Raw genomic sequence first — 461373 nt, forward strand, 5'->3', positions numbered from 1 at the left:
ATTGGAATGGCTATGGGACCATGCTGGGACTGCGCAAAAAACCCACTAACGAAAAAGGGACCAACCGCGATAAGCTGTTGATCCCTTTGTCTTTTATGGCGCGCCCGGAGAGATTCGAACTCCCGACCGCCTGGTTCGTAGCCAGGTACTCTATCCAGCTGAGCTACGGGCGCGTTATTTACTACTCTTGACCACTTATCCGCTGGTTAAACGGTTGCACCAAATCCCAATGACCTACGGGTTCGTAGCCAGGTACTCTATCCAGCTGAGCTACGGGCGCGAAGGCGGCGAAGTATACATGAGCAGTTGGCCATGGCAAAGGGAATCTCGCCCACCCCCGTGTTTCGGTCGTTTTCGGCCACCCTGGCCCTACTGGGCGCGCGCAATACGCGCCTTTGGCGCGGGCCAAAGCTATCGACGCCCCACCCAAGCAGGGGTAATATTTACAAAATGTCTACTTCTAGCAAACCTGCATCCGGCAAACGGGCCTATCTGCGTCGCGCCGAGCGTCAGCAGAACCTGCTTGAAACCGCAGCCCATATTGTCGAAACCCAAGGCTGGACGGCCTTATCCATGAGTGCCCTGGCCGAGCAGGCCGGCACCAGCCGCCAGCTGGTCTACCAGCATTTTTCCAGCCTCGAGGTCTTGCTGGCCAAAACGGCTGAACACATCTTTGAAGAGGTGCGTGCAGCGACCCACGATTCGGTGGCGGCCCACCCCAACAATCTGACCCAGGCCATTGCGGCGGCTGAAGCCATCAGCCTGGATCTGCCACAAGGCCGCGGTGATGCCTTGTGGCAACTGATCAACGGCACCGCGGCAGACAGTGCCGAATTGGATGCCATACGCCGCGGTCTGCGTGACGTCATCCTGGAACTGTGGCTACCGACGATCCAGCGCGAATTCGATATGGATGAAACCCGCGCGCGGGTGGTCGGCTGGTCGCTGATCATGGGCTTCTGGGGGATGCGTCAGCTGATCCGTGATGGTGTGGTCGAGCGCGATGAGGCGATGGCGGCCTTCAACCAGCTGATCGCCAGGATGAACACATGAGCCATCACGATCCGCATGCCCCGTACACCTTGTACAAGATGGATATCTCCTACTTCAGCGGCAAGCTGGAGGCCTATCTGCGCAACAAGGGCATTGCCTACACCACGGCCACCGGCGATGCGGCGGCGCTGGACATGCTGTACGCCCGCACCGGTGTCAAAAAAGTCCCGGCCCTGCACAGCGCAGACGATCTGTGGTTGTTCGACACCACGCCGACAATCCGCTGGCTGGAGCAGCGTTACCCGGACAACCCGGCCACCCCGCCCGACCCGGCCCAGGCCTTTCTTGCGACGCTGATCGAAGACTATGCCGATGAATGGCTGTGGCGCCCGGCCATGTGGTGGCGCTGGGAGCCGCTGGCCTCGCGGCGCGCACTGGGCCGGCGAATCGCCGATGAGGTGCGCCCACCCGGCATCCCGCGCCCGCTGATGGCCTGGTTCTTTCCTCATCGCCAGCGCCGCACCTGGCTTTGGGGTGACGGCATGGACCAAAGCAACGCCGCTGCGGTGCGAGACCTGTACCTGCAGGAACTGGATTTTCTTCAGGCCGTGCTCGCCGAGCGCGCTTATCTGCTCGGCGACCAGCCAAGTCTGGCTGACTATGGTTATTTCGCCTCGATGTTCCGCCATTTCGGCAACGACCCTGATCCAGCCGAAATCATGCGCAGACGCGCACCGGCCGTGTATGAATGGCTGGCGCGGATGTGGAATGCACCACGCACGCAGGCCAGCACGCCCCGCTGGCTGGCCGCCGATGGGCCGCACTGGGCGGCGCTGTGGACCCGCATCTGCGGCGATTACCTGCCCTATCTCAGCCAGAATGCCGCCGCCTGGGCCGCCGGCAAAAAACGCTTCAACGCACGCGGCGCCAGCCTGAGCTTCAATGGCACGCTGACGCATCACTACCGCGTGTGGTGTTTGCAGGTGCTGCGTCGCGCCTGGCGGGAGTTGGATGCCGAAGCGCGCGCGCAGATCACTGCACAGCTGGCGCCCTACGGTGGACTGGCCGCGCTGGACAGCGGCGCCGATGTCGATGCAGGGCTGGACGCGCTGTACACCCTGCCCAAACCCCCGGGGCAGCACAAAGCCGGCTGGCGCATCACCTTGCTGGGCCAACCACGCAACTAGACAACGCAGCTGGTATCGCCAGCCTGACTGAGCCAGCATGGTGGCCCCGCCCCATCATCTCAGCCGCATGAAAGAACGCCTCGTTGTATTCACCGGTGCCGGCATCAGTGCGGAGAGCGGACTTGCGACCTTTCGCGATGCCGATGGCCTGTGGGAAGGCCAACGCCCTGAAGATCTGGCCAGCGTGCAGGCCTGGCAGACGAATCCGCAACGCGTGCTGCGCTTTTACAACGCGCGTCGCGATCAGTTGCGTACGGTCGAACCCAACGCCGCACACCGGGCTCTGGTCGAGCTTGAACGCAAGTTCGAGGTCGACATCGTGACCCAGAATGTCGACGATTTGCACGAGCGTGCCGGCTCCTCGCGGGTGCTGCATCTGCATGGTCAGTTGATGCGCGGACGCAGCGAGTGCGACCCCTCGGTCGAAATTGATCTGGGCACGCGCAATATCGCGCTCGGTGATCAGGCCCCGGATGGCGCCGCACTGCGCCCCGCTGTGGTGTGGTTTGGTGAAGAGGTGCCGGCCATGGATCTGGCGATCGATCTGGTCGAACAGGCCGAGCGTTTTCTGGTCATAGGCACGTCGCTGTCCGTGTGGCCGGCGGCCGGACTCATGCACTGCGCCCGCCGCGCACGGCAGGTCTGCGTCATAACACCGTGGGCACAGGCTGACCTCAGCGGGGTTGAGTGGATACGTGACAAGGCCAGCAGCGCCGTCCCGGCGCTGGTCGCTCGTTGGCTGGCGGAGCACGCGCCGGCAAACCACCTGGGTTAATCTTTTCGGCCGCACAGAACACACCGCTGAATGAAATTGAACTGCGATATGGGCGAAAGCTACGGGGCATGGCGCATGGGCGCGGATGAACTGCTGATGCCGCATATCGACATGGCCAACATTGCCTGCGGCGGACATGCCTCCGACCCGGTCACCATGGATACCACCGTCGCATTGGCCTGCGCCCACCAGGTGCAGATCGGTGCCCATCCCGGGTATCCGGACAAGGAAGGCTTCGGGCGTCGCGCCTTTCCACTGGCCGGCGATGAACTCGGCGCCCATCTGCTTTTCCAGATCGGCGCGCTCGACGCCTTGTGCCGCAAACACGCCACCCGTATTCGCCACGTCAAACCGCATGGCGCGCTGTACAACCAGATGATGCGCGAGGACGCGCTGCTCGAGACGATATTCAAAGCGCTTCAGGCCTTTGATCCGACGCTCCCGCTGGTGGTCCAGGCCGCCGACAGCCGGCGTAACGATGCGCTGCGCGCGCAGGCCGCAGACTACGGCCTTACCCTGCTGTTCGAAGCCTTTGCCGACCGTGCCTACAGCGCTGACGGACACCTGGCGTCGCGCGGCATGCCGGGCGCCGTTCACCACAGCAGCGCAGCCATCCTTGAGCAGGCGCGCCGCCTGATGACGCATGGCGAGGTTCAGGCCCTGAGCGGTGAAACCCTGCACATCGAAGCCGACACCCTGTGCCTTCACGGTGACAATCCGCTGTCGCCAGAGGTGGCCAAGGCCCTGCACGCCAACAACTCATGAAACCTGTTGCGGTATCCGATACCAGTTGTCTGCTTACCCTGGGCACCCAGATCAATGCGACCACGGCCTCACGCGTGCGTGCCGCCTGCGCACTGATCGAACAACGCCTGGGAACCGCGCTGATCGATCTGGTGCCGTCCTACACCACGGTCCTGGTCGAGTTCGATCCGCTGCAGCTCACCGCGACTCAGTGCCTGCAGCAGCTGGCCGATGTCCCGGCGCTGGCTCAAGCTGGCGAGCACGATAGCGCCGCACAGTGCATCGAGATTCCGGTGTACTACGGCGATGAAGTGGCACCGGACATGGCTGCGGTGTGCCAGCACAGCGGCTTGAGCCGCGATGAAATCATCCGTTGTCACAGCGCACCCGAGTATCGTGTCTACGCCATCGGCTTTGCGCCCGGCTTCTGCTTTCTGGGCACCCTGGATCCGCGCCTGCAACTGCCCCGCCGCGCCGAGCCCCGGCCCAAAGTCCCCGCCGGCAGCGTCGCCATCGCTGAGCAACAAACGGCGGTCTACCCGCTCGACACGCCGGGTGGCTGGCATCTGATCGGGCGCACAACGCAAGACATGCTGGCCCTGTGCAGCGCAGAACTGCAACCGCTGAGGGTCGGCGACCACATTCGATTTGTGCCCGTCGCGCGCGCCGATTTTGTGGCCGCGGGTGGATCTTTAAAATGAGCTTCGACGTGATCAAGCCGGGGCCTCTGTCCCTGCTGCAGGATCATGGCCGCTGGGGCCAACAGCAGCTGGGCATCAGCCCAAGCGGCCCGGCTGATGCTCATGCGTTTGCCTGGGCCTGCTACCTGCTGGGCAATACGCGTGAGCAGGCCTGCCTGGAAATCACCCTGGGGCCGCTCAGCCTGCGCGCCCACAGCACCACCCACATCGCGCTGACCGGCGCGGATCTGGATGCGCGCATTGACGGCGAGCCGATCAAAGCCTGGTGCACCCAGCAGATCAAAGCCGGCCAAACCCTGCAGCTGGGTCTGGCCCGCGCGGGCCTGCGTGCGTATCTGGCCGTGCCAGGTGGGTTCAGGGCTGAGCCATGTTATGGCAGCTGTGCCACCAGCGTGCGCGAGAAGCTCGGGGGGCTACACGGCGACGGCCAACCTCTACGCCATGGCGATGTGCTGGAGTTTGCCCCCGCCGCACGACCTGCCCGCTGCGTGCCCGCAGCTTATATTCCGGATTACCGCAACGCCCTCACCCTGCGCCTGTTGCCCGGCTATCAGTTCGCGCAGTTCGAACCCGCGCAGATTGAGCGCCTGCTCAGCAGCCCGTATCAGATTTCTGCACAGGCGGATCGCATGGGTTATCGCCTGAAGGGCGATGCACTGCAGCCGTCCATGGCCGGCCTGATCTCCGAAGGCATCGCCTATGGCGCGGTCCAGGTGCCGCCTTCGGGGCAGCCGATCGTGCTGCTGAACGACCGTCAGACCATCGGCGGCTACCCCAAGCTTGGCTGCATCGCAGCGGCCGACGCCGCCCAGTTGGCCCAGCGCCGACCCGGCGAAAGCCTGCGGTTTGCCCTCACCGATCTCGACACCTTGAGCGATGAACGGCGGCGCTGGGAAAACTTCTTTGCCCGCGGTCCCGCCGACAACACCTGATCAGCTTGCTCGCAACTAAGGGGTGAGCACCTGCTCCTGGTTTTTGGTCAGTGAAATGTTGTTCTTCCGGCTGAAAAACGGCTGCGAGGAATCAATGTCATAGGCCAGCGTGCACACACTGGCGCCATTGCCTTCGCTGAACTGCAGACTGTTCCCGCACATGTCATTGCCGGGGTCCTCGCACACGATGCGGATTTTTGCCACTTCATTGGTGCTGAGCAACGCGTTGTCCCATTTCAACTCACGCGCCCACGTGGACGGCGTGATAAGAATTTCCGCTTTGTTGCCATCGGCATCGCGCACCACCTGATTCTGCGCATTGAGCAACTGCAGGCGTGCCGTATCGTCTTTGCAGCTGCCATAGTCACTCAAGCGCGAGCGGCTGGCCGCGCCCCGATTGACAATCACCGCACCCAATTCAAAGCTCTGCTGCGGTGTAACAAGATAGACCTCGAACTTCAGCATGTTGCGGTTTGAAGGCAACAAGCTGGCAGGCACATTGAACTCGATATCGGTTTCGTTGCCTGCGTTCGACAACCTCAGCTGTGTAATCTCATGCGTCTGGCTGCCGTTCAAATCCACACTGGTCAGCACCAGTTTGGCCGACGCCACGTCGAAACGCTCCAGTCGGTATCCGGAGATGAAACCGAGTTTCCCGACGCTCCAGGACATCCCGTCGACCGGGTCAGGCCCGGGGAAGCTGCGCAGTTCGATCGAACCCGCAGGCAGATGAATCCTATTGCCATCGGCGTCAAGATAGATGAGATCAACATCCACATCGCCTGGTCGCAACTGATCTTGCAAGATGTCCAGCGCAATCTCGTCAGCAACGCTTTGCATACTCACCGTCACCGCACTGGTGAACGGAAACGGTTCAGCATTGCCATTGGCGTCTTTAACCCCGGCAATATCGGCGGCGGTCAACGCAACCTCTACACGTTTGGTACCGCGTCCAACCCGCTTGCGCCCACTGAAACGGATGTATGCCGGATGATAGGCCGGGTCTGCAGATCCGTTGGTATTGGCACAATCATCGGAGTCACTGGGGTTCTTGCGCCCCAGGCATCGACCGATGACCTGAATCTCGTCGCTGAGATCGCCGGTTACATCAAGCACCGGCGGCTGAACAATCCTGGGCTTAACCATCAATTCGGTTTCGAAAATCAGCAAGCTGGGCGTCGCGGCGATCTCGATCCAGCCCTCCGCCATGGAGAAGCCTTCCATCAACAAGCCGATAGGGCTCGCTTTCAGACGGGTCAGTACCCGCTTGAGGCCCTTCTCAGCGGCGTCCTTGGCCGCTTCTGCACTGCCGGCCGCAGCGGCCTGCGCAAAGCAGGCTGGCAGACGTGCATCAGCCAGCACATCTTTTAAGTCGTTGGCGACAAACGGCAGCAAATTGCTGGCCAGCTTCGACACTTCCAAACTCCCATCGCTGCCCTTGGAGTCATTGATCTTCTGATAGATATCCGCCGACTTGGTGACAAAATCCAGCGCCGTAATGCTCGCTGTCGCAATGCACTGCGCCAGCTTGCCGCTGTATTTGAAATCCTCCCCCGTGGCCAAAGAAACAATTGGCAAAATCATCACATCAATGATGGCGCGCTTGCGCAGCATTTCCGAAACGCTGCGTTCCTTTGAGTTCAGGGTCTCGTTCAGACCGTAGCCATAGCCCGCAGTGACGATTTCAACCTGACAATCGGTCGAGTTGCACAAGGTGCTGTCGCCCGCCTTAGGGAAGAAATGCGTCTGCTTGAAGCCGAAATACCCGGCGTCACCGAACAATTCCAGATTGAAGAATCCGCCGGTACCACCGAGGATGTCGGCATTGAAAATGCCGGCCTTCACACTGACATGGTCCGACCATAAGGACTGGCTATCGCTGTTGCCGGTGCGCACGGCAACACTGGCCGGCACCTGATTGCGATTGACCACGCAGATGTCACCAGAACTCACCCCCGCCGGACGCCCCGCCGTGCGGTTGCCACAAAGGTGCGCAACCGTCCCGACGTCGAATTGGGCAAAGCTGCCGGAGAAGATCTTGTCGGCCTCACCATTACGCTCGCGGCCTTTCTGGTAACGCAGAATCCGGCGGTTCACATCATCGTCCGACAGCACCAGTTCGGTGCCCAGCAACAGCTTGCTTGCGCTGTTCTGCGGCACCACAGCCAGCACCTCACGCGCCAGGCGGTCTGCCAGGTTGAGGTAGGCGCTGTCATCGCCCTGCAACGCAGCCTGCAGCGCAGCTCGACCATCACCCAACGCGTCCCCGATCAGGGCTTGATCCAGAATCTCGCGTTGCTGCTGCCAGCTCAGATCACGCAGTGCTTCACGCACGATGGGATGCCCCATGGCCATGGCCTGCAACCAGGCATCTAGGCTGAGGTTCACCTGCGTCTGGTCGGGCCACACCACAACACGAAAAACGCCCGGCAGCAGAGCATCGCCATCATGCGCGAAGCCCAGCATGGTCGGCGCAAAGGCCATCACGTCACGCTGCATGCTCTGATCCGCACTGAACTGGGCAAAAGCCTTGCCGTCGTAGAAGGTCACCTGATCGATGACGCTGTGGATCGGACTGTCCAGACGCACCGGGACCCGCCGTAGCCAATTGATTGGCAGGCGTTGAATCACACCCTGTGGCGTTGAAACCAGCAGTTCTGAAAATGCACCGTTGCCCGGCCAATCCAAAACGAAAACATTGCCCTGTGCATGACCGACCAGCGTGTGGATGCCATCAGAAAACGTCGCGCGGTCAAGGTTCAAACCCTGCAACGCCAGCGGCTGCCCGGTATACGCCTGCCCCACCGCCTGAACCAGCGGCCCACCGCTGACAATACTTTGAACCGGGCGCCAGGGCGTGATCCAGTTACGGGTCATGATCGCCAGCGCATTGGGGCGCCCGACAATCTGCTGCGTATCCAGCAGGATCGTATCCTGGGCTGGCAAGGCGATCACCTGATCCTGTTCGCCACTGCGCAGCACCAGCCACGCACTGTCTGACAACGCCGCAAGCCCCGGCACGTCCAGACGCAGTGGCGTATCCGCATGAATAAAACCCTGCGATACGCCATCGCCGAACGGCACCCCCACACCCGCCAGATCGAACGGCGCGCCTGGCGGCAGAGGCTCCGGCGCACGCTGAGGCAAGGGGTCGACGCGGTCGATCAAGCCATCGCCATCGCTGTCCAGATCCTCCTCGGCCTGTAACGCGCGTCCCGCATAGAAGGCCCCCACGGGCACGGCGGTTTGGTCGCTCTCGGTTGCCGGCACATCCGAAAGGGCATCATCCGCGCCACCGCCACCGCCACCACAAGCCAACAGCGGCAAAGCGAGCAGCGCCGGACACAAGGATCGCAAGGGAAAATCTGAACGCAGACTCATGGCGCGTCCTCAATGGTGATTTCAATCGGAAGGTCCGCGCTTTGTCCGCCGGGGTCCGCTATTCGGGCCGCGAACGAGGTCACACCCTTAACAGGCTCACCGTCGTAGCGGTAGACCGGGCGGTGATAGTCGGGTGCGCCGTCCTGCCGCACATAGACCAAACCATCCGTCAGTTGCACATACGCAGGATCACAGCGCATGGAACCAAGCAATATCCCGGAATTGTGGGTCTGCGGATCGATACGCACCACGTTGCAATTGGGCGGATTGCCAGACGGCGTCTGCACCAGCACACCGTGGTCATCGACCTCAATCCGCCACGGCGGGCGTCCCGTCACGACCTGCCCGGTGTACAGAGTGACAGGATCAACTGTCCCTTCAGAAACCACCGCGCCAAACAGGTCTATGGCAAAGACCTCAAAGGTGTTGCTGGGCATGCCGATTTGCCAGTAGACCTGCCCTTCGTTTTCGATCAGCGCACCCAGCGAGTTCCGCGACACCGATTCTGCGAAAGCTGGCGTGATCGGCACCATGGGCCCACCCGTCCAGTAATACAGCTTCACGCGATCCCCCTCAGGCACCCCAATGATCAGACTGCCATTGCTGTGCGGTGCGACCACCGGGCTACCGTCAACCGTAGCAAGCAGTGAAATCTGGTCATTCGCATCGATACGATACAAGTCGTAGCCGCCAGCGCTGGCGGGAACGGGCACCAACAGCTCGTCATGACGCCCGTAGAACTGATAAGCCGCCAGGAACGATGTGCTCAGGTTGTAAAAGTCGGTCACAAAACGCACATCACTGCCGCGTGCGCAGTACAGACGGGATTCCTCAGCGAAACAGAACTCGCCCTGACGATTGGCGCTGGTATAGCCCAGACTTGTGCCTGTGCACGACGCTGTGCTGGCCTGAATCTGCCCCGTTTCCGCATCCACCCGACTCCAAACCGGGCTGCTGCGGGTATCGCAGAAATACAGGTCGCCGAGTTCCGGGTTGATCACCACCTCCTGAGTGGAATACACACCGAGTTCACCCAACTCGAAGCGCTCGCCGTTGGACACCCACTCCAGCGCCCAGGTCGGCAAACCCGCAAGGCTGCTGGACAGGCTGTAAGCCACGGGTATCTCCGCTGCCGCCAAGATGTCCTGCAATTCAGACGACTGCCACTGCGTCCGCACGGACTGGGTCTGTGCCGAATACACCTGCAACGCGGTTTCGCCTGCAACCGTTTCCAGCCACACGGCGTGTTGTTGGCCCGCACGCTGCAACTGTCTTGTGGTGTCCTGCGTCAGCTTTTGCTCACCCTGATACGGCGTGAAATCAAATCCATCCGCACGCGGCACAAAGACACCGCCGGCGGGCCGCCCCAGGAACTGATCCAGACTCAGCACAGCGCCTTCCGGGTCGTTGACGTAAGCGAACAGTGCCGGCGCCTGGACACCCAGACTGCTGCCTCGCGATACCACGAACTGTGCCGTACCCAGGACCTCTGGCGGATCGTCTACCGGCCGCACCGCGATGCTTACGCTGTCACTGGCGCTGCGGCTCTGCGCGTCTGTAACCGTCAACCGAACAACCACGGTTTGCTCTGCGCCCACCGCGGGTGCCACGAAGCTGGCCAAAGCCGTGTCGGCCTGGTTAAGGCTGATGCTCGGTCCGGACAGCTGGGTCCACTGATAGCTCAAGCCCTGAGCCAGCGGATCCACACTGGCCTGACCGTCCAGGGTGACCTGGGTGTTTTCATCCACTGCCACAGGCGCGCTTGCGACAGCGCTGGGCGGATCGGCCGGCGGGCCATCCAGGTCCGGGTCGGCAATGCTGACGACAATGCGGTCATCAACAATGGTGCTGCGTGCGCCTACGATGTCACGCAACAGCAGCGAGAAGGTTTCAATGCCCTCGTCCTGATCATCCAGGATCACCGGAATCGTGATCACCGCAACCTGCTGCCCCGGGGCAATGCGGAAGCTGCCGTTGAGCGTGCGGTAGTCCACATCAGGCGTGGCGCTGTCATCATCAATCGACTGTGCACTGTACGCCCCGGTGACCTCGAAGCTGACCGCACGATCCAGATGCAGGGCGATCACGGCCAGCGCACCATCGCCCTCCTCGGCCAAAGGTTCCAGATCGGACAGCAGCATCGGTTCGGACGGCAAGCCCAGGCAGGCATCGGTCAGATCACGTGGGCACAAGTCACTGGCGTCCGGATTGCCATCGTCATCGCTGTCCATGCGATCCGGCTGGCTGGTCTGACCCAGCACAACGCCGCGTACTTCCTGATCATTGAGCCGCCCATCGTTGTCGCTGTCTGCATCCGGGTGCAGCAAGCTTTGGTCATTGGCCAAATCCGCCGCCTCAAGCAGCAACAGACCACGCAACGCATAGCGCCGCGCGCGGTCCTGATCGGCCACGACCAACGCATCGACCTCGGTGGCATACATTGGGCAACGACTGCTGAACTGTTGCCACGCCGACGAACTTTGCTGGATCAGCTCGAGCAATTCGGCTGAAACGAAACAATCCTCGTCCTGCAGCGCGAAACTGCTGACAAAGCGTTCCGCCATGTACACATCACTGAGCACAGCAGCCGGCATCCGATCGACGGCAAGTTGCTCGTCAATAAATACCGCCACATCGCGCAAGATGCCGGCGGCGGACAGCACGCTGTCCAGCCGTGCAACCAAGGCGTTGAGCCCTCCTGGCGGGCCGATACGATCCAGCGTTTTGAGGAACTTTGCGAGCCACAAACGGGCCACCGGATCAACACGATCGTTGAACACGACCGGCGCTGCCGCGGCATTGAGGCGGGCCTCGTCGGACAGAATCAATTCCAGGGCCAAGGCCGTGCGCGTGCCGTCCCAGTTGAGCGGACCGCTCCAGGACTGAATCAGATTGGCTTCCAGCCAGCTGATATAGGCTTTGCGGAAAGTCTCGCCATCCGTCCACTGCGGATCGCTTGCTAGGAAACGCGGCAGGTCGGCATCCACCACTGCCGGCAGATACTGTTTGTGCATCAGCAGCGTGTCATCGGCCTGACGCAGCGCCACATCCAGCATCAGACCTTCCGAAGCGGGCATGCGCGCAGCCGGGAAACGCCCCCCCGCCAGTGCCTGAGCGGCCTGCGAGGCCAGGCGGGACGCGGCCAGATCATTGCCGGTCAACACGGATTCGTTGAGCAAAGCCTCATCGACCAAATCCGCCTGACGCCAGGCTTTGTGGCCACCCAGCGTCTGGGCGCTAGCGGCTTGCCACTCGCCGGTGAATCCGGGCCGCGGCGTGAGTGCGGCCGCGTCGCTGATGTACTCGACCTCATACAAGCGTCGGGCCAGGGGGAACTCACGGAAACGCTGGGCGCGACGCAGATAGCTTTCGCTTTGAAGCACGCCGGCATCCGCATCAGTCTGAGTGTTCTCGCCAGCGCGCGGCTTAAGTTGCGGATCGGGATCGTCGGCGCGTGTGCCGCGCAGATCTTCATCCCAATCCGACCAGCCGTCGCCATCAGTATCGACCGGCACCCAGTTCGGGTCATTGCGCTGGTCGGCATCGGCACCGCGCAGCCATTCGTCGAAATCCGTCCAGCCGTCACCATCGCGGTCAACATCACGGTCGCCGCTGAGCGGGTCGAGCCCGAGTTCGCGTTCGATCAGATCCGGAATGCCATCGCCGTCGCTGTCACGCAAGCGCCCTTTGCTATCGGCCACATCCAGCTGATACAGCTTGCTCGCTGCGGCCAACTGCTGATTGGCCGCGTTGCGCAGCTCCACCGAGACCGTGTGAGCGCCAGGCTCAATCACATGATCAATCAGCCCGCGGTACCCATCGCGCACGGCTTGTGCAGATACACATCCCGGCGGACTCTGCGTGCCGCACAAGACCACGCTGCGAAACGGCTGGGCATCCAGCTGCACATTCAGCGTGAGAGTGGCTTGCGTGGTCAGCAACTCCGCCACAACACCAACTTCGAGGCGGATGGTGCGATCGTAAGCACCGCTGTCTGGCCAGATGCGCAAAACCTGGTTGTTCTGCGGATTTTGCTGGCTGTTGCTGGCCTGACTCAAACCCGCCAGCGACACCGCCGGTTGTTGCGCTTGCATGGGTGGCCGGCTGTCGGCCAGATTGTTGATCAGAGCTTGCTGTTTGCCGATCAGGCTGATGCCGCTGGCCTCAAACGTGTCCAGCCATTGGCCCGTGTCGATGGACGTAAGCCCGGGGTTCTCGGCTTCGAAAATCCACGCCTCCGGATTACCCCCTTCGAACAGCGGGGACTGTGCGGTGCTGACCCCGAACACGACAACACCGAGCAGGCCCGCAGCCCATGCTTGCGGTTTCATTGGTCACCCCCGGCGTTGACATCGGCCTGAACGAACCAGTCACTCCCTCGCCACTGGCGGATACGCTGATCCGATGTGAAATAGACAATCTGGTAGCGGTAGTCGCGCCCTGCCATGCGTGGATAGCGGTCGACGTAGACAAACTGCCACTGGTCCGATGCCGGATCCAAAGGCACCAGACCGATGTAGGGATCGGCCAGCTTCCAGGTCGTCGGTGTGGTGGCCTGACGATCCCAATGCAAGCGGTCAATGCTTGGCGAGACCTGCTGCCAATCACTGAGCACACCGGCGGCGTTGCGCGCCTGGCGATAGACCACGAAGCTCAAAACCTCGCTGAGTGCATTGTCGGCACGCAGCAGTCCGTACTGGGAGCACACCGGCTCGCGCAATCCGGGCTCGGTCTTGCCGCCACCTTCAGCAGCAGTCCGATAGTCCGTGCACTCATTGTCCAGCGCACCGATCTCAGCCAGAGGCAACGCCAGAATCACCCGGTCCACGAACGTGAGCGCGCCGATGTCCAGCCCACTCAACACGCTGAGCACGTCACCTTGAGGTGCCTGCGGCACATCGGGCCAGGGTAGATACTGCGGTGGCCCGGCCACCGTATCGCGGTAGGTGCACAGTGGCGCCGTCCAGTCCGACTGCACGGCCGCTTCGCCCTGCACCGTAGGACCGATCGCGCGCAGACGTACACACCATTCTTCGCCGGCAAACAGGCTGTCTGGCACGACCAGATCGTGACGCAGCACGGCTTGCGGGTCGTTGCCCGGCTGCGCCACGCCCTGGGTCAGCACTTGCGGCTGTGCGCCGGCGCGGCTCAACTCAATCATGGTTACGGCGATGGGCTCGGCGGGCAGACGCCATTTCACCGTCGCTTTGTCACTGAGAAATTCCAGCGAAACCGGTTGCGGCTCACCCGGCGGGGTCAGTGATTCTGCCCCGGCCACTTGGAAACAGCCCATCTGCAAAGAAGGCGATTGGTTGTTGTTTTCGTCCTGACTGTAGGCGGACAAACACAGGGTTCCGGCGATCTGCTCATACTCCAACTCGCCTGGCGTCGCGCTCCCGCACGAACTGGCCAGTTTGAATCGCTGGTCACCCAGCCGGGCCTCCAAAGTGCCGCAGGTGTCGGCCGGGAAATTGAGCCGATGACGAACCGGCCCTTCGGCGCGCGTGCCGGGCTCGACGGGCACGCCATCACAGTTGCGTTTAACCAGCGCCACCTCACCTTTGGTGCAGAAGCCCACCTCGTCGGGGAGGCTCACGCTGCAGGTTTGCGCCGGCTCATTCTTGCCCGGTGGCTGCAGCTCATAACGCAGATCAATCATTCCCGGCCCGCCGCACTGCTCGCGCACCACATCGCTGAGACACACGGCGCTGCTCTCATCGTTCATATCGCGCTGAACCGTAGTGCCGAAACCGGCACCGCCGCACTGAACATCAATACGATCGCTGCGACCGATACGGTCTTCAAAGGCCCAGGGCTTGTCCTCGTTGATCACCGCGATATCGCACTCGCAGTTCTCATCACCGCTGCGCGTCGAGGATGCGTGCACAGGCACATCCGGCGTACTGCGATCGGGGAAGATCGCTCGTACCGGCGCGGACAACTGGCTCAAACGGCCATCCGCGGTCACGCTGGCGATGCGGTACCAGAACACCCAACCCGGCTGATCCGCCGGGATCTCATCACGAAAACGCACCACCGGATCACCGGTCTGCAAGGTGCCCACGTTGATCTTGGCGTTCTCGACCCAGGCTGACACCCCCGAATCGGGCACCACACCGGCATCACACTGCGCACCATTGCCGATCTGACGCTCGACACGGTCGCTGAAACCATCACCATCGGCATCCTGGAACGCACTTGCCTGAGCGAACGTATCGAAGCGATAAACCTTGTATGCGCTGACATTGGCACGCACTGCGCGGCGCACACCGGTGTCGCAGTTTTCCTTCAGACCGACCGATTCCACGCGCCCGCTCTGTTCAATCTCGTCGCGGTTGCAAATGGCGCGACCGGACAGGAATTCATCAATGTAGCCCTGCGGCGTGATGTGCTCCCACCACAGCTCCATCTCAGGATCATCGAGCCCCGCATCGGCATAGGTCCGCACATCCCAGGGTGCTGGCGGGCGGCTCATGTCAGGGATGGTGACCAGCACAGCGCGGGTCGCGCCATACTGGCCGGCGAAGTCGCGGGCAACCAGGTAGTAAGCCCGCGTGTCACCCGGACGCAAACCCGCCGCGATGAGCTGATCGTGGGTTTCCAGAAACACCGGCTCACCGTTCTGGGCACCTTCGCTGGTGATCGGCGTGTCATTGACTTGCTGCAGGTCCGGGAAGTCCAACCGCCCCACGCTGTTGTGGGCCAAGCCGCGCGCTTCACGGGCCAGATCACGGGCCGTCAGCTGGGTGACATTGGAGTCACTGCGGTATAGGTCGTAGCCGGATACGCTGATCTGATTGGCCAGGCGGTCGGCTTGATTCTCTCCCCCCGGCGTTTTCCAGGTCAGCGCCACGGTGTAGTGATCCTTACCCGCTTCCAGTTCGTCACACGCGCCCTGAGCAACCTGAGCGAAGTCATCCACCGCGAGATTGCGAGTGGATTCGGCCAGATTGACCGTGACCTGCCCGGCGCGCACCGTCTCGCCGCCGCTGTGCTGCGCCAACAGTTCGTAGACATGATCCGCCGTCGCGGTGGTGTCGATAAAGGCACGGTTGCGTGCCCGTGCGATATTGATATCCATGCGCGAAGCCAAGGCCTGGAACAGGCGATCGGACGCACGCGAGGAAACCAAACGCTGATGCAGCGCCGCAAAAAACTGGCTCGACTCGAACATCGCCACGTCGGGGTCGTTCAAGGCCAGCCGCTTCAGTTGGGTCAACGACTCCAGGTAGCGACGCTGCTGGGCAGCGCCGGCGTACAGAGCCTTGATCTGGCTGGCTGACATCACCGCATGCGCGGGCAATCGCGCCAGCTCCTCACCGTCGCGCAAAACCACGAACTCGGACAAATCGCCCGGCAATTCGCCCTCCAAAACGTCCCAGCGCAAATACACCGCGCGCTGCTGCTGGCCAGCGCTGGACATGGAACCCAGCGGGGCGGCTTTGCCCACGAAGTACAGCGCCTGCTGGGCCGATGCCATCACTGGCAAGCCCAGCGCAACAACAGACAGGGCACGCAGGGTGATAGTGACAATACGAGTAATCATGGCGCGCATCCCTTAGTGCAAGGCGCTGATGGACATGTCGAGCAGCTTCCAGCTGCCGTCGAAACTGGCCGCGATACGGGCATCAGCGGTGCCACAGAAACTATCGGCGCGACTGCGCTCAACCGAGGTCCAGCCCGCCGGTTCGCACAGCCCCAGACCCGCCGCACCAAACCCCTCGCCGGCAAAGACAAAGTCACCGTCGGTGTTGACCGTTCCCAGGGCGCGAATCTGCCCTCGAATAGCGCCAACACAGCCGACTTTGCCGTAGGCGCCGCCGCCGACCAGGCCGCCAACCGTCAGCGGTGGCCCCGCCAGCAACCAGGCGCCAGCATCCGCCGCCACACCAATGGTCAACGGGCAGCCGTTGGTCCACACCGGGATGCTGGCCGATCCTCGAACGTAAGCACCGAAGAAACCGCTATCCGGGATCGGAATGAACTGCGCCACATTCGGGTCCAGTTCCAACAGGATGTCCTGATTGCAGGTGCGCCCGGCCAGGAACGCCGCCTCAACCGCAATGGCGCTGAACACCGCGCCGGCTGCCGCACCCACATAGGTTTCGCGATCCCCCACACCGGCAGCGAATGCCGGGTCAAAGATCTTGAACTCGGTGAAGGCGATCTCGCCCTGGGTTTGCAACCCGCCGAACACGCCTTTGGGCACGATTCCGCTGTTGCCGCTTTGATCCAGCGTGAAGCCCATGTAGATCTTCTTCATGGTGATGTCAGAACTGCCGAAGCGGGCCGGCAGATTGAACGCAGAAAGAGTCACATCCAGACGGCTCTGGCCCTGCGGAATGCTGCATCCGCCGGTCTTGTTATTGGCCGACCAGCTCACCGCATCGAGTGCCGCACCAAAGGTCTTGGGATCCTGGCCTTCGGCATCGGCGCCCATGGTCCACTGCGCGCCGAGGTGCGCACGCTCCAGTTCGTCACCGGCAATCACCGCAAAACCGTCCATGCTGGCCGACTGCAAGGGAATCGCTTTGAGCGGGGCGGTCGCATCCGCGAGCAGCTCGTTGATTTCACCTTCCACCTTGGCCACCGCGCCTTTCACCGCCATGTTCACCTGGTCGGTGACATCCAGCACCAGCGAGTTGAGCTTGTAGCGCAGTTCGGCCATTTGCTTGTCCGCCTCGGCGCGCAGATTGCGCACCGGCGGGGCGTCCATCAGCGCCATCACCAGCATGCGGCGCAATTCATCCGGGCTGTAACTGGCACCGGGCAAGACGCCCGCCAGTTGCGTGCGGATCGTGCGCTCAACCTGGTCGAACTCGCTTTCAACACGCTGGGTGATTTGCGCAGCGAGGAAGTCGAGTATGTCGACCTGAGCGGGATCACGCGGGTCGGCAATCACGGTATTCACCATCGGGTGAACAACCCCAAGGCCACTGGCAAACAGGGCGGAGCCGGTGATGTAGTCATCCAGCAGGGCTTTAACATCCGCCGCATCCGGCGGATTGGCGACTTGCTGATCAATTTGATCGAGCATGTCTTCGGCCCGCGCCAGAGTCTGATTAAAGGTGTTGAGCGGTGCGACGATCTGATCACGCACTGTGGTGGTCAGAGCGCCGAGCTGATCGAGCTGGCTGCTGGCGGTGTTCAACACCCCGCTGACACGCTGGACCTCGGTGTCGATCTGCCCCAGCAGGTCGTCAGCTTGGGTCATCATGTCCGCAACCTGGCTGGAGCACACCGAAGTCTTGAGGCGCTCCTCAACTTCACCCAGGCGCTCGAGCAGATCCTGTGCGTTGCGCGAGACCGCCTGCTGCCCATCCTGCAGGGCTTGCGCCAGAGTTTCGTCCTGCGCGGCCAGCTGGATGATCGGCACCAGCAGATCACTGCCTTTGGCCAGATTCAAAACGGTGCGCATCACATCCAACGAGGCAAACAGCTGCGCCACATAACCGCTGGCCTCACCAGTGAGGCTGCCGCCGCAAACCGTGCTGACCACCTGGCTGGCCTGACGCAGCAGACTGTCAATTTCGGCCAGGCTGTACTCGATCTTGGCCACCGCATCCTGTCCTTGCTCGACAACTGACTGAGCACGCGAGACCTCATCGCCGATGCGCCCGGCGACCTGACTCAAGCCGCTGTGCAGCTGCCCGCTGGCCGCCGAAAGTTGGGTCAAGGCGCTGCGAACCTCGGCCGGCACCTGCGGCAACGGCGACGGATCCAGCTGCCAGTTTTCAACTTCGCTGAGCAAGCGCAAACCAGGCTCACGTACGCTTTGCTCGGCCTGATCCAGCAATGACAAGGTCGGCTGCAGAATCTCACTGCGCAGCAAACCGATGACCTGATCCGGCGCGCTGTGCAACTCGGCCAGCCCCTTGGACAGCGTCACCAGGGGATCTTCTCGATAGGGTGACAGCGCGCCAATGGCTTCACCGCCTTCTTCCAAAGATCGTGTCAGACCTTCTTCGATCAGCGTGTCCAGGCCGCGACCGGCGAAGCGGTTCACCACATTGAGCTTGTCTTGAATGTCGCTGAACAGCGGCTCCAGAACCGGCCCCTTGACCACACGCGACTTGATCAGCAGCGCGTCGACTTTGGCCAATGAGTCCGGATTGCCCAGATCCATCTGTATCTGCAGCTCTTGCAGGGCCTGGATATCCGCGCTGGCGCCGAAGCTGAACTTGGTGCGATCCGATTCGATGAAATTGATACCGGCACCGGCTTCAAGCACCAGCAAGTCGATCGACTTGCGCACACCGATGAAACTCGACAGCTCGCGACCATCCAGGCCCATCGGCGCGAAATAGGCCGGCAGGCGGAAGCCGAAGCCGGTGTTGCCCCAGCTGTAACTCACATCGAATTGCAGCGCGCTGTTGTCGGCAAGCCCGGCCATCAGCGCCTGGTTGTTGCGGGCCAGATTCTGACCGTCCAACTCACCGCGCGGCAGCAAGGCCGACGGTGCAGCGACATAGCCGTCCAGTGATAAACCGAAATTGACGCTATTGAATAAGCGGTAGTCCGCTTCGACCGCGTTCCAGAACGGCAGACCGACCAGCGCCTCGCCGTCCATCCAGGCGAAAGCCGCCTCCTGCCCGCCCGCGAAATCGGTGCAGCTCAGCAAGCGATCATTGGCGTTGCCGTCCACACAATTCAGACGCGCTTTGGACACCTGGGTGGCAAACCCGGCTTTGTCTTGTGTGGCATCCAGGGCGAACTCACCCAGGCCACGGCTTTGCTGGAAGCGCACATAGCCATCAGGTGACCAGCCGATCTGCATGGCAATCGGACGATCCAACGCCAGCGCATGGACACTCTGGCTGAGCGTGGCGAACAAGGGATCATCGCCACATTGCGCGGCGACATCGCCACTGGCATCGGTGAATTTCAGGCTGCCGATCACGCTGGGCATCTGCCAGCTGCCCAGGGCTGTCGGGCAGTTTTCGTCCACCACGCCGTTGCCGTTGTCGTCGCTCTGATCGCACAGCTCAAAGACCAGGCGCCCCTGGCCAAGATTGGCCGCACAATCAATCTGCAACCCGGCAAACAGGATGTCTGAAATCTGCGCGTCACCGGCCAGATCAAAACCACCGTCCAGCCAGGTGGTTTCGTCGATCTGATTGTCGACCGCGCGGATGGCGAAGCGCGACATTGCCATGTCGTATCCGGACAAACGCAGTGTTTGCCCCGCACCGCCCAGATTGGCGTTGAAAACACCGGTAAACCCGCCCGGACGCAGCACATACTTGGTCGCTACGCTGGCGCTCAAATTGCTGATATCGCCGCCGGAATCCACACGCAAGGCTTTACCGGCCAGACTGCGACCGCCGCCAAGTTGCGGGACGCCGGTTGCGTCCGAGTAAATCTGCGGCCCCACGCTTAAGCCGATAGGGGCATAGTTACCCAGGCGATAGGCCTCGCTCCCAACCGGATGAATCTCAAGGCCGTTACCGCCGAAATTCAAATGCGCATTGAGCGCGCTGACAACATCAGACTGTGCATCAAAGCGATAACCCGCCAGCGCTAAGGTCGCGCGATCGCCGGTCATCAGGTCATCGGGCCGGGCAAACGCAAAACGCCCCTCGCCCTTGCGCCCGAAGGCAGGTTGCTGCGTCGCCTGGACCAGCACATCACCGACCGCGAATCCCTTGTCATCGCGGATCAGCTGGCCGCGAACCTCGTAGGGCAAAGCCGTGCCGGCCAAACAACCCGCGTCACGGCAATCGGCACTTTGATCGAAGCGGTAGGTCACAACCGGACTTTCCCACTCGTAAAAGCGCGTCTCGCGCAGATACACACTAAACGCATCCCAGCTGATCTGGCCCGCAGGCACGCTGATCCGCCCGTTTCCGCCAGCAAAGCTCAGGGTGCCGTCCAGGCCTTGAGGCGTGAGCTTGAGACTGCTGCTGACACTGCTTCGGTACAGCACATCATTGCTCGCCAAAAGGCTCAAGTCATGGCGCGGATCTTGACTCGACATCGCGCGGTGCTGCAGGAAACGCAGACCATTGACACTGAGCTGGGCGCCATTTTCAGTTAAACGACCACCGTCGATCCGCATACCGAACGGCAGCCATTCCGTCATCAGCGTCAGCGGGGTCGCCGTATTACCGACATACAACATCGGCAACAACACCCCTGGCAGCTGCGGCAACTCCGTGCCATGGCCATCCGGCAGCGGCCACAGCGATTCAGCCAGGTCGATATCCGCATCGGTCGCGGTGATGGCCGAGCGGCCCGCGTTGGGCGTCAGCGAAACACAAATCTGGCCGTCCAGCACATAGGGTGCGTCCGCCGCTTGCGGGTCGCTGCCCAGGGCACGCAAGGTGGCATCGTCAAAGCCCGGCTGATAGGTCAAATAGCGACCATCGAGCAACACATCACCGCTGGGGCACAGAGCGCCAGGCGCATCGTCAAGAACAATGTTGCCTGGCAGCAAGGGCAAGCGAAGATCACCGAACTGAACCTCGTCTTCCAGAGGTATCAGCAAGGGCAATTCGGCCACGATGGGCGCATCCACAAAGGCGCCGTCCACCTGCAGGCGCAAGCGATAGCCGGGACTTGCCCGCGCCACATCGAGCAGATCCTGCAAGGCTTGACCCGCCAGGCTGACCAGAATCTGAGGTGCATCGCTCAGCGGATCATCAAGATGCAGCACGTCAGCGCCAAAATAGGCGTAGGTACCCATTGCCGCCTGTGCCTGGACGCTCTGCTGAGCATCGACCACGTATAAGGTCAGTTCCACCGGCCAATCACGCATGCGCGCGGCGCAACGATTGCCCCCACTGTTGCAGCTGGTTTGCAGCACGATGGCGAGTCGCAATGCCAACTCGGCGTCATCGCCCACCAGCCCCTCCAGCGCATTGACCGGGTTTTGGCATGGTTCATCGCGCAGCTCCGCGGCGGCCCCGGCGGAGACAAAACAGGCCCGCGCCAGGTCCACACTGGTGCTGTCATCACGGCGCAAACCGGGCGGCTCTTGATCCGTGATACCGGCACTGGCAGAGGCATTATTGATGCTCTCATCGCCATCAATCTGCACCTGAAATTGCTCGCCCCCTTCGCTGACATCATCAATCAACAGGGGAATGAAGACCCGTACATCACGCACATTGGCCGGTAACGTGACCACGCGCGAACCACCGACAAAGTCGATGCCGTCCAGCGCGCTACCCGAGGTGGCGTGCAGATTGATCTGACGCTCGTCGCTAAAATCACCGGACCGGCGCACCACCATGACAAGCTCACCGTAGGATTCGAACGCACTGGTCCCGGCGATACTGATCCCCGGTTGGGGCTGCCAACTGCAAATCAGGTTGCAGACCCACACCATGTCGTCCGGGATCTGCAAATTCGGCAGCACAATCTGTCCCGCCAAGCGAATCAGACGCTCGAGCTCCCGAGCGTCCCATCCATTGAACAGATCAAACAGATCGACAATGTCGATCTTGCCCTGGCCAAGCTGCTTATTGATGACTTCCCAGGCAACCGGCATGCGCCCCGACAAGCGCTGCTCGTTCATGAGTGCGGCTGACAGCAACAGCAACGACAGATGCGGATCGCTCAGGTCTGCATCGTCCTTGATTTTGGAAAAATCCAGGGTGTTCAGATCCACACCGGCCGCAAACCCCAAACCGTTGCGCAGCTTGTTCTCCACCAACGGTAAACGTTGGGATAGCGCCCCGGCACCGCCGGAAAACCCCGGCGGCGGCTTCAACGCCATACCACGCATGATGTGGGTCAGGATGTTGATGTTCTCGGTCTGCGGGCCGGCTACGCGGAACAAGGTGTAAAGCGGTGTCTCCAGTGTGATGGTCTCTCCGCTCAACTCATCAACGAACTGCCCCGTTGCTTCCAGTTCAATCAGCGCCCCAACGGGGGCCTGCATTTGATAGCCACCTTGATTGTTAACGCTCACCGGCAACTGGCGCACGCCGCCACCCTGCTGATTGAGTTGCCGCGCATTCATATTCAGCTGATTGAACAAGCCCTTCTGCACTACCCCCGTGATCGGCACATAAGTGGCCGCGGTGGGCGCCGGGCTGGGTGTGCCTAGCGGTGTCGGGCTGGGAGTGGCCGACGGAGACGCAGTAATCGTGGGCGCTGGACTGGGCGTGGCGCTGGGCGTTGTGCTGGGACTCGGCGCTGGTGTGTTGCCCGGGGTCACCGCAGGACTGCCCGTGGGCGTCGCGGTCGGCGCCGGGCTTGTATCTGGTGAGGGGCTGGGGCTTAGCGTGACAGCTGGCGACGGGCTTGGGCTCGCGCTGGGCGACGGGCTGGGCGATGCCGCCGCCGTGGGGCTGGCGCTGGGTGAGACCACAGGCTCACCGCTGTCAGAACCGGAGGAGCACCCGACCAGCCACAGCATCATGGCAGCCAGCGCCAGATTGCGCGGCACCCAGCGCGCCTTCAGTGTGTTCTCAACCGTATACCGGGCGTCCCGCGTCAGCCAGTGCATTGCACGTCCTCGTCATCAACCAGCCGCGATCGTTACGGCCCTTGTCTTTTAAGTACGATGACATGCGTCCTAACGGACAGTCTCAGTGAATTTCTTCACCCAGGACGTGATGCAACCACGCTTTGGCCTTGACCCAGTCGCGTCGCAGCGTGCGTTCCGTGATGTCGAGCAAGGCGGTGATATCGTCGTCGGAGTAACCGGCGAAATAGCGGCATTCCACCAGCGCGGCAAGCCGCGGGTTGAACGCTTCAAGCTGCGTCAAAGCCTGATCGAGATTAACCAGGAACTCATCACTGGCCGCTTCACCCACATCATGCTGATCGTCCAGGCTCACCGCGCTGCTGGCCCCCTGGCGCTTGGCCGTCAACCAGTAGCGTGCTTCATCCACCAGAACCTGACGTATTGCGTGGGCCGCGACCCGCAGAAAATGCTGGCGACTTTCCCAACCCCCGGAATGACGCAGTTTGAGGTAGGCCTCACCGACCAGCGCGGTGGTGTTCAAGGTGTCCCCGACCTGGTGCTGGCGGCGCAAGGTGGCGGCCAGACCTTTCAGCTCGGCATACAGCTGTCGCGTCATATCCTGCAGTTCGACTGACGAGCCAGATTGGGCCATGGGTACGCTAGAACGCATCGGGTGGATGTCCGTGCAATGCTAGCATCTCGTACTGAGAAGTAACGCGACTTGGATCACGAAATATGCCCGCGGCAGTCTCGCTTAGCCCACAGGAATGGCAAGAACTCGAAAACGCATTCGACGCGGTCGCAGACCTTCCTGATGCCCAACGTGAACAACGCCTGACCGCCCAGCTGCAGGAGCGCCCGGACCTGTTGCAGCACGCCTTGGGCTGGTCGCGCTCGCTGGATCAGGCTGACGACTTCCTCGAACCACCCGCGCAAGCCGCAGACAAGCCCTACACGCTTGCGCGCGATCAGCAGATTGATGACTGGCAGATTCTGGAGCCGCTGGCCCATGGCGGCACCAGCGAGGTCTATCTGGTCAGCCGCAACAGCGAAGACTTTCAGCAACATGGCGCGCTGAAGCTGCTGCGCAATGGCAGCCTGGGCAAACAGTTCAAGCGAGAGCGGCAGCTGCTCAATCGACTCAGCCACCCCAACATCGCGCACTTTCTCGACGGCTGCACCACCGCCAGCGGCCACGCCTATACGGTGGTCGAGTATGTGCCCGGCCTGAGCCTGAGCGAGGCCTGCCATCAGCAGGATCTGAGCCTGACGCAACGCCTGCAGCTGTTTCTGAAAATCTGCGATGCCGTGCGCCACGCCCATGCACAGCTGATCGTTCACCGTGATCTGAAACCCGGCAATGTGCGCATTTCGGTGGATGGCGAGCCCAAGCTTCTCGACTTTGGTATCGGACGCTTGCTCGACAATCCGGATGATCTGGAAACCACCCAGGTGCTGTTCACGCCGAGCTACGCCGCCCCCGAACAGATCGAGCAAAGCCCGGTATCGGTCGCCACGGACATCTACGGACTCGGCGGCGTGCTGCATTTCATGCTCTGCCACCGCGCGCCGTGGGGGCTGGACAAAGCCAGCTTGCCGGTCGCCATCGAACGCATCCTGGATGACGAACCACCCAACCTGCTCAGCGGCCTTGCAGGTGAGCAGGCGCCGTTTTCACGCCGTCTGTTGCAGGGCGATCTCAACCATATCGTGCAGAAAGCGATGGCGCGTGATCCCGCTCAACGTTACCCCAGCGTTGATGCATTGGCTGGCGACATACAAGCCTTTCTGGATTACCGCCCGATCCAGGCCAGCGGGCACACGTTTGGCCAGCGGGCCTGGCGCTTCCTGCGGCGCAATCCGTGGCAAAGCGCCACCGGGTTTACCCTGCTCAGCGCGCTGATCGCGGGTCTGGCACTGAGTCAGTTCCAGACCCAGCAGATTGCCGCCGAGCGTGATGCCGCTTTGCGCTCGGCCGAGCGCGCCCATGCCGTGCGCAGTTCGCTGTTTCAGTTGCTGCACGCCAGCCAGTCCGACGACCAGGCACTCACCGGCTCGGACCTTTTCGAAAACAGCATCAGCGACATCCGCAAGGTTTATGCGGATGACCCCGGCACCGCCGCACAGATGCTCGCCGGGTTCGGCCAGCTGTATTTCATCAACAATGACTACACCCGGGCCGAACCCTTGCTGCGCGAGGCATTGGCACTGGCCGATGACAGCGCGGTCGGCAGCTGGCCGATGCCCGAAGCGCGCATTGACCTGGCTCAGACCTTGTTCCGAACCGGCAACTACGCAGAAGCGGCGAGCTTTCTTGAGCAAGCACTCAGCGTGATGCAACAGGACCCCATGCGCTGGCGTCACGACCTGATTGACTCGGCCTCCCTGAAGGCCCAATTGCTGCGTAATGAGGGCAACATCGAGCAGGCCATCGCAGTGCTTAGGACGGGCTTGGACCAGCAGCTGGAATTGGCGGGTGAGAACAGCACCGTGACCGCAATCCTGGCCACCAATCTGGCCACCAACTATCTCTATGCCGGTCAACTTGAGCAGGCTCAGCAGGCATTTCAACAAGCCTGGGACTACTGGACGCTGACCCAGCAGACCGAATCACCCGATGCGCTGAATCTGCTCAACAATTGGGGCCTGGCTGCCCTGCGTGATGGCGATTTGAACACCGCACAAACGCGCCTGAACCAAGCCCATGAATTGAGAACCAAGCTGTTCGGCCCCTCGGCCGCGCTGGCCGCCCTGAAAAAGAATCTGGGCGAAGCGTACTGGCACCTGGGCGACCACTCGGCGGCCCTGCAGCTGATGTCCGAGGCGGAATCGATGACCGTCGAATTCGTCGGTGCCGCCTCGCCTCTGCATATCGGCATCAGCAGTTACCTAGCTGATTTGTATCTTGAAATCGGTCGCGCCGACGACGCAAGCCAGGTCCTGCAGCGCTGTTGTCGGGACATGACAGCACCCTACTCGCTGCTGCAGGTCCGCGCCCACGCGGTTGCACTGAGCACCGATGCGCTGGTTCAGCGACAGCCGGCCAGTGATGATGCGTTCACGCGCACCTTGGCCATGATCACGGACAGCGGCCAGACGGCCGATCTGGTGCGGGCTTTCGTGCAGGAAAAATGGGCCCAGGCCCAGCTGGGCGACACCACCGCGCTTGAACATCTGGCCGCGTCGGTCGCGCTGCGTCGTCAGGCTCAGGGACCTGACCACTGGCAAACACTGGCTGCGCAGCTCAAGTGGGCCCAGGCGCTGGCCCTCAACAATCGGCGCACACAGGCACGCGAGCTGGCCGATGCGGCCGTGCTCGCCGCGCGCCGGCGCTACGGCGAGAACAGCGCGGCGGTTGCCGCCCTGGAAAGTCAGAAACCGCGGTTTTAAGTGCTAATCAGGCGGCTCGTGGTGGCGTCAGCACGGGCGGCGGCGCATCCGGCTCGAAACCCGACCAGTCTGCTGGTGTCAGCGCGGCCATACCATGCGCCTGGCGCGCCTCATCGCAACGCGGATTGTGCAGACCGTCCTCGAAACTCGGTGGATACTCGCGGCACACGCTGGCCCGTCGCGGGTGAATTGAACAGCTCACCGCCACACCGACCTCACCCTGCAACGCAATGCAACGGGCGGGCTTGCGCTCGGTGCCCCGCATCACGCGCAAGTGGGGCGTGAGCACTTGAGTCAGCTCCACCGGCACCCCGCCGGGCGTCGCGTCATCGGCTTCAGCCCAGTAAAACGACGCGCGATAGTGGGCGCAGCATGCCCCACACCGCAGACACGGATGAACCCATGGCGCCCCCGGCGCCTCAAATATGGCGGTAACCAAGCAGTTGCGATCTCACGCTAACCGACTATTCGGCGGCGGAATTTTGCGCCCGCCGATTGGAAAATCAAGCCACCCGGGGCAAAAAACCACTAAAAATAATCCTTACGGACGGTTGTAACTTATGTTCAGTTCGTTAAGACTGCCGTGGCCCGGAGAATTTGGGGCATCCATCTATTAGGAGACAACATGTCAGACACCGTATCCAAGAAGGACATCGTGGCCGCCATGGCCAAAGAAGCCGGCATTTCGCAAAAGGATGCCGCTGCTGCACTGGACGCTTTCACCAGCTTGGTGGGCAAGAGCGTCAAGAAGAACAACCGTGTTTCGATCATCGGCTTCGGCTCATTCAGCCTGAGCAAGCGTGCTGCACGCACCGGTCGCAACCCGGCCACCGGCGAAACGATCAAGATCAAAGCCAGCAAGTCGGTGTCCTTCAAGGCCGGCAAGGCTCTGAAAGATTCGCTGTAAGGCGTTACCGTTGCGACCGGTTGCCAAGGCGCCGGTCGCAATGTTTTCCCGTTTACCAGGAGCGATGGAATCATGACCCTACACATTGAACTTGCGCCCCTGCTGTCCATCCTCGCGGGTGTGGCCATCCTGATCAAACCGCGGCTTTTGAATTACATCGTCGCCGCCTATCTGATCGCAATCGGCCTGATTCAGATCCTCGGCATCCGCCTGAGCTGACTGTCACACAAGTAGTAAATATTCACGCTCTGCTGTGATCGCGGGCCGCGCGCACGGCCTGAGCGGCTAGACTCCTGCATATAAAAATCATACGTGCCGACTGGGATTCGGCGCGCAGGAGAGCCGTAATGAAAACCCGTTCCATTCTTTCCATGGCCGGCGCCACTGTGCTGCTGGCGGCGTGCAACGCCAATTCACCATCAGCAGGCGGCGATGGTTCCCTGTCACCGCTCGCCAAGGACCGCTACGCCCTGGCCGGCGGCTGCTACGCCATGCAATCCGTGCGCACCGGCGACTATGTCGCCAGCGTGGATGGTGGATACAAAGCCGCGGCGGCTGATCCGATCAGCGGTGAAGCTTTCTTCATGCAGGCAGCAACGCTTGGCAAATACTTGTTCTATGCCACCGACCGCTCGGCTATGAGCGCCAACGGTGAGGCCGTGCAAGCCAGCCAAGCGCTTAGCAACGACGCGATCTGGACCATCGACTACGACGCCGGCAGCGATCACTTCAGCGTTGCTTCGGAAAGCGCTGGGCAAAGCCTGATTGCAGCCGAAGATGGCACCCTGACACTGGGCAGCAGCGACAGCGACAATGCGGCGTTCCGCTTCGTTCCAACCAGCGAACCGTGCAGTGAATACCCGGAAATGCCCACCGCCGTGAGCGGCGAGACCTTCAAAGGTCGTGGCGTGGATCAACCTGCAATCGGTTTTGCCGACGTTCACACACACATGGGCATGTCCAGCGAGATGTCCTATGCCGGCGATGTCGGCCCTTCAGCCGGCGGCGTACTTTACGGTGAAGTGTTCCATCGCTTTGGTGTGCCACATGCGCTGGAAGACTGCGCCGATTTTCACGGCCCGCAGGGTATCCGTGACGCCAACAACATTCTCGAAGGCACACCCGTAGCCACCCACGACACCCAGGGCTGGCCGACTTTCGTTGGCTGGCCGCAGCGCAATTTCCTGACCCACCAGGTGATGTATTACAAGTGGGTCGAGCGCGCCTGGTTGTCCGGCCTTCGCCTGATCGTCAACCACGGCACCAACATCGCGGCCCTGTGTGAGGTCGGCAAGCTGTACTCACTGACCCCGACAGCGGACTGCAACGACGCCAGCGTGTCGACCAAACAGGTCGAATATCTCTACGAAGTGCAGGACTACGTCGATGCACAGAATGGCGGCCCGGGCAAAGGCTGGTTCCGCATCGTCAAGAGTCCGCTGGAAGCACGCGAAGTCATCAACGACGGCAAGCTGGCCGTGGTACTCGGCATCGAGGTGGCCCAGGTCTTCAATTGCGGTGTAACCATGCTGCCCGGCGATATCGAAATACGGCAGTGTGACGAGCAGCAGATCAGCGAGGAGATTGATCGCTTGTGGGAACTGGGTGTGCGTCACATCTATCCCTACCACGACATCGACAGTTCGCTGGGCGGCGCCGGCATCTTCAGCGGCGATGTCATCAACTTCCTCAACTTCCTCGACACCGGGCGTTTCTGGGAAACCACCGAGTGCCGTGAGCACCCAGAAGACGAGCCCGCTGTACGTTACCCCGGCACCGAAATGACCACGGCCATTCCGGGCACCGGCAACGACCCGCTCACCGCGCTGCTGCTGGAAGTCACCGGCGGCACCCTGCCAACCTACCCACCGGGTAAACGCTGCAACGCACGCACCGTGACCGATCTGGGTGAATACGCGCTCAACGCGATCATGGACAAGCGCATGGTGATCGACATCGACCACGCCGCCTATCACAGCAAAGACATCATGCTCGACATCGCCGAGCAGCGTGACCCGCCCTACCCGATGGCCTCCTCGCACGATGCCCATGGCGGGCTGACCAGTGATCAGGCCATTCGCATGCTCAAGGCCGGCGGCACCATCTACCCGTACAAGGGCAATGGTATAAAGCACGTCGAATTCCTGGAAAAACTCAAGTTCTGGCGTGAACGTGCCGGGGTTGAGAACGAGCAGCTGCTGGGCCTGGGCTACGGTGCAGACGCCAATGGCTTTGGTGGTCACCCTGGCCCGCGCGGCGGTGATGCGGTGCCGGTGGAATACCCCTTCACCTTATTCAGTGGCGACGACTGGGGCGGCCTGTTCAGCGGCTTCGCACCACTCACTGTAGACCTGTTGAGCATCCCTGAAAGCGGCAAGTTCTGGCATATCGACGAAGTCGGCATGGCCCACTACGGCCTGGTCGCGGACTTTGTCGAAGAAGTGCGGCTTGAGGGCGGCAACGAAGCCCTGGAGGCCCTGTTCAATTCAGCCGAAGCCTACATCCAGATGTGGGAACGGGTGTACAACCGCAACTGACATGCGTTCAGCCGGTTTACTCGTCAGCCTTTCGGCGCTGCTTCTGGTCGGCCTGTGGTGGGTGATGAAACCCACCACAGGCGAGCACTCACAGGCCCGCGGCGAGCCATATGAGTTCCACTTCCAGCTGCATCCGGCACAGACCGAGGCGCCACGCACGCTGAGTGTCTATCAGGGCGACCAGATCAGGCTGAGCGCGCAAAGCTCAGCCATGGCGCACCTGCATCTGCATGATTACGACCTGCATCTGTATCTGGCACCGGACTACCCTTCACAGGTGCACTTCGTGGCCAACACCGTCGGCCGGTTTGAACTGGAGTGGCACGAAGGCGGCCAGCGCTTGGCCACACTGGAAGTCTACCCACGTCCGTGATCCGTACCCTGGCTGTTGTGCTCGCGCTGGCCACGCCGGCGCTCGGCCATGCGCATTCCTTTGGCGAGCCCTATCGCCTGCCCATGCCCTACTGGATGTACATCTACGGCGCCATGGCCGCACTGGCCCTGTCATTCCTGGTCATGGGCTTTTTCCTAACCCGCGCAGACGCCCAGCTCAAACCACCACAATACGCCTTCGGCGACAGCGTGCTGGGCCGGGCCTTGCAGGCCTTGCGCATGCCTTTGCTTGTCCTAAGCAGCATGGCCATGCTGCTGGCCATCGTCACCGGCCTATGCGGCACCATCGATCCCTACCGCAATTTCAACATGACCTATTTCTGGATCGTGTTCGCGCTGGGGATGCTTTATGTCAGCAGCCTGCTGGGTGATATCTACGTCGCCATCAGTCCGTGGCGCGGCCTCAGCACGCTGTTCAGTGAGCGCACGTTGGCCCAGGGACGCATCCGCTATCCGGCCGAGCAACTCGCCTACTGGCCGGCGGTGGTCCTGTACATGAGCTTCATCGCGCTCGAGCTGCTGGGGCGCACGCGACCGTTTTCGCTGTCCTTGATACTGCTGGCCTACTGTGCGCTCAATCTGTTCGCCATCTGGCTGATCGGCGCCCGCGCGTGGTTTCGCTATGGCGAGTTTTTCGCGGTGATGTTTCGTCTCGCCGCGCAGCTGGCGCCGATCGCCTACGCACCGAACCAATCCGGAGCCCAGCGTCTGCGCCTGCGCTGGCCGCTCAGCGGCCTGCTGCACCAGCGGGTCGAGCACCTCAGCCTGCTGGTGTTCATATTGTTCATGCTCTCGTCCACCGCCTACGATGGCCTGCGCGAGACCAGCCTGTGGTTCAACCTGTTCTGGAAAGACCCATTCGGCTGGATCAGCCCCTGGCTGGGCCAACCGCCGATCTATGCCTATGTGGCTTTGCGCCCTTGGTATGTGGCCTACGAACTGCTCTGGCTGATCGCATCACCATTCATCTACCTCGGATTGTTTGTGCTGTTCCTGTGGCTGGGCCGCATTGTCACACGCAGCGCCCTGCCCCTGTCCGAGCTGGCCCTGCGCTTTGGTTACAGCCTGCTGCCCATCGCACTGGTCTATCACGCGACGCACTATTACACCCTGCTGCTCAATCAGGGGGTCAAAATTCGCGCCCTGGTCTCCGATCCGTTTGGCTGGGGCTGGAATCTGTTTGGCTCGGCCATCAGCGGTCGCGTACCCATCATTCCGGACATGGGCGTGGTGTGGAACACCCAGGTGTGGTTGATTCTGATCGGTCACGTGGCCAGCGTGTATCTGGCTCATGCTGAGGCGCTGCGCAGCTTCCCCAGTCGCACACAGGCAACCTTGAGTCAGATTCCGATGCTGCTGCTGATGGTGCTGTTCACCGGTATCGGCCTGTGGATTCTGGCCCAGCCTCTGCAGGGCTAGGCGAACCGCGCAATAGACACACGACTCAGGAGGTGGCGCGTTTGCTCCCGTTGGCGCGACGTGAGCTGGCCGGCTTGGACTGGGTCTGCTGGCGCCGTTCACGGTAGCGATCGAGAATGCCACGCCCACGACCGGGGCCCTTGGAGCGGCTGCTGCGGGTATTGAGCAAACGCCGCACCATGGCCTTATCAGCCGTGTCGAGATTGAGATAGCCCTCATCCAGGCAGCGCTCGATCAGCTCATGGTGATCGTCATCCAGATCGGCGCAAACCAGCATCTGTTCCAGCGCCGAATTCATCTCCTGAAGATCATCTTGATCCATTGTCGCCTCCTTCACCGATGCCACAATTGGTATCTGTGGTGATACTCCTATCCATCGACCAGTGCAAGTCCTTCACACCTCGGTCGTGGCGACACCAGCTTCACGCTACATGGGTTCAGGCATGCTGCCGATCCAGACCCTGACTCGGATTGGGTGAGTGCGCGCGCTCACCTGGCCTAGCTGGCCGAGGCCAACTTGAGCCCGGCGATGCCGGCGACCACCAAGCCCAGGCTCACCAGTTTGAGCGGCGTCACCGATTCGCCCAGCCATAGGATGCCGACCACCGCCGTGCCGACCGCACCGACCCCCACCCATACGGCATAGGCGGTACCCAGCGGCAGCTGACGCAAGGCCATACTGAGCAGATAGAAACTCAGCCCCATGGCCACCAGGGTGATCAGCGAAGGCAAAGGCCGGGTGAACCCTTCGGTGTATTTCAGGCCGACCGCCCAAACCACTTCAAACAAGCCTGCAACCAGCAGAATGAACCAGTTCATATGTATCTTCTGGATTTTTGCAGGGTCGTCCCCGCGACTACCAGGCCACGCTCAGGTCGTCCTGAGCGGCGGTGGCCTTGCGCCACACCTGTCTTAGACCGCAGCGGACACACAAGGTGCCCGCGCAATCCGCCTAAACAGTGTTTCAGTCGGCGTCGAAATAGCTGCAGCAGTAATCCGTCACCTGGCTGACGCGCAGCTGAAACTTGGCCTTGGCCGGCACCTCGAACGCATCACCGGCCGCAATCTGGCGCCACTCCTGATCGGGCAGTTTGACCTCCAGCTCGCCGGCCGTGATCTCCATCAGCTCACGCACATCGGTTCCGAATTCGTACTCGCCCGGCATCATCAAGCCCAGGGTCTTGCGGCTGCCATCGCTGAAGATCAGCGTCCGGCTGCTGACCCGGCCATCGAAATACAGGTTGGCCGCGCGGGCCACGGATACGTTGTGAAAGTCTGACATCGCTTGTCCTTGTGGTGTCGGAACGCCACGCGATACAGCGTGGCGGCGGGCGTTTCTACCACAGTTGCCGCCCTGCATGTTGTGCACGCGCAAAGACGGCGACGGAATTCGCAGCAGGCCGCATTCAACACTCGAGCAGGCGGCCCAGCGCATACGCGGACCGCCTCATTCCCGGGTGACCTAAGGACATCAAAAATGCCTATCTCCAAACTGCCGCGCGCTGCGGCAATCCTGCGTGCGCTGTTGCTGGCCGCGCTGTGTGTTCCGCTGTGGGCCTGCAGTGACAGCGGCTCGGGCAGCAGTGAGGATGACGAACGTCCGAGCGCGTTCATGCTCATCGGCCAGAGCGATTACAGCGAGATGTTTTCCAACCGTGGCGGCACCACCGACGCGCTGGGTCTGGGGCAACCGCTGGGCGCCATCGCCACCGACGGTGAACATCTATACATCGCGGATTACAGCAACAACCGGGTTCTGGGCTGGAACAGCCTGCCGCTCAGCTTTGACGTTGCGCCTGACTTCGTCCTCGGACAAAGCGACTTCACCAGCAACAGCGCCGGCACCGGCCGCCAGCAGATGGCCCTGCCAGCCCATGTGTCGATCGGCGACGGCAAGCTGTTTGTGACCGACGCCGGCAACAACCGCGTGCTGATCTGGAACAGCCTGCCGGAGCAAGCCCAGGCGCCGGACCTGGTGCTTGGCCAGACCAGCTTTGATGACGGTGAACCGGGCCTGGCCGCTGACCGCCTGTCGTTTCCGGTGTGGACCCAGTATGCCGCCGGGCGTTTACTGGTCTCGGATCAGCAAAACCATCGCGTGCTGCTGTGGAACAGCTTGCCGGACAGCTCAGGCGGCGCTGCTGATGTGGTCATCGGTCAGGCCGACTTCGCCACCGCCGAAGCCGGCGACGAGGACACCGGCCTGACCAATCCGGCCGGTCTGTGGAGCGACGGCTATCGCCTGCTGGTTGCCGACAGCGGCAACAACCGGGTGCTCTACTGGTCGCAGCTGCCGCGCCAGTCCGGTCAGGCGGCCACCTATGTGGTGGGCCAGTCCGACTTCGCCCGAGTCACGGCCGGCGCCAGCCAGTCGGCTCTGCGCACCCCCTACGGCTTGGCTTCGGATGGCAGTCGCTTTTACGTCGCCGACGCCGGCAACAACCGGGTGCTGGAATTTGATGCCTTTCCGATCGCCAACGGTCCACTGGCGACCGATGTATACGGGCAGAACAGCTTCACCACCATCCTCAAGAACGACATCGACCTGGATGGCGTCAGCGACGACGAAGCATCGGAGCAGACCCTCAACGCCCCCACCGGCATTTTCCTGCTCAACGGCGTGCTCTATGTGACGGACCGGAACAATCATCGTGTGCTGTTCTTCCCCGGCTAAGGCCCTGCTTGTGCTGATCGCCCTGGGTATCAGCGCATGCAACAGCGTGGGCGCAGGCACCCAGCCCACCGGGCTGGTTGTCGGCGGCCCTTCCGGCGAAACCAGTGTGGACATTGCCGAATGCTCGATCTTCAACCTCTACGCCTACCTTGAGGTCAATGACGAGGTGGACACCACGGCGGATTTCTCCAGCCGGGTTGACTGGAGCTCCGACAACCCGACGATTGCCGAGGTCTCCAATGGCGATGTCGTACCCGAAGGGCTGAGTGACGGACAGGTCTATCAGCGCGGTGTGGTGATCGCGCGTCAGCCCGGCGCCGCCACCATCCGCGCACACTATCTGGATTTCAGCGCCACCATCGTGATCAATGTGTCGGGCCTGTCCGCTTTGAGTATCGAGCCAGCGCTGACCACCCTGGCCGCGGGCACCAGCCAGCAGTTTGTGCTGCAAGGTCAGGTCGCCGATTCGGTGGAAGCAGTGGACTTCAGCGCCAATGCGCAGTGGAGCTTCACCACCCCGACCACCAATCTGCGCCTCAGCGACGATGCCAGCGGCACGCTCATAGCCGGCAGCAGCGGCGACAGCACCACCACCTTGCAGGCTCGCCTGTCCGAATGCGGGCGCCACACCAGCACCCAGCTCAAGGTCGCCACACCCAGCGCCTATCGCATCGAATATGACAACGGGGATAACCCACGCCTGCCGCTGGGCTACAGCGAGGCGTTCTCGGTGTGGGCCGATTTCAACTCGGGCCAGCGCCAGAATCTGAGCGCGCAGATCAGCACCGACCTTGACGACGATGACCCGCTGCAGGCGCTGGTCGCACAATCCTCACTGCCGGGCCAGGAACGGGTGCTGGTCTACACCCAGGCGGAAACCGCTGATCAGGCTTTCGAGATCAGCCTGCCCGGCGAAGATGAAATGCGCCTAATGAGCAAGGCCTGGACGGTCAGCGAGCAGGATCTGCAGGCCATCAGCAGCCCACAGACCGAATGGCAACTGGTCTTCCCCGACACCGCCCAGCTTCAGGTCATGGGCCAGTTTGACGATGGCAACGTGCTCGACATCAGCCGCCATGTTGACTGGAGCTCCGCCGATGACAGCGTGCTGAGCGTAAGCGACGTGGCCGCCAACGCCGGGGAAATCGCCGGCGCCAATCTCAATGCCCGCGTCGAGGTGGAGGCTCTGGCCCCGCAGAATGCTGACCTCGATCCACTGCGCTTTTCCATCCAGCTCAGCGCGGCGCCGTGATCGCCCGGGCCAGGTGGCGGGCCCACAGCGCATAGGCGCGCGCCCCCGGGTGGAACCCGTCAGTGGCCATGAACTGCGTGTCCGCCGGGTAGTCAATCGGCACACAGCTCACGGCCGCATGCGCATCAGCAAGGCGGCGCATGTCACGATTGAGCGCCTGAGCACGCAGCCCCAGCCACCAGCGCAGGGGCTGCGGCAAAGCCGGGAAACGGTGCATGGGCGGCACCGGTGTCAGCACGACAAGAGGGCGCCCAAAGCGCCCTTCAAGCAAGGCCACCAGCGCACGCAGATTAGCGCGCCAGCGGCGTCGTGAGGTCAATGCCGTGACATCATTGACCCCGATCGAAACCACCACCACATCGACCACCTGTGCCGGCGCATCAGCCAGCGCATCGAGCAACTGCGCCGAGGTATCGCCGCTGCGTGCCAGCAGCTGCCAGCTCACCGTGTGGTCTGCCGCCAGCGCCGCAACCAGTTGTCCGCTTAGCGCCTGCTGCTGATCTGCCACGCCCACGCCCGCCGCAGCGGAATCTCCCACGATCAGCAGACGCAGGGCCGCGCCCTGGCCGGTCGTGCCTATACGCGCCCCTTGAGGCTCCGGCAGTTGCGGCGTGCGCTGGCGCACACGCCGCCCCTGCAGATACAGCATTGGCCCGATCAGGGCCAATGCAATGTGTTGTTTCACTGCGCTTCATTCCGGCACGATCAAGCGCCTGACTATAGGCGATTGCCGGGCGCAGGCTATACCGCTCGGCTTGGTCTGCGGCGGCGCCAGATCAAGGCAGCGCTCAGGCCCAGTAACCACACCCCAACAGCTCCGGCACCGCGTGTATCGACGCTGCGCGCGGCGCTGTCCTCGGCCAAGCCGTAGTCCGATGCCCGCTGGGTCGGGTGCGGACCGGTAAACACCTGTTTGTTGGGATCCCACGGCGATTCACCCCAGCCGCGCTCCAGAATGGTGATGTTGTCGCCCTGGATTTCGACATAGGCGTAGGACACATTGTCGGTTTCATCCGACTCGATCACGTTGTTGTATTCGTCCACCACCGCGTTGATTACGTAGCGGCCATTGCCCTGTCCGTCGAATTCCACATATTGGCCGGGACGCTGCCAGCGATACACATCGCCCCAGCCGACCGATAGACCGACAAAACCATCGGTGACCGAAAAGCAGCTGCTCAGCGGGCTGTCGCCGCCAGGCACTTCGGTGCCCTGAGCGAAGGCCCGCCAGTCACCCCACAGCTGATCAGCCGGGCAAAAGCCCGACTTGGTCCCGGTACCGACGCGATGGAACTCGCCGCTAACCGGATCGGTGACCAGGGCCAGGTAGTAGCTCAGGATGTAGTCATCATGAAAATGCGCATGGGTGGGATGGAAGGAGTAAGTCCCGGCCTCCACATATTCAATCGAACCATCGCTGTAATGCACCGCCTGCTTCATATCGCCCACCACCAGGCGTGAGAAGGCTTCCTCCGGATTCAGTTCGGCATTGCCGGCGATGAAATCCTCAAGCAGACGAAAGCGCATGTCGTAGATGCCCTCGCCGATGTTGATCGGCCCGGAGGTCAGGCGCAGGCAGTGCTTGGCATCGGCGCCACCGGCCTCGGTCGGCAGATACTCATCAATCGAACAGGAAGCCAGCGTGATGCCGGCCACCGAGGCCGGCGGGTTGATGGTGTCCGGCGGATAAATTCCGTTAAGCGGATTGAGCGGCGCGGTAAAGGTGAACTCGTACGGCGGCACCGTGCGCAGGTTCGGATACAGCGGACGACGATTGGCCTCGCTGGTGGCGATCACGCTCTCGGGGGTAACCGATTCCAGCTTGGCGCGTAGCCGGTACGAGGCGCGATCGACATCCTCGGCCCGCACCACCACGGTCCACACACCGGCCTGCGGGTTGTCGACCTGGGCTTCGGAGTTGAACTGATTGCTGGTGCTGTCGCTGCCTAGAAGCTCTCCGCTGGGGTCATAGATTTCCAGCGCAAAGGTGTCGCTGCGCTCGGGTGTGGCGATGCCCACGCGCAAACGCGCACCACCCGGCACAAGCTCCAGGCTGTAGGTCTCGCAGCTGTCCTCATCACAGCTCATGGAACGCCCGTCAAAGGTGCGGGACTGATGCCAGAAATAGGCCTCATCCAGTTCCAGACGGCCATCGTCCGCTTTGGTCGGTTCGTAACGCTGGGCGTAGCTGATCTGCTCCGCCTTGCTCAGCACCACATGTTCGCCAGCCGGATGATGGGCCGCGGCCGCCGGCAGCCCGGCCAAGAGCAGCAAATACGAGGTTGCGGTTTTCATGTTGATCTCTTCGTGCGTGGCCTTACAGGCCGGTGAGCTCGTACAGCGCCTGCAGGTAAACCTCCAGCGGTAGGTCTTCCGGCGCCGCCGAAGTCGCGGTCATCAGGGCCTGCTGCAAACTGGCATTGAATTCGCCGATCAGCGGCAGATCGGCCAGCGGACTGGCGACCAGATCCGGCGGCTTGCGGTGGTGGGTGGCCTGCTCGTAGTCGTAGGCGATCGCCAGCGCGGTGGCTTCATCGAACTGGCGCACGAAGATCTCCATGCCACGCGGCACACCAACGGATTCATCAAAGCCCACCGGCACCACCACCGAGCCCATCTGAGTGGTCGAACCGAAATCGCAGGTCCGCCCGCCGGTCGGCCCCGGCGACAGGATCAGGGCATCAAGACGAATCGGCTGACCGGTGGCATCCAGCACCGGCTGGCCTTCGGCGTCGGTCAGCTGATCCATCATCGCGGTGACATAGTTGCGCTGCGCCACGATGCCATCGAGCTGCTCCTGGGTCGGCTCCAGATCCGGATCATCGACCGCCACCAGTGCAAACAGCGGCGCGGTGCGCGGCCCCACCCGCAAGCTTTCGAGGATGCCCTCATCCAGCGCGCAATCGGCCCGCCCGTTGGCTTCGCTGCTGAACGTGCTGGACACGCAGCGGCGCGGGCTGTGCCCACCTTCTGCCTCGAACTGCCGGAAGTAATCGTTCATATCGAAATGCCGTGAACCCGCACCCACGTTTTCGAAATCCGGCAGATAGACGTCGTGAATGTAGGCCCCCATCTCGGCCATCTTGGCCACCGCTGCTTCGATCAACTCGCCCTGTGCACCGGTGCCGGCGGGGCTCTCGAGCGAACCGATCTGACGGGCGATGCCGATGTGCCGGCCTTTGACGCCATAGGCCGCGCGGTCCAGATAATCGGCGTAGTTGGCCGGACGCTGCGCTGCCGGGAACGCGAGGGTCTTGGGGTCACGCGGATCAACTCCGGCCATCGCCGTCAGCATCAGCGCGGCATCGCGCACATTGCGGGTCATCGGGCCACCGGTATCACGCGCATGCGACAGCGGAAAAATGCCGTGCTGTGAAATCACGCCCAGACTCGGACGTACGCCGACCAGCCCGTTGACCGAACTGGGATGCCGGATCGACTGGCAGGTGTCGGAACCGGTGCCGCCCAGCGCGTAGTTGGCCGCAATCGATGCGCCCGTGCCGGACGACGAGCCGGCCGGACTTTCCGCCGTGTTGTACGGGTTGGTGACCTGAATCGCGCGAGCCGAAAACCCGGTGGTGAAGAAGGCAAATTCGTCCTGATTGGCCTTGCCCAGAATGACCGCCCCGGCGGCGCGCAGCCCTTCCACCGAATCGGCATCCAGCGAGGCCTGATGACCCAGCATGGAATACGAACCCGAAGTCGAGGGATGATCGTAGGTGTCGTAGTTGTCCTTGAGCAGCACCGGCATGCAGTGCAGGTAACGATCACCCACGCCCTCCTCGGCATACAGCGCATCCAGCGCCCGCGCCTGATCCAGCGCATGGGCATTGATGTGCAACACACCACGCACTGGCAAGCCGCCACTGGGCTGCGGGAAATTGTCGATCGCCAGGATGCGGTCAATGTACATCTGCACCAGGGTTTCGCAGTTCAGCACCGAGCCATCGGCGAGCAGAGTTTCACCGGCCAGGGCCTTGTGCACGCTGGCCATGTCGGCTTCGATAAGTTCGAACACCGCGGTTTCGCCCTGCGGCTGGCGCCCACCATCACTCTGACACGCGCACAGCGCTGCAACCGCGACGCCCAGCGCCGCGCGTTTGAAATTGATCACTTAATGAGATTCCGGTTGTTCCAGTGTGAGCACACTGTGGTTGTCGGCGAGCATGTCGGAGGGGGTCTGCGCCGCGCAGATCTGACGCTCGCGGCTGGCCCGTTTGACGAAGAACTGAGGTGCCAGGGAATAGCCGCTCAGAGCGCACGTCGTCACCGTGTCGTCGCCGTCAAGTTGCGGCGGTTCGCTGGCCGGCAAGGTGATCACCTCAGGGTGATAGCGTTGCGCGCGACCGCCCGGGTCGCTGGCGGCTGCGGACAGGCTGAGCACGGCAGCCAGTGGGGCCCAGAGCAAAGCGCCGGGTGTTGATACATAAGGCATGAGTTCACTTCCACTTCCACGGTAACGGGATCGTCCCGGCCGGCCATTCACCGAATCCCCACGAACGGTGGGACCGACCGGGACGCTCCACTCCCTGACGCTGTGGTCCGCGCTGATCGCGGGACGCGAACCACTCAGGTTCGCTGCCGACCATGGCGTTTTTTCCCCGAGCCCCCGCCGAGTACTTCGGTCATGGTGCAAACGCAGTGGGTTGGCAACTGCCATGGCAGATAGCACAGAACGTGCCAGCTTCCGTACGCTGGACAGTGCACCTTATTAAGCGCTATGAACGTGCTGCTGATGGCAACGCTTCAAAACTGTGCACCTGTGCATAGTGATGAAGCCCCATCATGGAACACGCCGGCGAAACTGCGTCATGGCTGTGCATGATGTTTGGCGCGGTTATTGCTTCGTCGTGGCTCGACACTCGCTCAGGATCACAACGAGGACCGCGCCGCATGTCGATTTCCGTGGCATTGATTCACCGCACTGAATATGCCTATGACCGTCAGGTCAGGATGTCACCGCAGGTTATCCGCCTGCGACCGGCACCGCATGCGCGCACGCCGGTTACGGCGTACAGCCTGCGGATCAGTCCTGAGAACCATTTCCTCAACTGGCAGCAGGACCCGCAAGGCAACTGGCAGGCCCGCGTGGTGTTCCCCGAGCCGGTCGAACATTTCCATGTTGAGGTCGAAGTGGTAGCCCGCCTCGACGTCTTCAGCCCCTTCGATTTCTTTGTAGAAGACAGCGCCGAGCATGTGCCCTTCCAGTATGCCGATGAACTGAGCAGCGAGCTCGCGCCCTACCTGCGCTGCAGCAAGGGCGGCAAAGCCTTCAACGCCTACCTCAAGGGCATCACCCTCAAAGGCCAGCGCACGGTCGACTTTCTGGTCGAGATCAATCAGCAGTTGCAGCACGCCATCGACTACCGCATCCGCATGGAACCGGGGGTGCAAACGCCGGACGAAACCCTGACCAAGGCGTCCGGCTCCTGCCGTGACAGCGCCTGGCTGCTGGTGCAGCTGCTGCGCCATCGTGGCATCGCGGCACGTTTCGTATCCGGCTACCTGATTCAGCTCAAGGCCGATGTCGAAGCCCTCGACGGCCCCTCCGGCACCGATCACGATTTCACCGATCTGCACGCCTGGTGCGAAGCCTATGTTCCCGGCGCCGGCTGGATCGGCCTGGACCCCACATCCGGCCTGCTCGCCGGTGAGGGGCATATCCCGCTGTCCGCCACGCCGGAACCCGGCAGTGCGGCGCCGATCAGCGGCGCTGTGGACGAATGCGAGGTGAGCTTTGCCCATCACATGGCCGTGACACGTCTGGCGGAATCGCCACGCGTGACCCGGCCTTACAGCGAGGAGCAGTGGAACGCCATAGACACCCTGGGCCAACAGGTGGACGCCGACATCCAGGCTTTGGACATGCGGCTGACGATGGGCGGCGAGCCCACCTTCGTTTCCATCGACGACATGCAGGGCGCAGAATGGAACACGGCCGCGGTTGGTCCGGCCAAACAGCGACTGTCAGCCGATCTGGCACAACGTCTGCAACGCATCTTTGCCCCCGGTGGATTGATCAGCTTCGGTCAGGGCAAATGGTATCCGGGCGAGTCCTTGCCACGCTGGGCTTACAGCATCGTGTGGCGGCGTGACGGCGAGCCGATCTGGCGCGACAGCCAGCGCCTGGCCCCCTATTCCGAAGCCGCCCAGCCCGATGTCGAGGATGCGCGCGCGCTGATGCAGGCGCTGACGCAAGCCCTGCATATCAGCCCGGACTGCATCGTCCCGGCCTACGAAGACCCCCTGCACTGCATGGCCGAGGAAGGCCAACTGCCGCCGCATGTGGAGGTCACCGACGCCGACATCGATGACCCCGAGAAACGGGCCCGGCTGACGCGCATTTTCAGCCAACCGCTGAGCGCGCCACGCGGCTTCGTGCTGCCCATACAACACTGGCAATCCGATACACGCGGGCGCCACTGGCTGTCCGAAGTGTGGCAGTTCCGCCGCGGCAAACTGTTTCTGATACCGGGTGACTCCAGCATTGGGCTACGCCTGCCGTTGGAAGCGGTCGGCCTGCCCGCCGGCAGCAGTATTGAACCCCTGATCGCCGACGATCCAACCCGCCCACGCCCACCGCTGCCCCCACGCATGGGGGCCGAAAGCCCGACCAGCAGCGACAATCCACAACGCCCTCCGCCCAGCGGTGGCGGCAATCATGCACCGGGCAGCATCCGCACCGCTCTGGCCGTGGAACCTGGCCAGGGTGTGCTCAGCGTGTTCATGCCACCGGTGCGCCGCGCTGAAGAATATCTTGAGCTGGTCGCCACCATTGAGCAGTGCGCCGCCGAGCTTGATCAACCGGTGCGCATCGAAGGCTACCCGCCACCGTTCGACCCGCGTCTGGAGCAGATCAAGATCACGCCCGACCCGGGGGTGATCGAGGTCAACATCCATCCCGCTGCGAGCTGGAACGCGCTGCGCGACAACACCACTCAGCTGTATGAGGCCGCGCGCCGCGCCCGCCTGGGCACGGAAAAATTCATGATCGACGGCAAGCACTGCGGCACCGGCGGCGGCAACCACATCGTGGTCGGCGCCGCGACACCGCTGGACAGCCCGTTCCTGCGCCGCCCCGATCTGCTCGCCTCGGTGATTCGCTACTGGCAACGCCACCCCAGCCTGTCGTATCTGTTCGGCGGTCAGTTCATCGGCCCGACCAGCCAGTCCCCGCGGGTGGATGAAGCACGCGACGATCTGCTTTATGAGCTCGACATCGCACTCAAGGAAATTCCCATGCCGGGGCAGACACCGGCACCGCCCTGGCTGGTCGACCGGGTGTTCCGCAACCTGCTGACCGATCTCACCGGCAACACACACCGGGCGGAAATCTGCATCGACAAGCTGTACTCGCCAGATGCCGCCACCGGACGACTGGGCCTGGTCGAATTTCGCGCCTTCGAGATGCCTCCGCACGCTCAGATGAGCCTGGCCCAGCAGCTGCTGGTGCGGGCGCTGCTGGTGTGGTTCTGGCGCGAGCCGTATCAGCGCCCCTTGCGCCACTGGGGCAGTGATCTGCACGACGCCATGCTGCTGCCCCACTACCTGCGCGAGGACATCGACACGATTGTGGGCGAGCTGCGCCAAGCCGGCTTCGCCTTCGACCCGGCATGGTTCGCGCCGCACTATGAATTCCGCTTTCCACGCTACGGCGAGGTGCGCATCGGCGAGACCACGCTGGAGCTGCGCGGCGCGCTGGAGCCATGGCCAACCATGGGTGAAGAGCCTGGTGGCGGGGGCACCGCGCGGTATGTCGACTCCTCCCTGGAACGCCTGCAACTGAGCGCCCGCAACCTCGACACCAGCCGCTACGCCGTGCTCTGCAACGGGCGCCGTCTGCCCCTGCAATCGACCGGCATCAGCGGCGAATATGTGGCCGGCGTCCGCTACCGCGCGTGGCAGCCATGGTCCTGCCTGCATCCCACGGTGGGCGCCCACAACCCGCTGGTCTTCGATCTGGTTGATACCTGGTCGGGCCGCGCCATCGGTGGCTGCACCTACCACGTGCATCATCCCGGAGGGCGCAGCTTCGACACCTTCCCGGTCAACGGTCATGAAGCGGAAAGCCGCCGTCTGGCGCGTTTCTTCGCCTTCGGTCACACCCCCGGTCCGGTGCAGCTTCCTGCAGCGGAACTCAATCCCCGCCACCGCGTCACACTGGACCTGCGGCGACAACACACAGGAGCGTTCTGACATGGGCGTGCCGCGCGCGTTCAACGCGTTGAAAATGGATGGTTTCTACGACGAGCTGGTGTCACCGGCGCGGCGCAACGAACCGGTGTCCTCCCGCATACTCAAGGTCCTGTCGCAGCTCAGCCAGGATGAGCTGGATCAGCGCCGCGAAGCGGCCGAACTGGCCATCCGCAGCATGGGCATCAGCTTCACGGTGTACAGCGAAGGTTCGACCATCGACCGCGCTTGGCCTTTCGACATCATCCCGCGGGTCATCCTGCTTGAGGAATGGCAGCGCATTGAACGCGGGCTGAAGCAGCGGGTCAGCGCCCTCAATCGCTTCATCAGCGACATCTATGCCGACCAGCAGATCATCAAGGACGGCGTGTTTCCATCCTGGGTGCTGGAAAAGTCGGTCAATTTCCGTCCCGAATGCGTCGGGGTCAAACCGGCCTTCGGCGTCTGGTCGCACATCTGTGGCTCCGACCTGGTGCGCGGCAAGGACGGCACCATGTACGTGCTTGAAGACAATCTGCGCGTACCGTCGGGGGTGTCGTACATGCTCGAGAACCGCGCCATCATGAAGCGCATCTTCCCCGAGCTGTTCGAACACCAGGACATCCACCCGGTCGGTGAATACCCCGGCCAGCTGCATGCCACCCTGGCCGCACTCAACCCCAACGGCAGCCGCCATCCCACCATCGTGCTGCTGACCCCCGGAATCTACAACTCGGCCTACTTCGAGCATTCCTATCTGGCCCAGCAAATGGGGGTGGATCTGGTCGAAGGCTCCGATCTGGTGGTGCAGGATGATGATTGCGTGTACATGCGCACCATCGGCGGCCTGCAGCGCGTGGACGTGATTTACCGTCGCATCGACGATCTCTTCCTGGACCCGGAGGTGTTTCGTCCCGACTCCGCACTCGGGGTTCCGGGTCTGATGCGCGCCTGGCGGGCCGGCAAGGTCGCGCTGGCCAATGCGCCCGGCGCTGGCGTGGCCGATGACAAGGTGGTGTACGCCTTTGTGCCGGACATCATTCGCTACTACCTGGGCGAGGAGCCGATTATCCCGAACGTGCCGACCTGGCAATGCGCGCGACCGGATGATTGCGCCTACGTGCTCGACAACATTGCCGAGCTGGTGATCAAACCGGCCAACGAATCGGGCGGCTACGGCCTTTTGATCGGCCCGCATTCCACCCCCGCACAACGCAAGAAGACCATCGCCCAGGTGCGCAAGGACCCACGCAACTGGATCGCCCAGCCGTGCCTGAACCTGTCCACCACGCCGACCCTCACAGCCAAGGGGCTGGCGCCGCGGCATGTCGATCTGCGCCCGTTCATTCTGTCAGCCGATCAGCAGTACGTGACCAATGGTGGTCTGACCCGGGTGGCCCTGCAGGAAGGCTCGCTGGTGGTCAATTCCTCACAGGGCGGTGGCAGCAAGGACACCTGGATTGTTGATGCCCAGGCCCTGGGCGAAGCCGGAGACCGCGCATGATGCTGTCGCGCATTGCCGAACGCTTCTACTGGTTCGGACGCTACCTGGAACGCGCCGAGAACACGGCCCGCCTGCTGCTGAGCTACTCCGATATGGTGCTCGACCTGCCGCTCAAATCGCGCGTCAGCTGGTATCAGCTGGTCGAGATCACCGGCTCGCAAACGACCTTTGACCAGCATCATCGCAGCGCCGGTGAAACGGTGGTGCTGCGCTATCTGATCGAGCAGGACATCAACCCCGGCTCGATCCACTGCTCGCTCAAGTTCGCGCGCGAAAACCTGCGCACCATCCGCGATCGTGTGCCGCGCGAAATGATCGAGAGCATGAACGAGCTGTGGGCTTATTTCGGCAGCGAGAGCGCCGGATCGGTGCGCCGCAGCGCCGCGCGCATGCGCTTTCTGCGCGGCCTGATAGACCGCTGCCAGACCGTGCGTGGCCACGTCCGCGGCAGCATGTGTCGTAATGATGCGTTCTATTTTCTGGCCATCGGGCGCATGCTCGAACGCACCGACATGACCACCCGCATCATGGACGTGCGGGTCGACGACCTGCTGCCCGACGAGGTGGACAATCTGCCCGCCTTCGATGCACTGCAATGGATGAGCGTGCTGCGCTCGCTGTCGGCCTACCAGATGTACCAGCGTGAGATGCATGGCCAGGTCAAGGCCAGCGCGGTGATCGAATTCCTGTTTCTGAACGAGACCTTTCCGCGCTCGGTGCACTACGCACTGGATTCGGCCCGCGCCTGCGCCCAACGCCTGCCTCGCAACACGCCGGTCATCGAGGCGCTGGATCAATTGCTGGCGCATGTCGGCGAATTCAAGGCCAAGCTGCTGGCCAGCGATCCCACCACCCTGCGCGAAACCATCGATGACATTCAGGCGGAAATCAGCGATATCGACCGCCTGTTAAGTCATAATTACTTTTTGCACGACGCCGCGCAGAGTCAGCAGCAGTAATTCGGGGTTGCCACCTTTGGGTCCACTTTTTGATCGCTACACGCGGGCCTCGAGCCGCTTCGACGAACTGACCGGTGACGACGGCCAGTTGCGACCGCACTGGCAGTATCTGGCCAGCGCCCTGGCCGAGCTGGAGCGCAGCGATCTGGCCGAACGCCAGAACGAAATGCGTCGCCTGCTGTTCGAGAACGGCATCTCCTACAACATCTACGACAAGGACAAGGTCCGCACGCGGGCCTGGCCGATGGATTTGCTGCCGCTGGTCATGACCAGCCGGGAGTGGCGCGAAATCGAGGTTGGCGTGGCCCAGCGAGCCGAGCTGATGCGCCACATCATGCACGACATCTATGGCGAGCAGATGCTGATTCGCCATGGCCTGCTGCCAGCCCAGCTGGTGTTCGGACATCGCGGTTTTCTGGCCCCCTGCACCAGCACAGCCCTGCCCCTGGATCAGCAGTTGATCCTGTACGGCGCCGATCTGGGTCGCGATCCGCAAGGCAACATCTGGGTCACCGGTGACCGGACCCAGGCGCCCTCGGGGATCGGCTACGCGCTGGCCGCACGCACCGTGAGTTCACGCGTGCTGCCAAGCATCTTCCGCGAATCCAATGTGCATCCGGTGCTGCCGTTCCTGCGTGATGTGCGCAGCCGGCTGATTCAGCTGGCCGAGGATGAACTTGACCACATCGCGCTGCTCACCCCGGGGCCGGCCAACGAAGCCCATGCCGAGCATGCCTATCTGGCCCGTCAGCTGGGCCTGCCACTGGTCGAAGGCAGTGATCTGCAGGTCACCGGCGGCGCCTGCTATCTGGTGAACGGTGATCAGCGCAAACCGATCAGCGTGCTGCTGCGGCGTCTCGACGATGACTACTGCGACCCGCTGGAACTCAACCGCCATTCCCTGCTCGGCGTGCCGGGCGGCCTGCAGGCGGTGCGCAACCGGACCTTGAGCTTTGCCAATCCGCTGGGCAGCGGAATACTCGAAAACCCGGCCCTGATGGCATTTCTGCCGGCCATCTGTCACTTCCTGCTCGGCGAGGAACTCAAGCTGCCCTCGCAAGGCACCTGGTGGTGTGGCCGGCCAAGCGACTTCGACTATGTCCAGGCGCATTGGGAGGACATGGTGATCCGCACCTTCCAGCCCAATCGCAAAAACCCAGCGCTGGCGGTGTGCCGGCTCAGCGAGAACGCCAAACGCGGACTGCTCGATCGCATTCGTGCGCGGCCCGAGCACTATGTGGCGCAAAGCATCAATGCGCACGCCAGCGTGCCGCTGCTGGCGGGTCACGAGGTGGTCAGCCATCCGGCCGAGCTGCGCACATTCGCGGTCAACGCCAAAGGCGGCTTCCGGGTCATGACCGGCGGGCTGGCACGGGTTGGCAGCAGCCCCGACAGCTGGCGCTTTTCCAGCCAGCTGGGCGGCGTGAGCAAGGACATCTGGGTGCTCGCATCCGAGCCGCAACGCTACGCTCAGACCTTGCCGCAGTTTCTGCCGCGCTTGCACTCCGGCGCGACCAACCTGCAGCCGCATATCTTCGAGAAGCTGCTGTGGCTGGGCCGCTACACCGCCCGTGCCGAGTTGCTGGCGCGCATGTTGCGCATGAGCTTCGAACGTCTGGCCGACGCCCCGCCACAAGCCCCGGATGCTCTGACCCACAATCTGCTCAAGGCGATCACCTGGCAATCCACCCTGTATCCGGGTTTTGTCGGCCCGCTGGGCGCCGCCCAGCTGGATGATCCGGTGCCCGAGCTGCTGCGTGTGACCTACACCGATCTGCCCGGTGGTCTGCGTCACGACATCACCGCCCTGGCCGGTTCGGCCGACATCCTGCGCGACATTCTCGGCCAGCAGATTTTCCGCACCCTGACCCAGCTGGAAATGGCCCTGCAGTTCCCCGGTGATTTCAGCACCGCCCGTGCTGCGGTGGACACCACCCTGACCCAGCTCAACAGCCTGCAGGGTCTGTTGTGGAGAACCCTGACCGAGGACCGCAGCCGCTCGATGATCGAGGTCGGGCTGAGTCTGGAACAGGCCCTGGGCATGGTCCGGCTGGTGCGCTCCTTCAGCACCGAAAGTGGCCCTGCCGCGCTGGCCAACGCGGGCAGCCTGCTGTTCGAGCTGACCAATACGCCAAGTGCGCTGACGCCCGATGTGACCGCCTCGCCGCACGCCAGCGTGCTGCGCAATCTGCTGCTGTCAGATGCCAATGCCCAGTCACTGCGCTATCAGCTGATGATGCTCGAACGCCTGCTGCGCAGCCTGCAGTCGCCCGGCCACACCGACCCGCTGGCCAGCGAAATCACAACCCGTCTGACCCAGCTGGCGACCTGGGAGCCAGAGCAACGTGTCGACCCCGACGGGCATCTGCTGGATGACAGCCTGGTTGAGCTTGACCGCTGGTTGCGCGAACTGGCGCAGGGCATCGAGCAGCGCTATCTGCCGCGTCGTCCGATGCGCCAGACCCAACTGGTGGAGGTCGCCTGATGCGCTACCGTCTGCGCCACTACACCCACTACAACTACGCCGAAGCGGTTGACCAGGCACACAACCAGGTACGCATGATGCTGCGCGACGTGCCCTATCAGCGCTGCATAGAGCGCGGCATACGGGTGCGCCCTGGGCCGCGCTACGCCAAGATGCACATCGACTATTTCGGCAACCGCGTGCTGTATTTCGAGATTGATCGGGAGCACCGCGACGCGCGCATCTTTGCCACCCATATCGTCGAGGTCAATCGTCCGCCCGGCCCACCACCAGAGCAAACTGCGGCCTGGGAACATGTCGCCGCACGTTTGCACGGGCTGGATGACGAACAGGCCCGCAGCCTGCAGATGTATCGCCTGCCCTCGCAGCTGGTGAGCATGCCCGAGGGCATCGCCGAGCTCAGCCAGCCCCATTTCAGCACCGGGCGGCCGATACTCGAGGCGGTGCAGGCCTTGTCCAAAAGTATCTTCGAGAACTTCAAGTTCAACCCCAAGGCCACCACCATCGCCACCCCGGTAGCCGATGTGCTCAAGCAACGTCAGGGCGTGTGCCAGGACTTTGCCCACCTGATGATCGCTGCATTGCGTCAGCGCGGGCTGGCCGCACGCTATGTCAGCGGTTATATCGAAACCCTGCCCCCGCCGGGCAAGCCGCGCCTGGTCGGCGCCGATGCGTCGCACGCGTGGGTCAGCGTGTGGTGCGGCGACGATGGCTGGCTCGACATCGACCCAACCAACAACTTAACGCCGGGCGAGAATCACATCACCACCGCCTGGGGGCGTGATTACGACGATGTGATCCCGCTCAACGGGGTGATCTTCGGCGGCGGCGACGAATCCAGCCTGACCGTGCGCGTGGATGTGGAGCGGCTGCCGCCCGCAGCCAGCTGATCAGCCGGTGTTGCGCATGCCTGCGGCAATCCCGTTGATGGAGCGCAGCAGCGCCTCCTTCCACACCGGGTCGTCCGGGCGCTGACGACAACGCTGGATGAGCAAGGTCTGTATCGCATTGAGCGGATCCAGATACGGACGCCGGCGTTCCAGCGAGCGGGCCAGCACCGGATCATCGCCGAGCAGTTCCTGTTGCCCAGTGATCGCCAGAATTTGCTCGCGGGTGCGATGGTATTCGGCCCGAATCGCCTCGAAGATCGGCCGCGCCTGCTCCCCTCCCATGGCCGCATAACGTGCCGCGATATCCATGTCGGCCTTGGACAGCCCCATCTGGGTGTTGTTGAGGAAATTGGCGAAATACGGCCATTCGCGGGCCATGTGGCGCAGGCGTGACAGCGCTTCGGGATCCTCACCCGTGATCTGCTCCAGCGCGCTGCCCACGCCCAGCCAGCCGGGCAAGGTGTGGCGCGATTGGGACCAGGCAAAAACCCAGGGAATGGCGCGAATCGAGGATTTTCCGCGCTCGGCCTGGCGCCGATGGCTGGGCCGCGAGCCGATGTTCATCGAACCGATGTCACTGACCGGGGTGGCTTCGTAGAAGTAATCGAAAAAGCCATCGGTGTGCTCGGTCAGGTCGCGGTAGCAGCGCTCGCCAACCTCGGCCAGGCGGGCCATGGTGTCAAGAAACGGCTGCGGTGCATCCTCGGCCTTCAGGGCGTGCTTGATGACACCCGCCACGCCCACGGTCAGTTCGTAAACCGCGGTCTCCGGATTGTTGTAGCGGTAGAAAATCATCTCGCCCTGCTCGGTGAACTTGATGCGCCCGTTCACCGTGCCGGGTGGCTGAGCCAGGATCGAGGCGTGTGTCGGCCCGCCGCCGCGCCCGACCGTGCCGCCACGGCCATGGAACAGCAAGCAACCCACACCCTGCTCCTGACACAAGCGCGTGACCTCGCGCTGGGCGCGGTACAGGTTCCAGCTTGAAGCCAGAATGCCGCCGTCCTTGCACGAATCGGAATAGCCGAGCATGACCTCCTGATCTCCACCCGAGGCGTCGAGCATTTCGCGGTACAAAGGATCGCCCAGCAGGGTCTGCATCACCGGCCGGATGTGGGCCAGATCCTGGATGGTTTCGAACAGCGGCGAGATACGAATGCGGCACACCGCGCCATCGGCGTTCCAGCCGGTCAGACGGTAAACCGAGGCCAGCGCCATCACCTCCAGCACGTCGCTGGCCGCATGCGCCATGGAAATCACGTAAGCGCCAAAGACCTCGTCGCCGAACACGTTCTGCGCCTGCGCCATCATGCGGATCGGTTCCAGCACCTGGCGCACAGGCTCGCTGAAAAACTCCATCGGCGGGGCTTCGGGCGGCTGGCGTATGACCCGGCCGAGGACCTGCATACGCAGGGCTTCATCCAGCTCTTCGTAGTCGTCACAAACCCCAGTTTCGCGCAGCAGGGCCGCCACCGCTTCTTCGTGCCGCGGCGATTCCTGACGGATATCCAGCCGCGCCAGCGAGAAGCCGAACGCTTCGGCGGCGTAGATCAGATCCTTGAGACGGCGGTCGGCGATGTTGGCGTCACCGTGGCTGCACAGGGACGCGTGAATCAGCTTGAGATCATCGACCAGCGCCTGGCTGCTGGGATAGCCCCCGGATGCGCGGTGCGAACGCCGAGCCCGGTTCTCCAGTTCCTGCTGCACCTGCCGACTCATCGCCTGCAAGCGCTGGCGCATCAGATACAGCTTGCGCCGGTACGGCTCCTGACTGAAACGCTCGGGCAAGGCGCCGGTGCGCTCCAGAAAGGCCTGCTCGTCAGCGGCCAGGGCCTCTTCAAACGCCGGCGTCGGCGTACACCAGCGCCGCGCATGCGAAAGCTCATCCATCAAGGCATCGGTTTCGCGCAGGTAAAAACCCAGCACTTCCCGGATCTGCATGCGCAGGGCATACCAGGTGGTGTGCACGGTCACGAAGGGGTTGCCATCACGATCACCCCCCACCCACGAGCCGAAACGCAGGAACGGCGGAAAGCGCACGGTCTGCTCAAAGTGACGCCCCAGCGCGCGTTCAAGATTGCGACACAACACCGGCACCGCAGCAAAGATCGACTGATGGAAGTAATGCAAGGTGTTGCGGATTTCGTCTTCAGCGGTGGGGCGCTGACCGCGCAACTCCTCGGTCTTCCACAGGATCTGAATTTCCCGACTGATCGCATCCAGCACCTCCGGCGACTCACCCAGCTCCAGCGCCTCGTTGGAGGTGAAGATGCGGCGCAGGGATTCCATCACGGTGCGACTTTTGGCTTCGGTGGGATGTGCGGTAAACACCGCGTTGTAGCGCATCTGCCCGAGCAGTTGCGACATCTCGCGCGCATCCATGCCGGCCTCGACGGCGCAGCCCAGCGCTTCGTCGAACGAACCCACCCACAAACGCCCGCCACCCTCGACCTGACGGCGACGCCCGCGGTGCTGACACAGCTCATCCGCCACGTTGACCAGCTGGAAGTAGATGGCAAAGGCGCGGATGACCTGCATCAGGGTTTCTGCATCCAGCGACTCGATCAGCGAACCCAGTGCATCCAGCGTGTCGGCGGCGTTTTCCTGTCCCGCACGCAGGGCTATGAAGCCGGTGCGCAGCTCCTCGACAACTTCAAACACCCCGGGACGGGCATGTTCGGCAATCACATTGCCGAGCAACTTGCCCAGCAGTTTGACCCGCGCACGCAGGGTGAAATCCTCGGCATCGACGGCCATGGTGTTCATCAACGCAACTCCTCAAGAGCAGAACCTGGATCTTCCCCGCCATCACCGGCCAGCGGATCGGCGGGGTGTGAGGCCTGAGCTGGACGGCCGCAGGCAATCGCCACCGCGCGGCGCGCCCGCTCGGTGATGGCCGCCCAGTCACGCCGGGCAATGAGATCATCCGGCGCCAGCCAGCTGCCGCCGACGCAGGGCACATTGGGCAGCGCCAGATAGCGCGCCATATCGTCCTCGCCGACGCCGCCGGTGGGACAGAATTCGACATCCGGCAGCGGGCCGGCGAAGGCCTTGAGCGCATCCACGCCACCGGCCGCCCGGGCCGGAAACAGTTTCAGCGCGCGAAAACCTGCGTCACTTGCACGCATGACCTCGGTGGGGGTCATCACACCGGGCAACAGCGGGATCGGACGCGGCGCCTCAAGCAGCGCCGGAGGCAAGCCGGGTGAGACCGCGAAAGCCGCACCAACCTGCGCGCTGGCCAGCAAATCCGCAGCGCTGCGCACGGTGCCGGCCCCGACCACCACACCGGGCAGCTGAGCCATGGCCTCGATCGCGGCCAGCGCACAATCGCTGCGCAGGGTCACCTCAAGGTAAGGCAAACCACCCTCAAGCAGGGCCTCGGCCAAAGGTTGGGCGACCTGAAGATCGCGCACAACCAGCACCGGAATAACCGGCGCGCCATGCATCACATCCTGAATCCTCAGCAAACTCATGCCTCTCCCTTCGCTAGAACACGCTGGCTGCGCCAGCTTCCGCGCCGTTGTTGGCCTGACGCAGATGCCCGAACATCTCGCGTCCGTAACCGGCTGAACTGGGCGCCACCGCTGCCACTTCGCGGCCGGCCCACAGGTCCTCTTGAACCAGCGCACTCAAGGTGCCGGCTTCGGCATCCAGGCGAATCAGATCCCCGTCACGCAGCTTGCCCAGCGCCCCACCCTGCGACACCTCAGGGGTGACATGAATGGCCGCAGGCACCTTACCCGATGCGCCAGACATGCGCCCATCCGTCACCAGAGCCACCTGAAAACCACGGTCCTGCAGGATACCAAGCTGCGGGGTGAGCTTATGCAGCTCGGGCATGCCGTTGGCACGAGGCCCCTGCCCCCGCACCACCGCGACCAGGTCGCGCTCCATGCGTCCATCCTTGAACGCAGTCAGCAATTCTTCCTGACTGTCGAACACCATGGCCGGCGCCTCTATCAGCCGATGCTGCGGCTTGACCGCCGACACCTTGATCACCGCACGGCCCAGATTGCCGGTCAACAACTGCAGGCCACCGGTGGGCGCAAACGGCCGGCTTAGCGGGCGCAGCACCTCCTCGTCGCCACTTTCAAGCGGCGCGTCCTGCCAGCGGACCCCGCCGTCATCGGCCAGCCGCGGCTCACGCGTGTACAGCGAAAGGTCACCCCCGGCAACGGTCCGGACCTGGGCATGCAGCAGGCCGCCCTGAAGCAGTTCGCGAATCAAAAAGCCCATGCCGCCGGCGGCATGAAAATGATTCACGTCGGCACTGCCGTTGGGATAAATGCGGGCCAGCAGAGGCACCACGGCAGACAGTTCAGCGAAATCATCCCAGTTGACGATCCAGCCGGCACAGCGGGCGATCGCAATGATGTGCAGGGTGTGGTTGGTTGAGCCACCGGTCGCCAGCAGGCCGACGATGGCATTGACGATCGATCGCGCATCAATCATCTCACCCACGCCAGGCGCCGACTGACGTGCCAGTCGACCGGCCTGGCGCGCGGCTTCAGCGGTCAACGCATCGCGCAACGGGGTGTTGGGATTGACGAAGGCCGCGCCCGGCAAATGCAGGCCCATGACCTCCATCAGCATCTGATTGGAATTGGCCGTACCGTAAAAGGTGCAGGTACCGGGCCCGTGGTAGGCCTGCATCTCTGCTTTGAGCAGATCATCCCGGCCGAGCTTGCCTTCGGCATAAAGCTGGCGAATGCGCGCCTTCTCATCGTTGGGCAAGCCCGATGTCATCGGACCGGCCGGCACGAACAGGCTTGGCAGATGACCGAAACTCAATGCGCCCATCAGCAGGCCGGGCACGATCTTGTCGCACACGCCCAAAGCCAGGGTGGCGTCGAACATGTCATGCGACAGCGCGATCGCCGTCGACATGGCAATCACATCGCGCGAGAGCAGTGACAGCTCCATCCCGGGCTGGCCCTGTGTCACCCCGTCGCACATGGCCGGCACACCGCCGGCGAACTGGGCGGTGGCCTTGACCTCGCGGGCGGCCAGTTTGATCAACCCCGGAAACCGGCCCAGCGGCTGGTGGGCCGACAGCATGTCGTTGTAGGCCGAAACAATGGCCAGATTGGGCCATTGCAGCGCCGCCAGTTCGCTCTGATCCGCGCCCGATGCGGCAAAGCCGTGCGCCAGATTGGTGCACGACAGACGCCCACGGCTACGCCCCTGAGCGCGCATCGCCGCCAGCTTGTCCAGATACGCCGCTCGATCGCCCTGGCTGCGGGCCTCGATTCGGGCCGTGACTTGCGCCACCACACGGTGCAGATTTTGAACCATCCCGGTGCTCCGATATGCACGTTTGATCAGATGCTACGCTAACTCCCGTAGCAAAGACCGCGCCGACCTCGGCCCGGTCATGCGCAGGAGAGATGTGATGGCAGGCGGCGAAAATTTCGACATGGTCATCTTCGGCGGCGTGGGCGATCTGGCCACACGCAAGCTGCTGCCCGCGCTCTACTACCTCAACCGCGACGGACATTTTCTCAGTCACAGCCGGGTCATTGCCTGTGGCCGCAGCGGCCTGGCGCGCGAAGCTTTTCAGGCACATGCCGAGCAAGCCTGCCGACGCTACGTGCGTGCTGCGGATCTTGATGATTCGGCCCTGCAAAGCTTCCTGCAGCGGCTCGATTACGTGCGCGTGGACGCCGCCGAGAAAAGCCACTTTGAGGCGCTGGCCGAAACCCTCAACCGCCAGGATCCGGATCGAACCCGGGTGTATTTCCTGGCCACGCGGCCGGACCTGTTTGCCAGCCTGTGCGAGAACATGTCGGCTGCCGGACTCAACACCGCGGCCTCACGCGTGGTGCTGGAGAAACCGCTGGGCACCGATCTGGCTTCAGCCAACGAGATCAATTGCCGGGTCGGCGCGGTGTTTGCCGAAGAGCAGATCTTCCGCATCGATCATTATCTGGGCAAGGAAACGGTGCAGAACCTGATGGCTCTGCGCTTCGGCAATGCGCTGTTCGAGCCGCTGTGGCGACGCACCAACATCAGCGATGTACAGATCACGGTGGCCGAGCAGGTCGGCGTGGAAGGCCGCGCCGACTACTACGACAGCACCGGCGCCATGCGCGACATGGTGCAGAACCATCTGCTGCAACTGCTGTGCATGTTCGCCATGGAGCCGCCCTGCTCCAATGAAGCCAACGCGGTGCGCGATGAAAAGCTCAAGGTCCTGCGCGCGCTGAAACCGCTGGTCGGCCAGGCCGCCCTCAGCCACACCGTGCGCGGTCAGTACCGCGCCGGAGCCATCAATGGCCAGGCGGTGCCGGGCTATCTCGATGAAGATGGCGTGGCCACCGACAGCAGCACCGAAACCTATGCCCTGATCAAGGCGCATGTCGACACCTGGCGCTGGGCCGGCGTGCCGTTCTATCTGCGCAGCGGCAAGCGGCTGGCCGAGCGACGCGCCGAGATCGTGGTCAACTTCCGCCCGGTGCCGCTGAATATCTTCAGCAAGGACATGGGCAGCCTGCCGGTCAACCGCATGGTTATCCGCCTGCACCCGGACGAAGGTGTGCGGCTGAACGTGCTGGCCAAACAGCCCGGCCCGGCGATGCGCCTGAAACCGGTGAGCTTGCATCTGGACTTCGCCAGCACCTTCAAAGTGCGGCCGCTGGATGCTTACGAACGCCTGCTCACCGAGGTGATCCGCGGCAATCTGACCCTGTTCATGCGCAACGATGAACTCGAAGCGGCATGGCGCTGGGTCGACCCGATCATCGCCGCATGGCAAGACAGCGGCGAGCCGCCGCGCAGTTACAACGCCGGCAGCTGGGGGCCATCTTCGGCCGTGTCCCTGCTCGCCCGCGATGGCATGGTGTGGCATGAAGAGGTGGAAGATGCGCGCTGAAGATCTTGACTGGCACCGCTTCGCCGACAGCCACAAACTGGCCGATGCGCTGGCCAGCCAGATCGCCAGCGATCTGAATCAGGCGCTGGGCGAACGTGGCTCAGCCAGTCTGGCGGTGTCCGGTGGTTCAACCCCGCTGGCCCTGTTCAACGCCCTTTCAAGCATTGATCTGGACTGGTCGAGGGTGACGGTTCTGCCGGTCGATGAACGCTGGGTGGATGAAGACGATGCGCAAAGCAATTCGCGGCTCATACGCCAGCAACTGCTACGGGAGTGCGCCACGGCGGCGCGGTTTATCAGCCTCAAGCACCCGACCAGCCAGCCGCAGGCTGCGCAAGAAGCCTGCAATGCGCGTCTGGCAACGCTGGAGCAACCGCTGGATGTGGTGGTGCTGGGCATGGGCCTGGATGGTCACACCGCATCACTGTTTCCCGATGCGCCGGAACTCGCCGATGCGCTGGCCAGCACCCGCTGCTGCCATGCGCTCAGTCCGGCCAGTCAGCCCACTGCACGCATGAGCCTGACGCCCGCGCTGCTCAACGCCGCGCGACGGCGTGTGTTGCACATCGAGGGTGAGGACAAACGACAGGTGCTGGATGCGGTGCTGGCCGATCCGCAAGCCCTGCGCTACCCCATAGCCATGGCGCTGACGGCGGAGGCCGCCGCGCCGCTGCAAATCTACTGGGCGGCGTAGCCGCCCGCTCTTACGACAAGCCGCCGGCGGCCTTGAGGCTGTCCAGGTCGGTGTCGCTGAAGCCCCAGTCGCTCAGCACCTGCTGGGTGTCGGCACCATGCGGACGTGAACCGAACTGAACCTGCGAGGCGGTGCGCGAGAAGCGCGGTGCCGGCGCCGGTTGGGTCATGCCATCGACCTCGATATAGGTCTGACGTGCCGCATTGTGTGGATGTGTTGCAGCCTCGTTGAAATCCAGCACCGGGGCAAAGCACACGTCGCTGCCTTCCATCAGCTCACACCACTGAGCCTGGGTTTTGGTTTTGAACACCGCAGCCAGCTTGTCTTTCAGATCCGGCCACAGCGCCGGATTGTTCTGATTGCCGAACACCTGCGGATCCAGTTGGGCCTTCTCCAGCAGCAAGGCGTAGAACTGCGGCTCAATCGAACCAATCGAGACGTATTTGCCGTCCTGGGTTTCGTACACATCGTAGAAGTGCGCACCGGAATCCAGGAAGTTGTAACCCCGCTTGGATTTCCACATGCCCATGGCCTGCAGGGAATGGAACATGGCCATGAGTACGGCCGAACCATCGGTCATCGCCGCATCCACAACCTGCCCCTTGCCCGACTGACGCGCTTCCAGCAGCGCCGCCAGCATGCCCATGACCAGGAACATGCCACCACCACCGTAATCGCCAACCAGGTTGAGCGGCGGCACCGGTTTGTCGCCGGCACGACCAATCGCATGCAGCGAGCCGGTCAGTGAAATGTAGTTGATGTCATGGCCGGCGGCTTTGGCCAGCGGGCCAAACTGCCCCCACCCGGTCATGCGTCCATACACCAGTGCAGGATTGCGGGCCAGACATTCGTCCGGTCCGGCGCCGAGGCGCTCCATCACGCCCGGCCGAAAACCTTCAAACAGGATGTCGGCCTTTTCGACCAGCTTGAGCAAGGCTTCAATGCCCTCGGCTGATTTCAGATTCAGGGCAATCGAGCGTTTGCCGCGACGTGCGCAGTCAGGCAAGGCCTGCTTGCCCGACCGCTTCTCCACCGAGATCACCTCGGCCCCCATATCAGCCAGCAACATGCCGGCGAATGGGCCCGGACCAATGCCCGCGATTTCTATGACTTTGACGCCTTTTAATGGCCCCATGGCTCTCTCCAGATCGTGCGTGCGACTGACCGGCTTCCGGTCGGGCTGATCACGCGCCGCTTCGCGGTACCCGTTGGTTTGCCGCGCGATTGGCTGTCAGCGCGATAGGACATCCTGTCCTGACGCACTTCGATTCGCCGTCCAGGCGAATCGCCATCCATCGCACGGCAACCCAACGGCGCGTGCTCTCTATGCCCGACCAAAAGCCGGCCAGTCGCTCCAGCCGCAGTGCCGGCCGGGTTCATGTTTTTGATATGGCATGCCTCTCTGAGGCGATCCGTTCTTGTGCGAATGTAAAGGCGACTCGCTGCACGGCTGCGGGGCGAATGGGGTCAACTCGCCCGGATGGCGAGTTGAGTTCCGCCAGGACAGGACGTCCTGTCGGAACGACCCCACCGAGCCCCGTAGACGGGCAGGCACCGCGCAGCGGCGAGTCGTCAGTCGCACAAGAATGGATTGACTCCCTCAACCTCAGGCAAACAACTCACCCGAAGCCGCCTTGTCCACCACGATCTGCGGTGGTTCGAAGCGCTCACCGTAGGCAGCCGCCAGTTCGCGACACCGGTCGACAAACTTCTGCGCCCCGTAGGTGTTGATGAACTGCAGGAAGCCACCGGTGTGAATCGGCGCACCGATCCCCATGATCGAGCCGATGTTGCCATCTGCCACGGTGCGCAGCACGTTGGTTTCAAGGCATTTGAGCGTTTCGATGACCTGACGGAACATCAAACGATCACCGATATCATCGTCGCTGATCTCGACATCGGCCTTGTAGTACTTGTCCAGCAGCGGCTGCCACAGCTGACGCTGACCGTTTTCGTAGTCGTAAAAACCGCCGCCGTGGTAACGCCCGCCACGCTGATGCTCACCGATCATGAAGCCCAGCACTTCGCTCATCGCTTCACGCTCGCCCCACTTGTCCTTGTAGCCCATCGCCTCCCAGGTTTCCCCGGCTTTACGCCCGAGCTCCAGACTGACCTCGTCGTGCACCTGCAGCGGCCCCACCGGCATGCCGATACCCTTGCCGATGTTGTCGACTCGAATCGGGTGCAGGCCTTCGCTGAGCAGACGCACGCCTTCATCCAGGTAGGTGCCGAAGGTTCGCGAGGTGAAGAACGCCAGCGAGTCGTTGACCACGATCGGGGTCTTGCGAATCTGCATGGTGTAATCAAAAGCCAGGGCGAGGGTCTCGCCCGAGGTTTTCTCGCCGCAGATGATCTCGATCAGCGGCATCTTGTCGACCGGCGAGAAGAAATGAATGCCGATGAAGTTTTCCGCATTGCGACTGGCTTCGGCCAGCTGGGTGATCGGCAGGGTCGAGGTGTTGGAGCCCCACACGCCATTTTCCGGCAGCTGGTCTTCGGTTTCGGCCAAAATCTTGTTCTTGAGCTCGAAGTTCTCGAACACCGCTTCGATAATCAGATCACAACCGGCAAGGTCATCAACCTGGTCGGTCGGCTTGATCAGGTCGAGCAGATCCTGTTTCTTCTGCGGGGTGGCACGACCACGCTTGATGGCCTTGTCCATCAGCATCTCGGAATACGCCTTGCCCTTCTCGGCGGCTTCCATGCTGATGTCCTTGAGGATCACTTCGATGCCGGCCTTGGCCGAGACATAGGCAATGCCCTGCCCCATCATGCCGGCGCCCAGCACACCCAGCTTCTTGACCTTCTTCTTGGGCACGTCTTTCGGACGGCTGGCGCCCGAGTTGATCTGATTGAGCTGGAAGAAGAACGTGGTGATCATGTTCTTGGCTTCCGGCGTGCCGACCAGCTTGGTCAGGCCACGGCTTTCAACCTTCAGCGCGGTGTCGAAATCCAGACGTGCGGCCTCGGCCATGCAATCCAGAATCTCGATCGGGGCCGGCAGCAGTCCACGGGTTTTCTTGACCGTCATGGTCGGCGCCATCATCAGCACCTGCGCCATCTTGGGATGATCCGCGCGCCCGCCCGGAATCTTGAAGCCCTTGCGATCCCACGGCTGTACCGCCGCTTCGGCATTGCTCTTGTTGTCGAGGATCATCTTCTTGGCGGCCGGGACCAACTCATCCAGCGACTCGACCGTGGCATCGACCAGCCCGGCCTTGCTGGCCTTGGCCGGATCGAGCTTCTTGCCTTCCAGCAGATACGGCGCGGCCGCTTCAATACCCAGCAAATTGGTCAAGCGAACCACACCGCCACCGCCCGGCAGCAGGCCCAGTGTGACCTCGGGCAAGCCCACCTGCACCGAACGATCATTCCAGGCCACGCGGTAATTGCAGGCCAGGCAAATTTCGTAACCACCGCCCAGAGCCGCGCCATTGATGGCCGCCACCACCGGAACCGGCAGTTTCTCCAGACGCCGCAACTGATCCTTGATCTTGTCCAGCGAGGCCATGAAACGCGCCTCGTCCTTGCCCTTCTCGAAGGCCAGCAGGCCGTGCAGATTGCCACCGGCAAAGAACACCTTCTTGGCCGAGGTGATCACCACACCGCTCAGCCCTTGTTCCGCCTCAAGCTTGGCCACGGTCTCGCCCATGGCCTGCTCATATTCTTCATTCATGGAGTTGACCGGCCCGGTCATGTCCATGGTGATCGTCACGATGCCGTCGGCATCCTTGTCGTACTTGAAAACACTCATTTTGATCTACTCAATTCGTTGATTCGGCCAACGTGGCTGCAGGTGCGTGATTTTCGTGGGCTGGCAAGGCGGCGCGGCGCGCAGGGAGGGCGCGTATTGAAATACGCAACCGACCGAGCACGGCGCCAACACGGCCAGCACGCGAAAAGCGCGTGCATTCAGCCGCGTTTAGAGGCGTTCAATGATCGTGGAAATCCCCATCCCACCACCAACACAAAGCGACAACATGCCGCGCTTGAGATTGCGCCGCTCCAGCTCATCCAGCACGGTGCTCACCAGCATGGCGCCGGTGGCGCCCAGCGGGTGGCCCATGGCGATGGCGCCGCCGTTGACGTTGGTAATCTCATGATCGATGTCGAGGTCTTTCATGTAGCGCAGGGCGACTGCGGCAAACGCTTCATTGATTTCCCACAGATCAATGTCGTCCTTGGTCATGCCTGCGGTTTTGAGGCATTTCTTGGCTGCAGGACCCGGGCCGACCAGCATGATGGTCGGATCGGTGGCAACGATCGCACCGGCGACAATGCGCCCGCGCGGGGTCAGCCCCAGATCCTTGCCGATGGACTCGTTGCCGATCAAGACGGCACTGGAACCGTCCACAATGCCGGAGGAATTACCCGGCGTGTGCACGTGGTTGATCTTGCTCAGGCTGTTGTACTTGCGCAGGATCACATCGTCGAAACCCATGCCCCCCATCATTTCGAAGGACGCTTTGAGCTGGCCCAGGCCTTCCATGGTGGAATCCGGCTTGATGAAGTCATCACGCTCAAGAATCATCTGGCCATTGGCATCGCGCACCGGCATGACCGACTTGTCGAAGTAGCCGTTGTCGCGGGCATGAGTGGCGCGACGCTGCGATTCCAGCGCGAACGCATCAACATCTTCGCGGCTCCAGCCTTCCAGCGTGGCAATGGTGTCGGCACCGATACCCTGCGGCACAAAGCCGGTGTCGGCAACGAAGCCCGGGTCAGACACCCAAGGACCGCCATCACTGCCCATGGGCACGCGCGACATACTTTCCACGCCACCGGCAACCACCAGGCTTTCCCACCCGGACATGACCTTCTGGGCCGCGCTGTTGACCGCTTCCAAACCCGAGGCACAGAAACGGTTGAGCTGCACACCGGCCACATTTTCGTCCCAGCCGGCGTTTTGAACAGCCAGCTTGGCAATGTCTGCGCCCTGCTCGCCGACCGGACCAACGCAACCAAAAATCACGTCATCGACCTTGCTGGTATCGAGATCGTGGCGTTGCTGCAGGCCTTTGAGCAGACCCGAGGCCAGATCGATCGGCTTCACTTCATACAGGCTGCCGCCTTTCTTGCCTTTGCTGCGCGGCGTGCGTACCGCATCGTAAATATAGGCTTGGTGACTCATGTCCCTTCCCGGTTGTGTACAAGACAGGCCCCGGAGTGTGCGCCCTGCACCTCAACCTAACAATGATGCGATCGCTCAAAAATAGACATTTTACTCCACCAGTCACCGCGGCGGATTGTGCGCGCAAACGGCGCAATGCCACTTAGCTATTGCGGTACTCGAGCATCACCAAGGTGGCATCACGCTTTACCGCATGGGTATCGACATGAATTAGAAACTCTTCCCAGATGGTGGCCTCGGCCTCCTCCAGCGGGCGCGCGGCGGTGATCTCCAGCAAGGTCGAAAATCCTCCGGCATGGTGCGTTTCGAAGACATCGAGCAAGCTGGCGGAGGCCGCAATAATGCGGTCGCCAGGGCTGAGATGATCCGACCAATCGGACAACGGCGCCTCGTTGTACTCGGCACTCAGCTGATAACCCAGCGGCATGCCGACCTGCACGTGGCCGTCTACGCGTTTGACCAGGTACAGATGCGAGCGATTGACGCTGCGCGCCTGAATTGCACCATCACGGCCAAGCTCGACCACACTGCCGTGTATGGTGCGCCCGAGCATGCCACGGGTCATGTAGTTGACCAGCCGCTGGCGCTCATCGCTGGCCGAGGCGGATAAGGTTTCCGCCTGCAGGGCCCAGTCCAGCAGCAGGGCCTCATAGGCGGTCAACACGTCATCACCTTCCACCGTGGCAAACAGAAAGTAACTGTCGGTCGGCGTATCCGGCTCAGCCAGGCGAATGTCCGTGGTGTCGCAGCGCACCGGCCCGGCCCGCAAACGACGAAACTGAACCTGATAGCTGGGGGTGGCTTTGGCTGGCACCCACAGTGAATCCTGGGCGCGTGACATCGCAGCCAGATCAGCCACCGTCTTGCGATTGAGATTGCCGATGCATTCCGCGGCCTGAAACTGACGCCGCATCAAATGAGCCACCCACAGGATGAACGGCGCCCCGCACAGCACGGTACTGATCAGCCAGACATTCTGTGAATGCGTGACCCAATCACGCGAGGGACCCGCCGGCATCTGATGGACATAGACATTGAAAACCAGCCAGATCATCAGGGCAAAGGCCACCGCAAGACCGATCGCCAGGGCCCACATCGCCTTGTGGGAATGAATACGCAACGCAGGCAGGCGCGCCGTGCGCCGGGTCAGACTGTTCATGACCGTCCTTGAGAATTGAACGCCTCCCGCGAAGCAAGATGCGGGCCAGCTGCCCGCAGGCCCCGCCCTAGCCGCGCCAGAACCCAGCGGTCAGCAGCACCAGCACGGTCATGACCTCCAAGCGCCCCATCAACATGCCCGCCGACAGTGCCCACTTGGCCGCGTCGGGTAGGCTGGCGAAGTTGCCGGCCGGGCCGACGATTTCGCCCAGCCCCGGCCCCACATTGGTGACTGCAGTGGCCGCAGCACTCAGGCTGGTCACACCATCCAGACCCAGGCTGGACAGAAACATGGCCAACACGCCGATGGTGGCGAAGAACGCAAAGGAGAACGCCACCACCGACCGCATGATGTCATCGCCCACCACCCGGCCGTTGTAGGTGTTGGGCAGCACACGGCGCGGGTACGCCAGTTGCAGCAACTGACTGTGCAGCAACCGCACCGCCAGCTGAAAGCGGAAAATTTTCATGCCGCCCGAGGTTGAGCCGGAACAGCCACCTATAAAAGTGAGATAGAAAAACGCCACTACGGGCAGCTGCCCCCAGGTGGTGTAGTCATCGGTGGCAAAGCCGGTGGTGGTCACCACCGAGACCACATTGAAGGTGGCCAGCAGCAAGGCACGCGGCGCATCGGCCTGCCCGGTCAGGCTCAGCCAGGCGGCCAGAAATGCGCTGGCAGCCAGCACAAACACCAGGAACGCCCGCACCTGCTCATCGCGAAAAATCACCAGCGGCTGATCACGCAGATGACGCACGTACAGCATGAACGGCAAACCGCCAAGCAACATGAAAACAATGGCCACGATGTGCAGTGACGCCTGATGGAACTGCGCAAACGAAGCATCCGAGGTCGAATAGCCGCCAGTGGAGACCGTGGTCAGGGCATGATTGACCGCATCAAACAGCGACATCCCGAAAACCACGTAGAGCAGCAGGCAGGCCAGCGTGAGACCGACGTACACGCTGGCAATTGAGCCGGCCACCTGACGGGCCCGCGGCATGGCCTTCTCCGACCAGTCCGAGGATTCGGTCTGGAACAGACGCATGCCTCCAACCTGCAGAAACGGCAGTATGGCCACGCCCATGACCACAAAGCCGATGCCGCCCAGCCATTGCAAGATCGAACGCCACAGCAAAATGGCCGGAGCGTGCTGATCAAGTTGGACCAGCACCGTCGAGCCGGTGGTGGTGATCCCCGACATGGTTTCGAAGAACGCGTCGGTCACGCTGATGTGTTCAACAAACACCAGCGGTAGCGCCGCCACCGCACTGACCACCACCCACACCGTGGTGGTGAGCAGGAACATCTGGCGCGGCAACATGCTGTGCAAAACCGGCCGAAAGCCGCGGAACAGGATCAGGCCTATGGCCAGGGTGGCCAGGCTGGTGAAACCGAACTCGCCGGCGCCAGCAGTAGCGGTGGCCGCGGCCAGCAAGGCCGGAACCAGCATGAACAAGGACAGGATGGCCAGCAGCAAGCCGATTGCGAAGCCGATCGGCGCAACCCGCCTGATCACACTGTCGCTGGTCATTCCGGTCAGAGGTGCGGACTCATTTGAGCGCATCACGGCCGGCCTCGGTCAGGCGCCAGCGTCGTGCGGTGTTTTCCAGCGGCAGCATCTGCGCTGGCAGGGATTCGATCAAACCGCGCTCGCGCAGATTCAGCAAGGTGGCCGACTCGCCCGGCTCGCCGCTCAGCGGCAGCCCGCGCTGAATCCGGCGCAGTTGACGCCACTCGGATTCCGATAAGCCGCTCATGCCTTCATGCCTTGTCCCGAACCAGCGTGCTGCGGGCCCGCATGATATACCCATCAGCGCACCGCAAGCTAAGCCTCGCGCTGTGCGAACACGCCCAGAATATGCCGCCTCAGCCACTGATTGGCGGGGTCGTCATCCACATTCTCGTGCCAGTAAACGTAGCCTTCCGGCGGCGGCAGATCGAGCGGAAACGGCAGGATCAGGAAATCGCCGGCCCGGTTGGCCACCTCGGCATAGCCGCGCGGCATGGTCAGCACCAGATCGTTATGACGGACCACTTCCAGGGCCGCAAAGTAATGCTGGCAGCGCAGCTGGATATGCCGGCTGAGCCCGTGGCGTGATAACTCCATATCTTCGATGCCACCGCCAGAACGGCGCACGGTGGCCAAAATGTGGCCCTCAGCCAGATAGTCCTCCAGCGTGGCATGTATGTTCAGGCGTGGATGTCCGGCGCGACAGACCACAACCAGCGGGTCGAACTGCACACGCTGACGCAAAATTTTGTCCGACACGGGCAAATGCATGTCCAGCGCGACATCAAGATGGCCATTGGCCAGTTCCGATTCGAGCGCGCGCCGGTCGGTCTGGATCGAAGCCAGATCGATCTGTGGCGCCTCCGCGCTGATGCTGCGCTGCAGGGCCGGCATCAGCAGTGGCTCACTCACATCGCGCATACCCAGGGTGAATTTGTGCGGTGTGGTAGCCGGATCAAAGCGGTTGAGATCAGACAGCATCAGATCCACGTCGCGCAGGATGTCGCGCACCGGCCGGGCCAGATTGCGTGCGGTCGGTGTCGGCACCACGGCGCGCCCCTCGCGCACGAACAAAGGATCACCCAGGGCGTCGCGCAAGCGATTCAAGGCATGGGAGACGGCCGGCTGGGTCAGATGCAGCTTGCGCGCCGCCGGCGTGATACCGCCTTCGCTGAAGATGGCGTCAAACACCACCAGCAGGTTGAGGTCTATCTTACTGACATTCACAGAATGAATGGCTCGGCATAGATCAAATACATTTGATTGATTTTAAGAGCGTTCTTATGCTGCCGCCACCTCTGCGCAGCTCAGCCCTGCGCCCGCACCACTCCTGGAGACCCGCATGAGCACCAATCGCCAGTTCAAACTCGCCCAACGCCCTGTCGGCACACCGACCCGTGACAACTGGAGCTACGAAACCAGCCCCGTTGCCGAGCCGGGCGACGGTGAATTCCTGGTTCGGGTGCGCTACCTGTCACTCGATCCGGCCATGCGCGGCTGGATGAACGAAGGCAAATCCTATGTCCCGCCGGTGGGCATCGGCGAGGTCATGCGCGCTGGCGCGGTAGGCGAAGTGGTCGCCTCGCGGCACGATGGCTTCGCTGTTGGTGACACCGTCAGCGGCCTGTTCGGCGTGCAGGACTATGCCATCTCCAACGGGCGTGGCGTGAACAAGGTCGACCCCAAAGCGGCGCCGCTGCCGTTGTACCTGGGCACCCTGGGCATGCCCGGCATGACCGCCTATTTCGGCCTGCTTGAAGTGGGCAAATGCCAGGATGGCGAAACCGTCGTGGTGTCGGGGGCCGCCGGCGCGGTTGGCTCGGTGGTTGGGCAGATCGCCAAGATCAAGGGCTGCCGTGTGGTCGGGATTGCCGGCGGCGCCGAGAAATGCCGCTATGTGGTTGACGAACTGGGCTTTGACGCCTGCATCGACTACAAGACCGGCGACGTCAAAGCGGGCCTCAAACAGCACTGCCCCGATGGCATTGATGTGTACTTCGACAACGTTGGTGGCGACATCCTCGATGCGGTGCTGACCCGCCTGGCCATGCATGCCCGCATCGTGATCTGCGGTGCGATCTCGCAATACAACAACACCACCCCGGTTAAAGGCCCGAGCAATTACATGTCCTTGCTGGTCAATCGCGCCAGCATGACCGGCATGGTGGTGTTCGACTGGGCAGCCCGCTATGGCGAAGCGGTGACCCAGATGGCGCAGTGGCTGCAATCCGGCCAGCTAAAATCACGCGAGCATGTGGTCGAAGGCCTTCAGAATTTCCCCGAGACCCTGCTGATGCTGTTCAATGGCGAGAATTTCGGCAAGCTGGTCCTGGAAATCGATGAGCCAAACTGACGCCACCCCCACAGATATCGACAGCGGCACGGTCAGCGCCAACGGCATCTCCATCGCCTACGAACGCTGGGGCGTGCCCACAGATCCGGCGGTGCTGCTGATCATGGGCTTGGGTGGCCAACTGGTGATGTGGCCGGATGCCCTGTGCAAGCAGCTGGTCGAAGCCGGTTTTCAGGTTATCCGCTTCGACAACCGCGACGTCGGGCTGTCCAGCCATTTTGACCACTGCGGCAAGCCCAATATTGCCCGCATCGCGCTGGCCGCCGGACTCGGCCGCCGCCCGAACGTGCCCTACAAGCTCAACGACATGGCCCAGGACAGCCTCGGCCTGCTCGACGCGCTGGGTATCGCCAAAGCCCATGTGGTGGGCGTATCGATGGGCGGCATGATCGCCCAGCTGCTGACCACCTGGTATCCCGAACGGGTCAGCAGCCTGACCGCGATCATGACCTCCAGCGGCCACCCTCGCCTGCCCGGGCCGAGTCTCAAGCTGCGACTGCGCCTGCTGCGCAAGCGCGCCAGCGACACCGAGCAGGCCATTCGTGACTCCATGCAGACCTTCCGGCTGATCGGCAGCCCCGGCTACCCGCAGGACGACGAAGAGCTGCGCGCCAAGGTGGCCCAGCAGATCCATCGCAACATGAACCCGCAGGGCACGGTGCGCCAGATGGCGGCCATTTTGGCCTCCGGCAGCCGTGCCCGGCTGCTGCAAAAAATCGCCGCCCCGACGCTGATCCTGCATGGTCAGGACGACCCCTTGATCCCGGTCGCCGCGGCGCACGATCTGGGCCAGCGCATCCCGCACGCGCGCAGCGTGATCATCGACGGCTGGGGCCATGATCTGCCCAACGCGTTGATGCCCCGGCTGGGGCGCGAGATGATCCACCACTTCCGTCTGGTCTGAGGTTTGCCGCCAGCCCCGCATGGCGGGATACTTCGCGCACTTGTGATCACGCGAAACCCGCATGCCGCCGCAATACGCTGAGCCCACTGGCTGCCCTTTGGGCTCCTGCTGAAACGCCCCATGCGCAAGATCGTGCACATCGACATGGACGCGTTCTACGCCTCGGTCGAACAACGCGACAAACCCGAATTGCGCGGCAAGCCAGTTGCCGTGGCATGGCGCGGCCAACGCTCGGTGGTCTGCGCTGCCTCCTACGAAGCACGAAAATTTGGTGTGCGCTCAGCCATGCCCGCATTGCGAGCCGAGCGACTTTGCCCAGCGCTCGAATTCGTCGCGCCGGACTTCAACCGTTACCGCGAAGTCTCGCGTCAGGTGCGCGAAATTTTCGCCCAGCATACGGACCTCATCGAGCCGCTTTCACTCGATGAAGCCTACCTTGACGTAACCCAGAACAAGCAAAATATCGCCACCGCCAGCGAAGTGGCCCAACGTATTCGCAAGACCATTCGTGAGCAGCTCAATCTGACCGCATCGGCGGGCGTTGCGCCAAACAAGTTCCTGGCCAAAGTGGCCTCAGACTGGCGCAAACCCGACGGTCAGTTTGTGATCAAGCCGCACCAGGTCGATGCCTTCCTGCACCCTCTGCCGGTGGCACGCATTCCCGGCGTTGGCAAGGTCATGCAGCGCCGTCTGGCCGCTCTTGCCATCAGCACCGTTGGCGATCTGCGTGAGCACTCGCGCGAAGACCTCAGCCGTCACTTTGGCAGCTATGGACAACGTCTGTTTGATCTGGCGCGAGGCCACGATGTGCGTCCGGTTCAGCCACACCAGCCGGTGCAGTCGGTCTCGGCCGAAGACACCTTCGCCGACGATCAACCGCTGCACGAGCTGCGCCCCACAATCGAGCGCCTTGCACTCAAGGTTTGGACTGCGCAGCACAAAACCCCGCGTGTAGGCCACACGGTGGTGCTCAAACTCAAAACCCGCGAGTTCCGCATTCTGACCCGCAGCCACACACCGGCCTCGCCACCCCGCTCTGCCGATGAGCTGACGCACATTGCTCTGTCGCTGCTGCAGCGTGTCGAGTTGCCCTCTACACAGCTTTACCGACTGGTCGGTGTTGGTCTGTCCAATTTTCGCGAAGCCTTGGACGAGCCCCAGCAGGCTACGCTCTTCGAATTGTCATAAAGGCTTCATCAAACTGTCGCATGCCCGCCCTAGAGTGACGGGCTGAATGAAAGCTCTTGCCTGCCTTATCCCCCTCGTCCTGCTGGGCTGCGCCAGCACCGCTCAGCGTGATGGCGCGCGATTCAATGCGCTCGGCGACGTCATCGAATTGCCTGCGTCGCAACCGGTTCTGGGACCTCGTCGTTTCGGCTTTGACTGTGGCGTGCTCCTGCGCGACGACTTCACGCGCTTTCATGAGGGCGAGTGCCAACGCCAGCTCAGCGGCGCCCGACAAGCCCGTCAAACTCGCGAATTGGCCGTGCACGACGTCACACCAGAAGGCTAGTCCGCAGCACCATCTGCGGTTACTTTAAGCGCATGAAGCGTGCGCCAGACAAGTCAACAAGCCCTCCCCGTGCAAGCGCCCTGGACCCACAGATTGCGGCCCGGCGTAAACGTGTTTGGCGGCCAATGCTGCACCCGCACGCGCAACGCAAACTGCCCGCGGCGCTCCGCCCCCTGCAGGTTTACCAACGCTGCGTGGAACTTGGCCAGGGATTAGAAGACCCGGCTTACGCGGCCCTGCTCTGTGCCATCGATCAGACCGAGTTCCACAGCGACACTCAGGCCACGCCATTTTTCGACGGGCACAGTGCTTTTGCGGCCATGCTTGCGGACATCCAGGCAGCACAGCAGGAAATCCTGCTCGAAGCTTACGTATTGCGCGGCGATGCCACCGGCCAAGCCGTTCTCGACGCCTTGCGCAAGGCTGTCGCCCGTGGTGTCGAAGTGCGCGTGCTGGCGGATGCGTTTGGCTCGTCTCAGACTCGCCGCCAGTTCTGGTCGATGTTTCGTCGCAGCGGTAGTCGATTTCGGCTATCACGCCGGCCGATGTACGCACCGCGTGGGCTTTTACCAATACTCGATCACCGCAAACTGCTGATCGTGGACCGACGCGTCGGCTTTACCGGCGGCATGAACATTGGCGATGAATACCACGATGGTCGCCCCGGCGAAGCGGCTTGGCGCGACACGCATGTGCGCCTGCAAGGCACCATCGTTTCAGACTTGGCCGCCATCTTCGCAGAGAGCTGGGAGAGTGCTGGCGGCAAACCACTGGCGTGGCCAAGCAGCCACCACAAAACGCGTCCAGGTTGCCGCACGCTGGTGCTGGATTCGCGCCCCGGCCGCGGCACCAACGAAGTCTTCGCCAGCTATGCCGCAAGCCTGGGCGCGGCGCGCCAGCGGGTGTGGATTACCAACGCTTATTTCGCACCCAGCCGCGCCATACTGGCGCTACTCAAACACACGGCTCAGCGCGGTGTAGACGTACGCTTACTGCTGCCCGGGCACTGCGACATTCCGATCATTCGCAGCGCCACTCAAGGTTATTACCACGAGTTGCTAAGCGCTGGCGTCCGCATCTTTGAATATCAACGCGCCGTATTGCACGCCAAGACGGTACTGGCCGATGCCCAACTGGCCATCATTGGCTCAACCAATTTCGACTTTCGCTCGTTCAATTTCAATGCCGAATGCAATGTGCTGTTTCATGACACGGGCGTCGCTGACCAGTTGGCGCGCGCGTTTAGTCGCGACCTTGAAGTTTCGCTCGAAGTCGATATGAACATCTGGAAGAAGCGCTCGCGCTGGACCCGACTGAGCGCCTGGCTGGCGCGACGCTTTGCCTACTTCATGTAGGCAGAATAATCCCTGAGGGCAGTTCAACATCGACCTGCACCGGCAGGTGATCAGACCAGCCAAACGGCGTTGCCGAGGCCGAAACGAGGCGAAAACCAGGCGTCACCAGCACATGATCAATTTGCCGCCGAGGGCGCCAGCTCGGATAGCTGTGTGAGGGCTCGGCGGGCAATATGAAGCCGCGTTCACGCAACACCGGATGGGCTTCAAGCTCACCCTCATCACAGTTCAGATCGCCCATGAGAATGACGTGCTCATCGCCCTGGGTGGCCTGCACGATGTGGCTGAGCTGACGTGCCCGATCAGTGCGCCCCAGGGCCAGATGAGTCACCACAATCGCGATGTGACCGTGACTGACCGGCAGTCGGTAAATCACCGCCGCACGCCCCGGCACCCGCCCCGGCAGACGCAAAATTTCGACCTCACTCAAGGCGCGGCGGCTCAGCACGCCCATGGCATGACGCGCGAACGGCCCAAGACGGCGGTGACCATGCGCATGCCAGTACGGGTACTCCGCATGTGTCGCCAGGTGGTCAAGAAGGTTGACCGAGCGGGTGCGATAGCTACCCAGATCAGCCTCCTGGATGGCCACCAGATCATGCCCGCGCAGCATCTGCGCCACCGGAGCCAAGTCGTCGTTACGCCGCCACGATGGCAACACGTGGCGCCACGAACGCGCCAGGTACTCGCCAACATGACGGGTCCGAATGCCGACCTGCATGTTGTAGGTCATCAGGCGCAGATGTCTTTGCGGGTCCAAGGTCTGTTCTTGCATATGCCGATAGGGTTCGCGCAGTCCTGCCGCTATCATGCAACGCAAACACAAGCTTTTCGATCACGCATGGGGATTTCACATATGAACGCCGACAGTTCGACCCGCTACGGAACGCTCACGCGCATCCTGCACTGGAGCATGGCGGCTCTTTTTGCGATCCAGTTCACCTCGGCCATGGCGCACTACGGTTTCGAGGACAGCGCCTTCGAAGCCTTGTTCTGGCCGTGGCACAAACCTCTAGGCTTCGTGCTGCTGGTACTCGCCGCGCTGCGCCTGGCGTGGGCACTGGCACAACGCACCCAGCGACCGCCATCGGTGAGCCTGGCCGCGCGCCTGGGACATATCGCCCTGTACCTGCTGATGATTTCCATTCCGGCCCTGGCCCTGATCCGTCAGTACGGCTCAGGTCGCAGTTTCGAGCCGTTTGGACTGCCACTGATGGGCGGATTCGACGGCGCCAAGATCGATTGGATGGTCGATCTGGGCAGTCTGCTGCATGGTGAGCTGGGCTGGCTGCTGTTTGTGCTGGTCTGTGGCCATGCTCTGATGGTGCTGATCCACCGCATGCAAGGCGCGCAGCATGATGTGTGGCCCCGCATGTGGGGCAAGCCGGACTGAATGGTCATGCAAGTCTGGGTTGATGCCGATGCCTGTCCTGTTCCGATCAAGGACATTCTGTTCCGTGCCGCGCAGCGGCAAGGTGTTACCACCACATTGATCGCCAATCATCCGATGCGGGTCCCACCCAGCCCACATATCAGCCTGCGTCAGGTGGCTGCTGGATTTGATGTCGCCGACAACGAAATCGTGCGCTGCGTACAGGCTGGCGATCTGGTCGTTACTGCCGACATCCCGCTGGCCGCCGAAGTCATCGCCAAGGGCGCCCTCGCCCTCAACCCGCGCGGAGAAATGTATACAGCTGACTCAATCAAGGCGCGCCTGACCATGCGGGATTTCATGGAAACCCTGCGCGCCAGCGGCGTGCAGACCGAAGGGCCAGCGCCCTTACATGCACGCGACCGGCAGGCCTTCGCTAACCAACTCGACCGCTTCCTGGCGCAACACGCGAAAACCGCCCCGGACTAGTTTTTAGCCGGTTTGCGTTTGCGCTTCTTGTCCGGCTTGTTGGCAGCACGACGCTTGGGCGGCTGGGTCGGCGTGCTTGCCGATGTCCGCTCGCCGGCCAGGCTCATCTTCAGCTTCTGTCCGGCAACCCAAACTTTCTTGAGGTGACTGAGGGTCGCTTTGGGCATACCCTCGGGCAAGGCCACAATGCTGTGATCCTCATAGATGTCGATGCGCCCAATGTGCTGTGCATCCAGTCCCGCTTCATTGGCAATGGCGCCGACCAGATTGCCCGGTTTGAGCTGATGCTGCTTGCCCACCTCAACCCGGTACAACTGCATGCCACTCGGTGCAGCAGCGGCTGTGCCTTTGCGTTCGCGCTTGCGTTCCTGAGCTTTGACCTTGCCTTCGGCACGTTTCTCCGCTTTGGGCTTCTCCAGCAGCAACGGCTTGTCACCCTGCGCCAAACGCGCCAGAGCCGCAGCGATATCAAGCGCCGGAACGTTGTGCTCCTGCTGGTACTGCTCAATCAACTGCGAGAACAGACCCACATCGCCCTCAGCCAAGGTGTCGGTGATCGACTGTTTGAACTGCGCGATGCGCTTGTCATTGATGATTTCGGTCGACGGCAGCGCCATCTTGTCGATCGGCTTGCGCGTAGCTCGCTCAATCACCGCCAGCATGCGGCGCTCACGCGGGGCCACAAACAGGATCGCCTCGCCTGATCGACCCGCGCGACCGGTGCGACCGATGCGGTGCACATAAGCCTCGACATCGTGCGGGATGTCGTAGTTCACAACATGGCTAATGCGCGGCACATCCAGCCCACGCGCCGCCACATCGGTGGCCACGATAATGTCGAGCTTGTGATTCTTGAGCTGCTCGACCGTGCGTTCGCGCTGCTTCTGAACCATGTCGCCATTCAGGGCTGCGGCAGCAAAACCACGTGCTTCAAGCTTGTCCGCCAATTCCTGGGTAACCAGCTTGGTACGCACGAAGATGATCATGGCGTCGAAGTCTTCGGCCTCCAGGATACGGGTCAGCGCATCCAGCTTGTGCAAGCCGGCAACCGGCCAGTAGCGCTGCCGGATGGTTTCGGCCGTAGCCGCCTTTTGCTCAATGCGGATCAGCTCAGGCTCGCGCAAATGCTGTTTGGCGATGCGCTGAACCTGGGTCGGCATGGTGGCCGAAAAGAGCGCAATCTGACGCTCGGCCGGCGTGCGCTCAAGTATCCATTCCACGTCGTCGATGAAACCCATGCGCAGCATTTCATCGGCTTCGTCCAGAACCAGGGTACGCAAACCCTCAAGCTTCAGCGTGCCCCGACGCATGTGATCCATAACCCGCCCGGGCGTGCCGACCACAACCTGGGGGCCGCGCTGCAAACCACGCAACTGACCACGGTAATCCTGACCACCGTAAATGGGCAGCACATGAAACCCGCGCATCTTGCTGGCATAGGTCTGGCAGGCTTCGGCCACTTGAATAGCCAGCTCTCGGGTCGGCGCCAGAATCAGGGCCTGGCAGCGCGCATCGTCAAGATCAATCTTGGACAGCAGCGGCAGCGCAAAAGCGGCCGTCTTGCCTGTTCCTGTTTGCGCTTGCCCGATCAGGTCCTGCCCGGACAGCACGATGGGAATGGTGCGCTGCTGAATCGGCGTAGGGGTTTCGTAGCCCACGGCGGCCAAGGCCTGCAATACGGCGGGCGCCAGCTCAAGCTGGTCAAAGGTGGTCATGCTGTCGGTCATCTGGAAAACCGGAAAGAAAGTGTGGAACCGGTTCCTGCACAGCCTCAAGGGCTGCCGACTGGTCTGAAGCGCGCAATTCTACGCCTTATCAGCGCACAGGTCTGCGCGTCTTGTTATGTTTCGTTTCCATATTTAGTTGTCGACCGCTGCAAGGACACGTTTCATGACACCGCACATCACCCGTACCCTGGTCGCACTGTGTGTTGCGCTTGTATCGCTGGGGGCGCTGGCACAGGACAACGTCAGCGCTGAGCCGCCAGCGCCGCAGGTTACGGAGCAAGCACCCGAGAAGATCTCCACGTTCCGGGAAAACTGGATCCTCAGCGAGCTGCGTAGCCTGCGCCACGACATGATGGATTATCGCAATCAGATGAATGCGATCGTGGTCGATCGCGAACTGGAAGTGGCCGACAAGGCGATGAGCTACGCATCGAATACCGTGCTGACCTTCTTTTACGTTGTCGCCGTCGCCGGCGGTATTCTGGCGATTGTCGGCTGGCGCAGCGTGCGTGATCTGAAAGACAACGTCCGCATGTATGCCGAAGGCGAAATCAGCCGCCTGACCAGCGTGTACGAAAAACGGCTGGCCGATCTGGAACGCGACCTGCGCAGCAAGTCACAGACCATCGCCGCAAATCAGGATGAAATCGAGCGCACCAACGAAATTCACAGCTTGTGGCTGAAAGCTGGCAAGGAACCCGGCACGGAAAACAAGATTGCGATTTATGACCACATTCTTGAACTGCGCCCGGATGATGCCGACGCGCTCGCCTGGAAAGCTGACGCTGCACTGGAACTTGGCGAGCAACGCTGGGCTCTGAGCCTGTGTGAGAAGGTGCTGGCCAATGATCCTGAAAATGCACACGCGTTGTATCAGCAAGCCTGTGCACACGCCGAACTTGGTGAATCCAACGCGGCGCTCGACGATCTGGAACGTGCCGTCGCACTGCAACCGGCTTGGGTACGCCACGCCGAAAACGAGCCGCATCTGCGCGCGCTGGCTGACAACGAACGCTTCCAGCAGATCCTCAAGCATCAAGAGACCTAAGCTCGGCCGCCGAGAGCCACACCGCAGTGCACATGAACAACCCGCCGCAATCTTCGTCAATGCACGCAGCAACCGATCGCGTAGTGCTGTTTGATGGCGTCTGCACGCTGTGCTCGGCGTGGGTGCATTTTGTGCTGCGCTTCGACCGTCACCAACGCTTCAAACTGGCGGCGGTGCAATCACCGGCGGGGCAAGCCATCCTGACCGCTCATGGCCTGCCGACCGACACCTTCGACACCATGCTGCTGGCTGAAGGGCCACATATTTACACCCGCTCCACAGCTTTTTTGCGCGTCATGCGTCAACTGCCGTTGCCCTGGCCTCTGGTCTGCGTAGTCGGACTGATACCCCGTGTGCTGCGCGACAAGCTCTACACCCACGTTGCACGCAATCGATACCGCTGGTTCGGTCGCCGTGACCAGTGCCTCGTGCCGAGCGACCGCCATGCCCACCGTTTCCTGCCGGATCACGCCCCTGCGCAAGCCCGCTGACGACGCATGGATTGTCTGCGCTGGTCAATAACGGGTTCCGTGCGCAAACACACGGAACCCGCCCTGTTCAGATCAAGCCAGATCGAAGCGATCTGCGTTCATCACCTTGGCCCACGCGGCAACGAAGTCACGCACGAACTTTTCGTGACTGTCGTCCTGGGCGTAGACCTCGGCATAGGCCCGCAGGATGGCGTTGGAACCGAACACCAGATCAACCCGCGTGGCCGTCCAGCGCAGCTTGCCCGTGGAGCGCTCGCGCACTTCGTACAGGTTATTGCCGGTCGGCACCCAGGTGTAAGCCATGTCGGTCAGATTGACGAAGAAGTCATTGCTGAGCACGCCCTCGCGCGCGGTGAATACGCCGTGCTTGCTGCCGCCATGGTTGGTACCCAGAACACGCATGCCGCCCACCAGCACGGTCATTTCGTGTGCGCTGAGGCCGAGCAACTGGGTGCGATCCAGCATCAACTCTTCGGCGCTCACGCGGTAGTCCTTCTTCAACCAGTTACGGTAGCCATCGTGCACCGGTTCCAGCACGTCGAACGAGGCTGCATCGGTCTGCTCATCGGTGGTATCGCCGCGGCCTGGTGAGAACGGCACCTCGATGTCGACGCCCGCCGCCTTGGCCGCCTGCTCGATGGCCACGTTGCCGGCCAGCACGATCACATCGGCAACACTGGCACCACTGTCGCGCGCCAGGCCTTCAAGCACGTCGAGCACCCGGGCCAGACGCTGCGGTTCATTGCCTTCCCAATCCTTCTGGGGCGCCAGACGAATACGTGCGCCGTTGGCACCGCCGCGCATATCGGAACCACGGTAGGTCCGCGCGCTGTCCCAGGCCGTCGCCACCAGCTCGTTGAGCGGCAGACCGCAGGCTGCGATGCGGGCCTTGAGCGCGGCCACGTCGTAGTCACTGCGACCGGCCGGCACTGGATCCTGCCACAGCAGATCCTCGGCCGGCACGTCGGGGCCGATGTAGCGCGCCTTGGGCCCCATGTCGCGGTGGGTCAGCTTGAACCAGGCGCGAGCGAAGACCTGCGAGAAGTAATCCGGGTCGTTGTAAAAGCGTTCGGAAATCTTGCGGTAGGCCGGATCCATCTTCATCGCCATGTCGGCGTCGGTCATGATCGGGTTGTGCCGGATCGAGGGGTCCTCGACATCGACCGGGCGATCCTCATCCTTGATATCGATCGGCTCCCACTGCCAGGCACCGGCAGGACTTTTCTTGAGCTCCCACTCGTAGTTGAGCAGCAGGTGAAAGTAGCCGTTATCCCACTGCGTGGGGTGTGTGGTCCAGGCACCTTCGATGCCACTGGTCACGGTATCGCGGCCAATCCCGCGCTGGGTTTTGTTGTTCCAACCCAGACCCTGATCCTCAAGCTCGGCCGCTTCCGGATCGGGCCCCAGCAAGGCCGCGTCGCCGTTGCCGTGACACTTACCCACGGTGTGTCCACCGGCGGTCAGGGCCACGGTTTCTTCATCATTCATAGCCATGCGGGCGAAGGTCACGCGCACGTCCTGCGCGGTCTTGAGCGGGTCGGGGTTGCCATCCACGCCCTCGGGGTTGACGTAGATCAGCCCCATCATCACCGCCGCCAGCGGGTTTTCCAGATCGCGCTCGCCCGAGTAGCGGCTGTTGGGGTTGTCGCTGGGCGCCAGCCACTCAGTTTCCGAGCCCCAGTAGGTGTCCTTTTCCGGGTGCCAGATGTCTTCACGACCGAAGCCGAAACCAAAGGTTTTCAGACCCATGGATTCATAGGCCACAGTCCCGGCCAGAATGATCAGATCAGCCCAGCTGATCTTGCTGCCGTATTTTTTCTTAAGCGGCCACAGCAGGCGTCGCGCCTTGTCCAGGTTGACGTTGTCCGGCCAGGAATTGAGCGGCGCAAAGCGCTGATTGCCAGTGCTGCCACCACCGCGCCCGTCAGCCTCGCGATACGAGCCGGCGGCGTGCCAGGCCATGCGGATCATGAGGCCACCGTAGTGCCCCCAGTCGGCCGGCCACCAATCCTGGCTGTCCGTCATCAGAGCGTGCAGATCCTGCTTCAGCGCTGCGACATCCAGGCTGGAAACCGCCTCACGGTAATTGAAGTCTGCCCCCAGCGGATTGGTTTTGCTGTCGTGCTGGTGGAGGATGTCCAGATTCAGGGCCTTGGGCCACCAGTCCATGCTGGATTGACCAACAGCGGTGTTGCCGCCGTGCATGACCGGACACTGACCGGCAGATGATGTGTTGTTTGCAGACATGCGTGCTCTCCTCATGGGGATGGACTGTAGTCGCGCGCACATCAATGGCGATATGCACCTTGATTGATAGCCTAATGCAATATTATTTTGTTTTTAAATTGTATTTATAAATATTAGAGATTGCTCAACACTATGCATCCTGCGCCTGCGCCCGGACCGGCGACAGCCACGGCCACTTTCAGGCGAAGTCGCTGAGCACGATCTTGCCATGCAGCGTTTCTGACTCCACCGCGCGGTGGGCCGCGCGCAGGTTGTGCGCGTTGATCGGTGAACGCACATCCGTGAGCGTGGTGCGCAGGTGCCCGGCATCAATCTGCTCGGCAATGTGATTGAGCAAATGGTGCTGCTCAATCATGTCAGGGGTTTGAAACATGGCCCGGGCAAACATGAACTCCCAGTGCAGGCTGGCCGCTTTGGTCTTCATTTTGTCCATGGCCGTCGGCAGATGGGTTTCATCGATGGTCACGATGCCGCCTTGCGGACGGATCAGCTCCACCGCTTCATCCCAGTGGTGCATGTCGTTGAACACCGCAATGTGATCGACAAAGCGCAGGCCCAGTGCCCGCACCTGCTCGACCAGCGGCTCCCGATGATTGACCACATGATCTGCGCCCAGCTCGCGCACCCAGTCGATGGTGAGCGCGCGCGAGGCCGTGGCGATGACCTTGAGGCCAGCCTGCTTGGCCAGCTGGATACCGATGGAGCCAACACCGCCACTGGCGCCAATGATGAGCAGCGACTGTCCAGCATCGGCGCCATCTCGATCGATCTTCAGGCGATCAAAGAATGCCTCGTAGGCGGTGATGGCCGTGAGCGGCAGCGCGGCAGCCTGGGCAAAGCTCAGACTGGCCGGCTTGCGGCCGACGATGCGCTCATCGACCAGCTGGAACTCGGCATTGGAACCCGGCCGAGTGATGTCACCGGCGTAGTAGACCTCATCGCCGGGTCGAAACAGGCTGACCTCTTCGCCTACCGCTTCGACCACGCCGCTGGCATCAAAGCCCAGCACGCGCGGCGGATCTTCGCGCGTCTGGCCTGCGGCGCGCACTTTGGTATCTACCGGATTGACCGAAACCGCGCGAACCGAGACCAGCAGATCCCGCGCACCCGGCTCGGGCTTCGGCATATCCAGATCAAGCAGCGCTTCGGGATGGTCAATCGGCAGATGCTGAATCAGGGCGACGGCTTTCATGAAGGTGCTCCGCTAGGGCTTGGGGCTGCCTACTCTAGAGCCTGAGCCGGGCAAACCGGTAACCCTGCGGCGCAGTACGCAGGCTCAGGCTCTGACCAGCTCGCAGGCCTGCCCTACGTGCTCGCGCAGCAGCTCGGCAAAGCGCTTGACCCCGCGCCCGCAACGCTGCGGCTGGGCCACGATCAGATACATGGTCACCACCCGCTCCTGGCCGTCCAGCGGCAAGGGTTTGAGCTGCCCGCTGCGCAATTCTTTGTGAATCTTGTCCTCCACCATCCAGGCAAAACCATAGCCCTGACACAGGGCGTGGATGGAGGTGGCCATGTTGCTCACGGTCCAGCGTTGTTTGGCCTCGATGGTCAGGGCGGTGGTTTCGCGCGTGCTGCCGGTGTCTCGCACCACGATATGACGGTGCTGACGCAGATCGCTCAGACGCAGCGGCCGCGACAGACGATGCAGCGGATGATCCGGATGGGCCACCGGCAGCACCCGCATCTGCATCAGCACATTGCCGTGAAAGCCCGGGGGCACCACCGGCGCCACGGCGAGATCCACCTGACCGGTGAGCAGGGCTTCGGACGTCCCACCCATCACCGACTCGGTCAGTTCGATGCGCGTGCTGGGACTGTCGCGGGCAAACAGATCCATCGCGCTGAGCAGCAGCCAGGTCGGGAAAATGACTTCCGCAGCGATGCGGATCTGCGCTTCCCAGCCCTGAGCCAGCGCATCGGCGACCTGCTCCAGGCCCACCGCTTCCTCCAGCAAGGTGCGGGCCTGCTGGTACAACTGCCGCCCGGCCGTGGTCAGCACCGCCTTGCGTCCCTGCACCTCGAACACGGCAATACCGAGCACGGCTTCGAGTTTCTGCACCGCGTAGGTCACCGCCGACTGGCTCTTGTGCAGGCTCTGCGCCGCCTGTGCGTAGCCACCGGCGTCCACCACGGCGACCAGCGCGCGCCACTGCTCAAGGGTGATTTTGGGATGCATATATATCCAATATACTGATTGTTTAAGCCAGATTATTTGTCTTTTTTATCTGTTATTTTGATTGTTTAATCATCGCACAGTTCGCCAGCACAGGAGATGCGCGATGACCACTTTGCTCCAAATCAACACCAGCCTGTTTTCCGACCAGGGCCAGTCGAGCCAGCTTGCCAATCAGTTTGTTCGGCAGTGGCAGGCCAGCCATCCGGACAGCGCAGTCGTGACCCGCGACCTGGCCAGCGAACCGGTGCCACACCTGGACGCCCAGCGTTTCTCGGCCTTCCTGGCCGCCCCTGAAGCACGCAGTGCCGAGCAGCAAGCCATCGTCGACTACTCCGACGCGCTGATCCGGGAATTGCAGCAGGCCGACGTGATTGTCATGGGCCTGCCGCTGTACAACTTCGGTGTACCCAGCCAGCTCAAGGCCTATATCGATCACGTCGCGCGCAATGGAGTGACCTTCCGCTACACCGAAAACGGCCCCGAAGGTTTGCTGCGCAACAAAAAGGTGTACGTGTTTGCAGCCCGCGGCGGGCTCTACGCCGGCACCCCGCTCGACACCCAGTCCGATTACATCCGCCACTTCCTGGCTTTCATCGGCATTGATGATGTGGAATTCGTGTATGCCGAAGGGCTGAACATCAGCGCGGATGCCAAGGACGCTGCGCTGAACAAGGCGCACGACGAAATCCAGCGCCTCGCCGCCTGATCGTCTCCCCCCGGGGCCGGCGGGCTACGGCCCGTCGCGCTCCTCTATTCGGAGTCGGCCGACGGCGGCTCGCGACGGTGCTGATCGAGCTTGTCCTCATCGCGCTGGCGCGTCGTTTCGTCCTGCTCTCGCTGAGCCCGCGCCCGCCCGAAACGCACACGGTTTTCGGCAGCCCGCTCGTCCTTGAGCAGCCTGGCCTTGCGTTTGCGAAACTGCCGCAGGTTGGTGACCTTACTCATTCGCTGAATGTCCGAACGCCTGACGAAGACCCAGTTTACGCCACCGGGACAATCGGCCCGGTTGTTGCTTGGCGTATACAATGATTGATTGAAGTCTGGTTCGTCTTTGGGGGATAACCGTATGTTCAGCTTCCGTCGCAGCACGGCTGTGTTGCTATGCCTTGCATGTCTGTCACCGTCCTGGGCACAGGATGCACCTACACTGGGCGACAGCGTCTTCGCACGCGCCGCGGCGATCGAAGCCCCGCGCCGGCAGGGCTTTTTACCCGGCGAGCAACCGCGCCTGAGCGGTCAGCTGGGGGTTTTCCTGGCCCAGACCCTGCTGCTGGATGGTCGCGCCACGCGTTTCCACCTTGAACTGCATGGCCCGGATGGCGAAACCCTGGGCCGTTACGGCCCCTACACCTCGGATGACACCGGCGCCTACGCGCTGACACTGCCGGCGACTGCGACCCAGGATCTGGCGCCGGGCCGCTACGCCGCCTACATCGTCGATGCCGAGGATCTTGATGCCGCAACCAGTGCTGCGGTGGCCGGACGTTTCGATATCACCAAAGCCGAAGACATGAGCCTGACCCTGCACGCCAGCTATGTCTCCTCCACCGGCTGGGTCAAACCCGGCGAGACCTATCCGTTTCGCGTGCGCCTGAGCAACAACACCCAGGCCGCGGTCGAAAATCTGAAGGTGTCGATTCCGGCCGTGCCATCAGTCAGCTTCACCAAAGCGCTGAGTCTGGGTGATAGCGGCACGGTCAGCAGCACCAGCACGCAGGTGGACTGGAGCCTGGCGCTGCTGGAGGCCGGACAATCGGCCACGCTGGTGGTTGAAGCCCAGGCCGCCTCGCTGGAGCAAGACCCGCGGGTGGTGTGGAAAGACCTCTCAGTCACCGCGAGCTTGAGCAGTGATGGCCTGACGCTGAGTTCCGCCACCCATGGTCCCAAGGTCATCCCACCGCAGAGCAGCTTCGAATCCGCCCGCTTCGGCGACAAACCGTTCCCCATGGTGCTGGTCGATTATCTTGACCCGATCCTCGGCAAACACAGTCCTGACAGCCAGGCCTCGGTTCTCGACACCGTGGTCAACGATCCCGATTACCCCGGCTCGACCTTCAACCTGTATCAGGAAATGTCCTATGGCCAGCTGTTCCCCTACGGCACCGTGCCCTCGGCGGGCATTGCCAGCGCCGGCTGGGATTACGAGCACGGCTTTGATTTCACCAAAGCACAGCGCAATCAGACGGACCGCGTGTGCCCGGCCATCACCCTGGGCGACACCCCGGCGCTGATCGGTTCACCGCTGCTGCCGGAACGCATTGTCGACGGCTGGTATCAGCTGCCCGGGCAGCTGCATTACTACGGCTGGGACAGCCCGATTTTCCCCTATACCCTGCTTGCCGGGGTGCCGCTGCCGATTGCCGGCAACATCGATGATGCCTGCGGCCCGACCGGCAAGGCCGTGTACGACGCCGCCCAGATTGCCGACCCGGAAATCGACTACAACGCTTTCGACTCCGACAAGGATGGTGTGGTCGACTTCTTCATGATGGTGTTCGCCGGTTGCGGCGGCAACGGCGGGTCCCAGCTTGGCGTTGTGGGCGGCTGCTCGCTCAACCCGCTGCCACTGACCGACAACATCTGGCCGCACTCCTCCTCGCTGGAGTTCTACTACGCCCAGGCCGAAACCGGTCTGCGTGGCTACGTCTCGGATGACCAGCTGAAAAGCCTCAGCGAAGTGCCGCAATGCTGGCTGGACACCGGCTATGACGAGTTCGCCGACTGTGCCGCCGATGGCGGCCCCGGTCTTGATGAGCTGCCGGTCTACGTGCGCGTTGGCCCTTACAACGTGAACCCCGAAACCGCATTCGAAGCGGCCTCGGTGATCAGCCATGAATACGGCCATCACCTCGGCCTGCCGGACTTCTACAACTCGGGCACCGATTTCGACGCCTACGGCACCATGAACCTAATGGCCTCGGACTACGGCCAGCACATGACCATCTTCGGCAAGCAGGAAATGGGCTGGGTGGTACCGCAGTTCCTGCAGCCCGGCGAAACCGTCGAGGTCAGCGCGTTCAGTGAAATCAAGAAAGACACCGGCGAGATTCACTGGCAAACCCCGGATGGCACGCCCTACGTGCTGTCGGCCGCCAATGGCGACCAGAATATCCGCAACGGCCAGGCCTACGCGGTCAAGATGCCCGGACGCATACTGATCGACCCTGACAAGGTGGCCTCGCAAGCGTCCGGCGAACGCGTCTGGTACTCCGGTCGCGGCAACGAGTTCGGCTGCTCGCCCACCGCCGGTCACAACCTGGATCTGTATCTGCCCGAGCTGGCCGACGTGCCCACCGGCGCCGAGATCACCCTGCGCTTCAAATCGTCCTGGGACATCGAGTGGGACTGGGACTACGGCTTCTTGCTGGTCACCCAGGACGGTGGTCAGACCTACACCTCGCTGCCGTCAGCCAACGGCTATTCCACCGCCAACGGCACCAATCCCAATGGCAGCGAATGTCTGGACAGCCTCGACAACGGCCTCACCGGCCAATCCGGCACCTATGCCAATGGTGGCCCCAGCGGGCTGTCGCGTCCCAGCACCTATGAGGACGGTTCGCCTTTCATCGACGATGAATACGATCTCAGCGCCTTTGCCGGCACCAGCACCACGGTGCGTTTCAGCTACTACACCGACGCCGCATTTGATCGTCCGGGCTGGTTCATTGACGATGTCGAGGTGCTGGTCAATGGCGAGGTGCTGTTCGCCAGCGATCATGAATCGGGCCCGCAGCGCGGGCGTTACTACCCGGGCGGCTGTGACGAAAACTTCGCCACCTCGGCCTTCTGCACCGCAGGCTGGAACAACATCTCTTCGGCGGAAGGCAACCCGGCCGACCATGGCTACTACATCGAACTGCGCGACCGGGCCAGCTTTGACTTCGAAGGCTACGGCCAGGCCGACCGCGGCGCCATGGACTGGGATGCCGGCCTGTTCATCGAATACACCGATGAAAGCTACAGCTACGGCAACAACGGGGTGTCCAGCCATCCGGGCCAGCACTACATCGACTCCACCCCGGTGGAGGGTGGCGACTGCGGCAGCGATTGTGCCGATTCGGCCTTTACCGCGAATGACGGCGACAACCACTTCTCCGACTTCAGCACCTGGCTGGACAACTTCGCTGATCCGGACAGCGCATCCGGGCGCTGGGAGTTTGCCTACAACTGTCTGGAAGTGGATGTGCTGGGCATGAGCGGCGAACAGAGCGTGCAGCTGGACAATGATCTGAGTGCCAGCGTTCGCATCAGCGCCGGTGAAGGCTGCGTGCCCTTCACCTATGGCCGTGCGGACAATTCGGCACGTTCGGTACCTGCGGATTCGGCCGATGGCGAGCGCCCGCGCTCAGGCCTGATCGCCACTCGTGGCGGCGCCCTTCCTGCAGGTTGGCTGTTGCTGCTATTCACGCTGGCGTGGCTGCGCCGCGCGCGCAAACGCTAAAACAGGCTCAACTGAAAAAGCCCCCGATCGGGGGCTTTTTTATGCGCCCAGGATGGGCTGACCGCCGCTACAGTTCGGCCAGCAATGGCGCCAGCTCGCGCCGATTGCGCTCCCACACCGCTTCACACTGTTGCTTAACAAAGGCTTGCGCAGCAGGGAGCTGCCAGATGCCCTGGGTGGCGATTTCATACGGGATACTGCACATGATCATGCTGTACTCGCTCGACGCGGCGACCTTTTTAAGGCGTTCAAGCGCGCCGGCCTCATCACCGACAAAGGCGTGGATGCCGGCGCTTTCCAGAACATAGCCTGCTGCTTCCAGCTGATCGCGCTCGAACGGGTATTCAGCTTCCACCTGCGCGCTCAAAGCCAGCGCCTCTTCGGTCCGGCCGAGCAAGGCCAACACCTGCGCCATGGTGCTGCGTCTGGACGTGCTGTCGGATTCCTCACGCCAGCGCTGGATTTTATCCAGCGCAACTCGGGCCAGCGCGTTCACCTCCTCACGCGGTGCCTGCCCGATGTACAGCGCCCAGGCAACAGCAAGCTCCCAGGGTTCACGACCGTGGCCGGAGTTGAACATGTCCTTGCCGCTGAAGCTACGCGCAAGCTTGCGGATCGCTGCCAGATCCCCCTCGCGCCGGGCAATTTCCAGGTCAAGGAAGTACACCATGCCCTTGTAATGGTCGCTCTGCACCATCAGCTCACGAATGCGCCGCAAGAACCCAACTTCACCGGTCAGTTGATAGCCGATTTTGGCCATTTTGATCTTCGCCACATCGCGGTCTGGAAAGCGGCTGGCTACCTGCTGCAACAGTGCGATAGCTTCCCTACCCTTGCCCTGAAAGCCAAGCAGCTCGGCCTTGGTATCCAGCGGCACAATAGCTAACGGATCCTGATCCATGATCTGATCAAGGATGACCAGCGCCTCATCCACCCGACCCACACGTCTGAGCATATAGGCATAGGACATGGCTGACTCGGTGTTGCGCACAAGTTGGCGTCGAAACGGCGCAAGAATTTCCAACCCACCGGCGGGGTCGTGCTCGAGATAGTAGCGCCACACAGCGCGAGCGGTGGCGAGCTTGACCGGGGGTGTATTCAAACGCTCAAGGGCGGCAAGGTGCAGCGCGATACGCCCCTCGGAATCATCACGCGAGGATGACGAAAACCAGTAATCTCTGGCGGCTTTGAGCAGCGCCAGCAAATGTGCGTCGATGAAATTCGGATCCAGCTGCAGCGCACGTTCAAGTTCATCGGCGAGCGCATCACTTTTGCTATCGCCCTGATTCCACAACGACAACGCGGCAAGATAGGCCTCATACGCCTGGTTGTTGACGGATTGCCCGCCGGACGGCGAATGCTGCGTGCCCAGCGCCGAAGCCAGAGCCCGCGCAATATCCGCCTGAACCGAAAACAGATCGCCCCTGTCGCCCTGAATAGCCTGCCCCCAGATCGCCTCGTCACGATTTGCATCAACGATCTGCAAATTGACCCGCAGTTGCTCACCCGACTGCTGCACCGAACCACGAATCAACTGATCGGCTTTGAGTGCACGTCCGATCTGGCGGGCCGGGGCATCGGCCAGACCCAACATGGACAAATTCTGCCCATGCACAAGGCGGATACCGGAAAGACTGGCCAGATCGGCAATCAGGGCATCCTGCAGGCCGCCCATAACTGTTTGGGTCTGACTGTCCAGGCCGAGCAGATCAAAGGCCAGAATCGCCACTCTTCGATCGTCGCTGGCCACCAGCTGAGCCGCATCCGAAGCATCATCCTCCGCGATGATGGTGACGTGGATGTTGCGCCACAGCCAAAACGCGGCCAACAGCACAAGCACACCAAGCGCCGCGCCACGAAGATAAGGTGACCGGGTCCGCTGGGGCTGTGCTGCCACGCCATCCGACGCGGCGACTTGCGTGTCATCCTCGGGCGTCCAGGCGCGGATGCGCTGCGCCAGACTGGCCATATTGGCAATGCGCCGCGCCGGCTTGCCGGCACAGGCCTCGGCAATGATGTCGCGCAGCCCGCTGTCGGCGACATCCTCTTCCCAGCCGGGGGCCATTGGCTCATTCAAATCGCCGATCACCAGCTGATACAGCAACACCCCGAGCGCAAAAACGTCGGATTGCTCGGAAAACACGCCGCCTTTGAGCACTTCCGGCGCCATATAGGCCGGTGTTCCACTGGTCGAGGAATCCATGTGAACGGATTTGGTGAAACCCATCACCGTTACGCCGGCCTCCTCCAGGCGTTCACGGCTCTTGACCGTGCCGCTGCCGAAATCGCACATCAGCAGCCGCGCTTCGCCGGCGCGCCACTCAACCATCAGATTGCCGGGCTTGATGTCCTTGTGCATCACACCCAGCGCGTGCGCCTTGGCCAGCGCTTCAGCCGCGTCCGCCACGATCTTCAAACGATCCGGCAAGGCCAGCGCCCGCGGGCCACCCATGGAAAGCAACCAGTCGGCCAGGCTGCCCATGTCGTACCACGGCATCTGTATCCACGCCGGGCTGGTCTCGAACTGCCATTCCAGCAACGGCACCAGGGGCGCATCGTCGCCCAGCTCCGCGCGCAAGACCTTGTTCAGCGTGACCTCACGCATCAGGGCCCGCTGCGCGCGCTCGTCCAAGGCCAGTTTGACCACCCTGAACTGACCACTTTGGGCGTGGCGTATACGCCACAGCTCATTGGCCGGTCGGGTTTGCAAGCGCTGGTCCAACACCCAGTTGGGCAGATTTGGCAGGGTTTGCCCGGCTTCCAGCTGAAGCCGCGTACCGGGATCATCCCGACCTTCAATTTCAATCGGCACGTCCAGTCGAAAGCCATAGCCGTGCACCGTGCGCAGCATGCTGCGATCGGTGTCGCCGAGGACTTCACGGATACGCCGGATGGCTTGTGACAAAACCCCGTCGGTGACCACGCGGCCTGCCCATACGGTGTCGAACAGTTCTTGCTTGGTGACCAGCTCGCCCTCTGCGCGCAGCAGGCAAAGCAGCACTTCCAGGGGCTTGGCTTCCAGCGCGACGGGCGAACCCGCAACCATCAATTCATGATTGCGTTCGTTGTATTCTGCATTGGCAAAGCGCCACCGCACCGGTGACGTTTCTCCGCCTGTGACGGCCATGTCAATCTCGCAACTTGCCAGCGCATCGCCGGCCGGGAGATCAAGTCTAGCTAAGCCTTTCACCAGCGCATACTCACGCGGCTCAAACGCATAGGTCCGAAAAACGGATTCAGTGCCCCAAGGCCATGGCCGTGAGGTCACCATCAGCATCGACCTGCTGCGCGTGGTTCGGTTCGTCCGCCACTGCCAGTTGCGCCAGCGACGCCGCCATCTGCTGATTCATGGATGGGGCAATCGAACCCACGACTGAGGCCCGAATGTCGAGCAAGGCCTGATCACCCTGCACCGCAATCGAGTGATACAGCGCTCTGTTCTGATCTTGACCCTCTGCAGCAGCCGCGCCTTGCAGCGCCAGCAGCCCCAGTGATGCCACAATAACTTTGATAGTCGTACGCATTTTGAAATCTCCTTGTGAACTCTGGAACAGGCTGCGGTCGATGCGTGCATCACCCGCCGCCAAGCTGTGGCCAGATTGCTCTTCCAACGCCCTGCAGGGCTTGAGAGATTCCGCAAAGATTTCTTAAATATTTCTGAAATGGCCCAACCACAGGCGTTTTCGCCAAGTTTTCAGCCTTAAAAGAAAGCCCCCGCGACCGGAAGGTGGCGGGGGCACAGTCTGGGTTTACTGACTAGTCGAAACTGACGCTGTACAGCGATGTGGTTCCGCTGATCTCGTTGCCCACAGCAAGCAGATCCATGCCGTTGGGGCTGTCGGCCGCAGGAATGAAGACGATACCTTCCGGCCCCAGATCGCCCGGCGTGCCGGTTTCCGGATCTTCACTGAAATCACGGTTGTTGACGTAATTCATGAAGCGCGGCAAACGCGGGTTAGTCACGTCGTACAACATGATCCCGCCGGTGCGCTCCAGACCGATGAAGGCATAGATGCGCTCGCCGACGCGCGCGGCGACCACTGTTTCGGGTTCCGGCCCCTTGTTGTCGCTGCGATTCTGGCGCGTGTTGTTGTCATTGCTGGCGTTGAACACCACGCGGCCGTCGATCAGGTCCAGATGCGCCGTCACACGTTCAAAATCATCACCGCTGTCGGCCACCACACCTTCGCTACTCACCACCGAGAAGGAGCGTGCGCCGAACGACACAAGCTGGTCGATGTCGCCATCGTTGTCCGTGTCGCGCTGCTGATTGCAGATGAAGTCGAGACGTCCCAGATCAACATCAGCCGCCCGCCCGGCGAGCACGCCGTCAAGATTGGCGAAATCGTCGTAACCGCACTCGTCCACGTCGTCGCGCGAGTCGCCTTCGTTGGCGGTCAGCACATAGTGCGTGCCGCCCTGCATGAAGGTGGCGATGCCATCGGGCATGTGCAGGCCAAAAACGCCCGGCTCCGGCTCGATCAGCACCTCGTCGTCATCGCTGGCATCCAGCGCGTTGGCCATCAGGCCATGATCTTTCAGCCCCAGCGCGATGATCTGCGAGATCGTCGCCGTGGCGATGTCGATGACCGCAATGGCGTTGTTCTCCTGCAAGGACACGAACGCCGTGCTGCTGTCTTCGCTGACCGCGATGTACTCCGGCTCGATATCGTTGGCCACCGACGTCGCAGCCGGCTCGATACGCACCTCATCCGGCAGGTCGCCAGCACGCGGGCCTGCGGCGTTGAACGCACTGAAATCCAGCGTGGTCACGGAGGCATTGGCTGCGCCGTTGCTCAGATCCACCAGGCTTATGCTGCCGGGCACATCATTGGCAAAATCGCGCAAGTCGCCGTCATTGGGATCGGCCGGCGCTTCGCCTTCATTGGCCACCAGCGCAGTCATGCCGTCGGGCGCAAAAGTCACCGCATCGGGCAGCGCACCCACTTCGTAACTGGCGATAAAGCTGAAATCGGTTGCGCTGTAGAAGGCCACGTGACCATTGCTGGTCGCCGGGTCGAACTCCACCGCAGCAGCGATCAGATCACCGCCAACCGCCACGCTGTTGACGCCATCCGCAGCCCCACCAACATCGGCGACCGGATCCAGCGTGGTGTCCAGGCTCGGCGCGGCCGGATTGCTGATATCCAGCACGTCGACCTGGCCGGCCTGCGCGTTGATAACAAACAGACGTTCACTGGCGGCGTGAAAAGCCACGATCTCCGCCGCACCCTCGTCAAACCCGGCAGCGGGGTTCATGTAGCTGCCGAGCAGCGCCAGCCCGCCTTTGGTCGGCAGTGCGTGCACGCGATCCGCCGCCACGCTGTCCAGATTCTGAATGCGCAGATCGTCGGCCGCCGGGGTTTCCGCCATGTCGTAGGGCACTTCGGCGAAGAACGCCATGAGGTACTCGGCCAGGGCATCCTGCTCGCCGCCGGTGGCGGAAAAATCAGTCGCGCCCGGATCGTTGCCGGCATCGCTCAGATCAATCATGGCTGGGGCGCTCAGACCCTTGTAGGGGTAACCGTCACCGCAGCTGGCGCTGGCATCTTCAATGCAGCCCTGAGCGATAAAATTCAGGGTGACCAGACGGAAGCTCTGACTCGCCGCGTCATTCTGCAAAGCGCCGTCAACAATGATCTGTGCAATTACCGCGCCGGAATCATCCACCACGGCCAGATTGCGCACCCGGCTCGGCACCATGGCCGCGCCGCGGTTGGTATCACCGGCATCACGCGCCGGCTGCGACGGATCAAAGCTGAAGCGAACCCCACCAACCTGCGGGAAGCTGCCCGGCGTGGCCCCAACATCGGCCCCCGACACGCCATGCTCGATGATGTCGGCCAGCTCCGCCCCGGTCACACTCAGGGTGACCAGACCGTTGTTGAAACGCAGGGCGGTTTCCAGGTCAAGTTGCGATACCCCACCTTGCGGTTTGCCGGATGACGCATTGGCCTGCGGCGGCAGATACTGCACGTCCTGCGGGTCACTGGTGCCCGGCGGCTGCAGCACCAGACCGACCTCGGCCCGAATACCACCCCCGTTCTTGAGCGAGACCAAAACCTCATCGTCGGTGTGACGGGCGTACCACAGGTTGGCGTCGGCCGTGAGATTACCCAGATTGGTCTCTTCGCTGCGCACCAGCGCGCGACGACCTTCCAGGAATACGCTGGTCAAGCCAAACACGTTCCCGTCCTTGTCCTGCAGCACCGTTTCCAGCGGGTCGGTGATCGCCTCGATCGCAGGCAAGGCCTGGAAGCTGGCCTGCGGCAACTGGTCACTGCGCCAGGCACCGTTAAGAGCTGGATCCAGATTGTCGGTGACGATCACGCCATCCTGGTCAAACTCGACGACCAGACGGCCGAGATAGGTGAAATCACCGTTGGTGTTGACCACCAGCACCGGTTCGCCACTGGCTGAGCTCATCTGCAAGGGATAGGTGTCAGCCGCCGTGTCGCCGCTGCGCAGGCTGTCGTTGCTGTCGGCCAGAATGGTGTTTGAGCCACCGGCGACGATCACATCTACACCGCGCAGCAAACCTGCCAGCTGTTTTTCCACCGCGATCTGCTGCATGTGCGCCAGCACGATGATCTTGTCGACACCGCCATTGCGCAGGGCATTGACGTGGGTCTGAATGATCGTGGCCAGGCTGTCGATATCGGTGTGGTCAGCCGGACGCACGCCCAGGCCGCCCACGCTGGTGATGGCCGGCAAGGTCGGTGTGGAGGCACCAACCACGCCAATGGTCTCGCCATCCACCATCAGGGTTACGCTGCCGCTCAGCGTACCCGGCTGCGCCGGGCCAGCGTCGGCCACAAGCAGGCCAGCCGTGGCGGCATCGGCGGCGAAATCAATATTGGCCGACAGATACGGGAACTGGGCACCCGGCCAGTTGCCATCCGCGGCGATGATGCCGGCAAAAGCGCTGGGTGACTGATCCAGCTCATGATTGCCGACCACCGAGGCCTGCACGCCCAGCGCATTCAGCCAGGCGACGTGGGCGCGGCCGATACCGGCCGCATCGCTGCCACCCAGGACATCATCCAGACGACTGTCCTCAGCGGCAAAGTATTCCGGGCCAGGAATCCAGTTATCGCCGGAACTCAGAACCAGGGTGTTGTCCGGCATCTGGCTGCGGAATCCGTCAACCAAAGCGGAGAAACCGCGCACATCATCTGCACCACCGGGGCCGTCCACATCGGCGAAATGCAGCAACTGCAGTTTGAAAGTCTGCGGCGCCGGGGTTGGTGTCGCACTGGGCGTCGACGTGGGGCTCGGTGTTGGAGCCTGGGTCGGCCGTGCCGTGGGTACGGGCTTCGCTGTCGGCTCTGTGGGCTGATCAACGACATAACTTTCATTGTTGCAGCCCGCGATTGCGAGGCTTGCCACCGCCAGGGTCATCAACCCTGAACGCCAGTTCGAACTCATGCTTCACTCCCTGTCATGCACAAAACTGACGAGCCCGTGAGGCCCGCAAACCGGCAGTTTTTCGGAGCAGAAAGACGCTGCGGTGACAGTCCTTTGAACGTTTTGTGACACCTGCATCGTTGTCACCGGGTTTTCACGCGCAGCTGACAAACTGCCACTCCGATCTCGTCCTGAATGGCCCATGCTGCGTTCAATCCTTTCGCTCGGTGCTGTGCTTGCGATCACCGCTTGTGGTGGTCGCGAAAGCTCAGATCAATTCGTCGGCTTTACCGATGAGCCGCTTCATCAAGCTCATGCGCACAACGACTACCTGCACGAGCGCCCGCTACTGGACGCGCTGGAGCATGGCTTCATGAGCATAGAGGCTGATGTTTTCGCCTTCCCGTTGCTCGGCGACGCCTTGTACGTTGCACATGACATCAATGACATCCGTCCTGGGCGCACCTTGCGTACGCTCTATCTGGAACCGATACGTCAGCGCATCGATACGCTGGGAGCACTGCAATCTGGTCAGGATCGACCGCTGCAATTGCTGATCGACTTCAAATCATCGGCTGAATCAACCTGGCGCGCGCTGGATGCGGCCCTGCAACCTTACGCAAGCTACCTGACCCGGTTCGAAAACGGGCGCATTGTCGAAGGTTGGGTCAGCGTGGTGATCTCTGGTAACCGACCAACCCAGACACTGGCGAGCGCGGGACAGCGACTGGCCTTCATTGACGGGCGCCTGAGCGACCTGGATGCGCCACCGCCCAATGACCTGATGCCGCTGATCAGCGACAACTGGGCCAATCATTTTGACTGGCGTGGCGAAGGCGCCATGCCCGCGGATGAATACGACAACCTGCAGCAGACCATCAACAGCGCGCATCTGTACGGCTATCGGCTGCGCTTCTGGAACACACCGGACGCCGCGGGCCCCGCGCGCACGGCGCTATGGCAAGTGCTCTATGACCTGGGTGTAGACCACATCAACACGGATGATCTGGCCGGCCTGGCCCAGTTTCTGCGAAACCAGGCCCCGCGCGACTGAGCGGGCCGCCACGCCATACAGGCCGCAGCGGCGCTCACACGTTACAGCTGCATGCTAACGCCGCGCCCCGAGGTGGCGGCTAAAGGCCAGCAGCATCAGAACCAACCAAGCCAAATCCAGCGCACCGCCGCGGACAGATCCGACTCCATCGGTGGCGGGCAGCTTGGTTTGCGGCGGCTCGTCAACAGGCGACTCACCGGCCGCAGCCACCAACACCACACCACGATCCTGTGGCGAGGGCGCCCACACATCACCCGGCCCCTGGTTGGAGACCACCCGGCCGGCCACGCCCGGGCAGCCGCGTTCGAACTCGAGCGGATTGGCGCGTTCCTCAACACTGCTGCCAGTGCCCCGCTCATCAATGGCCGCGCGCAGCACATCCGGGTTATTGGTGAAAACACCGTCCACGCCCATCTCAAGCGCACTGTCCATGGTTTCGCGATCATTGACAGTCCACACATGCACGTCGTGACCGGCAGCGTGGAAACGTTGGACCACCAGCGGATCGAGCTGCAGCACCGCCATGTTCGGGGCCATCGCGTCGATGTAGTCGGCGCCCGAGCCGGTCAGATACCACAGCAACGCCGGACCGCTGGTTGGCACGGCAAACAGAAACGCCGTGGGCAGGCTTGGAGCCAGTGCTTTGATCCGCTCCAGACTGGCGGCATCAAAGCTCTGCATGAGGATGGTTGAGGTGTGCAGATCACCGGTGTCCAGCAAACCCTTGCGGCGCAACACCTCAACCAGCACTTCCTCGGCGCGTCCGCCGGCCGAGTCCTTGGTCTCGACGTGGAATCGCATGCGACCGTTGTGGCGCAGGTAACAATCCAGCTGCTCTTCGAACGGCACGATCTGCGCACCGCTGAAGGCCGGATCGAACCAACCACCAAAATCCAACTCGCGCAGCTCCGCCAAGGTGAAACTTTCCACCGTGCCGCTGCCATCCGAGGTCCGATCCACCGTGGTGTCGTGGATGCACACCGGAACCTCGTCACGGGTCAGGAACAGGTCGCACTCGAGCATGTCGACGTCCATTTCCATAGCCAGATCATAGGCATAGAAGGTGTGCTCGGGGGCATAGGCAGACGCGCCGCGGTGCGCGATGTTGAGCTGAGGGCCGAGCGGCGTCGCGACTTGGGCCAATGCAGCAACAGGAAACAGGACGACGCCAAGCGCCGCGCAGACTATTCGGTTCATGATTGTTGTGGTGAGCAGAGCAACACCGAAGTATGCAGCACCCAACTTACGCTTTGATGACATCCACCCTGATCCGGCCAAATCCAGGCGACAGCAACAAGCAACACCCGCCCTATCCGGCACAGATGCGCGCTACACCTTCCTTGGAATTGTCATCAAGCTGTTACGCAGGCTGTTGATCATGCGCGGCTTTTTGCGGGAGCTGTGGCATGCGGCAATGGATCGTGATGGTGATGCTGTTGAGTCTGGCTGGCTGCCAGGGCGGACGTGAGTCCCTCTCTGCAAGCTTGCCGGCGCTGAGCGACGACGATCAGCCACCTGCACTCAGCGTGCCGCCGTTGCAGGGTTTCCTGGTCAATCCGTATCTTCAAAACCCGGGCCCGCACCACATGACCGTCATGTTCGAACCCGAAGACAGCGCGCGGGGCGACACCATGGCGGTGGAATATCGGGTGCTCGGCAGCACCGCCTGGAGCGCGGTCAGCGCCACGCCTGAATCCATCAACCGACTCAATCTGGATGCCGGCACCGATCAGGGCCAGACCGTGTATGCGGCGCGCCTGAACGGGCTGGATTCCAACACCACCTACGAATACCGCGTCATCACCGCCGCCGGCGCCACCCCGCCGATGCGCTTCAAGAGCTGGCCTCAGGCCGGGGATGGCGTCAGCCAAGGCCGCTTCATCGTGATCTCGGACATCCAGGGCAACAATCCGGACTGGCTGACCCGGGTCTTCGAGCACGGCGTCATCCGGCGCGATTGCGACGGCGATGTGCTGACCTGCGTGGAACGCTTCGCCGGCATCATCATCACTGGCGACCTGGTCGACGATGGCGACAACATCACCCAGTGGCGCGAGGAATACTTTGCCGTCGGCGACAGTCTGTTCCGCTACTTGCCGCAGCTCATGATCATCGGCAATCACGACTACGCCCTGAGCAACTACCTGTACTACGCCGCGCCGCCGGGCAACGGCTCGGCCGGCCACGCCGAGGAGTGGTATCAGGTGGACTATCTCAATTTCCGTTTTCTCGGCATGCAATCCAACCTGACCGTGCAAAGTGGCGCCACCCAGCTGCTGGAACAGGAGCTGTTCTTCCGCAAAGCACTCGCCGACACGCGCAGCGACCAGAGCGTGAACTACCTGTTCATGGGCATCCACGCGCCGTGCAAATCGGAACTGTGGATTCCCGGCGAAAGCCTGCAGGTGTGCCACTTTGTCGAAGCTCTGGAACGTTTTTCGGCTGACACCGGGATCATCAGCGGTCATCTGTTTGGCCACACCCATGGCTACAGCCGCGGGCAGTCGCGTGATGCGGCTCATCTGTGGATGAACGCCGCCAGCGCTGGCGGTCGCATCGACGACTGGGGCGATTACGCCCAGGCCGACTACGATGAGTTTGAATCGACCTGGGATGAATACGGCTATTCGATCCTCGAATTCAGCACCCGCGGTGCGCCGTGGATCCGCACCGAGCGCCGCACCGGCGGCGACGATCATGCGGATTACGCCGACGCCTTTGAACCCAGCAGCGACCGCGACGCACTAACGATTGGCGGCGACAATCAGCCCCCGCACACACCCCAGGCCCGCTCGCCGGGTGCCCGTGTGAACAGCGCCGATGTCCTGCTGCAGGCGGCGTACACCGACCCCGACGGCGACAGCCTGCTCGAAGCCCACTGGCAGCTGCGGCGTGCATCGCAGCGCTACGATCAGGCCATCCTGGACCTGTGGGGCAACGAAACCCGAGCGCGCAACGAATGGTTTCGCGAGGACCTCAATGCCGGGATCAGCGTGGATGCCTGGCGCGTCGCCTATCTGCCCAATGGCGTCTACTGCTGGCGCGTGCGCTTTCGCGACGAACACTGGGCCTGGTCGCCCTTCTCCGACGATCATTGCTTTGTGGTCGAAGCCGCCGCGCCCAGCGCCAATCTGATCATCAACGGCGATGCCGAAGCAGGCATCGAGGGCTGGCAGGTCGAGCGTGGACGGCTCGAAGCGCTCAACAGCCTCAGCGCTCTGCCCGCCCTGCTGCGCGCACCGCCAGCCCTGTGCGCCTCGATCCTGCCCACCCAGGGCGCACACTGGTTTGCCCTGGGCGGCTGCGTCGACACCCTGGAGGACAGCGACGCGTTCGACTACAGCGTGGCCAGTCAAAGTGTGGATTTAAGCGCTCTGCAACTGCCGCCTGACAGTCTGCTGGTGTTGGACCTGGCGCTGCGCAATGCGAGCAAGTGGGATGTGCCCAGCGCCCGCCTGCAGGTGCTTGACGCTCAGGGCCAGACGCTTGCCACGGCCAAGCCGATCATCAATCAGAGCGGGCAATGGCTGCGCCAGCGCACTTCGCTGGCGATTCCGCACACGGCCACCACCGCGCGCGTTGAGCTGACCGGGCTGCGTCAGGACGGTCTGGAGGGCGACGCGTTCTTCGACGACATCCGCTTGTTCAGCGTTAGCGGCGGGGCCATCTCGACGCCATTGCCCAAACTCAGTCCGGGCAACGGCATGGCTATCAAGCCGAAAAAGGACATCCCCGCCCTGCGCATCAATTAGTGGTCGCGTACAGCGCGGCCGGATGACCTTCGCTGCCGATCACAATGGCATTGCCACGGTCGGCAAAGGTTCCGGCCTCGATCTGCGGATAATCCGGCACATCAATAACCTGTGGCGGCTGGTTGAGTGCATCCAGCCAGCTTTGCCCGGGGGCGCGGCGGTAACGATAGCTCTTGTCCAGGGTCACGATCAGGGCGCTGCGCCCATCGGCGCTGAACTCGAATGCGGTGGGAGAGACCTCGGTGATTTCACCCACTTCGGCGCGCTGGCCGCTGGCTGGAAGCGGCAGGCTGGTGACTTCGCCAACAAATTCGGCTTCGATCGGCACGACGCTTCCGGCATGCAGCGGCACACGGTACAGGCGTGGGTACGGGTCGCGCTTGCTCAGCAGGTAGATCGCGGATTCCTGCGCATCCACCGCCACGCCCTCGCAGTCGCGAGGGCCATCCGGATAGGTCACGCTGAGACTGCGGTAGTCACGCTGTGAACCACTGTAAGGCGGCGCCGCAGGCTCGCGCATGATGTGCAGACGAACCTGACGCCGCAGCGCGCTGTTATCGCCCACGTCAGCCAGCAGCAGCCAGGCCTCGCCATCGCTGGTAAAGCTGCTCATGTCCTCCCAATCCACCGCGAAGGCGCCGGGCAGGTTGACCGCACCAAGATCGCGACCGGTGCCGTCGAAAGCAAACACCCGCGCACGGTCGCCGGAGTCGTTGTGGCCCCAGTACACACCGGCAAAACGCTGGCTGCGGGCCATACCGCTGAGCTCGCTGATGTCCGCGCTGGCCAGGCTGAACTCACCACGCGCCACTGCGCCGCCATGAACAAGCGCATGCAAACGCTCGGGCTGATCGGTGATGATGCCGTCCACCCCCATCTCGATAAGCGCCTGCATGCGCGCTGCCTCATTCACCGTGTACACGCTGATGGCGAAGCCACGCCGGTGGATCTCGTCCACCAGCGCCTGATCAACCTGACTGTGACTGGGGTTGATGGCATCGGCATAACGGGCCACTTCGGCCCAACGCGCTTCATCCTGTGGCGGATTGCCCAGCAGGCCGACCGGCACCTGCGGATGCAGCGCTGCATAGGTGGCCATGGCGTCCCAGTCGAACGACTGAACCATCAGGCGTTGCATGGGCTGGCCATCGACCACCCAGCCCGCCTGCTCCAGGGCCTCAGCGATCGCCAGTTCGATGCCCGGATACAACGCAGGGCTCTTCACTTCCAGCAGCAGGCCAGCGCGTCCGTGCAGCAACTCAAGTATGGTCGCCAGATTGGGCACCGGTTCACCGGCATAGGCGAAGTTGCCCGGATCCTTGCGCAGACCGAACCAGCTGCCGGCATCCAGCGTTGCGATTTCCGCGCTGCTGAAGCGCGCAAGTTCCCAGGGCGCGCGCAGCGGATAACGCCGTGGTGCATCAGTGGTGCGACTCAGGGTGGTATCGTGCATCACCACCAACTGGCCATCGGCTGACATCTGCACATCGATCTCGATCAGATCAGCACCGGCCAGCACGGCCAACTCGACCGCGCTGGCGGTGTTCTCCGGCGCTATCGCGGAATAGCCACGGTGGGCGATAACCATGGGCACCTGGCGCGCGCTGTCGCGCAGGTCCAGGCCATTGTCCAGACGCCCGCCGGAACATGCTGCAAGCAGCGCGCAGACCAGAGCGGTCGACATCAAAAACCTAAAACGCATGCGATTGTTCGAACTCAAAAGGCCGGCAAGCCTAGTGTGCACAGATGACAGGCAGATGGCGCAGACACGAAGCTTTCATATTGCTGTGCAATCGTGACTGGTTTCTCACTCACCGTTACGCCGATGCTGTTCAAACACCTGCAATCTCTCGCCCCGACCGACCCTCAACGCCGCCGGCTGCTGCAACAAGGGCTGACGCTGTCCGGCGTGGTCGCCTCGGGTCTGTCACTGCATGGCTGCGGTGCTGACCGCGGCACCAGCGGCGCGCTAGGCGCTTCACTGGGCAAGATCGGCGATCTGCTGCCGCCGGACGAGAACAAGGTCGCCCTGCCGCCGGGCTTTCGCTCGCGCATCATCGCCCGCACCGGCGAGGTGGTCGCGGGCAGCAACTACACCTGGCATGTCGATCCGGACGGTGGTGCCACCTTCCCGACCAGCGATGGCGGCTGGATCTATGTCTCCAACAGCGAAGAAACCCCGGGCGGCGTGGGTGCGCTGCGTTTCGACAAGGATGCCAACATCGTCGACGCGTACTCCATCTGCGCCAACACCCGCAACAACTGCGCCGGCGGTCCGACCCCGTGGGGCACCTGGATCACCTGCGAAGAAAGCGAAGGTGGCTACGCCATCGAATGCGATCCGTACGGCGAGCTGGAGCAGCGCGAACTGCCGGCCATGGGCCGCTACAATCATGAAGCGGTGGCCATCGACCCATTGCACCAGACCGCCTTTCTGACCGAAGACCGCGGTGATGGCGGCTTCTACAAATGCGTGCCCTCGCAATACCCTGACTTCGCCACTGGCGAGCTCTACATTGCCGAGGTCATCGACGACCAGTTGCCTGGGCCGAGCAAGGTGATCTGGAACAAGGTCGACGATCCCTCGGCCAACACCTTCGAGCTGATCAACCCGCTCAACCCCAGCCAGCGCCTGGTGACCGAACGCAACCCGACGCGCCAGCAAACCAGCTACACCCCGTTCAACGGTGGCGAGGGCATCTGGTACTTCCAGGGCATCATCTATTTCTCGACCAAGGGCGACAGCCGGATCTGGGCATACGACACGGTCAACGAAACCGTCGAACTGGTATACGACCTGGCCACGCAGACCGTCACGGAGGGTGAGGTGCCGCCCTTGTTCGAGGTCGACAACGTCACCGTTTCGGGCAGCGGCGATGTGATCGTAGCCGAAGATCGTGGTGACCTGCGTCTGGTTGTGATCGCCCCGGACCGCAGCCTGAAAACGTTGGTCAAGGTGCACCACAGCGGCTCCGAGCTGACCGGCCCGGCGTTCTCGCCGGATGGCCGTTTCCTGTACTTCAGCTCGCAGCGCGGCGACAACGACGAAGGCGGCATCACCTACGAGATCACGCTGCCGGCGAATCTGGTTACGCCGGTTGCGATCTGATCAGGCTGCGATGATATGCGCGGCTGGCTCGCTGTAGCGGCCGCGCGTATCGATAATCAAGCGGGCGTGAGTGCGGATCGCCGCGTAATCGAAGTCATCGTGATCGGTGGCGATCACAACGGCATCCGCGCGCGCCAGCTCCTGCGCCGTGGGCTCCACATGGCGCAGATCGAAACGATGTTCTCGCAACCGCGGAAACACCGGCACATAGGGGTCGCTGTAGGCGAAATCGGCGCCCTGCTCGCGCAGCAGCTCAAGTATCTCCACCGACGGCGAGTGACGCAGGTCGTCGATGTTTTTCTTGTAGGCCAGCCCCAACACCAACACCCGGCTGCCGCGCACCGGCTTGCCCTGATCATTCAGCGCCGCGCTGATCTTGTGCATGACCCAGGCCGGCATGGCCGAGTTGATCTCCCCGGCCAGCTCGATGAAACGCGTGTGCACGCCGTACTCGCGTGCTTTCCAGGTCAGGTAGAACGGATCAATCGGAATGCAGTGACCGCCCAGGCCAGGCCCGGGCCGATAGGCGACAAAACCGAATGGCTTGGTCGCCGCAGCGGAAATGATTTCGTGGATGTCCAGGCCCATGCGGTCGGCCGCTATCTTCATTTCGTTGACCAGGCCGATGTTCACCGCACGGTGAATGTTCTCCATCAGCTTGGTCATCTCCGCCGCGCGGGTTGAGGACACACTGACCACCTCATCCACCAGGTGCCGATACAGCGCCTCGCCGGCACTCAGACAGGCCGCGCTGCTGCCCCCCACGATTTTGGGAATGGTGCGCGTGTTGAACTGCGGATTGCCCGGATCCTCACGTTCCGGCGAATAGACCAGAAACACATCCTCACCCACACGCAGGCCTTGCGCTTCGATGCGCGGGCGCAGCTCCTCCTCGGTGGTGCCTGGATAGGTGGTGCTTTCCAGCGCGACCAACTGCCCCGGCCGCAGTGCCGGCAGCAGGGACTCCAGGGTGGAGATCACGAAACTCAGATCCGGCTCACGGCTGCGCGTCAGCGGCGTCGGCACACAGATCAGCAAGGCATCGGCCTCGCCAGCCCGTGCAAAATCGGTGGTGGCCTGCAAGCCCTGCCCCAGGGCGGTCTGCACACGCGCATCACCGATGTGCTTGATATAGCTGCGCCCGGCCTGCAGGTCGTCGACCTTGGCCGGATCAATGTCCAGACCCAGCGTGCGCAAGCCGGCCTCCGCGGCGCGCAGTATCAACGGCAACCCGACATAGCCCAGCCCCACCACCCCGAGGGTGAACTGGTCGGGCTGCGACAAGCGCTGCAGGAAACTGTCGAGTTTGGAAGCCGTTGAATTCACGCGCATGTGTCTGACAAATCAGCGCCGCAGTATTGGCTACGCCGACCTGTTCCAGCAAGCCACCGCGTTTTCACAAACCTGTCGACGCGCCAGCCAGTGCGATCTCAATGTCGCACCATCGATTCAGCATCCAAGGCGGCAAGCTGGCGTTGCAGAAAACGTCGCTCGGGCTCCTGCTGCACCAAGGCCAGCGCCTGCGTGTAGGCCGCACGAGCGTCATCATGTCGCCCCAGCCGGGTCAACAAGTCGGCGCGCGCCGCATGCGCCAGGTGATAATCGCCAAGCTCTCCGCCGGCCAGGATTTGATCAAGCTGCGCCAGTCCGCACTCGGGTCCATCGCGCATGGCCAGCGCCACACTGCGATTCAACGCAACAACGGGTGACGGTGTCAGCCGCATCAACACCTCGTAAAGGGCCACAATCTCGTGCCAATCGGTGGCCTCAAAACTGACCGACTCAGCATGCAATGCGGCGATGGCCGCCTGCACCGCATAGGGCCCGAGCCGCCCACTGCGAAAACTGGCTTCGACCAACGCCACCCCTTCAGCAATCTGTGCGCGATCCCACTGCGTACGGTCCTGCTGCTCAAGACGAACCAGTTCACCCTGGGCATCAGCCCGCGCCGCACCGCGCGCCTGATGGAGCAACATCAGCGCGAGCAGACCACCAACCTCGGGCTCGGGCAGCAGCTGATAAACCTCACGCCCAAGCCGAATGGCTTCACCGCACAGATCGTGGCGCATCAATCGGTGTCCCGCGCTGGCCGAATAACCTTCGTTGAAGACCAGGTAAATCACCTGCAACACCGAACCCAGCCGTTCAGAAAGCTCGGCCGGCGCGGGAATCTCATATGGAATCTGGGCGCTGCGAATCTTGCTTTTGGCGCGCACAATCCGCTGTGCCAGCGTGGCCGGCTTGCTCAGATAAGCGCTGGCAATCTCTTCCGTACTCAGCCCGCACACCTCGCGCAAGGTCAGAGCCACCTGAGCATCACGCGACAGCGCCGGATGACAGCAAATGAAGATCAGCCGCAGGTGGTCATCATCCACGCTGCGCGAATCGTCCGCTTCGGGCTGCTCAAGCTGCACCTGAAGATGCTGCACCAACGCCTCTTGTGCGTTGTCGAAGCGTGCCCTGCGCCTGACCCGATCTATCGCTTTGAAGCGCCCGGCAGAGACCAGCCAAGCGCGCGGACTGGCCGGAATGCCGTCACGCGGCCACTGATCCACAGCGGCCGCAAATGCATCATGCAGTGCTTCTTCGGCAAGATCGAAATCACCAAGCAGACGTATCAAGGTGGCCAAAACGCGGCGCGAATCGGCGCGATAGACGCGCTCGACTTCGGCCTGCACCAGCGCGTGATCTGCAGGCAATCGCACCGCTACATTTCAACCAGCTTGGTAAAGCCTCCCCAGAACATGCGCATGCTGTCAAAAGGCATATTCTGTGCATTCATCTCACTCAGGCGCGGATCCTTCATCACCGCCTCGTTGATGCGGTCACGCTCGGCTCGCGAGGCGTAGGTGATCCAGGAAAACACCACCAATTCGCCCTCTTTCAACTGCACCGCCTGAGGAAACGAGGTCAGCTTGCCCGGCTGTACATCGTCCGCCAGACATTCGACCACCGACAGGGCGCCGTGGTCCTTCCACACCTGGCCACACAAGGTCGCCATCTGCCGGTATTCCTCGACCTTGTCTTTCGGCACAGCCAATACAAAACCGTCGACATAGTTACCCATGAACCGCTCCTTTATCCGGATACTGCGTGTTGAATATCGGGTGGAAAATCGTCCATATCCATCACCTGACGCACCTCGATCACTTCGTTGTCACGGGCCGGGCAACGCCGGGCCCACTCGATGGCCTCTTCACGCGAGGACACCTCAATCATCCAGTAACCGCCGAGCACTTCCTTAGCCTCCGCAAAAGGACCATCGGTAACGCTGGCCTGGCCAGATGAGAACGACACACGCGCGCCCATTGACGGGGGATGCAGTCCATCCAGCGTGATCAGTACACCGGCCTCTTCCAGAGCCTTGTTGTAGGCCGTCATGGCTTCCACCGCCTCAAGCTCCGGCATGGTGCCAGGTTCTGCCTCGGCGTAGCCCCCGGGGATCATGAGCATCATGAAACGCATCAGTTGGCCTCCTTGGGGCAATTGATTGTCCACGGCACATTGAAACGGTCAGTGACCACCGCGAAAGCCACGGCCCAGAAAGTCTCATGCAGGTCCATCAGTACCTGACCACGATCGGACAATGCGCTGAACAATCGCTGTGCTTCATCGGCATGCTCAACATTCAAAATAATGCGCATACCATGAGGTGCGACATAGGGTACGGTCACCGCGTCGGTACCGGCCACCTCAAAACCATGGATGGTGATACTCGCATGCATGACTTTTTCGCGGTCAGCCGGCGACAGCGTGTCGCTTATCGGTCCCTCGCCATAGCTCAAAAACTGAGGTGCGCTGGCCCCCAGATGGGTCTGGTAATAGGCAAACGCCTCGCGGCAATTGCCGTCAAAGTTGATGTAGTGACTCAGCGTCATGTGTGCTCCCGTGTAATTACAGTTGCCCGCCTGCGCGATCGCGCCCGGGTAAGTCTCGAATCGGTCGAACCTCAATACAACCCACGCGAGCCGGAGGAATTTGAGCGGCAAGCTGTATCGCCTCATTCAGGTCGCGGGCTTCAATCAGGTAGAACCCCGCAAGCTGTTCCTTGGTCTCGGCGAACGGCCCATCAGTGACGCTGACCTGGCCCTGACGCACCCGCACGGTGGTTGCCGTAGTAACCGACTGCAAGGCTTCCGAGGCCAGACATTGCCGGTTGTCTCTTACTGCTTGGTCAAAGGCGACGCATTCTCCATCGTCGAACCCGGCCAAGCGTGCTTCCTCGGCATACACCAGACACAGATAACGCATACACCCCCCTGATCAATGTGAAATTCATTCGATTCGCACTCCCTGGTCGAGCGTGGGAACACGATTTCGACATTCAACCAGAAATTTTTCATTCGGGCGGGTTTGCCAGCCCCCAAGTGCAACAACGTGGGTCAAACCGCCGTGCAAAGCCTCATGGTGTATCACTGCGTCGGCGCCACCGAGCCCTGCACCAGATACCAGGTGTGCTCCAGCCGTTGGCGCCATGGCGCAGCTGCCGGCAGCTTGGCCAACACCGGCCGCAACACCTCCAACGCCTGCCCAACCTCGCCTACCTGCCACAACGTCAGCGCTAAATTGTTCACGATGGGCGCTGACGTGGGATTTTGCTGATACAGCTCACGCAGTATGGGCAGTGCCGCCAACCATTGGTGCTGAGCGCGATAGCTGTTGGCCAGACCGAAGCGCAGAACCTGATTTGTCGGCCAGCGCCCCAACGCCGCGGTGTAGGCACGCTGTGCCAGCTTCGGAAACTGTGCTTCCAGCTGCGCCAACGTGTGGACCAGTTGAGCAGGCTCGAGCCGAGGTGGAATTTGTTCAGGCGACGCTACAACCATGGCCCAGTTCTGCGCGGCTTGCCAATGACGCTCAAACGCCGAACGGCGCATTGCGACCTGGGCGCGCTGACCGGAATGTAGCCAGACACTCTGGTCCGTGGCGCCGATCACCACGGCGTAGTGCCACGCCGGCCACCAAGCGACCCCCAGGTTGAGCAAGACCACGACAGGCAGCTCAGCCTCGAGCATGTGCTCCAACGCCTCGTAACGTGGCGGGATACGGTACGCAATCCGTTCGTAGCGTCGCGGAGCAGCAAGCATTTCCGCTTGCAGGCTGCCGCGGCGCGCAGGCAGGTATACCGCGTCGACCAGAGTCTCCGGCGTGACCTGCACATCGCTGGCATCCAGCGCCATGGCCAAAGCCGCAGGACCGCACTGATATGCCTGCTGCGGCCAGAAACGCACGTCCAGCAAGCCTTGCGCTGGTGCCTGGGGTTGATATGGCAGCACCGCGCACCCAGTCAGCACCGCGGCGACCAGCACCAGACCTAGGCGCACAAACCAAGCCCGACCTTGCGGGTCGTGCATAACCACCGCAGCGGTGGCGTGCTAGAACGCGGTGAAGATGTTGGTAACGCCCACAAGTTCGAGAATCATCAGCACGATGAACACCAAACCGACCACTTCGACCACACCGCTACCAGCGGGTAGTTGATCCAGCTTGGCATTCAACTGCGCCAGCTCGTCCTGTGACAACGCGGCAACACGCTGCTCAACCTCAAGTGGCTCAACCCCCATGGCAACCATGGCCTGGTGCAACTCTTCAGATTGCAGACGCTGCGTGACCTGTTGATGCAGATCACTCTGAGGCGCATCGGCGAGGAACTCGAGCGTGCTAACGGCATTGGCATGAACGGCCAGCGGCATACAGGCTGCGCACACACTGATCAGGCCGGCGAGAAACGCTTGTTTGCGAAATGGCATCGGTTCAATCCTGAATGAGGGACTTAGCCATGGTACTCCGATGCACGTTGCAGATGGGCGATCAGAGAGTCGGTCATCCGGGGCAACGCGGACGGCGGAAGATCGTGTCCCAAGCCGGGCACGATGTCGCCATGGGCGTGCGGAATGCGTTCAAGCAGGTCATGTGCCGCAGCCACCGGCACCAGACGATCTGCCTCACCATGAAGTATCAGTGTCGGTGCTTGAATCTGCGGCAACAAGGCTGCGCGGCTGCCACTGACCAGGATCGCAGCCAGCTGACGCAGGGTGCCGTCCGGACTGATGCCACGCTCAATCTGAGGCATCAGGGTCTGCTCCAATTCTTGCAGCGTACGCGGGTAACCCGGGCTGCCAACCAGCGCGATGCTACGCACCGCATCAGCCAACGCAGCACGCGGTTCGGTTGCACGCTGACGAGCCAGACGCAAACGCAGTTTTAAACTCGGGCCTGGCAGATCCGGCGCCCCGCTGGTCGACATCATGCTGACCAGACTCTTGACCCGATGCGGATAGCGAGCAGCCATGATCTGCGCAATCATGCCGCCCATCGAGATACCCACGATGTGGGCGTCTTCCAGATTCAAGCGATCCATGAGCCCGACGGTGTCAGCGACCATGTGCTCCAGCCGGTAAGGAGCGTCCAGACCTTGACCAAAGCTGTGAGCACCGAGCATGCGCAACATGCCTGGCGTGCCGCAGTGATCGAACTTGCTCGACAGGCCGGCATCGCGATTGTCGAAACGAATAACCTGATAGCCCTCTCGTACGAGGGCCTCGCACAGCGACAACGGCCAGCTGAGCAGCTGTCCACCCAAGCCCATGATCAAGATGATGGCCGGGTCCTGCTGGCGGCCGAAACGCTCGTAAACCAGCTCAACTCCATTAACCACCACGCTGCGCTCGTTCGAACGGAGCCTGGAGGGCTCAACCTGTGGCGCAGACACGCCGGCTGGATGAGAAAAGGGCGCGCTGCCTTCAAGCAATGCAGCTGTGCCGTCGGCGGTTACAAAACCTTGCTCCGCCCTGTCAGGTACGAAAATATCCATAGCAATGATTGTTCAACGTGAATTGTCATTTTTTTGTCACGTTCCCCTGCTATGCGTCGGACAGGCTGTTTTCCCAATAGTTCACCAAGTTGAAACATGCGCGCCAGCTACACTAGTCCGCGTAACCTGGATTGCGTCGATCCAGACGGCGCAACAAGCCCGGCCAGGCCAATTGCCCACCCAGACCTTTGGTGACCACCTGGGCCTGTGCCTGAATGCCATCCACGATGGGTTGCGCCACGTGAATGAGTTCCGATCCTCCAGCCATGGCCCGAACCTGGATCATGCACGCAGCTTCAAACAAATACATGAACAGGAAGGCATCAGCGGGCGTGGCGCCACAGGTGAGCAAACCGTGGTTACGCAGCATCAGGAAGTTGTTCGTACCAAGGTCGGCTACCAGCCGGGGCTTCTCGGCTTCGTTGAGCGCGACGCCTTCATAGTCGTGATAGGCCAGCGAATTGAGCACGAATAACGACTGTTGCGACAACGGCAGCACCCCGCGCTTCTGCGCCGATACCGCAACCCCATTGAGGGAATGGGTGTGCATTACGCAATGCGCATCATCGCGCGCACCATGAATGCAGCTGTGGATCGTAAAACCGGCGGGATTGACCGGATAATCAGATGCCATAACCTTGTTGCCGGCCGCATCGATCTTGACCAGGGATGAGGCGGTGATCTCATCGAACATCATGCCGTAGGGGTTGATCAAAAAGTGTTTTTCTGGCCCCGGCACGCGTGCGGTCAGATGGGTAAACACCAGATCATCCCAACCGAACATGGCCACCAGCCGATACGCCGCCGCCAGATCAACCCGAACCCGCCATTCCTCGTCAGACACCTGCGCTCGCACATCGCTCATGTGTAACTCTCCTCATTTTGAATGTTGTCGTAGGCCTTGACCTGATTGCGCCCACCTTTCTTGGCCGCATACAAGGCCTCGTCAGCGCGGCGGCAAATCTCCTCACCGCTCATGGCGTGATCCGGCACAGCGCTGACCAGCCCAATACTTGCGGTGATGCGCAAAGGATCCAGATCGGCCCGATCATGCTCGATCAAGGTGCCCGCGATCACCCTCCGAATACGCTCACCCAAAGCTACGGCCTGCGCCTCATTCAGGCCCTGCGCAAGCACGATGAACTCCTCACCGCCGAAGCGTGCAACCAGATCCTCTGCCCGTTGCAACACCTGCGTGATCAAACTGGCCACGCGAATCAGGCAGTCATCGCCAACTGCGTGACCGTAGTTATCGTTGATACCTTTGAAGTGGTCGAGATCCACCATCAAGATCGCTAACGGCAAACGGTGACGGCGACATTGACCCAGCGCACGCAGCAAGACTTCATCGAAATAGCGGCGGTTGGCAACGTTGGTCAGGGGGTCATAGCGGGACAGGTACTCCAAAGCATCATTGCTCGCCGCCAGGTGACGGTTTGATTCGCGCAACTCGTCCGCCAAGCGCTTGGCCTCGGCCCGGCTGTGCAGGATCACGAACAAAAAGATGCTCAGCGCCACAGCCCCTGCGTAAAGCTGCAGACGCCAAATCAGGATGGCCTGATCAAAACGATCCCAACCACCTTCAGGTTCAGCCAGCAAGAGCCAGTCCGCCGCGCCGACATGCAGGGGCATTTGCACAGCAGCGCGGATGGCGAGCGGCCCGTCGTCCAGCATGACCGCGCGTTCGGCACCATCAACCGCATCACCCAGAATGCGAAAGCGCACGGCATCGGTGTTCGAACCGCTGTCCTGCGCCTGCAATAGGGCGTCCAGATCGATGACGATTGAAATCAAACCCCAGTAACTGCCATCTTTGAGATACACCGGCGTTCGGCTGATAACAGCACGCCCGCCCTGCACCAGCTTGACCGGCCCGGTGACCACCGTCTGCCGTGACGCCATCGCCTGCTGCACGCTGGGCCACTGCGCAGGAAGGTCGGCATAGCGCAAACCCAGCGCTGCACGATTGCCTTCCAAGGGATAGACGTAAGCCAGAACATTGTCAGGCGCCAGACCGATGTTGCGGATACGCGCATCGGCCTCGTAGATGGTCTGCAAGGCACGATTGATCTGCGCTTCGCTGGGCTGATCCACACTGCGCGTAAACGCCACCAGCCCCTGAGCCAGATACACGGTCGAACTCAAGGCGTACTCAATTCTGGCGCGCTCACGTGCCGCCAACTCGGCCACCATGTCGCGCTGCTGGTTCTCCAACACGCGTCGGCGGTCGTCCAGCATCACTTCCGCCAGGTAAAACAGCTCCAATGCCAGCAACAGCACCAGCAATACACGAAAAGGCGTAGTCGCCAGCAAACGTGACAGAGCTTTGAAAACGCGTTTCATCGCAGTCCGAGGACGTATCCCATGCCAGCAGTGTCCCGACTTCCTCAGATGACCGCAAGCAAAAACCATCCCCATACGCTCGCGTATGGACATTTAGCCCCGGTCTCGTCAGAATACGCGCCCCTTCTACACCGGATGTGGTCATGCCCAGCTACAAAGCCCCTGTTCGCGACCTCAGTTTTGTGGTCAACGAAATGCTCGACTTCGCCAGCCAGCGCGGCACGCTCGGCTACGATGACGCCGATGCCGAAACCATCGAGGCGATCTTCAGCGAATGCGGTCGTCTGGCCGAAGACAAGGTCAACCCGGTCAATCAATCCGGCGACGAACAAGGCTGCCGCCTGGAAAATGGCGAAGTCATCGTGCCCGACGGTTTCACCGAGGCCTATCAGGCCTACGTTGAAGGCGGCTGGGGCGGATTGTCCTGTGACCCCGAATATGGCGGCATGGGCATGCCTCAGGTGCTGCGTTTCATGGTCAATGAGATCTTTACCGCGGCCAATCACTCTTGGTTCATGTACCCGACCTTGACCCACGGCGCGCACAGCGCGCTGGAGCACTGGGCCAGTGATGAACTCAAGCAGAAATTCCTGCCCAAACTGACCACCGGCGAATGGACCGGCACCATGAACCTGACCGAGGCCCATGCGGGCACCGATCTGGGCATGATCCGCACCCGTGCCGAACCGCAAGCCGACGGCAGCTACAAGATCAGCGGCAACAAGATCTTCATCTCAGCGGGCGAACACCAGATGACCGAAAACATCATTCATCTGGTTTTGGCCAAAACGCCGGACGCACCGGAAGGCACCAAGGGCATTTCGCTGTTCATCGTGCCCAAATTCATGGTTGGCGATGACGGCAGTATTGGCGAGCGCAACCAGGTTGTGTGCCAGTCGATTGAGCACAAAATGGGGATTCGCGCATCCGCGACCTGCGTGCTCGAATTTGAAGGCGCTACCGGCTACCTGGTGGGCGAAGAAAACAAAGGCCTGCGCGCCATGTTCACCATGATGAACGCCGCCCGCCTGGGCGTGGCCGTGGAAGGCCTGGGTGCAGGCGAGCTGGCCTATCAGGCCGCCGCAGCCTATGCCAAGGATCGCATTCAGGGCCGCTCCCTGAGCGGGCCGAAAGCGCCGGACAAGCCGGCCGATCCGATCATTCATCATGCTGATGTGCGCCGTATGCTGCTGACCATGCGCAGCTTCGTGGAAGGCTCACGCGCCCTCAACGGTCTCATCGCATTGCAGCTGGACGTGGCACAAACCCACCCGGACGCAGCCGAACGTGAAAAAGCTGAAGATTTCCTCGGTCTGATGACCCCGGTGGCCAAGTCCTTCTTCACCGACGAAGGCTCGGCGGCGTCCAATCTGGCCGTGCAGGTCTACGGCGGCCATGGCTACATCTGCGAGCATGGTGTCGAACAATTTGTGCGTGATGCGCGTATCAGCCAGATCTACGAAGGTACCAACGGCATTCAGTCGCTGGATCTGGTGGGGCGCAAGCTGGCGCTCAACGGTGGACGTGCGGTCAAGGCTTTCTTCGCCCAGGTCGGCGCTGACCTGGCCGCAGCGGGTGACAGCCTGAACGCCTATACCCAGCCGCTGGCGGCAGCTTTCGATTCTCTGCAGAAAGCCACTGGCTGGCTGATGCAGAACGCGGCAAGCAACCCCGATCACGCCGGCGGCGTGGCGGTCGAGTACACCCGCCTGTTCAGCGTGGTCAGCGTGGGCTGGGCCTGGCTCAAAGCCGCTCAAACCTGCCAGGCCAAGCTGGATGCGGGCACCGACGACGCCGCGTTCTACACCAACAAACTGATTGTTGGCCGTTTCTTCATGGAGCGCTACGTGGCCGAGCACAGCAGTCTGCTGGCGCGCGTCACGGCGGGCGCCCAGACCATGATGGAGCTCGACGCCGAGGCCTTCTAAGCCTCTGCAGGCGTATCCTGCACGATGCCGGGCCGCGCCCGTCCCTGCGACGGTCGCGGCCTTGTTGTATATAGACCTCTGACTTTCAGCCAACAGCGCGTATGAGCGAATTCTCCGAACGCCCCATCGAAGAACGTATTTCCGGCCACGCCTCGTTTCTACACCGCAATACGCCATGGTGGAAACGCCTGCAGATCACGCTGGTGGATTGTCTGGTCTTCATGTTTGGCTGCGTGTTGTGGCTAGGTGGCCGCCCATTACGACGCCTGCTGATCCGAGGCTTGTCCGCCGGCGCTTACCGATTGATGCGCAAGAAGCAGTACATCGCCGAGATCAACCTTGACCTGGCCTACAACAACAGCCTGAGCCAAGCGGAGAAAACGCGCATCATCCGCGCCATGTACACTCACTTTGCGCGCGGCGTGCTCGACCTGGTGTTCGACTGGGTGTACTGGCCGCCCAAAAAGATCGCGCGCTTTGTCACCGCGGAAGGGCGCGAGCGCCTCGCCGCCATGCAGAACGCAGACGAAGGCAGTTCACTGGTGTGCTGCCATCTGGGCAATCCTGATCTAACGCTCAAGCTGGTTCGTGCGGTCGATTTCGACCTGCACGTGATGTACAAGGGCTTTAAATCGCCGTGGTTTGACCGCTACATCGCACGCAAGCGTTTACGCGTTGGCAGTGGCCTCATCGAAGTTCCCACGTCGCGCCACCGCATTGTCAATGGAAAACGCCAGAAAATCGGCCAGGGCAGCATTCGCGATGAAGTCCGTACCTTGTTTGATCAGGGCCATTGCGTCGGCTTTCTGGCAGACCAGCATGCCAACCGGGGCGGCTTGCGGATGGACGTACTTGGGGTCCCCGACACCCCCACCCAAACCGGCGCCTGGAGCTATTTGATCACCAATAATGTGCCATTTCTTCTGGTCGTTGGCGTATACACCGACAACGATGAAATCCGCTGGCATTGCTCTGAAATTCTACGCCCGCAAGACCAGGGTGATGAAGAAGCCACGCTGCGTCACACCATAGGCCGGGCCAACGCCTGGTTTGAAGAACTGATCCGTCAATACCCGGAACAATACTTCTGGGGCCATCGCCGATTTGATCGTCACCACTACGAAAAGCCCCGCGCCTGAACGCGACGGCGCTTGCCGGCGACCGATATAATCGCGCTTTTTGACCTGCGGCCCGTCCGCCTGGATGTAATACCTGATGAGCAGCCCCGTAGAACCCGGACACAACTTCCTGCGTAGCCTGATCCGCGATGACCTGGAATCAGGGCGCCTGCAAGGCGAGGTGGTCACCCGTTTCCCGCCGGAGCCCAACGGTTATCTGCATCTGGGCCACGCCAAGTCCATCTGCCTGAATTTTGGATTGGCCGAGTACTTTGATGGCCGCTGCCATCTGCGCTTCGACGACACCAATCCGGACAAAGAGAGCCAGGAATATATCGATGCCATCCAGGAGGATATCCGCTGGCTCGGTTTCGAATGGAGCGGCAATGTCCGATACGCCTCGGACTACTTCGAAACGCTCTACGAGTACGCTCAGCACTTGGTCGGCAAGGGTCTGGCGTACGTCTGCGACCTTTCTGCAGAGCAAGCCCGCGAGTATCGCGGCACGCTGACCGAGCCGGGGCGCAACAGCCCCTATCGCGAACGCAGCGCGGATGAAAACCTGGACCTTCTGGCCCGTATGCGGGCCGGCGATTTTGATGAGGGTCAGTGCGTACTACGCGCCAAGATCGACATGGCTTCGCCCAACATCAATCTTCGCGATCCGATCCTGTACCGCATCCGCAAAGCGCATCATCACCAAACTGGCGATGCCTGGTGCATTTATCCCACGTATGATTTCACGCATGGTCAATCTGATGCGCTGGAAGGTATTACCCATTCCATCTGCACCCTGGAATTCGAAGACCATCGCCCGCTCTATGATTGGCTGATCGAACACCTGCCGGTACCCTCGACACCTCGCCAGTACGAATTCGCACGCGGCAACATCAATTACACGGTGACCAGCAAGCGCAAGCTCAAACAGCTGGTCGATGAGGGCCATGTGGACGGCTGGGACGATCCGCGCATGCCAACCATCTCGGGGCTGCGCCGGCGCGGCTATACGCCGCTGTCCATTCGCAAGTTCTGGGAAACGGTGGGCGTAGCGCGGGCCGACAGTACGGTCGATGTCGCCCAGCTGGAATACACCATTCGCGACGACCTCAACGAAAACGCACCGCGTGCCATGTGCGTCATTGACCCACTCAAGCTGGTCATCACCAATTTCCCGCAGGACAAGGTGGAGTGGCTGCCGGCCGCCGCCCACCCTAGCCGCGAAGACCTGGGCCAGCGCCAACTACCGCTGACCCGCGAGGTCTATATCGAACGCGAGGATTTTCGCCTGGAAGCCAACAAAAAATACAAACGTCTGGTGCTGGGGAAATCTGTCCGCTTGCGCAACGCCTACGTGCTGACCGCGGAGGATGTAGTGACGGATGCCGATGGCCACATCACGGAAGTGCATTGTCGCTACGATGCCGACACTCTCGGCGCCAATCCAGCGGACGGCAGCAAACCCAAGGGCGTGATTCATTGGGTCTCAGCCAGCCACGGCAAGCGCGCCACGGTTCGGCTGTATGACCGCTTGTTCAATCACGAAACCCCGGACCGCGGAAACGAAGATTTCGTTGCCCACCTCAACCCGGACTCGCTGGTTGTGCGTAACGAGTGCTGGATCGAGCCCGAACTTGCGCAAGCACAAGCCGGCAGCAGCTTCCAGTTTGAGCGCCTGGGTTACTTTGTGGCCGACAGCAAAGAACACAGCAGCGATGCCCCGGTCTTCAATCGGACTGTGGGGCTGCGCGACAGCTGGGCCAAAATCGAAGCCAAAACCTAATCTGCTGCAAGCCTGCTGCGGACACAAAAAAGCCCACATGATGTGGGCTTTTTCATTGCAGTTCTAGCCGTACTAGAACGTTGCGGCAAACACCTTGACGTCAGCCTGAGCACGCAACGCCGCCTGCAAAGCCATGTATTCCTGATTGGCTCGCTGCGACAGCAGACGACGCTTGGTCGCTTCTTTTTCGTTTTCGATCGCCTCAGCCCAATTGCCGTCGGTAACGTCGGTCAACTCAATCAGCGCCAGATTGCCATTCGGCAACATTGCCGTCTCATAGCTCGACGCCCCTTCCTGCGGAACGTCCATACCAAACACTGTAGCAATGATGACCCGCGCCGGAGCAGAGTCGCCGCGCTCCGCAGTCACCGGCTTCTGATTTTCGGCACCGTCCTGAGCCGGCAAATCAGCCAGCGACTTGCCCTCCGCCAGCTTTGTACGGTCCGCATCGGCCATGGCCTGCAATTTTTCCGCAACAGCCTCACGGGTCAGCGCTTCAACCAAGTCCGCACGCACTTCGTCCAACGTTTGCGGGCGCTCTTCCTCATGCTCCGCAACACGCAGAACGATCTGGCGCCGCCCCACATTCAGCGGCAAACTGTTTTCTCCAGCGTTGAGCACGAGGTCAGAGAAAGCTGCTGCAATCACCGCGTCGCTCGCGCCAATGCCAGCGCCGCCGTCGCGCGTCATCCACTCTGAGGTCTTGATTTCCAAGCCAAGCTGCTCGGCCACCGGATCCAGTGACGCCGGATTTTCGAAACTGACCTGTTCAAGCTTGTCCGCCAGTGCGTCGAACTCAGCCCGCGCCTCACGCTCACGGTACATATCTTCCAGTTCGGTCTGCACTTCAGGCTCGTCAAAGCCACGCAGACGCTCCGGACGAATCTCCTCGACCTGAATCAGATGCCAACCGAACTGCGTTTCCACTGGCTCGCTCACCACGCCGGTGTCCAGCGCAAATAATGCGTCTTCAAACGGCGCAACCATCATACCGGTGGAGACCCAGCCCAAATCCCCGCCCTTATTCTTGGAACCGGGGTCCTGGGAGACCTCCTTCGCCACCTCGGCAAAGTCTTCGCCTGCGGCCACACGCTCAGCAGCCGCGTCTATTTTCGCTCGCGCATTATCTTCGCTGGCACGCACAAGTATGTGCCTTGCTTTGCGTTCTTCGGCGACCTTGAAGCGGGTCTCTTTCTGCTCGTCATACAGGGCTTGCAGTGCTTCTGGCGTGACATCCACCTTCTGCTTCAGCACTTCCTGATCGAGCTCCACGTAGCTGACCCGAACTCGTTCCGGTGCAATCAAGCTCGCCTTGCGCTCTTCGTACCGGGCCTCAACCGCAGCATCGTCAATGCTGATCGATGCTTCAACGGCTTTGGCGTTGTAAATACGATGATTAAAACGGCGCGTTTGACGGTCAATCGCCCACTCGCTGGCTAGCTCGGCCTCGGTCACAATGACCGAATTGGTCACGGCTTGGCGCAATTGCTGGTCGGTCAGAAACGCACGTACGCGATCTTCGTACTGAACAGGGTTCATGCCCTGTCGCGCCAGCGTGTCTCTATATAAGGTGGGCGAGAAGTGGCCATTCTGTTGAAAAGCCTGTTCACCACGAATCGTTGCCAACACCGTCTCATCCGCCACGCGATAGCTGCGATCAGCAAGATAAGCGCCGGTTACGGCTTCCTGAATCATGCCCTGTAATACACTTTCGCGGAGCATGTCGGGGTTGATCATGTCGGGTCGAAAATTCTCACCGAGCATTTGTTGCAGCTGCTGATAGCGTTGCTGATAACGCTGCTGCAGCGCAGCCTCGGAAATCTCTTGTCCTTCCACTTTCGCAACACTGCGCGCGGCGCCATCGCTACGAAATGCCTCAATGCCAAAAAATGCGAAAGGAATGCAGATAATGCCGACGATAAACCAGGCCAGTGGGCCCGTCGCTCGGTCCCGAATATTCTGCAACATTCATGACCCCCAAATGTAGTTCTGTAGGGAAAAACAAAAAAGGCACCGCAAGGGTGCCTTTCAATAGTTGGCGGAGCGGACGGGACTCGAACCCGCGACCCCCGGCGTGACAGGCCGGTATTCTAACCAACTGAACTACCGCTCCGAATTTTGGTGGGTGCTGACGGGATCGAACCGCCGACATTCGCCTTGTAAGGGCGACGCTCTACCAGCTGAGCTAAGCACCCCTTGGCGCCACCTGCGACCCCTAGCTGCGGTAGCTGCTAGGTGGCCCCTGGAAAGAACGCTAGTTTACAGCGTCTTTCAGAGCTTTACCAGCTTTAAATCCAGGAGTTTTACCTGCAGCGATTTTCAGCACTTCGCCGGTCTTCGGATTGCGGCCAGTGCGCGCTGCACGCTCACGCACGCTGAACACACCAAAGCCCACCAGCGACACTTTGTCACCCTTCTTCAGAGCGTCGGAGATGCTGTCGAACATGGCTTCCACAGCCTTGCCAGCGTCAGCCTTGGACAGGCCAGCGTTGGCGGCAACGGCTTCCACGAGTTCGGATTTGTTCATCGGATACTTCCCCTCTATAAGGTCAAAAATGTTCACCCCAGACACAAGAACAAGATCCCTGCGCTTGTTCAGCGCAAGCTTAAAATGCAGATGGGATCAGCCCTTGCGAACCTTCAGCATGAAGGCATCGGCACCCGCCGAAACGCCAGTGTGCCGTTGTTTTTCGATTATTGCAGGATTCTCCGCGCGCGGTCTACAGCTAGTGCGCGCGGGCCGAATCCTCGGTCGATTTGACGGTTGACTTGGCGCCTTGATCCAGTGCCGGTTCCGGCTCTTTTTCCAGCGCAAGACGAATCACATCATCAATCCAACGAACCGGATGGATATTCAGTTTCCCTTTGATATTACTAGGAATTTCTGACAAATCCTTCTCGTTTTCGATCGGAATCACAACCGTTTTGATACCGCCACGGTGCGCAGCAAGCAGCTTTTCTTTAAGGCCACCGATGGGCAAAACCTCACCGCGCAAGGTAATTTCGCCCGTCATTGCGACGTCTGCGCGCACAGGAATGCGCGTAAATGCGCTGATCAGCGCCGTGCACATGGCAATCCCTGCGCTCGGACCATCCTTGGGCGTTGCGCCCTCCGGCACGTGGACATGGATGTCACTGTTTTGGACATCTTTCAGTTCAATGCCCCATGCCGACGAGCGACTGCGCACCACGGTGAGTGCGGCTTGTATGGACTCCTGCATAACATCGCCAAGGCTACCGGTGTAAACCAGCTTGCCCTTGCCTTCCACCACCGCACTTTCAATGGTGAGCAATTCGCCACCGACTTCGGTCCAGGCCAGACCGGTGACTTGGCCAATCTGGTTCTGATCTTCGGCCTTGCCATAGCGGAACTGCGGCACGCCCAGATACTTCTCAACCTGGCGCGACCCCACATTGATATGGTCGATCTTGTCGTTCTCGATGATCTCCTTGACCACCTTGCGACAGATCTTGCCCACCGCGCGCTCGAGATTACGCACCCCGGCTTCGCGCGTGTAATGACGAATGACATCTTTCAGCGCGCCATCAGACAAGTTGATCTCCTTGTCCTTGAGGCCATTGTTCTTGATTTGCTTGGGAAGCAAGTAGCGCCGCGCAATATTGAGTTTTTCGTCCTCCGTGTACCCCGGCAAACGAATCACCTCCATACGATCCAGCAGCGGTGCCGGAATGTTCAGCGTATTGGCCGTGGCCACAAACATCACATCCGAGAGGTCGAAATCAACTTCCAGATAATGGTCGTTGAAACTGGCGTTCTGCTCCGGGTCCAGTACCTCAAGCATGGCCGAGGCTGGGTCGCCACGAAAATCCGCCGCCATCTTGTCAATTTCGTCGAGCAAGAACAGTGGATTGCGTACGCCCACCTTGCTCATGTTCTGAAGAATTTTTCCAGGCATGGAGCCGATATAGGTGCGACGATGACCACGAATCTCGGCCTCATCGCGCACGCCACCAAGACTCATACGCACGAACTTGCGATTGACGGCTCGTGCGATCGAGCGACCCAACGAGGTTTTACCCACCCCAGGCGGACCAACCAGACACAGAATGGGACCACGCAATTTCTTGACCCGCTTCTGCACCGCGAGGTACTCAACGATACGCTCCTTGACCGATTCAAGGCCGTAGTGATCCTCATCGAGAAACTGTTCCGCCATCGCCAGGTCAATGCGCGACTTGGTTTTCTTCTTCCACGGAACGCCAACCACCCAATCCAGGTAGTTGCGTACAACGGTCGCTTCAGCTGACATCGGCGACATCATCTTCAGCTTGTTGAGCTCGGTGTCTGCCTTGGCCCGCACGTCTTTCGGCATGCCGGCCTTTTCGATCTTCTGCGCCAGCTCTTCCATTTCGTTGGGGCCTTCTTCGGTTTCACCCAACTCTTTCTGAATGGCCTTCATTTGCTCATTCAGATAGTACTCGCGCTGACTCTTCTCCATTTGCTGCTTGACCCGGCCGCGGATGCGCTTCTCAACCTGCAGCACCTCGATCTCGCCTTCGAGCAGACCGAGCACATGCTCAAGCCGCTCCGTCGCCGACAGTCGCTCCAGAACCTGCTGGCGATCTTCCAGCCGCAGATTCAGATGCGCTGCAATAGTGTCAGCCAGACGTCCGGCGTCGTCCATGCTGGTCAGCGACGGCAACAATTCGGCCGGCACCTTTTTGTTCAGCTTGACGTACTGCTCGAACTGGCTGAGCGTGGAGCGCACCATGGCGTCCATTTCACGCTCTTCAGCCTCATTGCGCGCTTCCGGCAATTCGGTGCAATCCGCAACCAGATAGCCGTCTTGATCTTCCAGCGTGTTGATGCGGGCGCGATTGCTGCCCTCGACCAGAACCTTGAGCGTGCCATCCGGCAATTTCAGCAACTGCAGGATATTGGCCAGGGTCCCGATGGGATACAGATCGTTTTCGCCCGGATCCTCGGTTTCCGCCGTCCGCTGCGCGACAAGCAAAATGCGCTTGTCGGTCTTCATGGCTTCTTTGAGCGCCACCACGGATTTTTCACGCCCGACGAACAAGGGCATGGCCATATGCGGGAATACCACTACGTCTCGTAGTGGCAGAACCGGGGACAGGGATTCGGATCTATCGCTCATCAGCAGCCTCAATACACACGGGCAACCCCGCAAAGCACGTCATATGGGGGCTCGCCAATGGAAATTCAAGCTGTATCGGCGATCCACCCGCCTTGCCGCCCGCGCTGCGGGCGGCCAAATCAGCAGGCCGGAACGGCGGTCACCACCGGCCTCTTTAGCCTAGCTGGCCTGAGCCTCGGCGCTGGGTTCTGCAGCACCGTAAACGATGAAGGGTTTGGCCGCGCCCTGCACCACTGACTCATCAATGACCACCTTCTCGACGTTTTCCATCGACGGCAGGTCATACATGACGTCCAGCAGAATGCTTTCCATGATCGTGCGCAAACCGCGTGCGCCCGTTTTGCGCTCCATGGCCTTGCGGGCAATCGCAGCCAAAGCGTCATCGCGCAGCTCCAACGCAGCGCCTTCCATGTCAAACAGCTTGCGATACTGCTTGGTCAGCGCGTTCTTGGGCTCGGTCAGAATCGAAATCAGCGCGTCGGCATCCAACTCCTGCAAGGTTGCAATCACCGGCAGACGGCCAACAAATTCTGGAATCAGGCCAAAGCGGACCAGATCATCCGGCTCGGTTTCCGCCAGAATTTCACCAACCGCGCGCCCGTCCTCCGGACTCTTGGGTTCGGCCTGGAAACCAATGCCGCCCTTCTTGGAGCGCTGGCCGATGACCTTGTCCAAGCCGGCGAAAGCACCACCACAAATGAACAGGACACCCGAGGTATCGACCTGCAAAAATTCCTGCTGAGGGTGCTTGCGCCCACCTTGCGGCGGGATCGATGCAACCGTGCCTTCGATCAGCTTGAGCAGTGCCTGCTGTACCCCTTCGCCCGAAACGTCACGGGTGATCGACGGGTTTTCGGATTTGCGCGAAATTTTGTCGATTTCGTCGATATACACAATGCCACGCTGGGCCTTGTCCACATCGTAGTCACATTTCTGCAGCAACTTCTGGATGATGTTCTCGACGTCCTCACCCACATAACCGGCTTCAGTCAGGGTGGTGGCATCGGCGATCGCAAACGGCACATCCAGAACCCGCGCCAGCGTCTCGGCCAGCAGCGTTTTACCTGAGCCGGTGGGACCGATCAGCAAAATGTTGGACTTGGACAACTCGACGTCATCCGAGGCCGCATTATTGTTGAGGCGCTTGTAGTGGTTGTATACCGCCACGGCGAGCGTTTTCTTGGCCGCTTCCTGGCCGATCACGTACTCGTCCAGCACCGCCTTGATTTCATGCGGCTTGGGCAAACCCTTATCGACGGGCTTGGCCTGCAATTCTTCGCGGATGATGTCGTTGCACAGCTCAACGCATTCATCACACACATACACCGAAGGTCCAGCAATCAGCTTGCGAACTTCGTGTTCACTTTTGCCACAGAAGGAGCAGTACAGGGTTCGCCCGTTGCCCCCGCTGCCGCGGTTGTCATCACTCATTGTTTCACCTTCTGGACCACTGGTTTCGTTTATACCATGCCAGCAGTCCGATGCAAGTCCCGTGCCGATTGGCGGCTGTCACGCACCCGCGGCTGGTGCGCACCGCCCGACCGACGGGTTATTCAGCGGCTTTGGCCGCGCGCGAGTCGAGTACTTTGTCGATCAAACCATACTCGCTGGCTTGCTCGGCACTCATGAAGAAATCGCGCTCGGAATCCTTGGCGATCTGCTCCACGGTCTTACCGGTATGCCCGGCCAGCATTTCGTTCAAGCGCTGGCGCATGAACAGAATTTCCTTGGCATGAATTTCGATATCGGTCGCCTGACCCTGGAAGCCGCCCAGAGGCTGATGGATCATCATGCGTGAATGCGGCAAGGCAAAGCGCTTGCCAGGAGCACCACCGGCCAACAACACGGCCCCCATACTGGCCGCCTGGCCGATGCACAGTGTGCTCACGTCCGGCTTGATGAACTGCATGGTGTCGTAGATCGACAAGCCCGAGGTGATCACACCACCGGGCGAGTTGATGTACAGATGGATGTCTTTGTCCGGGTTCTCAGACTCCAGGAACAACAGCTGGGCGACGATCACATTAGCCATGTGATCGTCGACTGGACCAACCGCAAACACCACGCGCTCCTTGAGTAGACGCGAGTAGATATCAAACACGCGCTCACCGCGTGCCGACTGCTCAACCACATAAGGAACGTAGTGCATGCGCTCTTCCATCTTTATCCCTGACTCGGTGCTTTCTCGGTAAGTTCCTCGAAGCTGAGTTTTTCAGACTCGCGCTTCGCCTTGGACAGGCAATGTTGCACGACTTGGTCTTCCAGCACCATGGCCCGAAGGGACTGCATGAACTGCGGGTTCTGACGGTAGTAGGCCATCGCCGCATCAGAATCGTCGAAACCACCGGCGATTTCGCCAAGTTTGGCTTCAACTTGTTCGTCGCTGACCTGCAGACTTTCTTTCTTGATGATCTCGCCGATCAGCAAACCCAGCGCAGTGCGGCGCTTGGCCTGCTCTTCGAACAGCGCATCCGGCAGCAGCTGGTGCAGCTCATCGTGAGACTTTTGGCCCTGACCAAAACGCTGAGCCGCGTCCTGACGCATCCGTTCGATTTCCTGACTCACAAGCCCGGACGGAACCAGAATGTCATTGGCTTCGAGGATGTTCTCAAGCACCTGTTGTTTGGTGTAGCGCGCTACCGCCTGAGTTTTTTCCTGCTCCATGGATTCGCGCAGCTTTTCACGCAAGCCTGCTTCGTCGCTGTCTTCCAGCCCAAACTGCTTGCAGAACTCGGCATCAACTTCCGGCAATTCACTGGCCTGCACCGATTTCACGGTCACCGCGAAGCTGGCCTGCTTACCCTTGAGATTTTCCGCGTGGTAATCCTCGGGGAACGTCACCGGAACATCTCGCGCTTCACCAGCGCTCATGCCGACAATGCCGTCTTCCATTTCCTTGAGAAAACGACCGGATCCGAGCTCCAGATCGGTATCTTCGCCGCTACCACCCTCAAAGGCTTCACCGTCAATGGTACCGACGAAGTCGATCTTGACCTGATCGCCTTCAGCCGCGGCGCCGTCTTTCTCCACCCAGGTTTTGCGCTGCTCGCGCAATTTCTGCAGCAGGCTGTCGATGTCGGCGTCACCAATCTCGGTTTCAGCCTCTTTAACGGCCATGCCGTCAATGCCCTGAAGCTCGATCTCGGGATATACGTCGAACACCGCGACATAGGCCATATCCTGACCCGCATCAATGGCTTCGAACTCGATTTGCGGCTGCCCTGCCGGTTGAACACCGGATTCCTGCAAAGCCTTGGGGTAGCTGTCCTCAAGCAGGTCGCTCAAGGCGTCCTGACGCGCACGCGCGCCATAGCGTTGTTCCAGCACTTGGGCCGGGACTTTGCCAGGACGGAACCCATCGACACGGGCATGACGACCGATCTTCTGCAGATTCTTCTTAACGGCCTGTTCGTAATCGGCGGCGGGGATGCTAACGCGCATCCGGCGCTCGAGCCCTTCTGCGGCTTCAACGCTGACTTGCATGTTCTTGACTTTACTCTAGGTGGTGCGATTTGCGAGATGGATGGTGCGACAGGAGAGACTCGAACTCTCACGGGTTTCCCCACTGGAACCTAAATCCAGCGCGTATACCAATTCCGCCACTGTCGCGTATGGACGAAACAACCGTCTGGAAACGTCTTGGGCAGAACGGTTGAGACTGGTGGGCCATGTAGGACTTGAACCTACAACCAGCGGATTAAGAGTCCGATGCTCTACCAATTGAGCTAATGGCCCGCTCGAAACCGTCTATTGTAACGCGCAAAATCTGCTGCGTCAGCGCCTGCGCGACGGCCCAATCCGGGCTGCGCAAGCGAAAAAGAAATGGGGTGGACGATGGGATTCGAACCCACGACAACCGGAATCACAATCCGGGACTCTAACCAGCTGAGCTACGCCCACCACTGCAGGGCGCGCATGATACCGGAAATTTTCCTGCAAGCGAATACCCTACGCAGCGTTGCATGACATAAAATTGCCTCTTTTGCCCAAGAGACATCATGAACCACGTCGCTCGCGCCGATTTCGATCGCTACATGACCCCGAACTATGCTCCTGCTCCGATTGTTCCGGTGCGCGGCCGCGGTTCGCGTCTGTGGGATCGTGACGATCGAGAGTATGTGGACTTCGCTGGTGGGATTGCCGTGTCCGCGCTCGGCCACGCGCACCCAGCGCTGGTCGCGGCGCTCACCGAGCAAGCCAACAAGCTGTGGCATGTCTCCAATCTTATGGTCACCGAACCTGCCCTGGCCCTGGCCAAACGGCTGACCGAGCTGACCTTTGCCGACCGTGTGTTCTTTTGCAATTCGGGTGCCGAAGCCAATGAAGCTGCGCTCAAATTGGCGCGTCGCTACGCGTGGGACAAATTCGGCTCTGACAAGAATGAAATTGTCTCCACCACCGGCTCGTTCCACGGCCGCACCCTGTTCACCGTAGCCACCGGTGGCCAAGGCAAGTACAGCGAAGGGTTCGCGCCACTGCCCGGCGGCATTCGCCACGTGCCCTATAACGATCTTGATGCCATGCGCGAGGTCATCGGGCCCAACACCTGCGCGGTCATTGTTGAACCGATCCAGGGTGAAGGCGGCGTGCGCCCGGCAGCCGACGGCTACCTGGCAGGTCTGCGCGCACTGTGCGATGAACACAACGCCCTGCTGATTTTCGACGAGGTGCAGACTGGCGCAGGCCGGACGGGCCACCTGTATGCCTACATGGGCGCCGAGGTCACACCGGACATCCTGACCAGCGCCAAAGGTCTCGGCGGCGGTTTTCCCATCGGTGCCATGCTGACCACCGACGAGATTGCTGCGAGCCTGGTTGTTGGCACGCACGGCAGCACGTTTGGCGGAAATCCCATGGGTTGTGCTGTGGGCCTGGCTGCGCTCGACATCATCGCCAACGCAAACACGCTGCAAGGCGTGCAGCAGCGTCACGACCAACTGATCAGCGGCCTGCGCACACTCAACGACAAGTACGACATTTTCAGCGAAATCCGCGGCCAGGGGCTGCTTTTGGGCTGCGAACTCAAGGCCCAGTGGGCGGGTCGCTCACGCGACCTCAATGCGGCAGCATTGGCACATGGCTTGCTGTGCCTGGTCGCAGGCCCAGACGTGTTACGTCTGGCCCCTAGCCTGCTGATCGACGCAGAGGATATCGTCGAAGGGCTCAAACGACTGGATGCCGCCCTAGCTGATCTGTCGTAGCCTGCATGCCGCGGTGCCAGATGCCGTCTTCGAGGTAACGCTCGCCGGTTTCGGCAAAGCCGAAACCGGCATAGAACCGGCACAGACGCTCCTGCGCACCTATCCATACCGGCACGCCCGGACCAAAACTGCGCACTTTTTCGACAGCCTGATCCATCAAGCTGATGCCCAAACCTTGCTGACGATGTGACGGCGCCGAAACCACCCGCCCAATCGACGCCTCCTCGCGGACAACCGCCGGTTCGAAGATCCGGGCGTAGGCCAGCAAGTGCTCACCGGCCCAGCCAGCCAGATGCCAAGCGTGCAAATCCCAGCCGTCCGCATCCAGGAAAGCGCAGGTCTGCTCGACCACGAAAACTTCCTGACGCAGGCGCATGATTTGATACAGCGCAGCGCCGTCCAACGCGTCAAAGGACTGGCAAACCCAGCGCAAGCCAGCAAGACTCAATCCGGCAGCACCTCAGACAGGGGCATGCGCGCCAGACTTGGCGCCAATAGGCTGCCGAAATACAGATGCTCGGCTCCCTGGCGAACACTGGTAATCGGCGCATAGGCCGACTCACCCGCGTCCTGCAGATTCACCATGACCTCGGCCTCAAGATTCAAACCCAGAGCAAAACCGTGCAAGACCGGCCCCGGCTGCACCGCGGCGGGTAGGCGCCAGACCATTTTGCGCACAAACGGGTGCGGCAGCAGTGCATCCAGTGGCGCGGTGCGCGGTGCATACAGAGCCAGCCAGAACATGTTCTGACCATTGAACGTGATGTTGTCGGGAAAGCCTGGCAGGTTGTCGATAAACACGTCGCTCTGCCCTGCACGCTCACCCTTCAGCCAGTGCCGCAACACGCGGTAGCGGGTCGTTTCATTGACCAGCAGATAGTCTTCATTGGGCCCCAGCGCAACCCCGTTGGCAAAATACAGGTCAGGCATTACAACCCAGGTCTTGCCGGTCTTGAGATCCGTCGCCACCAGGCGACCATTAGGACGATGTTCAAACACGTCATCCATGACGTGATGCACGCCGAATTTGACCGAGGCATCGGAGTAGTACGCGATATCGTCCGCAGACACATCGACATCGTCGGTGAAACCCAATGGCACACCTTCGGCGCTATCGGCTACGACTTCAAAACTACCCGGCTGACGAATCCGCAGCAGGCCTTTAACCGCATCGGCAACGATCACGTCACCCGCAACCGAAAATGCGATGCCGAGCGGCCGCCCGCCGGTGTCGGCCAACAGCTCCGGCTGCGTGCCATCGGAGGCGAAGCGCATCACACGACCATCGATGAAGCCGGTCACCAGACGCCCCTGGGTATCGATGTTGATGGCTTCCGGACCGTGTCCAATGTCGGTCGCGATGCGCTCAAGCGAAGTCAGCCGGTCATTCGGAGCAAAACGCGCATCGTCGGTGGGCGGCGCTGGCGGCTGCCAGGCTGCCGGATCAATGTTGACCGGCCACAGCAACAGATAGGCCAGCAAAATCAGTAAAACGCCTCCCAGCACCGTCTTTAACATTCCCGTCGCCTCGTCTTTTTATTCAGGGCAAAAAAAACCGCGGCACAAAGGCCGCGGTACAAGTCTAACCGAGTCGCAAATGTGGCTTGGGGGAGCCAGGGGAGGACATGATGCTGCGTTTCGGTCAGTCGGCCTTGCAGGGAGTCAAGGCCTAGGGGGATTGAAAAGAGGTCAGGTCAGCGATATCCAGTTGATAACCATCAAGCATCCGAATGTGGCAAACAGTGCGCAGTACACCAGCTTAGAACGCCACCCGTCGGCAGGGTTCCGCAGGCTCGCAAAGGTCTTGCGACTGTTGCGCTGATTCATCATCTGCTTCGGCATGGCCACCTCGGGTGCCGCTGAACTTGAGGTGTACTGTGCGCGCGTCAAGGTGAAGAAAACGTCAATAAAACGGCAGGCTTTTTTGTGGCACACAAAAAATCGCCATAAAGTCGACGCATCACATTGAAACAGATAAAAAAACCCCGAACCAAGCGGCTCGGGGCTGGGTCTTGAAGCGGCGCCTTGCGGCGCCGGCTCACATCAATTCAGCACGCGAAAAACCACGCGACGATTCTTTGCACGACCTTCCTCGGTGGCATTGTCGGCGACCGGCCGGCTTGAGCCGTAGCCTGTGGCGACCATGCGCTCAGCCGAGACACCACGTTCGGCCAAAAAATCCTTCACCGCATAGGCGCGCCGGGCCGACAGCGCCTGGTTGTAGTCATCGTTTCCCAACGCATCGGTGTGACCGGCAATCTCGACACGGATTTCCGAAAGCCCACCATTGAGCAGGTCCGCCACCGGGCTCAGCACGTCACGCGCCGATGCAGTCAACTCATCCGAGTTGAGCTGAAAGTTCACACCCTTGAGCAGCACGGCGTCATCCAGCGGGCAACCCTGCGCGTCGACCACCTCACCTGGCGGCGTGCCCGGGCACTGGTCCAGAGCATCGCTAACGCCATCGGCGTCGCTGTCGCGTTCGCTCAGCGCATCACAGCCGGTGCGATCAACCTTAGCGCCCGGCGCGGTATCCGGGCACAGATCTTCGCCATCGATCACGCCATCGCCGTCACCATCCGCCACAGGCGCGGCAGCTTTACCGAAAGCCCACATTGCGCCCAAACCGAAACGCCCGTCGACCAAGACAGCGCGCCCGGAATCGAAGTTGTCGTACTCGTTCTCCAGCGCCACAGCACGCGCCTCAAGACGCAGGCTGACCGGCTGGAACGGCGTCTGCCAATCAACACCACCACCCAGACTGATGCTGGGACGGGTGCGGTCATCATCGCCGATCTCTTCGTAAGCCACCGCCAGACCGGTGATGACATAAGGAGACAGCGAGGAGTTCATGTTGAAGTGGCGCAAGATATCGACACCCAACTGATACAGCTGGTCCTGGCCGGTCTCATCGTCGCGCTCAATTTCATTCCACGCGGCCGAGATCTGCGTGCTCCACCCCTCGTAGGCGTTCAACGGCAAACCCCAGTACAACACCGCACCAGGCTGCTCGGATTCAGCCTCCCGTACCTCTGAGGGCGTCAAATAAGTGCCCATCAGACCCAATTGACTGGATTCCCACCAGCTCGTGCTTTCGGCCTGCGCAGCACCGACAGCCAGCGCCGATACGGCCAGCGCGGCCGCTCCCGTAGTTCTCAACATCCGTGATTCCCCTTGAAGTGAAAAGCGCTCAGCCGGCGTTCCCATACAAACCGATTCAAGCACCCGTAAGTCCGTATTATAGGGATGACCCTGTCTGGATTCATTGCGGCATATGCCAAGCTCACTGGCCCAACCCGATTGCATCACGCAACCGTGATGCAGCGCAGAATCGAATGGCGTTTGCTGTTGGGCTTGAGTGTGCCCATCTGCACCCTGATCGTGATCGCCGCATTGACCGCACTGCATGGCAAAACCCAGCATCTGCTGGAGCGCCATGTCCAGACCCAATTGCTGGACATCGCGCGCACGCTGGACAACAGCACGCAATGGCCGGACGAGCAGGCATTTCGCGCCGAAGTCCAAGATTGGCCGTGGCGCGAAATCTGGATCGAGGACTCACAGGGCGCCCATATCTGGCACCAGACTCGCGCGGCCATCGAGACACGCTGGCCCGAACCGCAGCGACAGACCCTGCCATTGATGGGGGGCAACAATCTGGTCATCGAGCCCCTCACGCTGCCCGCAGCACAGCAGCACGCGCTGCTCAAGCTGGCGCTGATCACACTGTTGGCCGCCTGCCTTGGCTCAGCCATTGTCAGCTGGCTGATTTATCGCTGGGTCAGCCAGCGCTGGGTTGCACTGGCCCGCTGGTCGCTTGAGTTGGATGCCGGGGAACTGGGCAAACCACCGCCTCACACATCCGGACTGAGCGGGCACATCGCCAGCCTGCAGGCCGTTCTGGCCCAGCGCTTGCGCTATGCGCGCGACACCCTGGCTGAATACACGCAGCCGCCGCAACAAGACGACGGCGAGCGCGTGGAACAACTCCATCAGGAACTGGATACCACGCGCGCGCAACTCGCGGAAAGCCGTGACCGCTTGGCCCGTCGCGCCGAATTTTTGTCAGCTATGAGCCACGAGTTGCGCACGCCGCTGACATCCATCGTGGGTTTCGCCGAGCTGCTGGAACAAGGCCATTTGGCGAACGAATCACTGAATTACGTTCAGACCATACGCAAGTCAGCCTCCGGCATGGTGTCGCTGGTCAACGATTTTCTCGACATGGAGCGTGCCGACGCCGGGCAACTGGATATCCATCAGGTTGGCCTTGATCTGGCGGACATCGTCGAAGACACCGTATCGCTGATGGCGCCGCTGGCCTACGAAAAGAATCTCGAGCTGGTCAGCATCGTCGATCACGACATCCCGGCACGCCTGATAGGCGATCCCGGCCGGGTCCAACAAATTCTGACCAATCTGGTATCCAACGCGGTCAAATTCACCGATCACGGAGAGGTTGTGGTTCGCGCAACCCGTGTATCCGACGACAATGGTGCGCTGCGCATTCGTCTCAAGGTTCAAGATTCAGGGCCTGGCCTCAGCCAGGCCCAACAGGATCAGCTGTTCACCGCCTATCAACGCTTTGAACAGGATGGCCAGCACGTCGTCGCTGGCAGCGGTCTGGGTCTTAACATTGTTCGCAAGCTGACCGACCTGCTGGGCGGCGACATCCAGGTCGACAGCCAACCCGGACACGGCGCCAGCTTTTCCGTCACGTTGCCATTTCAACCGCACCCACAAAAATCCATGCGCATGAGTTGGGATGGCTTGCGCGGGACCCAGCTCTGGCTGGTTGAGCGTCATCCAGCCAGTTGGCGAGCTCTGCAGCACCAGCTGGAATTCTGGAGCGTGCGCAGCCGGCAGTTTGATTCGCCCGGCGCGCTGCAACGCGCGCTTGAGAACGATCACGCAGATATCGTTCTGCTCAGCCTGCAAAATGACGAGCTCAACGAGGACATGCTGCGCGACATGATTGCAGCCAGCCCAAGTCCGGTTGGCGTGATGATCAACAGCGTCGATGCGCGCGTACATCGCCAACTGCAAGACTGGGGCGCCGCCCTGGTGCTGCCAAAGTCAGCCACCCGGACCACGCTGTACCGTGCGCTGAGTGATCTGCGCCATTTGCGCGAAGGCGACGACAGCAACGCTCTGACCGATCAACACGTACTGATCGCCGAGAACAACCCGGCCAGCCAGTATTTTCTCAAAGCCTTGCTGGAGAATCTGGGGGCCCGCGTCACCCTGGCCAACAACGGCCGCGAAGCCCTGGAACTGTGGCGAGCACAGCGCCAACCTTACGTTTTGCTCGACCTCAACATGCCGGAACTGGATGGCCAGCAGGCCACCCATGCCATTCGTGATGAAGATCCGGGAGCTGCCGCCGTGATTATCGGGATGTCGGCTTACCTGACGCCCGAACAGGAACGCGAATGGCTCAACGCCGGCCTCAACGATCTGCTGACCAAGCCGTTTGATCAGGCTCAGCTACTGCGCTGCCTGCACCCCTGGCTGCACGCCGAGAAACCGGTGTCACAGCCTGCTAAACGGGGCACCAGTGCGAAGCTGGTGCACGATCCTGAACTGGCCGCGATGATGCAGGACGAGTTGCCCAAGCAGCTCGAGGAGCTGGATGTTGCTTTCATAGAAAGCGATCTGGAATCGGCCCGCGCGGCAGCACATCAACTCCACGGCACAGCGGCGTTTTTCCATCTTGAGCCACTCAAGTCGCACGTTTTCCTGCTTGAAAAACGTCTTAACGCACTCGACACGCTCGCCGAGGCTGGCGCCCTGCGTGAAGACATGGCGGCCGTCACGGCCGCCGTGCGCAATGTTCTGGATGGCTTACGCAGCGCCCCCTGACTCGGGCTTATATGGCTGAACGGGTTGCCGGCATCGTGCGCGCACGCATCATCACCGCTTTCATGCGGGCGACCGCCGCAGCCATACCCATGATCACGGCATCAGAGATAATGCTGTGACCAATATTCAATTCCTGGATTTGCGGGATGCGTGCAATTGGAACCACGTTTTCGACCGTCAAGCCATGGCCCGCGTGAACTTCCAAGCCGGCCGATGCCGCATATTCGGCCATTTTCTGAAAACGCGAAACCGCATTGGCCTGATCGCCCGCATCTTGTGCATCGGCATAGCCACCGGTGTGGAATTCGACCACCTGAGCGCCCGCCGCCACGGCTGCGTCGATCTGAGCCGGGTCAGCTTCGATGAACAATGACACGCGCGAACCTGCTGCACGCAGGCGCTCGCATGCTTCACGGATACGCGCCATGCCCCCGACCACATCAAGCCCCCCTTCGGTGGTCAGCTCTTCACGCTTCTCCGGCACCAGACAACAAGCCGGCGCGGCAACGGCCTCGGCAATACGCAACATCTCAGGCTCGGGTGCAAGTTCCAGATTAAGCGGAATGCCAAGCGCCTGACGCAGTTCTTGCACATCCCTTTCCTGGATGTGGCGACGGTCTTCACGCAAGTGCGCAGTGATGCCATCGGCCCCGGCAGACTGGGCCACAAAAGCTGCAGCCAGAGGCGAGGGATACAGGGTTCCGCGCTGCTGGCGCACCGTGGCAACGTGGTCGATATTGACCCCCAAGCGTAAAGGGGATGTTTGCTGGCTCATGCGACGGACCCGAAAAAGCGGCGATTCTACCCTGTTGTGCCCGGGCCAGCAGCGCGCGAGCTCTGCAGGCTGGTCAATTCGCGCAGCATTGACGCACTTTGCAATGGTCTTGTGCCCAGCTGACTCCTCAACATCTCGGCCAACAACGGCCGACACGGATTAACCCGGGCATCCCATGCCCCCGCCAACAACGCCTGCAGTGCCGCCACCGGCACGCCTGCAGAGGATGCCACCAAACCACGTGTTGAATCCCAGCGGAATGCCGCGGCCTGGGTCAAGACATCGGGCTGCAGGGCGTAACCCTGATGACTGAGCAGGCGATACTCAAACTGACGCAGCAGCGGCGCCGGGTCATGCTCGGGCAATCGCTGCAGAACCGTCAGATAAGCGTCAAACAACTCCGCCGCCTGGGAGTCATTGTGCGTCGCCAGGCGCAGGATGAGCTCATTCACATAAAAGCCGCACCACAGGCGCGTGCCGCTCAGACGCGGCGCGACACCATCCGCTTCGAAGCGACTTAGCGTGCCCAGCTCGGTTTTCTGCACGAAATCCAGTTTGAGCGGCCGAAATGATTGAAGCAGCCCACCGCCGCGGGCTTGTCGCCCCCCACGACTGACCAGACTGATGCGACCATAGTTACGCGTCAGCACGTCCAGAATCAGGCTGGTTTCCCGTAAGGGGCGTCGATGCAGTATCCAGGCCGGCTCGGCGCTGGCCCGCAGGCTCACTCGGTTGCCCCGTACCCGAATGCACGCAGGCTGTCTTCATGATCAGCCCAACCTTCGCGCACCTTGACCCACAGGTGGATATCGAACGACTGATCGAACAAGCCTTGCAGACGTTCCCGCGCCGATTGCCCGATGGCTTTGAGCCCCTGCCCCTGCTTACCGATCACAATACCCTTGTGGGACGGCCGGTTGACCCAGATCGTGGCGTGGACCTCGTTGCCATGATCACTCTGCGACATGCGATCAATGGTCACCGTGGTGGCGTACGGCAATTCCTTGTTGAGGCGCAAAAACAGTTGCTGGCGTATGTGCTCGGCAACCAGAAACTCCGCCGAATGCGGCGTCAGGGTATCGGCGTCGTACAGCCACGGCCCTTCAGGCAAACGCTGATCGAGTTCGCTGAATAAGGCTTCGAGGTTGTCGCCTTTGGTGGCCGACAGCGGCACCAGAAAGTCGGGCTGGATGAGTGCATGCAAACGGCCGATCTCCGGCAGCAACGCGCTCTTGTCCTTGATCTGATCAACCTTGCTCAGAATCAGGCCGAGGTTGCCAGGGCGGGCACGCTGCATGCGCGCCAGCATCTGGTCATCGGCCGAGGTCCAGCGCCGTGGCTCGACCACCCATAGGGTCACGTCAACGTCCGCCATCGCACTGATGGCGGTGCGGTCCAGCAGCCGATTCAGGGCTTTACCCTGGATATCCGCCTGCCCGGGCGTATCGACGAAAACATACTGGCTGTCAGCGCGTGTCAGCACCCCCATAACCCGATGTCGCGTGGTTTGCGCCTTGGGCGAAACGATCGATAAGCGCTCGCCAAGCAAGGCATTCATCAACGTCGATTTGCCCACATTGGGACGCCCAACCAGCGCCACTGTTCCAGCCCGTGTCATGTCCGCCTAACTCTCATGGTGCTTGCAGTTGTTCCAGCATACGCCTGGCGGCATCTTGTTCCGCCGCGCGACGGCTCCGCCCTGTCCCCCGGGTCAGCACATCGGCCACACCGCAGGTCGCTTCAAACTGCTTGCGGTGTGCCGGTCCGGATTCGGCAACCAGCTGATAATCGGGCAAGCCGCGCCCCGTTGCCTGCAGGCGTTCCTGCAACCGGGTCTTGGGATCCTTGAGCTCATCGGGGCGCGGCAGGTTTGCCAACCGCGCTTCAAACAGCTGCAGAATCTGTTGCTGCGCCGTCTCAAAACCGGCATCGCAGAGTATTGCGCCGAGCAAGGCCTCCAGCGCATCTTCCTGTATCGATGCACGTCGGTGGCCACCGCTTTTCAGCTCACCCGGGCCCAGCTCGATATCCATGCCCAGGTTCATATCAGCCGCCAGCGCAGCCAGTGTTTCGCCGCGCACCAGATGAGCCCGCATGCGGGTCAGGTCGCCTTCATCGCAGTCCGGTAAACGCTGATACAGCGCCTGGGCGATGACGAAGTTAAGCACCGCATCGCCCAGAAATTCGAGCCGCTCGTTGTGCCGATTGCCAGCGCTACGGTGGGTTAGCGCCGCTTTGCGCAACTCGGCGTCGCGAAACGGAAAGTCTTGCAGCCGTTGAATATCAGCCACCACCCCTGACCATCGGATATTCCTTGTCAAAGGTCAGCACCAGGTCCCAGTTGGCGAACAGATGCTCCCGCACCTCGTATTTGTAAGCCAGGGCTTTGCCGTTCTTGCTCTTCTTGATTTTGACGTCGTTCACTTTGAGATGTTTGACGTCATCCACGTCCCAGCGACGTTGCAAGCCTTTACGCAATTCGAACTGAGACAGCTCATAGTTCTGCGGTGATTTGGCCGTCTGTGACACGATCTTGGTGGCCTTCGCTTCATTCATGTAAATCGGCGCAATCACCATCGCAAGCAGTGCCCCACCACCGATCACCGCCAACAAAAACATCACGTTGTACATGCCGCCGGCTTGACGTTTCATCGTTGTCATCATTCTTCCCCGTTGCCTGTTTTCCGTTACCGGATCGTGTTACCGATTCTATCCAAAGCCGGACGGTTTTTTCGGCCATCCCAACTCATCCAGATGAAAAAGGCTTTGCCCACCAAGTTGCGCTCGGGCACAAAACCCCAGGCCCGGCTATCCTCGGAACCATCACGATTGTCGCCCATCATGAAATAGTGCCCCTCAGGCACCGTGAACTCGGCATCGTCATTGGGCCGGTGCGGGCTGACCAGTATGCGGTGCTCGACATCACCGAGCTGTTCAATCATTTCCTCGGCAATGACCTTGCGACCGGCCGCATCCGCACTGTAGTACCCGCTGACCTCGCGCGACATCTTCTCGCCGTTGATGTAGAGCGTTTTGTCGCGATAGGTGACGCTGTCGCCGGGCAGCCCGATCACACGCTTGATGAAGTCCTTGCTTGGGTCGCGCGGGTAGCGGAACACCATCACATCACCACGCTCCGGCTCGCCCAGCGGCACCAGCAGGTTGTGAAAAACCGGCATGCGCAAACCGTAGGCAAACTTGTTCACCAGGATGAAATCGCCAACCTCCAGGGTCGGGATCATGGAGCCGGACGGAATCCGGAAAGGTTCGACCAAGAAGGAGCGCAACAGCAAAACGATCAGGATAACCGGGAAGAACGAGCGGCAGAATTCCGCCCATTTGCCCGGCTCGGCCTGCGCGGTACGGCGCGGAGCAAACAGCTTGGCATCGATGAGCCAACCCACGCCGGTGACAACCGCGGCCAGCAGCAAGGCTGCCGCGAAATCGAAATGTACGTCGGGAGCAAACACCAAATCAGTCCTTCTGATCGCGGCTGAGCACGGCCATGAACGCGTCCTGCGGGATTTCCACCTTGCCGAACTGCTTCATGCGTTTCTTACCGGCCTTCTGTTTTTCCAACAGCTTGCGCTTACGCGTGGCGTCACCGCCGTAACACTTCGCGGTGACGTTCTTGCGCAGGGCTTTGACCGTTGTCCGCGCGATAATACGCGATCCGATCGAGGCCTGAATCGCCACGTCAAACATTTGACGCGGGATGATCTCACGCAAGGCTTCCGCCAACTGACGTCCGCGCCGCTCGGCATCCGCACGATGCGCGATGGTCGCCAGCGCATCGACCTTGTCGCCGTTGATCATCACTTCCAGCTTGACCAGATCAGCAGGCTCGAAACGCAGGAATTCATACTCGAACGAGGCGAAGCCACGGCTGATGGATTTCAGCCGGTCAAAGAAATTCAGCACCACCTCGGCCAGCGGCAGTTCGAACTCCATCGACACCTGGCTGCCGTGGTACTGCATCTTGCGCTGGGTACCGCGCTTCTCCATGCACAGCTGCATGACCGCACCGATAAATTCCTGCGGCAGCAGAATGCGGGCCAGGATCACCGGCTCAAGCACGCTCTCAAGCGTAGCCGGATCCGGCAACTCCGCCGGGTTTTCGACTTCCAGCTCTTCTCCGCCGCGGGTCATGGCCTTGTAGACCACCGTCGGCGCGGTGGAAATCAGGTTGAGCGAATACTCCCGCTCCAGGCGCTCCTGCACGATCTCCATGTGTAGCATGCCGAGAAAGCCGCAACGGAAACCGAACCCCAGCGCACCGGACGTTTCCGGTTCGAAGTTCAACGCCGAGTCATTCAGGCGCAGTTTTTGCAGCGCCTCGCGGAAATCCTCGAAATCGTCGGCATCGACCGGATACAACCCGGCGAAGACGCGCGGCTGAACCAGCTGAAAACCGGGCAACGGGGCCTGAGCCGGCTGCTCGGCGCTGGTCAGCGTGTCGCCGACCGGCGCGCCGTCGACATTCTTGATGCCGGCGATGACGATGCCCACTTCGCCACATTCCAGTGCGTCGCACAGCACGCGCTTGGGCGAGGCATAGCCCACATGATCGACCTGATGACTCTGGCCGGTCGACATCACGCGAATCTTTTCGCCCTTGGCCAAACGGCCATTGACGATACGCACCAACGAAACCACACCCAGATAGTTATCAAACCAGGAGTCGATGATCAGGGCCTGCAATTCACCTTGCGGATTACCCTGCGGCGGCGGCACCCGGCTGACCAGTTGCTCGAGAATCTCGCGCACACCGAGACCGGTCTTGGCACTGCAGGTCAGCGCGTCGCGCGCCTCGATGCCGATGACATCCTCGATCTGGGTGATCACACGCTCCGGCTCAGCGGCCGGCAGGTCAATCTTGTTGAGCACCGGCACCACGTCCAGATCCTGCTCGATCGCGGTGTAGCAGTTGGCCACGCTTTGTGCTTCAACGCCCTGCGACGCATCGACCACCAGCAAGGCCCCTTCGCAGGCAGCCAGCGAGCGTGACACCTCGTAGGAAAAGTCCACGTGCCCGGGGGTGTCGATCAGGTTGAGCTGGTAGGTCTCGCCGTTGTCGGCGGTGTAATTCAGACGCACGGCCTGCGCCTTGATGGTGATCCCACGCTCGCGCTCGATATCCATCGAGTCCAGCACCTGCGCGGCCATCTCGCGTTCGCTCAAACCTCCGCAAATCTGGATAAAGCGATCGGCCAAGGTCGATTTGCCATGGTCGATGTGGGCAATGATGGAGAAGTTACGGATGTGGTCTTGCATGCAGACGCTGTCAGATTGGGTGATACCACCGGTCGGAGACCGGCAAAAAGGCAGAGATTATACAGGCCCGACGGGGCCTTCGAGCCGTTCCAGAGCACGCGCCACGGATTGGGCATCGAAAGTGCCGACGCAGATTTCCTCGCCGGCCGACGTGGTCAACACCGGGATGCGCTGTGCGTGCAGGCTGCGCGCCTCGGGATCGCGATCGACATCACGCCAGTCGAGCTGGAAGCGCCCGGCGAAGTGTTCATGCAGTTGATCCTCCAGATGCTCGCACAGCGTGCAAGCCGGCCGGCTGTAGAGGATCAGCTGTGCTTGCGCCATCTACTCCTCGGGGCGCTGTAGGGCGATGAACAGCGTACGCTCATCCCGCAGCACCAGCAGGGCCGCAGACTCACCACGACCCAGCGCGCTGATCACTCGCTGAAAATCAGCTTCGCTGTCGATACTGACACCGGCCACACCCAGAATCACATCGCCCGGACGCAAACCCGAGGCGGCTCCGGCACCACGCGGCGCCATGCCGCGCACCACCAGACCACCGTCCACGCGCAGACGTGCGGCCAGTCGATCACTCAGCGGCTCAAGCTGCAAGCCGGTCCAGTCTGCACTTTGCGGCGCTGTCTTTTCATCCGGAAGCTCACCCAGCTCTGCGCGCAGGCTGGAGCGGCGGCCATCGCGCAAAAGTTCGATGCGCACCTTGTCACCCGGTGCATGTCGCCCAACCAGCGGCGGTAACGCGCGTGAGTCGGTAATCGCTTCATCATCAAATTTGAGGATGATGTCGCCCGCTTTCAGGCCGGCCTCATCAGCAGGACCCTGTGGCTCGATCTGACTGACCAGCGCACCAGTGGCGTGATCCAGACCAAAGCTTTCGGCCAGCGCGCGATCGACCTGCTGTATGACAACCCCGAGCCAGGCGCGACGCACCTTGCCGTGCTTGCGCAACTGCTCGACCACGTTCAAGGCCGTGTCCGAGGGGATGGAGAACGACAGCCCCATGTAGCCGCCGGTCTGCGAGAAAATCTGCGAGTTGATGCCCACCACTTCGCCATCCAGATTGAACAGCGGACCACCGGAATTGCCCGGATTAATGGCCACATCGGTTTGCAGGAAGGGGACGTACTGCTCGGAGGCCAGCGCTCGGCGCTTACCCGACACGATGCCTGCGGTCACGGTCTGTTCAAAGCCAAAAGGCGAACCGATAGCCAGAACCCACTCACCCACCTTCAACGCATCCGAACTCCCCCACTTGAGCACCGGCAGACCACCCGCATCAATCTTCAGCAACGCCAGATCGCTGGCCGCGTCACGCCCAATGACTTTGGCCTGAAACTGCCGCCGATCGGCCAGTGTGACTGTGATTTCATCGGCTTCCGCAACCACATGGTTGTTGGTCAAAATCTCGCCGTCACGGGTCAGGATGAATCCTGAACCCAGGGATTGTCGGGGTTGCTGCTGCTGTGATTCGGGCTCCGCGCCAAAATCACGAAACCACTCAAACCATGGCGGTGCCGCGCCCTCTTCACGGCCGGCGGCTTGCGCTTCGGAGCGACCGCTGATGTTGACAATGGCCGGTCCGGATTGCTCGACCAAGCGGGTGAAATCAGGCAGTGCGGCATCGTCCTGAGCGCAACCGACAATCAACATAGCTGCCGTAAACAAACCGATGGTGCGCGCCACTAAACGCCACCCTGCCCGCGTGATACTCGTCTGAGCCATGCCAGTCCCCTGAGCTCAGCTCGCTTTATGCCGGACCTGGCGCACTGCCACAGACTCGCATGTCGGTGGCAGCCGCTCGACGCAACACACGCGGCTGAAGCTGATTGTCGATGTACAAACGTCGAAGGCGCGGCCCCAACCACGCACCCGCGATCAAACCTGAAACGCCCGCGCCGGCAATCCATGCATCGTTGGCGCCGAGTGAAGCAAGCAGCGCCGCCAATCCGATCAATCCAAGCAGGGGCAGCAAATAAATCAGGGCGGTCGCTTTGACGAAAATGCCGGGTTCGATGCCCAACACCACGTGCTGCCCCGTCTCCAGATTCAAGCCCTGATCATCCAGCAGCAATCCTTGCAAACGCCGACGAATCAACTTGCCAAAGACACCACCGCCACAACCCTCGCCAGCATCGCAGCGAGCACAGCCGGTTTGGCTGGCGGCCGCCAGCCGCACACGGCGACCCTGCCGCTCTACAACGATGGCCAGATTTTCAATCACGGATTCTGTGTGACCTACTGCGCGTTCTTGAAAGACGTGAATCGCAGGTTATCACCAAAGAAGCGCACCGTGGCCTGCGGAACTTCACCAACGACGGTGACATGATGATCCTCGATCATCCGGCCGTAAGCGTTGACACCACCAAGACGGGTCAAACCCTGTAGCGCTTCATCGGGCAACTGGCTGGACGTGGCAAAAACCGACACCGCGGCTAGCCCGTCGGTATAAACCATTTGCGTAACCGGGCCATCAAAGCCCGGCCAGCGTCCCGTCTCACGGGTGGCCAGGCGAAAGCCCTCGGGCAGATCACGCACTTCCCAGATGCCTTCTTCGGCAGACGATTCAGAAGCCAGGGTGCCCAGCCCTTGCTGACTGACCTGGCGAAAATCCTGTGTATCGATCGGCGATTCGAAGTACCGATCTTCAATGCGCGGCGGGAACTCGATATGCGTGAACACGACCTGCTCAAGCAGCGCGCCATTGTCGTCAATCAGTCGGATGTCGAGCGGCAAAGCGCTCTCTTCATCGAGGCAAAGCGCATAGTTGTAACGATAGATGTCACGCGAGCGCACGCGCACCTCGCGACAGGCCCGTCCAGCCACGCGGGTATCACCCACAACCTGAATCAGTTCATAGACCTGACCGAGCTCTTCAAACGCGGCACGCGACAATTTGGGCAGCAAACCACGCAAACCCTCATGGTCGCGCACAACTGCTTTTTGATCGGGCAATATGCACGTCACCTTCTCGCCAGCACGCAACACTTCGCGCTGCTGGCCAGACAGGGAAAACATGCGCTCGTGCTCCTGCCCCTGCTCAAATCGATGGTAAACACGCAGGGTTTCGAGCTGCTCGCCGTTGCGGTACACAGCGGTGCCCTGGTACGTGGTCAGGCGGACCGCTTCGTTCATACGCTGCAGCCATTCCAATGCGTCCGCTGCACCCACCAGCGGCCAGCAGCTCAGCGCCAGAGCAAGCGCCAACCCGGAACCTCGTACCACGAAATTCACTCGTTACTGGCTGTTTGCTGAGGCCGCGCCGCGACACGCGCATAACCCAGCGACCCGGACAAAGCATAGCCCCCACCGGAGCGGGCGTGATTAATCAGGTAGGTATTGAGGCGCTCTTGCATACGCGCCTGCGCTGCCGCCTGTTGCGCTGTGGCATCAGCTGTTTGGGCGTGACTCCACTGCGCTACGATGGGGCGCGGCTCTTGCGGTGAGGCAATCACCAGCTCACGTGGTGAGGTGGCTTGATTGCGATGACTGGCTGGACTGTTGGTACTTGCGGTGGCAACCAATTGGGTGGGTACTTGAGCTGCGCGTGCAGCTGGCATCTGGCTCGCGAGCGGCTGAGCGCTCGCCACCGGCACAACGGCGGCGTCATTGGACGTTGCCGCCAACATTTCATTGCCGAGCTTGGGCGCCTGAACATCAGGCTGGATAACGATAACGGCTGCGAGTGCCGCGGATGCCGCCAGAGCCAAACCCGCTGCGGGCACCTGCCAGCGCTGCGATGCCACGCTGCGCCAACGACCAGGCGCCTTACGCATCATGCGGATGACACGAGAACCACGTACCGGCGCAACCAGCGGTGCCTCCAGACGAATCGCCTCACGCACCGCAACGGACACATCCACACACATGGCCTTAGGCTGGTTCATGAGGCTGCCCATCATGGCCTGGCGGCAGGCTCGGGAACGGGTGCGCTCACACTCCAGCTGCTCGAGCAACTCATCGATCTGCTGACTCGACAACTCTCCATCCAGGAAAGCGCAAACAAGCTGATCTTTCACACTCTCGTCGCTCATCGCTTACACATGCTCCAGCAAAGGTTTGAGTTTTTCGTCAACCGCGGCGCGGGCGCGGAATATACGTGATCGCACGGTGCCAACCGGGCAATTCATGGCATTGGCGATATCTTCGTAGCTTAAGCCATCAAATTCGCGCAACGATATGGCCGTGCGCAAATCCGGAGGCAGGGCATCAATCGTTGCCGCCACCACTTGACGGATTTCCTCGCTCAAAAGGTCCGCCTCGGGAGAAGCCTGATCGCTTAGATGTTCAGTGTGGCCGTAAAGTTCAGCATCCTGAACATCAATATCCTGGCCGGCCGGACGACGCTTGCGCGACACCAGATGATTCTTGGCGGTGTTCACCGCAATACGATAGAGCCAAGTGTAGAACGCACTCTGGCCACGGAAATTGGGCAGCGCACGATAGGCTTTGATAAAGGCTTCCTGCGCGACATCCGGAGCATCCGCTTCACTGACCAGACGCGACACCAGCTGAATGACGCGTTGCTGGTACTTGATCACCAGCGCATCAAAAGCGCGAGAGTCGCCCGCTTGCGCGCGCTCGACCAGCGCCTGGTCGATGTCACGCTGACTGGACCGGGGCGCTTGGTCAGTGGCATCGTCGGCGTTGCGGATTTCGTCCGAGGTCGTCATATTTCCCGTTTGGGACCGAGAGACCCCAGTGTTCGCCCGCTCCGCCGGTTTTTGATCATCACGCGCAATTGTAGCAGCCTGCTGCGGCTTATCCGCCGCACGGCGCGCGTCTTTTTTTGATCGCTTACCTCGTTGCTCGGTTGCGGGAAAATCCCACACTCCCAAGCCATTTATTACGCCATCAACCCCAATAGCCATGATGCAGCACCACTCTCGCGTTTTGATCATAGGTAGCGGCGCGGCCGGCCTGACTGCCGCCCTGCGCCTCGCCGAAGCTGACATTGAGAGCACGGTGATCGCAAAAGGTTCCCTGGAACAGGGCAGCACCTACCACGCCCAAGGCGGGATTTCTGCGGTGCTGTCGGCGCGCGACTCCATCGACTCGCATGTCCAGGACACCCTGGTCGCGGGCGCAGGCCTGTGCGATGAGCGCGCTGTGCGCTTCACCGTGGAGCGCGGTCCGCATGCGATTGGTTGGCTGGTTGAGCGCGGGGTGCCGTTTACCCGACGCCCTCAGGAAGGCGATTTTCACCTAACCCGTGAAGGCGGTCACAGCCATCGGCGCATCATCCACGCCGCGGACGCGACCGGTCGCGCGGTGGAAACCACTTTGCTCAGCTTGGCCCAGGCCAGCCCGCACATCGAACTGCTCACCGACCGCGTGGCGGTGGACCTGATCAAGGTTGATGGACGCTGCGCCGGCGCCTACGTGCTGAACCGCTCGACCCAGCAGGTCGAAACCCTGGCCGGACGTGCCGTGGTGCTAGCCACAGGTGGTGCCAATCTGGCCTACATGTACTCCAGCAACCCCACCGGGGCGAGTGGCGACGGCATCGCCATGGCCTGGCGGGCCGGCGGCGCCGTCGCCAACATGGAATTCATGCAGTTTCATCCGACCTGCCTATATCACCCGCAGGCGCATGCCTTCCTGATTTCCGAGGCTGTGCGCGGCGAAGGTGGTCTGCTCAAGCTGCCCAATGGCGAGCGTTTCATGCCGCGTTTCGATGAGCGTGCAGAACTCGCGCCACGCGATGTTGTTGCGCGTGCGATCGACCATGAAATGAAACGTCTGGGCCTGGACCACGTCTATCTGGACATCAGCCACAAGCCCGCCGAGTTCATCCGCGAGCATTTCCCCACCATCCATGCGCGCTGCCTGGAACTCGGGCTCAACATGAGCAAGGAAGCGCTACCCGTGGTCCCGGCCGCCCACTACACCTGTGGCGGTGTGCACACCGATCTCAACGGTGCCAGCAGCGTGCCCGGGCTCTATGCGATTGGCGAAACCGCCTACACCGGCCTGCATGGCGCCAACCGCATGGCCAGCAACTCCTTGCTGGAATGCCTGGTGTTTGCCCAGGCTGCGGCCGATCACATCGCCCAGAGCGACGCACCACAGCTCGCCAGCCCGCTCCCCGCATGGGATGAAAGCCGCGTCACAGACTCAGATGAGGAAATCGTTGTGGCCCACAACTGGCGCGAAATCCGACGCTTCATGTGGAATTATGTCGGTATCGTGCGCACCAACAAACGCCTGGAGCGCGCTGCGCACCGCATCGAAATGCTGCAGCAGGAAATTGACGAGTATTACGGCAACTTTCGCATCACACCCGGCTTGATCGAATTGCGCAACTTGGCCGTGGTGGCCGCGCTGATCATTCGTTCGGCACGCAGCCGCAAGGAAAGCCGTGGCCTGCACTTCAACCGCGACTATCCGGATTTGTTGCCGACCGCCGCACCGACCGTGCTCACGCCCGGCGCATAAGCCGCACCCGCGGTTGCTCAGCCCGGGCGGCGCACCTGCAACTGATCGAAGATGATCTTCAGCTGTGGCGGTGGGGCCATGCGCTTGACGCAAATCGCGTAGATATCGGGATCATCCATCTCCAGCACCGCCCGAAAGGCGGCCTGCTCCTGAGGTGGCGCGTCCGGATAGCGGCTGGCCAGATAGCCCTCCATCAGCACATCCAGCTCTTTCATGCCGCGGCGGCAGAGCCATTTCAGGCGTGAAATTGAAACGTCGCTCACGGTCACTCCGCAAAAGCTGAAAAAACAAGGGTTGCGACAGGCCGCCCGTTGCGGTTTTCAAACCGAACCGGCGGCCCGAAGCAACCCGGGGATGGCAGATTGAGCGCTTAGATCTGGCGCTCGACCATCATCTTCTTGGTTTCTGCAATCGCCTTGCCCGGGTTGAGACCCTTGGGGCAGGTGTTGGTGCAGTTCATGATCGTGTGGCAGCGATACAGCTTGAACGGATCTTCCAGCTGATCCAGACGCTCACCGGTGGCTTCATCACGCGAATCCGCCAGCCAGCGATAGGCCTGCAGCAGAATTGCCGGTCCCAGGTACTTGTCACCGTTCCACCAGTAGCTCGGACATGAAGTCGAGCAGCAGGCACACAGGATGCACTCGTACAGGCCATCCAGCTTGGCACGGTCTTCCTTGGACTGCAGGCGCTCCCGGCTGGGGTTGGCGGTATCGGTCTTGATCCACGGTTCGATCGAAGCGTACTGGGCGTAAAAGTGGGTCAGATCCGGCACCAGATCCTTGACCACCGGCATATGCGGCAGCGGATAGATGCGGATTTCACCGTCGAAATCAGCAATCGCCTTGGTGCAAGCCAGGGTGTTGGAGCCGCCCCGCTTGTCACCGATGTTCATCGAACACGAGCCGCAAATCCCTTCACGGCAGGAACGCCGGAAGGTCAGGCTCGGATCAATATCATTTTTGATCTTGATCAGCGCATCCAGAACCATCGGACCGCAGGTCGACAAATCAACATCATAGGTGTCGGTGCGCGGGTTCTCACCGGAATCCGGATCGTAACGATAAACCTTGAAGCGGCGCACATTGGTCGCCCCCGCTGGTGCCGGGAAGTGCTTGCCTTCCTTGACCTTGGAATTCTTGGGCAGCGTGAACTTGGCCATCAGTAAACCCTCTTCTTCGGCGGCACGACTTCAACTTCGTCGCTCATCGTGTACATGTGTACCGGACGGTAGTCGAGCGTCACATCCTTGGCGCCGGTGCGCCATGCCAGGGTGTGCTTCATCCAGTTTTCGTCGTCACGCTCGGGGAAGTCTTCACGGGCCTGCGCACCGCGGCTCTCCTGACGGTTCAGCGCCGAGGTCATGGTGACCAGGGCCTGCCCGAGCAGATTGTCGAGCTCCAGGGTTTCGACCAGATCGGTGTTCCAGATCATCGAACGATCCGAGACGCCGACGTGCTCGAAGGAATCGATCGTGCCCTTGAGCTTCTCCAGGCCTTCTTCGATGATTTCGCCGGTACGGAACACGGCACAGTGCGCCTGCATGGTTTTCTGCATTTCCAGGCGAATCTGCGCGGTCGGGCGGTCGCCCTTGGCATGACGGAAACGATCCAGTCGGTCGAGAATCTTGGCTTCGGCATCTTTCGACACTTCGCGCACCGGCTTGCCCGGCGTCAGCGTGTCTTCGCAATGCTTGGCTGCGGCACGTCCGAACACCACCAGGTCGAGCAGCGAGTTGGAACCCAGGCGGTTGGCCCCGTGTACCGAGACGCAGGCGTTCTCACCAACGGCCATCAGGCCCGGCACAACCGCATCCGGGTTGCCATCACGCAAGGTCACCACATCACCGTTGAAGTTGGCCGGCGTGCCGCCCATGTTGTAGTGCACGGTGGGGATAACCGGGATCGGTTCCTTGCTGACGTCGACGCCGGCAAAAATCTCGGCCGACTCGGCAATACCTGGGAGGCGCTCGTTGATGACTTCCGGCCCCAGATGCTCCAGGTGCAGGAAGATGTGATCGGCTTCCGGACCGACACCGCGGCCTTCACGGATTTCCATCGACATCGACCGCGACACCACGTCGCGCGAGGCCAGGTCCTTGGCGTTGGGCGCGTAGCGCTCCATGAAACGCTCGCCTTGAGCGTTGCGCAGAATGCCGCCTTCGCCGCGCACGCCTTCGGTGATCAGGCAGCCTGCGCCGTAAATGCCGGTGGGGTGGAACTGTACGAACTCCATATCCTGAACCGGCAGGCCGGCGCGCAGCACCATGCCGTTGCCGTCACCGGTGCAAGTGTGCGCCGAGGTGCAGGAGAAGTAAGCGCGGCCATAACCGCCGGTGGCCAGAATGGTCTTCTGAGCGCGGAAGCGGTGCAGCTGGCCGGTGGCCAGATCCCAGGCCATCACGCCCAGGCATTCACCGTCGTCGCTCATCAGCAGATCGACCGCGAAGTATTCAATGAAGAACTGCGCTTTGTGCTTGAGCGCCTGCTGATACAGCGCATGCAGCATCGCATGACCGGTACGGTCAGCAGCGGCACAGGTGCGCTGCGCAGTGCCTTCACCATAGTGCGTGGTCATGCCACCAAACGGGCGTTGGTAAATCTTGCCCTCTTCGGTGCGCGAGAACGGTACGCCATCATGCTCCAGCTCGATGATCGCCGGAATGGCCTCGCGGCACATGTACTCGATGGCATCCTGATCGCCTAGCCAGTCCGACCCCTTGACGGTGTCGTACATGTGCCAGCGCCAGTCGTCCTCGCCCATGTTGCCCAGCGCTGCGGACACACCGCCCTGTGCTGCCACGGTGTGGCTGCGGGTGGGAAAGACTTTGGTGATACAGGCAGTGGACAGCCCCGCTTGCGACAAGCCGCGAACAGCGCGCAAACCGGCGCCACCGGCGCCCACAACGACCACGTCATAAACGTGATCGGTAATCGGATAACTTGAACTCATGTGGATTCCTGCTTACTGGGCAAATGCCACTTTCAGCACGGCGAAAATGCCGGCGGCGGCGAGTGCAACATGGGCGAATTTCATCATCACAAGGCTCGCGATGCGCAAGAACTCCCCGTGCACGTAGTCTTCAATCACGACCTGCACACCCAGCTGCGAGTGATACAGCATCGCGCTCAGAAACAGGATCAGCGTGACGGCCACCCAAGGCTGGGCTACCCAAGCCTGCACCGTTGAATAGTCTGCACCGGACATGCAGGCCAGAGAGAACACGAACCAGAGACACAGCGGCACCAGGGCAACGCTGGACAAGCGCTGTATCCACCAGTGATGTGTTCCGCTTTTGGCCGAACCCAGGCCGCGCGCCTGACCCAGAGGGCTACGAAGTTTCATCATCGTTCTCCTAAATCAGCGCCACAAGCCACAGCACGGCGGTCAGCACCACCACACCGCCGATGACCATCTTGTCGCTGCGCTCGACCTCGTCCTTGCCAAGATTCATCCCGGCATCCCAGAACAGATGGCGGATACCAGTGCACAGGTGATACAGCAGCGCCACGCTGTAACCGAACAGCAGGAATTTGCCGAACCAACTGGCATAGAAGGATTGCACTGCGGCGAAACTCTGCTCCCCCGAAGCCAAAGCCATCAACCAGCAGATCAAACCAACCGTTCCCATTGCCAAGCCCACACCGGTGATACGGTGGGTAATCGACAAGATCGCGGCCAGTGGAAGTCGATAGACCTGCAAATGCGGCGAAAGCGGCCGCCCGCCGGTATCAATAGCCATGCGTGCTCCTAATCATCGTGATGACGCCCGGGAAAATCCCATCAAAAATCAATGCAGCGTCCTTTGCGTTCCCAATCCCCATAGCGGGTCGGTTCCGGGCCAGCCGGACCACCTATCTCTTTGGGCCGTTTCTTGAGCACGTCATCCAGCGACTTCACCTCGCTCTCGGCGGGGCTAGTCTCGGATTTCGGCTCGACCTTAGTGTTGTTGTCGCTCATAGGGCGCGCAAGGATAATCAGCAGACCCTTGTGAGGCAATAAAATGCCCTCATCACAGGTGGTTACACCAATCGTCATGAGCCCTGATTTGGACATCGAATCCCTGCACAAACAATTGACTGCCTCGATTGCAACGTCTGCACCTCTTCCCTACGTGCGAATCAGCTTTGCGGATTCAGATGCGCAGGAATTCCTCCAGGGTCAGCTCACCCTGGACCTGCGCCAGCTCGACCACAGCAGCCATCGGGTCACCGCCTGGTGCAACGCCAAAGGCCGCGTCTGGGCGGTTTTGCGAATCTGGCGCAGCGACGATGGCTTCGAGGTGCTGGTGCCGGCCAATCAGGCCGAAGCCTTCATCAAACGCATGCGCATGTTTGTGCTGCGCGCACAGGTTTCGATCACCCCGCACACGGACGTGGTCCAGGCGCATATCGGACACGGCGATCGGCCCGACGGTGCGCTCACCACCACATCAAAGACCATCGTGCTTCACCATGGCAACGACCATCGGCTGATTATCTCAGCGCAGCCCGAAGCCCACGACGACAACGCGCAGACGCGCTACCAAGCCTTGCGCATCCTCAATGCCGAACCACACATCGATGCGCAAACCCAGGAGAAATTCCTGCCACAGTCACTCGGCCTGAGCGAACTCGGCGGTCTGCATTTCAACAAGGGCTGTTATGTCGGCCAGGAAATCGTCGCGCGCGTGCATTACCGCGGAAAAGCACCGCAGCGCTTGAACTTTGCGCTGAACCCATCTGATGAAACGCTGCAAGATAAAGCCGTGCTGCGCGATATCCACACCGCAGACACACGGCTGGTCCAGTGGGTCGAAAACATCAAAAACTGAGCACGCTTAACGTTTTCCTCACGCCCTTCGAGGCATTTCAGAGCTTTGCCCCGCGCGAGCCACGGCATGGCCAAGATTCTGATCGTCGAAGACAGTTCCACCGTTCAAGCGTACCTCGCACGCGCTCTTAGCCTGCATGGGCATGAGGTTTTTCGTGCGTTGAACGGAGAACAAGGCCTGGTCCTGGCGCGCGCAATCCAACCTGATGTGATCACCATGGACTGTCGAATGCCGTTGCTAGGCGGTGCAGCAGCGGCAGAACAGCTGGCTCAGGACGTGGATTTGATGCATGTGCCGATCATCTTTGTCAGCAGCGTCGATGAACGCGGCGAACTCAAACGCGTGCTGACGCTGCCGAATATCGCCGACTATCTGCTCAAACCGGTCAACGCGGAAACATTGATACAGCGCGTCGACCGCTTGTTACTCAAGCTCGACAAAACCCCTGTCAATCCGGCCTGGAACAATATTGAGCGTCGTGTCCGCCAAATCGAGCGCTGGGAACATCCCAGCGCTGATCGGCGCGCGCGTGGCTGATCAGGCCTCCGGTCGCAGCTGAGGGAACAGCAACACCTCGCGGATCGATGCCGCATCCGTCAGCAGCATGGTCAAGCGATCCACACCGATGCCCTCACCCGCGGTGGGGGGCATGCCGTACTCCAATGCACGCACGAAATCGGCATCGTAGAACATCGCTTCATCGTCACCGGCATCTTTGGCTTCAACCTGCGCACGGAAGCGTGCCGCCTGGTCTTCCGCATCGTTGAGCTCGGAAAAACCGTTGGCGATTTCGCGCCCCGCAATGAACAACTCGAAACGGTCTGTCAGCTGCGGATCGTCATCACTGGCCCGCGACAGCGGCGAGACCTCCATCGGGTAGGCTGTGATGAATGTCGGCTGAATCAACTTGTGCTCAACCGTCTCTTCAAAAATCCCGGTGAGCAGTTTGCCCGGGCCAGCACCACGCGTATCCAGCTTCAATGCGCGAGCCTTGGCTTCGAGCTTGGCCATATCCTGCAAATCATCCGCGGCAAGATCGGGATTGTGCGCCAACACCGCCTCGGCCATGGTCAAACGCGCAAATGGCACGCCGAAATCGATCGGCTGACCTTGATAGTCAAAAGCCGTATCGCCTTTCACGTCCTGAGCCAAACCGCGCAACAACTCTTCGGTCATATCCATCAGGTCACGGTAGTCCGCATACGCCTGATAGAACTCGAGCATGGTGAACTCGGGGTTGTGACGCGTTGAAACCCCTTCGTTGCGGAAATTGCGATTGATCTCGTAGACCCGTTCAAAGCCGCCTACAACCAGACGCTTGAGATACAGCTCCGGCGCGATGCGCAGATAGAACTCGCGATCCAGCGCGTTGTAATGCGTGATGAAAGGCCTTGCGGTGGCGCCGCCAGGAATCGCCTGCAGCATTGGGGTTTCCACTTCCTGGAAATCGCGCGCATCGAAGTAAGCGCGCAAACCCTTGATGATGCGATTGCGAATCTTGAAGATTTCGCGCACTTCCGGATTCATGGTCAGATCGACATAACGCTGACGGTAGCGCGACTCGGTGTCGGTCAGGCCAGCCCATTTCTCGGGCAGCGGGCGCAGCGCCTTGGTCAGCAGTTCGATACGTTCGAGCCGCACTGACAACTCGCCGGCCTTGGTGCGAAACATCTCGCCGCTGGCCGCGACCACATCGCCGATATCCCAGCTTTTGAATGCCTGATAGATGTCGGTGCCAAGCACATCACGCTGCAGGAACAACTGCATCCGCCCAGAGCGGTCTTGAATGGTGCAGAAGCTGGCCTTGCCCATGACCCGTTTGAGCATCATGCGCCCGGCGAGCTTGACCTTGACACCCTTGCCTTCGAGGGCTTCGTTGTCATCGTCGGCATACTGCGCGTGCAGCTCAGCGGCCAGCGCATCGGGACGAAACCCGTTGGGGAACTTGAACCCCTGTTCACGCAGCGCAACCAGTTTTTCGCGGCGCGCGGCGATCAGCTTGTTGTCTTCTTCAATCGACATATGTCTTTACAGCCCCTTCTTCAGGCTGGCTTCAAGAAATGGATCCAGACCACCGTCCAGCACGGCCTGGGTGTTGCCGGTTTCAACGCCCGTGCGCAAATCCTTGATGCGCGAGGAGTCCAGCACGTAGGAGCGAATCTGACTGCCCCAGCCAATGTCCGACTTTGAATCTTCCAGCGCCTGCGCATCAACGCTGCGCTTTTGCAGCTCCAGTTCGTACAGCTTGGCCTTGAGCTGTTTCATCGCGGTGGCCTTGTTCTTGTGCTGCGAACGGTCGTTTTGACACTGCACCACGATCCCGCTGGGGTTGTGCGTGATACGCACGGCCGATTCGGTACGGTTGACGTGCTGACCACCTGCGCCCGAGGCCCGGTAAACATCAATGCGTAGATCCGCCGGATTGATCTCGATATCAATGTCATCATCGATTTCCGGCGAAACGAACACCGCGGCAAACGAGGTGTGCCGACGTGCGCCGGAGTCGAACGGCGATTTGCGCACCAGCCGATGCACCCCGGTTTCGGTGCGCAACCAGCCATAAGCATATGAACCGCTGAACTGCACGGTCGCACTCTTGATCCCGGCCACTTCACCAGCCGAGCATTCAATCAGCTCAGGCGAAAACCCTTTGGCCTCGCCCCAGCGCAAATACATGCGCAACAGCATCTCTGCCCAGTCCTGGGCCTCGGTCCCGCCGGAGCCGGCCTGGATATCAAGATAGGCATTGGCGATGTCATGTTCGCCGGCGAACATACGCCGGAATTCCAGGCCTTCGACCACGGCCTGCACTGCGGCAACCTCGGCTTCGACATCGGCCAGCACGGCCTCGTCATTTTCTTCCACCGCCATATCGAGCAGCTCGGCGGCATCGGTCAGCCGTGTGGTGGAATCCCGGATCGGCAGAATCTGCTCCTCCAATCGCGACTGCTCACGCCCCAGAGCTTGTGCACGCTCCGGATTGGACCACAACTCCGGGTCCTCATGCTCGGCCTGGACTTCCTCCAGACGCTCGGCCAGCGTTTCGTAGTCAAAGATAGCCCCGCAGCGCGTCAAGACGCGACTGCAGGGCCGTGATGGTCTCCCGAATCTGATTTACTTCCACAATAGAACTCGTGCCGCAGGGCACGCCTTGGTTTGCAATGGGTGATCGGTCCGCGCGGGGATGGAAAAGGCGGTTTTCCGGGGCGCGGCTCCTCGTTATAGTACGCGAGAGTGAGCAATTAACGAAGGCTGCCATACCTGCAAAGCCTTCTCTGCGCCATCCTGGGGAGACATAAATAATGAGAACTATTGCACTTGGCGTTTGCACCGCCATCGGACTTGCTGCAGCCACCCTGCCCGCTTCGGCTCAATACGATGACCCAAGCAAGGCAGACCGTCGTTTTTACATCTCGCCGATGGCGACATACAGCCTGTATGACGGTGACCGACGCTTCGACGACAGCTTGGGCTATCAATTCTCAATCGGCAAGATCCTCAGTCAGGGCAGCAATCTGGAAATTCACGGCACCTATGCCGAGCCGGATATCGACGCCGGTGGCAGCGGCGAATTGCTGTCCTACGGCCTCAGCATATTGCTCTTTCAGTCACGCAAAGACTTCCCGCTGTACGGGATCCTAAGCATAAGCAAAGGTAACGCCGAGGCGTCCGGTGCCGCAGGCGAGGCCACATCGGATCAGTTTGATGCGGGCATTGGCTACATGTTGAAGCTGGGCAACTGGCCCATGTTCGGCAACGGGCCGTCACTGCGCATAGAAGCCCGCTACCGCACTGATAAATACTCGCAAGGTGAATCATCGACCTATAGCAGCCTGTTCGGCACCTCCGGTGGGCGGACGTACCACGACGGCGTATTCGGCATCGGCCTGCTGCTGCCATTGGGTGCAGACCCAAGCGCGGCCAAAGTCGACGAACCGGACGAGCCGGACACCCGCATCGTGATTTCTCCCCCGGACAGCGACGGTGATCAAATCCCTGACGATATGGATGATTGTCCGAATACACCCCAGGGTGCGGTCATCAATGCCCGCGGGTGCGAACATGATTCCGACAAGGATGGCGTTGCCAACAGCCGCGATGCCTGCCCGGGCACACCGATTGGCTCAACGGTTGGTGAAGATGGTTGCCAACTCGACAGCGACAGCGATGGAGTCATTGATGACAACGATCAGTGCCCGAACTCACCTGCCAATGCAGCAGTGATGGCGGACGGTTGCGCGCTGCAGAACGATTGTCGCCTGCCCTCACCGGGTCAAAGAATTGACGCCAGCGGATGTGCCACCGGCGCAGTGGTTCTGAAAGGCGTGAGCTTCGAAACCGGCAGCGCCGACCTGACCGGCAGCGCCAAAACGGTCCTTGACGGCGTTGCGCGCGCGATCGGCGGCGCCGACGGAATTCGCATCGAAGTTGCAGGTCACACCGACAGCCAAGGCGACGATGCCTACAACCAGCGCTTGTCGCAGCTTCGCGCGAACGCGGTCAAAACCTATTTGCAGCGCCAGGGCGTCGACAGCAAGGTTTTGATCGCAAAGGGTTATGGAGAAACACGTCCGCTCGCCAGTAACGAAAGCCAGGAAGGCCGGATGAACAATCGCCGAGTTGAATTACTGGTTCTTGGCGAATAAGCGAAAAATCTTGCGCAGACACATGATTTTCATCTGCAATTTGATACACTTGCGGCAGAGAATGCAGGCAGAATTGTCATTCAAACTAACAATAGCTTTACTTTTCAGGGAGCAAACATGAAAGGATCACTCGTCGGCTTGCTGGCCGCATCAGCAGTATTCGGCGGCGTTGCCCATGCTGGGGAACAGTCGTTCGATGACCGTATTTATGGTGGCTTGATGCTCAATTACATTGATGCAGACAACGCCATGCGCGGCCTGACCGACAGCAAAAGCGGTCTGCGTGTCTTTGCGGGTAAGCAGATTAGCCCGCTGTTTGCAGTAGAAGGTTTTGCCTCATACAACCAGTTTGGCCGTTACGGCGACGCGAATGTCATCGCTGCTGACAAGAAGCAGAAAGAAGGTTCGGTCGGCGTGGACCTGCTCGCATTCCCGCTGCGTTGCACCGGTAGCGTATCTCCGTTTGTGAAAGCGGGCATTGGCGCCACCTACTTCAACGAAGACGAAACCGCACTCAACCTGAGCGTGGGCGGTGGTATCAACTGGAAACTGAGCGACAAGCTGAGCTTCCGCACGGACGCCGCTTGGCGCATTCAGGACACCGATAACGATGTCCGCAACATTCCGGCCGCATCAGACACCCGTGCCCTGGGCGACAACCAGACCGAATTTGTCTTCGGCGCAGGCTTCATGATGCCGTTTGGCGGCAGCGCTCCTAGCGTCAGCGATGGCTGCCCGGCCAAGAAGATGGAAGAACCGGCACCTGCTCCGGCTCCGGCTGCTCCGGCACCGGCTCCGGCTGAGCCCGCTCCGGCACCGGCTCCGGCTGCTGCCCCGGCTCCGGAAACTGTGGTGATCTACTTCGCCTTTGACTCCTCCGAGCTGAACTCGGCTGCCAAAGCCGCTCTGGATCGTGTTGCCGCCAACCTGACCAACCGCAACTTCGTGGTTGCGATTGCCAATGGCCACGCTGATGCGACCGGTACCGAGGAATACAACATGGGCCTGTCCGAGCGTCGTGCAGCTTCTGTTTCCAACTACCTCGTGAGCAAAGGCGTGGGTGCCAGCCAGGTGCGTCAGCGCGCCTATGGCGAAACCCGCCCGGCAGCTTCTGACGACACTGAAATCGGTCGCGCCAAGAACCGCCGCGTCGAAATCAACTTGCTGCGTCAGTAAGTCGACACTTAATTAGAAAAGCCCCGGTCTCCGGGGCTTTTTTTTTGCCTGAAGAAAAGGAACCTACCTTAAATGCGGGAAGTTGAGGTGACGATTTCCCGCCACATTGAGGCCCTACCCACTGGCCGGGCCATGATGTCCGCAACGCTATGAACTGGTACACCGGTAACACCACCTTCGACACTGTTCTGACCATCGGATTCGTTTTTGCCGCGCTGACCATTATCGGCGGTGCGTTCATGCCGCAAACGCCCTACGGACGCTTTGGCACCGACAAATGGGGCATGGCGCTGAATCCCAAGTTCGGCTGGTGGCTGATGGAAATTCCGGCAACCGTGGTGTTTCTGTGGTTCTATCTGCAAGGCCCTCGCACCACCGAGCTGGTGCCCATGATTCTGGCAGCCGTGTGGTTGATTCATTACGCCAACCGTGGCTGGTTCTTCCCGTTGTCCATCCGCGTGGCGCCCGGGCGCAAAAGTACGTTCAGCATCAGCATCGTGCTGTCGGGCATGTTCGTAACCGCAATCCACGGCTACATGAACGCGACCTGGTTCAATGAATTCGCGCCCCACCTGACCCGTGACTGGCTGTCCGATCCACGGTTCTGGCTCGGCTTGGTGGTGTATTACTGCGGCTTTGCACTGATCCTCCACTCGGAATGGGTGGTGCGCAATCTACGCGATCCCGCCAAGCTGTCGGCTGGCACCGAGTCCGACTACAAAATCCCCTACGGTGGTGGCTATCGTTTTGTTTCCAGCCCGACCTATCTCGGCGAGCTGACCGCCTGGACCGGCTTTTCGATCATGACCTGGGGCTTGCCTGGACTGGTGATCCTGCTGATTTCGGCGGGCAACCTGATCCCTCGCGCAATCGCCACGCAGCGCTGGTACAACGAAAAATTCCCGGACTATCCGCAAAACCGCAAAGCGATCTTCCCCTATGTTCTCTAGAGCGGAGCTGCTCGACACAGCGCAGGCCTCACCCCGCGCTGTTGCCGCGCACGACAAATCGACGTGGCTGAACCTGTTCGCGGATGACGCCGAGGTCCATGACCCGGTCGGCTCGCGTGGGCATGCCGGTCCCGCCGCGCTGGCGCGTTTTTACGACACGTTCATCGCGCCCAACCAGATCCGCTTCGACGTCGATCACGACATCGTATGCGGTCAGACCGTGGTGCGTGATCTGGTGATCGTCACCCACATGGGCGGCACGGCGCTCACGGTTGGCGTGCCGCTGTACATCCGTTACGAAATCGTCGCCGGGAGCGCCGGCCGCCCGCGCGTCCGGCGCCTGTACGCGCATTGGGAACTGCTGCCGATGATGACGCGGCAGGTCTTCAGCCAGGGTTTGAGAACCGGCCTCAGCGCGCTGCTGGCCCTGAGCGGCAACATGTTGCGCCAGCAGGGTCTGAGCGGCGCGCTGGGCTTCTCACGCGCCTTTGTGGGCGTTGGCGCATCAGCGAAGCGCTGCGCAGAACAATTCCTCAACGCGCTGAATGCCGGCCAGACGGCCCACATGCGCCAGCTGGTCGAGACCAATGCGCCCATACAGCTGGCCGACCAGACCTTAGCCCTGGATGCCCTGTGCACGCAGCTGAGCGACATCCGCTGGAGCAAGGTCATTGCCGGCGGTCGCCAGGTTGTACTCACGCTCTTCCAGCAAGAGCAGCGCATGGTCGCGGTTTTCGACTTCGCCCACAGTTCGTCACAGATTTCCGCACTCACGATCTACCGCGACACGGCATAATGCAGGGGCACTCATTGCCCCTGCTCCGCATGACCGACGACCACCACGAGGCTGAAAAAACGCTGCACCACGCACAACGCGTGTTCGATCAGCGCTTTCTCAACAAGGCCGGCAGCAAAGCTGCGGAAATCGAGGTCGAACAGGAACTGGGCGACAAGATGTCCGGCCTCAAGGGCAATTCGGATGTGATGCGGCGGCTGCGCGAGCTTTCCGGGCAAGCCTCACAACTGTGGAAAAACCGCAGCCAGTTGAGCAAGAAACAGGTTCTGTATCTTACCGCCGGCCTGCTCTACTTCATCTCGCCGGTTGATGCTGTCACCGATGTGATTCCGCTGCTGGGCTATGTCGATGACGTCGCCGTACTCGGCTGGATACTCAGTCAGATCGTACCGAGCGTGACACGTTTCAAGGACCAGGCCATCGACCAGGCAACCGATCAGCTGGTCGACAAAGGACGCAACGCGCTGAACGAGGTTGTCGACGAGCGCACCGACGAATTGCTCGAAAAACTCGACCGCGCTGCAGAAGATGCCGTACAGAAATACGTCACCGCGGTGGTCATTGGGCTGTGGGGCACCACCACGGCGGCGGCGCTGTCTCTGGCCATCAGCCTGATCAGTGGTGGCTACACCCGCGAATGGCTGGCTTACGTTGGCGTCACCAGCCTGCTGGTGCTGGCCTGGAACATCAGCGTGGCAGCCGTGTTTCTACGCCAGTACCGCAGCCTTGATCAACGCTGGCAGGACAAGCTGCCGAAGATCATCGGGGCCAAAGTCGGGCGCTGGCGGCATATCCTGGCGGTCAGTCTGCCACTGCTCGCCTTTGTCGGGCTGGCCTGCGCCCACCTCGCCCTCAACTAGGAGGTTGCGCCAGCGGGGCTGTTGGCCAGATCCCGCACGACCTCAACCAGTTGGCCCGGGGCCAGCCGTTCGGCGCCGCGCACCACGACCCGGTCGCCTTCACTCAAAGCGCCACTGACCACGATCCAGTCTCCCCGCCCTGCGCCCAACTCGACCGGTACACGCTGGGCGTGCTCGCTGTCATCAATGTGGAACACGTAGGTCGCATCGCGGCGCAGCACCAAAGCATCACGCGGCACCATCAGGGCCCGTGCCATCAAGGCCGCGGGCAGACGCACCGCAGCAAGCTGGCCGACCACCCAGGACGGCTGCACCAAGGCCGGCAGATCGACCCGTGCCTCGAAGGTCTGCGAACGCGCATCGGCGTTGGGAATCAGGCGACGAATGGTGCCCAGCACAGCAGCTTCGGCGCCACGCCGGACCTCCAGCACATCACCGACAGCAAGCCCTGGCAACCAGTCCAGCGGCAAGACCGCACGCAACTCGATATCGCCCACATTGAACACCTGGGCCAGATCTTCACCTCGTGCCACTTCCTCGCCGGGATAGCGGAATTGCTCGGTCACCAGACCTTCGAATGGCGCCACCACGGTGGCGCGGGCGATCTGGTCATCAAGTTGCCTGACCTGGACCCGGGCAATCTCCAGGTCTGCTTTGGCCAAGTCACGCTGCGCGCGCAAATCGTCCAGCTCGACCACGCTGTAGTAGTTGCTGGCTTGCAACTCGGAAAACCGGGCCAGACGTGAGGCCAGATTGGCCAGCTGCACCTCGTTGCGGTGGATACGCGCCAGCTGTTCCTCGCGCTGCAAGGCCAACGGGACCACATCAATGCGCGCCAGCGCATCACCACGGGCGACCCGCTCTCCCGCTTCACGCACCCATTCCAGACGACCCGCAACGCCGGCGCGCACGCGCAGCTCCTGACGACTGTGGACCGTGGCCGTGGCACTCTGCCCCGCCTGCGCGCTGTCCTGCCGAACATGATCGACCACCACCGGCGCCACCGGCATTTCGGCGGCGTATGCGGAGCGCAGCCCGCTCAGCGTCAGTACGGCCAACATCAGCAGGTTCAGTTTGCTGTTGATCATCACCGCGAAGTCTCCGTTGTCATTGTTATGGGATGCTCGTCGTGACGCTGCCCCATGCGCAGCAACGCCGGCATCAGCAGCAGTGTAAACAGCGCGGAAACACTCAGACCACCAACGATAATGGTGGCCAGCCCGCGATAAATCTCGGCGCCGGTTCCAGGCACCAGCATCAGTGGCAACATGCCGAAGATGCTGGTCAGCGTGCTCATGTAGATCGGCCGGGTGCGCTCGCGCACCGCCAGCGCCACGGCGTGCCCGCGCGCCATGCCTTCGCGCTCGGCACTGCGGGTGCGGTCCACCAGCAGTATCGAGTTGTTGACCACCAGCCCGAGCAGGATCACGAAGCCGCTCATGGTCAGAAGATCCATCGACTGGTAAGAAAACAGATTGAGCAACGACAGCGCCAGCACACCGCCGGCAAAGGCCAGTGGCATCACAGCCACAACCAGCACGGCATCACGCAGCGAGCGGAACATGGCCGTCAGGATGAGCAGCAGAATCAGCAAGGCGTAGAGCAGGTTCATTCCCATCGCCATCAGGGCCTGCTCCAGACCGTCAGCGCTGCCGCGAAAATTCACCCCACCGTCACCCGCCAGAACCTCCATGATGGCCGGCTGAACCTCCCGCCGCAGCTGCTCGATCACATCCTCCAGTGTTTGTTCGTCAGGAGGAAAAATGCGCAGCGTGACCGTGCGTTGCCCATCGATGCGGCGCAGTTCGCTGGGACCGACGCTGCGCTGGAACTGCGCCAGCTGACCAAGACGCTGAACCCCGGCACCGGGCGTTGCCAGCGGCATCTCCGCCAGCGCTTCCGGACTGGCCCACGGCGGCGAACGCAGGATGATGTTCATGCGCTCGTTGCCATTGAAATACTCACCAACGTACAAGCCATCGGTGTAGCTGCGCACCACACTGCCCAGCGCCGCCCGGCTCATCTGCGCACGGGCCAGACGCACGTCATCCGGCCGCACCAGCAACTCGGGTTCGGCCAGATCAAGCTCCGGCCGGGGCTGGACCGGCACGCCCGGCATCACCTCGTTCAAGCGTGCCTGACCGGCCCGCGCCGCGGCCATCAGTCGATCAAGATCGCTGCCATGGATATCCATGTCGATCTGGCGATTGCCGCCACCGGCAAAATTCAGCAGCGAGCCCGGGCTGACGAAAACACGCGTATCCGGCAAACCCGACAGCACATCCTCGCGCAGTGCCGCCATCATTGCGTCGGCTTCCTTGGGCTCCTTCGGATACAGCGCCAGACCGGTCCAGTCGCCGTTCCACGACGACAGGTTGTAGTAGGCAACCTGGGGCTTTTTGTCCCCGCTCAGATAAGGTTTGAGGCGCTCGGCGACCACCTCGCCCAGATCATCGCGTATGGCCTGCTGCGAGGCGCCAGGCGGCACCGAGAAGTTGCCCCAGACGTTGTCCGAACGGGCCTGCGGCAGATAGTCCGCCGAGGGCATCAAACGCCAGGTCAGCACGGCCGCGCCGACAATCAGCAGCATCGCCCACAGACCACGCTGCCAGGCCTGAGCGGTCAGTTGCATGGCCCAGGCGGTGATGCGCGTCCACCACGGTTCCAGATGATCCTTGTCGACCGGCGCAGTCCGCAGCATCCAGGCCGCAGCCACCGGGAGCACCGTCAGGGCGGCAACCAAGGACACGCTCACTGCTATCGAAAGCGTCAGCGCCAGATCGGCAAACAGCTGACCTTCCGGGCCGCGCATGAACAGGATGGGCAGAAAAATCGCGATACTGGTCACGGTCGATGCGAACAGTGCAGGCGCCACCTCGCTCGCCCCTGCAGCCACCGCACGCGCCAGATTTTCGCCGCGCTGGCGTAGCCGGATGATGTTCTCCAGCACCACGATGGATGCATCCAGCACCAGGCCCACGGCGAACGCCAGCCCCGCCAGCGAAATCACGTTGAGACTACGTCCGGTGAGGTACAACGCGGCAAACGCACTGAACAGACAGATCGGTATGCTCAAGCCGACCAGCACGGTCGAGCGCCACTGACGCAGAAATACGAACAGGATCAATGTGGCCAGAACGCCACCAAGCACCAGATTGCCCTGCACCAGGGCGATGGCCCGCCGAATATGGATGGAGGCATCGTAGGACAGTTCGATGGCCAGCCCTTCGGCCGACAACAAACCGTCGTTGAGCACGTCGATCTCACGATTGACCTGATCCAGAATGGCCACCGTGTTGGAACCCGACTCGCGGGCCAGCTGAATGTAATAGGCCGGATACCCATTGCGCAGGGTGAACCCGCGACTTTCCTCGCGCGCCACCGAGACACGGGCGACATCGCGCAGATACACCGGCCGTGCATCACGGTAAGCCACAATCAGTTCACCCAGATGCTCCACCGCGACCTGGCCCAGAAAGCGCACCGTGTACTGGCGCCGTCCGACATCGGCAAACCCGCCCGAAACATCGCTTGCACTGTTGAGCGCGTTAACAATGGCCGGCAGATCGACGGCCATGGCCGCAGCTTTTTCGGCATCCAGTTCGACACGCACTTCCTGCGGACGGTGGCTGTTCAGCTCCACCCGCGCCACACCAGGTATCCGCCCCAGCCGCGGCTCGACCTCGCGTTTGATCACATCATGGAATTCGACCGGATCACGCGGATCATCCTCGCTCAGGGTGCGCACCAGCAGACTGGCCGCATTGCCACCGGAGAAATCCCAACCACCCAGATTGACCCAGGGACCATCCGCATCGCGGGGCAGCGGCGGCACTTGCTGCAAACGGTTGATCACGTCGAGGTAAGCCCGCTGCATATCGGTGCCAATGGCAAAAGTCAGATTGACGTTGCCGTTACCCTGATTGATCTGACTTTCTACCCGCTCCAGCCCGGCAATGGCGCGCAGCACCCGTTCCTGTTGCTCGATCACCACCGATTCCATGTCGGCCGGTGCGGCGCCACGCCAGTTGGTCCAGACTGAAATTTGCGGTTGATCGATAGCCGGCAGCAGCTGAATCGGCAGCTTGTACAGGCTGACCAGACCGGCCACCGCTATGAGCACAGCCACCACAGCAGCCGCAGCAGGATTGGACAGCGACAGGCGCGTCAGATTCATGATGTCTCCCCTATGACGCGCGACGGCGCCAGCCCCTCACACAGAAAGACCGCGACTAGCCGCCGAAGGTTCCCGCGCTGGCACTGCGTCACGTCTAGGGTGAGCCGAAATCGATCACCTGATAACGCTGCATGATCGGCATGAACCGGGTTTTGACGGTCTCGACATGCAGCGGGTGCTGGAGATAGGCCTGCAGGGCCTCGGCATCGTCAAAACGCATGCTCAGAGCCACATCGTAGCTGTCTTCGACCACCGCCCGCTCGCTGCTCACAACCGGCCCCACACGCAGTTCGCGCACACCGGGAATCGCGGCAAGTTGTCGTGATGCCTCAACAATCTGTCTGCGGTGTTCAGCATGGCCGGGCTGCTTCAGCCAGACCAGCACCACATGCATCAGATAGTTGTCCTGTGGCGCTTGTGGTGCTCGCCAGCTGCAGCCGGCGAGCACCAGGGTCAGTACAACGATCAACAGACCGCGCAGACTCACAGGGCTGGCCAGCGGTCACGCCATGGCGCAGCCTGCTCCAGTTGTGCGGCCAGACGGATGAGCATGTCTTCCCGCCCAGCTCCAGCCACAAACTGCACCCCCAGCGGCAAGCCGGACTGCGTCCAGTGCAGGGGCACGCTCATGCCCGGCGCGCCGGTCAGGTTGCCGAGCTGGGTGTACGGCACCCATTGCAGATTCTCCTGCACCATCTGCTCGATGATTCCGGATTTGACCATGACCCGCGACAGGCCCATGGCCATCAGCGCACGCGCCAGCTTGTGCTGCCATGGTGGCGTGGCGATTTCCCCGACCCGGGCCGGCGGGCGGGCCATGGTGGGCGACAGCCACAGATCATGGCGGCGGTGGAAATCGCCCAGCGCACGGCTGTACTCGTTCCAGCGCTGCACCGAGGCGACATATTCATCGGCCCGAGTGGCGCGCCCGAACTCGGCCATGATGACCGTATCGTCCTCGAAACCGGCATTGCCGCAGCCGGTTTCCCGCTTGATCTCATCCACCGTCACGGCAACGTTGGCGAACCACATGATGATGAAATCACGCGCCAGTTGATGCCCGTTGATAACCGGCTCGCCCTCTTCGACATCATGCCCCAGCGATGCCAGCAAAGCGGCCGTCTTTTCGACCGCCTCAAGTGCTTCGGGATCGACAGCTGTACCTATGGGAGAGCGTGTGCTGAATGCGATTTTGAGCCGCCCAGGGTCACGACCGACCTCTTCCAGATAAGCGCGTTCCGGCGCCTGGATGTGGACGAAACTGCCATTCTCTGGCCCCTGCGCCGCGTCCAGCATGGCCGCGCTGTCGCGCACCGAACGTGACACCACATGATTGATGGCCGCGCCCTGCAGCAGCTCGTTGAAGGCCGGCCCCCACGGCGTGCGCCCGCGCCCCGGCTTGAGACCGAACAAGCCGCAGTGCCCGGCCGGCAAGCGAATCGAGCCGCCGCCGTCATTGGCTCCGGCCATCGGCACAACGCCAGCCGCCACTGCAGCGGCCGAACCACCGGACGAACCACCCGGCACGTGCTCGGTGTTCCAGGGATTGCGCGTGGCGCCCCAGGCCTGCGGTTCGGTGATGCCCTTGGCGCCGAACTCCGGCGTGTTGGTTCGGCCAATCGGGATAACACCTGCGGCCAGCCAGCGACGAGTGATCTCGCTGTGTTCCGGCGCCGCCTTGCCTTGCTGCTTGAGCGCTTTGCAGCCGTAGGCGGCGGGTGCGCCTTCCAGCTCCTGATACAGGTCCTTGAGCAGGAACGGCACGCCAGCGAATGCACCGTCAGTGGGTGACTCGGCCTGCGCGCGGGCGCGTTCGTACAGCGGATAGATGATTGCGTTGAGCTTGGGATTGACCGCTTCAGCGCGGCTAATGGCTGCCTCCACCACCTCTTTGGAACTGACCTCGCCCTGCGCAATCAGCGTCGCCAGCCCGAGCCCATCATGCTCCCGATAATCCTCAAACTTCATCCCCGTCCCCTGCTCGAAAAGGTCCGAGTATCCCGCAGCCGTGAGGGCGCTTCAATGTGGCTCAGTCAACCCGCTGAAAGTGCTCCAGCAAGCACCGCGCAACCTCGTCGGGCTTTTCGGCCTGGAGAAAATGGCCGCAGTCAGGCAGCTGCACGGCACGCAGCAAACCGCGTTGCGCGGGCGCGTTGCCGATGATGCGATGGGTCTGCGCACTCATGCAGCCGTCTTGTGCGCCGGCCAGCGCCAGAGTCGGGACCCGAAAACGACGCGCCATGCGGGCAAAGGTCTGCCGTGTGGTGGCGCGATGCAGGGTGAACAGGTTGCGATAGTAGCGGGTGCTGGCCCAGGCCAGCGCAGGATCGCTGAAAACCAGCCGGGCCGGCGCAAAATCGGCATCATCAAAGTGCCAACCGGGCGACCATTTGCGCCAGATCTGGCGCACGTACTCCGCGTTGTTGCGGGTCAACAGGCGATGCGAAAAGCCCAACTGCATCACGGGCATGTAGGCCGATAGCCGCAGCTGCCGGGGCAGATACGGCAACAAGGCGCGCCACTGTGAGGCATGCGGCAGAGGTGGCACGGCGAGCAGGCTGAGCGTTTTCCACGGGCCGGCATGGGCCGCAGCCGGTGGCGGCGTATCTCCCAGTACCATGGCCACCACGGCGCCCCAGTCATGCCCGACCAGATGCACCTGATCCGCAACCAGGTGCTGACGCCAGGCTTCGATGTCCTCAGCCACGGCGATCAGGTCATAACGCGCCCCGCGCTTGGCGGACTCGGGAGTGTAACCACGCAGCCACGGGGTCAACACGCGATAACCGGCGGCCACCAGATGCGGCACAACCCGGTCCCAGGAGTACGGTGTATCCGGAAAACCGTGCAGCAGAATCACCAACGGCGCATCGTCCTCGCCGTAGAGTCCAGCGGACAGGGTCAGCCCGTCCCGGCGCAGGTGTAGCGTCTGTTCGTTCATACCAGCTTGCGGCATATGCCGCAGGGATTAGCCGGCGGCGGCGATGGGGGAACCAGCCTGCATTGTGCCCGATTCCGGCGCACGGCGGGCGGCGGCGCCCACCGCATATTCGAGCACCGGATCTTCGAGCGAACCGAACCGCAAGGCCGGGATGTCACGCAGATAATCCTGCACCACCGACCAGGGCGCCTTATTGCCCTGACGCGGCAACCGGTCGGCTGCACGCCGGATGTAGCCGGAGCGCAGCCCCCCCATGACGGTGTCCTGGGTCATGCAGCCTTCGTGGTCGCGGGCCACGACACGGCGGTAGCCCTTGCGGTCCATGTGCTTGATCAGGCGGCAGACGTACTCGCTGGCCAGATCGGCTTTGAGCGTCCACGACGCATTGGTATAGCCGAACACCACGGCCAGATTGGGAACCCCTTCGACCAGAATGCCCTTGTAGGTGAGATGATCCTTGATCGACAACGGCTCACCATCCACGCTGACCTCGATGCCGCCCAGCATCTGCACATTCAGACCGGTTGCACTGACCACGATATCGGCCTCCAGATGTTCGCCGGATTCCAGCTGCAGACCGTCGGCGGTGAAGCTTTTGATGTGGTCCGTGACGATGCTGGCGTCGCCACGTCGCAGGGTCTTGAACAAATCACCGTTCGGCACCACGCACAGACGCTCATCCCAAGGCTGGTAGCTGGGCGTGAAATGCTTCATGTCGACATTCGGCCCGAGCTGCTTGCGCACCGCGGCCAGCAGCAAACGGCGCATGGCTTTGGGGCGATTGCGTGCGGCGCGAAAAACAAAGCGCTGCAAACCGATATTACGCACCCGGGCCATGGCGTACGCCGCGCGTTTGGGCATGAAGCGGTTCAGGCGCACGGTGACCGGATCAACCTCCGGCACGGTCATGACGTAGCTGGGCGAGCGCTGCAGCATGGTCACATGAGCCGCTTTGTCGGCCATCGACGGCACCAGCGTGATCGCGGTGGCGCCGCTGCCGATCACCACCACTTTCTTGTCGTTGTAATCCAGATCCTCCGGCCAGTGCTGAGGATGAACGATGCGCCCCTTGAAGGTGCTCTCGCCCGGAAAATCCGGTTTGAAGCCCTGATCGTAGTTGTAATACCCGGTGCAACTCATCAGATAACGTGCTTCAAAGCGCTCGATCTGACCGTCGGCGTTGCGGGCTTCAACGGTCCACAGGCTGCGCCCGCTGTCCCAGGCCGCCTGCTGCACATGCCGTCCGAAACGAATGTGCTGGTCAACACCGTATTCCTGCGCCGTCTCGGTGACGTAGCGCTTGATCGACGGCCCGTCAGCCAGCACACGGGGTTCACGCCAGGGGCGAAAGCTGTAGCCGAAGGTGCACATGTCGGAATCCGAGCGAATGCCCGGATAGCGGAACAGATCCCAGGTTCCGCCGATGGCCTCACGCCGCTCGAGGATGGCGTAGCGTTTGTCAGGGCACTGCCGGGTCAGATGGCAGGCGGCACCAATGCCGGAAATGCCGGCACCGAGGATGAGAACATCAAACTGCTGAGTCGTGCTGTGCATACGGCTGCTGTTGTCCTGTCATATTGCCATTATTCAATGGGACAATATACAAAGACAACATGACCGTCAACCTGTTGCAGCGCAGCAAAAGCAGGCACTGCAACAGGCCAGTTAGAACGCCTCAGATCAGCCGCATCAAAGCGTTTTCAGGTACTCGATGATGGCCGCCCGCTCGCGCTCGGTGAGCACATCGGTGAACTCATGACCGGCGTTACCGTTACCCAGAATGCGGCTGTCATAGACCAGCCGTTTATCAAAACCACCCGGCGTGGGATCGCTGACATTCACCACACCGGCCCAGGCAATCAACCCATTGATGTAGTTCTGCACCATCTGTCCCACCGATGGTCCTTCCTCATTGAGCGGATTGCAGTTGAGCAGTTCACTGCCCGGGATGTCACTGCAACTCAAGGCATCGTGCTTCCAGCCCACCGCATCAAAATCGAAGGCCACGCTGAGACGCTGATCAAAGCCGGTGACCGGGCCGTCCGTCTGCAGCTTGCGTTGCCAGATGGCGTGGCGCTGGCTTGAATCGAGCAGGGCCTCAAGTGTCGGCACCGATCCGTTGTGCAGATACGGCGCGGTCGCCCACACCCCGTACAGCGGCGGTGCCTGGTAACCGATCACACCCTTCTCCCAGCCGCACAGCCCCTTGGGACGGATCGCCACGGGCAGCATGTCATCAATCAGTTCGGTAACCGGGTCCTTGTCCTCCGGCGCGGTCCAGCCTTCCACCCCGTCAGGGAAAGCCCAGTAGGTCACATCCCAGCCCTCGCGCAGGGTCATGGTCAGCATGTCGGAACGCGCCCGGTCGGTACCGATGACCTCCAGCGGAGAGATGTGCGCGGCGATCCCCTCAAAGATCGGATCTTCGAGATAGCTGGGATCGTTGACGTACATCGGCGCATAAGCACCATGACAGCTGGCGCAAGAGCCATTCCCGCCATCCGGACGCGGGCGCTCGGCATTGCCGGGCGCGGCCCACAGGTCTTTGGAATGGAACAGTATCGCGCCCTGGCGGGCGAGGTTTTCGTCAATCTGTGCGGGATAAACCGGCGATTCCAGCGACAGAAAGTAGTTGGCCAGTTTCTGGTCGTACTCGGCGATACGCTCGCGATAGTGCTTGCCGTCCAGAGTGAACAGCTCGGAGATCTCGCCCGGCCCTGCCGCCATGATGATGCGTGTGCTGTCATTGGAGACGCCGGCATCGAAAAACTTGCGCGGCCGGGAGCCCATGTTCCACCACGGCGGGGTGTCCTGAGTGTGGGCCAGCGGATGAGCCGAATCGGCAACGCTGCCGGGCAGCCCCGCAGTGATGGTCTTGGCCAGGTTGGGGGTAAAGCCCAGTGAATCGAAATCCAGCAGGGTGACCAGCAGTTCGAACGCGCCGACCGCGTTGTTCTGGCCACGCTGCTTGATGCCGATATTGAACAGGCTGTCCACGCTCAGCCCCGGGAACACGCCTGCCGCGCTGCTCAACGGCCCAGGCAGCTGCGACAGCGGCGAGTTGTCCTGCGCCAGCATCAGCACATCGGCGTTGTTGTTGCCCAGCCCTAGGCTGTTCAGCCCGAGGACCGCCGCCTCACCCGCCGCGACATCACCAATCTGACCGCCGTGACACTGAAAACACGCGGCCGTGCCGATCATGCCGGTCCACTCCCCCTGTTCATCCTTGAGCTGACGCAAACCCAGCGGCAGCTGACCGGAGCCGCCGTTGGTCAGTGTCGGATCTTCACCCTCCAGCGGATACGGATTGTCGAACGGGGCGTGGTTGAGTCCATAGCGCAGGGTGTAGAGCTGCTCGAAGTTATCCGGCTTGCTCTCGAAGCCCCATTTCTGCCACAGCATGCGGAAGTCTTCAGCGCTCATGGCACCAGCCGATGCGGGCAGCTCGTTGACCAGGAAATCAAATCCGGCGTCTCGCGCGGCGCGGAACTCGCCACAGGTCTGCGGACGTTGCTTTTCGGCCGGCAGGTTGACCCGGCAGTCTTCCCAATACGCGTTGAAGTAGACGGCACGGTCGGCATTGACGCCCGGCTGAATCATGCTGCGCGGATCTACCGGCAGCGGCGCGCTGTCCGGCTGGTTGGCGCAATAGGTGTTCCACACGTGGCGTCCGCGCTTGCTGCCCAGCAAGCCCAGATCATCGGCGCGCTGCTCAGCGTCGCCTTCGCCTGGAAGCTCCGGCGAAACCCCGACCACGCCACTTTCTCGCCCACCGTTGCAGGCCACCAGCCCCAGCGCCACCAGCGGGATAATCCATGTCCTCATCACTGCACCTTCCTGCACGACTGCTGCGTCGTACTTTTGATTGTCATGAGGCAAAAATTAACATTTGTCTCTTTTTTGCGCAACACGCTAGAATCCGCGACATGACCAACACAGCCGAAGACCTCACGATCGCGCGCCAGCCCAAGCAGCAGCGCTCACGCCAACGTTTCGGAGAGGTGCTCAGCACAGCTGAACTACTGCTGCGCGAGCAAGGCATCAGTCAGTTTTCCATCCCCCAAATCGCAGAGCGACTGCAGTGCAGCCGCAACGCCATCTACAAGTTCTTTCCCACGCCCTACGCCGTACTCAACGAGTTAACACAGCGCCGACTGCAGGCGCTGGAAGCCAGCCTGATCAGCGAATCGGATCGCAACCCGGCGGCTTCGTGGCAGGACATGGTCAAACGGATCGTGGCCACCGCGGTCAAGTTCTACAACGCGGACAGTGTTGCCAGCATGCTGATACTGGGCGGATCGTCGACCGACGAGAGCTATCGCCTGCTGGAATTGACCATCCATCATCTGGGCAGCCAAATCCGTCGCATGATGAGCATCTACGGTCGCACGCTGCCCGCCGATCCGCCGGATGTTGCCACCCTGGCGGTGGAAATCGGGTCAGCCGCCTTTCGTCTGTCCTATATGACCTACCAGCGCATCACGCCGGCCTACGAAGTCGAAGCCGCCACGGCCATGATCGCGTATCTGGAAACACGCATCAAAAACTGAATAAACCTCACTAATCAGCAAGTTGCGCCACCATGTATACATTTGTCTAGACAACTGTATATTTACTCTGCCATACTGCAGCGCATTGTCCACACGACTGCGCGCGATGCGCCTGCCTGCATGACTGTCACTGCCACCGCCGGACAACCGGCCTGGACCCACTCGCTTTTTCGCTCCGGCTGGCTAGATGGTTCCGCCCTGAATTTCTTCCTCGAGGAGCTTAATCCTGCCTGGTCGTTGGTCCGCCCAGCCGTGCGGATTCGCCAGATCATTGAGGAAACACACGACACCCGCAGCTTCGTCTTCAAGCCGGCCTGGGGCTTTGGCCGCGCCATCGCAGGCCAGCACGTGGGCATCGGGGTCGACATCGACGGTCGCCGCCATGAGCGACGCTATTCCATTTCGAATGCGCCAGCAGCGCAGGCTCGCGGCCTGGTGACCATCACGGTCAAGCGCGAACCCAATGGCAAGGTGTCCAACCATCTGCATGACCGCATCAAGGTTGGCGACCGCGTGTTTGTGTCGCCGCCGCAGGGCGACTTCGTGCTGCCAAGCCCGGCCCCACAAAAGCTGTTGCTGATCGCCGCTGGCAGCGGTATCACCCCGCTGATGGCACAACTGCGTAGCCTGCTATCTGGCCGCTACAGCGGCAGCATCGTGCTGCTGAACTATGTCCGCAGCCAGCAGGATCGTATTTTCGGCGCAGCGCTGGATGAACTGGCCGAACACCACCCACAACTGAGCGTGCACTGGTGTCTGGAAAAGGAAAACGCTGAGCGCTTCAGCGCCAGCCAGCTGCAGCAGCGCGTGCCGGACTACGCCGAGCGTTTTGCCCTGCTCTGCGGCCCTGCCGGTTTCATGCAGGTGGTCCGGCAGCACTGGCACGAGCAGGCACTGGATGAACGCCTGCGCTTTGAGTATTTCGGCACACCACAGCCACTCAAGTCAGACGATAAACCGGCCGGTGTGGCCGCCCACATCGCGCTTGCACGCAGCGGCCGCAGCATCTCCGCCGAGGCCAATCAGAGCGCGTTGGCGGCACTGGAAGCCGCCGGCGAGACACCGTCCTACGGCTGCCGCATGGGCATCTGTCAGAGCTGTCGCTGCCGCAAAGTCAGCGGCCCGGTTCGCAATCTGCTGACCGGCGCCGTCTCCCATGAACCCAATGAAGAGATTCAGCTGTGCATTTCAGCGGCTGAAGACGACCTGGTGCTGGACTACTAGGAACGCAAAAACATGAAGAAACCTCACCCCAGTCGGGCTCTGAGCCCTCAGGAACAGGACGCTCTGGCTGCAGAACTTGATGCCCTGCGTGACAGCGTGGTCGCCGATCTTGGTGAGCGCGATGCGCGCTACATCCGGCGCATCGTACGTATCTCGCGCTACTCTGCCGTGTTCGGCCGCATCGCCCTGATGTTCGGTTTTGTGCCGCTGCTGTGGCCGCTTGCAGTGCTTGCCCTGGGCGTATCCAAGATCCTGGAAAACATGGAAATTGGTCACAACGTGATGCACGGCCAGTACGACTGGATGAACGACCCGCGCCTGAATTCGCAGACCTACGAATGGGACAACGTGGGGACCAGCGACAACTGGCGCAAAACGCACAACTTCAAGCACCACACCTATACCAATATCCTCGGCCTGGATGATGATCTGGGCTACGACATCACCCGCATCACGGGCGCTCAGCGCTGGAACCCGGGCTATCTGCTGCAGCCGGCCTACAACGTGGTCTTTGCCCTGCTGTTCCAATGGGGCGTCGCGCTGCAGGACATGAAGCTGGGGCGCTACGTCCTGGGCCGCCGACCGCTCACGGAGATGTTCGCCAAGCTGCGCCCGATCGTGCGCAAGTCCGGTTTTCAGCTGTTCAAGGACTACCTGTTCTTTCCGCTACTCGCCGGCCCCAATCTGCTCGCCGTACTGATTGGCAACCTGATCGCCAACGGGATGCGCAATGTCTGGACCTACAGCATCATTCACTGTGGTCACTTCCCTGCGGGCGTGCGCATCTACACGCGCGCAGAATGCAAGAACGAAAGCCGCGGCCACTGGTATGCACGTCAGATGAATGGCTCCGCCAATATCGAAGGCAGCCGCCTGCTGTACATCCTGAGCGGCCACCTCAGCCATCAGATCGAGCACCATCTGTTCCCGGACATTCCGGCTCACCGCTACCCGGAAATGGCGCCCAAAGTGCGCGAAATCTGCGAGCGCTACGGCCAGCATTACGCCACCGGACCATTCATTCGCCAGTTCGGCAGCGTGATCGGGAAGTTCTTCCTCTACGCCGTGCCGAACTTGCAGCGACGCCCGCGCACCGCCTGATGATGATGCTGTGATCGTGGCCATTGGCCCATTGATCAATGACTGCTTATCATAGGCGGATGCCACAGTTCCGCAAATCGCGCAGCGAGCGCAGCAGCCGCACCGCTGACCCGCAACACGAATACACCATCGACGAGCTCGCATGGACCGTGGGCGCAACCGTGCGCAACGTCCGCGCCTACCAGGAACGCGGCTTGCTGCCGGCGCCGGAAAAACGTGGCCGCACCGGTATTTACACCGATGCCCATCTGGCCCGCCTGCGCATGATCCAGCGCCTGCTTGATCGTGGCTACACCCTGAACAGCATCGGTGAGCTGCTGCAGGCCTGGCAGCAGGGTCGCGAGCTGTCCGACCTGCTTGGCCTTGAAGATGCGGTGACCCGCCCGTTCGTGGAAGAGATTCCCGATTACACTACGCTGGCCGAACTGACCGCACGTTTCAAAACCTTCTCGCCCAGCCTGATCAAGCAAGCCACGGATCTGGGTTTGCTGGTGCCGGAGGGACGCAACCGCTACCGCATCACCAGTCCGCGGCTGCTGCAGGCCGGCGAAGAACTCAGCGCCATCGGCATTCCCACCAGCAAGCTGTTCGACATCATCGGACGCCTGCGCAACAACGTCGAACTGGTGGCTGAACTGCTGGTTCAGCTGGTCGCCGAATACGTCTTCGACCGCCACTGGAAAGACACCCTGCCGCCCAAAGAAGACGTCTCCAAACTGGCCGATGTGATCTGGCGCCTGCGTCCGTTGGTCGACATGGCGGTTCAGCCCGAAGTGGCGCGCGCCATGGAAAAAGCGCTGGAGAAAATTCTCGGCGACCGGCTGGAGCTGATCCTCAAGCACCTCAACGACGAAAAGCAGCCCGCCTCGCTGAACGAATAGCCCTAGGCCACCTGCCCGCGCACGATCAGCTGAACGCTGGGCGGATCGAAGTAGTCGTTGATGTCGAGCTGATAAACCAGCCTGATCTGTTGCGCCTGCACACGTTCGTCGACCCCGAAGGCGATCGCATCCCAGGTCTGCGTTGCACCGGGCAGCCCAAGCCTCAGTTTGAGATGACCGCTGCCGACCACGCGCTGCCTGCGCACCTCAAACACGTTGTCGAACAGCGGATCCTCGAATCCCTGCCCCCATGGCCCGGCCTGTCGCAGCGCCGTCACCGTATCCAGGCTCAGGGTGGCCGCATCCAGCTCGCCATCGCTGAGCCACACCGCCTCGAGCAAAGCGCGATCAATGGTCTCATCACACACCGCAACAAAGGCCTGCGAGAACACCTCGAGATCCGCTTTGCGAATGCTCAGACCAGCTGCCATGGCATGGCCACCAAACTTGTCGATCAGGCCCGGATGGCGGGCATCCAGCAAGGCCAGCGCATCGCGCAGATGAAAGCCACTGATCGAGCGTCCGGAACCCTTGAGCATGCCCTCGGCGGCATCGGCAAATGCAATGACCGGGCGATGGAAACGTTCCTTCACCTGTGAAGCGATCAGCCCCACCACCCCTTCGTGCCAGCCCGCATCGTGCAGACACAGGGCCACCGCATCGCTGTCTTCAACTTCAACACGTGCGATGGCGTCGTCCTGCATTTCGGTCTGCATCGCGCGGCGTTGCTGATTGATCTGATCCAGCCCCTGCGCCAACGGTCGCGCCTGTGTCAGGGATGGTGCCAGCAGACAGGCAATGCCCTGATCCATATGATCCAGGCGCCCAGCCGCATTGATCCGCGGCCCCAGGGCAAAGCCCAGGTCACTGGCCTGCAACTCTGCGGCCTTGCGCCCGGAAACTTCTATCAGCGCGGCCAGCCCAGGGCGTGCACAGCCTGCCCGCATACGCAGCAGGCCCTGCTCTACCAGACGCCGGTTGTTGCCATCCAGCGCAACCAGATCAGCCACCGTACCCAGCGCAACCAGATCGAGATGAGCGGCCAGATTCGGCGCTTGAAGCCCGCGCTGTGTGAAGTAGTCACGCGCCTGCAGCTCGTGGCGCAATGCAGCCAGCACATAGAACATCACGCCGACGCCGGCGAGCGCCTTGGAGGCAAAGCCATCCCCGGGCTGGTTCGGATTAACGATGGCGGTCGCCGCCGGCAGGGTGTCGCCAGGTAAATGATGGTCCGTCACCACCACCGCAACCCCGGCCTCACGCAGGCGCGCCACCCCGGCGACACTGCTGATACCGTTGTCCACGGTCACGACCACATCGGGCGTGCGCGACAAAGCCAGCTCCGCCAGGGCCGGCGACAGCCCGTAACCCAGCTTGATGCGATCCGGGACCAGATAGTCCACCGCCTGCGCCCCCATCTCACGTAGCGCCGAGACGGCCAGGGCCACGCCGGTTGCGCCATCGGCGTCGTAGTCACCAACGATGAGGATGCGTTGCTGCGCCGCCAGCGCATCAGCCAGACAGGCCGCCGCGGCATCGATACCTTTCAGTTCGCGCCAGGACAGCAGCCCCGCCAGCCCCAGATCACGTTCGCGTTCGACCAGGCCACGGTGACTAAGAACCCGCTGCAACACCGGATGAGCCACCCCGTCCAGGGGCGGCGCCTTGGGACTGCGCCGGCTCAGCGCACGGCTGGCCAGTGTCGTCATGAGCGGCGACTAAAGCCCTTTAACCAGCGCGTCTTCGACCGCCTGACGAGTGGCGTCAACGGTGACCGGCTCGGCTGTGGCCTGCTTGATCGCGATATCCGGATCTTTCAGACCGTGCCCGGTCAGCGTGCACACCACGCGACTGCCCGGCTTGATCTTGCCGCTGGCGATATCGCGCAGCGCACCGGCCAGAGAACTGGCCGAAGCCGGCTCACAGAACACACCTTCGCGCTCGGCAAGCAGTTTCTGTGCGGCCAGTATTTCGTCATCTTCAATAGCGTCGAAATGCCCATTGGATTCGCGCACGGCGGTCTCGGCATGAGCCCAGCTTTGCGGGTTGCCAATCCGGATCGCGGTGGCCACGGTTTCCGGATTCTTGACCGGCGCACCAGCCAAAAACGGCGCCGCGCCTGCAGCCTGAAAACCGCACATGACCGGCAGCTTGTCGGTCACCGCTTCACGCAGGTAGCTGAAGCTGTCCGGCGCGATCGGGGTTTCACCGGCACGCGGCGTCGCCATTTCGCGGTAGCCCATCCAGTAGGCCGAAATGTTGCCCGCATTGCCGACCGGCAGGCAGTGGTAGTCGGGCGCATCGCCAAGCGCTTCAACAATCTCGAAGGAGGCGGTTTTCTGACCCTGCAGGCGGTACGGATTGACCGAGTTGACCACCGTCACCGGCAAAGTCTCGGCAACGTCCTTGACCAGCTGCATGCCGTCATCGAAGTTGCCGCGAATCTGTATCACCGAACAGCCATGAATCGCCGTCTGGGAAAACTTGCCCATGGCGATCTTGCCCTCAGGAATGAGCACAAAAGCGGTCATGCCAGCGCGGGCGGCATAGGCCGCAGCGGCGGCCGATGTGTTCCCGGTTGAGGCGCAGATGATGGCTTTGCTGCCTTCGGCATGGGCCTGGGTCACCGCCACCGTCATACCGCGGTCCTTGAATGAACCGGTCGGATTGAGACCTTCGTATTTGACGTAGATCTCGCCGCTGAAGCCGACATCGCCGGGGATGTTGCGCAGCTTGATCAGCGGCGTGGCGCCCTCCCCCAGGCTGATGGCTTCGGCACCAGGGGCCAGCGGCAGGCGCGCGCGATAGCGGTCAACCAGACCGGTGTAGAGGGATGTTCCGTTCATGACTCTGTTCATTCGCTCAAATGCTCCAGGCGCATCTGCACGATGCCGCCGTGTACGGCGTCGCACGCCGCCAGTTCGTCCATGGCCTGCGTGATTGCGCCGGTGCTGACCTCGTGGGTGATCAGAACGACCTCGGCCTGCCCTTCGGAGGACTCCTTCTGCACCATCGCTTCGATGCTGATATCCAGGCCTGCGAGGATGCCACTGATGGTTTTCATCACGCCCGACTGATCGGTCACCCGCATCCGCAGATAATGCGCGCTGACCACCGCCGACTGCGGCACGAAGCTGACTTCCTGGGCCATGGCCGGTGGCGCAATGGCATGCCCGAGCGCCACGTCGACGATATCCGCAACCACCGCCGATGCGGTGGCCAAAGCCCCCGCGCCCGGACCATAGAAGCCGGCAGTGCCGACCGCGTTGCCGCTGATCGATACACCGTTCATGACGCCATCAACCTTGGCCACGAACGCGTTCTTCGGAACCAGGGTCGGCTCGACCCGCAGCTCAACACCGGCTTCGCTGCGCCGGGCCACCGCCAGATGCTTGATACGATAGCCCAGCTCACGGGCAAAGCTGATGTCCTCGGCGCTGACCTTGCCCACGCCAATGGTGTGCAGCTGATCGGTGGCCAAAGGAATATCAAAGGCCAGCGTGGCCAGAATCGCCAGTTTGTGCCCGGCATCGATGCCTTCGACGTCGAAGGTCGGATCGGCCTCGGCATAGCCCTTGGCCTGGGCTTCGGCCAGCACCTCGGCGAAGTCGGCACCATCCGCTTCCATGCGGCTGAGAATGAAGTTGGTCGTCCCGTTGATGATGCCGGCGATCTGGTCAATGCGGTTGCCGACCAGACCTTCTCGCAGTGCTTTGATGATCGGGATACCGCCCGCCACGGCCGCTTCAAAGGCCACGACCTGACCGTGCGCCTGGGCGCACTCGAAAATTTCCTTGCCGTGCTCGGCAATCAAGGCCTTGTTGGCGGTGACCACCGACTTGCCGTTGGCCAGCGCCGCCAGCACCAGTTCGCGGGCGCGACCGATACCGCCCATCAACTCGACCACCACGTCGATGCGCGGATCTGCCACCAACGCATCGGCGTCGCTGTCCAGCTCGATACCGCTCAGATCGCAGTCTCGCGGCAGCGCCGGATCGCGCACGGCCGCGCGCACGATCTCGATCGGACGCCCGGCCCGGCTGGTGATGTCGTCGGTGTTCTCACGCAGCACCTTGACCGTGCCTGCGCCCACAGTTCCCAGGCCCAGCAGGCCGATTTTCAAACTCATGGAATTCCTTATCCCGCTTTTTCCATCATCCGCCGCATGCCCCGCAGAGCCTGCCGCGTGCGGTGTTCGTTCTCGATCAGGGCGATACGCACGTAATCGTCCCCATGGTGACCAAAGCCCACGCCCGGCGACACCGCCACCTTGGCCTCAGCCAGCAGGCGCTTGGAAAATTCCAGCGAACCCTCGGCCTTGAACGGCTCCGGAATCGGCGCCCACACGAACATCGTGGCCTTGGGCTTGTTGACCTGCCAGCCCATTGCGTTCATGCCGTCACACAGCACATCGCGACGCTTCTCGTACATGTTGCAGATCTCGGTCACGCATTCCTGCGGGCCGTTCAGCGCTGCAATCGACGCGACCTGGATCGGCGTAAAGGTGCCGTAATCCAGATACGACTTGATCCGCCCCAGCGCGGCGATGATGGTCGGATTGCCACACATGAAGCCGACACGCCAGCCGGGCATGTTGTAAGTCTTGGACAACGAGTAGGACTCGACGGCAACGTCCTTGGCGCCTGGCACCTGCAGTATCGACGGTGCCTTGTAGCCATCGAAGCACAACTCGGCATAGGCCAGATCCTGAACGATCCAAAGGCCGTATTCCTTGGCCACTTCCACCACCCGCTCGAAGAAGGCCAGATCAACGCAATCGGCGGTCGGATTGGAGGGGAAGTTGAGCAGCATCATCTTCGGCGCCGGCCATGATTCGCGAATCGCGTTTTCCAGCTCGTGGAAGAAATCGCCGCCCGGCACCATCTTGACGTGGCGCACATCGGCACCGGCAATGACCACTCCATAGGGGTGGATCGGGTAAGCCGGATTGGGTACCAGCACCACATCGCCAGGACCCAATGTCGCCAGCGCCAGATGCGCCAGACCTTCCTTGGAGCCGATGGTGACGATGGCTTCGGATTCGGGGTCCAGATCCACATCGTACTTGCGCTTGTACCAGTCACAGATGGCTTTGCGCAGACGCGGAATGCCGCGGCTTACCGAGTATCGATGGGTGTCACCGCGCTGGGCCGTTTCAACCAGCTTGTCGACAATGTGCTGCGGCGTGGGCTGGTCCGGATTGCCCATACTCATATCGACAATATCCTCGCCACGCGCTCGCGCCGCCTTCTTCAGATCGCCGACGACGTTGAAGGTATAAGGCGGGAGACGCTCGATGCGTTGGAATTTGTCTTGCATTGCAGCAATCAGTGGGCAAAGGGGCCGGATTTTATCTTGCAGCGGCGCTCGCGGCTAGGGCCGGGGCGAGTTGCAAAGACAAGAACGCCCCGAATGTTGAGATTGGGGTGCTCGCGCTAGGGCAGCAGTGGCTCAGGATCGACCGGCTGACCCAGGCGACGAATCTCGAAATGCACCAGCGGCCGGTTCTGCGGCCCCAGGCCCATGGTCGCAATGGCCTGCCCCGCCTTGATCTGCTGTCCCTCTTGCACCAGCAGCTTGGCATTGTGGCCGTAAGCGGTCAGATAGTCTTCGCCGTGCTTGATGATGACCAGCTCACCATAGCCCTTGAGAGCGCCACCGGCATACACCACCTTGCCATCGGCCGCCGCAGCGATGGTCTCACCCGCCTTGCCACCGATATCGATGCCCTTGCGCCCCTGTGCCGGCGCAAAGCGGGCCAGCAGCGGACCACGCACCGGCCATTGCCAGCGCTTTGGTCCCACCACCGGCGCGCTGGCCGGACGCGGCGTGGCACGCGGCTGCGCCGGTGCGGCCGGACGTGGGGTGCTGGGTCGCGCCACCGGTTCGGCCGGCGGACGACGCGAAGACACAACGCCGCTGTTGCTGGGCACATGCGGACGCCGCAACTCGCCCGGCAGCGGCGGGTCAAGACGCAGAATCTGTCCGGGCTGTAAGGTGCCGTCGCGGCCGATGCCGTTCCACCAGGCCAGATCACGGTGGTCAAGCTGATGCTGAAAGGCGACTCGGTAGAGCGTATCGCCGGGCTTCACGGTGTAGCTCAGGTCACGCTCTTCCCAGCGCACCCAGCTGCTTGAACAGGCCGTCAGCACGACGGTGCACAGCGCTACCAGTAACGGTAGGCAAGCAGGCCAAGCACGAGTATGGCGAGGGTGCTCCACGCGATCTGGTCCATGTAGCGCTTCAGGTGAGGCTCTATCTTGGGGCCACCCCAGCGCACGAGCAAGGCGACCAGAAAAAAGCGACCGCCGCGCCCGACCAAACTGGCGGCGACAAACAGCGGCAGAAACATGCCGCCAGCACCGGCAGCGATGGTGAAAACCTTGTATGGAATGGGCGTGAATCCGGCCAGAAAAACCGCCCAAAAACCCCATTGCTCGAACCAGAGGCGCGCGGTTTCGTAGGCTGGCAGATACCCCATGTCGATGATCAGCGGCATCGCGGCATCCAGCAACCACAAGCCTATGAAGAACCCGATCACACCGCCGATCACCGATGCCACGGTGGTCAGCAATGCCAGTGGCAAGGCTCGCTCCGGTCGCGCCATCACCATCGGCGCCAGCATCACGTCGACCGGGATGGGAAAGAACGATGATTCGGCCACCGACAATCCGGCCAGCCAGGCCGGGGCGCGGCGGTGCGCGGACAGGCGCAGCACCCAGTCATAAAGTTTCAGCCACATGCGTTTTCGGGTCCCGCCAGGGTCAGTCGATTTTTTCCGCCAGCATGGGCACGAAACTGACTCCGGCGAGAATCTCGCGGCTCAGTCCGCCATCCGGCTTGAGAGTGAAACGGCACAGCTGCTGGCCATCCTGCGCACCAACCGGAATAACCAGCCGTCCACCCGGCGCCAGCTGAGTGAGCAAAGCCTCCGGCACCTGTGCGGCTGCAGCAGTGACGATGATGCCATCAAACGGGGCCTGCTGGGCCCAGCCTTCATGACCATCGCCATGGTTGAGGTAAACCCGCATGTAATTGAGGCCGCGCAGGCGGCGCTCGGCCGATTGATTCAAGGCCCGAATGCGTTCGACGGAGTAGACCCTGTCGACCAACTCGGCCAGCACTGCGGTCTGATAGCCGCAACCGGTCCCAACCTCAAGCACGTGACGCGCCTCGCGCCCCTCAAGCAGGGCCTGAGTCATCAATGCGACTACAAAGGGCTGCGATATGGTCTGCCCGCGACCAATCGGCAGGGCGGTGTCTTCGTAGGATTTGCGCAAGTCCCAGGCGGCATCGACAAATTCATGCCGCGGCACCCGCCCCATGGCTTCCAGAACACGCTCGTCGTGGATGCCTTTGGCCGCCAGACGCTCAATCAACTTGGCGCGATAAAACTCCGGGGTCAGACCCCGGCGCTTGCCGCCCTGCCCGATCACAGATCCGGGACCCAGCCCTTGAGACCATCCAGCGCACTGTGGTTGGTCAGATCGATCTGCAGCGGGGTCAAGGCCACCTTGTTCTGATTGATCGCGTGGAAATCGGTGCCGGGCCCGGCATCCTCTTCACCACCGGCCGGGCCAATCCAGTAGATCGGTCGGCCGCGCGGATCTTTGTCGCGGACCACGTCCTCGGCAATATGGCGATAGCCCAGCCGAGTCACCTCGATGCCCTGCAGCTGCTCATACGGCACGTCGGGCACGTTGATGTTCAGAATGCTGCTGGGTGGCAGGGGGTGTGAAGGCAGATCCTGCAACAGGCGCACCACCACCTGCGCCGCCGCATCGTAGTGCTGCGGCTGGTACCCGACATTTGACACGGCAATGGCTGGCAGGCCCATGAAGCGCCCCTCCATCGCCGCCGCCACCGTGCCCGAATACAGCGTGTCATCACCCAAGTTGGCGCCGGCGTTGATGCCGGACACCACGATGTCAGGGCGATGATCAAGCAGCCCGGTAATCGCCAGGTGCACGCAGTCCGTCGGCGTGCCATCAACCGAATACCAGCCAGGCTGCATCTCGTTGATCCGCAGCGGCCGACCCAGAGTCAGAGAATTGCTGGCACCACTGCGATTTCGATCCGGCGCCACCACGGTGAGCTGCCCGAGCGATTCCAGGGCGCGTGCCAGTGCACGCAATCCCGGCGCGTGTATGCCATCATCATTGGAGAGAAGTATGCGCATAAGCGGCGCGAATATTATCAGTTGAACGCAGCCACGCCCAACGAGGCGCGGGAGAAAGGCAGGATGATGCCGCACGACGGATTTGGCCAAGACGATGATGACGGCGATGAGCTGTCTGCGTGGCGCGCCGAACTGGCGCGGGTCAAACCGCTGGATGCACGCCAGCGCGCGCCGCTCCCACTGCCGCCCGACCTGACCCAGGGGCAACACGAGCGGCGCCAGCGCGAGCACGCCGAGATCATGCAGGAAGCCATGCTCGGGCCGTTTGATGCGGAAGATTTCAATACCGGCGATGAGCAGGAATTTCGTCGCGGCAGCCTGCCGCGGGCCATCTTGCGCAAGCTGCGCCGGGGGCAGTTCGCGATTCAATCGACCCTGGACGTGCACGGATTGCGACGCGACGAGGCCCACCGTGCGACGCAGAGTTTTCTGATCACCGCGCAGCAGCGCCAATGGCGCTGCGTCAAAATCATTCACGGCAAGGGCCTGCATTCACCGCGTGGCGTGCCGGTACTCAAGCACCGGGTCGAGATCAGCCTACGTCAGAACGACGATGTGCTGGCTTACTGTTCGGCCCCGACCTGGGCCGGCGGGCACGGCGCAACCTTGGTGCTGCTGCGCCGCGGCTAAAGCCTAGACGCGCTCGAGCAAAGCCACAGCCTGGGCCGCCAGGCCCTCACCACGACCGGTGTAACCGAGCTTTTCAGTGGTGGTTGCTTTCAAGTTCACCGCATCCAGCGGCACCCCGAGCAGCGCAGCAATGGTCTGACGAATGCGATCACGGTGCGGCGACAACTTGGGGCGCTCGCTGATCAGGCACAGATCGCAATTCTCGACCCGCCAACCCGCTTCACCCACCCGCTCAAGCACGGTCTTGAGCAGCTCCCGACTGTCGGCACCGGCGTAGCTGGAATCAGTGTCGGGAAAGTGCTGACCAATATCGCCGAGCCCCGCTGCACCGAGCAGTGCATCACACAGCGCGTGCAACAGCACGTCGCCGTCGGAATGTGCGATCACGCCTTTATCATGCGGCACACGAACACCGCCCAGGGTGACGTAATCACCCGGCCCGAAGCGGTGAACATCAAAACCCATTCCTACTCTCATGCCTGCTCCAGCAAAGCCTCGGCCAAACGCAGATCCGACGGCGTGGTGATCTTGAAATTGAGCGCATCGCCCGGCACCAGACGGGGGGCGTACCCGGCCAGCTCCATGCAGGAGGCCTCGTCGGTGATCGCAAGCCCCTGCTGCAAGGCCCGCTCCAGAGCCTGATGCAGCCGCGCGAACTCAAAGTACTGCGGAGTCTGCGCCATCCAGATGCAGCCGCGGTCAATGGTCTGAGCCACGGTGCGCGCGTCCTGGCTGCGTTTGAGCGTGTCCTGGGCCGGCACCGCCAGCAAGGCCCCATCGGCGCCGGGCGGCGTGCTCAACAGGCGCGCCAGCGCATCAGCCGGCAGCAACGCCCGCGCGGCATCATGCACCAACACGCCGCTGTCTGTGGCCGGAGGCTGCGGCAGCGCCATCAGCGCGTTAAGCGCCGCGAGCACCGAATCGGCCCGCTCAGCGCCGCCCACGCAAGTGTGCACCCGCGCATCTTCGGCATGAGCACAATCTGCCCAGTGTGTGTCGTCGGCGCTCAGCGCCAGCATGACCGCGCTGATGCGCGGCTGCGCCAGCAAACGGGCCAGACAGTGGTCCAGCACGCGCTGGCCATTGAGCATACGGTATTGCTTGGGCACATCCCCTGGAAGGCGTTGCCCTACGCCCGCGGCGGGCACGATCGCCCACAAACCCGAATTCATCAATGAACGATCAGATAAAAGGTTTCACCGGGGCGGACCATGCCAAGATCCGCCCGCGCGTGATATTCGATGGCATCCGGGTCGGTTTCCAGCCGCTCGATTTCGGCTTCAAGCGCCTGGTTGCGCACCCGCAACTGGGTGTTGTGGGTGGCTGCGGCCTCGACCTGAGCGCTCAGATCGGCAGCGTCAAGCCAGCCGCCCGGCCCTATCCAGAGCCGGTACTGCAGGTAGATGATCCCCGCACCGATGATTACCCAGGTCGAACGCGGCATGGTCGCAGTTTAGCAAAAGGCCGCGATGTCGGCGTTTTTTCAGGCTTTGACCGGAAATGCAGACAGACCGGGGTAGCGCGCGGCACTGCCCAGCGCTTCTTCGATGCGCAACAACTGGTTGTATTTGGCGATGCGATCGGAGCGGCACAGCGATCCGGTCTTGATCTGGGTTGCGGTGGTCGCCACCGCCAGATCCGCGATAGTCGCGTCCTCGGTTTCCCCGCTGCGGTGCGAAACCACCGCCGAGTAACCAGCCTTGTCGGCCATGGCAATGGCCTGCAGGGTTTCGGTCAGGGTACCGATCTGGTTGACCTTGATCAGAATCGAGTTGCCTACACCCTTCTCGATACCCTCGGCCAGAATCGCCGGATTGGTCACGAACAGGTCATCACCGACCAGCTGAGTGGTGCCACCCAGGCGTTCGGTCAGCAACTTCCAGCCGTCCCAGTCATCTTCGGCCATGCCGTCTTCGATGGTGATGATCGGGAACTGCCCCACCAGCTCGGCAAGGTAATCGCAGAATTCAGCGCTGTTGAAACGACGGTTCTCCGAGGCCAGCGTGTAGATGCCGTCCTTGTAGAACTCGCTACTGGCCACATCAAGCCCCAGCAGCACATCCTTGCCCAGCCCGTAGCCGGCCGCCTCGACCGCCTCAGCCAGGGTTTCAACCGCGGCCGCATTGGACGGCAGGTTGGGCGCAAAGCCACCCTCATCACCGACGGCGGTGTTGAGCCCGCGCGCATTCAGCACTTTCTTCAGGTGATGGAAGATCTCGGTGCCCACGCGCAGCGATTCGGAGAAGCTCTCCACACCCACCGGCAGAATCATGAACTCCTGAATGTCGACGTTGTTGTCGGCATGTGCGCCACCATTGATGACGTTCATCATCGGCACCGGCAGCGTGTTGGCCGCCTCACCGCCCAGATGGCGGAACAACGGCAGCTTGCGTGAAACCGCCGCCGCCTGGGCCGCGGCCAGCGACACCGCCAGAATGGCGTTGGCGCCCAGACGCGACTTGTTGTCGGTGCCATCCAGCTCGATCATGGTCTGATCGACACTGGCCTGATCCGCGGCATCCAGACCGGCCACCGCTTTGGCGATTTCGCCATTCACATTGGCCACAGCCTTGGATACACCTTTGCCCATGTAGCGGGCTGCATCACCGTCGCGCAATTCGACCGCTTCGCGCGCACCGGTTGAGGCGCCCGAAGGCACCAGAGCGCGGCCAAAGCTGCCATCGTCCAGGGTGATTTCCGCTTCGACGGTCGGATTTCCGCGTGAATCAATAACTTCACGCCCATGTACTTTGGCAATACGGCTCATACGGTGACTCCCACTCAAGCAATAGCCGAAGTGTTCGGCCATAACGCCGCACTTCGGGGTTGATTCAGGCCCTGTGCGATCTGCACATGGCGGTTCACAAACAAATCAGAGTAAATCTTCAGCCAGCGGCGCAGCCTGCACCGCCTGATGCAGTGCGGCCAGCTGGGTCAGCAGCGCTTCGGCCAAAGCCAGCGGCCAGGAATTGGGGCCATCACACAGCGCTTCGTCCGGCTTGGGATGGGTTTCCATGAACAGACCGGAAACCCCGGCGCCGATCGCCGCACGGGCCAGCACCGGAATATATTCACGCTGCCCACCGGAGGCATTGCCCTGCCCGCCCGGCAACTGGACCGAATGGGTGCAATCAAACACCACCGGGCAGCCGGTGGCACGCATGGCCGCCAGTCCGCGCATGTCCGACACCAGGTTGTTGTAACCGAACGAGAACCCACGCTCGCACAACATCACCGGTGTTTCGGGTGCAACCTCGCGCATCTTGGCCACCACGTTGCCCATTTCCCAGGGCGACATGAACTGTCCTTTCTTGACGTTGACCGGTTTGCCGGCCAACGCCACGCGCTGCATAAAATTGGTCTGGCGGCACAGAAAAGCCGGGGTCTGAATGACATCAGCGACAGCGGCGACCTCTTCGATCGGCGTGTCTTCGTGCACATCGGTGATCACCGGCACACCAATCTGGCGCTGGACTTCGGACAGCATGTGCAGACCTTCGTCCATGCCCGGCCCACGGTAGCTCTTGTGCGAACTGCGGTTGGCCTTGTCGAAACTGCCCTTGAACACGTAGGAGATGCCCAGTCTGGCGGTGACCTCCTTCAGATGCCCGGCAACCTCCAGCACCATGTCCAGACTTTCCAGTGTGTCCGGCCCCGCCAACAACAGCAGCGGCTGGTCCAGCCCTACCTCGTAGCCTGCAATCGCGGTCATGCTCAAGCCTCCTGCGGGGCCAGCTTGCGCTCACGCGCCGCAGCGATGAAACCACGGAACAAGGGATGCCCGTCACGCGGCGTGGAGGTGAATTCGGGGTGGAACTGGCAACCCACGAACCACGGATGATCCGGCAGCTCGATGATTTCGACCAGCTGATCTTCGTGCTGCTCGCCGGCAAACAGCATGCCTTTGCTGGCCAGGGCCTCACGGTAAGCGTTGTTGAACTCGTAGCGATGACGGTGACGTTCGACGATTTCGTCGCTGCCGTACAACGCACGCACCCGGCTTTGCGGGTGCAGATGACAGGTCTGCGCGCCCAGGCGCATGGTGCCGCCTTTGCGGTCCTGTGCACTGCGCTGCTCAACACTGCCATCCGGGTTGTGCCATTCGGTCACCAGGCCGATCACCGGATGCGGGGTTTCGGCATTGAATTCGGTGCTGTGCGCGCCTTCAAGCCCTGCCACATCACGGGCGAATTCGATCGCCGCGATCTGCATGCCCAGACAGATTCCCAGATACGGCACGCCTTTTTCACGGGCGTAGCGCACCGCGGCAATCTTGCCTTCGACGCCACGCTCACCAAAGCCGCCGGGGACCAATATCGCATCGGCGCTGGCCAGCTGCTCGATGCCTTCCGACTCCAAGCGTTCGGAATCGACATAGTTGATACGCACCCGCGTATTGGTATGGATGCCGGCGTGGTGCAGCGCTTCATTGACCGACTTGTAGGCGTCCGCCAGGTCGACGTACTTACCGACCATGGCGACCTTGACCTCGGCATCCTGGCGCTCGGCCGCATCGATAACATGCGCCCACTCGGACAGATCCGCTGCCGGCGCATCCAGACCGAAACGCTTGACCACCAGCTCGTCCAGACCCTGCTCGTAGTAGTGCGTCGGGATGGTGTAAATGTCTTTGACATCGGTGGCCGAAATCACCGCCTGCTCGGGCACATTGCAGAACAGCGCAATTTTGCGCCGTTCGTTGGCCGGCATCTCGCGATCACTGCGGCAGATCAGGATGTCGGGCTGAATCCCGATGCCACGCAGTTCCTTGACCGAGTGCTGCGTGGGCTTGGTTTTCATCTCGCCAGATGAGCCAATGTAGGGCACCAGGGTCAGATGCAGGAACATCGACCGCTCGGGGCCGTATTCGACGCCGAACTGACGGATCGCCTCCAAAAACGGCAGGCTCTCGATGTCACCCACGGTGCCACCGATCTCGACCATGCAGATGTCGGCCCCTTCACCGCCCTGCAGAATGCAGCGCTTGATCTCATCGGTGATATGCGGGATGACCTGCACAGTACCGCCGAGATAGTCCCCACGGCGCTCTTTCTCCAGCACATTGGAGTAGATCTGGCCGGTGGTGAAATTGCTGTGGCGGCTGGTTTTGTTGCGCAGGAAACGCTCGTAGTGGCCCAGGTCAAGGTCGGTTTCCGCCCCGTCCTGTGTCACATAGACCTCACCGTGCTGGAACGGACTCATGGTGCCCGCATCCACGTTGAGATACGGATCGAGCTTGATCATGGCAACGCGCAGCTTGCGCGATTCGAGCAAAGCCGCAAGCGAAGCAGCCGCAATACCCTTGCCCAGCGAAGACACCACGCCCCCGGTGACAAAAACGAAACGCGTGTCAGATTGGTGATTCATGGGGGCTCCGAAATTATCCGCTCATTTTAGCTGATGGGCTTGTCATCGGACAATTGTGCAGGCCCGCCATCAAACCCGAAAAAACCAACCTAAGCAATTAATTTCAATGGAAATTATTCGATTTCGCCGAGCTCCCAAGACCACTCAAATACAAGCCCCGTCTCGGCACGCCAGCGATTTCCCACCGCAAGCAGTTCGTCGCCAGCCCACAGCAGCGGATCCCGCGCACGCTGCCAAGGTGGCACACCGGCCTGCTGATAGAGGTTTTTGAGCCGTCGTTGCATGCCGCCAAAGCGCAACATCTCACCGCCCTGTGGTGAAGCGATGCGAACCGGGGCCTGGGTTTCAACGGACCAGTGCACGCGGCCTCCGGCAGGCCAGACACGCGAACCTGCGTGCGCGACAGGCCAGTCCAGAACTGGTCGTTCACCAAGCGGCGCCATAACGAAGATGTGATCACGGTAGCGCCGCAGCTCGGCACCCGGCCAGCGCACCACCGGTTGTGCATCCGGCGCGGCGCTGAGCATCTGACGCCATAAGTCGTCGAGCATGCGGAAGCGCGGCGGCGCAAAACCCTGATTGCGCAGCCACACCCGTAACAGCTGATTACGCACGGCCGGCGCCTGCTCGCGCAGCTCGCTCACCAACAAGGGCGCATCGGCGTGGCCCGATACCGGTTGGCGTTGTTGCGACAACAAGCCGGCGCTGCGCGCGATGTTGGCGGCCGCTTGCGGAAAACGCTGCAGCAGCCGCGGCACGATCTGATGACGCAGGAAATTGCGATCGTGCTGCATGGACGCGTTAGAGGGATCATCGACAAAACTCAGCTGATGCGCCTCGGCATAGGCCGCGATACATTGCGCATCAACATCAAGCAAAGGCCGTTGCAGCTGCCCCACACCCAGCGGGCGCGTAGCCGGCATGGCTGAAAGACCGTCCACTCCACTGCCGCGCAAGAGGTTAAGCAGTACGGTTTCAACCTGATCGTCGCGGTGATGTGCGGTCAGCACCACATGCTTGGCGGTCAGGCCGTCGGCCAACAAGGCGTAGCGCTGCTCGCGCGCCCAGGCTTCCAGATTGGCTGTCGGTGCTGGCGTGCAAACCTGTTGCACGTCTAAGGTCAGCCCCAGGTGTGCACAGAACGCTCGGCCATGCTCAGCCCATGCCGCTGCATCCGGATGGATGGCGTGGTTAACGTGCATCACTTCCAGGGCTAGCTCAGGTCGCAAGCGTGACAGCGCATGCAACAGTACGCTGGAGTCACGCCCGCCGCTGTAGGCAACGCGATAGATCAAATCAGCGTTCAGCGCCGCCAGCGCGGCGCGTAACGCGGCTTCAGCCTTCGCGGAACTGACCGTACCCGGCATAGCGCTTCTCGCGACGCGCGATCAGCTCACTGATCGAATACCGTCCCAACTGATCCAGTGTGCGCACCAGCATGTCAGACACTGCCTTGGCTTGAGCGGCCGGTTGACGGTGAGCGCCCCCCAAAGGCTCGGGGATGACTTCATCAATCAAACCCAACTCCCGCAAGCGCGGCGCAGTCAGGCCCATGACCTCAGCCGCGGTCTTGGCGTGCTCGGCGCTCTTCCACAGGATCGAAGCACAACCTTCCGGCGAGATTACCGAGTAGATGCTGTGCTGAAGCATGGCCACGTGATCGCCCACACCGATGGCCAGCGCGCCGCCCGAACCGCCTTCCCCGATCACGGTGCAGATCACAGGGGTCTTCAGACGGGCCATCTCAAACAGATTGCGCGCGATTGCTTCACTCTGATTGCGCTCTTCCGCGCCGATGCCCGGGTAGGCCCCCGGGGTGTCGATAAAGGTCAGCACCGGCAGCGAGAATTTTTCCGCCATCTGCATCAGACGCAGCGCCTTGCGATAGCCCTCAGGGCGCGGCATGCCGAAATTGCGCCGGATCTTCTCATTGGTGTCACGCCCCTTCTGCTGGCCGATCACCATCACCGGACGGCCCTGCAAACGAGCCAGGCCGCAGACCATGGGCGGATCATCCTTGTAGTGCCGGTCGCCCTTGAGCTCCTGGAAGTCAGTGAAGACGTGCTCCACATAGTCCAGGGTGTAAGGACGCTGCGGGTGGCGCGCCAGTTGGGCCACCTGCCAGGCGCTGAGCTTGGAGAAAATCTGCTCGGTCAGGCTCTGGCTCTTTTTTTCGAGCCGGGCAATTTCCTCGCTGATATTGACCGCATTGCCATCGGCAACGTTGCGCAACTCTTCAATCTTGGCTTCCAGATCAGCAATCGGCTGCTCGAAGTCCAGATAATTCAGATTCATTCACCCTCCGATGATCGAGACCGGCCAAAATCCGGTCGTCGATAACGAATCAGCACCCGCTGCTTGCCGCAAACGCCCTCCAGGTCGCGTACAAGTGCATCGCTGATATCCACCCGCCAGTCGGCACCGAGCTTGAAATCAGCCTGCTGACCATCGGCCCGCAGTTGCATCAGCACCGGCAATCCGGGTGTCGCCTTATGTTGTTTGAGTATGGGTTGCAGCACAGCATAGTCAAAATCGGCATCGACCGAAATCTGCACGCCAATCGCAAAGCGTTGGCGCACCTCTTCCAGGTCGAGGATTTCCTCGGGACGGATGCGATAACCGTCCTCGTAATCGTCATAGGCCAGTTTGCCCCAAATCACCAGGGGCTGTTCACGGCGCAAACGTTGGCGGTTGAGCTCAAGCTCCTCACCGGACAGCATCGCACTGATCCGCGCGCTGCCATCATCCAGGCTCAGTATGGCCCGAAACTCACCAAGAAAGCGCATCGACCAAAGCACACCCACCGCCAGCACATCGCGCCCCCTGGGCTTCCAGCGCTTTCCGCCCCGGGTGTTGCTCTGGGCCGGCTCATTGGCAATCATGCCGGCAAAATTGTTGCTGATCAGCTGGCCCAGCTCGCGGCGGTACAGATCCATGGGATGCACGGTGAAGTACAGGCCCAGCGATTCCTTTTCCGCAATCAACAGCTCCTGGGTTTGCCAGGCCGGCACGTCCGGCATCTCGATTTCCTGCGCCTGCTGCACAGCCTCACCGAACAGATCAACCTGCCCGGCCTCGGCAGCGGCCGCATCCTGCTCAGCCGCGGCAATGGCCTGCGGCAGCGCGGCCAGCAAGGCCGCGCGGTGCTCGCCAAACACATCCAGCGCACCGGCCTTGATCAAGGCCTCCAGCACGCGCTTGTTCATGCGCTTGAGATCCAGCCTGCGGCAGAACTCGAAAATATCCTTGAATGGCCCGTCCTGCTCGCGCGCCTCCAGGATCACGTCGACAGGCCCTTGTCCGACGCCTTTGAGTGCGCCCAGCCCGTAACGGATACGGCGGTCGTTGACCACCGAAAAACGATAATCCGAGCGGTTCACGCACGGCCCGTCCACCGGAATCTCGAGCAGCCGGCAATCCTCCAGCAACGGCACCAGCTTGTCGGTGTTGTCGAGATCGGCGCACATTACAGCGCACATGAAATGCGCCGGGTAATAGTGCTTCAGCCAAGCGGTCTGGTACGCCACGTAGGCATAGGCCGCCGAATGCGATTTGTTGAAACCGTAGCCGGCAAATTTTTCGATCAAGTCGAAAATTTCCCCGGCCAGCTGGCCATCAACCCCGTTGTCCTGCGCCCCATCGACAAACTTGCCGCGTTCGGCCGCCATAACCTCGGGCTTTTTCTTGCCCATGGCCCGGCGCAACAGGTCGGCGCCACCAAGACTGTAGCCGGACAGCACCTGAGCGATCTGCATCACCTGTTCCTGATACAGGATGACGCCGTAAGTCGGCTTCAGAATGGGTTCCAGCGAGGGGTGCGGATAGGTGATCTCGGCCTCGCCGTGCTTACGCATGACGAAGTCATCAACCATGCCGGACTGCAGCGGGCCGGGCCGGAACAGGGCCAGCAGGGAGACGATGTCCTCGAAGTTGTCCGGGCGCAGCTTGCGCACCAGCTGACGCATACCCGCGGATTCAATCTGGAAACATGCGGTGACCTTACCGCTCTGCAGCAGCTCGTAGACACCCGGATCGTCGAGCTCCAGATTACGGATGTCCACCGGCGGCTCGCCCTTGGCCGCACGACTGATATTGACCAGCTTGGTCGCATGATCAACCACCGTGAGGGTCTTGAGTCCGAGAAAGTCGAATTTGACCAGACCAACGGATTCAACGTCGTCCTTGTCGAACTGGGTCACCGGATGGCCATCCGGGTCGACGTAGAGCGGGGTGTACTCGGTCAGGGCTTCCGGTGCGATCACCACCCCGCCAGCGTGCTTGCCCGCGTTGCGGGCCAGCCCTTCAAGCTTCAACGCGGTATCGATCAGCTCGGTGATTTCTTCCTCATCCCGATACGCCTGAGCCAGTTCGGTGCGGCTTGCACGGATCAGCTCGGGTACGCTGTGCCCCTGCTCCAGCTCGGCCGCAATGGCCTTGTCGTCGAGCCCGGTCAGGGCGCCGGTCAGGCTGATACCCAGCTCATTGGGGACCAGCTTGGCGATGCGGTCGACATAGCCATAACCGTGCCCAAGCACACGCCCCACGTCACGCACCACAGCCTTGGCCGCCATGGAACCGTAGGTGATGATCTGGGAGACATGATCGCGCCCGTACTGGCGGGCGACATAATCGATGACCCGGTCACGCCCCGCGATGCAGAAATCGACGTCGAAATCCGGCATCGAGACACGCTCGGGGTTGAGAAAGCGCTCGAACAGCAAATCAAACTGCAAGGGATCAAGATCGGTGATCTCGAGCACCCAGGCAACCAGCGAACCGGCGCCGGACCCACGCCCAGGCCCCACCGGCACGTCGTTTTCGCGTGACCAGCGAATAAAATCCGCCACGATCAGGAAGTAGCCGGGAAAACCCATCTGGTTGATCACGCCGATCTCGCGGACCAACCGGGCTTCGTAATCCTCGCGGGTACCGAACAGCACGCCACGCTCAAGACGTTTCTCCAGCCCCTCGCGCGCCACGTGTTCGATGTAACTGGCCGCGGTATGCCCTTCAGGAACCGGGAAATCCGGCAGCACGTTATTGCCGAACTCCAGCTCCAGATTGCAGCGGCGGGCAAGCTCCACCGTGTTGCTCAGGGCACTGGGAATATCTGCAAACAGCGCCGCCATGTCCTCGGCAGACTTGAGATACTGCTGGTCGGTGTAACGGCGCTCACGTCGCGCGTCATCCAGACGGTCGCCGTCGTGAATACACACGCGCGCTTCATGCGATGCGAAGTCTTCGCTGTCGAGAAAACGCACCTCGTTGCTGGCCACCACCGGCAAATCCAGACGCAGCGCCATATCCAGCGCGCCACCCACCAGATGATCGGTGCGCCCGGTGCGCTGCAGATCAACGTACAGCCGGTCGCCAAACACCGCGCACCATGGTTCAAGCAGGGCTCGGGCGGCTTCATCTTCCTGCTGACTGAGCAACTGGGCCAATCCGGCCTGACTGCTCACCGCCACCGCGATCAGACCATCCGCGTGCTCACGCAACCATTCGGCCTGAACCCGCGCACGGCCCTGTTCGCGGCCCTTGAGCTGAGCCAGCGTCAGCAGACGACTGAGGTTGCGATAGCCATCCCGATGCTGGCAGTACAGACCAAACCGCAGTGGCGGCTGGCCTTCCTCCAGCACCTCGACATCGGTGCCGATAATCGGTTTGACGCCAGCGGCCTGCGCGGCCCGGTAAAACTTCACCAGAGCGAACAAATTGGCCTCGTCGCTCAGTCCCAGCGCCGGCAGTCCGAGCTTGCGGGCACGCGCGAACAGCGGCTTGAGCCGCACCGTGCTATCACGCAGGGAATACTCGGTGTGCACCCGCAGGTGGACGAACGCGCTCATAAAGCGAGGTTATGTTGGGCGACGGGCGCGTAAGAGTACCGATGAATCACGCACGGGCCTACCCGGCGCAGGGCCGCCAGATGCTGTGCTGTGGGATAACCCTTGTGGCGGGCAAAGCCGAAATCGGGGTAAACCTTGTCCCAACGCAGCATTTCCGCATCGCGCCACTGCTTAGCCAGGATCGAGGCCGCGCTGACCTCGGCCACCTGCGCATCGGCGCCGACCAGCGCGCGCGCGCTGCACGCCAGCCCCGGCGGCACGAATTTGCCGTCGATGATGCACTCATCCGGGATCATACCCAGGCCTTCAACAGCGCGACGCATGGCCAGCAAGGTGGCCTGATGGATATTCAGTTGATCGATTTCCGCGGCGCTGGCCTGCGCAATGCACCAGGCCTGCGCATGCGCTTTGATTGCCGGCACCAGCGCGGCACGACGCTTCTCACTTAGGCGCTTGGAATCATCCAGACCCGCGGGAACCTGGGCGAAAATGACCGCCGCTGCCACCACCGGCCCTGCCAGCGGCCCGCGCCCGGCTTCGTCTACGCCGCAGCGCAAAGAGCCAGCACCGCGTCGGCCGCGATGTCACCACTGGGCTGATCCAGCTGTTGCGCCAATGGCGCAAACTGCGCGCGTTGCAATTGCGCCCAGCGCGGCCGGGTCAGCAACTGGGTTGCCGCCGCACTGAGGTTCTCTGCGCTGGCGTCGTCCTGCAGCAGTTCACGCGCGACCTCATCACCGGCCAGGATATTGGGCAGCGCCACGTGCTGAATCTTGAGCATGCCCAGCCCTCGCAGCAGCCATTCGGTGATCGGTGAAGCTTTGTAGGCGACCACAAACGGCGTACCCAGCAACATGGTTTCCAGGGTCGCGGTTCCGGAGGTCACGATCGCCGCGTCAGCGGCGCGCACCACCTCGCGCATCCGTCCATCGAAAATGCGCACCGCGTCTTGCTGGCCATGCGCCGCAAGCTGGCTTTCGAACAACCCGCGCACCTTGGCATTGGCCGCCGGCGTGATGAAACGGATACCCGGAAGACGCCGGCGCAAACGCGCCACGCTGCGGGCAAGTTGTGGTGCGAGCAGACCGACCTCCCCACCACGGCTGCCGGGCAACAGCGCCAGTACCTTGTCATCCGCATCCAGCCCCAGTGCCGCACGGCAGGTTGCCTTGTCAGGCACCGCTTTGATCTGATCGGCAAAAGGATGGCCGACAAACACAGCCTTGATCGGCAAACCGTCATAGCAGGCCGGCTCGAACGGAAACAGGCACAGCAGCAGATCCGCCGCGCGCGCAATCTTGTGCACCCGACCTGGTCGCCAGGCCCACACCGTCGGGCTCACATAGTGCACCGTGCGCACGCCATGGGCGCGCAAGCGTGTCTCCAGGCCCAGATTGAAATCCGGGGCATCAACGCCAATGAACACATCCGGCGGGTTTGTGCGCCAGTGTTGCAGCAGGCGCTTGCGCAGAGCCAACAGGCGCGGCAGTTCGCCGGCAACTTCGGCAATACCCATGACAGACAGGGCCTGCATGTCTTCCAGACTGTCACAGCCCAGCGCGCGTAGGGCCGGACCGGTCACACCTTCAGCCTTGAGATCGGGCACCCGGGCCTTGAGTGCTCGCAGCAGATCAGCCGCGAGCAGGTCCCCCGAGGTTTCGCCGGCGACAATCGCGACGCGCATGCTCAGCGTACGATGCTGCGTTCGGACCGGTCGATGAAATCGATATAGCGCTGGATATCCGTATCACCCTGGCCGTATTCGACCAGTCGCGCACGCGCATCATCCAGACTCAGCTCCGAGCGATACAAAATCTTGTAACCCTCGCGAATCCGCTTGATCTGCTCGGCCGAAAACCCCTGACGTTCCAGCCCCACCTTGTTGATGCCCCGCGGCCGCTGCGGGTAGTCGCTGGTCATGACATACGGTGGTACATCGCGCACCGTGGCGCCACCATGCCCGACATAGCAGTACGAGCCAAGACGGCAGAACTGATGCACCGCGGTCATGCCGCCGGTCAACGCATAGTCTTCGACGATGACGTGGCCGGCAAAGGTGGTGTTGTTGGCCAGCACCGTGTGGCTGCCAATGGTGCAGTCATGCGCCACGTGGACATAAGCCATGATGAAGTTGTGACTGCCAATGCGGGTTACACCATCCTGCTTGAGGGTGCCGCGGTTGAAGGTCACGAACTCGTAGATGACATTGTTGTCACCGATTTCCAGCCGCGTCGGCTCGCCACGGTAAGTCAGATCCTGCGGATCACCGCCAATCGAACCAAAGGAATGGATGACGTTGTTGCAGCCGATGCGGGTCGGCCCCTTGATCGACACATTTGAGGCAATACGCGTACCCGAGCCAATGCTGACGCCGGGCCCGATGTAGCTGAACGGACCGATCTCGACATCGTCGGCAACCTCGGCCTTGGGATCGACGTAAGCTTGCGGACTGATCTGTGTCATGACGGTGAGCCTCCGAAAAAACTAGGCCGGGGTGTGAATCGCGCACAGCAGATCGGCGCGGCAGGCCAGCTGCTCGTCCACTCGCGCCTCAGCGCTGAAACACCAGATATCACGTTTGCGCTTGGTCAGCTGGCCACTCAGGATCAGCTGATCGCCGGGGATCACCTGGCGCTTGAAGCGTGCCTTGTCGATACCAGCGAAGAGCAGAATCACACCATCTTCAGCGCCGGTGTTCGCGGTTTTCGAAGCCAGCACGCCGCAGGTCTGGGCCAGCGCCTCGAGCATCAGCACCCCCGGCATCACCGGATTACCCGGGAAATGGCCCTGGAAAAATTCTTCGTTGGCGGTGACGTTCTTTAATGCGGTCACGCACTCGCCAGGTTCGCAGCTGAGCACGCGATCAATCAGCAGGAATGGGTAACGGTGCGGCAGCATTCGCTGTATCGCCGCGAAATCAATCGCCTCAAGGGTCTGGGTCATGCGCGGCGTCCTCGCTCCAATGCTTTCAAACGCGTTTCCAATCGATTCATTACCGCCATGAAGCGGCGCCAGGCCATGGCCGGCATCAACGGTGTGCCCGAGGCATACTGCCCCGGCTGATCAACATCCTGCAGAACTTTTGATCCGCCGTTGATGATCACGCCATCGGCAATGCGGATGTGCCCGTTCAAGCCGACTTGGCCGCCGAGCATACAGTTGCGGCCAACCACCGTGCTACCGGCGATACCCACGCCCGAAGCCAGTGCGGTGTGCGCGCCAATATGCACGTTGTGGGCAATCTGACACAGGTTGTCGATGCGCACATTGTCTTCAATCACGGTGTCGCCCAGGGCGCCCCGATCAATCGTGGTGTTGGCACCAATTTCCACATCGTCGCCGATGCGCACGGTGCCCATTTGCGGAATCGCATGCCAGCGCTGGCCATCATGGGCATTGCCAAAACCTCGCGAGCCGATCACAGCGCCCGGCAAAATCAGAGCGCGTGCGCCGATCTCGACGCGGTCGCCAATGGTGACCCTCGGGCCGATATCAGCCGCTTCGCCAATGCATGCATCACGCCCGACCACGCAGCCCGCACCGAGCGACGCGCCAGCGCCAATCTGTGCCCGCGCGCCAATCACACAGCCCGGCCCCAGGCGCACCGAGGCGCCCAGCTGTGCATCAGGATGCACGACCGCCGAGGCGGCGATGCCCTCATCCGGACGGTCATCCGGTGCAAACAGCGCGGCAGCCTGGGCAAAAGCCAGTTGCGGATTGCTTGCGATCAGCGCATGCGGCGTGGCCTCAGCCAGCGCTGCAGGCACAATAACCGCCGCTGCAGCGGTGCTGCTTAGCGCATCAGCCAAACGCGCGTGCCCGGCAAAAGCCAGACAATCAGGCTGGCCCGGTGACAGCGCACACACACCGGTAATGATCCGCGCCGCATCACCCCGGCACTCAAGCCCGAGGCGCTCGGCAATGTCGCCCAGCGTCAGGGCCACGGCATGACCCGCCGGGTTCAAGGCTTACTTGCCCTTCTGCAGGCGCTTAAGCACGGTTTCGGTGATGTCGATGTTGTCCGCCGCGTAAACCGGATCCTGCAGCACGATGTCGTACTTGCCTTCCTTGGCGACCTTTTCGATCACGCTGGTAATGTCGGCCAGAACGTTCTGGAACAGTTCCTGACGACGCGTGGCGAAGTCTTCCTTGAACTGACGCTCCGCCTGTGCGGTGTCAATCCGCCGGGTGGTCAGTTCCTTCTCTTTCTGTGAACGCTCCGCGTTGGACATGATGTCTGCGTCACGCTTGAAGGTCTCGAATTCGCCAGCCAGCGCTTTCACGTCGCTTTCCAGTTTCTTGGCGCGGTTTTCGAATTCCTTGCGCATGGCTTCTTCGGCCGACTTGAACTGCGGCGAACTGGTCACCAGCTGACCCGCGTTGATTACGGCGATGCGCACATCGGCACTGGCCGCACCGCTGAACAGCAGGCTCGCGGTCATGATCAGGCCAATCAGGGAAGTGCGTTTCATGTCTATCCTCATACGTCTTGTGTGGCCGTCAGTGCGACCTGTGTGTCAATGGTTTAGAAGCCGCCACCGAAATTGATCTGGAAGCGGTCTTCACGATCGATGCTCGGATCGGTTTCGATCGGGAATGCGTAGCTGAGCTCAAGTAGGCCCAGGAATGGTGTGAACCATTCGAAAGCCAGACCGGCTGAACTGCGCAGTTCGTCATATTCCCAATCGCTCGGCTCGGCAAACACATTACCGATATCGTAGAAAACCGACAGACGGGTGGTCTTGTTGTCGCTTTCCAGTGGCGTGGGAATCACGATGTTGGTCTGTACGGTGGTGCGCAATTTACCACCGAAAGCGTTGTTGTAAGGGGTGTCGCGTGGGCCAAGAGAGCCCGAACGATAGCCGCGCACGGTGCCGGTGCCACCAGCAAAGAAGTGCTCGTAAGGCGGCACCGTTGTGGTGTCGCCATAGTTCTCGATGTAGCCAATATTGGCATTGATCTCGGCAAACACACCGCTGAACAGCGGCTGGTAGTGCTGCAACTGATAGGACGCTTTGTAGAACTCGATGTCGCTACCCGGCAACACCAGATCCAGGTTGATGCGGTTGAGCGAACCACGTGTCGCGAAGATGGTGCGGTTACGCGTGTCACGGCCAAAGCCGGTGCGGAACTCGTAGGTGGTGAAGTTACTGCCGTTTTCAGCAACAAAGCGCAGCACTTCATCGGCCGTCGCCGTGGCAAAGGTATTGATTGAAGTCTCTTCCACACCCAGACCCAGACGGAAGCTGGAGTACTCACTGATCGGAATACCGTAAGTCAGCGACGAACCAATCGAGTTGGAGTCGAAGCCCGAGGAGTAGCGAATCACACCTTCGGATTTACGATAGAACGCAGCCACCGTGCGTGAGATGCCATCCGGCGTGGCGTACGGATCGGTCCAGCTGACGCTGATGGTGTCGGCGATCTGATTGTTCTCCAGTTCCAGAGACACACGATTGCCGGTGCCCAGGAAGTTGGTGTGGGTCAGACTGCCGTTGACCAGAAAGCCCTGCGAACCTGAGAAACCCACGCCAAACTGCACAGAGCCTGGCGGGCGTTCTTCGACGGTAAAGGCCACGTCAACCAGATCATCGCTGCCTGGCACCGGGATGGTGTCGACGGTGGCTTCCTGGATAAAGGCCAATCGTGCGATACGGGTGCGCGAACGTTCAACATGGTTGCGTGAGAACACCGCACCCTCGAGCTGACGCATTTCACGCCGCAGGGTTTCGTCGTTGGTCTTGAGGTTGCCGGAGAAGGTGATTTGACGCACGTAGGTGCGCTTGCCCGGCACCACGTTGAAATTCACCGTGACGTCCTGGCCATCTTCGCTCAGCTCAGGCATCGGATTAACCTTGGCAAAGGCGTAGCCCACGTTGGCCAAGGAACCTTCCATGTATTCCGCAGATTGCGTTGCCAGGCGCCGAGAGAAGGTGTCATCTTCACGCACCAGAACCAGCTGGCGCAGATAGTCTTCGCTCAAGATCAGTTCGCCCGAGAATTTCACACCCTCGACACGATACGGCTCACCTTCAGAGACATTGATGGTGATGTAGATGTCACGCTTGTCCGGACTCAGCGACACCTGAACTGACGGCACATCAAAGCGCAAATAGCCGCGGTCCATGTAGAAGGAGCTCAAGCCTTCAAGATCGCCCAGCAGCTTCTGCTTGGAATAATTGTCATCGGACTGGAACAGACGCCAAGCTTGGGTTGGCGACAACTCAAACGCATCCAGCAGAGTTTCGTCATCAAAGGCCTGGTTACCGACGATATTGATCGACTTGATCTTGGCCGGCTTGCCCTCTTCAACGTCGATCTTGATGCTGACCCGATTGTTGTCCAACTCGGTCACAGTGGCTTCGACACTGACGCCATAGAACCCGTTGGCGTAATACTGGCGCTGCATTTCCTGCTTGACCTGATCAAGCAGCGACTGACGGAACAGCTCTCCCGGGGTTAGCCCGGCATCGGCCAGGGCCTGATCGAGTTCGTCACCGCCGACCTTGTCATTGCCGTCGATTTCGAACGACACAATGGCAGGGCGCTCTTCCACGCGCACGATCAGCGTGCCGCCTTCACGCAGAAACACCACGTTCTGGAACAGCCCGGTGTTGTACAGCGCGCGCAGCGCTTGCTGGCTGCTCGCTTCATTGAGCTGGTCGCCGACTGAGAGCGGCAGATACGACAGCACCGTATCCGGCTCCAGACGCTGCAAACCCTGGGTGCTGATGTCCTCAATCTGAAACGGGGCAATCGCCGCTGCCAAACCGTGAATCAGCATGAGGGCCCCGAACAGACCAAAGCGCTTTAACACTCGCATTCCCTTTAACGTCGCGTGACGGCACGTATCGCCGCCTCGTCCATCACCCGACCAGTCGAACTATGTCGTTATAAAAAGCCACGCTCATCAGCATGAGCAATGCGGCCATACCCACTTGTTGTCCCATCAGCTGGACCCGCTCAGATACCGGCGAACCCTTCAGCCATTCAACGAGGTAATACAACAAATGCCCACCATCCAAAACCGGGATAGGCAGCAAATTGAGAACCCCTAAGCTGATACTGATGACAGCCAGAAAGCTTAAAAATGCAACGATGCCCACCGCCGCGGTGGCACCAGCATATTCAGCGATATGCAGCGGTCCGCTGATATTACGAACCGACACATCGCCCGTCACCATTCGGGCCAGCATCTGCAGCGTCAGCACCGACATATCGACGGTTTGACTTACTGCGGCCGGAACCGCCGCCCAGGGCGACAGACGCCAGTCAACCTGCAAATCCTGCCACAGTTCCGGTTGAGCTGCCACGCCCGCACCAAAGCGACCGATCGTGCGCCCATTCTCGTCGTGCAGCCCCAGCGGCATTTCCAGGCTCAGATTTTGCCCGTTACGCTGGTAGTCAACGCGGACGATTTCACCTGGATGTTCACGCACCCAATCACGCAGCTGTTGCCAGCTCTGGATGGTCTGCCCATTGAGACGCTGAATGCGATCACCTGGCTCAAGGCCAGCGCGCTGTGCGGCCTCCCCGGGGACCACCTGCCCAATCACCGCCGCATACTCGAAACGCGGCAGCACAATTCCGATCTGATTGAACACATCTTGCGGGTCCACGCTGACCCCGCGCAGATTCAGACTGAGCTGTTCAACCTTTCCACCCGCCCGACGCACGGCTACAGGCACATGCTCCTGGGTCAGCGCCGCATCCAGCAGCTGCGGACGCAACTCATCCCAAACTGCAATGTCTCGCCCGTCCAGCGAGAGCACTTCGTCACCTTCACGCAGACCGGCACTGGCCGCCCGGGTTTGTTCAGCCACAGGCCCGATCACCGGGCGAAGACCGTCCTGCCCAATGACGAACATGGCCCAGTAGGCGACGATCGCAAAAAGGAAATTGGCCAGCGGCCCGGCGGCAACGATGGCAATGCGTTGGGCCACCGATTTGCGGTTAAAGGCTTTGTGCTTTTGCGCGTCGGGCACTTCGCTTTCGCGCTCGTCGAGCATTTTGACGTAGCCCCCCAGGGGAATCGCCGAAAGCGCATATTCGACGCCATCACGCCCATAACGGCGGGCCACGACGGGGCCAAAGCCTATGGAATAGCGCAACACCTGAACACCGCACCGACGCGCCACCCAGAAGTGACCGAATTCGTGAAAGGCCACCAAAAAGCCGACCGCAACGACGAACGCACCCGCCGACCAAAGCACCTCAAGCATGGCTTACCCCAAGGTGTTGTGCGGCATGAGCGCGCGCCCAGGCATCCGCCGCGAGCACGGACTCTATGCAGTTGGGCTGCGCCAGACCGGCGGAATCCATTGCTTCCAGAGTGCTTTCAACGCAGGCCGCAATATCCAGAAACGCAGCCTGCTCGTGCAGAAACGCCTCAACCGCCACCTCGTTGGCTGCATTCAGCACGGCTGGCGCGGTCCCACCGGCCTCCAGTGACTCACGGGCCAAGCGCAGGCACGGGAAACGGGCCAAATCCGCGGCTTCGAAATCCATGCGCGCCACCTCGGCCAAATCCACCGAAGCCGCACCAGATTCGAAACGCTCCGGCCAAGCCATTGCATGGGCAATCGGAATGCGCATGTCGGGCGATCCGATCTGGGCCAGAAACGAGGCGTCGTCGTATTCAACCAGAGAATGAATCACGCTTTGTGGATGCAGCAAAACATCGATGCGCGCGGACGGCAGATCAAACAGCCGAGCGGCCTCGATCAGCTCCAGTCCTTTGTTCATCATGGTTGCGGAATCCACAGAAATTTTCTGCCCCATCGTCCAGTTCGGGTGGGCGACGGCCTGCGCCGGCGTCACCGTGGCGAAAGCCTCCATCGGCAGGGTTCGAAACGGCCCGCCAGACGCGGTCAGGATCAAACGCCGAACACCGCGCGGTGTCTGGCCGCAATGGCTGCCCGGAGGTAGACACTGAAAGATTGCGTTATGTTCACTGTCGATGGGCAAAAGTTCAGCGCGGCTGTTACGCAAGGCATCCATGAAGACTTGCCCACTCATGACCAAGGCTTCCTTGGTGGCCAGCAAAACGCGCTTGTGCGCCTCGACTGCGGCCAAGGTGGGTAGCAAGCCTGCGGCGCCAACCACGGCAGCCATCACGGTCGTTGCCTCGGGTAAAGCCGCCAGTTCGCACAGCCCCTGTGCGCCACTGAGCACCTTGGTGGGCAAGCCTGCTTCACGCAGCCTCAGCTGCAGACGCTGTGCGGCGGCCTCATCCGCCATCGCCGCCCAGCCCACACGATGTTCCTGGCAAATGGCAAACAGCCCGGCATCATCACGATTTGCCGAGACGCCCACAACCTGAATTTTTTGTGGGTGGCGGGACGCTACATCCAGCGTGTTCCGTCCTATCGTGCCCGTCGCGCCCAGAATGACCAGCTGCTGCATCAAACCGCCACCAAGTAAACGTACGCCACCAGCATCACAGGCGCTGCCGACAACAGGCTATCAAGACGATCCAGCGCTCCGCCGTGGCCGGGAAACAACCGTCCAGTGTCCTTAACACCGCACTGACGCTTGAACATGCTGACACTGAGATCACCGATCACTGAAACCAAGGCAACGCCGAGCCCCAGCGCGGTGAATGCGAGGACACGCGGCGGCTCAAACACCCAGTAGCCCGCTGCGGCGGCCAGCGCCATGGCCAGCACAACACCACCAACCAATCCTTCCCAGGTTTTGTTGGGACTAACCAGCGGAGCCAACTTATGGCGGCCAAACCGTTTGCCGGCGAAATAGCCACCGGTGTCTGTCGCCCAAACCAGAAACAGCAGCAAAAAAATCAGCTCACGTCCGTGCTCAAGCCCGTGCAAATGCCAGATCGCCGCATAGCACGGCAGTATGGCCGCCCACCCGAGGACTCCATAAAGCCAGACCCTGGATTTGATCTGGGCAAACCCCGCCGGATAGTTCAACACCCAAACGGTAGCCAGCAACCACCAGAGCAATCCTGCGGCAAGCAACGGCAGCAAAAGCTGTGCCCCACCCAGCGCCGGGTGAGCGAACGCAACAAGCAACGCGGTAAGCGCGACGTACATCGCCCGAGCGCTCCCCGACAAGCTCATGAAGCCCGCCCATTCCCAGGCGCAGGCCAGCATCAGACCGCCCACGATCGCCGCTACCACGGCATTGGGCAAGTACCACAGGGCCGCAAATACCAGCGGAATAAGAACAATAGCGGTGAGGATGCGCTGCTTCAGCATCGTCAGAATCAGGCCTTGGCCTGGGGCAATCCGCCAAAACGCCGCTCACGCGCGGCAAACCCGGCAATCGCCTTGTCCAGCGCCGCCTCGTCGAAATCCGGCCACAAGGTGTCGGTAAAGAACAACTCGGTATACGCCAACTGCCACAGCAGGAAGTTACTGATACGCAGCTCACCACCGGTACGGATAAACAGATCAGGCGGCGGCAAATCACCCAGCGCCAGCGCGGCATCAATGCGCTGCTCGGTGATGTCGTCGAGCTGCATCTCACCATCACGGACCTGCTCGGCCATACGCCGGGCTACTGCTGCGATGTCCTGTCGGCCGCCATAGCTGACGGCAACATTGAGCTGCAAACCACTGTTGCTGGCCGTTTGTTCCTCAGCACGCTGCATCTCGGCGCGCAGCGGCTCGGCAAAGCTGCTGCGATCACCGATGAAACGCAAACGCGCTCCACGCTCATGGAATTCATCCATACGCTCGCGCAAAGTGCTGAGAAACAGATCCATCAGCACGCCCACTTCCTGCTTGGGTCGCCCCCAGTTTTCCGTGCTGAAGGCGAACAGCGTCAGGCATTCAATGCCACGGGCATCACAGGCCTCGATGATCTTGCGCGCAACCTTGCCACCGGCGCGGTGTCCCATGGTGCGCGGCATGGCGCGCTTTTGCGCCCAGCGTCCGTTGCCATCCATGATGATCGCGATATGACGCGGGCACCCGGCAACAGCGACATTGTCTTGCATGCGGCGACTGCTCAAACCGACATGATCTCGGTTTCCTTGGCGTCGAGCAGCGCCTCCACCTCGGCGACATATTTGTCGGTCAGCTTCTGAATCTCCTGCTCACCGCGATGCTCGTCGTCCTCGCTGATCATCTTCTCTTTGACCATGTCTTTGAGCGTTTGATTGGCGTCACGACGGGCGTTGCGAATGGAGATCCGGGCGCTTTCGCCCTCACCGCGCATGATCTTGGCCAGATCACGACGGCGCTCCTCGGTTAACGGCGGCATGGTGATACGAATCACGGTGCCGGCCGTGTTGGGATTCAGGCCAAGCTCGGAGGTCATGATGGCTTTTTCGATCTTGCCCACCATGTCGCGCTCCCACGGCGTGATGACCAGGCTGCGCCCATCTTCCACCGTCACGTTGGCACATTGACCAATCGGCACGGCACCGCCGTAGTAATCGACCATCACATGGTCGAGAAGGCTGGGATGCGCACGCCCAGTTCGAATTTTTCTTAGGTTGGCACCCAACGCCTCGATGGCTTTGCCCATCTGCGTGCTGGCGTCTTTCTTGACGTCATCAATCATGCCGGTTCTCCCGTTACTCGCTATCTTGATTGTCTACCCAGGTGCCCAGCGACTGATCGCCACGCAATATCTTGAGTAGAGCGCCATCCTGGGTCATGTCGTAGACACACAAGGGCATGTTGTGGTCGCGACACAGCACAATGGCGGTTTGATCCATAACCGCCAAACGGCGATCCAGTACTTCATCGTAGCTCAGGCGGTCAAAGCGACTGGCATCCGGCACTTTGGCTGGATCGGCGTCATAGATGCCGTCAACCTTGGTTGCCTTGAGCATCAGCTCGGCGTTGATTTCAACCGCGCGCAAAGCCGCTGCCGAGTCGGTGGTAAAAAACGGGTTGCCTGTGCCGGAGGCGAAGATCACGATGCGCCCCTTTTCCAAATGGCGCACAGCACGACGACGAATATAGTCTTCGCACACCTGATTGATGCGCACCGCCGACATCACCCGGCACTTCTGCCCATGGCGCTCCAGCGCATCCTGCATGGCCAAGGCATTGATGACCGTCGCCAGCATGCCCATATGGTCGCCGGTAACCCGGTCCATACCAGCGCCGGCAAGCCCAGCGCCGCGAAAGATATTGCCACCGCCAACCACAATGGCCACTTGTGCGCCGGCCTCAACCAGATCACCGATCTGGGCTGCCAGACGCCCCATGACATCGGGCGAGATACCGTACTCGGCATCGCCCATCAGGGCCTCGCCGCTCAATTTCAGAAGAATTCGCTTGTAACGCAGATCGCTCATGAGCTGGCTTGGTCATCCCCTTGCATGGATTGTGGTCGGCACGGTCGCCGCCTGAAAAAAGGCCCCGTAACCGGGGCCTTGGATTCAATCTGTCTATTATGACTGATTTTGTGCTCGCATCGGCGAACACTTGTGCGCCACGCTGACGCGCGACGCACACTCAGCGCGGGATCAGGCGCCCGCTGCAGCAGCCGCCTGCGCGGCCACTTCGTCAGCGAAGTTGGCTTCCTGCTTCTCGATGCCTTCGCCCACTTCCAGACGCACAAAGCCAGTAACCTTGGCGCCAGCGTCAGCCAGCAGCTTTTCAACGGTCACATCAGGATCTTTGACGAAGGGCTGACCCACCAGGGTGATTTCCTGCAGATACTTGCGCACGCGACCTTCCACCATCTTTTCGATGATTTCGCGCGGCTTGCCACTGCCTTCAGCCTGAGCGATGAGAATCTCACGCTCTTTGTCGAGCAATTCAGCCGGCACGTCATCGGCCGAAACATGCGCCGGCGCGCTGGCCGCAACATGCATGGCAATGTCTTTGCCCAACTCTTCGTTACCACCTTCCAAAGCAACCATCACACCGATGCGGCTGCCGTGCAGGTAAGTGAAGACCTGGCCAGCGCTTTCCAGCTTGGCCACGCGACGCAGGCTCATGTTCTCGCCCAGCTTGGAGATCAGGCCACGGCGGGCTTCATCCAGGGTCTGGCCGTTGGCCGACTCGGCCAGCAGTTCCTGCGGGTCGGTCTTGCCGGTGGACAGCGCGACATCAGCAGCGGTCTGAGCCAGCGTCTGGAATTCGTCGCCCTTGGAAACGAAGTCAGTTTCGCTGTTGTACTCGACCATCACAGCCTGCTTGCCATCGGCAGCCACGGCAATGCTCAGCACACCTTCGGCAGCCACGCGACCAGCTTTCTTATCAGCCTTGGCCTGACCGTCCTTGCGCATTTTCTCCAGCGCAGCTTCAACGTCGCCACCGGTGGCTTCCAGGGCGCGTTTGCAGTCCATCATCGCGGCGCCGGAGCGCTCGCGCAGTTCTTTAACCAGTGCAGCGGTAATCGCCATTTACTTCGACTCCTCGGAAGCAGGGGTTTCAGTGGCCGCCTCAGTGGCGGGTGCAGCAGGCTCGGCAGCGGCAGGCGCTTCTTCCTTGGGCTTGCGCGCGGTGGTCACGGAACCACGACCGGCCAGCACAGCGTCGGCAATAGCGGCAGCGTAGACCGAAATGGCACGCGTTGCGTCGTCGTTGCCCGGAATGATGCTATCGACGTTCTTCGGCGAGTTGTTGGTATCAACAACCGCGATGATCGGAATGCCCAGCTTGCGCGCTTCTTTCACGGCAATGCTTTCGTAGCCCACATCAATGATGAACAGCGCGTCAGGCAGCGAGGTCATGTTGCGAATACCCTGCAAGCTGCGGTTCAGCTTGTCGTACTCGCGCTGCATCATCAGCGACTCTTTCTTGGAGAACTTGTACTTGGCAGCGTCTTTGATCTGCTCTTCCAGTTCTTCCATACGCTTGATCGACTGCTTGACCGTCTTGAAGTTGGTCAGCATGCCACCCAGCCAGCGGTGGTTCACGAACGGCATATCGCAACGCTCGGCTTCCTTGCGAACCACATCCTGAGCAGAACGCTTGGTGCCCACGAACATGATGCGACCACCGTTGGCCGCGATACGGCTGGCGTGGTTGTACGCATCCTTGAGCATCGGCAGGGTGTGCTCAAGGTTAATAATGTGAATCCGGTTGCGCGCACCGAAGATGTACGGCGCCATTTGCGGATTCCAATAACGGGTGCGATGCCCGAAGTGCGCGCCGGCTTCCAGCAGCTGACGCATGGTGACCTGAGTCATGATTTACTCCAGATGGGGTTGGGCCTCCACATACCCCATGACCGGCCTGCGAGCAGGACCCCCGGACAAGGTTTTTGGCATGTGTGCGGATTAAGCCGATATTCGGCGGATTTTCCCGAGCCGACGAGTGAGACAGCCTGCGCGGGGCGCGCTTTATAGCACATTGACCCGATCCAGCCAATGTTTACGCGGCCAGATGGGGCTGCAAGGGCACGTTTTGGTATCAACAGCGACCGGATTCTGCGAATATATGCGGTTGAATCCAGCTGTCAGCGCTGTGTCGCCAAGGCGACGCAGCGCTCACCACCACTAGCCCTCATGCCCATCAGCATCAAAAGCCCCGACGAAATCGAGCACATGCGCACGGCTGGCCGCCTGGCCTCCGAAGTTCTCGATATGATCACGCCGCACGTCAAACCGGGCGTGAGCACCGACGAACTCAACAGCATCTGTCACGACTATATCGTCAATGAGCAGGGTGCGATTCCGGCGCCGCTGAACTATCACGGTTTTCCCAAATCAATCTGCACCTCGGTCAACCATGTGGTCTGCCACGGCATTCCCGGGCCCAAGAAGCTCAAGCGTGGCGACATCGTGAATGTCGACATCACGGTGATCAAGAACGGCTTTCATGGCGACACCAGCCGCATGTTCGCGGTCGGTGATGTGCCGGTCATCGCGCGGCGCGTGTGCGACACGGCGCTTGAGGCCATGCACGCCGGCATCGCCATGGTCAAACCCGGCGTCCGCCTTGGCGACATTGGTCACACCATTCAAGTGCTGGCCGAGAAAGCCGGCTTTTCCGTGGTGCGCGAGTACTGCGGCCATGGCATCGGTCGTGAATTCCACGAGGAACCACAGGTTCTGCATTACGGCACACCGGGAACCGGCGTCACTCTGGAAGCCGGCATGACCTTCACCATCGAACCGATGATCAACGTCGGGCGCAAGGACGTGAAGCTGCTGCAGGATGACTGGACCGTGGTGACCCGCGACCGTTCTTTGTCTGCGCAGTGGGAACACACCGTGCTGGTCACCCCTGACGGCCACGAGATTCTGACCACATCCGCAGGCGCCGCATGAGCGCGCAGCTCAAGCCGGAGCTGGCTGAGCTGAGCGCGGCTGAGCTGAGCGAGCTGCTCAGCCATAATCCCGGCGACCCGATTGCCTGGCGTCAGTTGCTGACCGAAATTCGCCAGGCCCAATCAGAATCCTTTCGCAATGGCACCCCCGCCAGCGAGCTGATCACCCGCTACACCGCCATCGTTGACCAGATGCTGGTCACCGCTTGGGCCACGCTGGTGCCCGACGATGCACCGGCCGCGCTGGTTGCGGTCGGCGGTTACGGTCGCGGTGAGCTGTTGCCCCGTTCCGACATTGACCTGCTGGTGCTGTATGCCGAAGGTCAGCTGGAGCAGATTCAATCGGAGCTCGGCGCCTTCATCACCTTTGCCTGGGACATGGGGCTGGAAGTGGGCCACAGCGTGCGCTCTCCGGCTGAATGCGCCAGCGAGGCAGCTGCCGATATCACGGTGGTCACCAATCTGATGGAAAGCCGCCTGCTGACCGGGCGCGAAGACCTGTTCACGGCGATGGATCAGGCCATCGGGCCGGACAACATCTGGCCGGATGATCAGTTCTTCAAGGCCAAAATGGCCGAACAACTGCAGCGCTACAAGCAGTACGACGACACCGCCTACAAGCTGGAACCCAACGTCAAGGAAGGCCCGGGCGGCCTGCGTGACATCCAGATCATCGGCTGGGTTACGCAACGGCACTACGGCACCGCCGGGCTGGAAGAGCTGCACGCTCAGGGCCTGCTCAAGTCGAACGAGCTCAGCAGCCTGATTTCCGGGCGCGAATTCCTGTGGCAGGTGCGCTTTGCCCTGCACATGCTGACCAACCGCGCCGAAGACCGCCTGCTGTTCGATCACCAACTGCGTGTGGCCGAGCTGTTCGGCTATCAGGACAAGAGCCACAACCTTGCGGTCGAGCAGTTCATGCAGATGTACTACCGCACCATCAAGGGTCTGTCGGCGCTCAACGACATTTTCCTGCAGCTGATGGACGAGGACATCTTCCATCGCAAGCAGCGTGATGAACCTCAGGTGCTGGATGACCACTTCCAGCTGCGCCATGGCTTCATCGAATGCCGCGAAGCCAATCTGTTCCAGCAGCGGCCGCTGGCCCTGCTCGAGATCTTCCGCACCTGGGCCAACAACGAACACCTCAAAATCAAGGGCATCAGCGCCGACACGCTGCGCGAGATTCGCCGCGACCGTGAAAACATCGCCGAGATTCGCGACAGCCGTGAAGCGCGCCAGCTGTTCATGGACATGCTGCGCATGGAGCGCGGCGTACTGCACAGCCTGCGCCGCATGAACCGCTACGGGATTCTGGGTCGTTATATCCCGGCTTTCGGCAAGATCATCGGACGCATGCAGTACGACCTGTTCCACACCCTGACGGTGGACGAACACACCCTGTTCGTGGTGCGCAATATCCGGCGTCTGGCCGTGCCGGAATTCCGCCACGAATTCCCGGCCCTGTCCGATCTGCATGATCAGCTGAACAAACCGGAACTGCTGTATCTGGCTGGCTTGTTCCACGACATCGCCAAGGGCCGCGAAGGCGATCATTCCGAGCTCGGCGCTCAGGATGCCTACGATTTCTGCCAGAGCCACGGCCTCTCCAGCCAGGACAGCGAGACCGTCAGCTGGCTGGTCCGCTACCACCTGCTGATGTCGCTCACCGCGCAGCGCAAGGATGTGTCCGACCCCGACGTGGTCAACACCTTCGTCAAGCAGGTCGAGACACTGGATCGCCTCAACCTGCTCTACCTGCTCACCGTGTGCGACATCCGCGCAACCAATCCCAAGTTGTGGAATGGCTTCCGTGAAGGGCTGCTGCGCTCGCTGTACTCATCGGCACGACGCGTGCTGGAGCGCGGCGACCCGGTCGGCATGACCGAGCTGATCGCCGAAACCCGTCAGGCCGCCCGCCTGATGTGCCTGGAATACGGTCTCGCCGAAGCCCGCATCGACAGCGTGTGGGAGCGGTTTGAAGACGACTATTTCCTCAAGCACAGCGCCGAGGAAATTGCCTGGCATGTGCAGGCCATCGTCAATGCGCCGGCCGACCAACCCAGTGTCCTGGTGCGCCACTTCCGCGACCGTGGCACCGCAGTGCTGATCTACATGAAGGATGCGCCCAAGCTGTTCGGCATCACCAGTTCATGCCTGGCCCAGCTTGGCCTGAGCATTCTGGATGCACGCATCCAGTCCAGCCTGGACGATTTCGTGCTCGACACCTTCATCGTCAGTGAAGCCGACGGCAGCGAGATCACCGACCCCAACCGACGCCAGGAAATCGGCAAAACCCTGGGCCAGACCCTCAGCCGGGCGGAAAGTCCCCAGCCGGTCGCCCGCCGGGTGTCGCAACGCGCACGCCATTTCTCCACCCCGGTACAAATCTATTTCACGGTCGACAGCGACAAGAACCAGACCCTGATGGAACTGGTGGCTGATGACCGCCCCGGCCTGCTCGCCACGGTTGGCGTGGTTTTCGATGAACTGGACGTCGAACTGCGCGCCGCCAAGATCGGGACCATCGGCGAACGTGCGGAAGACGTGTTCTTCCTCACCGATCGCCAGGGCCGCGCCCTCACCGACCCTGCCGTTCTGCATGCGCTGCGCGAAGGGGTCACCGAACACATCAATCTTTTGACTGACAGCACCAAATGACACAACAAGACCTGCAGAACCAGATCGAAACCGCTTTTGAAAACCGCGCCAACATCGACCCCAGCGATACCGCGCTGCGCGAAGCTGTAGGCCAGGCCATTGCCGGCATTGATGACGGCAGCCTGCGCGTGGCCGAGCCGAGCGCCAACGGCTGGCAGGTCAATCAATGGCTGAAAAAAGCCGTGCTGCTGTACTTCCGCCTGCATGACAACGTGGTGATCGAAGGCGCTGAAACGACTTATTTCGACAAGGTACCGGGCAAGTTCACCGGCTGGAGCGATGCCGATTTCCGCTCCCTGGGTGCCCGTGTGGTGCCGCCGGCGATGGTGCGCAAAGGGTCCTACATTGCGCCCAGCGTGGTGCTGATGCCGAGCTACGTAAATATCGGCGCCTACGTCGATTCGGGCACCATGGTCGACACCTGGGCCACGGTGGGCTCATGCGCCCAGATCGGCAAGAACGTGCATTTGTCCGGCGGCGTTGGCATTGGCGGCGTGCTCGAACCGCTGCAGGCCAACCCCACCATCATCGAAGATGACTGCTTCATCGGTGCACGTTCGGAAATCGTCGAAGGCGTGATCGTGGAACGCGGCTCGGTCATTTCCATGGGCGTATTCATCGGCCAGAGCACCCCGATCTTCAACCGCGAGAGCGGCGAAATCAGCTACGGCCGGGTCCCGGCGGGTAGCGTGGTGGTGGCGGGTTCACTGCCCAAGAACGGCCCCGGCGGCGTGTACAACCTGAACTGCGCGGTCATCGTGAAGCAGGTCACCGAAAGCACCCGCGCCAAGGTCGGCATCAACGAATTGCTGCGTGAGGCCGCCACCCAGTCGTGACTGTCGATACCGCAGCCGCGCGCGGCCTGCTGCTGGATCTGATTGCGCGTCGCTCGCTGACCCCGGACGATGCCGGCTGCAGCCAGCTGCTGGCCGAGGCCCTGGCGCCTTATGGCTTCGAGCACGAGTGGCTCAATCACAACGGTGTGACCAACCTGTGGTCACTGCGCCGTTGTGGCCGCGCCAATGCGCCGCTGGTGGTGCTGGCCGGGCATACCGACGTGGTGCCGACCGGCGACCTGGCTCAGTGGACCTCGGATCCGTTCGTGCCCAGCGAGCGTGACGGCGTGCTCTACGGGCGCGGTGCTGCCGACATGAAGTCAGGCCTGGCGGCGATGACCTGCGCCGCTCAAGCCGGGGCCCAGACCGATCTGAACATTGATCTGGCTTTCCTGATCACCAGTGATGAGGAAGGACCAGCCCGCGACGGCACGCGCTATGTGGCCGAAGTGCTGCGCCAGCGCGGCACCCAACCCGACTATGTGATCGTCGGTGAAGCCACCGCCGACGAGCAGATCGGCGATCGCTTCATCGTCGGCCGGCGTGGCTCCATCGGCTGCAACCTGACCGTGCACGGCGTTCAGGGGCACGTGGCGTATCCACACAAGGCGGACAATCCGGTCCACCGCGTCTTGCCGGCATTGACGGAACTGGCGGCCACAATCTGGGATGAGGGCAACGCCGACTTCCCCCCGACCAGCTTCCAGATTTCCAACATCAACAGCGGCACCGGCGCGACCAACGTCATTCCCGGACAAGCTGAAGTGGTGTTCAATTTCCGCTACGCCCCCTGCTCTAGCGCAGAGCAGCTCAAGCAAAAGGTCATCGATTGCCTGGATCGCCACAACGTGCGCTACAGCGCTGACTGGTGGCACACCGGCGAGCCCTATTACACCCCGGCTGGTCGCCTGACCGAGGCCGCTGACAAAGCCATCGGCCAGGTCACCGGGCACAAACCGCTGCACTTCACCGGTGGCGGCACATCCGACGGACGCTTTCTTGCACCGCTGGGTGCTGAGGTGATCGAGCTCGGCCCGGTCAGCGCCAGCATTCACAAGTTCAACGAGCATCTGAAGCTCGATGACTTCGATGCCCTGTGCGCCATCCACGCCGCCCTGCTCCGCGAGCTGTCACAGAGTCTGGGCTGACGCGCCCCGCACAAACAAAAACGGCCGGTTAAACCGGCCGTTTTGCGTTATGGGTGACGGGGTCCTCAGGCCGCGCTTTCCATCGCGTCGGAGTACTCGCCCAGCGCAGCGGCGCTGTTGCAACGGGCGCGGTGCATGAAGGCCGCCTGCCCTGCCGCCACATTACCGGCCTGACCGCCCCAGGCCTTGAGCGCAGCAGCCTGCAGCGCACGACCGTAGGAGAAGCTCAGTGCCCACGGATGCGGACCCAGCTTGTTCATGGCATCCAGATGCGCAGTTGCCAGTTCGTCGCTCTGACCGCCTGACAGGAACACGATACCCGGCACAGCGGCGGGTACGTAACGGGTCAGACACCGCACGGTGGCTTCGGCCACGGTCTGCACATCAGCCTGCACCGGGCAGGTGGTGCCCGATATCACCATATTCGGCTTGAGCAGCATGCCTTCGAAGGCCACGCCCTGAGCGTCAAGCTGACCAAACACGGTCGCCAGAGCCGCCGCCGTCACGTCTTCGCAGGTTTCCAGATCATGCGAACCGTCCATAATCACTTCCGGCTCAACAATCGGCACAATGCCCTGCTCCTGGCACAGCGCAGCGTAGCGCGCCAGCGCGTGGGCGTTGGTGTCCAGGCAGTACATGCTGGGCAGATCTTCGTCGATGTTGATCACCGCGCGCCATTTGGCAAAACGAGCACCGGCATTGCGGTATTCGATCAGACGCTCACGCAGGCCATCCAGGCCTTCGGTCACTTTCTCGCCATCGGCACCGGCCAGATCCTTGGCCCCCTTGTCGACCTTGATCCCGGGAATCACACCTTTGTCGGCCAACATCTTCGAGAACGGCGTACCGTCCGCTGCTTTCTGAAACAGAGTTTCTTCGTACAGAATCACGCCGCTGACGTACTGCTCCACACCCTCGGCCGAGAACAGCATGTCGCGGTAGGCGCGACGCGACTCTTCGGTGGATTCGACATTGATGGAATCGAAACGCTTCTTGATCGTCGGCGAGCTTTCGTCCGCCGCCAAAATACCCCGACCCGGCTCGACCAGTTCACGCGCAGTGGCGCTCAGCACATCGAGATTCATTGTTTATAACTCCTTTGGATTCAGTCACTTGGCTCGCCATTCCTGGAGGCGACGAGCGAAGGGCTTGGGAATGCCGGAACCACCAACAACGGCAGGCCGGGTTGCAGCCGAGTATTTTAGCAGATGCCGAGCCGACTCAGACCTGACGCATGCGGACGACATAGTCACGACTTGCTGCAAGCACCTTTGGCGCCAACAGCAAAGTGGCTGTCATGGTCGGGATGGCCATCAAGGCGTACATGCCGTCGATCAGATTCAGCGCCGCATGCAGAGGCAACATGGCCACGAACACGATCGATAGCAGGTATAGCGTGCGATACCAGATTTCAGCCCGCGCACCGAACAGATAGACGGCGCATTGGGCGCCGTAAAACCAGTACGTGGTGATGGTGGTAACGCCGAAAATCAGCACCATCAAATACAGCAGGGCCACACCATAGCCGGCATATACGCTCTCGAAAGCCTGACTGGTCAGGCTCGCGCCGGACAACTCGCTGACACTGGCGACATCGGTCACCAACAACGCCAGCGCGGTCGCGGTGCAAACAATCAAGGTGTCGATAATCGGACCCAACATCGCCACGATCCCCTCGCGCACCGGCTCCGATGTGCGCGCCGTGCCATGGGCCATGACTTCCGTGCCAATGCCGGCCTCGTTGGAAAACAAACCGCGGCGCACGCCAAGCAGGATGATGGCCACCAGTCCGCCCGTGCCGGCGGCCTGCAGCGAGAAGGCTTCGCGAAATATCGACAGCAACGCGGGCACCACCGCCGACCAGTGCACCAGCAATATGCCACCGATGGCCAGCAGATAAATCACGCACATGGTCGGTACCACCCGCGCGGCCACCGCCCCGATCCGCACGATACCGCCTCGCACGATCAACCAGCACGCAAGCATGATGATCAAGCCCAGAATCAAAGGCGCCAGATCGTGATCCCAGCCGCGCGGCGCCAACACCAGCGCCTGGGTGGTCTCCACCAGCTGATTGACTTGCAACGATGGCAAGCATCCGATCAAACCGGCCACGCAGAACAGATAGGCTAAAGGACGGTAGCGCGCTGACAGCGCCTCGTGGATGACCCACATGGGTCCTCCACGTAAACCTCCTTGATCATCACGACCGCGATACATCACGGCCAGCGTTCCGGTGAAGAATTTGGTCGCCACCCCCACCACGGCGGTCATCCACATCCAGAAGATCGCACCCGGCCCACCCAGCTCAACCGCCACGGCGACGCCGGCGATATTGCCCAGGCCAATCGTGCCGGCCAACGCTGCACTGAGGGCCTGAAAATGGCTGAGCTGCCCCGGGGCATCCTGGTCCTGATGTCGCGCATCACCGCGCAGCAAACCTATGGCATGAGGCAGCAGGCGATACGGCGCGCCGCGACTGAACAGCAACAAAGTCAGTCCACCGCCGAGCAGCAAGACGACCAGCGGCATTCCCCATACAAACGACGCAAACTGCGCCAGCGCATTTTCAATCCCAGTCATGAGCCCTTCATAAGCAGGCTTTGCGCCAATTCGCGACGCGATCAGCCATCACGCAGCAAATTGATCAAGTTCGATACGGCAGCGTTGGCGGAGCCCAGATAAGACGCCATGACCAGCGAGTGATTGGCGAACAGCGAATACCCCGAACCGTTGAGAATCATGATGGTCCTGAGCGGCCGGTTGGCCGACTCCAACTCGCGCAGCACCTGTCGATACTGCAGCGCAGCCTGCTTGTCGGTCAGCACCTCGGCAAAATCTGCCTCAGCCGCCTGCAGCAACGCCTGCAGCGCCCAGGCCGTACCGCGCGCCTCGAAGAACACATCGTCCAGCTCCAGCCACGGTGTCTGTTCCACCGATTCACGCATGTTTTGCGGCGCAACCGCGCTGGCCGCGCCATCCGGCCCGGACTCGAGCACAGCGTCGTTGACCGTCATCTTGCCCACGCTCATACCCAGGCGCTGAACCATGCTGCCCAGACGCTTTTCCACCACCTGCATCCAGTCGACCAGGTTCTCCGCATTGGCGTAAAAATTGGCATCACCGTCGGCCAGACGCACGCGGTAGTCATCGAGCAGCTCGATACCCTTGCGATACTCGGCCTCGGCGCGTGGGAACATCCAGCTGCGGTTGTCGATGTTGAATTTGGGTTCGGCCTGGGCCAACTTGGGGTCTTCGGCGGACTGGCTCTGACTGCGGCTGATTTCATTGCGCAACACACGGTTGAAATCGCGTAACTGCTTGAGCACGCCGAATTCCCAGTTCTGGATGTTGTCCAGCCACCAGGCCGGCGGGGTCACATCATTGCTGATGTAACCGCCACGTTTGTCGAGCAAGGTTTCCGCCACCGCAATGCCGGCATCCACGGTCTGTACACCCACGCGTCCATCACGCGTGGTCGGGAACACCGGCACGCTTGGTGCGGCACTGATCCACATGCCCCACACAATGAGCAAGATCAGCACCACACCGCCGCCAAGCGCCCATGGGCCCCAGCGTTTCTCACCGACATCCTGAAACCAGGCCAGCGTTTTTACCACCATGCTTTGTTTTTCACCTGCGTGCGCAGACGTGATGGTTGGGGCTGAAGGCTCGGGGGTCAAGTCTGGCCGGCGAATTCGGGCGAAGAGGCCTGCAAGGCTTCGAACACCCCTTCGGTGCTCAGATGCACCGGCAAGTGCTCCAACACCTCGGGCGCGGCTTTTAAGCGATCCATGACCGGCCCCTTGACCTCGGCCAGATGCAGGCGAATGCCCGCACGGGCGAAGTCCTGAACCAGCTGCTCCAGCATTTCCAGACCGCTGGCATCAATGTAGCTCACGGCCGACATCACCAGCACAACGTCTGTGATGTCACCCTGCTCGGCCACCTGGTCGGCGATAAATTTCTGCACCACCGCGACATTGGCAAAGTACAGATTCTCATCGGGACGAATGAAAACCGCGGTCGGCAGGGTTTGCACCGCATGGCGCTGCACATTTCGAAAGTGCTCAGTACCCGGCACACGCCCAATCAGCGCGATGTGCGGCTGGCTGGTGCGCCACAGATAAAGCGCCAAAGACAAACCGATGCCGATCAGCAAACCCGGCTCGATGCCGAAAATCAGCACGCCCAGCAGCGTTGCAACTTGCGAAGCACCGTCAGCACGGTCGTAGCGTAGATGCCGGACTACCGAGCGAAAATCGACCAGCTGCCACACGGCCACCACGATGATTGCGGCCAGCACGGCTTTTGGCAGATTAAAAAACCAATGGGTAAAGAAGACCGCGACCACAGCGACCAGCGCCGAAGTCACCAGCGCTGCGCGCTGCGTCTGGGCGCCGGCATCAAAATTAACCACCGAGCGTGAAAAGCCTCCGGCCACCGGCATGGTCCCGGCAAATGCAGCGCCAAAGTTGGCCAGGCCGAGGGCACGCAGCTCCTGATCAGGATCAATCTTCTGGCGCCGCCGCGCAGCCAAAGCCTTGGCCACGGAAATGCTTTCCACATACCCAACCAGGGCAATCAATACAGCCGGCCCGGCCAAGGCCAGCCAGCCATCGGCTGCGAAGAATCCCAGACTGGGCAGCGGCAGGCCAGCGGGAATGGCTCCCACGATCCTCAGGCCCTGCTCCGCACCCTGCAATCGCGCCGCGGCTAATGCGCCGACCGCAACAATAGCCAGGGGCGCCATACGGGTTAGCAGCAGCGCTGCCCGGGGCGGCATACCGAGTTGGCGCAGCGCCCGCGACAAGGGCGCGCGCGCCAGCAGCAAGGCCAGCATCGCCACACAGGAAAAGACCAGGGTCAAAAGGTGCACCGCATCCAGGTTGTGCCACACGCCCAGCACAGTTTCATAAGCCGCACCACGCGGCAGCGATAAACCCAGCAGTATCGGCACCTGACTCAGCACAATCAGCAAGGCCGCGCCGGTGGTGAATCCGCTCAGTACGGGATGACTGATGAAGTTCACCAGCACGCCCAGGCGCAACACACCCATCAGGAAAAGCAAGGCACCCACTTCGAAGGCCAGAATCATGGCACCTGACATCCAGCGCGCCGCTTCGCCATCGGCGTATTCAGACAACGCCGCCGCCACCATGAGCGCGGCCACCGCGACCGGCCCAACCGCCAGACTGCGGCTGGTGCCAAACAGTGCGTACAAGGCCGGTGGCACTATCGATGCATAGAGGCCCATCTCTGCAGGCAAGCCTGCCAACAAGGCATAAGCCATGCCCTGCGGGATCAACAAGATCGCGGTGATGGCCCCGGCAATGAGGTCATCATTCATCGCACCCGGTGGTGCGTTTCGAATATGCGCGATCAGCGGAATGCGCATCACACCTGACCGCAAGCCAAGTTGGCCGGCACGGCGATGTCCATGAGCTTGGGATTGGGTAGATTGAGGTTGTTCATGATGTGCACATATTCGTCTTCCGTCTTGCCGGCAAGGCGCGGGTTAAAGCGCTTTTCCTCGGCAATTGAAGACACCGTCCAGCCGCGATAATCGTGGGCCGGATAGACCAGGGTCTTGTCCGGCAGAGTGAACAGCCGATTAACGATGGAATCCCACGATTTGTGTGCATCACCGCCCTGAAAGTCGGTTCGACCGGTGCCACGAATCAGCAGCACATCACCGGTGAACAACAGGCCAGGCCCTGCACCGGGGCAGTAAAAGCTGAACGATTCATCGGTATGGCCGGGCGTGTACATGGCCTCAAGGCTCAGACCATCCACCAGGATGCGCTCGCCATCACGAACGTGCTCGGACACGCAAGCCGCATTGGTGAATTCGCCCATGACCGTCACGCATTGCGTGTGATCACGCAGCTCACCCAGGGCCGTCACGTGATCTGCATGCGTGTGGGTATCAATCGCGCGAACCAGACGTAGATCCAGCGCCTTGATCAGCTCAAGGTAAGCTGAGAGTTGTGCCTTCACCGGATCAATAATGAGCGCTTCACGACCCACATCAGAGGCAAGAAGATAAGTGTAAGTGCTTGATTCGGCGTCGAACAGTTGTCGAAAAAGCATAATACAAACACCCTTAATTCATTTACGTAATATGTAAATTCTATTATAGCATATGCAGCATTGCAGCCTCCCTTGCTCTTGCTATTACTTCAATAATCACTAAATTAGATTCATCTGTTAAACGAGATTTCACCTATGCATACAGTCACCGAATTCACGCCCTGGACAGCCTTGGGGGGCGGCATGCTGATTGGCCTCTCCGCCCTGCTCATGCTTGGCTTTAACGGGCGCATTGCAGGGGTCAGCGGGATTGTCGGGAATCTGGTGACGTCGCGCGGCAGCGATCTGAGTTGGCGCCTGGCATTCACGCTGGGACTCATCGGGGGCGCTTATGGCTTTATCGCTTTTGCCCCGCCTGATGCGCTGAACATCCACGTCGAGGTCAGCTTACCCATGATGATCTTCGCCGGCTTCGTGGTCGGCCTTGGCACCAAGCTGGGTTCAGGTTGCACATCCGGCCATGGTGTCTGCGGTATCGGCCGGGTATCGCCACGCTCGATCACCGCAACCGCAGTCTTCATGCTGGTGGCCTTTGCCACGGTGTTCATCATTCGTCACGTTGCAGGAGTCTGAACATGAGAAATCTGATTGCCTTACTGGGCGGCGTGTTGTTCGGGCTTGGACTTGCCCTGTCGAACATGATGGATCCGGCCAAAGTGCTGAGCTTTCTGGATATCGCCGGCCAGTGGGACCCATCGCTGATGCTCGTGATGGGCGGTGCCGTGGCCATCACCCTGCCGGGTTTCTATCTGGTACTGAAACGCCCCTACCCACTGTTCGACAAAGCCTTCTATCTGCCCACACGTGATGCCATTGATGGCAAATTGATTGTGGGCGCGGCGCTGTTCGGCCTGGGCTGGGCTCTGGCCGGACTGTGCCCCGGTCCGGCGGTGGCGGGCATCGCGACGGCCAATGCCGACATCATCGCCTTCGTCATCGCGATGCTCGCTGGCTATCGGTTGATGGCCTTTGTCGAAGCGCGCAGCGGCGCCTGAACTGCTCTCGCCGCTTTAGTAACGCCAGCCGAAGCTGATGGTGGCTTCGTACTGGCGCATATTCAGACGCAGCACCTGATCGTCTGGATCAGCACCAAAAGCTTGGGAGGTGTCCTGGCCAATCACGCCGGTGACACCGCCCAGCCCCAAACCCTGACCGAACAGGCCAAGCAAATTGGCATCGGTGTTGGACAAAGGATTGGGCCCGCTGACCGGCCGCTCCGGGGCGTACATCAGCGCCACATCGACGAAGAAATTCTTCGACCACTCCACGCCCAGCCCCAGGGTGAAATGCTCTTCGATCACCCCTGGCGCCAGCACGTTGAAGAGCACTTGAGACTCGTCAATGGGTTGGTCCGTCCGGCTATACCCGGCACGGAATTTGTAACGCCCGGCATCGTACTGATAGCCGAACTTCCACACCGACATGTCCTGCCAGCCAAAACCGGGGCCGCTGTCCGCCCCCAAGCAGGCATCACTGTCATTGACCTGGCCAAATCCAAAGCCGGCAAGCAGGCGTGGAATCGCGCAGTTGTTGACGAAATCGTTGGCATCAAAGGGCAAACCAACCGAGTCAATCTCGCTGTAATTGATGCGCTGATAATCGACCGCCAGTGTGTGAGCATGGGTCAAGCGCAGGGCTACACCCACGTTCCAGTTGGATGGAATATCGAAGTCGCCCTGCTCCGCGAACAAACCTTGATAGTCCTCAAACTCGGTCATCCAGACACGCGACTGGTATGACCCACCCAACGTTACACCCGGCAGCAACTTGGTCAGCACACCAACACGTGCGCCACCACCGTAGGCCAGATCATGCCCCTGGTTGGAGACCTGACCGGGGGCGTTGGAAAACTTGCCGAAAGCCTCCAAGCCATAGGATGCGAAGCGGCTCATGGCCAACAGCGGCGATATACCCAGCGAGATGCGCTCATTCAACTTGTAGCTGAAGGTTGGCGCGACAAACATTACGATCAAATCAACCCCGAAGCGGTCGTCTCCGCGACCACCGCAGAATCCGGCATTGTCGGCGCCCGTGGCCCGGCCACCGCCAAACCCGCCTTCGCACTCGGCCTCAAAACCCGTCAGCCCCTGGCCAAACGTCGCGAGATTGCCGTTGTATTCGGTGTTCATGCCGCCGTTGCCATACAGCGCAATGCCCCAGCTGGCGCGATCGCCCCAGGCGCGGTTGTAGCTCAGCGCGGGAATCGGGAAAAATTCATTGTGACTGCGGTGCTGATCGATCGGCTGGATCAAAAAAATGCCATTGTTGGCGTCATCGCCACGCGCGCTGGCCGAATAGTCACGCTGCGGAGAGAACAACGACAAACCCACTTCAAATGCATCGCCCATCCACACCGCGCCCGCTGGATTGAGCGTGCCGATGAAGGCATCCGCTGGCAACGCCGTGCCCGCGCCAGCCATGGCTTTTTGCGTCGCGCTGGTGCCATGGGAGAAGTAACCATTGGTCGCATGGACCAAAGTGGGCAGGCCCAGCAACAGGACCAGAGCAGCACGTGACACGGACATATTGAACTCCCGGCGCCGCCCAGCGACGCAAATCTGAATACCGTCCGGACCAGTACCCCATGTCCGGGCGGCGGGAGGATACCCGTATTTCCGCGCTTAATACCTCAACAACCTAAATACCCAGATTCTTATTCCCTAAGAACATATAAGCCCGAGCCGCAGTCACGGCCCGGGCCGATCATGCTAGAACGCCCGGAGCAGGCGCGCGTTGGCCTCTGTCAACGCTTTCAATGCACCGATCTGATAGTGATCGGGATTTGCCACCACGGAAATTTCCTTGGTTTTGGAGCTGCTGCCGCTGAAAAAGCCCAACACGGAACTCACCGCATTGGCGGTCTTCTGCGCGCCCGACGTGGAATCCTCATTACGCCCGTAGGCCCCACCAACCACAACGGGATCTTCAAGCGCGATAAAACCGTTCTTACTGAACGTACCCCCCTGATCAACCATGAATACGATGGCACCCCCGGGCACCACCTGTATGCCCTGGCCCATGCTGCTCTGGGCCGACAAGGTGGCTTTGCGCTCGCCTTCCCAAACATCGCTGTTCAAATAGTCAACGGTGTAGTCGGTTTCACTGCCGAAGTAGGCAAAATGCACGGTGTAGTGGGCATTCACAATCGGCTTGCCCAGCTTGTCAGCGGTTTTCGCGACACCGCCCTGATACTGACCGCCAGCATCAATTTTGAGCAGCGACATGCCGCGCGGCGCAAAGCTGATGTCGTGCGGCCGGCCGCCGAACAGATCACTCATCAGCGATTCATTGTTCAGCACTTTGTCGTAGGGCGGATTGGGGCTGGCCTGAGAGCTCAGACGCGTCCAACTGGATTGCGACGCCAGATGGTCTCGGCTAAGGATGCGGTAGCCCTTGGCCTGCAGACCTTGCTTGAAATCTTCGAACGCTCGATCAGTTATTGCCTGAAAATGCGCCTCCGGCACACCGCTGAGGCGCGCACGCAGGGTCGACTTTGCGTAGTCGCTCATGTCTGCACCGCGCATCATCGGGCTTTTCGCAGTCGCGGTACTGGCATCCTGAATCACGAAAGTAACGCGGAAATCTCCGATGTAGACCTCCTTTTTTTCAGCCAGCGTCTGTGCGTTCTTGCTGTCCACGCGCCCACGCTCACTGGCCTTCGCGCCCGACAGGTCGGCCATGCTGGCGCAGCCACTCATCAAGCCAAGCAATGCAATGGCCACAAATCCCTTTTTCATCAGATCGTCCGGGTGGTTGAAAGCGCGCAGCGTAGAAGCACTGCGCGCGCATCAACAGCCCGTGTTTTGGGGGAGTCTTATCCCCCATGAACGCGTTACCTCATCAGGCCGACCTGTGCGACGAATGTTGCTGACTCAGACACATCCAGATATCCACAAAAGATGCCGACCATGGATCCAGCGGCAAGCCCATGCGCTGCACCACGTCAGATGCCGCCACCAGTCCACGAATGGCATTGGCGTCATCATCAAGCACCAGACAATGATGGCCATCACATCCACGCAGTGCCCACAGCAGGGCATAAACCCGCATGGGTGCAATCTGGACATAGCTCATCGCTCGCAAAGCCCGTTTTGGGCACATGAAATCGGCGACCGACAGCTCCGCCCGCTCAAAGCCGGAGGCCACCTTCTTGACGACCTCCTGATCGTTGAGATCATCCAGCCCAACCACGCCGATGAACTCATCGTGTTCATCCACCACACATTTGAAGCCGGTGTGCTGATGTTTCATTTCAGCCCGGGCATCGGCAATTCTGATATTGCCGCCAATCACCATGGGCAACGAACGCGCGAAATCCGTCATCAAGCTCGTCGCTGCGCTATCAACACCCACGGCATGCCCGTGATCGGGCCAGATCAATCGATTGAAATGACCTGCATCACTGAATTTAAGCTCTTTCATACGGTGTTTCCTTTGCACTCCAACGGAATGCAACGTCATGCATAAACGGTGTGAGGCGGCCCTTGGCCGCACCTCACCCGACAGAAAACGTAGTAGGGAAAACCGCTGAGCGCGGCGGTGCGCGCGAGATTGCAAGACGGAAACGCGGCGTGCGCGCGAAATGCAGTGATGGCGACGAACCGCGCTGCTCAAGCGCCGCCACCAGGATGTATGCCCGGCCTGGATGAGCCTGTCGATCAAACGGTGCGTTATCGCCATCCGAAGAGTCGTCACCATCAGCACTGGGCAAAGCGCGGCGCAGATGCGGGCTGCCCCGCCAGCCGTCATGCCGACCAAGCGCGAGCGGGTCACAGCGAGCCTCGTCGAACGCCGTATCCTGACCTTGGTTAAGGCTCAGCGAGACTTCAGAGCCAAACCCCGCCCCGACACCAAGCAACACGAGCGTGACAAGCAGCCACAACATGGCGCCTGGAAATGATCTTGTGTGCTGTCTCTGCGTTGTGGTCATAGCTCGGGATAGCCGAAAGCTTGAACGGCGCATCCTGAAATTCATGCTACTCCCACCATTCAGTAGCGTCCATCCACACACATGGCCCGGCCACAGACGCAGCAGAGCGGCTAGGGTCAAACGCCCCTGCGCGCTACAATCAAAGGCTGATAATTACCGGGCACACAGCATGGCCAGCAACAGCGTCGCATACGCATTCAATGACGGCATCGCCACCATCACCATTGACGACGGCAAGCGCAATGCGCTCTCACCTGCCGTGTTCAAAGGCATCTACAGCGCCTTTCGCCAGGCCGAAAAAGACAAGGCCATCGTCATCCTGACCGGGCGCGAAGGCATACTTTCGGCCGGTTACGATCTCAAGGTGATGAAGGCCGGCAACGCCGACACCTTGCGCATGCTACGTGCCGGATACTCGCTGACCGCCCGCATCATGGAATACCCCTACCCGGTGATCACGGCCAGCAGCGGCCACGCCTACGCCATGGGCGTGTTCATGATGCTCAGCAGTGACTACATCCTCGGCGTGCAGGGTGATTACACCATCACCGCCAATGAAGTCGCCATCGGCCTGCCGATGCCGCGCGTGCCGATCACGGTGATGAAGCAGCGCCTGACCCCCGCCGCCTTTCAGCGCGCGGTGACGCTGGCTGAGGCGTTCAACCCCGAGAGTGCCGTGAGCGCCGGTTTCTACGATGAACTCACCAGCGTCGACACCCTCATGGACACCGCGCGGGCCCGTGCCGAGCACTTCAAAAACCTAGACATGACGGCACACAGCTTCACCAAGCGCCGTATCCGCGCCAAACAGATCAAAGCCATACGTCGCCAGGTTCCGCTCGACATCATGGATGCGGTGCGCTTTGCCCTGCAGGGCGGCAAACCCAAGCGATGAGCGAACCCCCGGTTCGGCTTGCCTGCATCGGTGACGTGCACGGTTTCTGGGACCGTGCCGACACCCGCTATTTCAACCAGTCACACTATCAAGGCCTGCTGTTCACCGGCGACCTGCCGCGTTTCACCAACGCCGTGCCGGTGGCGCGACGCCTGGCCGAACTGAACAAGCCGGCCTGGTTGATTCCGGGTAACCACGATGGCCCATCGCCGATGCAGCTGCTGGCCGAACTCAAAGGCTGGCAGGCATTGTGTGATCGAGGCGCTGCCAGCATGCCGCAGCGCATGCAGGCCTTACAGCGTGCCCTTGGCGATATCGCGCTAGGCGGCTACAAGCTGTTCGCAATCAGCCCACACATCGGGCTGATCACCGCGCGCCCGCATGCCATGGGCCCGGATCGATTCTATTTCCGTCGCTACATGGCCCAGGCGCACGCCGTTCGCAATTACCAAGACAGCGCCGAACGGCTCAAGCAGCTGGTGGATGCCGCACCGGGCCAGTTGGTGTTCCTGGCCCACAATGGCCCCAGCGGCCTGGGCGAGCAATCGACCGACATCTGGGGCTGCGACTTCTCACCCCAGTTCGGTGATTTCGGCGACCGTGATCTGCGTGTCGCCATCGACTATGCCCAGACGCAGGGCAAACAGGTGCTTGCGGTGGTCGCCGGCCACATGCACCACCGCCACAAACGCGGCGGTGGGGTGCGCCAGCCAGCGGTGCGCCAGGACGGCGTGCTGTACATCAACGCCGCCAGCGTGGCGCGTATTCGCGGCAAGGGCGCGCGACGTCATCATGTCGCGCTGAGCCTGCAAAACGGTCAGGCCAAGGCCCAAGAGTGCTGGGTCGACGAAGCCGGCATGCTGCTCAGCCAGACCGCACTCGCGCCCGCCTGAGCGCGGCTTAAAGCAGGCGCCAGATACGCTCCTGCAACGCGACATCCGCTGCGAACACTCCGCTGAACTGTGAGGTCACAGTGCTCACACCGGGTTGTTTGACACCGCGCGTTGTCATGCACTGATGCGCCGCATCGATAAGCACAGCCACCCCGCGCGGCGCCAGCGCCGCATCCAGCGCCTGAGCGATCTGTGCGGTCAGGGTTTCCTGCGTTTGCAATCGTTTCGCGAAAACCTCGACCAGCCGGACCAGCTTACTGATCCCGACCACGCGACTGGACGGCATATAGGCCACGTGAGCCTTACCAATGATCGGCACAATGTGGTGCTCGCAATGCGATTCCAGGCGAATATCACGCAGCAGAACCATGTCCTGATAGCCTGAAACCTCTTCAAATGTGGCCTGGAGCAAGTCTTGCGGGCTCTGGGCATAGCCGGCAAAAAATTCTTCATAGGCCCGCGTCACGCGGGCCGGCGTGTCGAGCAAACCTTCACGCAAGGGATCATCGCCAGCCCAGCGAATCAAGGTCCGCACCGCCTCTTCGGCCTGCTCGCGTGACGGTCGGGTCAAGCTCGCGGGCGTGTTGTCTTGATACTTACCCACGGTAATTGCGCTCACGCTTTTCGTGCGCTTCCTGGGCGGCGACACACATGGTGGCCATAGGGCGAATACGCAGCCGCTCGTAACCAATCGGCTCGCCGGTTTCCTCGCAGTAGCCGTAATCCCCGGTTTCGATACGCAGCAAAGCCTGCTCGATCTTTCGCAGCAGTTTGCGCTGCCGGTCGCGCGTGCGCAGTTCCAGGGTCTGGCTGGTTTCGCGCTGCGCCCGATCACCTTCGTCACCAACCTCAAAATGACTGTCGTCACGCATCTGATCGATGGTGTGCTGGGCATCATTGAGCACATCATCGCGCCAGTTCAACAAGTTGCTGCGCAGCACATCGAGTTGCTCCGGCGTGAGGTAATGACCCTCGTAGCGCGGCGTAAAACGGGCGCCCTGCCCGGGCACTTTGGACGACGATAACGACATTGCTTGCAACCGGAATTCATGGCACGATTTGTTACATTATAACATTGCAGGATTTCACGATGCTACCCGTTACTGTGCTGTCCGGTTTTCTTGGCGCCGGCAAAACCACCACCCTCAATCACATACTCAACAATCGCGATGGCCGGCGTGTGGCCGTGATCGTCAACGACATGTCTGAGGTCAACATCGATGCAGACCTGGTCAACCGTGAAGTCACGCTCAACCGCGCCGATGAGAAGCTGGTCGAGATGTCCAACGGTTGCATCTGCTGCACCTTGAGGGAAGATCTGCTGATCGAAGTCTCACGCCTGGCCCGCGAGGGCCGCTTCGATGCCCTGGTGATTGAATCCACCGGCATCTCCGAGCCGCTGCCGGTGGCCGAGACCTTCACGTTTCGCGACGAAAATGGCCAGAGCCTGTCGGATTTGGCCCGCCTCGACACCATGGTGACCGTGGTCGATGCGGTGAACTTCCCCACCGATCTGGATCAGGCTGACGACCTGGCCCAGCGCGGTGAAAGCATGGGCGAGGACGACGAGCGCACGGTCGCTGACTTGCTGATGGATCAGGTCGAATTCGCCGATGTCATCGTGCTCAACAAAAGCGAACTGATCAGCCACGAGGAGCGCCAACGCCTGATCGCGATGTTGCAACAGCTCAACCGCGAGGCGGAAATTGTCTGCGCCAGTTTCGGCCAGGCACCGATCGACAAACTGCTCAACACCGGGCGCTTTTCCTTTGAACGTGCGGCCAGCGCGCCGGGCTGGCTGCGTGAATTGCGCGGCGAGCACAAACCCGAAACCGAAGAGTACGGCATCGGCAGCTTTGCCTATCGGGCCAAACGACCATTTCATCCGCAGCGATTCTGGGACGCCATCACCGGTGGTGGCTGGCAAGGCACGCTGCTGCGTTCCAAAGGTTTTTTCTGGCTGGCTTCACGTTTCGATATGGCCGGCCAGTGGTCACAGGCCGGCGGCATCATGCGCCACGGCCCCGCCGGATACTGGTGGTCGGCGCTGCCGGATGAGCAATGGCCACAGGAGCAAGCGCAACGCCAGCACATTCTCAGTCGCTTTGACGGTGAGTTCGGTGACCGCCGCCAGGAACTGGTGTTCATAGGCCAGGGGCTGGACGAAACACAGATGCGTCAGCGCCTTGATGCGGCCCTGTTGAGCGATGCCGAGCTGGCCGCAGGGCCGGCCGCATGGGCCGCCTTACCCGATCCGTTCCCCCGCTGGCTGGCCAGTGAGGCTGCATGATGAACCTTGCGCGTAAGGAGCACGACAACCAGGCCGCGCACAGCCAAAACCCGGCGGTGCTGGCGGATATCTATCACGAACATGTCAATCTGGCGGTGTGGCAGGCCCAGCCAGCTTGCGCGATCCGCGACTATGCACAGTCACTGTGCCAGGGCACCCGTCCACTCAATTTGAAGATCGTTGGGACCGCGCAGGAGATTTCGCAGCATTTGGCCAGCAGCTTGCCAGCAGATCAGGGGCGCGCGCTGCTGCTGGATCATCTGGGCCAGTGCTGCGCGATGTTCAGCGACCTGTTCGAAGCAGAAGCGCTGGGCCTGCGCCTGGAGACACTCGAACGCGCCATGTGTCCACGCTTTCATGTCGACAACCTGCCGGTGCGCCTGATCACGACCCTGCATGGTGTCGCCACCCAGTGGCTGCCGGCGCACGCTGTCGAGCGCCGCTGGCTCGGCCGCGCCGGCGCGGGACAGGCCGATGAAACCTCGGGCCTGATCCGCGATGGACGCGCAATCCAGCAACTGGAGACGGGCGATGTGGCCCTCATGAAAGGCGAAGGCTGGGAAGGCAACCACGGACGTGGTCTGGTTCATCGCTCACCCGAACCCGCCCCAGGTGATCGCCGACTGGTCCTGACCCTGGACTGGATCGCCTGAGCACAAACCGGTTTAAAATGCGGCCATGTCGAAGACTCAACCCGCCTCCAAAGCGATCCAGATGGCCGAGCGGCTGTGCCGCGAGCGCGGCGTTCGCCTGACCAACCAGCGGCGCGATGTGCTGGCGGCGATCAGCGCCAGCACGCGGCCGCTAGGGGCCTACGACATCATGGAGGCGCTGCGTGAAAAGCAGCCCAAGATCGCGCCGCCAACGGTGTATCGCGCGCTTGACTTCCTGCAGGCCGAGGGTCTGGTGCACAAGCTTGAGTCCTTGCACGCCTATGTCGGATGCCAACATCCGGATCATCCGCACTTCAGCCAGTTCTTAATCTGCAACGACTGCGGTGATGTCGACGAGCTGCACAGTGCCGGCGTGACCGGCAGTCTGGACGACGCTGCGCACGCCCGCGGCTTCGAGCCTGACCACCGCACCATCGAAGTGGTGGGGCGCTGTGCACGCTGTCTGGCCCAGGGCAGCAAACCCGCGCCATAAGTCGCATCAGGTCGGGGCGTGACCATCAAGATAGCGCCATTGCCCGTCAACCTGACAGAAGCGGCTGATTTCATGTAATCGCACCGCCTTGCCACTGGCCTGGCGATAGCGCGCAACGAACTCCACCTGCCAGTCACCATTGGGCAAAGCCCGCTGCTGCACGATCTTGAGCCCCAGCCAACGGCTTGCCGCATGGCTGTTGGGCTCAAGCTCTGCTGGTCGCGTATCCGGATGCCAGCTGGCCACCAGATAGTCGCGCTGATCCAGCACGTAGGCGCTATAGCGGGCACGCATCAGCGCCTCCGCGCTGGGCGCCGGTTGCCCCAGATGCAGGGGCTGGCAGCACTGCTCGTAATGCGGACCGTAGCCGCAGGGGCACGCTTGTGAAGATTTGGCCATCAGGCATCCGGCTCCAGCACGCTGCGCAGTGCACCGAAAAATCTCTGCGGCGCCTCGATGTGCGGCAAGTGACCCACCCCATCAAAGGTGATGACATCAAGCTGCGGTATGCGCGCTGCAAGCTTCCGCGTCAAAGCCGGGTAGTCGCCCATGCGCGCGGCCAGCTCGTCACTGACCAGCGGCCGCCCAATCGCCGTGCGGTCGCGCAGCCCGACGATCAGCACGGTTGGCACACGCAGCTGATCAAATTGATACACCACCGGCTGCGACAGAATCATGTCGGCGGTCAGCGCCATGCTCCAGGCAAACGCATCGCCACGCTCGCCGCTGTAGGCCTCGGCCAGCATCCGCGCCCACGGGGTGTAGCTGTCTTTCCACTTACCGTCGTAGTAGCTGGCCTGCTGATACGCCTGAATGCTGGCGTAGCTTTTCTTGCGTTCGGCCTGATAAATCCTCTCCGGCGCGACATACGGCACACCCATCGCGCGCCAGTCCTCCAAACCGATCGGATTGAGCAGCACCAGCTGCTCCACCGCATCGGGATATTGCAGCGCGTAGCGGGTGGCCAGCATGCCGCCCATGGAATGCCCCAGCACACGTGTGCCCTTAAGCCCCAGTGAATCCAGCAATGCCCGCGTGTTGGCCGCCAGCTGGGCAAAGCTGTACTGATAACGCCGCGGCATGCTCGATGCGCCGAAGCCAATCTGATCGGGAACAATCACACGAAAGCCATGCTGCGCGAGCAAAGCCATGGTGTCGCCCCAGTAGGCCCCGTTGAAGTTCTTGCCGTGGAGCAAGACAAAGACACCGCGCGCCTGCCCCTGCGCCGGTACATCCATGTAAGCCATGCTCAGCGTTTGCCGCTGGCTCTCAAATTCAAATGATTTGAGCGGATAGGGATAAGCGTCTGCCCGCACCGCCGGTGCCAGCAACAACAAGCACGCCAAAACGCCGAAAACCGCAAGCTGTCTGAACATCTGCATCAGCAAAAACCCGAAAACGATGCCGCCCATTGTGCAGCAGGCCGCTGCTGCATTTCATGTGTGCGATGATGGCGCCTGGTTTGTTATATTATAACGTTTTAATACCTGCCAACCGCAGCTCATACCATGGCGAAGTCACCAGCCCTTCATCCTTTAGGCGATCTCGGCGCCATTGCATTGTCAGGATTGTGTCTGATCCATTGCCTGGCCTTGCCGCTGCTTATGAGCATGCTGCCCTTGCTGGCCTGGCTGGACGGCCACGCCGCATGGATTCATGCATGGCTGCTGATGCTGATTGCCCCACTCAGCGCATGGGCGCTGGGCCGTGGCTGCCGCCAGCATGGCCGCAGACCCGTTCTCTACGCCGGCTTACTGGCGATCTCTGCGCTGGTTGCAGCGGTTGTGGTGGCGCCACGCGCGCCAGCACTGGAAGCGCCTCTGACATTGCTGGGCAGCGTGATGCTGGTGAGTATTCATGTGTGGAACCTGCGCATGCTGGCACGCCGCCGCTTAAGGACTATTAGCCATGTCTGACCAGGCTGTCCTGCGTATCCAGGCTTTGCGTCACAGCTACGAGGACGGCGCAGCGGTGCTGGAGTTGGACCAGCTGAGCCTCGCAGCCGGCGACCAACTGGCCGTTCTGGGCCCCTCAGGCTGCGGCAAATCAACCTTGCTCCACACCATGGCCGGGCTGCTGCGCCCCAGCAGCGGCAACGTTGAGGTCTGCGGACAGGCCCTGAACCAGCTTGACGCTGGCGCGCGCGATCGCTTTCGGGGCCAGCACATCGGCATCATTTTTCAGCGCCTGCACCTGATTCCGGCGCTCAACGTGATTCAGAATCTGGCCCTGGCTCAGCGTCTGGCCCGCACTCGGATCGATCTCGCGCACTGTCGCACCATCCTGGCACAGCTTGGCCTTGAGGCTTTTGCGAACGCCTCTCCGCAGGTGCTCAGCCAGGGCCAGGCACAGCGCGTCGCGGTTGCCCGCGCCCTGGTTCACCGGCCCGCGCTGCTGCTTGCTGACGAACCCACGTCCAGCCTGGACGACGACAATGCCGCGCGCACCATTGGCCTGATCCAGGCGCACGCCCGGGCTTGTAACGCGGCCCTGGTGGTGGTGACCCATGATCAACGCCTGCGCGGCAGTTTCCCGCGCGAGTTGCACCTGAGGCCTTCGGCATGAGCTGGCTCTCATTCGCTGTGGCCAACCTGCGCCACAATGCGCTGAGCAGCATGCTCAGCGTGATTCTGCTGGCTCTGGGCACAGCCACGATCGTGCTGCTGTTGCTGGCCGGCGAACAGTTCTCGCGCACCCTGGCCCGCGATGCTCAGAACGTGGATCTGGTTCTCGGCGCCAAGGGCAGCCCGGTCCAGCTGATCCTGTCCAGCGTTTATCACGCCGATGTACCGATCGGAAACATCGCACTTGAGGATGCAGCCGCCTGGCTCGACGACCCGCGCATAGCACAGGCTGTGCCGCTGGCGCTGGGTGACAGCTATCAAGGTTTTCGCATCGTCGGCACCACCCACGACTATCTCAAGCTGTACCCCGCCAAACTCGCTGAGGGCAGGCTGTGGCAAGGCGAAATGCAGGTTGTCATCGGCGCCGCCGTGGCACGCACAAGCGGTCTTTCACTGAACCAGCGCTTCAGCAGCGCACATGGCCTGGTGCCTGGCCAACACACTCATGACGAAAGACCGTACCGTGTGGTCGGCATTCTTGAGAACAGCAGCGGTGTTGTCGATCGCTTGATTCTGACCGCTCTGGACAGCGTCTGGACCTTGCATGACGAACCACACCACGACCAAGGCCACAAGCACGAGCACGAGCACGAGCACGATGTGACTGACCATGACCACACCGAATCCGCTCATGAAGAGGACGCAGCACCACATCCGCCGCGCGACATCACCGCCATGCTGCTGCGTTACGCGACCCCGCTGGCGGCCATGACCCTGCCGCGGCAGATCAACAGCAGTTCAATGATTCAGGCGGCCTCACCGGCGTTTGAACTGTCGCGCCTGATGCAACTCGCCGGCCTGGGCCTGGACGGTATCCGCGCCTTCGCCATGCTGCTGATCGCAACCGCTGGCTTCGGCATTTTCGCCGCGCTGTACGCCGCCCTCAAAGCCCGCGCCGCCGATCTGGCCATGCTGCGCTGTCTTGGTGCCACGCGGCAGGAATTGTGCGCCGCGCTGCTATTGGAAGGCCTAATATTGTCGCTGCTCGGCGCCGTGATGGGCTTCGCCCTGGGCCACCTCGCCACCAGCCTGCTCGGCATCTGGCTGCAGGACACCCGCGGGCTGAGCGTGAGCGGGCTGATCTGGCTGAGCCAGGAAACCTGGTTGTTCCTGGTCCTGGTTGGCGTCGGCGTCGTGGCCAGTGCGATACCGGCCTGGCAGGCCTACCGGGTCGACGTGATCCGCAATCTGCAAGGGCTCAATGCATGAACCCAACACACTTGAGTCGCGGCCTGTGCGCCGGTCTTGTTGTTATCGCCAGCATTGCTTCAGCCGAGCAAGCCGCGCCACCGGCAGGCTTGACCGCAGAGGAGCTGAGCGTGGAGGCGCCGCAGGCGGCCACCGCCCCCGCCGACGCCCAATCGAAGCGACTTTCGCTGTATGCCGAAGCGGCATATCTCAACGCCGAGGGCGAACTGGTGGTTGATCTGCTTGAGCAGGATTACGCTTATTTTTCGCTGTCGATCACGGATGCTCAGGGTATGCCTGTGGCCGGCGTGACACCCAAGATCCAGATCAACGGGAAAAGCCGTGTGATCGATCTGAATGAATCCGAATCGGGTGCTCGCAGCAATGAATACGGTCAGTTCGACTTTGCCGTCATGGGCGGCGCCATGGGTCTGGATACCCTCAGCATCGAAGCCGCCGGTGAAACCACGCTGGCTCGGCTCAATGTCATCAGTCTGAAAGCCGCCGGCTTCGCCAGCCCGGATGAGGTCGACGGTGTGGTGCCATGGACAGAACTCACGCGGGCCACCGTGGGATACACCGAAGACGGTGTCACCGCGACGTTTCCAGCCCAGATCGCAGCGTTGGATGGAACGCGTGTGACGCTGGCTGGCTTCATGCTGCCACTGGAAGCGCAGCGCCGGCAAAACCGTTTTGTGCTGACGTCCAGCCCGCCAAGCTGCTTTTTCCATGTGCCTGGCGGCCCCTCGGGCGCGGCTGAAGTGCTTGCCCCCGACGGCATTGAGGTGACCTGGGATCTGGTGGTACTTGAAGGCGTACTGAAAACCCTCCAATCCAGTGAGCAAGGGGTGGTCTACCAGTTGCTCGATGCGCAGCTGAAAAAGTAAAGCGGCGGCGTCCAAGACGCCGCCGCAGAGCAGGCCTGCCCTCAGGACAGGTCGAAACGATCCAGCTGCATGACCTTGACCCACGCGGCCACGAAGTCCTTGACGAACTTGTCGCGTGCATCATCGGCTGCATACACCTCGGCGATGGCTCGCAGTTCAGAGTGCGAGCCGAAGATCAGATCAACCGGTGTGGCCGTCCAGCGCAGCTCACCGCTGCTGCGGTCACGCCCTTCGTACAGGCCCTCCTGATCGCTGGCTTTCTGCCAGCGCGTGGACATGTCGAGCAGGTTGACGAAGAAGTCCTGACTGAGCTCGCCCGGCTTGTCGGTCAACACGCCATGACGCACGCCCTGGGCATTGGCATCAAGCACGCGCAAGCCGCCGATCAGCACGGTCATCTCGGGCACACTGAGGCTCAGCATATTGGCCCGATCAATCAGCTTGGCGGTAGGCGCAACGCGGTTGCTGTTGGCGTAGTAGTTGCGGAAACCATCTGCCGTGGGTTCAAGCACGGCAAAGGCTTCTGCATCCGTCTGCTGAGCCGTGGCATCCACGCGCCCAGGCGCAAACGGCACCTTGAGCTTGACGCCACCCTGCTCCGCCGCCTTTTCCACCGCCGCGCTGCCGGCCAGCACGATCAGATCGGCCAGCGAGACCTTGCGGCTGGAGCTGGCGTTGAAGTCCTTCTGCACCGTCTCCAGCGAAGCCAGCACCTTGGCCAGCTCTTGCGGATTATTGACCGGCCAGTCTTTCTGCGGCGCCAGACGTACGCGGGCCCCATTGGCTCCACCGCGCATGTCGGTGGCGCGGAAACTGCCGGCAGACGCCCAGGCCGTGCGCACCAGCTCCGGCACGCTGTGACCGGTCTTGAAGATCGCGGCCTTGAGCTTTTTGACGTCGGCATCATTGATCAGCGGCCCTTTGGCCTTGGGCAGCGGATCCTGCCACAGCAGATCTTCATCAGGCAGATCCACGCTGATGTAGCGTGATCGCGGCCCCATGTCGCGATGGGTCAGCTTGAACCAGGCCTTGGCGAAGGCCAGTTCAAACGCCTCCGGGTTTTCCTGGAAACGCTTGGCGATCTTGCGGTAGGCCGGATCTTCCTTCAGAGACAGGTCGGTGGTGAACATGATCGGTGCGTGGCGCTTGCTCTTGTCATGCGCATCCGGCACCAGATTGGCGGCCTGCCCGTCTGCGGGAATCCATTGCGTGCCACCCGCCGGGCTTTTGGTCTTGACCCATTCAAAGGCAAACAGGTTGTCGAGGTACTGGGTGGTCCAGGCAACCGGATTGACCGACCAGGCGCCTTCCAGGCCACTGGTGGTGGTATCCACACCCTTGCCGCTGCCGCAGCTGTTCTTCCAGCCAAAGCCCTGTTGCTCGATCGGTGCTGCAGCCGGCTCAACGCCAACACAATCCTCGGGCTTCTTGGCGCCGTGGGCCTTGCCAAAGGTGTGACCGCCTGCGATCAGGGCCACGGTTTCCTCGTCATTCATGGCCATGCGGCCAAAGGTTTCACGAATATCCTGAGCGGCGGCGAGCGGATCAGGATTGCCGTTGGGACCTTCCGGGTTGACGTAGATCAGGCCCATCTGCACGGCCGCAAGCGGGCGCTCCAACTCGCGATCGCCGCTGTAGCGCTCATCGGCCAGCCATTCCTGCTCCGGCCCCCAGTAGACCAGATCCGGCTCCCAGTCGTCCTCGCGGCCACCAGCAAAGCCGTAGGTTTTGAAGCCCATCGACGTAAGCGAAACATTGCCGGTCAGGACCATCAGGTCGGCCCAGGACAGGCTGCGACCGTATTTCTGCTTGACCGGCCACAGCAGACGCCGGGCCTTGTCCAGGTTGGCATTGTCCGGCCAGCTGTTGAGCGGCTCGAAACGCTGCTGACCGCCACCGGCACCGCCGCGCCCGTCAAAGATGCGGTAGGTCCCGGCGCTGTGCCAGGCCATGCGGATGAAAAACGGGCCATAGTGCCCGTAGTCCGCCGGCCACCAGTCCTGCGAGGTGGTCAGCACCGCTTCGATATCTTTCTTGACCGCCTCGATATCCAGGCTTTTGAAAGCCTCGGCATAGTCAAAGCTGTCATCGAACGGGCTGGATTCGGCGGCGTGCTGACGCAAAGGCGTCAGATCCAGTTCCTCAGGCCACCAGAATGAATTGGGCTTGGCCATGCCTTGGGCGTGGGCTGCATCATTGGTTGTTTTGGCCGGTTCGGTCTTGGGTTCGGGGACCGGCGGGGATTGCTCGTCGCTTGCCGCGCCACAGGCGGTAAGCACCAGAGGTGCAATTGCCAGGGCAATCACACCGAAAATCGGGGACGGACTATGCATGGGACTGACTCCTCTGTGTGGTTCTGGCCTCGTGCCGTCCAACAACCTATCATTTGTTTTTTTTATTATTAATAATTTATTGATTGTATTTTTTGATGGATTTTATTGATTTCCCGTATCAAGGGTGTGAACCCCCGCCTCTACGGCGTTCAATGAGATAATGGCGGCTTGATGAACAGCTCTCAGATCACCTTAGACCCACTCGAATCGATCGCCGCGCAGATCTCTGATCACGGTTATGCGCTGATGTCCGGCATCGACTTACGACCACACATCGAGCGTTTCGGAAGTCTGGCCGACTGGTCCACATTCAGTGCCAGCTGGGGTGATTTGCACATTGATCCATACATGGCTGACGGCGGTCGCTACCGCCGCCGGCGGCACGCCTGCTTTGCCATCGACAAAGATGCGGCGCCGCGCTTGGCGCCACATCAGGCCCACTACCAAAGCCTTGAATACAACCGCCTCAATGGCGGAATTCCACGTTGGTTCTCGCCGATCGACACCCGCGTGTGCGAAGGCGGGTCCATGCAGACCATCCTGCGTTTCGGCGCACGTCTGTTTGAAACACTGGCGCCAGACATCACCCGCTGGCATTGCGAAGCGCATCAATTTCGTATCGAAGCCAGCCCCAATGAAGCCGCGCAACCCACCCCGGAAGGTGCCCATCGCGATGGCGTTGATTACGTTCTGGTGCTCCTCATCCAGCGCCACAACATTGCCAGCGGCACCACCCAGATTTTCAATTCAGGCGGCGACGAGCTGGGCAGCTTTACCCTGGCTGAACCACTGGATGCCGCCATCATTGACGATCACCGCATCTTTCACGGTGTCACGCCGGTGGCACCGACGCAGCCGGATCAGGCGTCATTTCGCGATGTGCTGGTCATCACCTACAGCCGTCACCCCGCGACGGCTTAAGCCGGGCTCAGTTCACCTCGATCAGGGCCGGCGGCGCCATATACACATCAAGTACGGTCACCTCACCGCCCGAAATACTGACCCCCAGCATGGCCAGCAATGGATCGAGCACCGGGTCCAAAATACCTGAGAGGACGCCGGTCAACAGCCCTTCGACCAGGTCAAGCAAGCCATTGGCGCTACCCAGACCAAGCAAGCTCAATATCGGCAACAAGATAAGATTCAGCGCCGGACCCAACGGCGAACCGGGACAGAACTGCACGTACGTGTTGTCCAGCACATCTGATAGCAACTGCGACAACTGAGTCCCCGCACCGACGCCGAACTCGATGGTGTTGCGGGCCAGCAGCTCCGGGTTATCCGGATCGAATGGCCCCGTCAGGGTGCGCTCTTCATAGGTCAGCCCTCCGGGTGGAGGCTGTTCCGTCCAGGCACAGATCTGAATCAAGCCCAACAGGTTGACCAAAGGCGGATGGCGGATGCCGTCATTCTGGATTTTCAGAGCGGCCAGCCCCGCATCCAGGCCCAAACGCACGCTCGGCTGGCTACGTTGCGGCCCGGCGCAGTCGACATCCAGCAACTCCGCTTGGCTCTGCACCACGTCGAGCTGCAAGTTGACCGCCAAGGGGCTGCCCAGCAGCGGCAACAGGTTGAGCGACAGATCAACCTGGGCCTGCGAGGATTGAGCAAAGGTCAGCGCGTAGCCGCTTTCATCAGCCAGCGCTGGCCCCACACCAAGCACTGGCAAGCCGGCCAGTTCTAGCGCCAGCTCAGCGCTGGCAATGCCGGGAATATTCACCGGTAAGCCCAGCGTGATTTCCGACCCACCGAGTTGAAAAAGCAGCGATGACACCAGATCCAGCGCATTCACAACGGTGTTGCCCACGCCGCTAACCAGCGCTGCCCCGGCCGATAGAGAGTCGCCCACCACCACGGGCTGATCGGGTGCCACGTTGGCGATCTGCGACAACGCCTGGGCTGCGCCGTCGCTGCCCGACTGTACAGCCACGGCCAACACGCCGGTCAACACATCCAGCAACGACAAGGTGCTGTAGAGCATTTGGTCAACGCTGTGCATGCCCAGGGCCACAGCCAACTCTTCCAAGCGCACCGTTGTGGCCAGCAAACCATTGACACCCAGCACCTCAAGTTGAGGATCAGCACCCAACAATGCCCCCAGCACGGCATTCAGCAAACTGACATAACCCTGGTTGATGCTGAGTAGCGAGCCGCCCACACGAAAACTTGCTGATGGCGCCATGGCCGCCACGGCACGTGCCTGCAGCATCGGTCGCTCATCACTGCTTATACCAGGCAAAGGCAGAACCAACCGCGGCGCAGGCCGGCTCAGGCTCACATCCACCGCGTAGGCCTCACCGGCGCGTGATGATGGCAATGCGGCGAAAGCACGCAAGCCGCCAGGCGCGGTATCCACGCGACCCAATCGCACCTGCATATCCGGATTTGTCGCGCCCTGCGGATTGAGTTGCGCCAAGGTCGTCTGAACTGTGCTGAAAGCAACGTTGTAGCGCCCGCGCGGATCATCCGGAGCCAGACAACCGCCCGCACCACGGGCCGCGTTAAGTGCCGACAGGTTGGCTTGCTTCTGAAGATCTCTTTTGGCGCTGTAGAGTTGCGCCATATCGATTGCAAAGCCCGCTGCGGCAAGCATGGCCACCAGCATGATCGAAGCCAGAACGGCTGCAGCCCCGCGCTGCGCACCTGGCAGCCGGGCCGACCCGGGGGAAAAGCTCATGAGACATCCTTTTCTCATCGTGCGCGCAGCAACTGCGGTCGCGGCGCGGCTTTTGCACGCAGCGCCGAATCTGGCGCCGCGGCGCCGTACGCTGAACCTGAGCAGGTCAAGAAAATGTGAACGCCTTGTCGCGTTGATTCAGCTGCAGCGGCCGTTTAGAATGCGCCGCATCATCAAGAGCGGATGCTTCGGCGTCCCACCAACCTGCCGTCCCGGCAAGGTGGTGCTGCACACGTAGGATGTGGCCACTTCGGCAACCAATGGGATTCCTTCAGCAGCTCCGGATGTGGTTTTTCACAACCATGGACGAGCCCAATGCAAACCAATCAAGTCTGCGTCGCCAAAGTTGCGACCCACCCGCGTGACACATGTCAGCGCCCCGTCAAACAACCGCCGCCGCGCACGCTGGAGCAGCAGCTGCGCTCAGAAGGCCACCAGGTGAGCTGTCAGCGAGGACCAATCGGTACGACCGAATGGCTACTCAAACTCAGGGGTTAAGCGCAGCGGCATCGACAATCACAACGCCGCGCCCCGATTTTTTCGCCTCGTACATGGCGCGGTCCGCCGTCGCCAGAACCTCGTCTACCGAACCTGAGGTTTGCGGGTAACGGGCTACACCAACGCTGCCCCCACCGGCGTAAATACAGGTGCGGTCTTCAGCGAAAACCGGCTCGTGCAAGCGGGCATGAATGCGTTCGGCCATACCGGCAAGCTCAGCCTCGGAGGGCCCGGGTGTCAACAACACCAGGAATTCGTCACCACCCAGCCGAAACACCCGATCGCTGGTGCGTACGACTGACTGCAGGCCCTGCGCGATGCTTTTGAGCACCCGATCACCTGCGGCATGCCCAAAGTTGTCATTCACCGGCTTGAACTTGTTCAGATCGATGTTGAGCACGGCAAAGGAGCGCGGGGCCACGTCACCACCCGACAATGCCCGCAAACACTCCTCAAAGGCTGAACGATTGAGCAAACCGGTCAGCGCATCGGTCCGCGCCTGCGATTTCAGGAGGTTCAGCTGCTGATCCTCCTGCTGTTCGCGCAGTGCGTCTTCAAAAGCCGCTTCAATCACCCGCCGCAAGGCCTGTTCGTCAGCGTCTCGTTTGGAAAGGTAGTCTGTTGCGCCGCGCTTGATCGCTTTGACCGCCACCGCCTCATTGCCCCAGCCGGTCAACATGATGATCGGAACCAGGCGATAACGCGGTTCACGGCGCAACACTTGCAGCAATTCCATACCGCTGTCGCCGGGCAGGTTGAGATCAAGCAGGATGCAATCAAAGTGGGCATGTTCAAGCGAACTGAGAAAGGCCTCTGCATCACTGAACACCTCGACCACAGCGCCGGGCATCGCGGTACTGAGCATATCGCTGAAGATCAGTTGATCACTCGCCGAGTCATCAACCAGCGCGATACGCGGAGATTCATTCATGGTCATGGGTTCGTAACCGCTTTATTGACGCGTATTGTACCTTTGTCATCCTGAAGAGCTTATTGGTTCATATGGGTTCACAACACATCGCAGCGCAGAAGCTGCAGGCGCTGGAGAAGGAACTGGAGTCCTTCGCCTATTCAGTCGCCCACGACTTGCATGCGCCGTTGCGCGCCATCCTGCATTTTTCCAAGATGCTCGAACGTCGCGCTCACGACAAGCTGGATACACGCGAGCAAGAATTGCTCCGTCAAATTCCCGAGCTGGCCGGTAAGGCGCAGGGCATGCTTGATGCCCTGCTCGCCTATTCCCGCCTGGGACAGCCCGAACTGCACGTCGAGCCGCTGGATATGACCGAGCTGGCTCGATCCGCCGGCACGCGACTGCAGGAACAGTTCCCGCAGGCCAATCTCGCCTTGGACATCGCCGCGCAGCTGCCGGCCGCCTCCGGCGACAAAGGCTTGATCACGCGCTTATTGGATGAACTGATGACCAATGCGGTGCAGTTCAATGATCAGGACACGCGCAAGATTACGGTGAGCTTCGACCAGGACGAGGATGCCTATTGTGTTGATGACAACGGCATTGGCATGTCGCCAAGCGGACTGGAACGGGCTGGCGCCGTGTTTTGTCGCCTGCACGCGCAGGGCGTCTACGGCGATGGCTTGGGTATGGGGCTAAGCATGGCCAGCAAAATTGCCAGATTGCATCATGGGCGCTTGTGGCTTCGGTCCATCCCCGACCAAGGCACCCGTGTTTACTTCCAGCTCGGAGCGCAGCATGAAACGCAATAGCATTTCCTCACGCCTTGCGCTGGTCATGGTTCTGATTGTGACCCTGACTGCTGTGCTCGCATCCGCGCTGATTTTTTCTCGTTTGAACAGCGTGCTGATCGATTCGACCTCGGGCGATCTGGAGCGTGAGGCCGAGATTCAGGCAACCAAGTTCATAAGCCGGATTGATGAGCTGACCCGCGACACGTTGCTGCTGGCCAACACCCCGCCGATACAAGGCATCATCCGGGCCAACGTGGCTGGCACAGACCCTACGGATGGCTCAACATTGGCGATGTGGCGGCAACGTCTTGAGGTCATATTCGAAGGTCTAATTCGCAACAAACCTGATTACCTGCAAGTCCGCTACATCGGCATCGACGATCAAGGCCGCGAACTTGTCCGGGTGGATCGTGACCTCAACACGGCCGAAGTCCGCATAGTGGAAACCACTGCCCTGCAGCAAAAAGGCACAGAGCCGTACTTCATATCTGCCATCAACAAAGATTCCGGTCAGGTTGATCTGTCGCCGATCAACCTCAACCGCGAGCAAGGTGTGATCGAAAAACCCTATATGCCGGTGATCCGATCCTCCACACCGGTTGTCGATCAGACCAGCGGCGAGGTGTTCGGTATCGTGGTGATCAACCTGGCTGTTGAAAGTGCATTGCGCGAACTTACCACCGGCGTGGACACCAAACAGACCCACTATGTCGCGAACCAGGATGGCCACTATCTGGTGCACCCAAGACGCGAACGCGAATTCGAATTTGAGCATGGCGTTCAGGCGCAAGCTCAGTCGGACTTCCCGTTGCTCGAGACGCTGATGCATAACGGTGCCCATGTGGAATCACGCGTGGATACCGACAACCAGCAGGTCCTCAGTGCCCTCGCGGTCACATTCGGTCCGCAGGCATCAGCGCAAAAGCTCTATCACGTGGTTACCGACGGCTTCAATGACATCACGGTCGTCTCGCGCGACGTCGCGAAACAAGCCGCGTTGCTGATCATCGCGCTGGCTGGCATCGCCTTCGTGGTCGGTACGATCCTGGCGCGGCGCATCGTCAGTCCCATCGAGAAACTGGCCGAATCGGTGCGCAATCTGGATGTCGACAACACGACGCTAAGCATTCCTTCGTCCCTGCCAGACGAAGCCGGCGAACTGGCCCGCGCGCTGGAGAACAGCCTGGATGCGGTGCGCCGGCGCAATGATCAACTGGTCGCGAAGAACAAGGAGCTGGAGCAGTTCGCCTACATCGCTTCGCACGACTTGCAAGAGCCGGTACGCACGATCACCAGCTTTTCCACCATGCTGCACAGCCGCTACCTGGATCAATTTGATGAGCGCGGGCAAAAAAGCCTGAACTTCATTCTGGATTCCTGCCAGCGCATGCAATCGCTGATTCACGGGCTGCTTGAATACAGCCGGCTGGGCAAGAAAGCCGAACCTGAAGATGTCGATTTTGCTGCCATGATCAAGGGTGTCATCGACGACTTGCATGCCTCGATCGAAAGCAAGAACGCTTCGATCAGTGTCGGGTCGCTCCCCGAACTGCATGTTTTCGCCGTGGAAGTGCGTCTGCTTTTTCAGAACCTGCTCGGTAACGCGCTGAAGTTCACGCGCCCCGACGTGACACCGGTTGTCGCCATTGAGGCCACCCGTCAGGGGCGCGCATGGCAGTTTTCAGTCACCGACAACGGGTTAGGCATCGCCCCTGAAGCGCGTGAGAAGGTGTTCATGATTTTTCAGCGTTTGCAGAATCGCAACGAATACGAAGGCACCGGTATCGGTCTGGCACACTGCCGCAAAATCGTCGAAATGCACGGCGGCAACATCTGGATTGAAGATGCGCCGGGTGGCGGCTCGCGTTTCATGTTCACGCTACAGGAAGTGTCGGCAAACCGGCCGACGGAGGCCAACAAAGGATGAAAAGATTGAAGCGCGTATTGCTGATTGACGACTACGAAGCCGACAATTTCATGCACGAAATGCTGTTTGAAGAGATGGGCTGCGCCGACGAGATTGTCGTCAAGCTGAATGGACGTGAAGCGCTGGACTATCTGACCACGCCTCAGCAGGGCCAGCTGCCCAGGCCGGATCTGATCTGCCTGGACATCAATATGCCGGTGATGAACGGCTGGGAGTTCCTCGCCGCCTACGAGGCCCTGGATGAGGACATGCGTGGCGGTGTCGTGCTCATGATGCTGACAACATCGCTCAACCCGGACGACAAATCGCTGGCCGATTCAAACGAAGCGATCTCCGATTTCGTGTCCAAACCGCTGACGCGCGAAGCGCTCGGTGAATTGCTGAGCAAGCATTTTCCTGATCTTGAGGTGTGAGACATCCGCGACACGGCGGTGCGCACTTGCATGCGCACCGCCGCTGTTCGCGCTCACTCGCGCCGCGCCCCACGCGTGACCCACAGCAAATAAACGCAGGGCATCACCAGCAGACTCAGCAACAGCGCGCTGATGGCCCCGCCGAACAATGGCGCAGCGATGCGGTGCATGATCTCCGAGCCGGTTCCGCTGCTCAGCATCACCGGCAGTAGCCCGAAAATCAGCGTGGCGGTGGTCATCACCACCGGACGCAGGCGCAGACGGGCACCGTCCGCAACCGCTTGACGCCAGTCTTCAAGCGTGGGCGCGTGGCCACGTTCACGGCTGTCGTCGATCAGCCGCGCGCGGGCCATGTTCAGGTACACCAGCATCACCACACCGATCTCCACCGCAACGCCGGCCAGCGCTATGAACCCGACCCCAACGGCCACCGACAGGGGATAGCCCAGCGCAAACAGCAACCACACCCCACCGATCAGTGCCAGCGGTACGGTACCGAGGATGATCGCGACCTGGGCGAAGCTGCGAAACGCCAGGAACAACAGCAAGGTGATCACCGCCAGGGTCGCCGGCACCACCAGCGCAAGCTTCTGCTTGGCCCGTTGCATGTACTCGTATTGCCCCGACCAGCTCAGTGCATAACCCGGCGGCAGCTTGAGCTCACGCTCGACCAAGGCCTGAGCTTCGCGCACGTAGGAGCCCACATCACGGCCCTGGATGTCGACAAAAACCCAGCCTGACAGACGGGCATTCTCGCTCTTGATCATCGGCGGGCCATCCTCCACCCGCACCTCGGCCACATCACCCAGCGCGACCTGTGCCCCGCCCGGCGTCACGATCGGCAAGGCGTCTATTGCCTGCACCGAATCGCGCAGGCTCTGCGGGTAACGCAGATTCACCGGATAGCGCTCCAGACCTTCCACCGTCTGCGTCACATTCATGCCACCGATCGCGCTACGCACCACGGCTTGCACATCATCGATATTGAGGCCCAGACGACCAGCCCGCTGGCGATCGATATCCACCGTGATGTAGCGCCCGCCAGCAACGCGTTCGGCGTACACGCTGGCAGTGCCCGGCAACTGCGGCAGCAGGGCCTCCAACGAACGGCCAATAGCCTGAATCTGGGCCAGGTCGGATCCACCGATCTTGATACCGACCGGCGTTTTGATACCGGTCGCGAGCATGTCGATGCGGGTCTTGATCGGCATCACCCAGGCGTTGGTCACCCCCGGCAACTGAACCCGCTGTTTGATCTCCTCACGGATGTCCTGCAGGGTCATGCCTTCGCGCCATTCACTCTGCGGTTTGAAGGTGATGGTGGTCTCGATCATGGTCAGCGGCGCCGGATCCGTGGCGGTCTCGGCACGCCCGATTTTGCCGAACACGGTATCCACCTCCGGCACCGATTTGATCAACTTGTCGGTCTGCTGCAGCACCTGGCGGGCCTTGCCAATCGAGATGCCAGGGCGGGTGGTGGGCATGTACATCCAGTCACCCTCATCCAGCGGTGGCATGAACTCCGAACCCAGCCGGGTGGCCGGGTACAGCGTGGCCAGCACGGCCAGCGCCCCGCCGCCAACCACCAGCCATGGCGCCCGCAGCAACGTCCGAATCACCGGGGTGTAGAGCCTCATCAGGATGCGGTTGATCGGGTTGTCCTGTTCCGCGCGTATGCGTCCGCGCACGAAATAACCCATGAGCACCGGCACCAAGGTGATGGCCAAGCCTGCCGAGACTGCCATGGCATAGGTTTTGGTGTAGGCCAGCGGTGTGAAAAGACGCCCCTCCTGCGCTTCCAACGTGAACACCGGAAGAAAGCTCAGGGTGATGATGAGCAGGGAAAAGAACAGCGGCGGCCCAACCTCGCTGGAGGCCTCGACCACGCGCTGCCAGTGCGTGCGCGCATCGTCTTTTCGCTCCATGTGCTTGTGCAGGTTCTCGATCATCACGATGGCCGCATCGACCATCGCACCAATGGCAATGGCAATGCCGCCCAGCGACATAATGTTGGCGTTGAGCCCCTGCCAGCGCATGATCAGAAACGCGACCAGAATGCCCACCGGCAGGCTGACAATGGCGACCAGGGCCGAACGCAGGTGGAACAGGAACACCGCGCAGACCAGGGCCACCACCAGAAATTCTTCCAGCAAGGTGCGATACAGATTGTCGACCGCCCGCCCGATCAGCTCGGAGCGGTCATACACCGGCACCACTTGCACCCCGTCAGGCAGGCTCGAACTGAGCTGTTCAAGCTTGTGCTTGACCCGCTCGATGGTGGCCTGCGCGTTGCCGCCGTAACGCATCACGATGATTCCGCCAACCACCTCACCCTGACCGTTGAGCTCGGCGATACCACGCCTGAGCTGAGGCCCGATCTGGATCTCGGCCACATCGGCCAGACTCACCACCACGCCATCGGCCGTGCTGCGCAGCGGTATCGCTTTGAGATCGTCAACACCGCGCAGATAGCCGGTGGCGCGCACCATGTATTCGGCCTCCGCCATTTCCACCACGGCGCCGCCGGCCTCCTGATTGGCAGACTGAATGGCTTTGCGCACCTGTGCCAGAGGCATGTTCAGCGCACGCAGGCGATCGGGGTCCACCACCACCTGATACTGCCGCACCATACCGCCCACGGTGGCCACTTCAGCCACCCCTTCAACCGTCTGCAGTTCGTACTTCAGAAACCAGTTCTGCAAGGAAGTCAGCTGCGACAGATCATGCTGCCCGCTGCGGTCAACCAGGGCGTACTCGTAAACCCAGCCCACCCCGGTGGCATCCGGGCCCAACGCGGGGCGCGCCGCATCCGGCAGATTGGGCGCCACCTGGGACAGCGATTCCAGCACCCGTGAGCGCGCCCAGTAGGGATCCGTGCCGTCCTCGAACAGGATGTACACGTAGGAATCCCCGAAGAACGAATAGCCCCGCACCGACGCGGCCCCGGGCACCGCCAGCATGGCCGTGGACAAGGGATAGGTGACCTGCTCCTCGACCACCCGCGGTGCCTGCCCGGCAAACGGAGTACGAATGATGACCTGCACATCGGACAGATCCGGAATGGCATCCACTGCCGTGTCCTTGAGCGCCAGCAGCCCGGCCGCAACCAGAAACAGGGTGGCCAGCAACACCAGCGGCCGGTTGTGCACCGACCAGTCGATGATGCGCGCAATCATGGCGCCAGCTCCAGATGGTCGATCTGCATGGTCTCGGGGTCGATGCTGAAGCGCACCTCATCGCCCGGCTCAAGGTCCGCAATGGGCAGCGCCGGAGCCCAGACGAAGGGCATGGTCATGGCCGCCATACCGACCGATTCAATCGCCTCATGCTGCAGCGTCACACGCCGCCGCTGCGGCTCGATGGACACCACCCGGCCACGGGTCAGCTCGCCCCGCTCAACGGACGCCGCATTGCCATGCATGGCCGCGTGATCATGTCCGGCATGGGGCTGGTCCGCCAACGCGTCCAGCTGCACCACCTCAAAACGCCCGGGGCCGGGCTGGCGCACCACCACCTCAACCCGGTCACCCGGCTCAAAACCGTCGGCATCAACCGCCAGCTCGAACGGCATGGTCATGCCCGGCATCGACAGCCCTTGCTCACCCATCGGCTGGATCGCCTCGTGGCGCAGGGTGATGCTGCGCGCCGCGGCATCCAGCGCGCTGATCACCGCGCGCGTACGCCCCTGCGGATGGGCCGCTTTCAAGCGCAAGGCCTCGGCATCCAGATTGGCCTCCGAGTCGATCAGGAACTGCCCCGACACCACCACTTCATCGCCCGCCTGCAGACCGTCGAGCACATGCACGCGATCACCGGCCTGCACGCCGGTGCGGACCGGCACAACATCGAAGCCGCCGGCCTCGATACGCCGCACGACGCGTTGCCCCTGGCCGCTGCGGATCACCGCTGCGGCCGGCACGCTGAGCACATCGGCCAGTGGCTCGGCATGGATGGTCGCACGGGCAAACATGTTGGGCCGTAATGCGCCATCGCTGTTGTCAAAAACCAGCCGCACACGCAGCGTGCGTGTGAGCGCATCGAGACTCGGGTAAACATGCTCGACCCGCCCCTGCCAGCGCCGCCCCGGCCACGCATCAAACTGCGCGCTGGCTTCAAGCCCCGGGCGCAAATGGGCGGCATCACGTTCCATCACGTCCACCAGCACCCACACCGTGTTGAGGCTGGCCAGCGTCATCATGTGAGTCCCGGGCGAGACAAACTGTCCGTCACGCACCCCCAGCATGGACACCACCGCATCACTTTGCGCACGGCGCAGCAGATGCTTGTCCGGGGTACCGCGACGCTCAAGTGCGGCAATCTGCTCGCGGCTGTAACCCAAGGCCAGCAGACGCTCGGCGGCCGCCGCGACCAACGCCGGACGTTGTGATCGACCGGCGCTCAGATATTCCTGCTCCGCGGCCACCAGCTTAGGCGAAAACAGGGCGTACAGCGCCTGATCGTGCTCAACCCGTGCGCCTTCACTTTCCACAGCCAGATTTTCCAGCCAGCCCTCGGCCCGGGCGTGAATCATCTGAAAACTGTTTTCGTCGTAACTCACAACGCCGACAGCCGCGATATCACGCGGCAGCGCGCCGCGCTCGACCACACCCGTTCGCAGGCCAAGATTGTTGACCACATGGGCATCGATGCGGACATCCACACCACCGCCAGAGCCGCCCTCGGCGCACACCGGGACCAGATCCATGCCCATGGGAGACTTGCCCGGGGCCTTGCGCTGATAACTCGGATCCATCGGCGCAGCCCAGTGCACAGGCTGCGTCCCGCCAGCACACGGCCCGTCGCCCTCAGCTGCCGCCGAGTTCTGCGGCGCAGCGCCGAACCACAAACCCGCACCTGCGCCCACCAACAACAAGACCAAAGCGGCCATCACATGACGCAAACTCATGGCTGAGTCTCCTCAAACAGATTCAGATCGGGATCGGCCACCTGGCGCGCCAGCGTGGCGCGTGCCGACCATTCATCAACGCGGGCGCGCTGGATACCCAACCGGGTGGCCAGCAGCTGCTGTTCGGCGTCGATCACGGCTTGAAAATCACCCGCGCCGCTACGCCAGTCTGCGCGCGCTGCACTCAAGTTCTGCTCCGCCAACGGCAACAGATCGGATTGATACAGGGCGATGGTTTGGCGCGCCTGCTGCACCTGGCTGTAGGCCTGGGCCACCGCGGCCGCAAGTTGCGCGGCCACATCACGCTGAGCCCAGCGCGCCTGCTGGATCTGAGCTTCGGCCGCATCGACCTGATGACGTCGGCGCGCGAAGTTGAGCGGCAGGTTGAGGCTGATGCCGGCCTGCAAACGTTTCTCCGCCGGATCCATGGTGCCCACATGAGCCAGATTCAGGCGTAGATCCGGCAAGCTGTCGCGCTGCGCCAGCGCAAGCTGCTGGCGTGATTGCTGCTCGCGCGCACCCAGGGCTTTGAGCGCTGGCTGATGCCGCTGAGCGCTGGCCACCAGGGCAGCCAGCGGCGGCAGGGCCGGCGGCTCGAGCCACGGCTGCGGGGCCGCAAGTGGGGCATCGAAGGGCCGATCACGCAAGGCGTTGATGGCAGCCTGAACGCTGTGCTTGCGTTGCTCCAACTGGAGGTTTTCGCGTTGCAGGTTGGCCTGCCGCAACTCGGCCTGCAACACCGCTTGCTGGGTGCCCTGTCCGCTGGCATAGCGCTGTGTCGCCACCGCACTCAGCTCGCCCAGCAGCGCCTGGTTGGCGGCATTGATGGCCAGCGCCTGATCCACCCAGTACCACTGCCCAAAGTATTGCCGTGTTTGCTCGGCAACCTGCAGTTGAAGGCTAGCCAGATCGTGAGCCTGCATCTGATGGGCCGCCACTGCCGCTTCACGTGCCAGGCCCAACTTTCCGGGCCACGGCATGCTTTGACTCAGCTGCCAATTGTGTCGCGTATCCAAACGCTGGTCGCCAACCGTGTGTGGCGCCACCGACCAGCTCAGCATGGGATCAGGCAACGCGCCAGCAACATCAATACGCGCCGCAGCTGCGCTGACCGCTTGGGACAAAGCGTGTTGCCCCGGGTGTCGCTGCAACACCTCACGCACCAGGGTGTCTGCGTCAAGCTGCGCTTGTGCGCTGACAGACCTCGCAACCATCGACAGGGCAAGCAGCGCAAGCCACGGCAAGCCGGCTAAAAACCAACGGCCAGATCGATGCGTCGCGCACACGCCACGGCCGAGAATCACTACATTCATTTTCCAAAATCCAGATCAGGCTTTGGCGCGACAGCGCAGCGACTCCACCTTCGCGGGTCACAGCCATCGCCGGCCAAAGCAGCATCGAACACCCACGTCAGGCAGGTGCAAAGCGAAACGATCAGGACGCTGTTGTTGGCGGTCTCAGCAGCGGGAAAACGTGTGCAGGCAAAGGCTCTGCGCGCAGGCCAGACGGTCTTTGCGCGAGCGGCTCATAGGCCTGGAGGGTCAGCATGCCAAACACGATGCTGGTGTGCCCGATCAGCGAACATCCGCATTGACAGGGCTCGGCCTCATCGACCGATTCGGCCGACATCTGCGCCATGGACTCATGGCTATCGCAGGGATGCTCAGCAGCAGGCGCATCGACTTCGGCCACCGCGACCTGCGGCATGCAGCAGGTCGCCAGGACCTGGCCAACAGGCAGCCAGGCCATGACGGCGATCAGCAGATAGCGCAGATAAGCATTCATCTTGTGGCCAAGTGTAAACCCTGGACCGGGGTTCAGGGTCAAGCCCGTGCGTGATCAGAAGCGCCAGGACACCAACAGTTTGGCAGTACGTGGATCGCCCACACGCCCCGCGATCGCAGCGGTGTAGTTGGCCGTGCCGGTGACGTACTTTTCGTCGGTCAGATTGCTGCCCACCAGCATGGCGCGCCAGATGCCGGTCGGGCTGTCCCAGCCGATACGCGCATTGAGCAGGCCGTAATCATCCTGCTGCTCGGGATAATCCTCAGCCCCATCCACACCGTCGTTGACCGGCGTGAAATAGACCTCGGTCTGATAGTGGTAATCAACACCAGCAAATGCATCGCCGTGCTCACCCAGCGACCAGGCATAGTTGGCACCGAGCGCCGCCGACCATCGGGGCGCGTTGTTGAGGCGCTTGCCGCTGGCATCAAAATCACCGAACTGATTGGAATAGGCTTGCGGGTACTTGGAGTAGGTCGCATCCAGCCAGGCCAGATTGGCGAACATATCCAGCCCACGTAGCGGGCGCGCAACCAGTTCGATCTCCAGGCCCTTGACCTCGGCACTGGCGGCATTCTCGGTGACGGCTCCGAAGCTGCCGCCGTTGTTAACGAAATGCTCCACCTGCATATCGCTGTAGTCGTAGTAGAACGCATCGACATTCAGCCGCAGGCGTCGATCCAGCCAGTCGGTTTTGGCACCCAGCTCGTAGGACCACAGGTACTCCGGCCCATAGCCGGCCGCAGCATCCTCGGCATTGGAAGCGCCGTAATCATAGCCACCACTCTTGAAACCTCGGGTCGCGGAGGCAAACAGCATGATGTCCGGAGTCCACTGGAAATTGACGCCCAGCTTGGGTGTCAACGCACTGCGCGAACGCGAAACATCGATATAGAACGGATCGCTGATGCCCTCGGCGCCGCTGATCTGAGGCGCATTTTCAACCTCGTTCGGATCGTCTGCGGTGGATGCGGCGTAGAAGTCGGTGAGCTCGTAATCCTTGGTTTCATGCGTCCAGCGCAGGCCGGCGATCAGTGACAGGCGTGGGCTGACAAAAAACTCGCCCTGGCCGAACAGGGCGTAGGATTCGGCATCCAGACGAGGTCGCTGCACATGCGAGAAACCGGCCGGATACACCGCCAGCGTCAACGGCTCGCGATTGAGCTCGTCAAAGTAGTAGGCCCCAAGCACCAGATTGAGTTGGTCAAAGCGTGCATTGAAGGTCAGCTCCTCGCTGATTTGGTGTTGTCGAATCGGAGTGATCTGGGTGCGCAGAATGTCGCTGTCGCTGGAATCCGCATCCGAGTCGATCGCTGCACGCAGGGCGCGGTAGGCGGTCAGTGATTTCATCGACCACAAGGGGCTGAGCTGATAGTTGAGCTCGCCGGCCACCCCGTAGATTTCCTGTTGGGTGCGGTTACGGCGATTCATCGACACCGTGTGGTAATCACCCAGCACGCTATCGTCGGTTTCGTTGCCGCTGGGGGCCAGCAGTTTGGGGTACTGACCCAGCGCTTCGTCGGTGTCGGTGTAATCAGCGCGCAGGATGAACTCGCCATCCAGACCCAGCGGGAACAGCACCTGGCCACGCAAGCCCCAGCTGTCTTCGTCCTGCACACCACCACCGCTGGAGACGTTGTCAAAGAAGGCATCGCGCGAACTCCGATTCACCGCCAACGACGCCGCAATTCCGGAAGGCCCCAGCGGCCCGGTGATATACGCCTTGCTTTCGAACAGGCCGTGATTTCCCAAGCCAACCTGAACCTCGCCCTGCAGCTCATCCTGTGGCCGTCGCGAGATGATGTTGATGGTGCCACCGACCGAGTTGCGCCCGTACAGCGTGCCCTGGGGGCCGCGCAGCACTTCGATGCGTTCGACGTCGAGGAAGTCGGAGAAGAAGCTCAGCGGGCGAGCCAGATAAACACCATCCAGATGAATGGTGGTGCTGGGGTCTGATCCGATGAACACGGTATTCGAGCCAACCCCGCGGATATACAACTGGGCGTAACCGCTGAGGTCTGAGATCTGTAGTCCCGGTGTGTAATTGATCAGGCCGCGGACATCGCTGATGCCCCGCTCCTCGAGTTGATCCGCGGTCAGCGCGGTTACCGCCAGCGGCGTACTCTGCAAATCGGTGGCGCCACCCTTGGTGGCCGTCACCACGATGGTGTCGAGCTTGGCGTCGTCATCCGTTACCGCTGCGGCCCCGGCCGCATCCTGCGCATGGGCGCTGGACAAGGCCAGTAACAGTCCTGCCGCGGCCCACAGGCCCGCACGTGATACATCCTGCATCATTGGTCTCCCCGGTCTTTTCGCCGCCCTGCTGATCACGGGCACTGGCATTTGTCGTCGTTCAGCCCACTGGGAATGAGCTGCGTTTCATCTTAGACGTCCGCGGTCCGGGGGATTCATCCTTTCGGGTGACTGTGTTACGCCATGCGGGCCGGATTGTCCGGCTGCTGATCCGGATGTGATTTGAGGAAGGCCGGCAGCGCCAGACAGCGCGCCTCCAGATCGAGCAGCGCCGGATAGGCCTCAAGCGGAACTTCGAAACGTCGCGCGTTGAACAGCTGCGGAATCAGAAAGCACTCGGCCAGACCAGGTTGATCGGCATAGGCAAATGCCGTGGCCCGCGCGGCCACCCGGGCCTCCAGCGCGGGCAGGGCCGCATCCAGCCAGTGGTGGTACCAGCGGGTTCGCGCCGCTTCGGCCACACCCAGATCATGCTCCAGATAGCGCAGCACGCGCAGGTTGTTCAGGGGATGGGTGTCGCAGGCGATCAGCGCGCAGAAGCTGCGCACCCGGGCCGCATCCTGGGGGTTCGCCGGCAACAGCGCCGGCTGCGGCCAGGTGGCCTCCAGGTATTCGCAGATGGCCAGCGACTGGCTGAGTTCAAACCCGGCATGACGCATGCTCGGCACCAGCGCCTCAGGACTCAGCGCGCGGTAGGCCGGCGAAAACTGCTGACCACCGTCCTGGATCAGATGAACCGGGTGAATGTGGTAATCGATGCCCTTGAGCTCCAGCGCAATACGCACACGCCAGGCCGCGCTGGAGCGCCAGTAACTGAAAATTTCAACAGCCGCCATAGCCGTCACCCCGCCGATGTCCCTTGAACCGCACTATCGCCCTCGCCCGCCAGCTCGGCAAGCCCCATTGTGATCAGCAAGGCGGTGTCACCACCGAGGCGACTTGCGCTGTCGCGCAGGGCCTCGCGCAAGCGTTGCGCCAGAGCGCCGGTGCTGAGCTGCAACAGTTCAAGCTGCGCCAGCCAGGCATCCGGATAGGCCTTGAGCTGCTGCTCCAGGCGCGCAAGCTCGGCACTGTCACACGCTGCGGCCTGTTCACGGATACAACGGATGCGCTGGTACAGCGTATCCAGTTGACGCTTCGTTTCGCGCCCGTCGGCACATGGCGCATGCTCGGCTGAGGGCTGAGGGAAGACATCGAAGCGGCTGCGGTCCGCGGCACCGCCCCACACCGCGTCAATGCGCTCGCCCACCGCCATGTCGAACGCACCCCAGGCCGGCTCAAACAGGCTTTCCCCTCGCATCCCGCGGACCCTGCAATCGGCCAGGCTGAACAGGATATTGCGGCCATTTTCTCGCCAGATTCTGAGCAACTGCCCGCGCACCGTAATACCCGACAGAAACTCCAGCGAAACCTGCTTGCCCGCCTCGATACCCAGTGCCTTGAGTTCATCCACGCAATATTCGGACAGGCAGCGCGACAAGCCTTTGACGCGCCCCACCGGCGATCCGAACCCGGCCGCGTGATGATCGATGCCGTGCCCGGGCAGCTCATGATCGGCATAAGCCAGCTGGGTCGGCCCTTCGCAGCGCAGGTAGATCGGGTTGTCCAGCGCGTCCGTCTGCACCTCGACGAAGCGCCCGCTGACCTGCAGCCCGCTGCTGTAGCGCGCCGTACACACCGCCGCGCTATCCAACGCCTTGCGCAACGCGCGCAGGCCACCCTGACGGTAAGCCATGCCATCGGCAAAAACCTCAAGCACCTGACTCAGATGCTTGCAGTTCTGGGCCACGAACAACTGCGGCTGCCGTGCGGTGATGTCATAGGGCGTATTCACCGCCTCGACCGACAGCGGATGCTTGCGCACCTGGCTATCATCCAGGCAACTCACACACTCGCCCAGCGATGACAGCAACCCGGCACCGAACAGTTTGTAGTCGTCGCACTCGCCGACCAGCCCGTATTCCACCGTCCACCAGTGCAGGCGCGACAGCAGGGCCGCCTCGGAGCGGTTGTCGTTGGCAGCCAGTGCGCGGTCCAGGGCAGCCTGGGCCGATGCGATCTGTTGCGCGCTGGCCTGAGGATCTTCCTTGACGATCGACAGATGGCGGATCGCGGCATAGACCGCGTGATCAGCCGCTGTGGAGATCGCTTTCATGCCCACCGCACCGAAAGCCTGCAGATATTCGGCGTAATCAACATCGACTAAAAACGGCGCATGACCGGCCGCTTCATGCACGATATCCGGCGCGGGGGTGTAGAGGATGTGTTGCAGGCTGCGCATACCCAGCGCAATCGGCAACACCCGGCGGGCCTGAAACTCCATGAACACGGCCGGCGGTATGAAACCGTCAACCACCACCGCGCTCCAGCCCAGCGTTTGCATGTGCCGGTTGATGTCGTCGATATCGGGGATGCGTTCCAGATCTATCCCGGTGCGACGCAAACCCTCCAGATACACCGGATGGGCGGTGTCACGCAGCGCTTTGACCAACTGCTGCAGGGTGAAACGCCACACCGCATGGTCTTCGGCGCTGTAGCTGCGCGCATGATCCTGGCGCGCCACAAAGGCCCGCAGATGGGCGGGCAAGCGTTCAATCACCTCCTGCTGGCTCATGATCGTCGCGCCGTCCTACCGCGCTCAGCCTGACCTGGCCGGCGGCTGCACCGTTTGCTCGATGGCGCCGAAGATCGAGGCACCCGTCTGATCAAGCATCTCGATGCGAATCTGATCGCCCGGCTGCATGAACGCGGTCGCCGGCTGGCCGTCGCGTATGGTTTCGATCATGCGCAATTCGGCAATGCAGGAATAACCGCGCCCACCATCGGCGATGGCCGATCCATGCGCCGTACCCTGCTTGTTGGAAACGGTGCCCGAACCAATGATGGCGCCAGCCCCCATCTCACGGGTGCGACAGGCATGCGCAATCAGCTGGCCGAAATGAAAGGTCATGTCCTCGCCCGCCTGTGGTCGACCAAAAGGCTGCGCATTGAGGGTGCTCAGCAGTGGCCGACACACTCGCCCGCCCTGCCATGCCCCGGCCAGTTCATCCGGGGTCACCGCAACAGGCGAAAATGCCGAGGCCGGCTTGGACTGGTAGAAGCCGAAACCCTTGGCCAGCTCGCCCGGGATCAGCTGACGCAGCGACACATCATTGACCAGCATCAGCAGACGCACGCTGTCCAGCGCCTGCAGCGAGTCAACGCCCATGGCGACATCGCCGGTGATCACCGCGATCTCGGCCTCAAAGTCGATACCACCGGCCGGGTCGGCCACAATCGGATCGCACGGCCCGACAAAGCAATCGGAGCCGCCCTGGTAGATCAGCGGGTCGCTCCAGAAACTGTCCGGCAGCTCGGCGCCACGCGCCCGTCGCACCAGCTCCACGTGGTTCACGTAGGCGCTGCCATCGGCCCAGTGGTAGGCACGCGGCAGCGGCGAACTGCAGACCTGAGGATCAAAAGCCCGGGCCTGACTGCAGTCGCCTTGCTCAAGCTGCGCGGCGACCGCGCGCAAGGCCGGCTCACAGTCCGACCAGTTGTCCAGAGCAGCCTGCATCGTGAGCGCGATCTCCGGCACCTCAACAGCCCATTGCAGATCACGCGAAACCACCAGCAGGCGCCCATCTCGTCCGTCTTTCAGGCTTGCCAGTTTCATACGCTGTGCTCCTTGCGGGTTCTGTCGTGCAACCAGGCCGCATGGCGCGGCGCCTTCTTGGTGCGGCTCCACTCTTCAAGCATGGCCGGGGCCACCTCGGCAAGACGGGCCATGTCCTGGGGGCTGTGCGTATTGGCCGCCAGCTCGATGCGGTGCCCGTTCGGGTCGAAGAAATACAGTGACTGAAAAATACAGTGATCAGTCGGCCCCAGCACCTCCAGCCCAAGATCCAGCAAATGCGCTTTGGCGGCGTGCAGGTCTTCAACACTGGCCAGCTCGAAAGCGATGTGCTGAACCCAGTCCGGGGTGTTGCTGTCGCGGCCCATAGGCGCAGCTCCAGGCAACTCGAAAAAAGCCAGCACATTGCCCATGCCGGCATCCAGAAACACGTGCATGTAAGGATCGGGCTGACCGGTGGACGGCACCTCATCCTCGGCAATGGCCAGCACGAAGCGCATGTTCAAAGCGCGCTGGTAGAACTCGACAGTTTCCCGCGCGTCGTGGCAGCGATAGGCCACATGATGAATGCGTTGCAGTTGCATGCGGCCTCCTCAGCTTGCGCCTTCGGCATCGGCCAGTGAACCACGCCGGATCTGGTCACGCTCCATCGACTCGAACAGGGCCTGGAAATTGCCCTCGCCAAAGCCTTCATCTTTTTTGCGCTGGATGAATTCGAAGAAAATCGGGCCGATCAGGGTTTCGGAGAAGATCTGCAACAGCAGCCTCGGATCACCATCGGTGGTCGAGCCATCCAGAAGAATGCCCCGCGTCTTGAGGGCTTCGACCGGCTCGCCATGCCCTGGCAGGCGTTCATCAAGCATCTCGTAGTAGGCCGCCGGCGGTGGCGTCATGAAACGCATACCAAGCGCCTTGAGCTTGTCCCAGGCGGCGATCAGATCGTCACAGGCAAAGGCAATATGCTGGATCCCTTCGCCGTTGTAGGCCATCAGGTATTCCTCGATCTGGCCCTTGCCCCCTTGCGCCTCTTCGTTGAGGGGAATCCGAATCTTGCCGTCCGGCGCCGTCATCGCCCGCGAGGTCAGTCCGGTGTATTCACCCTTGATGTCGAAGTAGCGAATCTCGCGGAAGTTGAACAGGTGCTCATAGTACTTGGCCCAGTAGTCCATGCGCCCGCGATAGACATTGTGGGTGAGGTGATCGATCACCTCGAAGCCACAGCCCGGCGGGTGGCGCTCCACGCCGTCGAGATACACAAAGTCGATGTCGTAGATCGAAAGCGCTTCATCGTAGCGGTCGATCAGGTAGACGATGGCACCGCCGATGCCCTTGATGGCCGGCAGATTGAGTTCCATGGGCCCCACCGGCACGGCCACAGGCTGCGCGCCCAGGGCCAGTGCACGACGGTAAGCCGCGGCAGCGTCCTTGACCCGAAAGCCCATGCCGCAGGCACCGGGACCATGCTCTTCTGTGTAATACGCCGCCGGTGAGGGTTGTTCGTAATTGGCGATGAAATTGATGCCACCCTGACGCCACAGATCGACATCCTTGGAGCGGTGACGCGCCACATGGGTGAAACCCAGCATGCGGAAAACCGGTTCCAGTACGCCACGCTCGCGGCTGGCGAATTCAACGAACTCGAAGCCATCCAGCCCCATGGGATTGTCCAACACATCAGCCACCCGCGTTCTCCTCGTTATGGGTGACTTCATGCTACGCCCGCCTCCGGGCAATATGTCGTCTTTTATTGCCTCTGATCTGATAATATCGGTGCTTTCATCTCATATTTGAGATATTTATGAATGATTCCACCCATTCGGCGCTCAATAAAACCAATCGCCGAATTCTGCGCGAGCTGCAGCAGGACGGCCGCGTTTCCAATGTGGATCTGGCTGCACGGGTGGGTATCTCCGAGTCCCCCTGCTTTCGTCGTGTACGTCAGCTCGAAGCCGATGGCTTGATTACCGGCTACAGCGCGCATCTGGATCAGCGCAAGATCGGCCTGCCGGTCACGGCCTATGTCCAGGTCACGATCGACAAACACGACGAGCAGATTCGCAGTGCCTTCCTGCGTCAGGTCTACGCCGAAGAACACATCGTGGAATGTCACGCCATGACCGGCGCCTCGGATTACCTGCTGAAAGTTGTGGCCCAGAGCATCGACCACTTCTCCGAGCTGAGCATGAACGGCATACTGCGTTGGCCGGGCGTGCAGAACATCGAATCGCAGTTCAGCCTCAACGCGATCAAGGTCAATGGTGCGCTTCCCCTGGTTGCCCCGGGTTAATCAATACGCAAAGCCGCATCGGCCATCCGCAAGGCAACAACCCGATACCCATGAGCCATCCCACTGCCACCAAAACCAAACGACGTGCGGGTGGCGCAGTGCATGCCGGCTTAACCGGATTGATGCTCGCGTATTCCTCTGCCCATGCGGCGCCGGGCGAGATCAGGCAAGGTCCGCTGGTTGAAGCTGGAAGACACCTGCCTGCTCGCTCCCAAAGTTTGATGCTGCATGGCTATGCACAGCAATTGAACCTGGCAAACCACGCCGCACCATCACGCCCCCATCCAGTCACTACCATCGGATTGACGGTCGCCGGCCTCAGCGGTCTGGCCATGGCCCATACCAAGGGTCGCCATGACAAGATCGATCACATCATGGCCGGCTATCTGGTCGGACTGGCGACTTCGGGCATCTACACCCTATACACCAAGGAACCGGATTCGCGCCGTTCCAGAGCCATTGCCTTTTTGCTCGGGGTCGCCGCCTCAGCCGCGGTCGGCGCGCTGAAAGAAGAATATGACGGCCGCAGCGGCACCGGTCAGGTCGACGATGTGGACATATACGCGACCATCGGCGGCGGCGTGGGCGGCGCCTTCACCATAGGTCTGATCGACTGGTTGTTTCTGTAAGCACGCCACGGCGTGCAGAATTGTCGATCCACTCAGGGTAGGATGGCGCCCTGACTCCGCGCCCCACTTCGGCCAACACCACAAGCACCCCCAATGCCCGTCCTTCCCGACCAATACGTCTGGCTGTTTTCTTCCAGCATGTTGCTGCTGGTCTGGCTGCTGCTGTTCGCGTTCAATCCCTCACACCGACGCATCATGCTGGTATCCAGCCTGATTGCGATGCCCTTCGGGCTGACTCAACCGGCCTTTCTGCAGTCTTACTGGACACCTCCCGGAGTGCTCGATCTGGCGGCCCGGTTCGGATTTGACATCGAGTGCCTGATCTTCTGTTTCGCCATCGCCGGCATCAATGTATCGCTGCTCAAGCTGTACTGGGGCCAGGTCATCCTGCCGACCACCGACCCGGTACGGCAGCCCCAGATCAACCGCTGGTTCTGGTTCACCCTGGCCACCCCGTTCGTGCTGCTTGGCGTGCTCTATTTCGTGTGGCAGGGCAATCCGATTTACTGGTCGCTGCTGGCCCAGACCGGCGGTGCACTGGCCTGCATGTGGTGCTTTCGCGAGGCCGCCGCAAAGCTGCTGCTGGTCAGCCTGCCCTTCACCGCCATGTACATGGCGCTGTGCCTGCTCATGGATGCCCTGGCGCCGGGCTATTTCGATCGCTTCTGGAACATCAGCGACATCAGCGGCATCACGCTGCTCGGCGTGCCGATTGAAGAGCCCTTGTTTGCCGCCACCTTCAGCGTCTGCGCCAACGGCATTTACCTGCATGTGCTGTGGAATCGCTACGGCCGCAAACCCCAGGGCGCGCCCAGCCCGGCCTGAACCCGAAACGCCAGCACCCTGATTTGTCGGCAATTTTTGCGACTGTCATCGACGCGTCATGAAAGTACTCTAGGCGCTCTTTGTGGCTCATCCAGGGATAGGGGAACCCCATGGCTCATACCAATGCCAAACTCGCCAGTTGTCTGGCACTTGGCCTGCTGCTTGCAGGCTGTAATGGCGGACGCGAAAGCAGCCCACGCGAAACCACCACGGATCAGGTGTTTTCCGCGGCCAATCAGTGTTTCGTGCTGGAATCCGGTGAAGGCTTTGTCAGTGCCGACAACGACAGCGCGCTTTACACCCTCTCAGCTAACGCCGATGCGGCCGCGGCGTTCTATTTCAAACCCGCCAGGCTGGGCGATTACCTGCTGCTTTCACACTACAGCCGAGCGCAGGGCGAACGCGGTAACAAGTCACTGCTCGGCATTTCCGACCCGCTCGGCGAGCTGCTGGATGACACCGGCAACTTCATTGGCGAGGTTGGCTACGTGGTCTCGGCGGTCGGCGACATTCTGGACTTCGCCACCGACCCCCTCGCCCCGCTGGGCGGCCCGGTCCGCGATCTGGGCGAAGGCCTGGGCGGTGTGGGCGGCCAGCTGGGCGATCAGAACGTCGCACCGCGCCTGGCCATGGTCGATGAAGCCAGCGACCTGGCCGTCTGGACACTGACGGAACGGGCGCCGGGCAAAGTCAGCCTCAAGAATGCGGTCACCGGACAAACGCTGGCTGTGGCCAACGGGCAACTGGGCCTGACCTCCGCGGCCCGAGCGGCTGAGGCCAGCGAATTCCGCATGATCCCAACCCAGGGCTGCGACAGCTACCCGGAAGCGTCGCTCAACGCCACCGTGTTGGACAAGCGAGGCCCGGCCAAGTACCTCAATGAAGTCGCCTTGTTTACGCAGGGCCCCAACGCCTCGCTAATTGGCGATGAGGATGTCTACGGCTTCATCGATGCGCACTCGCACATCACCGCCTACGAATTTATCGGCGGGCGGGTTAACTACGGCGATCCGTTCCACAAATTCGGGGTTGATCACGCACTGGATAACTGCGCCGTCAACCATGGACCACAGGGTCTCCTCGGCCTGGTCGAAACCGTGACCTCCGGCCATGGGCAACCGGCCCACCAAACCCGCGGCTGGCCCGACTTTCCATTCTGGCCACGTCACAATTCGCTGCAGCACCATCAGTCCTACTACCGCTGGATTGAGCGCGCACACCTCGCCGGCCTGAAGATTCTGGTCAACCACTTCACCGGCAACGAAGTGCTGTGTCAGCTCAACCCTCAGAAGCAGAATGCCTGCGACTTCGAAGACAACTGGCGTCTGCAGGCGCAGCGCATTTTTGAAATGCAGGACTACATCGACGCGCAGCACGGCGGCCCGGGCCAGGGCTGGTTCCGCATTGTCGACACACCGGCCGATGCGCGTCGCATCATTGATGAAGGCAAGCTCGCCGTCGTCCTCGGAATAGAGATTTCCAAGATCTTCAATTGTGGCGAGTTCCTGGGCATGTCTGAGTGCTCGGTTGAAGAGATGACCGAGCGTCTTGACGCGGCCTACCGCGTCGGCATCCGGCATATTTTCCCCATTCACAAGTTCGACAACGCCTTTGGCGGGGTCGTACCGGATGAAGCGTTGGGGATCGGCACCGTACTCTACGTGGGCAACCTGGCCGAAACCGGACATATGCTTGAGTTCGAAGAGTGTCCGGAAAACTTTGTCAGCGATTCCGCCAACGACGAAAACGCTCCGAATCCGCTGGGCATCATTGATCAGCTTCTGTTCCAGCTGGAATATGTCGAGGGTCAGGTCCAGCAAACACCGATCCCGCTGCCGCCCCTGATTCCGGCCACTGAACAGGGCCTGTGCAACGTCCGTGGCCTGACTGAAATCGGCCATGCGTTCATCGACGAACTGATGAAGCGACGCATGATCATCGAGGTCGACCACTCCTCGCGCAAGGTCATCGACCGCATTTTCGAACTGGCCGAGGTCAATGGCTACCCGGGGCTGACCAGCAGCCACGACTGGCTCAATTCAGAAGAGCTGCTTGATCGCCTGGTTGCCAACGGCGGCAACATCAGTCGCTTTGTCAGCGCCCGCGAACAATGGGTGGACCGTCTCAACAAGGTTGATCAGCGTCCGGCAAGCCAAATGGTGGCCGGCCTGCCCACCACCGGTATGGCCTCGGATGTGAACGGCATTGCCAGCCTGCCGGGCAACAGTGGCGAAGCAGGAACCCCGCTGTACCCGTTCACCTCGGTGGACGGTCGGGTGCAATTCGAAGAACAGGTCACCGGCGACCACGTATTCAATCTGTATGAAGGTCGCGGTGTCGCCCACTATGGCCTGTACCCGGATCAGATTGCCGACATGCAGCGTTACACCAGCGAACGTTCGCCCGAGGAGATTGATCGCGCCCTGCGCCAGTTCTTCAGCTCGGCAGAAGCCTATCTGCGCATGTGGGAACGCACTGAAGCCTGGCGCCCGCTGGAGTAAGCATGATGTGGTGCGCCGGGCGTAACGCCCCGGCGCACCACCGTCACTCAGGCGCTGGCGCGCAAGCGACGTGTCTGCCGCATCCCTGAGGCGGTATCAACCAGACTGCACAAAAACGCCTTGAGCCCGGATTCGCGCGGCTTGGGCGCCTGCCCGCGACCAATCCGGCGCAGCTGCCGGGTGTACCAGGTCACTTCCATGATCGCCATGCGATCGACCGGCTTGATCCCGGTCTTGATCGGACGCACACGCTCCTGCGGGTCGTGCCCGTCGAGCAAACGCTGGCTGACATCCGGCTCAATGGCCAGCAGCCGCGCGATACCGCACAAATCCAGTGAGCCCGACGCCAGCGCGGCCGTCATACCAGCATGGCTGCGGAAGCCACCGGTCACCATCAGCGGCGTCGAAGGGATGCGTGCACGCACCTTGTCGGCAAAGTCCAGGAAGTACGCCTCACGGGCACGCGTTGACTCACGCACGCCGGTCATCGCTGGCGCTTCATAGGTGCCGCCGGAGATTTCGATCAGGTCGATACCGGCGTCGGCCAACGCGCTCATCACATCAAGCGATTCTTCTTCGGTGAAACCACCGCGCTGGAAATCCGCCGAATTGAGCTTGATCCCGATGGCGAAATCCGGCGCTGTGGCCTCACGCATGGCCTGCAGCACGCGCAGCACGAATCGGCGACGGTTCTCCGCGCTGCCGCCCCACTGATCGTCACGCTGATTGGTTTTGGGCGAGAGGAACTGGCTGACCAGATACCCGTGGGCGCCGTGAATCTGCACCCCGGCAAAACCGGCCTTACGACAGATACCGGCGGCCTGGCCGAAGCGCGCGATCAGATCTTCGATCTCTTCTTCACTGAGGGCGCGCGGCTGCTCGAAATAGGCCTGCATGGACTTCTCGAAAGCCACCGCCGAAGGCGCCACATTTTCACGGTTCAAGCCCTTGGGGCTCTGTCGCCCGGGGTGGTTGAGCTGAACCCAGACCTGGGCGCCTTGTGCCTGACCGGCCTGGGCCCAGGCTTTGAGCGTGTCCAGGTCACGCTCGTCCTCGATCACCACATTGCCGGGCTCGCCCAGCGCACGACGATCGATCATCACGTTGCCGGTCACCAGCAAGCCGGTGCCGCCCTGCCCCCAGCGCTCATAAAGGCGGACCAATTCCGGCGTAGCGCGATTGTCCATGGTGCCAAGCGCTTCGCTCATGGCCGATTTGGCGATGCGGTTGGCCAGCGTGCTGCCATTGGGCAGCTTGAAAGGTGTATTCAGTGTGGGGTTTGTCATTCAAAAACTCATTGTTTATGTCGCCATTCGGGCGGACGTCGCGCCTGATTCTGCCGACTTGCTCAACACCATTCAAACGCGCACCTGATGTGCTCAGGCGGCACTGGTCACCCCCAGTTCGTCGAGCACACGCAGGAACTCGGCGGGTTCGGGGCGGACCCGGTAGTTGTCGGTCAGATCGGCGTAAACAATGACGCCCTGCGCGTTGGTGATCACCACTGTCGGCATCGCGGTGTCGGCCGAGTAACCCAGCGCCTCCATCCCGGCGGGCGTGCCCGCCTGCGCAAAGATGCCGAAAGACTTGGCCGTCTGATTGTCCTGATCAATCCAGAAACCGGCCGGTATATCGAAACGCTGGGCCAGAGACTGGGTATGTTCCGGCGGCTGCGAGCTGACAAACGCAACCTGGGCGCCTCGCTGCTCCAGCTCGCGGTATTGGGCTGCAATCTCGCCGATCTGGGCCACACACAGCGGGCACCAGTTGCCGCGGTAGAACACCATCAGACAAGGTCGCCCCTGCACACTCTGATTGTTGACGATCTCACCATCGGCGCTGCGCATTTGAAATGGCGGTAGGGGCTGTCCCACGGCCAGTGTTGCGGTGTCACGCTGGGCAAAGCGCGAATACCAGAACACGTACAGCAGCTGGGCCAGCAACAAACCCGCCGCAATCATCTGCGCCAGCGCAAAACCACTGGCGGGCACGGCAGCCAAGCTCACTGCCAAACCGAGCGCCATCCATGCCGTGTAACCCCACAACCTGGGCGATGTGCGCACCACGTCCTTGAGCAGGAACAGACGACTGAAAAAATAGGTCATTGGGAGCGCGGCAACCAGCACACCCAGCCAGGCCAGGTTGAACCCGTCGCGCAGCAGCATCCCCAGCGCCGCCAGCGTGGCCAGATAGACCGCACCGCAGAACGTGGAAATGAAAATTCTCTTGAGCCAGGCGTCCATTCAACAATTCTCCCGTGGTGAGCGCGATAAGACCGGGTCAGCGCGTAATGTCTTTCACACCCGAGCAATTGAATCCGAACAACATTCGCCCGCGTATGATGAGTGAAACTGTAACGGATACCCCCAATGCTCAAGATTCTTGGATTATCACTCGCCACACTGATGTGGCTGTCCCCTGCTCCCGTCCAGGCAGCAGAGCAACCGCTATGCCAGGGTCTCGCTTCTCCTGGCCTCCTGATGGGCGGCGGCAAGGACAAACCCTTGTGCGACTGGTTTGAAGGCAAGGCGGTTCTGGTTGTGAATACCGCCTCGAAGTGCGGGCTGACCCCGCAGTTCGAAGGCCTCGAAGCCCTGCACAAGCGTTTCCACGAGCAGGGCCTGACCATTTTAGGGTTTCCCTCGGACAACTTCCTCGGCCAGGAATACGACAACCCGGAGAAAACTGCCGAAATCTGTTACCGCAATTATGGTGTCACCTTTCCCATGTTCACGCGCATCGACGTGAAGGGCAAAAAGGCGCACCCGCTTTTCCAGCGGCTGGCTGAGCAAACGCGCAAGCCGAGCTGGAACTTTCACAAGTACCTGATCAAGGGCGATCAAGTCACCGACTTCGGCCCACGCACCAAACCGGATGACGAGACACTCATCAAAGCCATCGAACAGGCGCTTTCAGAGCAAACCGCGGCCCGATAATTTGCCACTCGCAGAACCAACAAACATTTCTGTATATTTGTCGTTTTGAATTTTCGACGGGGCGCGCGGGCGCCACCGTCGCAGAGGTGTTTGATGAAACGATTTGCGATGCTGGCCGCCAGCACCTTGGGCCTGAGCGCCTGCGCCTTGCTGCCAACTGATATGGCCTCCAACACCAACCCGCTGCTCAGCCCCAGCACTCTGGATTATCAGTACCCGCACTTCGACCGGATTCGCGCCGAGCACTTTCTACCGGCCTTTGAGAGTGCCGCAAGCGCGCACCTTGCTGAGGTCGAGGCCATCGCAACTCAGGACACCGCATCGACCTTTGACAACACCATCGTGGCGCTGGAACGGTCGGGTCAGGACCTGATGCGGACGGCCTATGTGTTCTTTGGCCTGGTTGGCGCGCACACCAATGACACGCTCAACGAGGTGCAAACCACGGTGGCCCCGCAAATGGCCGCACATCAGGACAAGATCCTGCTCAACCCGCAGCTGTTTGCGCGCATCGATGCGATCTATCAGTCCCGCGACACGCTTGACCTGAACCCCGAGCAGCGCCGCCTGGTTGAACGCTATCACCAGAACTTCGTCCGTGCTGGCGCAAGGCTGAGCGAGGACGAAAAGACCCGTATCAGCGCGATCAATGAGCGACTCTCCAGTCTGGTGACGAAGTTCGGCCAGAACGTGCTCAAAGAGCGCAACGACTCCACTGTTTTTGTCAGCGATGTTGATCAGCTGGCCGGCTACAGCACAGCCGAAATCGAATCCGCGGCCCAGATCGCCAGCGACGCTGGGCACGATGGCGAGTACGCCATCAAACTGCTCAACACCAGCTCGCAACCGGCGCTCAAGGTGCTCACGCACCGACCCACCCGCGACAAGGTGATGCAGGCCTCCCTGGCGCGTGGCTTGCGCGACAACGACTACAACAATCAAGCACTGATCCTGGAGATCGTGCGACTGCGCGCGGAGCGCGCCCAGCTGATGGGGCATCCCAACCACGCCGCCTATGTGCTGGAAGATTCGACTGCGCAAACCACCCAGGCGGTCAACGATCTGCTGACCCAACTGGCGCCCAAGGCAGTGGCCAATGCCCGTGCCGAAGCGGCCGATCTGCAGACCTTGATCGACGCCGAAATGGGTGCCTTCATGCTCAGCGCGGCCGACTGGCCGTTCTATGCCGAAAAACTTCGCCAGCAACGTTATGCGTTTGACGAAAGCCAGATGCGCCCCTACCTGGAACTCGACCGCGTGCTGCACGATGGCGTGTTCTACATGGCGCAAGCGCTGTACGGCCTGAGCTTCAAGCCGCGCAAAGACCTGCCGGTCTACCACCCGGATGTCAGCGTGTGGGAGGTGTTCAATGCCGATGATTCCGCGCTGGGTCTGTTCCTGTTCGACCCGTATGCGCGTGACAGCAAGCGCGGTGGTGCCTGGATGAACGCCTATGTGCCGCAGAATCACCTGCTAAAGGCCAAGCCGGTGGTCGGCAACCACCTCAACATCACCAAACCGCCTGCCGGTGAACCCGTGCTGTTGACCTTTGATGAGGTCACCACACTGTTCCACGAGTTTGGCCATGCCCTGCACGGCCTGTTCTCGGATGTGAGCTACCCGATGTTCTCCGGCACCAGCGTGCCGCGCGATTTCGTCGAGTTTCCCTCACAAGTGCACGAGATGTGGGCGGTGTGGCCGGACATCCTGCAGCGCTACGCTCGCCACTACGAAACCGGCGAGCCCATGCCGCAGGCCCTGGTCGAGCGCTTCCTGGCCGCCAAGAAATTCAATCAGGGCTACGCCACCACCGAGTACCTAGCCGCCTCGTTGCTCGACCAGGCCTGGCATCAGCTCGGTCCGGATGAGATTCCCAGCGACGTGGCCCAGTTCGAAAAAGCGGCCCTCAAACGTGCCGGTATCCTGCTCGACACGGTGCCCACACGCTATCGCAGCGCCTATTTCTCGCACATTTTCGCCGGCGGTTATTCGGCCGGTTACTACTCCTACATCTGGTCCGAAGTGCTTGATGCGGAAACCGTCGAGTGGTTCAAGGCACATGATGGTCTCAAGCGCATCAATGGCGACTGGTTCCGCGAGAACCTGCTCTCGCGCGGCGGCAGCATGGATGCCATGGAGCTGTTCGAACTGTTCCGCGGGCGTGCACCGCGGATTGAGCCGTTGCTGGAAAAACGCGGGCTCAACGCCAAATAGAGCCCCATCCGGCACGGCCTGGCCGTGCCGGTTCAACGCTGCAAGGGTGCCCCGAAATGACGCATCCGGCTGGCCAGCGTGGCCCGCGACAACGGACCGAAGTGGCTGTCGACCATTTTGCCGTCGGCATCAATAAACAGGGTTGTGGGCAAACCGCGGCTGCCCACCATGGGTGCCAGACGAGCGTCATGATCCAGCACCACGTGCTGCAAGGCCAAACGCTGCGAGGCCAGAAACTGAGCCACCGTTGCGGCGTCCTCTGCCTGGTTGGCATATACGAACGCCACATCCGGATAGCGGGCCTGTGCATCTTCCAGAACCGGCATTTCACGCACGCACGGCGGGCACCAGGTGGCCCATAAATTCAACACCAGCGGGCGTCCGTCTGCGAGCTCGGCCAAACGGCTTGTCTGCCCATCGATAAGTGCCACAGAGGCCTCAAGCAGCTCATTGGCAGGGCCTTGCATCCGCTCCAGTAGCAAGCTGCCCGCCGCCAAGACCATGGCACCGGCCAGCAAACCACCAGACAAGGCGCGGCGCCACTCAGGATGCCGCCACAACTGCCACACCGCGCAGGCCACGCCGCCCAGCAGTGCCGCTGCGGGGCTGAAGCCACCATCACGGATATCCAGCACACCCCAGGGCGCATCACGGTAGTGTTCGAAGTACAACAGCACAAAGCCCACCCGGGCACTGAGCATGGCAACCAGCAGGATGTCGGCCAGTGCGCCGCCGATGCTGATCTCACGGCGCCGCCCAAGCAAAGTGCCCACCAGCCACGCGACCAAAGCAGCCGCCAGCAGCACCGCATGAGGCGCAGACAAAGCAATGGGACCGAGATTAAAGCTGAGCATAGCGCTGCTCAGACGCCCGAATCGGCCCGAGGTTCAGCGTGGCTCGCTCTAATCTCGCATCAAGATCCCGCGCCCAGACTCAGTGCACTGGCCATCGCCAACCCCAGGTAGTTGCCCAGCGCCAAACCCAGCACACCGGCTGTCATACCTGACATGACCACCTCGCGGTTTCCCAATACTTTGGCTATGGGACCCACAAACGGCGGGCCGTAAATCGCGGCGGTGGAGGTGATGATGACGGTGTCCACATCAATACCAAAAACACGCGCACTGAGAAAATGCAGAAGCACCGCAAACAGCAAAACGCAGCTGCTGTAAAGCAACACCATCGATCCGGCCTGAAGCATATGCTGGATGTTGGCTTGAGTCCCGATCGTGATGCAGAACACCAGCAGCAGATACTGGCCTGTTTCGTAACTGCAAGACAGCGCCCTAACCCGCGGCGACAGGGTGCACAGCATCGCCAGCGTGGTAATCCCCAGTATCAATGCCGCCTCCGAAAAATGCCCAAGCAGCATCCAGGAAAGTCCTGCGGCAAGCGCACTGATGAGCAGCGATAGCAGGACGGCGATAGCACCGCCGGGCCACCAGGCGCGAGCAACCGGCGCTGCCTGCGATGTCTGCGCCACGCCAGCAGCTGGGCGAAAAGCCGGGAAATAGCGCGACAACAGTGGCTTGGCCAACGTCATCAGGAACAGCAGATAAGCACTGCCAAGGATCACATCAGCGCCGTTAAGCAAAATGAAGGTGTTCTCATCAACCCCACGCGCCAACGCCACCGCATTCATATTCGGCGTACCGCCGGTATACAGCCCGGTGAGCATGCCTGATACATCAGCCGCGGCTGCCAGCTGCTGGCCCAGCACCAAAAACACCACAACCGCACTGATGCAAACGGCCGCTACGGCGAGCGCAAACGACACCACGGTGGAACGTGCCAACCCCAGCCAGTGACGCAAATTGGCTGGAAACAGCAGCAGCGGTACCGCAATCAATACGCTGGCGGCGATAATCCCGCTGGCCAACGGGGCGGCAAATTCAACCCGCGGCACATGGGCAACAAGTATGCCGCTGGCATAACAAAGCACCACCGGACTCAGCGTTGCCACAATGCGCAGCTGCGACTCCGCCCACATCAACAGCGCCGGCACACCGAACAGAAACATCAGCTGCATCAGCACGCTGGCATCCAGGCTGGCGAGCGCGCTGTTCACCACTGCAAGCTGAACTTGCCGTAAACAACCCGCCCGGGCTGTTGGTTGGCCAGAAACGTCCCCGGAAACAAGGCGGAGTCGATGGCCTGATTGAGCACTCGCTTGTCGCTGAGGTTCTTGGCACCCAGCGTCACGCTCCAGCGCTGCGATGGCGGCGCCACCCGCAGGTGGGCGGAATACAGCACATGACCGGGCACCCGGGTTGCCGGATCCAGATCGGTGTCCGTGTACTGCTGTGCCTGGTAGCGTGCGTTCAAGCCCAGCGTGAACTCATGCTGTCCGAGCCGGTATTCCAGTGTGGGGCTCAACGTGGCTGCCCAGCGCGGGGCAAAGGCCAGAGTCTTGCCACTCAAATCTTGCTGCGCGTTGACCCCATCAGACACCGGCGCTGGCGCATCGACATAACGGTCATAGCGCGCATCCAGCCAGCCGACCGATGCCGCCAGGTTGAGCGGTTGGTACGGCGTCAGCCAATAGGCGTCCAACTCCAACCCTTGCGAGTAGGCCGAAGCAGCATTGGTGACATCGAAGAACACACTGTTAAACGCCAGCACCTGCAGATCATCAAAATCCATCCGGTAGAGCGTGGCATTAAGGCTCAGGCTGCGCTGCAACCAGTGACTCTTGATACCCAGCTCCCAGGCGGTGGCTGTTTCCGGCTCATACTCAAGCTCGCCATCGGTGAATGAAATGGCATTGGCCCCGCCACTTTTGTAGCCCCGCGACCAGTTGGCAAACAGGCTCAAATCATCGTCGTGGCGGTACATCAGCGAAAGCTTGGGTGAGAGGTTGTCTTCCTCTCGCTCAATGAATTGCTGGTAATCCTCACCGCTGACCAACAGTTGCACAATGCACTGCTGGGTCAGCGGCTTGGTCCGGCACTGAGTTTCACCCTTCGCGCGGATATCTTTGACTTCGCGATTGATGCGCAAGCCTGGAGTGATTGACCAATGCGCATCCAGATGCCAGCTGAGCTGGGCGAAGGCTGCATAGGTCTGCACACGTTGATCGAAATCGTATTCATAACGATCCTGGCCGATGACCCCACCAACCAGCGGTCCCAGCAGCGGAGCCAGCAGCCCGGTCAGCTGGCCAAGACCGCCGAACGGGATACCGGCAATCGCACCTCCGGAAAGCAACTGCAGGCCATCGTTGGACAAGGCGTAGGACGCCAAATCCTGGCCGGCCTCAATGCCGGTCACGATGTGGTAATCGGTCTGCATCGCAAACAGACCCGCGACAAATTCCAGCCCCTGGCCCCACGGTGCATCGCCATGGCCACTGAATCGCCATTCGGCGGAGTATTGCTGGTAGTCCTCGGTGTCACCGTAAAGGCGCAACAGATCAGCTGGCGACGTATCCAGATCCTGGTATTGATCCACGTGCAATTTCGACACACCCAGCACCACCGTGGTGTTGAGCCCAGCAAGATTCAGCATCGGACCAAGCTCAAGATCCGCGTGTGCCGCTGCGCTCCAGGAATCCTTGTTCATATACCCGGGGTAATCAAAGCTGGTCTGGAAGTCATGTGGATTGTCTTCCAGCTGCGGATCAAAATTCTGCAGGTAACTGCGAGTGTCATCGTCCAGTTCATACAGCTGCCTCGGCCAGAAATGCACCTGCGATTCCGAGCGTTGCCCAACCAGACCAAAATCCAGCCTGCCATCCCCCTGATAATCCAGGCGCAGGCGCTGGGCGGATTGTTCCAGGGTGTCTTCGTAACGGTCGATTGTGGTGTTATAAAGCCGCCCGTGGCGATGATCTTCCAAGGCGGCCAGACGCACGCCCCAGCGTTCGCTCAACCGAGCCCCGACACCCGCTTCAAGGCGATCGTCAGCCCACTCGTTTCGCGCGTAGCTCAGGTCGGCCTCAACGCCCTGCTCCGGCGCACCACGGGTCACGATATTGAACACCCCCGCAATAGTGTTCTTACCGAACAATGTGCCTTGCGGCCCGCGCAGCACTTCTATGCGCTCAAGATCAAACATCGACTCGGTGAAATAGGCCCCGCGGGCATAGAAAATTTCGTCCTGAACCAGCCCCACAGAAGGCTCAAAACTGGGATTGAAGGTGTTGGTGCCAAATCCGCGTATGAACACCTGCGGCGAGCTCGGGCTGGTGGACTCCACGCGCACGTTGGGCACGTAGGCTGAGGCCTCGGTCAGGTTGACGACATTGTTGTTCTTGAGAAACTCGCCCTGCAGCGCGGTCACCGAAACCGGCACATCGCTCAGACTTTGCTCGGTTTTCTGCGCCGTGACCACGATCTCCTCGATCTGGCGTCGGGGCTGCCTAGGTGCGGCAGTGGGCGCAGGCTGGGCCAGCTGAATGCTTGCAGCCGGTGCTGGCTCAGAAGTGTTTTGTACTTGTGTCTCAGATGCCGCCGGCCCGGCCGGCATCTGCTCGCTGGCCACCGTCGGCGGCGGCCCGAACAAAGCATCCAGCTCATCCTCAGCCACTGCAGCAACAGGCAACAACAGCAAAATCAGCGGTGCCCCGCAATATGTCCTTAACAAGATCAGCCCCCCCGAGCGATTAGGTGGGAACCTGCATGGCGTCCCTGCCATACAAACCTGTTCCCCCAGACTCTCGAAGCTACGACAAGCGCTGGGACACCACAATGACCGTACGTGCCAACAACTTGACTCTAGCGGACCTGCAGCACGAGTGCGCGGGGTCTGTCAGGTGCGATAACGCGACGGCGACATGCCGGTCCAGCGTCGAAAACTGCGGCTGAATGCACTTTCGTCGGAGAAACCAAGCTCAGCTGAAATGGCGGCAATCTTGTCGCCGCGTTGCAATGCACGCATGGCCAAGACCTGCAATTCACGGTCGCGCAGATGTTTGAAAGAGAAACCTTCCTCGGCCAGTTTCCTGCTGAGATGGCGTCCGCTGATGGCAAGCAAGGACGCAATGTCATCCTTGCTCAACTGCGGATGCTGCTGAACCAGTTCCGAAACCGTGATCGACAGCGATTTCTCACCCAGCCGCGAGAGCATCTGATCAGCCAGCCCCCGCAACTGGTCACGCAAGGCCGGATTGGCCTGAATCAAAGGCAGATCGAGCATGTCTGACCGAAACAGCAAGCGGTCTTCGGCAGACTCAAAATGCACCGGACAGCCCAACAAAGCGCGATAGCGATCCGGATCGTCTAGCGGGGCATGGCGAAACTCCACGGCGTCGGGCTCAAACCGACCGCCGCTACACCAGCGCGCCAAATGTATGGCATAGCCCAGCGACATTTCGCTGCGCGCTTCGCGGCAGACGTCGTAATGCCCGGTGTAACACAGCGCCAACAAGCCATCGACGTGGTGAAACCAGACCTCACCGCCCTGACTGACAATGGGGTGGTATTCGATGTACATCTCCAACGCCTCACCCAGCGTCTCGCAGCTCATCAGCAACAGCCCGGCCACATCCAGATGACCAACCTGCAAGTGCACGGCGAGCTGCAACCCGATCAGGGGATCGTCGCTGGCCTCGCTCAACTGTTGCCACAACGCATCATGCACGTCCAGACGCACGCGGTCGTCCTCACATGCGAGTTGCGGCGTGGCGATCCCCAGACGCTCGGCTGCCTCGACCAGAGCCTGGCTGAAGCGTCGAATGACCGTGGGATTGCTCATCGTCCCGATTTGTTCATGTTCTGTCCCGAATCGCTCGGGACGACTCCATGAGGCATCACTAGGCTAAAACCTTCTACATACAGCATCGTCATCTTCCTAATGTACGCCATCATTGGTGCCGGGCCGACAGGTTTAGCCATGGCACGCAACCTTCACAAAGCAGGCCTGCCCTTTCGCGGTTTCGAAATTCATGCCGATGTTGGCGGATTATGGGACGCGCAAAGCCCGACCAGCACTATGTATGAGTCGGCTCATCTGATCTCCTCCAAGCGCACGACCGAATTCGAGGAGTTCCCGATGCGCGATGAGGTGGCACAGTACCCACATCACAGCGAACTCAAGCGCTACTTTCAGGATTATGCGCGGCACTTCGAGTTGTATCCGCATTTCGAGTTTGCCACCGAAGTCGTCCGTGCTGAACGCCATGGCGAGCAATGGGATCTCACCACGCGTTGTGATGGCCAGGAGCAGACCCGCCGCTTCGACGGGCTGATGCTGTGCAACGGCACTTTGCACGAACCCAATCAGCCACCACTGCCCGGCGCGTTTAGCGGCCAGGTGATGCATTCCAGCGCCTACAAAAGCGCACAGATGCTTGATGGGAAACGCGTCCTGATCATCGGCTGCGGAAACTCGGGTGCCGATATCGCTGTGGATGCCGTACACCGTGCCGCCAGTGTGGATATGTCGCTGCGCCGCGGCTACTACTTCTTGCCCAAATTCGTGCTGGGTCGACCGATTGACACGCTCGGCGCCGGCCAGATGGCCCTGCCGCGACCGCTCAAGCAGTTCATCGACGGCACGCTCATCCGTGCCCTGGTCGGCAAACCATCCAACTACGGCCTGCCCGACCCGGACTACAAACTGTATGAAGCCCATCCGGTGCTGAACTCACTGCTGCTGCATCACGCCGGGCACGGCGATGTGACGATCCGCCAGGACATCAAGCACTGTGCCGGGCCACAGGTCAGCTTCATCGATGGCAGCTGCGCCGAGTACGACCTGATCATTCAGGCCACTGGCTACAAGCTGCACTACCCTTTCATCGACACAGACGAACTGAACTGGAAAGGCGCAGCCCCACAGCTGTATCTGAACTGCTTTCACCCCGATTCCGACAACATCTTCATGATGGGCATGATGGAGGCCGCCGGGCTGGGCTGGGAAGCACGCAATCGTCAGGCCGAGCTGGTTGCACTGTACCTGACACAGCTCAAGCGTGGAGCCGCATCAGCCAAGCGCCTGCAAAGCGACAAAGCGCGTTTGGCCGGTAAACGCCTGGATGGTGGTTACGCCTATCTCAAGCTTGAGCGCATGGCCTATTACGTCAACAAACAGGCCTACAACAAAGCACTCAACGCGCGCATTGCCGCGTTGAAGGCTGATCTCCCCAAACAGAGTGAGCAAGCCGCATGAATGTCCTGGTTACCGGCGCCGCCGGCTATATCGGTCGCCAGGTTGCCGAGCGACTGGCTGCGCATCACCGGGTGATCGGCATCGACCTGCATGGAGACGAGAACGCCAGCTTTGACCTGCGTGCAATGGACATCCGCGATCCGGCCCTGCGTGAGTTGATCGTCGACAACGCCATCACTCATGTTGTGCACCTCGCCGCCGTGTTGGAATTCAGCGGCGACCGCGCGCGCGATTTCGACATCGATGTGAATGGCACCCGCAACGTGCTTGAGGCCTGCCTGGCCGGTCAGGTGACCCACCTGAGCGTAACCAGCAGCGGCGCTGCCTACGGTTACCATGCCGACAACCCGGCCTGGCTTCGCGAGACCGATGCCCTGCGCGGCAACGTTGAGATGCCTTATGCCGATCACAAGCGCCAGGTTGAGGAACTGCTTGCCGAATACCGCGCCCAACACCCGCAGCTGACCCAGCTGGTGCTGCGTGTCGGCACCGTGATCGGCGCAGGCACGCACAATCTCATCAGCAATCTCTTCGACAAAAAGCGCTTGCTTGGCGTACGCGGGCACGACTCACCCTTCGTATTCATCTGGGACCAGGATCTGGTCGGCATCATCGAACACGGCGTCACAAGCGGTCGCGGCGGCATCTTCAACGTCGCCGGAGACGGCGCGCTGACGCTCGACGAGCTCGGCCAGCTGACCAACAAAAGAGTGCTCAAGCTACCGGCGGCGCTGATCATTGCCGGGCTGCGTATTGGCCGCAGGCTCGGTATCAGCCGTTATGCCCCGGAACAGATCAAGTTTATCCAGTACCGGCCGGTGCTCGACAACCACGCGCTGAAAAATGAGTTCGGCTACGCCCTGCAGAAGACCTCACGCGAAGCCTTCTTGCATTTTCGCGACAACGCGCTCAAAGCACGCTGAGGCGCGCGGATAAGCCACCCTAAGGAGACCCTCATGCGCTCATGCTGCCAGCTGACTCTTGCCCTGCTGATGGCGCTCGGCCTCTTGGGTTGTAACGGCGGGCGTCAAACGCATCCAGACCCGGGCGACGCCGCGCAGAACACGCTGAGTACGATTACACGCACTGCCGGCGGGGTGCCGCATATCGAGTCAGAGAGCTGGTTCGGGCTCGGCTACGGCTATGGCTATGTCGCGGCCAAAGACGCCATTTGTCGCATCGCGGAGTTCTACGTTACTGCCGCCGGTGAACGTTCACGCTACTTCGGCGGGGACAATGATTTCCCCTTTCCGGCCAATGGTTTCACATACAACAACCTGAATAGCGATTTCTTCTTCAAGCTGATTCGCGCACAAGGCACAGTGGAGCAATTGGCCAGCGAGGCGCCACCGCTGGGGCCTGATCGAGAAATTCGCGCACTGTTTGCCGGGCATGTCGCCGGATACAACCGCTACCTGGCTGAAACCGGCGTTGACGGGATCAGCGATCCCAACTGCCGCGGCGCGGCATGGGTCCGCCCCATCAGCGTTGATGATGTGTTTCGCATGGCCTACACCCTGGCCATCTTTGCTGGCTCGGCGGCGTCGGTGGACGGCATTGGCGGTGCCGCACCGCTCCTTAATGCCAGCGCGGACGATGTGCCGGCGATTCTCGAAGGTCTCCGCAATGCACAGGACTGGCATCCGGGGGGCCATCTGGCCAGCAACGCCGTGGCCATCGGTCGTCAGGCCAGCGTCGACGGCACCCCGATCTTGCTTGGCAACCCACACCAGACTTTCAACGACTCCGGCATTTTCTACCAGGCCAGTTTCCGGATTCCTGGCGAGGCTGAGCTGTCCGGCACCACCTTTCTTGGCCTGCCTTTTGTCGTGATGGGCAACAACCGCGACGTAGCCTGGTCACATACCACCTCGTCAGCATTTCGCTTTACCCCGTACCAAATGCTGCTGGCGGGTTCGCACAGCTATGTGATCGACGGTGAAGTCGAAGCCATGCAGGCCTGGCCATTGCAGGTCGAGAGTCGCCAGGACGACGGCAGCCTGCAGCGCGTGGAACGGACCCTCTACACCACACGCTTCGGCCCGATGGTGACCAACATCGCGGGCTTGCCGCTGTTCGTCTGGACGCCGGTGTTGGGCTTCGCGCTGGCCGACCCGAATGCGCACAACATGCGCTACCTCAACCATTTTGTAGCGCTGGCCAAGGTCAAATCAGTGCGCGAGTTTGAGGCGCTGCTGGATGGTTTGCAGGGCATCCCGTGGGCCAATACCGTTGCCGTTGACCGCGCTGGCGAGGCCTTCTATGCCGACATCACGGTTGCCGCCAATGTCGACGATGCCAAAGCCGTGAGCTGTGGCTCTGTTGTGGGGCTGGTCACATTCCCCTTGCTGGGCCTGCCCGTCATGGATGGCAGCCGCTCCGCCTGCGCCTGGGACAACGACCCCGATGCGGTGGCACCTGGGATTTTCGGCCCCGCGCGGCTGCCACGCCTGTTTCGCGACGACTATGTAAGCAACTCCAACGACTCCTACTGGTTATCGCACCCGGACGAACCACTCACCGGTTTTCCACGCATCCTCGGAGAGGAAGGCACGGAGCGACGGCTGCGTACACGCCTGGGTTTGAACATGATTGAGGCACGGCTGGCCGGCACCGACGGCTTCACAGGCCGCGGCTTCAGCCACGCCATCATGAAGGACTGGTTGTTTTCCTCGCGCCAGTATCTGGGCGAGATGTGGCGCGACGATCTGCTCAGCCTGTGCCAACAATTGGGGATGGCTGTCGGCACCCAAGGACCGATCGATATCGCCGATGCCTGCCCGGTTCTTGAGGGCTGGGACCTGACCACCAACCTGGATTCACCAGGCGCTTTGCTGTTCCGACGCATCGCCGGACGTCTGCTTGGGCAAACGCTACCCTCTGGCACCACGACCCAGACCCGGCTGCCCGGAACCAGTGCTTTTCTGATCCCATTCCGTCCGGATGAGCCGATCGACACGCCCCGCGGCCTCAACACCCTGCTACCCAGCGTGCAGGCCGCACTGGCCGATGCGGTGGCTGAACTCAAGGCTGCCAACATTCCCCTGGACGCGACACTGCGCGACTACCAATACATCGAACGCGGCGGCCAACGCTTTGCGTTGCACGGCGGCATCGACCGCATGGGTTCGTACAGCATCATGAACATCGAATGGGACCCGCAAAAGGGCTATGCCAACCCCTATCACGGCAACACCTACATGCAGGTGGTGAGTTTCCCGCCACAGGCGTGCCCGCGGCTCTCAACCCTCACAACCTACTCTCAGTCACCGGACCCAAGTTCGCCTTACCACACCGACCAAACCGCAATGTACAGCGACAAGCAATGGCTGGAGGTGCCCTTTTGTGCCGACGCCATCGCCGCACAGGCGATCGAAACAATCCACCTCAGCAGCAGCCCGTGACATCTCACCGAGTCATGCGGGCCGGAGTCGCGTGCGGTTCCAAACCGATGGCCACCGTAGCGATGCGTGACCCGACCATGTCGTCGATACTCAAGGTGACCCCATCACGCACGATCGTGGCGCCCTCAACCGGCTGACCGTCCCAGGCGTCGCGTAACATCTGATCCAAGTTCAGCTCACCATCACCGGACAGCTGCACACCGTAAGAGCGCTGGAGTGCTTCCAATGTGGTCATGCCTTTGAGCCGCAGCACGGCGTTGCCGGGCAAAGCATCGCGGCTGACTTCTGCGGCATCTGACAGCACACAATCCACAAACACGCGCGTTTCAGCGCGCAGCACCACAAACATGTGGTCACCGGCTTGCAACAGGGTGGATCCTCGCGGTGGAATGATCGCGCTTTTGCGCGTGATCATGGCCACGACCACACTGTCTGGCAAAGCGATCTCGGACAGCCGGCGCCCGGCGGCCCGCGACTCTTGCCCCAGCGTGTACTCCACGATGTCGGCATCCACATCATCCAGGGCCGTGATCTCCAACGTTGCTGCCGGCACTGCTGGCGGCGGCTCCGCCAGTTTGAGCCGGCGCGCAACCAAAGGCATCAAAGACCCCTGGATGGTGGCCGAAAGCAGCACCACAAAGAACACCACATTGAAGATCAAAGGCGCGCCCGGCAAACCGAATATCAAAGGGAAAATGGCCAGAATAATCGGCACAGAGCCGCGCAGACCGACCCAGGAAACCAGCGACATCTCACGCCAGTTGTAGCCCAGCGGAGCCAGCAACAAGAGCACGGCCAAAGGACGGGCCAGCAGGATCAGCACCAGGGCAATGATCAGGCCCTGCAGCCAGACCTCGACCAAGGCACTGGGATTCACCAGCAAACCCAACATCACGAACATCACAATCTGGCTGAGCCAGGCCACACCGTCGTGAAACAGAAACGTGCCGCGCTGAAACACAAAGCGACTGTTGCCGATCACAACGCCGCTCAGAAATATCGCCAGGAAACCGCTACCTCCCAGATTGGCTGCCAGGCCAAATGAGAACAGTCCACAGGCTGCCACCAAAACCGGATAAAGCCCTGAGGCATCAAGTTTGATGCCGTTGATCATGCGTAACGCCGACCACCCCACAGCCAGGCCAACCGCCGCGCCGATACCCATCTGCAGGATAAACAGATGCAACAGCCCGGCCCCCAGCGGGGCATCGTTGATCAGCACCTCCAGCAAACCAACGGTGAGAAAGATCGCCATGGGATCGTTGGAGGCGCTCTCGATCTCGAGCATAGACTTCAAGCGCGACTTGATATGCACACCGGCGTTGCGCAGCAGGGAAAACACCGCCGCCGCATCCGTTGAACCCACGATGGCACCGAGCAGCAAACCCTCGAGCAAGGGCAGATCCAATATCCATGCAGCAGTCAGCCCGGTGACACCGGCGGTGACCACCACCCCAACCGTGGCCAGCAAGGCCGACGGCTTCCAGACCCTTTGGATTGAAGCCAGAGGCGTGCGCAAACCACCGTCGAACAGAATCATCGCAAGGGCCAAAGTGCCCAGGGCATGGGCTGCCACCGGATTGTCAAAGGCGATACGACCGATACCATCCTCGCCGGCCAGCATACCGACCAACAGAAACAGAACCAGAACGGGCAAGCCAAGCCGCGCCGATGCCTTGCTGGAGGCAATTCCAAGCAGGATCAGAACAGCGGCAAGCAGAATGATGCGGTCTATGGTGAACATGGCACGCAGGGAGTAGTGACAGGGTTGGACATTGGGAACGTGTCTTGCGAAGCCACGCCGCCATCATGCGACCTAGCAAAGCTGGGGCCAGTTCAACTCAATTCAATCGGCGTCCACAGATTCCATGCCAATGTACTGATGGATCGCGTCGATAGCCTGCTCAACGCGAGCCAGCACGGCCGGCGCTTTGAAGCGTGCATAGTCAACCCCTTCGGTCCAGCCGTAGATACTCTTAATCAGAGCCTGCGGCGTCCGTACGAAGTGATCAATATCAAACAGAATCTTGGCGTACTCGCTGCGCGTCGGCACCACATCAAGCACTTCGAACAGATCGGCCAGTCGCTCCATGGTTTGGGCCATGCGCAAGCCACGCCCGAAGTCCTCGGGCACATAGGCAGGGCGCCCACTGCCGGCCGCATCGACCCACACACGCAGGCTCAATTTCTGCAGCGAGTGATACACCGGTTCTTCCGAAATCACGAACAGCAATAGCTTGTCGATGTTGGCCTGGGCCGAGGTATCCAGGTAGTGCCATTCTAGAGTTTTGACGAACTCATACACACGCAAATGCTGGGCAAATGTGGTGCGCTGCAACTGGTCGAGGATCACGATAGTCCGTTCACCTTCGCTCAGCGCACTGCCTTCGCTCATGACCCGATCAAACGGATCAATCGGCGGGTGTTGGGCTTGGCCGGTCGATGCCGCTGCGTCACTGGATTCATGCTGGGCAAAGTCGTGATACAGCACGTGCGGCACGTCCATCGCCGCTGCCAGAGCGTTGGCAAAGGCCGTTTTGCGCCGGCCCGGCTCGCCGGTGATATTGAGCGTGCGCGCGCTCTGCGCCGGTCGCTCCAGCAACAGACGCAATGGCAAGGAGTAATCCTCGTTGGTCTCGAAGCCGAATTCGGCCATTCGTTGGGTCAGGGACATGACAACAGGATAGGTAATCCGCCGCATGCGGCAAAGTCATATCGTGGCGTATTGATCCGCCTGTGTGCATCCGCCAAGCTGGCGCCATGATGACGCGACCCGCCAAATTGATCGGCTTGATCTGTCTGTTCAGCGTGCTGAGCTCAGCGGCACGGGCAGACAGCGCCCACGTTGCGGTGGCCTCCAACTTCGCGCCGGCCCTGAGTGAGATCGCACAGGCCTTCGAACAGCAACAGCATCATCACCTGAAGATCAGCCCCGGTTCGTCCGGAAAGCTGTACGCCCAAATCATTCATGGCGCTCCGTTTGATGTGTTTTTCTCAGCCGATCAACGCAAACCGATCGCACTACAGGAGCGCGGCATCGGCAACCAGCGCCAGACCTATGCCACCGGGCGTCTGGTGTTGTGGAGCCTGCGCGACGACCTGACACTCGAGCATGCCCGCGCGCTAACCGCGCAGCCGTGGCAGCGTCTGGCCTTGGCCAATCCGCGACTTGCTCCCTACGGCCTGGCAGCCACACAGGTGCTTGAGCACTTGGGGCTGCACGCGAAAACCCGCGCGCGCTGGGTGCAGGGCGAGAACATCGCCCAGACTTACCAGTTTGTGGCCACCGGCAATGCTGATCTGGGCTTCATCGCGCTGGCACAGTGGCGCCAGCAGGCTCCGCCCAACCGCGGCCACGCCTGGATCATTCCATCCAGCTGGCATGACCCGATTCACCAGGATGCCCTGTTGATCACCGACAATGCCGCAGCGCGGTCGCTGCTTGAATTCATGCGTTCAGCATCCGCACAAGCCATCATGCAGCGTTACGGATACGCGCTTGAAAGCCCGCCAGAATAAGCGCTGCGAAGGGCGTTTAATCCGCCCTCAGCGGTGCGCCACAACCGCCATGGTCAGGCGGCTGACACACACCGTACGCCCCTGATCATCAACAATATCGATGGCCCACACTTGAGTCGTACGGCCAATATGCACCGCACGCGTCGTGGCCGTCACCCGTCCGCTGGTTGCGGCTCGCACATGGTTGGCGTTGATATCCAGACCGACCGCGTAGTGCGTCTTCGGATCCAGGCACAGGTTGGCTGCCGTTGAGCCGACTGACTCGGCCAGCACCACGGAGGCACCACCGTGCAACAAGCGAAACGGCTGAAAAGTGCGCTCATCGACCGGCATGGTTGCACACAGGTAGTCATCACCAACCTCGCTAAAACGAATATCCGTAAGCTCCAGAATGGTGCCCTTGGAGCGTGCGTTCATCTCATCCAGATTGGGTGTCGTGTGCCACATCATGTGCGTCTGCCAGTTGTTCGTTTGACTATGAAAACGGCGCCTCCAGGGCGCCGTTTGCGAGAGGGCGGGCGACACCGCTGCGTGGCGGATAGTCAGCCTGCCCGAATCTCCGAGGTTAGCACGCGGCCAGCGCCTAAAGGCGAGCCAACTGCGCCACGCAGCGCAGATTTACCGCCCGGCTCTAGGCCTGACTATCGGTAACAGCAGCAAGATCAAACCAATCAAAGCGAGGGGCAGACTCATCGCGCCGCCACGCCCCGGTGCCGCACCAGCACGCGCTTGCACAGGCTGGTATTCACCCACCTCTCGCGCCGGCACCTGACACCCATACGCCCCCTGATTTTGCGGGTGTGCGGCGGTCAGGTAGTCCTGCCCCTGGCACACATCAATCATTTCACCGGTGAGCAAAAAGTGGGCTTCCTGCCAACCACCGGCCGGCTCGTCACGCGGGTGACCGTGCGGGTCGCCACCCTCGTCTGCCGGAATGTTGCCGTTAGGTGGCTGGGCGTTGCCGCTGTCCCAGTAGATCAGTGCCGAACCCTGGTACGGATAGCGGGCGGTTTCGGTGTAATACGGCAGCTCCTCCCAGTGACGCCCGCCCGGTAGGCCGGGCAGCATGATCGGCGCACCTATGGTGCGAGCAAACACTTCGGCTGCGTGATTGCTGACCTGATGATCGGAAAACGCAACTTGCAGCATGACCTCATGCGGTGGTGTATCCGGCAGCGGGTCCGTGGTCAGGCGATGAGCATAGCCATTGCCCTCGGCGCGGTCCCACAGCATCTGGATCAAGGCCAGCACCAGTTGACGCTCTATCGGGTCACGGTAGGCCAGATAGTTGGGAATGCCATACGCCCCTTCCCAGTCGACCGACCGCTGCAACAGGGTTGAATAGTTGATACCTGGCACCCCGAGGATGCCGCGATCAATGTCCGGCGACAGCGCCATCATGGCCGGCCCCATGATGCCGCCCTGGCTGTTGCCATCGAAGAACACGGGGGTGTCCTTTGCGGTGGCTGTGCGAATCAATGACGGCGCCGGGGTCGCACAATCCTCGTTGGCCTGAAAGCACGGATGAGTGGCAAATCCGTCCGGATGAGTTGCAGCCCGCGCCAGGTACAGGAAGTTGATAAAGCCCTGCTGCGCCCGATCCGCCAGCGTCGGGAAAAATGAGATGTCGGCCAGAATCAATACGATATTGACCAGATCCTTGGTCGACATACCCCACCAGTCCGCGCCGCACGGTAAAAAGCCGAAGCGACGCGGCCACTGGGCATCCTGAATCTGCCCCTGGCTGCCCACCAGACCATGACCATAAGTCATGGGGTAGCTCGGTCCCTGATCCAGCGGCACATCGCAGGTGAACTGGAAGCGTGTGGTCGGAGACAGCGGGTTGATTGCAGGCAACTCGTCAGTTGCGTTGGCGTAATACAGACGGGTCAGTGGCGGCGCCAGGCCGTCACCAATCGCGCTGCCGGCGGTGCCCAGAAGATCCTGTGGCAGGTTAAGAAAGTTGGGCACACTGACCGTGCCGACAACCCGGCGTACGCGCCCATATTCACCTTCATCCAGCACCTCGTGGCTGCTCACCGAAAACACCGGCGCCTGTCCCTGCACAATGCCATCACCCATACTGGTATCGCCCAATTCGGCGAACGCCAGATTGCGCATATGCAAAGCACGGCCCGTGATCGATTCGGTTGATGCGGTCGTGAAATCCCAGGCCAGATACAGCTCCTCGCGTGCGATGCCCGCGCGGGCAAGGTCGTCGAACACGCGCTCCATCGCAGCAACGCGTGCATCATCGGTCTGGCCGTCGCGATAGGCGGCAAAACGGCTTTGCGCCGGGATAACCTCACCCTGGCCGTTGCGCAGATTGCGCAGTGCAACCACATAGCGGGTGGACGGCTGCAGATTGACCGCAGGGCGCAGAATAAGGCTGCGCCGCGCATCCGTGGCATCCGGGTGCGTATCCAGCTCCGACCAGAACGGATGACGCTCGCCAGTAGCGGTATTGAGTAACACGATCGGTGCATCGACCCACTGGTAGCGGGCAATGTCGGCGATATGATCGCGATGATCAAAGCTGCCCTGGATATTCGGTTCGCCTGCAAACGGCTTGTTTTGGGTGCCCCAGGTCTGGTGCAGATCCAGGCCCGGCACGTAGGTCAGAATCGGACTGCCAAAAGAGAACCCATCCTGCCGATTCCACTCCTGCGTATTCACCGTTTTGCCCAGTTCCAGACCTACACCTGGGACATCCAGCAAGTTGGCCGGCGTTGCGTTGCTGGGGATTTGCACACGCTTGCCGGTCACGCTGGCGGCATCATCCTGGGTGTAGAAATCGCTGGGAAACGGCAGCATGCAATGCGCCGGATCAAGATCGTTGCAATCTCCCGGCAAACGGATCGGCAAGGGCAGTTGCGCATGTGCGGGCCACAGCATCAGCAGCAAACTCAGCTGCAATGTGATGAGTATGTGGTTCCTGAGTGTCTTCATTGTGCTTGCTCTGTTCATGGCAACAAGATTTCCAAAGTGTGTTCGCCCGCCGGCACGTCCACCAGCCACAGCGATGAGGCCCATTGCCCGGTGCTCTGCCCGTTCAGGCGCACCTGTGCTGTGCGCGGCACGCCGCGCAATCCCAGGCGTACAGCGCCATCGGTAGTGACTTGGCCCTGCGCCAGCTGCGGCAAATTGAGCCGCATGGCCTCGATATCCAGATTGAGTGCCGCCACGTTGGTCAATGTGAGCTCAAAACGGTTCTGCAACTCGGCAGCCTGCTCGTCTATCCAGTCCAGCCCCTGCCGCAGATACGGCGAAACACTGTTACCCGGCGACACCACCGGCGTGCTGGGCAAACCGAGACCGTTATCGCTGTCCAACAGCGGTGGCGCGGTGCTGTAAAGGGTGGCCGGCAGCGCCAGGCTCACAGCATCGACCAGGGCGTACACGCTGTCGTCGCAAGGCGCTGGGGCCTGCACATCGCAACCCGCATCATCACGCACCCGAATGTCGTCAACCCACCAGGCCCCGTCAGGGCGAAAATCGAACTGGGTCCGCGTACCTGCGCCGTACAGGGTGGCGCGGTTGTTATTGATGGTACGAACCAGCTCAGGAACAATTTTGTAGGTGACCTGACGTGGCGCCGGATTGCGCTTGAACGCGGCCAGGTATCGGGTTCCCTCGGCCCATTCATCGGTGATCGCCTGGGTGTAGTGCTCATACGCCGGCAAGGTATCCATGCGATGGCGGTAGCCCAGTTGATTGAGCGTCAAAGCTACGGGCTCGATGCTGACCCACGGCACCAACTCATCAATCAGGCCATGGTGAATCACGATCGGCAGGTGGCGTGCGTTTTCCAGCAGATGCGCACCGCCCGGCAACGCACTGCCAAAGTGAACCCCGGATGTGCTGTAAGCCGCGGCAAACAGGTCCGGATACATCAGACCAAACATGTAGGTGCCATACCCCCCCATGCTATAACCGGACAGATACACCCGGTCACGGTCGATGCGGGCCAAGCCCTCGGCCGCAAAGGCATGATCCTGCGGCAACCCACGTGCGCCGGTCAGCGTGGTGCCAGCCACATCGGCAAAGACTTCCCAGATGTCCTGGTGCGAAGCTCCCTGATACCAGGACTTGCTGCCACGCCCACGCGGCGTCACCACCACGCTGTCGTTATCGGCACCGTGCTGATGAACAATCCGCGGCGACCAGGCACCGGCGCTGTGCACCATACCGCCCTGGTAGTGCAGCCACAGGGTCAGCGGATACGAAGCTTGCGGATCATAGTTTTGCGGCAAATACAGCCCGTAGGGTTGTTCCAGGGTCTGCTCATAGGGCTCGAATGGATCGGACTCATCGGCATACCCCAATGCCAGCGGATCTTCATGCGAAATCGACGGGTGCGACTGAAAAATGCGTTCGTAGTACCCGCCGGTAGGCTGCCAGCGTTGCGAGCGTCCCAGACGCATACCGACGACATCCAGGGCTACGGCGTATCCGTCGATAGTGCCGTTGTACAGATCAAACGCTTGCGCGCGTTCGTTGTAAATACCGGCCACCGGATCACACGGCACGACGCTGCGGCCATCATCCAAGGCATCGTAGCGATAAGCCAGATTGGCCGGAATGTAAGTGGCTGCATCGTTGTCGCTGGCATCTTCATCAGTCTGGGCTGACAGCACCGTCAACCACACACTGTCGCGCTCACCGTCCAGCAGTGCCCAGGGAATCTCCAGCTCCAAAGCATTGGTGAAGTCCTCCGGAAACCATTGCAGACTCAGCGCATCGCTCGCCAGCAACACACCACTTGGCAGATCAACAAGTTCAGCCCGGTCACGCTGAACCAGCAACAGGCGGTCATAGCGCGTGTCGCTGAGGCCAAGCTGAGGAGCATCAGCACGCACGTCGGGATCAAGATCGAACAGGATGGCGATGACCGGCTGATCGTCTTCGGTGAAACGGCTCAGGCGGGCATAAAAGCTCAGGCCGCGCGCGCCCGCAGCCCAGCGCAGCTCGGTGAAGTCGCGTGGTCCGCGGATGTCCGTGGCATCACCATAGTGACTGGAGGCACCCAGCGGCGCTGGCAAACCGAACTGATCGCCCAGGGCCTGAAACAGCTGATCCAAACGCTCAACCCGCGGGTAGAGCTGCTGCAGCCCCTCATTGAGGCCGTAGCGCAGAGCATCTTGCCCATCGTCGGCGCCCCAGGCATCAAACAGAAAATCGGAATAGATGTGCTCTCCACGGTCATACACCGCCAGGCCACCCAGACGTGGTGCCTGCCCCTGCCAGTCGTGGACATGCCCATCACGGGCAGAGGGTTGCTCGGTGGGTGCTCGAAATTCTTCCAGCACGCGCAATCCGCCACGCCGCTGGACCTCGGACAATCCCGGTAACCGGTCAGGCCCAGCGGCAAACGCACCGATATTGTTAGCGGCACCGCATTCAGCAGTCTGGTGCGCCACAAACAAGGCGCTGGTGCCCACAACAGGTGCAGCAGACTCGGCCACTCGCCCACCCTGGCAGGCGCTGACAACCACGGCGACGCACAGCAGCACGCCACATTCCCGAAAGCGGATCATCGTGTCTCCTCTATTTACAACTTGTTATGGCGACCGATGTTACATCAATGTAACTTACGTGTGTGTAATACTTTCTGCTGACCCTGCCGACGCGCCGAACATGAGCACCGCCATCCCCCAGAAGACAGCGCCCCCCACGCCCCGGCGCCTGCCACGCGCGCAGCGCCAGGCTCAGCTGATCGCACATGCCGAGCAGCTTTTTGCAACCAAGGGATATCAGGGCACCTCGATTGAAGACATCGCGCGGGCTGCTGGCGTGACCCGCCCTATGGTCTACAACTGTTTTGGCGACAAGGACGGGATCTATCTTGCGTGCCTCAAAAACGCACGCACTCAGTTGGAGCAGCACATGCTCAGCGCCGTAGCGCAGGCAAGCACGGCTCAATCACGCCTGCGTGCAGGCTTCGATGCTTACTTTGCATTCGTTGAGGATCAGGGCGCCGCATGGGATGTGCTGTTCGGCGGCGGCGCTGCCATTGCCGGCCCTGCCGAGGCGCAGGCCCGCGACCTGCGCTTTAACACCGTGAACAAGATTGCCGTGCTGTTACAGCAAGATCTTGGGGCCCACTATCCCGCCAGTGCACTGCAGGCTTTCGGCCACGTGGTTTCCGGCGCCGCCGAGCAGCTGGCCAAATGGTGGCGTCAGCATCCGCAGGCGCCGCGTAGCGAGGTGGTCGACACCCTGATGGCCGTCTGCTGGACAGGCTTGGAGCGCCTGGCCGCGAACCACCCAGAGCACCGCCCCAGCAAGCCGTGACTCAGCCCGCCCGGCGGACTACCAGGCGGTGCGCCAGCATGATCGCCTGACCACTCACCGGCTCCAGGTGCGCGCGGCTATCCGGCAGCGCCTGATTGATATTCATGCCCGGCAAGGCACGCGCCTTGGACAGCCCGGAGTGTTGATGCCCCCAGCCATGTGGCACGCACACCACTCCCGGCATCAAATCCTCGGTCAGCTTTGCCGGCAATTCAACGGCAGCGGTGCCGCCCACCACAACGGCGTCGCCGTCAGCCACCCCCAGCATTTGTGCGTCGGCCGGATTCAACAGAGCCTGGATTCCGCTGTCGTGTTTGATGCGCCGGACGTTATGCATCCACGAATTGTGCGAGCGGCGTTCGCGCCGCCCTATCACACGCAGACCTTCGCCAGACGCTTCATAGATTTTGCAGGCTGCGTCCAAGCGCGGCAGATCGGCCATCAGCGAGTCTGGCGCCAACTGCAACTTGCCATCGCGGGTCGGCACACGCCGCCCCAGAAAGGATGCACCCGCTGCAGGCGGCAGACGCACACCCTGCGGATGGCGTTTCAAAGTCGCCAGGCTGGTTTGACCGCCAAGCTTGAGCAACAAGGCCAGCAAATGGTCGGGTTGGTAAGCGGGCAGGCCCGGAACACGGTTGTAGAGCTGCAACACACGCCCCAGCCCATTCATCAGTGTGGCGCCCCAAAAAGACGCCCCACTGGCCAAGGCCAGCTCAGTGAAGATCCACCATTCAGGCTTACGCTCAAACTTGGGCTTGACCACCGCAGCGGTGTATTGGGCATGCGGTTCCACCTGAAAATTCAGATGTGAAATCGGGAAATCCGAGCGCTCCAGCATGTCCGTGGCAGGCAGCAGGTAATCTGCGTACTCAGCTGTTTCGCTGCGATAGATATCAATGCAGACGAGCAGATCCAGCTTCTCAAACGCCCGGTCCAGGCGATTGCCCGGGATGGAATGGCGGGGATTGCCCGCACTCACAAACAAGGCGCGAATACGCTCGGGGTGGTCAATCAGAATCTCGTCGGCCAGAGTTGCCGCCGGAAAGGCCCCGGCCTCCTTGCCCCATCCATCCTTCAGGGTTTTCTCGCCATGATCCAGCTGATCTTCGATACGTTTGACCAGCGCAGTCATGTCAAACGGGCCCTGCGGAAAAACCAGCCCGCCCTGGGCATCCAGGTTGCCGGTCAGCAGGCTCATCCCCTGAACCAGCCAGTAGGACAGCGAACCGAATGGCCCCATATTGACGCCAGTGGACATGTACAGCACGGCCCCTTCCGCGGCGGCATAGGCTTGTGCCAGCTCACGCGTGCAGGCCGCCGAAATGCCCGTCAAAGCGGCCACTCGCTCGGGTGACCATGCATCCGCAATGTGGGCAAATTGCTCAACCCCGTGGGCGTGCTGGCGGGCCGCACTCAGATCCAGGCGCAGCTCGTGGATCAGCACATGCAGCATGCCCAGCAACAACCACACATCGGTGCCGGGCGTGATGAAATGATGCTCCTTCACCTTTTTGGCGGTTTCCGTGCGCCGTGGATCAACAATCACCACGCGCCCTCCCCGCTCCTCAATGGCCTTGAGCTTGCTCATCACGTTGGTCACGCAAACCACGCTCATCTGGCTGACCTGCGGGTTGCCGCCCAGACACATGAAAAACTGGCAATGCGCCAGATCCGGAACAGGGTGCACGTCGAGCATGCCGTACACCGCCTTGGACACATGGAACTTGTTGTTCAGATCAATCGAGTGTGAGGCGAAGGCATTGGGCGAGCCCAGGGCCTGCATGAAACCGGCCGAATACAGAAAATTCTGCATGCTGAAATTGGTCGGGTTGCCAAAGTAATGGGCAATACTGCGATTGCCATGCTGCTTGCGTAAGCCCCTGACCTGCGCACCGATCTCCTTGATGGCCTGCGGCCAGCTGATGCGCTGCCAATGACCGTCTACTTTCTTTTGCGGGTAGTTGATGCGGTCCGGATCATGGTGCAGGTCGCCGATCGCAGAGCCCTTGATACAGGCGTAGCCCTGAGAAACCGGGTGGGTCTTGTCCGGTCGCACATTGATGACCTGCTCACCATCAAGCTCAACCTCCAGACCGCAATGCGCCTCGCAGATCCGGCAGTAGGTTTTTTGCTGGCGCATGGTGTCGTTCTCGTCACGGGCAGGACTTGCATTCTAGCCGCCACCGGCGCATGTGAATGCAGGCTGGGTGCTCCCACCGACTTCAGGCTGGCGCAACACGCTGCTGCGCCACCCACTCGATGGCCTCCAGCACGGCCAAGCGGCGCGTGCGGTCCAGCGCATCATCATGCGGATCCGCATAGTCGCCGGCATCATTGTCAAAATAGGCAGCGGACCTGATGGGCTCTGCAGATAAGGCCAGACGCGCCAGGATGCGTACCCCGATGGCCAGATCGTGCCCGGCCGCGCCAAACCCCTCACGCACCATCTTGCTGGCCAATAGCGAACCCGGGTTAACCGCAACCATGCTTTGACCATCACGCAGGCCCACCCGCTCGGGCTCCATCGACCACATGGTCAGAGCCAGCTTGCTTTGTGCGTAGGCCGAAAAATCATCAGCGATGGCTTGTTCGCCACGCAGCGCGGCCAGATTGACCGGTGCCTGCGCGGCCGAAGACAGATTGATCACCCGCGCCTCATCCGCCAGGACCGGGCGCAGGGCACGCGTCAACACCCAAGGTGCAACGGCATTGACCATGAAACGCATATCCACGCCATTGTGGGCCATCGCGGAAGCCAGCTTAAAAACCCCGGCGTTATTGACCAGCACATCGATGGTCTGGCCATCACGCACGAAGCGCTCAGCACATGCACGCACCTGATCAAGCTCAGCCATGTCGGCTGCACAGGCTTGCACCTGTTGCCCACCAAACTGCTGCACAAGCTGATCATGAACCCGTGCAAGCTTGTCGCCCTGGCGACCGTGCAAGAACACACGGTGCCCCTGGCTGAGCAAGGCTTTTGCCGTTTCCAGGCCAATGCCATCGGTAGAACCTGTTATCACGATGTTCTTGCGCATGTTCAATCCTATTCGGGGATTTGGCCGTGTTTGACCTGGTACTCACCATTGCTGCGAATGTAGAGCACGCTTGGCTGGTCGCTGGCGGCCGTGATGACATGCCGCGCAACGTCGTCACTGCCGAAATAACTTCCCGGCAACAGACGCGGCACGGATGCAGCGTGATGCTGAACAGCCCCCTTAATGACTACGGCGTGAAACACCGCGCCACGCGCCTCGATGTGGCCCTGAAAACCGGCTGGCAGGCGCACAAACGAGCCATTGACCTGGCCGTCTTCAAAGCGCCCCCATAGATACGCCCGCGCCACACCGGCCTCCTCCGCCACCGGCAACCAGACCACATTGGCGGCATCCACATTGATCGCGCGTTCGCCATTGTCATAAGCCTGTGTCGGTGGTTGCACGCGATACGGACCATGATCGATCTCAACCAGGGCCAGGTTGTGAGCAGCGCTGGCTGCAGTGATATGCACTTCCCCGCGCGGCTGCGTCCAGAATGATCCCGCCCCCATCCAGTGCGGTTGCGCAGCCGGATCATCGTTGTGGATATACCCGTCGATGACCACCGCACGATAGGTCACATTGTGGATATGGGGTGGCGATGAAAAACCCTGAGCGAAACGCGCCAGAAAGCCGGTCGCCTGCGTGCCAAGCCGATCGCCCCACAAGGTGGCCGCGCGCGGACTGGCAGCCCCGCGGGCCGGGTTCAGAGCCTGCCAATGCACCTCCTGGACCGGCACCACGCGGACTTGGCCCTGCGCGCCGCGCGCCGCCCATTCCGGCGCACCCGCCTGGCCATTCAAAGCACTGCAAGCGGTCGTCAGACCGGCCATCAGCGCTGCAAGAACCAGGGTTCTGTTCATACGTCTTTCAGACCTGCTTGCTTTGGACGTCACGATCCGCACTTAAAAGCCCTGCAGCACGATCTTGCCCATGGCCTGACCACTGACCAAATGCCGATGCGCCTGATCAACCTCGGTGACATGAAAATCGGAGCGGTCGATCAACGGCGAATAGCCACCCCCATCGGCAATGCGCGCGATGTCGGTGAGTATGTTCTGGTGAGCCTGGCGCTGATGGTTATGCAGCATAGGGATGAGCATGAACACCACATGAATACTCAGCCCTTTGAGATGCGCCAGCGTCAGGTCAAGATCGAGCATGGATGTGGTCGTCACCACCTGAGCGTTGAGCGCAGCCGCACCAAACGAGTTCAGCATATTGCTGTCACCCACTGTGTCGTAAACCACATCGAAGCCGGCTCCACCGGTGTGCTCGTCCACGTAGTCGGCCACTGCAGTGCTGCGGTAGTTGATCGGCGTGGCGCCCATGGCCTTGATCTCAGCCAATGCGGCGTCGTTGCCACCAGTGGCGTAAACCTCGGCACCACGCTGCACCGCCAACTGTACGGCCACGTGCCCGACACCGCCGCTACCGCCGTGCACCAACACGCGCTGGCCGGCCTGAACGCCGGCGCGCAGCAGCCCCTCATAAGCGGTGATACCCACCAACGGAATCGCCGCAGCCTCACGCATCGACAGGCTGACCGGTTTGTGTGCGAGCAAGCGCGCATCAGCTGCGATGTACTCCGCCAAGCTGCCCGGCAGATCGGCCAAACCTCCGGCGCAGCCGTAGACCTCGTCGCCCGGTTTGAAGCCCTCGACACCCGCACCAATCGCGACCACGATGCCGGCGAAATCCATACCTAGGATAGCCGGTAGATCGGGCGACATCGGCAACGCCTTGCCTGCCGCGCAGATTTTGGTATCGACCGTATTCACGCTGGTCGCGGCAATACGAACCAGCACCTGCCCCTGCTCGGGCACCGGCTGAGGGACGTCGCGCTGCTCAAACTGTGGGTGCGGCGCGTACTGCGTGAGCATCATGGCTTTCATGCGAATGTCCTGTACGTGTGACGATGGCGGCACTTTACGCAGCACAGACAATCAATAGAATCAGGCCAATAACGAAATCATTATTTGGATTCATTTGATAATGGACACACAAAGCCTGCGCCTGTTCGTGCGCATCGCCGCGCTGGGCTCGATCACCGCCGCCGCGCGTGACCTCTCACTCTCGCCCGCCAGCGCCAGCGCCCGTCTGAGCAAGCTGGAAGACAGACTGGGTACACGCCTGTTCCGACGCACCACGCGGGAAGTCGCGCTGACCACCGATGGCGCTGACTTTCTGCCTTACGCCCAGGATGCGCTTGAGGTTCTGCAGGCCGGTATGGCCAGCGTATCCGGACAGACCGAGCGGGCCCACGGCTTGCTGCGTATGACCATGCCGGGCTCATTCGGGCGCATGTACATCATCCCTGCACTGGACCAGTTCCAGGCACGCTACCCCGAGGTCCGTTTGGATCTGCGCCTGTCAGATGAAGTACTGGACGTGGTTAAAGGGGCCTTCGACCTGATCATCCGCAATGCACCGCTGGAAGACAGCGGCATGATCGCCCGCCAGCTGGCCAGCGACCGCCGGTTGCTGGTTGCCTCCCCGGCTTACCTGGAAAGGTTTGGCTCACCAACATCGCCCGCCGATCTGACCGCACATCGAACCATCACGTTCCCAGGCGAGCCGGTCTGGCGCTTTGCCCATGGCGACAGCGTGCGCGTCGATGCCTACACCACGGTGAATGATGGCGAAGCCATGCGCCAGCTGCTCGAAGGGGGCGCCGGCATCGGCATCAAATCGCTCTGGAATGCCTGTGCCAGTCTCAACGCCGGGCGACTGGTCCCGGTGCTCGAGGACTATCCTTTGGTCACGCGCTCAGCCATCTGGGCGGTGCATCCCAGTGGGCGTGTAGTCGCACCCAAGGTGCGTGCGATGATCAATTTTCTCAGCGCACTGTTTTCGCCGCAGCCACCTTGGGAACAATCATTCATGCAGGGGCAGTAGTCAGCTTCTGCAGCGCTGCAGACCAGTTCTCACGCTCAAGCACAGCAATTTTCTCGAGGCCCTCAACCCTTTGCCGAATCAATGCGATGGTGTGGCGAAACGCGGCTGCTGCTTGTGCCTCATCACCAGACAGTTTGGAAGGATCTTGCAACCCCCAATGCAGCTTGATCGCCTTGCCAAACCAAACCGGGCATGACTCACCTGCGGCTGAGTCACACAAGGTGATAACAACATCCGGCTCAAAATCTTCAAAGTCGTCCCACGATTGGCTTTTCAAGCCTGCGGTTGCAATCCCGGCCTCCGCCAAATATTGCAGCGACAGCGGATGGACAACCCCAGCCGGCTGACTGCCTGCGCTGCGCGCGGTCAAATGCGGCTGCGCAAAGTGGTTGGTAATCGCTTCAGACAAGATGCTGCGGCAACGGTTATGTGTGCAGATGTAAAGTATTTTCACGACTTGTTCAGTCCTCGTTCGTACCACGGTTTGGTGGCGTTGACGATGCGCACTACAGAGAGCATTACCGGCACCTCAATCAGCACCCCGACCACGGTTGCCAAGGCCGCACCGGACTCGAAACCGAACAACGCGATGGCCGCAGCCACAGCCAGCTCGAAGAAATTACTCGCCCCGATCAGCGCAGATGGCGCGGCAACACAATGCGCCTCCCCGGTCCAGCGGTTGAGCAGATAGGCCAACCCCGAGTTGAAATACACCTGGATCAGGATGGGCACGGCCAGCAAGGCGATGATCATGGGCTGCGCCACGATCTGCTCACCCTGAAAACCGAACAACAGAACCAGGGTGATCAGCAAAGCCATAATCGAGAGTGGCTGGAGCACATCCAGCACGCGCTGCAAACCTGCTTCGCCACCGCTTGCAAGCAAACGCTTGCGCAGCAGTTGGGCCAGAATCACCGGCACCACAATGTACAGGCCCACTGAAAGCAGCAAGGTGTCCCAGGGCACGGTGATGGACGCCAACCCCAGCAACAAACCAACGATGGGGGCGAACGCGAAAACCATGATCACATCGTTAAGCGCGACCTGACTCAAGGTGAAATGAGGTTCACCATCTGACAGGTTGCTCCACACAAACACCATCGCCGTACATGGCGCAGCCGCCAGCAAAATCAAACCCGCGATGTAAGAATCAATTTGCTCGGCTGGCAAGTAGTCGCGAAACAGCGTAGCGATGAAGATCCACCCCAGCAGGGCCATTGAGAACGGCTTGACCGCCCAATTGATGAACAGCGTCACACCCATACCACGCCAGTGTTTCTTGACCTGGTTAAGCGCGGCGAAATCAATTTTGACCAGCATCGGGATGATCATCAGCCAGATCAGACCTGCTACCGGCAAATTGACTTTGGCGACCTCAAGAGTGCCTAGAGTCTGGAATACAGCGGGGAAAAAATGCCCCAGAGCAATGCCAACCACAATGCAGGCCGCAACCCACAGACTCAGATAACGTTCAAATATAGACATGGTTCAGCTCGACGCAACCTCACATACACTGCCGTCGCCGCCGCAACAGTTCTCGGTCAGAAAACTCAGCAGTTCATTCATCGCCGTGAAATCCACGGAATAGAAAATGAACCGACTTTCCTGACGCGCCTGAATCAGCCCGGCGTTCTTCAGCTCCTTAAGATGGAAAGACAAGGTCGCTTGCGCCGTGCCCAATGTTTCGGCCAGCAGCCCGGGATTGAGCCCATCCGGCCCCGCCTGCACCAGGGCTCGAAAGACAGCCAGACGGGTTTCCTGAGCAAGTGCGGCCAGACGCAACGTAGCAGTTGAATTATCCATGTTTCTATTATTATCAAATTATTGAATTTTGCCAAGGCTGGATGAACGCACCGTAAAACCACACCTGACCGCCGTCACCCCACAGGGCCGCTCGAATTGAGACAAAGGGCCAGCCCAAAAAACAAAACGCCCTCGCAATCGGAACCGATCGGGAGGGCGTTTGTTGTATTGGCGGAGAGGGTGGGATTCGAACCCACGGTACGCACGAGGCGTACACTTGATTTCGAGTCAAGCCCGTTCGACCACTCCGGCACCTCTCCTGGATGTGGTCACCCGCATCAGCGGGGCGCGCAAGTTTACGGTATCGCGACCGGCTTTCCAATCCACTGTCATTTTTTGCCTATACAATCGAGGGCTTGTCCCGCCCCAGCCGCAGTTTGCGTGATACGAACTCTGAGGAAACCGCTGTTGCATGTCTCAGTCCTGGCTCTGTTCGCCCTGGAACTGAGTTTGCTGAGCACCTGCTCCCCCACCGTTTCCAAACTCGATCAGATCAAGCAGCTGGGCGTATTGCGTGTGGCCACCATCAACAGCGCGACCACCTACTATGAGTCGGGCGACGGGCGAACCGGCTTTGCCTACGATCTGGTCTCGCAGTTTGCCGAGTCGCTGGGTGTAGCGCTTGAGATACGCGTGGCGGCTTCTGGCGCAGCCGCGCTCGAAGCGGTGTCGCAGCAGAAAGTTCACCTTGCCGCAGCCAATCTCACGATTACCGACAACCGCTCAAAGAACATCTTGTTTGCTCCGGCCGTGCGCGAAGTGACACCACAGCTGGCCTATCACATCGGCAGCGGCAAACCCCGCTCACTAGACCGACTCAAAGCGCCATTGCGCATACCGGAAGAATCCGCTCACGCCGAACTGATCGAAAGTATCGCCTCGGCCCATCCCAAGTTGAGCTGGGAAACCGTGCCCGATGTCAGTTCGGAAGATCTGTTGGCGCAGGTTGGACAGGGCGAGATTCTCTATACCGTCGGCGACTCCGACCTGATCGCCATGACCCGGCGCTATCACCCCAAGCTGGGTATCGCGATGGATCTGGGCGAGCCCAGCCGCAAGGCCTGGGCTTTCCGCCATCACCGCGACTCCAGCTTGTTCAACGAAGCCACTCGCTTCCTCACCCAGCTGCGTGTATCCGGCGAACTGGAGAAGATAGAAGACCGCTATTTTGGCCATGTCGACCGGCTCGACTTCGTCAGCAGCCGTTCACTCTCACAACACATCGAAGAACGCTTGCCGCGCTTTCGCAAGCTGTTCGAGCAAGCCGGCAAAGACACCGGCGTGGACTGGCGCCTGCTCGCGGCCATGAGTTACCAGGAATCGCACTGGAATCCCAAGGCGGTCAGCCCCACAGGCGTGCGTGGCTTGATGATGTTGACCCGCGACACGGCGCGCTACATGAAAGTCAGCAACCGGACGGACCCGGCGCAGAGCATCGACGGTGGTGCACGCTATTTCCGCCTTCTACTCGACCGCCTGCCTGACGAGATCCCCCTTCCCGACCGTGTGTGGATGGCGCTGGCCTCTTACAACATGGGCTACGGCCACCTGCTCGATGTGCGCAACCTGACCACACTGCGCAACGGCGATCCCAATGCCTGGGTGGATGTGCGCAGCAATCTGGGCCTACTGACCCAGCCCAAATGGCACAGCCAGACAAAATACGGCTACGCCCGTGGCAAGGAGGCGGAAGTCTATGTCGGCAATATCCGCACCTACCTGGATGTGCTGACCTGGATGACCCGCGGCGAAGACACCAACCGTGATGCGGCGCTGGCCACCCCGCGCAAAAAAGCCCCCGAATTCATGGGCCCCAGCCCGCTGGAGATCGACCTGCCGCTGTTGTAGGCGCTCCGGCGACGGGCAATAATGCGCGGCGCCACCCTCCCATGCCTTGCATGGGCCACTTCCCGATGTGCCTGGTACCTATGAGCCAATACGTCTACAGCATGAACAAGGTGGGCAAGATCGTCCCGCCGAAGAAGCAGATTCTGCGCGACATCTCCCTGTATTTTCTGCCCGGCGCCAAGATCGGCGTGCTCGGCTACAACGGGGCGGGTAAATCCACCCTGCTGCGCATCATGGCCGGGGTGGACACCGAGATCGTGGGTGAAGCGCGCCCGCAGCCGGGTCTGAACATCGGCTATCTGCCGCAGGAGCCGCAGCTGGATCCGGACAAGGATGTACGCGGCAACGTCGAAGAAGGTGTCGCCAGCATCAAGAGCCTGCTGACCCGCTTTGACGAGGTCAGCAACGCCATGGCTGATCCGGACGCTGATTTCGAAGCACTGATGGCCGAGCAAGGCGAACTGCAGGACAAGATCGAAGCGGTTGACGGCTGGGAACTGGACCGCAAGCTGGATCAGGCTGCGCATGCACTCAACCTGCCGCCCTGGGATGCCGACGTCACCAAACTGTCAGGCGGTGAACGCCGCCGCGTCGCCTTGTGCCGCCTGCTGCTGTCCGAACCCGACATGCTGCTGCTGGACGAGCCGACCAACCATCTGGACGCCAACTCGGTGGCCTGGCTGGAATCCTTCCTGTGCGACTTCAAGGGCACCGTAGTGGCGGTGACCCATGATCGTTACTTCCTCGACAACGCGGCCAACTGGATTCTGGAACTGGACCGCGGCCACGGCATTCCGTGGGAAGGCAATTACTCCTCCTGGCTGGAACAGAAGGAAAAGCGCCTGGCTCAGGAAGAGAAAACCGAAGCGGCACGGCAAAAAGCCATGGCCGAAGAGCTGGAGTGGGTACGGGCCAACCCCAAGGGCCGCCAGTCCAAGAGCAAGGCGCGTCTCAAGGCTTTCGAGGAAATGCAATCGCAGGAATTCCAGCGCCGCTCGGAAACCCGCGAGATCTACATTCCGCCGGGCCCGCGTCTGGGCGAACTGGTCTACGAACTCGACAACGTCAGCAAGAGCTACGGCGATCGTGTGCTGTACAAGGATGTCAGCTTCAAGGTGCCGCGTGGCGCCATCGTCGGCATCATCGGCCACAACGGCGCGGGCAAGACCACCATGTTCCGCATGCTGACCGGTCAGGAACAGCCGGATGCCGGCGAAATCCGCATCGGCGATACGGTTGAAGCCGCGTACGTTGATCAGAGCCGCGATGACCTGTCCGGTGACAAGACCGTGTGGGAGGAAATCTCCGACGGTCAGGACATCATCAAGGTGGGCAACTACGAGGTGCAGTCACGCGCCTACTGTGGCCGCTTCAACTTCAAAGGGTCTGACCAGCAAAAACGCGTGGGCGAGCTGTCCGGTGGTGAGCGCAATCGCGTGCACCTGGCCAAACTGCTGCGCTCTGGCGGCAACGTGCTGCTGCTTGACGAACCGACCAACGATCTCGACGTGGAAACCCTGCGCGCGCTGGAAGAAGCCCTGCTCGCCTACCCCGGCTGCGTCATGGTGATCTCGCATGATCGCTGGTTCCTCGACCGTATCGCCACGCACATCCTGGCCGTGGAAGACGATGGCAGCGTGATCTTCCACGAAGGCAACTACCAGGATTACGCCGACGATCATCTCAAGCGCAAAGGCAAGGAAGCCGGCGCCGACGAGAAGGTTCGCCACCGCAAACTCAGCTGAATGTGATCGCGAGCGGGCCGCCCTGGGCGGCCCGGGCCCGAGCAGGCTCAGGGCAGCGGCTGGCGCCGTCCGAGGCGTCAGCCGTCAGCGCGGATCAGGCGCTGGAAGGTCATAGCGTAGGCGTGGCGCTCGTCCGCCGGGTGGTCATGCGACTCAGCGACCGTCCAGGCGGACCAGTCGGTCTGCGGAAAGTGGGTGTCCCCCGCCACCTCCGCGTGCACCAGGGTGCGCCAGATTTGCTGCGCACGCGGCATCGTCTCGCTGTAGATCTGCCCGCCGCCAATCACCATCACCTCGGGCTGATCGGCCACCAGCGCCAGAGCTGCCTCCAGGCTGTTGACGACCTCGGCGCCCGGCGCCTCGAAATCGGCCTGCCGGGTGATCACGATATTGCGGCGCCCCGGCAGCGGCCGACCGACTTCGGCCCAGGTGCGACGCCCCATGATCACCGGCTTGCCCAGGGTCACGGCCTTGAAATGCTTGAGGTCATCGGGCAGGTGCCAGGGCAGATCACCATCCTTGCCGATGATGCCGTTATCCGCCATGGCGACGACGAGAGTGATCATGCACAGGTCCTTGCAGAGCGCGACGCGAGGCCGCCGTGGAATGGCCCGGCATGGTGCCCGCCCGTCGCCAGCGGATCAAGCCTGCCAACGGGATGTTGGTGCGCTGTTGCGCGTACTACACTGCGCGGGTGAATCCGCCTGTCGACAAAACCCGCGGCGCTGTCAGCCGCCCGGCCGGTCGCTTCGCGCAGACCACGCGCGAGGCGCTCGATGACGGCTGGCCGCAAGATGATGATGCGCCGGCGCCACTGGCCACCCAGCTGTTTGTCGACCACGCGCGCAGCATCATCAGCAGCAACACCTCACCGGATGTGCCGTTTTCCCGCTCAATCAACCCGATACAGGGCTGCGAGCACGGCTGCGTGTATTGCTACGCGCGGCCTGATCACGCTTATCGCGATCTGTCCCCGGGCCTGGATTTCGAAACCCAGCTGTTCCACAAACCTGAAGCTGCAGCGCTGCTGCGCGCGGCCTTCGACAAGCCCGGCTATCAGCCGCAGACCATCGTCGTTGGCGGCAGTACCGACGCGTACCAGCCGGTCGAGCGCCAGCTCGGCCTGACCCGTCAGCTGTTGCAGGTGTTTCTCGACTACCGCCATCCGGTCGGGCTGATCACCAAAGGTGGCGGCGTGCTGCGCGATCTCGACCTGCTGACGCAGCTGGCGCAGCTGGACCTGGTCAAGGTGATGGTCAGTGTCACCACGCTGGACAACAGCCTCAAGCGACGCATGGAGCCGCGCACCGCAAGCCCAGGCATGCGCCTGCGCATGATCCGCGAGTTGAGTGCTGCCGGGGTGCCCACCGGCGTGCTCATGGCGCCCATTATTCCGTTCATCAACGATGCCGAGATCGAGGCGGTGGTGGCGGCTGTGGCCGATGCCGGGGCCAGCGAAGTGGGTTACGTGATGCTGCGTCTGCCCTATGAACTGCACCCGATGTTCGAAGACTGGCTGGCCACCCACTACCCGGCGCGCCATGAACGCGTGATGAATCGGATCCGCGACATGCGCGGCGGCAAAGCCTACGATAGTGACTTCGCCCAGCGCATGAGCGGTCGCGGCCCCTACGCCGAACTGATTCGCCAACGCTTCGATCTGGCCCGGCGCCGCGCCGGTCTGTCGGCCCGCCAGAACGCAGCCCGGCGCACCGATCTGTTTCGCGTCCCCGGGCGCCCGCACCAGCAAGGCTTCGACTTTTGATCAGCACTCCCAGCCAGCACGCGCAGATCGACCTGCACTGCCACTCCACCGCTTCCGACGGGTTTCTCCCGCCGGCCGAGCTGGTCGCGCACGCTGCCGCCCACAACATCGCTCTGCTGGCCTTGACCGATCACGACACCGTGGCCGGCCTGAGCGCCGCACGGGACGCTGCGCAGCGACTCGGCATGGGCTTCATCAACGGCGTGGAGATCTCGGTCAGCTGGGAGAACAAAACCCTGCATGTGGTCGGTCTCGACATCGATCCGCACAACCCCACCCTCACCAGCTTGCTCGACGATATCCAGCAGCGCCGTCTGAGCCGCGCCGAGCGCATGGCCGAGCGACTCGACAAGCTCGGCGCCGACAACAGCCTCGCCGCAGCCCGCACGCTGGCCGGCGACGGCCAGCTGACACGTACGCACTTTGCCCGCGTGGTAGTCGCCCAGGGCCTGGCCGACGATCTCAAACAGGCCTTCAAAAAGTATCTCGGTGCCGGTAAACCCGCCGCCGTGCGCATCAGCTGGCCGCCGTTGAGTGAGGCCATCGAGGCCATCCATGCCAGCGGCGGGCTTGCCGTGCTGGCCCATCCGCTGCGCTACAAGCTCAGCGGCGCCTGGCGTCAGCGCATGCTGGATGCCTTTCAGGCCTGTGGCGGCGATGCGGTGGAAGTCAGCGCCGGGGCCTCGCAGAACGCTCAGGATCTGGCCCTGATCACCCGTGAGGTGGCCAACCGCGAGCTGCTCGGCTCGATTGGTTCGGACTTTCACGCGCACGAACAGCGCTGGATTCGCTACGGCAAACTGGCCCCGATTTCGACCCGCATCACCCCGGTGTGGCACCACTTCAACAGCGCATGAACGCAAACTATCAGCGCATCTGGAACACCGTGCTGGCGATTCCGGCGGGCAAGGTGTCCAGCTATGGGCGCATCGCCGATCTGGCCGGCCTGCCCGGCCGCGCACGCCTGGTCGGAAAAGCGCTGGGCTACGCCCCGGACGCACTCGAAGTGCCCTGGCATCGGGTGTTGCGCTCATCCGGTCAGCTGGCCTTTGAAGCCGCTTCAAAAACCGCGATCCGCCAGGCGCGCCTGCTGCACGCCGAGGGTGTGGTTGTGCGTAACAACCGGGTGGATCTGAAAATCTACGGCTGGAGCCCGGATATCAGCGAGATGCTGTTCGGGCTCGACTACTGAACACCTGGATCGGGCGTGGCGAGCAGGCCCAGGTGCCTAGAAACCGCAACCGCTGCGCAAATCGGCGCAGTCATAGCTGGCCATGTCGGTGAGATACAGCGCTGACAGGTAGCTGCTGCTATACAACTGCTGCGGCCCCATGCCCTCAACGTACGGCGTGGTCAGTTTACTGATCGCGCTGACGCGGCCACGCAGATGCAGGTCAAACCAGGCGCGAGTGAAGTACTGATAAACCCGCAACGACGACAGCGCCGGGGGCTCAATACGCGGATCATCACGCAGAGAATATGACCAACTGCCATGGTCAGCGCCGGCAAAGACCACCTGCATACTTTCCAGCCCGTGACTGCGCCAGACATTGAAGGCGGTCTTCTTGTCTTCCTCGGTAAAGTCCATGCCGATGCCGCTTTCGTAGCTGTCGGAGGCCTGCCCCATAGCCGGAACACGCGGCTGCACGGCCACAGCGGGCGCCCCAAAACGATCATTTCCGCGCGCATAGGACCCCGCATCACCGCGTGCATCCGAAGCCAGGTTGTCCCACGCCACGATCGCCGCCAGCCCGCCTATTTCGCTTTGCAGGACACTGCTCACACGGGCCGAAAGACTGTGTCCGGCCAAGCCCAGGTTGCGCGCATCAATGCGCCAGGCCACCGGGTTGTCGCGCCCCACCAGATAAGACAGACCGAGCGACAGCGCCTCGACATATTCATCGTAGTCTTCGGCATTTTCTGGTGCGGAATTTACGAACCCCCGCGGATTCACGGTCAGCGCCACATAGCCGTAGGACGCCAGCTCCTGCGCCGCCCAGTGGTAACGCTCCTGGATATCCAGCGTGGCCTTGTCGCTGAGCGGCCAGGCCCCGGGGCCAATCACCACCGCAGGCAAAGCAGCTTCCTCGGGACGCAAATCACCCGGCAAGAACAACGTGGCGTAGAGACTTTCATCTCCGCCGGGCAAAGGCATGCTGACAGCGCAGGACTGCCATCCGCGCCCACCCCAGGCCCGACCGGTTTCAGATTCCTGCGTCGCCGAAAAGCCGAATTTACGGCAATCCACGGCGGTATCGCGCACGGCCCCATCCCTGGAGCCCCCATCACACGCGCTGGTCAGCACAACGGCCATCAGCACGGCAAATCGAAACAACGTCATTACAAAACTCGGTAGACAAGGACGCAAACGTGCGCCGGTTTACGCAAGGTTCAGGCCAACTGCTATCGCTGCCAGCGCGACCAACCCGGGCTCGCTGTGGCCGTCATCGCTCAACTCACAACGGCAGTTCGATGCGATATATGACCTGGGTTACATCACGCTGCGCACGCTTGGCATCGCGCGTGCTGGCGAAAACCAACTGATCCGCAGACAGCGCCGGCCAAGTGTTGTTCCCGGGGGCCGGCAGCAAATGCCCGTCACCCCAGACGCCCGCATGCAAGGTGGCGGTCATGATCTTCCAGCGCCAATCGCTGGCGCGGTTGTCGTACCAAGCCATACGCACCAGACTGCCCTGCGCACCCAAGCGCGGGTACTGGCTCATCATCTGTGCATCTTCGGCCACACTTTGTGGCGGCTGCCAGCTGACCCCTTTGTCATCCGACCAGGTGCTGTATATGGCGGTGTTGACTCCGGCTGGGCGCATCTCTTTGCTGTCCCATGCCACAACCAGGCGACCATCGTCATTGAACACCACATCAGCATGCCGGTCAGCCCGCTCTGGCACGCCCAGATTGTGCAACGCTGACCACTGCCCGTCCTGACCCAGCGCGATCATCACATCCCAGTTATCGAACTCGGTGGATTCATCCTCGCCGGTGCCCAACTGGCTGGTCCAGTTCGGGTCCGGATCATTGCGATTGTCATGAAACACCACTGCAAGCTGGCCATCCGGAGCCACAGCCAGACGCGGCCAGATCGAGGCCGGGTAACGTGCGCTGCGGGTATCAACCAGATTGGCCGGATTGGTCTGTTTGCCCGCCGCGCTCAGATTCACCGGCTCCACATCCCGGGCCAGCGCCTGCACCATCACGTCAAAAGCACGCCCAGCAGCAATTTCCTGCCAGACAATGACGGGCGAACCATCGTCCAGTACAGCGACGTCTGGCATTTCCGCCCGACCATCCAGAGCACGCACCACAATTTCGGGGGCCCAGCTCAGCCCGCCGTTGGCGCTATGCCGAGCATAGATCGCGGGACGTCGCGGCGCTTGCGATGCACGTTCATCCTGCCACACGGCCCAAACATCCTGGCCACGGGCAGCCACCCGCACAAAGCGCGCCGACGCACTCAAGGGCGCCAGTTCGATCGGCTCGGCTGCACCGTTGGCATCGATACGCCGATACATCACGCCAGTCTTTCCAGGCATGTGCCGTTCGGCCACCACATGGGTCACACCATCGCTGACCGCAACATCGGGAAAACCGGCAAACTGCCCGGCTTGCCCCAGGACCCGCTGCGCGCCATCGTCACGCGTCAGCATCGGCGGCAAGGCCTCAGCCGGCTCAGGTTCGGCCAGATGAGGGCCAATGAAAATAGGCGAACTGATGGCGCGGCGCTCATCCACAATCAGTTGATCCAGATGCAAACGGCTGGGATCGCCAAACGCATCCAGATCAATGGAGTGCGGCGCGCCCACCCCTCGGACTTCCACGTAGTACCAAGCCGGCTGATCCGGCGCGCTGAGCTCGAGTTCGAACTCCTGATTGGGGGCCGTCACGGTAAAGGTCTGTATCGGCCCTTCAACCCGGCCGCCTGGGGAGGCGTATACGTGCACGCGGGTCAACAAGGGCAGTGCCCGCGCCAAACGAATACGCAGAACACCCGGCGTGCCCGCAGGCACTTGCAGTTCATCACCGGCCATGGCTTCGAACAGGCCATCGGCGTTGAAGTCCGCATCCAGAAAAACATAGGGCGCGCGCCGCTCACCGGCGGTTGTGGTAGTGCGCCCGGCACGCATGGCCTGAATCACGCCGCGCGCTGAGGCGTTGGGCGCAAACGCGCGTGTGCTCGGCACACCCGGGCCGGTCAGCGCCCACAATTCACGGAAATGACTGTCCGATGATGCCGTGATGCCGAAGCGAAAACCGTCATTCCACTGAGCTTCGGCGTATTCCATTGAACGCTCAATGCCTGAATAACTGTTCCAACCCTCGACCAGATCCGCGCCCACGGCGTTCGCGTTTTCGTTACGCGTCAGGTCGTCGTTGAGGTGACCATCATCCGGATGATTGTGTTGCCAGGCAGCCCCCTGACTGTGCGCATCCCAGATCGAGGTCTGCAGCCTGGACCAGCTTGGCCGACCCTCTGGCACGCTGCCCTGAACAATCGTATCGACGGCCCCCAGCGGATTGGCATGCGGGCTGCCGTTGGCCTCTTCACCAGTGATCAGGATCAGGCGGGACGATTCCCACAACGGATCGTAGTGCTGAACAAAGGTCCGATGATCTGTGATCGGCAACCAATCCAGACCGTTGAGCTCGCCCTGCCCGATCTGATCGGCGACCGAAACATTGCCGGGACCGCGTTGATCAAGCCCCTGGCGCAGAGCCGAACCGTCAGACGAGTGGTCGGTGTGCACATGGGTGTCGCCGGCCAGCCACAGCCCTTCGGGCTCGGCGGGTACGGGTGTCGCGTCGGCGTCTGAGGCCGAAGCAGACGGCTGGCCACGGCCTCCCTGGCAGGCGACCAGCAAAGCACTCACAGCGAGGCTGCAAAACAGCCTGGGCAGGCGATTCATCGGGAGCGCACGGCCAGCCATTCCGCCGACTGTGCCCATACCGCATTGATCGCCTTGCTGCCCAGAATCACACCCATGTGTCCGCCCGGTGCAACGCGGAAGTCTTTGTCCTGCGAGGCCACGATTTCAGTGATCTTGGAGGCTATCGCCGCCGGCACCAGCTTGTCGGTTTCCCCGGCGAACACCAGCATGTTCTGCTCCAGGGCGCTCAAGTCCGCCTCGCGCTCACCAACCTCGATTTTGCCGGAGGCCATTTGATTGTCCAAAGCCATTTTTACCGTCATATCCTGAATAACCCCGCCGGGGTATATCAGCATGTTGTTAAGGTAATCTGACGTGGTGCTGTGCGACTCGACAAATTCGCGGTCCCACAAGCGTGTCACCAGGTCCCAGTAGGTGGTGATACTGCCGATGGGGTCGGTCATCTTGAAGGCCAGCGTGGTCGCCCAGGACGGCGAATGCAGCATGGCGGGGTTGAGCATCTGCAAGCGAAAACGGGTGTAGCGCCGAATCAGCTTGGCAGGTGCATTGAGTGCTTGTGCGGCGCCGGCCACGATGCCGCCCCCGCGCATGTCGATGGGGCTGGCCACGGTGACCAGATTGCGCACATCCTTGTCCTGATTCAGGCCCAGGTACAACAGACACAGCAACCCGCCCATACACCAGCCCATCAGGGACAGCTCCTGCTCGCCAGAATGCTGCCGGATGGCACGCAGGGCATGGCTCATCATGTGATCGGCGTAGTCGGTCATATTGAGGCCGGCATGCTCGCGCTTGGGCCGCCCCCAATCCACCATATAAACATTGAAACCACGCGCCGCCATATAACGCACCAAAGAACGCTGCGGCATCAGATCAAAGGTTTCTGTGGTCACCCCCAGCGGTGGCACCAAAACCAGCGGAACGCGCTTGGCCGGTCGTTGGATGGGCATGCGCGTGCCATCACTCAGCTCGATCTCATCATCATCCGGCAGGCCGTAGTAGCGCACTGACATCGGATCGCCATCAAGCACAAGCTCAAACCAGGTGCGCCCTGATTTGACCAGGCTTTCGCGCTTGAACAGCCAATCGGTGCCGTTGACCAGCGTGGCCGCCGCGCGTTGGTTGAAGGCCAGGGTTTGATCCAGGCCAAGTTTCAGCAGCTTATTTTTCATCGATCATGGCCTCCAACTCATCCAGTGACAGCCCCATGTACACCGCCATGCGCTGCAAATGCGGCAGCAGATCACGGGCACCACACAGCCCGACATGCCAGCTGTCGGCATAACGCATGAGGGCAATATTCAAAGCCCCGCCCTGCAGCAACATGGGCATGGGGAAGACCGCATCCAGCTCAGCACCGTTGTAGAACAATGGCGTTGGACTCAAGCTCAGGCTGGAAATGCCCAGATTGAACAACGGTGTCATGCGGTGATCAACGCCAGCCAGCTGACGCACCAGATAGGGCATGACATCCAGCGTACCCTCGGCGCGGGCATCCGAGGCGGACAGCACACTGAATTGCTGGCGCGCGATACGCAATGCACGACGGATGCTGTCGAGGCGTTTGCGCCGGTCCGCATGCTGGGTTGCCAGCGGCAGGAACAACGGGCTGACCAACCCATCACGGCGCGACCGATCCGCAACCAATGCCACCAGCGGATCTCCTGGCAATGCGTTGTACTCCCGGAAAAAGCGTCGCAAGGCACTGGCGATCAGGTAATACAGCACATCCTCAACCGAAGATGCCAACGCGGTGGCCACGGTCTCCAGGCGACTGATGGCATATTGCTGGGTGGCGAAACGACGCGCCCCGGTGAGCTGATTGTTAAGCGCCGAGCGCGGCACCCGCTTGACCCCAGACCAGGTCAGCGCGGGGGAAAAACCGGAACGCAACTGCTGACGCCCGGCACGCATGAGCGCAGGCCAATCCGACAGCACACCTTCGCGCGGTGCCGAACTGATCGGCGCTTTACGCGCCCATAAGGGCGGCAACTCACGCTGACTGCGGTCGGCAGAGAACAACCCGCGCAAGGTTTCCATGGCCGCAAAACCATCAAACATCACCGGGTGCAACTTGATGTACAACGCAAAACGATTGCCATGCACCCCTTCAATCAGATGCACTTCCCAGGGCGGCTTGCGCAAGTCGATCGGGTGACTGTGCAGGCGTGAGACCAACTCACCCATCTGACGCTCGCCGCCCGGCGCCGGCAACGCGGAGTGGCGAAAGTGATAGTCCAGATCGAAGTGCGTATCTTGTTCCCAGCGCCGTCCGAACAAGCCCGTGCGCCCGAGGCGCAGATTCCAGGGCGCCTCAACACCCACATGCTCTCGCCAGCGTGAGGCCAGCTTGTGGACATAATCAGCTTTGGCCCCACGCGGCCGTTTGAAGTAGAGCAAAGCACCCATGTGCATCGGGGTGGCCTGGCTTTCCAGAACCAGCCACGCCGCGTGCACTGGATTCACACGCATGTTGTTGTGAGCTTCCCGCATTGTTTGTCGCTGTATCGTGAATGGACGCGCCGACCGCAGCCGGACGACCGATTATGGTAGCCCAAACCGCGCCAAAAACCCGTCATCCGGGTGTCGCACGCCGGTTTAGATAAAATCGCCCAGCCAGCCCGAGATCAAGCCTTGCAGCTGTTCGCGGCTCGCTTCAATGCGGCCCGGAGTGAGGGCTCGAATCACGGCCGGTGTTTGCATGAACGGCCCATCGCCGATCTCATCGCGGCAGTGCTCGATAATCGCCTCGATGGCCGGCGGCCCCATTTCCAGATGGAACTGCAGGCCAACCACCCGCTCGCCAATGCAGAACGCCTGATTTTCGCAGATCGCACTGCGCGCCAGGCGGCGGGCGCCAGCGGGCAGATCGAAGGTTTCACCGTGCCAGTGGAGTACGCTGATCTGGGCAGGAAAACGGTACGCGCCGGGACCGGGCTCAAGACCTTCGATTGCGAACCAGCCGATCTCACGCTCCCGCCCGGGATAGACACGTGCGCCCAGCGCGCTGGCAATCAGCTGGGCGCCCAGACAAATGCCCAGCACCGGCATCCCGTGGCGGATCGCCCGTCGCACAACATCCTTCTCTTCAATCAGCCATGGGTGCTCAACCTCGTCATTCACACTCATCGGCCCGCCCATGATGATGAGGGCATCAAAGGTCTCAAGCGCTGGCGCTGAATCACCCGCATACCAGCGGGTTGTCCGCAGCAAGGCGCCGCGCTGCCCCAGCAGCGGTGCAATCTCGCCTGCCCCTTCGAAGGCCACATGCTGAAATATCTGAACGCGCATCGCATCTCCTTGTGGCTGGCAGCGTAGGACTGCCCAACTGCCCACGCAAGCACGGAAAGGTCATGCCCCACCGCTTCAGCGCATAAAATTAGTTGATTCGAATATAACCATCCCCATATGCGAATCTGACCGTAACCCTCGACGAGATTTGCCGATGATTCGCCCATGCCCGCATTGCGCCGCCAAAAACCGCATCCCCGCCACACACCTGGCTGACCGGGGGCGCTGCGGGGCCTGCAAGCAGACACTGCCGCCGCTGGCCGAACCCATGGATGTCGATGCAAGCCGCTTCAACGAGATCATCAGCGCAGCCAAGGTGCCGATTCTGGTCGATTTCTGGGCACCCTGGTGTGGCCCGTGCAAGATGGCTGCACCTGAATTGGCCAAAGCGGCACAAGCCATGGCTGGCAAAGCGCTGGTGATCAAGGTCAACACCGAACAGGAGCCGGCCCTGGCCAGCCAGTTTGGGGTGCGCAGCATTCCCTACTTTGCGGTGTTTCGCGACGGCCAGTTGCAGGCCGATCAAGCGGGTCTGATCGGTGCCGCACAACTGCAGCAACTCGCGCTGAACGTGAACTGAGCGCTAAGCTGCGCCTACCGTTTCACCGAACATCCACCATGCCCGCTCACCCTGCCCCGATCAATCCGGCCGAAATGGCCGAGCATGCCGACGCCGCCGCCGGCCTGCTCAAAGCCCTGGCCAACCCCAACCGCCTGATGGTGCTCTGCCTGCTGGCGGATGGCGAGCTCTCCGTCGGCCAGTTGAATGAGCAAGTCCCGCTGACCCAATCCGCGCTGTCTCAACATCTCGCGGTGCTGCGGCGCGATGGCCTGGTGCAAACCCGCCGCGACGCTCAGACGGTGTACTACTCAGCACAGCCAGGACCTGCAGCCGAAATCATCGCGGTGCTTCACCGCACCTATTGCGGGCACGCGTGAGCGCAAGCTCGCCGCAACAGCGCGCGATTCGCATCGCCGCAACGTTTGCGTTCGGCTTGGCCATACTCAAGGGGCTGGCCTTCCTGCAAAGCGGGTCGGTGGCTTTGCTCGCCAGTCTGGTTGACTCCCTGCTTGATGGCCTGGCGTCAGTGGTCAACCTGATCGCAATTCGCTACGCCATGGCCCCGCCAGACAACGAGCACCGCTTCGGCCACGGCAAAGCAGAGCCACTGGCAGCCCTTGCCCAGACGGCCTTCATCACCGGCTCGGGGGTGTTTGTTCTGCTTGAGGCAGCGCGCCGCTATACCCTGGACGAACCCAGCACGACGCAACCGGCGCTGGGTATCGCGGTCATGCTGGTTGCCATCATCGGCACGGCCCTATTGGTGCTCTACCAGCGCCATGTGGCCAAAAAAACCGGTTCGTTGGTGGTCGAGGCCGATGCCCTGCATTACCTCAGCGACATGCTCGGCAATTTGGCCGTGCTGGCCGCCTTGATTCTGGCCAGCCAGCCCACGCTGTGGTGGGTTGATCCCCTGGCCGCCATCGTGGTCGCCGGTTACGTTTTGCACAGCGCCTACAGCGTAGGCCGCAAAGCGCTGGGACAGCTCATGGACCATGAACTGAGCGAGGCCTTACGTGACGACATTCTGCACGCCGCACAGCAAGAACCGGGCGTACTTGGTGTACATGACCTGAAAACCCGAGCCGCAGGGCCCTATCGCTTCGTCCAGCTGCACCTTGAACTTGATGCTCAACAATCCCTGGAATCCGCCCACACTATCAGCGATAAGGTTGCCCAGCGTGTTCGCGAGGTCTGCCCGGATGCCCAGATCATCGTGCACCAGGACCCGGTTGACCCGGCAGGCTATCCGTCGCAGCGCTGACACCAACCGGTGTGCTCTGCATTGAAACCGGGGGCAGGACGTCGATTCAGCCCGGTGGTAGACAAAATGCACCCGGGACAAACTCGGCCAAACCACCGCTAAACACCAGCAGCGCACCGGCCAGACACACCCCCAGGGCCCGCCAGCGCTGGCTATTCTGACGCGGTAACCAGCGCATCAGCGCCCAGTGCTGACCGAGCAATAGCGGCATGGTACCTAGCCCAAACACCAGCATCAGCATCCCGCCCTGCCAGGCCGTACCGCTGATTGCAGATAGCAACAGCATGGCGTAAAGCGTTGGGCATGGTGTTGCCGCCCAGGCCAGCCCCTGTACATACCAATGCCTGTGGACCACAGCTGTGCCCTGCATCGGACAGCGCCGCTGATGGCGCTGCGGATGCATCAGCAACCACACGCCAAAGGCCAGCAGCAGCACACCCGCTGCACCGCGCAAGGCTTGCGCCGACGCCCCGGATGGCAGCTGGCGCAGCAGCAGTGTCCCGACGCCGCCGGCCAAAGCGCCAAGCACGATGTATCCGCTCAATCGCCCGGCATGCAGCCACAAAGCGGCTAGGTCACCGCTGCGTGCATTGGCACTTGTGCTGGGCAAGCTGTTCGGCCCCAGGCACATCAAGGCGCAATGCAGGCTGGCGCCAAGCCCCATCAGCCAGGCCGCCGGCAAGCTCAGTACCAGCAAGCCGCCGTTCATTCGTCCGGCATGCGCTGCTGCTGACGATCCAGATCGTCGAACTGGCCCTTGCGAATGGCCACGATGAAAACGCCGGCGGCCAGACTTACCAAGCCAATCGACAACGGAATCAGCAAATACAAACTGGTCATGCTGCAACCCTCTTCAATGTGGCCTGCGGGGCACTGCTGACGTCAGCCGAGCGCAACAAACGCATAGCGTTGAGTGTCACCAGCAACGAACTTGCCCCCATGCCCAGCGCCGCCATCCACGGCGTAATCACACCACTGAAAGCCAATGGCAGCATGGTCAGGTTATAGGCCGCAGCCCACAACAAATTTTGCGTCACGATGCGGCGTGCCTTGCGCGCCACGCCGATCAGGGTGGTCAGGCTGCCCAGATCCTCATTCATCAGGATGGCATCACCATGGGCCTGAGCCAGCGCCGCGCCTGATGCGATACCCACCGACACATCTGCACCGGCCAACAAGGGCCCATCGTTGACCCCGTCACCGATCGCCAGCACTCGCTGACCTTTGCTTTGAAGGGCCTGCAAATAGTTCAGTTTGCTCTGCGGTGTCATTGCACTGTGCACCTGATCAATGCCGACAAAACCGGCCACAGCTGCTGCCGCCTTGGGCCGGTCACCGCTGAGCAAGTGCACGCTTAAGCCGTCCTGATGCCACTGCCGCACCGCGTCACGAACACCCGCGCGAAGCTGTTCGGTCAAAGCGATATGGGCGACAACCTGATCTTCCCTGCGCAGGGCGAACCAGCGCATGAACGCTTCGGTGTGGTCCTGCCCTGCGGCCTGAGGTTCTTCGGCACGCAAGGACCAGCGCTGGCCAGCAATCTCACCACTGATACCGCGCCCCGGCTCGATCTCCACCTGGTGAGCCTCAAGGCCAGCATCTTCAAATGCTCGAAACGCGCGAGCGATGGGATGATCCAGACCGGCTTCCAGTGCTGCAGCCATCGACAAGGCCTGAAACTCACTGATGTCGGCCAGGGTGCACGTGCGCTGCACGCGCATCTCGCGTGTGGTCAGCGTGCCCGTCTTGTCGATGCACACACTGTCGATCGTAGCGAGCTTGATCAAGGCATCGGCACGAACCATGAGCAGCCCCTGACGTGACAAACGCGTCATCGCCGAGGCCAAGGCCATCGGGGTGGCCAAAGACAATGCACACGGACACGTCACCACCAGCACCGCCAACGCGGCTTCAAAACCGCGCTCCGCATCTGGCCACCACCACAGCAACGCCACAGCAGCCAACAGCATGACGGCGGCAACAAAGCGCCCGGCAATACGGTCCGCCCAAATCTGCACTTGCGGTCGAGCCGCGAGAGCACGGTGGACCAGGCGACCGATCTGCGACAAGGTGGTGGCCGCGCCAGCACGCTCAACCCGGATACGCACTGGATGCAGACCGCAGTTGACGCTGCCGCCACAAACGGCATCGCCAGGTTGACGCGGTTGCGGCACCGCCTCACCGGTAAGCAGCGACTCGTCGAACTCTGCCGCGCGTTCCAGCAAAACGCCGTCAGCCGCCACGGACGCCCCCGGCGCGACAAGAATCACATCGCCCTCAAGCAGACTCGCGGTGCTGACGTCGTTCACACCGTGCTCATCCACCCGCCGCGCGCTCAGTGGCTGAGTTGCCGCCAACCGACGCAATCGGTCCGCAGCCTGAGCCCGGCCTTTTTGTTCCCAGAAGCGGGCCAGCGACAACAGCAGCACAAACATGGCAACCGAATCAAAGTAAACATGGCCGGTGTCCATCAGCGTGTTGTAAACGCTGGATATGTAGGCCCCGCTCAGCGCCAGGGCCACAGGGGTATCCATGGTTGGCGCACGCGCCAGCAGGCTGCGCCAGCCATCACGCAGAAACGGCCAGCCGGCATACAAAGCGACCGGTGTGGCAAGCAACCACTGGGCATAACGCAGAAATGGGCGCATGGCAGCGTCGACCTCACCCAGATACTCACCGCTGGCCAGCATCATCACCTGCATGCCAAACAGCAAGGCCACGCCGATGCGTGCCAGCGCGCTGCGCCGCTCTTCCCGTACGCGCCTGTAGTCCTGATCATCGGCCACCACCACTGGGGTAAAGCCGGCCTGCTCGGTACTTTGCAGAATCGCTGACAGCGGGGTCTTTTGGTGGTCCCAGATGAGCTCGCAACTGCCGGATGGCACGTCGGGCCGCGCATCGAAAACACCTTCAGGCAAAGCTTTGTGGAGCCTTTTGACACAAGCGCCGCAGCGCAGCCCCTCGACCCGCAACAGCATTTCCCGCTTGCCGTCCTTACGTCGCGTGCTGATCTGTTCGAGCAACTCGGGGCTGTCGTAGAGGCGCCAGTCCGTGCTCACGAGCTCTGCTCCAGCGTCTGCCCGAAACGATCAAGCCGCTGATCTGTGTTGGTAAAACCATGGCTGCTGGCAATGATCACAGTGATCACGCCTGCAACCACGGTCAGTGCGGGAATACCCACAACCAGCAACAGTTCAAGACTCCATATCGATGCTTTCTTGCTCATGGCATCCCCACTACAAAACGTGCGTCTTCACTCCGAGTCACCGGCTTTTCATCGCGGCTGGTGATGTCAAACTGAATGCCCAGCGTGGGCGCCTCGCCCAGACGCTCGGGCAAGCGAGCTGAGATCACCAGTGCCTGGGTTTGACCGGCAGCAATAGTGAGCGTCTCACTGCTTAACAGCAGTGGTTGGCCAGTCTCGGTGACCGCACGAATATCGACCTCGCGCAGTTGCCCGCTCTTGTTGGTGACTTTGAGCGTGTAGATGTTCTCGATGCTGCCGTCCGCCAGGGTGCGCGCCAGAGAGTGACGATCACGCAGCACATCCAGCTCCAGCGGTGAACGGGTGAGCAGAACCGTGGCAAACATCACCAGCGCGGCGCACCACACCACGGCGTAACCGATCATGCGCGGGCGCAGAATATGGAAGCGGCCTTCGGTGTCGCGTCGGGTGCTGGTGTAGCGCACCAGTCCACGTGGCTTGCCGACCTTGTCCATGACCGCGTTACAGGCATCCACACAGGCTGCGCAGGCAATGCACTCGTACTGCAGGCCATTGCGAATATCGATGCCGGTGGGGCACACCTGCACGCACATTGTGCAATCGATGCAATCGCCGGCGGGCTGATCTTTGGCCGCCGATTTTCGCGGCTCACCGCGGGTTTCGTCGTAGGCGATGATCAGCGTGTCCTTGTCGAACATCACGCTCTGAAAACGCGCATAGGGGCACATATAACGGCACACCTGCTCACGCAGGAAGCCCGCATTGCCCCACGTGGCCACGGCGTAGAACACGCTCCAGAACAGCGCCCAGCCACCCAGTTCAAAGGCGACCAGATCGGTAAACAGGGTCTGAATCGGCACGAAAAAGCCGACAAAGGTGATCCCGGTCCAGGCGGCGAACACAAGCCACAGGGCATGCTTGGCAAGCTTCTTACGCAGCTTGGTGGCATTCCACGGCGTGCGATCCAGCTTCTGGCGCTGCAGGCGATCGCCTTCGACCCAGCGCTCCATCCACATGAAGGCCTCGGTCCACACGGTTTGCGGGCAGGCATAGCCACACCACAATCGCCCGGCCAGCGTGGTGAACAGGAACAGGGTCAGCGCCGCGATCAGCAGCAAGGCGGTGAGCAGAAACAGATCCTGCGGGACCAGGGTCAGACCGAACACATGGAAACGGCGCGCCGGCAGATCAAACAGGACCAGCGGCTGGCCCTGCCAGCTCAGCCAAGGCAGCAAGTAGAACAGGCCAAGCAGCGCGAGCACGGCCAGCACCCGCAGCCGTGCATAACGCCCACGCACGCCGCGTGCATAGATTTTGTCCGCCGACTGATAAAACGAAACCGGCGCTTCGTGAACCGGCTGGTTCATGCGTCCACCTCGTCATCGGCGCGGATCTGTGCCTGCGGCTCGCTGGCCAGCGACAAGGCCATCACCCCGGTCACCGCCGAAATCAGCCAGCCCACCGCAAAGACCATACCCAGCAGGGCAAAATCGGGTGCATCTGCCGAGGCCTGCAAGGCATCCCAGCCCATCAGCAAGGCCAGCAGCAGCAACACCGCACCAAGAAATCCGGCCCACAGCACGATGGCCAGGCGCCGCCACAGCGGCGGCCAATTGGGCCGCCGCCGCAACTGAGTCTGCCGGCTGCTGGTCGTGCTCATTGATCAGCCTGCCCGGAGAGGCGATACACGTAGGCCGCCAGCAGACGGATCTCGGTTTCGCTGAGGCGCTGTTTGTGCGCCGGCATGGCGCCCTGGCGCCCGAACATCACGGTTTGGCGAATCTGCTCGGTGCTGCCGCCGTGCAGCCAGATGTCATCGCTCAGATTGGGCGCACCCAGCAGCGGATTGCCGCGCGCATCCTGACCATGGCAGGCAGCGCAGGTGACCTTGAACTTCTGTTCGGCGGCGGCGCGACGTGCCTGCGGCAGCGGCGGCTCTTTCCAGTTGCTGACCAAGGCAATCAAATCATCTGCCACGGCCGGATCCAGGGTGGCCAGAAACGGCGGCATCACGCCCTGACGACCATTGGCAATCGAGGCCACGATCTGCGCCGGCTCATGTCCGTACAGCCAGTCCTTGTCGGCCAGATTGGGAAAGCCCAGCGCACCCTGCCCGGAAGGCCCGTGACAGCCCGCGCAGTTGTCGGCGAACAGACGTGATGCGGCTTGCACGGCATCCAGATCACCGGCCAGCTCGACCACATCGCGGCCGTCGAAGGTGGCGTAGAAAGCGTCGCGCTGTGCCTGGACCGTGGCCAGACGCTGATCATGTTGGCCGCTCTGGCTCCAGCCCAACGTCCCGGCGAAATTGCCCAGACCGGGAAAGAACACCAGATAGCCCAGGGCGAAGACCACGGTGATCACGAACAGGTTCAGCCACCAGCGCGGCATCGGGTTGTTGAGTTCCTTGAGGTCCTCATCCCACACATGATTCTTTTCCGCGCCCTCGGCTTCCTCGCCAACCCGCGGACGTGCCGTCCACCAGATCAGCCACAGGCAACCGATGATGTTGACCACCACCAGCACCGATATGAAGGCGGTCCAGGCCGGTCCCAGCATTTCGTTCATTGATGTTCTCCGCAGTCATCATCCAGCGGCAGGCGTGCGGCCTGGCGAAAATCGTTGTGCCGGTCGCGGCTGTAGGCCCAGACCACAACGCCGATAAAGGCGGCGAACGCCGCCGCAGTCATCAATCCACTCAACATCAGGAACCCTCCCCGGCCGCAGCCTTGAGGCTTTGCAGAAATGCGATCAGTGCATCCATCTTGGATTTGCCACGCACCGCCTGCGGCGCATCGGCCAGATCCTCATCGCTGTACGGCACGCCAACCCGGCGCAGCGCCGTCATCATGGCGACCACTTCCTGTTCATCGACACGCTCGGCCGCCAGCCACGGGTAGCCCGGCATGTTCGACTCCGGCACCACATCGCGCGGGGCCATCAGGTGCAGGCGATGCCACTCATCCGAATAGCGCCCGCCAACCCGGGCCAGATCCGGCCCCGTGCGTTTGGAACCCCACTGGAACGGGTGGTCCCATACCGACTCACCGGCGGTCGAATACTTGCCGTAACGCAGGGTTTCCTCGTGCAGGGTGCGCACCATCTGCGAGTGGCAGTTGTAGCAGCCCTCACGCACATAGACATCGCGCCCGGCAACCTCCAGCGGGGTGCGCGGGGTCATCCCCGGCTCCGGCTGAATACCCGATCCGGCCGCCATCAGCGGCAGGATTTCCACGATGCCGCCGATGCTGATGACCAGTATCACCAGCACCGCCATCAGGCCTACATTTTTCTCTACGCGTTCGTGACTCATGCTGCACCCTCCGCGGTGTTGACGGTGGTCATGGCGGCGCGCTCTGGCTCCACCGTTTTCCACACATTCCAGGCCATCACGAACATGCCTGAGAGGAACACCAGCCCGCCCAGCAAGCGCATGAAGTAGAAGGGATAGGTGGCCTGCAGGCTTTCGATGAAGCTGTAGGTCAAAGTGCCGTCCTCATTCACCGCACGCCACATCAAGCCCTGCATCACACCGGCGATCCACATCGCGGTGATGTACAGCACGGTGCCGATGGTCGAGAGCCAGAAATGCACGTTGATGGCCGGCACCGAATGCATTTCGGTCTTGCCGTAGAGGCGCGGGATCAACACATACAGCGAGCCGATGGTCATCATCGCCACCCAGCCCAGCGCACCGGAGTGAACATGGCCGATGGTCCAGTCGGTGTAGTGCGAGAGCGCGTTAACCGTCTTGATCGACATCATCGGCCCTTCGAAGGTGCTCATGCCGTAGAACGACAGCGACACGATCATGAACTTGATGATCGGATCCTCACGCAGCTTGTGCCAGGCTCCCGACAAGGTCATCACCCCGTTGATCATGCCGCCCCAGCTTGGTGCCAGCAGGACCAGCGAAAACACCATGCCCAGAGACTGAACCCAATCGGGCAACGCGGTGTAGTGCAGATGATGCGGACCGGCCCACATGTAGATCGAGATCAGGGCCCAGAAATGCACCACCGAAAGGCGGTAGGAGTAGATCGGGCGACCGGCCTGCTTGGGCACGAAGTAATACATCATGCCGAGGAAGCCGGCGGTGAGGAAAAAGCCCACCGCGTTGTGCCCGTACCACCACTGCACCATGGCATCGACAGTGCCCGAGTAGGCCGAGTAGCTCTTGGTCAAAGTGAACGGAATCGCCGCGCTGTTGACGATATGCAGCACCGCTACAGTCAGGATGAAGGCGCCGTAAAACCAGTTGGCCACATAGATATGACGCTGCTTGCGCTGGGCAATGGTGCCGAAAAAGACCACCGCGTAAGCCACCCACACGGCGGCGATGAGCAGATCAATCGGCCATTCCAGTTCGGCATATTCCTTGGACTGGGTGATGCCCAGCGGCAAGGTGATGGCCGCCGCCACAATCACCGCCTGCCAACCCCAGAAGGTGAAGCTGGCCAGTCGCGGAAGAAACAACGGCGCCTTGCAGGTGCGTTGAACCACCCAGTAACTGGTGGCGAACAAAGCACAACCACCGAAAGCGAAGATCACCGCATTGGTGTGCAGCGGGCGTAGGCGCGAATAGGTCAGCCAGGGCAGATCGAAGTTGAGTTGCGGCCACATCAGCTGGGCCGCAATCAGCACGCCGACTGTCATGCCCACGATGCCCCACAACACGGTGGCCAGCGCGAACTGGCGCACCACCGTGTCGTTGTAACTGGGGAGGGTTGGAGAGGTCATTGCAGCATCCGGAACGGGTACGGCAGCCATTATTCAAGCCACCCGCCGCGGCGTAATTGATCCAGATCAACAGCGCCCGACCACGCCCCCACTAGGCTGTCAGCCATGAACAACCGACATCATCTGCAAGCGGTTGCGCCGCCATCCCGGGCGCTGGGCGAGAACCTGCGCCAAGCCGAGTTGCGGGCGCCGCGCTACACCTCCTACCCCACCGCCCTGGAATTCACCGGGCAGGTTGGCCCGGCTGCGCTGCTGGAGCAGATGGACAAGACCAACCAGGAGCCCATTCCGGCCGCGCTGTCGCTGTACGTGCATCTGCCATTCTGCGCCGCGGCCTGCTTCTACTGCGGCTGCAATCGTGTGATCAGCCGCAGCGCGCAGCGCCGCAGCGACTACCTGGACCTGATCGAACGCGAAATCAGCGTGCTGGCACCGCACCTCGACCGCGACCGCCCGGTGGTCCAGATTCATTTCGGCGGCGGCACCCCCAACAGCTATCGACCGCTGGAACTGGCGCGACTGATCCGCACCTTGAGTTCACAGTTCTCCATCCACGCCGATTGCGAGATCAGCATGGAGGTGGACCCACGCCAGTATCAGCCCGGTGACGCCCTGGCCTGGGCTGCCCTGGGCATCAACCGCATCAGTCTCGGCGTGCAGGATGTCAGCCGCGAAGTGCAACAGGCGATCAACCGCCTGCAGCCGCGTGAGCAGATTGCCGAGTTGGTCGATGAAGCACGTAAGGCCGATATGCACGGCATCAATTTCGATCTGATCTACGGCCTGCCGCGACAAACCCTGGCCGGCGTCGACGACAACGTTGATCTGGTTGCACTGCTGCAACCCGATCGCATCGCCGTGTTTCATTACGCCCATCTGCCACAGCGTTTTCCTGCCCAGCGCGTGATCGACGAAAGCGAACTGCCTGGGCTTGCAACCCGTCTGGCCATGCAGGCGCGCTACAGCGAACTGCTGACCCAGCTCGGCTACCGGCACATCGGCATGGATCATTTCAGCCACCCCGATGACAGCCTGGCCCGGGCCCTCGCCCAGGGCACACTGCAACGCAATTTTCAGGGCTACTCCACCGCCGCGGGCAGCGACATCATCGGCCTGGGCGTGAGCGCGATCAGCAGCGTGGGCCGGCTGTACGCGCAGAATCACAGCGACCTCACCGCCTATCGCCGCGCCCTTGAAAACAAGCAGCTGGCCACCCAGCGCGGCTGGCATCGCAGCGACGATGATCTGCAGCGTCACGCCATCATCCAGCAGGTGATGTGTCAGCAGCGCATCGACTTCAATGCCTTCGGCGGCGCACGCGCGTTTCACACCCGCTATGCCAAAGCGCTCGGTCAACTGCGTCAGCTCGATCCCAGCGGCCAGCTGGTCCGGATCGAAACCGAGGCCTTGTACATCCTACCTGCCGGTCGCAACGTGCTGCGCCTGATCGCCCGCTGTTTTGATCGCTACGCCGCCCGGCGCAACACCCAACAGCTCGCCCGCGCGGTGTAAAAACCGGCACCGTCGCAGCGCTTGCGCTGCATGGTCAGCCCCGACACACTCTGGCCCTGCTTACCTGCAGGACATGCGCACAATGCTCAGCCTTTTCGGACGACACATCGGCACGCCCGGGTTGTGACCACATGACCGGCCCATCCGATAACAAAGCCCTGGTGATCGGAGCCAGCGGCTTTCTGGGCAGTCATGTCACCCGACAGCTGGTCGCCGATGGCGTGGCCACACGCATTCTGGTGCGCACGACCAGCGACACCCGCGCCACCGATGATCTCGACATCGAACGACACTACGGCTCGGCCTTCGATCCGGACGTGTTGCGCGACGCACTTCAAGGCATCAGCACGGTCTACTACTGTCTGCTTGATCCACGCTCCTGGCTGCGCGACACCACGCCACTGTGGCAAACCAACGTGCACAATCTGCAAGGCGTGCTGGATGTGGCCAGCCGCTTTCCGCTCAAGGCCTTTGTCTACACCAGCACGTTGGTCACCATCGGCCTCAACCCCGATGCGCCGGCCAACGAGAACGACGCATTCAACTGGGCGGATCAGGCACCCGAATACGTGCTGACCCGACTCGAGGGCGAGCGCTGTGCACTGGCCCACGCCGCCCAAAGCGGGCTGCCGCTGGTGGCCTGCAATGTTGCCAACACCTTCGGCCCGGGCGACTACGCCCCCACCCCGCAGGGCCAGATGCTGTGGGATGCGTCCACCGGAAAGCTGCCTTTCTACTTCGATGGCGGGCTGGTCAGTGTCGGCATTGAGGATGCCGCACGCGCCTTGATTCTGGCCGCGCAGCACGGCACACCAGGGGAGCGTTACATCATCAGCGAACGCTATATTTCGATGCGTGAACTGTTCGCCCTGGCGGCCCGTGCCGGCGGACGCAAACCGCGCCATTTTCGTCTGCCCAGACCGCTGGTGCTGGGCATGGCCTGGAGCCTGGAAGCCATCACCTGGCTGCTCCGCCTGGATAACCGTATGGCGCCCTCATCGATTCGCCTGCTGACCCTGATCACCGCGCTGGACAACAGCAAGGCACGGCGCGAGCTGCGCTGGCAACCGCAGCCGATCGAACAGTCGATTGAGCAAGCGGTGCGGTTTTTCGACAGGTGAAACGTGCATCCAGAAGACTGAGCACCCAAGTCTTCAGCATCTGCGACAGGCTTAGCGCCAAATCGCATCGTGGCAAATGCTCTTTTTGCGCGAGGCAACGCTTTTCATCCTGCCCGACAATGGCTTCGCAAAATCAATAACGCCGCAACACGGCGAAACAGGCTGGAGCCATCTATGACATCGAAAAAACTCGCAACCACACTACTTGCTGCCGCGACAGGCGGCCTTGCCGCAGGTTGTGGCGGCGTATCCGCAACCGACAATACACCGGGTGACAACGACCAAAGTGTGCTGTTTACCAACACCGGCGAAAACTGCCGCAACTTCCTGATCATCTCACCGGTTACAGAAGCCAACGCACGCAAATTTGTGCCCGCTGAATTCACCCTGGTTCAGCCGCCCACCGCCTTCGTTGAACTGGCCGACTGCCCGCAAGGCAAAATCAACGGTGTCGACGTGGAGGGTGGCTACCGCATCGCCGAAGCCGCCGTCTTCATCACCCCACCCGACGGAGGCGCCAACCCGCCCCTGATCACCAACTCCGCCATCTATCTGCTGTGGCAGCTGGACAGCAACGCCGAGCTTTCCAATCTCAAAACCACAGCCGGTTTTGCCGGTGAGCTGATCGAAAACATCGAACTGGTTGTCGAGCCGGACGCCACCGTGCCCCTGCTCAACAACGGCTACGCCAACGTGCCGTATGCCGTGTCGCCCTACCAGCTTAACGCCACCCTCACCCCCGACAGCCCCCCCGGCCCGCCCCTGCCGAATGACCTGTGGCATGTCGGCCCTAACGGCCCCATCCACACCTTCAATGACATCTACGCCACCGACCAGGTGCTCGCGGGCCTGGGCACCATCAGCGTGGCCGAGGGGTCTCCCCTGCATGAACTGTTTGGCAGCACCACCGTCACAGGTCTGGCTGCCTCTGGCATCGGTTCATTCGAAAACACCACGCAACTGCGCCAGGACATACAAGCCACCAAGCCCGAGGGTGCGCCGTAACCTGAACCGCCAATTGAACTGGGTGCACCTGAAAACAGGGTGCGCCCGACCATTTTCGATTGTTGTGCGCATGTGGGCATAATCGAGAGACGCGAGACCTGATCTGGAGATTGGTGTGAGAGATTTTTGGGAGTTTTCTGGGGTTTTCACGCTAATAACGCGTTAGGCAAAAAAAAACCGGGGGAGAGCACACGTGCAGATCCAAAAGCCGCATTTTGTCATCGCTTTAGCCATCTGTTGTGGCTACGTCCTTCAACGGGCTCTGTTGATAATGTCAGGCCAGATTTCTCTTGAAGAGATACAGGGACAGCCACAAGTTCAAGGAACGATTCTTGGTATTGATGTTTCCTTCTCCTACTTGGGAATGAACATGTTTTGGCCGTTTGTCATCGGGCTTCTTATTTCCGGCTACAAACTTGCCCCTCATCAACCAGGCGAACTCACAACGGCCATCAGAAATTTGAGACATTCGCAAGCGTTGGAGATAACTCTTGTTCGTTGGTTCCCATTGCTAGTGTTATCGCTGCATCTGCTATCGCTAGTGGAATTCATGGGCAGCCAAGTTCAGGTGCTGCTCGCACCGGTAGAGGATTACTTTGGACATCAGGGGCGAATAGAGGCTCCTGGGATTTTGGCGAGAGTCGCAGCTGCTATGGTTCTTACTATCACTGCGGCATCGCTAATTTTTGCGATGTTCGCAACATTCTTGCCACCCAAAAGCCCCGAAGCAAAAGCCAGTGCAAATGTTGCCTAACAACACGTTGGAGGTGACGTTTGACCCGTCGCTGACCTTTGCTGCCGCAAAGGCAGACGCCGCCTCAAACGCACCTCAACGTGGGCGTTAGCAGCAGGCAGTATCGAATGAGCGAGGAGCGTTTAAATAAGCTTGTAACCGCGGCCCTACTGGCGTTTATCTTTGTGTCTTGCGCCGCGAAGTCAGGCTATGAAACGGCATTTTTTGTGCTAGGTTGGATGGCGTACTTCGGCTGCGGTTTCTACGTCGGAGGTGCGATTTTCGCATCCATTATGCGTCGAAAGGTGCTGCTAGATACCAAATATGTTCTGGCTAGCTTGGCTTTCGTTGTTATGTGGAGTGCGCTCTCTTTCCAGACATCGGTAAATCTGGCAAGCCTATGGGCGGCGGCGTACGTTTTTATCGGGTTCTTCTTAGTGGGCGTGGTCTATTTCTTTTCATATACCAAAGTGGGCGTCTGGCTGTGGGCCACGGAAGAAAAATTTTGGAACGCCATTATCAGTAGAATCAAAAGTTGGGTAACAAGGCGCTCAACATGAGGTTGAAGCTTCCCGTCTACGCGAGTCCAGCCGGGGCGAAAATGCCGCCTAACCAGTCGTTGCAGCGGACGTTTGACCCGCCGCCCATTTTTGCTTCCGCAAAAACGGTCGTCGCCTCAAACGCCGCTGAACTCAAGCGTTAGCCGTCATAAGAAAATTGGAGAAAAAGTTGGTTCGTATTTGGCGGTTCGTCGCTCTGTGCCTAACGGTCCTCTTGCTGTCATCGTTAGGAGGCTTTTTGGCTTATCTTGTGTTGCACTTCTGGGTTAAGCCACAGACCCCTGCGCCAACAGATGCCGTCGGAATTGCGAATACCTATATAGTGTTTACTTCGTTAATTTTTATGGGATTCACTGTGGTTTTGGCTCTGGTGGGCGTTATCTTTGCTCAGCAATTTTCGATTACAAAGCAAACGCATGTGCAACACCTATTCAATGAACTTGAAGGTAGCCTTGAGCTCAATCATGACGACACTGCGGTGAAGCTGCTTGATGGTGCGCTGCGTAACAAGGATGTACAGAGGCACGTTGCAAGAAAACTTGATGAAAAAATCCGCCAACTACTGAGCGAAGAAAAACAAAGAGCGCAGGCGCAAGCCGCTGATGGAGCAAGTACGTCAAACGCTGTTGATAGTTTGCTTTCTAAAGTCGATAACGATGGAGTCGAATAGTGGAAGTTAAAGACGTCTACGAAGATGCGGACGAGCTTTTTGAGCAATTAGTGGAAGAACATGGCTTTCAGAAAGTCGCTCCAATAAATGTCGACAAAGTGGCTGAGCTTCTGGGCATAAAAGTACGTTACGAATTCGGCCCAGATGGTCAGGTTGGGCGGATTGAGTTCTCGGAAGGCTCACCTCAAGTTTCAATTAACATTTTTGAAAACTCGTTCGAACCACGTCAGCGTTTTACGCTGGCTCATGAGATTGGCCATTTTTGTCTTCATCGTGGAGAAGGTGCAGAGGAATTCGTCGACACGCGGAACCAGATGAGTAGAAGTGGTTCGTATTGGGATACCTATGAGTATGAAGCGAATACGTTCGCCGCAGAGCTGCTTATGCCTAGAGATTTAGTGCTTCGTGATGGAAATAAAATCATAGAAAAGTATTTAGAGGAAACTGGCAAAGAAAAGATCAAGAAAGAAAAGCTTATTGATCTGTTGGCGTCACATTTTCAGGTTTCTAATCCAGCAATGGCGTACAGATTGAAAAACCTAGGTTTCGTGAAGTGACGGCTAAAAACACGTTGCAGGCGACGTTTGACCCGCTGCGCACCCTTGCTTCCGCAAGGCTGCACATCGCCTCAAACGCACCTGAACGTGGGCGTTGGGCGGCAAGAGTCGTTGTAGTAGGTACGAGAGCTGCGGTGATTGACAAGAAGTACGCTTTGGCGTAGCTTTGAGATCACAACTAACCCACGGGGAGCAGATTAGGTTCTGTGAAGCGATGGGCGAAAACACCGGCCGCGAGCCGGTGTTTTCATTTCTGAGGCAAGAAAAATGAGAACAGTTGCCTACGTAGATGGCTACAACTTTTACTACGGGCGTCTCAGAAATACGTCATACAAGTGGCTAAACGTCTGGAAATTGATCGAGCATATTCTTCACGTCCAGGAGCCAGATACCTCGCTCACCAAGTTGGTTTTCTGTACTGCTGGAATCAAAGCTCGATTCGCTTCACACGGTAAGGATAGTGTTGAAGCTCAATCAACCTACCATCGGGCGCTGAAATCCAGTGGAGTAGAGATTGTTCTTGGCCAGCACACAAAGCCGGAAAAGGCCAAGCTGCCAAGGGCCCATTCTGACGTTCACCATCCTGATCCCTCCGATGTTGTGGAGGTATGGCGCATGGAAGAAAAGCAGACTGATGTAAATTTAGCTTTGGGGATGTACCGGGACGCTATGAACGGCGAGTATGATCAAGTCGTCCTTGTCTCGAGCGATACGGATCTGGTGCCCGCACTTTCGGCAATGCAAGAAGATGCACCTCATGTGCGACGCGGCCTAATTCTGCCCAGGCGCCCAACAGGAGCAAGACCACCCTCGAAATCACTGTCAGAGCTGTGTCACTGGACCCGCGATCACATAAACAATGACGAACTCGATGCAGCACTGTTCTCTAATCGAGTACCTACTGCGAAGAAGCCCGCTGACAAGCCAGGGCATTGGTGATGGTTGGCGAGTTTCCACCCAAAAAATCGCTGCAGGTGACTTTGGAGAGGATGGTGCAGGAATCTGACTACTTCGAGATGAACCGCGCGGGTTGGGACAAACGCGCAAAAGCACATTTCGATTCCAAGTTTTATGACTTGCCAGGTTTTCTTGCTGGCGCGACATCGCTTCGCGAAATCGAGTTAGCCGAATTGGGGGATGTGACCGGCAAGTCGTTGTTACACCTCCAATGCCACTTCGGCATGGACACCCTGTCTTGGGCTCGCATGGGGGCGGCTTGCACGGGTGTTGATATTTCGCCGGTTGCCATCCACAAGGCGCGAGAGTTGGCCCAGGAACTCAACTTGAATGCTGAGTTTGTTTGTACTGACGTTTACTCATTCCAGCATTCAAGCTCAGCGCTATTCGACATTGTGTTTACGTCATACGGCGCTATCTGTTGGTTGCCAGATTTAACGCGATGGGCGCAGGTTGTTGCTGCAAATCTCGCAGTTGGTGGCCGCTTTTATATCGTCGATTTTCATTCTATCTACGATCTTTTGGCGGGCTACTCCTATTTCACCCAAGTACAACCCGATGTGGATGAAGAAGGTACTTACACAGAAAACGGCGCTGATGTGACTGCCAAGCTGGCAACGTGGGCGCATCCCATGTCCAGCGTCATCAACGCATTGATTAACGTGGGGATTGAAATTGAGCGAGTGAGCGAGTTCCCATTCAGTCCACACAACTGTTTCGAGGGTATGGTTGAACGTGAGCCGGGTCGCTTCTATTTAAGTCACAAAGGAAACGATGTTCCACTTGTTTACAGCATCACCGGGCGCAAGGTCGCATAGCACGACGTTTGACCGGCTGCACACTTTTGCTGCGCCAAGAGCCAGCGTTGTCTCAAATGCAACTGAATTCAAACACTAGGCACCCACTCCGGAGAAATCCATTTTGAGCGCGTTGAATATTTGGACTTATGACTGGGTACCAGACTTCCCACGTGGTTTTGTGCGAGACCTGAGATTGAGGTGGGCATGCGAAGAGGCTGGGTTCAGCTACGCAGTGAAAACCGTTCCGTTTGACGGCCGCCAGACCAATCATCTCGCACAGCAACCTTTCGGCCAGGTGCCATATTTGGCCGACGGAGACCTCCAGCTATTCGAAAGTGGCGCATGCCTTCTGCACCTTGCCGAAAAAAGCGACAAGTTGATGCCGACTGACACTGAGGGTCGAGCACAAACCATCCAATGGATGATGGCGTCGCTCAATTCCATTGAGATGGTCAGCGTTGCATGGTGGTTTTTGAACATATCCGGCGAACCCGACAACAATCTTTCGGGATGGATGGAGAAACGCCTTGCTCAGCTCGAAGATGTCCTGAGTGATCGAGAATGGCTCGTGGCAAATCGCTTCACAGTGGCGGATCTATTACTGGCTGACGTATTGCGTGTGCCTCAGGTGCGCGAATTGGGCAATAGGCCCGCCTCGGAGCGCTACGTGGCGCGGGTCACCAATCGCCCGGCATTTGTAAAAGCCTTTGCCGATCAGATTGCGCATTTCAAACAAGCCGATGAAGCACGCAGCTAAGGCGGCGCCCACTCCGCCCTGCAGCAGCTTGCAACGTCGAGCGGCGAATATGGCGTGTCGAAAGACCCTAGGCAGCCGATAAAATCTATGGACATCCTCAAGATTTTTGGCCTGTTTCTGCTGACTGCGCTGGCGGAAATCATCGGCTGCTACCTGCCCTATCTGTGGTTGAAGCAGGGATACAGCGCCTGGCTTTTACTGCCTGCTGCGATCAGCCTTGCCACCTTCGCCTGGCTACTCACTTTGCACCCCGATGCAGCCGGGCGTGTTTACGCCGCCTACGGTGGTGTCTACGTCAGCGTTGCTCTGCTGTGGCTTTGGGTGGTGGATTCAGTCAGGCCAACAGCAACAGACTTGGCTGGTGTCTGCGTATGCCTGATCGGCATGCTGATCATAATCATAGGCTCGCGCCCTGCGCTGTAGTTGGAGCACGCCCGATTCCAAGCTTTTGGCATGCCCCGGACCGGTATTTTTTGAATGTGAACATCCAATTCAAACGATTGCACGAGGTCGATCAAGCCGTAATCATCGAACTCATGAACCACCCGTTGGTACGTCGACATATGCCGATGTTGTCCTACCCGTTTGAGGCTGAAGCATGCGAAGCGTTTTTAGCGTCAAAAGAGCAGCTGTGGTCGGTTCACGGCTACGGCCCTTGGGCCTTTGAGCAGGACGGTCAATTCCTGGGTTGGGGAGGCTTGCAAGCCGAAAACGGCGAACCTGATTTGGCCTTGGTCTTACACCCAAACCACTGGGGCTCGGGCAAGCACATCATCAAACTCATCCTGAACCGGGCATTTGGCCAGATGAAGTTTCAATCAATCACCGCACTCCTCCCCCCTAGCCGAACGCGCATCAGAGCTCTGTTTCGTCTCGGGTTTGAGAAGGATGGCGAGCTCTGGATCGGCAATCAAACGTTCATCCGGTTCAGGTTGAATCGGATTCAATACGAGGCGAACATCGCAGGTCACAATCGGTGAACGGTTTCGACCTCGCTGTGATGACCTTAGCCTTGTTGGCGACGGCAAGCAGGATGGCATCTTAGTTCCCGGCAGCGCGCAGGTTGGCTGTTACGATGGCGGTCAGCTGACGCTGGTTTGGAACGGCGACATGAAGAGCGCCCGCCATCACCTGCAGCAACACAGCTGAGCACGCATCTCTCAAACAAAAAGGCCTTGTCATGACGCCGCAGCACATATCAGATCGGCTCGAGATTCAAGATGTACTTGTCCGCTACTGTCATGCGGTCGATCGCAAGCAATGGGACATACTTCAAACTCTGTTTACCGATGACGCCACGGTCGATTACTCGGCATTTGGCGGCCCCAAAGGCCCCGCTGGCGAATTACCGGGCTACTTTATTGACGTGCTGGCTAACGTTCGCAGTACACAACACACGATATCCACGTCGCTGATCGACCTGACCGAGGACCATGCCGTGGTGCGGAGCGCCGCTCAAGTCATGATGATCTCCGATGCCCCGAACGACACCGATCATGTGCTTTTTGTTGGTCTTTGGTATCGCGATTCGCTGGTGAAAGTGGCCGATGGGTGGAAGTTACGTGAGCGAGTCCAGGAATACAGTTGGGTTCACAATGTGCAAAGCGCGCACAATGGATAACAGCACATTGCAGGTGATGCGATCTACACGCATACCGTGGCCTTGAATGCGGCAGGCGCCACATGCCGCACGCGAATGGAGACGCGCCCATGAACCACTCGATAGAGATAGATTTTTCCGCAGGGCCTGGGATAAAACTCTATGTCTTTTTTGGCGGCATTGCAGCCGGCATTGCAATGCCGCCTTTCGAGTTCTACAAAGCCTCAAAAATCGTCGCTGACAATAAAATATTTGTGCGCGACTTCTCCCAGACTTGGTATCACAGCGGCATACCACCGCATAGCAAGACCCTCGCCGGTGCAGCAGCACAGCTCACGCGGCTGATTCAAAGCATAGCTCCGTCGCAGGTTTATCTGGTTGGCAACTCCATGGGCGGTTTTGCGGCCATCCTGTTTTCACGACTACTGCGCTGCGGCGATGTCATCGCCTTTTCCCCGCAAACGTTTATTTCGCCATCATTAAGGCGCAAACACGGTGATACGCGATGGGCTAAGGAAATTCGCACCACGCACTTCAGGAGCATGCTCAAACCCAGAGCCTGGGATCTGAAGAAAACCCTGCAAGACTCCGACTACCACGCAAAGATCAGCATCTACTTTTCACAGGCCAGCAAGCTCGACACCATCCACGCCGGACACTTGAAAGACCTGAACTATGTGCACCTTCACCCATTGGGTGAAGGTGGCCATCAGGTGGTCAAGTACTTGCGTGACCGCGGGCAGTTAAGCGCCATTATGTCCGGTGGTGATGCAACGCCAAACAAGCCCGCAATCTGCCGACACTCAAGTCTTGCCGCTGAACAAACCCGGAGCGCATAAGGCCCCGCTCCTGCCGTTTCAAAGCTCCGGCTGGTAGTCCACAAGCAGCGCGCAATCGCGGGCATCTTCAGGCTGGGCCAGAACCTGTTCCAGCAATTGCGGGCGATCGGTCATGACCGCATCCACGCCCAGGGCGAGCAGATCCACCATGTCCTGACACTCGTTGATGGTCCAGACGTGCACGGCCACACCCGCCGCATGGGCATCATCCACAAAGTCCTGAGTCACAACCGGAATACCCAGTTCAGGCGGCACCTGAAAAGCTTGATGAACAGACAGCGGCGGCATCGGCAAAGGCCCTTGGCTGGCGATGACATACAAGGCAGCCTGCCCGGTCGGGAAAGAGGTTGAAACGCACGGGGCCTGCGGTTTGAACAGCAGCGCCGGGATGTCGATGAATGAGGCCACGATAACGTCGTCACTACGTTGCCGCTCTATCAGCAACTGAGCCACCTTGGCCTCATAACTGCCGGTCGAATCCGGATCAGGCTTGAGCTCGATATTGATCAGCGCATTGGGGAAGCGATCGAGGGTTTCGGCTAGAGTTGGCACCCGGAAGTCTGCCGCAGTGAAACCCGCTGGCGGGGCTTTTTCACCGGTCGCGATACCGCGGAAGATGTAGTCGGCTTCCTGGCCATCCGCCACGGCGCCACGCCCCGGCACAAACCAGTGCGCCGCATCCAGGGCCTGAATATCGGCTAGGGTGTAACCGGATACGCTGCCACTGCCATTGGTGGTGCGATCCACGCTGGCGTCATGAATAACCACCAGTTCCCCATCGGCGGTTTCGTAAACGTCCATCTCCAGCACGTCCGCCCCGACATCCAGGGAACGCTGATAGGCATACAGGGTGTTTTCCGGGAATTCCAACGCACCACCACGATGCGAGAAATTCAGATCGGTGCGGGCCAACCAAGGATTTTCTGCCGGAGCAGCCGTACAGCTGTAGTTCGGGTCAGGTGTGGGGTTGGGGGTATCACCGCCCTGCGCCGTACGTCCGCCATTGGCGCCACAGGCCGCCAGCGCAACGCCCAAACTCAAAATACCCAGCCGCGCCAAAGTCTGGCTTGCGCCCCGTGCTTTCATATGTGCTTATCCCGTACAAGGTTCTGCCGTCATTGCGGCGTAATTGTTATGTGCGCTCAGGGGCGCTTCCGGCGTAAGGCCGGACCGGGAAGTATTCCTGATTGAAGCTTTCGGGGCAACGATGAGCGGCCACGCGCAACAACCTGTGCAGGCCCAAACTAGATCAGACGCAAAGCCACATAGGGCACAACACAAAACACGATGATCAATATCTTGTATGCACCCAGCCACATGTAGGCGGCGAACGCGGCCTGCTCAGGTTTTATGCCGAACAAGCGAGCATGGGTCTGCCCCACAATCCTGCGTAAAGCAATCAACAAAACAGCGCTGAACAGCAGAACACCGATATTGATCAGCGTCATCCATTGGAACAGTGCAATCAGCTGAGGCTTGTCCATGCTTTTTCTCCTGGGGCGCCATGATCAGAGCCGCGACGCGAACGCCGCAGCCCTAACCGGCATGCTTTCACACGTGGCAGTCAGCCACCACCAAGTGCATTGATCGGAATGCTCAGATAGCTCATACCGTTGGCGTGGGGTGGCGGCAAGTGCCCGGCCCGAATGTTGACCTGCAAGGACGGCAGAATACGTGCCGGCGCCCGCAGAGTGGCATCGCGCGCCTCGCGCATGGCCACGAAAGCCTCTTCGCTGATGCCTTCGCCAATCATGGTGTTGCGTTCCAACTCTTCAGCCACGGTGGTTTGCCAAGCCGGGCCGCGCGACTCCAGGCCATAGTCGTGACACATGAACAGGCGCGTATCCGGCGGCAAGGCCAGCAGGCGATGAATGGAACGGTACAGCTGCCGTGCATCACCCCCCGGAAAATCGGCCCGGGCTGTGCCCGCATCTGGCATAAACAGGGTGTCGCCAACGAACACCGCATCATCGATGCGATAGCTGACACAGGCTGGCGTGTGACCGGGAGTGAACAGCACTTCGATGTCATGCTCGCCCAGCGGCAGGCGCTCACAATCCGACAGCAGACGATCAAAACCGCCGTCATGCGCCCAGTTGTCTTCGCTCATGTCGAACAGCTTGCCGAAGCGGTCCTGAACCTGGCGGATGTTGGCGCCGATGGCCACATCACCGCCCATTTCATGTTTCAGCGCCTGGGCCCCGCTGAGATGATCGGCATGCGCGTGGGTTTCGAGTATCCAGCGCAGGCTCAGCTTGTGCTCGCGCAGGTATGCCACCAGGCTCTGCACACTGCTGCTGTGCACGCGCCCGGAATCGGGGTCGAAATCGAGCACCGGGTCGATGACCACGGCCTGCCCGCTGGGCCGGTCCGCGACCACATAGGTAACGGTGCCGGACGCGGCATCGTAGAACGCTTCGATTTCGACCTTGGTCATGTCCAGATTGGTTTGAGTCATCAGGCTGCCCTCCTTTGCTGGCTGGCGTTGTTGCAGGTCTGCGCAAGCGGACCGGCCATGCGTGTCAGGGCCGCGAAATCGAGTATGTACAGCTCGCGACGATTGACGTTGATGACCCCGGCATTGCGCATGCGGGTGAGCACACGGCTGACCGTTTCGGTCACCAGGCGCAGATAGTTGGCGATGTCGCGCCGACTCATGTCGAAGCAGATAACATCGCGGGAACCGGTCGCGTTCTGGCGCCCGGCCATATCAAGCAAGAAAGCGGCGATGCGTTGGTCGGCTGTGAAATCACCGCCCAGATTGAGTGCCGCAGCCAGATTCACGCTAAACACCTCAAGCATGCGCCGGCGCAGTGCCGGCTCAACGGCCAGCGCCTGCTCCAGCCCAGCAAAGGACAGCTCGCAGATGTCACTCTCGGTGAGGCTTTCCACGCTGCTCAGATGGCGACCGCTATGCAGGGCGTCCAGGCCGATGAGTTCACCCGGCATGTGGAAGGCGCGCACCCGTTCGTTGCCGTCGCTGTCGATGCTCATGCTTTTAAGCACACCGCGCCGCACCGCGTAGAGTGTGGCGGCACGCTCGCCTTCCCAGTTCAGATAGTCACCGGTGGCCAGCGGTGTGCGGCGCTGCTGTACGTTGGGGCGCGCCATGGCCGGGCGTTGCCCGTCACACAGCGCATGCAAGCCGCAGTTGTTACAGGAGGATTGAGCCGGCATCCGAATCACCGCATTGATGTGTGGGATCAGAATGCGTGATGCCGCATCGGCGCACTATTCGGAGTTACCGCAGCGCGCGGCGCGAAGAAACCACAGCGCGCCCCACGGACAACCGCGAAGCAACCTGTGGAAACTACCTAGTCCGGCCTGGTAAGCGCCGTAGTCACGCTCAAGACCTGACGCAGCAAATGCGCCAGTGAGCGGGCCTGCATCTTGTCCATAACATTGGCCCGGTGCAGCTCCACAGTGCGTGCGCTGATGCCCAATTCGATGGCGATCACCTTGTTCGATTCGCCATCGACGATGCGTTGCAGGATTTCCCGTTCACGCGGGGTCAGATCCTTGATGCGCTCCTCGATTTCCTCACGCTCCGAGGCGGCAACCTGATCGTTGTGGTCCTGCTCGATGGCACGCTGCACGCGCTGGATCAGGGTTTCCTCACGAAACGGCTTCTGCAGGAAATCGAACGCCCCCTCGCGCATGGCCTCGACCGCCATTGGCACATCACCATGCCCGGTCACGAAAATAATCGGCCAGGCTTCACGACGCACACGGGCCTCGCGCGCCAGCTGCAGCCCACTCATGCCGGGCATGCGCACATCAAGAATCAGACAGGCGGGGTGCTGATCGTGGGCGGCATCCAGAAACGCCTGAGCATCGGCGTAGGCCACAGCCTTGAGCCCGATCGACTGCATCAGCAACACGGTGGCATCGCGCACCGCTTCATCGTCGTCGATGATGAAAACCTGCCCCTGGATCATGCGCCCTCCCCGGCCCTTGGCAGCAACATGGTAAAGCATGTGCCGCCGCCTTCGCGGGCGCGGCAGCTGAGATCGCCACCATGCGCATCAACGATCGACTTGCTGATCGAAAGGCCCAGCCCCAGACCATCCTTGCGCCCCGTCACGAACGGACTGAAAACCTGCCCGATAAGATGCTCGGGCACGCCATCACCGCGATCAAGCACCGCAACCTCCACCCAGTCTCGACTCAGCACCCGGCTGCGCAGCTCCACCTGGACGGTGTATGGCGCCGCGACGCTGGCCTCGTAGGCATTGCGCACCAAATTGACCAACACCTGCTGCAGCTGGGTTTCGTCACCCTGCACGCAGGGATCACTCGCATCCAGATCACAGGTGATTTTGAGTTTGTGCGGATCCAGCGCCAGCAAGGATTCCACCTCGGCAAGCAAACCGTTGATGGCCAGGGTGTGTGATTCCACACCCTGATGGCGGACCAGTCGCCGCATGCTGTGCACCACCTTGCCGGCACGCTCAGCCTGTTGATTGATCTTTTCCAGCGTCTGCACGATCACATCGGCGTTGGCCACTGGATCCGCGGCCAGACGACGACAAGCCTGCGCGTAGGTTGAAATGGCGGCCAGCGGTTGATTGATCTCGTGCGAAATACCGCTGGCCAGCTCCGCCAGCATGCCCAACTGGCCAACCTCAGCGATGCGTTCGCGCTGCTGGACCAGTTCCTTCTCGCGCGCGGCCAACTTGGCCTCAATCGCCTTGCGGGTGGTCAAATCGCGAATGAAGCCGACAAAACCCGATGCATGCTCGCTGCGAATTTCACCCACCGCCAGATCGATCGGAAACACGCTGCCATCACAACGCTGGGCCAATACCTCACGTCCAATGCCGATGATGCGCGGCTGCCCTTCGTTCATGTAGCGCCCGAGATATCCGTCGTGCTCGGCGCGGTAGGGCTCAGGCATCAGGCAGGACACATTGCGCCCAATCAAGTCCGTTTTGGCGTAGCCAAACAAGCGCAAAGTTGCCGGGTTGGCATCCACAATCAGGCCCTTGCGATCGATCAGCACAATGGCATCGATCGCCGCGTCCATCAGGGCGGTGTAGCGAGCGGCAAGCTGCTGCATGGTTCTTATCAGCGCACAGAACAGGCCGACTATTCTTGATCAGTCAGGGCACATTGTCATCGGCGATGCGCCACAACCGGCCTGCACAATCGGCGTGGATTGGAAAAATCGCCACGCCAGCCTGCCAAGCATGGCGCTCGCATGTGGTCTTAAGCGCCTGGCTGACCCAGTTGCAAGCGGCCGCGGTTGTGCTCAGATCATTGATCAAAAGACCAACCTGCCCATCACCAAAATGTCCCGCACAATCGGCCCGGCCCAATGCACCCCGAATGTCGCCAGCAGCCGCCTCGATGCAGGCCGGGGCAAGCTGCAAGCTGATCACGGCAAAGTGACGGCTTGCCGTCTCGGCTTGGCGCACGCGATCACCGATGCGGTCGAGAAATGCGGTGCCGGTCAGCAGTCCGCTGGCTTCATCGACACCGCGACGGCGTTCCGCTTCAAGACGCTGAACGCGCTGATCAGCAACCTCGTGGTGTACCGACAGGTAGTAGTGAATCGCGCCGCAACGCAGCAGCGGATAAATGCTCTGTTCGATCACGTAGCGGAAGCCGTAGCGATCACAATCCACGGTTTCAGCCGACCACACCTGCCCGCTGCTGATGCACTCCCACATGCGCCGATAGAAACGACGGCCTTGCTGGCCACTGCTGAGCAATCGCGCATTGCGTCCGACTGCCTGCGCGGCGGTATAGCCGGTGAGCTGAGTGAAGGCTGCATTGACCCACAGAATCAAGCCCGTCGGATCGGTGATGAACATTGATGGCGCCTGGCGGGATTGTGACGCGGGCTCAAGCAGCACACGTTCGGCCAGGGCGGCCAGCAAATGTCCATCGGCACCTTTGAGTGCCTGTTGCGCCAGCTGATATTCAGCTGGCGGGCTCTGCTGTTCAGAGATTGCCAATGATGTCGCCCCGATGAACCAGCACAGGGCACGTTGCAACGCGCAGCAATCGATCTGCGGTACTACCGAGGAAAAAGCGATCCAGCGCTGACAAACCGGCATCGCCGACCACGATCAGGTCCACTGCATGCGCGCGCGCGGCCTCAACCAGAGCTTGCGCTGGCTTGCCCGTGCTGATGACAGGATCAATGCGCGGCGGCGCATCTAACGTGCGCAGCAGTTGCTGCATGGCCAGACGCGCGCTCTCGCGCTGCGGCTCGATGAAATCACCCTGAAAATACGGCGGCAAACTGCGGTCATCGATCACATGCTGGGCGATCACATCGGCTTGGCGTTCAAGCGCCATCGCACGCGCCTGTCGCAATGCGGCATCTGAACTGGGAGAAAAATCCACCGCAGCAAGCAGGCGCTGATAGCCGTCCTCGGGATGGTGCTGCTCAGGGCCGATAGCCAGCACCGGGACTTCGCTGCGGCGTATAACCTCGCTCGCCACGCTGCCCATGAACAGGCGGTCCATGCCCTTGCGCGAGTGTGTGCCCATGACAATCAGATCGGCCTGCTGCTCGGCGGCGTAACGCAAGATGGCCGGCGAGGCGCTGATATCGCGCATCACCACTTGGGTTACGGCGCCATCCAAACCACTGACGAAGCGGGCCATGCGCGTGTCTGACATCTGATCCATGGCGCGCTCGACCGCCTTGATGTCAGGAATGCCGGCCCAACCGAACTGGTCGCCGTGCAATACCTGAACATGCACCACGTGCAGCTCGGCACCGCTGCGCAAAGCCAGGGCCTGAGCATGCTCGCGTGCGCATTCACAGGTGCTGGAAAATTCGCTGGCCAGAATAATTTTGGACAGGCTTTTCATGATCGTCTCTCCCGATCGCAGGGCCACTCCAACTGGAGACATGACGCTCAGGATGAGTCGCGTGAAAGCACAGCGCATTGATCTGGATCAAGCCGCAGCGACCCCGCAGACGATCCAATACACTGACACCTCACTGGCCTGTAGATGAACTTGTGATGTTGTCCGCGCACACCACAGCCATGTTGCTGACCCTGGGCGTCGTCGCCATAACAGTGACCCTGCACTACGAGGGACTGAACGCCCTGAACAACGCTTTGCCACGTTGGCGCCATGTGCCCGCGCGCCTGCGCATGCTGGTGCTGATTGCCTTGCTGCTGGTTCTGCATCTGGTCGAAATCGGCATTTTCGGCCTGGGCATCCACATGGCCACACACTTTCCTAGCCTCGGCGGCATTTCCGGCGGCCACCCGGCGTTGAGCCTGATGGATGCGGTCTACCTGTCAGCCACCACCTATTCCACACTGGGCTATGGCGATCTGGTGCCGCACGGCGCGATCCGCATTCTGGTCGGAGTGGAATCGGTGGTCGGCCTGCTCATGATCACCTGGTCGGCCTCGTTCACCTATCTGGAGATGCAGCGCTACTGGACCCCGCGCTAAGCGCTGGGGCCAGGATCATAGTGTGTGGACAGTTTCACAACAACTGGTATGATCAGTTGATCAGATGACTGGAGTCTGCCGTGTTTCAAACCGTGGAAAAGCGTTCCCTGTCCGAGGCGGTTTACGCCCAGCTGCGCGACCGTATCCTCAGCGACGAACTGAGTGCCGGCGAGGAGCTGCCCTCGGAGCGTGTCCTGACCGAGCTGCTCGGGGTTAACCGTGGCGCCGTGCGGGAGGCGCTCAAACGCTTGCAGCAGGCGCGCCTGATTGCCGTCCGCCATGGCGGCGCGACCCAGGTCCTGGACTGGCGACGCGAGGCCGGACTGGAAATGCTGCCCAGCCTGTTGGTCAGTGCCAGCGGCCAGATCAACACCGAAGTGGCGCGCGGCATCCTCAGCCTGCGTCAAAGCCTGGCGCCGACCATCGCCGCTGCCGCCGCGCAGCAGGCCCAGACTGCGCTGGCCGACGGGCTGGATGGCATGCTCGAACGTATGCAGGCCGCTGGCGGTGACGACGCACGGCTGCAGGTCTTGGCGCTGGATTACTGGCGCGAGGTAATCGATGGCAGCGGCAACATTGCGTACCGCCTGGCCTTCAACTCACTGGAGGCCACCTACGCAGCCATTCGCCCGCTGCTGACCGCCGTGATGCGCGAAGAATTTCGTGATATTGCCGGCCTGAAGGCTCTGGCCCAAGCCATCCGCCAGGGCGACAGCCAGGCGGCGCACGACCACGCTGCGGCCCACGTGGCCCTAGGCGGTCAGGCCATTGAACGCCTGTTGCAGCAACTTGGATCCCGTCAAAAGGGGCAAGCATGATCGGCATTCCACTGGGCCTGATCACCGCTAACGCGGTGGAATGGGTTGTGCACAAACATGTCCTGCACGGCATGGGCAAGACACGCGGGACCTTCTGGTCATTCCATTTTCATGAGCACCACGGCGCGGTGCGACGCAATGACTACTACGATCCCAGCTACCGCCGCTTCCCCCTCGGCATGCATGCACAAGGCAAGGAAGCCTGGGCCTTGATTGCCAGCTCGGCGGTGGTGGCGCCGCTGTTTCCGCTGGCACCGTTCTATGTCGGCACGCTGTGGTACAGCGCCGCCAACTACTACCGGGTGCACAAGAAATCGCACCTAGACCCGCAGTGGGGCAAACAGCATCTGCGCTGGCATTACGATCACCACATGGGCCGCAACCCCAGCGCCAACTGGTGTGTCACCCGCCCCTGGTTCGACTACCTCATGGGTACACGTGAATTCATGGCCGAGGGCGAGCACGAAAGCAACGTGCTCGGCCTTGAAGGCCTGCCCGAGTGGCTGCAAAAACGCTTGCCACAGGCCGCCCGCTGGGGCCGCATCAAGTCGCGCCCGCAGTTGCGCCCCGCCGCCTGACTCAGCTGCGGGTCGGGTGCTGGGCTTTTATCGCGTGCTCGCGTCCATTTCCGCCACGGACAAGGCTGCGATTTGCCACCCCCCATCAACCAGGTCGAAGAGCACGTCAAAGCGTATGGCGCGGGGTCGGTATTCGAAGCCACCGCGCAATCGAAGCTGGCCTTGCGCCGTAATCGCCGGCGGTATGTGATACGTCGGTGCAACCAGAACAGCCCTGCCCACATCGATACGTCGCTCGCGAAGTCCGGCAAAAATCTGGGCCAGATCCTTCTGGCTATGACGCGACTGAAAGCCGGGCGACCCCAGGGCGTACAGCACCGCGTAATTGCCTGTGCGATTGGCGTTGTCTACGGCAATCATCGTCGACCACACCAATCGCGCCAGAACCTCGTCGTCGGGCACCCGGGGAGCCGCAGACAAAGCAAGCGGACTACACAGCAGGAGGATAGCGGCGAGTCTTACGACCCGCCGCCACACCCGATCACAATTACCAAGCAATCTGAGCACCGATTCGACCACCGAACTCACCAACATCAAGGCCGGAACCTACACCTGCCGAGAACACAAGATTGTTTGACGCTCGGAAACTGGTTGCCAGCGAAAGCGCACTCTGGCCATCGTAATGGCCACCGCCAACGCTCATGGCGAAGGTCTTGCCGGAGGGAATCATCGGCGTGTCCAGTGCGAGCCCCAGCGCGATACCAGCCCGCGTCTCATCCATTTGCTCGTCAAAAAAGTCCTCCATGTCCGCAGTCGCAAGATTACCCAGCGCATCCGAAGTGACAAGTTGCACAGGCCCAGACTGTGCGGCCCGACTGGCTGACGATGTGATGCCGGAGAACCGGTACGTATTGGCTGCATTACCAATCGCCACCTCATTGGCACGACTGGCTTCCACGCCGGCCCCAATAGCAACGGAGTTGTCGAAGTTCGCGCTGGACAAGTCACCGACCGCAATCGCCCGCTCACCCCCTGCCGCTGCAGCTTCACCGACCGCAACCGATCGCACGCCGCTCGCATTGGCAAGGTGACCCAGCGCAGTGGCTCGTTCAGCCGAGGCGGACGAACGCCAGCCAAACGCTGTAGCACCGGGACCACTGGCCAGTGCCTGGCCGCCTACCACCGTTGTGGAGGGTCCAGTGGCGAGGGTCGCAACACCATTCGCACCATCGCGATTGCCGCCGATGGCGATCGAATCCCCACCCTCTGCTATGGCGGCATTGCCAATAGCGATGGCATTACTGCCAGAAGCCACGGCGTCTTCACCCCCAGCGAAGCTCTGATCACCCGAAGCCGTCGTTTGATGCCCCACCGCTGTGCCCATCGCTCCGGTAGCTTGAGCCTGCCAACCCAGCGCGGTCGACCCGGGGGTATTGGCGATGCTTTCTCCACCCACTGCTGTTGTCGAGTTACCCGCCGCAAACGCGCTATCGCCAACAGCCAGCGCGTCAACGCCGTCAGCGATGGATTCATTGCCAATCGCCGTCGAAAAATCTGACTGCGCGTCGGCGTTCTCACCTATCGCCGTTGTGCGTACGCCAGTAGCAGTTGCCAGGTGCCCCAGCGCCGTCGAGCGTTCGCCATCTGCGGCCGAGCGCCAACCGAATGCTGTCGCCCCCGGACCACTGGCCAGGGACTGACCACCGACCGCAGTTGTCGAGGGGCCTGTGGCGATGGTTGCCACACCATTGCTACCGTCACGGTTACCACCGATTGCGATTGAATCACCACCTTCGGCCAGCGCCGTGTTACCGATCGCAATCGCGTTGGTTCCGGACGCGATTGCGTCTTCACCGCCTGCGAAGCTTTGGTCACCTGAGGCCGTTGTCTGATGCCCGACCGCCGTACCCATGGCACCTGTCGCTTGCGCTTGCCACCCCAAGGCGGTGGCGCCTGGCGTTGTCGCGTCGCTTTCACCGCCGACCGCTACGGTGGATGGTGCCGACGCCGTTGCCGGATTGGCGCCATCGTTGTCACCGCCTACAGCCACTGCATCAGCAGCGCTTGCGACAGCCCCTGCACCTACGGCGGTTGCGCCGGAAGCGCTCGCCGAAGCGCCTTCACCACACTCCACTGAATTTGTCGCCGCACCCACGTTGCAGTCGGGTGTCGCATCGGCAAAGGCTGGTGTACTTAATGCCACAGCCAATGCGGCAACACTAAGGCCCGCCGCAACAGGACGTCGAATCGTACTGGCAATCATAAATCTCCCCTTAGAGGTTGTTGATGAGAAAGCTCATCAACACCTTCTACGCACCTGCTCGACGTTCAGATGCAGGGGAGCGAAATTAGGTCGTCTGGATAGCCTCAGCTGCGAGTCAGGGTTTTCTCGCCGCTGTTCACACCCCACACCGGCCCGGGCAGCTCCAGTTTGAGCGGCGTGCGCACCGAGACCATGTAGCGGTAGGCCGCCTCACACCGTTGCGGGGTGGCCGTCATCACCACGTAGCCGTGGCCAATTTCCAGATCACCCACGGCTTGGCGCATGTGCCGGTTGTACAGTTGCAGCACGTTGACCACGACCAGCGGCAAGCCTTGCGAGCTGATTGAAGGGCACACGAACTCGACTCCCACCGAACCGCTCACACCGGGTTGATAGGCCATGTCGCGAGGGTCAACGGTGAGCTCGTTGCAGAACGAGGTGTGAATGTCGCCGGTGATCACCACAACATCGTCAATCTCGGCGAAGGCCTCAAAAAGGCGATTGCGCTGGGCCACGTAACCGTCCCAGGCGTCATAGCCATACGGCACACCCGGAGCGATGAACAGCTGCGACATCATGGTTTGCTGCGCCACCACCTTCCATCGTGCGGTGCTTTCACGCATGCCCCCGATCAGCCATTGCTCCTGCTGCGGGCTGATCATGTAGCGCTGCGGGTCAGCCGCTTCTTCGGCATTTTCTGCCTGTACCGAACGCCCTTCCAGACGCGATTCGAGCACGAAGAACTCAACCAGATCACCGTACTGCAAACGCCGGTACAAGAACGCATCGGGATGCGTATTGGGGTTGTATTCCTCTCGCACCGGCAACCACTCGAAGTAGACCTGCATTGCCGTGCGCTTGCGCTCAGTCCAGCTGCCCTCTTCGCCTTCGGTGTGGTTATCAGCACCATCGGCATAGCTGTTGTTGGTCGATTCGTGATCATCCCAGGTGCAGATCCACGGGTGCGCCGCATGCGCGGCCTGCAGATCGGGGTCGGTCTTGTACAGCGCATGGCGGGTGCGATAGTCCTGCAAGGAGACAATCTCATGCCCCGGCGCCATGTAGCGCCCCAGCGCGAACGGCGTGGAGAGCAACTCGTCACCGCCGTACTCGTAGATGTAGTCGCCCAGCGTGAACACCACATCCAGATCATCGCGCTCGGCAATGCCCCGGTAGGCATTGAAATAGCCCATGGAATACCAGGCGCAGGACGAAAAGGCGAAGCGCAGCTGATCCAGAGCAAGCTCGGCGCGCGGCGCGGTTTTGGTGCGACCCAGCATCGACACCACCTCACCGCAGCGAAAGCGATACCAGTAGCGCGTCCAGGGCTCCAGCTGCGTCGCCACCACCTTGACCGTGTAGTCGCGGCCCGCGTCGGTTACGAAAACACCCGAGCCCACAATGTCGGTCATCGCTTCGTCGCGAGCGATCTCCCAGGCCACCGGAATTTCATCGGTGTCCTCGGCCGGTGTAATGCGTGTCCACAACACCACCGAGTCGTCCCAAGGATCGCCCGACGCCACCCCGTGGATGAAGCTCACCGCCACATCCGCATCCACCTGTGGCGCCGGCCCGGACAACTGACGCCCGGCCTCACCGCATGCACTCAAGGCCGGCGCCGCCCCCAGCGTGGCCAGCCCCTTGAGTACCGAACGACGATCAAGCCCACTGGCCTGACTGCGATTGCGACGCGCTTTCCCCATGGATGTCCCCCTTATTCTCGACGCGCTAAAGCTCAAACAGGGGATGCTATCACCCGATCATGAATGGGTAATGACGTACAGCTTACGGCTCAAACAAACGAGCCAGATCATCCCCTTTCTGCACCGGCACCATCAGGCGCGACGGAGTCTGCCCACCCACGAATACCAGATTCACCCCCGGTGCGGGCATTGCATACAACGGCGAGCCAGTCAGGTACAGCCGCAAACGGTGGCCCGTCATGAAACGGTTACCCAGTGGCCAGAACTCGATGTGATATTCGCGCAGCTCGCCCGGCGCAGCGTAGTCCTTGGCGCTGTGCACTGGATATGGCTGGACGACCTCAGCATTGCTGTCATACACCGATCGCTCGGGGTCGATGTGGGGGAAACTTGAACGCAAGCGCCCAACACCCACAGGAAAAGAGCGGCCATCCGGCCAAACATCGGCAATCACTGCGTAGATGTCCGTTTCGGGCAGCGCTGTCATCACATGCAGGGTTAACCCAGCAGGCCCTATGAGGTCCACATCACGCACGAACGGTGGCGTGGTATAGGTGAGCGACAACGGCTCCAACGTAGCCAGATCATTCAGGAACGGCAGGAACTCGAACAACGGCGCCGCACCCGCTGCAGCGACCACCGACGTGGTGTAAGGATCGCTTCCAAGCAGCGATGTGAGCACTGGATAAGCATGGCGACCCGTCTCATCGGGCGCGCTGCCAACAAGCTTTGCATCATTGAGAGAGCGAGCACCGCCACCCCGCTGCGGTGAAAGATATAGGGCCTGCCAATGCGTTCCAGGCAATGGCCAGTCCTCGCCTTCAATACGGCTGAACTCGCCCGCCATAAGCTGTTCATAGCCGCCATGCCCAACCAACAATTGAACCGGGGCTTCTTGATCAACACCGTTGTGTTGATCGCGCAGAAAGCGGTCGAACCAGCGCTGGTAATCAACGAAGGGCCCGGGCGTACCGTTCGGAAAGCCGTCGTGAGCCCCAAGCAAGCGCAGATGGACCGGCACACCTTGATCGCGCAACATCTTGTAACTTTCAAACGGACCGCGCGACTCCACATCGTAGAAGCCCGTATTCGCGAGAATCGGAAAACGGTTGGGTCCGGGGCGCTGCGTGTGATTCAGCCAGTAATCGTTCTCGACCTGGGTCAGCAGCACATCGGTGGTCAGACCGACAAAGCCAAGTCCTGTAAGCACTTGCTCGAGCACGCTTTGGCCATCAGCCAGACGAAGTGGGGTGCTTAGCAATGCCGGCGCCCCAACGCCCAGCCCTACGGCTACAGCGGGGACCAGATTGGGTATGCCTCCGGGGTACAGCAAGTCGCGGTACAAATCGTTGGTGCCAGCCATCAGGGCTGCGGCCTCAACGCACGGCAGTGGCAGATGCAAGGTGTTGTAGATCGCGATGGCGCTGGCTGAAAAGCCATACAAGCCCATGCGCCCATTGCTCCAAGGCTGCTCGCATGCCCACGCTACGAACTCGGAAATATCCTGCTGATCACGGGCTCCGACGGCACTCCAGGCACCGTTGCTGCGCCCCGTTCCGCGCGCGTTAACGAACACATGGTTGTAGGCCGGACCAAAATCAGGAATGTCCGAACCCGAGCCATACGGACTGAACTCAATCAGCACCGGCTTGGGCGAAAGATCATCAACACCACGCAATGAGGCATACAGCGTCGCACCGTCACTCGCGGTGAAGCTCAGATCCTGCTGAGACCATGACTGCTCCGCGTCTTCGCGCCCCGCTTGCTGGCCGCCCTGACAACCTGCCGCAAGCATCAGCAGCAGGCTCAACATCAGGCGGTTCATACGTCCACCGCTGCACGACGGGCGTCGATACTGAGTTTGTACAAACGCTGGTTCAGCCAGCGCATGACCAGCTCATAGGGCCAGGAGAACTTGCGCTGAAACCAGTACCCCAACCGAATATCGTTGGACGTAAAAACCATGTACCGCCCGGCGGTCACGCCCTTGATAATCGCCCGCGCAGCCGTATCCGGACTGACTGCATGACGCTGAAAATGTGCTTTCAGCTTTTGCATGTGGGGTTGCTGCATATCAATACCCGCGACCTCCAAGGTCTGAACCAGGCCGGTGTCGACACCGCCAGGGCAAACCAAAGAAACGCCAATACCATGGCGCTCAAGGTCGAAGCGCAGGACTTCAGAGACACCGCGCAAACCGAATTTGCTGGCGCTGTAGGCTGCATGCCACGGCAAGCCAAACAACCCGGCGGCCGAAGACACGTTGACGATATGCCCGCCGCGCTGGGCCTCAATCATCTGCGGCACAAAACTCTCGATGACATGTATCGGCCCCATCAGATTGATGTCGACGACACGCCGCCACTGCTCGTGGCTCAGCGTATCGACCGTGCCCCAGATGGAAATACCGGCCACGTTCATCAAAACATCAACACTGCCGAAGCGCTCATGAATATCCCGAGCGTAGCTTTGAACCTGCTCAATATCCGCGATGTCCAGGGCGCGACTATCAAGCACCACACCACCCGCCGTGCGGATACCCTCTGCAACCGTCGACAGCGCGTCCTCGTTGATATCCGTAAGCAGCACATGCGCACCAGCCTGAGCTGACTGCTCGGCAACGGCCCGACCAATTCCGCTGGCCGCACCGGTGATAAAGCACAAGCGCCCCTTGAGAGACTTTGTGCACACTCTTTTACACGCCACGCTGCGCTCCTTAGAAGGTGTAAACCAGACTCAGCGACAAATGGTCGCGATCATCCAGCTTGTTCAGATCACCACCACCAAAGAAGCCTTGATAAAGCACGGTGGTAGACAGGGATTGGCTAAATTCAAACTGGCTGCCAACGACAAACTGGCGGCGCCCTTCGATAAAGTTCTGCATGGGCGCGATTGATACGCCATCAACGTCATGAAAAAACGCCAGGATGGGGCGCCAGGTCGGTACGCCGGGAATGAAATCGTTGTACTCAAGGCGCGCCAACACGCGATAGCCCCACGCGAAGTCATCCGCAAAGCCCCGGGTTTGCTGAGTCGGTGCAATACGTCGAGTGTCAGGCACGCCGCCGCTACCGCTTCCGTCGGCACCAGGCCCAGCATGAGTAGCGTTGGCACCACCGCCATCAAATTGCATCTCATGCAGGCCCGGCATATCCATCACGTGGGTAAAGCCGGCCTCGGTAATCAGAATGATCTGATCGGCGCCTATCGGATTGCTGCTCGAAAAGATGCGAATGCCGGTCAGGCTTAGCTGCCCCACCTGCAGCGCCTCCCAACCTCGAATCAGCTGATTCGGCTGAATGTTCGAGTTGCGGCGATAACGTGACTCGATGAAGTTGGGCACCGCGCTTTGCGCGGTCGGAATGGTGGCAACCCCGGGGATAACAATTTCCTGCCGGGGAAACACCGGATTGACCCCGGCAAACACCAGATCCTGCAGATGCACCTGGGCTGGCAAATTGGGGCGGTATGAATATTCCCCCGCCAATGACCACAAACCAACCGTGGTGTTGAAGCTGACCCCGAACATACGAATGTCTTCAGGGTAATCGAGGAACACCTTTAGCGTGTCCAGCGGAACCGGTTCCTTACCCAAACCGCCCAAGGTTCCGCTGAATGTGCCATCGGAGCCAATCAGATCCAGCAACTCGGGCGGCACGATAGCGTCCAATCCAATGCCCGTCAGCGAGCCATTGAACAGACCGCAGGCCGCTATGGCGCCGACCAGATTGCTGGCCTCACGCCAGCAGCCGGCGTCGGTCGCGTAGATGCTTCCATAGGGCAACCGGCTGTGGTAGTTGAGGAAATAAAGCCCCCACTCAACACCATGATAGAAGTCAGGCAGATAACCACGCAGACTGACACCGTACTGGCCACCGTCGCGCGGCTCGCCGTAGGATTCGGGCAGTATGGGTACTGATGCCGACGAGCTGCTGATCAACCCCAAAGTGCCCTGCGGCACGCCAACGAAATCCGGATCTTCAGGAAACTGGCCTTCTGCGATAACCGCGTAGTCGCCACCACCACCAATGTCACTGGTCGACATAAAGGAGCCTGCGGCTGCTGGCGCCAGCGCTTCCCAGCGATATTGATAAAGCAACTCAAGCGCAGTGTTTTCATTCAGGTTGGCGGTTAACGACACCATGCCAACCGGTTTGAATATGTCCGCCAACTCAACACCTGGCACATACAAGAGATTCTGATCCGGCGGATTGATCTCGTTCAGGCTGTTGAGCTGAATGGTGGTGGCCTCACCCCAGCGCACACGCTGTTCACCGACGCTGAGCAAGAACTCATGCCCGGCCAGCATAAATGGCACGGCTACGAAGGCCTCGAGCAAATCCAGACGCGCACCAACCTGGTCTTCAATGACATCCGCGCGCGCTGTGTGCTGTGGCTGATAGCGCGTGTTGGCATGAGTGTTTTCAAAGTTGTAGTTGATCGCATCAAAGGTCAGCTCGCCGCGCGCACGGAACACCACGTCACGCCAGTAGGCACTGAGCTCGCTGGTCCACTTGAGGCTGGCAGCCACCGGGTCGTACTGCTCGTAGTTGAGATTGCCGTTGTCCTGGTTATGGGCGGCGAAGCCACCCGGTGCCTCAACCAGGCGCTGATTGGGCGCGGGATCGCCACCGAAATCACGGCAGTCATCGCCATCGCACAAATCAGGCGTCAGATTGAGCTTTCCAATCAGATCCGGATTACGCGCTTCCATGCGCCAAGCAGCGCCTAATGCAATCCGGTTTGACCAGCTCATAGACAGGCCGTCGAGCGGCTCGAAATTAAGCGCATGGGTCGCGGGTGCCAACGCCACCGCCGCAACACCCCAGAACAATCTTTTCATGCGCACGTCCTCAACGGGTTCGCGCGTGGCGCTTGAGGCTTGCCGGGCTGAAAAAGCTGTCCTGGAAACTGGCTTCCCAGTCTGGGATTTCCCCCTCGTTGAGCAACGCGGTAACGAAATAGCGCTGACTCTGCAGGTCGTAAATAATCTCCGGCACGCCGGTCACCGTTGGCACGAACGGTGCGGTGATCAGATGAGCTTCCTGAACCTTCCACAGCTGGCCGCGTCCGTCGTAGTTGGCCACGGCGGCAATCGACCAGGAGTCTTCATCCACGTAGAAAACACGTTTTGCGATCTGATGTCGCAAGCCTTCGCGCAAATTGGCTTCCACCACCCAAACGCGATGAAGCTCGTAACGCGCCAGCGCCTGATTGAAATGGCGCCCATGCAGCATGTCGCGATAGCGCAGCACAGGCATGCTCATGAGGTATGCGTTGTACGGGATGTACACCTCACGCTTGCCAACCAAGGTCCAGTTGTAGCGATCGAGCGAACCGTTGAACACATCAACCTGATCGTTGAACTGCTCGCCATCGGTGCCCACCGACGGGTTGTCGTAGCCCACATCCGGCGCCCGATTCACCCGCCCCAATCCTGGATTGAAAATCCACGCGGCACGCCCACTGCTCGACTGATCAGCCGTTTCATGCACCAAGATCAGTTGTCCCGCGACACGCGGCGGGGAGATCACTTCCTGCAGGTAATAGGCCATCAAGCTGTTGTCGTCGGGTGGCGGACTCTGCAAATTGGCGTAGCGGAACTTCACGTTCTCGACGATCTTGGTGATCTTGAAATCACCATCAGGCTTCACAATGGCCTGGTCATTGACCCGGCGCACCGCCGAGCCACGAAACTTGAGCTTGTGGTTCCAGATCACCTCTGCGCCGCTGGTCGGGATCGGGAACGGGAAGCCCAGCTTTGCGTCCTTGACGCCATCTGTACCTTCCAATCGAGCACGCGTGGCATTGGCCTTGGTGGCGGCGTAAATCTCATCCGGGTAAAACGCATTACGAATACCCGGATAGATATGCATCTTGTAGCTGTCGTAACGCTCGAACATGGCCTGGTGCCCCAGCGTCAGCTTGTCGGCATGCTCTTGGTAGTTGTCGCTTGTGATCGTGAACAGCGGCTCAGCCGCACTGGCAATCTGTTTCTCTGCCACTTTCGCCAATGCGCGCTGCGGCTCTGGCAACTTGTCGATGATCGCGCGCAAGGTGGTGCTTGCACTGGCGAAATCACCCTGGTCCGCCGCCGACAGGGCTTGTTCAACCTCCGCACGGATATCCAACCCGTTGATTACGCTGCGGATATCCTCAAGATCCTGGCGCTTGAAGTCCTTCAGGGCCTGTGGAAAGTCATCGCCGCCCACCCACGCAGGAATGTGCCCATCAGCGGAGCCGGCAGCGATCGCACCAACGGGGGTCAAATCACGCCCAAGACGATCCGCCTGTTCCTGCGACACGCCCGCATTAGCCGCCATCGCGCTGCCCCATCCCACGCTCAAGCCGAGGATTCTCATCAGCCTGAGCCAGCTCTTGCGGTGTTGTGACATGTCGCCCCCGATCGAAATATGAGGGTGGCCATGCTAGGCAGCGACCGGCGTATGCGGCAGTCCCGAAAGTGGCCAGATCAGGTAACCATTGAGGACCACGATCCACAGCTGGCCTGAATTGACACATACTCCCAACACGCAAGGAGGTGATGTGGTGATACCCCTTAAGAAACCAGCGCTGAACTGGATTTCAATCAGTCATTTGCAGCATTTTGTAGCGCGCGGCCAAGCCGCTGGGCTGAGCATGGATGAGTGGCTGCATGAAGCCGGCTTAAGCGCCGATCAACTCAAGGACGCCAACCGCACGATTCCGGTCGACGTCCTCGAAATGCTGCTAGGCACCCTGACATCGCGCTACGACATTCCACTGGTTGGTCTGCACATGGCAAACGACATCCAACCCGGAACACTCGGGCCATTGGGGCAGATTGCCCAGGTGTGCAGCGACTTCGGCGCAGTCATCAAAATGATCGAGCGCTTTCATGGCTTACTCAGCAACATTGGCGAACTCGAAATCGTACGCCACCCCGGACAAATCGAACTCCGCTGGGAATGCCGCGCGGGTGGGCCCGCCTTCAAACGCCAGGCGCGTGAATATGTGCTGGGCAGCGTAGCCGTGATTATGCGCTTCCTGATGCCAGAACAACGCCCATTGATGCTCAGGGTGAACTTCGTCCATGCACGCCCCACCGATGCTGGCCATGCGCGCGGCTACTTCACCTTCTTCCGAGTGCCCGTGCATTTTGATCAGGCACATAATTCAGTCGTCGTGCCATCCGATCTCCTCAAAGTGCGGATGCGCCACGGCAACGCCGCCATCCGCGAACTGCTAGAACAACACGCAGCAAACGCACTGCGCCAACGCCAAAACGCCACTGATCTGAGCGAAGAAGTACGCCAACTGATTCGCGCCATGCTGGTGGACGGCCCGCCGACCAAGGAAATGGTGGCTTTGCAACTGGGCCTGAGCGGTCGCCATCTGCACCGTCAGTTGCAACAACAAGGCACCAGCTATCGCGAACTGCTTGAGCAGGTCCGCCTGCAGCTCGCAGATGACAACCTGTGCCAGCAGGCACTGAGTGTCGACGTGACCGCGCAGAAATTGGGTTTTTCTTCACGCCAGGCTTTTCTCCGCTGGTTTCGGCAAGCCACCGGACAAACGCCAAGTCAATATCGAGCAAACGCCGGAGTCGCATCCGCATGACCGCACTAACCCCAGCGCAAGGCTGGATCGAAACCGCCACACCACGTCTCAGCGCACCGCCAGCGAAACAACGCGGACTGCTTTTTCGCGGCGTCTCACGCCTATCACGCACACTTGGCCGCAACGACGTTCCAGACGTCATCAGCGTGCTGCATATCAACCCACGTCTGTTTTGGGCCTGGCTGTTCTTCGCCTCACGCATGATGCCCTATGGCCGTCTGCCGCCGCGCCAACGCGAGATGCTGATCTTGCGCACCGCATGGAACTGTCGCAGTCGTTACGAATGGGGCCAGCACGTCGAGATTGGCCTACGCGCAGGGCTGAGCGACGACGACATACTTTGTGCCAGCGGACGCATCAAAACGCGCAATCCGGTCTACGCACTGCTCATACAAGCCTGCGACGAGCTGTGCCAACAGCATGTGATCAGCGATGCAACCTGGAATGCCCTGTGTGCGCACTACAGCAAACCGCGGCTCATTGAAATCACCATGCTGGTCGGCCATTACGTCATGATCGCCGCGTTCCTCAACAGCGCCGGCCTGCGGCTAGAAGCACCGTTGGAGGAGGTGTTGAATGCCTTGCATCAGCGCTTGGATGGTTCGCCTTGCTGATACCTGATCAAAACCTATCGCGCTAACGTTCGCCACCACCCTGCTCCAGCTCCCAGGCCGCCACGGCCCGCTCGTACGCGCGCAGCGCGTCGCTGTATTGATCGAAGATGCAGTCCACGCAGCCGCTGTCACAGCAATCACCCGGCAGTGGTTTTTCGGGTGGCTGGGGGCGCGGTCTGGGCTGCACGTTCGGATCCTTGTTCATATCTCACTACACCAACGACAGAATATTCTGACTTTATCTGTAGGCATTCACCGATACACCGACAGACCTGATCGCGGCCATTATCTCCTAAACCTCACACAGCCCGGCCCGGATTCTGCCGAGCTGCAATAAACTGCACGCGCCGAACTCAACTGGATGAGATTGCTGCGCATGCCTCAAACCTCTGATTGCCGATCATGCTGATTCGATCGACGCACCTGTTTGCCCTGCCCCTGGTGCTGTGGGCCGGCCTCGCCTGTGCCAACCCGCCGGCGGGCCTGATTCAGGTTTTTGCCGCCGCCCTGGCGCATAACCCAGATCGCCAAGTGATGCTGGCCAACAGCACGGTACGCGATCATCAGCGTCGCGCAGCGCTGGGCGATCTGATGCCGGACATCAGCCTGAACGGCAGCTACGACTACCGCGACGAGGACATTGAAGGCGATTTTTACGCGCTCAATGACGTCGATTTTTCCGACGATTACGATCGCAACATGTTCGCCATTCAGCTGTCGCAGCCGCTTTACGAGCCGGCGCTGCTGGCCTCGCTGGACATGGCCACGCTGAATGTCGAGCGGGCGCGTCTTGAGCTAACCCATTTCGATGACGAACTGGTGCTGTCCGTGGCCCAGGCCTATTTCGGTGTGCTCGCCGGCGAGGATGCGGTGCGTCTGCGCGAGGCCGAAATCGCCAAGCTGACCCAGCAGCTGGATCAGGTGCGCGGTCTGGCCGAAGCCGGCCTGCAGCTGGAGGCCGAAGTGATGTCGGCCGAGGCCAGTCTGGCCATTGCCGAAGCCGGCTTGATCCGCGATCAAGGCCTGCTCGAAGCGGCCTTTGCCAAGCTCGATGCGGTGACCGGCCAGCGCTTTCGTGATCTGCGCAAGCTGCCGTCCGGCATGGTCATCAGCGAACCGGACCCGCCCACGATCGAACCATGGGTTGAACATGCGCGCAGCCAGAACCTGAGTGTTGTGCTGGCCCAGATTGATACCCAGCTGAGCCAGCTCGGGGCCAAGCGCGTACGCGGCACGCAGATGCCCAGCGTACGTCTGCTCGGCGGCGTGCACCGCCTGGATACAGATGGCGGCGCAGCCGGCGAGCGCACCGAACACGAAGCCCGCATCGGTGTGAACGTCAGCTGGTCACTGCCCAGCCTGGCCAGTCAGGGGCGCCTGGCCGCAGCCCGCGCCGATGAAGACCGCGCCAACGCGGCCTTGCTCAGCGCCCGAGCCGAGGCCGAGCATCAGGTCAAGCTGGCTTTCACCACCCTGCGCGCCGCCTACGCACAGGTTCCGGCCTACCAGAAAGCGGTCAAGGCGGCACGTGCTGCCGAACAAGCCATGGATGCGGGCTACCGCGCCGGCACACGGACCAACGACGACACGCTCAGTGCGATTGCCGCACGCTACGATGCCGAGCGCCGCTTCTCCAGCACGCGTTACGAGTACATGCTCGCCTCGCTGCGCCTGAGCGCGGCGGCAGGATTGCTCAGCAACGCCGCATTGGCGCCGTTTGATCGCCTGCTGAACAGCCGGTAAGGCGCGCACGACGTGTTTCAATCCGAGTTCGTGCTGTGCACTGCGCAAAGTGATGGGCGGCAGCATGGCCAGCAACTGCTCAGCGCAGGTGAAGCGCGCATTCGTGTGTCGACCGAGGACTGGGAAATTCTCCAGCTGTTCGACGGCACGCGCAGCATTGGCGAGGTCTGGCAACACGTCACCACGCAGCTGAAGCGACGCGTCAGCCGCGAGCATCTCAATCACTGGATCAGCGAACTGGGCTCGCGCGGGGTGCTCAAGGCCGGACGCCGTGAACCGATTCCGCCGCCCCGTCAGCGCGATGGCGGCTCGCTGCGACGCCCACCGATCAATGCGCGCGACTGGCCTTCCGATCTGGCCTACCCGCCGGCGTCGGTGCCCGGCTCGCTGGCGCAGCCGGGCGTGATGCCGTCCTTGCATGACATGTCGGCTGCCCCGACCCGCGGCATGGCCCTACCGGCGCCGCTGCTGCACCTGCTGATTGCCTTTGGCCGGGTGCTGGTGTGGCCGCTGCGCAACCGCTGGACACTCGCAGTGCTGGCGCTGATCACCACGGCCACAATTTGCTTTGCCTTTTCGCACCGCTATGACTGGCTCGGCCACAGCATCCTGACCGAGGCGCCGTGGCGCATCGTGCTGTCGATCACCCTGGCGGTGGGCATTCTCAATGTCGCCACCATGGCCGCGCGGGCGGGCGCCATCTACCGCTACGGCGGCACCCAGCCCAGCGTTCATGTCATCGTCGACAAAATGCTGCCGATACCGCGTCTGGCCGTGCACGGCGAGCGGCTAGTCGGACATTTGCAGCGCAGCCAGCGGCTGCGCGTGACCGCGGCCACGCCGGTCGGTTTGCTGGTGCTGCAAGCCCTGGCCGTGCTCGTGTGGGGTCTCAGCGCGAGCACTGCGCCGGTGCTCGCCAGCATGGCCACGGTGGTGACGACAGCGGCAACGATCTCGCTGCTTCTGCGCCTCAATCCGCTGATCACCCAGGACGGCTACTACCTGCTGTGTAACTACCTGGGCGTACTCGACCTGAAATATCAATCGCTGGGCGCCATCATCGGTGCGCGGCGTCCGTGGAACACCCAGAATCGCCCCCTGCCATTGCGCTGGCTGGCGGTTTACGGGGTCATTTCCATGGTCTTCTCATTCGGTTTACTCGCGGTCATCCTGTGGTTGATCGGGAGCTTTTTGGAAGCGCGCCATCAAGGCGCCGGCATTGCAGTCACGCTGGGGGCGTTCGGCTACTTTATGGTCAAGCAATATTCAAATCTTTCTCTCGACAGCAACACCATCGACAAGCCGCCACGCAAGATCTGGCGCCCCAGTCGAGGCCAGTGGATCGTTGCCGCGATCCTGCTGGTGGTGGCCTTGCTGCCCTATCCCTATTCACCCAGTGGCGAGGTCGAGGTTTTGCCCAAAGCACGGGCGGATGTCCGCGCGCTGACCGCCGGCGACATCCGCAGCGTGCTGGTCAGCGAAGGCGAGATGGTCGAGGCCGGGCAGACCATCGTGCGCCTGGACGACACCCTGGCTCGGGCGAGGGTCGATGCGGCGCGCGCCCAGCTGGCCAGTCTGGAATCGGAGCTTGCCCTGCTGCTGCGCGGCGCCAAGAACGAGGAAATCGAACTGGCCAAGCAACGCGTGGAAACCGCCGATGCCGCGCTCAAGCTGGCCAAGTCGCGCCTCAAGCGGGTTGAGCGTGCCTACCGTAGCGGCGGTGTCACCGCCCAGGAGTATGAACAGGCTGCCGGTTCTGCCGACGTGGCCCAGCAGGAATACCTGGAAGCGCGCCGCGGCCTGGAGCTGGTCGAAAGCCCGGCCGAGGATGAGCGCGTAGACAGTCTCAAGTCCAATATCGCTCAGGCCCAGGCCGAACTCGCCGCCGCCGAAAACGAACTCGACATGACCGAAGTGCGTGCCACCATTGATGGTCGCGTGGTCTCCTCCAGCCTGATCTTTGCCCGCGGTGATTACCTCGATCGCGGCGACGAAGTGGCCATCATCGAAGACACCGAAGGCTTGCTGGCCCGGGTCTACCTGCCGGAATCTTCGGTTGGCGTGATCGGCGCCGGCGCTGCGGTTAAAGCCAAACTGTGGGCCTACCCCGGGGCCAGCTTCAGCGGCGAGGTGACCGACATCGCCCCCAATGCGGAACAGGGCGAATACGGTCGCATCGTACGCATCCAGGTCGCGCTGGATGAAAGCGATGACCGCCTCAAGCCCGGACTCACCGGCAACGCCAAGATCCGTGCCGGCTGGCAACCGGTGTTCATCGTGTTCTCGCGCGCACTGGTCCGTTTCGTGATGGTGGAAATCTGGTCGTGGATTCCGTAACCAGCGCGCCCAAGCTTGGGCAGCCGCTGGGCGAAGCCGACTTCGACCTGACCTGCCTCAACGGTTTTGGCGACGGTCTGAACAGCTACGCGCACAGCGCGGCCTGGTTCAATGACAAGCTGTATGTCGGCACCACCCGCGGCAATCTGGCCGGCCTGCGCCTGGCGGGCCGGCGCAAAGGCATACAGCCCTGGCCAATCGAATGTCCGGCCGACATCTATGACCTTGATCGCCGCGCCCAGATCTGGGAATACACGGTGGAAACCGACACCTGGCAAATGGTGTTTCGCTCACCCACCGTGCACGGCAGTAACGGACGCGATGATGTGCCCAGCTACATCGGCCTGCGCGGCATGGCGGTCATTCAGACCGAGAACGATCCACATCCTTGTCTGTACGTCTCGGCCTGGTCACCACACACCGCTCATTCACCCGACATCCTGCGCAGCGAAGACGGCCGCCATTTCGCCCCGATCGCCCGCCCGCCATTCGGTCCGGCCGTGCGCACCTGCCGCACGCTCAAGCAGTTCAGCGGCCGGGTACACTTGAGCCCGACCGGTTCGGGCACCGCCAAAGGCTTCACCCAGGACCTCAGCTCCGAGGCCATCATCTACGCCAACCATGATCTGACCAGCAACGACTGGCAGGCGGCCAGTCCGGAAGGCTTCGGCAATCTGGACAACGCCACAGTGTTTGAAATGGCCAAGTTCGACGGCCATCTCTACGGCGGCACGGTCAACCCCAGTGCCGGCAGCGAATTGTGGAAAACCCGTGGGGGCGACAGCCTGCCCTACACCTGGGAGAAGGTCTACGATCGCGGCGCCGGTCGCGGCCAGCTCAACGAAGCCACCACGGCCCTGTGTGAGTTCAACGGTGCTCTGTACGCCGGCTGCGGCATCATCAATGGCGGTTATCACTACGCCGCCGGCATCGGCCCGGCCTCGGCCGAGCTGATCCGCGTGTGGCCCGACAACAGCTGGGATCTGATCGTCGGTGAGCCACGCATGACCGACCAGGGCCCCAAATATCCGTTGTCCGGCATCGGCCCCGGCTTCGACAGCATCTTCAACGGCTACATCTGGCGCATGTGCGTACACGATGGCTGGCTCTACGTGGGCACCTTCTCGTGGGCCAATCTGCTGCCCTACATCCTGATTCCGAGCTGGCCACCCGATGTACAAACCCTGATCGAGCATTGGGGCGAGGATGCACTGGTGCAGAACCATGGCGGCGCCGAGATCTGGCGCTCGGCTGATGGCATCAATTTCGAGCCGGTCACACGCAACGGCTTCGGCAACCATTTCAACTGGGGTTTTCGCAATCTGGTTTCGACCCCACACGGCCTGTTTATCACCACGGCCAACCCGTTCGGCCCCAAAGTCGCGGTCAAACGCCACGGCGAATGGGTCTATGAACCCAATCCGCGCGGCGGCTGCGAAGTGTGGCTGGGGCGCAAGCAAAACGCATGAACGAAACGTCCCCGATCTGGTTGCTGGGCGCCCCTTTCAGCGGCAGCGCCTGGGTGGCCGGCTGTCTGCATCAGCATCCCCAGCTCTACGCCCTGCCTCAGCTTGATCTGCTGCTGGCCGACACCATAGGCGACGCCCTCAAGGTCTTCGAGCTGGGTCAGGGCACCCACGGCCAGGGCTTGCGTCGCGCGGTCGCCTGGTTGATGTATCAGCGTCAGGATGATCAGGGGATTCGGCTGGCCAATGCATGGCTGGCCGAGCGCGCAGAGTGGAGCTGCAAACAGCTCATCGAGCTGTTTGCCCAGACCGTCGCGCCCCGCCGACTCGTCATCCCCGACGATGATGCCGCACTGAGGCCGGTCGCCTACCTGCGTATCCAGGCCATCAGCCCGCAACCGCAGATCCTGCATCTGACCCGCCATCCCTGGAGTCAGGGTGTGCTGTTGCATCAGTGGTCACGCGAGCACGTGTTCATACCGCTGGATTACAAGGACCACAGTTTCATTCCGCCACAGGTGGAACCGCAGCTGCCGTGGTTCGCCGCCAATCAGAACCTGTTGAACTGGCGCGCCCAGTGGCCGGCCGCTCAATCCGCCCAGCTGCGCAGTGAAGACTTCGAAAGCAATAACCACGAGGCTGCGGCGCGGCTGTGCCAGTGGCTCGATATTCAGGATGATCCTGCAGTGCTTGAGGCCATGCGTGATCCGCGCGACTGGGTGTTTGCCCAGCCGGGCCCGACGCTGGCGCCAGCCGGTCTTGATGCCGAAGCCCAGGCGCGCTTTTCAGACCGCACGCTGGCCCTGGCAGAACAACAACGGCTGGACACTGCGCTGCCATGGCGCGCCGACGGCCAGGGCTTTGCTGACGCCACCCTGGCCTTGGCCGAGGCGCTGGGTTACGCGCAGCGCGTGTGAGGCATACGGCGGGTGTGATAAAGCGGCCGCTCCAGCCGGCGGATATCGTAGCCACCCGCGCGAGCACGCAATTCGAAGGTGTCCGGCACCAACGGTTCCAGGGCACCGCTGGCCAGACAGTCCTCAAGGAATTCCAGGGTCGGCTCGACCTCTGAAAAATCGACCTGATCACGCCATGGCGCCAGATCGTAGTTCCACCATTGCAGCGCCAGCAGACGCTCCACGATGGCATCACTGAAACGCTGGCGCACGACCTTGGCCGGCGAGCCGACAACAATGGCAAACGGCGGGACATCACGGGTCACGATACTGCCCGCTCCAACCACTGCACCGTCACCGATGGTGACGCCACGCTTGATGAAAGCGCCAGCGCCGATATAGGCCTCATGCCCGACCACCGTGTCATTGACCTGCTGTGAGGCCCACGATTCGCCGGCGTCTGCGGTCGGTGCCAGGCGCGCGAAATCATCGAGCTCATACATCACCGGCACTTCATCGGGTCGGGTAAAGGCAAACGGGTGGCTGCTGAACCAGTCCATCGGATGTTCCGGGGGACCAATGATCGACGACTCGCCGATCTGCGAATACCGGCCCAGACGGGTGCGGTATACGCTGGTTTTGCCAGCCGCGTTGAAAAAGGTAAAAGCGCCGATCGAGCAATTTTTCAGGCGATGGGCGAAAACCCAGCCTGGCCGCTCAAAGCGCAAGGTACCCGCCAGTGCTGACGGATCGCGCACGATCAGACCGTGATCATGCAAGGATTGCGCATTGACCGAGCGAAGCCCTGCGGGCAGCGCGGTCATGATCGCGCTCCCGCGCACACACCCGCAGGGGAAACCACACTGGGTTCCGATTCAGGAAGACAACCAATTTGCGAGGACAACATTTTTGAACACCTCTGGTTTTCGGTTTCTGGTTTCCGCAAGAGCCTGAGGAATAATTTTTTTGTTCAGACTCAACCATCTCCCTGTGTTCATAATGAAAAAAACCGCGCCACTTGACTGTCGTACAGCTGTCACAGGCCTCGTCCGAAAACGGGCCGTTGCAATGTACGAAACATCTGACTTTTGCTGCGCCCGCTTCAGACAAAAAAAAACGCCCCTCGCCAATCGGCGAGAAGCGTTGTGGAAGGTTCGCCCGAGGTGGCTGCGCTGGATTAAGCCGCGCAATTCCCGGCGCAGAATTTTCCCCACCGGGCTTTTCGGCAATTCCGCCAGAAACTCCACTTGGCGCGGGACTTTGTAGGGCGTCAGATTGTCACGACAGTATGCAATCAACTGCTCCGCTTTAAGCGCATCCGAGCTGCGCACCACGAAAACCTTGACGGCTTCCCCCGTGCGTTCATCCGGCACCCCCACGCAGGCAGACTCAACCACAGCTTCATGGCTGGCGCAGACTGCTTCGATCTCGGCTGGATACACATTGAAACCTGAGACCAGAATCATGTCCTTCTTGCGGTCCACAATCTGGTAGCTGCCATTGGCATAGCGCACCGCGATATCGCCGGTCCGAAAATATCCATCATCGGTGAACACTTCGGCATTGGCATCCGGCCGATTCCAGTAACCCACCATCACCTGCGGGCCACGAACGCACAGTTCGCCCGGCTCACCATCGGCCACCGGGTTGTCCTGCTCATCCAGCAACACAATGTCCGTGGATGGCATGGCAAAACCAACCGTACCACTGTGGTTCCCGGCATCCGGCGCATTGAGCGTAACCAATGGAGAGGTCTCCGAAAGGCCATATCCCTCAACAATGCTTTTGCCGGTGACGGCCTGCCAACGTTGCGCCACCGCCGCCTGCACCGACGCCCCGCCACCTGCGGCCAGGCACAGCCTGCTGAAATCCACCTGATCAAAACCCGGGGTGTGCAGCAGGCCGTTGAACAGCGTATTGACGGCGCTGAACATGCTCACCGGGTAGCGCTTAAAGGTGTCAACCAGGGCTGGCAGATCGCGCGGATTGGGCACCAGCACATTGCATGCACCGTGATGCATCATGGCCAGCGCATTCACGGTTAGCGCGAAGATGTGATACAGCGGCAAAGCCGTGATGACAACGTGCTGATCCTGATCCGGCAAAGCGGCCATGCACGGCTCAATCCAGCCCAGCAATTGTTGCTGATTGGCCATGATGTTGCCGTGCGACAGCGTCGCCCCCTTGGACGGTCCTGTGGTGCCTCCGGTGTACTGCAAAAAGGCCACGTCATTCGGTACCACCGCAACCTCATCCAGGTCGCCTTCTACCGAAAGTGCATCGTTTAAGGCAATGCGTGCCTCACCGCCATAAAGCCCACTGGGCTTGACCGTTTCAGCCATTGGCGTCAACAGCACATTCTCCACCACTGTGTCGGGCAAGGCCTCATCCAGCGCAGCCAAGAACGGCTGCGCGATGATGATCGCCTTGGCGCCCGAATCCACCAGTTGATGCTTCAGCTCACGCGCGGTGTACAGCGGATTGACATTCACCACCACCAAACCGGCCCGCAGGATGCCAAGCACGCTGATGGGGTATGCGATCAGATTGGGCATCATGACCGCAACCCGATCGCCCTTGTTGAGCCGACACTCGCTGAGCAGATACACCGCCAGGCGTTCCGAAAGCTGCTCAAGCTCACGGTAGCTCAGGGTGTCCTCGGCACAGGCGAATGCGGTGCGATCCGCGTAGCGACGGCAATCCTGTAACAGGACATCAGCAACATTACCTTCGCTCGGGAACGTGATTTGATTGGGCACCCAGTCCGGGTACGTCTGTTCTAAGCTCACGCTCACTTGTTCTCTCTCCAGCACAATTCTGCAAGCTATTGCAGCATTGCCCCGGTTGGGTCACGCCTATCTATAGGTTGGTTTGCGTGGGGGAGAACCTCAGCGCAGCAGGCCCAGACGTTGCGCCTGAGCGATCGCACCAGCGCGATTGCGCGTGCCGAGTTTGTTGTAAATATTGTGCAGGTGCCACTTCAGCGTGCCTTCCGACACAAACAGCGCCTGAGCCAGCTTCTTGTTGTTCAGGCCACTGCTGGCCGCACGTTTGAGGATATCGATTTCACGCCGTGTGAGGGCTTCAACGGCGGTATCCACACTGGCCACGCCCTCCTCCTCATCAAGCAACCCAAGCACCTGAGCCAGCTCTCCAAGAATGCCATCGGCGGCGTCCTTTTCCACGCCTGCCGACCACGCCTGCTGGCGCACCTGCAACTGCTCGGCAATGAGCCCCCGGCCCAGCGCCCCGACATGCAACATGAAGCGGTAGCGCTGCTGCACCGCTGCCTCAGCCAGCAACTGACGGAAGCGACGCCCGGCGTCGTTGGCATCCCCGGCGGCATGCACGGCGATGGCCAGCAGAAAATCATATTCCGCTTTCATGCGCATCCGCCCGTCCTGGGCTGCGCATTTTGACATGGCCTTGAGGCGCTCCTGCGCCGCCGCATGCTTGCCACACAAAAGATCCTGATGAGCTCGGATCAGATCGGCACAGTTGTCACGATCGCGGGTAAACGCATCTTTGGGGTAATCCAGCAGCTGTCGCGCCTGAATCACCGCATCTGCGGCCAGCTGATCATCGGCATGCAGATAACGCAGCACGCGTCGCGTGGCCAGCTGTGTGGTCAGACGAGGCAAGCCGAACGACAAACCCAGCGACTCGCCGTCAGACAGGCTGGAAACGGCCAACTCCAGATTGCCATCCTCTGCGGCCAGATACGACTGGGTCAAATAGGCAAAATACAGCGAGTCGACCATGCCCTGGTCGAGAATGGCATGCAGGCCGCTGTCGATGTGGGCGCGCGCCGCCGACAGGTCACCGGCTTCGTAAGCGAGATAGGCCAGCATGCAGTTGCTCATGCCGGAGGGCGGCGAATGCTCGCCCAAGGCCTGCGACATCTCCTCAAGGCCACGCTGCCCGGCCAGGCGAGCGGCCGCGAAATCACCACGTTTGATCAGCACGGCGATCCGGATATTGTGCACCCAGGACAGCGAGTAATCGGCGCCGCAGCGGCGAAAACGTTCCTCGGCCTGTTCCAGAGGCGGCAAAGACTGATCAAGCAAATTCGAGTTGCGTGCAGCAGGCGACAAGGTCGACAGCACTTGCCCACGCTCTGCATCGCTGGCATCGGGATAGCGATCCAGCCATTGCCGAATCTCGTCGATCTGATCCTGTGCGCGGTCCATGATCGCGGCAATCACGAAGTTGTGCATCTTGAGCTGACGCTCAAGATCTTGCGCGCGAGCCGCAGGCAGGTCGGGCAGCAGCGTTTGCAGCCGCAACAACACCGCCTCGGCCTCGGGCATCTTGCGCGAGAACCCCAGGGCCCAGGATTGATGCAGCAACAACTCGGGGTAGCGATTCAGGACCTCATCAGGCAAAGCCTGAGTCCAGGCCAGAAATGATTCGAACTCCGCGCTGCTACGGACCACCTCGTCGGCACATTCGAGCATGCGCTGGGCCATGAAGTCCCATTCACCGGCCCGACGGGCGCATTCGATGGCTTCATGGATACGCCCTTGCGACCAACACCACTCGGCCGTGCGGCTGATGAGATCTTGATACAGCGTCTGATTCTCCAACTTCAAACGCCGCCGCATGAAGTCCGCACACAACGCATGAAAACGGAATTCGCCGGTGTTGATATCCACACGCTGCAGAAACAGATTGGCATCCAGTATTCGTTGCAGCATACGCCCGACCTCGTCGGGCTCCGTCACCAGATGGCGCAGTAAGTCTGCGTTGAACTGTTCGGGCACGGCAGCGCGCAGAAGAAAAGCCTGCAACTCCTCATCCAGGCTGGTGAACAACACCTCGCCCAGGTAATCCGTTAGTTCACTGGATGCGCCTACGAAATCCTCGATGACCGTGCCGGTCTGCCCGCGCGCATTCACGCCCATGGCGTAAAGGCTCAGTGCAGCAGGCCAACCTTCGGTCTTGCGCGCCAATGCAAGCAGCGCCGTATCCGGTAACTCAATGTCGAAACGCTGACTCAACAGCTCACGAATCTCGCCCGCATTGAATTGCAGATCCTTGATTCCGAACTCCACAATCTTGCCGGCCAAGCGGTAGCGAGACAACGCGAACTGGCGAATGTCGCGGCTGCCCAGCACCAGCGTCAGATTGGCGGGCCGATGTTCAATGAGCAGCGCGACAATATTGCGCCCGGCTGCAGTCGAGAGATTTTCCAAGTCATCCAGGAAAAGGAAAATACGCCGCCCTACAGCCTCGATCTCGTAGGCCAGACTGGCCATGACCGGTTCGATCAGATAGGAGGTTGCGGTCCGCAGGTGGCTTTCCGTCTGCGAACAATCGATGGCCGGCAATTGCTCACGCAGCGCCTGCAACAAATCCAGCAACAAGGCTTTGGGATCACGGTGCTTGTCGCGCAATGCCAACCAGCAGCATTCCTGCTCCCTGGCTTGCAGATGATCTTGCCACAAGGCCATGGCGGTGGACTTGCCATAACCTGCTGGTGCCAGAAATGCCGCCAGCCCGACCTGCCCACTGCAGACAGAGTCCGGCACCCCCAGACGTGAACGTTCAATTTCACTTTCCGGGCGCATTGGGTTCTGCCGAATGAGTGTCGGGCGTGCACCACCCGACTCAACGCTGTTTCCTATGGCAGCGTTCTCCACATGCTGTCTCCTCGTCACCAGTCCTGGCGATAGCACTTTGCCGTGCAGCACGGGACTCTAGCGCAGTTTGAAGCGGAGAAACAGCAGGCGGCGCCAACCCAGACCAGCGCCTGGGTTGGCCGTGCAAGGTGCTACTGCTGACTGACCGAGGCAAGATCCTCGGCAGGCAACGGCATCACATGGATGCCTCGGTCACCGGCCAGATAGACCTGTCCGTCACGCACCACCGCGGCATTCAACGAGCCGGTGTTGGAGGATTCCGGGTCATATACGCGGATCTGGGTCATTCGCCCCGGAGCATCCAGTACCCACATGCTGCGGTTCAGGCCGGTGATCAGCATACGCTTGGAGCTAACCGGCGTGATGCTGGTTAGGCCGAGCAGCGTGTCCGACTCGATCCGCCGCCAGTCGGCCACACCAAGCTCATTGGTGACATAGGCATTGCCACGCATACCAACGGCCAGCACACCCTTTTCACCCAGCGCTTGCACATCGTAGAACGAGCCGTCATAGGGTGAATCCAGCTGCACCCATTGCCCCTCTTCATCGGTCGCGAAGATGCTGCCCATCTCACCAACCATCAGATAGCGACCGCTCGGCGCCCTGGTGATCGCATACAGATGCACGGCCGCATCGGCCACCGCCGGTGCGTCAACCGCTGTCCAGGTCTTGCCACCGTCCGTGGTGCCCAGGAATGTGCCGAAAGCGCCGATGGCGTAGCCACGCTGGGCGTTCTCGAAATACACGTCAAGCAAAGGCCCCAGACCGTCCGGGTCAAAATGCTGCAGTTCCCAACTCGCCCCACCATCGGTGGTGTGCAGAATGGACGCATCGTGACCGACCGCCCAGCCCTGCTTTTCGTCAGCGAAACTGACGGCCGTCAGCAAACGATTGACCGGAGCAACAATCTGCTCCCAACGCTCACCATCCTGCGAGCGCAGGATATGCCCGCGCACGCCCACCGCAATCAAACCATTGCCGGTGTCGGTGACGTCCAGCAACAGGCTGTCCCGGGCCATCGGATAGACCTCGGCATCCTGCGGGTTCATCGGCGATTCGGCAATGCTTGCCGAGGCCAGCAGAAATGCCAGCGCGCCACTGAATGAACGCACACTCTTGTGATTCCACATCATGAAAGCCACTCCACGTTGTGAGTTTTCGACACAACGCCCACCTTAGAACTGATACTTGAAGAAGAAGCCAAGATTATCCCGATCACGCCACACGTTATGGCGCCCGGCGCCGGTGAACATGTTGTACGAAACCGTGAACGAATAGCCTTGGTCATGACGCGTTTCCAGCAACAGATTGAGCGCCATGCGACCTTCTACAAAGTTTGCAGCCGGCCCCGGCGAGTTGCCTTCGATGTCATGCTGCCAGATGAACAGCGGCTGAACGCTGATGCCCGGCAGGACGGATTCATAGCTGATGCGGCCCACCACACGATAACCCCATGCGAAATCATCAGCGAATGCGCTGCGCGATTCCTGGGTCGGGTTGAAACGCAAACCATCGGCACCGAAACTGCAGGTCGGGTTGCTTGAGCACGCCAGTTGCGAGCCATCAGCACCAGTCCCGTCGGCACCGGCACTGGCGTGTGTCACCGCGGTGTAGGGCCCTTCGATCTGTAGCTGACTGAACTTCGGCATGTTCAACACATGCGTGGCTGCCAACTCGTAGAGCAAAATGATCTGGTCGGCGCCAATCCAGTTTTCTGACGAACCCAGTACGCGGGTTGCACCCAGGTTGTACTGGTTAACCTTGCCCTCGATCCAGCCTTGAATGTAGCTGTTGGGGTCGGTTTCGCCGATGGTGTTCTGGCGGTACGGCTCGATGAAACTGGGGAACGAACGCGCTGAACCCGGCGGTGAACCAACGATCAGATTGATCGTATCGGGGTACGGATTGTTGCCCTCGGCATCGACGAAGTCGCTGCTGTCGTAGGTGATCATGTTGCCCTGCGCATCATAGCCACGCCCCGCCGTGGTACCAGCACAACCCAGACTGGCGTCATGACAACGGGTCAGAGTCGGTGCCAGACCGGCAAACACCAGATCGACCAGTGCAACCTGCAGCGGCAACTTCGGACGGTGCGAGATCTCGCCCTGGAAGGAGTACTCACCAAACGTGGTGTTGAAGCTGAAGCCGAACATCTTCAGATCTTCGGGATATTCCAGCTGAAGCTTGAGCGAATCCAGCGCCAAGGTATCCGAGTACGGCTGATTCGGGTTGTAGACCAGCAGGCTGGCCAATGCGGCTGGTGCGGAAAGCAGTGAATCCAGACCAATGTCATTAACCAGAATGCCCGGATTCTGCAGGGCCAGCGTGGTCAATTGAGCCAACAGAGCCGGTTGTGCTTCCGGACGAGACACCGGCAGGTTGTCGCAGGCCTGTAGCAGGGTCAGCGTGTTGTGCGCATCAATGCCCAAATCATTGCCTTCACGACGTGCGCAGCTGGCATTGGCAGCGAACACGCTGGCATACGGCAACTTGGAGTGATAGTTCATGAAGTACAGACCGAACTCGGTACCGTTGTTCAGATCGTAGAAGTACTTCTTCAGTGCCACACCATACTGGCCACTGTCCCGCGCCTTGTTGGCCGGGAGCAATTCAGCGGTCGGCGTGGTTGGCGTGATCAACGTCAGCGGATTATCGAGGAAGGTTGAAGCCCCTTCAGGATCTTCATGGCCACCGAAAGTGGCGTTGACATGGTCGACCAGGTTGTCGGTGCCCACGTCAATAAATGACATGAAGGTCCCTGGCGTTGGGATTTCAATCGGCTCCCACTCGTACTGGTAATAAGCTTCGACATCAATGCCGCCGAGGGTCTGGGTGCTGAGCCGGAACATACCCACCGGCACGAACAGCTCTTCAAGCAAACCAAAACCAAGACGGAAAAGACTGTTGGCGTTAACCGGCTGAGCCTGGTTCACGCTGTTGACCACTGCGACCGTGCTCTGGCCCCAGTTCACGGTCTGCTTGCCCACACGGAACAGAACGTTGTTAAGCCCCGGCAGATCAACTTCACCGAAGAAATTGAGGTCGAGGATGTCGTAGCGCAATGCAGCCTGTTCGGCGCTGCGCTGATCACGGTCGTTACGCACCACGGCGCCCGGACCATGAACCTGGGAGAAATAGCGGTTGGAGGTTTGCGGGTCGTCACGCACCCCCGTAGTGGCGGCGTTCTCCGGCGTCACCCGGTTCGGGTGATATTCCTCGAAATCGTAGTTGACGTAATCGTAGATGCCGATACCACGGGCAAAAATCCCGAAATTGCCCCACTCGATCTTGAGGTCGTTACTGATCTTCAGCGGCGCCTGGGTGATATCCCACTTGTTGTAGTTGAGATTACCGTCGTCCAGGTTGACCGAAGCCTGCCCCGGTGCCTGAGCCAAACGCTCGGCCGGGTGTGTTTGACTACGATGCAGGCCCTGACAGAACTGAAAGGCGCCCGAACACAGGTCGGGGTCCAGATTCAGCTTGCCGATGAGGTCTTTTTCCGGCTCTTCGATACGCCAGCTGTAACCAAAAGTTGCCGTGTTGTTGAGCACCCCTGAAAAGGTCTCGCCGAACATCGACAGATTGAATTCAATTGCACTTGCACCGAACGGCATCCCCGCCATGGCTAGTGCGATAACACGCCACGTCTTGCCCATATTGTTATCTCCTGATCCACTCCCCGCACCTTAAAAAACCCCGACCTGCATCTCGCTGGATGAAGGTCGGGGAGTCTTGGGGGATTTATTTCGATGCCTTCTTCTGAACCGTGTTGGGTTCGAAATGGCTATCAGTGAAGCTCACCGTCTGGTCGTACGGCTGGTCCTCGTTCATCATCGCGGTGGTGAAGTAGCGCCCGCTGTTGAAGTGGTAGATCACTTCCGGCGAGGTGCTTGCGGCCAGCACGTTGTGGTTGAACACCAGGTGACCTTCCTGGAACTGCATGATCTTGCCTTCGTGGTCATAGTTGTCGATGGCCACAACATTCCAGGAATCTTCGTCCAGGTAGATCGTGCGCTTGGCGAAGGTATGACGCTGATCTTCCTTGTTCACCGACTCCACCACCCATACGCGATGCAGCTCGTAACGCGGTAGCTCCGGGTTCACGTGGTTCGGCGATGCGATGTCTTCGTAGGTGGTCGGCGGCTTGCCAATCTTGTACGAGTTGTACGGAATGTAGACTTCACGCTTACCGATCAGCTTCCAGCTGAAACGCTCAAGTACACCGTTGTAGAGGTCAACCTGGTCATAGAACTGGTGACCATCGGTGCCCTCATAAGGGTTATCACAGCACACCGCCGGTGCGCGACGAATACGCTTGAGCACCGGGGCATACAACCAGGCCGCACGCCCTTCGGCGCCAAAACCGGCTTTTTCATGCACCAGAATGTAGGTACCCGCAACGCGCGGTGGTGCCACGGTGGCCGACAGGTAACGCAGGAAGTCCACACCAGGCTTCAGCTCTGGCGGGTTTTCCAGTTCCAGATTGGCGTAGTAGAACTTCACGTCCTCGACAATCTTGGTGACTTTGAAACGACCGTCCTGCTGAACAATCATCTGGTTGTTGTAACGAATCAGCTCATTGCCGCGCCATTTGGTGCGGTGATTCCAGATCGGCTCAGCACCGGATTTCGGAATCGGAAACGGAAAGCCCAGATATGCGCCACGCGGGTTATCAACCCCTTCCAGCTCGGCACGGGTCGCGTTCTTGATGGTTTCCTGCTGAATACGCTCCGGCAGATTCACATTACGCACGGTCGGATACACCTTCATTTTGTAGGTGTCCGGGTAACGGCGCATCAGTTCCTTGTGGCCTTCGGTCAGGCTGGCTTCGTACTCACCAACGTTCTGAGCGTTGATGGTGAACAGCGGCTGCTGCGCTTCAATCTTGGGGTCACTGGGGAACTCACCCTTGAGCGCGCCGCGTTGCTCAGCCGGCGTCCATTCCGGAATCGTACCCGCAGCATTGCCGGCACGCTCTGCGCCCACCGGGGTCAGCTCTTTGCCCAGCTTGGCCGCTTCTTCCGGCGACACTTTGGCCAGGGCAGGATATGCGGTGACCAGGCAGGCCGCCGTGGTCAATGTCAGCATTCTCAGCTTCATTTCAATCTCCTCGAGGTTTAATGAACAGTCGGCCGGATCAGGCAGGCACAGGCTGTGCTGCGCTGTCACCATCCGCATTTTTCGGGCCGCGCAGCAGGAAGGCAGCAAAGGCCGGCAGCATCAGCACCGCAGCCACGGCATTGGCCAGGAACATGATGGTCAGCAAGATGCCCATGTCGATCTGGAACTGCAGCCCGGAGAAAAACCAGGTGCAGACACTGGCCGACAATGTTGCCGCGGTGATCACCACGGCCTTACCGGTCTGATTGAGGGTGTCGCGATAGGCTTCGCGCAAGGCCATGCCTTTGTTGCGTACGTTCTCCTCAAGCACGGAATAGATGTAAATGCCGTAGTCCACACCGATGCCCGCAGCAAATGCAGCCACCGCCAGATTGGACACTTTCACGCCGATTTCCAGATACACCATCACGGCGTAAGACAGAATCGAAACCAACCACAGCGGCACCAGCACGCAGACCAAGCCGGTGAAACTGCGGAAGGTCAGGAAAATACACAGGCCGATACCCAGGAACAGCCAGCCCAGCACGGTGGGTTCGGTTTCCCGGATGACATCGTTGGCCGCAGCCATCACGCCAACGTTACCGGTGGCCAGGGCAAATTTCACCGGCGCATTTTCAGGCTGGGCATCCATGAACTCATTGGCTGCAGCAATGATGCGGTCAATGGTTTCTGCTTTGTGGTCCTCGGAGTACACGAAGATCGGGATCGCACTGCAATCTTCGTTGAGCAGGCCCGTGGAACTGGGGAACGGCTGCACGGTAACAACCAGTGCACCGGACTGACGCGGCAGCACATGCCATTTGGGGTTGTTCTCGTTGTAGGCGTTGTAAACCGCCCGCGAGGTCTTGGCCAGCGACATGGTCGACTGCACGCCGTCGACGTTTTCCATGTGCCAGGCAAAATCGTCGATGCGGCTCATCACATTGTGGTCGATACAACCGTCAGCCTCGGACTGAGCGATGATTTTGACCACATCCACACCGATGGCAAAAGCATTGGTGATGGTGCGTGAATCCTCGTTGTAACGGGAGTCCGGGCGCAGCTCCGGCACACCTTCATGCAGTTCGCCGATCTTCAAATCCTGCGACACGTGATCGGCCCACAGATACAGGGCAACGGCGCCCACCAGCACCACACCCGCAACCGGCTTCAGGGTGATGACGGAGAGGCTGCGCCACATCGGGTCGAGCATCTTGTCGCGACGGTGCTGATGATCGCGGAATTTCTTCGGGTCCTTGAGCGGCGCGAACGACAGCAGACATGGCAGCAGGACTTTCTTACACAGCACGATGGCAACCAGACCGAACATGGCATTGATGGCCATTTCCTGAATGATGCCGATCGGAATCAACAAGATGGTGCCAAAACCGATGAAATTGGTGGCCAGTGCCGAAATGCCTGGAATCACCAGACGCCGATAGGTGGCACGCGACGCGGCAAAGCTGTCGAGCCCATGGTCGGCCACTTCGTTCAGCCAGAAATTGGTGATCTGGATGCCGTGCGAGGTACTGATGGCAAGCACGATAAATGGCATCAGAATCGCAAACGGGTCAAGCCCGAAGCCGAACAGATGCAACATGCCCAGTTCCCACACCACGGCCAGCACACCACAGGCCAGCGGCAAGAAGCCCACCGCCAGCGAGCCGCAGTACCAGGACAGCAGCAGCCAGACCAGAATCAGGGTCAGACCGAAGAAGCCAAACACCTCGATCGCGCTGTCCGCAATATCTCCCACCGCCTTGGCAAAACCGATGATGGCGATGTCGATATTCGGGTTGTAATCCGGGTTTTCGACTTCGCGCACCTCGACCTGACGCTGCTTCACCGTCAACGGCTCGGCATCCGGGTCGTCGGTCTCATATTCAAAGCTGGTGAAGCGACTGAACAGCCCACGGGTGTCCAGATATTGGGTCTTGACCACGGTACCGGCCGACAACGGACCGAGGTCGTCTTTCAGGACGTACTCGAATTTGGTCGGCGAGATAAAGCGATGGCGCACCTGCTCCAGCTTGTGCGCGGTGTCCAGGTAGTCAAGGCGCTCGCCCGTGATGGGGTCGCGTTCGACCAGCTCGGACACCACCATGGCGGCACTCTGGTCGTTGGCGACCAGCCGCCCCATGACATCCGAACGGGCCACATTGGAACGCACGCGGTCGAGCATTTCCGGGGTTGGCCGGAAGTTTGACGGCACAACGTTGCCGCCCTGGAAGCCGGATTCGACGACTTCCATATAACGCACGTTCGGCGTGAACAATGAACTGACGCGTGAGCGGTCCATGCCTTCGGTGTAGTACACCGCACGGGTGGCCTGCTCCAGCGTTTGCATGAAGTCTGCGGTGTAGATGTCTTCGCCGCTTTTCTGACTGACCGCCAGCAAGACGATATTGGCCCCGCCAAACTCGCGTTGGTATTGCTGATACACGCTCATGTAGGGGTGGCCCAGCGGCAACTGCTTTTCGAAGCCGGTGTCCATCCGCAACTTGGAAGCGTGATAACCGAAAAATGCCGTCAGCGCGGTCAACACCAGCAAGGTGATCCAACGCTTGTTGAAAATAAGTGGCTCGGTGTAGCGCACAAACAGTTGTGCCGCCTTGCTATGCGAGTCTCCGTGCACCGCTTTCCTCCGCTTGCCGCCTTTCGGCGTGTCCCTGTTTCTTTATCACCCGCCTTATCGAAAACGACAGGGGGCATTCATACGGCTAGAGTAGCGGTGAAGGCGCAATCGCAACGCCTATCGAAAGTTGGGTTTTCCCCAACCACAAAAGAAACACAATTTCTTTCGCCCTTTGCAGGCGAAAAACGGGGCCGGCGGGAACCGGCCCCGCCGCTGCTAGCGCTGCCCCGCCGCTTGAGCGAACAGGCGATAAAGCGCCGGCAACACCACTAGAGTAAGCACGGTGGACGACACGATCCCACCGATCACAACCGTGGCAAGCGGCCGCTGCACCTCCGCCCCTATACCCACGTTCAGGGCCATGGGCACAAAACCAAGGGACGCAACCAAAGCGGTCATCAGTACCGGCCTGAGACGAATCAGGGCACCTTGGGTAATCGCCTCGTCCAGCGCTTCACCCCGCTTCAAGCGCTCGCGGATGAATGAGACCATCACCACACCATTGAGGACGGCGACGCCGGACAGCGCGATGAAACCGACCGCCGCCGAGATCGACAACGGCAAACCACGCAACAGCAAGGCGGCGATGCCACCGGTTAGCGCCAAAGGTACGCCCGAAAATACGATCAAGGCATCGCGCAGGCTGCCAAATGCGGCGTAAAGAATGGCCATGATCAGCAGCAGTGTCAGCGGCACGATCAGGCTCAGGCGCCGCGCCGCTGAAACCAGCTGCTCGAAACTGCCGCCAAAGCTCAACCAGTATCCCGGCGGCAATTCGATCTGCTCACGCACCGCGGCACGCGCCGAGCTGACAAAGCGCGACAAATCCTCGCCGCGGACGTTGGCACTGACCACCACACGGCGCTTGCCGTTCTCACGACTGATCTGATTCGGCCCCACGATATGCTCGATCTCGGCCACAGCGCCCAGCGGGACATGCCGAGGCGGCGTATGCGCAACACCCAGCGCGTCAGCCTCACCGGCGACACGCCGCTCACTCTGCGGCAGCGGCACGGGCAAATCACGCAAGGCCTGAATGTTGTCACGCAAGGTGTCGGGTAAGCGCACCAGCAGGTCAAAGCGATGATCACCTTCATACACCTGCCCGGCCACCTCACCGCCCAGCGCAATCCGCACGCTGTCCTGAACGGCCACAACGTCCAGACCGTAACGAGCCAGTGCATCACGCTTGGGCACCACCTGAATCATCGGTAAACCGCCGAGTTGCTCACTGCGTACATCTTCAGCGCCGGGCAGCTCAGCCACCACGGTTTCGATGCGCGCAGCCAACTGCGCCAAGGTGTCCAGATCGTCGCCGTAAACCTTGATAGCCACGTCCGCCCGCACACCCGCGATCAGCTCATTGAAACGCATCTCGATCGGCTGGGTGATCTCATAGTTGCTGCCCGGCACCTTGTGCGCCAACGCCGACAGCTCATCAAGCAGCCGCTGCTTGGGCTTGTCCGGATCAGGCCATTCAGCACGCGGTTTCAGCATCAAGAAGGTGTCGGCCAGCCCCGGCGGCATCGGATCATTGGCCACCTCGCCGGTACCCACTTTGGAGAACACCTGATCGACCTCGGGCAGGCTGAGCATCTCGCGCTCAAGCACCTGCTGGATCTCGATTGACTGATTCAAACCGGTGCCCGGAATACGCAGGGCGTGCATGGCCACGTCGTGCTCATCCAGGGTAGGAATAAATTCCGCCCCCATGCGCGTCGCCGCCCAGGCGCTGAGCAAGACCAGCGCCAATGCGCCGGCAACGCACAGGTAGCGCCAGCGCAGCGCCCACGCCAGTACCGGGCGATACAACGCTTGCAGACCACGCACCATGCGAGGTTCACGCTCTACAACCCGCCCACGCATGAACAAGGCCAGCGCCGCCGGCACAAACGTCAGCGACAACAGCATCGCCGCCAGCAAGGCCATGACCACGGTCAAAGCCATGGGATGAAACATCTTGCCTTCCACGCCACCAAGCGCAAACACGGGCAGGTACACCACCAGAATGATGGTCAGGGCAAACATGCTTGGCCTGATCACTTCCGAGGTGGCCTGCCGGACCACCCTGAGACGCTGGGCCAAAGGCAGAGCCTGGCCGGCGGCCTGCTGCGCCTGCGCCAGCCGACGCAAGCTGTTCTCCACGATGATGACAGCACCATCAACGATCAGGCCGAAATCCAGCGCGCCTAGACTCATCAGATTGCCCGATGTCCGGGTCGCTACCATCCCGCTTATCGTCATCAGCATGGACAACGGTATGACCAGGGCCGTGATCAGGGCCGCACGCAGATTGCCCAACATCGCAAACAGCACGGCCACCACCAGCAAAGCCCCTTCAATCAGGTTCTTTTCCACCGTGGCGATGGTCTTGTCGACCAGGTTCATCCGGTTGTAAACCGGATTAAGGATGACACCCTGCGGCAGCGACGCTTCAATTTCGCTCAGGCGTTCAGCCACAGCAGCGGCCACCTTGCGGCTGTTAGCCCCAATCAGCATAAACGTGGTGCCCAGCACCACCTCTTCACCATTGCGGGTTGCGGCGCCGCTGCGTAAATGTTGCGAAATGGCCACTTCGGCCAGTTCCCCAAGCCGAATGGGCACACCTTCACGCTTGGCCACCACGATGTTGCGAATATCCTCAAGCCCGCCCAGTTGCCCCGGCGAGCGGATCAGATACTGAACCCCATGACGTTCTATGAAGCCCGCACCGGTGTTGCTGTTGTTACGGGCCAGCGCCGCAAGTACGTCGTGGTGGCTGAGGTCATAGGCAAGCAGGCGATGAGGCCATGGCGCCACCAGATAGGTCTTTTCCTCGCCGCCGGTGGTGTTGACCTCAACGACACCGGGGGTTTGACGCAATTGTGGCCGGACAATCCAGTCCTGAACGGTACGCAGGTCGCTGGGCGACCATGCCGCATCGTCAGCAGCACCGACGGTGTACATGAAGATCTCGCCCAGACCGGTGGCAATAGGACCAAGCGATGGCGACGCTGCATCGGGCAGCTCAGTCACCACCGAGGCCAGACGCTCGCTTACCAGCTGACGTGCAAAATACACATCGGTGCCATCCTCGAACACCACGGTCACCTGCGACAAGCCGTAGCGTGACAACGATCGTGTGTAATCGAGACGGGGAATCCCGGCCATCGCCGTTTCCACGGCAAAGGTCACCCGCTGCTCCACTTCCAGCGGTGAAAAACCCGGCAACGCCGTATTGATCTGGACCTGAACATTGGTGATGTCAGGCACCGCATCAATAGCCAGTCGCTGTGCGTTATAAAAACCCAAGGCTGCAACAACCGCCACCGCAAACAACACCAGCACGCGGTTCGCAATGGCGAACCGCACGATTGAATCAAGCATCGTGGTCTCCTCAGTGGTGGTGCGCGGCGCCGGATTTTTCGATATCCGCCTTGATCAGGTAGCTGTTGCCGCTGACATAACGTGCACCGGCCTGCAGACCATCAAGTACGGCCACCTGATCGGCATCACGCGCGCCCAACACAACAGGACGCGCCACAAATTCATCACCGCTTTGCTCGAACACCACAGCCCGGCCATCCAGTTGCTGGACCGCAGATTGCTGCACAAGCAGCGGATAGGACTGCTGCGACACAATCACCTCGCCACTGACGTACTGTCCGGGGCGCAACTGCCCTTCCCGGTTGTCGACCACGACCCGGGCACGCACTGACTGCGCAATATGAATGGCCAGCGGCGACAGCTGCTCGATAACACCCTGACCCAGCGCGTCGTCATGCAGGCCACGAATATTGACCCGCTGACCAACCCGCACCGCATCAAGATCGTGGTCGAACACATCAAACTCGATCCACAGACTCGACAGATCGGCAATCACGAACAAAGGCTCATCGCCAGTGATCTCACCGACCAGCGCTTCACGGCGAACGATCCAGCCACCAATGGGGGCTCGCAGGTCGTAACTCTGCAAACTGTCGTTGCTCTGTATCCGGGCCAGCACCTGGCCCTTGCTGACCTGGCTCCACAGCGCCGCGTCAACAGCTTCGATCAAACCGGCAAAGCGCGGGCGCACTCGTGATACCCGCGATGGATCAACATGCACGCGTCCACTCAGCACGCGGGTGACATCGAGAACGCCCGGGCCAGCTACCGCCATCCGCAGGCCCATCGCATCGATCATCGCCTCATCAATGTGTGAGGCTGCTTGTTCGTCATGCTCGTGCTCGCCACTGGCCATAGCTACGGGCATCACACCCGCCACGAGAAGCAACGCCGAGCACCACTTGAATAGAGACTGCATCATGATGCCGCTCCCTGAATAAGGGCCTGACCCAGCACACGCTCGAGCTCGATCCAGGCTTGATGAAAGTCTTTGACGATGCGGAGCTTGCGCTGCTCCAGACGCAACAACTCACGCTGCGCACTGGTCATCTCAAGCACGCTGTAGCGCCCGTCCCGATAGCCTTTCATCGTGGTGTCGAGCAGCGCCTGCGCCTGCGGCTGTAGCTGATCGCGCACGGCGTAGAACTCATCTCTCAGACTGTCGAGCTGGGCACCCGCCATGGCGGTCTTTGCACCCAGGTCGAGAACGCTGGCCTGGCCGGCCCAACCCGCCGCGTCCAGATCCTGACGCAAAGCCGCCTGCAGCGGTTGACTGCGTCGCGCAGCGCCCAGGGCAATACCAAAACCCGCCAGCAGCGCAGCATCACCACTGTCTCGGTCGTGACGCACACCCAGCGACCATTGCAGATCGGGGTTGGCCTGAGCCACCTCATGCTGCAAACGCGCCTCGGCCTGTGCATAACCGGCATGTGCGGCTGCCACCAACGGCGCCTGTTCGGCCTGGGCCCGCAGATCAGCAGGCGCCGGAGGATGCGGCAAGGCAGACCAATTCATTGCGGCATGGGTGGGCTGCCATTGCGTATCACCGCTGGCCATGGCCAGGGCACGACGCGCACCATCGCGTAGCGTTTGCATCTGTACTTGCTGTTGTGAGGCATCCAGCAGGGCCAGGCGGGCCCTCTGCACATCCGCTTGTGACGCGGCGCCCAGTTGGCGCCGACGCTGGGTCGCTTGCAGCGCAGTGTCAGCCAAGGACACCGCTTTGTCAGCCAACGCTTGGCGCGCCTCATACCAGGCCCATTCAACATACTGCGATGCGGCGTTGGCGAGTACGTCGCGACGCCTTTGGTCCAGCTCAAGCGCCAGCACCTCGGTTTGACTCAAAACCTGTGCGTGACGCAAGTCCGGCTTGCCGGGCCACTCCAGAACACCGCCCAGGCTCAGGCTCGTTTCCAGACGGGCCGCATCAGCAAATTCGCCGCCACCGGCAACATTTTCAAACTCCAGCGTCACCGTTTTGGGCGGGCTGAACCTGGCCGCCTGATGGCGCGGATCGCGACTCAGGCGCAGCGCTTCGATCTGGCGCAAGCTCGGGTGTTGGGCCTGCGTGCGCTCAAGCACGCTGGCCAGGGATACCTCTGCGGCAGACGCACTCGGCGCAACCACAGCCAGGAGCGACGGCAACAATAGTGCGCCGCCCCGAATCAGGGGAATAAACATGAAACTCTCCCAAAAACAATCTGAACGGCGTCTGACGACGCCACGACGGGGGGAGAATTCAGCTGATCGGAGGCCTCAAAAACGACTCGCCACGATCAACCGGAGCCATGATTTGACGCGGCACCACGGCATAGCCGATCAACGCAGGCCAGCCCAACTCCAGCGCGGAAACCAGGGCCACACCGCAACCGCAAATGTGCAGATGATGCTGGTGCTCTGCATCATCGCCTGTGACGTGCTCGTCAGCCGCAGCACTCACGCTGAGCAGATGATCACACCTCTTCATGGGCGCTCTGCCCTGCGGGCTCGGTGTGCACCACAAGCTCGGGAACACCCGCCCAGGCGCGACTCCAGGCCACCAGCAAAAGCAGGGCGACGGTCACGCATGGACGAGTACGGTGGAGGTGCATGGCAGAAATAGTAATGGCGCGCGGGCCCGATAACCAGCGTGTTGGAGCACCACCGCAGGCGAAGGTTCCGGCGGCACGGGCATCGCCACGCTGACGCGCGCCTGACCGTGCCGCCGAATTGACCGCCCTAGAGTTACTTCAGCGCAAGTTTGGAAAACATCACATCATTGATCTGCAAAGTACCGGCGGAGCTTTGCCCAAAGCGCAACTCAAGCGCCGCCAAAGCCCCCAGATCAACCCCTTCAAACAAGCTCAGCGGTGCCAGCAATCCGTTGAGCGTGGTTTTTTCAGAACCTCCAGCGTCAAACGCATCACCCGGCGGATCGAACAGCGCAGCGCCCAGATCGGCCGCATGGACGACGACTTCCTGCCCGGCGGTATCGATCAGGGCTATGAGGAAGTCCTGCCCGTCGGCATTCGCCGTATCACCATGCGACAGCCCTACACGCAAGCTCAGCAGCGTGTAATCACGCACGTCCAGCCCGTTGAGCGCCGTGCGATAGAGCGCCGGAGATGTCCAACTCAGATACAGCTGCGACGCGCTGGAAAAGGTCGGATCGGCCACTTCGCAGCCTTCACCGCTGGCGCCTCCGGCCTGACAAACACCGAAACTGGCGAACCCATCGAAGCTCACCGCGCCACCGAGTGCGTTGATGCTCAGGGCCTGTTCATCCGGCGTGGCATTAATCAGCAAGCGGTCCACTGCGGCAGGTTGCACGCTGAGGTGATAGCGCCCGGGGCAATCCTCAAGCTCACCTGGGCAGGCGCTGGGCGGCACCTTGGATAACCCCGTCCAGTAGGCGGCGAAATCACTTTCCTGCCCGATGAAATAACGGAAGAACGAGGCCATGAAGAACAGCCCCAGCGCGCGCTGGTCTTCCTCGCTGTCGCGCGCGTGGGTCGCGCTTGAGGTGCCGCAATGGCTGTCGCTGCTGCTGCCGTGGATGGTCCAGTCATCCGACGTCCAGACCGTGTTGAAGTAGTTGTGATTGGCCCCCATCGCCAGGATCTGAAATTTGGGCCAGGCATCCTGCGCATCGGCGTAGCGCGCATGATCGAACGCGAATGCGCCCATCAGATTCTCCACATCACCGTCGCAGTAAGGCAGCAGGGTTGCATAGGCCACGCCCTGCACCACCTGGGTGTTGTAGTCGGTCGGCGCCAGTGCAAACACTGCCTCAAGATTGTGCGGCTGCTCACGCTGAGCATTCAGGGTGATGGCTTTGGCCACGCCCTCGCCGCCACGCGAATGCCCCATCAACCCGATGCGCGACAGATCCAGCTGGCCGATCAGGTGATCGAAGCCCTCGCCGCCGTTGGCGTTGATCTCTCTGAAGGCATCGAGGTGCTCGAGAATCAGCGTGGCGCGGGCCAGTGCGCCGGCATCACCCGCGCTGGCGCTGCCATCGTTGTCGTTGACATCGTTGGTGTCGATGGACAGCACGGCGTAGCCGTGGCTGGCCAGATTGCGCGCCAGATAGTCATAGCCCAGATAGCTGTTGGCCGGGCTGATGATCGGGGCCAGATCGGGGCAGTTGTCATCGCCCACCGGCACCGGCAACTGGCCCAGGCCGGTTTCGCAGGTCTGGTGGCGGCCATGCTGGAAAAGAATCAGCGGAAACGGGCCCTGCGCCGCGCTCGGATAGACCAGATAACCGTGCACATCAGTTTCGTAGCTGTCGCCGGTCTGCTCATCGCTGACGCTGATCCGCCCGAAATCGTAGTCCTGGGTCTGCGGTTCATACGGCCCCAAAGGTGCCGGGTCGGCAGCCACCGCCGGCACGTCCTGTGGCGTCGGATCCGCCGTAGCGGAGGTCGAATTGTCGTTGCAGGCAGCGAGTACGGTTGTCGCCAGCAGCCAGGGCCAAGCTTTCATTGTCTGAGTTTCTCCACAGGCAGGTCGGGCCTGCGCAGTGAAGCGCCTACCCGAAAAGCTGCTGTGCCCAGCAATTGGTGTGCCAGCCTGCGCCGGCAGGCTGTTATTGCGGCGCCAGCCCGCGCACCAGCGCACTGAGCGTGGCGTGCTTGAGCGCCCGCGCATCACCCCAGGGATATTCAGGAATGGTGATCAGGTTGAGCGCCAGCCCCTGCACGGTGCACAACAGGATATTGAGTACATCGTCCACAGCCGCACTGCGAATGCTCCCGTGGGCCTGGGCCTGTGCAATCGCCTTGCGCAGCACATCAAGACGCGTCAGTGCTGCTGAACTGTCGACAAAGTAATGATCCTGAGCGCTCTGCAGGCGATCTTCGATCAGAAAGATGGCGCGAAAATCATCTGGATGAGCCAGCCAGAAATCCACCATGCCCTCGCACAGGGCCAGCACACGCTGCGGCGCGGGGGCTTGCTCGGCAATCCTCTCGAGCTGTTCGGCCAGGGTATTGAAGACCTCCTCCCAGATCACCCGCAGCACCTCGCGCTTGCTCGCAAACACGGTGTAAAGCGCGGCGGGCGAACACTCCGCCAGGCGCGCGATGTTGCGCATGGATACACCATCATAGCCGTCTCGGGCGAACAGGCTGCGCGCCGCATCGAGGATGCGCCGCCGGCTGTTTTCGAGCTGGCTGTGACTGCGCCGCGGGCGCCCGCGCGGTGCTTTGCTGCTTGTGTTCGTCATCTGGTTTGATATTTAATGAACGCGTTCACTAATATTAAACCACATCCTCAAGAGCAGCCACGATGAGCACCCCTACCACTGATTGCGACGTCCTCGTTGTCGGCGCTGGCCTGGCCGGCCTCAAAGCCGCCCGTGAACTCACCGCTGCCGGCAAACGGGTGCGGGTGCTGGAGGCGCGCGACCGGGTTGGCGGGCGTTCCAAGCCCGGCGAAATCTGTGGACACACCATTGATCTGGGCGGGCAATGGGTCGGGCCTGACCAGAAACGCCTGCTCGCCGAAGCTGCGGCACTGGGCGTGAACACCTGTCCGCAATATGTCGAAGGCGACAGCCTGCTGCATTTCGACGGCAAACGACGTCGCTACGCCTCCGACATTCCGCCGTTGTCACCTCTGGCCCTGCTCGAAATCGCGCTGCTGGAACGGCGCTGGCGGCGCGAAGCCGGCTCCTTGCCGGTCGGGGCCGCTTGGTCAGCCCCCCAGGCAGCGCAATGGGATAGCGAGTCAGTCGCCAGCTGGATGCGCAAGCATGTGCGCACGCGTGATGCACGCCAGTTCCTCAGGGTGGTGACCCGCGCATTGCTGTGTGCCGAACCCGAGCAGGTGTCCTACTTGTGCATGCTTGAATACATGCGCCAGGGCAAAGACCTGCGCACGTTGCTGGATGTCACTGGCGGCGCCCAGCAGGACAAATTCGTCGGCGGCGCGTGGCAAATCCCCAAGCGCATGGCCGACCAGCTGGGCCAGTGCATCACCCTGAACAGCCCGGTGCTGGGGATCGACCAACACGCCGATGCGGTCACGGTGCACACCGCGCAGGCCGATTACCGCGCCACGCAAGTCATCATCGCGACACCACCGGCGCTAGCGGCCAAGATTGACTACAACCAGCCGCTGCCCTCACGCCGCTGGGGCCTGCTGCAGCGCATGCCCATGGGTGCGGTGATCAAGATTCATGTGGCCTACCCCACGGCGTTCTGGCGCCAGCGTGGCCTCAATGGCGCGGTCGCCAGCAACGACCGCATCTTCAACGTGGTGTTTGACCAGACGCCAGCGGATCAATCGATCGGCATTCTGGTTGGCTTCATGGACGGCGCCCACGCCGTGGAGATGAGCACGCGCGGCGAGCAGGCCCGGCGCGATCAGGTCATCGCCGACCTGGTGAGCTACTTTGGCGATGATGCGGCCCAGCCGATCGGCTATGTCGATCAGGACTGGACCCAGGAAGCCTGGAGCCTAGGCGGTTATGTGGCGCACATGCCGCCCGGCGTGATGACCCAATACGGCCCCAGCCTGCGTGAACCATGCGGACGCATCCACTGGGCGGGGACGGAAACCGCAACCCAATGGTGCGGCTATCTTGATGGCGCCCTGCAATCCGGCCAACGCGCCGCCGAGGAAATTCTCGGCGGCTGAAGACAGGCTCAGGCGGCCATGGGCTCCGGCGCGGCGCTGTCAGCCGCCGCTGCACGCACCGGCTGAAACTCCAAACAACCGTCGTCAATCGGCTCATCCAGCAGCACTTTTTTGTCCTTGCCGTAGTGCATCAGCACGCGCCAGGGACCGGAGCGGCCCTGACGTGGCAGGCTGGCTTTGCCACGCTGTACATAGCCGGACTGCAGCGAATCCAGGATACCCTCGTCCAGCGCATTGGCGCCGGAATCATCCCGCGGGACCGCCACCGCATTGCCATGCTCATCCATATGCCGCAGCAGGCGACACAGGTAGCGCCCGGCGATATCGGACTTGAGCGTCCACGGCGCATTGGTATAACCGAACACCCACAGGAAGTTGGGCACGTTCTGGATCATTGCGCCCTTGTAGGTCATCTGCTCGTTCAGCGGCATCGGCGCATCATCCACGGTCAGCTCCATGCCGCCCATCATCTGCAGATTGAGGCCGGTGGCGGTGATGATGATGTCTGCCTCGAGCTGCTTGCCAGACTTGAGCAAAATGCCGTTTTCGGTGAAACGTTCGATAGTGTCGGTTTCCACCGAAGCGCGCCCTTCACGCAAGGCCACGAACAGATCGCCATCGGGCACCGCGCACAGGCGCTCGTCCCAGGGCATGTAGCGCGGGGTGAAATGACGCATATCGAAATCCGGCCCGACCTGCTTGCGCACCTGCCCGATAAGGAACTTGCGCATGCGCTTGGGCCAGCGCCGACAGGCCAGATACAGACCGCGCTGCACCGCAATGTTGCGACCGCGCACAATCCGGTAGGCCAAGCCGCGCGGCAAATACCGACGCAGCGCCATAGCCATCTTGTCGGTGTCCGGCAGGGAGAACACATAGCTGGGTGAGCGCTGCAGCATGGTCACATGCGCAGCCTGTCTGGCCATTGCCGGAACCACGGTGACGGCCGTGGCACCACTGCCGATCACCACCACCCGCTTGCCGGCGTAGTCGAGCTGCTCCGGCCAGTGCTGCGGATGCACGATCTGGCCCTTGAAGTCCTCTTCGCCCTCGAAATGCGGGCGGTAGCCTTCGGCGTAGTTGTAGTAGCCGCTGCAGTTGATCAGGAAATGACAGGTCAGCGTCCGGCTCTCACCGGTTTCCACATCCTCAGCTCGCAGCACCCAGCGTTGCTGTTCGCTCGACCAGTTCGAGGCAGTGATGTTGAGGCCGTACTGAATGGTTTCGGCAATGCCATGCTCTTTGGCCGTTTCAGTGATGTACGAGCGGATCGACGGGCCGTCGGCCAGAACCTTGTCGGAATCCCAGGGCTTGAAGCGATAGCCGAAACTGGCCATGTCCGAATCGGAACGAATGCCGGGATAGCGGAACAGATCCCAGGTGCCGCCCAGACGGGCGCGGCGCTCGATGATGGCCATGGAGCGCTGCGGATGCTCGCGCCGCAGATGCACCGCCGTGCCGATACCGGACAGGCCGGCGCCAATAATAAGAATGTCGAAATGTTGTGGGCTCATGGGCAATCTCCTCGCGCCTTCGCTCTTGTACGTTGATCATGCTAGTGCCATGCTGGCGAAAAGAATTGGCTTTTGGCGACACATTTTTGTCTTTAAGCGACAAAGCGCATGAGCACACTGATCCGCGCCGCCAATCTGGCCGGCATTGAGGAATTGATGGCACAGCTGGGCGGCGACGCCCACACCCTGCTGGCTCGCCATCACATCAACCCTCAACTGATCCACGATCCGGACGCCTACGTGCCCTATCGCAGCCTGGCCGCCGTGATCGAACAGGCTGCGGTGGACACCCAATGCAGCGATTTCGGGCTGCGCATTGCCCACTGGCAAGGTCTCGACATGCTCGGCCCAGTGGCGGTGATTGCCCGCGCGGCCAACGATGTGCTGCACGCCTTCGAGGGCATTGCCCGCTACCTGCACATTCACGGCCCGGCGCTCAAACTGTCGCTGCGCGGACGCAACGAGGCCGGCGATTATTGCTTTGCGTTCCGTATCGAAGACCGTGGCCTGCGCAATCTGACCCAGAGCTACGAACTGAGCATGGCCAACGGCGCCCGCATCCTGAGCATGCTCAGCGCCCACAACGCTCGCCCGGCACGGATTTACTTCACCCATGCCCCCTTGTCGAGCAAGGTCACCTATCAACGGGCCTTCGAATGCCCGATCGAATTCGAGGCCGAATACAGCGGCTTTGACCTGCGTGAAAGCGATGCACGCCGTCCGCTCAGCAGTGCCGACCCGCAAACCCTGCGCATCGCCCAGCGTTATCTGGAATCACGCGGACCGGCCGGACGCCAGCTCAGCGAGCAGGTTGCCGAGTTGATCGACCGCCTGCTGGCCACCGGACAATGTCGCATCGACACGGTGGCGGAACAGCTGGCCATGCACCCGCGCAGCCTGCAACGCCACCTCAACCAGGAAGGCACGCGCTTTGAAACCATGCTCGACGAGATTCGTCGCGACAAGGCGCGCACCTACCTGGCCATGACTGCGATGCGCTTCAGCCAGATTTCCGGGCTGCTCGGTTACGCCGACCAGAGCACCTTCAACCGGGCCTGCCGGCGCTGGTATCAGGCCACCCCCAAAGCGCTGCGCAAGCGACTCGCCGCAGAGTTGACCTAGCCGCTATGGGCACGCGCTTTGCTTATGCATGCGCATGTCCACCGCCCGCGCCATTCGTGTTCTGCTCGTCAGCCATGACGACACCCTGACCCGTTCGCTTGAACGCGAAGGCTTTGAGGTGCACCAGGTCAGCGAAAGCGAGGATGTCTACAACCTGGTCGGCGAGCTCGAACCTGACGCCATCCTGATCCGCCCCGACTCACCCACCCGCGACAGCCTCGAACATCTGGCCAGCCAGAGTTGCAAGCATCCGCAACCCACCCTGTTCCTGCACGACAAACTGCCGCAGGAATTGCGTCAGCAGGCGCTCAGCCTTGGGGTCAGCAGTTACGCCACAGCCGAACTCACCCCCACCGCCCTGCGTTCGCTGATCGAGATTTCCATTGATCACGCGAAACGCCTGCAAGCGGTCAAACGCGAACTCACGCGCAATCAGAAAACCCTGGCCGAACGCAAACAAATCGATCAGGCCAAACGCATCCTGTGGAAAGACCACGGCATGAACGAAGAAGCGGCCTACAAAGCGCTGAAAAACATGGCCATGAACGGCCGCATCAGTGTCGCCGACGCGGCACGCAAGGTGCTGGAAAGCAAGGAGAAACAGGCATGAACACGACGCTGACCACGGGCTTTGTAGCGCTCACCGATGCGCTCACCCTGATCGCGATCAAACGCCTGGAACTGGACCGCATGGCCGGCGCCCGACTCAAGCTCAAGCGCATGGGCTCGTGGGCCCAGCTGCGCGACGCCCTGCTCACCGGCGAGATCGATGCTGCGCACTGCCTGCCGGGCATACCGCTGCTGTCGCAGGCCGATGCTTACCCCCACCATGTGCGTCTGGCCACCGCTTTCACCCTCAACCACTACGGCAACGCCATCACCCTGGGCAACAGCGTGTTCGATCAGATTCCGCGTAATCTGCCGCTGGATGAAGGCCTGCAGCAGCTGGCCCAAGAACGCCGTGAAAGCGGCCGCCTGCTGACCTTTGGTTCAGTGTTCCCGGTCTCCAAGCACGAATTCGAATTGCGCCACTGGCTCGGCCAGCAGGGTTTGCAAGCCGGACGCGACTACCGCCTGGTGGTGATCCCGCCGCCGCTGGCGGTGGACGCCCTGCACGACGGGCGGGTCGACGGTTTTTGCGTGGGTGAGCCGTGGAACTCGGTCGCGGTGGAAGCCTGTCTGGGCAAGATCGTGGCCAACAGCCGCAGCCTGGGCCTGCCCAGCACCGAGAAAGTGCTCGCGGTGAACCAGCAGTGGCTGGACAGCGATGAACACCACCAGCTCATATTGTGGCTGCATGAAGCATCCCGCTGGCTGGCCGAACGCAGCAATCATGGCCGCGCCCTCAAGTGGTTGTCGGAAGAGGTCAAACGCGATGTGCGCGTGCTTGAGCCCGGCGTCACCGGGCCGCACGCGGTGGACTTTCGCGCTTCACACTGCCCGGAGCCCAAACACGCCTTGTGGCAGCTCGAACAGATGCAGGCCGCCGGCAACCTGCCGGAGGCAGCGGTTTCCAGCGAGATTGCCGCGCGTACCTTCCGCAACGATGTGTACCAGCGCATGACCCGTCAGTACGTCGTCGCCGAGCCGTCCTGACCCATTCGGCACTGATCTGGTGCATTGCACAAATCCTGTGCGCAACGGCGCCCCCGGGCAAATCACCCAGCCCCGCTATCGCAGCCCCCGAATCAAGCAAATTCAAACACTTGAGCGCTTGGCACGGATGTTGATTACCAACTGACAAGACGTGGACCAGGCCTGAACAAGGTACGAGTGCGTCGATGAGGCTCAGTGGCGGCAGTCCCTGCCCCGCAGCCATCGTCGCTCTCGTCTTCAGGGGATTTCCATGGAAGTTGCGAACAAAGCCACTCGCATCAATCTTTTCGACTTCAAGTCCGTGCAAATGCGGACCTTTCACCTCACCTGGTTCGCCTTTTTCCTGTGCTTTTTCGGCTGGTTCGGTATCGCACCGCTGATGGCAGTGGTGCGTGAGGACCTGCTGCTGACCAAGGCCCAGATCGGCAACACCATCATTGCTTCGGTCGCCATCACGGTGATGGTGCGCCTGCTGATCGGACCGCTGTGCGACAAGTTCGGGCCGCGAAAAACCTATTCCGCCCTGCTCGTACTCGGCTCGTTTCCGGTCATGCTGATTGGCCTGGCCGACAGCTACGAAAGCTTCCTGCTGTTCCGCCTGGGGATTGGCGCCATCGGCGCGGCCTTCGTCATCACCCAGTACCACACCTCGGTGATGTTCGCCTCCAACGTGGTGGGCACCGCCAACGCTACCACTGCAGGCTGGGGCAACCTGGGCGGCGGCGTGACTCAGCTGGTCATGCCGCTGGTGTTTGCCGCCGTCATGACCTTTGGGGTCAGCGAAGCGGCCGGCTGGCGTGTCGCCATGATCGTGCCCGGCGTGGTGCTGTTCATCATGGGCATCGTCTACTACCTCTTCACCCAGGATGCACCGGACGGCAACTACTCGGATCTGCGTGCTGCCGGCAAGCTGCCGCCGGCCACCAAGGAACGCTCAGCCTCCGGTTCATTTTTGCTCGCCGCCCGCGATTACCGCGTGTGGGCGCTGTTTGTGGTCTATGCCGCCTGTTTCGGGGTTGAACTCACGATCAACAACATCGCCGCGATCTATTACTTCGACAATTTCAGTCTCGATCTCAAAACCGCTGGCATGATCGCCGCCCTGTTCGGTTTGATGAACCTGTTCGCGCGCACCCTGGGCGGTTACTTCTCTGATCGCTTCGCGCTCAAGAGCGGGCTGAGCGGGCGGGTGCGGTTTCTGTTCATCGTACTGTTCTGCGAAGGCCTGGCCCTGATGTTGTTCTCGCAGATGGATGTGCTGATTCTGGCAGTGGGCTCAATGATCATGTTCAGCCTGTTCGTGCAAATGTCAGAGGGCGCCACCTTCGGCATCGTGCCGTTCATGAATCGTAAGGCTCTGGGGGCCGTGGCCGGCATCGTCGGCGCCGGCGGCAATGCGGGCGCGGTGGCTGCCGGCTTCCTGTTCAAAGCGGAGAGCATCAGCTACCAGCAAGGTCTGTTCTACCTCGGCCTGGCCGTAATCGGCGCGTCGTTCTGCGCCCTGCTGGTGCGCTTTTCGGATGAGACCCACGCCGAGGAAAAAGCACGCCTCAACCAGGACCTGCTGGCCCGAGAGCCTGCCAGCGCCACCTGAGCATCGCCATCCCCACTTGATTGAACCGGGGCGCCGCCGTGCGCGCAGCCCCGTGGAGTTTTCCCATGCACAACACCCAGCACATCATCGTTGTCGGCAACGGCATGGTCGGCCAGCGCTACCTCGAAACCCTGTGCGAGACGCTGCGCGCCAGCGGGCGCCGCGAGCACTACCGCATCAGCGTGTTCGGCGACGAACCGCGTGCTGCCTACGACCGGGTCCAGCTTTCGGCCTACTTCAGCGGCAGCACGGCCGAAGATCTGTCTTTGGTGTCAGACGATTTCTTCGCCGCCAACGACATCACCCTGCACCTTGGCGAAGGTGTGCTCGCGATCAACCGCCAGGCCCGCAGCATCACCACCAGCCGCGGCCAGATTCACAACTACGACACACTGGTCCTGGCCACCGGTTCCTATCCGTTCGTGCCGCCAATTCAAGGCAACGACCGCGACAACTGCTTTGTTTACCGCACCATCGAGGACCTGGAAGCGATCAGTGCCGCGGGCGCCAGCGCCAAGGTCGGCGCCGTGGTTGGCGGCGGTCTGCTCGGGCTTGAGGCCGCCAAAGCCCTGCGTGACATGGGCCTGACCACGCATGTGGTGGAGTTCGCGCCACGCCTGATGGCGGTGCAGGTGGATGATGGCGGCGGCGCCGTGCTGCGGCGCAAGATCGAAGAGCTGGGTGTGGCCGTACACACCGGCAAGAACACCCAGCGTATCGAGCCGGGCGAAAGCCGCCGCCATCGCATGTGTTTTGCCGATGGTGAGACACTGGAAACCGATATCGTGCTGTTCTCCGCCGGCATCCGCCCGCAGGATGCGCTGGCCCGTCAGTGCGTGCTGGAGATTGGCGAACGCGGCGGTATCGTGATCGACAACCACTGCCGCACCAGCGACCCGCACATCTACGCCATCGGTGAATGTGCTCTGTGGAACCAGCAGATTTTCGGCCTGGTCGCGCCAGGCTACGAGATGGCCCGGGTGGCGGCAGAGCATGTGCTCAGCGACAGCCCGGATGACGCAACTGAGTTCCTCGGCGCCGACATGAGCACCAAGCTCAAACTCATGGGCGTGGACGTGGCCTCCATCGGCGATGCTCACGCGCGCAGCCAGGGGGCGCGAACCAGCGTGTTCATCGATGAACATGCCGGGGTTTACAAAAAACTGGTCAGCGATGAGAAGGGCCGCAAAGTGCTGGGCGCGGTGCTGATCGGCGACGCTGCGGACTACTCGACGCTGCTGCAGATGATGCTCAGCGACATCGCCATACCGGGCAAACCGGAACAGCTGATTCTGCCCGCAGGCGAAGGCGGCGGCGCCGCACTGGGCCCTGATGCCCTGCCCGACAGCGCCACGATCTGCTCCTGCAACAATGTCAGCAAAGCGCGCATCTGCGGCGCCGTGGCCGAAGGCGCCACCGCGCTGGGCGAGCTCAAGGCCTGCACCAAGGCCGGCACCTCGTGCGGCGGTTGCAATGCGCTGGTCAAAAGCCTGCTCGACAACGAACTGAGCAAGATGGGCGTCGAGGTCAACAACCACCTGTGCGAGCACTTCGCCTACTCACGCCAGGAGCTGGAGCACCTCATCCGGGTGGAGAAGCACAAAACCTTCGAGTCAATCCGCGACGCGCATGGTCATGGCCGCGGCTGCGACATCTGCAAACCCACGGTGGCCTCGATCCTGGCTTCAACCTGGAACGAGCATGTCCTGCAACCGCATCTGGCCGGCCTGCAGGACACCAACGACTACTTCATGGCCAACATGCAGAAAGACGGCAGCTACTCGGTGGTGCCACGCATACCCGGCGGCGAAATCACGCCGCAAAAACTCATCGTGCTCGGACAGGTCGCAGAGAAATTCGGCCTCTACACCAAAATCACCGGCGGCCAGCGCATTGATCTGTTCGGCGCCCGGGTCGAGCAGCTGCCGCTGATCTGGCGCGAGCTGGTCGATGCCGGCTTCGAATCCGGGCATGCCTACGGCAAGGCCGTACGCACGGTGAAATCCTGCGTCGGTTCAACCTGGTGCCGCTACGGTCAGCAGGACTCGGTGGGCATGTCGATCCTGCTGGAAGAGCGTTATCGCGGCATCCGCGCGCCGCACAAGCTCAAATTTGCAGTATCAGGCTGCACCCGCGAATGCGCCGAGGCGCAGTGCAAGGACATCGGCGTGATCGCCACCGAACGCGGCTGGAACCTTTATGTCGCCGGCAACGGCGGCATGAAACCACGCCATGCCGATCTGTTCGCCACCGATCTGGATGACGCCACCCTGATCCGTTACATCGACCGTTTTCTGATGCTCTACATCCGCACCGCCGATCGGCTGCAACGCACCGCGCGCTGGCTGGAAGAGCTGGACGACGGCCTTGAGTACACCCAGCAAGTGGTGATCGAGGATTCGCTGGGACTGGGCGCGGAACTGGAGGCCCAGATGCAGTCGCTGGTCGACACCTACGAATGCGAGTGGAAAAAGACCCTGGAGGACGAGCACAAGCTCAAGCGCTTCCGTCATTTCGTCAATTCGCCCGAGCCTGACAGTCACGTGGTGTTTGTGCAGGAGCGTGGGCAAATCCGTCCGGCCACCGAAGCCGAACGTCGCCAACAGGAGGCTGCGTGATGCGTTTGGCCCTGCAAGAGATTGCCATCAACGACTGGACCCCGGTTTGCGCCCTGGACGACATCCTGCCCGGCACCGGTGTTGGCGCCCTGATCGACGGCACCCAGATCGCCCTGTTCCGTCTCGACCACGATCAGGTCTTTGCCCTGGACAACTTCGACCCGCACAGCCAGGCCAATGTGCTGTCGCGCGGCATCGTCGGCGATCTTGGTGGCGAGCTGGTGGTGGCCTCACCGGTGTACAAACAGCACTACCGTCTGCGTGACGGCCAGTGCCTGGAAAACCCCGACCACAGTGTTCACGCCTACGCCGTCCGAGTGGTCGACCAGACCGTCGAAGTGGCCCTGCAGGCCAGCGTCAGCGCCGCCGCATGAACGCGCCGAACGATCAGAGCATGAGCGAGAAAAAGAAACTTGTCGTGATCGGCAATGGCATGGCCGGCATGCGCACCGTGGAGGAGCTGCTGGCCCTGGACGACACGCTCTACGACATCACCGTGTTCGGCGCCGAGCCGCACGGCAACTACAACCGCATCATGCTGTCACCGGTGCTGGCCGGCGAGAAAACGCTGGACGACATCATGATCAACACGCCGCAGTGGTATGCCGCCCACGGCATCACCCTGCACGCCGGCAACCCGGTGATGCGCATTGATCGCGGGTGCCGCGAAGTCGTCGCCGCCTCGGGCCTGCGTGTGCCCTACGACCGCCTGCTGCTAGCCACCGGCTCGGACCCGTTCATCATCCCGGTGCCCGGCCATGACCTGCCCGGAGTGATCAGCTTTCGCGACATTCAGGACGTCAACACCATGCTGGAAGCCGCCCGCACCCAGCAGCGCGCGGTGGTCATCGGCGGCGGCCTGCTCGGCCTGGAAGCGGCCAATGGCCTGCTCAAGCAGGGCATGGACGTCACCGTGGTGCATCTAATGGACAGCCTGATGGAACGGCAACTGGACAAACCCGCCGCCGGCCTGTTGCAACAGGCCCTCAAGGACCGCGGCATTCGTTTCTGCATGCAGGCCCAGACCGAGGCGATACTCGGCGATGCGCGGGTCAGCGGCATTCGCTTCAAGGACGGCCAGGAACTGCCTGCCGATCTGATCGTCATGGCCGTGGGCATCCGCCCCAATATCCAGCTGGCCAAAGACAGCGGGCTGCATTGCGAGCGCGGCATCGTGGTCAATGACGCCATGCAGACCTTCGACCCGACCATCTATGCCGTGGGCGAATGCGTGCAGCATCGTCAGGCCATTTACGGCCTGGTCGCCCCGCTGTGGGAGCAGGCCAAGGTCTGCGCCAATCATCTGGCTCAGATGGGCATAGGCCACTACCCCGGCTCGCAGGTCTCGACCCGTCTGAAGGTGACCGGCATTGATCTGTTCTCAGCCGGTGACTTCATCGCCGATGAAGGCGACGAGGAAATCGAATTCCGTGACCTGCGCCGCGGCGTGTACAAGAAACTGGTCCTGCGCCACGGCCGCATTGCCGGGGCCGTGCTCTACGGCGATGTCAGTGACGGTTCGTGGTACTACGAGCTGATGATCGATGGCGTGGATGTCACGGACCTGCGCGACGTGCTGATCTTCGGCAAAGCCTTCGTCGGCGCCGAAGCCGCGGCCTGATGCCCGGAGCCGCCACAACCACCATGTCCAATCTTCCCGCCCTGCCCCTGGCCCACAGCGGCACCCAGCGCACGACCTGCCCCTATTGCGGCGTTGGTTGCGGCGTGCAGGCCAGCGTTGATGGCGCCGGTCAGATTCACATCGCCGGCGATCCGGCGCACCCCGCCAATCTGGGGCGTCTGTGCTCCAAGGGTTCGGCGTTGGCCGCCACCACCAGCCTGCAAGGGCGGCTGTTGCATCCGCAGATTGGTGGTCGCATCGAAAGCTGGGATACGGCGCTGAGCACCACCGCGCAGCGCCTGAAGCAGGTGATCGACGAGCATGGCACCGAAGCGGTGGCGCTGTATGTCTCCGGTCAGCTGCTCACCGAGGATTACTACGTCGCCAACAAGCTGGTCAAAGGCTATCTCGGCACCGCCAACATCGACACCAATTCGCGCCTGTGCATGTCGTCGGCCGTGGCGGGGCATGTGCGCGCCTTCGGCGCCGACACCGTGCCATGCAACTACCAGGATCTGGAGCTGGCCGACATGGTGGTCATCACTGGCTCCAATCTGGCCTGGTGCCATCCGGTGGTGTATCAGCGTCTGGTCGCGGCCAAACGCCAGCGCCCTGAAATGCATGTGGTGGTGATCGATCCGCGCGGCACCCCGACCTGCGACATTGCCGACCAGCATCTGGCGCTCAAGCCGGGCACTGATGTGGCCCTGTTCAACGGCTTGCTGTCCGACCTGCATCGTCGCGGCCATGTCGATGAAGAATTCGTGGCGCGCCACACCCAGGGTGCCCGCCAGGCCCTGGACAGTGCCGAGCTGAGTGTTGATGAGGTGGCTGAGCTGTGCGGACTGGGCATCGCCGAGGTCTGCGCCTTCTACCAGCGCTTCGGGCGCACCGAAAAGGTCGTGACCGTGTTCTCGCAGGGCGTCAATCAATCCAGCGCCGGCGCCGACAAGGTCAACAGCATTATCAATTGTCATCTGCTCAGCGGTCGCATCGGACGCCCCGGCATGGGTCCGTTCTCGATGACCGGCCAACCCAACGCCATGGGCGGGCGCGAGGTCGGTGGTCTGTCCAACATGCTGGCCGCACATCTGTCGCTGAGCGAACCCGGCCACCGCGCCCTGGTGCAGGAGTTCTGGGGCAGCCCGCGCATCGCCAGCCAGCCCGGACTCAAGGCCGTGGATCTGTTCGAAGCGGTGCACAGCGGTCAGATCAAGGCGATCTGGATCATGGCGACCAACCCGGTGGTCAGCCTGCCCAACGCCAACCGGGTGCGCGAAGCACTGGAGCGCTGCCCACTGGTGATCGTCTCGGACATACGCGAAGACACCGACACCGCGCGCCTGGCACACATCCGCCTGCCCGCCACCGGCTGGGCTGAAAAAGACGGTACGGTGACCAATTCGGAACGCCGCATTTCGCGCCAGCGTGGTTTTCTGCCCGCCGCCGGCGAAGCACGTCCCGACTGGTGGATCATCAGCCAGGTTGCACAACGTCTGGGTTACCGCGGCTTCGACTACACCGCACCGGCCCAGATCTTCGATGAGCACGCGCGACTGTCGGCTCATGCCAACAGCGATGACCAGACGCCTCGTCCGTTTCACATCGGCGGTCTGGCCGGGCTCAGCGCCGAGCAATACGACGCCTTGCAACCGATACAGTGGCCGGTTCGGCAGGCCGGTGATGGCGGCACCGCGCGGCTCTGCACCGAACATTTCTACACCGCCAATCGGCGTGCCAATCTGGTCGCCGTGACATACCGGGCGCCGGTTCACGCCGCCGATGCCGAATTCCCGTTTGTTCTCAATACCGGGCGCATTCGCGACCAGTGGCACACCATGACGCGCACGGGTCTGGCGCCGCAGCTGTCCAATCACATTGCCGAGCCGTTCGTGGACATCCACCCGCACGATGCCATGCTGTGCGCGGTGCGCGAGGGCGCGCTGGCCCGCGTGCGCAGCCGCTGGGGCCGCGTGGTGGTGCGCGTGCGTTTCAGTGCTGAGATGTCACGCGGGCAGATTTTCATCCCCATCCACTGGAGTCAGCAGACCGCCTCGGATGCCCGCGTGGGCAAGGTCGTCAACCCGGCGGTGTGTCCCATTTCGGGCGAGCCGGAGTTTAAGCACACCCCGGTGTCGATCGAGCCCTTCAGCGTGGATTGGCACGGCTTCGTGCTGACTCGCGATGACATCGACACCACCGCACTGGCCTGGTGGACCCGCATTCAAGGGCAGTCATTCCTGCGTTACGAAATTGCCGGCCGTCATCAACCGGACGACTGGTCGCAGTGGAGTCGTGATCTGCTGCAGTTGGATCAAAGCGAAGCGGTCGATCTGATCGAGTTTCGCGACAACGCCTCGGCGCTGTACCGCGCTGCGGTGATCATCGACGACACGGTGCACGCCTGCGTGTTCGTGTCACCGCAACCGGACCTGCCCTCTCGCGCCTGGCTTGCCGCCCTGTTTGATCAGGGACCGCTGGATGATCGCGACCGCATCAGCGTGCTCGCCGGACGTCCGGCCGATGCCACAGCCGATGCCGGCGCGCTGGTCTGTTCCTGCTTCGGCGTAGGCCGCAACAGCATTGCGCGCGCCATCCAGGAACAGGACCTGGACAGCCCCGAGGCCATTGGCCAGTGCCTCAAGGCCGGCACCAACTGTGGCTCCTGCGTGCCCGAACTGCGCAAGATTCTGCTCGACACCCGCAACAACCGATCACTGGCCCACAGCACCGACTAGGCCCGCCACTGGCATATTTGTTGCTTCGTCAGAGAGGCTTGCGCGGCGCGGCCACGCAGCACACAAACCGCTGATTCACGGACAACGAAGTCCACGCTCCCGAGCCCGGGGGCGTGGGCTTTTTTTATGCGCAGCGTCTATGCGCGGCGCAACGACCCTGGGAGTTCACATGAAAACGCACTTGAAACCCTTGCTGTTACCCCTGCTCTTGATGGCGGCACTGCCGCTGCCATCAAGCGCCGGGGCTGGCTGCACCGCACCAACATCGTCTTCTGCCCTGGAACTGGGCGGCTGTATGGCCGGCGACTCGCTGATCCTGCGCGACGTCAAATTCGACACCGACAAGGCCACATTGAAGCCGCATTCGATCGGTCTGCTGCAGCAGGTTGCCAGCGAGCTGAAGAAAAACCCGAGCATGAAAGTGGCCATCCAGGGCCACACCGATGCAGTTGGCGGGGCCGACTACAACCAGGCCCTGTCCTTGCAGCGGGCCTCGGCCGTGGTCGATTTCCTGATCGGCGCCGGGGTCAATCCGGCGCAGCTGGAAAGCCAGGGCCTGGGTGAATCGCAACCGATGGCCGACAACGCCACGGCCGTCGGTCGGGCACTCAACCGGCGCGTCGAGCTGGCCTTGATCGGCACGCTCAAACCGCAGGCACCGGTCGCCGCCGAACCACCTCCGCCGCAGACCGTGTACATCTCCACCTTCCACGCCAAACCAAGCACCTTGACCGTGCCCGTCGGTACCGAAGTTGTCTGGAAAAACTATGACGAAACCTCATACGACATCACGTTTTCAGATGGCGTCAAGATCGGTCGAATCTGGACGATTGGCAACGAAGCTCTGCCCTGGGGCGGCAGCCCCGCCAGTCGTACCTTCGACCAACCCGGCGAATACACCTATCAGTGCGCGGTCACCAAAGCAGTCAACGGCAAGATCATTGTGAAACCGGTCGACGAGATCAAAGTGACCGAAGCGCCCGCCTTTCCGGGACATACCACCTCAACTTATAAGGCCGAGCAAACCAGCAAACCGTATAACTCGGGGGGCTATAGCGCGCCGCTACAGCACACCAGCCATCAGCACAGTGCACCTGCAACCGCTGCTGCACCGACAACCGCAGCAGCGCCAGCTGCGCCATCCGGCACTGCCGCGGTCAGCATCGACCGCCATGCCTTCAGCCCGGAACGGCTGGTGGTGGCCAAGGGCTCTACAGTGACCTGGACCAACAATGAGATGTCGCGGCACATCGTTGTCTTTGGCACCCGCCAGAGTGACGCGCTGCGCAAGGGCGACAGTTTCAGTCGCGTTTTCGAGCAACCGGGTGAATACCCGTACCACTGCGGCATGCACAAATACATGACCGGCACCGTTGTGGTGGAGGGCTGAGAACATCACCACGATGACGCAGGCGCACTGCTGAGGTGCGCAATCGCGCCAGCATGGTGCTGGCGTCAGGCAACAAGCAGGTCAACGGCGGCCTGTGTAGCACTGCAGGCTGGGTAAACGTCCCATCTGCACCGCAAGGCAAGTTGGCATAGCCATTGCTTTAATAAAACCAGGCACCGCTGGGGTGCTGAAGACAAACAGGCGGCAACGCTAAAGCGCTGCCACACAAGGACAACGGCGTCCTCATCTCCGGAAATCTGGTTTCGGTGATGAGGGCGCTTTTTTTTGGCCGGTTGTTCGGCCAGGTGTCCGATCAGGGAGACAAGTACACGGCGTCCAGGCTGCTTAGACGCCGCAACCGTGAGTAACTTTTGAGGACAAAACAAATGAATTATTCGAATGGGAGTAAACGCCGCTGGGCGAGTGCGATGCTGGTCGCAGGCGGACTGCTCTGGGGTAACACGGCAACGGCCGGACTGGTCAATTCCGGCAAGGTACTGGCCACCGGTGGGGTCATCAACGTCGATGGAGCCGGTGGTGGGGGCATCGCCCCCTGGGCCACGATCTCCGGCTATGCCACTCGCGACGGGATCAACGGTGGTCTGCACTACACCTGGGTGTACCTGCCCGACTACTCGCTCAACTCCTATGGTTTCACCGCTGGTTTCTTCGATCGCCTGGAGTTGTCATACACCCGCAGCACGCTGCCAACAGGTGGCACCTTCGACACCGTTGGTCTGATTTCGGATGCCGCCGGCCTGGACACCGGCATCGAGCCCTTCAACACCACGATCAAGATGGACGTCTACGGGGCCAAGCTGCGCCTGTTCGGGGATGCGGTCTACACCTCGGACAGCTGGATTCCACAGGTCGCTATCGGTGGTCACTGGAAGGAGAACAAGAACGCCGCCCTGATGAACACCTTGCAGGCGGCCGACACCGAAGACTGGGAAGCCTATGCGGTGGCAACCAAGATCTTCTTCCCGATCAGCACCCTGGTCAGCGTGGCCGGCCGTTACACCTCGGCCAACCAGACCGGTCTGACCGGTTTCGGCGGGCCTGACGGCAACGACAAGGAACTGCGACTGGAGGTCTCCATCGCCCACCTGTTGTCCAAGAACACGGCCTTTGGCTTTGAGTACGCCCAGCACGGCGACAACCTCGGTGGCCACAGTGTGGAACTGGCCGGACTGGACCTGACCGGCGTCACCGGCCTGCTCAGCGACCTCGGCCTGGGCACCGGCGACACCCTCACCCAGCTGCCCGAAGACGACTGGTTTGACGCCTTCTTCGCCTACTTCCCGAACAAGAACATTTCGTTCGTATTCGCCTACGCCATGCTCGGCAACATCACGCTCACACCCGAGCAGCATGGCTTCTACATCTCGATGCACGCGACCTGGTAAGGCGCACAGCAACCACGCAAGGAGATTCACATGACACTCAAGACACGTCTGATCGCCATGACCCTGGCTGCCAGCTTCGGATTGGGTGCGGCGCACAGCGCCGCAGCCACCGAGAAGAAAACCAACCCCATCCTGGGCATCCCCTCCTCGGCTGTCGAAAAGTTCGGCGGCGAGGAAGGCGTGCGCAACTGGGTCGAGTCACTGTTCTATTACATCATGCTCGACAACCGCATCAATCACGTCTTTCGTGAGTACGGCAACATCGAGCGGCAGATCTACCTCAACACCCAGTTGGAACAGTTGGTGCTTGGCAAACCGGTGGAATACCAGGGTGCCAGCATGGCGGCTGCACACGCCGACCTGGCCATCAACATGGAGCAGTTCAACGCCGTGGTGGAGGCGGCTTACAACGCGTGCGAGCGCACCAATATCACCTACTACACCTGTAACTATCTCATCGCGGCGCTGGCGCCGTTTACCGACGACATCGTGACGCATTAAGGCGCACGGTCACCCCCTTGCGTGGGGGCGGGTCACTTCCCTGGTTGCGGTCGCTGCATCACGCATGAGATGTCACCTAAGTGAGTTCCCCAAAGACTTGGCGGCTTCAATTCGGCCGCCCCCACGCCTCTTTCAAGACCAATCCTCACTCGATTCAGGTAGCTTGCATGACTCCGTCTACACCGCCCTCAACCACCGCAACCCGTTCAGCTCCGAGCGGGCGCGCATTCGGGCGCCATGAACTGATCGCCTATGTCGTGGTGCTGGCATTGTGGCTGCTCACCGCAGCCAGCGCCTACGCATTTGAGCTGTACAAAACATTTCAAACTCCCGAAGCCTTTCTTGCCGAGGTGTTCGACGGCAGTGCCCCGGCACCCAAGACGCTGACACTGGGGCAAAACGAGCAAAGCAGAATTTCAGCCGTGTTCGGGCGCGCATTTCCACAGAGCCGGGTGCGTTACTGGCAACAGGGCACCCGCACAGCCTGGATCTTCGATGACATCGGCAAGGAAGGCTACGTGCCCACCACCTGCGGCTTTGTCATCAACAACGGGCAGATCGAACACCTGCGCGTACTGATCTACCGTGAGTCGCGCGGCGAGCAGGTCGGCGAAGCCTCATTCCTGAACCAGATTCGCGGTGCACAAGCCAGTGGAAATGGACTCAATCAAAGCGTCGACAACATTTCCGGCGCCACGCTCTCGGTCAAGATGATGGAGCGCATGGCACGCACGGCGATCGAGCTGGATAGCCTGCTCTAGGAGTAACGCCATGCACAACAAAAGCATCAGCGCCGCCCCCGCAACGGCACCCACCCACAACCCGCGACGCAACTGGTATGCGCGCATGGAAAAATGGCGTCGCGAACCCTTCGTGTTCCAGCGTCAGAAGCTCACCATGGCGGCGCGTACCCGCCAATGGCACCAGCGCGCCGGGCTCTTCGCCAGCCTGTTCATGGTCTGGCTCGGGGCCAGCGGCTTCGTCCTCAACCAGAGTGCCGGCTGGGGCCTGGATGCCGTACGCATCGACTCAGGCTGGCTCATGAGTCTGTACGGCTTGCACCCGGAGCCACCAAAATCCGGCTACTTCAGCGATAGCCACTGGCTGGCCCAGACCAGCGAGAACACCCTGCTCAACGGGCGCCCGGTGATTGAGTACATCCCGTCACCGCTGGGTCTGGCCAGCAACGGCGATGCCGACGATCCGCTGCTGTTCGTTGCGGCCAGCGATCGCCTGGCCATATTTGATGTCAACGGCCAGCGCATCGACGAGCTGCGCGGCTACACCCTGCCGATCTCGGCCATCCGCCGCATCGGCGAAACCGACACCCACGGCATTGCAATCCAGGACCTCGACACCTTTGTGACCCGAGACGGCCTGAGCTGGGAACCACTGCCCGCAGGGGCGCTGGTCAGCTGGTCCAAGCCCCAGCGGCTGCCACCGGAATTGCAGGAGCAGGCCCTGCCCTATGCCAAACCAACCATGCCGCTGGAGCAGATCCTGATCGACGCCCACAGCGGCCGTCTGTTCGGACGCTACGGCCCCTGGGTCATCAATGTGGTCGGCTTTGCCGCCGTGCTGCTGGGGCTGACGGGCGCCTACATGTACTGGTCGACCGCGCGCCGGCGCCGCCGTCGTACACGCTAATGCAGGCCATCTGATGCTCAGCCAAAACCCCTTCATGCAAATGCGCGCCGGCCAGCCGCCGGCATCGCCGACCGCCGTGCCTGTGGCGGCGCACGCAATGGACTAGGCCAACGCATATGCGACTTCGCTCAAGGTTTGTGAACATGCTGCTGGCCGCTGCCTGGCTGGCAGCATCGCCGCACACCTGGGCCGCCCTGGATGAACGCACGGCTGCCGTGCTTGAGGCCGCGCTGGCCCAGCAACCGGGCGAGGTGGCGACGCTTTATCTGGGCCAACAGGCCGAGCATCGACGCATTCGCCGCGTGCTGCTGATGAGCGATGAGGTGGTCCATCTCGACCGCCGCCTGAGTCACGCCGAAGCGCAGGCACTGGCCGAAGGCGCGCTGATGCCCCTGCCGCTGCCGCAAGGCACTCAAACGGTGCTTATCGAGGTTCAGCACAACCACCTCGACGACGCGCCCATGGACCACTGGCAGATCGAGCAGCGCAGCCTGGATGCACCCGACACCACCACCAGCGTGGTGCTCGCACCGCCACGCTGGGCGTTGTGGCGCAATGCCCTGAGCATCACCACGGACAGCGCTGCGCTGACCCGCCATGCCGCCTTTGAACTGACCGCCGGGCGTCCGCTGCGCGCGGCCGCCCTGCTGCATGCGCAAGCCTCCCGCGGTGCGTTACCCTGGGAGGCCCGACTGCTGCAGGCCGAAGCTCGTCATCAGCTCGGCTTCGACAGTCGCGCCAGCTGGCGCAGGCTCGGCACGCAGGCACCACCGGACATCGCTGCACAGGCCCAGCTGCGCCTGGCCGAAGTCGCCCTCAAACAGGCCGACAGCGCCACCGCCATGCAGGCCCTGGCGCAGCTGCAACACGCCCTGCCCGCACCCTTTCACCCGCGCCGCAGCGCCGTGGCTTTGAGCTTGCGGCAGGGACCGGCACCGCTGGAGCTGGATGACAACACCCTGGCCCAGGGTGAGGTGATGTTGGCCACGCTCAATCGCGCCGCCATGGAAGGCGGCAGTGCCGGACACGCCGTGCTTGAGCGGCTCGGCAGCTTGACGCCCGAGGTTGACGACGAACTGGCCTGGAGCGTGCGCGATCAGGCCAATCTGATGCTCGGCTACAGCCACCTGCGGCACATGCGCCCGACATTGGCGCAGGCGGCATTCGCCCAGGTTCGAGCCAGCGGTCCGTTCAGCAACGCCGGTCGCCTGGGCCTGGGCTGGGCACAGATTTCGCCGGGCGGCGCGGCGACCACGGAAACGGTCGAGGCCTTGCCGGTGGGTGATGCGCTGGGCGACATCCTGCGACCACGCGGCGACGATGCCACCGCACAAGCCCGCCGCATGACCCCGTTTCGCACCGTTCACGGTGTGGCCCGCGGCCAGCGCGCCGAAGATCTTCAGCGGGCCCTGCAAGCCTGGATTGATCTGATGGGGGCCGACCCGCTCGACCCGCCGGTGCAGGAAGCTATGCTGGCCATCGCCTATGCGCTGGTGCATCTGGGCGCCTTCGAAGATGCCCGTGCCCGCCTCGACCGTGGCGTGGAAAAGCTCGCCGTGCTGAACGCTCAGCTCGATGCCATCGAGCTGCCCCAGATACAGATGCTGGCCAAGCAGCTGATCGAACACGCCGCCGACGCCCAAAGCTGGGATCAGCTTGAACGCGGCTCGCGCTGGTGGCGGCGTGAGCAGCTGCCGCAGCACTTCCATCTCGAACGCCTGCTGCAACAACCTGCGCTGGCGGCAACCTTGCAGCACTGTCGCCAGTTGCGCGAGGCTGCTCGCTGGCTGCAGGACAGCCCGGAACCCAATCTGGCGCAACAGGCCGTCGCCGTGGTGCAGCAATGTCAGGCGCGCTGGAGTCAGGCAACCCTGACTCAGATCCATGCCTGGCAACACATGACCGAACGCTATCTGGGCGAAGCCCGCCTGGCTCTGGCCCGCCTGCACGACCGCCAGATCGACTTCACCCTCAACGCGGTGGATACGCCATGAAACCGCGCGCACTCAACCTGATGCTCGGTCTGTGCCTGTGCGCCTGCAGCAGCCTGCCGGACAACCGCGTGCGCACGCTGGGCCAAAGCACCGAGCTCAAGACACCCAGCCGTGGCAACTGGTTTCTGGCCGCCCGGCCCAGTCTGGTACGGATGGAAAGTTCGGCCCGCCTGCCGCCGGACAATGATGTCGCCATCCGCAACTATGACGCGCTGGCCGATTCGGCCAGCGACCCGGCCACACGCACCGAGTCGGCCCGACGCGCCGCTTACCTGCGTATCCGCCGCGCTGAAGTGGACGGCGATGCCCACGCCGATCTGGCCATTGCCATCCACAGCCTTGAAGACCTGCTCAAGCAGCATCCCGAGGACAGCAACCGCGACCTGTCGCGCTATCAGCTGGCGCGCGCCTATCAGGCGGCCGGCCAGCCGCAGCGGGCCAGCGCCCAACTGCGCGACCTGCTTGAACAGAGTGACTCGCAGCTTGCCCAGGATGTGGCCTTTCGCCTGGCCGAGCTGGAATTCATGCAGCACAACTACGCCGCCGCAAGCCCGCTTTATCGACGCGTGCTGAGCGCCAATCCGCAAGCGGCGCTGGCCCGCATGGCACGCTACAAGCTGGGCTGGTCAGCCTATCGACTGGGCCAGTTTGCGCTGGCCATCGACACCTTCGGCAGCATGCTGGACAACAATCTGCCGCCGCCATCGCAACTGGTCACGGCGCAGGACCTCGATGCGTTACTCGCCGCAGACGACCCATGGATAGGCGATGCCCTGCGCGTGACCAGCCTGTCGCTGATCGAACTCGGCGGCCCCGATGCACTCGCCCGGCACTACGGAACGGCTGCCAACGAGCCCGACTACTACCCCCTGGTCTACGCCAGCCTGGGGGCCCTGTATCTGGAAAAACACATGCTCAATTCCGCCGCAGACACCTTCGAACGTTTTTCCAGTCGCCACCCGCAACACGCGCTGGCGCCACACTTCGACCAGCGCCAGATCGGCATCTTCCGCGATGCCGGATACACCGCCGAAGCCCTGCGCAGCATGAGCGAGTACGCCATCCGCTATGCACCGGACGCCGCTTACTGGTCGGCCCAGGCCTCCGACCCGGCGGTGCTTGCCCGGGTGCACAGCTACGCCCGTCTGGTCGCCGAGCACCACCATGCGCTGGCTCAGGCGGCCGGCGCCCAGGGCCATGCACATTACCGCGATGCCGCCGACTGGTATCTGCGTCTGTTGAAGATGTTCCCGGAAGCCGCCGACGCCGCCGACATCGAGCTGCTGGTGGCGGAAACCTTCCAGGCCATCGACCAGCCGCAACCCGCAGCCGAACATTTCCTGCGTGCCGCCTACGCCTACCCCGGCTTCGAGCGCGCCGCCGATGCGGCCTATGCCGCAGTGCTGATCCTGCAACACCAAGCCGACAACGCCGCTCAAGCGCAGCGCAAGGCGGCTCTGACGCGCGTCATCGAAAGCGGTCTCAAACTGGCTGAGCACTTCACCGAACATCCGCACTGGGCCGCCGTGGTGATCAAGACGGCCGAGAACCTGGCCGCGCAGGAGCGCTGGAGTGACGCCGCCAACCAGGCCGCACGTGCCCTGGCCAGCACGGACCTGAGTCAGGATCTGCGCATCGCGGCGGCCTCGGTGCAGGCCGACGCGCACTTTGCTCTGGCCGACTACGCCGCCGCCGAATCGGCCTATGGCCAGCTGCTTGCCCTGCTGCCCGCAGAGGATGGCAACTCGATTGCCGACCAACTCGCGGTAGCCATCTACCGGCAAGGTGAGCAGGCGCGCGAGCAGGGCCAGGCCGCCCAGGCGGCGGCGCATTTTCTACGTGTTGGTCAGCGCGTGCCGCAGGCCAGCATCCGCATCGAATCAGATTTTGATGCCGCCGCCATGCTGCTGAGCATCAACGATCTGGCCGCTGCCGAACCGGTGCTAGAACAGATCCTGTGGCGCAAGCCGGATCACAAACTGGCCTCGGAAACGCGCCGCAAACTGGCTGCCGTTTACCAGCAACGCGGCAAGCATGAAGCCGCCGCTTCGATCTACGCGGCCATGTCCAATGACAGCACTTTGCCATTGCAAACCCGGCGCCAGGCCGCCTGGCAATCCGCCGAGCTGTACGAGCGCGGCGGCGAGACGCGTCAGGCCGTCAGCGCCTATGCCGATTACGCGCGTCGCTATGCCGAACCGCTGAGCCAGGCCTTGCGTGCCCGTCAGCGACTGGCTGAACTCAGCCGCGATCAGATTGGCGATCTCAAGCAGTACACGCACTGGCTTGAAGCCCTGATCCAGACCGAGCACGCCGCCGGTGCGGCGCGCGATGAGCAATCACGCCTGCGCGCCGCACAGGCCGCCCTGGAACTGGGGCGCCTGGAGGCTGCGCGGGCCAGTGGCGTCCGCATACAGGCGCCCTTCGAACAATCGCTGTCACGCCGCAAAGCGCAGATGGAACGTGCCATCGGCTGGTTGCGTCAGGCGGCCGACGCCGGCTTCACCCAGACCACGCCGGCCGCCATATTCGCCATGGGTGTGAGCTACGGCGAGTTTGCCCACGCCCTGTTGCACGCCCCCGCGCCAGCCGGGCTGAGCCCGCTGGAAGCTGAGGAGTTCGCCTTCCTGCTTGAGGAACAGGCTTTCCCGTTCGAGGAGTTGGCCATCGAATTGCATGAACAAAACCTGCTCCAACTGGGACATGGATTGTGGAATGTGTGGATCGACCGCAGCACCCAGGCGCTGGCCGAACTGGTGCCGGCCAAATACGCCAAATCGGAATTGCTCGCGCAGCGCTATGTACCGTTGCACTGACACGCGGCGCAGCCGTGCCTGGCTAGCCACCACCGCATTGGTCCTGATGCTGGCGCTGCAGGCCTGTGCGCCTGGGCCCGCCCGACGCGCGCCCAGTGTCGCCAGCACCACGCCGAGTGCGCCCATCAACGATGATGCCCGGGCACAATACGCAGCGGCCCTGAGCCTGATCGACAATGGCCAGGCTGAAGACGCAAAGGCGGCCCTGCACGCGCTGGTCGCGCAGCACCCCAGGCTGTCCGGGGCGTGGACCAATCTTGGCATCCTGCAGGCCCGGGCCGACGATACGCCGGCTGCCCTGATCAGCTTCACGCAGGCCTGCCAAAGCAATCCCGAAAACCTCATCGCGTGGAACTGGCGGGCCAGCCTGTTGCGTCAGCAACGGCGTTATCTTGAGGCCGAACAGGCTTATCTGGCGGCCTTGCGGATTGACGAGGCCGATGCCTCCAGCCACCGCAACCTGGCCCTGCTTTACGATCTCAATCTGGGTCGGACGCAGGACGCCCTGGATCACTATCGTCGCTATCAGCAGCTCAGTGACAACCCGTTGATCGTGCAGGCCTGGATTCACCGCCTGGAAGATCAGCTCCAGAGCACGCAAACCCGTGTAGCCGAACAGAGCACGCCATGACCTACGCCCGTCTCAATCCCTGCAGCAGCGCTTTTGCGCTTGCCCTGTTGTTCAATGCGCCAGCGGTCGCTGCCCAGACCAGCGGCGACGCCGTCCTCGGCACCACCGTGGTCGGCGAGCAGGACGCGGCCATCGGTCTGTTCGTCAACCCGTGGAAGGAACACGAGGCCAGCACCACCGACCGGCCGCCGCGCTTGTATGACGTGCCCTTTGCGCCGGTTGATGCCGAAGCCTTTCGCCAGGCGGTTGGTCTGCGTCAGAGCCTGGACACTTACCGCCTGCAACGCCTGCACCGCTAGTCCGGTTCACGCCGCTCAACGCCCGGCGGCATCGACCATGATCTGACGCGCCAGCTCGGACAGCTTGATGCCCCGGCGCATCGCTGCACTGCGCAGTTCCTGATAGGCCTGCTTCTCAGTCATGCCCTGCTGCTCCATCAGCAGGCAACGGGCACGATCAACCACCGCGCGCTGCTCCAGCGCCTCGCGCGTGCGGGCCAGTTCATCCATCAGGCTGTGCTCACGCTCGAAACGCTGCACCGACACCTCAACCAGCGTGCGCACCAGCGCCGGCGACAAACCCTCGACCACATAGGCGCTCAGCCCCACATCGGCAGCGGCGGCCTGCAACTTACGGTCATCCTGGGACAGGATCATGAACAGCGGCTTGGGAAAATCGTCGCTGAGAAAGGCGAGATGCTCCAGGGTGTCACGGCTGGCCGAGCTGGCCGCGATGAGCACCGCATCGGGATTGATTGCACTGATTTCGGCGGCCACATCCGTCTCGCCGGACAGCACCCGCGAGACCCGGTATCCGGCATCGGCCAGCGCCGCGCTAAGCGTCGACGTGCGGTGGGAACCCAGATCGATGAGGACGACGGAGATCATGTCGGCGTGCCCCTCAGACCACCTCAGGGCGGGCCGGCCAGCCCTGCGGGCTGGACACGGCGCGGCGTCCCGCGGCGAGTGACATATCGAGCGTGATGATGCGTGTTGCCCTGTTCGCAACGTCCATAACGATCTCCCAGGCGTGGCAGACGAAGCGCAGCCCCGTGTACACGGAAATCTGCACTGCATCGACGCACTCGTACCCCGCATCCAGGCCTGGTCTACGTCTCGATACCTTTTTTAAACAAATCGCATGCCAACTCAGCATCGTTATACAAATCAATGGTTTGTTAGAAATCACCGGCTCAGCACCGGAGCCGCATGCACCGCCTTCGATCGTCTCGCCTTGGTTTGGTGCAATGCACAATTTGAAGTTGATGTTCATCCGCAAGATGCCTTCTCAGCTGCTCAGTGGCGCCGCCAGGTCATACACGTCGGCACGGAAAGTGCGCGCGCTGATCGCCTCGGCATCCAGTTGTCCGGCCAGACTGGAATGCTGTTGGATCTGCCCGAGCAACCAACGCGCATGACCAACATCCGGGCGATTGATCCCGCCGAAACGCACAAACGGCTGCACCTGCCCCAGCGCCTCGGGCACGCCGAGCAGGCTCGGCTCCAGACACGAACGTTCGACCTGCAAAGCCTCCGCCAGCCAGTCGCAGGCCAGCTGCCGATGCTCCGGCGCATCCAGCCATGCACAGGTGTCACGCAGACTTGCCACCAGGGCCAGATGCTCGGCGCTGTGCAGCCATGAGGCCGACGCCGCCAGCACCTTTTCGGTGCCCGGCAAATCCAGTGTCCGGCTGGTCGAGACCACGGTGCCCACGCCCTCACGCACGGCCAGCGTGTTCCATGGTTCCCCCACACAGAAGCCATCGATCTGCCGTTCCTTGAGCGCACGCACCACCATGGGCGGCGGAATCACCAGCAGATTGACGTCATATCCCGGGGTCAAGCCGGCCTGACGCAGCCAATGACGCAGCTCGAATTCATGCTTCGACACCGGAAACACCGAGGCGAACGTCATCGGGCGCTCGGTGTCGCGGCGAGCCAGGGCCCGGCGCAGCAGGGCTGCATCGAAGTTGCCCGTGGCTGACAGTTCGGCATGCAGCGAACGCGCCAGGGTGATGGCGTTGCCGTAGTGGTTCAGCGTGAGCGCGCAGGCCAGGCTGTCGCTGTCGCCAAAAATGCCGGCCTGAGACGCCAGCGGGATCCCGGGCAGACAATGCGCCGCATCAATCTGCCCCAGCAGCAATGCATCACGCACCTGCGCCCAGGAGCGCATGGCGATCAGGTCAACCTGCAAGTCGTATTCGGCATAAAGCCCCAGATAACTTGCCGCAACCAGCGGCAGGGCATCGACCAGCGGCATGAACCCCAGACGCACGCGCGAAGCCATGGCCAAACCCGCGTCAGACGCCGCGGCCACACAGGGATGCAGCCACACCGCCCGCACCGGATCGCCGGCGAAGCTGCTGTCGCACCAGCCATGTGCACGCATTCATCATGCTGCTGTTAAAGCAAGAGGCATGCCTGCTTGGGGCAAGGCTGAAGCGGCTCTGCCAGGCACGTGCACCCAAACCCACGCAGACGCCTCAGCGCCTCGATGCACATTGGCAACGCGTCTGTGCGGGCAAAAGTTCGCCCTGGCGCGCCCAGCGTGCGACCATCGCGCCCCCAAACGTCCTTCCCCTGAGTTTCATCGTGCTCGCTGCAAACAACATTACCCAGCAATTTGGCTCCAAGCCGCTGTTCGAAAACATCTCGCAGAAATTCGGCGGCGGTAACCGCTACGGCCTGATCGGCGCCAATGGCTGCGGTAAATCCACCCTGATGAAAATCCTCGGTGGAGACCTGGAACCCAGCACCGGCAATGTCAGCCTTGAGCCCGATGTACGCCTGGGCAAACTGCGCCAGGACCAGTTTGCCTTTGAAGAATTCAGCGTGATCGACACGGTGATCATGGGGCACCATGAGCTGTGGACGATCAAGCAGGAGCGCGAACGGATTTATGCGCTGCCTGAAATGAGCGAAGAAGACGGCATGCGGGTCGGCAATCTGGAATCCGAGTTTGCCGAGCTGGATGGCTACACGGCCGAAAGCCGCGCGGGCGAGCTGTTGCTGGGCGTGGGCATTCCGGTCTCGCAGCATTTCGGCCTGATGAGCGCGGTTGCACCGGGCTGGAAGCTGCGCGTCTTGCTGGCGCAGGCCCTGTTTGCCGAACCCGATGTGCTGTTGCTGGATGAGCCGACCAACAACCTCGACATCCACGCCATTCAATGGCTTGAAGACACGCTTAATCAGCGCGATTCGACCATGATCATCATTTCCCATGATCGCCATTTCCTGAACAGCGTGTGCACGCACATGGCCGACCTCGACTATGGCGAGCTGCGCGTCTACCCCGGCAACTACGACCAGTACATGCTGGCTTCAACCCAGGCGCGGGCACAGCTGATGGCGGAAAACGCCAAGAAGAAGGCGCAGATCAGTGAACTGCAAGCGTTCGTGGCGCGTTTCTCGGCCAACGCTTCAAAGGCCAAGCAGGCCACCTCGCGGGCCAAGCAGATCGACAAGATCGAGCTGGCCGAGGTCAAGGTCTCCAGCCGCAGCAATCCGTATATCCGCTTCGAGCAGGAGAAGAAGCTGTTCCGCAACGCCCTGGTGCTGGAGAACCTGAGCAAATCGTTCGATGACCAGCAAGTGCTGCACGACATGTCGCTAATCGTGGAGGTTGGCGAACGCATTGCGGTGATCGGTGAAAACGGCATCGGCAAATCGACCCTGCTGCGCGTGCTGATGAACGATGTGGGTTACGAGCCCAGCCGTGGCGAGTTCCAATGGTCGGAAAACGCCAATATCGCCTACTACGCCCAGGATCATGCCCACGAGTTCGAGGTGGACATGAGCCTTTTTGACTGGATGAGCCGCTGGCGCCATGAGGACGATGACGAGCAGATCGTGCGCGCCACGCTGGGTCGCCTGCTGTTCTCGGGCGATCAGGTCGACAAGTCCGTCAAGGTGCTGTCGGGTGGCGAACAAGGCCGCATGCTGTTCGGCAAGATGATGCTGCAACGTCCCAACATTCTGGTGTTGGACGAACCGACCAATCACATGGACATGGAGTCGATCGAATCCCTGAACATGGCGCTGGAGAACTACGAGGGCACGCTGGTGTTCGTCAGCCATGACCGCGAGTTCGTGTCCAGCATCGCCACCCGCATCATCGAACTGAAAAGCGATGGTTATGTCGATTTCTCGGGCAGTTACGAGGAATACCTGAGTTCCCAGGCCTGAACGGGGATGGCAGACGCGCCGAAACGAGCCCGCAGCGCATGAGCAGATTTGCCGACATAGCACTGCCCGCCGCCCTGCATCAGGCGCTGGACCAACTGGGCTACGAAACGGCCACGCCGGTTCAGGCCCAAACCGTGCCGCCTATGCTGCAAGGGCATGACGTGCTGGTTCAGGCCAAAACCGGCAGCGGCAAGACTGCAGCGTTCGGCCTCGCCCTGCTGGCCACGCTGCAAAGCGACAACACCCAGCTGCAAGGGCTGATCCTGTGCCCCACCCGCGAACTTGCCGAGCAGGTGTCCAAAGAGCTGCGCGCGCTCGCACGCTTTGTCCCCAACATCAAAATCCTGAGCCTGTGCGGCGGCGTGTCCGTGCGCGTGCAATTGGCATCGTTGAGCCATGAACCACACATCGTGGTGGGAACACCCGGGCGAATTCAGGACCTCATCAAACGCGGCGCACTGCCGCTGGATGGGCTCAGCACGGTGATCCTCGACGAGGCCGACCGGATGCTGGACATGGGCTTTATTGAACCCATCAAAAGCATTCTTGAGGGCACCCCGAGCCGACGAAAGACCTGGCTGTTTTCCGCCACCTACACGGATGACATCCGCGCCATCAGCAGCGCTTTTCAACGCACGCCGACGGACATCGCAATCGCCGAGCCGCCCAGCACAACAGCCATCACGCAGCATTTTTACAAAGCCGAAAAGGCCGACAAGCTGCCGGCCCTGAGCGCACTGCTGACCACGCACAAACCGCACAGCTGCCTGGTCTTCTGCAACACCAAGATCGACACCCGCGACGTCGCCGCCCAGCTGCAACAACGCGGTTACAGCGCACTGGCCCTGCACGGCGATCTCGACCAGCGTGACCGCGACGAAACCGTGGTGCAATTCGCCAATGGCAGCTGTCAGGTGCTGGTGGCCACCGATGTGGCTTCGCGGGGCCTGCACTTCGAAGGCTTGCCGATGGTGATCGCCTACGAGCTGCCGCACGATCCCGCTGTGCATGTGCACCGTATCGGGCGGACCGGACGCGCGGGCGAAACCGGCCTGGCCTGCACCCTGGTATCCGGGCGCGAGCAAGCGCGCATGCCCGCTGTCGAGAAAGCGCTCGGCAAACCTCTGGCATGGGCTGAGCTGCCGGCGGCTCAGCCCGGGCGCCCTGCCCCCCAGCCAAAGATGAAAACACTCATCATCGATGCCGGCCGCAAGGACAAGCTACGCCCCGGCGACATTCTCGGGGCCTTGACCGGCGCCGGCGGCCTGGATGGCCAGGACGTCGGCAAGATCGACGTGTTCGCCACACGGGCCTATGTTGCAGTTAGCCAGCGACGGGCCCGGGCGACCGCCAGTGCGCTCAGGCAGGCCAAGATCAAGGGCCGCAAATTTCGCATCCGTGAACTTTGAGCACGCTGCCCAGAAACCGGAATGCCCGCATGGATAAGCTCGCCCTGTTCGTGGACGTACAAAACGTCTACTACACCACCCGAGCCGCCTACCAACGCAACTTCGATTACAACAAGTTCTGGGCGCAGGTCACCGCCAACCGGCAGTTAACCACGGCCATCGCCTACGCAATTGATCGGGGCGATCAAAAGCAACGCCAGTTCCAGAACATCCTCAGAGCCATCGGCTTCGACGTGAAACTCAAGCCCTACATACAGCGTGCCGACGGCTCCTCCAAAGGCGACTGGGATGTTGGCATCACCCTGGACGCGATGGAACTCTCGGCCGACGCCGATGTGGTTGTGTTGGTCTCAGGCGATGGCGACTTTGACCTGCTGGCCAATAAGCTGCGGCAGGACAAAAACAAGACCGTTGAAGTCTATGGCGTGCCCCACTTCACCGCCCAATCACTGATCAATGCCGCCAGCCGATTCGTTGCGATAGACGATCAGTTGTTGCTTTGAAGGTCAGCACGCGGAGCCGCTGCGTTCACCGCGAACGCGCCTGAAGCATCGGAACCGTTTTTCTGGCCTCCAACTGGTGCCCGCGAGCGTGGCCTAGTTAACATCCAACACGTTAAAGCCAGTGAAGGTGCAGCCGGCACGGCCGGCCACGCCGTAATGCCGCTGAACGCCCTGCAGTTCAACAGGTAAACCGCCATACTGCTTGTGGAATTCCAGGAATTCTTCGGCGTTGTAGCTCTTGTCCATCGAGTATTGCTGACAGGTGCGCAGGCCACTGTCTCCCAGCCCAACAGTCAATGGATACTCGGCCTCAAACCCGTATAGCTCTGCGAGGTTTCTAGCCGCGGTTTGATAAAATACTTCGATCTCCGCGATCTGTGCTTGGCCCTTCGTGATCAGAATTCCTTGCACCTTGCCAATGTTCTCGGAGCGAGTGATTCTGCGACCTTCCGCTTGCGCCAGTTGAGTACACAACGCCGCAAACATGAACAGTGACGCTTTAGTCAGTACTTTCAAGAATTAAGCCTCTTAAATTCAGGATGCTGCCCCATTCACGGTTTTTGAACATCAGACTGCAGCCTGGTTGCGATGAGTTCAAGGTTGCCAGAGTCAGTGCGAATCTCCCATTGGCTTGTGGCCAAGCCACTCAGAAATGCCTGATCGTGGCTGACCAGCAGCAAAGCACAAGGACAATCCGCCAGCGCATTTTGCATGGCTTCTATAGATGGCAGATCCAGATGGTTGGTGGGCTCATCAAGGACAATAAGATGCGGCTTGTTCGAAATCCCGACCGCAAGCATCAATTTGCGGATTTCACCCGGGCTGGGAAGCGCACTGCGTAGCAAGCGTGAAGGTTCAGAACCAAGACCCGCGACAACATTCATAACATGCCCAAGCTGCTCTGCTGGCAGCCCCCGAACGTGCTCAATCAACTTGAGACTGTTATCGATGTCGATGTCCTGAGGCATCTGCGTAAGACAGTCGGGCTCGACATTAAAGAGGGGCGCAAGATGTCGCAGCAAGCTGCTCTTTCCAAGACCGTTCGCGCCGCTCAAGGCGATGCGCTCCGAGGGCCGAATCACAAGCTGAGGGTGGACCAATGCCCGGCCGTCACCAAGTTCGACGCGGCCGGGCGGTACATCCAGCAAAAGGCGGCGTTTGGAGCGTGACTCTGGCAACCAGAAATCGATGGTTCGCACTTTATCGACTTGAACCTTTTTCGCCTGTTCAGCCGAGCGCTCAGAACGCGCTGACAACTGCCCCAGCAGGCGACCGGCCTGGCCGTCTTTGCCAGTCAGGCGCGCCAGATTGATACGCGATTTTGCATCATGATCCTTACTGCTCAGCCCCCGCTTGGACCGCTTTTTGTTGGCCCGAGAAGCCGTTTCACGACGTGCGGCAAGCTCCCGCTGCAGCCTATTGCCTTGATCGACAAGTTTGTCCCGTTCGCGACACGCAGATGCCTGAGCCTGCAATCGCAACTCAAGCCCGGTGGTGTAGCCACCGGGGCGGACTTCAGCGCGACCATGTTCAAGCCAAAGGCATTGGCCACACAGCGCGTCGATCCAGGCCCGGTCGTGACTGACAATCAAACCAATACCGATAAAACCCCGCAACGCTTCAAGCAAGACCTCACGCGCATGTGCATCGATGTGGTTTGTGGGCTCATCAATGGCCAGAATCTGCGGTCTTTGCCACAAAGCATGGGCAATCTGTGTGCGTTTGCGTTGACCATGACTGAGCAGCGACCAACGCTCCAGATAATCATGTTCAATGCCCAATTGCCCACGCAGTATGCAGGCGTGCGCGTCATAGTCCTGAAGGAAATCGGCGAGCATACGAGGCGGCGAATCAGTGCGCTGCGCACAATAAACCGCATGCTCTAAATTTTCGATGTGGCCAGTCTCAGGCCAAAGCTGCCCACAGACCAACTGCAACAGTGTTGTCTTTCCAGCCCCGTTGGCTCCCACCACACCGGTGAAGCCTGGAGGAAAAATGACATTCAGGCCCTCAAAAAGCGGGGCGGTAGAAGAGTCATGACAAAAAGAGAGATCGCGAATCGCGACGGAACAAGGCTGAGGCATAGCAAACATCCAGGACGAAATTTGCCGCAGGACAAACCTGCGGATCGTCGCGCACGCATGGGGCGTACGCTAGGAGGTTTAGCTATTGCGCATCGCGGGGTGTCAGCCTTGCTCGAGTGAGGCTAACGAGTATACCTGCTCTGGGGTTTGTGCTGAAAAACAGGGGTGGGGTTGCTTATCCGTTTTTCTTCACTCTGGTCCAGCGTTCGGAAGGCGCAATGGGATTTTTCGGCGTTTTAAGATTTAGACGCAAGGCACGCATCCGTGCGACTTCGACTGGATGCGTCCAGTTGCTGACATTCCCAGCTTCCAGCCAGCAATGTTCCATCCGGGCGTAAGCTGACGTTCGCGCCGGGAATGGCGGCGACCTGACAGAGAGTGGTCACTCAGCGTGCAACCGGAACATGTGAGACGTGCCTGAAGCAGAACAAACTGCGAGCACTCAGGAACATCAGGAAGGTTGCGCTTAACCGCCTTTCGACTCCAGGCCCGCCAGTTGCCTCAACTGCTCCGGGTACTGCTTGATCATGTCGTCGACAACAGCTGGCGAATACATATTTCGCAGCGTCGTCAGCGAAACCGTGAAGTAGTGAATGGCGCCGAGAACCTGATACACATGAGTCGCAATTCGCGATTCATCTGCAGCGGCCCAAGCCGCTGATTGCCGCAGCTGGCTATGCAGACGATCCAGGAATGGGCGCAAATACCAGGTGCCCGCCTGACTGGCACGCTCCGGGTTATCCAACAACTCGCGCATTAACAAACAGGTTTCATCACGAAACGCCATGGTGTGCTCGTAGATCTTCAACACGCTGCGCACGAACGCGCTGTCGGTCGCCTCGCTGTCAAGTTGCTGGTTCTCGACGATATCCGTCAAAAGGCGCTCGGAAATGGATTCCAGCACGGCGGCGTAGAGCTTTTGTTTGCTGCCGAAATGGTGCAGCACCGCCTGCTTTGTGACACCCAACTCCCTTGCGAGGCGATCCATACTTAGCCCCGCAAAACCCTTTTCAGCAAAGAGCTTGAGCGCCTCGTCAAGAATTCGGGCGCGGGTGTCTGCTAGCGGTTCAGCGGGCGTCATGAACACAGTATAACTTGACGACTTACCATTTGGTAAGCCATGATGCGCTTACCAATTGGTAAGGCTGCATCATGAAACACGAAACACAAGTCCTATTGCTCGAAGAAGTCCTGGGCCTGAAGCAAGGCAATCAGCTTTTCCTGGATGAGCAAGTCACCCAAAACCCTGTCAACGAATATCTGGATGCAGAGCGCTTCGAACGCGAACAGCAACACCTGTTTCGGACCCTGCCGAGCATTCTGGCCCATGCCAGTGAAATTGCCGAACCTAATAGCTTCTTGCGGCGAACTACTCAGGGTTTACCGCTGCTGATCCTGCGGGGCGATGACGGCGAAGCGAGGGTGTTCTTGAATGTCTGCCGGCATCGCGGCACCCGCCTAGTGGATGATCGCAGCGGCTGCAAAAAACGCCACTCCTGCCCCTATCACGCGTGGACCTGGAATAGCCGCGGCCAATTTGTCGCGGCTCCGCATTTTGAAGCCGGCTTCCCGGGCACAGATCCCACCGAGTTAGGGCTGAAACAACTTCCCAGCATAGAACGCCACGGCTTTATCTGGCTGATGCCTCAAGATCACGAGATTGATCTGTCTACATTTCTCGGTGAGCTGGATGCAGAGCTGGCATGGCTGGACGGTGCAAACCTCAGTCACCACCAAACCGATGAGCAGCACCGCCAATGCAATTGGAAGCTGCTACCCGAAGGTGGCCTTGAGGCTTACCATTTTCGCATCGCGCATCGGAACACAATCGCCAAGCTGTTCAACGACAATCTCTCGAGCTATCAGTGTCTTGGCCCGCATATCCGCTCTATCCTGCCACGAGCATCCATCGTGGAACTGGCCGAGCAAGAGCGCAGCAGCTGGAACATCCGAGATCACAGCAACGTGCTATACACCGTCTTCCCGACCAGCATGTTTCTAGTGCAGTCCGATCATGTCATCTGGATTCGTGTGGAACCCGTCGGCCCGGAAAAAACGGAGCTGCGACTGATGACCTTGAAGCCCAAAGAAACAGATAAGCCGTCTGACTATTGGGATGCCAACCACGAGCTCACCATCAAAACGCTGAATGAGGATTTTGATCTGGCGGAAAGCATGCAAAGCGGCATGCGCAGCGGCGCCAATGAATCATTACGGTTTGGCCGATTTGAGGGGGCGCTGTCCAAATTCAACGAGACGATTCGGCAACATCTCGTCTAAGCCCAAAATCTTGGTCAGCGTCCAACTACAAAGCAGTCATTTACCCCCTCAACCATCTTGGTTCGCTCCCTGGCCCAAAGTTGACGGTCGGAACTACAGCGGAACGCTACGCGGTATCCACGTTCAGAAATCCCTCGGGTAGCCCCTCAGTCCATTCCTTGAGCTGATCGAGTACCCCGAGGGCCGTGCGGCCAAAATCGGTGATTTCATAGTGGACCGACACCGGTGAGGTATCCAGCACTGTTCTGCTGATGAGGCCCTGAGCCTCCAACTGCCGCAAACGCTCGGTAATCATCTTCTTGCTCGCACCGCCAATCATGCGCGACAGGTCATTGAAGCGCACGGGGCCATCCTTGAGGTGATAGATGATGGACCCCGTCCATTTGCCACCCAGTACGCGCATGCCGCGCTCGATGGCACAGGGTTCCATACAGGCCTGCAGTGCATGCCGTCTGCCCTGTTTGTCTGTTTCAACACTTGCTTTCATCGGGGATCTCGAGGGTTGAGTGATTCCGCAACTAATAGGTTACTAAAATGTAACTGGTTGTTTTAAGTAACTTGTATTCGTATTGTCGCCACCCGTCAGCAAGCCGTCAAATGACTTGGCCTGCCACTTTTCCAGCCCCGCGATACGAGGACCACCATCATGAGCAAGATTCTGATCATCAATGCACACCACGCTTATCCGTTTGCCGAAGGACGCCTGAATGGCAGCCTCGTTGAGATGGCGGACGAAACCCTGAAGTCGAAAGGTCATGAGACCCGCGTGGTGAAGGTTGACGACGGATACGACGTTGAGCAGGAACTCGAGAATCATCAGTGGGCGGACATCGTGTTGCTGCAAACGCCGGTCAACTGGATGGGCGTGCCGTGGACCTTCAAGAAGTACATGGACGAGGTCTACACGGCCGGCATGGGAGGCCAGCTCACTAATGGTGATGGTCGTCACGAAGATGCACCGAAAAAGAACTATGGCGCAGGCGGCACACTGAACGGCAAGAAGTACATGCTCTCGCTCACCTTCAATGCGCCGGAAGAGTCGTTCAATGACCCCAGCGAGTATCTGTTTCAGGGCAAGGGCGTGGATGACCTGTTTTTCCCGATGCACATGAACTTTCGTTTTTTTGCGATGGAGCCGCTGCCTACATTCGCTGCTTATGACGTCATGAAAAACGCGGAACCCGAAAAGGAATTTGGGCGGTTCTCGGCGCACCTCGCTGAACATTTCTGAGCCGGGAACAGAAAGATTCAACCACATCCAGGAGATCACAATGAAATCACCCCTTATCCATGGCATCCGTCTCTGCGCATTCTCAATGATCGTGCTGGCCACGAATCTCGCGCAGGCGGCCGATTATCCGGCCGCGCACTTGTCCTCGCCGGAGCAGTACCAGGTGCTGCTCGAGAATGAACAGGTGCTGGTTCTGAAAATGACCCTCAAGCCAGGCGAATCGGATCTTATGCACAGTCACCGGGACGAATCGGTGTACTTCGAGCGCGGCGGAAAACTCCGAATTCAAGAGGCGAATGGCGAGCTTATTGAAGCCAATGTGCCCGACGGCCATGTGATGTGGCACCGCGCATGGTCGCATCAGGTGACGAATGCGGGAAGCACCGACGTTGTGGCGATCATTGTGGAGGAGAAATAGATGTTTACCTATCACACCGCCAAAACCGCACCGCAAGAGTCCAGAGCTCTGCTGGATCAGTCGCAAAAGACCATGGGCATGGTCCCCAACCTGCACCGCCTCCTGGCTGAAGCCCCGGCGACTTATAAGACCTACAACACGGCTTTTGGCTTGTTCATGAAAAACACCACGCTGTCGCCACTGGAGCAGCAGGTGGTCTTTATGACCGCCAATTTCGAGAACAACTGCCATTACTGTGTTCCAGGCCATACCTGGATGATGCATGCAGGCAAGATGCCGGAAGCGGTGATTGAAGCCTTGCGCGAAGGCACCGCGATTCCCGATCCCAAACTGCAGGCGCTGCATGATTTCGCCAAGGCGCTGCTGGATCAGCGCGGCCATATTGGCGACGAGAAGCTGCAGGAATTTCTGGATGCTGGGTTCACCAAGCGACAGGCCTTGGAAGTGCTGACTGGACTCGCCTCCAAACTCATTTCCAACTTCACCAACGCGCTCGCGCACACCGAGCCTGATGCGGCCTTCCAGAAATACGCTTGGCAGCACCCGGATGAGCGTTAGGAGCGCTCTGCCAGCAACGCGGCAAATCACAAACCTGACGTGAGGAGAGGAATGATGAACGCAAAAATTGAAGCCGGTGCCAAGTTCCCGAACATTACGGCGCTCAATCTTGAAGGCCAGCGGATCGAAATCGGCAAACCCACCAACGGGGCCGACTGGCGAATGGTGGTGGTCTACCGGGGAAGGCACTGCCCAATGTGCACCAAGTACCTCAACAAGCTGGAGGAGCATAGGGAAAAGCTGCGGGAAACCGGTATCGACCTCGTTGCGGTTTCTGCAGACAGCGAAGCACAGCTGCGTTCTCATCTGGAGAAGCTGGATGTGGATTTTCCTTTGCTCTGCGGGCTGGACATTGAGCACATGCAAAGCCTGGGTTTGTACATTTCCGACCCGCGGTCTGCGCAGGAAACCGATCATCCGTTCGCCGAGCCGGGCCTCTTCGTCGTGAATGAAGACGGTCTTCTTCAGGTCGTTGATATCTCGAACAATCCATTTGTGCGGCCGGATATCAAAACGCTGGTCTCTGGCCTGAAGTGGATTCGCGATCCCAAGAACAGCTATCCGATTCGAGGCATGCGTAGTTATGGCGATTGAACGTTGTACGATCCCTGTTTGCCGCCCAATTTAAGTAAACCGACCCTAATGAACGTTGTAACCGAAGTACCAGAACTTGAGGCGCTATTCGCTGACTGCAAGAAGGTGATCGGTCCGGACTTCGCCGGGTACCGCAATCATGTTTACCGCATGCTCAACTACTGCCTGCTTCTTCATGACTGCAACGATGAGGACCGACAAAAGCTGGCCATCGCAGGCGTGTTCCATGACATCGGCATCTGGACCGCAAGCACGATTGACTACATTGATCCGTCTGCAGCAGAGGCTGCTCGGTATCTGGTCGATAGCGGCCTGGAGCCATGGCAGGAAGAAATCTGTCTGATGATCACCGAACACCATAAGCTGAGTTCGGCCGAGGATGTGCGATATCCTCTGGTGGAGGTGTTCCGCCGGGCTGATCTGGTCGATTTCTCTTTGGGGCTGTTCAAGTGCGGCTTGTCATCAGGCCAGATCAAAGCCGTTAAGGCGGCACTTCCCAACGCAGGTTTTCACCAAGGCCTGGTGCGCAAGGCTCTGCGTTGGTTTATCCGCCACCCATTGAATCCAGCGCCCATGTTTAAGCGGTAGTCACGAAATCCCATTGCGCACCCAAAAAGCGATCAAATGGCTGATTTGTGCCTAAAGCGGAACTGGCGAGCAATTCCCAGCCAATTCCGCTTTAGGCACCTACTCAGCTATCGCCAATATACCCAGGCAGTTCACTAGCTTGTGAGACTTCATAGCCAGCGCAGCTCTGTCAGCGGTTGTGCCAGGATCCACAGGCCCGAGACCGTCAGACCAATCATCAGGATCAACATGGGAACCTGGCTGAGCATAGCGTCTCTGCGTGTGGGAAACAGCTGCAGGGCGACGCGGTGTGCGATGAACACGCTCAAGATGTGGCCCAGCAGGATCAGCATCACCTGCCCGTGCCAAATCCAGCTCACATCTGGCAGGATCGGAGCACGCAACCAATGGGCTGTGCCGAACAGATCCCATTTTCGGCCGAAGGGGTCCGAGATCAAACTGACGATCTTGAGCCCATGCGCCAACACCAGCGTGGTGTAGTGGGTTATGTGATACGCAAGGGCGATCGGCAACAGGGAATAACCGAAATCCAGAGCCAGCTCCCGAATGGGGCGCGGCGTACCGGTGAACCAGCGGGCCAGGCTCAGTGCCAGCAGATAGGCGCCCAGATACACAAAAGGCGCCATCAAAAGCCACAACGACTCCCACAGTTTGTACCAGGGCAGCAGGGTGGCTGATGCCTGGAAGGGCGAAGCGCCCTGCCACAAGGTCAGCAACCCTGTTGGGTCTGACCAGAACACACTGACCCACCACTGGGTGGCTTTGAGCCCATCAAAAGCCGTGGTGGCCAGCATGGCCAAAGCAAACACCAGCGTGCTCAGATGCTTGGGTCGCTCTGTGATCAAGCCGGAGCAAGGCCAGCGCAGACGCAAGCGACGGGGGGTAAGGGCATCCCCGCGTTGATAGTCGATGGGACCGAGCAATGCAATCAGACGGAACAGGACAGAGAAGAATTCGCAATATTGAAACCAGGCGGACGCCCCTACCAGCCAAACGCCCAATAGATTCAGCAAGGAGTATCCGGTGAGGAAAACGGCCAACGAAACGGGGTGCCCATTGCCGAACAACTCAAACCAGACAAAGCCCAGGTACATCGCCAGGGCGGGCCAATGGCCCAGGCCTGCCGGGTAGGCCATGCGCCCCCGAGTCCAGCCTTTCCATACGCGCTCCAGGCCATCGGCCAGGGTGCGCCAGGGATTGAGGGCGGCAAAGAAATTGCCGCTCAGCAAGGTGAGATAGGGAAACAGCAGGGCGAAGGTCACCCAAAAAAAGGTCAGGCCGAAGTTTCTGGCCGGGTCCCGACTGCCCACAAAGCCGGCCGCGATACACAGCAAAAGAACGAGCACACCGAGCAGTCGCAGCGCTGGCACAAGTTGGCGTAAGGCCCACGCAAAACGGCCGGCACTAATATCCAGGAAGCGGGCTTGGGCAGGCTCACGCGGCCCTCCCAAGACCAGTCCAGCCATCATGAAGGACAGCACCAGCGTGGCCGCCGCCGACCAGCCGTACAACCACAATGGCACCGGCAGGTTGTAAAGCGCGCCAATCCCGTGGGCCTGCGCGGCCGCTGGCATCAGCAGGGTGGTTGAGATCAGGCCCGCGTAGACATACACACGCCGCGTGGCGCCTGGAGCCACCACGGCGGTGTTATTGCAGCGGTTTCTCACCTATTCAGGGACGCTCTCGGGTACAGGTCGCGTGCGGGCATCGGCTGAGGCTGCCAGGGTTTGCTCCCACATCTGCAGGTAGGTTTCTGCCGAGTTATAGAGAGTGTCCAGCGCGGCCTGCCCGCCTTCCAGGCGAATTTCCTCGACGATGTCGGCAATCATGCCGTAGTGATACATGCCCGATTCGTTCACATCCCAAATGCGCCCGTCGGCTCCTGGAACGCTGAGCAACTCCACCGTGATCGGGGCGACGCCATCAAACTGCGGCCCCCAACCCTCGCCCTGGAACATCTGGAAGGGATAGCTCACCGGGCCAGTTTCCATGATCCGGGCCATACCGCGCGGGCCCGGCAGTGTGCGCAGGCCATTGGCATCCGCGCCATAGCCGGCGGAGAACGGCCGATCGGTGCCGGACAACTCCCACTGCTCGTTCAGACGGGCCAGAAAGTCGACATGGCCTTTGCCGTTCTTGTTGATGGGATAAATAATTCCGCCTTGCTGAATCATTTGTCGCACCTGGGCGTTGGTCAGGCCGCCCTGAGCGTCATGACCAGACACCATCGGGTACGCCGGCGAGGTTGTGCTGGCGTGGTCCAGCATGATCTGCTTGCTGCGCAACTCAGCGTGGTCGATGTCGATGACAAAGCCTTTCTTCATCATCTTGTCGATGGCGTAGATACCCAGGTCCGTAACTGAGCGCTGGTTACACTGCCGACCGGTCGACGTCAGCGTGGGGGTCAGGCCATTGGTCAGATCCAGAATGGCCGCAGTGATCGGATCACCGCCGAGCATCAACGGAGCGGCCAGAGAGTTGTAGCCGGCGTTGTGGAAATAGGTCTCGCCTTCGCCACCATCCGGGCAATCGTAGGTTTCGAAAAAGCGCCCGGTGCCGATGAAGTTGAAGAACTCCAGCACGTTGCTGGTGCCGAACAAACCGGCACCGCCCAGAGCGCTGTCCACATCGTGATAGGGGAAGACCTGACGCACGCCAAGGTCCCAGATGCGATCAATCTCTGCATCAATCTGAGCACGATCGCACTGGGGCAGCTCGCTCCCGTCAGGCAGGAAGGTCACGTTGCAGCCGAAGATGTTGGAAAACTCCAGGCCGGGCACCACGGCCAACTTGCCGTCGGCAATCACCTGCCGTGCTTCAGCGGGGCTACCAACGATGCGGTAAAAGCCTTTGCCGGGACCACCGAACTGGGCGTCGATGTAGTTCTGAATCTCGTAAAGATATTCCACCTGAGACACCCCGACTTCCATGTCGCGGCATTCCAGGCCGATCGGACTCTGGCCACGCGTCGGACCGGTGATCTGTGCAACTTGGCACAGGGCTTCAATATTGGTGCCATGGATGGTCATCAATCGGAGTCCGGCCATCCAGGCGCGTTCCACCCAGCGCCAGTACATCTGTTGGTGCAGCATGGAATCGTGAAACGGCCAGTCCACGAAGCTGGGCCAACCCTGGGTGTCGTGCGTTTGTCCCGGGGTCATGTCCAGAATCAGCGCTTCCGGATCGGTGATGCCATTGGGGCCGTGATAGGCCTGGCAATTCTTCAGCGCCTCGGTCACGCCAAAACGGTTTACCGCCTGCCCGTACATCACGCCACCAGCAGACGGACCGACATTGCCGCTGCCATCGGACATCTCACTGCCCATGGCCATATGGGTGTGCACTTCGGCAAAGCCCAAAGCCGGTGCATTGACGTCACCCTTGAAGGTTTGTCCGCTCACGGCCAGCGGCATCTCCGGATAGTCCGCGCAGCCGGTGGCACGCTCAAATTGCAAGGCTGCCGGAGTACTCCCCAGAATCAGCTCTCCGCCATCGGCCACTTCCAGCATGCCGCCGAGGGTGCCGGCATTCAGCACATTGCCAGCTTCGCTGAAAGTCCAGTCCGAACCGTCTTCCGGGGCTGACTGGGGCACGGCGCTGACAGACGAGCCCGCCGCCGTAAGCAGCATCTCATCGGGGGTGTAAAACAAATACCGGGCCAGGTTGGCGGCGCGCATGTAAAAGCGCTCGGCTTGCTCGGCGTTTTCGCCGACAGCGGCAAAACCCTCGCCGTCGCGAATCACATAGCGGCCATCGGCCTGCATCACCCAACACTGGTTATAGAGGTCATATTTACCCAAAGTGTCAGGCGTTGCGGGGCCACCGGGGCCTGTTGAATCCGCAGAACGACCGCCGTTACAGGCTGACAGCGTGATAAGGGTGAGGGCAGCAAACAGCCCAAAACGAGGGGTAGACAGTGGGCGCACGGCGGTTTCGATTTTCATTGTTATGACTCCCTAGCGAGTGTCAGCACGCGCTGATACCCATAGGCGATGGGACAATCGCATAGCGTGCGACATAGACTTTGAAGCGTCCAGTGCTTCGGCGTGGCAAATACTTAGCTAGTTCTAGATCGGCTTTTCAATCTCGTACAGTGCATCATCGATGTCTTGCAGCTTGCCTTCTAAAACGGCTCGGGCGTCTCTTAGCCCCACGTTGTAAAACGCACCGCCAATTTTTTCGGCGAAAAAGTCGAGCAGGAATTCGGCCTGGAACTGCCCTATTTCCTGGTCCAGTTCCTCAGAGAAATACAGCTTGATCTGGTTGACGATCGCGTCTTTCTCCTCCTGCGTAAATTCAACAATCGCCATGAGAGCTACCGCCTGAATGAGGATGGAGAATTCATTGTAACGGCCGACTCGGAAACTCCTTTAGAGGATCAATGCTTGGGCGATGAATCGTGTGCGGCGTACCGTGCAGCAGGCCAAGCATGCCTATAATTTTGACGACAAAACTCCAGCGACCAGGCCTGCCGCTTATCGCTTATGGCCACCTGAATTGGGGGTAGTCCTGGGTGCTGTTGAGTTCCATTCTTGGTGTTGGACTTAGGATCAAGACGTGTTTTCGAATATTTATCGTTTGCTACCTGCCCTGCTGCTCGCGACCTTAAGCACCGCGGCCAACGCTTTTTATGTAAAGGCAACAGAGCAGACACTGAAAAATGGTTTTAAGGAGTCCCCCAGTTGCCCGATTCGTTACGAGGACTGGGGCTTCAATGATCGTCGCTCCACACCTTTTTTACGCGAAGGCACGTACTACATTCACTCCGACGCGGCGCGCTCTCACGCCATCCTGACCTGGTTCTATGATGGTGCAGATGCCATCTACGAAGACAGTGGCACCATGGAAACCCTGCAGCGCTGCCTCGCCAATGGCGAGTGCGGGCTGAAGAAGAACAGTCGCCTGGCCAAAGCGATGATGCACAAGGGATGGGGCAAGTCATGGTCGAAACGCGACCACAAGCGCTTCTTCAAATACTTCTCTGATCCGCCACCCGATGCCGCCATCGCCATGGCAACAAAAGGACTGGGGCGCTGTTTTGGCGATCACCCTGCGCAAAACAACCTGGAGGGTGCAGGCTTTGCCCAGCGCAACCTCAGCACTCAGGACTGTGCTTTTGTATCGCAACGGCTCCAAGCGCTACCGGGCGATGATTACGAACTGTTCAAGCTCTACTACAAATCCGAGGTGCATTGCGGCGCCCAGGCCATAGTACCCACCGTGCTGCTCGGCGACGTAGAGACCCAGCAGGCGGCAGCCCCCACCAAGCCGCAAACATCAACGGCAGCGACAGCAAAGCCGCGCAGTGCGCGCGAGCGGACCGCAGATCTGAATGGCTGCCAGATTGCCTATGGTCTTGTGTATGCCGGCACCAACAACAGCCAGATGAGCCGCATTCCCGATGACGGCCTGATCTGGGCCATGCAGTATGAGCAGGCCCGTATCAAGGATGAGCCCTGCCCGCCCATGCCGGCTGCGCTGAGCCGTTGGGTCCAGGTGCAGGACCTTGCTCTCTTTGAAGCCGCACCTGATCCCTTTGTGTTTTATCGCGCCAATCTGCCGCGCAAAAACGCATCACTTAATCAATGGTCTGATTATGTGCGCACCGTCATGGCCCACTACAGCAACCCGCAGAACGCCCACTACGCGGTGCCGCACGAGCAGTGTTCCGCTTTTACCACCTGGCTGAACGGCGAGTCGCGTCGACTGGGCGCCAGCGGCGCCAATGATCAGCGTTTTCTGTTCGAGATCGTGAGATATGCGCCGAATCACGCCTCCCAGGCGGTGTGTGCACAAGCGCCTGCGGTCATGATTCATCGGTTTTTTCGCGACCAGAAAATCGCCGCACAAAAACAGGCCGAGGCACAACGCGTGTTTGAACAGGAGCAGCGACGTAAACAGGCCGCCGAGGCCAAGTTTCAGGATTTGTTGCGCTGGAAACCAAGCTACCAGCCGCCACCCTCAGCGCCACGTTGCTACCGCCGGGATGACTTAACTGAGGTCTGTTTCTACAACTGAGCTTGACGGTGCGCGCCGCTCTCGACGCGCACCGTATCGAACGCCGCCTAAGCCATGCGACGACGGCGCGACGTAGCGCCAACGCAGGCCAGCAACAGCACCAGCCAACCCAGGCTACCGCCACGGCTTGTGGGCGCATCCACACCCGGCTCCTGGGGCTCCTGTGGCACCTCAGGTTCCTGCAGGGCGTCTTCAGGGAAGTCATAGGTCCAGAAGCCGCGCCCGAAGGTCGACACGAACAAGGTGTTCGGGTCACCCGGTTTGAGCTGCATCATGGTCATCGGTGAATTCGGCAGCCCCTCGCCCAGCGGCGCCCAGTTGCTGCCCTCAAGATCACTGGAAATGAAGGCACCAATGTCGGTGGCCACGATCAACTGCTGACCACGCTTGAGAATCCAGCGTGCATGCACGTTGGGCAGATTGCCGGTGATATCGCTGAAGCTTTCGCCCGCATCGTAGGATACGAACACGCTGCCTTCGCCCAGTTCCTGGTTGGGGTCCAGGTATGAACCCGGCGGAATCCACGTGCGATTGGCGTATCCGGCCAGGGCCACATAGATGGTGTTGGGATCGGCTTCGTCCATCTCGATCGAGCTGATGAACCGATTGGGCAAACCCTCAGCCGCAGCAAAGTGCCAGCCGTCGCTGCCACCCTTCACCGGCGCGGCATCGCCGCCCACATTGGTTGCAATACCGTTCTGGATACCGGTGTCCCAGTTGTTGATCAGATCACACGGGCCGCAGAAACCGACATAAGCCTGCCCATCGTAGAGATGGATGTTGGTCATGATGTTGGTTTTGCCGGTGCGCGCATTGCTGCCCAAGTTGAACACTTCAGTCCAGTTCAGGCCCGGCCCGTCGGTCACGGCAACCACTTCCGGCCCGGCAGTCATCACGTGCTGGGCATCGGTGGGGTCCATTACAAAGTAGTTGGCGAAGCTCGGGCTACTGATCGGCGGATTGGCCGAGGCATAACTCAAACCACCATTGGTGGTCACGTTCAAGGCGCCGTTTTGTATGGTCACCCAGGCGTAGTCACTGTTGTCCGGATCAACCGAGGCGAAGAAGCCGTCACCACCCAGGTTCTGGATGTGTTCGCGGGTCTGCCCATCAACATAGCCGGAGCCGTTGTCCTGCAGGCCGAACCACACACGACCGTCGCGTGCCACCGCCAGACCGTAGGGCAGCAGGGTGTTAAAGCCCTGATTGGCGCCATCCCCCCAGCCAGCATTGTTCATTTCCTCACCGGCGCCAACACACTGGCGGTAAACCCCGCCGTCATTGCCGGCGAACAGGCACACACCGCCATCTTCCGTCGGCACGTAGATGCCATCATGCTGGTCCGGATGGGTGGTGGTTTCGGTGGTCGGCGGATAGGTGGTGGGGCAAATCGGCAGGCCCAGGCTGACCGCCTGGCAGGAATCCCCGGCGTAGTAGGTGCCAATCACGTTGTAATCGTTGGTGCCGATTTGGGCCACGCCGTTCTGGCCGATCAGATCGGTGGTGCGCGACTGCCACACCTCTTCCAGACCAAAGCTCAGCCGGGTCGGTACGCCCTGTGCATCCTGACGTGTGGGGTCGGGCTGAATCCAAAGGTTGTACCAGGCCTGAACACCCGGCGCATTGATGGCCGCCAAGGCCACAAACGACGAACCCGACAGCGGGTTGGCCGCGATTTCAGTGTCATCCGCCAAGCGCAGCCAGGTGTCGCCGAAGTCGGGCGAAACGTACAAGCCATTGAGCGAGGTCGGGTACAGCGGCAGCCCCGGTTTGGGGTCCAGACCATCGGGAATATCCAGCACCGGCACACCGCCATTGAACAGCACGGCGTCCTCAACAATGGCATAGACATAGTTGTGATCCTGCCCCGGACCGTAGGCAATACCCAGCTCGGTGCGACCAATACGCTCTTCGGTGGCAAAACCGAAATTGCTCAGACCGTCACCAGACACATCCAGGCGCGCGAAGGTATCCACCTCACCGCTGGCGGAGCGGTACAAACCATTGCCGGGTGAATGCACCGTGCCATCGGGAAAGGTTGCACGGCCGGCGCGATAACCCACCGCCGCAAGCACCTCGCCACCCGCTTCGTCAGTGCTGCCGCCCGGTTCCTTGACCACCACATCGGTCACGAAGTTGGCGAACTGGCAGGGTCCGAAATCGGTCACACCCGCACACTCGGGCGAGGTCGGCAGATTCACATTGACGAAGCTGCTGCCCGCATCGGTGGAGCGGAACAGACCTTTGGAGGTGGCCACGTAAACGATCTCGGGCTGGGCGCGATCAACCGCCACCTCGAAGCCCAGCGCGCCATCCGGCACACCCTCGGCCTGATGCCAGGTCTGACCCAGGTCATCGCTCCAGAATGCGCCCAGTCCGGAATAGGTGTTGCCCCCCATCAGGTGTTCGCCGGACACCACAATCAGACGTCCGCCGCCAGCGGTGGTCCATTCGACCGCACCATTGACCAGCGTGGGCAGATTGTCACCAACCGGCACCCACATGTCGCCCAGTTCACGCACGCTGTCGGCTTCGCTCATCCACACGCCGCCAGTGCCGATCAGGGCGAACAGACGCTTGTTCTGCTCATCGTAGGCAAAGCTGTCGACACGCCCCATCGAAGTGACGATGCCCAGCCCCAGGCCACCGCGATCGGGGTCATCCAGCAATGGTCCCTGGCCGTACTCGGCCCAGGTGCCGGTACTGCCAGCCACATCGGCTTTGGTTTCGGCCAGCTTGGCCTTTTGCGCCAGCGCTGCGCGATACGCGCCCTGCGGCACCGCACCAACCCCCTGGGTCAGCACACCGCTGACCGCAAGCACTTCGGCCATCGGCTCGGGATGTTTGGAATTCAGACAGATCTGCTCACCGTACTGCGCGTTCAACGCGGCGATCTGGCTTTTGCTCAGACCTGGCTGAAACTCGCGTGCGTAGTCCGCTGTGATGGTCAGGTTGTAACCCGTCGGACAACTTGCCTGCGGATCTTCGGATTGAAAATAAAACAGCGCAGACGCCAAAACAGCCACGGCGCCTGCCGCGAAAACGGAGTTTCTCATGGTAATCGAGCCTTTACGGTTCAAGCCACGACAGCCTGCTGCGGCCACGCGCGACGTCAAACCTTGTTCTTGGAATCCCAAACACAAACCGATAACACGCACGAACGCATCATTCGGTGCCGTCGTTTTGTGATCGCTCCTTGATCACCCGCACTTGGGCCAACAACCGCAACCATCCGCCAGCGATGACGCGATCCGCCGCAAGCGGCGTTAAAGCACGGTTTGTTGAGGATGCAAGAGGCAGGCCAAAGCCCTGAACTTCGCCACGCTAGAGCTGATAGCTCAGTTGCACGCGCAGGGTGCGCCCGAGCAAACGGTAGGTTGAGACATCGGTGTTGGCCACGTCGCCATTGGCCAGAAATGGCGGATCACGATCAAGCAGGTTATCCACCCCCACACTCAGGCTTGCGTGCTCATCAAAGGCCCAGCCGGCATGCAGGTCGTGGTACACGCGGTCAGACACCCGGTTACTGGTGCCGGGGAAAATTTCCCCGCCCTGCTCGCGCAGGCGGCCAATCCACTGCGCGGCATAACCCAACGAAAGATGCTCGGCCTGCCAGGCCAGACTCAAATGCCCCTTCCAGCGGGGGATGGCACCAAAACTGTCCGCATCATAGGCGCCCTCGCCGACAAACGGCGCGGCGTTGGGGAAGGCCTTGAGCTCACGCATCAGCACATGACTGAGCAGCAAGCGTGGCTTGAGCCGCCCACCGGCCAGCGCCATGCTGTAGCTCATGTCCAGATCAATGCCACGCGCCCGTTCGCTGGCGATGTTCTGCAGCTCAGCCCGCACCTGAACGATATTGCCGTGCGCATCGCGCTCAATACGCTGGCAGAAATTGGCCTCACCGGTGGCCAAACACTGGTCGAGCAGCGTATTGGCCCCGAGCGCGGCGATACCGTTATCGATGCGGATGTCGTAGATATCCAGACTGACGAGCAGCCCCGGCCACGCCTGCGGCGACCAGCTCACGCCGGCGCTGATCACATCGGCCTGCTCTGGGGCCAGCGCCGGGTTGCCACCACCCAGCTGCGGGGTTTCATTGCCACTTTGATCAAAACTGCCATCAGCCGGCACGCCTTGCCCCACGCACAGATCGATTTCACGCTGATCCAGCTGGCTGAAGTCGGCACAGGGGTCATCCACGGCAGGATTGGACTGCGCCGTCCCGCCGAAAAGCTCGCCCACGGTCGGCGCGCGAAATGCCTGGCTGTAAGCCAGCCGCAAGACCACATCAGGCTGCGGCATGAATTGCAGGGCGCTGTCGAAAACCCATTCATGATCGAAATTGGAAAAGCGGATCGCACGGGCACCCAGATCAAGATGCAGACGGTTGTCCGACAGCAAGGGCAAACCGGCTTCAACGTACAGCTCATGACTGTCGAAACGGCCGCGTGTCGGCTGGCGCGCCGCGCCGGTGGTGTTGCCCGCCTGAGTCTGCGCATCCGGGGTGTCGTGGGCACGCTCATCGCGATACTCGTAACCTGCGGCCACAGCCACCGGCCCCGCCGGCAGCGCACCAAGCAGACCACCCAGATTGAGGCTGAACACCGCCTGCTCGTTCTCGAAACGATCGCTCAACACGCTCAGCCCAGTGTCTGCCAGCATCGCGGGTGTAATCGAACCAGGCCCGCCGAACAGATTCAGCGGTACACAATCGGTAATCGGTGCCTGCGCGGTTCCACACACGGCCTGGCCTGCCGCATCACGAAATGACGGACCCAACGCCTGCGCCACGCGGTCCGCCAGCAGATCACCATATTGATGCTGGCGCACGCGATTGCGCGCCTGGCTCAGCGCCATATCCCAACGCCATGCACGCCACTGCCCTTCAGCGCCCAGAACCATGCGCCAGGCTGTGTTGTCCTGGGCAAATCCGCGCGCACCGCCCTCGACCAGACGCCGCCGGGCATCGCTGATGGTCTCGCCAAATGGGTTGTAGAGGTTGTCCTGTGAGACGCTCACGCCGGCCAGGCGATTGGTGAAAAACGGCAACGGCGCCAGACGGGTGAAGCTGTCGCGTTGCTGATACAAACCTTCCATGAACAGGCTGGTCTGCGCACTCACAGGATGGCCAAGTTGGGCAAACAACGAGGTGCGCCGGGCCTCCTGCAACAAGTCCTCAAACGGATTGAAATTGAAGCGGTCGTTGTCTTCACCCTGGCTGATCCAGGGCCGGAAATCGTCAGCGGCGTCGCCATCGCGACCGGCGATCAAGGTCAGGCGCTCTCCACTGGAGGGCAAACGAAAATTGCCATACGGCGGTGCCGAGCTGCCGTCGGGGACAATCGCATTGTCCTCCCCGGACACCGTCAGCAGCTGGCGTGAGAAGGCCCGGTCACCCTTGCTGACCGGTTGCTGGTCGAAATACTCGGCGCCCAAGCTCAGTGCCGTGGAACCCAGGCGGGCGCCATACACCGCGCTGAGCGTGGCAGCCTCGCCATCACCACGGTCGCTGCTGCGCCCATCGGCCAGCAGCTGCAAGCCCTCATCAGCCTGATGGGTGATGATGTTGACCACACCGGCCACCGCATCGGCGCCGTACTCGACCGACGCGCCATGGCGCAGAATTTCGATGCGCTCGACCATGGCCAGCGGAAGCATGGCCAGATCAACCACGCCGGCCGTGCCATTGCCGCCGGCCACAAAACGCCGCCCGTTGACCAACACCAGGGTCCGCTTGGCGCCCAGACCGCGCAGCTCAACCGTTTCGATACCGCGCGAAAAACCGCCACCGCTGTCACGCGCGCCCACCGTGGTCCCAAGCGGTGCGCCGGCCATCATCGGCAGCGTCTGCAGATAGCGCCCCACGCTTAAGGCGCCGGACGCGCGCAGGGCGTCACGCCCGATCACGGTGACCGGTGAAGTCAGCGGCAGGTTGTCCAGACGTGAACCGGTTACCGTCATCTTGTGCAGCGACGCCGCATCATCCTGTGCACCGGCCGGGCCCGCCGCAACACCCAACAGCACGGGCAGCAGAATGATTTTTAACACGCGCATCACACTAATCTCTGAGTACTGGCCCCGCCAGCATGGCGTTGCCGCAGCCTGAACCAGGCCAGAACAAGCCCCGGATGGTAGCGCGGCGAGCCGGTCGCGCGCTGTGTTGCAGGTATCATGGGCCGATGCACGGCTTGCTCTCGACATGTCTGAAAATCATGCCTGCGCTGGCTCTGGCCGCGCCGCTGTTTGTGCTGTTGTGTGCCGCATTGTTCCCGCCCGGCAGCGTACCCCACGCCGGACAATGGTGGCCTGACACCCCTAGCCTGGCGTCCCTGCAACGCGCCTGGTCGCTGGCCGGGATGGGACCGGCGCTAGGCTGGTCGCTGCTGATTGCGCTGTCCGGCATGCTGCTCTCGGTGGTGGTGGCCTCGCTCAGCGCATTGGCCATTCATCTCAGCCGCCCGCTACCCCGACGCCTGTTCATCACGGCCCTGGTACTGGCCGCATCCGTGCCCTACACCGCACTGTGGCTGCCGCGCTTTCTGCTATTCAACGCACTGGGTTTGCAGGACACACCGCTTCCATTGCTGGCGCCGGCCCTGCTGGGTGGTGGACCGCTGTTGATCCTGCTCTATCTCTATTCGCTGCGTCACATCCCCATGGCCCAACTGGAGGCGGCACGCCTGGAAGGTCTGGGTCTGATCGGCCTGTGGTGGCAGGTGGTGCTGCCGCAGCTGCGTGGGGCCACCCTGGCTGTGGCGTTTCTCAGTTTTGCCGCGTTCTGGGGCAATGCGCTGGACCCGCTGATCTACCTGCGCAGCGGCGCCGTCACCACCGCGCCACTGGCCCTGCATGGCCTTGAAGTGCTTGGTCAGGGCGAGCTGTCGGTGTGGATGGCCGGTGCGGTCTGGCTGATCCTGCCCATCCTGTTTTTCCTTGTGGCCATGTTGCCATGGCTCAAATCCCAGGAGAGTCGCTAATGCGCCTCATCATGCTGCTCAGTTTGATCCTGCTCGGCTGCACCTCGCCGGATGGCGACACACCCACCCGACAGCAGATCCGCCTGCAACTGGTTGCCGATCCGGTCGAGGTCAGCGCCTATCGTGACCTGATCGCTGCGTTTGAAGCGCAAAACCCGGATATCGAGGTGTCCCTGCGCACCATTGGCCGCCAGCGTGAGCATGTCACCCAGCTGGCCACCGCATTTGCCGGGGGCGGCCCACCGGACCTGTTCCTGATCAATTACCGCCGCTACGGTCAGTTCCTGGGCAAGAACCTGTTGCAGCCCCTGGGGCCAGCCGTGGCGGCACAGGGCGCTTTTGAGCCCGAGGATTTCTACCCCGCGGCACTCGAAGCCTTCCAATATCAGGGCGCCCAGCTGTGCCTGCCGCAGAACATTTCGACCCAGGTGGTGTACTACAACCGCGCGCTGTTTCAACGCTATGGGGTTGAGGAGCCCGCCGATGACTGGAACTGGAAAGCCTTTCACGATGCTGCCCGAGCGCTAACCCGCGACACCGACGGCGATCGCCAACCCGATGTGTTCGGTCTGGATTTCGATCCCGACCTGGTCCACATGGCGCCCTTTGTGTGGCAGGCCGGGGGGCGCATCGTGGACCGGCTGGAGCAGCCCCGCGCCCTGATGTTGCGCGATTACAAAGCCTTGATCGGCCTGATGTACCCCAAACGGCTGCGCACCGAAGTTGGGGTGATGCCACCGCTGGCTCAACGCCGCGCGCTGGGCCCCGAGGCACGCTTCATACAGGGCGGGCTGGGCATGATCATTCAAAGCCGGCGCTACGCCACAGCCCTGCGCAGCGTTGAGGGGCTCGACTGGGACGTTGCCCCTCTGCCGCGCAACAAGCAGGCTGCCACCTTGCTGCACGCCGATGCCTACTGCCTGAGCCGCGCCAGCACCCAGCATGATGCCGCCGCGCGCTTCGTGGCCTATGCCCTGAGCGAAGCCGGTCAGCGTCGCCTGACGGCCAGTGGACGGATCGTGCCGGTGCGCCGCTCGGTCGCCCAAAGTGAGGCTTTTCTTGATCCGGATCTGCCACCCTCTCGCGCCCAGGTGTTCCTCGACAACATCGCGATCGTGCGCCGGTTGCCGGTCACCCCCTACTGGTACGAACTTGAGAATCGCAGCAAGCCGATCATCGAGGAATGGATGTTCGAATCCATGGCCAATGCCGGGGCCGAAGCACAGATGGGCCTGCACGACGGCAACCGTCTGGTCACCCTGATCGACGACGCGGTGGGCGATCTGTTCCCACCGGCCACGCCATGAGCGGCAGCGCGCTGAGCCTGCGCAATGTCACCGTGCGCCTGGGCCACAACACCGTGCTGGAGGATTTCAACCTTGAGGTTGCCGCCGGTGAACGTCTGGTGCTGGCCGGCCCTTCAGGCAGCGGCAAATCAACCCTGCTGCGCGCCATCGCCGGTCTGATCCCGATCAGCGCGGGCGAAATCCGCATCGCGGGGCGTCCGGTACAGCACTTGCCCCCGGGCCAGCGCGCGGTCGGCATGGTGTTTCAGCAGGCGGCCCTGCTGCCTCATCTGAGCGTGCTCGACAACCTGACCTTCGGCTTGCGCGCACGCGGCATGCGCAAAGCTGCTGCCGTGCAGCGGGCGCGCGATGTGGCCGGCTGGCTGGAAATCAGCGCCCTGCTGGAGCGGCGCCCACGCGCGCTTTCAGGCGGTGAACAACAACGTGTGGCACTGGGTCGTGCACTGCTGCGTGAAGGGGGCCTGATCCTGCTGGATGAACCTTTGTCCCAGCTTGATGCACCGCTGCGCGCGCGCCTGCGCGAGGAACTGTTGCGGGTCCACGGCCTGTCGCAGGCAACCATGCTGCACGTGACCCACGACCAGCACGAAGCGATGGCCCTAGGAGACCGTATCGGCATCCTGGAGCACGGCCGCCTGCTGCAGCTTGACCCGCCCCACGCCATCTACGCCCAACCGCACAGCGCGGCGGTCGCGCGTTTCATCGGCAGCCCCGGCATCAACCTGATTCCACTGGCCCGCCAGGGCGATCGCTGGCACTGGGGCGATCATCTCGTACCCGGCCCCGCAACCGAAGGCCGCGCCTTGCAGCTGGGTATTCGTCCGGAGCATCTCAAACCCAGTGATGACCCGACAGCCTGGCCGGTCACGCTCAAACGACGCGAAATTCTCGGCGAGCGCGAGCTGTGGTACCTGAGCGGCCACGATGACCTGGAACTGGTGGCGTCCCAGCCCCTGCAGCCAACGCCGCCGCCGGCCACGCTGCGGATCGCTGCGGATTTTGACCAGGCCCTGTACTTCGAGCCCGGCGATGGTCGCCGCATCCCGGCATGAAACTGATCCCACTGGCGCTGGCGCTGGGACTGCTGGTGTTCGCGCCGCTGCTGATGACACTGGTACTGGGCCTGTTCAGCTTTGACGGCCTGGCGGCCCCGCAGTGGCTGGGCTGGGCCGCCTACCAGCGCATGCTGGACGATGCCCTGTTCCAGCAGAGCCTGCGCAACTCACTGCTGATAGCCGCACTCAGCATTCCCTTGCGCCTGCTGCTGGCGCTGGGCCTGTCGCTGCTGTTGCAACGACCCGGCCGGGCCAGCCGCGCCGCCCTGCTGATCAGCCTATTACCGGTGGTGGTGCCGACCCTGGTCTGGGCCACCGCTTGGTTGTGGTTGCTCAACCCGCATTTCGGCCCGATCGCGGCTGCCCTCGACAACTGGCGGGTGAATGGCGCCAGCTGGCTGCTCAGCGCCGAGGGTGCACGCAGTTCACTGATTCTGATCCTCGGCGTTCTGGCCGGTGAACTGTTGTTGATCCTGGTCGTGGCACGCCGTCAGATTCCGCAGGCCTGGTACGATCTGGCCGCGCTGGAGGGGGTCAGCCGCCTGGGCCAGTTTCGCCTGATCAGCCTGCCGTTAATGGCCCCGATCATCGCCCTGCTGGCCGCGCGCGACTTCGCCATGACCTTTCAGACCAGTTTCATTCCAGCGCAGATCGTGACCAAAGGCGGGCCTCAATTCATGAGCACGATGCTGCCGCAGTACGTGTACGAAAACAGCTTCGAGTACCTGCGCTTCGGTTACGCCGCCACGCTGTCCAGCGCCATGCTCGCCATCACCTTGGTGGTGCTGGTGCCACAGGCGCTGCTGCTGTGGCGCTGGCTCAAGCGGGATGACAATCCGGCCTAAGCCGCCGGCGTCAGGCCAAACACACGCTGTGCATTGCCGCCCAGAAAGGCGGCTTTGACCTCGTCATCCAGGGCCAGCGTATCCAGACCCTGCAAGGCTTTGGCCGGCGTCATCATCGGGTAGTTGGTACCAAACAGCACCTTGTGACGACCATGCGCCTTGAGAAAATCAACCAGCGCAGGCGGATAACGCGTCACGCTGTAGGCCGATGTATCGATGAACACGTTCTCGTGCTTGGTGGCCACCGCAATGGCTTCTTCGGTCCAGGGATAGCCAATATGGCCGCCCACAATACGCAGCTCCGGGAAGTCCAGAGCGACCTGGTCAAGGTAGATCGGCCGTCCCACTTCGCTGGGCATCAGCGGCCCGGTATGACCGATCTGAGTGCAGAACGGCACGCCCAGATCAGCACATGCGGTGTACACCGGATAGAAGCGTCGGTCTGTCGGCGGCACTTCCCACAACCATGGCAGCACACGAATGGCTTTGAAGCCCAGTTCGTTGATGCAGCGGCGCACTTCGCGCAGCGCCTGCATGGGCCGCGAAATATCCACCGAACCGACACCAACCAGACGACCGTTTGAGGCGGCAACAAACTCGGCCACCTCATCGTTTGAGATCATGACGTTGCGCGGCGCAACCCAGGCCGAAATCAGGCTGACATCCACGGCCGCCGCATCCATGGCCGCCAGCGTGGCGGCAACCGGCACCGGCTGGCTCGGCGGTGCACTGCGCGTCCAGCGCCACAGGGACTCGAAAATCGGATCCTGAATATGGCGCAAGGTCGGGTGCTGCGCCCAGGCATCAATAATCATCATCGTGATCTCTTACGTTGTGTGCAAGCAGACAAACCGCCTGCAGATTTAACACAGGCTACAACTCAAGCAGCCCCAAAGCATGGCGCACATCCAGTTGCGCTTCCAGGCGATCCAGGGCCGCGCTCACCCGCCGCGTGCGCTGCTGTTGCAGCACCGCTTCGGCGGCCAGCACATCCTCGATGCGTTCACGCCCGGCCTCGAAACGTGCATTGCGCACAGCCAGACGCTGATCTGCCGATTCCTCGGCTGCTGCGGCCAGGCGCTCGCGCTCCTGCGCCAGTGCCAGATCCTGATAGGCCCGCTCAAGTTCCAGACGCACCTGCCGACGCTGCTCCGCCAGCCGCGCCTGGGCATCCTGCGCCTGGGCCTGGAGCGCGGCGCGGCGGGCCGAGCGTGTACCACCGCTGAACAGCTGCCACTGCACCTGCACGGCAGCACGCACATCATGCTCCGGCTCGATCGGATCACCGTCGGTTTTCAGGGCCGTGAACTCCGCTCCGATCTGAGGCCAGGCCTCGGCCGAGATCCCGCGCGCGCGCAGCTGCAGCGCCCGCACGCTCAGGCTCAGAGCCTGCAATTCAGGGCGGTGCTGCTCGGCCAGGGCGGCGGCCTGATCGCGCTCGGGCACCGATGGCGACAACTTGGGCTCAGCCAGATTCAACCAGTCCTCGGCGCGCCCACCCGCAATGCTGGCCAGCTCATCCGCGAGCAACGCACGCTGATGGCCGATCTCGGCCTGGCGCTGAGCCACCTCGTCGCGGGCCAAACGCACATCCAGCGCATCAGCGCGCAGGGCACGGCCCTGTTCGACTAAAGACTGAACATACTCAAGCCGGGCTTCGCTGCTGGCATGCAGGGCTTCAAACCCACGCGCGCTTGCGCTCAGCCGCAGCTGGGCCAGATACAGCTTGGCCGCACCCAGCGCCGCACTGTCAGCCACGCGCTGCGCGCGCCAGGCCTGAGCCTCGGCATCGGCCTGCGCAGCCGGCACCTGATACAGGCTGCGTGAGGGCTGGAACAAAGGCTGCCGCAAGATCAGCGCCTGCCGCTGGCCCAGATGCTCACCCAGGCGCAGCGCTCCGTTGCCGGTGTCGATCTGGGCCACGCGGTCGCGGTGCAAGGCGCTGTAAGTCACGTCCAGGGTGGGCGCCCAGGCGGCCCGTCGCTGCACCGAGACCAACGCTTGCGAAGCACGCAGAGCATGACTTTCGGCCTGAACCAGCGGCAGCTGACGAGCCTTGTCCATCAGCGCTTCAAGTTCCAGCGCCTGGGCCTGCGCCGGGGCGGGTTGAAGCAGCAGCGTGCCCAGGGCCAGCGCGCCGACAAGCGAGGCGCTGGCACGCACGACCTCACCACCACGCCAGGCCAGCAGCAGACGACACAATGCCGGCACCACGAACAGGGTCAAAGCGGTCGACGTCACCAAGCCGGTGATGATCGGCCAGGCCATCGGCGGCCACATCGTCGAGTTGGACAGCGCCAGTGGTAGCAAACCCGCCACGGTGGTCGCGGTGGTCAGCAGAATCGGCCGGGTGCGGCGCTCCACCGCTTCGGTCATGGCACGCACAAACGGTTTGCCCGCTGCGAGGTTCTGATCAAGCACATCAATCATCACAATCGCATTGTTGACCACAATCCCGATCAGCGCGATGCAGCCCAGCAAAGGCTGAAACCCGAACGGAATACCGAGCAGCGCCAGGCCGGCAATCACGCCGACAAAGGCCAGCGGCACCGAGGTCATCACGATCAGCAAACGGCGGAAGGAATTGAACTGCCAGAGCAGGAAGAACAGCAGCATGGCCAGCCCCAGCGGCGCCACCCCGGCGATCGCCGAATTGGCATCCCCGGAGGCCTCGGCCTCGCCCGCAAACTCGTAGGTCGTGCCCTCAGGCAGATCCAGCGCGGCCAGACGCGGTTGCACCGCATGCAGCACCTGGCTGAACACGAAACCGAAATCCAGCTCGGCAGAGACCAACGCATTGCGGCGCTGGTTTTCGGTGTAGATCGCCCCTGGTTGCCAGCTCAGACTGGGTCGCGCCAGCGCGCCCAGCGGAATGCCCTGGCCCTGTGCATTGAACACCATCACACCTTCAAGATCGGCCGGGCTGGTTTTTTCACCCGCCAGCGAACGTACCAGGATCGGCGCCGGCTCATGAGTTGCACGGTAGCTGCCGATGCGAATGCCCTGGCTGCGGCTGAGCAAGGCTTGCGCCACATCAGCTCGGCTCAGGCCGTAACTCATGGCGTGGGCATCGTCGATCTCGAACTGCATCTCAGGCGCGCCCAGCCCCAGATTGTGGGTCGCGTCGATGGCACCGGCAGTGCTCTGCACGGTCTGCAGAATCATGTCGGTGGCCTGCGCCAGACGCACCGGATCCTCGTTGTAGATGCGCACTTCGATCGGCGAGTCGATCGGTGGGCCCTGGGCCAGAATCTTGGCGATGACATCTGCTTCCGGCAACGCCCGGTGCGCAAACTCACGGATCGCCGCAATAATGCGCAGATTACCCTCGATGCCGGTCGAGCGCACCACCAACCGTGCTCGATTGGGCTGATCGGGGCGACGCAGCAGGTTGTAGTAGAAACGCGGCCCGGAATGGCCCAGGAAACCGTGCACTTCCAGCACATCGGGGTAGCTGCGCAGCGCACGCTCCACAACCCGCGCAACGCGCTCGGTTTCGGCCAGCGTTGTGCCTTCCGACAAGGCGATGTCAACCAGCACCTGGTCGCGGTCGGCCTGGGGAAAGAACTCGGACTCAAGATTGCTCAAGCCCCAGCTCATCAACACCGCGCAACCCACACCGGCGATACCCAGCACCAGGCCGGCACGCTGGCTGCCCAACCCACCGGCCAGGCGCCCCAGTTTCTCCGGCCAGCCACTTTCGACCTGCCCGGCCTTGCCTTGCGGCTTGAGAAAGGTTTCGCCCAGCATGGGGGTGATGACGGTGGCGAAAAAGTAACTCGCCACCAGTGAGATCATGATCATGATCGGCACAGCGCGGGTAAAGTCACCGACCCCGCTTTTCGACACCGCCAGCGGAATGAAGGCCGCGATGGTGGTGCCGGTTGCCGCCAACAAAGGCTTGGCCAGCTGATGCACCGCATTGAGCGCGGCATCAACCGGCGGGTAACCCTGATTGAGCTGGTATTGCACCTCCTCGATCATGACGATGGCGTTGTCGACCAGAATGCCCAGGGCCACGATCAGGCCAACCACCGCCATCTGATGCAGCACGCCACCGCCCAGGGCGTAGAAGGCCAGGCTCATGGCCGCCACCGCAGGCAGAATCACCGCAACCAGCAAGGCCAGCCGCATGCCCATGGAGAACACCAGCACCAGCAGGATGATGGCCACAGCCATGAGCAGCGAGCGCGACAGGCCATCCAGACGGTCCTTGACCCGCCCCGGCTGGTAGAACATTTCCTGAATCTGCAGCGGGGCCAACTGCGGACGCAACGCATCGACCAGGGCGCGCATGCGTTCACCGTAGGCCACCGCATTGATGGTGTTCTGCGCCGCAATCACATCAACCAGCACGGCGGGTTCGCCGTTGTGCCACATCCGCGGCGTGGAGGGCTCCTGCGGCCCCAGCCAAACCTCACTCAGGGCAGCCAGCGGGATGACATCACCACTGGGCAAGCGCACCGGGGTTTGGCGCAACTCCTCGATGCTGCGGAACTCGGTTTCCGGCTTCAGCGTCATGCGCGTGGAACCCGCCACCAGCGAACCCGCACCCAACAACTGCACGCGCCCGGCCAGCTGCTGGGCCAGATTCTGCGCGCTGATGCCATAACGCGCTGCGGTGGCATCTTCCAGCGCAATATTGACCTGCTCACCGGGCTCGCCATACACGTCGATACGCACCAGATCGCCGAGCTGCAGAAACGCATCGCGCAAGGTCCGCGCGGCCGCAGCCATTTGATGCAGATCGTCGCTGCCGGTCACCGCGTAGGTTGCCGTGCTGGTCGTGATCACCCGGTCATCCAGCTCCGGCTCCTCAACACCGGGCGGGAAAAACACCCGAGCGCGATCGATCGCCCGGCGCACCTCATTCCACTTCGATTCGGTGTCGTAGATGTGATCCTTCATCACCACCGTGGTCAGGGCTACGTTGTTGCGCACGGTCGAGCGGACAAAGTCCAGATCAGCAATTTCGCTGATCTCGCGCTCCAAATGGGCCACCACCAGCTTGCGAATCCGCTCCGCATCAGCCCCCGGAAAAATGGTTTTAATCACGCCGCCGCGATACGGAAAAAACGGGTCTTCCTGGCGCGGCATGCTCAGGTAGGCGAGCACGCCAATCAGCACGAACAACACGGTCACCGCCAGATTGAGGCGCCGCGCAGCGAGAACTTGATGCATACGCATGGGCGTCTCCTATTTGACGCGCTCGACGCGCTGGCCATGCTGCAGCCCTGACAGACCAGCGATCACCACCAGATCACCGGCCGCCAGCTCACCACTGACCAGCACCCGCTCTCCGAGGATACGAACGAGCTGAACCGCACGCGCTTCGACCGTATCTTCACGCAGTTGGAACACCCGCGGCGCACCCAGACCAATGTCCACCACAGCCCGCATGGGCACCGACAGCAGGGTCTGTTGCGGGGTCGACGGCAGGGCCACACCCAGGGTCATGCCGGCATGCAGGCGTGCATCCTGAGGCAGACGCACGACCACACGATTCAGCGCGCCGGGCAAGCTGGCCGTGGCGATGCGTGAAATTTCGCCGTGTACATCCAGGGCTTCACCAAACTGCAGCAGCGTGACGTTCTGGCCGAGCTCCAACACCGGCAACATCCGCGCCAGCACGCCGATTTCCAGTTCCAGATGACTCTCGCCGCTGAGCGCAAGCACGCTCTGCCCCGGCGCCACGATCTGACCTTCATCCACCATCACCGCGGTGATTTCGCCGGCAAACGGGGCTTTGAGCCGGGTTTCGTCGAGCAGGGCCTGAGCGCGGGCACGCTCGGCCCGGGCCAGCGACAAGGCTGCCTTGAGCGCCTGTGCATTGGCCTCGACCTGCTCATGCTCTTCACGCGTGGCAGCACCGCTGGCGAACAATCCGTCGACCCGACGCTGGTCGCGCTGAGCCTGGTCATAGCGGGTCTGCAATTCCTGCTCACGCGCCACCGCGGACTCAAGCGCCGGGGCCAGCTGCGGATTGTCGAGCACCAGCAACAACTCGCCGGCCTGCACCCGCTGCCCGACCTCGACCACGCGGCGCGCCACGCGCCCGCTGGTCTGAAATGCCAGATCGGCGCCGCTGGACGCCGTGACCGTGCCACTGAACGGCAACGGCGCAACCGAGCTGATCGTCTCAACCGGTGCGACGCGAACATAGCGCGAGGCATTCGGGGCCTCGTTGGCGGATGCATCCACCGCTTCATCGCTGCCGCCACACGCGGCCACACTCACAACAGCGACCATGCTCAACAGAGCGACGGCAACGCGCTTTTGTGTCTTGATAAACATCATGCGGTTTTCCTCAAAACCTGGTGCACGAGCGGCATCGATGTTGCGCTCGAGCAAATGTGAACAGCGGCAACATAAGCACCCATGTTGACATTGTCAACATTAATTTCGCACCATAGCGCCGTAATGACGCGCTCTTCTGAAAAATCGGCCTACCATCACGGCAACCTGCGTGCCGCACTGCTGGATACCGCTCGTTCACTGGTTCAGGCGCAAGGCCTGGACGGCCTCACATTACGTGCCGTAGCCGAACGACTGGGCGTGTCACGCAGTGCGATTTATCGCCACTACAGCAGCAAAGATGAGTTGCTTGGCCAAATCATCATGGAAGGTTTTGAGCAGTTGCGGGCAGCCACCGCCGAGGCTGCGCAGCAACGTGCCAAGCGCACGGAAAGCTGTCCGCTGGATCAGCTGCACCATATGGGCCTGGCCTATATCCGTTTCGCGGTGGAGCACGCCGACCTGTATGACCTGATGTTCCATCCCAGCCTGATCGGACGCAGTTGCGACACGGTGAAGATGGCCTCTTTGCGCTCGTACGAAGTGCTCACCGACATGCTGCAGCGCTGCCAGCAGGCCGGCCAGATCAAAGCGGGCGAGCCGCACCGCCAGGCCTTTGCCATCTGGGCTTCGCTGCATGGATTGGTCAGCCTGTGTCGGGGGCGCCCACCGCACGCGGTGCCAGAAGCCACCCTGGAGGGCGGCTTTGAGATGCTGCTAGAGCAGCTCATGGCGGGGCTGGCCACACAGCAGCAATGGCGCAGCGTGCTGCAAACCGACACATCCGACTGAGTCATCGGAGTGCCGAACAGCGCGCCCGGCACAAGCCATGCATGCACTAAACTGATGCGGTCACGAATGACCCACAGAACAAAACCTACTCAATAGGAGCGACGACGGAGCGGCGCCACCTGAGCCTCACCAGGAGACCGCCGACCATGAATAAGCCGTCTGCAACCTTGCTGTTTCTGATCACCCTGACTGCCTGCGGTGGCGGTAACGGCACCAGCACCCCGACACCGACACCCACCCCACCGCAATCCACCGCCTCGCCAACACCGAACCCAACGTCTTCGGCAACACCATCACCCTCCGCCAGCACGTCACCCTCGCCTACCGCCACACCGGGACCACAAAGCGCCACGCTTAAAGTTGTCTCCAACCGTGCGGATCTGATTTCTGGCGGCGATGTGTTGATTCAGGTCGAACTTGACGACGCCGCCGATGCACCCCAGCTGGTGGTGCTGCGCGATGGCGTGGACACCGGAGCATCCCTCAGCGCCGCCCCCGCAACGCCGAATGTACTGCTCGGTCTGGTCGAAGGCCTGCAACTGGGCGAGAACACGCTCACGACCAATTTAGGCGGCAGCGTCAGTGTCATCAATCATCCGATTGGCGGACCGGTCTTCACCGGCCCGCAGATCCAACCCTGGCACTGCGGCAACGCGGATGCGAGCGACGCGCAGTGCAATCAGCCGGTGACCTACGCATGGCTATACAAATCCAGCGACCCCACGGCTGCAGGCCTGCTGCCCTACGATCCGGACAATCCACCAGCCGATGTGGCCACCACGACCACCGACAACGGCGAAACCATCCCGTTTCTGGTGCGTGAAGAATCCGGCTATCAGGCACGCGACAAATACACGATCTACACCCTGCACAAAGCCGACGAAGCATGGACGCCGGCCAGCCCGCAATCGCAGTGGAATGGGCGCCTGCTGGTCACGCACGGTGGCAATTGCCGCGGCGATCACGACACCAGCTCGCCGCGTTTCGACGATTACGCCGGCACCATTCCGGCCAATCCCGCGATCGAGCAGTCCTATATCGCCGCTCTGGGCCAGGGCTGGGCGGTGCTTTCCACCGCCCAGCTCAACCTCGGCCACAACTGCAACCTGTCGTATCAGGCCGAATCGTTGCTGATGGCCAAGGAGCGTTTTGTCGAACAGTACGGCGCGCTGCGTTATACCGTCGGCACTGGTTGCTCGGGCGGCGCCATCACGCAGAACATGATTGCCAACGCCTACCCCGGCCTGTACCAGGGCCTGCTCACCACCTGCACCTACCCGGATGTGATGAGCACCGCGACCCAGTTTGCCGACTATCACATCCTGCTGCGCTACTTCGGCACCATTGATGACATACCGGCCGGCTTCCCCGCTTCGGCCCAAGAGCTGCCGGTCACCCAGGACGAAATCGCCTTCACCACCGCGCGTGACGGCACCAATTTCACCGTGGCACAGCAAAATGCTATCTACGGCCATCCCAACGGCATCGTCAACGCCTACCTGGCCAATGACGCCCTGTTTGCCGAAGCGGTCGATCCGCAGTCGTCTTGTGGCGGCATCAGCGATGAGGCGCGCTACCATCCGGACACCAACCCGTCCGGCGCACGTTGCGACGTGCTGACCTTCATGCGCAACATGGTCGGCCCGCGTCAGCGTTTCGATCTCAACGGCAACGACCGCTGGTCAGCCAATGAAGTGCTGTTGGGCCAGGGTTTTGCCGGCTTTCCGCTTGGCAATCAGGGCGTGCAGTACGGCCTGGGCGCATTGCAGAGCGGCCTGATCACGCCCGATCAGTTCCTCGCCCTCAACGTGAACATCGGCGGCGTCGACACCGACCTGAACGTCACCAGCCAACGTCTGGCCCCGGACACACCGGCGCTGCCCAACGCCTACCGCAGCGGCATCCTCAACACCATCGTCAATATGGATACCGTGGCCATCATCAACATGACCGGCCCGGACCCCGGCGCCGCACACGACAGCGTTCACGGTTACTGGGTGCGCTGGCGCCTGGAACGCGAGTTCGGCCATCGAGACAACTTCGTTCACTGGGGTGGCGCCACGCCGCTGATCGGCAATCCGTCGTTCATGAATGATGCGCTGTTCGCCATGGCCACATGGCTGGATGCCGTTGAAGCCGACACTGGCGATGCTGCACTGGCCAACAAGATCATCAGCAACAAGCCCGCCTCACTTGAGGATCAGTGCGAGCTGATCCCAGGCCAGATGTGCCCCGAAGAAGCCATGATGGTGTTCGGCACGCCACGCACGGTGGCCGGGGATGACATCTATGGTGATCAAGTCCAGTGCCAGTTGCGCCCGTTCAGCCGCGAGGACGACTATGGCTTCGCCAACGACGGTCTGCCGGCACCCTTTGCTGACTGGACTGAAGCGCAATGGTTGCAGCTGGAAAGCGCGTTCGACGTCAACGGCACGCCAATGGTGTGCGACTGGTCAAAACGCCCCTTGCAGTGGCAGCCCACGATCACCTGGCTGCGCTATCAGGACGAACTGGGCGACATGATCACCGGTGGCCAGCAGATGAGCCCCGCCGATTACCCGACCGGCTGGGCCAGCGCCGCCTTCCGCAAGGTCTGGGAACCGGGCTGGCAGGCCGACCCGACACGCTGAATCCGGGGCGCCGCTCCGGACCTTTGGCGGCATAAAAAAACGCCACCGTGAAGGTGGCGTTTTTGTGCGCTCGGACAAGCCCGCGAACTAGTTGATCGACGTGCGCGGCACCGGCTGCTGATCAATCGGCGGAGCGAACTTGGTCAGTTCGATGCCGTCCACTGCAGCCTTGTACTCATCGATGGTCGGCGTACGACCAAGAATCGTCGACAGCACCACCACCGGCGTTGAGGCCAGCAGGGATTCGCCCTTCTTGTCGTCACTGTCTTCAACAACACGGCCCTGGAACAGACGCGTCGAGGTGGCCATGACGGTGTCGCCTTTCTCGGCCTTTTCCTGGTTACCCATGCACAGGTTACAACCCGGCCGCTCCAGGTACATCATGTTCTCGTAGGAGACGCGCGCTGCGTTCTTCGGTGCGTTGTCGTCAAACTCGAAACCGGAATGCTTCTGCAACACGTCCCAGTCACCTTCGGCCTTGAGTTCATCGATGATGTTGTAGGTCGGCGGCGCCACCACCAGCGGTGCCTTAAAGGCGATCTGCGGGGTCTGCTTCTCCAGGTTGCGGAACATCTGGGCAATCACCTTGAGATCGCCCTTGTGCACCATGCACGAACCAACGAAACCCAGATCAACCTTCTTCTCACCCTTGTAGTACGACACCGGACGGATGGTGTCATGGGTGTAGCGACGCGAGACATCGGCGTTGTTGACGTCCGGGTCAGCGATCATCGGCTCGGTGATCTGATCCAGGTCCACCACGAACTCGGCAAAGTACTTGGCGTTGTCATCCGGCTTGAGCGCCGGGTTTTCACCGGAGCGGATTTCCGCGATGCGCTTGTCGGCCATCTCGATCAGCCCGTGCAGGGTCTTAGCCGGGTTTTCCATGCCCTTGTCGATCATGATCTGGATGCGGCTCTTGGCCAGTTCCAGCGATTCGATCAGGGTGTCGTCATTGGAGATGCACACCGCCGCCTTGGCTTTCATCTCGGCGGTCCAGTCGGTGAACGTGAACGCCTGATCGGCCAGCAAGGTGCCGATATGCACTTCCACCACGCGGCCCTGGAACACGTTGTCGCCGAACTGCTTGAGCATCTGTGCCTGGGTTGCATGGACCACATCACGGAAGTCCATGTGATCTTGCAGACTGCCCTTGAAGGTGACCTTGACCGACTCGGGGATCGGCATGGTGGCCTCACCGGTGGCCAGCGCCAGCGCTACGGTGCCGGAGTCGGCGCCGAATGCCACGCCTTTGGACATGCGGGTGTGCGAGTCGCCGCCGATGATCACGGCGCGGTCATCCACGGTGATGTCATTGAGGACCTTGTGAATCACGTCGGTCATCGAATGGTAGACACCCTTGGGGTCGCGTGCGGTGATCAGGCCAAACTTGTTCATGAAGCCCATCAGCTTCGGAATGTTGGTCTGCGCCTTGCTGTCCCACACCGACGCAGTGTGGCAACCCGACTGGTAGGCACCGTCGACCTTGGGCGAAATCACCGTGGCGGCCATGGCTTCGAGTTCCTGCACCGTCATCAGACCGGTGGTGTCCTGCGAACCCACGATATTGACGGTGACACGAACATCGGAGCCGGCATGCAACAGCTTGCCTTCGGCCACGCCAACGGCGTTGCGGTTGAAGATCTTCTCCACCGCAGTCAGGCCCTGACCTTCGTACGAAATTTCCTTGGACGCTGCAAACACAGCCGGCGCTTCAATGCCCAGCGTTGCCGCAGCAAAACTCTGCAGTTTCTTGCCAAAGACCACAGCGTAGGAGCCGCCGGCCTTGATGAATTCAAGTTTCTGCGGGGTGAACGACGAGGAAATGTCAGCCAGTTCCTTGGTGCCGCTTTCGTCGTACAGTTTCTTGGTCTTGGAATTGATCGTCAGCACTGTGCCGTTGGCAACCGAGTAACGCTCTTCCAGCACCGGGTCACCATTGGCATCGAGCACCGGTTGACCATTGTCGTCGAGTTTCTTGACCCAGTTCTTCAGATCAAGACCGATACCGCCGGTCACACCCACGGTGGTCAGGAAGATCGGTGAAATACCATTGGTGCCCGCCACCACTGGTGCAATATTGACGAAGGGTACGTAGGGACTGCCCGGCTTACCCATCCACAGAGCCACGTTGTTGACCCCGGACATACGTGAGGAACCCACGCCCATGGTGCCTTTTTCAGCCACCAGCATGACCCGTTTGTCCGGGTGCTGGGCCTTGAGCTGCTCGATCTCGGCCTGAGCCTGCGGCGAAATCATGCATTTGCCGTGCAGTTCACGGTCGGAGCGCGAATGCGCCTGGTTGCCGGGTGACAGCAAGTCGGTCGAGACATCACCTTCTGCGGCGATGTAGGTCACCACTTTGACCTCTTCGTCCGGCTCAGGAAGCTTGGTGAAGAATTCAGCCTGGGCATAGCTTTCAAGCACGTCCTTGGCAATTGCATTGCCCGCGGCATAGGCCTCTGCCAGACGGTCGGTGTCGGCTTCGTACAGGAACACCTGCGTCTTGAGCACCTCAGCCGCCTGCGCGGCGATCTGGGCATCGTCACCCAGTGCCAGATCCAGCAGTACGCCAATCGACGGACCGCCTTTCATGTGCGACAGCAGTTCGAAAGCAAAAGCCGGGGTGATTTCAGGCACTTCAGCCTGACCCAGAATGATCTCCTTGAGGAAGGCCGCCTTGACGCCCGCCGCGCTGGTGGTGCCCGGCAGCGTGTTGTAGATGAAGAACTTGAGCGAATCTTCGCGATGCTCGTGGGCCTGATCCTTGATCTGCGCGATGATCTCGCTCAGCAGTGCGCTATCTTCGATAGGTTTGGGGCTCAATCCATGCTCTTTGCGAGCATCGATGTCTTTGAGATAGTCCTGGTACAGGCTCATATATCTGGTTCTCGATGAGTAGTTGGAGATCGAACGACAGGCAACCGTCAGACCCAAGCATCGCGACGAACGGGCCAACAACGTTTTCGCAAAAACGTGTAGGCTCAGTCTTGCTGATGGCTGATCCGGAGAAGTCAGCGCTAGGCGAATTCTCCTGATGCTGAGGCACGCCGAACGGGCGATTTATCCGGACAATTTTAGCAATTCCGGCTGATAACAGGAAATGCGCCGCAGGCGTAAGCATGCGCCCGACAAGGCGTCGCCGCGCCGATCTGATTCAGGATGCTGTTTCGCGATTCACATCAGCGCTGAAATCTGCGCCCTGGATGGCATCAAACACCCCGGGATACTCGCGCTCGAAAGTCGTCTGCATCTCGCGCAGGGGCACGTCGGCATAGGCGCCGCGAAAGTTGAGGTATTCCATATGCCGCTCGCCGGCCTTGTCGAACGGGTGATAGATCGAATCACTACGCCCGTCGAACTCCAGCGGGTGCAAGCCGAACTTATCGCACAGCTCGATGTTGAAGGCCGGCGTGGCCTTGCGCCACTCACCGTCCAGCCAGATGTCGGTGTAACCGTGAAAAAAGAACACGTCGGTTTTCAGCGTCTGGCGCAAACGTTCTGTGGACAGATGATTGCGCACATCGGCATAGCCCAACCGCGCCGGGATGCCCTGCGCACGACACACCGCCGCCAGCAACACAGCCTTGCTGACGCACCAGCCATATCCCTGTTCCAGCACGCGGCTGGCACACAGGCCCGCCACACTCAGATCGATGCGATAGGGGTCGTAGCGAAAGCCATCACGCACCGCGTAGTACAACGCCACAGCGCGCGCCGTATCGCTTCCCGCTGCGGCGTGAGTGGCGGCAAAGCGCTGCACCTGCGGATGGTCGCTGTCGATGAATGCGGTCGCACGCAGATACTCGGCATGCGGGGCCTGATGGGTTGACGTCATGGGCTCTCCTTGGCCGGGCATGGTACAAATTTCAGACACAAAAAAAGAGGGCGATGATGTCATCGCCCTCTTCGGAGGTACTGCTGAATCGGTTTTTTAGAACTGATTCATGGTGTTGTCTTTACCAGCAGCCTTCAGCGCGGCTTCACCAGCAAAGTATTCCTTGTGGTCATCGCCCATGTCCGAACCGGCCATGTTCTGATGCTTCACGCAAGCGATACCCTGACGGATTTCCTTACGCTGCACGTTGGCCACATAACCCAGCATGGCTTCCTTACCGAAGTATTCCTTGGCCAGGTTGTCGGTCGACAGCGCGGCGGTGTGGTAGGTCGGCAGGGTGATCAGGTGATGGAAGATGCCAGCTTCGCGGGCACCATCAGCCTGGAAGCTGCGGATCTTGTCATCAGCGGCAGCAGCCAGCTCGGAATCGTCGTAGGACACGTTCATCAGGTCGCCGCGATCGTAAGCCGACACGTCCTTGCCTTCAGCAGCCCAGGCATCGAACACCTGCTGGCGGAAGTTCAGGGTCCAGTTGAACGACGGGCTGTTGTTGTAAACCAGCTTGGCGTTCGGGATCACTTCACGCACGCGGTTCACCATGCCACCGATCTGGCCAACGTGGGGCTTCTCGGTTTCGATCCAGATCATGTCAGCGCCGTTCTGCAGCGAGGTGATGCAGTCCAGCACGCAACGATCTTCACCCGTGCCAGCGCGGAACTGGAACAGGTTGGACGGCAGGCGCTTCGGACGCACCAGCTTGCCACCCTGGTTGATCAGGACGTCACCATTTTTCATGGTTTCCGGGGTCACTTCTTCCACGTCGAGGAAGCTGTTGTACTGGTCGCCCAGATCACCCGGCTCGCGGGTCACAGCAATCTGCTTGGTCAGGCCAGCACCCAGGGAGTCGGTACGAGCAACGATCACACCGTCGTCCACGCCCAGCTCAAGGAAGGCGTAGCGCACAGCGCGGATCTTGGCCAGGAAGTCTTCGTGCGGCACGGTGACCTTGCCGTCCTGGTGACCACACTGCTTCTCGTCGGACACCTGATTTTCGATCTGGATGCAGCAAGCACCCGCTTCGATCATCTGCTTGGCCATCAGGTAGGTCGCTTCAGCGTTACCGAAACCAGCATCGATGTCGGCAATGATCGGCACCACGTGGGTTTCGTAGTTGTCGATCTGGGCCTGGATGGCCGGCTTGTCGGCGTCGGAAGCGGCGTCGAGCTGACGGAACAGGCCGCCAAGTTCACGCGCATCAGCCTGGCGCAGGAAGGTGTACAGCTCTTTGATCAGGCCAGCAACCGAGGTCTTCTCGTGCATGGACTGGTCAGGCAGCGGACCGAACTCGGAACGCAGGGCCGCAACCATCCAGCCGGACAGGTACAGGTATTTCTTGTCGGTGGAACCGAAGTGCTTCTTGATCGAGATCAGCTTCTGCTGACCGATGAAGCCGTGCCAGCAACCCAGCGACTGGGTGTACTTGGAGCTGTCACGATCGTACTCCTCCATGTCTTTGCGCATGATTGCTGCGGTGTAACGCGCAATGTCCAGACCGGTTTGAAAACGGTTCTGCGCCTTCATGCGAGCGGCGTATTCCGGGTTGATTGCATCCCAGCTGCTGCCGGCTGCATTGCGCACGCTGGTCAGCGCGTCGATGTCGTCTTGATACTGAGACATGATGGAAGGACTCCAATAACGGGTAGTAAACGAGACTTCGCAAAACACCCGGAGGTGCTGTGCGGATCGCGATGTTACCGATACTTGCGGAATAAATATAATAAATGAGAGCAATACACATGATTCACCCCGCAAATAATCCAAGCAAAGCGCCGCGCCAGCGGGGCTGACAACACCGGCTGACCCGCTATGGCGAACCCGCGATTCGATCTCAATTTACTCCGCAACCTCGACATGCTGCTGCGCGAGCGCAGTGTGACCGGCGCCGCACAGCAACTGGAGCTGAGCCAGCCGGCCATGAGCAACAGCCTGCGGCGTCTGCGCCAGCTGTTTGGCGACCCACTGCTGGTGCGCACCAGCGAAGGCATGGTGCCGACCGAGCGCGCACTGGCCTTGCAACCGGTTATCCGCGAAGTGCTGGCCACGGTGGAACGTGCCGTTCAGCCACAGACCGAGTTCGACCCCGCCCGCTCAGACCGCGTGTTTAGGATCATGGCCAGCGATTACGCCGAATCCTCGTTGCTGCCGCATGTGTTGCGTCGGCTGCGCGTCGAAGGGCCGCAGGTTACGCTGGACATCATGACGCCCAGTGACGTGAGCTTTCCGGATGTCGAGCAAGGCAAGGTCGACATGGTGATCAACCGCTTCGATTCGCTGCCCCAGTCGCTGCATCAGAAGGTGCTCTGGAGTGACCGCTTTGCCTGTTTGTGCAGTCGCGACAACCCCATCAATGCCGCCTTCAATCTGGACAACTATCTCGCCGCCAAACATGTCTGGGTAAGCAAGACCGGCATGGGCATCGGGGTCGGCATGAATCCAGCCAATGTGCAGCGCTTGGGCTGGGTCGACGAAGCGTTGACGCGGATTAACAAGAAACGCCAGATCAGCGTGTTCACCCGACACTATCAGGCCGCCATGTTGCTGGCCCAACAAAGCGACCTGATTGCCACCCTGCCCACACGTGCGGCCAGCCTGGAAGCGCACAATCCTTTGATCGCTGTCCATGCCCCACCATTCGACATACCGCTGATCGAGTTGACCATGGCGTGGAGCCCACTGTTGCAGCACAATCCAGCACATCAGTGGATGCGCCGGCTGATCATCGATGTTGCCGATCGCAGCTCCAGCGCGTTTGAGGTATAGGTTTCGAACATGACAAAGAACGCTCATCCGAATTCATCCCACACCGACCACTACAACATCAAAACCGTCCTGGGCGACGTCCACGTCCAAGCATGTGGCCAAGGTCCGGCTATGGTTTGCTAGTCAAGCCTGCTGATGAACAGCGTGATGTGGGGCGGTCAGGTCGAGCACTTCGCCAACAGCCATCGCATGATCCTGATCGACCCGCCGGGCCACGGACGCAGTGCCGCGCTGAGTCGAAACTTCACGATGGAAGAATGCGCCCTTTGCCTGACCCAAGTGCTGGACGTCCTTGAGATCGAAGATTGCGTTTTGGTCGGCAACTCATGGGGCGGCATGATGGGCGGGGTCTTCGCAGCGCTTTACCCTCGCCGCGCCCGCGCCACAGTCCTTATGAACTGCACCGGCGCCCGCGCCGGACTCAAGCAGCGGCTTGAGTTTTTTGCCTTGTCCGCATTGCTGCGCCACTTAAATTCTGTGCCAGATCTGCTGATCAACCGCGCCGTAGCAGCTTTCGCGGGACCAACAACCGAACGCACCAAACCAGAGGTGATTGACTTCATCCGTAGCACGGTAGCAACGGTCAACTCGAAATCGGTGAGCTGGGCCATCGAAAGCGTCGTGCCCCGCCGAGCCGACCACCACCAGCTACTGGGCGCAATTGATTGCCCGACGCTGGTCATTGCAGGTCGAGAGGACCGTACCTTTCCCGTCGCCGAAACCGAAAAGATGGCTCAAGCCATCCCGGGCGCTCAGTTCAAGGTGCTAGACGCTGTTGGGCATCTGGCAGCCCTCGAAGCACCTGGGCGCATCAACCAGGAAATTGAAGCTTTCTTGAGCCGCATCTAAACAAGGCGGCGCCCTTGGCTAACCGCCACGCCATCAGCACAAACAAAAAAGCCCGCTTGCGCGGGCTTTTTCTTGTATGGCTGGGGGTGAGGGATTCGAACCCCCGCTGACGGAGTCAGAGTCCGTAGTCCTACCACTAGACGAACCCCCAGTAACTTTCAGCATGCCAGATCCATGATCTGGCCTTGCGGCCAGCGACTCCAGCAAAAACTGAAGCCGCAAACCTGACGCAAGTTTAGCGCTTGCTGTACTGCGTTGCTTTACGTGCTTTGCGCAGGCCGACTTTCTTACGCTCAACCTTACGTGAGTCACGGGTCAGCAGACCGGCAGCGCGCAGCGGACCACGCAGCTCTTCGTCGTAGTCAACCAGGGCACGAGCCAGACCGTGGCGGATAGCGCCAGCCTGACCATTGGCACCGCCACCGCTGGTGGTGACGTTGACATCGAAACGACCCAGGTTCTCGGTCACTTCCAGCGGCTGCATGACGATCATGCGCGAGGTCGGGCGACCGAAGAATTCGTCGAGCGGCTTGCCGTTGACGGTGATCTGGCCGGAGCCGGATTTCAGAAAGACGCGTGCCGTGGCGGTTTTGCGACGGCCAGTTCCGTAGTTGGTTTGCATAATCAGTTCTTCAGATCCAGAACTTGCGGCTGCTGAGCAGCATGAGGATGCTCAGCGCCACGGTAAATCTTGAGTTTTTTGAACATCGCACGACCCAGCGGGTTCTTCGGCAGCATGCCTTTGACGGCCGCTTCGATCACGCGCTCGGGGTGGTCGCGCAACTGGTCGTCCAGGCGCACTGCATGCAGGTTACCCGGGCGGCCAGAGTGGCGATAGTAGAATTTCTGACTGGCTTTGTTGCCGGTCACACGCACTTTCTCGGCGTTGACTACAACAATGTAGTCGCCGGTATCGACGTGCGGGGTGAATTCAGGCTTGTGCTTGCCGCGCAGACGATGAGCGAGTTCGGTGGCCAGACGACCAAGGACCAGATCACTGGCGTCGATCAGGACCCAATCGCGGCGTACTTCGTGCGGCTTGGCGGAAACTGTGGTTGTCATTCTTGAAATGATCCCGGTTAGCGCGCAAAGGCGCCAAGACTTGGGGTGGACAGAAAGGGCGCGAATTCTAGGGATTCAGCTGACAAAAATCAAGCCGAATCAAACTCTAGTATTCGTAGGACAGTGAGACCGACGAGATGGTGTCGGTTTGCTCGGTATCAGCGGGCACGTTGCTGTTGTGCTTCACGGTAAAGGCCAGGTTGGCAAACACCCCGCCGATCACCGACAGCTTCAGCTCGCTGAGCGATTCCGTGTAGGTGTTGGTGTCACCGTACTCGGTGGTCAGGGTCTGCGCAAAACGGCTGGTCTCGCTGATCTGCCAAGCATAGATCAGACCAGCGCGTCCCACCACCTCAGATTCACGCCGCGCACCATCTTCCTGTGCCAATGTCTGGCGAGCACCGGCGCCCAGCTCCAGATCCAGCTTGTGCGATTCGCCATTGATGACACGACGACCGTAGCCCAGTGTCTGTGCGGTCCGTTCTCGGACACCACCGAACAGGTCCTTTTCGAAATCCAGCTGCAGGAACAGGTAGTCGTTCTCGGTGAAATCCAATGCGCTGCGCATGCCGACCACGTAACGCTCAGAGGTGGTGCGCTTCTCGATGTTGCCCGCATCATCCTCAGTTTCACTGCGCGCCTGCATGGCGCTGGCCTTGAGCGCGTTGTGCCACACCTCTTTGTCGTAACTCAGACCGAATTCGAAGTTGAAGGTGCTGGTCTCGCTGTTGCCGCTGGCGGCAATCGCGCCAACCGCAATTTTGCCGCCCCAGGGACTCTCTGCGACGGCCCCAACACTGTGCAAACTGGCACACAGCGCAAACACAGCCGTGCCAAGACGCATCGGATAAAATGTAGGGTTCATCTGCTTTTTCAGGGCAAAGGGCCGCGTATTCTAGGAAATGAACCATCGATTTCCAATTGAACAGGCGGACCTGTGCGTGAAATGCGGCCTGTGCGCACCGCACTGCCCCACCTACGCCCTGTCGGGCATGGAGCCGGAGTCGCCGCGCGGGCGCATCGCCATGATGACGGCAATCGCCGACGGCACGGTCGCGCCCAGCGATCGCGCGCGCGAACACCTGGATCATTGCCTGTCCTGCCAGGCCTGCGAAGCGGTATGCCCGGCCAAAGTGCCGTATCTGTCATTGCTCGACAGCCATCGCGCCTTGCATCCACCCCGCGCCCCGCGCACCCAGCGCTGGCTGCAAAGCATATTGAGCGGGCAACGCTTGCGGGGCCTGCTGCGCGCCACACTGCGCCTGGCCCAGAGACTCAGATCTTGGCTCTGGCCGATCAGCCGCGCGCTGCGGCTGACAGCCCTGAGACGTCAGCTCAGCCTGCTACCGCAAGGTCGAACCGCGGCATTGCCAGCCTTTGCGCGCAACGCCGAGGTCTACATCTTTGCCGGCTGCGTCGGCGACCTGGCCAATGCGCCGGCTGTTGAGGCCCTGCTGAGCTGCTGCCGCGCCCTCAAGCTCAAGGCCAGCGTGATTCCGGCCGGTCATTGCTGCGGCGCCCTGGCCCAGCACGCCGGTCAGCCGCAGCAGGCAGAGGCGTTGCGTGCGCGTCTGAACGACCTGCTCGATCCGTCCAAACCGGTGCTGGCACTGGATTCGGCCTGCGCCAATCAGCTGCGCGACAGTGGCTGGTCACAGGTCGAAGAGGCCTGCCACTTCCTCAATCGCCAGCACTGGCCGGATCAGGCGCTGCGCGCCCCCGAACAACGCGTGCTGATCCATCAGCCCTGCTCCCAGCGCAACGGTCTGCGCCAGCCTGAGGCCGCGCGCAGCCTGTTGCAACGCGTGACCGGCCTTGAGCTGCACGACATGCCGGATGCCGCGTGTTGCGGCGCCGCTGGCACCCACATGCTGCAATTCGCGCAACGTGCAGACGCGCTGCGCGAGAGCAAACTGGCGGCCTGCCAGGCAATCAAGCCCACCGCGCTGGTGACCACAAACATCGGCTGCGCCATGCACCTGGCCGCCGGCTTGCGCTTGCACGACGACGCCCCATTGACCACTGTATGCCACCCGGTTGAACTGATCGCACCCTGCCTTGAGTCTGTATAACCACCAGCAAATTCACGCCGCCCTGATTCAGCGCCGCACCATCCACGATTTCCTGCCGGATCGGGTGCCGCCGTGGCGCGATGTCGAAATCGCCCTGCAGGCTGCCTGCTTTGCGCCCAACCACTATTTCACACAGCCGTGGCGCTTTTACGCGATCGGTGACAAGACCAAGCAAGCGATTGTTGATCTGAATGCGGATCTGGTGGCCCGCAAACGCGGCCCCGAGGCTGGCGAAAAAAAACGCCGACGCTGGGCCGAAATTCCGGGCTGGCTGGTGATCACCTGTGAGCGCTCAAGCCAGCCGCTGCGTGCCCGCGAGGACTATGCGGCATGCTGCTGCGCGATCCAGAACCTGATGCTCGACCTGTGGGCCCGCGGGGTCGGCTGCAAGTGGACATCCGGCGATATCATCCGCGAGCCGGCGTTCTACCGCCTGCTTGGCATCAAGGCCCAGCAGCAAGAAGTGGTCGCCCTGCTCTGGTACGGCTACCCGGCGGTGATTCCGCGCACCATGCGCTCAAAGCTGGACAGCAAGCTGACCCGTCTGCCCTGACCGCCGTCACTGGTTTGCAGACAGCTGCGCCAGGGCCAGCTGCATCTGCACCGTTTCACGTGTCTGCGCCATGAGCATGCGCTGGGCCAGCTGGCGCACCGGCGTAAGACGGGCCTCGCGGGCCGCAAACTCCAGCATCGGCAGGCCGCCCTCATGGTGCGCCATCATCAGGTTCAGAAACAGGCGATCTCGCGCCTCAGCATGCGCCCGATCCAGCTGTTCGATCTGGGCACCGGTGGCCAGCCCGGGCATGCCGCTGGCCGAGTTCTCGCAGGCCACCAGATACGCTTTGAGCTTGGCATCCGGCGGACGCTGCCCGGCCAGCATCCAGTCCATCGACCGGCCTGAAGGCGCCAGGGCTTGATCCCACAGGCTGAGCCAGCCGCGCATCTGACCGAGTTCTAGCAGCTGGTTCTGGCGCACCGCTTCAGCAAAGCCGTTCAGGCCGGATTCATGACCGTGCAGAAACAGGGTGGCCAGAAATATGGCCTGATCGTGATGCTGGCTCATGTGCTGGGCAAAGCCGATATCGACCACACCGGGCGTGTTGTCCGCATAGTGCGCAGGCGCGGCCTGCGGCATCGTCAGCCACGCCCCGAACACGCCACAGGCCACCGCTGCCATCAGCGTCAGCGCATGTTTCACGGCGCCTTATCGGACAGCGGATAAACCCCGTTTTCGAATTCCAGCACCAGGAAACCGTTGTCCATGCAGGTCACCCACAACTGCTCACCCACAAAGCGCGGCGGCGAGCTGCACCAATCCGCGCTCATCTCGCCATGCACCGCGCCCAGCCCCATGGCCAACAGCTCGGGCACTGCAGCCACGTAATCGAACAGATAAGGGGTCAGCGCCAGCGGGTTTTCGCCACTGGCGTTCTGGTCGGAAATCACCGGCAGCACGCCACCGCCATAAGCATGCAGTGAACCGTGCAGACGCGGCGCTGCATCGGGCTGGGCCGGCGGATTGAAATAGGCGATCTCGCGTGGTTCACGTGGATCGCGAATGTCGAACACGCGGATGCCGGACTGGAAATAACCGCACGCCATCGCCGTCGGGTTCTCGACCCGGTCGACATCGCAATAATGCGCTTCATAGGAAAACGCGCCGTTGCGCGCGGTGTCTTCCACACGCAATGCCGCGTGTTCAGGACGCTGGATCTCCAGCTGAAGATGGGTGATCACCTCGGGGGCGGTTTCATCGCTGATGTCGATGATGCGAATGCCTTCCGAGGCAAATTCATCCGGCGCGATCAGATGCGGCACGCCATCGAAGAACACCGGCAGCGCATGCTGGCCACAACTGCGTGGATTCCAGGTCAGATGACTGATCTGGCGGACCTGCGGTGCACTGGCGCGGTTCTGCACCTCACTGATATCCAGGGTCAACACACCGCCCGGCAGGCAGGTCGCCAGATACATGCGCGTGCCATCTGCATTGAATTCAGCGCCGTGATTGGCCGGAAAGCCCTGCAAGCCGGAATACACCACCCGAGGCTGGGCCGGCTCGCTGACATCAATAGCGGTGAGGCTGCCCGCGACCAGCCCGGTCGCCCAGTAGGTCTGACCGTCAGGCGCCCAGTTGCCTTCATGACCGAGCAGATTGGCTGGCAATTCCAGCGAGGTACCGAGCAAACCGTTGCGGTGCACCGGCTGGGCGCAATCCTCATTGATGTCATACACGTCGAAAAACCCGGGCGCGGTCAGCAGGCCCACAGCCACACCACCAATCAGGCCGCGCTGCTCGTTGACCTTGAGCGACTCCCAGGTCCCCAGCAGCATGCCCGGGCTAGCATGGTGGCCGGCAAAAACCGGTGCGCTGGGATCTGACACATCCACAACCTGCATACCGGGGGTTGCACTCAGCACCGCCGCAATCGGCCCGCTGGACATATAGGCGCAATGCCCACTGGATGCACTGACCACCGAGGCACCCTGCCCCTGGTACTGCCCGACCTGTTTGAGATTGCAGGAATACGCCTGCAAATTGCGTCCGCTGTCGCGATCGGCAAGTGGCACCTGACCTTGCAGCCCGGTTTCGGGCTGGCTGCCCGGGCCACATTGAGCCGCCTGCGGCACCACCGAACGAACTTGAGAGGGCGGCGTATCAATGCGCCCTCCGTTACAGGCGCCCAGCGCCAAACTGAGGCCAACGCAGGCCGTCGCCGCATTCCATGCACGCATTACCGTCTCCCGATCTGATCCGCTGTGGGTTTTGTTATGTCAGACGAGTATCTGGCATGCCTGGCACAGGCACAAGACGCGTTGCGACCTTGTCAGGCATCACCCGGCAGGCTGCGCAGATCAACCTCGGCACGCAGCAGCAGCAGCTCGATCAGGTCACGCGCGAGGCCCTCGCGCAGACGCGCCTCTTCAACATCCTTGGCGAGCACCACCGTGGGGTCGAAACTCATGCGCCGGTCGGCCGACAGGCTGTAGACCTCGGAGCGCCATTCACCGGCCAGAATCTGGAAATCGACATGCCGGCCCAGTTCGTATTCCACCGCCTTGCCATCCGCACCAATTGCCGCCACCACCCGGGTGTCACGCAAGCGGTGCAGCTTGATGGTGAAACGTGGCTCACCCTGCGCGGTCACGCCCCGCTGTTGCAGGGCGCGATCCAGCGCGGTGGCGAAGTACAGCATGGCCGGTTGCCGCGCGGAATAGTCCAGACGGTAATGTGGCCATGCCGACGGCCAGTTGTGACTGCCTTGCAGCTGAAACCCGCAGGCGCTGAGAAACCCGATCAGGCCGATCAGCAACCCGCAGCGCAGCAAGCTGTTCACCCCACCACCAGGTTGACCAGCTTGCCTGGCACGTAGATTTCCTTGCGCAAGGTCATGCCCTCAAGGTGGCGCTTGACGTTCTCGTCCGCCTTGGCCTGGGCAAGAATCGCGTCCTTGTCAGCCGCAGCATCGACTTCGATACGCCCGCGTAACTTGCCGTTGACCTGCACCACCAGCGCGATGCTGTCGCTGACCAGTGCGCGCTCATCAACCTGCGGCCAGTTCGCATCGATCACTGCACCCTCATGCCCCAGCGCCTGCCACAGCTGGTCGCAGACATGCGGGGTTATCGGTGCCAGCAGCAGCACCGCAGTGTCCAGCGCCTCCTGCACCACCGCGCGGCCCTGCGCGCTGTCATCAGCAAAACGCGAGACCGCATTCAAAAGCTCCATCACTGCGGCGATGGCGGTATTAAAGGTCATGCGCCGACCGATGTCGTCGCCGGCCTTGCTCAAGGTTTCATGCACCTTGGCGCGCAGGCCTTTCTGCTCGCGACTCAGGGCATCAACATCCAGCGCCACCACAGCGCCGCCCTGCACGTGCGCATGCACCTGACGCCACAGACGCTTGATGAAGCGCAGCGCACCATCAACACCGGCATCCGACCATTCCAGCGACTGATCCGGCGGCGCCGCAAACATCATGAACAGGCGCACGGTGTCGGCGCCGTAGCGTTCGATCATGACCTGCGGGTCGATGCCATTGTTCTTGGACTTGGACATCTTGTTCATGCCGTCGTATTCGACAACCGAACCGTCCGACTTCAGCGTGCCACCGACAATGCGCCCGTCGGCATCGCGCTCAATCTCAACATCCAGCGGCGACACCCACTGCTGACCGCCCTTGTCATCACGGGTAAACCAGCTGTCGGCCAGCACCATGCCCTGGGTCAGCAGACGCTTGAACGGTTCATTGGAACTTAACAGCCCTTCGTCACGCATCAGCTTGTGGAAGAAACGCGCGTACAACAAATGCAGGATGGCGTGTTCGATGCCTCCGATGTACTGATCAACCGGTGCCCAGTAGTCGGCGCGCGCATCGAGCATGGCGCTGTCGGCATCCGGGCAGGCGAACCGGGCGTAGTACCAGCTCGATTCGAAGAAGGTATCGAAGGTGTCCGTCTCACGCCGGGCATCGCCGCCGCAGGAGGGGCATTTGACCTTGATCCACTCGTCCATCGTGGCCAGCGGCGATGCGCCCCCGGTCACCGTCACATCTTCAGGTAGCGCCACCGGCAGCTGGTCTTCCGGCACCGGTTGATCACCACACTGATCGCAGTAGATCACCGGAATCGGGCAGCCCCAGTAACGCTGACGAGACACACCCCAGTCGCGCAGACGGAAGTTGACCTGCTTTTCGGCGGCCTCGCCCAGATGCTGCTGTAACGCGGCAAAGGCCGCGTCAAAATCCAGACCGTCGAAATCGCCCGAATTGATCAGACGACCGCGTGCGGTGTAAGCGGCCTCGGAAATGTCCGGCACCTGCTCGCCATCAGCCGAAATCACCGCCTTGAGCGGCAAGCCGTAGGCCTGGGCGAACTCCCAGTCGCGCTGGTCGTGCGCCGGCACACTCATCACCGCGCCCGTGCCATAGGACATCAGCACGAAGTTGGCGGCCCACACCGGCACCTTCTCGCCGGTGACCGGGTGCACGGCATCAATGCCCAGCGCGATGCCTTTTTTGTCCTGGGTTTCGAGATCCGCCGCAGCGGTTCCGCCGCGCTGGCACTCGGCCACAAAAGCCGCCACTTCAGGTTTGTCCTGCGCGGCCTGCTGGGCCAGCGGGTGGCCAGCAGCAACGGCCAGGTAGGTCACCCCCATCAGGGTGTCAGGGCGCGTGGTGAAAACCTCAAGCGGCTCGGCATCGGGCACGGCGAAGCGAATGCGCAGCCCTTCGGACCGTCCGATCCAGTTGCGCTGCATGGTCTTGACCGCCTCAGGCCAGTGCTCCAGCTCATCCAGCGAGCTGAGCAGCTCCTCGGCGTAATCGGTGATCTTGAGGAACCACTGCGGAATTTCGCGCTGCTCGACCAGCGCACCGGAGCGCCAGCCGCGGCCGTCGATAACCTGCTCGTTGGCCAGCACGGTGTTGTCGACCGGGTCCCAGTTGACCACCGAATTCTTGCGGTAAACCAACCCCTTCTTCATCAGCCGGGTGAACAGCCACTGCTCCCAGCGGTAATAGCCCGGATCACAGGTCGCCAGTTCACGCGACCAGTCGTAGGCAAAGCCCAGACGCTGCAACTGACCACGCATGTAGTCGATGTTCTCGCGCGTCCAAGCCGCGGGCGGCACCTGGTTCTTGATCGCAGCGTTCTCGGCCGGCAGGCCGAAGGCATCCCAGCCCATCGGCTGAAGCACGTTTTTGCCGCACATGCGGTGGTAGCGCGCGAGCACATCACCGATGGTGTAGTTGCGCACATGGCCCATGTGCAGGCGCCCGGATGGGTACGGGAACATGCTCAGGCAGTAATATTTTTCCCGCGCCGGGTCTTCGCTGGCCTTGAAAGCCTGCGCCTCATTCCAGCGCTGCTGCACCGCGGTTTCGATCGCCTGCGGATCGTATTGGTCCTGCATCACAAGTCGGTCTTGAAAAAGGCGCGCTATGTTACCAGCCTGCGACGCATCAGCAGGCCCAGCAGCAAGGCCACGGCTAGGTAGCCAAGCAAGGGCCAGCGCCCCCAGCGCTGATAGGGCGTGAGGCCGTCACGCGGCACCACCCGGGCGCGCAGGCTGCCGCGCACGCCCCAATCCAACTGTTGCTCGACCATGCCATCCGGCCCGATCACCGCGGAGATCCCGGTATTGGCCACGCGCAGCAGGCTGCGCCCGGACTCGACCGCGCGCAAGCGCGCGATCTGCAGATGCTGCTGGGGCGCCGCCGAACCGGAAAACCAGGCATCGTTGGTCACGTTGACCAGCAGCCCCGCGTGGCGCGAGGTTTCGCGCACTTCCATCGGGAAAACGTCCTCGAAGCAGATCGACATCGAGACCGCATGACCGTTCACATCGAGGCTGCGCTGCCCATCCAGCCCGACCGCAATCGACGGAAACGGCAGATTCAGCACATCGAACATCGGGCGAATCCAGGCTGGCGCGGGTATGTATTCGCCAAACGGCACCAGATGCTGCTTCACATAACGCCCCTGATCCTGGCCCAGGGCGTAGACGGTGTTGTAAGTGGCGCCGTCCTGCTGGGTCAGTATGCCGGCGTAGAGCGTGCCGCCCGCTTCACGGGCACGCAGGTCGAGCTCTTCGAACAGCCAGGTGACATAGTCATAGGGCAGCGGTATCGCCGCCTCCGGCCAGATCACCAGATCCGCCGGCCAGGCCTGTGAGGTCATGCGCTCGTACAGCTCGATGGTCGGCAGACGATTTTCCGGTCGCCATTTCTGATCCTGACTCATATTGCCCTGGATCAGCACCGCTTCGATGGGTTCTCCCGCAGCCTGGGTCCACTGCGATGGCGCTGGCAGCAGCACATGCGCCGTGATAACCGCCAGCACAGCGCCCGCCGCCAGCAGTCGCGCGCCCCCCGCCAGCAGCGTCAGCAGCGCCACCGCAAGCAGCGCGTACACCGCCGACACGCCATGCACCCCCAGCACGGCCGCAAGCTTGAGACCACCGAGCACCTCGGTGGCCACATAGCCGAGCGAAAACCACGGAAAGCCGTCAAACAAGGTGTCGCGCGCAAACTCCGCAAACATCCAGCAGGCCGGCCATAGCCACAGACCACGCAGACCGCTGATGGGCGGGTGCAGCCAGGCCTGCAGACCTGCGGCCAGCGCCGGAAACAGGCTCAGATACAGCGCCAGCATGAGCAGCAGCAGCAACGACAAGGACAGCGGCGCACCGCCATAAACCCAGGTGCTGATCAGCACCCACCACACGCCACTGAGAAAATGCGCAAAGCCGTACAGCGCGCCCAGCAGCAGGGCCTGGCGCGGTGTGCGCCCGCGCAGCGCGTACAGCAACAACAAGGGGCCAAGTACCACCCCCGGCCAGATATTGAGCGGCGCGAACGCTGCGGTGGTCAGCAGCCCGCCCAGCAGTGCAGCGATGACGGACCGGCGCATGACGACTAATCCTGCTGCGGTTGCCCGCTCACCGTGACCCGCAGCATGGCCAGCCGTCGGCTGTCAGCCCGCGCCACCTGGAACTCGAACTCGCCCAGAGTGAGGGTTTCGCCCGACTTGGGCAGACGCCCGAAGTGATGCGTCACCAGCCCGCCCAGGGTGTCGAACTCCTGGTCCGAGAAGGTCGCCCCGAAATAGGTGTTGAAATCCTCAATCGAACACAAACCCTTGACCAGATAGTGGCGGCTGTCCTGGCGCAGGATCGACGCCCCTTCGGTTTCGTCGTACTCGTCGTCGATATCACCAACAATGGTTTCCAGAACATCCTCGATGGTCACAAGGCCGGACACACCGCCATATTCGTCGACCACCATGGCCATATGATTACGCCCGCTGCGAAACTCTTTCAGGAGCACGTTCAGGCGTTTGTTCTCAGGCACGAATTCAGCCTTGCGCAGGCAGTCCTGAATGCGGAATTCGCTGGTGTCCACGTCCTGACCTGCATACTTGAGCAGATCCTTGGCCAGCAGGATGCCGAGCACATGATCGCGGTTCTCGCCAATCACAGGAAAACGCGAGTGACCGGAATCCACCACCGCGCGCAGCACGTCTTCGATCACCATGTCGTGCTCGATGACAACCATCTGAGAGCGCGGAATCATGATGTGCTCGACCGGGGTGTCGGCTGCCTTCAGCACACCCTCGATCATCAGTTGAGCGTCGGCATCCATCAGTTCGAACTGGCGCGCTTCGCGCAGGATGGCCGAAAGTTCTTCGCGACTGCGGGGCGCCCCGGCAAGGCTGCGGCCCAAACGCCGCATCCAGTTGTCGGAAGGCCCCTCGGTACTCGAAGGATTATCGTCAGACATGATCGTGTTACTCGTACGGATCGGAAAAATTCAATTCAGCTAGCAGTTTGCGTTCCAGGTCTTCCATGCGTTCGGCCTCATCGGCCTCGACATGGTCATGACCCAGCAGATGCAGGCAGCCATGGATCACCATGTGGGCCCAATGGGCCTGCAACGATTTGCCCTGAGCCTGGGCTTCGGCAGCGACCACCGCTGCACAGATGACCAGATCGCCAAGCGCTTGTTCATCCGCCAGCTCGGCAAACTCTTCGGGCAGGGGCTCGGCGGTAAAGGACAGCACATTGGTCGGCTTGTCCTTGTCTCGATACTGCGCATTCAGGGCCTGCGATTCGGCCTCATCGACGATGCGGATGACCAGCTCGCCAACGCCGGGATGATCACGCAAGGCGATGTCGGCCCAGCTTTGCAGCAGCGCATCTTGCGGCGCGTCATGCTCACAGGCGCGCTGAACAACTAGCGACACGCTCATCGCGCATCCCCACCGTCATTTGCACCTTCATGTTCGCCGTAGGCATCGACAATGCGCTGCACCAAGGGGTGACGCACCACATCGCCGGAACGGAAGTAGGTAAAGCTGATTCCCGGCACGCCGTCCAGCACCTGGGTGGCGTGACGC

The 461373-nt window shown here is 61.2% G+C and carries 387 protein-coding genes, 8 tRNA genes, 2 pseudogenes and 1 riboswitch (1 of these 398 cut by a window edge); of the genes and pseudogenes, 155 read left to right on the forward strand and 242 right to left on the reverse strand.

What is annotated here, in order from left to right; all coding sequences use genetic code 11:
* Positions 1-96: 96 nt before the first annotated feature.
* A tRNA-Arg gene (locus tag ATO7_RS07590) sits at positions 97-173 on the reverse strand.
* A gap of 277 nt (positions 174-450) precedes the next feature.
* On the opposite strand from ATO7_RS07590, the gene ATO7_RS07595 reads away from it, so the two are divergent.
* The 6 genes from ATO7_RS07595 to ATO7_RS07620 all read left to right on the forward strand — a co-directional run bounded on the left by ATO7_RS07595 (position 451) and on the right by ATO7_RS07620 (position 5332).
* The gene (locus ATO7_RS07595; protein ID WP_158523099.1) at positions 451-1053 is read left to right on the forward strand and encodes a TetR/AcrR family transcriptional regulator; all 603 of its coding nucleotides are present in this window, start codon (positions 451-453) and stop codon (positions 1051-1053) included.
* Positions 1050-2180, forward strand: coding sequence for a glutathione S-transferase family protein (locus ATO7_RS07600; RefSeq protein WP_083561094.1), 1131 nt, complete (start codon positions 1050-1052; stop codon positions 2178-2180). Before ATO7_RS07595 ends, ATO7_RS07600 begins: the two co-directional genes overlap by 4 nt.
* A 67-nt stretch (positions 2181-2247) precedes the next feature.
* On the forward strand, positions 2248-2955 hold the full coding sequence (locus ATO7_RS07605; RefSeq protein WP_083561771.1) for an NAD-dependent deacylase: 708 nt from the start codon (positions 2248-2250) through the stop codon (positions 2953-2955).
* A 30-nt stretch (positions 2956-2985) separates the two neighbouring features.
* Positions 2986-3720: a 5-oxoprolinase subunit PxpA gene (locus tag ATO7_RS07610; protein ID WP_083561095.1), complete on the forward strand. Its 735-nt coding sequence runs from the start codon at positions 2986-2988 to the stop codon at positions 3718-3720.
* Positions 3717-4400, forward strand: a complete 684-nt coding sequence (gene pxpB, locus ATO7_RS07615; protein WP_083561096.1) for a 5-oxoprolinase subunit PxpB — start codon at positions 3717-3719, stop codon at positions 4398-4400. The genes ATO7_RS07610 and pxpB overlap by 4 nt, the downstream gene beginning before the upstream one ends.
* Positions 4397-5332 (forward strand): 5-oxoprolinase subunit C family protein, encoded by a 936-nt coding sequence (locus ATO7_RS07620; protein WP_083561097.1) that lies wholly within the window; start codon positions 4397-4399, stop codon positions 5330-5332. Before pxpB ends, ATO7_RS07620 begins: the two co-directional genes overlap by 4 nt.
* Before the next feature lie 15 nt (positions 5333-5347).
* Here the strand turns inward: ATO7_RS07620 and ATO7_RS07625 are convergent, their stop codons facing one another.
* From ATO7_RS07625 to ATO7_RS07640, 4 genes are read right to left on the reverse strand one after another with little or no spacing between them, the layout of a single operon-like run.
* Positions 5348-8713 (reverse strand): hypothetical protein, encoded by a 3366-nt coding sequence (locus tag ATO7_RS07625; RefSeq protein ID WP_083561098.1) that lies wholly within the window; start codon positions 8711-8713, stop codon positions 5348-5350.
* Positions 8710-13044 (reverse strand): PKD domain-containing protein, encoded by a 4335-nt coding sequence (locus ATO7_RS07630; RefSeq protein WP_083561099.1) that lies wholly within the window; start codon positions 13042-13044, stop codon positions 8710-8712. Before ATO7_RS07630 ends, ATO7_RS07625 begins: the two co-directional genes overlap by 4 nt.
* Complete coding sequence (locus ATO7_RS07635) at positions 13041-16259, reverse strand: hypothetical protein (RefSeq protein WP_146680222.1); 3219 nt, start codon at positions 16257-16259, stop codon at positions 13041-13043. The genes ATO7_RS07630 and ATO7_RS07635 overlap by 4 nt, the downstream gene beginning before the upstream one ends.
* 12 nt (positions 16260-16271) lie before the next feature.
* Positions 16272-22679 carry a Calx-beta domain-containing protein gene (locus ATO7_RS07640; RefSeq protein WP_146680223.1) on the reverse strand — a complete coding sequence of 2136 codons (6408 nt, stop codon included), beginning with the start codon at positions 22677-22679 and terminating at the stop codon, positions 16272-16274.
* A 127-nt stretch (positions 22680-22806) separates the two neighbouring features.
* Between ATO7_RS07640 and ATO7_RS07645 the strand changes: the two genes are divergently transcribed.
* Positions 22807-23220 carry a hypothetical protein gene (locus tag ATO7_RS07645; protein WP_158523100.1) on the forward strand — a complete coding sequence of 138 codons (414 nt, stop codon included), beginning with the start codon at positions 22807-22809 and terminating at the stop codon, positions 23218-23220.
* A gap of 30 nt (positions 23221-23250) precedes the next feature.
* On the opposite strand, the gene ATO7_RS07650 is transcribed toward ATO7_RS07645, so the two are convergent.
* Positions 23251-23799 carry an ECF-type sigma factor gene (locus ATO7_RS07650; protein WP_083561103.1) on the reverse strand — a complete coding sequence of 183 codons (549 nt, stop codon included), beginning with the start codon at positions 23797-23799 and terminating at the stop codon, positions 23251-23253.
* Positions 23800-23864: 65 nt separating this feature from the next.
* On the opposite strand from ATO7_RS07650, the gene ATO7_RS07655 reads away from it, so the two are divergent.
* Complete coding sequence (locus tag ATO7_RS07655) at positions 23865-26519, forward strand: protein kinase domain-containing protein (RefSeq protein ID WP_083561104.1); 2655 nt, start codon at positions 23865-23867, stop codon at positions 26517-26519.
* 7 nt (positions 26520-26526) lie between these two features.
* Here ATO7_RS07655 and ATO7_RS07660 read toward each other — a convergent pair whose 3' ends face one another.
* Positions 26527-26958, reverse strand: a complete 432-nt coding sequence (locus ATO7_RS07660; protein ID WP_240499445.1) for a YkgJ family cysteine cluster protein — start codon at positions 26956-26958, stop codon at positions 26527-26529.
* Positions 26959-27144: 186 nt separating this feature from the next.
* Here ATO7_RS07660 and ATO7_RS07665 point away from each other — a divergent pair, with 186 nt between their 5' ends.
* The 5 genes from ATO7_RS07665 to ATO7_RS07685 all read left to right on the forward strand — a co-directional run bounded on the left by ATO7_RS07665 (position 27145) and on the right by ATO7_RS07685 (position 31775).
* Entirely contained in the window at positions 27145-27426 is a 282-nt protein-coding gene (locus ATO7_RS07665) for an HU family DNA-binding protein (protein ID WP_083561105.1), read from the forward strand.
* A gap of 72 nt (positions 27427-27498) precedes the next feature.
* Positions 27499-27645 (forward strand): DUF3096 domain-containing protein, encoded by a 147-nt coding sequence (locus tag ATO7_RS07670; RefSeq protein ID WP_083561106.1) that lies wholly within the window; start codon positions 27499-27501, stop codon positions 27643-27645.
* Positions 27646-27773: 128 nt separating this feature from the next.
* On the forward strand, positions 27774-29963 hold the full coding sequence (locus tag ATO7_RS07675) for a peptidase M19 (protein WP_083561107.1): 2190 nt from the start codon (positions 27774-27776) through the stop codon (positions 29961-29963).
* 1 nt (position 29964) lies between these two features.
* A complete protein-coding gene (locus ATO7_RS07680; protein ID WP_083561108.1) occupies positions 29965-30336 on the forward strand; it encodes a hypothetical protein in 372 nt (123 codons plus the stop codon).
* A complete protein-coding gene (locus ATO7_RS07685) occupies positions 30333-31775 on the forward strand; it encodes a hypothetical protein (RefSeq protein ID WP_083561109.1) in 1443 nt (480 codons plus the stop codon). The genes ATO7_RS07680 and ATO7_RS07685 overlap by 4 nt, the downstream gene beginning before the upstream one ends.
* Before the next feature lie 25 nt (positions 31776-31800).
* Here ATO7_RS07685 and ATO7_RS07690 read toward each other — a convergent pair whose 3' ends face one another.
* From ATO7_RS07690 to ppnP, 3 genes are all read right to left on the reverse strand, one after another.
* On the reverse strand, positions 31801-32097 hold the full coding sequence (locus ATO7_RS07690; RefSeq protein WP_083561110.1) for a hypothetical protein: 297 nt from the start codon (positions 32095-32097) through the stop codon (positions 31801-31803).
* A gap of 176 nt (positions 32098-32273) precedes the next feature.
* Positions 32274-32594: a quaternary ammonium compound efflux SMR transporter SugE gene (gene sugE, locus ATO7_RS07695; protein ID WP_083561111.1), complete on the reverse strand. Its 321-nt coding sequence runs from the start codon at positions 32592-32594 to the stop codon at positions 32274-32276.
* 145 nt (positions 32595-32739) lie between these two features.
* Complete coding sequence (gene ppnP / locus ATO7_RS07700) at positions 32740-33057, reverse strand: pyrimidine/purine nucleoside phosphorylase (RefSeq protein WP_083561112.1); 318 nt, start codon at positions 33055-33057, stop codon at positions 32740-32742.
* Between the two features lie 195 nt (positions 33058-33252).
* Here ppnP and ATO7_RS07705 point away from each other — a divergent pair, with 195 nt between their 5' ends.
* Positions 33253-34449, forward strand: a complete 1197-nt coding sequence (locus tag ATO7_RS07705) for an NHL repeat-containing protein (protein WP_083561113.1) — start codon at positions 33253-33255, stop codon at positions 34447-34449.
* Positions 34427-35701 (forward strand): hypothetical protein, encoded by a 1275-nt coding sequence (locus ATO7_RS07710; RefSeq protein WP_146680224.1) that lies wholly within the window; start codon positions 34427-34429, stop codon positions 35699-35701. Before ATO7_RS07705 ends, ATO7_RS07710 begins: the two co-directional genes overlap by 23 nt.
* Here ATO7_RS07710 and ATO7_RS07715 read toward each other — a convergent pair.
* The 4 genes from ATO7_RS07715 to ATO7_RS07730 are packed head-to-tail and all read right to left on the reverse strand — an operon-like array spanning position 35685 to position 40136.
* Positions 35685-36386, reverse strand: a complete 702-nt coding sequence (locus ATO7_RS07715) for an SGNH/GDSL hydrolase family protein (protein WP_146680225.1) — start codon at positions 36384-36386, stop codon at positions 35685-35687. The genes ATO7_RS07710 and ATO7_RS07715 overlap by 17 nt on opposite strands.
* Before the next feature lie 56 nt (positions 36387-36442).
* On the reverse strand, positions 36443-37996 hold the full coding sequence (locus tag ATO7_RS07720) for a lysyl oxidase family protein (protein ID WP_083561116.1): 1554 nt from the start codon (positions 37994-37996) through the stop codon (positions 36443-36445).
* A 22-nt stretch (positions 37997-38018) separates the two neighbouring features.
* Positions 38019-39815, reverse strand: coding sequence for an amidase family protein (locus ATO7_RS07725; RefSeq protein ID WP_083561117.1), 1797 nt, complete (start codon positions 39813-39815; stop codon positions 38019-38021).
* Positions 39816-40136, reverse strand: coding sequence for a hypothetical protein (locus tag ATO7_RS07730; RefSeq protein ID WP_146680226.1), 321 nt, complete (start codon positions 40134-40136; stop codon positions 39816-39818).
* Positions 40137-40594: 458 nt separating this feature from the next.
* Between ATO7_RS07730 and ATO7_RS07735 the strand changes: the two genes are divergently transcribed.
* From ATO7_RS07735 to ATO7_RS07755, 5 genes are read left to right on the forward strand one after another with little or no spacing between them, the layout of a single operon-like run.
* Complete coding sequence (locus tag ATO7_RS07735) at positions 40595-43897, forward strand: transglutaminase family protein (protein ID WP_083561119.1); 3303 nt, start codon at positions 40595-40597, stop codon at positions 43895-43897.
* 1 nt (position 43898) lies between these two features.
* The gene (locus tag ATO7_RS07740; protein WP_083561120.1) at positions 43899-45377 is read left to right on the forward strand and encodes a circularly permuted type 2 ATP-grasp protein; all 1479 of its coding nucleotides are present in this window, start codon (positions 43899-43901) and stop codon (positions 45375-45377) included.
* On the forward strand, positions 45374-46336 hold the full coding sequence (locus ATO7_RS07745; protein ID WP_083561121.1) for an alpha-E domain-containing protein: 963 nt from the start codon (positions 45374-45376) through the stop codon (positions 46334-46336). Before ATO7_RS07740 ends, ATO7_RS07745 begins: the two co-directional genes overlap by 4 nt.
* Positions 46337-46352: 16 nt before the next feature.
* Positions 46353-48821, forward strand: coding sequence for a circularly permuted type 2 ATP-grasp protein (locus tag ATO7_RS07750; protein WP_083561122.1), 2469 nt, complete (start codon positions 46353-46355; stop codon positions 48819-48821).
* Positions 48821-49711: a transglutaminase family protein gene (locus ATO7_RS07755; protein ID WP_083561123.1), complete on the forward strand. Its 891-nt coding sequence runs from the start codon at positions 48821-48823 to the stop codon at positions 49709-49711. The genes ATO7_RS07750 and ATO7_RS07755 overlap by 1 nt, the downstream gene beginning before the upstream one ends.
* Here ATO7_RS07755 and ppc read toward each other — a convergent pair whose 3' ends face one another.
* The 3 genes from ppc to edd are packed head-to-tail and all read right to left on the reverse strand — an operon-like array spanning position 49712 to position 55006.
* The gene (gene ppc / locus ATO7_RS07760; RefSeq protein WP_146680227.1) at positions 49712-52474 is read right to left on the reverse strand and encodes a phosphoenolpyruvate carboxylase; all 2763 of its coding nucleotides are present in this window, start codon (positions 52472-52474) and stop codon (positions 49712-49714) included. It abuts the gene before it with no gap.
* The gene (eda, locus tag ATO7_RS07765) at positions 52474-53184 is read right to left on the reverse strand and encodes a bifunctional 4-hydroxy-2-oxoglutarate aldolase/2-dehydro-3-deoxy-phosphogluconate aldolase (protein ID WP_206044842.1); all 711 of its coding nucleotides are present in this window, start codon (positions 53182-53184) and stop codon (positions 52474-52476) included. The genes ppc and eda overlap by 1 nt, the downstream gene beginning before the upstream one ends.
* Positions 53185-53197: 13 nt before the next feature.
* The gene (gene edd, locus ATO7_RS07770) at positions 53198-55006 is read right to left on the reverse strand and encodes a phosphogluconate dehydratase (protein WP_083561124.1); all 1809 of its coding nucleotides are present in this window, start codon (positions 55004-55006) and stop codon (positions 53198-53200) included.
* Between the two features lie 97 nt (positions 55007-55103).
* Between edd and zwf the strand changes: the two genes are divergently transcribed.
* Complete coding sequence (gene zwf, locus ATO7_RS07775; protein ID WP_083561125.1) at positions 55104-56582, forward strand: glucose-6-phosphate dehydrogenase; 1479 nt, start codon at positions 55104-55106, stop codon at positions 56580-56582.
* The gene (gene pgl / locus ATO7_RS07780) at positions 56572-57276 is read left to right on the forward strand and encodes a 6-phosphogluconolactonase (RefSeq protein ID WP_158523101.1); all 705 of its coding nucleotides are present in this window, start codon (positions 56572-56574) and stop codon (positions 57274-57276) included. Before zwf ends, pgl begins: the two co-directional genes overlap by 11 nt.
* A 10-nt stretch (positions 57277-57286) precedes the next feature.
* Here the strand turns inward: pgl and ATO7_RS07785 are convergent, their stop codons facing one another.
* From ATO7_RS07785 to ATO7_RS07815, 7 genes are all read right to left on the reverse strand, one after another.
* Positions 57287-58411: a CaiB/BaiF CoA transferase family protein gene (locus ATO7_RS07785; protein WP_083561127.1), complete on the reverse strand. Its 1125-nt coding sequence runs from the start codon at positions 58409-58411 to the stop codon at positions 57287-57289.
* A gap of 471 nt (positions 58412-58882) precedes the next feature.
* A complete protein-coding gene (locus tag ATO7_RS07790; RefSeq protein ID WP_083561128.1) occupies positions 58883-61030 on the reverse strand; it encodes a 3-hydroxyacyl-CoA dehydrogenase NAD-binding domain-containing protein in 2148 nt (715 codons plus the stop codon).
* A 168-nt stretch (positions 61031-61198) separates the two neighbouring features.
* Entirely contained in the window at positions 61199-62407 is a 1209-nt protein-coding gene (locus tag ATO7_RS07795) for an acetyl-CoA C-acetyltransferase (protein WP_083561129.1), read from the reverse strand.
* A gap of 142 nt (positions 62408-62549) precedes the next feature.
* Positions 62550-63566 (reverse strand): hypothetical protein, encoded by a 1017-nt coding sequence (locus tag ATO7_RS07800; protein ID WP_083561130.1) that lies wholly within the window; start codon positions 63564-63566, stop codon positions 62550-62552.
* Between the two features lie 67 nt (positions 63567-63633).
* Complete coding sequence (locus ATO7_RS07805; protein ID WP_083561131.1) at positions 63634-65097, reverse strand: TrkH family potassium uptake protein; 1464 nt, start codon at positions 65095-65097, stop codon at positions 63634-63636.
* Between the two features lie 19 nt (positions 65098-65116).
* Positions 65117-65323, reverse strand: a complete 207-nt coding sequence (locus ATO7_RS07810) for a hypothetical protein (protein WP_083561132.1) — start codon at positions 65321-65323, stop codon at positions 65117-65119.
* A gap of 68 nt (positions 65324-65391) precedes the next feature.
* Positions 65392-66303 (reverse strand): LysR family transcriptional regulator, encoded by a 912-nt coding sequence (locus ATO7_RS07815; RefSeq protein WP_083561133.1) that lies wholly within the window; start codon positions 66301-66303, stop codon positions 65392-65394.
* Positions 66304-66418: 115 nt separating this feature from the next.
* Between ATO7_RS07815 and ATO7_RS07820 the strand changes: the two genes are divergently transcribed.
* From ATO7_RS07820 to ATO7_RS07840, 5 genes are all read left to right on the forward strand, one after another.
* On the forward strand, positions 66419-67429 hold the full coding sequence (locus ATO7_RS07820) for an NADP-dependent oxidoreductase (protein WP_083561134.1): 1011 nt from the start codon (positions 66419-66421) through the stop codon (positions 67427-67429).
* Complete coding sequence (locus tag ATO7_RS07825) at positions 67416-68333, forward strand: alpha/beta fold hydrolase (RefSeq protein WP_083561135.1); 918 nt, start codon at positions 67416-67418, stop codon at positions 68331-68333. Before ATO7_RS07820 ends, ATO7_RS07825 begins: the two co-directional genes overlap by 14 nt.
* A 120-nt stretch (positions 68334-68453) precedes the next feature.
* Positions 68454-69521: a DNA polymerase IV gene (gene dinB / locus ATO7_RS07830; protein WP_083561136.1), complete on the forward strand. Its 1068-nt coding sequence runs from the start codon at positions 68454-68456 to the stop codon at positions 69519-69521.
* Between the two features lie 46 nt (positions 69522-69567).
* Positions 69568-69846 (forward strand): hypothetical protein, encoded by a 279-nt coding sequence (locus tag ATO7_RS07835; RefSeq protein WP_083561137.1) that lies wholly within the window; start codon positions 69568-69570, stop codon positions 69844-69846.
* A 125-nt stretch (positions 69847-69971) separates the two neighbouring features.
* Positions 69972-71201: a phospholipase D-like domain-containing protein gene (locus tag ATO7_RS07840; RefSeq protein ID WP_158523102.1), complete on the forward strand. Its 1230-nt coding sequence runs from the start codon at positions 69972-69974 to the stop codon at positions 71199-71201.
* Here ATO7_RS07840 and ATO7_RS07845 read toward each other — a convergent pair.
* A complete protein-coding gene (locus ATO7_RS07845) occupies positions 71194-71961 on the reverse strand; it encodes an endonuclease/exonuclease/phosphatase family protein (protein ID WP_206044843.1) in 768 nt (255 codons plus the stop codon). The two genes, ATO7_RS07840 and ATO7_RS07845, sit on opposite strands and share 8 nt — an antisense overlap.
* Before the next feature lie 96 nt (positions 71962-72057).
* Here ATO7_RS07845 and ATO7_RS07850 point away from each other — a divergent pair, with 96 nt between their 5' ends.
* Positions 72058-72594, forward strand: coding sequence for a cytochrome b (locus ATO7_RS07850; protein ID WP_146680229.1), 537 nt, complete (start codon positions 72058-72060; stop codon positions 72592-72594).
* 6 nt (positions 72595-72600) lie between these two features.
* On the forward strand, positions 72601-73062 hold the full coding sequence (locus ATO7_RS07855) for a YaiI/YqxD family protein (RefSeq protein WP_083561775.1): 462 nt from the start codon (positions 72601-72603) through the stop codon (positions 73060-73062).
* On the opposite strand, the gene ATO7_RS07860 is transcribed toward ATO7_RS07855, so the two are convergent.
* Entirely contained in the window at positions 73059-74789 is a 1731-nt protein-coding gene (locus ATO7_RS07860) for a DEAD/DEAH box helicase (protein ID WP_083561141.1), read from the reverse strand. The genes ATO7_RS07855 and ATO7_RS07860 overlap by 4 nt on opposite strands.
* Before the next feature lie 163 nt (positions 74790-74952).
* On the opposite strand from ATO7_RS07860, the gene ATO7_RS07865 reads away from it, so the two are divergent.
* Positions 74953-75837 carry a tetratricopeptide repeat protein gene (locus ATO7_RS07865; RefSeq protein WP_083561142.1) on the forward strand — a complete coding sequence of 295 codons (885 nt, stop codon included), beginning with the start codon at positions 74953-74955 and terminating at the stop codon, positions 75835-75837.
* 59 nt (positions 75838-75896) lie between these two features.
* On the forward strand, positions 75897-76328 hold the full coding sequence (locus tag ATO7_RS07870; RefSeq protein ID WP_146680288.1) for a thiol-disulfide oxidoreductase DCC family protein: 432 nt from the start codon (positions 75897-75899) through the stop codon (positions 76326-76328).
* A 72-nt stretch (positions 76329-76400) separates the two neighbouring features.
* Here ATO7_RS07870 and katG (ATO7_RS07875) read toward each other — a convergent pair whose 3' ends face one another.
* From katG (ATO7_RS07875) to ATO7_RS07885, 3 genes are all read right to left on the reverse strand, one after another.
* Positions 76401-78575, reverse strand: a complete 2175-nt coding sequence (gene katG / locus ATO7_RS07875) for a catalase/peroxidase HPI (protein WP_083561143.1) — start codon at positions 78573-78575, stop codon at positions 76401-76403.
* 178 nt (positions 78576-78753) lie between these two features.
* Positions 78754-79767 carry a zinc-binding alcohol dehydrogenase family protein gene (locus ATO7_RS07880; RefSeq protein ID WP_083561144.1) on the reverse strand — a complete coding sequence of 338 codons (1014 nt, stop codon included), beginning with the start codon at positions 79765-79767 and terminating at the stop codon, positions 78754-78756.
* Positions 79768-79851: 84 nt separating this feature from the next.
* Positions 79852-80754 carry a LysR family transcriptional regulator gene (locus ATO7_RS07885; RefSeq protein ID WP_083561145.1) on the reverse strand — a complete coding sequence of 301 codons (903 nt, stop codon included), beginning with the start codon at positions 80752-80754 and terminating at the stop codon, positions 79852-79854.
* A 103-nt stretch (positions 80755-80857) separates the two neighbouring features.
* On the opposite strand from ATO7_RS07885, the gene ATO7_RS07890 reads away from it, so the two are divergent.
* The gene (locus tag ATO7_RS07890) at positions 80858-81460 is read left to right on the forward strand and encodes an FMN-dependent NADH-azoreductase (RefSeq protein WP_083561146.1); all 603 of its coding nucleotides are present in this window, start codon (positions 80858-80860) and stop codon (positions 81458-81460) included.
* A gap of 44 nt (positions 81461-81504) precedes the next feature.
* Here ATO7_RS07890 and ATO7_RS07895 read toward each other — a convergent pair whose 3' ends face one another.
* Entirely contained in the window at positions 81505-81699 is a 195-nt protein-coding gene (locus ATO7_RS07895) for a DUF4169 family protein (RefSeq protein ID WP_083561147.1), read from the reverse strand.
* A 121-nt stretch (positions 81700-81820) separates the two neighbouring features.
* On the opposite strand from ATO7_RS07895, the gene ATO7_RS07900 reads away from it, so the two are divergent.
* Positions 81821-85195 carry an immune inhibitor A domain-containing protein gene (locus tag ATO7_RS07900; protein ID WP_083561148.1) on the forward strand — a complete coding sequence of 1125 codons (3375 nt, stop codon included), beginning with the start codon at positions 81821-81823 and terminating at the stop codon, positions 85193-85195.
* Between the two features lie 67 nt (positions 85196-85262).
* On the opposite strand, the gene ATO7_RS07905 is transcribed toward ATO7_RS07900, so the two are convergent.
* The 3 genes from ATO7_RS07905 to ATO7_RS07915 all read right to left on the reverse strand — a co-directional run bounded on the left by ATO7_RS07905 (position 85263) and on the right by ATO7_RS07915 (position 92623).
* Positions 85263-88322 (reverse strand): protein kinase domain-containing protein, encoded by a 3060-nt coding sequence (locus tag ATO7_RS07905; protein ID WP_158523104.1) that lies wholly within the window; start codon positions 88320-88322, stop codon positions 85263-85265.
* Positions 88323-88431: 109 nt separating this feature from the next.
* Positions 88432-88719, reverse strand: a complete 288-nt coding sequence (locus ATO7_RS07910; RefSeq protein ID WP_146680230.1) for a hypothetical protein — start codon at positions 88717-88719, stop codon at positions 88432-88434.
* 232 nt (positions 88720-88951) lie between these two features.
* Complete coding sequence (locus ATO7_RS07915) at positions 88952-92623, reverse strand: choice-of-anchor I family protein (RefSeq protein WP_083561151.1); 3672 nt, start codon at positions 92621-92623, stop codon at positions 88952-88954.
* Positions 92624-92804: 181 nt separating this feature from the next.
* On the opposite strand from ATO7_RS07915, the gene ATO7_RS07920 reads away from it, so the two are divergent.
* Complete coding sequence (locus ATO7_RS07920) at positions 92805-93656, forward strand: phosphatidylinositol-specific phospholipase C/glycerophosphodiester phosphodiesterase family protein (RefSeq protein WP_083561152.1); 852 nt, start codon at positions 92805-92807, stop codon at positions 93654-93656.
* A 54-nt stretch (positions 93657-93710) separates the two neighbouring features.
* Here the strand turns inward: ATO7_RS07920 and ATO7_RS07925 are convergent, their stop codons facing one another.
* Positions 93711-94853, reverse strand: coding sequence for a glycerophosphodiester phosphodiesterase (locus ATO7_RS07925; protein WP_158523105.1), 1143 nt, complete (start codon positions 94851-94853; stop codon positions 93711-93713).
* Between ATO7_RS07925 and ATO7_RS16950 the strand changes: the two genes are divergently transcribed.
* Positions 94852-95124 carry a hypothetical protein gene (locus ATO7_RS16950; RefSeq protein WP_158523106.1) on the forward strand — a complete coding sequence of 91 codons (273 nt, stop codon included), beginning with the start codon at positions 94852-94854 and terminating at the stop codon, positions 95122-95124. The genes ATO7_RS07925 and ATO7_RS16950 overlap by 2 nt on opposite strands.
* On the forward strand, positions 95063-97408 hold the full coding sequence (locus ATO7_RS07930) for an FN3 domain-containing metallophosphoesterase family protein (RefSeq protein WP_083561154.1): 2346 nt from the start codon (positions 95063-95065) through the stop codon (positions 97406-97408). The genes ATO7_RS16950 and ATO7_RS07930 overlap by 62 nt, the downstream gene beginning before the upstream one ends.
* On the opposite strand, the gene ATO7_RS07935 is transcribed toward ATO7_RS07930, so the two are convergent.
* The gene (locus tag ATO7_RS07935) at positions 97401-99092 is read right to left on the reverse strand and encodes a glycerophosphodiester phosphodiesterase family protein (RefSeq protein WP_206044844.1); all 1692 of its coding nucleotides are present in this window, start codon (positions 99090-99092) and stop codon (positions 97401-97403) included. The two genes, ATO7_RS07930 and ATO7_RS07935, sit on opposite strands and share 8 nt — an antisense overlap.
* A gap of 141 nt (positions 99093-99233) precedes the next feature.
* Here ATO7_RS07935 and ATO7_RS07940 point away from each other — a divergent pair, with 141 nt between their 5' ends.
* The gene (locus tag ATO7_RS07940; RefSeq protein ID WP_146680232.1) at positions 99234-100517 is read left to right on the forward strand and encodes an alkaline phosphatase PhoX; all 1284 of its coding nucleotides are present in this window, start codon (positions 99234-99236) and stop codon (positions 100515-100517) included.
* Here the strand turns inward: ATO7_RS07940 and ATO7_RS07945 are convergent, their stop codons facing one another.
* The 11 genes from ATO7_RS07945 to ATO7_RS07995 all read right to left on the reverse strand — a co-directional run bounded on the left by ATO7_RS07945 (position 100518) and on the right by ATO7_RS07995 (position 109674).
* Complete coding sequence (locus tag ATO7_RS07945) at positions 100518-101849, reverse strand: nucleotide sugar dehydrogenase (RefSeq protein WP_083561156.1); 1332 nt, start codon at positions 101847-101849, stop codon at positions 100518-100520. It lies immediately after the preceding gene.
* Positions 101850-101947: 98 nt separating this feature from the next.
* Positions 101948-103222, reverse strand: a complete 1275-nt coding sequence (locus ATO7_RS07950; RefSeq protein WP_206044845.1) for an RNA polymerase sigma factor — start codon at positions 103220-103222, stop codon at positions 101948-101950.
* Positions 103223-103224: 2 nt separating this feature from the next.
* On the reverse strand, positions 103225-103584 hold the full coding sequence (locus ATO7_RS07955) for a DUF1428 domain-containing protein (protein WP_083561157.1): 360 nt from the start codon (positions 103582-103584) through the stop codon (positions 103225-103227).
* Positions 103585-103595: 11 nt separating this feature from the next.
* Positions 103596-103982 (reverse strand): YciI family protein, encoded by a 387-nt coding sequence (locus tag ATO7_RS07960; RefSeq protein ID WP_083561158.1) that lies wholly within the window; start codon positions 103980-103982, stop codon positions 103596-103598.
* Positions 103982-104395 carry a VOC family protein gene (locus ATO7_RS07965; protein WP_158523107.1) on the reverse strand — a complete coding sequence of 138 codons (414 nt, stop codon included), beginning with the start codon at positions 104393-104395 and terminating at the stop codon, positions 103982-103984. The genes ATO7_RS07960 and ATO7_RS07965 overlap by 1 nt, the downstream gene beginning before the upstream one ends.
* A 16-nt stretch (positions 104396-104411) precedes the next feature.
* A complete protein-coding gene (locus ATO7_RS07970; protein WP_083561160.1) occupies positions 104412-104768 on the reverse strand; it encodes a YciI family protein in 357 nt (118 codons plus the stop codon).
* 161 nt (positions 104769-104929) lie between these two features.
* The gene (locus tag ATO7_RS07975; RefSeq protein WP_083561161.1) at positions 104930-105871 is read right to left on the reverse strand and encodes a PA2778 family cysteine peptidase; all 942 of its coding nucleotides are present in this window, start codon (positions 105869-105871) and stop codon (positions 104930-104932) included.
* A gap of 21 nt (positions 105872-105892) precedes the next feature.
* Complete coding sequence (locus ATO7_RS07980) at positions 105893-106267, reverse strand: PA2779 family protein (protein ID WP_083561162.1); 375 nt, start codon at positions 106265-106267, stop codon at positions 105893-105895.
* Between the two features lie 23 nt (positions 106268-106290).
* Positions 106291-107331, reverse strand: a complete 1041-nt coding sequence (locus tag ATO7_RS07985; RefSeq protein ID WP_083561163.1) for an alpha/beta fold hydrolase — start codon at positions 107329-107331, stop codon at positions 106291-106293.
* A 112-nt stretch (positions 107332-107443) separates the two neighbouring features.
* On the reverse strand, positions 107444-108196 hold the full coding sequence (locus ATO7_RS07990) for a class II aldolase/adducin family protein (RefSeq protein ID WP_083561164.1): 753 nt from the start codon (positions 108194-108196) through the stop codon (positions 107444-107446).
* Entirely contained in the window at positions 108193-109674 is a 1482-nt protein-coding gene (locus ATO7_RS07995) for a diguanylate cyclase (RefSeq protein WP_158523108.1), read from the reverse strand. The genes ATO7_RS07990 and ATO7_RS07995 overlap by 4 nt, the downstream gene beginning before the upstream one ends.
* Before the next feature lie 143 nt (positions 109675-109817).
* On the opposite strand from ATO7_RS07995, the gene ATO7_RS08000 reads away from it, so the two are divergent.
* The 3 genes from ATO7_RS08000 to ATO7_RS08010 all read left to right on the forward strand — a co-directional run bounded on the left by ATO7_RS08000 (position 109818) and on the right by ATO7_RS08010 (position 114500).
* Positions 109818-111602 (forward strand): acyl-CoA dehydrogenase C-terminal domain-containing protein, encoded by a 1785-nt coding sequence (locus ATO7_RS08000; RefSeq protein WP_083561166.1) that lies wholly within the window; start codon positions 109818-109820, stop codon positions 111600-111602.
* A 101-nt stretch (positions 111603-111703) separates the two neighbouring features.
* Positions 111704-112741, forward strand: coding sequence for a lysophospholipid acyltransferase family protein (locus ATO7_RS08005; protein WP_083561167.1), 1038 nt, complete (start codon positions 111704-111706; stop codon positions 112739-112741).
* Positions 112742-112817: 76 nt separating this feature from the next.
* Positions 112818-114500 (forward strand): glutamine--tRNA ligase/YqeY domain fusion protein, encoded by a 1683-nt coding sequence (locus ATO7_RS08010; protein ID WP_083561168.1) that lies wholly within the window; start codon positions 112818-112820, stop codon positions 114498-114500.
* 72 nt (positions 114501-114572) lie between these two features.
* Here the strand turns inward: ATO7_RS08010 and ATO7_RS08015 are convergent, their stop codons facing one another.
* From ATO7_RS08015 to ATO7_RS08065, 11 genes are all read right to left on the reverse strand, one after another.
* Entirely contained in the window at positions 114573-116468 is a 1896-nt protein-coding gene (locus ATO7_RS08015) for a SurA N-terminal domain-containing protein (RefSeq protein WP_083561169.1), read from the reverse strand.
* 68 nt (positions 116469-116536) lie between these two features.
* Positions 116537-116613, reverse strand: a tRNA-Asp gene (locus tag ATO7_RS08020).
* A 6-nt stretch (positions 116614-116619) separates the two neighbouring features.
* Positions 116620-116695: transfer RNA gene (locus ATO7_RS08025), tRNA-Val, on the reverse strand.
* A 59-nt stretch (positions 116696-116754) separates the two neighbouring features.
* Positions 116755-117027, reverse strand: coding sequence for an HU family DNA-binding protein (locus ATO7_RS08030; RefSeq protein ID WP_083561170.1), 273 nt, complete (start codon positions 117025-117027; stop codon positions 116755-116757).
* A gap of 199 nt (positions 117028-117226) precedes the next feature.
* Complete coding sequence (gene lon / locus ATO7_RS08035) at positions 117227-119620, reverse strand: endopeptidase La (RefSeq protein WP_083561171.1); 2394 nt, start codon at positions 119618-119620, stop codon at positions 117227-117229.
* 159 nt (positions 119621-119779) lie between these two features.
* Entirely contained in the window at positions 119780-121051 is a 1272-nt protein-coding gene (gene clpX / locus ATO7_RS08040; RefSeq protein ID WP_083561172.1) for an ATP-dependent Clp protease ATP-binding subunit ClpX, read from the reverse strand.
* A 118-nt stretch (positions 121052-121169) separates the two neighbouring features.
* Complete coding sequence (gene clpP, locus ATO7_RS08045; protein ID WP_083561173.1) at positions 121170-121781, reverse strand: ATP-dependent Clp endopeptidase proteolytic subunit ClpP; 612 nt, start codon at positions 121779-121781, stop codon at positions 121170-121172.
* 2 nt (positions 121782-121783) lie between these two features.
* A complete protein-coding gene (tig, locus tag ATO7_RS08050) occupies positions 121784-123103 on the reverse strand; it encodes a trigger factor (RefSeq protein WP_083561174.1) in 1320 nt (439 codons plus the stop codon).
* A 41-nt stretch (positions 123104-123144) separates the two neighbouring features.
* Positions 123145-123229 (reverse strand) — tRNA-Leu (locus ATO7_RS08055).
* A 50-nt stretch (positions 123230-123279) separates the two neighbouring features.
* A tRNA-Lys gene (locus ATO7_RS08060) sits at positions 123280-123355 on the reverse strand.
* Between the two features lie 88 nt (positions 123356-123443).
* A tRNA-His gene (locus ATO7_RS08065) sits at positions 123444-123520 on the reverse strand.
* A 98-nt stretch (positions 123521-123618) separates the two neighbouring features.
* On the opposite strand from ATO7_RS08065, the gene ATO7_RS08070 reads away from it, so the two are divergent.
* Positions 123619-124821, forward strand: coding sequence for an aspartate aminotransferase family protein (locus tag ATO7_RS08070; protein WP_083561175.1), 1203 nt, complete (start codon positions 123619-123621; stop codon positions 124819-124821).
* Here the strand turns inward: ATO7_RS08070 and ATO7_RS08075 are convergent.
* From ATO7_RS08075 to ATO7_RS16785, 3 genes are all read right to left on the reverse strand, one after another.
* On the reverse strand, positions 124784-125197 hold the full coding sequence (locus ATO7_RS08075; protein ID WP_083561779.1) for a GNAT family N-acetyltransferase: 414 nt from the start codon (positions 125195-125197) through the stop codon (positions 124784-124786). The two genes, ATO7_RS08070 and ATO7_RS08075, sit on opposite strands and share 38 nt — an antisense overlap.
* Before the next feature lie 68 nt (positions 125198-125265).
* A complete protein-coding gene (locus ATO7_RS08080) occupies positions 125266-126339 on the reverse strand; it encodes an SMP-30/gluconolactonase/LRE family protein (protein WP_083561176.1) in 1074 nt (357 codons plus the stop codon).
* Positions 126340-126864: 525 nt separating this feature from the next.
* Positions 126865-127983 (reverse strand): OmpA family protein, encoded by a 1119-nt coding sequence (locus ATO7_RS16785; RefSeq protein ID WP_158523109.1) that lies wholly within the window; start codon positions 127981-127983, stop codon positions 126865-126867.
* An 84-nt stretch (positions 127984-128067) separates the two neighbouring features.
* Here ATO7_RS16785 and ATO7_RS08100 point away from each other — a divergent pair, with 84 nt between their 5' ends.
* Positions 128068-130683 carry an ATP-binding protein gene (locus tag ATO7_RS08100; protein ID WP_083561178.1) on the forward strand — a complete coding sequence of 872 codons (2616 nt, stop codon included), beginning with the start codon at positions 128068-128070 and terminating at the stop codon, positions 130681-130683.
* A 7-nt stretch (positions 130684-130690) separates the two neighbouring features.
* Here ATO7_RS08100 and ATO7_RS08105 read toward each other — a convergent pair whose 3' ends face one another.
* From ATO7_RS08105 to rpoE, 13 genes are read right to left on the reverse strand one after another with little or no spacing between them, the layout of a single operon-like run.
* Positions 130691-131458, reverse strand: a complete 768-nt coding sequence (locus tag ATO7_RS08105; protein WP_083561179.1) for a pyridoxine 5'-phosphate synthase — start codon at positions 131456-131458, stop codon at positions 130691-130693.
* Between the two features lie 26 nt (positions 131459-131484).
* On the reverse strand, positions 131485-132186 hold the full coding sequence (gene recO / locus ATO7_RS08110; RefSeq protein WP_158523111.1) for a DNA repair protein RecO: 702 nt from the start codon (positions 132184-132186) through the stop codon (positions 131485-131487).
* On the reverse strand, positions 132183-133076 hold the full coding sequence (gene era / locus ATO7_RS08115; protein WP_083561181.1) for a GTPase Era: 894 nt from the start codon (positions 133074-133076) through the stop codon (positions 132183-132185). Before era ends, recO begins: the two co-directional genes overlap by 4 nt.
* A 13-nt stretch (positions 133077-133089) precedes the next feature.
* The gene (rnc, locus tag ATO7_RS08120; RefSeq protein ID WP_083561781.1) at positions 133090-133749 is read right to left on the reverse strand and encodes a ribonuclease III; all 660 of its coding nucleotides are present in this window, start codon (positions 133747-133749) and stop codon (positions 133090-133092) included.
* Positions 133742-134110: a DUF4845 domain-containing protein gene (locus tag ATO7_RS08125; RefSeq protein WP_158523112.1), complete on the reverse strand. Its 369-nt coding sequence runs from the start codon at positions 134108-134110 to the stop codon at positions 133742-133744. Before ATO7_RS08125 ends, rnc begins: the two co-directional genes overlap by 8 nt.
* 35 nt (positions 134111-134145) lie before the next feature.
* Positions 134146-134928: a signal peptidase I gene (gene lepB, locus ATO7_RS08130; RefSeq protein WP_083561782.1), complete on the reverse strand. Its 783-nt coding sequence runs from the start codon at positions 134926-134928 to the stop codon at positions 134146-134148.
* Positions 134929-134932: 4 nt separating this feature from the next.
* Positions 134933-136732 (reverse strand): translation elongation factor 4, encoded by a 1800-nt coding sequence (gene lepA, locus ATO7_RS08135; RefSeq protein ID WP_083561183.1) that lies wholly within the window; start codon positions 136730-136732, stop codon positions 134933-134935.
* 57 nt (positions 136733-136789) lie between these two features.
* Entirely contained in the window at positions 136790-137056 is a 267-nt protein-coding gene (locus tag ATO7_RS08140; RefSeq protein WP_083561184.1) for a glutaredoxin family protein, read from the reverse strand.
* The gene (locus tag ATO7_RS08145; protein WP_083561185.1) at positions 137057-138454 is read right to left on the reverse strand and encodes a DegQ family serine endoprotease; all 1398 of its coding nucleotides are present in this window, start codon (positions 138452-138454) and stop codon (positions 137057-137059) included.
* Positions 138455-138479: 25 nt separating this feature from the next.
* A complete protein-coding gene (locus tag ATO7_RS08150) occupies positions 138480-138953 on the reverse strand; it encodes a SoxR reducing system RseC family protein (RefSeq protein ID WP_158523113.1) in 474 nt (157 codons plus the stop codon).
* Positions 138954-138967: 14 nt separating this feature from the next.
* Complete coding sequence (locus ATO7_RS08155; protein WP_083561187.1) at positions 138968-139963, reverse strand: MucB/RseB C-terminal domain-containing protein; 996 nt, start codon at positions 139961-139963, stop codon at positions 138968-138970.
* Positions 139960-140763, reverse strand: coding sequence for a hypothetical protein (locus ATO7_RS08160; protein ID WP_083561188.1), 804 nt, complete (start codon positions 140761-140763; stop codon positions 139960-139962). The genes ATO7_RS08155 and ATO7_RS08160 overlap by 4 nt, the downstream gene beginning before the upstream one ends.
* Positions 140764-140766: 3 nt before the next feature.
* On the reverse strand, positions 140767-141402 hold the full coding sequence (gene rpoE / locus ATO7_RS08165) for an RNA polymerase sigma factor RpoE (protein WP_083561189.1): 636 nt from the start codon (positions 141400-141402) through the stop codon (positions 140767-140769).
* Positions 141403-141598: 196 nt separating this feature from the next.
* Between rpoE and nadB the strand changes: the two genes are divergently transcribed.
* The gene (gene nadB / locus ATO7_RS08170; RefSeq protein ID WP_146680235.1) at positions 141599-143167 is read left to right on the forward strand and encodes an L-aspartate oxidase; all 1569 of its coding nucleotides are present in this window, start codon (positions 141599-141601) and stop codon (positions 143165-143167) included.
* A gap of 17 nt (positions 143168-143184) precedes the next feature.
* On the opposite strand, the gene ATO7_RS08175 is transcribed toward nadB, so the two are convergent.
* From ATO7_RS08175 to ATO7_RS08200, 6 genes are all read right to left on the reverse strand, one after another.
* The gene (locus ATO7_RS08175) at positions 143185-143430 is read right to left on the reverse strand and encodes an FAD assembly factor SdhE (protein ID WP_206044846.1); all 246 of its coding nucleotides are present in this window, start codon (positions 143428-143430) and stop codon (positions 143185-143187) included.
* Between the two features lie 107 nt (positions 143431-143537).
* Positions 143538-144329: a succinate dehydrogenase iron-sulfur subunit gene (locus ATO7_RS08180; RefSeq protein ID WP_083561191.1), complete on the reverse strand. Its 792-nt coding sequence runs from the start codon at positions 144327-144329 to the stop codon at positions 143538-143540.
* Positions 144329-146119: a succinate dehydrogenase flavoprotein subunit gene (gene sdhA, locus ATO7_RS08185; RefSeq protein ID WP_083561192.1), complete on the reverse strand. Its 1791-nt coding sequence runs from the start codon at positions 146117-146119 to the stop codon at positions 144329-144331. The genes ATO7_RS08180 and sdhA overlap by 1 nt, the downstream gene beginning before the upstream one ends.
* A 12-nt stretch (positions 146120-146131) precedes the next feature.
* Complete coding sequence (gene sdhD, locus ATO7_RS08190; RefSeq protein ID WP_083561193.1) at positions 146132-146512, reverse strand: succinate dehydrogenase, hydrophobic membrane anchor protein; 381 nt, start codon at positions 146510-146512, stop codon at positions 146132-146134.
* Between the two features lie 10 nt (positions 146513-146522).
* Positions 146523-146909: a succinate dehydrogenase, cytochrome b556 subunit gene (gene sdhC / locus ATO7_RS08195; protein WP_083561194.1), complete on the reverse strand. Its 387-nt coding sequence runs from the start codon at positions 146907-146909 to the stop codon at positions 146523-146525.
* Between the two features lie 41 nt (positions 146910-146950).
* Positions 146951-147205 carry a DUF1674 domain-containing protein gene (locus ATO7_RS08200; RefSeq protein WP_240499446.1) on the reverse strand — a complete coding sequence of 85 codons (255 nt, stop codon included), beginning with the start codon at positions 147203-147205 and terminating at the stop codon, positions 146951-146953.
* On the opposite strand from ATO7_RS08200, the gene ygfZ reads away from it, so the two are divergent.
* Complete coding sequence (gene ygfZ / locus ATO7_RS08205; protein WP_206044847.1) at positions 147204-147980, forward strand: CAF17-like 4Fe-4S cluster assembly/insertion protein YgfZ; 777 nt, start codon at positions 147204-147206, stop codon at positions 147978-147980. The genes ATO7_RS08200 and ygfZ overlap by 2 nt on opposite strands.
* Positions 147981-148046: 66 nt before the next feature.
* The gene (locus ATO7_RS08210) at positions 148047-148517 is read left to right on the forward strand and encodes a response regulator (RefSeq protein ID WP_083561197.1); all 471 of its coding nucleotides are present in this window, start codon (positions 148047-148049) and stop codon (positions 148515-148517) included.
* Here the strand turns inward: ATO7_RS08210 and lysS are convergent, their stop codons facing one another.
* Entirely contained in the window at positions 148518-150002 is a 1485-nt protein-coding gene (gene lysS, locus ATO7_RS08215) for a lysine--tRNA ligase (RefSeq protein ID WP_083561198.1), read from the reverse strand.
* Positions 150003-150008: 6 nt separating this feature from the next.
* Positions 150009-151107 (reverse strand): peptide chain release factor 2 gene (gene prfB / locus ATO7_RS08220; protein WP_206044887.1). Its coding sequence is split into 2 segments (ribosomal slippage): positions 150009-151031 and positions 151033-151107, totalling 1098 coding nucleotides; the frame shifts between segments, so codons are not numbered across the junction.
* A 175-nt stretch (positions 151108-151282) separates the two neighbouring features.
* Here prfB and ATO7_RS08225 point away from each other — a divergent pair.
* From ATO7_RS08225 to ATO7_RS08245, 5 genes are all read left to right on the forward strand, one after another.
* Positions 151283-152626, forward strand: a complete 1344-nt coding sequence (locus ATO7_RS08225; RefSeq protein ID WP_083561200.1) for an OmpA family protein — start codon at positions 151283-151285, stop codon at positions 152624-152626.
* 117 nt (positions 152627-152743) lie between these two features.
* Positions 152744-153802, forward strand: a complete 1059-nt coding sequence (locus tag ATO7_RS08230) for an OmpA family protein (protein WP_083561201.1) — start codon at positions 152744-152746, stop codon at positions 153800-153802.
* A gap of 149 nt (positions 153803-153951) precedes the next feature.
* Positions 153952-154752, forward strand: coding sequence for a phosphatidylethanolamine N-methyltransferase family domain-containing protein (locus tag ATO7_RS08235; protein ID WP_083561202.1), 801 nt, complete (start codon positions 153952-153954; stop codon positions 154750-154752).
* Positions 154742-155548 carry a nuclear transport factor 2 family protein gene (locus tag ATO7_RS08240; protein ID WP_083561203.1) on the forward strand — a complete coding sequence of 269 codons (807 nt, stop codon included), beginning with the start codon at positions 154742-154744 and terminating at the stop codon, positions 155546-155548. Before ATO7_RS08235 ends, ATO7_RS08240 begins: the two co-directional genes overlap by 11 nt.
* Positions 155549-155577: 29 nt before the next feature.
* Entirely contained in the window at positions 155578-156408 is an 831-nt protein-coding gene (locus ATO7_RS08245; RefSeq protein ID WP_158523115.1) for a YkvA family protein, read from the forward strand.
* Here the strand turns inward: ATO7_RS08245 and ATO7_RS08250 are convergent.
* The 7 genes from ATO7_RS08250 to roxC form a co-directional block, all read right to left on the reverse strand.
* Entirely contained in the window at positions 156405-157496 is a 1092-nt protein-coding gene (locus tag ATO7_RS08250; RefSeq protein WP_083561205.1) for an efflux RND transporter periplasmic adaptor subunit, read from the reverse strand. The two genes, ATO7_RS08245 and ATO7_RS08250, sit on opposite strands and share 4 nt — an antisense overlap.
* Positions 157496-160585: an efflux RND transporter permease subunit gene (locus ATO7_RS08255; protein WP_083561206.1), complete on the reverse strand. Its 3090-nt coding sequence runs from the start codon at positions 160583-160585 to the stop codon at positions 157496-157498. Before ATO7_RS08255 ends, ATO7_RS08250 begins: the two co-directional genes overlap by 1 nt.
* Positions 160586-160679: 94 nt before the next feature.
* On the reverse strand, positions 160680-161072 hold the full coding sequence (locus tag ATO7_RS08260) for a Dabb family protein (protein ID WP_083561207.1): 393 nt from the start codon (positions 161070-161072) through the stop codon (positions 160680-160682).
* On the reverse strand, positions 161069-162553 hold the full coding sequence (locus ATO7_RS08265; protein WP_083561208.1) for an amidase: 1485 nt from the start codon (positions 162551-162553) through the stop codon (positions 161069-161071). Before ATO7_RS08265 ends, ATO7_RS08260 begins: the two co-directional genes overlap by 4 nt.
* A 61-nt stretch (positions 162554-162614) precedes the next feature.
* Positions 162615-163526, reverse strand: coding sequence for an alpha/beta fold hydrolase (locus tag ATO7_RS08270; RefSeq protein WP_083561209.1), 912 nt, complete (start codon positions 163524-163526; stop codon positions 162615-162617).
* A gap of 27 nt (positions 163527-163553) precedes the next feature.
* Positions 163554-165080, reverse strand: coding sequence for a flavin-containing monooxygenase (locus tag ATO7_RS08275; protein WP_083561210.1), 1527 nt, complete (start codon positions 165078-165080; stop codon positions 163554-163556).
* Positions 165081-165215: 135 nt separating this feature from the next.
* Positions 165216-167351: a putative rubber dioxygenase RoxC gene (roxC, locus tag ATO7_RS08280; protein WP_146680236.1), complete on the reverse strand. Its 2136-nt coding sequence runs from the start codon at positions 167349-167351 to the stop codon at positions 165216-165218.
* Positions 167352-167452: 101 nt separating this feature from the next.
* Between roxC and ATO7_RS08285 the strand changes: the two genes are divergently transcribed.
* From ATO7_RS08285 to ATO7_RS08300, 4 genes are all read left to right on the forward strand, one after another.
* Positions 167453-168076, forward strand: coding sequence for a TetR/AcrR family transcriptional regulator (locus ATO7_RS08285; protein WP_158523116.1), 624 nt, complete (start codon positions 167453-167455; stop codon positions 168074-168076).
* A 120-nt stretch (positions 168077-168196) separates the two neighbouring features.
* Complete coding sequence (locus ATO7_RS08290) at positions 168197-169300, forward strand: ferredoxin reductase (protein ID WP_083561213.1); 1104 nt, start codon at positions 168197-168199, stop codon at positions 169298-169300.
* Positions 169301-169312: 12 nt separating this feature from the next.
* Entirely contained in the window at positions 169313-170401 is a 1089-nt protein-coding gene (locus tag ATO7_RS08295; RefSeq protein ID WP_083561214.1) for a fatty acid desaturase family protein, read from the forward strand.
* 59 nt (positions 170402-170460) lie between these two features.
* A complete protein-coding gene (locus tag ATO7_RS08300) occupies positions 170461-171282 on the forward strand; it encodes a MerR family transcriptional regulator (RefSeq protein WP_083561215.1) in 822 nt (273 codons plus the stop codon).
* A 2-nt stretch (positions 171283-171284) separates the two neighbouring features.
* On the opposite strand, the gene recJ is transcribed toward ATO7_RS08300, so the two are convergent.
* The 8 genes from recJ to surE form a co-directional block, all read right to left on the reverse strand.
* Positions 171285-172991: a single-stranded-DNA-specific exonuclease RecJ gene (gene recJ, locus ATO7_RS08305; RefSeq protein ID WP_083561216.1), complete on the reverse strand. Its 1707-nt coding sequence runs from the start codon at positions 172989-172991 to the stop codon at positions 171285-171287.
* 9 nt (positions 172992-173000) lie between these two features.
* Positions 173001-174128, reverse strand: a complete 1128-nt coding sequence (gene thrC, locus ATO7_RS08310; RefSeq protein ID WP_083561217.1) for a threonine synthase — start codon at positions 174126-174128, stop codon at positions 173001-173003.
* 8 nt (positions 174129-174136) lie between these two features.
* Positions 174137-175411 (reverse strand): homoserine dehydrogenase, encoded by a 1275-nt coding sequence (locus ATO7_RS08315; RefSeq protein ID WP_083561218.1) that lies wholly within the window; start codon positions 175409-175411, stop codon positions 174137-174139.
* Positions 175412-175419: 8 nt separating this feature from the next.
* A complete protein-coding gene (gene alaC, locus ATO7_RS08320) occupies positions 175420-176601 on the reverse strand; it encodes an alanine transaminase (protein ID WP_083561219.1) in 1182 nt (393 codons plus the stop codon).
* 116 nt (positions 176602-176717) lie between these two features.
* Positions 176718-177434 carry a peptidoglycan DD-metalloendopeptidase family protein gene (locus ATO7_RS08325; RefSeq protein ID WP_158523117.1) on the reverse strand — a complete coding sequence of 239 codons (717 nt, stop codon included), beginning with the start codon at positions 177432-177434 and terminating at the stop codon, positions 176718-176720.
* 14 nt (positions 177435-177448) lie between these two features.
* The gene (locus tag ATO7_RS08330; RefSeq protein WP_083561221.1) at positions 177449-178024 is read right to left on the reverse strand and encodes a YqaA family protein; all 576 of its coding nucleotides are present in this window, start codon (positions 178022-178024) and stop codon (positions 177449-177451) included.
* A 22-nt stretch (positions 178025-178046) separates the two neighbouring features.
* The gene (locus ATO7_RS08335) at positions 178047-178688 is read right to left on the reverse strand and encodes a protein-L-isoaspartate(D-aspartate) O-methyltransferase (protein ID WP_240499462.1); all 642 of its coding nucleotides are present in this window, start codon (positions 178686-178688) and stop codon (positions 178047-178049) included.
* A 26-nt stretch (positions 178689-178714) separates the two neighbouring features.
* Positions 178715-179461 (reverse strand): 5'/3'-nucleotidase SurE, encoded by a 747-nt coding sequence (gene surE, locus ATO7_RS08340; RefSeq protein WP_083561223.1) that lies wholly within the window; start codon positions 179459-179461, stop codon positions 178715-178717.
* Between the two features lie 63 nt (positions 179462-179524).
* On the opposite strand from surE, the gene ATO7_RS08345 reads away from it, so the two are divergent.
* Complete coding sequence (locus ATO7_RS08345; RefSeq protein ID WP_083561224.1) at positions 179525-180091, forward strand: Smr/MutS family protein; 567 nt, start codon at positions 179525-179527, stop codon at positions 180089-180091.
* A 3-nt stretch (positions 180092-180094) separates the two neighbouring features.
* Here ATO7_RS08345 and ispF read toward each other — a convergent pair whose 3' ends face one another.
* From ispF to rpsB, 24 genes are all read right to left on the reverse strand, one after another.
* Complete coding sequence (gene ispF / locus ATO7_RS08350) at positions 180095-180568, reverse strand: 2-C-methyl-D-erythritol 2,4-cyclodiphosphate synthase (RefSeq protein ID WP_083561225.1); 474 nt, start codon at positions 180566-180568, stop codon at positions 180095-180097.
* Positions 180565-181263 (reverse strand): 2-C-methyl-D-erythritol 4-phosphate cytidylyltransferase, encoded by a 699-nt coding sequence (ispD, locus tag ATO7_RS08355; RefSeq protein WP_083561226.1) that lies wholly within the window; start codon positions 181261-181263, stop codon positions 180565-180567. The genes ispF and ispD overlap by 4 nt, the downstream gene beginning before the upstream one ends.
* Positions 181263-181535: an FtsB family cell division protein gene (locus ATO7_RS08360; RefSeq protein WP_083561227.1), complete on the reverse strand. Its 273-nt coding sequence runs from the start codon at positions 181533-181535 to the stop codon at positions 181263-181265. Before ATO7_RS08360 ends, ispD begins: the two co-directional genes overlap by 1 nt.
* 39 nt (positions 181536-181574) lie before the next feature.
* Positions 181575-182858, reverse strand: a complete 1284-nt coding sequence (gene eno / locus ATO7_RS08365) for a phosphopyruvate hydratase (RefSeq protein WP_083561228.1) — start codon at positions 182856-182858, stop codon at positions 181575-181577.
* Between the two features lie 105 nt (positions 182859-182963).
* Positions 182964-183803 carry a 3-deoxy-8-phosphooctulonate synthase gene (gene kdsA, locus ATO7_RS08370; RefSeq protein WP_083561229.1) on the reverse strand — a complete coding sequence of 280 codons (840 nt, stop codon included), beginning with the start codon at positions 183801-183803 and terminating at the stop codon, positions 182964-182966.
* Between the two features lie 2 nt (positions 183804-183805).
* Complete coding sequence (locus ATO7_RS08375; RefSeq protein ID WP_083561230.1) at positions 183806-185458, reverse strand: CTP synthase; 1653 nt, start codon at positions 185456-185458, stop codon at positions 183806-183808.
* Between the two features lie 113 nt (positions 185459-185571).
* A complete protein-coding gene (tilS, locus tag ATO7_RS08380; protein ID WP_083561231.1) occupies positions 185572-186825 on the reverse strand; it encodes a tRNA lysidine(34) synthetase TilS in 1254 nt (417 codons plus the stop codon).
* Entirely contained in the window at positions 186794-187753 is a 960-nt protein-coding gene (locus ATO7_RS08385; RefSeq protein ID WP_083561232.1) for an acetyl-CoA carboxylase carboxyltransferase subunit alpha, read from the reverse strand. Before ATO7_RS08385 ends, tilS begins: the two co-directional genes overlap by 32 nt.
* On the reverse strand, positions 187750-191304 hold the full coding sequence (gene dnaE / locus ATO7_RS08390) for a DNA polymerase III subunit alpha (RefSeq protein WP_083561233.1): 3555 nt from the start codon (positions 191302-191304) through the stop codon (positions 187750-187752). The genes ATO7_RS08385 and dnaE overlap by 4 nt, the downstream gene beginning before the upstream one ends.
* The gene (locus tag ATO7_RS08395; RefSeq protein ID WP_083561234.1) at positions 191301-191861 is read right to left on the reverse strand and encodes a ribonuclease HII; all 561 of its coding nucleotides are present in this window, start codon (positions 191859-191861) and stop codon (positions 191301-191303) included. Before ATO7_RS08395 ends, dnaE begins: the two co-directional genes overlap by 4 nt.
* Positions 191846-192988: a lipid-A-disaccharide synthase gene (gene lpxB, locus ATO7_RS08400; RefSeq protein WP_083561235.1), complete on the reverse strand. Its 1143-nt coding sequence runs from the start codon at positions 192986-192988 to the stop codon at positions 191846-191848. The genes ATO7_RS08395 and lpxB overlap by 16 nt, the downstream gene beginning before the upstream one ends.
* A gap of 2 nt (positions 192989-192990) precedes the next feature.
* Positions 192991-193767, reverse strand: coding sequence for an acyl-ACP--UDP-N-acetylglucosamine O-acyltransferase (gene lpxA / locus ATO7_RS08405; protein WP_083561236.1), 777 nt, complete (start codon positions 193765-193767; stop codon positions 192991-192993).
* A 21-nt stretch (positions 193768-193788) separates the two neighbouring features.
* On the reverse strand, positions 193789-194247 hold the full coding sequence (fabZ, locus tag ATO7_RS08410; protein WP_083561237.1) for a 3-hydroxyacyl-ACP dehydratase FabZ: 459 nt from the start codon (positions 194245-194247) through the stop codon (positions 193789-193791).
* Entirely contained in the window at positions 194244-195269 is a 1026-nt protein-coding gene (lpxD, locus tag ATO7_RS08415; RefSeq protein ID WP_240499447.1) for a UDP-3-O-(3-hydroxymyristoyl)glucosamine N-acyltransferase, read from the reverse strand. The genes fabZ and lpxD overlap by 4 nt, the downstream gene beginning before the upstream one ends.
* Positions 195270-195272: 3 nt before the next feature.
* On the reverse strand, positions 195273-195776 hold the full coding sequence (locus ATO7_RS08420; RefSeq protein WP_158523118.1) for an OmpH family outer membrane protein: 504 nt from the start codon (positions 195774-195776) through the stop codon (positions 195273-195275).
* 53 nt (positions 195777-195829) lie between these two features.
* Positions 195830-198127: an outer membrane protein assembly factor BamA gene (gene bamA, locus ATO7_RS08425; RefSeq protein WP_206044848.1), complete on the reverse strand. Its 2298-nt coding sequence runs from the start codon at positions 198125-198127 to the stop codon at positions 195830-195832.
* Between the two features lie 43 nt (positions 198128-198170).
* A complete protein-coding gene (gene rseP / locus ATO7_RS08430) occupies positions 198171-199526 on the reverse strand; it encodes an RIP metalloprotease RseP (RefSeq protein ID WP_083561239.1) in 1356 nt (451 codons plus the stop codon).
* A complete protein-coding gene (dxr, locus tag ATO7_RS08435; RefSeq protein WP_083561240.1) occupies positions 199519-200709 on the reverse strand; it encodes a 1-deoxy-D-xylulose-5-phosphate reductoisomerase in 1191 nt (396 codons plus the stop codon). Before dxr ends, rseP begins: the two co-directional genes overlap by 8 nt.
* On the reverse strand, positions 200709-201524 hold the full coding sequence (locus ATO7_RS08440; protein WP_083561241.1) for a phosphatidate cytidylyltransferase: 816 nt from the start codon (positions 201522-201524) through the stop codon (positions 200709-200711). The genes dxr and ATO7_RS08440 overlap by 1 nt, the downstream gene beginning before the upstream one ends.
* An 8-nt stretch (positions 201525-201532) precedes the next feature.
* Positions 201533-202267: an isoprenyl transferase gene (locus ATO7_RS08445; RefSeq protein WP_083561242.1), complete on the reverse strand. Its 735-nt coding sequence runs from the start codon at positions 202265-202267 to the stop codon at positions 201533-201535.
* Positions 202268-202278: 11 nt separating this feature from the next.
* Positions 202279-202836: a ribosome recycling factor gene (gene frr, locus ATO7_RS08450; protein WP_083561243.1), complete on the reverse strand. Its 558-nt coding sequence runs from the start codon at positions 202834-202836 to the stop codon at positions 202279-202281.
* A 13-nt stretch (positions 202837-202849) separates the two neighbouring features.
* Positions 202850-203581, reverse strand: a complete 732-nt coding sequence (gene pyrH, locus ATO7_RS08455; protein ID WP_083561244.1) for a UMP kinase — start codon at positions 203579-203581, stop codon at positions 202850-202852.
* A 171-nt stretch (positions 203582-203752) separates the two neighbouring features.
* Positions 203753-204637 carry a translation elongation factor Ts gene (tsf, locus tag ATO7_RS08460; protein ID WP_083561245.1) on the reverse strand — a complete coding sequence of 295 codons (885 nt, stop codon included), beginning with the start codon at positions 204635-204637 and terminating at the stop codon, positions 203753-203755.
* Positions 204638-205426: a 30S ribosomal protein S2 gene (rpsB, locus tag ATO7_RS08465; protein WP_083561246.1), complete on the reverse strand. Its 789-nt coding sequence runs from the start codon at positions 205424-205426 to the stop codon at positions 204638-204640.
* A gap of 318 nt (positions 205427-205744) precedes the next feature.
* Here rpsB and map point away from each other — a divergent pair, with 318 nt between their 5' ends.
* Genes map through dapE form a run of 4 tightly spaced genes read left to right on the forward strand, consistent with a single transcriptional unit; the run spans position 205745 to position 211153 of the window.
* Positions 205745-206509 (forward strand): type I methionyl aminopeptidase, encoded by a 765-nt coding sequence (map, locus tag ATO7_RS08470; RefSeq protein ID WP_083561247.1) that lies wholly within the window; start codon positions 205745-205747, stop codon positions 206507-206509.
* The gene (glnD, locus tag ATO7_RS08475; RefSeq protein WP_083561248.1) at positions 206506-209169 is read left to right on the forward strand and encodes a [protein-PII] uridylyltransferase; all 2664 of its coding nucleotides are present in this window, start codon (positions 206506-206508) and stop codon (positions 209167-209169) included. The genes map and glnD overlap by 4 nt, the downstream gene beginning before the upstream one ends.
* On the forward strand, positions 209166-210005 hold the full coding sequence (dapD, locus tag ATO7_RS08480; protein WP_083561249.1) for a 2,3,4,5-tetrahydropyridine-2,6-dicarboxylate N-succinyltransferase: 840 nt from the start codon (positions 209166-209168) through the stop codon (positions 210003-210005). The genes glnD and dapD overlap by 4 nt, the downstream gene beginning before the upstream one ends.
* Positions 210002-211153 carry a succinyl-diaminopimelate desuccinylase gene (dapE, locus tag ATO7_RS08485; protein WP_240499448.1) on the forward strand — a complete coding sequence of 384 codons (1152 nt, stop codon included), beginning with the start codon at positions 210002-210004 and terminating at the stop codon, positions 211151-211153. The genes dapD and dapE overlap by 4 nt, the downstream gene beginning before the upstream one ends.
* A gap of 65 nt (positions 211154-211218) precedes the next feature.
* Here dapE and ATO7_RS08490 read toward each other — a convergent pair whose 3' ends face one another.
* The 5 genes from ATO7_RS08490 to ATO7_RS08510 all read right to left on the reverse strand — a co-directional run bounded on the left by ATO7_RS08490 (position 211219) and on the right by ATO7_RS08510 (position 217246).
* On the reverse strand, positions 211219-212238 hold the full coding sequence (locus ATO7_RS08490; protein WP_083561250.1) for a class I fructose-bisphosphate aldolase: 1020 nt from the start codon (positions 212236-212238) through the stop codon (positions 211219-211221).
* A gap of 136 nt (positions 212239-212374) precedes the next feature.
* The gene (locus ATO7_RS08495) at positions 212375-213736 is read right to left on the reverse strand and encodes an alanine/glycine:cation symporter family protein (protein WP_083561251.1); all 1362 of its coding nucleotides are present in this window, start codon (positions 213734-213736) and stop codon (positions 212375-212377) included.
* A gap of 41 nt (positions 213737-213777) precedes the next feature.
* Positions 213778-214776: a DUF2333 family protein gene (locus ATO7_RS08500; RefSeq protein WP_083561252.1), complete on the reverse strand. Its 999-nt coding sequence runs from the start codon at positions 214774-214776 to the stop codon at positions 213778-213780.
* Between the two features lie 56 nt (positions 214777-214832).
* Positions 214833-216551, reverse strand: coding sequence for a SulP family inorganic anion transporter (locus ATO7_RS08505; RefSeq protein WP_083561253.1), 1719 nt, complete (start codon positions 216549-216551; stop codon positions 214833-214835).
* Positions 216551-217246, reverse strand: coding sequence for an MBL fold metallo-hydrolase (locus ATO7_RS08510; RefSeq protein WP_083561254.1), 696 nt, complete (start codon positions 217244-217246; stop codon positions 216551-216553). Before ATO7_RS08510 ends, ATO7_RS08505 begins: the two co-directional genes overlap by 1 nt.
* Positions 217247-217381: 135 nt before the next feature.
* On the opposite strand from ATO7_RS08510, the gene ATO7_RS08515 reads away from it, so the two are divergent.
* Both ATO7_RS08515 and ATO7_RS08520 read left to right on the forward strand, forming a co-directional pair.
* Positions 217382-217819: a YeeE/YedE family protein gene (locus ATO7_RS08515; RefSeq protein ID WP_083561255.1), complete on the forward strand. Its 438-nt coding sequence runs from the start codon at positions 217382-217384 to the stop codon at positions 217817-217819.
* A gap of 2 nt (positions 217820-217821) precedes the next feature.
* Positions 217822-218241, forward strand: a complete 420-nt coding sequence (locus ATO7_RS08520) for a DUF6691 family protein (RefSeq protein WP_083561256.1) — start codon at positions 217822-217824, stop codon at positions 218239-218241.
* Positions 218242-218256: 15 nt separating this feature from the next.
* On the opposite strand, the gene ATO7_RS08525 is transcribed toward ATO7_RS08520, so the two are convergent.
* The 4 genes from ATO7_RS08525 to ATO7_RS16790 form a co-directional block, all read right to left on the reverse strand.
* On the reverse strand, positions 218257-219771 hold the full coding sequence (locus ATO7_RS08525) for an OmpP1/FadL family transporter (RefSeq protein ID WP_083561257.1): 1515 nt from the start codon (positions 219769-219771) through the stop codon (positions 218257-218259).
* Between the two features lie 183 nt (positions 219772-219954).
* Positions 219955-220983, reverse strand: coding sequence for a hypothetical protein (locus ATO7_RS08530; RefSeq protein WP_083561258.1), 1029 nt, complete (start codon positions 220981-220983; stop codon positions 219955-219957).
* Between the two features lie 103 nt (positions 220984-221086).
* Positions 221087-221668 carry a CBS domain-containing protein gene (locus tag ATO7_RS08535; RefSeq protein WP_083561259.1) on the reverse strand — a complete coding sequence of 194 codons (582 nt, stop codon included), beginning with the start codon at positions 221666-221668 and terminating at the stop codon, positions 221087-221089.
* Positions 221669-221741: 73 nt separating this feature from the next.
* Positions 221742-222131 carry a hypothetical protein gene (locus ATO7_RS16790; protein ID WP_146680237.1) on the reverse strand — a complete coding sequence of 130 codons (390 nt, stop codon included), beginning with the start codon at positions 222129-222131 and terminating at the stop codon, positions 221742-221744.
* A 214-nt stretch (positions 222132-222345) separates the two neighbouring features.
* Between ATO7_RS16790 and ATO7_RS08545 the strand changes: the two genes are divergently transcribed.
* Positions 222346-223071 carry a crotonase/enoyl-CoA hydratase family protein gene (locus ATO7_RS08545; RefSeq protein WP_158523119.1) on the forward strand — a complete coding sequence of 242 codons (726 nt, stop codon included), beginning with the start codon at positions 222346-222348 and terminating at the stop codon, positions 223069-223071.
* A complete protein-coding gene (locus ATO7_RS08550; protein ID WP_083561262.1) occupies positions 223068-223964 on the forward strand; it encodes a metallophosphoesterase in 897 nt (298 codons plus the stop codon). The genes ATO7_RS08545 and ATO7_RS08550 overlap by 4 nt, the downstream gene beginning before the upstream one ends.
* A 7-nt stretch (positions 223965-223971) precedes the next feature.
* Here the strand turns inward: ATO7_RS08550 and folE are convergent, their stop codons facing one another.
* Complete coding sequence (gene folE, locus ATO7_RS08555) at positions 223972-224583, reverse strand: GTP cyclohydrolase I FolE (protein WP_206044849.1); 612 nt, start codon at positions 224581-224583, stop codon at positions 223972-223974.
* Positions 224561-224995: an RNA polymerase-binding protein DksA gene (gene dksA / locus ATO7_RS17015; protein WP_206044850.1), complete on the reverse strand. Its 435-nt coding sequence runs from the start codon at positions 224993-224995 to the stop codon at positions 224561-224563. Before dksA ends, folE begins: the two co-directional genes overlap by 23 nt.
* A gap of 59 nt (positions 224996-225054) precedes the next feature.
* Here dksA and zigA point away from each other — a divergent pair, with 59 nt between their 5' ends.
* Genes zigA through ATO7_RS08570 form a run of 3 tightly spaced genes read left to right on the forward strand, consistent with a single transcriptional unit; the run spans position 225055 to position 227400 of the window.
* Positions 225055-226254, forward strand: coding sequence for a zinc metallochaperone GTPase ZigA (zigA, locus tag ATO7_RS08560; RefSeq protein ID WP_083561788.1), 1200 nt, complete (start codon positions 225055-225057; stop codon positions 226252-226254).
* On the forward strand, positions 226254-226907 hold the full coding sequence (locus ATO7_RS08565) for a DUF1826 domain-containing protein (RefSeq protein ID WP_158523120.1): 654 nt from the start codon (positions 226254-226256) through the stop codon (positions 226905-226907). The genes zigA and ATO7_RS08565 overlap by 1 nt, the downstream gene beginning before the upstream one ends.
* A 25-nt stretch (positions 226908-226932) precedes the next feature.
* On the forward strand, positions 226933-227400 hold the full coding sequence (locus tag ATO7_RS08570) for a Fur family transcriptional regulator (RefSeq protein WP_083561264.1): 468 nt from the start codon (positions 226933-226935) through the stop codon (positions 227398-227400).
* 6 nt (positions 227401-227406) lie between these two features.
* Here ATO7_RS08570 and ATO7_RS08575 read toward each other — a convergent pair whose 3' ends face one another.
* Both ATO7_RS08575 and ATO7_RS08580 read right to left on the reverse strand, forming a co-directional pair.
* Positions 227407-227799, reverse strand: coding sequence for a YchJ family protein (locus ATO7_RS08575; RefSeq protein ID WP_083561265.1), 393 nt, complete (start codon positions 227797-227799; stop codon positions 227407-227409).
* The gene (locus ATO7_RS08580) at positions 227799-228782 is read right to left on the reverse strand and encodes an alpha/beta fold hydrolase (RefSeq protein WP_240499449.1); all 984 of its coding nucleotides are present in this window, start codon (positions 228780-228782) and stop codon (positions 227799-227801) included. The genes ATO7_RS08575 and ATO7_RS08580 overlap by 1 nt, the downstream gene beginning before the upstream one ends.
* Before the next feature lie 126 nt (positions 228783-228908).
* Between ATO7_RS08580 and ATO7_RS08585 the strand changes: the two genes are divergently transcribed.
* The 4 genes from ATO7_RS08585 to ATO7_RS08600 are packed head-to-tail and all read left to right on the forward strand — an operon-like array spanning position 228909 to position 232099.
* Positions 228909-229316 (forward strand): MerC domain-containing protein, encoded by a 408-nt coding sequence (locus ATO7_RS08585; protein WP_083561266.1) that lies wholly within the window; start codon positions 228909-228911, stop codon positions 229314-229316.
* On the forward strand, positions 229309-229965 hold the full coding sequence (locus tag ATO7_RS08590) for an ABC transporter ATP-binding protein (protein WP_083561267.1): 657 nt from the start codon (positions 229309-229311) through the stop codon (positions 229963-229965). Before ATO7_RS08585 ends, ATO7_RS08590 begins: the two co-directional genes overlap by 8 nt.
* A complete protein-coding gene (locus tag ATO7_RS08595) occupies positions 229962-231233 on the forward strand; it encodes an ABC transporter permease (RefSeq protein WP_083561268.1) in 1272 nt (423 codons plus the stop codon). Before ATO7_RS08590 ends, ATO7_RS08595 begins: the two co-directional genes overlap by 4 nt.
* Positions 231230-232099: a DUF3299 domain-containing protein gene (locus ATO7_RS08600; protein ID WP_146680238.1), complete on the forward strand. Its 870-nt coding sequence runs from the start codon at positions 231230-231232 to the stop codon at positions 232097-232099. The genes ATO7_RS08595 and ATO7_RS08600 overlap by 4 nt, the downstream gene beginning before the upstream one ends.
* A 41-nt stretch (positions 232100-232140) precedes the next feature.
* On the opposite strand, the gene katG (ATO7_RS08605) is transcribed toward ATO7_RS08600, so the two are convergent.
* Entirely contained in the window at positions 232141-234273 is a 2133-nt protein-coding gene (katG, locus tag ATO7_RS08605) for a catalase/peroxidase HPI (RefSeq protein WP_206044890.1), read from the reverse strand.
* Positions 234274-234603: 330 nt separating this feature from the next.
* Between katG (ATO7_RS08605) and ATO7_RS08610 the strand changes: the two genes are divergently transcribed.
* Positions 234604-235353, forward strand: a complete 750-nt coding sequence (locus tag ATO7_RS08610; protein ID WP_083561271.1) for a 2OG-Fe dioxygenase family protein — start codon at positions 234604-234606, stop codon at positions 235351-235353.
* Positions 235354-235360: 7 nt separating this feature from the next.
* Here ATO7_RS08610 and ATO7_RS08615 read toward each other — a convergent pair whose 3' ends face one another.
* Positions 235361-237109: a pilus assembly protein TadG-related protein gene (locus tag ATO7_RS08615; RefSeq protein ID WP_083561272.1), complete on the reverse strand. Its 1749-nt coding sequence runs from the start codon at positions 237107-237109 to the stop codon at positions 235361-235363.
* A 165-nt stretch (positions 237110-237274) separates the two neighbouring features.
* A riboswitch (SAM-I-IV-variant riboswitch) is annotated at positions 237275-237380 on the forward strand.
* 216 nt (positions 237381-237596) lie between these two features.
* A complete protein-coding gene (locus ATO7_RS08620) occupies positions 237597-238538 on the reverse strand; it encodes a GGDEF domain-containing response regulator (RefSeq protein WP_158523121.1) in 942 nt (313 codons plus the stop codon).
* Between the two features lie 71 nt (positions 238539-238609).
* Between ATO7_RS08620 and ATO7_RS08625 the strand changes: the two genes are divergently transcribed.
* From ATO7_RS08625 to ATO7_RS08635, 3 genes are read left to right on the forward strand one after another with little or no spacing between them, the layout of a single operon-like run.
* Positions 238610-239332, forward strand: a complete 723-nt coding sequence (locus ATO7_RS08625) for a sensor histidine kinase (protein ID WP_083561790.1) — start codon at positions 238610-238612, stop codon at positions 239330-239332.
* The gene (locus tag ATO7_RS08630) at positions 239319-241241 is read left to right on the forward strand and encodes a sensor histidine kinase (RefSeq protein WP_158523122.1); all 1923 of its coding nucleotides are present in this window, start codon (positions 239319-239321) and stop codon (positions 241239-241241) included. Before ATO7_RS08625 ends, ATO7_RS08630 begins: the two co-directional genes overlap by 14 nt.
* On the forward strand, positions 241238-241654 hold the full coding sequence (locus ATO7_RS08635) for a response regulator (RefSeq protein WP_083561275.1): 417 nt from the start codon (positions 241238-241240) through the stop codon (positions 241652-241654). The genes ATO7_RS08630 and ATO7_RS08635 overlap by 4 nt, the downstream gene beginning before the upstream one ends.
* A gap of 53 nt (positions 241655-241707) precedes the next feature.
* On the opposite strand, the gene ATO7_RS08640 is transcribed toward ATO7_RS08635, so the two are convergent.
* The 10 genes from ATO7_RS08640 to hppD all read right to left on the reverse strand — a co-directional run bounded on the left by ATO7_RS08640 (position 241708) and on the right by hppD (position 255893).
* Complete coding sequence (locus ATO7_RS08640) at positions 241708-244830, reverse strand: efflux RND transporter permease subunit (RefSeq protein WP_083561276.1); 3123 nt, start codon at positions 244828-244830, stop codon at positions 241708-241710.
* Positions 244827-246560 (reverse strand): efflux RND transporter periplasmic adaptor subunit, encoded by a 1734-nt coding sequence (locus ATO7_RS08645; protein WP_083561277.1) that lies wholly within the window; start codon positions 246558-246560, stop codon positions 244827-244829. Before ATO7_RS08645 ends, ATO7_RS08640 begins: the two co-directional genes overlap by 4 nt.
* Positions 246557-247873 carry a TolC family protein gene (locus tag ATO7_RS08650; RefSeq protein ID WP_083561278.1) on the reverse strand — a complete coding sequence of 439 codons (1317 nt, stop codon included), beginning with the start codon at positions 247871-247873 and terminating at the stop codon, positions 246557-246559. Before ATO7_RS08650 ends, ATO7_RS08645 begins: the two co-directional genes overlap by 4 nt.
* A gap of 121 nt (positions 247874-247994) precedes the next feature.
* Entirely contained in the window at positions 247995-248345 is a 351-nt protein-coding gene (locus tag ATO7_RS08655) for a hypothetical protein (RefSeq protein ID WP_083561279.1), read from the reverse strand.
* Positions 248346-248399: 54 nt separating this feature from the next.
* Positions 248400-250640: a TonB-dependent receptor gene (locus tag ATO7_RS08660; RefSeq protein ID WP_206044851.1), complete on the reverse strand. Its 2241-nt coding sequence runs from the start codon at positions 250638-250640 to the stop codon at positions 248400-248402.
* A 134-nt stretch (positions 250641-250774) separates the two neighbouring features.
* Positions 250775-251434, reverse strand: coding sequence for a maleylacetoacetate isomerase (gene maiA / locus ATO7_RS08665; protein ID WP_083561280.1), 660 nt, complete (start codon positions 251432-251434; stop codon positions 250775-250777).
* Positions 251435-251439: 5 nt separating this feature from the next.
* Positions 251440-253212 carry an aromatic amino acid hydroxylase gene (locus ATO7_RS08670; RefSeq protein ID WP_083561281.1) on the reverse strand — a complete coding sequence of 591 codons (1773 nt, stop codon included), beginning with the start codon at positions 253210-253212 and terminating at the stop codon, positions 251440-251442.
* 24 nt (positions 253213-253236) lie between these two features.
* A complete protein-coding gene (locus ATO7_RS08675) occupies positions 253237-254253 on the reverse strand; it encodes a fumarylacetoacetate hydrolase family protein (RefSeq protein ID WP_083561282.1) in 1017 nt (338 codons plus the stop codon).
* Positions 254250-254795 carry a VOC family protein gene (locus tag ATO7_RS08680; RefSeq protein ID WP_083561283.1) on the reverse strand — a complete coding sequence of 182 codons (546 nt, stop codon included), beginning with the start codon at positions 254793-254795 and terminating at the stop codon, positions 254250-254252. Before ATO7_RS08680 ends, ATO7_RS08675 begins: the two co-directional genes overlap by 4 nt.
* Positions 254796-254804: 9 nt before the next feature.
* Entirely contained in the window at positions 254805-255893 is a 1089-nt protein-coding gene (hppD, locus tag ATO7_RS08685; protein ID WP_083561284.1) for a 4-hydroxyphenylpyruvate dioxygenase, read from the reverse strand.
* A gap of 116 nt (positions 255894-256009) precedes the next feature.
* Between hppD and ATO7_RS08690 the strand changes: the two genes are divergently transcribed.
* The 4 genes from ATO7_RS08690 to ATO7_RS08705 all read left to right on the forward strand — a co-directional run bounded on the left by ATO7_RS08690 (position 256010) and on the right by ATO7_RS08705 (position 260453).
* Positions 256010-256498, forward strand: coding sequence for an Lrp/AsnC family transcriptional regulator (locus ATO7_RS08690; RefSeq protein WP_083561285.1), 489 nt, complete (start codon positions 256010-256012; stop codon positions 256496-256498).
* A 122-nt stretch (positions 256499-256620) separates the two neighbouring features.
* Positions 256621-257127: a hypothetical protein gene (locus tag ATO7_RS08695; RefSeq protein ID WP_146680240.1), complete on the forward strand. Its 507-nt coding sequence runs from the start codon at positions 256621-256623 to the stop codon at positions 257125-257127.
* A 93-nt stretch (positions 257128-257220) separates the two neighbouring features.
* Complete coding sequence (locus ATO7_RS08700; protein WP_083561287.1) at positions 257221-257952, forward strand: lycopene cyclase domain-containing protein; 732 nt, start codon at positions 257221-257223, stop codon at positions 257950-257952.
* 110 nt (positions 257953-258062) lie between these two features.
* Entirely contained in the window at positions 258063-260453 is a 2391-nt protein-coding gene (locus ATO7_RS08705) for an amidohydrolase family protein (protein WP_083561288.1), read from the forward strand.
* Between the two features lie 47 nt (positions 260454-260500).
* Here the strand turns inward: ATO7_RS08705 and ATO7_RS08710 are convergent, their stop codons facing one another.
* Together ATO7_RS08710 and ATO7_RS08715 are read right to left on the reverse strand one after the other, a co-directional pair.
* Complete coding sequence (locus tag ATO7_RS08710; protein ID WP_083561289.1) at positions 260501-261739, reverse strand: NADH:flavin oxidoreductase/NADH oxidase family protein; 1239 nt, start codon at positions 261737-261739, stop codon at positions 260501-260503.
* Between the two features lie 93 nt (positions 261740-261832).
* Complete coding sequence (locus ATO7_RS08715) at positions 261833-262696, reverse strand: peroxiredoxin family protein (protein WP_083561290.1); 864 nt, start codon at positions 262694-262696, stop codon at positions 261833-261835.
* 126 nt (positions 262697-262822) lie between these two features.
* Between ATO7_RS08715 and ATO7_RS08720 the strand changes: the two genes are divergently transcribed.
* Both ATO7_RS08720 and ATO7_RS08725 read left to right on the forward strand, forming a co-directional pair.
* On the forward strand, positions 262823-263389 hold the full coding sequence (locus ATO7_RS08720; protein ID WP_083561291.1) for a glutathione peroxidase: 567 nt from the start codon (positions 262823-262825) through the stop codon (positions 263387-263389).
* 93 nt (positions 263390-263482) lie between these two features.
* The gene (locus ATO7_RS08725) at positions 263483-265603 is read left to right on the forward strand and encodes a M3 family metallopeptidase (protein WP_083561292.1); all 2121 of its coding nucleotides are present in this window, start codon (positions 263483-263485) and stop codon (positions 265601-265603) included.
* Between the two features lie 32 nt (positions 265604-265635).
* Here ATO7_RS08725 and ATO7_RS08730 read toward each other — a convergent pair whose 3' ends face one another.
* From ATO7_RS08730 to ATO7_RS08745, 4 genes are all read right to left on the reverse strand, one after another.
* The gene (locus ATO7_RS08730) at positions 265636-266457 is read right to left on the reverse strand and encodes a TlpA disulfide reductase family protein (protein ID WP_083561293.1); all 822 of its coding nucleotides are present in this window, start codon (positions 266455-266457) and stop codon (positions 265636-265638) included.
* A 59-nt stretch (positions 266458-266516) separates the two neighbouring features.
* Positions 266517-267671: a DUF819 family protein gene (locus tag ATO7_RS08735; protein ID WP_146680241.1), complete on the reverse strand. Its 1155-nt coding sequence runs from the start codon at positions 267669-267671 to the stop codon at positions 266517-266519.
* The gene (locus ATO7_RS08740) at positions 267668-270148 is read right to left on the reverse strand and encodes a TonB-dependent receptor (protein WP_158523123.1); all 2481 of its coding nucleotides are present in this window, start codon (positions 270146-270148) and stop codon (positions 267668-267670) included. Before ATO7_RS08740 ends, ATO7_RS08735 begins: the two co-directional genes overlap by 4 nt.
* A 204-nt stretch (positions 270149-270352) precedes the next feature.
* Complete coding sequence (locus tag ATO7_RS08745; protein WP_083561296.1) at positions 270353-271297, reverse strand: AraC family transcriptional regulator; 945 nt, start codon at positions 271295-271297, stop codon at positions 270353-270355.
* A gap of 99 nt (positions 271298-271396) precedes the next feature.
* On the opposite strand from ATO7_RS08745, the gene ATO7_RS08750 reads away from it, so the two are divergent.
* The 3 genes from ATO7_RS08750 to ATO7_RS08760 are packed head-to-tail and all read left to right on the forward strand — an operon-like array spanning position 271397 to position 276117.
* The gene (locus tag ATO7_RS08750; RefSeq protein WP_083561297.1) at positions 271397-272713 is read left to right on the forward strand and encodes a flavin-containing monooxygenase; all 1317 of its coding nucleotides are present in this window, start codon (positions 271397-271399) and stop codon (positions 272711-272713) included.
* On the forward strand, positions 272710-273636 hold the full coding sequence (locus ATO7_RS08755; RefSeq protein ID WP_083561298.1) for an SDR family oxidoreductase: 927 nt from the start codon (positions 272710-272712) through the stop codon (positions 273634-273636). The genes ATO7_RS08750 and ATO7_RS08755 overlap by 4 nt, the downstream gene beginning before the upstream one ends.
* Before the next feature lie 33 nt (positions 273637-273669).
* Positions 273670-276117, forward strand: a complete 2448-nt coding sequence (locus ATO7_RS08760) for a penicillin acylase family protein (protein ID WP_083561299.1) — start codon at positions 273670-273672, stop codon at positions 276115-276117.
* A 4-nt stretch (positions 276118-276121) separates the two neighbouring features.
* Here ATO7_RS08760 and ATO7_RS08765 read toward each other — a convergent pair whose 3' ends face one another.
* Together ATO7_RS08765 and ATO7_RS08770 are read right to left on the reverse strand one after the other, a co-directional pair.
* On the reverse strand, positions 276122-277861 hold the full coding sequence (locus ATO7_RS08765) for a potassium/proton antiporter (RefSeq protein ID WP_083561300.1): 1740 nt from the start codon (positions 277859-277861) through the stop codon (positions 276122-276124).
* 102 nt (positions 277862-277963) lie between these two features.
* On the reverse strand, positions 277964-278791 hold the full coding sequence (locus tag ATO7_RS08770) for a hypothetical protein (RefSeq protein WP_158523124.1): 828 nt from the start codon (positions 278789-278791) through the stop codon (positions 277964-277966).
* 86 nt (positions 278792-278877) lie between these two features.
* Between ATO7_RS08770 and modA the strand changes: the two genes are divergently transcribed.
* Positions 278878-279636, forward strand: a complete 759-nt coding sequence (modA, locus tag ATO7_RS08775; protein WP_240499450.1) for a molybdate ABC transporter substrate-binding protein — start codon at positions 278878-278880, stop codon at positions 279634-279636.
* A gap of 27 nt (positions 279637-279663) precedes the next feature.
* Here modA and ATO7_RS08780 read toward each other — a convergent pair whose 3' ends face one another.
* The 3 genes from ATO7_RS08780 to ATO7_RS08790 all read right to left on the reverse strand — a co-directional run bounded on the left by ATO7_RS08780 (position 279664) and on the right by ATO7_RS08790 (position 285173).
* Positions 279664-280086 (reverse strand): hotdog fold thioesterase, encoded by a 423-nt coding sequence (locus ATO7_RS08780; protein ID WP_083561302.1) that lies wholly within the window; start codon positions 280084-280086, stop codon positions 279664-279666.
* 168 nt (positions 280087-280254) lie between these two features.
* Positions 280255-282585, reverse strand: coding sequence for a hypothetical protein (locus ATO7_RS08785; RefSeq protein ID WP_146680242.1), 2331 nt, complete (start codon positions 282583-282585; stop codon positions 280255-280257).
* 14 nt (positions 282586-282599) lie between these two features.
* Complete coding sequence (locus ATO7_RS08790; RefSeq protein WP_146680243.1) at positions 282600-285173, reverse strand: carboxylesterase family protein; 2574 nt, start codon at positions 285171-285173, stop codon at positions 282600-282602.
* Between the two features lie 100 nt (positions 285174-285273).
* Here ATO7_RS08790 and ATO7_RS16955 point away from each other — a divergent pair, with 100 nt between their 5' ends.
* The gene (locus ATO7_RS16955; protein WP_158523125.1) at positions 285274-285930 is read left to right on the forward strand and encodes a TetR/AcrR family transcriptional regulator; all 657 of its coding nucleotides are present in this window, start codon (positions 285274-285276) and stop codon (positions 285928-285930) included.
* Position 285931: 1 nt separating this feature from the next.
* Here the strand turns inward: ATO7_RS16955 and ATO7_RS08800 are convergent, their stop codons facing one another.
* From ATO7_RS08800 to ATO7_RS08815, 4 genes are all read right to left on the reverse strand, one after another.
* Positions 285932-288073: a molybdopterin-containing oxidoreductase family protein gene (locus ATO7_RS08800; protein WP_083561306.1), complete on the reverse strand. Its 2142-nt coding sequence runs from the start codon at positions 288071-288073 to the stop codon at positions 285932-285934.
* A gap of 82 nt (positions 288074-288155) precedes the next feature.
* Positions 288156-288971 carry an SDR family NAD(P)-dependent oxidoreductase gene (locus ATO7_RS08805; protein ID WP_083561793.1) on the reverse strand — a complete coding sequence of 272 codons (816 nt, stop codon included), beginning with the start codon at positions 288969-288971 and terminating at the stop codon, positions 288156-288158.
* A gap of 8 nt (positions 288972-288979) precedes the next feature.
* The gene (locus ATO7_RS08810) at positions 288980-289834 is read right to left on the reverse strand and encodes a DUF4437 domain-containing protein (RefSeq protein WP_083561307.1); all 855 of its coding nucleotides are present in this window, start codon (positions 289832-289834) and stop codon (positions 288980-288982) included.
* 42 nt (positions 289835-289876) lie between these two features.
* Positions 289877-290866: a zinc-dependent alcohol dehydrogenase family protein gene (locus ATO7_RS08815; protein ID WP_083561308.1), complete on the reverse strand. Its 990-nt coding sequence runs from the start codon at positions 290864-290866 to the stop codon at positions 289877-289879.
* A gap of 100 nt (positions 290867-290966) precedes the next feature.
* Here ATO7_RS08815 and ATO7_RS08820 point away from each other — a divergent pair, with 100 nt between their 5' ends.
* Positions 290967-291869 carry a LysR family transcriptional regulator gene (locus ATO7_RS08820; protein WP_083561309.1) on the forward strand — a complete coding sequence of 301 codons (903 nt, stop codon included), beginning with the start codon at positions 290967-290969 and terminating at the stop codon, positions 291867-291869.
* Here the strand turns inward: ATO7_RS08820 and ATO7_RS08825 are convergent.
* From ATO7_RS08825 to ATO7_RS08840, 4 genes are all read right to left on the reverse strand, one after another.
* Complete coding sequence (locus ATO7_RS08825; RefSeq protein WP_083561310.1) at positions 291853-292323, reverse strand: arsenate reductase ArsC; 471 nt, start codon at positions 292321-292323, stop codon at positions 291853-291855. The two genes, ATO7_RS08820 and ATO7_RS08825, sit on opposite strands and share 17 nt — an antisense overlap.
* A complete protein-coding gene (gene arsB, locus ATO7_RS08830) occupies positions 292320-293354 on the reverse strand; it encodes an ACR3 family arsenite efflux transporter (RefSeq protein WP_083561311.1) in 1035 nt (344 codons plus the stop codon). The genes ATO7_RS08825 and arsB overlap by 4 nt, the downstream gene beginning before the upstream one ends.
* 3 nt (positions 293355-293357) lie before the next feature.
* The gene (locus ATO7_RS08835) at positions 293358-293672 is read right to left on the reverse strand and encodes an ArsR/SmtB family transcription factor (protein ID WP_083561312.1); all 315 of its coding nucleotides are present in this window, start codon (positions 293670-293672) and stop codon (positions 293358-293360) included.
* 169 nt (positions 293673-293841) lie between these two features.
* Positions 293842-293932: transfer RNA gene (locus tag ATO7_RS08840), tRNA-Ser, on the reverse strand.
* A 148-nt stretch (positions 293933-294080) separates the two neighbouring features.
* Here ATO7_RS08840 and mltF point away from each other — a divergent pair.
* The gene (gene mltF / locus ATO7_RS08845; protein WP_158523126.1) at positions 294081-295520 is read left to right on the forward strand and encodes a membrane-bound lytic murein transglycosylase MltF; all 1440 of its coding nucleotides are present in this window, start codon (positions 294081-294083) and stop codon (positions 295518-295520) included.
* Positions 295521-295600: 80 nt separating this feature from the next.
* Entirely contained in the window at positions 295601-297265 is a 1665-nt protein-coding gene (ettA, locus tag ATO7_RS08850; protein WP_083561794.1) for an energy-dependent translational throttle protein EttA, read from the forward strand.
* 77 nt (positions 297266-297342) lie between these two features.
* Here the strand turns inward: ettA and ATO7_RS08855 are convergent, their stop codons facing one another.
* On the reverse strand, positions 297343-297831 hold the full coding sequence (locus ATO7_RS08855) for a dihydrofolate reductase (protein ID WP_083561314.1): 489 nt from the start codon (positions 297829-297831) through the stop codon (positions 297343-297345).
* Positions 297832-297959: 128 nt separating this feature from the next.
* Between ATO7_RS08855 and ATO7_RS08860 the strand changes: the two genes are divergently transcribed.
* The 3 genes from ATO7_RS08860 to ATO7_RS08870 are packed head-to-tail and all read left to right on the forward strand — an operon-like array spanning position 297960 to position 300222.
* Entirely contained in the window at positions 297960-299030 is a 1071-nt protein-coding gene (locus tag ATO7_RS08860; RefSeq protein ID WP_206044854.1) for a PA0069 family radical SAM protein, read from the forward strand.
* Positions 299027-299887 carry a PHP domain-containing protein gene (locus ATO7_RS08865; RefSeq protein ID WP_083561315.1) on the forward strand — a complete coding sequence of 287 codons (861 nt, stop codon included), beginning with the start codon at positions 299027-299029 and terminating at the stop codon, positions 299885-299887. The genes ATO7_RS08860 and ATO7_RS08865 overlap by 4 nt, the downstream gene beginning before the upstream one ends.
* Positions 299884-300222 (forward strand): MGMT family protein, encoded by a 339-nt coding sequence (locus tag ATO7_RS08870; RefSeq protein WP_083561316.1) that lies wholly within the window; start codon positions 299884-299886, stop codon positions 300220-300222. The genes ATO7_RS08865 and ATO7_RS08870 overlap by 4 nt, the downstream gene beginning before the upstream one ends.
* A gap of 36 nt (positions 300223-300258) precedes the next feature.
* Here the strand turns inward: ATO7_RS08870 and ATO7_RS08875 are convergent, their stop codons facing one another.
* The 6 genes and pseudogenes from ATO7_RS08875 to ATO7_RS08895 all read right to left on the reverse strand — a co-directional run bounded on the left by ATO7_RS08875 (position 300259) and on the right by ATO7_RS08895 (position 307222).
* A complete protein-coding gene (locus ATO7_RS08875; protein WP_083561317.1) occupies positions 300259-301371 on the reverse strand; it encodes an alpha/beta hydrolase in 1113 nt (370 codons plus the stop codon).
* A 115-nt stretch (positions 301372-301486) separates the two neighbouring features.
* Positions 301487-303913 carry a CehA/McbA family metallohydrolase gene (locus ATO7_RS08880; RefSeq protein ID WP_146680244.1) on the reverse strand — a complete coding sequence of 809 codons (2427 nt, stop codon included), beginning with the start codon at positions 303911-303913 and terminating at the stop codon, positions 301487-301489.
* A gap of 32 nt (positions 303914-303945) precedes the next feature.
* Positions 303946-305103 carry an alpha/beta fold hydrolase gene (locus tag ATO7_RS08885; RefSeq protein WP_083561319.1) on the reverse strand — a complete coding sequence of 386 codons (1158 nt, stop codon included), beginning with the start codon at positions 305101-305103 and terminating at the stop codon, positions 303946-303948.
* A complete protein-coding gene (locus tag ATO7_RS17255) occupies positions 305093-305482 on the reverse strand; it encodes a WS/DGAT domain-containing protein (RefSeq protein WP_407938465.1) in 390 nt (129 codons plus the stop codon). Before ATO7_RS17255 ends, ATO7_RS08885 begins: the two co-directional genes overlap by 11 nt.
* A 186-nt stretch (positions 305483-305668) precedes the next feature.
* Positions 305669-306424: pseudogene (locus ATO7_RS17260) on the reverse strand (wax ester/triacylglycerol synthase domain-containing protein); the annotation flags it as partial.
* Positions 306425-306529: 105 nt separating this feature from the next.
* The gene (locus tag ATO7_RS08895) at positions 306530-307222 is read right to left on the reverse strand and encodes a type 1 glutamine amidotransferase (protein WP_083561321.1); all 693 of its coding nucleotides are present in this window, start codon (positions 307220-307222) and stop codon (positions 306530-306532) included.
* Between the two features lie 154 nt (positions 307223-307376).
* Between ATO7_RS08895 and trxA the strand changes: the two genes are divergently transcribed.
* Genes trxA through ATO7_RS08910 form a run of 3 tightly spaced genes read left to right on the forward strand, consistent with a single transcriptional unit; the run spans position 307377 to position 309048 of the window.
* Entirely contained in the window at positions 307377-307802 is a 426-nt protein-coding gene (trxA, locus tag ATO7_RS08900; protein ID WP_083561322.1) for a thioredoxin, read from the forward strand.
* A gap of 38 nt (positions 307803-307840) precedes the next feature.
* Positions 307841-308161, forward strand: coding sequence for an ArsR/SmtB family transcription factor (locus ATO7_RS08905; protein ID WP_083561323.1), 321 nt, complete (start codon positions 307841-307843; stop codon positions 308159-308161).
* Complete coding sequence (locus ATO7_RS08910) at positions 308158-309048, forward strand: cation diffusion facilitator family transporter (protein WP_158523128.1); 891 nt, start codon at positions 308158-308160, stop codon at positions 309046-309048. Before ATO7_RS08905 ends, ATO7_RS08910 begins: the two co-directional genes overlap by 4 nt.
* Positions 309049-309094: 46 nt before the next feature.
* Here the strand turns inward: ATO7_RS08910 and ATO7_RS08915 are convergent, their stop codons facing one another.
* The 10 genes from ATO7_RS08915 to ccoN are packed head-to-tail and all read right to left on the reverse strand — an operon-like array spanning position 309095 to position 317014.
* Positions 309095-309757: a sulfite exporter TauE/SafE family protein gene (locus ATO7_RS08915; RefSeq protein ID WP_083561324.1), complete on the reverse strand. Its 663-nt coding sequence runs from the start codon at positions 309755-309757 to the stop codon at positions 309095-309097.
* A complete protein-coding gene (ccoS, locus tag ATO7_RS08920) occupies positions 309754-309888 on the reverse strand; it encodes a cbb3-type cytochrome oxidase assembly protein CcoS (protein WP_083561325.1) in 135 nt (44 codons plus the stop codon). The genes ATO7_RS08915 and ccoS overlap by 4 nt, the downstream gene beginning before the upstream one ends.
* Positions 309885-312107 carry a heavy metal translocating P-type ATPase gene (locus tag ATO7_RS08925; protein ID WP_083561326.1) on the reverse strand — a complete coding sequence of 741 codons (2223 nt, stop codon included), beginning with the start codon at positions 312105-312107 and terminating at the stop codon, positions 309885-309887. Before ATO7_RS08925 ends, ccoS begins: the two co-directional genes overlap by 4 nt.
* On the reverse strand, positions 312104-312274 hold the full coding sequence (locus ATO7_RS16960; RefSeq protein ID WP_158523129.1) for a hypothetical protein: 171 nt from the start codon (positions 312272-312274) through the stop codon (positions 312104-312106). Before ATO7_RS16960 ends, ATO7_RS08925 begins: the two co-directional genes overlap by 4 nt.
* Positions 312271-313641, reverse strand: coding sequence for a cytochrome c oxidase accessory protein CcoG (gene ccoG, locus ATO7_RS08930; RefSeq protein ID WP_083561327.1), 1371 nt, complete (start codon positions 313639-313641; stop codon positions 312271-312273). The genes ATO7_RS16960 and ccoG overlap by 4 nt, the downstream gene beginning before the upstream one ends.
* Complete coding sequence (locus tag ATO7_RS08935) at positions 313638-313934, reverse strand: hypothetical protein (RefSeq protein WP_083561328.1); 297 nt, start codon at positions 313932-313934, stop codon at positions 313638-313640. Before ATO7_RS08935 ends, ccoG begins: the two co-directional genes overlap by 4 nt.
* Entirely contained in the window at positions 313931-314842 is a 912-nt protein-coding gene (ccoP, locus tag ATO7_RS08940) for a cytochrome-c oxidase, cbb3-type subunit III (protein WP_206044855.1), read from the reverse strand. Before ccoP ends, ATO7_RS08935 begins: the two co-directional genes overlap by 4 nt.
* On the reverse strand, positions 314839-314964 hold the full coding sequence (locus ATO7_RS08945; protein ID WP_240499451.1) for a cbb3-type cytochrome oxidase subunit 3: 126 nt from the start codon (positions 314962-314964) through the stop codon (positions 314839-314841). The genes ccoP and ATO7_RS08945 overlap by 4 nt, the downstream gene beginning before the upstream one ends.
* A gap of 14 nt (positions 314965-314978) precedes the next feature.
* Complete coding sequence (ccoO, locus tag ATO7_RS08950) at positions 314979-315587, reverse strand: cytochrome-c oxidase, cbb3-type subunit II (RefSeq protein ID WP_083561330.1); 609 nt, start codon at positions 315585-315587, stop codon at positions 314979-314981.
* On the reverse strand, positions 315584-317014 hold the full coding sequence (gene ccoN, locus ATO7_RS08955; protein WP_083561331.1) for a cytochrome-c oxidase, cbb3-type subunit I: 1431 nt from the start codon (positions 317012-317014) through the stop codon (positions 315584-315586). Before ccoN ends, ccoO begins: the two co-directional genes overlap by 4 nt.
* A 105-nt stretch (positions 317015-317119) precedes the next feature.
* Here ccoN and hemN point away from each other — a divergent pair, with 105 nt between their 5' ends.
* The 14 genes from hemN to ATO7_RS09025 all read left to right on the forward strand — a co-directional run bounded on the left by hemN (position 317120) and on the right by ATO7_RS09025 (position 328125).
* A complete protein-coding gene (hemN, locus tag ATO7_RS08960; protein ID WP_083561332.1) occupies positions 317120-318526 on the forward strand; it encodes an oxygen-independent coproporphyrinogen III oxidase in 1407 nt (468 codons plus the stop codon).
* A 131-nt stretch (positions 318527-318657) separates the two neighbouring features.
* On the forward strand, positions 318658-319647 hold the full coding sequence (locus ATO7_RS08965) for an NAD-dependent epimerase/dehydratase family protein (protein WP_083561333.1): 990 nt from the start codon (positions 318658-318660) through the stop codon (positions 319645-319647).
* Between the two features lie 174 nt (positions 319648-319821).
* Positions 319822-320652 carry a hypothetical protein gene (locus ATO7_RS08970; RefSeq protein WP_146680246.1) on the forward strand — a complete coding sequence of 277 codons (831 nt, stop codon included), beginning with the start codon at positions 319822-319824 and terminating at the stop codon, positions 320650-320652.
* 193 nt (positions 320653-320845) lie between these two features.
* Positions 320846-321406 (forward strand): hypothetical protein, encoded by a 561-nt coding sequence (locus ATO7_RS08975; protein WP_083561335.1) that lies wholly within the window; start codon positions 320846-320848, stop codon positions 321404-321406.
* Between the two features lie 107 nt (positions 321407-321513).
* Positions 321514-321945: a hypothetical protein gene (locus ATO7_RS08980; protein ID WP_083561336.1), complete on the forward strand. Its 432-nt coding sequence runs from the start codon at positions 321514-321516 to the stop codon at positions 321943-321945.
* 238 nt (positions 321946-322183) lie between these two features.
* The gene (locus ATO7_RS08985) at positions 322184-322615 is read left to right on the forward strand and encodes a hypothetical protein (protein ID WP_146680247.1); all 432 of its coding nucleotides are present in this window, start codon (positions 322184-322186) and stop codon (positions 322613-322615) included.
* On the forward strand, positions 322615-323172 hold the full coding sequence (locus ATO7_RS08990; RefSeq protein ID WP_158523130.1) for an ImmA/IrrE family metallo-endopeptidase: 558 nt from the start codon (positions 322615-322617) through the stop codon (positions 323170-323172). Before ATO7_RS08985 ends, ATO7_RS08990 begins: the two co-directional genes overlap by 1 nt.
* Before the next feature lie 267 nt (positions 323173-323439).
* The gene (locus ATO7_RS08995) at positions 323440-324111 is read left to right on the forward strand and encodes an NYN domain-containing protein (RefSeq protein WP_083561339.1); all 672 of its coding nucleotides are present in this window, start codon (positions 323440-323442) and stop codon (positions 324109-324111) included.
* Positions 324111-324947 carry a class I SAM-dependent methyltransferase gene (locus ATO7_RS09000; protein ID WP_240499463.1) on the forward strand — a complete coding sequence of 279 codons (837 nt, stop codon included), beginning with the start codon at positions 324111-324113 and terminating at the stop codon, positions 324945-324947. Before ATO7_RS08995 ends, ATO7_RS09000 begins: the two co-directional genes overlap by 1 nt.
* 103 nt (positions 324948-325050) lie before the next feature.
* The gene (locus ATO7_RS09005) at positions 325051-325686 is read left to right on the forward strand and encodes a glutathione S-transferase family protein (RefSeq protein ID WP_083561340.1); all 636 of its coding nucleotides are present in this window, start codon (positions 325051-325053) and stop codon (positions 325684-325686) included.
* Between the two features lie 87 nt (positions 325687-325773).
* Positions 325774-326109 (forward strand): YnfA family protein, encoded by a 336-nt coding sequence (locus ATO7_RS09010; protein WP_083561341.1) that lies wholly within the window; start codon positions 325774-325776, stop codon positions 326107-326109.
* A 56-nt stretch (positions 326110-326165) separates the two neighbouring features.
* Positions 326166-326666, forward strand: a complete 501-nt coding sequence (locus ATO7_RS09015) for a GNAT family N-acetyltransferase (RefSeq protein ID WP_083561342.1) — start codon at positions 326166-326168, stop codon at positions 326664-326666.
* A gap of 200 nt (positions 326667-326866) precedes the next feature.
* Positions 326867-327307, forward strand: coding sequence for a nuclear transport factor 2 family protein (locus ATO7_RS09020; protein ID WP_083561343.1), 441 nt, complete (start codon positions 326867-326869; stop codon positions 327305-327307).
* A gap of 89 nt (positions 327308-327396) precedes the next feature.
* Positions 327397-328125 carry a hypothetical protein gene (locus tag ATO7_RS09025; RefSeq protein ID WP_146680248.1) on the forward strand — a complete coding sequence of 243 codons (729 nt, stop codon included), beginning with the start codon at positions 327397-327399 and terminating at the stop codon, positions 328123-328125.
* Positions 328126-328143: 18 nt separating this feature from the next.
* On the opposite strand, the gene ATO7_RS09030 is transcribed toward ATO7_RS09025, so the two are convergent.
* From ATO7_RS09030 to ATO7_RS09065, 8 genes are all read right to left on the reverse strand, one after another.
* A complete protein-coding gene (locus tag ATO7_RS09030; RefSeq protein ID WP_083561345.1) occupies positions 328144-329211 on the reverse strand; it encodes a glycerophosphodiester phosphodiesterase in 1068 nt (355 codons plus the stop codon).
* A 158-nt stretch (positions 329212-329369) separates the two neighbouring features.
* Positions 329370-329609 (reverse strand): DUF6868 family protein, encoded by a 240-nt coding sequence (locus ATO7_RS09035; RefSeq protein WP_083561346.1) that lies wholly within the window; start codon positions 329607-329609, stop codon positions 329370-329372.
* An 80-nt stretch (positions 329610-329689) separates the two neighbouring features.
* The gene (locus ATO7_RS09040) at positions 329690-330583 is read right to left on the reverse strand and encodes an MBL fold metallo-hydrolase (protein ID WP_240499452.1); all 894 of its coding nucleotides are present in this window, start codon (positions 330581-330583) and stop codon (positions 329690-329692) included.
* On the reverse strand, positions 330583-331302 hold the full coding sequence (locus tag ATO7_RS09045) for a Crp/Fnr family transcriptional regulator (protein WP_083561347.1): 720 nt from the start codon (positions 331300-331302) through the stop codon (positions 330583-330585). The genes ATO7_RS09040 and ATO7_RS09045 overlap by 1 nt, the downstream gene beginning before the upstream one ends.
* Positions 331303-331439: 137 nt before the next feature.
* Positions 331440-332102 (reverse strand): response regulator transcription factor, encoded by a 663-nt coding sequence (locus ATO7_RS09050; RefSeq protein WP_240499453.1) that lies wholly within the window; start codon positions 332100-332102, stop codon positions 331440-331442.
* Positions 332060-333184 carry a two-component system sensor histidine kinase NtrB gene (locus ATO7_RS09055; RefSeq protein ID WP_083561349.1) on the reverse strand — a complete coding sequence of 375 codons (1125 nt, stop codon included), beginning with the start codon at positions 333182-333184 and terminating at the stop codon, positions 332060-332062. The genes ATO7_RS09050 and ATO7_RS09055 overlap by 43 nt, the downstream gene beginning before the upstream one ends.
* Before the next feature lie 43 nt (positions 333185-333227).
* The gene (locus tag ATO7_RS09060; protein WP_158523131.1) at positions 333228-334085 is read right to left on the reverse strand and encodes a PAS domain-containing protein; all 858 of its coding nucleotides are present in this window, start codon (positions 334083-334085) and stop codon (positions 333228-333230) included.
* Positions 334072-334953 carry a universal stress protein gene (locus ATO7_RS09065; protein WP_158523132.1) on the reverse strand — a complete coding sequence of 294 codons (882 nt, stop codon included), beginning with the start codon at positions 334951-334953 and terminating at the stop codon, positions 334072-334074. The genes ATO7_RS09060 and ATO7_RS09065 overlap by 14 nt, the downstream gene beginning before the upstream one ends.
* A 155-nt stretch (positions 334954-335108) precedes the next feature.
* On the opposite strand from ATO7_RS09065, the gene ATO7_RS09070 reads away from it, so the two are divergent.
* The 3 genes from ATO7_RS09070 to ATO7_RS09080 all read left to right on the forward strand — a co-directional run bounded on the left by ATO7_RS09070 (position 335109) and on the right by ATO7_RS09080 (position 336948).
* Positions 335109-335552, forward strand: coding sequence for a potassium channel family protein (locus ATO7_RS09070; RefSeq protein ID WP_083561352.1), 444 nt, complete (start codon positions 335109-335111; stop codon positions 335550-335552).
* An 80-nt stretch (positions 335553-335632) separates the two neighbouring features.
* Positions 335633-336370, forward strand: a complete 738-nt coding sequence (locus ATO7_RS09075) for a FadR/GntR family transcriptional regulator (RefSeq protein ID WP_083561353.1) — start codon at positions 335633-335635, stop codon at positions 336368-336370.
* A complete protein-coding gene (locus tag ATO7_RS09080) occupies positions 336367-336948 on the forward strand; it encodes a hypothetical protein (RefSeq protein WP_146680249.1) in 582 nt (193 codons plus the stop codon). The genes ATO7_RS09075 and ATO7_RS09080 overlap by 4 nt, the downstream gene beginning before the upstream one ends.
* Positions 336949-336975: 27 nt before the next feature.
* Here the strand turns inward: ATO7_RS09080 and ATO7_RS09085 are convergent, their stop codons facing one another.
* From ATO7_RS09085 to ATO7_RS09115, 7 genes are all read right to left on the reverse strand, one after another.
* Positions 336976-337368 (reverse strand): hypothetical protein, encoded by a 393-nt coding sequence (locus ATO7_RS09085; protein WP_146680250.1) that lies wholly within the window; start codon positions 337366-337368, stop codon positions 336976-336978.
* A gap of 67 nt (positions 337369-337435) precedes the next feature.
* Positions 337436-339151, reverse strand: a complete 1716-nt coding sequence (locus tag ATO7_RS09090; RefSeq protein ID WP_083561356.1) for a YadA-like family protein — start codon at positions 339149-339151, stop codon at positions 337436-337438.
* 104 nt (positions 339152-339255) lie between these two features.
* Positions 339256-340854, reverse strand: coding sequence for an alkaline phosphatase D family protein (locus ATO7_RS09095; RefSeq protein ID WP_083561357.1), 1599 nt, complete (start codon positions 340852-340854; stop codon positions 339256-339258).
* 82 nt (positions 340855-340936) lie between these two features.
* Complete coding sequence (locus tag ATO7_RS09100) at positions 340937-342679, reverse strand: CocE/NonD family hydrolase (RefSeq protein WP_083561359.1); 1743 nt, start codon at positions 342677-342679, stop codon at positions 340937-340939.
* On the reverse strand, positions 342676-343560 hold the full coding sequence (locus tag ATO7_RS09105) for an SDR family oxidoreductase (RefSeq protein WP_206044857.1): 885 nt from the start codon (positions 343558-343560) through the stop codon (positions 342676-342678). The genes ATO7_RS09100 and ATO7_RS09105 overlap by 4 nt, the downstream gene beginning before the upstream one ends.
* A gap of 10 nt (positions 343561-343570) precedes the next feature.
* On the reverse strand, positions 343571-345697 hold the full coding sequence (locus ATO7_RS09110; RefSeq protein WP_083561362.1) for a DUF1302 domain-containing protein: 2127 nt from the start codon (positions 345695-345697) through the stop codon (positions 343571-343573).
* Positions 345698-345707: 10 nt separating this feature from the next.
* Positions 345708-347195 carry a DUF1329 domain-containing protein gene (locus tag ATO7_RS09115; RefSeq protein WP_240499464.1) on the reverse strand — a complete coding sequence of 496 codons (1488 nt, stop codon included), beginning with the start codon at positions 347193-347195 and terminating at the stop codon, positions 345708-345710.
* 205 nt (positions 347196-347400) lie between these two features.
* On the opposite strand from ATO7_RS09115, the gene ATO7_RS09120 reads away from it, so the two are divergent.
* Both ATO7_RS09120 and ATO7_RS09125 read left to right on the forward strand, forming a co-directional pair.
* Entirely contained in the window at positions 347401-348453 is a 1053-nt protein-coding gene (locus ATO7_RS09120) for an AraC family transcriptional regulator (RefSeq protein ID WP_146680251.1), read from the forward strand.
* Positions 348450-349067 (forward strand): carboxymuconolactone decarboxylase family protein, encoded by a 618-nt coding sequence (locus tag ATO7_RS09125; RefSeq protein ID WP_083561367.1) that lies wholly within the window; start codon positions 348450-348452, stop codon positions 349065-349067. The genes ATO7_RS09120 and ATO7_RS09125 overlap by 4 nt, the downstream gene beginning before the upstream one ends.
* A gap of 22 nt (positions 349068-349089) precedes the next feature.
* On the opposite strand, the gene ATO7_RS09130 is transcribed toward ATO7_RS09125, so the two are convergent.
* Complete coding sequence (locus ATO7_RS09130; RefSeq protein ID WP_083561369.1) at positions 349090-349272, reverse strand: oxidoreductase-like domain-containing protein; 183 nt, start codon at positions 349270-349272, stop codon at positions 349090-349092.
* Positions 349273-349469: 197 nt separating this feature from the next.
* Here ATO7_RS09130 and ATO7_RS09135 point away from each other — a divergent pair, with 197 nt between their 5' ends.
* The 4 genes from ATO7_RS09135 to ATO7_RS09150 are packed head-to-tail and all read left to right on the forward strand — an operon-like array spanning position 349470 to position 355530.
* Positions 349470-350810, forward strand: coding sequence for a TolC family protein (locus tag ATO7_RS09135; RefSeq protein ID WP_083561371.1), 1341 nt, complete (start codon positions 349470-349472; stop codon positions 350808-350810).
* A gap of 12 nt (positions 350811-350822) precedes the next feature.
* Positions 350823-353147: an HlyD family secretion protein gene (locus tag ATO7_RS09140; RefSeq protein ID WP_083561372.1), complete on the forward strand. Its 2325-nt coding sequence runs from the start codon at positions 350823-350825 to the stop codon at positions 353145-353147.
* Positions 353135-354616, forward strand: a complete 1482-nt coding sequence (locus ATO7_RS09145) for a hypothetical protein (RefSeq protein ID WP_083561374.1) — start codon at positions 353135-353137, stop codon at positions 354614-354616. The genes ATO7_RS09140 and ATO7_RS09145 overlap by 13 nt, the downstream gene beginning before the upstream one ends.
* Positions 354613-355530 carry a sulfotransferase gene (locus tag ATO7_RS09150; protein ID WP_083561376.1) on the forward strand — a complete coding sequence of 306 codons (918 nt, stop codon included), beginning with the start codon at positions 354613-354615 and terminating at the stop codon, positions 355528-355530. Before ATO7_RS09145 ends, ATO7_RS09150 begins: the two co-directional genes overlap by 4 nt.
* Here the strand turns inward: ATO7_RS09150 and ATO7_RS17190 are convergent.
* From ATO7_RS17190 to ATO7_RS09215, 13 genes are all read right to left on the reverse strand, one after another.
* Positions 355512-356333 (reverse strand): CatB-related O-acetyltransferase, encoded by an 822-nt coding sequence (locus tag ATO7_RS17190; RefSeq protein ID WP_083561800.1) that lies wholly within the window; start codon positions 356331-356333, stop codon positions 355512-355514. The genes ATO7_RS09150 and ATO7_RS17190 overlap by 19 nt on opposite strands.
* A gap of 51 nt (positions 356334-356384) precedes the next feature.
* Positions 356385-358304 (reverse strand): AMP-binding protein, encoded by a 1920-nt coding sequence (locus ATO7_RS09160; RefSeq protein WP_146680252.1) that lies wholly within the window; start codon positions 358302-358304, stop codon positions 356385-356387.
* Positions 358305-358397: 93 nt separating this feature from the next.
* Complete coding sequence (locus ATO7_RS09165) at positions 358398-361079, reverse strand: LuxR C-terminal-related transcriptional regulator (RefSeq protein WP_083561378.1); 2682 nt, start codon at positions 361077-361079, stop codon at positions 358398-358400.
* A 203-nt stretch (positions 361080-361282) separates the two neighbouring features.
* Positions 361283-362284 (reverse strand): WD40/YVTN/BNR-like repeat-containing protein, encoded by a 1002-nt coding sequence (locus ATO7_RS09170; protein ID WP_083561379.1) that lies wholly within the window; start codon positions 362282-362284, stop codon positions 361283-361285.
* Positions 362285-362326: 42 nt separating this feature from the next.
* Complete coding sequence (locus ATO7_RS09175) at positions 362327-364807, reverse strand: DUF1302 domain-containing protein (RefSeq protein WP_083561380.1); 2481 nt, start codon at positions 364805-364807, stop codon at positions 362327-362329.
* Between the two features lie 85 nt (positions 364808-364892).
* Positions 364893-366251 (reverse strand): DUF1329 domain-containing protein, encoded by a 1359-nt coding sequence (locus tag ATO7_RS09180; protein WP_083561802.1) that lies wholly within the window; start codon positions 366249-366251, stop codon positions 364893-364895.
* A 37-nt stretch (positions 366252-366288) separates the two neighbouring features.
* Positions 366289-368886, reverse strand: a complete 2598-nt coding sequence (locus ATO7_RS09185) for an efflux RND transporter permease subunit (RefSeq protein ID WP_206044859.1) — start codon at positions 368884-368886, stop codon at positions 366289-366291.
* Positions 368887-369102: 216 nt separating this feature from the next.
* Entirely contained in the window at positions 369103-372252 is a 3150-nt protein-coding gene (locus ATO7_RS09190) for an efflux RND transporter permease subunit (RefSeq protein ID WP_083561382.1), read from the reverse strand.
* 10 nt (positions 372253-372262) lie between these two features.
* Positions 372263-373174 (reverse strand): efflux RND transporter periplasmic adaptor subunit, encoded by a 912-nt coding sequence (locus ATO7_RS09195; RefSeq protein WP_083561384.1) that lies wholly within the window; start codon positions 373172-373174, stop codon positions 372263-372265.
* Positions 373171-374433 (reverse strand): TolC family protein, encoded by a 1263-nt coding sequence (locus tag ATO7_RS09200; protein ID WP_083561386.1) that lies wholly within the window; start codon positions 374431-374433, stop codon positions 373171-373173. The genes ATO7_RS09195 and ATO7_RS09200 overlap by 4 nt, the downstream gene beginning before the upstream one ends.
* Before the next feature lie 58 nt (positions 374434-374491).
* Positions 374492-374719 (reverse strand): hypothetical protein, encoded by a 228-nt coding sequence (locus ATO7_RS09205; RefSeq protein WP_146680253.1) that lies wholly within the window; start codon positions 374717-374719, stop codon positions 374492-374494.
* 257 nt (positions 374720-374976) lie between these two features.
* Positions 374977-376719, reverse strand: coding sequence for a poly(ethylene terephthalate) hydrolase family protein (locus tag ATO7_RS09210; protein WP_206044860.1), 1743 nt, complete (start codon positions 376717-376719; stop codon positions 374977-374979).
* Positions 376720-376822: 103 nt separating this feature from the next.
* Positions 376823-377461 (reverse strand): TetR/AcrR family transcriptional regulator, encoded by a 639-nt coding sequence (locus ATO7_RS09215; RefSeq protein WP_083561389.1) that lies wholly within the window; start codon positions 377459-377461, stop codon positions 376823-376825.
* A 62-nt stretch (positions 377462-377523) separates the two neighbouring features.
* Between ATO7_RS09215 and ATO7_RS09220 the strand changes: the two genes are divergently transcribed.
* Positions 377524-378876 carry a flavin monoamine oxidase family protein gene (locus ATO7_RS09220; RefSeq protein ID WP_083561391.1) on the forward strand — a complete coding sequence of 451 codons (1353 nt, stop codon included), beginning with the start codon at positions 377524-377526 and terminating at the stop codon, positions 378874-378876.
* 8 nt (positions 378877-378884) lie between these two features.
* Here ATO7_RS09220 and ATO7_RS09225 read toward each other — a convergent pair whose 3' ends face one another.
* Positions 378885-380390 (reverse strand): flavin-containing monooxygenase, encoded by a 1506-nt coding sequence (locus ATO7_RS09225; RefSeq protein WP_083561393.1) that lies wholly within the window; start codon positions 380388-380390, stop codon positions 378885-378887.
* A gap of 108 nt (positions 380391-380498) precedes the next feature.
* On the opposite strand from ATO7_RS09225, the gene ATO7_RS09230 reads away from it, so the two are divergent.
* The 17 genes and pseudogenes from ATO7_RS09230 to ATO7_RS09305 all read left to right on the forward strand — a co-directional run bounded on the left by ATO7_RS09230 (position 380499) and on the right by ATO7_RS09305 (position 402363).
* Complete coding sequence (locus ATO7_RS09230; protein ID WP_083561394.1) at positions 380499-381512, forward strand: AraC family transcriptional regulator; 1014 nt, start codon at positions 380499-380501, stop codon at positions 381510-381512.
* A gap of 28 nt (positions 381513-381540) precedes the next feature.
* On the forward strand, positions 381541-382122 hold the full coding sequence (locus tag ATO7_RS09235) for an ANTAR domain-containing response regulator (protein ID WP_083561396.1): 582 nt from the start codon (positions 381541-381543) through the stop codon (positions 382120-382122).
* Positions 382119-383108, forward strand: coding sequence for a CmpA/NrtA family ABC transporter substrate-binding protein (locus ATO7_RS09240; RefSeq protein ID WP_083561397.1), 990 nt, complete (start codon positions 382119-382121; stop codon positions 383106-383108). Before ATO7_RS09235 ends, ATO7_RS09240 begins: the two co-directional genes overlap by 4 nt.
* Positions 383109-383358: 250 nt before the next feature.
* Positions 383359-384702, forward strand: coding sequence for an MFS transporter (locus ATO7_RS09245; protein ID WP_083561399.1), 1344 nt, complete (start codon positions 383359-383361; stop codon positions 384700-384702).
* Positions 384703-384767: 65 nt separating this feature from the next.
* Positions 384768-387320 (forward strand): nitrite reductase large subunit NirB, encoded by a 2553-nt coding sequence (gene nirB, locus ATO7_RS09250; protein ID WP_083561400.1) that lies wholly within the window; start codon positions 384768-384770, stop codon positions 387318-387320.
* Positions 387320-387694: a nitrite reductase small subunit NirD gene (gene nirD, locus ATO7_RS09255; protein WP_083561402.1), complete on the forward strand. Its 375-nt coding sequence runs from the start codon at positions 387320-387322 to the stop codon at positions 387692-387694. Before nirB ends, nirD begins: the two co-directional genes overlap by 1 nt.
* Positions 387691-388923 (forward strand): annotated as a pseudogene (locus tag ATO7_RS09260) (NAD(P)/FAD-dependent oxidoreductase); the annotation flags it as partial. The gene nirD and the pseudogene ATO7_RS09260, both read left to right, overlap by 4 nt.
* A 41-nt stretch (positions 388924-388964) precedes the next feature.
* Entirely contained in the window at positions 388965-391679 is a 2715-nt protein-coding gene (locus ATO7_RS09265; protein WP_083561805.1) for a nitrate reductase, read from the forward strand.
* Positions 391680-391848: 169 nt separating this feature from the next.
* On the forward strand, positions 391849-393069 hold the full coding sequence (locus tag ATO7_RS09270; RefSeq protein ID WP_158523134.1) for an OmpA family protein: 1221 nt from the start codon (positions 391849-391851) through the stop codon (positions 393067-393069).
* A gap of 386 nt (positions 393070-393455) precedes the next feature.
* Positions 393456-394475 (forward strand): DUF3034 family protein, encoded by a 1020-nt coding sequence (locus tag ATO7_RS09275; RefSeq protein ID WP_083561407.1) that lies wholly within the window; start codon positions 393456-393458, stop codon positions 394473-394475.
* A gap of 30 nt (positions 394476-394505) precedes the next feature.
* Positions 394506-394976, forward strand: coding sequence for a group I truncated hemoglobin (locus ATO7_RS09280; RefSeq protein ID WP_206044861.1), 471 nt, complete (start codon positions 394506-394508; stop codon positions 394974-394976).
* A gap of 167 nt (positions 394977-395143) precedes the next feature.
* Positions 395144-395737 carry an FMN-binding protein gene (locus ATO7_RS09285; protein WP_083561408.1) on the forward strand — a complete coding sequence of 198 codons (594 nt, stop codon included), beginning with the start codon at positions 395144-395146 and terminating at the stop codon, positions 395735-395737.
* 10 nt (positions 395738-395747) lie between these two features.
* Complete coding sequence (locus ATO7_RS09290) at positions 395748-396623, forward strand: PepSY domain-containing protein (RefSeq protein ID WP_083561410.1); 876 nt, start codon at positions 395748-395750, stop codon at positions 396621-396623.
* 143 nt (positions 396624-396766) lie between these two features.
* Complete coding sequence (locus ATO7_RS09295) at positions 396767-398617, forward strand: hypothetical protein (RefSeq protein WP_083561412.1); 1851 nt, start codon at positions 396767-396769, stop codon at positions 398615-398617.
* Positions 398614-401433, forward strand: a complete 2820-nt coding sequence (locus ATO7_RS16965) for a tetratricopeptide repeat protein (RefSeq protein ID WP_158523135.1) — start codon at positions 398614-398616, stop codon at positions 401431-401433. Before ATO7_RS09295 ends, ATO7_RS16965 begins: the two co-directional genes overlap by 4 nt.
* Positions 401417-402064: a tetratricopeptide repeat protein gene (locus tag ATO7_RS09300; protein WP_158523136.1), complete on the forward strand. Its 648-nt coding sequence runs from the start codon at positions 401417-401419 to the stop codon at positions 402062-402064. The genes ATO7_RS16965 and ATO7_RS09300 overlap by 17 nt, the downstream gene beginning before the upstream one ends.
* Positions 402061-402363, forward strand: coding sequence for a hypothetical protein (locus ATO7_RS09305; protein WP_083561416.1), 303 nt, complete (start codon positions 402061-402063; stop codon positions 402361-402363). Before ATO7_RS09300 ends, ATO7_RS09305 begins: the two co-directional genes overlap by 4 nt.
* Before the next feature lie 15 nt (positions 402364-402378).
* On the opposite strand, the gene ATO7_RS09310 is transcribed toward ATO7_RS09305, so the two are convergent.
* Genes ATO7_RS09310 through ATO7_RS09320 form a run of 3 tightly spaced genes read right to left on the reverse strand, consistent with a single transcriptional unit; the run spans position 402379 to position 404452 of the window.
* Positions 402379-402951, reverse strand: a complete 573-nt coding sequence (locus tag ATO7_RS09310) for an ANTAR domain-containing response regulator (RefSeq protein ID WP_206044862.1) — start codon at positions 402949-402951, stop codon at positions 402379-402381.
* 13 nt (positions 402952-402964) lie between these two features.
* Positions 402965-403336 carry a hypothetical protein gene (locus ATO7_RS09315; protein WP_083561419.1) on the reverse strand — a complete coding sequence of 124 codons (372 nt, stop codon included), beginning with the start codon at positions 403334-403336 and terminating at the stop codon, positions 402965-402967.
* A gap of 15 nt (positions 403337-403351) precedes the next feature.
* Positions 403352-404452: a CmpA/NrtA family ABC transporter substrate-binding protein gene (locus ATO7_RS09320; RefSeq protein WP_083561421.1), complete on the reverse strand. Its 1101-nt coding sequence runs from the start codon at positions 404450-404452 to the stop codon at positions 403352-403354.
* A 203-nt stretch (positions 404453-404655) separates the two neighbouring features.
* On the opposite strand from ATO7_RS09320, the gene ATO7_RS09325 reads away from it, so the two are divergent.
* The 3 genes from ATO7_RS09325 to ATO7_RS09335 are packed head-to-tail and all read left to right on the forward strand — an operon-like array spanning position 404656 to position 408160.
* Positions 404656-406248 carry an ABC-F family ATPase gene (locus ATO7_RS09325; protein ID WP_083561808.1) on the forward strand — a complete coding sequence of 531 codons (1593 nt, stop codon included), beginning with the start codon at positions 404656-404658 and terminating at the stop codon, positions 406246-406248.
* Positions 406249-406286: 38 nt separating this feature from the next.
* A complete protein-coding gene (gene dbpA / locus ATO7_RS09330; RefSeq protein WP_083561422.1) occupies positions 406287-407657 on the forward strand; it encodes an ATP-dependent RNA helicase DbpA in 1371 nt (456 codons plus the stop codon).
* A 29-nt stretch (positions 407658-407686) separates the two neighbouring features.
* Complete coding sequence (locus ATO7_RS09335) at positions 407687-408160, forward strand: NYN domain-containing protein (protein WP_083561425.1); 474 nt, start codon at positions 407687-407689, stop codon at positions 408158-408160.
* 93 nt (positions 408161-408253) lie between these two features.
* Here the strand turns inward: ATO7_RS09335 and ATO7_RS09340 are convergent, their stop codons facing one another.
* The 3 genes from ATO7_RS09340 to ATO7_RS09350 all read right to left on the reverse strand — a co-directional run bounded on the left by ATO7_RS09340 (position 408254) and on the right by ATO7_RS09350 (position 411325).
* Positions 408254-408676, reverse strand: a complete 423-nt coding sequence (locus tag ATO7_RS09340) for a hypothetical protein (RefSeq protein WP_146680258.1) — start codon at positions 408674-408676, stop codon at positions 408254-408256.
* A 35-nt stretch (positions 408677-408711) separates the two neighbouring features.
* On the reverse strand, positions 408712-410244 hold the full coding sequence (locus ATO7_RS09345; protein WP_206044863.1) for an ATP-binding cassette domain-containing protein: 1533 nt from the start codon (positions 410242-410244) through the stop codon (positions 408712-408714).
* Between the two features lie 466 nt (positions 410245-410710).
* On the reverse strand, positions 410711-411325 hold the full coding sequence (locus tag ATO7_RS09350) for a TetR/AcrR family transcriptional regulator (RefSeq protein WP_083561430.1): 615 nt from the start codon (positions 411323-411325) through the stop codon (positions 410711-410713).
* Between the two features lie 71 nt (positions 411326-411396).
* Here ATO7_RS09350 and ATO7_RS09355 point away from each other — a divergent pair, with 71 nt between their 5' ends.
* Positions 411397-412524, forward strand: coding sequence for an aromatic ring-hydroxylating oxygenase subunit alpha (locus ATO7_RS09355; protein WP_083561431.1), 1128 nt, complete (start codon positions 411397-411399; stop codon positions 412522-412524).
* Between the two features lie 106 nt (positions 412525-412630).
* Here ATO7_RS09355 and ATO7_RS09360 read toward each other — a convergent pair whose 3' ends face one another.
* Positions 412631-412954 (reverse strand): winged helix-turn-helix transcriptional regulator, encoded by a 324-nt coding sequence (locus tag ATO7_RS09360; RefSeq protein WP_240499454.1) that lies wholly within the window; start codon positions 412952-412954, stop codon positions 412631-412633.
* Between the two features lie 216 nt (positions 412955-413170).
* Between ATO7_RS09360 and ATO7_RS09365 the strand changes: the two genes are divergently transcribed.
* The 5 genes from ATO7_RS09365 to ATO7_RS09385 are packed head-to-tail and all read left to right on the forward strand — an operon-like array spanning position 413171 to position 415913.
* Positions 413171-413755, forward strand: a complete 585-nt coding sequence (locus ATO7_RS09365; RefSeq protein ID WP_083561434.1) for an NAD(P)H-dependent oxidoreductase — start codon at positions 413171-413173, stop codon at positions 413753-413755.
* Positions 413756-413795: 40 nt separating this feature from the next.
* Positions 413796-414173, forward strand: coding sequence for a cupin domain-containing protein (locus ATO7_RS09370; protein ID WP_083561435.1), 378 nt, complete (start codon positions 413796-413798; stop codon positions 414171-414173).
* Complete coding sequence (locus ATO7_RS09375; RefSeq protein WP_083561438.1) at positions 414174-414731, forward strand: carboxymuconolactone decarboxylase family protein; 558 nt, start codon at positions 414174-414176, stop codon at positions 414729-414731. It begins immediately after the preceding gene.
* A 54-nt stretch (positions 414732-414785) separates the two neighbouring features.
* The gene (locus ATO7_RS09380) at positions 414786-415325 is read left to right on the forward strand and encodes a peroxiredoxin-like family protein (protein WP_083561809.1); all 540 of its coding nucleotides are present in this window, start codon (positions 414786-414788) and stop codon (positions 415323-415325) included.
* A 48-nt stretch (positions 415326-415373) separates the two neighbouring features.
* A complete protein-coding gene (locus ATO7_RS09385) occupies positions 415374-415913 on the forward strand; it encodes an HD domain-containing protein (RefSeq protein ID WP_083561440.1) in 540 nt (179 codons plus the stop codon).
* A gap of 149 nt (positions 415914-416062) precedes the next feature.
* Here the strand turns inward: ATO7_RS09385 and ATO7_RS09390 are convergent, their stop codons facing one another.
* The 3 genes from ATO7_RS09390 to ATO7_RS09400 all read right to left on the reverse strand — a co-directional run bounded on the left by ATO7_RS09390 (position 416063) and on the right by ATO7_RS09400 (position 420223).
* Positions 416063-417550: a hypothetical protein gene (locus tag ATO7_RS09390; protein ID WP_206044864.1), complete on the reverse strand. Its 1488-nt coding sequence runs from the start codon at positions 417548-417550 to the stop codon at positions 416063-416065.
* A gap of 30 nt (positions 417551-417580) precedes the next feature.
* Positions 417581-419857 (reverse strand): peptidase M19, encoded by a 2277-nt coding sequence (locus ATO7_RS09395; protein ID WP_146680260.1) that lies wholly within the window; start codon positions 419855-419857, stop codon positions 417581-417583.
* Between the two features lie 123 nt (positions 419858-419980).
* Positions 419981-420223 (reverse strand): DUF2164 domain-containing protein, encoded by a 243-nt coding sequence (locus ATO7_RS09400; RefSeq protein ID WP_083561444.1) that lies wholly within the window; start codon positions 420221-420223, stop codon positions 419981-419983.
* 247 nt (positions 420224-420470) lie between these two features.
* Between ATO7_RS09400 and ATO7_RS09405 the strand changes: the two genes are divergently transcribed.
* Positions 420471-421931 (forward strand): hypothetical protein, encoded by a 1461-nt coding sequence (locus tag ATO7_RS09405; protein ID WP_083561446.1) that lies wholly within the window; start codon positions 420471-420473, stop codon positions 421929-421931.
* Between the two features lie 47 nt (positions 421932-421978).
* Here the strand turns inward: ATO7_RS09405 and ATO7_RS09410 are convergent, their stop codons facing one another.
* Together ATO7_RS09410 and ATO7_RS09415 are read right to left on the reverse strand one after the other, a co-directional pair.
* Positions 421979-424987 (reverse strand): beta propeller repeat protein, encoded by a 3009-nt coding sequence (locus ATO7_RS09410; protein ID WP_146680261.1) that lies wholly within the window; start codon positions 424985-424987, stop codon positions 421979-421981.
* Positions 424988-425255: 268 nt separating this feature from the next.
* Complete coding sequence (locus ATO7_RS09415) at positions 425256-427988, reverse strand: TonB-dependent receptor domain-containing protein (RefSeq protein ID WP_158523137.1); 2733 nt, start codon at positions 427986-427988, stop codon at positions 425256-425258.
* A 158-nt stretch (positions 427989-428146) separates the two neighbouring features.
* Here ATO7_RS09415 and ATO7_RS09420 point away from each other — a divergent pair, with 158 nt between their 5' ends.
* The 4 genes from ATO7_RS09420 to ATO7_RS09435 are packed head-to-tail and all read left to right on the forward strand — an operon-like array spanning position 428147 to position 432118.
* The gene (locus ATO7_RS09420) at positions 428147-428911 is read left to right on the forward strand and encodes an ABC transporter permease subunit (protein WP_083561452.1); all 765 of its coding nucleotides are present in this window, start codon (positions 428147-428149) and stop codon (positions 428909-428911) included.
* On the forward strand, positions 428911-430218 hold the full coding sequence (locus tag ATO7_RS09425) for an ABC transporter substrate-binding protein (protein WP_158523138.1): 1308 nt from the start codon (positions 428911-428913) through the stop codon (positions 430216-430218). The genes ATO7_RS09420 and ATO7_RS09425 overlap by 1 nt, the downstream gene beginning before the upstream one ends.
* Positions 430215-431270, forward strand: coding sequence for an ABC transporter ATP-binding protein (locus ATO7_RS09430; RefSeq protein WP_158523139.1), 1056 nt, complete (start codon positions 430215-430217; stop codon positions 431268-431270). The genes ATO7_RS09425 and ATO7_RS09430 overlap by 4 nt, the downstream gene beginning before the upstream one ends.
* Positions 431267-432118: a carbohydrate ABC transporter permease gene (locus ATO7_RS09435; protein WP_083561455.1), complete on the forward strand. Its 852-nt coding sequence runs from the start codon at positions 431267-431269 to the stop codon at positions 432116-432118. The genes ATO7_RS09430 and ATO7_RS09435 overlap by 4 nt, the downstream gene beginning before the upstream one ends.
* On the opposite strand, the gene ATO7_RS09440 is transcribed toward ATO7_RS09435, so the two are convergent.
* Genes ATO7_RS09440 through ATO7_RS09450 form a run of 3 tightly spaced genes read right to left on the reverse strand, consistent with a single transcriptional unit; the run spans position 432115 to position 438415 of the window.
* Entirely contained in the window at positions 432115-432936 is an 822-nt protein-coding gene (locus ATO7_RS09440) for an amidohydrolase family protein (RefSeq protein WP_083561456.1), read from the reverse strand. The two genes, ATO7_RS09435 and ATO7_RS09440, sit on opposite strands and share 4 nt — an antisense overlap.
* A 55-nt stretch (positions 432937-432991) precedes the next feature.
* The gene (locus tag ATO7_RS09445) at positions 432992-437305 is read right to left on the reverse strand and encodes an efflux RND transporter permease subunit (RefSeq protein ID WP_083561458.1); all 4314 of its coding nucleotides are present in this window, start codon (positions 437303-437305) and stop codon (positions 432992-432994) included.
* A 9-nt stretch (positions 437306-437314) separates the two neighbouring features.
* Entirely contained in the window at positions 437315-438415 is a 1101-nt protein-coding gene (locus tag ATO7_RS09450) for an efflux RND transporter periplasmic adaptor subunit (RefSeq protein WP_146680263.1), read from the reverse strand.
* 123 nt (positions 438416-438538) lie between these two features.
* On the opposite strand from ATO7_RS09450, the gene ATO7_RS09455 reads away from it, so the two are divergent.
* Both ATO7_RS09455 and ATO7_RS09465 read left to right on the forward strand, forming a co-directional pair.
* On the forward strand, positions 438539-439204 hold the full coding sequence (locus tag ATO7_RS09455; RefSeq protein ID WP_158523140.1) for a TetR/AcrR family transcriptional regulator: 666 nt from the start codon (positions 438539-438541) through the stop codon (positions 439202-439204).
* A gap of 146 nt (positions 439205-439350) precedes the next feature.
* Positions 439351-441834, forward strand: coding sequence for a DUF6351 family protein (locus tag ATO7_RS09465; RefSeq protein ID WP_146680264.1), 2484 nt, complete (start codon positions 439351-439353; stop codon positions 441832-441834).
* 87 nt (positions 441835-441921) lie between these two features.
* On the opposite strand, the gene ATO7_RS09470 is transcribed toward ATO7_RS09465, so the two are convergent.
* The 3 genes from ATO7_RS09470 to ATO7_RS09480 all read right to left on the reverse strand — a co-directional run bounded on the left by ATO7_RS09470 (position 441922) and on the right by ATO7_RS09480 (position 447349).
* Positions 441922-444714: a bifunctional aconitate hydratase 2/2-methylisocitrate dehydratase gene (locus ATO7_RS09470; protein WP_083561466.1), complete on the reverse strand. Its 2793-nt coding sequence runs from the start codon at positions 444712-444714 to the stop codon at positions 441922-441924.
* A 277-nt stretch (positions 444715-444991) separates the two neighbouring features.
* Positions 444992-445672, reverse strand: coding sequence for a transglutaminase-like domain-containing protein (locus ATO7_RS09475; RefSeq protein ID WP_083561469.1), 681 nt, complete (start codon positions 445670-445672; stop codon positions 444992-444994).
* Between the two features lie 96 nt (positions 445673-445768).
* Complete coding sequence (locus ATO7_RS09480) at positions 445769-447349, reverse strand: isocitrate lyase (protein ID WP_083561471.1); 1581 nt, start codon at positions 447347-447349, stop codon at positions 445769-445771.
* A gap of 189 nt (positions 447350-447538) precedes the next feature.
* Here ATO7_RS09480 and ATO7_RS09485 point away from each other — a divergent pair, with 189 nt between their 5' ends.
* Positions 447539-448492, forward strand: coding sequence for a LysR family transcriptional regulator (locus tag ATO7_RS09485; RefSeq protein ID WP_083561473.1), 954 nt, complete (start codon positions 447539-447541; stop codon positions 448490-448492).
* Between the two features lie 135 nt (positions 448493-448627).
* Positions 448628-449341: an alpha/beta fold hydrolase gene (locus ATO7_RS09490; protein ID WP_083561475.1), complete on the forward strand. Its 714-nt coding sequence runs from the start codon at positions 448628-448630 to the stop codon at positions 449339-449341.
* A 77-nt stretch (positions 449342-449418) separates the two neighbouring features.
* Here the strand turns inward: ATO7_RS09490 and ATO7_RS09495 are convergent.
* The 4 genes from ATO7_RS09495 to ATO7_RS09510 form a co-directional block, all read right to left on the reverse strand.
* Positions 449419-449492 (reverse strand) — tRNA-Gln (locus ATO7_RS09495).
* An 84-nt stretch (positions 449493-449576) separates the two neighbouring features.
* A complete protein-coding gene (rpsI, locus tag ATO7_RS09500; protein ID WP_083561476.1) occupies positions 449577-449963 on the reverse strand; it encodes a 30S ribosomal protein S9 in 387 nt (128 codons plus the stop codon).
* 2 nt (positions 449964-449965) lie between these two features.
* The gene (gene rplM, locus ATO7_RS09505) at positions 449966-450403 is read right to left on the reverse strand and encodes a 50S ribosomal protein L13 (protein ID WP_083561477.1); all 438 of its coding nucleotides are present in this window, start codon (positions 450401-450403) and stop codon (positions 449966-449968) included.
* A gap of 106 nt (positions 450404-450509) precedes the next feature.
* Positions 450510-451268, reverse strand: a complete 759-nt coding sequence (locus ATO7_RS09510; RefSeq protein ID WP_083561479.1) for a DUF481 domain-containing protein — start codon at positions 451266-451268, stop codon at positions 450510-450512.
* A gap of 37 nt (positions 451269-451305) precedes the next feature.
* Here ATO7_RS09510 and ATO7_RS09515 point away from each other — a divergent pair, with 37 nt between their 5' ends.
* Together ATO7_RS09515 and ATO7_RS09520 are read left to right on the forward strand one after the other, a co-directional pair.
* The gene (locus ATO7_RS09515) at positions 451306-452475 is read left to right on the forward strand and encodes a (Fe-S)-binding protein (protein ID WP_083561480.1); all 1170 of its coding nucleotides are present in this window, start codon (positions 451306-451308) and stop codon (positions 452473-452475) included.
* Positions 452462-453028 carry a nitroreductase family protein gene (locus ATO7_RS09520; protein ID WP_083561482.1) on the forward strand — a complete coding sequence of 189 codons (567 nt, stop codon included), beginning with the start codon at positions 452462-452464 and terminating at the stop codon, positions 453026-453028. The genes ATO7_RS09515 and ATO7_RS09520 overlap by 14 nt, the downstream gene beginning before the upstream one ends.
* A gap of 6 nt (positions 453029-453034) precedes the next feature.
* Here the strand turns inward: ATO7_RS09520 and ATO7_RS09525 are convergent, their stop codons facing one another.
* The 8 genes from ATO7_RS09525 to ATO7_RS09560 all read right to left on the reverse strand — a co-directional run.
* A complete protein-coding gene (locus tag ATO7_RS09525; protein ID WP_083561483.1) occupies positions 453035-453673 on the reverse strand; it encodes a DUF305 domain-containing protein in 639 nt (212 codons plus the stop codon).
* Positions 453670-455211 carry an LVIVD repeat-containing protein gene (locus ATO7_RS09530; RefSeq protein WP_083561484.1) on the reverse strand — a complete coding sequence of 514 codons (1542 nt, stop codon included), beginning with the start codon at positions 455209-455211 and terminating at the stop codon, positions 453670-453672. Before ATO7_RS09530 ends, ATO7_RS09525 begins: the two co-directional genes overlap by 4 nt.
* Before the next feature lie 92 nt (positions 455212-455303).
* Complete coding sequence (locus ATO7_RS09535) at positions 455304-455813, reverse strand: LPS-assembly lipoprotein LptE (RefSeq protein ID WP_083561486.1); 510 nt, start codon at positions 455811-455813, stop codon at positions 455304-455306.
* On the reverse strand, positions 455810-458389 hold the full coding sequence (gene leuS, locus ATO7_RS09540) for a leucine--tRNA ligase (RefSeq protein ID WP_083561488.1): 2580 nt from the start codon (positions 458387-458389) through the stop codon (positions 455810-455812). Before leuS ends, ATO7_RS09535 begins: the two co-directional genes overlap by 4 nt.
* 26 nt (positions 458390-458415) lie before the next feature.
* Positions 458416-459888 (reverse strand): apolipoprotein N-acyltransferase, encoded by a 1473-nt coding sequence (gene lnt, locus ATO7_RS09545; protein ID WP_083561490.1) that lies wholly within the window; start codon positions 459886-459888, stop codon positions 458416-458418.
* A 5-nt stretch (positions 459889-459893) separates the two neighbouring features.
* The gene (locus ATO7_RS09550; RefSeq protein WP_083561492.1) at positions 459894-460757 is read right to left on the reverse strand and encodes an HlyC/CorC family transporter; all 864 of its coding nucleotides are present in this window, start codon (positions 460755-460757) and stop codon (positions 459894-459896) included.
* A gap of 7 nt (positions 460758-460764) precedes the next feature.
* Positions 460765-461226 (reverse strand): rRNA maturation RNase YbeY, encoded by a 462-nt coding sequence (ybeY, locus tag ATO7_RS09555; protein ID WP_083561494.1) that lies wholly within the window; start codon positions 461224-461226, stop codon positions 460765-460767.
* Positions 461223-461373 carry the 3' portion of a PhoH family protein gene (locus tag ATO7_RS09560; RefSeq protein WP_083561495.1) on the reverse strand. Its footprint extends 809 nt past the window's final position, so the window shows 151 of its 960 coding nt (coding positions 810-960); its start codon lies beyond the right edge, outside the window — the gene reads right to left on this strand; its stop codon occupies positions 461223-461225. The genes ybeY and ATO7_RS09560 overlap by 4 nt, the downstream gene beginning before the upstream one ends.

The organism is Oceanococcus atlanticus, from assembly GCF_002088235.1.
In the GTDB taxonomy this organism is placed as follows: domain Bacteria; phylum Pseudomonadota; class Gammaproteobacteria; order Nevskiales; family Oceanococcaceae; genus Oceanococcus; species Oceanococcus atlanticus.

Coding starts and splice junctions, on each gene's coding strand:
- ATO7_RS07595 (WP_158523099.1), top strand. CDS start 451: ATGTCTACTTCTAGCAAACCTGCATCCGGCAAACGGGCCTATCTGCGT.
- ATO7_RS07600 (WP_083561094.1), top strand. CDS start 1,050: ATGAGCCATCACGATCCGCATGCCCCGTACACCTTGTACAAGATGGAT.
- ATO7_RS07605 (WP_083561771.1), top strand. CDS start 2,248: ATGAAAGAACGCCTCGTTGTATTCACCGGTGCCGGCATCAGTGCGGAG.
- ATO7_RS07610 (WP_083561095.1), top strand. CDS start 2,986: ATGAAATTGAACTGCGATATGGGCGAAAGCTACGGGGCATGGCGCATG.
- pxpB (WP_083561096.1), top strand. CDS start 3,717: ATGAAACCTGTTGCGGTATCCGATACCAGTTGTCTGCTTACCCTGGGC.
- ATO7_RS07620 (WP_083561097.1), top strand. CDS start 4,397: ATGAGCTTCGACGTGATCAAGCCGGGGCCTCTGTCCCTGCTGCAGGAT.
- ATO7_RS07625 (WP_083561098.1), bottom strand. CDS start 8,713: ATGAGTCTGCGTTCAGATTTTCCCTTGCGATCCTTGTGTCCGGCGCTG.
- ATO7_RS07630 (WP_083561099.1), bottom strand. CDS start 13,044: ATGAAACCGCAAGCATGGGCTGCGGGCCTGCTCGGTGTTGTCGTGTTC.
- ATO7_RS07635 (WP_146680222.1), bottom strand. CDS start 16,259: ATGATTACTCGTATTGTCACTATCACCCTGCGTGCCCTGTCTGTTGTT.
- ATO7_RS07640 (WP_146680223.1), bottom strand. CDS start 22,679: ATGAATGCGCGGCAACTCAATCAGCAGGGTGGCGGCGTGCGCCAGTTG.
- ATO7_RS07650 (WP_083561103.1), bottom strand. CDS start 23,799: ATGCGTTCTAGCGTACCCATGGCCCAATCTGGCTCGTCAGTCGAACTG.
- ATO7_RS07655 (WP_083561104.1), top strand. CDS start 23,865: ATGCCCGCGGCAGTCTCGCTTAGCCCACAGGAATGGCAAGAACTCGAA.
- ATO7_RS07665 (WP_083561105.1), top strand. CDS start 27,145: ATGTCAGACACCGTATCCAAGAAGGACATCGTGGCCGCCATGGCCAAA.
- ATO7_RS07670 (WP_083561106.1), top strand. CDS start 27,499: ATGACCCTACACATTGAACTTGCGCCCCTGCTGTCCATCCTCGCGGGT.
- ATO7_RS07675 (WP_083561107.1), top strand. CDS start 27,774: ATGAAAACCCGTTCCATTCTTTCCATGGCCGGCGCCACTGTGCTGCTG.
- ATO7_RS07680 (WP_083561108.1), top strand. CDS start 29,965: ATGCGTTCAGCCGGTTTACTCGTCAGCCTTTCGGCGCTGCTTCTGGTC.
- ATO7_RS07690 (WP_083561110.1), bottom strand. CDS start 32,097: ATGGATCAAGATGATCTTCAGGAGATGAATTCGGCGCTGGAACAGATG.
- sugE (WP_083561111.1), bottom strand. CDS start 32,594: ATGAACTGGTTCATTCTGCTGGTTGCAGGCTTGTTTGAAGTGGTTTGG.
- ppnP (WP_083561112.1), bottom strand. CDS start 33,057: ATGTCAGACTTTCACAACGTATCCGTGGCCCGCGCGGCCAACCTGTAT.
- ATO7_RS07705 (WP_083561113.1), top strand. CDS start 33,253: ATGCCTATCTCCAAACTGCCGCGCGCTGCGGCAATCCTGCGTGCGCTG.
- ATO7_RS07720 (WP_083561116.1), bottom strand. CDS start 37,996: ATGAAAACCGCAACCTCGTATTTGCTGCTCTTGGCCGGGCTGCCGGCG.
- ATO7_RS07730 (WP_146680226.1), bottom strand. CDS start 40,136: ATGCCTTATGTATCAACACCCGGCGCTTTGCTCTGGGCCCCACTGGCT.
- ATO7_RS07735 (WP_083561119.1), top strand. CDS start 40,595: ATGTCGATTTCCGTGGCATTGATTCACCGCACTGAATATGCCTATGAC.
- ATO7_RS07740 (WP_083561120.1), top strand. CDS start 43,899: ATGGGCGTGCCGCGCGCGTTCAACGCGTTGAAAATGGATGGTTTCTAC.
- ATO7_RS07745 (WP_083561121.1), top strand. CDS start 45,374: ATGATGCTGTCGCGCATTGCCGAACGCTTCTACTGGTTCGGACGCTAC.
- ATO7_RS07755 (WP_083561123.1), top strand. CDS start 48,821: ATGCGCTACCGTCTGCGCCACTACACCCACTACAACTACGCCGAAGCG.
- ppc (WP_146680227.1), bottom strand. CDS start 52,474: ATGAACACCATGGCCGTCGATGCCGAGGATTTCACCCTGCGTGCGCGG.
- eda (WP_206044842.1), bottom strand. CDS start 53,184: ATGAGTTTGCTGAGGATTCAGGATGTGATGCATGGCGCGCCGGTTATT.
- edd (WP_083561124.1), bottom strand. CDS start 55,006: ATGGTTCAAAATCTGCACCGTGTGGTGGCGCAAGTCACGGCCCGAATC.
- zwf (WP_083561125.1), top strand. CDS start 55,104: ATGGCAGGCGGCGAAAATTTCGACATGGTCATCTTCGGCGGCGTGGGC.
- pgl (WP_158523101.1), top strand. CDS start 56,572: ATGCGCGCTGAAGATCTTGACTGGCACCGCTTCGCCGACAGCCACAAA.
- ATO7_RS07785 (WP_083561127.1), bottom strand. CDS start 58,411: ATGGGGCCATTAAAAGGCGTCAAAGTCATAGAAATCGCGGGCATTGGT.
- ATO7_RS07790 (WP_083561128.1), bottom strand. CDS start 61,030: ATGAGTGTTTTCAAGTACGACAAGGATGCCGACGGCATCGTGACGATC.
- ATO7_RS07795 (WP_083561129.1), bottom strand. CDS start 62,407: ATGAGTCACCAAGCCTATATTTACGATGCGGTACGCACGCCGCGCAGC.
- ATO7_RS07800 (WP_083561130.1), bottom strand. CDS start 63,566: ATGAACAGTCTGACCCGGCGCACGGCGCGCCTGCCTGCGTTGCGTATT.
- ATO7_RS07805 (WP_083561131.1), bottom strand. CDS start 65,097: ATGACCAGCGACAGTGTGATCAGGCGGGTTGCGCCGATCGGCTTCGCA.
- ATO7_RS07810 (WP_083561132.1), bottom strand. CDS start 65,323: ATGAGCGGCTTATCGGAATCCGAGTGGCGTCAACTGCGCCGGATTCAG.
- ATO7_RS07820 (WP_083561134.1), top strand. CDS start 66,419: ATGAGCACCAATCGCCAGTTCAAACTCGCCCAACGCCCTGTCGGCACA.
- ATO7_RS07825 (WP_083561135.1), top strand. CDS start 67,416: ATGAGCCAAACTGACGCCACCCCCACAGATATCGACAGCGGCACGGTC.
- dinB (WP_083561136.1), top strand. CDS start 68,454: ATGCGCAAGATCGTGCACATCGACATGGACGCGTTCTACGCCTCGGTC.
- ATO7_RS07835 (WP_083561137.1), top strand. CDS start 69,568: ATGAAAGCTCTTGCCTGCCTTATCCCCCTCGTCCTGCTGGGCTGCGCC.
- ATO7_RS07840 (WP_158523102.1), top strand. CDS start 69,972: ATGCTGCACCCGCACGCGCAACGCAAACTGCCCGCGGCGCTCCGCCCC.
- ATO7_RS07850 (WP_146680229.1), top strand. CDS start 72,058: ATGAACGCCGACAGTTCGACCCGCTACGGAACGCTCACGCGCATCCTG.
- ATO7_RS07855 (WP_083561775.1), top strand. CDS start 72,601: ATGCAAGTCTGGGTTGATGCCGATGCCTGTCCTGTTCCGATCAAGGAC.
- ATO7_RS07860 (WP_083561141.1), bottom strand. CDS start 74,789: ATGACCGACAGCATGACCACCTTTGACCAGCTTGAGCTGGCGCCCGCC.
- ATO7_RS07865 (WP_083561142.1), top strand. CDS start 74,953: ATGACACCGCACATCACCCGTACCCTGGTCGCACTGTGTGTTGCGCTT.
- ATO7_RS07870 (WP_146680288.1), top strand. CDS start 75,897: ATGCACGCAGCAACCGATCGCGTAGTGCTGTTTGATGGCGTCTGCACG.
- katG (WP_083561143.1), bottom strand. CDS start 78,575: ATGTCTGCAAACAACACATCATCTGCCGGTCAGTGTCCGGTCATGCAC.
- ATO7_RS07880 (WP_083561144.1), bottom strand. CDS start 79,767: ATGAAAGCCGTCGCCCTGATTCAGCATCTGCCGATTGACCATCCCGAA.
- ATO7_RS07885 (WP_083561145.1), bottom strand. CDS start 80,754: ATGCATCCCAAAATCACCCTTGAGCAGTGGCGCGCGCTGGTCGCCGTG.
- ATO7_RS07890 (WP_083561146.1), top strand. CDS start 80,858: ATGACCACTTTGCTCCAAATCAACACCAGCCTGTTTTCCGACCAGGGC.
- ATO7_RS07895 (WP_083561147.1), bottom strand. CDS start 81,699: ATGAGTAAGGTCACCAACCTGCGGCAGTTTCGCAAACGCAAGGCCAGG.
- ATO7_RS07900 (WP_083561148.1), top strand. CDS start 81,821: ATGTTCAGCTTCCGTCGCAGCACGGCTGTGTTGCTATGCCTTGCATGT.
- ATO7_RS07905 (WP_158523104.1), bottom strand. CDS start 88,322: ATGGCCGTCACAGGCGGAGAAACGTCACCGGTGCGGTGGCGCTTTGCC.
- ATO7_RS07910 (WP_146680230.1), bottom strand. CDS start 88,719: ATGCGTACGACTATCAAAGTTATTGTGGCATCACTGGGGCTGCTGGCG.
- ATO7_RS07915 (WP_083561151.1), bottom strand. CDS start 92,623: ATGAGTTCGAACTGGCGTTCAGGGTTGATGACCCTGGCGGTGGCAAGC.
- ATO7_RS07920 (WP_083561152.1), top strand. CDS start 92,805: ATGCTGCGTTCAATCCTTTCGCTCGGTGCTGTGCTTGCGATCACCGCT.
- ATO7_RS16950 (WP_158523106.1), top strand. CDS start 94,852: ATGATTGTTGTGGTGAGCAGAGCAACACCGAAGTATGCAGCACCCAAC.
- ATO7_RS07925 (WP_158523105.1), bottom strand. CDS start 94,853: ATGAACCGAATAGTCTGCGCGGCGCTTGGCGTCGTCCTGTTTCCTGTT.
- ATO7_RS07930 (WP_083561154.1), top strand. CDS start 95,063: ATGCGGCAATGGATCGTGATGGTGATGCTGTTGAGTCTGGCTGGCTGC.
- ATO7_RS07935 (WP_206044844.1), bottom strand. CDS start 99,092: ATGTCGACCGCTCTGGTCTGCGCGCTGCTTGCAGCATGTTCCGGCGGG.
- ATO7_RS07940 (WP_146680232.1), top strand. CDS start 99,234: ATGCTGTTCAAACACCTGCAATCTCTCGCCCCGACCGACCCTCAACGC.
- ATO7_RS07945 (WP_083561156.1), bottom strand. CDS start 101,849: ATGCGCGTGAATTCAACGGCTTCCAAACTCGACAGTTTCCTGCAGCGC.
- ATO7_RS07955 (WP_083561157.1), bottom strand. CDS start 103,584: ATGGGTAACTATGTCGACGGTTTTGTATTGGCTGTGCCGAAAGACAAG.
- ATO7_RS07960 (WP_083561158.1), bottom strand. CDS start 103,982: ATGCGTTTCATGATGCTCATGATCCCCGGGGGCTACGCCGAGGCAGAA.
- ATO7_RS07965 (WP_158523107.1), bottom strand. CDS start 104,395: ATGACGCTGAGTCACTACATCAACTTTGACGGCAATTGCCGCGAGGCG.
- ATO7_RS07970 (WP_083561160.1), bottom strand. CDS start 104,768: ATGCGTTATCTGTGTCTGGTGTATGCCGAGGAAGCACGCTTGGCCGGG.
- ATO7_RS07975 (WP_083561161.1), bottom strand. CDS start 105,871: ATGCACGACCCGCAAGGTCGGGCTTGGTTTGTGCGCCTAGGTCTGGTG.
- ATO7_RS07980 (WP_083561162.1), bottom strand. CDS start 106,267: ATGCCATTTCGCAAACAAGCGTTTCTCGCCGGCCTGATCAGTGTGTGC.
- ATO7_RS07985 (WP_083561163.1), bottom strand. CDS start 107,331: ATGGATATTTTCGTACCTGACAGGGCGGAGCAAGGTTTTGTAACCGCC.
- ATO7_RS07990 (WP_083561164.1), bottom strand. CDS start 108,196: ATGAGCGATGTGCGAGCGCAGGTGTCTGACGAGGAATGGCGGGTTCGG.
- ATO7_RS07995 (WP_158523108.1), bottom strand. CDS start 109,674: ATGAAACGCGTTTTCAAAGCTCTGTCACGTTTGCTGGCGACTACGCCT.
- ATO7_RS08000 (WP_083561166.1), top strand. CDS start 109,818: ATGCCCAGCTACAAAGCCCCTGTTCGCGACCTCAGTTTTGTGGTCAAC.
- ATO7_RS08005 (WP_083561167.1), top strand. CDS start 111,704: ATGAGCGAATTCTCCGAACGCCCCATCGAAGAACGTATTTCCGGCCAC.
- ATO7_RS08010 (WP_083561168.1), top strand. CDS start 112,818: ATGAGCAGCCCCGTAGAACCCGGACACAACTTCCTGCGTAGCCTGATC.
- ATO7_RS08015 (WP_083561169.1), bottom strand. CDS start 116,468: ATGTTGCAGAATATTCGGGACCGAGCGACGGGCCCACTGGCCTGGTTT.
- ATO7_RS08030 (WP_083561170.1), bottom strand. CDS start 117,027: ATGAACAAATCCGAACTCGTGGAAGCCGTTGCCGCCAACGCTGGCCTG.
- lon (WP_083561171.1), bottom strand. CDS start 119,620: ATGAGCGATAGATCCGAATCCCTGTCCCCGGTTCTGCCACTACGAGAC.
- clpX (WP_083561172.1), bottom strand. CDS start 121,051: ATGAGTGATGACAACCGCGGCAGCGGGGGCAACGGGCGAACCCTGTAC.
- clpP (WP_083561173.1), bottom strand. CDS start 121,781: ATGGAAGAGCGCATGCACTACGTTCCTTATGTGGTTGAGCAGTCGGCA.
- tig (WP_083561174.1), bottom strand. CDS start 123,103: ATGCAAGTCAGCGTTGAAGCCGCAGAAGGGCTCGAGCGCCGGATGCGC.
- ATO7_RS08070 (WP_083561175.1), top strand. CDS start 123,619: ATGAACCACGTCGCTCGCGCCGATTTCGATCGCTACATGACCCCGAAC.
- ATO7_RS08075 (WP_083561779.1), bottom strand. CDS start 125,197: ATGCGCCTGCGTCAGGAAGTTTTCGTGGTCGAGCAGACCTGCGCTTTC.
- ATO7_RS08080 (WP_083561176.1), bottom strand. CDS start 126,339: ATGTTAAAGACGGTGCTGGGAGGCGTTTTACTGATTTTGCTGGCCTAT.
- ATO7_RS16785 (WP_158523109.1), bottom strand. CDS start 127,983: ATGTTGAGAACTACGGGAGCGGCCGCGCTGGCCGTATCGGCGCTGGCT.
- ATO7_RS08100 (WP_083561178.1), top strand. CDS start 128,068: ATGACCCTGTCTGGATTCATTGCGGCATATGCCAAGCTCACTGGCCCA.
- ATO7_RS08105 (WP_083561179.1), bottom strand. CDS start 131,458: ATGAGCCAGCAAACATCCCCTTTACGCTTGGGGGTCAATATCGACCAC.
- era (WP_083561181.1), bottom strand. CDS start 133,076: ATGACACGGGCTGGAACAGTGGCGCTGGTTGGGCGTCCCAATGTGGGC.
- ATO7_RS08125 (WP_158523112.1), bottom strand. CDS start 134,110: ATGAAACGTCAAGCCGGCGGCATGTACAACGTGATGTTTTTGTTGGCG.
- lepA (WP_083561183.1), bottom strand. CDS start 136,732: ATGCAAGACCACATCCGTAACTTCTCCATCATTGCCCACATCGACCAT.
- ATO7_RS08140 (WP_083561184.1), bottom strand. CDS start 137,056: ATGGCGCAAGCACAGCTGATCCTCTACAGCCGGCCGGCTTGCACGCTG.
- ATO7_RS08145 (WP_083561185.1), bottom strand. CDS start 138,454: ATGGCTCAGACGAGTATCACGCGGGCAGGGTGGCGTTTAGTGGCGCGC.
- ATO7_RS08160 (WP_083561188.1), bottom strand. CDS start 140,763: ATGAGCGACGAGAGTGTGAAAGATCAGCTTGTTTGCGCTTTCCTGGAT.
- rpoE (WP_083561189.1), bottom strand. CDS start 141,402: ATGACGACCTCGGACGAAATCCGCAACGCCGACGATGCCACTGACCAA.
- nadB (WP_146680235.1), top strand. CDS start 141,599: ATGATGCAGCACCACTCTCGCGTTTTGATCATAGGTAGCGGCGCGGCC.
- ATO7_RS08180 (WP_083561191.1), bottom strand. CDS start 144,329: ATGGCCAAGTTCACGCTGCCCAAGAATTCCAAGGTCAAGGAAGGCAAG.
- sdhA (WP_083561192.1), bottom strand. CDS start 146,119: ATGAGTTCAAGTTATCCGATTACCGATCACGTTTATGACGTGGTCGTT.
- sdhD (WP_083561193.1), bottom strand. CDS start 146,512: ATGAAACTTCGTAGCCCTCTGGGTCAGGCGCGCGGCCTGGGTTCGGCC.
- sdhC (WP_083561194.1), bottom strand. CDS start 146,909: ATGGCTATTGATACCGGCGGGCGGCCGCTTTCGCCGCATTTGCAGGTC.
- ygfZ (WP_206044847.1), top strand. CDS start 147,204: ATGAGCCCTGATTTGGACATCGAATCCCTGCACAAACAATTGACTGCC.
- ATO7_RS08200 (WP_240499446.1), bottom strand. CDS start 147,205: ATGACGATTGGTGTAACCACCTGTGATGAGGGCATTTTATTGCCTCAC.
- ATO7_RS08210 (WP_083561197.1), top strand. CDS start 148,047: ATGGCCAAGATTCTGATCGTCGAAGACAGTTCCACCGTTCAAGCGTAC.
- lysS (WP_083561198.1), bottom strand. CDS start 150,002: ATGTCGATTGAAGAAGACAACAAGCTGATCGCCGCGCGCCGCGAAAAA.
- ATO7_RS08225 (WP_083561200.1), top strand. CDS start 151,283: ATGAGAACTATTGCACTTGGCGTTTGCACCGCCATCGGACTTGCTGCA.
- ATO7_RS08230 (WP_083561201.1), top strand. CDS start 152,744: ATGAAAGGATCACTCGTCGGCTTGCTGGCCGCATCAGCAGTATTCGGC.
- ATO7_RS08235 (WP_083561202.1), top strand. CDS start 153,952: ATGAACTGGTACACCGGTAACACCACCTTCGACACTGTTCTGACCATC.
- ATO7_RS08240 (WP_083561203.1), top strand. CDS start 154,742: ATGTTCTCTAGAGCGGAGCTGCTCGACACAGCGCAGGCCTCACCCCGC.
- ATO7_RS08245 (WP_158523115.1), top strand. CDS start 155,578: ATGACCGACGACCACCACGAGGCTGAAAAAACGCTGCACCACGCACAA.
- ATO7_RS08250 (WP_083561205.1), bottom strand. CDS start 157,496: ATGATCAACAGCAAACTGAACCTGCTGATGTTGGCCGTACTGACGCTG.
- ATO7_RS08255 (WP_083561206.1), bottom strand. CDS start 160,585: ATGAATCTGACGCGCCTGTCGCTGTCCAATCCTGCTGCGGCTGCTGTG.
- ATO7_RS08265 (WP_083561208.1), bottom strand. CDS start 162,553: ATGAAGTTTGAGGATTATCGGGAGCATGATGGGCTCGGGCTGGCGACG.
- ATO7_RS08270 (WP_083561209.1), bottom strand. CDS start 163,526: ATGAACGAACAGACGCTACACCTGCGCCGGGACGGGCTGACCCTGTCC.
- ATO7_RS08275 (WP_083561210.1), bottom strand. CDS start 165,080: ATGCACAGCACGACTCAGCAGTTTGATGTTCTCATCCTCGGTGCCGGC.
- roxC (WP_146680236.1), bottom strand. CDS start 167,351: ATGAGGACATGGATTATCCCGCTGGTGGCGCTGGGGCTGGTGGCCTGC.
- ATO7_RS08285 (WP_158523116.1), top strand. CDS start 167,453: ATGACCAACACAGCCGAAGACCTCACGATCGCGCGCCAGCCCAAGCAG.
- ATO7_RS08290 (WP_083561213.1), top strand. CDS start 168,197: ATGACTGTCACTGCCACCGCCGGACAACCGGCCTGGACCCACTCGCTT.
- ATO7_RS08295 (WP_083561214.1), top strand. CDS start 169,313: ATGAAGAAACCTCACCCCAGTCGGGCTCTGAGCCCTCAGGAACAGGAC.
- ATO7_RS08300 (WP_083561215.1), top strand. CDS start 170,461: ATGCCACAGTTCCGCAAATCGCGCAGCGAGCGCAGCAGCCGCACCGCT.
- recJ (WP_083561216.1), bottom strand. CDS start 172,991: ATGACGACACTGGCCAGCCGTGCGCTGAGCCGGCGCAGTCCCAAGGCG.
- thrC (WP_083561217.1), bottom strand. CDS start 174,128: ATGAACGGAACATCCCTCTACACCGGTCTGGTTGACCGCTATCGCGCG.
- ATO7_RS08315 (WP_083561218.1), bottom strand. CDS start 175,411: ATGAGTTTGAAAATCGGCCTGCTGGGCCTGGGAACTGTGGGCGCAGGC.
- alaC (WP_083561219.1), bottom strand. CDS start 176,601: ATGCAAGACAAATTCCAACGCATCGAGCGTCTCCCGCCTTATACCTTC.
- ATO7_RS08330 (WP_083561221.1), bottom strand. CDS start 178,024: ATGTGGCTGAAACTTTATGACTGGGTGCTGCGCCTGTCCGCGCACCGC.
- surE (WP_083561223.1), bottom strand. CDS start 179,461: ATGCGCATACTTCTCTCCAATGATGATGGCATACACGCGCCGGGATTG.
- ATO7_RS08345 (WP_083561224.1), top strand. CDS start 179,525: ATGATGCCGCACGACGGATTTGGCCAAGACGATGATGACGGCGATGAG.
- ispF (WP_083561225.1), bottom strand. CDS start 180,568: ATGAGAGTAGGAATGGGTTTTGATGTTCACCGCTTCGGGCCGGGTGAT.
- ispD (WP_083561226.1), bottom strand. CDS start 181,263: ATGAATTCGGGTTTGTGGGCGATCGTGCCCGCCGCGGGCGTAGGGCAA.
- ATO7_RS08360 (WP_083561227.1), bottom strand. CDS start 181,535: ATGCCGCGTTCGACCTGGGTAATCATCGGTGCGGGGATCATCTACCTG.
- eno (WP_083561228.1), bottom strand. CDS start 182,858: ATGAGCCGTATTGCCAAAGTACATGGGCGTGAAGTTATTGATTCACGC.
- kdsA (WP_083561229.1), bottom strand. CDS start 183,803: ATGACCGCGATTGCAGGCTACGAGGTAGGGCTGGACCAGCCGCTGCTG.
- ATO7_RS08375 (WP_083561230.1), bottom strand. CDS start 185,458: ATGAATCACCAATCTGACACGCGTTTCGTTTTTGTCACCGGGGGCGTG.
- tilS (WP_083561231.1), bottom strand. CDS start 186,825: ATGCCGGGTACGGTCAGTTCCGCGAAGGCTGAAGCCGCGTTACGCGCC.
- ATO7_RS08385 (WP_083561232.1), bottom strand. CDS start 187,753: ATGAATCTGAATTATCTGGACTTCGAGCAGCCGATTGCTGATCTGGAA.
- dnaE (WP_083561233.1), bottom strand. CDS start 191,304: ATGAGCGCGTTCGTCCACCTGCGGGTGCACACCGAGTATTCCCTGCGT.
- lpxB (WP_083561235.1), bottom strand. CDS start 192,988: ATGCGCGTCGCGATTGTCGCCGGCGAAACCTCGGGGGACCTGCTCGCG.
- lpxA (WP_083561236.1), bottom strand. CDS start 193,767: ATGACACAGATCAGTCCGCAAGCTTACGTCGATCCCAAGGCCGAGGTT.
- fabZ (WP_083561237.1), bottom strand. CDS start 194,247: ATGACCCAGACCCTTGAGGCGATTGATTTCGCGGCGATACAGCGAATG.
- ATO7_RS08420 (WP_158523118.1), bottom strand. CDS start 195,776: ATGAAACGCACTTCCCTGATTGGCCTGATCATGACCGCGAGCCTGCTG.
- bamA (WP_206044848.1), bottom strand. CDS start 198,127: ATGCGAGTGTTAAAGCGCTTTGGTCTGTTCGGGGCCCTCATGCTGATT.
- rseP (WP_083561239.1), bottom strand. CDS start 199,526: ATGCTTGAGGTGCTTTGGTCGGCGGGTGCGTTCGTCGTTGCGGTCGGC.
- dxr (WP_083561240.1), bottom strand. CDS start 200,709: ATGCAGCAGCTGGTCATTCTGGGCGCGACGGGCACGATAGGACGGAAC.
- ATO7_RS08440 (WP_083561241.1), bottom strand. CDS start 201,524: ATGCTGAAGCAGCGCATCCTCACCGCTATTGTTCTTATTCCGCTGGTA.
- ATO7_RS08445 (WP_083561242.1), bottom strand. CDS start 202,267: ATGCAAGACAATGTCGCTGTTGCCGGGTGCCCGCGTCATATCGCGATC.
- frr (WP_083561243.1), bottom strand. CDS start 202,836: ATGATTGATGACGTCAAGAAAGACGCCAGCACGCAGATGGGCAAAGCC.
- pyrH (WP_083561244.1), bottom strand. CDS start 203,581: ATGAGCGATCTGCGTTACAAGCGAATTCTTCTGAAATTGAGCGGCGAG.
- tsf (WP_083561245.1), bottom strand. CDS start 204,637: ATGGCGATTACCGCTGCACTGGTTAAAGAACTGCGCGAGCGCTCCGGC.
- rpsB (WP_083561246.1), bottom strand. CDS start 205,426: ATGACTCAGGTCACCATGCGTCAGCTGCTGGAAGCCGGCGCGCACTTC.
- map (WP_083561247.1), top strand. CDS start 205,745: ATGCCCATCAGCATCAAAAGCCCCGACGAAATCGAGCACATGCGCACG.
- glnD (WP_083561248.1), top strand. CDS start 206,506: ATGAGCGCGCAGCTCAAGCCGGAGCTGGCTGAGCTGAGCGCGGCTGAG.
- dapD (WP_083561249.1), top strand. CDS start 209,166: ATGACACAACAAGACCTGCAGAACCAGATCGAAACCGCTTTTGAAAAC.
- ATO7_RS08490 (WP_083561250.1), bottom strand. CDS start 212,238: ATGAATCTCGATGTGCTGAGCGCCACTGCGCGTGAACTGGTCGAGCCG.
- ATO7_RS08495 (WP_083561251.1), bottom strand. CDS start 213,736: ATGACTGGGATTGAAAATGCGCTGGCGCAGTTTGCGTCGTTTGTATGG.
- ATO7_RS08500 (WP_083561252.1), bottom strand. CDS start 214,776: ATGGTGGTAAAAACGCTGGCCTGGTTTCAGGATGTCGGTGAGAAACGC.
- ATO7_RS08505 (WP_083561253.1), bottom strand. CDS start 216,551: ATGCGCATTCCGCTGATCGCGCATATTCGAAACGCACCACCGGGTGCG.
- ATO7_RS08510 (WP_083561254.1), bottom strand. CDS start 217,246: ATGCTTTTTCGACAACTGTTCGACGCCGAATCAAGCACTTACACTTAT.
- ATO7_RS08515 (WP_083561255.1), top strand. CDS start 217,382: ATGCATACAGTCACCGAATTCACGCCCTGGACAGCCTTGGGGGGCGGC.
- ATO7_RS08520 (WP_083561256.1), top strand. CDS start 217,822: ATGAGAAATCTGATTGCCTTACTGGGCGGCGTGTTGTTCGGGCTTGGA.
- ATO7_RS08525 (WP_083561257.1), bottom strand. CDS start 219,771: ATGTCCGTGTCACGTGCTGCTCTGGTCCTGTTGCTGGGCCTGCCCACT.
- ATO7_RS08530 (WP_083561258.1), bottom strand. CDS start 220,983: ATGAAAAAGGGATTTGTGGCCATTGCATTGCTTGGCTTGATGAGTGGC.
- ATO7_RS08535 (WP_083561259.1), bottom strand. CDS start 221,668: ATGAAAGAGCTTAAATTCAGTGATGCAGGTCATTTCAATCGATTGATC.
- ATO7_RS16790 (WP_146680237.1), bottom strand. CDS start 222,131: ATGTTGTGGCTGCTTGTCACGCTCGTGTTGCTTGGTGTCGGGGCGGGG.
- ATO7_RS08545 (WP_158523119.1), top strand. CDS start 222,346: ATGGCCAGCAACAGCGTCGCATACGCATTCAATGACGGCATCGCCACC.
- ATO7_RS08550 (WP_083561262.1), top strand. CDS start 223,068: ATGAGCGAACCCCCGGTTCGGCTTGCCTGCATCGGTGACGTGCACGGT.
- dksA (WP_206044850.1), bottom strand. CDS start 224,995: ATGTCGTTATCGTCGTCCAAAGTGCCCGGGCAGGGCGCCCGTTTTACG.
- zigA (WP_083561788.1), top strand. CDS start 225,055: ATGCTACCCGTTACTGTGCTGTCCGGTTTTCTTGGCGCCGGCAAAACC.
- ATO7_RS08565 (WP_158523120.1), top strand. CDS start 226,254: ATGAACCTTGCGCGTAAGGAGCACGACAACCAGGCCGCGCACAGCCAA.
- ATO7_RS08570 (WP_083561264.1), top strand. CDS start 226,933: ATGTCGAAGACTCAACCCGCCTCCAAAGCGATCCAGATGGCCGAGCGG.
- ATO7_RS08575 (WP_083561265.1), bottom strand. CDS start 227,799: ATGGCCAAATCTTCACAAGCGTGCCCCTGCGGCTACGGTCCGCATTAC.
- ATO7_RS08580 (WP_240499449.1), bottom strand. CDS start 228,782: ATGCAGATGTTCAGACAGCTTGCGGTTTTCGGCGTTTTGGCGTGCTTG.
- ATO7_RS08585 (WP_083561266.1), top strand. CDS start 228,909: ATGGCGAAGTCACCAGCCCTTCATCCTTTAGGCGATCTCGGCGCCATT.
- ATO7_RS08590 (WP_083561267.1), top strand. CDS start 229,309: ATGTCTGACCAGGCTGTCCTGCGTATCCAGGCTTTGCGTCACAGCTAC.
- ATO7_RS08595 (WP_083561268.1), top strand. CDS start 229,962: ATGAGCTGGCTCTCATTCGCTGTGGCCAACCTGCGCCACAATGCGCTG.
- ATO7_RS08600 (WP_146680238.1), top strand. CDS start 231,230: ATGAACCCAACACACTTGAGTCGCGGCCTGTGCGCCGGTCTTGTTGTT.
- katG (WP_206044890.1), bottom strand. CDS start 234,273: ATGGCCAAGCCCAATTCATTCTGGTGGCCTGAGGAACTGGATCTGACG.
- ATO7_RS08610 (WP_083561271.1), top strand. CDS start 234,604: ATGAACAGCTCTCAGATCACCTTAGACCCACTCGAATCGATCGCCGCG.
- ATO7_RS08615 (WP_083561272.1), bottom strand. CDS start 237,109: ATGAGCTTTTCCCCCGGGTCGGCCCGGCTGCCAGGTGCGCAGCGCGGG.
- ATO7_RS08620 (WP_158523121.1), bottom strand. CDS start 238,538: ATGAATGAATCTCCGCGTATCGCGCTGGTTGATGACTCGGCGAGTGAT.
- ATO7_RS08625 (WP_083561790.1), top strand. CDS start 238,610: ATGGGTTCACAACACATCGCAGCGCAGAAGCTGCAGGCGCTGGAGAAG.
- ATO7_RS08630 (WP_158523122.1), top strand. CDS start 239,319: ATGAAACGCAATAGCATTTCCTCACGCCTTGCGCTGGTCATGGTTCTG.
- ATO7_RS08635 (WP_083561275.1), top strand. CDS start 241,238: ATGAAAAGATTGAAGCGCGTATTGCTGATTGACGACTACGAAGCCGAC.
- ATO7_RS08640 (WP_083561276.1), bottom strand. CDS start 244,830: ATGATTGCGCGCATCATCGACTGGTCGGTGCACAACCGGCCGCTGGTG.
- ATO7_RS08645 (WP_083561277.1), bottom strand. CDS start 246,560: ATGAGTTTGCGTCATGTGATGGCCGCTTTGGTCTTGTTGTTGGTGGGC.
- ATO7_RS08650 (WP_083561278.1), bottom strand. CDS start 247,873: ATGAATGTAGTGATTCTCGGCCGTGGCGTGTGCGCGACGCATCGATCT.
- ATO7_RS08655 (WP_083561279.1), bottom strand. CDS start 248,345: ATGAATGCTTATCTGCGCTATCTGCTGATCGCCGTCATGGCCTGGCTG.
- ATO7_RS08660 (WP_206044851.1), bottom strand. CDS start 250,640: ATGATGCAGGATGTATCACGTGCGGGCCTGTGGGCCGCGGCAGGACTG.
- maiA (WP_083561280.1), bottom strand. CDS start 251,434: ATGGCGGCTGTTGAAATTTTCAGTTACTGGCGCTCCAGCGCGGCCTGG.
- ATO7_RS08670 (WP_083561281.1), bottom strand. CDS start 253,212: ATGAGCCAGCAGGAGGTGATTGAACGCTTGCCCGCCCATCTGCGGGCC.
- ATO7_RS08675 (WP_083561282.1), bottom strand. CDS start 254,253: ATGAAACTGGCAAGCCTGAAAGACGGACGAGATGGGCGCCTGCTGGTG.
- ATO7_RS08680 (WP_083561283.1), bottom strand. CDS start 254,795: ATGCAACTGCAACGCATTCATCATGTGGCCTATCGCTGCCACGACGCG.
- ATO7_RS08690 (WP_083561285.1), top strand. CDS start 256,010: ATGAATGATTCCACCCATTCGGCGCTCAATAAAACCAATCGCCGAATT.
- ATO7_RS08695 (WP_146680240.1), top strand. CDS start 256,621: ATGCTCGCGTATTCCTCTGCCCATGCGGCGCCGGGCGAGATCAGGCAA.
- ATO7_RS08700 (WP_083561287.1), top strand. CDS start 257,221: ATGCCCGTCCTTCCCGACCAATACGTCTGGCTGTTTTCTTCCAGCATG.
- ATO7_RS08705 (WP_083561288.1), top strand. CDS start 258,063: ATGGCTCATACCAATGCCAAACTCGCCAGTTGTCTGGCACTTGGCCTG.
- ATO7_RS08710 (WP_083561289.1), bottom strand. CDS start 261,739: ATGACAAACCCCACACTGAATACACCTTTCAAGCTGCCCAATGGCAGC.
- ATO7_RS08715 (WP_083561290.1), bottom strand. CDS start 262,696: ATGGACGCCTGGCTCAAGAGAATTTTCATTTCCACGTTCTGCGGTGCG.
- ATO7_RS08720 (WP_083561291.1), top strand. CDS start 262,823: ATGCTCAAGATTCTTGGATTATCACTCGCCACACTGATGTGGCTGTCC.
- ATO7_RS08725 (WP_083561292.1), top strand. CDS start 263,483: ATGAAACGATTTGCGATGCTGGCCGCCAGCACCTTGGGCCTGAGCGCC.
- ATO7_RS08730 (WP_083561293.1), bottom strand. CDS start 266,457: ATGCTCAGCTTTAATCTCGGTCCCATTGCTTTGTCTGCGCCTCATGCG.
- ATO7_RS08745 (WP_083561296.1), bottom strand. CDS start 271,297: ATGAGCAATCCCACGGTCATTCGACGCTTCAGCCAGGCTCTGGTCGAG.
- ATO7_RS08750 (WP_083561297.1), top strand. CDS start 271,397: ATGTACGCCATCATTGGTGCCGGGCCGACAGGTTTAGCCATGGCACGC.
- ATO7_RS08755 (WP_083561298.1), top strand. CDS start 272,710: ATGAATGTCCTGGTTACCGGCGCCGCCGGCTATATCGGTCGCCAGGTT.
- ATO7_RS08760 (WP_083561299.1), top strand. CDS start 273,670: ATGCGCTCATGCTGCCAGCTGACTCTTGCCCTGCTGATGGCGCTCGGC.
- ATO7_RS08765 (WP_083561300.1), bottom strand. CDS start 277,861: ATGTTCACCATAGACCGCATCATTCTGCTTGCCGCTGTTCTGATCCTG.
- ATO7_RS08770 (WP_158523124.1), bottom strand. CDS start 278,791: ATGTCCCTGACCCAACGAATGGCCGAATTCGGCTTCGAGACCAACGAG.
- modA (WP_240499450.1), top strand. CDS start 278,878: ATGATGACGCGACCCGCCAAATTGATCGGCTTGATCTGTCTGTTCAGC.
- ATO7_RS08780 (WP_083561302.1), bottom strand. CDS start 280,086: ATGATGTGGCACACGACACCCAATCTGGATGAGATGAACGCACGCTCC.
- ATO7_RS08785 (WP_146680242.1), bottom strand. CDS start 282,585: ATGAAGACACTCAGGAACCACATACTCATCACATTGCAGCTGAGTTTG.
- ATO7_RS08790 (WP_146680243.1), bottom strand. CDS start 285,173: ATGATCCGCTTTCGGGAATGTGGCGTGCTGCTGTGCGTCGCCGTGGTT.
- ATO7_RS16955 (WP_158523125.1), top strand. CDS start 285,274: ATGAGCACCGCCATCCCCCAGAAGACAGCGCCCCCCACGCCCCGGCGC.
- ATO7_RS08800 (WP_083561306.1), bottom strand. CDS start 288,073: ATGCGCCAGCAAAAAACCTACTGCCGGATCTGCGAGGCGCATTGCGGT.
- ATO7_RS08805 (WP_083561793.1), bottom strand. CDS start 288,971: ATGCGCAAGAACATCGTGATAACAGGTTCTACCGATGGCATTGGCCTG.
- ATO7_RS08810 (WP_083561307.1), bottom strand. CDS start 289,834: ATGAACAGAACCCTGGTTCTTGCAGCGCTGATGGCCGGTCTGACGACC.
- ATO7_RS08815 (WP_083561308.1), bottom strand. CDS start 290,866: ATGAAAGCCATGATGCTCACGCAGTACGCGCCGCACCCACAGTTTGAG.
- ATO7_RS08820 (WP_083561309.1), top strand. CDS start 290,967: ATGGACACACAAAGCCTGCGCCTGTTCGTGCGCATCGCCGCGCTGGGC.
- arsB (WP_083561311.1), bottom strand. CDS start 293,354: ATGTCTATATTTGAACGTTATCTGAGTCTGTGGGTTGCGGCCTGCATT.
- ATO7_RS08835 (WP_083561312.1), bottom strand. CDS start 293,672: ATGGATAATTCAACTGCTACGTTGCGTCTGGCCGCACTTGCTCAGGAA.
- ettA (WP_083561794.1), top strand. CDS start 295,601: ATGAGCCAATACGTCTACAGCATGAACAAGGTGGGCAAGATCGTCCCG.
- ATO7_RS08855 (WP_083561314.1), bottom strand. CDS start 297,831: ATGATCACTCTCGTCGTCGCCATGGCGGATAACGGCATCATCGGCAAG.
- ATO7_RS08870 (WP_083561316.1), top strand. CDS start 299,884: ATGAACGCAAACTATCAGCGCATCTGGAACACCGTGCTGGCGATTCCG.
- ATO7_RS08875 (WP_083561317.1), bottom strand. CDS start 301,371: ATGACGTTGTTTCGATTTGCCGTGCTGATGGCCGTTGTGCTGACCAGC.
- ATO7_RS08885 (WP_083561319.1), bottom strand. CDS start 305,103: ATGAAAAATAAGCTGCTGAAACTTGGCCTGGATCAAACCCTGGCCTTC.
- ATO7_RS08895 (WP_083561321.1), bottom strand. CDS start 307,222: ATGCGCGTTCAGATATTTCAGCATGTGGCCTTCGAAGGGGCAGGCGAG.
- trxA (WP_083561322.1), top strand. CDS start 307,377: ATGATTCGCCCATGCCCGCATTGCGCCGCCAAAAACCGCATCCCCGCC.
- ATO7_RS08905 (WP_083561323.1), top strand. CDS start 307,841: ATGCCCGCTCACCCTGCCCCGATCAATCCGGCCGAAATGGCCGAGCAT.
- ATO7_RS08915 (WP_083561324.1), bottom strand. CDS start 309,757: ATGAACGGCGGCTTGCTGGTACTGAGCTTGCCGGCGGCCTGGCTGATG.
- ccoS (WP_083561325.1), bottom strand. CDS start 309,888: ATGACCAGTTTGTATTTGCTGATTCCGTTGTCGATTGGCTTGGTAAGT.
- ATO7_RS16960 (WP_158523129.1), bottom strand. CDS start 312,274: ATGAGCAAGAAAGCATCGATATGGAGTCTTGAACTGTTGCTGGTTGTG.
- ccoG (WP_083561327.1), bottom strand. CDS start 313,641: ATGAACCAGCCGGTTCACGAAGCGCCGGTTTCGTTTTATCAGTCGGCG.
- ATO7_RS08935 (WP_083561328.1), bottom strand. CDS start 313,934: ATGAGCACGACCAGCAGCCGGCAGACTCAGTTGCGGCGGCGGCCCAAT.
- ccoP (WP_206044855.1), bottom strand. CDS start 314,842: ATGAACGAAATGCTGGGACCGGCCTGGACCGCCTTCATATCGGTGCTG.
- ATO7_RS08945 (WP_240499451.1), bottom strand. CDS start 314,964: ATGACTGCGGCGGCGTTCGCCGCCTTTATCGGCGTTGTGGTCTGGGCC.
- ccoO (WP_083561330.1), bottom strand. CDS start 315,587: ATGAGTCACGAACGCGTAGAGAAAAATGTAGGCCTGATGGCGGTGCTG.
- ccoN (WP_083561331.1), bottom strand. CDS start 317,014: ATGACCTCTCCAACCCTCCCCAGTTACAACGACACGGTGGTGCGCCAG.
- hemN (WP_083561332.1), top strand. CDS start 317,120: ATGAACAACCGACATCATCTGCAAGCGGTTGCGCCGCCATCCCGGGCG.
- ATO7_RS08965 (WP_083561333.1), top strand. CDS start 318,658: ATGACCGGCCCATCCGATAACAAAGCCCTGGTGATCGGAGCCAGCGGC.
- ATO7_RS08970 (WP_146680246.1), top strand. CDS start 319,822: ATGACATCGAAAAAACTCGCAACCACACTACTTGCTGCCGCGACAGGC.
- ATO7_RS08980 (WP_083561336.1), top strand. CDS start 321,514: ATGAGCGAGGAGCGTTTAAATAAGCTTGTAACCGCGGCCCTACTGGCG.
- ATO7_RS08995 (WP_083561339.1), top strand. CDS start 323,440: ATGAGAACAGTTGCCTACGTAGATGGCTACAACTTTTACTACGGGCGT.
- ATO7_RS09000 (WP_240499463.1), top strand. CDS start 324,111: ATGGTTGGCGAGTTTCCACCCAAAAAATCGCTGCAGGTGACTTTGGAG.
- ATO7_RS09010 (WP_083561341.1), top strand. CDS start 325,774: ATGGACATCCTCAAGATTTTTGGCCTGTTTCTGCTGACTGCGCTGGCG.
- ATO7_RS09020 (WP_083561343.1), top strand. CDS start 326,867: ATGACGCCGCAGCACATATCAGATCGGCTCGAGATTCAAGATGTACTT.
- ATO7_RS09025 (WP_146680248.1), top strand. CDS start 327,397: ATGAACCACTCGATAGAGATAGATTTTTCCGCAGGGCCTGGGATAAAA.
- ATO7_RS09030 (WP_083561345.1), bottom strand. CDS start 329,211: ATGAAAGCACGGGGCGCAAGCCAGACTTTGGCGCGGCTGGGTATTTTG.
- ATO7_RS09035 (WP_083561346.1), bottom strand. CDS start 329,609: ATGGACAAGCCTCAGCTGATTGCACTGTTCCAATGGATGACGCTGATC.
- ATO7_RS09040 (WP_240499452.1), bottom strand. CDS start 330,583: ATGACTCAAACCAATCTGGACATGACCAAGGTCGAAATCGAAGCGTTC.
- ATO7_RS09045 (WP_083561347.1), bottom strand. CDS start 331,302: ATGCCGGCTCAATCCTCCTGTAACAACTGCGGCTTGCATGCGCTGTGT.
- ATO7_RS09050 (WP_240499453.1), bottom strand. CDS start 332,102: ATGCTTTACCATGTTGCTGCCAAGGGCCGGGGAGGGCGCATGATCCAG.
- ATO7_RS09055 (WP_083561349.1), bottom strand. CDS start 333,184: ATGCAGCAGCTTGCCGCTCGCTACACCGCCCTGATGGACGCGGCGATC.
- ATO7_RS09065 (WP_158523132.1), bottom strand. CDS start 334,953: ATGAAAAGCCTGTCCAAAATTATTCTGGCCAGCGAATTTTCCAGCACC.
- ATO7_RS09070 (WP_083561352.1), top strand. CDS start 335,109: ATGTTGTCCGCGCACACCACAGCCATGTTGCTGACCCTGGGCGTCGTC.
- ATO7_RS09080 (WP_146680249.1), top strand. CDS start 336,367: ATGATCGGCATTCCACTGGGCCTGATCACCGCTAACGCGGTGGAATGG.
- ATO7_RS09090 (WP_083561356.1), bottom strand. CDS start 339,151: ATGATTGCCAGTACGATTCGACGTCCTGTTGCGGCGGGCCTTAGTGTT.
- ATO7_RS09095 (WP_083561357.1), bottom strand. CDS start 340,854: ATGGGGAAAGCGCGTCGCAATCGCAGTCAGGCCAGTGGGCTTGATCGT.
- ATO7_RS09100 (WP_083561359.1), bottom strand. CDS start 342,679: ATGAACCGCCTGATGTTGAGCCTGCTGCTGATGCTTGCGGCAGGTTGT.
- ATO7_RS09110 (WP_083561362.1), bottom strand. CDS start 345,697: ATGAAAAGATTGTTCTGGGGTGTTGCGGCGGTGGCGTTGGCACCCGCG.
- ATO7_RS09125 (WP_083561367.1), top strand. CDS start 348,450: ATGACCGCACTAACCCCAGCGCAAGGCTGGATCGAAACCGCCACACCA.
- ATO7_RS09130 (WP_083561369.1), bottom strand. CDS start 349,272: ATGAACAAGGATCCGAACGTGCAGCCCAGACCGCGCCCCCAGCCACCC.
- ATO7_RS09135 (WP_083561371.1), top strand. CDS start 349,470: ATGCTGATTCGATCGACGCACCTGTTTGCCCTGCCCCTGGTGCTGTGG.
- ATO7_RS09150 (WP_083561376.1), top strand. CDS start 354,613: ATGAACGAAACGTCCCCGATCTGGTTGCTGGGCGCCCCTTTCAGCGGC.
- ATO7_RS17190 (WP_083561800.1), bottom strand. CDS start 356,333: ATGACCGCGCTGCCCGCAGGGCTTCGCTCGGTCAATGCGCAATCCTTG.
- ATO7_RS09165 (WP_083561378.1), bottom strand. CDS start 361,079: ATGCGCCCGGAAAGTGAAATTGAACGTTCACGTCTGGGGGTGCCGGAC.
- ATO7_RS09170 (WP_083561379.1), bottom strand. CDS start 362,284: ATGATGTGGAATCACAAGAGTGTGCGTTCATTCAGTGGCGCGCTGGCA.
- ATO7_RS09175 (WP_083561380.1), bottom strand. CDS start 364,807: ATGGGCAAGACGTGGCGTGTTATCGCACTAGCCATGGCGGGGATGCCG.
- ATO7_RS09180 (WP_083561802.1), bottom strand. CDS start 366,251: ATGAAGCTGAGAATGCTGACATTGACCACGGCGGCCTGCCTGGTCACC.
- ATO7_RS09190 (WP_083561382.1), bottom strand. CDS start 372,252: ATGCTTGATTCAATCGTGCGGTTCGCCATTGCGAACCGCGTGCTGGTG.
- ATO7_RS09195 (WP_083561384.1), bottom strand. CDS start 373,174: ATGATGCAGTCTCTATTCAAGTGGTGCTCGGCGTTGCTTCTCGTGGCG.
- ATO7_RS09200 (WP_083561386.1), bottom strand. CDS start 374,433: ATGTTTATTCCCCTGATTCGGGGCGGCGCACTATTGTTGCCGTCGCTC.
- ATO7_RS09205 (WP_146680253.1), bottom strand. CDS start 374,719: ATGAAGAGGTGTGATCATCTGCTCAGCGTGAGTGCTGCGGCTGACGAG.
- ATO7_RS09210 (WP_206044860.1), bottom strand. CDS start 376,719: ATGAAAGCTTGGCCCTGGCTGCTGGCGACAACCGTACTCGCTGCCTGC.
- ATO7_RS09215 (WP_083561389.1), bottom strand. CDS start 377,461: ATGACGAACACAAGCAGCAAAGCACCGCGCGGGCGCCCGCGGCGCAGT.
- ATO7_RS09220 (WP_083561391.1), top strand. CDS start 377,524: ATGAGCACCCCTACCACTGATTGCGACGTCCTCGTTGTCGGCGCTGGC.
- ATO7_RS09225 (WP_083561393.1), bottom strand. CDS start 380,390: ATGAGCCCACAACATTTCGACATTCTTATTATTGGCGCCGGCCTGTCC.
- ATO7_RS09230 (WP_083561394.1), top strand. CDS start 380,499: ATGAGCACACTGATCCGCGCCGCCAATCTGGCCGGCATTGAGGAATTG.
- ATO7_RS09235 (WP_083561396.1), top strand. CDS start 381,541: ATGCGCATGTCCACCGCCCGCGCCATTCGTGTTCTGCTCGTCAGCCAT.
- ATO7_RS09240 (WP_083561397.1), top strand. CDS start 382,119: ATGAACACGACGCTGACCACGGGCTTTGTAGCGCTCACCGATGCGCTC.
- ATO7_RS09245 (WP_083561399.1), top strand. CDS start 383,359: ATGGAAGTTGCGAACAAAGCCACTCGCATCAATCTTTTCGACTTCAAG.
- nirB (WP_083561400.1), top strand. CDS start 384,768: ATGCACAACACCCAGCACATCATCGTTGTCGGCAACGGCATGGTCGGC.
- nirD (WP_083561402.1), top strand. CDS start 387,320: ATGCGTTTGGCCCTGCAAGAGATTGCCATCAACGACTGGACCCCGGTT.
- ATO7_RS09265 (WP_083561805.1), top strand. CDS start 388,965: ATGTCCAATCTTCCCGCCCTGCCCCTGGCCCACAGCGGCACCCAGCGC.
- ATO7_RS09270 (WP_158523134.1), top strand. CDS start 391,849: ATGAAAACGCACTTGAAACCCTTGCTGTTACCCCTGCTCTTGATGGCG.
- ATO7_RS09275 (WP_083561407.1), top strand. CDS start 393,456: ATGAATTATTCGAATGGGAGTAAACGCCGCTGGGCGAGTGCGATGCTG.
- ATO7_RS09280 (WP_206044861.1), top strand. CDS start 394,506: ATGACACTCAAGACACGTCTGATCGCCATGACCCTGGCTGCCAGCTTC.
- ATO7_RS09285 (WP_083561408.1), top strand. CDS start 395,144: ATGACTCCGTCTACACCGCCCTCAACCACCGCAACCCGTTCAGCTCCG.
- ATO7_RS09290 (WP_083561410.1), top strand. CDS start 395,748: ATGCACAACAAAAGCATCAGCGCCGCCCCCGCAACGGCACCCACCCAC.
- ATO7_RS09295 (WP_083561412.1), top strand. CDS start 396,767: ATGCTGCTGGCCGCTGCCTGGCTGGCAGCATCGCCGCACACCTGGGCC.
- ATO7_RS16965 (WP_158523135.1), top strand. CDS start 398,614: ATGAAACCGCGCGCACTCAACCTGATGCTCGGTCTGTGCCTGTGCGCC.
- ATO7_RS09300 (WP_158523136.1), top strand. CDS start 401,417: ATGTACCGTTGCACTGACACGCGGCGCAGCCGTGCCTGGCTAGCCACC.
- ATO7_RS09305 (WP_083561416.1), top strand. CDS start 402,061: ATGACCTACGCCCGTCTCAATCCCTGCAGCAGCGCTTTTGCGCTTGCC.
- ATO7_RS09310 (WP_206044862.1), bottom strand. CDS start 402,951: ATGATCTCCGTCGTCCTCATCGATCTGGGTTCCCACCGCACGTCGACG.
- ATO7_RS09315 (WP_083561419.1), bottom strand. CDS start 403,336: ATGAACATCAACTTCAAATTGTGCATTGCACCAAACCAAGGCGAGACG.
- ATO7_RS09320 (WP_083561421.1), bottom strand. CDS start 404,452: ATGCGTGCACATGGCTGGTGCGACAGCAGCTTCGCCGGCGATCCGGTG.
- dbpA (WP_083561422.1), top strand. CDS start 406,287: ATGAGCAGATTTGCCGACATAGCACTGCCCGCCGCCCTGCATCAGGCG.
- ATO7_RS09335 (WP_083561425.1), top strand. CDS start 407,687: ATGGATAAGCTCGCCCTGTTCGTGGACGTACAAAACGTCTACTACACC.
- ATO7_RS09345 (WP_206044863.1), bottom strand. CDS start 410,244: ATGCCTCAGCCTTGTTCCGTCGCGATTCGCGATCTCTCTTTTTGTCAT.
- ATO7_RS09350 (WP_083561430.1), bottom strand. CDS start 411,325: ATGACGCCCGCTGAACCGCTAGCAGACACCCGCGCCCGAATTCTTGAC.
- ATO7_RS09355 (WP_083561431.1), top strand. CDS start 411,397: ATGAAACACGAAACACAAGTCCTATTGCTCGAAGAAGTCCTGGGCCTG.
- ATO7_RS09360 (WP_240499454.1), bottom strand. CDS start 412,954: ATGGAACCCTGTGCCATCGAGCGCGGCATGCGCGTACTGGGTGGCAAA.
- ATO7_RS09365 (WP_083561434.1), top strand. CDS start 413,171: ATGAGCAAGATTCTGATCATCAATGCACACCACGCTTATCCGTTTGCC.
- ATO7_RS09370 (WP_083561435.1), top strand. CDS start 413,796: ATGAAATCACCCCTTATCCATGGCATCCGTCTCTGCGCATTCTCAATG.
- ATO7_RS09375 (WP_083561438.1), top strand. CDS start 414,174: ATGTTTACCTATCACACCGCCAAAACCGCACCGCAAGAGTCCAGAGCT.
- ATO7_RS09380 (WP_083561809.1), top strand. CDS start 414,786: ATGAACGCAAAAATTGAAGCCGGTGCCAAGTTCCCGAACATTACGGCG.
- ATO7_RS09385 (WP_083561440.1), top strand. CDS start 415,374: ATGAACGTTGTAACCGAAGTACCAGAACTTGAGGCGCTATTCGCTGAC.
- ATO7_RS09395 (WP_146680260.1), bottom strand. CDS start 419,857: ATGAAAATCGAAACCGCCGTGCGCCCACTGTCTACCCCTCGTTTTGGG.
- ATO7_RS09400 (WP_083561444.1), bottom strand. CDS start 420,223: ATGGCGATTGTTGAATTTACGCAGGAGGAGAAAGACGCGATCGTCAAC.
- ATO7_RS09410 (WP_146680261.1), bottom strand. CDS start 424,987: ATGAGAAACTCCGTTTTCGCGGCAGGCGCCGTGGCTGTTTTGGCGTCT.
- ATO7_RS09415 (WP_158523137.1), bottom strand. CDS start 427,988: ATGCGCGTGTTAAAAATCATTCTGCTGCCCGTGCTGTTGGGTGTTGCG.
- ATO7_RS09420 (WP_083561452.1), top strand. CDS start 428,147: ATGCCTGCGCTGGCTCTGGCCGCGCCGCTGTTTGTGCTGTTGTGTGCC.
- ATO7_RS09425 (WP_158523138.1), top strand. CDS start 428,911: ATGCGCCTCATCATGCTGCTCAGTTTGATCCTGCTCGGCTGCACCTCG.
- ATO7_RS09430 (WP_158523139.1), top strand. CDS start 430,215: ATGAGCGGCAGCGCGCTGAGCCTGCGCAATGTCACCGTGCGCCTGGGC.
- ATO7_RS09435 (WP_083561455.1), top strand. CDS start 431,267: ATGAAACTGATCCCACTGGCGCTGGCGCTGGGACTGCTGGTGTTCGCG.
- ATO7_RS09440 (WP_083561456.1), bottom strand. CDS start 432,936: ATGATGATTATTGATGCCTGGGCGCAGCACCCGACCTTGCGCCATATT.
- ATO7_RS09445 (WP_083561458.1), bottom strand. CDS start 437,305: ATGCGTATGCATCAAGTTCTCGCTGCGCGGCGCCTCAATCTGGCGGTG.
- ATO7_RS09450 (WP_146680263.1), bottom strand. CDS start 438,415: ATGATGTTTATCAAGACACAAAAGCGCGTTGCCGTCGCTCTGTTGAGC.
- ATO7_RS09455 (WP_158523140.1), top strand. CDS start 438,539: ATGACGCGCTCTTCTGAAAAATCGGCCTACCATCACGGCAACCTGCGT.
- ATO7_RS09465 (WP_146680264.1), top strand. CDS start 439,351: ATGAATAAGCCGTCTGCAACCTTGCTGTTTCTGATCACCCTGACTGCC.
- ATO7_RS09470 (WP_083561466.1), bottom strand. CDS start 444,714: ATGAGCCTGTACCAGGACTATCTCAAAGACATCGATGCTCGCAAAGAG.
- ATO7_RS09475 (WP_083561469.1), bottom strand. CDS start 445,672: ATGACGTCAACCCATCAGGCCCCGCATGCCGAGTATCTGCGTGCGACC.
- ATO7_RS09480 (WP_083561471.1), bottom strand. CDS start 447,349: ATGTCTCAGTATCAAGACGACATCGACGCGCTGACCAGCGTGCGCAAT.
- ATO7_RS09485 (WP_083561473.1), top strand. CDS start 447,539: ATGGCGAACCCGCGATTCGATCTCAATTTACTCCGCAACCTCGACATG.
- ATO7_RS09490 (WP_083561475.1), top strand. CDS start 448,628: ATGAACAGCGTGATGTGGGGCGGTCAGGTCGAGCACTTCGCCAACAGC.
- rpsI (WP_083561476.1), bottom strand. CDS start 449,963: ATGCAAACCAACTACGGAACTGGCCGTCGCAAAACCGCCACGGCACGC.
- rplM (WP_083561477.1), bottom strand. CDS start 450,403: ATGACAACCACAGTTTCCGCCAAGCCGCACGAAGTACGCCGCGATTGG.
- ATO7_RS09510 (WP_083561479.1), bottom strand. CDS start 451,268: ATGAACCCTACATTTTATCCGATGCGTCTTGGCACGGCTGTGTTTGCG.
- ATO7_RS09515 (WP_083561480.1), top strand. CDS start 451,306: ATGAACCATCGATTTCCAATTGAACAGGCGGACCTGTGCGTGAAATGC.
- ATO7_RS09530 (WP_083561484.1), bottom strand. CDS start 455,211: ATGCGTGCATGGAATGCGGCGACGGCCTGCGTTGGCCTCAGTTTGGCG.
- leuS (WP_083561488.1), bottom strand. CDS start 458,389: ATGCAGGACCAATACGATCCGCAGGCGATCGAAACCGCGGTGCAGCAG.
- lnt (WP_083561490.1), bottom strand. CDS start 459,888: ATGCGCCGGTCCGTCATCGCTGCACTGCTGGGCGGGCTGCTGACCACC.
- ATO7_RS09550 (WP_083561492.1), bottom strand. CDS start 460,757: ATGTCTGACGATAATCCTTCGAGTACCGAGGGGCCTTCCGACAACTGG.
- ybeY (WP_083561494.1), bottom strand. CDS start 461,226: ATGAGCGTGTCGCTAGTTGTTCAGCGCGCCTGTGAGCATGACGCGCCG.